Raw genomic sequence first — 452,090 nt, 5'->3', positions numbered from 1 at the left:
CTCGGCACGAACGAACGCAGCCGGGACACCCGTCGCGAACATCTCATGCAGCAGGTGATCGGTCAGCACCAGCGAGCGATCGCCGACCTGACCGACGACATCGGCGCCCTCGCCCGTCGGATGGAACAGCAGCTCGCGCGCACCACGGCCAACGAGCAGAACCTTGCCGACCTCCGCAGCGACCTCGAGGCGTTCCAAATGGCGCTCGCTGACCTCCAGGCCAGCAAGACGGCCGTCGAGGAGCAGGCGGCCGGCGCATGACGCGCCGCCCCCTCTCCCACTCGTCCACCGCGGTCGCCTACCAGGACGTGACGCTCGGCCGGTTGCGTGGGCTGTTCGATCAGATCGACGTCGATCTCGAGGGCGTCCTCCTCCGGGAGGAGAGCGTGGCGCGCTCGCTGCGCGAGACGTCCTCGGAGATGGACGCCGTGCGCGCACGGCTCGCGGCCCTCGGGATCCAGGCACGGGGCGTGCGGCGAACTCGCCTGCCCACCGGCCCCGACTTCACCGAGCCGTCCGTCCCGCGCTACCCGGTGCCGGAGACGATCCGTGAGACGGATGTCGAGCAGCTCTCCCGACGGGCCGAAGCGCACCTCGAACGTCTCGGCATCGACCTCTCCCGAGACCCTCTGCAGCAGGTCCTCCCGGATTCCCGGATCGCTTCCTCCCTGGAAGCCTTCTCCCGCGAGCACGGGGACGTCTCCTGGCGCAGCAGCGACTGGGGCGTCGTCCTCGCCGCGGGAGCGATCGCCACCCTCCTGGACATCGTGCTCGTGCGGATCCCGCGCGATACCCACTTTCTGGGCCGGGGACAGACTGGCTCACCGCTCACCGGCTGGCTCCAGGACAAGCAACGGGCCGCGTCGATCCATGCACGGTTCCTGCGCCGCTTCGAGGCCACCGCGAAGGTCCCGTACGACGCGGCGACGAACGCTGCCACCGGAGGGCTGGTGGACGGGATGCGGCCCGCGACGCACCGACTGCAGAGCTTCGGGCATGATCCCCTGCTCGGTTTCCTCTGCGGCGTCGCGGACATCATGCACGGCACGGGCACGTACGTCGACAAGGCGGGGAAGGTCGTGCAGGTGGCCACCGGCAGCGTCCCGGTCGATCTGATCTCCGCGCTCCTGATGCAGATCCGACATCTGCTCTCGGACGTGTACACACCCGCGGGATTGCCCGCTCCCCTGTTCTCCCTGCTCCAGCTCGGCACCGTCGCGTCGCCCTTCGCGCTCGGCCCGTCCGGGGTGAAGGTGCCCTGGACCGACGTCGCGCGGTTCATGTACACGCACGGCTACGACCTGCGGCACTGCTTCTCGATGGGCGTCGTCCCCGGCACTGTCGAGATGATCATCCACGCCTACTGGCTGCTCGACGGCTTCGCCCGAGGAGTCGACCCGGCGCAGCGCAAGCGCGAGACGCTCAAGTTGCGCTCCATGCTGCTGATGGGCCACTCCCTCGCGACGTCGGGCACGCTGCTCAAGACCGGCGTGCTGTTCGGCATGAACCCGCTGGCCCTGAACTACTCGCAGCTCCTCGCCATGGGGCCGACGTCTCTCGCGTGGCTGCGTGAGTCCTCGGCTCGCGACCGCCGGATCGCGCGCGGCCTCGAGGAGACTTGGGAGCAGCTGGCGAGCGGTCTCTGAACCTCCGCCGATTCGCGCGGATCTCCTGCTGTGCCGATGGCGGACTCTGTGTCACCCGACGCCCGTGCTCTCCGCTTGCTATCCGCCGTCTCCGCAGCGGTCGACGATCCCTGCGTCCGTCCCGAGCCTCACGATCGACGGGGCAGGAAGGCCTGCGTCACCCCTCGCCCACCGCGACACCCAACGCCTCCGCGTGCCCGCTGGCCAGCCGTGCGAGGTCGATGTCCCGCGAGGTGATGCCGCCGACGTCGTGGCTGGACAGCGTCACCGTGACCTCCGGATACGTCAGCACGATGTCCGGGTGGTGATTCGCCTCCTCTGCCGAGGCGCCGATGCGGTCCACGAGGGCGAGCCCGGTGGCGAAGTCGCCCGTGGCGAAGCGGGCGGTGAGCTGCTCACCGTCGAGCGTCCACCCCGCCGGGGCGGCCTCGCTGATCTCCGATGCGGTCAAGGTCTTCTTCGGATCGGCCATGTGCCCATCGTGCGCCTCCGGATCCACGAGGGCCACACCTCCGGCTGGTGCATGGGGCCGCGGCTGCTCGGGACGGACTGGCTTCCGGCGGGGGCGTGAACCGGTTCTGCGCCTCGGCTACGACCGTGCTTCGCCGAGTGGTCGTCCCGTTGATCGCCGCGAGCGTCATCGTCGCGGCTGTCGCGGTCTCACTGGTGGCGGAAGTGATCGGCACACGCAGCAAGCAGCCGGAGGTCCGACCCCGCGCTCCGCCCCGTCAGTCGAAGATGCTCAGCATCCGGAACGGCAGCTTGATCAGCCACCAGATCCCGCGGCCCACCCAGGCGATCGCGGACCAGGGCACCAGGAACAGATCCCAGATGCTGTAGGGGCTGGTGCTCGAGGCGCGCCGCGCGCGCTCCTGCATCTCCGGGTCCTCCGGTCCGGGCACGCCCGACGCGTACTGCGAACCGTCCGGCGACGTGGGCTGCGAGCCGTACTGCGCCTCTCCGTTCCCCGAGGCGCCCGCCGCCCCGTTCCCGAGCCCGCTCACCGCGCCGGTCCGCCCCGCTGCGCGAGCTTGTCCTTGAACCCCTGGAAGGCGCCCTTGATCCCGGTGGGCTCGTCCTCGTCCTCGGACGGCAGCTCCACGTGGTCGACGATCGCGCGCATGGTGGCGACGTCGATGCTGGGCATCCCTCCCCCGAGCAGCACGCCGATCCTCTCGCCGACCAGCACCTCGAGCCCGTCGGCCGCCTGCTGACCGCGGGACTCGCGGGCCGTCTCGAGGCGGTCGCGCAGCATCCGCTCGGCGGCGGCCGATGCGGGGACCGGCTCCGGATGGCCGGCGACGGAGATAAGTTCCACGGGTGCGTCCTCTCGGGCTCGGGCGGCGGTGTCTGCCCCGGCGGCGTCGCCGGGCGGTGGCGGATGGACCGACGGTGTCGCCGGGCCCGCAGCAGCGCGGCGCCCGGCGGACCGATCAGTCGGTGCCCGCCCCATTCTGCTCCGGGCGCGGCGAGGCCGGAGCCTCGTCCGCGGTCTGCGCTCCCGTCTCGCCCGTCGGTCGCGGCTCGCCAGCCCCACTCTTCCCGGCGACCCCGCCGGCACGGTGCGATCCGTCCGTCCCGCTCGTGCCCTGCCCCCGCAGCGCCTCGCCGATCGCCTCGCCCTGGGCGCGGCCCTGGGCCTCGCCGGAGACGCGGCCCTGGATGAGGTCGGGGATGCTCAGGCCGAGCGTCGCCTCGACGGTGTCGAAGACACCGCGCAGGGCCCCGGCGGACTCGCCGGAGAACTGCTTGCCGGCGACGTCGCCGTCGTTGCCGCCGGAGCTGACCACGGTGATCTCGCCGATCTGCGCGTAGCCCTTGGCGAAGGTCTCCATGAGGGTGGGCAGCTGGTCGACGACGCGCTGCGCGAGCAGCGCCTCCTGGTTCTCGCGCAGCGCCTCGGCCTCGGCGCGCATGGCGTCGGCGCGGGCCTCGCCGGCCAGTCGCTCGGACTCGGCGTCGGCCTCGGCGCGCAGCTTCACGGCGCGGGCGTCGGCCTCGGCGACCTCGGCGCGGGCCTCGGCCTGGCGGCGCTGCTCGAATGCGGAGGCCTCCGCGTCCTTCTGCCTGCGGTAGAGCTCGGCGTCCGCGACGCGCTTGACGTCGGCGTCGAGCTGCGCCTGCTTGTTCTCGGCCTGCTGCTGGAGGACCTCCTGGCGGGACTTCTCTCCCGCCAGGGCCTGGGCCTGCTCGGCCTGCGCCTGCGCGCGCCCGACCTCGGCCTGCGCGTTCGCCTTGTTCGTGTCCAGCGCCTGCTGCTCGACGAGGTTCTGCTCCTCGTTGCGGATGCGCTCCTTGGCGACGGCGCGCTCGGCGTTGGTCTGGCTGATCTCGGCCGCCTGGCGCTTGTCCTCGATCTCCGGGGCGCCGAGGGACTGGATGTAGCCGACGCCGTCGGTGATCCCGCGGATCTGGAAGGAGTCCAGGATCAGGCCCTGCTCGCGCAGCTCGGGGATCACGGTCTCGGCGATCTGCTCGGAGAAGACCTTGCGGTCGCGCATGAGCGAGATGACGGACTGCTGGGCGATCACGCCGCGCAGCACGCCCTCGAGCTGGTCCTGGGTGAAGGACTCGATGGCCTCGTCCTGGGAGGCGAAGCGCTCGGCCGCCCGGCGCACCAGCTCGCGGTCCGAGCCGATCTTCACGAGCGCCACGGCCTCGACGGCGAGCGTCACGTTGTCCGCGGACTGCGCCTCCGCGCGCATGTTCACCTGGCGCTGGCGCAGCGAGATGACCTCGTGGCGCTGGGTGATCGGGTTGACGATCGCCTTGCCGTTGACGACCACCGTGGTCGCGGAGGTGGAGCCGTCCTCGTTCTTCTGGCTCTTGCCGGAGATGACCAGCGCCTCGTCGGCGCGGGCGACCTTGATCCAACCGCGGACCAGGAAGAACGCGATCACCGCGATGACGAGGAGGGCGACGACGACCACGGCGATGAAGCCTGCGATCCCGATGCCGAGGAATGTGCTTCCCATGGGAGTTCCTTCTGGGGAGGGGACAGTGGGGCAAGGATCCCATGGATCCGTGCGGGACAACGGCGCCGAGAGAACCTGTGGATGGGCAGAAGTCCCCATGGACCGGCGGTGTCGGGAGCCGTAGGTTGACGTCGGCACGGGCAGATCAGGAAGCGGCGCTGCGAGGGGACGATGTCGGGATTCTCGGGAGCAGTCACCCACCAGCTCCGCGCGTTCAGCTCGGCGTCGGATGCGCAGCCGCCTCGCCCGGGAGCACGACCTGGTCGGGTCATCCTCCGCCCAGCACTCGGAAGGGTCCGTGACGTGAGACGACGAGCTCTTCTCACCCTGCTCCCCCTCGCGGTCGGCACGATGCTGCTGGCCGCCTGCGGGAACTCCGACCTCGAGGAGACCGAGATGGATGCCGAGACCGTGCTCGACGCTGCGGGCCTCAGCGCCCCGGATCTGGAGGCCTCCGTGGCCGACGCACCCCTGAAGGGCGACGAGACATGGAGCAGGGTCGTCACCTTCTCCGGCCCCGCCGACGTGATCGACGCATGGGTGGCGGACAACTTTTCCGGCGGCATCGAGTCCCGCGCCTTCAAGGACGACATGGCTGCGGCGACGGAGCGTCTGGGGGACGGCACGCAGAAGAAGGGCGACCGCATCGCGGAGGGCGTCGAGGGGTCGGCGGCGTTCGTCGTCGTGGTCGGGCAGGAGGACGAGCCCGTCGTGCATGTGGCGGTGCGGCAGACGGGGCGCTGACCGTGTCGACGACTGGACGCGACCCGGCGCTCAGCCGGGCCCCTGATGTACTCGCTCGGATGGATCTTCACCCCCGCACGGCGGCCGACGCGCCGGCGCTCACCACGTTCCTGCGCGAGGTCGATCTGACCCTGAGCGGCCTGGATGCGCCGACCGTCCGACTGTGGACCCAGCGCGATGAGCAGGGCGCGATCGTCGCGAGCACGGGATTCGAGATCAGCGCCGACGGCCGCCACGCGCTCATCCGCAGCGTCGCCGTGAGCCCTACGCACCGCTCGCGCGGCCGCGGCACCGCGCTCGCGCGCTTCGCCCTGGAGCGCGCGGCGCAGGAGGGCGCGCGGACCGCCTGGCTGTTCAGCCGCCGGTCCGGACCGTTCTGGCAGTCCCTGGGGTTCGCCCCCGCGCACCGCGAGGACCTCGCCGAAGCCCTCGCACAGACCCATCAGGTGCGGCTCTTCCGGGAGACGGGCCAGCTGGAGCGGGAGGTCGCCTGGTCGCGTCCGCTGAGCGCGGACTGACGCGTCGGGGCGCAGGCCTATACGATCGATCGGTCCCCACCGCTCCCAGCGTCGGCAGCGATGATCCGCCCCGTTCCGCTGGAGATGCCGTGACCCTGCCCTCCCCGTCGAGCCAGACCCCGTCGCCCCAGACCCCACCGGCCGCGACCGCGTCGCCCGCCCCGCTCGCGCCCGAGCGTCTGCGCCTGGTGATCCTCGCGATGGCCCTCGGCGCCTTCGCGATCGGCACCACCGAGTTCGCCTCGATGGGGCTGCTGCCGCAGATCGCGCGCTCGGTCGAGGTGAGCGTCCCACAGGCCGGCATGCTCATCACCCTCTACGCGCTGGGCGTGGTGATCGGCGCGCCCGTGGTGACGATCGCCGCCGCGAGGATGCCGCGCGCCCGGCTGCTCGTGCTGCTCATCGCCCTGATCGGCGCGGGGAACCTGATCTCGGCGATCGCGCCCACGTTCTCGATCCTCGCGATCGCGCGCTTCGTCGCCGGACTCCCCCATGGCGCCTTCTTCGGCGTCGCCGCGCTCGTCGCCTCCCGCCTCTCCCCTCCCGGCCGGCGCGCCCGCTCGGTCTCCAAGGTCATGCTGGGCCTGACGATCGCGACCATGCTCGGGGTGCCCGCCTCGACCGCGCTCGGCCAGAGCGTCGGCTGGCGCGCCGCCTACTGGATCGTCGTCGTCCTGGCGCTCGCGAGCACGCTCGCGATCTGGCGTCTCGTGCCCGAGCCCGAGGGGTCCGGCACGACCGGTTCGATGCTCGGCGAGCTGCGCGCGCTGCGCCGCGCGCAGGTGTGGCTGGGTCTGGGCATCGGCGCGATCGGCTTCGGCGGCATGTTCGCCGTCTACAGCTACATCGGCGAGATCGTCCCCGGCGTGCTGGGGCTCCCCGAGCGCGCGGTGCCCGTGGCGCTGTTCGTCTTCGGCGTCGGCATGACCGTGGGCAACATCGTCGCCGGGCGCCTCACCGACCGCTCGATCTACGGCACGATCCTCCTGGGCCTGGTGGGCATGGCGGCGAGCTTCGCGGTGTTCGCGCTCGTGGCGCACTGGGCCGTCGCCGGCATGATCATGCTCTTCGTGATCGCCGTGACGTCCCAGCTCATGGGCCCGTCCCTGCAGCTGTTCCTGCTCGATGCCTCGCCCGACGCGCCCTCGCTCGCCGCGTCCCTGCACCATTCGGCGCTGAACATCGGCAACTCGCTCGGCGCGGCGCTCGGGGCCGCGGTGCTGGCCGCCGGCTGGGGCCTGCTCGCCCCCGCGTGGACGGGCATGCTGCTCGCCGTGCTGGGACTCGGGATCGTGGGGATCTCGTACGGGGTGCATCGTCGCGCGTCGAGGACGGCGGCCGACGCCCTCTGACGTCCGCGTGAGCACCCGCGTGAGCGTCCACGTGTCGTGCCTGGCGTTTGACAACGGGTCAAACGTAGGCAAAGAGTGGGTCAACGACAGTGCATGATGCACGGGGTCGGTCATCCGGACTCTTCCCTCCCCGGGGCATCTCGTCACCTCGAAGGAAGGTCTGATCCAGTATGACCCGCACTCGGAAGCTCGCCATCGTCGCCACCGTCGGCCTCGCCGGAGCGCTCAGCGCCCCCGCCGCCCTCGCCGCGCCGACCACCGCCGACTCCGCGCGGGGCTCGGAGACCACCCAGAGCTCGCAGAGCACCACCAGCCCCGTCGACTACGCGGACCGCACGGTCCGGGAGTTCGGCGTCGGCGACGACATCGACCTGCAGCGCGACACCACCAGGAGTGCGCGCGCCGACCTCGTCGACCACGCCACGGCCGCCAAGCACTGGAAGCGCCTGGATGCCGAGGGCGCCGCGGGCCACGTCTACGTCACCTACGTGAACACCGAGACCGACGCGCAGATGACCATCGGCGTGAAGACCTCGACGAACATGCACGGCGACCACCTGGTGGACCAGGTGCGCTGACGCGGACATCGTCGCCGCGCGGGATCCTGCCGTGCAGGATCCCGCCGGCACAGGGCCCTGCACGGCAGGGCGAGGGCGCGGGACCACCGAGTGGTCCCGCGCTCTTCGTCATTCGCAGCCGACGCCGTCGCCGTCGCGATCCAGCTTCCGCGAGTAGCCCGGCTCGCCCGCATAGATCGGATCCTTGCCCGCGGCCCGCACCGCGTCGCAGTTCTTGTAATACGTGCTCCCCGAGCCCCCGCTGGAGCCGGAACCCGATGAGCTGGAGCCCGAGGACGAGCCGGAGCCCGGCGAGCTCGAGGACGACGACGTCGAGGAGCCCGATGAGGACTTCGACGACTTCTTCGAGGACGAGCCCGAAGACTTCGACGATGTCGAGGACGAGGACTTCTTCGAGGACGACGACCCCTTCGACGAGGACCCGGAGCTCTTCGAGGACGTCGCGGGCTTCTTCGTCGGCGCCGGCGCCTCCCGGACGTTGTCGCCCTCCCACCGGTCGGGGGTGGCGACGGCTCCGGCGAACGCCGGGGTGTCCTCGCAGCCCTCGAGCACGGAGCGCATCGCGTCCTTCTCCGCGGGCTTGACCCACAGCTCGTACTCGGCCTTCACGGCGATCTGGCGGGCGACGTACTCGCAGCGGTACGCCTTCCGGGGCGGCAGCCAGGTCGCGGCGTCACCGTCGCCCTTCTTCCTGTTCAGGCCGCTCTCGACGGCCACCAGGTTCAGCGGGTCGTTGGCGAACGCGTGGCGGGTCTCCTCGTCCCAGCCCGAGGCGCCCGTCTGCCAGGCGTCAGAGAGCGCGACCAGGTGGTCGATGTCCAGGGAGTTGTCGTCCTGCTGGTCGAAGGAGACGTCGTCGCCGCTGTAGGGCGAGGGGCTGAGCGTCCCGGAGAGCACGACGCAGCCGTCGGTGCCGTGCTTGAGGACCACGTCGGACAGGTCCCGGCGCAGCACGTCGTTGCGGGTGTCGCAGCCGTTGTGGTCGACGTCGTCGCGCCAGCCGAACAGGTCCCGGTCGTAGCCGGTCTTCGGCGCGCGCCCCTTCACCTCGAGCGTCTCCAGCATGCCGAGCGCCGTGGAGGCGTCGGGGGTCGCCGACGCGCTGGCAGATGCCGACGGCGCGGTCGACGTGGCCGCCGCCGTCGACGCATCGGGCGTCGCGCTCGCGCTCGGCGTCTCGGTCGGGGTCGCCGACTCGGAGGCCGACGGCGCGGGCTCCTGCGATGCCTGGGCGTCGCGGTCGGCGGACTGGGCGACCACCGTGGGGTCATCGCTCGGGGTGGGCGTCATCGGCGCGACGAACACGCCGATGACGCCGAGCGTCATGAGCAGGAGGAATGCGAGACCGCCGCAGCCGCAGCAGGAGAGCGCGGAGATGACGCCCACCTTCTTCCTGCCGGTGAGCTTGTCGGTGAGCGCGCCGAGACGAGGAGCCATCAGTGTCCTTCGAGGAGAAGAGCCGAGGAGAGGAAGAGGTCGCCGCGGCACCGGCCTCGGTGCTCCCGCAGCGTCGTCGATGCGGGGTGGTCCCCTCAGGCTCAGTGTCGGCGAGTCTCCTGCTCAGCGGGTAGTGCGTGCGTCACCTGGACGGTCTCGAATGGGTCACGATCCGGCGCGAGGGCGGCATCACACCGCTTCGACCTCCAGCACGCAGTACGGGGGCGACAGCTCGGTCGTGGCCGTGCGGGCGAGGCCGGCGGCGGCGAAGAAGCGGTCGAAGTCGGCGAGATCGTGCTCGCGCGCGCCCGGTGCGATCGCCAGCATGTTGAGGTCCATCAGCGCGGCCGTGCCGGGATCGTCGGGCGCGCCCGTGACCATGTCGACCACGACCACGCGGGCGCCGGGCCTCATGGCCTGCCGGCACCGCTGGAGGACCCGGATGCAGGCGTCGTCACCCCAGTCGTGGAGGACGAACTTCACCAGGTACAGGTCGGCCTCGGGGACCGCCTCGAAGAAGTCGCCGGGAACTGCCCGGCATCGCTCCTGCATCCCGCGCGCCGCGATCTCCCGCTCCGCGGCGGCGGTCACGTGCGGGAGATCCAGGACGAGGCCGTCGGTCCCCGGATGCTCGGCCAGCATGCCCAGGACGAACGCCCCGGTGGCGCCGCCGACGTCGACGATCGTGGTCCCCGGCCCCGCCTCGATCGCGACGACGGCCTCGCGGATGGTCGGAGTGGACAGCTCGGCCATCGCGCGGCTGAACTGGTCCGCCTCCACGGGATGCTCGGCGAGGTAGTCGAAGGTCGATCGACCGACGGCCGAGCCCACCTGGTTCTCGCCGGTGCGCACGCACTCGGTGAAGCGGCCCCAGGCCTGCCAGTGCAGCGGTGCGTTCCAGACCAGCGCGACGTTCCGCAGGGAGTCCGGCGCGGAGGCGCGCAGACGGTCCAGCAGCGAGGTGCTCGCGAAGCAGTCAGTCTCGGGATCGTGGCTCACGAGCCCGGGATCCACGGCGGCGCGGAGCAGCCGGAAGGTCGCATGGGGGTCACTCCCCGCGAGCTCGGCGATCCGGGCGGCGGTCTTCGGTCCGTCGTGCAGGTGCTCGGCGATCTCGAGATGGGCCAGTGTGGCGGTGAGCTGGCTGACCCAGAACCCGGTGATCGTCGACATCATCGCCTGGTGGTCCTCGGCGGTGTAGGTCTCGGCGGCAGTCATGCGTCCTCCTTGTCGAGTGACGCCATCCGAGACCGTGTGGTCGGAACAGGGTCAAGACCGCGCGCGATGCCAGTCTCCTGGGCGTCCGCCTGGTGCCGCCATGCGCTCGAGATGTTCCCGAAGGCGGCGGCACCGCGACGGTCTCGGCGACGTTCGACGGTCCCGCGATGTGGACCGACCATACGGATGGTAGGTAGTCTGCTCGTATGCCGACGAGATCCGAGGTCCTGGACGCCGCGATCGCCGTGCTCGCCCAGCACGAGCCGCTCACTCTCGACGCCGTGGCCCGCGAGACGGGGCTGACCAAACCCGGGGTCGTCCATCACGTGGGCACCAAGCAGAAGCTGCTCGTCGCGGTCGTCGATCGCATCGTGGAACTCTGGGAGGCGGACCTCCAGGGGCGCCTGGAGCAGGAACATGCCGAGCTCAAGGACCCCGCCGACCGCCTGCGCGCCTACGTGTCCCACGCGCTGTGCGGGGAGTTCGCGCACAGCGACCTCGCGCTGATCGCCGATGCGCAGCTACGGGACATGCTGTGCGAGCAGTGGTCGCGCAGGCTCGACCCGTGGTTCGGCTTCGAGCTCGAGGGGAGCCCGCGCCGCCGCGCGGCGCTGCGGGCCGCCCGACTCCTGGCCGACGGCGCCTGGTTCAACGCCTCGCTCGACATCCCCACGGTGCGGGACGACGAGCGCGAGGAGCTGTTCGCCCTGGCCATGGAGCTCGTGGACGAAGGGGCTGGCGAGTGAGCGCCGAGGCGAACGCGCCCTCGCGCGGCTGGACGTTCCTGCTCCTCGCGATCGGCGCGGAGGTCACGGCCTCGCTGTCGCTCAAAGGCGCCCTCGAGCGGCCCGCCCTCTACGCCCTCGTCCTGGTCGGATACGTGGGGGCGTTCATCGCCCTCGCCCTCGTGCTGCGCGAGGGCATGCCGCTCGGCGTCGCCTACGGGGTCTGGGGAGCGTCCGGCGTCGCGCTGACCGCGATCATGTCCCTGATCCTCTTCGGCGAAGCGCTCACGGCGCCGATGATCATCGGCATCGTCCTGGTCATCGCAGGGGTGCTGTGCGTGGAGCTGGGGTCGCCGGCGCCTCCCGCCTCCGGCGTCGGGCCTGAGTCCGACGTCGGGCCCGAGTTCGCCGTATGGCCCGAGTCCGCCGCAGGGCCGGGGTCTGCCGACCCCCTCGATCCGCTCGATCGCACGACCCGCTCGGCGGCGCCGGAGGAGGAGCGCTGATGGCCTGGATGCTGCTCGTCGGCGCGATCGTCTCCGAGGTCTTCGGGACGATGTCCCTGCGCCTGGCCATCGGACGACGCCCCTGGTACGCGGGCGTCGCGCTCGGCTACCTCAGCGCCTTCACCCTGCTCTCGCTCGCCCTCTCCCACGGCATCCCGCTCGGCGCCGCCTACGGCATCTGGGCGGCCGCCGGCGTCGCCCTCACCGCGCTGCTCGGACGCGTGGTCTTCAAGGAGCCGTTCACCTGGCTGATGGGGCTGGGCGTCGCGCTCATCATCGGCGGGGTGCTGCTGATCGAGACTGGGGCCGCGTAGGCCGGGCGCGGCAGCGCGGCGGCTCGCGAGCGCGGTGGCTCGAAGTGCGGCGGCGCCGCAGTGCCGTGTCGCCGACCGGCGTATGCGCGACCTCTCTGCCACCCACGGCAGAGAGGTCCGCCCACGTCCCGTCGGCGACCGACGACGCCGCGCGATCACCCACCGGAAGCGGCTCTCCCCCACACCCGCCCGAGCGCCCCACGCAGCTCCTCGACGACGCCCTGGCCGACCTCCTCCGCGAGCTCGCGATCGAGCTCGTCGAGGATGCCGCGCGCGAGATCGCGGCGCCGCTCACCCGCCTCCGTCAGCCCGATCCGCGTGCTGCGGGGGAAGCCCGTTCCCGGCGCGCTGGTCAGGATCCCCTCGTCGACCAGCTGCATGACGGCGCGATGCATGGTCTGGCGGGTGACGTCGGCCCGCCGCGCGAGCTCGGCGACGGTCAACGGGGACTCCTGCCCCAGGTGCATGAGCACGATCGCGTGCGCCGGGGTGATGGGGTCGACGCCAGCGACCCCCATGCGCTGCACGAACTCGTCGGTCAGCACGCGCAGGCCGCGCTGCAGGAGCGCGAGCAGCGGGAGCGCGTCGCCGCCCGGTGCGGATGTCTTCTGCGTCTCGTCCGGCATTGCCCTCTCGTCCTCCTGGTGGAACACTCCCCTGTGTCAGCTTAGCTAACACTGCAGGGAGAAGGAACCGATGACTGATCACGATGTCGATGTCCTCGTGGCGGGTGCCGGGCCCGTCGGCCTCATGGCGGCGGTGAACCTGGCCCGCTCGGGCGTGTCCGTGCGGCTCGTGGACGCCGCGCGCGAACCGGCCACGACGAGCCGGGCCCTCGGGGCGCACGCACGCAGCCTGGAGGTCTACGACCAGATCGGGATCCTCGGCGAGATCGCTCCCCACGGCACGCGCGTCAACGCCTTCGTCCGTCACGAGGCGGAGGGCACCAACCGTCTCGACTTCGACTTCGGGGACCTCGCCACGCGCTTCCCCTTCATGCTCAACGTCGACCAGGTGATCATCGAACGCGCGCTGCGTGCCGCGGCCGCGATGCTCGGTGTCGAGATCGAGTGGGGCACGACCCTCGAGTCCTTCGAGCAGGACGCCGACGGCGTCACCGCCGTGCTCGGCCGCCAGCCAGATCCCGCCTCCGGGACCGACGCGGGGAGCACCGCGGAGAGCGTCCCGCAGAGCGCCGCGTCGGCCACGTCCGAGACCGTGCGCGCGCGGTACCTGTGGGGGTGCGACGGCGGCCATTCGACCGTCCGCAAGGCGCTCGGCCTGCCCCTGACCGGCGAGTCCGCCCACACCTGGCTGATCGCCGACGCGGTCGTGCACACCGACGTGGACCGCGACGGCGTGCACTGGATGTTCCCCGAGGGCGGCGCCCTCATGCTCTTCCCGTTCCCGGAGGCGGGCACGTGGCGCCTGCTGGACACGACCGGTGAGGGTGATCCGTCGGACCCCGCGCAGATCGCTCGACAGTTCAGCGCCAAGCTCACCCAGGCGCTCGGCCGCGAGACGGTCGTCGAGCCGCCCAGCTGGGTCTCCCGCTTCACGATCCAGCAGCGCGCGGTGCCCGCGATGCACGTGGGCCGCTGCTTCGTCTCGGGGGATGCCGCCCACGTGCACTCCCCCGCCTCCGGGCAGGGGCTGAACACCGGCGTCCAGGAGGCCTACAACCTCGCCTGGAAGCTCGCCATGGTGCTGCGCGGCCAGGCCGACGCATCCCTGCTGGACACCTACGACGCGGAGCGCGTGCCGGTGGGCCAGGCGCTGCTCGCCTCCACGAGCCGCGTGATGGCGACCGTCATGGTCGACGACCCGACGAGCGCGACGGCGCAGGAGACGCCCGCCGGCGCCGGTGCGCAGGCCGAGGTGGATTCGCGCGCAGAAGGAGAGGCGGACGCGGCGGCCGGGGCGGAGGCGGACGCCGCGGCCGAGGCGGAGCGCAAGCACAAGGAGTTCGAGCGCGGCCTGATCCGCGGCATGTCCGGCCTCGCGATCGGCTACCCCGACAGCGCGCTGACCCTCGCGTCGGGCGAGTCGGCCCCGACCCACGCGGCCGACGGCCCGACGGGCCCGCAGCCCGGGGAGCGCATCGGGCAGGTCTGGGCCCACCAGGCGCAGTCGCCCGGCTGGACGATGCTGCGCGCGGCGCTGCGCAGCCCCGCCTGGCACCTCGTCGTCCGCGAGGGCGCGCGGGGCACGGTCGATGCTTCGGGGCTGCCCGACTGGCTCGAGACGGTGGCGCTCGTCGGCCGCGACGGATCCGGAGCGGGCCGGCCGTCGGACCCCGGTGCACTCCGCGGCGCCACGGATCCTTCCGCACAGGGCGCTGCGCACCGCATCCCGGACGCCGATGCACTGGTCAGCGGCACCCTGGCGCTCGGCGACGAGGAGTGGATCCTCGTGCGCCCCGACGGCTACCTCAGCGCCCGCGGCGTCGGCCATGAGGCGCTGCACGCGGCGATCGACCACATGACCGCGGGAGGACGACGATGACCCGGAACGACCTCCCCGCACGCGAGAACCTTCCCTCCAACTGGGGCCGATGGGGCGAGGACGACCAGCTCGGCACCCTGAACCTCATCGACGACGCGGCCCGCGCCCGCGCCGCCGCGGAGGTGCGCGACGGCACCTCGGTCAGCCTCGCGCGCCCCACCTCGCCCACGCCGCTGACCACGGCGCTCTCCCCCGTCGGCACCCCGGAGATGATCCCTGCGCCCGTCATGCAGATGGTGAACTTCAACGGCTTCACACCCATGGCGACCACCGACTCCCTGCTGGTCAACACGCACAACGCGGGCCTGACGCACCTCGACGCCCTCGCCCACATCCCCGTGGACGGCCGCGTCTACCCCGGCGTGCCGCTCGCGGACGCCGTCACCCCCGTGGGCGTGCGTCACGGCTCGGCCGACCCGTTCACCCGCGGGATCATCACGCGCGGCGTCCTGCTCGACATAGCGCCGGCGGGCTCGCCGCTGACCGCCGAGGACCGGATCGGAGGCGGTGATCTCGACGCCGCGCTCGAACGGCAGGGCACCGAGGTCCATGCGGGCGACGCGATCGTCGTGCGCGGGGACTGGGACCTGAACGACTCGATGACCGCGCCCGCGCCGGGCCTGGACCTGAGCGCCGTTCAGTGGCTGGACGCGCACGGCGCCGCCCTCTACGTCGGCGACATCGGGGACGCCCGCCCGCCGACCCTCCCCATGCCGATGCACCAGGTCGCGCTCGGGCGCCTGGGCCTCCCGCTCGTGGACGTCGCCCAGCTCGACGAGCTCTCCCGGACCTGCGCCGACCTGCAGCGCTGGAGCTTCATGCTGGTCCTCGCCCCACCGCGGATCCTCGGCACGACGGGGCTCGCGGTGAATCCGCTCGCGGTGTTCTGAGCGGCCGACGTCCGAGCGGGCGACGACTGCCCGCTCGGACATCGGGCCGGACTACCGTGGAATGCAGAGACGGCTCCCGCGGTTCCGCGCGACAGCCGCACCCCGCTCGATCTCCAGGAGGCCCCATGCCCTGCACCACGCTCCTCGTCGGCCGGAAGGCCAGCGCCGACGGCTCGCCCATCGGCGCCCGCACCGAGGACTCCTCGAACGGGTCCTTCGATCCCAAGCGCGTGGTCGTGGTGCGCCCGGAGGACCAGCCGCGCACGTACACCAGCGTCCTCGGCCATCGGACCATCGACCTGCCCGACGATCCGCTGCGATACACGTCCGTCCCCAACGCCCTGCCCGACGAGGGCATCTGGGGGTGCGCGGGGATCAACGCGGCGAACGTCGCGATGAGCGCGACCGAGACCCTCACCTCCAACCCCCGGGTGCTGGGCGCGGACCCGCTCGTGGAGCTCGTCCCCGCCGTCGGCGCCGAGGGCGAGCCCGGGCATCGGCCGGAGCAGCCGGGCGGATTCGGAGAGGAGGACTTCGTGACGCTGGTCCTGCCGTACATCCGCTCGGCCCGCGAGGGCGTCGAGCGCCTGGGCGCCCTGCTCACCGAGCACGGCACCTACGAGATGAACGGCATCGCGTTCTCCGACGCCCAGGACATCTGGTGGCTCGAGACGGTGGGCGGCCACCACTGGATCGCGCGGCGCGTTCCCGAGGACCACTACGTGACCATGCCCAACCAGCTGGGCATCGACTCCTTCGACCTCGAGGACGCCGAGGGCGCGGGCCGCGACCACCTCGCGAGCCCCGACCTGCGCGACTTCCTCGCGACCCACCATCTGGACCTCACCCTGCGCCGCTCCGGCTCAGCGGGCTTCTCCGGCGCGGGGCCGACGGGGGCCGACACGGCCGGCAGCACCTTCAACCCGCGCGAGGCCTTCGGCTCGCACTCCGAGCACGACCACATGTACAACACGCCCCGCGCCTGGTACATGCAGCGCACGCTGAACCCCACGAGCGAGGACTGGGACGCCCCGGACGCCCCGCACCGCCCGGACTCGGACGACCTCCCGTGGAGCCGCCGGCCCGAGCGGAAGCTGACGATCGAGGACGTCAAGGACGTGCTGAGCTCCCACTACCAGGGCACGGTCTTCGACCCCTACTCCCCGCGCGGCACCGACGCCGAGCGCCGCGCCTTCCGCCCCATCGGCATCAACCGGCACAACGCGCTCGCGATCCTCCAGATCCGCCCCGACCTGCCTGAGGCATCCCGTGCGCTGCAGTGGATCTCCTTCGCCTCGAACCCGTTCAACACTCTGATCCCGATGTTCACGAACGTCGACGAGGCTCCCGCGTACCTCGGCACGACCACGGCCGAGGTGAGCACGGACAGCTTCTACTGGTCCTCGCGTCTCATCGCCGCCCTGACGGACGCCCACTTCGCGCAGATCATCCCCACGATCGAGCGGTACCAGCAGAAGACCCTGGCGCTCGGCCACTCGGCCGTGCATGCGGCCGACGAGCAGGTCGCCGCGGGCGCGCCGGAGGGTTCGATCCCCGCCCTGCTCGCGGAGGCCAACACCGAGTTCGCCGAGCAGATCCGCACCGAGACCGATCAGCTGCTGAGCTCCGTGCTGTTCACGGCGTCGAACCTGATGACGAACCGGTTCTCGCGCTCGGACGGGTGAGACCTGGGGGCGAGACCGGGAGGGTCGAGGGGGCGTGCCCCCCCTTTCGGGGCGCATAAGATTTGCGTCCACCCTTGACCTGCGAGCGCGAGTACGCAAATCTTGTGCATGCCCTAGAGGCCACCTCTACGCACCGTCGCGTCGGAAGGTCCCCCATGCACACACGTCCATCCCCGCGCCTCAGCCGCAGGCAGCTCGGCGGTCTCGGAGCGACCGCCGCCACGACAGCCCTCGCCGGCTGCAGCGCGAGCTCCTCGAAGGATCCGCACACCCTGCAGGTCTGGGGCGGCGTCCCCGGTGAGAGCGGCCCGCAGCAGGTCGTCGATCGCTTCCAGAAGAAGCACCCGGACATCCCCGTCGTCTACACCCGCTACGTCAACGACGACCGCGGCAACCTCAAGGTGAACACCGCTCTGCAGGGCGACGTCGACATCGACGTCTTCTTCACCTACGGCATCGAGAACCTCGCCATGCGCTCCGGCCCGGAGCTCGCCGCCGATCTCGGCAAGCGGGTCCGCGAGACCCCGGAGCTCTCCGGCTTCCTGGACACCGAGGAGCCGATGGCACTGATCGACGGCGACCGGATATCCGCGCTGGCGACCACGCGGATCCCGAACATGATCCTGTTCAACGACGACCTGCGCACGAAGGCCGGGGTCGACCTCCCCTCCTCCTGGGAGCTCGAGGAGTACCTCGACGTGCTCGACCGGCTCGCGAGCACGGGACACCACGGCTCCTACACGCTCCCGGACCTCTCCCGCATCGAACTCGGCCCGAACTACCGCTTCACCGACAGCGGCGACTCGAACTTCCAGAACCCGGCGTTCCTGCGCCACCTCGAGCTCTCCTCGGACCTGATCCGCAGCGGCACGCTCTATCCGTGGTCGCAGGCCCTGGCCCGCCACGTCGAGGCCTACCAGCAGAACAACTTCATCGCCGAGGACTTCGTCTCCTGGATGACCGCGCCCTACTCCCTGCGCTTCCTCAGCGATCAGGAGGCATACCCCCACGACTTCACGGTCTCCGCCGCGCCGATGCCGACCGTCGACGGGAACGACTGGAACACGGGCGAGTACGGGGCGTTCATCCAGATCAACGCCAAGAGCGAGAAGCAGGAGATGGCCTGGGAGTTCTGCAGGTTCTGGCAGCTCGAGGGCGCCCCGGACCTGCTCAAGGCCGGCTACATGTCGATCATCAGCGACGTCGACGAGGACGACATCCTCGCCGGGATCATGGGCGAGGGCGCCGAGAAGTACTTCGACCTCGAGTCCTTCAAGCACGCGCTGTTCGATGCCCGGCCCCGCCTGCACATGGACACCGACCTCACCGCCTACAGCGAGATCACACAGAAGTACGAGCAGCAGAGGGACGTGTGCTGGCTGCTCGAACGAAGTCCGCAGAAGGCGATCGACACCATCGACGAGAACGCGCAGGCCCTCATCGACCGGTACGAGGAGGCCTGACGTGCAGACGCAGAGCACCGCCCTCGCCCCGTCGACGGGACCCGACGACGTGCCCGAGCCGGCCCGCCGCCGGGAGCACCGGCCGGGCCGCGCCCCGTCCGATCCGAAGCCCCACGTGGGCTGGCTCTTCATCGCACCGAACCTGCTCGGGGTGCTGGCCTTCACCTTCATCCCGCTGATCTCGGTGATCCTCCTGTCCTTCACCGAATGGGACCTGGTCTCGGGCTTCGGCGGCATCAGGTTCGTGGGCCTCGGGAACTTCCTCGCCGTCCTCAAGGATCCGTCCTTCTGGCACGCGATGGTCCTCACGATCGTCTACGCGGGCGTCGCCGTGCCCCTGACCCTCGTCGTCGGGCTCGCCCTCGCGCTCGCCCTGAACCGGGACGTCCCGGCGCGGGGACTCCTGCGCGCGGCATTCTTCGTCCCCTACATCGTGAACATCGTGGCGATCGGGATGACCTGGCAGATGCTGCTGGACCCCTCCGCCGGGGTGATGAACCAGTTCCTGGGGATGTTCGGCCTCGAGCATCTCCCCCAGTGGTTCGCCTCGTCGCGCTGGGCGCTGCCCGCCCTGATCCTCGTCACGGTCTGGGCTCAGGCCGGCTACGCCAACCTCATCTACCTCTCGGCTCTCCAGGACGCTCCCGCCCAGCTCTACGAGGCCGCGCAGATCGACGGCGCGGGACGGTGGCGCGCCTTCCGCACCATCACTCTGCCCGCACTGCTGCCGACCACGATCTTCCTCCTGGTCACGCTCTTCGTCGGCATCTCGCAGACCTTCGGGATGATCGCCCTGATCACCAACGGCGGCCCCGGCGACTCGACCACCACGCTGTCGTTCTACATGTACCAGACGAGCTTCCAGTTCTACCGCTTCGGCTACGCCTCGGCAGTCGGGCTGGTGACCTTCATCGGCATCTTCGCCATCATGCTCATCATGTGGCGCGCGCAGCGAGGGAGGGCCCTCCATGACTGACACGGCACGCAGCCCGGGCGCCGCATCCGCCGACCCGACGCCCCCGCAGGCGACGTTCGAAGCCCGCAGGGCACAGCACCGTCGGCGCCGTCGCATCCGACGGCTCGCCTGGGGCATCCCCCTGTGGATCCTCGCCCTGCTCTTCCTGCTCCCCTTCGCATGGATGATCTCCACCTCGCTCAAGCCGGACTCGGAGGCCTTCCTGATCCCGATGCAGTGGATCCCCGACCAGCCCCGCTGGGAGAACTACCGCGAGGTCCTCCTCGGCGAGGCCTCGATCCTGCCCGCCTTCATGAACTCGGTGGTCGTCGCGGTGCTGCGCGTGCTGGGCGAGCTGGCGACGGCGACTCTGGCCGGGTACTCCTTCGCCAAGCTGCGCTTCCCCGGCCGCACCAGGGTCTTCATCGCCTATCTCGCGACCTCCCTGATCCCCGCGCAGCTGCTGCTGGTGCCGCGCTTCGTCTACTTCCAGCAGCTCGGGCTCTACGACACCCTGTGGGCGCTGATCCTGCCGGGCATGTTCACGGTGCTGGGCACGTTCCTCATGCGCCAGTACTTCATCTCCCAGCCCGACGAGTTCGCCGAGGCCGCGCGCCTGGACGGTGCGGGCGAGTTCCAGATCTTCTTCCGGATCTACCTCCCCAACGCGATTCCCATGATCAGCGCGCTCGCGATCCTCACCTTCGTCTGGTCGTGGAACGACTACGAGACCCCGCTGGTGTTCATCTCCGATCCCGCGCGCTTCACCCTCCCCCTGGGGCTCACGAACTTCGTCGACGAGACGGGCGCGATGGCGCCCGGGCTCTCGATGGCAGCCGCCGTCATCTCGATCATCCCGATCCTCCTGGTCTTCCTGATCTTCCAGCGCCGCTTCATCCGCGCGATGACCGAGAGCGCCCTGAAATGAGCACGCCTCGAGCGGTGGCCTCACCGTCCTGCCGCCCTCGAGACGATCCGCCCTCCCCCTACGACGAACGAGCACCCGTGAACACCGAGACGACGTCCTCACCCGATGACCCGAACCCCTCCGCCTCAGCCCTCCAGCGACTGCGGAACATCGCCGACCAGCTGAACCCGACCGCCCGCCGCATCGCAGACGTGATCCTGGAGGATCCTCTGCGCGCGGGCGGCGACTCGATCACACAGATCGCCGCGCGGTCGAAGGCGTCCGCCGCGACCGTCTCGCGTCTGGCGACGCGGCTCGGTTATTCGGGGTTCCCCGCCTTCCGCTCCGCGATCGCCCTGGACAACGGGAGGACGACGCAGTCCGGCTGGGAGCGCGACATCGGCTCGGCGATCAGCCCGTCCGACTCCCCCGACGACGTCCTGGCCATCCTCGCCGGCACCGCCGCGCGTTCCCTGCGCGACGCCGCCGACACGATCGACGTGCGTCCCTTCCGACGCGCCGCCACGACGGTCGCCCACGCCGAGCACGTGCACCTCCATGGGGAGTGGGGCGATGCGATCGCCCTGCGGGAGCTGCAGATGCGGCTGCTGCGCATCGGCATCGCGGCCTGGTTCCACGAGGCGGGCGGCAACACCCTGCGGGCCGTCGCCAACACGCTCACCGACCGCGACGCGGTGATCGTCCTGGGCCGTTCGGGCACAGACGGGGCGACCGTCGACTTCCTGCAACGGGCGAAGACCGCCGGCGCCTGCACGATCGCCCTGCACGGAGATCCCGACTCGCCCTTCGCCGCGGTCTCGGACATCCCTCTGTACACCGGAATCCGCAACGGCTCCGTGTGGACCCAGTACTACGCAGGGCGTGCGAGCGACATCCTCGCCACCAGCCTGCTGTGGGTGCTCGTCGCGCAGAGCCGCTCGTCGGACCCGAGCATGCGCTTCATCGACGACGGCACCTTCGCCGACCCTGACGATCCCCAGTTCCCCAGGACTCCCACGGCCCCCGCACCTCCGAGAGGATGACAGCCCGATGAGCACGGACACGACCATGAGCGGCGACAGCACCGGCACGCCCGCGGCCCGTCCCGAGATCTCCACGGTCCCCGAGATCCCCGAGATCCCCGAGATTCCCGCGGTCCCCACCGAGAGCATCACGGCGGACATCGTCGTCGTGGGCGGAGGCCTCGCAGGCATCTGCGCCGCGGTCGGCGCCGCCCGGCAGGGCAGCCGCGTCACCCTCGTGCAGAACCGGCCCGTGCTGGGCGGGAACTCCTCGAGCGAGGTCCGGGTCTGGGTGTGCGGCGCGACCGCCCACGGCGTCCACATGTTCGCGCGCGAGACCGGCATCATGGGCGAGCTGTTCGTGGAGAACCAGTACCGCAATCCCGACGGCAACCCCTACTACTGGGACCTGCTGCTGCTCGAGACGGTGCGCGCAGAGCCGAACATCTCCCTCTTCCTGAACACCGATGTCACAGAGGTCGAGGCCGACGGCCCGGCCGGCCACCGCACGGTCCTTTCGGTCACCGGCTGGATGAGCGGGTCCGAGCGGCGGATCCGCTTCGCCGCGCCCGCGTTCATCGACTGCAGCGGCGACGGGCTCGTCGGACACCTCGCAGGGGCCGAATCCATGCGCGGCAGCGAGGACCGCGAGACCTACGGCGAGTCCTGGGCACCGGAGCATCCCGAGGACGACATGCTCGGCTCGACGATCCTCTTCTACACGAAGGACGTCGGCCACCCGCAGAGATTCGTCGCCCCCTCCTTCGCGATCGACATCGAGAAGACCTCGATCCCCGAGAACCGCGTCATCCGCCAGGACATGAACGGCTGCGCGTACTGGTGGATCGAATGGGGCGGCGACCTCGATATCGTGCGCGACAACGAGCGGATCCGCGACGAGCTCCAGGCCGTCTGCTACGGGATCTGGGACCACATCAAGAACTCCGGCCGCTTCGATGCCGAGAACCTCTCCCTCGAGTGGATCGGCGCGGTGCCGGGCAAGCGCGAGTACCGGCGGTTCGTCGGCGACCACGTGCTCACCCAGCACGACGTGCTGGGCCAGACCGAGTTCGAGGATCGCGTGGCCTTCGGCGGCTGGTCGATCGACCTGCATCCCGTGGGCGGCGTCTACGCCAGTGAACGCGGCTCACGCCATTGGCACCCCGACGGGAACTACCACATCCCCCTGCGCTCGCTGTTCTCCCGCAACGTCACGAACCTGTGGATGGCCGGGCGCGACATCAGCGCGAGCCACGTCGCCTTCGGCACGACCCGCGTGATGGCCACGTGCGCCATCCTCGGGGAGGCGGCGGGGATCGCCTCCGCCCTCGCCGGACGTCTCGGCGTCGCTCCCCGCGATCTGGCCGCCGACCACCTCACCGAGCTGCGGAGGGCCCTCGTGCGCGCCGACGCGTCGGTCCTCGGCGTCCGGGACGAGGACCCGTCGAACCTCGCCCTGCGGGCCCGTGCCTCCGCCAGCTCGAGCAAGCAGACGCTCGCCTCGACACGGAGCACGGGCCGACTCCCACTGGACCATGACCTGGGGCTCGTCCTCCCGGTCGATCCGGACCTGGACGCCCTGGAGATCCTCGTCGACGCCGAGCAGGAGACCGAGCTGGTCCTCGAAGTGCACAGCACGAGCAAGCCGCAGAACTACCTCCCCCACGAGCGCCGGCGCAGCGTGCGCGTCCCCGCCCTTCCCGGGCGCAGCTGGGTGCGGGCGCAGCTCGACTGGACACCCGGCTCCCCGGGCAACGCCTTCGTCGTCCTCCGCGCCAACCCGTCGCTCAGCGTGCACCGCGGCGATCACGCCGAGCCCGGGACCGTCACGATGCTGCACCGTGACCTGCCGCCCGAGGAGAGGTACTCGGCGCAGTGGCGCGAGTGGAAGGAGACTCTCCACGGGTCCGGCATCTGCTTCCGGTCGACCGCACCCACGGAGGCCTTCGCCCCGTGCCGGGTCGTCGGCGGTTTCGCGCGGCCCTACGGCGGGCCGAACATGTGGGTCTCGGCGCCGCTCGCCGAGGACCCGCAGCCTGTGGTGACGCTCGAATGGGAGGAGCCGCAGACCATCGCATCCGTCGATCTGCTGCTGGACGACGATGTCAACGAGGACCTCATCAACCTCCACCATCACCGCACCGAGGCCGAGATCATGCCCACCCTGGTGCGCGCGGCTCGACTCGAGGTGCTGCGCGAGGGCGCCTGGGAGGAGATCGCGCGACTCGACGACAACCGCCGTCGCCACCGGGTGCTTCCCCTCCGGAGTCCCGTCACGACCAGGTCGCTGCGCATGGTCGTCGAGGAGACGAACGGCGCGCCCGCAGCGCACGTGGTGGCGGTGAGGGCCTGGGGCGAGTGAGGAGCCGTCGGCTCGCCGATGTATGGGCCGGGCTCCGGTTCACGCCCGCGCTGGCAGGATCTCCAGTCCGAATCCCTGCGCGGCGCTGGCCAGCTCGCGATCGAAGGTCGCGACCCCCTCCACCTGGTCCCCGTAGAGGAGCGCGGTCGACAGATGCAGAGCATCCATGGCCCGCAGACCTGACCGCAGCGACAGCGCATGGTCCATCACCTCGTCGTCGACGGCGTCGATCTCCACGCGGTCGACGATCGCATCGACATCCGCGTGAGCCCCGCCGCGGCGGTCGACGGTCGCATGCAGTTCGAGCTCCAGCAGGCGCGACGCCACGAGCAGCTCTCCCGAGGCGAAGAGCTGCTCGACGTCCGCGACCCCCGGTTCACGGCTCAGCAGCGTGAAGGCGGCGGATGTGTCGAGGTAGATCACGACCGGTCGCCCCTCATGTCCTCGACCATCTGCTCCGTGCTCCACTGCGTGATCGGGGTGCTGATGGTCGGCACCCCACCGGTCTTCGCAGGGCGCAGAGCGCCGCTGGCGATCCGGCGTGCGCGGCGGTCCACCGGTGCAGGCGTGATGTGGGCGATCGGCCGCCCCCGGTCTGTCACGGTCATGGACTCACCGGCCTGGACGCGTGCGAGCACCCGGGCGGTCTGCTGATTCAGTTCGGTGCGGGTCACATCGCTCATGCCAGCAAGGTACGCGCGTCTACTAGTTCTAGTACATCGGCCGTGGACAACCCGGCCACGGCCGAGCGCCCCGGTGAGCACTCGAACGCCCGACCGCCGATGTCGCTGGGTGAGGTCTCACGCCCGTATATGCGTCGAGACCTCACCCAGCGACATCGAAGCCCGGAATCCGTGGCCGACGCGGCCGCGGCGCGACCGCCGCCGGCCGCCTCACGCCCCGCGCGACTCCTCGTCGCCGACGACGCCCTTGCGGATCATGATGCAGCCGTACTTGCGGACCTCGGTGGTGCGGATGACCGCGAACATCGAGCCCGCGCGCTCGTAGAACGCGAAGCGGTCGATCCACTCGAAGCGGTCCTCGCTCGGCGCGGCGATCGCCTCCTTGAGCTGCTTCTGGACCTCCTCGCCGGTGCCCGGCTCGGGGTTCATGAGCGTGGCCGACGGCCCCGCGTACAGATCCAGCGGCAGCACGGTGCGGATCGCGCGCACGGCCTCGGGCGAGGTCACGGGCAGGTCGATGACCGGCGCCCCCGAGCGGTACGAGGGGTAATGCGCATCGGCGACCAGCAGGGTGTCGTCGTGGCCCATGTGGTCGAGCAGGCGCAGCAGGTCGCCGCTGAGCAGGGGGTCGATTCCGGTGAGCATCTTCGCGTCCTTCCGTGGGTGGAGACTCGAGCGTAGCGACCTCTCAGCCGTCGATCACGTCGGTGATCGTCTTCGCGTCCGACGTGATGTCGTCGCTGCTGACCAGGTCGCTCGCGTCCTTCTTCAGCAAGGAGGTCAGCGTCTTCACCCGCGCGGTCGCGTCGCCGGAGGTATAGACGGCCTTGCGCACCGACGCGAGCGTCGAGTCGTAGAGGTCGGAGAAGGTGTCGTCGTCCATGAAGCGCTCGGCGAGGATGTTCCCGCCCATGCCACCGCCGCCTGCGCCGCTGCCCTGGCCGCCGCCCTGGGGCATCTCGCCCTGGTCGGGCATCTGGCCGCCGCCCGGCATCTGGCCGCCGGCGTCGTCGCCACTGTCGCTCGTGTCGTCGCCGCCGCCGTCGCTGGCCGCGGCGCTGTCGCCGGCCGCATCGCCCCCGCCGGGAGCGCCGCCTCCGCCGCCCATGCCCATGCCGCCGAAGGAGAGGTTCTGGTCCCAGGCGACCACCGACCACTTCTTCGAGGAGGGATCGTAGTGGAGGTAGGAGTTGTTCCCCGGGCCGTCGATATCGTCGGTGTTCTGCACGAGCTCCTGGACCGCGAGGTAGGTCGCGAAGCCGTCGACGTCGAACCTGTCGTCCAGGCCGGAGGCGAACTCGTCGTCCTCGGAGTCGTTGACGAACTTCAGGAAGCTGCCGAGCGCGGCGAACACGTCGTCCTCGTCGAGGCCGTCGGCCACGAACTTCGCGTCGAAGGCGTCCTCGTAGTCGTCGGCCGTGTCCCCGCGGTAGGAGTAGTCGCCCTCGGAGTCGGCCTTGAGGGTCGCGCCGGTGCCGTCGAAGGCGTCGTCGTTCCACTGGTCGTCGTCCGGGACGTCGAGCACCAGGCGCAGCTGGGCATCGGCCCCGTTGGCGCTGAACCGTGTGAAGGCGTACTTCTCGGCGGGGACCTCGGCGAGCGCGAGCACGTCCAGCGCGACCGCCTCGTTCATCGAGGTCTCCGTGTTGTTGCCGCGCACCACGAAGCGGCTGCGGCCGCTGTAGCTCTGGCCGTCCGTGTACTTGTCCAGGCGGATCATCCAGGGCAGCCCGGTCGGATCGTCCTTCGAGATGCTGCCGTCGCCCTCGTCGCCGCCGGGCGCGCCTCCGGCCGCGGCGCCACCCGCGTCCGAGGCGCCGCTCCCGTCCGCGGCGCCACCTCCGTCGGAGGCCGCGGCGGACGTGTCGGAGGTGGCGGCATCTCCGCCGCCGTCCGACGCGGAGTCGCCGCCCCCGTCGGACGCCGAGGCTCCGCCGGGCCCACCGCCCTGCCCCTGCCCGCCGGAGAGGCTGCGCAGGCTGGAGTTGCCCTTGAGCTTCATGCCGGCCTTCGTGAAGACCTTGCCGTCGATCTCGACGTCGGCCTCGATCCAGTTCTTCTCCTGGCTCGAGGCGTAGGCCTCGATCATCTCGTCGTAGTCGTCCTCGTCGAAGACGACGGACAGCGTGTGGATGCTCTTCTGGTCCCAGAAGTCGCCGTCCACGGCCCCGCTCACGGAGTCGCCGTCGAGCGTCGCGGCCGCCGTGGAGGAGGACGACCCCTTGCAGCCCGCGGCGAGGAGGGCGATGCCGCCGATCCCGCCGGCGGCGAGCAGACCGCGCCGGGTGGGCCTGGTGAGGGACGTGGTGAGAGGAGACGTCGAGGTGCTGGAGCGGTGTGAAGACATGCCGAGGACGCTACGGAGCCCCCTTAGCCCTCCCGCATGGCCGCGCTGTGCATGGCCTGTGCGGGCGCCGGCGCCTCCGTGCGCCGACGCCCTCGGCGCTCACCCCAGTGTGCGCACGGCATCGACGACGAGCCGCCAGAAGCCCTCCGCATCGAGCACGGTCGCGACCTGCGTGCGGCACCCCTCGAGGTCCGTGCCGGGCCGCAGATCCGCGACGGTCATGCCGCGGGTGAGGTCCCCGCGGATCTCGACGTGCAGGGGTGCACGACGCGTCTGCACCACGGAGGGGTCGATGAGGTGGGCGATCGTGCAGGCGTCGTGCACGGGCGGGTCGTCGAAGCCCTGGTTCTCCTGGTAGGCGCGGCGGAAGAACGCCATCAGCCCCAGGAAGAACTCGGCGAGGTCGGTGCCGATCTCCGCGATCCGCTGCTCGACGTCCGCAGTGGCGAGGGCCTGGTGGGTGAGGTCGAGGCCCACCATGGTGAGCTCCCAGCCGGCGTCGACGACGATCGCCGCGGCCTCCGGATCGGCCCAGATGTTGAACTCGGCCACCGGCGTCACGTTGCCCTCGTGGTAGCCGCCGCCCATGATCACGACCTCGCGGACGCGGTCGATGATCGCGGGCTCGAGCCGCGCGGCGAGCGCGATGTTGGTGAGCGGGCCGGTGCCGACGAGGGTGATCTCCCCGGGCTCGGACTCCATCACGGTCTGCACGAGGAACTCGACCGCGCGCTGCGCGGCGACGGGCACCGTGGGCTCCGGCAGCTCGACGCCGTCCAGGCCGCTCTCGCCGTGGATGTCCCCCGCGACGTGCACCTCGCGCAGCAGCGGCCGGGCACTCCCCCGGTGCACGGGCACGTCCTGGCGTCGGCACATCTCGAGCACGCTCTGGGCGTTGCGCGTGATCTTCTCGACCGTCTGGTTCCCGCCGACGGTCGTGACGCCCAGCAGCTCGATCGCCGGGGAGCCGAGCGCGAGCATGATCGCGACGGCGTCGTCGTGGCCTGGGTCGCAGTCCAGGATGATCCTGCGGGGGTCGTCGGTCCGATGGGTCATGGTGCGCTCCGCTTCGTCGTCGCCGGTCCGTCGTCGATGGTCCGTCGTCGCCCCCTCGGCCGACAGGTTCCCGTCGGCCCGTCCGGGCGCGTTCGGGTCCGTGCCATTCTCCGGCCTCCGACGCGCGGCGGTGGTCTCAGGTGGGGATCGTACGAAGTTGCCGACAGGACGCCCTGGTGGCAAGCGGCCTGATACGCGTCGTGGCACTGTCTGGCATGACTGGAGGGCGGTGATGGCGCGCGGCGATTCACCGATGTGAATCGGGCGACCCCTCGGTCCCCCACGCCCCGCGCGCGGCCGCCGCGTGGAAGTCGGCGCGCACGCGCTCGAAGCCACGGGGCTCGCGCATCGGGTGCACGCGATTGGTCAGCAGACAGAACCAGCGGTCCCGGCTCGGGTCGATCACCAGGCTCGTGCCCGTGAAGCCTGTGTGGCCGTACGCGCGCTCGTCGAAGGTGCCGTCGAGGAAGCTGCAGCGCTCGCGCGGCCACCACCCCAGGGGGCGGCCGTCCCTCCGCCCGGTCATCGCGTCCTGCAGCGCAGGCTCGAGCAGACTCTCCCGCAGGAGGGCCGCGCCGAGCCTCCCCAGATCCTCGGCCGTGCCGAACAGGCCGGCGTGGCCGGCGACGCCGCCCAGCACCTCCGCGTTCTCGTCATGCACCGTGCCTCGCACGAGCCGTCCGCGCCACGGACAGCGTTCCGTGGCGACGGCGTCGCCGCGGTCCACCGGGCCGTAGCGGGTGTCACGCATCCCCAGCGGCCCCGTGATCTCGCGATGCACCAGATCATCCAGCCCCGCTCCGCCCACGTGCTCCGCCACGAGCCCCAGCGCGATGAAGCCCATCGAGGAATAGCACCACTGTCCCGGCGCCGTGAACTCCAGACGCGCGAGGGCGTGCAGCAGGGACTCCCGATCTCCGTGCTCGCGGAACAGAGGGGTCGGTCCCGGTGCTCCTGAGGTGTGCGTGAGGAGCGACCGGAGGTCAGCGCGCGCCATCGGGCCGTCCGGCCAGTCCACGAGCACCTCGCCCACGGTCGTATCCAGGGCGACGAGACCGCGGTCCACCAGCCGCAGCAGGGTGAGCCCCACGATCGGCTTGGTCACCGACGCGAGGTCGAAGAGGGTGCGCGGGCCGATCCCGATCTCATCGCTCTCACTCGGCGTGCCGAGCGCGCCGCCGCCGAGCGTCCTCGTCGACGATCCGACCGCCCATGAGGCGGCGCTGAACTGCCCCTCGGAGCGAGCGCTGTCGAGGAGGGACTCCAGCTCCTCGGCGGCGTCAGCCGGCATCGCGAGCCCGCGATCCGATGTCCCGCAGCGTCCTCGCGTGAGCGGCCAGGAGGTCGGAGGCGCTCGTGCTCTGCGGCCGCATGAAGGCGAGACCCACGAGCGCGAGCCGCTCCTGCCCCTGGTCGTCGATGGGCGCGCTGAGCGTCCACAGCGATCGGGACGGGTACTCGTCCACCGGATCGGCCTGCTGCCGCCCTCCGCCCCCGTCGGCCCAGATCCTGTGCGCCGGGAGCTCCTCCCCCACCTGGACGCCGAGCGGGATGTTCTGGGGATTCTCGAGATCCAGGACCACCGCCCGTTCGTCGATGACGCTGACGCGCAGCGCGACATGTCCGGTGGCGCGGGCGAGAGCGCCGAGCGATTCCCGGATCACGCCCCCCATCCGGTCGCCGCGCACCACGGCGGCCGCGAGGCCCTGCAATCGCGGGCCCGCCGTGTACATGCCGCGCCGCGGAGAGCGCACGTACCCCTGGGTGCTCAGGTCCAGGAGCAGTCTCCGGCACGTCGACTTGCTCGTGCCGCTCGCGACCGTCAGCGCAGCGAGACTCACCGGTTCGTCGGCGGCACCCACGGCGCGCAGGAGCGCCGTCACCTTGTCCGCGACGGATCGCGCCGCTTCATTGACCTCGTCACCCATGGCAACTATGGTAATCGACATTCGTGCCATTGAGTGGAACGACCGTACCGTTGAATGGCATTCCTCACCGAGGAGGGATCTGCGAGCCATGAGCATGACCGCCCCACACGCGCCCACCCGACGCACCGCGCTGCGCCTCGGCGCGGCAGGTTCGCTGCTGGGGGCCGCCGGGCTCACGGCCGGCTGCGGATCCGCGGCGCACTCCGAGGGGACGAGCGCCCTGCGGATCGCCCAGCCCAGCGAGCCCACCGGGCTCGACCCGCACCTGGAGAGCGGCCTGGACGGCATGAACGTGCTGATCAACATCTTCGACACGCTCACCATGCGCGACACGGAGAACGAGCTGGTCCCCCGACTGGCCACCCACTGGGAGGCCACGGACGAGCACCACTGGAGGTTCCGCCTCCGCAAGGGCGTCACCTTCCACAACGGCGAGCCCTTCGACGCCCGCAGCGTGAAGTTCTCGATCGAGCGGCTCATCGACCCGGACACCGGCTCCACGATCGTCGAGCTGCGCTCCGTGGACCACGTCGAGATCATCGACGACATCGTGATGGCCGAGCCGGACCCCGTCATCCCCGAGAAGGTCTCGCTCTTCGGAGGCGTGATGCTGCCCGCGGACCACTTCGCCGACGTCGGCGCGAAGGGGTTCGCCGCGCACCCCATCGGCACAGGCCCGTTCCGCTTCGTCTCCTGGCGCAAGGCCCAGCTGCTCCGCCTCGCCGCCTACGCGGACCACTGGAACGGCAGGCCCGCGTTCGACGAGGTCCACTTCACCGCGATGCCCAACCCGGCGTCCGCGCTCGCGGGCATCCAGAGCGACGCCGTCGACCTGGTCTCCGCCCTCGACCCCGAGGCGGCCCTCCAGCTCGAGGGCTACAAGGACGTCTCCCTCACCACGCACCCGGGGATCCGCATGTACTTCGTGGTGCTCGACACCGAGCACGAGGTCCTGAAGGACGCCCGCGTACGGCGCGCCCTGAACCACGCCGTGGACGTTCCGCTGCTGATCAGTGCGGTCCTCAACGACTCCGGGCGAGAGGCCGCCACGATCGTCCCGCGAGAGGCGTTCGGCTACGACCCGGACGTGAAACCCCCGGAGAGGGACCCCGACGAGGCCCGGAGACTGCTCGCGGACGCCGGCCACGCCGACGGCCTCACGCTGAGCTTCACCGCCTCGAACAAGGACCAGCTCGTCAGCCAGGCACTCGCCGGAATGCTCGAGGACGTCGGCGTGACGCTCGAGCTCGAGATCCTCGAACCGGGCACCTTCGCGGAACGTCTCGCCTCGGACGATCCCTCGTCGCTCGGATCCATGTATCTCACCGGAAGCACGGGCTGGACGCTCGACGGAGAGGCCACCATGCAGTCCTACATCCGCTCGGATCGCAAGCGCAGCAGGATCCGGTCCCCCGAGGCGGACGAGATGATCGACGCGCTCGAGCAGACCATCGACCCGGATGCACGCCTGAAGACGTTCCGCCGCATGCAGGAATGGCTGCACGACGAAGCGCCCTTCCTGTTCCTGTACCAGGCGGATCAGAACTTCGCCTCGAACAAGCGCATCGAGTGGACTCCCAATGTGAACGGGACGCTCGCGATGGAGACCGCCCGATGAGCCGCGGCCGGACCCGGCTCCTGCGCGCCGCGGTCACCCGCCTGCTCTCCTCCCTCCTGGTGCTCTGGGCCGCCGTGACCGTGGTGTTCGTACTCTCGCGCGCCTCCGGCGATCCGGTGGCGCTGCTCCTGCCCGATGATGCGAGCGCCGATCAGGTCGCGCAGATGAAACAGACCCTCGGGCTCGACCGCCCGCTGCCCCTGCAGTACCTGGACTTCCTGGGTGGTCTCGTCCATCTCGACCTCGGCGACTCGCTGGTCTACAAGGAGCCTGTGACCTCGTTGATCATCGAGCGGATCCCGGCCACGGCCCTGCTCGCCGCCACCGCTCTGCTGATCACCGTGGTGGTCTCGTTCCTCGCCGGCAGCATCGGCGCCATGCGCCGCGGCACCGCGCTGGACAGGGTCGTCATGAGCGGGGTGCTGGTCGGACAGTCCACCCCCGCGTTCTGGGTGGGGATCCTGCTGGTCCTGCTGTTCGGCGTCACCCTGCGGGCGCTTCCCGCCGCCGGCTACGGGACGCCCGCCCACCTGATCCTCCCCGCCACGACCCTCGCGATCTTCTCCGTCGCCGTGGTCTCGCGCCTGCTGCGCTCCTCGCTGATCGAGGTGATGGGGCAGGACCATGTGCGCACCGCGCGCGCCAAGGGCGCGAGCGAGGCCCGGGTGCTGATGGGCCATTCGCTCCGCAACGCGTCCATGCCCGTCATCACCGTGCTCGGGCTCGAGCTCGGCTCCCTGCTGGGCGGGGCGATCCTCACCGAGCAGATCTTCAACTGGCCCGGCATCGGCCGCCTCACGATCGACGCGATCAGCGCCCGCGACTTCCCCCTGGTCCAGGGCACCGTCGTGCTGTTCGCGGTCACCTTCATCGTGGTGAACCTGCTGGTCGATCTGTCCTACGCGATCATCGATCCTCGAGTCCGGAGTCACGCATGAGCTCCCCGCAGATCTCCCTGACCGCCGCGGAGCCGGCAGACGCCTCCGCCGAGGCCCCTGGACGGCGCCGACTGGACATCGCGCTGGTGCTGTCCACCGGATTCCTCGGCCTCGTCGTGCTCCTCGCGCTCTTCGGGCCGCTGCTGGTCGGCGATCCCGAGGAGCAGAACCTGCTGCAGCGACTGGCGCCGCCCGGATCATCGGGCCACCTGCTGGGCACGGACCAGCTGGGGAGGGACGTGCTCGCCCGGCTGGTCGTGGGCAGCCGGGTCTCCGTCCTCGTCGGGATCACGGCGGCGCTGCTGTCGGGCGTGATCGGTTCGGTGATCGGGATCGTCGCCGGATACACGGGCGGGTGGACGGATCGCTTGCTCATGCGCCTGACGGACGTCCAGCTGGCATTCCCCACCCTGCTGCTCGCCCTCGCGGTGATCGGCTTCGTGGGCCCGGGCCTGTGGAACGTGATCCTGGTGCTCGGCATCACCGGCTGGGTCTCCTACGCCCGGGTGCTGCGCTCCGAGGTGATCTCGCTGCGCACCCGGGAGTTCGTCGAGGCCGCACGGGTGATGGGCGTGCCGGGGCACCGGATGATGGTGCGCCACATGCTGCCCAACGTCACCGGTCCCCTGGTGACCATCCTGACGCTGCAGGTGGGGACGGTGATCCTCGCCGAGGCCGCCCTGAGCTTCCTGGGGCTCGGCGTCCCGTCCAGCATCGCGACCTGGGGCTCGATGCTCTCGGACGGCCAGCTCTACATGGGCACCGCCTGGTGGCTCGCCGTCCTGCCCGGCTCCGCCCTGCTGCTGACCGTGCTGTCGATCAACGTCGCCGGGGACGCCGTGCGCGACCGGTGGGATCCGAGGACGTACACCTCATGAACGCACTGCTCACCATCGAGGACCTCCACATCTCCTTCGCCTCTCGCCGCGGCAGTGTCGCTGCCGTGCAGGGCATCGACCTGACCGTCCATGAGGGGCGCACCCTCGCGCTCGTCGGCGAATCGGGATCCGGGAAATCCAGCACCGCACTGTCCGTGCTGCGCCTGAACCCCGAGCCGCCCGCCGTCTACCCTCACGGCCGCATCCTGCTCGACGACCGCGACCTGCTGCGTCTCACGCCGCGCCAGCTGCGGGCCGTGCGCGGCCGCGACATCTCGATGGTCTTCCAGGACCCGATGACCACCCTCAACCCGATGCGCACGATCGGCAGCCAGCTCATGGAGGTCCTGGCCATCCATCGCATGGGGTCCCGCGCGCAGCGCAGGCGGCGCGCGCTCGAGGCGCTCGAGCAGGCGCGCGTTCCCGATCCCGAGCTGCGATCGCGCCAGTACCCCCACCAGCTCTCCGGGGGCCTGCGGCAGAGGGCGATGCTCGCGATGGCGCTGATGAGCCGGCCGCGGCTGCTGATCGCCGACGAGCCGACGACGGCGCTGGACGTGACCACCCAGGCCGAGATCCTGGCCCTGTTCCGCACGGTCCAGGAGGAGACGGGCATGGGGATTTTGCTGATCACGCACGATCTGGGAGTCGTCGCCTCCATCGCCGACCGGGTGGCGGTGATGCACGAGGGCCGACTGGTCGAGCAGGGCGAGGTGCTGCAGGTCTTCGAGCAGCCCCGCGACGCCTACACCCGCACGCTGCTCGAGGCGACCCCTCGCCTGCAGACAGGACAGCCCGCATGAGTGCACAGACCACCGAGCCCGCATCGCCCGAGGCCACCGAGGCCGCCGTGGTGAGCCTGCGGGGCATCTCCAAGACGTATCGACAGCGCCGCCGCCAGAACACCGTGCTCGATGCCGTGGACCTCGAGATCTTCCCGGGCGAGACCCTTGCCCTGGTCGGTGAGTCCGGCTCCGGCAAGACGACCCTGGCCCGCATCGTCGTGGGGCTCACCGATCCCGACGCGGGTCATATCCTCACGCTGGGCAGGGACCTCGGCCGTCGTGACAAGCAGGCGGCCGCAGCCCGTGCACAGCTGGTCCAGATAGTCTTCCAGGACCCCTACGCGAGCATGAACCCGCGCATGCGCATCCGCGATGTGATCGCCGAGCCGCTGCGCACGCACCGGCGCACCGCCCTGGGGGCGGCGGGCATCCGACGCCGCGTCGACGAGCTCCTCGAGAGCGTCGATCTCGAACCGTCGATCGCGCAGCGGTATCCGCACGAGTGCTCGGGCGGGCAGCGCCAGCGCATAGCGATCGCCCGAGCACTCGCCCTCGAGCCGCGGCTGCTGGTGCTGGACGAGCCCACGAGCGCACTCGACGTCTCGGTGCAGGCGAAGATCCTGGAGCTGCTGGCCGAACTCCAGGAACGCACCGGTGTGGCCCTGCTGTTCGTCAGCCACGATCTGGCGGTGGTCTCCGGGATCGCCGACCGGATCGCGGTCATGGCCGAGGGGCACCTGCAGGAGGTCGGCCCCTGCCGCGAGGTGCTGACCTCCCCTTCCTCCGAGGTCACGCGACGACTCCTGGACTCGGTCGCCCATCCGGATCCGCGCCGTGCGAATCCGCGGCTCACCGAGCGGACCGGCAGGCGGCGCGCATGATCGTCGTCCCGCCCAGGTCAGGACGCGGGCAGGATCCCGCGGTGCAGCAGGTAGGCGACACCGCCCAGCAGCGTCGCGTCATCCTCCGGGATCGGGTTCGTCCTCAGACGCGGCTGCGTCTCCCCGCCCGTGCGCGAGAGGTCCCTCAGCGTCGCGAGGATGCGCGCGCGGAAGCCGTCGGACGCCTGCGCCGCCTCACCGTGCAGCACGAACAGGCCGGGCGTGCACAGCTGCTGGATGTTGGCGAGGCCCACCGCGATGTTCTCCGCGTACTCGCCGACGACGGCCGCCGTGCGCGGGTCCTCCGCCGCGTATCGCTCCCACTCCGCCAGGCCGACCGCAGGGATGCCCAGCGCCTCGGCGCGCTCGTCCAGCCACGCCGTGGTGGCGATGGTGCGCCAGCATCCCCGCTTGCCGCAGCTGCACGTCAGCTGCCCGCGCGCGACGGTCATGTGGGCGCCGCTGCGGCCGCCGTCGGGCGCGAGGATCGTCCCTCGATAGAGGATCCCGACGCCGAGGGTGGAGCCGGTGGCGACGGAGGCGAAGGTTTCTTCCCCCTGACCTGCGCCGAAGTAGTGATCCCCGTGCACCTGGAGGCGCGCACGGTGCTCGAGCAGGGTCGGCGCGCCGACGAGCTCCCGAAGCCGCGAGGCGATCTCGCACCCCTCGAGGGAGGGCATGTCCACGACCTGCAGCATCCGTCCGCCCACGGTGTCCAGGACACCGCCTGCCGAGACGACGCAGCCGCTCAGCACGCTGCCGCGCGCGAGCACCAGAGCCACCCGATCCACCTGCGCGAGGATCTGCTCGCGCCCGGCCGAGGGGTCGAACACGAGTTCCCGACGAGTGCGGAACCTGCCGCTCGCATCGATGAGCGCGCCCTGCACGCGTCCGGGCAGCAGCTCGAGCGCCAGGAACGAGCCCTCGCGAGAAGCAGGGGGTTCGAAGGGCAGCACACGAGCGGTCATCCCGTCACAGTAGCGAGAGCGGTCACATCGAGGACACGCGCACGAGCGGCGGCACCCATCCCCACGAGAGAGACCACCACGATGCAGGAGGAGACCCCATGCCCCGACTCGCCGAGATGACACGGGAGCAGGTCGCCGATCTCGCTGCGCACGGCGTCGCGGTGCTTCCCATCGGCTCCCTCGAACAGCACGGGGACCACCTCCCGCTGGGCACCGACTCGCTGCTCCTCGAGGAGGTCATCGAGAGGGCCCTGGACGATCGCGGGGACGTGGCGGTGAGCCCCACGCTCCCCTTCGGATTCAGCGGCCACCACCAGTTCGCTGTCGCGCTCAGCCTGCCGCCGAAGACCCTGCTGGACGTGCTCGGTGCACTCCTGGACTCCCTGGTCGCCGCCGGGTTCCGGCGGGTCCTCGTGGTCAACGGCCACGGCGGGAACATCGAGATGATGAGCCAGGCCGTCAAGCTCGCCGCTCTGGACCACGCGATCCTCGCGGCCTGTTGCAGCTACTGGGAGCTGCTCGACCCCCGCCCCGGAGCTCCAGGACACGCGGGCTCGTTCGAGACCTCCCTCATGGCCTCCGCACATCCCGCGCTCGTGCGCCCGCCCATGCACGGGCCACGAGAGCTCCCGCTCTTCGACCGCCGACTGGTCCGCGGCCTCCACGTGGAGAGGCACGGTGAATGGCCGCGCTCCGGGGGCATCACGGACGACCCCGGCGACGGCGATGCCGCCGCGGGGGCTGCTGCGCTCGCGGAGGCGGCAGCGCGCCTCGGGGAGTGCGTGGACGCCCTCCTCGGCCTGGACCTCCCCTCTGACGACCCGACCCCCGAGAACCCTGAAGGAGCAGCCCGATGAAGATCGTCGACCTCGAGGTCCACGTGGTGAACCTTCCGATGAAGCAGGGATTCACCTCCTCGTTCGAGACCAAGCGCGGCGAGACCCGCACCATCGTGCGTCTGCGCACGGACCAGGGCGTCGTCGGCTGGGGCGAGACCATGTGGGGCGCACCGGTGGCGCGCCTCGTGCGGCAGCTGGCCGACAACGTGATCGGCACCGACCCGCGTGAGCTCGAGGCCTTCCACGCACGCCACCGCATGCTGCCGTTCTTCCACGGGTACCTCGGCTACGCGGCCCTGGCCGCGGTGGACGTCGCCTGCTGGGACGCCATCGGCAAGGCCGCCGGGATGGGCGTGGTGGACCTGCTGGGCGGCCGGGTGCGCGAGCGGATTCCGCTCACCGCCCTGATCACCCGGTCCGACGGCGACTCCCGCGACTATCCCGGCTCATTGGCCGACGCGACCGAGCGGATCGTCGCGGAGAACAGCTTCACGGCGGTGAAGCTCAAGGGCAGCACCGACGCCCGGGCCGACGTGGCGATCATGGAGGCACTGCGCGAGCGCCTGCCCGAGGTCGAGCTGCGCGTGGATCCGAACGCCGCCTGGAGCGTCCCCGAGTCCGTGAGAGCCGGTCACGCGCTGGAGCCGCTGGGACTGGAGTACCTCGAGGACCCCTGCCAGGGTCTCGAGCAGATGGCACAGGTGGCGCGGGCCGTCCGGATCCCTCTGTGCACCAACATGTGCGTGGTGCGATGGGAGGACCTCGCCCCGGCCGTGCGGCTGGATGCCGTGCAGGTGATCCACGGGGACGTCTACAAATGGGGAGGCATGGCGATCACCAAGCACCTCGCCGCTCACTGCGAGGCCTTCGGCCTGGGCATGAACCTGCACAGCGGCGGAGAGATGGGGATCGCGACAGCGGCCCATCTCGCGATCGCCGCGAGCACCCCGGCGCTCTCGGGCGCGATCGACTCGATGTACTACCTGCACGACGACGACATCATCGACCCGCTGCCCTTCGAGGACGGATGCCTGCGCGTGCCCGACGGCCCCGGCCTGGGCGTGGAGGTGGACGAGGACAAGCTCGCGCACTACGCGCAGCTCAACGAGCGCGAGGGAGACTTCACCGGATGAGCCACGATCCTTCCCTGCGCGCGCTCCTCGCCTCACTGCTCGTCGTCGGATGGGACTCCCCGGACCTCACTCCCGAGCTCGAGCGGCTGCTCGATCAGGGGCTGGGAGGCGTCATCCTCCACAGCCGCAATGTGCGGTCGGCGGCTCAGCTCCGCCGTGCCCTCGCCGCGATGCGCGAGCACCAGAACGATCTCGTGGTCGGGGTGGACCAGGAGGGCGGGCGCATCAGTCACCTGACTCGCGCCGACTGCCCGGAGTCGCCGGGCGCGGCCGCGCTCGGGGTCGTCGACGACGTGCGGTCCACCCGCGAATGCGCCGAGGAGCTCGCCGGTCACCTCGCGGGACTCGGGATCGACGCCAGCTACTCGCCGGTCGTCGATGTCCAGAGCGATCCGGAGAACCCGATCATCCGCACGCGCTCCTTCGGGGAGGATCCCTCGCTGGTCTCCCGTCATGCGGTCGCCTGGATCGAAGGGACCCAGGGGTGCGGCGTCGCTGCGTGCGCGAAGCATTTCCCGGGACACGGGGCGACCGCGGTCGACTCCCACCTCGGCGATGCCGTCGATCGACGGGACTGGAAGCAGATCGAGGAGATCGACCTCGCACCGTTCCGTGCCGCGATCGATGCGGGCGTCGCCCAGATCATGACCAGTCACGTCCGGTTCCCCGCGCTCGATGACACGCCGACCACCCTCAGCAGGCGCCTGGTCGCAGACATCGCCCGCACCGAGCTCGGCTTCACCGGCGTGATCATCAGCGATGCGCTCGAGATGGCCGCGATCGCGAGCCGTGTCGGCGTGGCCGAGGGCGCGGCACAGGCTCTCGCCGCCGGCGTGGACCAGCTCTGCATCGCCGAGCCCGACCCAGCTCTGCACGACCGGGTGCTCGACCGGCTCGAGGAGCGAGCGAGGAACGGAGACCTGGACGTCCAGGCGCTCGAAGCCTCGTCGGAGCGCGTGCGAGCGATGCACCGTGCAGCGCGCAGCGTCCGGGAGAGCGCGCGCGAGGGATCTCCGTCGACCCCACGCGCCTCGAGGGGCGGTGCGGGCATGCATGCTGCACGGCGTGCGGTCGACTCGACCGATGCGCTGTCGACGCTCACGCTGCCTGTGGTGATCGACCTCTACCGGCGCCCCAAGGCCGCCCTCGAATGGGACGGCTGGGACCTCGCGACCCTGGTGCGCGAGCGGTGCGACGGGGCCGACGGCCTCAGCACCACGACGAGCGAGGGCCTGGACATCGAGAGCGCTCTCGAGCTCGCCACGGGCCGCAGCCTCGTGCTTGCGGTCCAAGATCCCGTCCTGAACTCCTGGCAGCAGCCGATCGTCGAGGAGATCCGCCATCAAAGGCCTGATCTGACGCTGGTCTCCACCGGGCTTCCCGACCCGGGGGCAGGGTTGTGCAGCTTCGGGAGGGGCTCCGCCAACCTGGTCGCCGCGGCCGAGGCCATCAGCAGGGCCTGCCATCCCGGCACCGGGCACCCTGCGTGATCGTCACCTGCACCTCCTAGGAGTTCGGCCGTTCGCAGCCGGTCACGGGCTTTGCGCGGCGCCCGGCAGATCCTTCGACGCCTGGATCAGATCGAGAACGTGTTCCGCCTGCACCTCGAGCGTTCCCTCGGGGTTGCGCGCATGAGCGCTGCTCCCCGGCAGCAGCGCGAGGAGCCAGAACACGGCCCACAGCACGCGATGCTCGGCGAGGTCTGTGCGCTCTTCCCGCGTGAGGCCGACGGCTCGCGCCATCTGCGCCTCGTCGTAGAGGTTCCGGGTCCTGGCCGCAATGTGCTCGAGGTGATCAGCCAGGTCGAAGGCGGGTGTGGTCAGCCCGCCATCCTCGAAATCGACCAGCCTGCACCTGCGACCGTCCCAGAGGACATTGGCCGGGTTGAGGTCCGCGATCCCGACCGCCGAGGAGCGGAGATTCGGAGCGTCCTGAACGCTCGAGACCCGGTCACGAGCGGCCTGCAGTGCTCTCCGCACGACATCGGGGTGGATGCACGCATCGTCGTCGATCGGGTCGTGCAGTGCGTTCCGAAGATGTGCCATGAGGTCCCTGGGTCCGAGTTGCCGTTCCGGCACCCCCGCTTCCAGGGCCGCATCCACCGGCACGTCGAACAGCCGGCGGAGTGCGTGTCCCAGTGCCTCGTGCTGAACGCTCGTCAGAGACGATCCCCCCAGCGGTCGCCCCGGCAGCTTCTCCATGACGATAACCGGAGCACCTGCCTCGCAGAATCGTTCGAGCGGTCGCGGCGCGAGTCCGGGCGCGTGCTCGGCCAGCAGCGTCAAGCACGCCCACTCGCGGCGTGCCTCATCATCCGCCCAGGTGGAGAACTTCTTGCTCACCGTCGAGCGTCCCATCGTGACCTCGTGCGTGTGCGGGCCCATGTCCTGACGCTATCCCCGAGCTGCGCGACCACGCCCGGCTCCGCCGCGCGACACCCTCTTGCCCACGCTCCCCTCCTCCTCTACGATCACCGAATCTGACCACTGGTCAGTTTTGACTCGAGGAGGCGTCAATGCCCGAAGCACCCCTGCCCACGCAGGCCCCGTCCACCCCTGCCTCGCGCACGACGGACGGCGCGGATCCCGCGCATCGCACCCGTCCGCCCGGCTCGAACCCCGCCGGCACGGTGGCCGGTCCGCTGGGCGGCGTGACGGCGTCCGTCGGCGGTGAGCTCGCCGGGCAGCAGCCCGCGACCGGCACCGGATCGGCGTCCGAGCCGCCGCGCGTCGGGATCGCGTACTTCGTGGGCATGTTCCTCGCGCAGTTCGGCATCTGCGCCGCCCTGATCACGCCGGTCATGGTGACCATGCAGCTGAAGGCGCAGGAGATCTCCCCGGAGAACCCGGCCGCGGTGATCGGTGCGGTGCTGCCCGTCGGGGCGATCGGCGCCCTGGTGGCGAACCCGCTCGCCGGGGCACTCAGCGATCGCACCCGCACCCGCTGGGGACGCCGACGGCCGTGGCTGGTGGGCGGGATCGTCGGCCTGACGCTGGCGCTGGTGGGCGTGGCACTGTCCACGAGCGTCCTCGCGCTCACGGTGTTCTGGCTGATCGCGCAGGTCGTGGCCAACGCGACCCTCGCCGCGCTCGTCGCGAGCTTCGCCGACAACGTGCCGTCCGTGCAGCGCGGCCGCGGCTCGAGCATCATCAACATCGGGCAGAACGTCGCCATCCTCGCGGGGACCTACCTCTCCGTCGGCCTCGTCGATCACCTGGCCATCCTGTTCATCGCACCCGGCGTGCTCGGCATCGTGCTGGTCGCGATCTACGCCGCCGTCTCCCGTGACGAGCTCCCGGCCGAGCGCCCCGCGCCGCTGCTCATCCGCACCCTGATCGCCTCGTTCTGGACGAACCCGATCAAGCACAGGGACTTCGGCCTCGCCTGGTGGTCGCGGTTCTTCATCATCCTGGGCTCGTTCATGTTCACCACGTTCCGCCTGCTGTACATGCAGCAGCACCTGGGGCTGGACGCCGCCCACGCCACCCGGTCCGTGGCACTCGGCGTGCTGCTCTACACGATCGCCCTGCTGGTCGCGACATCCTTCGTGGGGGCGGCCTCGGACCGGCTCGGCCGACGCAAGATCTTCGTGATCGGCTCCGCCCTGCTCTTCGCGGTGGGGATCCTGGTGCTCGCCTTCGCGGGCGACGTCGCCCACTTCTACCTCGCGGAGATCATCCTCGGCTTCGCCTACGGGATGTACATGGCCGTGGACGTCGCCCTCGTGGTCGACGTGCTCCCCGACCCCGAGAAGCCGGGCAAGGACCTGGGCGTCATCAACATCGCCAACGCCCTCCCGCAGTCCTTCGCCTCCCCCTTCGCCCTGGTCTTCCTGGGGCTCGGGGTCTCCGGCACGGACAACTACACGGCGATGCTCATCGCCGCGGCCGTGGTCACGGTGCTCGGCGCCCTGGCGATCGTGCCGATCCGGAAGGTGCGCTGAGCACCCGGAACGGCAGCGCCGCGGCGCCGCGGCACTCAGGGCCGCAGCATCGGGCCGAACATCTCAAGGGTGCGCTCCAGGTCGATCCCGGGCTCGAGGAGCCACTGGATCTGCAGGCCGTCCGAGGCGGCGATCAGCAGGGAGGCGATCCCGTCGGCATCGAGATCGGCGCGGATCTCCCCCTCGGCCTGTCGGGCGCGGACCATGTCGGCGACGTAGGAACGCACCTCGGCGAACCGAGCCGTGAAGAAGTCCCTGCTCGGGGACTCCTCGCCCTGCAGCGAGCCCGCCAGCAGGGTCGAGTAGAGCTGGACCATCCCGGGCACGTGGGCGTTCTTCGTCGCGGCGTCGACCATCGTGTCCACCGGTCCGAGCTCGTCGTCCGTTCCGCGCCGCGCCTCGGCGTGCGCGTAGACCGCGAGCAGCAGCTCCTCGCGCGAGGCGAAGTGGTGCAGCAGCGTCGCGTGCGAGACGCCGATCGTCTCGGCGATCCGCCGCAGCGAGGTGCCCTCGTCGCCGCGATCCTGGAACACCTCCAGGGCGCGGTCCAGGATCTCCTGACGTCGGGCGACGCCCTTGGCGTAGGAGCCGCGGCGCCGGCCGACGGCCGGATCGTCGCCGGTGGCGGGGCTGGTCTCAGGCATTGCTGCAGTCTACGGAGACTTCTCTCCCCTGTTCTCGTGCAACAGCGGGCTCCGAGCTCTCAGCACTCCGCCCCTGGATCCCGACCGCCGCGAGGCAGTCACGGATCACCCCGAGGTCCCCGGCGTCGGAGAGGACGCCGATGCACCCGTCCGGCCTGATGAGCACCCGCGTGCGGTCCGTGGGCGCATAGGCCGCCGCGAGCGTCCCGTCGCCGTCCGCGATCTCCCCCTCGCCCCGCGGCTCGTCGACGACCCGCAGAACGCGGATCCCGTCGACCTGCTCCCGCTGCCAGGGTGCACCGCCGAACTCGAGCAGGGTGAAGATCCCTCCGCCGATCAGGTCGAACAGCCGGTGGGGTCCGTCGACCGCGATCAGTCCCGTGGCATCGGGAGCGCGATCCCCTGCGCGGAGGTCCGAGGCTTCATCGCGGTCGTCGACGGAGAGCCGGGAGCCACGGCATCCCACGTCCAACTGGATCGTGCTCTCGTCCCGCTTCACGGAGAACTCCCGGGTCCTCTGCGTCTCGGCGAGGCGTGCGTCGGTGAACGCGAGGACGTGCTGGGCGACGGGCCTGCGCTCGGCCTCGTAGGTGTCGATGAGCGGCTCCGGGGCGCCGTCGGCGAGCACCGCGGCGAGCTTCCAGCCCAGGTTGCAGGCGTCCTGGATGCCGGTGTTCATGCCCTGTCCGCCCGCCGGGGAGTGGATGTGCGCGGCGTCGCCCATCAGCAGCACCCGGCCCGCACGATAGTGCGCGGCCAGGCGGACGTTCGCTCTCCACACCGAGGTCCAGACCGGCTCGCCCAGGCGGATGTCCGTCCGGCCCGACCGTTGCTCGAGCACCTCCTGGAGGTGTTCGGTCTCCAGCCGGGGCTCCTCCCCCGGTGCGAGGGTCGCCGTGCACTGGAACAGGTCGGTGGACGGCAGCGGGCACAGGCTCACGATGCCCCGGGGATGCCGCCAGGTCCGCCAGCGCTCGCGACCGATCCCGGTCAGCGGCAGATCGGCGATGACGAGCCGGACATCCTCCCTGGTCTCCCCCTCGAAGGCGATCCCGGCCAGCTTGCGCGCCGCGCTGTGGCCGCCGTCCGCGCCGATGAGCCACCGGGCCGACACCACGTGCGTCGCGCCGTCGGCAGTCACCTGGGCGAGGACCCCCTCCGCGGTCTGTTGGAGGTCGACCAGCCGGGTCCCGAACTCGACGTGCCGGCCGTACCGGGCGAGGTGCTCGCGCAGAGCGTCCTCGACCCTCCACTCCGGCGTGATCACGCTCGCGGGGTACGGGATGTCGGGGCGGTCCGCGAGCGCGGCCGGGACATCCCCGCCGCGTCGGACCCCGCCGTCCGCCGAGATCATGTCCATCGGCATCGCCATCCGTCCCTGCGCCAGGATCCGGTCGACGATGCCCAGGTCGGCGAAGGCTTCGAGAGTCCGCGGCTGCACGCCCTTCCCTCGCGACCCGGGTCGCGGCCCGACCTCGCTCTCGATGATCCGGAAGGGCACGCCGCGACGCGCGAGCACGAGTGCCAGCGTCAGGCCGGAGGGGCCGGCGCCCACGATGAGCACGTCGGTCGACGACCCTCCGCCCGAGGGCGACTCCACCCGCTCGCTCCGTCCGTTCCCGCCCGCCATGTTCTCGCCCACCACGTTCTCGCCCACGACGTTCCCGCTCATCGAGCACCTCCAAGAAAGCATCTGCTTTCTTGGACGGTACGTCCGGTTGCGAAGAAAGGCAATACTTTCTAATCTCCCGTCATGGGAGCTGTGAGCAGAGGCGCGTCCGCGTCGAACGTCGACACCGACACCGACACCGACACCGACACCGACACCGACGAGGGTGCTGCGGCACCGGCCTCGGGTCGCCGTCGCGGGGCGGAGCTCGAGGCGGCGATCCTCGAGGCGGCGTGGGACGAGCTCGTCGAATCAGGCCTTGCGCGGCTGACCATGCGTGCCGTGGCGGCTCGCGCACGGACCAGCGAGCCCGTCCTCTACCGGCGCTGGAACGACAAGAACCAGCTGGTGCTCGCCGCGCTCATCCATCATCGGGACCAGCGTCCGGTGGACGCGCCCGACACCGGGGATCTGCGCACCGACCTCGTGGAATACCTGACGGCGGTCGGCACCGTGCGCTCCGCGTTCTTCGCCGTCGCCGCGGCGGCAGCGTTCTCCGGCCTGCTCGACGCCACCGGCATGACGCCCGAGCTGTTCCGCGAGCGCATCATCGGCACCCACCTGAATGCGCAGGCGCGCGAGATCTTCGACCGCGCCGAGGCCCGTGGCGAGCTCGATGCCGCTGCGGTGCCGCAGAGCGTGCTCGCGGTCCCCTTCGACCTGGTGCGGCTCGAGCTGCTGATGTCCCTGCGCCCGGTGCCCGCCGAGCGCATCGCGCAGATCGTCGACGAGATCTTCCTGCCGCTCGTGGCACGCGAGCTCAGCCGCGCCCCCGCACCAGCGCCACCGCCTCCCGCCGCTCGGACACCCCGAGCTTCGCGAAGATCGCGTTGACGTGGGACTTCACGGTGGAGACGCCGAGGAACAACCTTTCGGCGATCTCGGGGTTCGTGGCTCCGTCGCCCATCAGCTCGAGCACCTCGGCCTCGCGGGCGGTGAGGTCCGGGAACCGCTCGCGCACGCTCGTCGGCTGCGCCTCGGGGAGTCCCGCGACCACGCGCCCGGCGATCCGGGAGTCCAGCGGGGTGCCTCCTTCCGCGGCGGCACGGATCGCCGCGACCATCTCCTCGCGGCCCGCGTCCTTGGTGAGATACCCGGCGGCGCCGGCGCGCAGCGCGGCGTCGATGCTCGCGTCGTCGGCGAAGGTGGTGAGGACCAGGACGCGCACCTCCGGCGCTCTGCGCGCGAGCGCCGCGGTCGCCTCGGCGCCGCCCATCCCGGGCATGCGCAGGTCCATGAGGACCACGTCGGGCGCGAGCTCCTCGGCGAGTGCGACCGCGCGCGCCCCGTCCTCGGCCTCGCCGAGGACCTCGATGCCGTCCGCGAGCGAGAGGACGGTGACGATGCCGTCGCGCACGAGGGCCTGGTCGTCGGCCACCAGGATGCTGATGCTCATGGTCTCTTCTCCTCGGGTTCCGGTCCGGGATCGGCCGACGGGCGCGCGGTCGACACCGCCGCAGTGAGCGGGATGCTCGCGGTCGTCTCGAAGGTGCCGTCGGCCAGCAGGCGGGCGCTCGCGCCGCCGCCCACGGCCTCGCAGCGCTCGCGCATGCCCAGCAGACCGTAGCCGCCGCCGGGGCTGCCCGCCCGCGGTCCCTGTCCGATGAGATCCGCGGCTCCGGCCGCGCCCCCGTCGCCGTCTCCCTCCGCGGCCCTCACCCTGCAGCGCAGCATCGCCTCCCCGCCGTGGGCCTCGAGATCGAGGGCGGCCTCCCGTCCGGGTGCATGGCGCCGCGCGTTCGTGAGCATCTCCTGCGCGGCGCGCAGCAGCGCGTCGGCGCGGGCAGGGTCCAGGGAGCGCAGCGCACCGGGGCCGGGGCCGCGCCCCGGCGGCTCCGCGACCTCGGGGACGAGAAGCCCGCCCAGGTGCACTTCGCCGCCGCTGTCGCGGTGCGCGGCCGCGGCGTCCTCGATCCCGGCGATCACCTCGCGCGAGGTCTCGCGGAGGGCCGAGACCGCGTCACGCGACTCGGCGAGGCCGTCGGCCGCGAGCCCGCGCGCCCTGCGCAGCCGCGTCTCGAGCTCCTCGAAGCGGCCGGCCTCGGCGAGCGCCACAGCGGCGTCGAGCTGGAGGGTGAGGGCGCCGAGGGAGTGCGCGAGGACGTCGTGCAGGTCGCGTGCGATGCGCGCCCGCTCCACGAGAGCCGCGTTCTCCGCGCGTTCGCGCTGGGCGGCGATCTGCTCCTGCAGCAGCACACGCTCCCTGTCCGCAGAGCGGACGCGCTGGGCGCGGAAGCGGCCGATCAGCGCCGCTCCCGCGCACACCAGCAGGAAGATGATCAGCAGCTCGACCTTGGCCCCGGTGGCGAGCGCCGAGCCGACGAGGGCGAGCGCATCGGCTGCGAGGACGACGGCCATCACGTCCGTGCGCCGCTCGGGCCTGCGCACCAGGCGCACGATGCCGGCGATCGCGACGGGCATCAGCGCGCTGCCGGTCGTGAACGTGAGCGCGCACGCCGCGATCTGCGAGACGGAGAGGGCGGCGGTGCCGACGCGGATCGCGCGCGGCCCCGCATGTCGGTACTGGTCGGTGAGGGATCCCAGCACCATCTCCGCCGCCCACAGCACGACCACGCCGAAGGCCGCCGCACGCAGCGCCGGCGTCTGGACGTCCCACGCGGTGAGCATGAAGAAGACGGCGAGCGCGAGGGCGAGGGCCATCGTCAACCCATCGACACGGCGCTCCCGGCCCGGCGGAACGGGGCCGACGGACCGCGCAGGACCGGCCGACGGCGCAGCAGCGCTCGTCGGCCGGGGTCCTCGCGGTGTCGAGATCACCCGCGCGATCCTATGACCTGGTCGCCGCGTGCACGATGGTGAGGTTCTCGGCGCTGCGGGGACGGTGCGTCGCCACGGCCGCGCTGACCAGGCGGGCGAGCCCGACCGACAGCAGGATCAGACCGGTGGTCCGGGAGCTCTGCGATCCCGAGAGCGCGACGACGGCGAGAGACATCCCCACGCGCACCGCGATGTAGGCGATCCAGAGGGCGAGGCCCCACCAGCCGCCGCGCATCTCAAGCGAGCCGTCTGCACCGGTCCGCACGGTGCTGACCAGGCCCATCACCAGCCCGGCACCGACGGCGAAGACGGCCGTCAGCACGAGGTATCCGAGCGTGACCGGGTCGATCTGGGACTGCCGTAGCTGCTGGAGAACCATCACCGCGCCCACGACGCTGAGGATCCCGCCGAGCCGCTGCATCCTGGCGACCTCCCGCCACTGCAGCTGCCGGTACAGGATGAGACCCAGCGCGGCGAGCACGATCAGGCCCTCGAGCAGGGCGTTCCAGGGGATTGACGAGGCGTTCATGATCTCCTCCGAGGATCGGGTGGCCGGCCTCCACGGGCCGATGACTCGATCCTTCGCCACGCGCCGTCCCGGGCGAACCGCCCGCGGGTGGAAAAGAGGGTGGAGATGCGGAGGGAGCGGGCGGCGAGGGGCCGGTCCGCCGGGACCGCTCTCACGTCTCCGCGGCCTCCAGGGCGAGCTCCGCGGCGCGCACGTCTGTGATCACGACATGGGCGAGCCCCGATCGGAGGGTCGCGAGCACTGCACGGTGCTTGCCCTCTCCCCCGCCGACGGCGACGCGCAGGGGCACCCGTCGCAGCTGGTCCTCGGGGATGCCGGTGAACCGCTCCCCGAGGCCGTCGACGCTGGCCCCGTCGATGTCGAGCAGGCTGGTGCCGATCTCGGCGACGACCCCGCGCATCTCGAACCGCTCGCGCTCCCCCTTCTCCTCCAGGATCCTCGCCAGCAGCGAGGAGTCGGGCCAGCCGCCGATGGTCAGGAACGCCTTCTGCACATGCGCGAAGCGACGCTGCACCTGCTGGATCATCGGATGCCGGAGGATCGCGACCTCCTCGGGCTCGATGAGGATCGGGACGTACAGCGGGTACGTCGCTCCGCCGGTCGCACGGCCGATGTTGGAGATCACCTCGACGCCGTCCCCGAGCCGCGGCCAGCCGACGCCCGTCAGCTGGACCACGTCGGCGCTGGGGAGCTCCTCCACCTGCTGAGAGGCCTGCACGAGCGTGCGCCCGGGGGTGAATCCCAGCACGTCGTCCTCCTGGACCGTCTCCCGGATGAAGCGCGCCGCGACCGCGGCGATCGCCTCCCGCGCCTCGGGATCCCGGTCCGAGTGCGTCGCGACGACCAGCGCGGACCGGAGTCCGTAGCGCTGGGCGAGCCGCGCGGAGAGGGCGACGTCGATCGGGTCGGCGACCGCCGCTCGGACCTCGACCAGGCCCAGATCCCGTGCGCGTCGGACCATGCGGGCGGTCACGAAGCGGGACTTCCCGATCTCCTCGGCGATCTCGTTGACCGTCCGACCCTGCGCGAGGTTCTGCAGGGCGACGTACACGTGCAGGATCTGCTGGTCCAGCGGCATCGTGGAGGCCGACGCGGCCGGCCGCTCCGGCGGAGAACCGCTCACGCGCCCGGTGCCCATCCCGCCGGCTCCTGCCGTCCCGCCGTCTCCTGCCGGTCCGCCGACGCCTGCTCGTCCTGCACCTCGCGCAGCCACTGCATCGCCAGCGCGGGATCGTCCGAGGTGGTGCCGTCGGCCTGCAGACGCACCGCGTCACGCATGTTCTCCAGCGAGCGCATCGGCCACACGTGCAGCTCCAGTTCCTGGCCACGGATCTGCGCGGCGGCCTCCTCCGTGAGTCCCTCGAGGCCGACGGCGAGCCGCTGGGCGCGGGTGTGCTCGACCAGGCCCTGCCAGCCGCCGGGGAAGGCGTCGGCCGTCGCGAGGTCCTTGCGGATCACCCCGCGGCGCACCTGCGGCATCAGCCGCGCCGCCTCGCGCAGGGCATCCTCCTGGAAGCTCATGAGCACGGTCCGCTCGGCGTCGGCCCGGTGCTCCGCGAAGTAGCGGGCGAGGTGGGGCACGGTCTCCGGCGCCTTGATCTCCAGCTGGATGCCGGTGCTCGTGGCGTCGTACATCTCCGCGAGGGAGACCACCCCGCGTCCCGAATCGAGCACCGCCGCCTGCAGCTGCGCCATGGTCAGCTCGCCGGCGGGCCCCAGTCCCCGCGCGGAGTCCGAGCCCGCCGTCCGGTCGAGCGTCGCATCGTGCAGCAGGAACAGCTGCTCATCCACGCTCAGGCGGACGTCGAGCTCGATCTCGTCGACGCCCGCCTCCTCCGCGAGCGCGTAGGACTCCAGGCTGTTCTCGGGGGCGTGGGCCATCGCGCCGCGATGGCCCACGATCAGCATGCCGGTCATGTATCCGTCCCTACTCTCCGTTCGAACTTCTCCCGAACCCTGTCGATCGCGGGCTCGAGCTCCTCCTCCATCCGCGTCAGCACCTTCTCGGCGCTCTCGCCGGCCGAGTAGACCGACTGGATGGCGTTCTTGGCCTCGACCAGGGTCTCGGGCACGTAGCGGCGCACGATGTCGGGCTCGCGGGAGATCTCCAGCTGGTCGAGGGCGACCTTGTACCGCGGATCCTGGGCGGCGAGCTTCGCGACCTCGTCGGACTCGATCGCATCCTTCGTGCAGGGCACGTACCCGCTGCCCAGGGTCCAGTCGATCGTGCGCTGCCCGGTGCTGAGGAACTTGATGACCTCCCACGCGGCCTGCTTCCGCTCGGCCGAGGCGTAGCGAAGGATCGACAGTCCTCCGCCGCCCGTCGGCACTCCGGCGTCCTTCTCCCGAGGGAGGAACCCGCATCCGAAGTCGAAGGTCGCCGCCTCCTTGATGCCGGACAGGGATCCGGTGGACTGCATCGCGGAGGCACAGGCTCCGGAGGAGAAGTCGCCCGTCGCGTCCGCCGCCAGGTACCCGGAGCCGTCGTCATGGATGAAGGCGCGGTCATACTCGAGCGCGGCGATCGAGGCGTCGGTGGTCAGGCGCATGTCGAGCCCGTCGGAGTACGCGCCGCCGAAGGCCCAGATGGATCCCTGGAAGTACCAGTCGTCCCCGCCGACGTAGGCGCGCATCGGCACCTTCTTCCCCTTGTACTCGACCTCGCCGACCGCCTTCCCCCAGTCGCGGTACTCGCTGAAGGTCTCGGGGGCGCGATCGGGCAGGCCGGCGGCCTCGAAGATCTCCCGGTTGTAGTAGAACAGCGGGGTCGAGCGGCCGAAGGGCAGCCACCAGATCTCGTCCTTGACCGTGCCCTCCTTCAGGAAGCGCTCGTCGAAGCTGTCGGTGCCGAAGCCCTCGTCGAAGTAGCCGCCCAGGGGCTCGAGCGCCTCGGCCAGGTAGAAGCGGTTCCAGACCACGTCGCTGAACACGGCGATGTCGGGGACCTGGCGCGCCTGCATGCTCGCAGCGAGCTTCGACTCGACGCCGTCGTAGCTGTCGAAGATCTGGACCTCCGCGAAGATGTCGTCCTGCGCCTCGTGGAAGGCATCGAGGTTCGCCTGGATCACCTCGGCGTTGTGCGCCGTGTAGGCGCTCCAGATGACGACGCGCTGGCGGTCCCGGTACTTCTCGGGGACGTCGCCCGCCGGCTGCTCGAGCACGAGGCCGTCGGTGTCCCCGAGGCCGAAGCAGCCCGAGAGGAGCGGGAGCGCCCCGCCCAGCAGGCCGGCGCCCAGCAGGGTCCGACGGGACGGGGCGGGTCGGCGGAGGCCGCGGCGAGGGGCGCGGCCCGCAGGATGGATCGGCATGTCTCTCCTTCGACGATCGGTTCCGGCTCAGCGCCCGTTGCCGGCGGCGGCACCGGTGAGGCCGGTGACGATGTAGCGCTGCGCGCACAGGAACACCAGGAGCATCGGCAGGACGACGATGAGGGTGCCGGACATGAGCACGCCCCAGTTGGTCACGCCGTCGTTCGACTTCAGGTACATCAGGCCGATCGGCAGGGTGCGCATGTTCACCGAGTTCGTGATGATCAGCGGCCACACGAAGTTGTTCCACTCGTCGATCACGGCGACCAGCGCGACGGTGGCGACGGCGGGCACGGACATCGGCAGCACGAAGGAGACCAGCCGGCGCAGATGACCGCAGCCGTCGACCTCCGCCGCTTCGAACACCTCGTCCGGCAGCGACATGAAGTGCTGACGCAGCAGGAAGGTGCCGAATGCCGAGGCCACCCCGGGGAGGATCAGACCCGCGTAGGTGTTGATCAGGTGCAGGTTGCCCATGGTCAGGTAGTTGACCAGCAGGGTCACGTGCCCGGGGACCATGAGGGCACCGAGCATCACCACGAACAGCCACTTCTTGCCGGGGAACGGGAGGAAGGCGAAGGCGTAGGCCGCGAAGATCGCGAGCACCACTTTCAGCACGGCCCCGACCACCGTCACGATCAGCGAGTTCTTGATGAAGGCCCCGAAGGGCGCGATGCGCCAGGCCTCGCGCAGGTTCTCGAACGTGAGGCTGCGGGGCAGCCACTTCATGGGCCAGGTGTAGATGTCGTTGTTCGCCTTGAAGGACGTGGACAGCAGCATGTACAGCGGGATCAGGAAGACCAGACCGACGGCGATCAGCAGCAGGTAGCCCCACCAGTTGCGCGTGAGGGACCCGCGGCGTCGGCGCGGCGCCCCCTTCCGGCCGGCAGGGCCGGGGGCCGATGGATCCTGCGCGGCGTAGGGCTCGAGATCCCCGGACGCGGTCCGGGAGGGCACGGAGGTCGCCATCAGTAGTGCACCTTCCTCTCGACGAACCGGAACTGGAAGGCCGTGATGATCATCAGCAGCACGAACATGACGGTCCCCGCAGCCGCGGAGAGGCCGACGTTCGAGCGCAGGAACGCCTGCTCGTAGATGAACCAGCTCAGGGTGGTGGTCGAGGACGCCGGCCCGCCGCTGGTCATCACCGCGATCAGGTCGAACGCCTGGAATGCCCCGATCGTCTGGGTGATGACCAGGAAGAACGTCGTGGGCGAGAGCAGCGGCAGGATCACCCGCGTGAAGGTCTGGAAGGCGCTCGCGCCGTCGAGCTTCGCGGCCTCGAGCACATCCGAGGGGAGCCCCTGGATCCCTGCCAGGTACACGATCGAGACGAAGCCGACGCCCTTCCAGATCGAGACGATCAGCAGGGCTGGCAGCGCCCAGTGGGCATCGGTGGTCCAGCTCGGCGACTGGGCGCCGAAGAGGTCGAAGACGACCCGGGCGAGCCCGTAGTTGGGGTCGAAGATGAACAGCCACACCACCGCGATCGCCGCGCCGGAGACCACGTGCGGCGCGAACACCACACCGGTGACGACCGGAGTGCCGCGCAGCTTCTTGGAGAACAGCGCGGCCAGCAGCACACCGAGCAGCAGACTGATCCCCACGACCACCACGACCCACACCACGGAGACCCACAGCACCTTGTGGAACGAGGGCGAGGCGAGCATCGACGTGTAGTTCGTCAGCCCGATGAACAGCGGCTGGGGCGAGATGAAGTCCCAGTCGGTGAGGCTGAGATAGAGGTTCGCGATGATCGGCCAGTAGGCGAAGACCGCGATCAGCGCGAGGTTCGGGAAGGCGAACAGAGCGAACAGCGCGTAGCCGCGGCGTCTGCGCCGGCGGCGGGCGGCCAGTCGCTGCGGCGGGAGCGGGCCGAGCCCGGATGCCGCCGATCCTGGGGCGCGATCAGCGGGGAGGGCGGGGGCTTCGAGGCTCATCTCAGAGTGGTTCCTCTCCGTGGAGCTCCATCGTTCGTGCACGACTGCGCGCCGCGGCATCAGCGGTCTCGCAGTGACCGTCGTCACCGTAGCAACGGCGCTCTGTTGTGCGCATGGCTCGCACATAAGTGCACGCCGAATTCCACCGAGCGCCACTTCGTGCTCGTCGCCCGCCCCTGCCCCCGCGCCACCTGGCCTACTCTCGAAAGAGGTCCACCGTCGGGCCGACGGCGGACCACGATCTCTGGAGGACAGCATCGTGGACATCACCGTGGACAGCACCCGAGCGCAGACCGTCGCACACCAGCTCATCGCGTCCCATCTCGTCGAGGGCGACATGGTCCCCGGCAGCGAGATCGGCCTGCGGGTCGACCAGACGCTCACCCAGGACGCGACCGGCACCATGGTCATGCTCGAGCTCGAGGCCATGGGTCTGGACCGGATCCGCACCGAGCTCTCCGTGCAGTACGTGGACCACAACCTGCTGCAGACGGACGAGAAGAACCCCGACGACCACCTGTTCCTGCTCTCGGCCGCGCGGCGCTTCGGCCTCTGGTTCTCCAAGGCCGGCAACGGGGTCTCCCACCCCGTGCACCAGGCCCACTTCGGCCGTCCGGGCGCGACGCTGATCGGCTCGGACTCGCACACCTGCGCCGCGGGCGCGCTCGGCATGCTCGCGATCGGCGTGGGCGGCCTGGAGATCGCGATGGCGATGGCCGGCCAGCCGCTCTACGTCGCCATGCCCGAGGTCTGGGGCGTCGAGCTCACCGGCGAGCTGCCGGACTGGGTGAGCGCCAAGGACGTGGTGCTGGAGATGCTGCGCCGCCACGGCGTCAGCGGCGGCGTCGGCCGCATCATCGAGTACCACGGCGAGGGTCTCGCGCAGCTCACCGCGATGGACCGGCACGTGATCGCGAACATGGGCGCCGAGCTCGGCGCGACCGCGACCGTCTTCCCCGCCGACGACGCCGTCCGCGACTACCTGCGGGCCGTCGGCCGCGGTGACGAGTTCACGCGCCTCGAGGCCGACGAGGGCGCGGAGTACGACGTCACCGAGCACATCGACCTGAGCGCCCTCGAGCCGCTGATCGCCGCGCCCTCCTCCCCCGGCAACGTGCGTCCCGTCGCCGAGGTCGAGGACGAGGACGTGTTCCAGGTGGTCGTCGGCTCCTCGGCGAACCCCGGACTGCGGGACTTCGCCGCGTTCGCCGAGACCCTGCGCGGCCGCCAGGCCCACGAAGCCGTCTCGGTCGACGTGAACCCGACCTCCCGCGAGGTCCTCGCGGACCTGATCGCCGGCGGCTGGCTCACCGATCTGGTGGCCTCCGGGGCGCGCATCCACCAGTCCGGATGCCTGGGCTGCATCGGGATGGGCCAGGCCCCCGCGAGCGGACGCAACTCCCTGCGCACCATGCCCCGCAACTTCCCGGGCCGCTCGGGCACCGAGGAGGACTCGGTGTGGCTGTGCTCGCCCGAGACCGCGGCCGCGGCGGCGCTGACCGGACGGATCACCGATCCGCGCACGCTCACGGACTCGCTCGGGATCCCGGCCCCGCGCCCGCAGCTCCCCGAGACCTTCGCGCGCATCGAGGACATGCTGCAGCCGCCGCTGCCGCTCGAGGAGGCCCGCGAGGTCGAGCTCGTGAAGGGGCCGAACATCTCCTCCCTCCCCGAGTTCGCGCCGATCGACGACGATCTGCGGGCCCCCGTGATCCTGGTGATGGGCGACGACGTCTCGACCGACGAGATCATGCCCGCCGGCTCGCGCGTGCTCCCGTACCGCTCGAACATCCCGAAGATCTCCGAGTTCACCTTCACCCGCATCGACCCGGACTATCCCGCGAACGCCGGGAAGGCGAAGGATTCGGGAGGCCACGTGGTGGTCGCCGGGAAGAACTACGGGCAGGGCTCCTCGCGCGAGCACGCCGTGATCGCTCCCCGCTACCTGGGGCTGAAGGCGGTCATCGCGGTGTCCTTCGCCCGCATCCACTGGCAGAACCTCGCGAACTTCGGGATCCTCGCCCTCGAGTTCGACGACCCCGAGGACCACGACCGGATCTCCGCGGGCGACCTCGTCGAGATCGACGGCGTCCACGCGGCGCTCGAGGCCGGCACGGACCTCACCGCACGGATCGGGGACCGGGAGGTCGCCGTGCACCACCGGCTCTCGCCGCGCCAGGTGGAGATGGTGCTCGCGGGAGGACGGATCCCGCTCGCCGCGCGCGAGGCGTGAGTCGCGAGTCGTGAGGCGCGGGTCCCGAGGGACGACAATGGCCCCATGATCGACTGGGACCTCATCTGGCGCGACTACGTCGGGATCAGCGGCAGCGCGGTCCTCGGCGTCGTCGCCTCGACCATCGTGCTGTACGGCTTCTTCTCCCTGCTCATGCAGGTGATCGGCCCGCGCCTGATGGCCCGGCCCAGCGCCGGCAGCTTCGTGGTCCTCGCCGTCGTCGGCGGCATCACCGCCCGCGCGACCCTCGGCGAATCCCCGACGATGCTCGGCGCGATCGTCGTGCTGAGCACCCTGGTCGTCCTCGAGTACGTCACGGGCAGGTTCCGCCGCGTCCCCCTGCTCCTGCGGCGCACGCGTCCCGTCGTCGTCATGGTCGACGGGGAGCCGGTCGCGGCCGGCCTGCGTCGCAGCAGGCTGACGCGCGGCATGCTGCTGGATCGTCTGCGCGTGAGCGGGGTGCTCGCCCTCGACGAGGTGGAGCTGGTGATCCTCGAGGTCCGCGGCACGCTCACGATCGTCCGGCGCGGCAGCCGGATCGACCGCGATCTCGTGGCCCAGGTCGACGGACGCGAGCGGATCCCCGAGCGTCTGCTGTCCGAGCCGGGGGCCGCCTGAGCGCCCGACCGCTCACTCCAGGACGGCCAGCGCGAGAGTCGCCAGCGGCACCGTGATCACCACCGCGACCGCGCCCAGCGCCATGAAGCGCACCCAGGGGATCCGCACGCCCATCGCCTGCATCCGCTGATGCCACAGGAGCGTGGCCAACGATGCCCACGGGGTGATGAGCGGCCCCGCGTCCACACCGATCAGCAGGGCCATGGTGGAGGTGGGATCGTCCCCCGCGCGATGCTCGAGGAGGAGGAAGGCGGGGAGGTTGTCGAGCACGTTCGCCGCGAGCGCCGAGGTGCCGGCCGTGCGCAGCAGCCCCATCGGCCCCGTGCCGCCGTCGGCCGCGCGCAGCACGAACGACGTCGCACCCTGCACGTGCGCGGTCTCCACCAGCACGAAGAGGGCGAGGGCGATCGCGAGCGGACGCCAGGGCACCAGGTGCGCTCCGATCGCCTCGCGGCGCCGCAGCGCGAAGGCGAGCAGCAGCACGAGCGCGGCGGCGCCCGCCGGGATCCACACCGCGGGCACCACCACGAGCAGGGGCAGCAGCACGACGACCACGCATCCGCTGATCCGCAGCAGCGCGCGGTCATGGATCTGCGGGGCGGGCGACGCCCGGAATCGACCCTGCAGGTCCCGGCGATGGACGACGGCCACGAGGGCCACCGGCACCACGATCGCGACCAGGGTCGGTGCCGCGCTGCGGGCCAGGAAGGACGCCGTGCCCCCGCCCAGGACGTCCCTGGCCAGCAGGTTCGTGAGGTTCGAGACCGGCAGCAGCAGGGACGCCGTGTTCGCGAGCCACACCGTGGCCAGGGCGAAGGGCACCGCGGGCACGTCGACGCGCCGCGCCGTGAGCACGACCACCGGGGTCATGATCAGCGCCGTCGTGTCCAGGGAGAAGAAGGCCGTGCACACCACGGCGAGCGCGCACACGGCGCACCACAGCACCGCGGTGCGCCCGTGCGCGAGGACGGTGAGGCCGTGGGCGATCACGTCCAGGAGTCCTGCTTCGCGCGCGAGCTCGGCGAGCACCGCGATCGCGAGGACGAATCCGAGCACGGGCGCGACCCGCGCCATCAGTGCTGCGAGATCCTGCGAAGGCAGCCCGCCGCTGAGGACGCACAGCACGGCGCCCAGGGCGAGCGCCCCGATCGCGAGCGCGCCGGCGCGCCTGCGCAGGAGTCCGAGCATGCTGCGAAGCGTAGACCGCGGCGTCCTCCCGCAGGCCCCGCTCCCTCTCACGCCGCGGGACGACCGTGTCCGATGGGCGCGGCGGCGATAGCCTCGCACGTGCACGGGGTGCCCTGACCAGGGCTGAGAACACACCCGCTGAACCTGATCGAGCTCGTACTCGCGGAGGGATTGCCGCCATGACACGTGCCCCACGTCCGTTCTTCGAGGATGCCGCGTTGACGGCGTCCCTGCGCCACCAGCACGCCCAGGCGTGGGAGCGCGCCGTCGGTCACCGCTTCGTGCGCGAGCTGCACGCGGGAACCGTCCCGGACGAGGTGATGGCGCGCTACCTGGTGCAGGACCATCGCTTCCTCGACGCCTTCCTGCAGCTGATCGGCGCCGCGCTGGCCACCGCCCGCACCCCCGCCGCCCGGCTGCGCTTCGCGCGCTTCGCCGGAGAGGTCGCCGGTGACGAGAACACGTACTTCTTGCGCGCCCTCGACGCGCTCGGGGTGAGCGAGGAGCAGCGCGCGCAGATCCCGAACACCGCACCCACCGACGGCTTCCTCGACGTGTTCCGCGAGGCCGCGGAGACCCGCGACCACGCCGCGATCCTCGCGGTCCTGCTGGTCACCGAATGGCTCTACCTGGACTGGGCGACCAGGGCGCCCGCTCCCCTGCCCGAGAGCTTCGTCCACGCCGAGTGGATCTCCCTGCACGACGGTCCCGGTTTCCGCGATCTCGTGGACTTCCTGCGCGCCGAGCTCGACGCCGCCGAGATCGAGGACCCCGAGCGCGTGCGCAGCTTCTTCGCGCGCACCGTCCGGCTCGAGAACGACTTCTTCGACGCGGCCTACGAGACGGCCCCCGAGGGGGCGTCGGCATGAGCGCACCTTCCCTGTTCGACCGGCTCAAGGCCTCCGCCGCCGAGGACTGGGACGCCTACGTCCACCATCCCTTCGTGACGCGGCTGGGCGAGGGCACGCTCCCCCTGGCCGCCTTCCAGGACTACCTGGTCCAGGACTACCTGTTCCTCTTCCAGTTCGCGCGGGCCAATGCCCTGGCCGCGTACAAGGCCGACACTCTCGAGGGCATCCGCTCGGCCGCGGACTCCCTGACCGCGATCGTCACCGAGACCGCTCTGCACGTGCGGCTCACGGCGTCGTGGGGCATCGACCGCGAGGTGCTCGAGACGGCCGACGAGAAGCCCGGCACCGTCGCCTACACGCGCTTCGTCCTGGACACCGGCATGGCCGGGGACGCCCTGGACCTGCAGGTCGCCCTCGCGCCCTGCGCGATCGGCTATGCGGAGATCGGGACCGCGCTCGCGCCGCGCCTCGCCGAGGGCGCCGAGCATCCCTACGGCGAGTGGATCGCCGAGTACGCGGGGCAGGAGTTCCAGGCGAGCGCCGCCGTGGCCGCCGCGCGGCTCGACGAGCTCGCGGGCGGCGACCTGCCTGCCCACCGCCGGGCGCGGCTCGAGAGGATCTTCCGCACGGCCACCCGCATGGAGGCCGCGTTCTGGCAGCAGGCGCTGGACTGAGCGCGGGCGTGCATTCGCCGAGCGCACGAAGACCGCGCGTGCAAGCATGAAGCGGTGAGCACGCACGCGTCCTCCCCGAGCCCGTCCGCGCCGCGGCAGTTCGAGAACCACCAACCCTTCCTCCACGACCTCGCCGTGGTGCTGCGCGCTCCACTGCAGGCCTGGTCGGCGCCCGACGGCACGATCACGGGCGCCGGCGCGCAGGGCATCTATCTCGGAGACACCCGCGTCGTCTCCGACCTCACCTGCGAGGTCGAGGACGCTGCCGAGTCCGCGGACGAGGACCATGAGCACCTCACTCTCTCGCCCCTCCCCGCCGAGACGCGCAGCGCACAAGCGGTCATGTTCCGTTGGGTCGTCACCGCACCCGATCTGCCGGGCGACCCGCTCATGATCCTCGAGCGCACGCGCACAGCGTCCGGCCGCGGCATCCGCGAGACGCTGCGCCTGCGCAACGACGACGACCGCCCGCGCACCCTGTCGCTGCGCCTCGGGCTCGTCACCGACAGCGCGACGATGTCGCAGGTCAAGGACCCGAGTCTGATGCTCGCGCAGGCCCCCGCCCGCCCCGTGGCCCGCATCCGGGACGGTGCGGCGCGGTGGCGGATCGGTGAGCGGGGCGAGGCGGTGCTCCACGCGAGCACCGGCACTGGCACGCTCGTCCAGGACGTCGACGGACCCGTCGTCACCTGGCACTGCGTCCTCGAAGCACCGGCGCGCGGAACGGCCGAGGCGGACTGGGAGCTCGCGTTCACCGACCCGGACGTCCCGTTCGAGGCCGCCGAGCCCCGAAGCGTCGCGCTCACCGCCGCGCCGGACGCGGACCCCGAGCGTCGGGCCGCCCGCGACCTCCTGGTCCGCTCCCTCGCGGACCTCGACGCGCTGCGTCTGCAGGTGCCGGGAGATCCGGCCCGCAGCTTCGCCGCGGCCGGCGCGCCGTGGTTCTTCACCCTCTTCGGCCGCGACTCGATCATCGCCGCCTCACTGGTCCTGCCCGTCGACACCACGCTCGCGGAGGGCACCCTGCGCACGCTCGCGAGCATGCAGGGCACCCGCGTCGTGACCGACACGGCCGAGCGGCCCGGCAAGATCCTCCACGAAGTGCGGGCCCAGGGCATGGAGATGGCCGAGAGCCATCTGCCGCCGGTCTACTTCGGCACGATCGACGCGACGCCCCTGTGGATCGAGCTCCTGCACGACGCCCTCGACGCGGGCCTCGACGCCACGGTGCTCACCGACCTGCTCCCGCACCTCGAGGCCGCCGCCCGCTGGCTCCTCGAGCACGCCGATGCCGACGGCGACGGTCTGCTGGAGTACGTCGACGAGAGCGGGCACGGCCTGGCGAACCAGGGCTGGAAGGACTCCGACGACTCGATCCGCCGCGCGGACGGCTCCCTCGCGAGCGGCGCGATCGCCCTCGCCGAGGTCCAGGGATACGCCTATGCCGCCGCGCTGCACGCCGCCGACCTGCTCGAGCGCGGCGCCCCGAGGGACCCGTCGTCCGCGGATCTCCCCGCCCGCCTGCGCACCTTCGCCGCGCATCTGCGCGAGACGTTCCACGCACGCTTCTGGTGCGAGGACGCGCGCGGTCGGTACCCCGCGCTCGCCCTCGACGGCGCCGAGCGCCCGGTCGACGGCGTCGCCTCGAACATGGGACACCTGCTGGGGACCGGCCTGCTAAACGCGGACCAGGAGCGCCTGGTCGTGGATCGCCTCATGGACCCGACGCTGTTCTCGGGCTTCGGCATCCGCACCCTCTCGACCGACAACGGCGGATACGGGCCGCTGCGCTACCACGGCGGCAGCGTGTGGACGCATGACACCGGGTACATCCTGCGCGGCATGCTCCGCGCGGGCTTCGTGGACGAGGCGCAGATGCTCGCGCGCGGTCTGCTGCGGGCCGCGGGCGCCTTCGACCAGCGGCTTCCCGAGCTGTTCGGCGGGCAGAGCGCCGACGAGGTCTGCGCGCCCCTGCCCTACCCGGCCTCGTGCCGTCCGCAGGCGTGGGCCGCGGCGAGCGCCGTCCCGATCGCCCGGGCGCTCGGGCTGGTCTAGGCCCGTCGGTCGACGAGCGGGAGACCTCGCAGCATGCCCTGCAGGGCCATCACCTGCCGCGGGATGTACTCGGCGATCGTCAGGCCCACCACGTCGTACGCGCTGTCGACATCGGCGATCACCCGGTGGACCTGCGCGCTGGTGAGGCCCCCGGGGACCTCGCCGAGCCCGAAGGTGATCTCGTCGCTGTCCACGGTGTCGACGTCGAGGTGGATGGCGACCTTCGTCGCCCCTGTCGAGGCCAGCCATGCGAGCAGCGCGTCGCTCGATGTGCGCAGCTGATCCGGGCCGATGGTCGTGAGTCCCCACGCGGGCACGTTCGCCAGGGCGTCGGGCTCGCCGGCGTGCAGGCCGGCGTAGGCGAAGCGGGAGGGATCGATCGTGGCCGGCAGGCGATCCAGGACCTCGGCGTCGCCGTGCCCGGTGAGGACGGACGCCGCCATCGCGTGGTACCCGTCGTATCCGGTCTCCGGGGTGTCCGCGTCGGGGTGCGCGTCGATCCACACCACGGCGAGGTCCTCGCCGTGGCGCTCGGCGAGCGCGGCGAACGGGGCGACGCTCACGGAGCACTCGCCGCCGAGGGTGAGGATGCGCTCCGCGTCGTGCCGGGCGATCGCCTCCTGGGCGGCGGCGAGGGAGGCGAGGATGCTCGCGCGCGATTCGATGCCGCCCGTCGACCCCTCCTCGGGTTCGGACATCTCCACGACGACGTGCTCGGTGGGGCCGTCGTGCGCGGGGATGATCGCGTCGAGGATCCGGGAGCCGACGACGTAGCCGTGGCGGGCGACCGGGGCGGGGAACTCGGGCAGGAGGGACGTGACGTTCTCGCGTCCGGCGCCCTGCCACTGGGGCCAGACGAGGCGGAGGGTGTCGGAGCGGTCGGGATGCGTCATCGCGATCGAATGCCTTTCCGGGTGGCGGGGTGGTCGGTCATGGGACGGCGGGTCGGTCAGGGGATTGCCATCGCGGGTCGCCCGGGGCGCGCCGGGCGTGCGGGGTCAGACGGGCCGACGGATCCGTGCGCGCAGGGCACGGGTGAAGTCGTGGAAGCAGGCGACGATGTCGATGCCGTCGGGGTCGATGAGCCACTGGTTCTCCAGTCCTTCGCTCATCGCGATCACCTGGCGGATGACGAGCTCGTAGTCCAGGTCATCGCGCAGCTCGCCCGAGGCGACGCCGGCCGCGAACCCTTCGCGCAGCATGGTGCGGCCGATGTCGATGTGGCGGAGGAAGTACTCACGCGCCGGATGGCCCTCCTCCGTCGCCTCCGCCCCGAGCACGTGCGCCAGGCGCACCAGGCCGTAGCGCTCGACGTTGTCGGCGACGGTCGCGTCCCACGCGTCGAGGACCTCGGTCCCCGAGAACGCGCGGCCCTCCGGCCACGTCAGCTGCCCGCGCCGGTCCCTCTCCTCGAGGACCGCCAGCAGCAGCGTGGGCTTGGTCGGGAAGTGATGCAGCACGCCCTGCTGGGTCATCCCGACCATGCGGCCGATCGAGGCGAGGGAGGCGCCGCGGTAGCCGTGCTCCCCGAACGCTTCCGTCGCGGCGTCGAGGATCCGTGCGCGCGCCGCCTGCCCCGGGGCGTAGCTCCCGCGCCGGTGGGGCGCGGTCTCGTGCGCGGTGGGCATGCGCTTCCTCCTGCTGAGCACGGGGATGGTCGACGACGGATCCGCCGTCCCGCACGAGAATACCTACCACCCACTCGGTGTTCAACGGCGAGCGCCGCGACCGCGAGGGCGTCCGCGGAAGCGCCCACGGCGGCCGCTGCCGTCCGTACGATCGGTGGAGGCCACCCACGACGCAGCGGAGGATCTCCATGACCGAGTCCCACAGCCCCTCGAACACCACCGCGACCGAGGCCGCTGCCGCGGGGGCCGCGGCCGGCGCGCTCGGCGAGGGCGGGGAGACGCGCCCGAAGCCCGAGGACCGCCTGGAGACCACCGCCCATCTGCTCGAGCTGCCCGACGGCTCCTCCCTCACCTACACGGCGACCGCCGGCACGCACGTGCTCACCGAGGAGCCCGAGGGCGAGGCCTATGCGCGCGGCACCGCCTACGCGGAGCTGTTCGCCGTCAGCTACGTCGCGACCGATCGCGGCTCCCAGCGCCCCGTGGTGTTCGCCTTCAACGGCGGCCCCGGCTCCTCGACCGTGTGGCTGCACCTGGGGCTGCTGGGCCCGCGGCGCGTCGACTCCGGTGACGCCGGCGCCCTCACCCCTCCTCCGTTCGGCCTCCTCGACAACCACGAGACGATCCTGAAGGACGCGGACCTGGTGGTCGTCGATGCGATGTCGACCGGGTACTCACGGCCCGCGCCCGGCGCGAAGCCCGACCGCCACCACGGGATCACGGCCGACCGCGACCTCGTGGCGGACTTCATCATGGACTGGCTGACCCGCAACGAGCGCTGGCTCTCCCCGGTGCACCTCGTCGGCGAGTCCTACGGCACCACCCGGGCGAGCGCCGTCGCGGGCCGACTCGTGGATCGCTTCAACGTCGCCCCCGCAGGCATCGCGCTGCTCTCCCCGGTCCTGGACTTCTCCACGATCGTGTTCGCCGAGGACTTCCCCGCCGGCAACGATGCCCCGTACCTGCACTACCTCCCCACCTATGCGGCGATCGCGCACGCGCACGGCAAGCACCCGGGCCGCTCGCTGCTCGAGGTCGTCGACGAGGCGGAGGCCTTCGCCGAGACCGAGTATCCGCAGCTCCTCGCCCAGGGCCACCGCCTGGACCCCGAGGAGAAGCGCGAGGCCGCCGAGCAGATCGCGGCGCTCATCGGCGTCGGCCCCGACTGGGTGGAGCGGGCCGACCTGCGCGTGGAGCACATGGCCTATCTCGCGGAGGTGCTGCGGGAGGAGGGCCGGATCGTCGGCCGCATCGACGGGCGCTTCAGCGCCCCCGCCGGCAACCTCAACGCCGCGACCATGGAGACCGACCCGTCGACCGACGAGCTGGGCCCCTCGTACACCGCCGCCATCAACCAGTACCTGACCGCCGAGCTCGGCTTCACCTCCGACGTGGTCTACGAGATCTTCTCCCCCAGGGTGCATCCCTGGAGCTACAAGGAGTTCGAGAACCGCAGCGTGGAGGTCGCCTCGGACCTCGCCCGGGTCCTGCGGAAGGTGCCGTCCACCAGGGTGTTCGTCGCCCACGGCTACCACGACGCGGCGACCCCGTTCCACGCGAGCGAGCACGTGCTCGCGCACCTGCCGATCCCCACCGACGACTACCGCGAGCGGATCCGCATCGAGTACTACGAGGCGGGGCACATGATGTACGTCCACGAGCCCAGCCGCGTGGCCCTCGGCGAGCACCTCGGCCAGTTCGTGCGCGGGGAGTGAGCCCGGGCGTGAGCATGCGGGCGACATCGCGCCGCGTGCTCACTCCCGCAGCAGCGCCTCCAGGTCCGAGGCGTCCACGAGCGGGTCATCGAGGTCCACGGTCACGTGCGAGCGCGCGAGCAGCCGCGCCGTGCCGGTGGTCGTCGAGTCCCATGCGGGCAAGCCGCCGACCTCGGCGGGCCCGGTCAGGGTGCCGAGGAACCGCGACCCGCGCGGGGAGATCGTCTCCAGGGTGCCGCCGGGGGCGAGGTCGCCGTCCGCGGCCATCAGCGCGAGCCGGGCCGAGGTGCCGGTCCCGGTGGGGCTGCGGCAGATCACGCCCGGATGCACATAGGTGGCCGACGGCGACTCGAGTCCCCCGCCCGCCATCGCGCGGATCTCGCCCATGAAGTGCACGAACGGCAGCGGGCCGACGTCCCCGAGGGAGGGATGCTCGTGGCGCAGGCCGGGCCGGGCGGCGCGCACGAAGGCGTCGCCGAAGGCGGCGAGGGCGATCTGCTCGTCGGCCGCGACCGCGAAGCCGTGGTCGGCGGCGCGGACCATCGCGTAGTAGGCCCCGCTCCACACCAGGTCGAAGCGGACCGGGCCGATCCCGGGCGCGTCGACGACGAGGTCGCGATCGGCGACGAAGGCGGGCTCGCCGCGCGTGGTCACGGACTCGACGCGGCCGTCGGCGCAGTCGGCGGTGATGCGGGCGAGGCCGGCGGGCGACTCCAGGACCACGCTCTGCACGCCGTCGGTCATCGCGATCGTCCCGCTCTCCAGCAGGGCGGTCGCGGTGCAGATCGTGTTGGACCCCGAGTACATCGGGTACCCCATGGCCTCCATGATGATGTAGCCGGCCTGCGCCTCGGGATGCCCGGGTTCGACGATGAGGTCGACGGACATCGCGGGGTCGCCGTAGGGCTCGGAGAGCAGCAGGCGCCGCAGGCCGTCGCCCTCGCGCTGCAGGAAGCGTGCCTTCTCGAGCGCCGTCGCGCCCGGTACCGGCTCGATGCCGGCGATCACGATGCGGCTGACGTCCCCGCCGGACTGCGTGTCGATCAGCTCGATCGTGCGTTCACGGCGCATCGGGATCGCCCGCCGCGCCGTCGTGGGCGAACGGCGCCCCGACCTCGTCCCAGTGCCGGTCGGGCACGACCACGAGCTTGCCGATGTACGTCTTGCCCATGAAGGTGCGCTGGGCCTCGTGGAAGTCGGAGAGGCGGAAGGTGCGGTCCAGCAGCGGCCGGATCCGGCCGTCCTCGATGTAGCCGACGAGCCGCCGGAACGCGGTGCGTGTCCCCTGCGAGGAGCCGTGCAGCTCGAGCTGCTTGAGGTACATGGTGCGCAGGTCGAGGTCGACGACGGGCCCGCCGATCGCGCCGGCCGTCGTGTACCGGCCCTCCGGCCGCAGGATCCGCAGCAGGTCGTTGAACATCGGCCCCGCGACGAGATCGGCGACCACGTCGATGGGGCCGTCGGCCGCCCTCGCGACCTCCTCGACGAGGTCCCCCGAGCCGCGCAGGATCACGTCCTCGGCGCCGATCGCGCGCAGCGCGTCCTCCTTGCCGGGGCTCGAGACCGCATAGGGGACCGCCCCGCGCACCCGCGCGAGCTGCAGGATCGCCGACCCCACTCCCCCGGATGCGCCGGTGACCAGCACTCTCTCCCCCTCGGCGAGACGGGCGCGCACGAGCATCTGCTCGGCGGTGAGGTAGGCGCAGCAGAAGGTCGCGAGGCCCGCGTCGGGGATGTCGGCGGTGATCTCGTAGGCGTTCTCCTCGGGCACGGCGACGTACTCGGCGTACCCGCCGTCGCGGCCGTGGCCGATGTAGTCGATGTCGGCGAGGGAGTCGTCGCCCTCGGGCCGGTGGTAGATGCTGAAGTCGACCATCACCCGCTCGCCGATCCGGGAGGCGTCGACCCCGGGGCCGACGGCGACGATGCGGCCGACGATGTCCGCGCCCTGGATCCGCGGGAACTCGAGGGTCGAGCGCCCGCGCCGCCACGTGGAGACCTCACCGGGGTCGGTGTCGCTGCCGTAGGCGCCCTCGCGCACCCACACGTCGGTGTTGTTCATCCCGCAGGCGTGGACGTCGATCAGCACCTCCCCGGCCGCCGGGCTCGGGGTGGGGACGTCACGGGAGAACTCCAGCTGGTCGAGTCCTCCGTGCCCCCTTAGCCGCACGGCGGCCATGGTGGGCGGGGTGTCATGGGTCGGGGTCATGCCGAGCTCCCGTCGACGGGTCCGCGCAGCGCTGCGCGGGGAGTACGACGAGCATGGCACCGCGGGAGGGAGCCGTAAAGAGAGGCCGAGGGACGGGGCCGGGCCGCCGGAGCGACCCGGCCGCCCCGCTCAGCAGCAGCCGGCGGAGGGGTTCTCGCCCTGCTCGGCGTACTTCCGGCGCCAGAACTCCTTCTCGCTCAGCGGCGCATGCGCGCAGCCGGTGATCCGGTGATGGTGCAGGTAGCGGTCGTAGGCGTCTGACCCCAGCACCCCGCGGGCGAACCGCCGCACCCCGCGCAGGGCGCCGACGAGACTGCCCGCCGGAGCCGCTCGCGTGCTCATCAGTGCCCGACCGTCCCGGCGAGGTCCTTCTCGGGGTGCTCGCGCAGGTGGTCCTTCCAGCGGCCCTCGAGCTCCTTCTCGGCGGCCGTCGGCACCATGCCTGCGGGCGCGAAGTACGCGGACTCCACGCGCGGGGCCTCGGTGTCCAGGATGTTCCTCCCGTGGAGCGCCTGCCAGGTGCGCCAGAGCGAGACCACGATGACGATGATCGTGCAGACCACGAAGAGGATCGAGAGGGATCCCTGCACGGCGGTGTTGAAGACGACCGCGTGCATGTCCTCGGGGGTCTTCGCGAGGCCCAGCTCGGTCTTGCCCGCGGCGAGCGCATCGCGGTAGGCGATGTGGTTCGCCCAGTAGCCCACCCCGGGGTCGGAGGAGAAGATCTTCTGGAACGAGCCGGTGATGGTGACGACCGCGGTGAAGGCGAGCGGCACGAAGATGATCAGCAGCGACCAGGTGCGGCCCTTGCGGGCGAACACCACCAGGCAGATCGCGAGGGCGACCGCGGCCAGCAGCTGGTTCGCGATGCCGAAGAGCGGGAACAGGGTGTTGATGCCGCCCAGCGGGTCGAGCACGCCCATCATGAGGATCGAGCCCCAGCCGGCGACCATCACCGCGGTGGTGATCCAGGCGCCGACGCGCCACGAGTGGTCGCGGAAGCGGGGCTTCCAGCCGCCCAGGGCGTCGGCCAGCATGAAGCGGGCGACGCGCGTGCCGGCGTCGACGCTGGTGAGGATGAACAGCGCCTCGAACATGATGGCGAAGTGGTACCAGAACGCCATCATCGCGGGCCCGCCCACGAGCTTGTGCATGATCCCGGCGAGGCCCACGGCGAGCGTGGGCGCGCCGCCGGTGCGCGAGACGATCGACTCCTCGCCGACGTCCTTCGCGGTCTGCGCGAGCGTCGCCGGATCGAGGTTCACGCCGGTCAGGCCGAGCGAGTTCACGAACTGCGCGGCGCCCTCGATGGTGCCGCCGGTCGCGGCGGCCGAGGAGTTCATCGCGAAGTAGATGCCGCGGTCGATGGAGACGGCCGCGACCAGCGCCATGATCGCCACGAAGGACTCCATGAGCATGCCGCCGTAGCCGATCATGCGCATCTGGCGCTCCTTCTCCACGAGCTTGGGAGTGGTGCCCGAGGAGATCATCGCGTGGAACCCGGAGAGGGCGCCGCAGGCGATGGTGACGAAGAGGAACGGGAACAGGCCGCCGGTGAACACGGGCCCGTCGGTGCGGGAGGCGAACTCGGAGACCGCGGGGGTCGAGATGCTGGGGCGCACCACGATGATCGCGGCGGCGAGCATGACGATCGTGCCGATCTTCATGAAGGTCGAGAGGTAGTCGCGCGGGGCGAGCAGCACCCACACGGGCAGCACGGCGGCGATGAAGCCGTAGGCGATGATCAGCCCCGCGAGGACGGGACGGTCCAGGTGGAACAGGGCGTCGCCCCAGCCGGTCTCGGCGACCCAGCGCCCGGAGATGATCGCGAACAGCAGCAGCGCCACGCCGATCACGGAGACCTCGAAGACCTTGCCCGGGCGCAGGAAGCGCAGGTAGAGGCCCATGAAGATCGCGATCGGGATGGTCAGGCCCACGCTGTAGACGCCCCAGGCGCTCTCCCCGAGGGAGTTCACGACGACCATCGCGAGGATCGCGACGATGATCAGCATGATGGTCAGGGTCGCGATGAACGCGGCGACGCCGCCGACGACGCCGAGCTCGTCGCGGGCCATCTGGCCGAGCGAGCGGCCGTGGCGGCGGGTCGAGATCACGAGCACCAGGAAGTCCTGGACGGCGCCCGCGAGGACCACGCCCACGATGATCCAGATGGTGCCGGGCAGGTAGCCCATCTGCGCGGCGAGGACGGGGCCGACGAGCGGGCCGGCGCCGGCGATCGCGGCGAAGTGGTGGCCGAAGAGGATGCGCCGGTCGGTGGGGACGTAGTCCTTGCCGTCGTACTCGGCCTCCGCCGGGGTGGCGCGGGTGTCGTCGGGCTTTACCAGGCGGTTCTGGATGAACTTCGCGTAGAAGCGGTAGGCGACGAGGTAGGTCGCGACGGCGGCGAACACGAACCAGATCGCGTTGATGGTCTCGCCGCGCGCGAGGGCGAGCATCACCCAGCCGAGGGCGCCCACGAGCGAGATGGCGACCCACAGCACGATCTTCGCGGGGGTCCAGCGCTGCTCGGCGCGCACGGTCTGCTCGGGAAGGGCTGCGGGAGGGGCGTCGACCGTCGCAGCGGCCGTGCCCGAGGAGGGTTCAGGGGACGAGGGGGACATGGGGAAGACCTCCTGGGTCGTCGTCGACCGGCCGCCGGGGAGAACGGCCGACGACAGGCTACCGCCGTCGTCCCCGCCGCACCGTCGCCGAGCCCACGTCGCCCCGCGCCACGATGTGGCACGCGACTCACATACCACGCGGACCCGCTGGTCGTCCGGCGATTGCAGGATGTCGCCGCCGACGACTCCTGACGCGGTGGTAGCGTGACCGCCCGGCGGCCAATCCCCCGCTGCTCCTCCGGGCGCCTCGAGCGCGCTCGCGACGGCGCCCCTTCCCCTGGACTCCGAGGCCCTGTCATGGTCGACATCCGGTTGGATGCGCAGTGGATCGATTACGCGATCATCGCGCTCTACTTCGTCTTCGTCCTCGGTGTGGGCTGGTTCGCCAAACGCGGCGTCTCCAACTCCATCGAGTTCTTCCTCTCCGGCCGCTCCCTGCCCGCCTGGGTGACCGGCCTCGCGTTCATCTCGGCGAACCTCGGCGCCGTCGAGATCATGGGCATGTCCGCCACCGGCGCCCAGTACGGCATGCCCACGATGCACTACTTCTGGGTCGGCGCGATCCCCGCGATGCTGTTCCTGGGCGTCGTGATGATGCCCTTCTACTACGGCTCGAAGGTGCGCAGCGTCCCCGAGTTCATGCGCATGCGCTTCGGCACCGCCGCGCACCTCGTGAACTCCATCAGCTTCGCCGCCGCACAGCTGCTGATCGCGGGCGTGAACCTGTACCTGCTGGCCACGATCGTGAACCGCCTGCTGGGCTGGCCCCAGTGGGTGGGCCTCATCGTCGCCGCCGCCTTCGTGCTGTTCTACATCTCGGTGGGCGGGCTCTCCGCGGCCATCTACAACGAGGTGCTGCAGTTCTTCGTGATCGTCGCGGCGCTGCTGCCCCTGACGCTCATCGGCCTGCACCGCGTGGGCGGCTGGAGCGGCCTCAAGGAGAAGGTCGCCGGCGACGGCATGCTCGGCGCCGAGCAGCTCCACTCCTGGCCGGGCGAGCAGCTCTCGGGCTTCGACAGCCCGATCCTCTCGGTGGTCGGCATCGTGTTCGGCCTGGGCTTCGTGCTCTCCTTCGGCTACTGGACGACGAACTTCGTCGAGGTGCAGCGCGCGATGGCCAGCAAGTCCATCACCGCCGCCCGGATGACGCCGATCATCGGCGCCTTCCCCAAGATGTTCATCCCCTTCATCGTGATCATCCCCGGCATGATCGCCGGCGTGCTGGTCTCGGACATGACCGAGTTCAAGAAGCTCGACTTCGGGGGCGATGCCGCCGGGGCGGCCGCCACGGGCGTCTCCTACAACGACGCCCTGCTGCTGCTGATGCGCGACGTGATGCCCAACGGCCTGCTGGGCGTGGCGATCGCGGGCCTGCTGGCCGCATTCATGGCCGGCATGGCCGCGAACATCTCGGCCTTCAACACGGTGGTCAGCTACGACCTCTACCAGCAGTACGTCAAGAAGGACGCCCCGGACAAGCACTACATCTTCGTGGGCCGCATCGCCACGGCCGTGGCCTGCGTGATCGCGATCTTCACGGCGCTCATCGCCGGGCAGTTCTCGAACCTCATGGACTACCTGCAGACCCTGTTCGGGTTCTTCAACGCGCCGCTGTTCGCGACGTTCATCCTGGGCATGTTCTGGAAGCGGATGACGCCGGCCGCCGGCTGGTCGGGCCTGGCCTCGGGCACGGTCGCCGCCGTCATCCTGTGGAGCCTGTCGACCTTCGGCGAGGTGTTCGTCCTGCCGGGCCAGGGCCTCGCGTTCCTGAGCGCGGCCACCGCGTTCGTCGTGGACATCATCGTCTCGGTCGTCGTCACCCGGTTCACGCGCCCCAAGCCCGTGCACGAGCTCAAGGGCCTCGTCTACTCCGAGACCCCCAAGACCGATCTCGTGGACCCCGACGAGAAGGGCCTGCCCTTCTTCCGTCGTCCGGTCCCGATGGCCGGGATCGGCCTGGCGCTGGTCATCATCCTGAACATCGTCTTCGCGTGAGCCGGGACGGAGGAGAGAAGTCATGAACGACAACGAGAACCTCGAGGGCGGCCCCGTCGCAGTCCCCGATTCCGCGGGCGCCAAGGTCGAGACCGCCGGTGCCTTCGACATCCGCAACTTCATCGGTCTGCTGGTCGCACTGTTCGGCGTGATCCTGCTGCTGGTGGGACTCTTCGACTTCACCGACGTCGAGGCCGCCAAGACCGGCGGCGTCAACGCCAACCTGTGGGCCGGCATCGTCATGGTCGTCGTCGGCCTCCTCTTCGCCGTCTGGGCGAAGGTGGAGCCGATCCGCATGATCGTCAGCGAGAACGAGGAGGGGGCCGAGGAGCCGCGCGACATCGCGGGCCTCGACTGACCTCCCGGCCCACCGCCGCTCCGTCGGCCGACGGGAACGCCCCCGCCGCCCGCGCACCGCTCAGCGCTGCGCCGGCTGCGGGGGCGTTCCGGTGCGCGGATCAGGTGTGCGCCCGCCCCTGCGCCGCCCCTACACTTGTGTACGACCGTACGCCTACGTGATCTGGAGACGCCCGTGCCCGGCGCACCCGCTTCCCTCGCCCTGCGCCGCCTCGCGCTCTGCGCCCTGTTCTTCCTGCCCGGGATCAGCATCTCCTCCTGGGTGACGCGCACCCCCGCGATCCGCGACCTTCTGGGCGCCTCGACGGCGCAGATGGGCCTCGTGCTGTTCGGCCTGTCCATCGGCTCGATGCTCGGGATCCTCACCTCGGGGCCGGCGGTGATGCGCCTCGGCGCCCGACGGGTCGTGCTCGTCGCCTCCGCGCTGCTCGTGCTCGCGATGCCCACGATCGCCGCGGGCGCGGCCACGCAGCAGGCGCTCGTGGTCACCCTGGGCCTCGCCCTGTTCGGCGCCGGCACCGGCGGCGGCGAGGTCGCCATGAACATCGAGGGCGCCGAGGTCGAGCGCGAATCCGGACGCACCTTCCTGCCCACCCTGCACGGCTGCTTCAGCCTGGGCACGGTCGTGGGGGCGGGCGCCGGCATCCTCGCGAACGCCGTGCACCTCCCCGTGGTCCCCCACCTGCTCGCGATCGGCGTGATCGGTGCGGTGCTGCTGGCCTGGGCGATCCGCCTGCTGCCCGCGGCCACGGGCCAGGTCACCGCCGAGGAGCGCGCCGCCCGGGGGCACCGCACCGGCCCTCCGGTCTGGAAGGACGGCCGCCTGCTGCTGATCGGCGCGATCGTGCTGGCGATGGCCCTGGCCGAGGGCACCGCGAACGACTGGCTGCCGCTGGTCATGGTCGACGGCCACGGCTTCGACGCGGCGCTCGGCAGCGCGGTCTACGCGGTCTTCGCGGCGTCGATGACGGCGGGCCGCTTCGCCGGGGGCCCGATCATCGACCGCCTGGGCCGCGCACCCGTGCTCGCGGCGAGCGCCGCCTGCGCGACGGCCGGTCTGGTCCTGGTCTCGCTGGTGGACAACCAGATCGTGGCGGGCGCAGCCGTGATCCTCTGGGGCCTCGGCGCCTCGCTCGGCTTCCCCGTCGCGCTCTCGGCAGCGGGGGACTCCGGGCCGCAGCCGGCCCAGCGCGTCGCCCTGGCCTCGATCGTCGGCTACATGGCCTTCCTCGTCGGCCCGCCCGTGCTGGGCTTCGTGGGCGAGCACCTGGGACTGCGCGGCGCGCTGCTGCTGCCCGCCGCGGTGGTCGCGGTCGCGATCTTCCTCGCGCCCTCGACGGGGAACCGGGCCCTGCGCCGCAGCAGCTGAGCGATGCCCCCGCGTGAGGGCCGTCTCGGATCCGGCGCGCCGCTCTGGCATCGGCCGGCGGCGCGTGCGCAGGATGGGGACACCATGGATCGCGATCTCGTCTGGTACGTCAGTTACGGCTCGAACATGAACGCCGAGCGTCTCGCCTGCTACATCCAGGGCGGCAGGCCGCCGGGCGCGCTGATCGGCTACACCGGGGCCCGCGACCGCACTCCCCCGCGCGAGGCGGCGGGCGTGATGCTCCCGGGCCGTCTGCACTTCGCGGGCGAGTCCCGCGTGTGGAGCGGCGGCATGGGCTTCTACGACCACGACGCCGAGGGGCCGACGCCGGCCCGCGCCTTCCTGCTGACGATCCCCCAGTTCGCCGACGTCGCCGCGCAGGAGATGCACCGCCCCGTCCAGGAGGACGACCCCGTCGAGCGCCTCGTGCGCGAGGACCTGGGCATCGGCGGAGGGACGGACGCCACCGCGGCGAGCGCGGGTACGCGCGTGGCCGTCGGCCCCGGTCGCTACGAGACCCTGGTGGTGCTCGGCGAGCGCGAGGGCATCCCGATGCTCACCTTCACCGCACCGGAGGGGATCGGCGACGTGCCGGCGACCCAGCCCGTCCCCGCCTATCTCGACATGCTCGCCGAGGGCCTGCGCCAATCCCACGGCTGGGACCGCGAGCGGGCCGACGCCTACTTCTCCGCCCGCGGCGCGGACCTGGAGCGGGTCGGGGTCTAGCCACCTGCCTCCTCGCGCCCGAGCGACCACATGCGCAGGGCGAAGTGGAGGTCGAGGAACCTCGCGGGCGCGCGCCAGTCCTCCCCCAGCAGCCCCGCGATCCGCTCGAGGCGCTGGCGGACCGTGTTGGGGTGCACGTGCAGCATCTGCGCGGCGCGCGGCACGTGCCGACCGGACTCGGCGAAGGCCCAGGCGCTGCGCGTGAGCTCGGTGCCGTGCTCGCGGTCGTAGTCCTCGAGCGGGCGGAGCACGAGCAGCGGCGAGGGCAGCGTGGGGTCGCGGTGGATCGCCTCGGCCATCAGCCCGACCATGCCGATCCTCTCGCCGTCGGCCGATCTGCCGCGCACTCCGAGCACGGCGAGGGAGCGCAGGGCGAGCTCCGCGGAGCGGTGCGCCGCAGGGATCCGCGCCAGGTCCTCGACGGGGCTCGACCAGCCCGCGTTCACGCCGCTGCCGGCGACGTCGAGCAGCGCGGAGAGCGCGTCGGCCGCGGCATCGGGCACGAGCACGCACAGGTGGTCGCCGTGCAGCGCGACCACCGCGCCGTCGTGCGCCGTGCCCGCGCGCAGGCGGTCGGCGAGGGGGCCGACGTCGGCGTCGAAGACGTCGATCGCGACCATCCGCACGCCCGTGCCAGGGCGCACCGCGCGCACCCGGGCGTCCCCGCGCACCGTGTCGACCTCGCGTCCGCCGCGCACCAGGGCGTCGATCACGGCGCGGTCGCGGCGGCGCCTGTCGTCCTGCTGCGCCCGGCCCAGCAGGAGCAGGATCCCGAAGAACACGGCGACCCTCTGCACGCGCGGCAGCAGGCGCGGGGCGAGGGCCCGGCCGACGACGAGCGTGCCCAGATGCTCCCTGCCGCTGCTCGCGCAGGCCAGCGTGGTCCCGCCGGAGACGGCGGGCTTGCCTGTGCCGCGGGCCGCGCGCAGCGCCTCCCCGTCGAGGCCGACGGCGAGGCGCGCGCCGGGGTCCGTCTCGACCATCGGCACCCCGCCGGCGTCGAGGAGCGCGAGGTCGGCGCCCAGGAGCTCGTGCACGCGGCGGGCGAGCACCTCGAGGTCGCCGCCGTCCAGGAGCGCCTCGAGCAGTCCCGCGTCGAGGTCGAGGATCTCGTGGAGCTCGACCATGCGCTCCTCGTCCTCGTCCTGCTGCGCGCTGAGGCTCGCGAGCGCCCCGGTGACCTCCTCGAAGCGGCGCGCGTTGTCGAGCGCGACGCTCGCATGGCGGGACAGGGTGTCCACGATGTCGACGGTCTCGGGCGGGTACTCGCGGCTCGTGCGGTCGGCGATCAGCAGGGCGCCGTGCACCTGCTCGCGCAGGGTCATGGGCACGGCGAGGATCGAGCGCACGCCCTCGCCGCGCACGATGTCGTCGATCTCCTCGATGTGGGACAGCGCCGCGTCCTCGAGGTAGTCGGCGGTGGTGACGATCGCGCGACCGGTCGCGGCGCGTCCCAGCACGCCGTAGCCGATGGGCATGCGCAGGGTGCGGTACTCCTCGGTGCGCACGCCGTCGGACTCGCGGATGAAGGTGGTGTCCGCCGTGTTCAGGGCTATGTAGGCCATGTCGGCGCCGGTGAGCAGGCGGGTGCGGCGCACGATCTCGTGGAGCACGCCCACCACGTCGCGCCGTGTGGTGACGTCCACGGCGATCGAGGAGACCGTGCGCAGCAGCTCCTCGCGCCGTGCGCCCTGGGCGAGACGCTGCTGGAGGGCACGCAGGGTGCGGGCGTCGGCCTCGTCGAGGGAACCGCGCGCCGCGGCGATCGCGCCCTCGAGCCGCGCCGGGTCCTCCTCGGCCATCACCGCGCGCAGCAGGGGCTCCATCGCACCCATGGACCATCCTCCATCGATCGGCCCGATCCCTGTCACCGCACACCATAGGCGCGGTGTGGCTCGCGCCATAGCGTGGGGAGCGAACGCGCCGCCGCCCGGCACCGTCGCCCGGCGAGGCACCGACCGTGAGGAGTCATCGATGACTGCGACCGATTCGCCCATGAAGCTGCACGTCCTGTCCACCGGGGTCATGGAGTGCGACCACACCTGGCTGCTGCTGCAGGCGGGGAACACGATCACCGACCGTCAGCACAAGGACAAGCCCGCCGCCTGGGGCGAGGCCCCCACGCACGCCGTCCTCATCGAGACGCCCGAGGGACGGATCCTCTGGGACACGGGAGTGCCGCGCGACTGGGAGAAGCGCTGGGAGCCCACCGGGTTCCAGGACTTCTTCCCCGTCCAGGAGGACCCCGCCGGCCCCGGCTACCTCGACACCGCGCTCGCGGACCTCGAGCTCACCCCCGAGGACATCGACATCCTGGTCCTCTCCCACCTGCACTTCGACCACGCGGCGAACGCGAAGATGTTCGAGAACGGGAAGACCCGCATCCTCGCCCAGGCCGACGAGATCGAGGGCGTGAAGAGCATCGAGGGCGAGTTCGCCGGCGCCCACCTGGTCTCGGACTTCTCGGGGCTGCCGCTGGAACCCGTCCACGGCGACGCCGAGATCGTCCCCGGCGTCAGCGTCATCTCCACCCCGGGGCACACCTGGGGCACCATGAGCCTGCGCGTGGACCTGCCGGAGGACGGCACGAAGATCTTCACCTCCGACGCGGTGTACCTCGGCGCAAGCTGGGGCCCGCCCGCGATCGGAGCCGGCATCGTCTGGGACAGCGTGGGCTGGCTCGAGTCCGTCGAGAAGCTGCGGAAGATCCAGGAGCAGACCGGCGCGGAGATGATCTTCGGCCACGACGCCGAGCAGCGCAAGGGCCTCACCCTCGCGCCCGACGGCTTCTACAGCTGAGGGGCCGGCGATGATCCTCTACGACCTCAAGTGCGCCGACGGCCACCGCTTCGAAGCGGGCCTGGCCTCGATGTTCGACGACAACCCGCGATGCCGGTGCGGGGCGGAGACGTCCCGCGTCCCGGCCTCCGTGCGCCAGCTCGGCACGGCCGACACGGGCCGCTCGCGCGAGGAGATGCCGACCACCTGGCGCGGCATCCAGCAGGGCCACCCCGACGTGGTGCGCGGCTGGCACCGCGAGATGAGCCGCCGCGAGAAGCTCGAGGAGAAGCACCCCGAGCTCGCCGGCGACCGTCGACCGGTCCTCGCCCACGAGGGCGCCTTCGAGGGCCGACCGCTCAGGGCCGGAGACCCGCTCGCCACGAAGGTCGCGCAGGCGACGTTCGGGACGACGAAGGAGGCGACCGCATGAAGATCCGTGGAGCAGTCCTCGAGGAGATGGGGCGCGAGCGCCCCTATGCCGACTCCCGGCCGATCACCATCAGCGAGCTCGAGCTCACCGAGCCCGGCTCGACCGAGATCCTCGTGCGCATGGAGGCCGCGGGCGTCTGCCACAGCGACCTCTCCGTGGTCGACGGCAACCGACCGCGCCCGGTCCCCATGCTGCTGGGGCACGAGGCCGCCGGCCGCGTCGAGGCCGTGGGCGCCGAGGTGGAGGACATCCGCGTGGGCGACCGCGTGGTGATGAGCTTCCTCCCCCGCTGCGGCGAGTGCCGCGAGTGCCGCACCGACGGCCGCCTCCCCTGCTCGGTCGGATCCAGGACCAACAACGACGGAGTGCTGCTGCACGGCTCGACCCACCTCGCCCGCGACGGCGAGCACGTGCACCACCACCTGGGGGTGAGCGGCTTCGCGACCCGCGCCGTCGTGGACCAGGCGAGCGCCGTCGTCGTCCCCGACGAGGTCCCGCCCGAGGTCGCCGCCGTGCTGGGATGCGCCGTGCTCACGGGCGGCGGGGCCGTCCTGAACGCCGCGCAGCCGGGCCCCGAGGACTCGATCATGATCGTGGGCCTCGGCGGCGTGGGCATGGCCGCCCTCATCACCGCCCTCGCGCAGGACGTGAAGGAGGTGATCGCCGTGGACACCCTCCCCGCGAAGCTCGAGCGGGCGACGGAGCTCGGCGCCCACCGCACGTACACGCCGCAGGAGGTCGCCGAGCAGAAGATCACCGCCGACCGGGTGGTCGAGGCCGCCGGCCATCCGAAGGCCTTCGAGACCGCGGTGGGCGCGATCGGCTTCGGCGGCACCATGGTCACCGTGGGCCTCCCCGCGCCGACAGCGCAGGTCACGATCGCCCCGCTGCCGCTCACCGCGCAGGCCCAGTCGATCATCGGCTCCTACCTGGGCTCGGCCGTGCCGCGGCGCGACGTGCCCGAGTACGCCCGGCTCTACCTCGAGGGGAAGCTGCCGGTCGAGGAGCTGATCAGCCGCACCATCCGCCTCGAGGAGATCAACGAGGCGATGGACCAGCTGGCCGACGGCGAGGCCGTCCGCCAGGTCATCCTGTTCGACTGATCCCTCGCGGCCGGTTCCCCCATCCCGCCCCGGAAGGCGCAGGATGGAGGGACCGGCCGCGCCGTCGGCCCGCCCGTCGGCCCCGCCCGAGACCCCGACCCGAAGGAGCGCACCATGACCACGAAGCCCCGTCTCTCCCCCGCGAAGGTCGCCGACCTGCTCGAGCGCACCCCCCGCAGCTCCTTCATCGGCGGCCGCTTCCTGGGCGGCACCCCCGATCTCGACGTGCAGGACCCGGCGACCGGGCGCGTCCTCACCCAGGTCGTCGACGCCGACGCGGCGAGCATCGGCGGGAAGGCTCTCGATGCCGCCGTCGCCGCCCAGGCCGACTGGGCGGCGACCCTCCCCCGCGAGCGATCGGAGATCCTGCGCCGCGCCTACGAGCTCTGCCACGAGCGGGCGGACGACCTCGCAGCGCTGATGACCCTCGAGATGGGCAAGCCCCTGGACGAGTCGTACGGCGAGGTCACCTACGGCGCCGAGTTCCTGCGCTGGTTCAGCGAGGAGGCCGTGCGCCTGCCCGGACGCTTCCGGCAGGCCCCCGCCGCCGAGCAGGCGATCCTCACCACCTCGCGGCCCGTCGGCCCCGTCCTCGCGATCACCCCGTGGAACTTCCCGCTGTCGATGGGCACCCGCAAGATCGCTCCGGCCCTCGCAGCCGGCTGCACCGTCGTGCTCAAGCCCGCGCAGATGACGCCCCTGACCTCTCTCGCCTTCGCGCAGATCCTCGCCGACGCGGGCGTCCCCGCGGGCGTCGTGAACGTCGTCGTCACCTCGGACTCCTCCGGAATGTCCTCGACGCTGATGGCCGACGGGCGCCTGCGCAAGGTCTCGTTCACGGGCTCCACCTCGGTGGGCCGCTCCCTGCTCGCGCAGGCGTCCGAGCACGTGCTGCGCACCTCCATGGAGCTCGGTGGCAACGCTCCCTTCCTGGTGCTCCCCTCGGCCGACATGGACACGGCGATCGCCGCCGCGATGCCCGCGAAGTTCCGCAACAACGGCGAGGCGTGCACCGCCGCGAACCGGTTCTACGTGCACTCGTCCGTCGCCGAGGAGTTCACCCGCCGCCTCGTGGAGTCGACGGAGGCGCTGCAGGTCGGCGCGGGGATCGACGAGGGCACCACGATGGGCCCGATGATCGAGCCGAAGGCGCTGGAGAAGATCGAGGAGCTCGTGGCCGACGCCGTCGAGCGCGGCGCGAAGGTCCTCACGGGCGGGCGTCGGCCGCGCGCCGACGAGCTGCCCGAGGGATGCCGGGACGGCTACTTCTACCTGCCCACCGTGCTCGGCGACGTCCCGGCCGATGCCCGCGTGAACCGCGAGGAGATCTTCGGACCGGTCGCGCCCGTGATCGTCATGGACGACGTCGAGGACATGGTGCGCGCCGCGAACGACACCGAGTTCGGGCTCATGAGCTACGCCGTCGGCGCGGACCTCGGCGAGGTCACCGACGTCGCCGGACGCATCGAGTCGGGCATGGTCGCGGTGAACCTGGGCGTCGCCTCCGACGCCGCCGCTCCCTTCGGCGGCGTCAAGGAGTCGGGCCTGGGCCGCGAGGGCTCCCACGAGGGCATCGCGGAGTACCTCGAGACCACGTACGTGCGGCTGCCGCTGTGAGCGGACCTGCGGGGACGGAGACCACGAGGCGCCCGCCGCGCCTGCGCCCCTGCACGCCCGACGACGTCCCGCACCTGACCCGGATGCGCCGCGCACGGGAGGAGTGGATGGCCGAGCACGGCATCGTGCAGTGGCAGGTCGGCTCGCTCGGAGCCGAGCAGATCGCGGACGAGGTGGCCCGCGGGGACTGGCACGCCCTCGACGAGGCCGGACAGGACCCGGCAGCGCCGACCGCCTCTCCGTTCACCGCCGCCGTGCGGCTCCTCGAAGCGGACCCGTACTTCTGGGGCGAGCACGAGCGGAGCGACGAGCCGGCCGTGTACGCGCATGGTCTGATGACCGATCCGGCGGCGAGCAGGCGCGGGCTGGGAGCGACCGTGCTCGACCTCGCTCTCGCCGAGGCGAGGCACCGGGGTGCGCGCTGGCTGCGCCTGGACTGCGCTCCCCATCTCCTGGACTACTACCTGTCTCTGGGCTTCTCGCCCGTCGGCAGCAGAGAGACCGAAGAGTTCGTGACGCTGCTGCTGGAGAAGACTGCGAGAGGAGGCGGCCCCGTGCAGCACGTCGGCGACAGCTCACCGGCGACGGGTCTGCCGGTCGTCTCGGTCGGTCGCCCGGTGACCTCCGAAGAGGTCGCCGATGCCCTGGACGACGACCCGCTCGTCGGCCCCGCTACCCTCTCACCATGACGACGATCTACCTGACCGGAGAGGCGAAGTCGCCGAGCAACAATCCGATCACGACGCAGTGGGGACTTTTCTTCATCGGCCTCGTCGTCGATACTGAGTCGCACGTCATCCGAGAGGCGGACTGCACCGCCACCCTCACCCTCACGGTCGAGTTCGTGGGAGAACTGCTGGTGGGACGCTCCATCCTCGACGACGACGCCCTGGTGGAATCCATCACCGAGAGGTACCACGGGTCCTCGCAGAAGGCGCTCGCCGCGTCCGTGCGCAATGCCGCCGCGAAGTACCGCGACCTCTCGGCGGACTCCACCGCATAACCCCATACGCCTCCGTCCGCCCGGGACCTCACAGAACCGGAACCCGTCGGAAGCACCACGAACGCGCCCGCCCGGGCGCGCTGCGTCGGTGCTTCCGATTTTTTATTGCCCGATCCCCGACCCCTTCCCCACCCCGAGGAGCACCCCATGATCACCGACGGCCTGCTGATGCTCGGCGTCCTGCTGGGACTGTCGTGCGTGCTGATCGTCCTCGAGAAGACGACCGGCTGGAAGCTGTTCAAGTACGTGCCCGGCATGGTGCTGATGTACCTGCTGTGCGCACTGCTGAACACGCTCGGCGTCTTCGGCCAGGACGACGCGACCCGCGCCCCCATCGCCCAGGTCAAGGACGTCCTGCTGCCGGCGATGATCTTCCTGTTCCTGTTCGGCTGCGACCTGCGCAAGATCATCCGTCTGGGACCGAAGCTGCTGCTGACGATGTTCGTCGCCTCGGCCTCGCTGTGCTTCGGCATGGTGCTGGTGTACGTGGTCTTCCAGGCCGCGGTGCACCCCGAGGCGTGGAAGGTGTTCGGCGCGCTGCTGGCCAGCTGGACCGGCGGCAGCGCGAACATGGTGGCCGTCCAGGACATCCTCAAGGCCCCGGAGAACATCTTCGGCTACGCCCTGATCACCGACACGCTGATGTACTCGCTGTGGCTGATGCTGATGTTCGCCTCGGTCGCGGTCTCGCCCCGCTTCAACCGCTGGACCAAGGCCGACACCTCCTACCTCGACGCCCACGAGGGCGCCTTCGAGGAGGAGGAGAAGCCGGTGACGGTGTCCTCGCTCGCGATCGTCGTCTTCGGCGCGATCCTGGTCTCGACCTTCTCGATCTGGATCGGCGGCCTGCTGCCCGAGTGGGGCGCGGTCGTCAACGGCACCACCTGGTCGATCCTCATCGTCTCCCTGCTGGGGCTCCTCGTCGCGCTGACCCCGCTGGGGTCGACGGCCGGATCGAGCGAGGTCGCCACGCTGATGCTGTTCGTGGTGATCGGCCAGATCGCCTCGGGCTCGGACTTCTCGGCGATCACGCAGGCGCCGATCTACATCGTGATGGGCATCCTCGTGGTCGCGATCCACGCCGGGATCATGGTGCTCTACGCGAAGATCGCGAAGGTCGAGCTGTTCTCCCTCGCCGTCGCCTCCACCGCGAACATCGGCGGCATCGCCTCCGCACCCGTGGTCGCGAGCGCCTTCAACCGCCAGCTGGTCCCCGTGGGCGTGCTGTTCGCCCTGATCGGATCGTTCATGGGCACGTTCGTGGGCCTGATCGGCGCCCAGGTCATGCACGCGCTGTGACCGTCACCGCGAGAGGAGGGGCATCGATGACCCCGCAGACCCTGCAGGATCCCGACGTGCACGTCGTCGCGGTGCGCCACCACCGCCACGTCGCGCCGCTCAAGCGGCCCTTCGTGACCGCGGCACGGCGCACCGAGGCCGTGCACTACGTGGTCGCGGAGGTCGAGCTGGCCGACGGCACCGTCGGCCAGGGATCCTCGGCCGAGACCGTCGCCGTCACGGGCGAATCGGCCGAGTCGATCGCCGCCTGCCTGGCCGGTCCGCTGCGCGGCGCGCTCGAGGGCGCCCAGGGCACCCTGGAAGACCTCGGACGCCGCATCCGGGACGCTGTCCCGGGGAGCACGAGCGCGAAGGCCGCCCTGGACGTGGCCCTGCACGACGCCGCCGCGCGCGCCGCCCGGGTGCCGCTGGTCGAGCTGCTGGGCGGCACCCGCTGCGGCACGCTGACCAACGACATGACGATCTCCCTCGAGGACCCCGAGGTGATGGCCGGTCATGCCCGCGACGCGGTCGCCGCGGGCGAGCAGATCCTGAAGATCAAGCTCGGCCGGGACATCGACGAGGACCGCCGGCGACTCGCCGCCGTGCTCGAGGCCGCCCCCGGGGTGAGCCTGCGCCTGGACGCGAACCAGGGCTGGGAGGCCCGCGAGGCGATCAGCATCATCACCGGCTTCGAGCGGGACGGCCTGCCGATCGAGCTGGTCGAGCAGCCCGTCCCGGCCGCGGACCTCGAGGGTCTCGCCCGGGTGCGCGCCGAGGTGGCGACCCCGGTGATGGCCGACGAGGCCGTATGGGATGCACAGGACGCCCGCCGCATCGTCGAGGCCGGTGCGGCCGACCTCCTGAACATCAAGCTCGCCAAGACCGGCGGCCTGCGCGAGGCGCTCGCCGTGGCCGACGTGGCCCTCGAGGCGGGCATCGCCTGCATGGTGGGCTCGATGATGGAGCCGCGGATCTCGATCACCGCCGCGGCCCACCTGGCCTTCGCGCACCCGGCGATCGCCCTCATCGACCTCGATCCCCCGGCCTGGTTCACCTCCGGGGCGCCGTCGGGCGGCTACCGCCAGCGCGGCGCCGAGCTCGAGCTGATCGGCGGTCCCGGGCTCGGCCTTGCGATGCTCGACCCGATGCAGGACGCTGATGACGCAGGAGGTGGTAGGTGACGTCGACCCCGCAGGTCCCCGGCATGCCCGAACCCGTCTCCTCGAAGGAGGACACCATGTCCGCCCATCGCAGCACCACCCCGCACGACCCCGCCGACGCATCGCAGAACCCGCAGGTCACCCGGCGCGCCGGTCTGCGGCTCGCCGCCACCGGCGCCGCCGGCCTCGCGGGCCTCGCCGGCGCCGCCTCCGCCTCCGCCGCTCCCGCGCACAAGGGCGGCCACGGTCACGGCGACCACGGGCACAGCAGCGGCGGCAGGACGCCGAAGGCCGGCGAGAGGGCGCACGTGAAGGTCACGGCGACCACGCTGTGGGTCGATCCGCGCACGAACCGCGAGGGCATCGACGACGGCGCGGTCTCCACGCCCGTGGACCTCGACGCCTGGAACGCGAAGATGCCCGACGAGGAGACCCGCAAGTGGCTCACCGGGAAGCTCGAATCGCAGGCCGTGCTGGGCAGCGAGGTCATCGTCGACGAGATCGACGGCGAGTGGGCGCACATCGTGGTCACCGCCCAGGGCACCCCGCGCGACGACCGCGGCTACCCGGGCTGGGTCCCGGTCGACCACCTCACCGTCGACGAGCGCTTCGCACGCCTGGCGCGCTGCGCCTCGACCGCGACCGTCACCGCGCTCACCAGCACCCTCACCTCGCCGAGCCGCGGCGAGGGCGCGCGCCTGCCGGTCTCCTTCGACACGATCCTCCCGGTCACCGGCCAGAACGAGGACAGCATCGAGGTCGCCGTCCCTGACGCGGGCACCATGCAGCTCAGCATCGAGGACGCCGCGGTGCGCGCGCACGGCGAGAAGCCCCCGCGCCCCACGGTCGAGGACATCATCGCGACCGGCGAGCGCTTCCTGGGCCTGCGCTATCTCTGGGCCGGCGTGAGCGCATACGGCTACGACTGCTCCGGGTACACGTACACCCTGTTCCACCACCACGGCATCACCCTCGAGCGCGACGCCGGCGACCAGATGCACGAGTCGGGACTGCAGAGCGTCGAGCGCGAGGACCTCCAGCGCGGCGACCTCGTGTTCTTCGCGACCGAGCCGGGCGCCGAGTCGATCCGCCACGTCGCCCTCTACGTGGGCGACGACCAGATCATGCAGGCTCCGAACGCGGCCCGGAGCGTCGAGGTCGTCTCGCTGACCGAGTACGACACCGACGGCGAGTACGCCGGGGCGCGGCGCGTGGAGCTCGCGAAGGGCTGAGCTAGCGCAGCACCTCCGCGGGCAGCAGCTCCCGGGTCCGCGCGAAGATCCGCTCGTCGGCCTCCTCCTCGGCCCATCCGCCCGTCATCACCGCGAGGACGTGGAAGCCGGCCCCGTCGCTGCCGCCGATGGCCGCGACGTCGTGGCGGAACCCATCGACCCAGCCGGACTTCGAGAGCACGGGGACGCCGGGCCGCACGGCGCGGCCGATGATGCGGATCCGCTGCGCGGCGAGCGCCTCGCGGGCGAGGGCGGAGCCGCTGCGCATGATCGCGTCCATGGTGCGCGCGAGGTCCCGCGCGCTGGTCTCGTTGGTGCGGCCCGCGGCGAGCGCCGCGCCGTCGCCGATCATCCGCTCGACGCGCGTCGCGGGCAGGCCCAGGTCCGCGATCACGTCGGCCACCGCGCCGAGGCCGACGAGGGAGAGCACGTGGTCGGTCGCCTCGTTGCTCGAGCGGTCGATCATCCGCACCAGCAGCTCCCGCACGGAGATCTGCTGCCCGTCGTCCGGATGCGTCGGGTCCAGATGGTCGCCCGCGAGCGTGAACGACGCGCCGCCCTCCCCTGTGAAGGTCCGGGTCGCGGCGACCTCCGCCCCGAGGTCCAGCTCCCCGCGATCCGCGGCGCGCAGCGCGGCGAGCAGCACATACAGCTTGATGGTGCTCGCCGCGTAGAAGGCGCGGTCGGCCTCGCTGCTCGAGAGCTCGCGACCCTGCGCGTCCAGGAGGCACCAGGCGATCGCGGTGTCGGATGGGGCGGAGGCGGTGGGCAGCGTCATGCTCTCGACCCTACGGGGGCTGCGGTCACGCGGCGGCCAGGCCCACGCTCACGATCAGCGGGGCGAGGGTGACGGCGAGGATGAACACGCGCTCGCTGAGGCCGAAGGTGCGCTCGCGCAGCGCCCTCACCAGCAGGGAGACGACGAGGCTTACCAGGGCGATCGCCGCGATCACGTGCAGCACGGGCAGGATCCCCGGCGCCGGCGCCCCCGTGGCCCCGGCGAGCAGCCGCGTGAGCGGACCGATCGTCGAATACGCGATCGCGAACCAGGCGACGGCGAGCACCAGGTGCAGCCGTCCGCGTGAGGTGACGGGCTCCCCGGGCGCATCGGTGGGCACGCGCGGCATCACCGCGAGCACCACCGCCAGCACCAGCAGCCACACGCCGAGCCCCGTGTGCGAGGTCGCAGCGGGGAGCGTGAGGACCGTGACGCCCAGGACCGCCCAGGCGGCGGCCGCGAGCCACGAGGCGACCGCGGCGAGGCGCCGGGTGCTCGGCGCGGACGAAGCGGCGTAGTCGCTCACCGCATGCCGCACAGGGTGGATGCCGCCGGGCCTCACGTGCAGGGCGACGAGCGCAAGCAGTCGGAGGACGAACAGCACGGACGCGACGATCGCGAGCACCTGGGCCACGGGGATCTCCTGGACGGACGGACGAGGGGGTCGAACGTCTGGGACGCTAGACCTTCCAGTCACTGGAGGGTCAAGGAGGAGGATCCCGATGCGCATCGGCGAGTTCGCCCGCAGGACCGGGCTCACGCCCTCGACCGTCCGCTTCTACGAGGAGCGGGACATGTTCAGCCCCGGCCAGATCACCCGCGGGCCCAACGGCTACCGCGACTTCGGGGAGGACGCCGTGCAGCGCGTGCGGCTCGTCCTCGCGGGCCGCGACGCAGGCTTCTCCCTGCAGGACATGCGCACGCGCATGGCGCACTGGGCGGACATGGACGACGCGGAGCGCCGCGCGCTGCTCACCGAGCAGCTCGCCGTCGTCGACCGCCGCCGCGAGGAGCTCGAGCGCAGCCGCGCCACGATCCTCGGGGCGCTCGCGGTGCTCGAGGAGCGTCGCTCGCCCGCGTGAGCCGGCGGCCCGCCGCTCAGGGCATCAGGAGCCCTGGTGGCCCGCGAACTCCCCGGGGTGCTTGCCCTGGCGTCCGCTCTCGCCCTTGTGGAGTGCCGTGATCCGCGCGATCTCCTCGTCCGCGAGGGCGAGGTCGAGGGACTCGAGGTTCGAGACGATCCGCGCGGGCGTGACGGACTTCGGGATCACCACGTCGCCCAGGGCGAGGTTCCAGGCGATGAGCACCTGGGCGGGATCGGCGTCGTGCGCGCGGGCGATCTCGAGCACCACCGGGTCCTCGAGCTCCCCGCCGCCCTGGCCCAGCGGGGACCAGGCCTCGGTGACGATGCCCTTCTCGGCGTGCAGCGCGCGCAGCTCGGGCTGGTTGAAAAAGGGATGCAGCTCGATCTGGTTGAGCACGGGCAGCACGCCGGTCTCCGCCTCGAGCATCTCGAGGTCCTCGGGCCGGAAGTTCGAGACGCCGATCGAGCGGATCCGCCCCTGCTCCTGCAGCTCGATGAGGGTGCGCCAGGTCTCCAGGGCGAGCCCCTTCTCCGGCGCGGGCCAGTGGATGAGGTAGAGGTCGAGCTCGTCCAGGCCGAGGTCGGTCATGGTGGCGTCGAAGGAGCGCAGCGTCGCCTCGCGCCCCTGGTCCTGGTTGGGGACCTTCGAGGTCACGAAGTAGTCGTCGCGTGCGAGGCCGGAGGCGGCGAGCGCACGGCCCACCCCGTCCTCGTTGTCGTACCCGCGGGCGGTGTCGACGTGCCGGTAGCCGGCCTCGAAGGCCTTGACGACCACGTCGGCCGCGACGTCGGGCTCGACCTGCCAGACCCCGTAGCCGAGCTGCGGGATCGATCGACCGTCGCGGAAGCGGATGGAAGGTGCGCTGGTCATGGTGCTCCTCGGGTCGTGGTGCGCGACGGGCGGCCGCGCCTGTGCAGTCGTCCCCCAGCCTAGCCAGGGGCGTCAGTCGTCGTCGGCCTCGCTGCCCGACCTGCCCTGGTTCTTGGCGAGCGAGACCCGCTCGACCCCGGCGACCTCGAGCAGGGGCGGGATCAGGTCGCGCACGGGCGGTCGGCCCAGGAAGCGGATGTCCATGACGATCTTCGGTTCGCCGTCGTTGCCGGTGATCTTGCGGGAGTTCTCGATCGAGTTCGTGAAGCCGGCGCCGGTCGCGGTCGCGAGGATGTCGCGCAGCGCGCCCCGTCCGTCGGCGTAGGTGACGCGCAGCAGGCGGTGACGATCGGGGCCGGGGACGCGGCGCACGAGCGGGGCGATGAGGAACAGTGTGATCAGGTGCAGCGCGGTGAGGGTGAGGCCGAGGGAGAGCATGCCGCTGCCGCAGGCCATGCCCACGGCGGCGGAGACCCAGACGGTCGCGGCCGTGGTCAGCCCGCGCACCATGGAGCGGCCCTTGAAGATGACGCCCGCGCCCAGGAAGCCGATGCCGGAGACGATCTGGGCGGCGATGCGCGAGGGGTCGAGGTTGACCTCGTTGCCGAGCACCGCCGCGAAGCCGTAGGCCGAGACCAGCGTGAAGGCGCACGAGCCGAGCCCCACGAGCACGTGGGTGCGGTAGCCGGCGCTCTTCTGCCGCATCTGGCGCTCGAGGCCGATCAGCGAGCACAGCACGAACGTCGCGATCAGCAGCTCGGCCTCCACGAGGCTCGTCGGCTGCACGAGTCCCACCAGGGGGTCCATGTCCGCCCTCCTTCCTAGAGCTCGACGGGTCCGAGGCCGACGGGCCGGATCGACGGGTCGGCCTGCAGCCAGTCGGCGATCGCGCGCGGGCGCACGTCGAAGCGGTCCAGCTGGTCCACGGGCAGCCAGGACGTGCCCACCTGCCAGGCGTCCATCGCGGTGGTCGCCTCCGCGCGGGGCTCCTCACCGGGCTCGAGCCCGCACCAGAAGCCCACGTTGAGCTGGTGGAACAGCGGGATCTGCTCGCGCCCGAAGTCACCGAGCTCCGTGCGGAACTCCCACACGCACGCGACGCCGTGGACGCGCACGCGGGCGCCGATCTCCTCGGCGCACTCGCGCACGAGCGCCTCGGCCTGGGTCTCGCCGTACTCCTGCCCGCCGCCGGGCAGGTCGAAGGCGTCGTGGCCGTCGACGTCGGAGCGGTTCATGAGGATCGCCCCGTCGCGCAGGATCAGCGCCTTGACGCCGACGCGGGGACCGAGGGCGTGCGCGGGGTGGGCCGCGGGCCGGTGATCCCCCTGGCTCACCCGAGGGCCTCGCCCGAGAGCGGGTCCTCCCCGCCGTCGGTGCCGTCGAGGTCGACGGCGTCGGCCGCGGTGTCCTCGTCGGGGCCGCCCAGGGCGTCCACGTCCTCGGTGTCGCCGTCGAGCTCGGAGACCTCCTCCGCGTCGTCCCCCTCGGAGACCATCTCGTCGCCGTCGCGGTTGCCCTGCTCGGCGGCGGCCGAGTCGTCCTCGCCGAGGGTGCTCGGGTAGTCCGAGTCGTAGAACGAATCGTCCTCGGCGTCGCGGTCGCGCTCCTCCTCGAGGATGTCGTCGGCGCCCTCGATGCCGGTGCCCTCGGGCCCCTCGGCACCGGGCTCCACGTCGGGGTCCTCGTCCTCGTCCTCGTCGTCGATGGCCGCCTCGAGGCTGCTCTCCTCGGAGAGGTCCGACGGCGTCGGGTCGGTGAGGTTCGTGAGGTCCTCGTCGTACTGCTCGGTCATGATCGACTCCTCCGTCTCGGGAACTCCCCGAGTCTACGGACCTAGAGTGGACCCCCGTGGCATCCTCCCCTCTCTCCTTCTCGCTGGGCCGCGCTCCGGGCTGGGCGCTGCCGGTCGCGCTGGTCGGCGGGCTGCTCTCCGCCGTGCAGTCGCGCATCAACTCGCGACTGTCCACCGAGCTCGCCGACGGCTTCACCGCGTCGGCCATCTCGTTCGGCACGGGGCTCGTGATCGTGCTGGTCATCGTGCTCTCCCGGAGGTCCCTGCGGGAGCGCGCGGCATCCTTCGGGCACGACCTGCGCATCGGAGCCCTCCCCTGGCCGCTCGCGCTGGGCGGGATCGGCGGGGCGACCTTCGTGCTCGGACAGACCTTCAGCGTCGCCCTGATCGGGGTGGCCCTGTTCATCGTCTGCGTCGTCGCCGGCCAGACGGTCACCGGACTCGTCGTCGACCGCGTCGGCCTGGGTCCCGGCGGCGTCCGCCCGCTCACCGCGCCCCGCCTGATCGGGGCCGCGCTGATGGTGCTCGCGGTGGGGCTCGCGATGTCCTCGGGCGTGGGCGTCGACGTCCCCTGGCCGCTGCTCGTGCTGCCCGTGGTCGCGGGGGCGGCGATGGGGCTGCAGCAGGCGGTGAACGGCCGGGTCTCCCAGCACACCGGGCACTTCATGATCGCCACCCTCGGGAACTTCGTCGTGGGCACCGCGCTGCTCGTGCTGGTCGCGGTGGTCCACGCCCTCGCCGTCGGGCACGGCCCCGCCCCTCTCCCCGCGAATCCCCTGCTCTACCTGGGCGGCACCATCGGCGTCGTGTTCATCGCCATCGCGGCGCAGCTCGCGGCCCCGCTGGGCGTGCTCACCCTGGCGATGACGACGATCGCGGGGCAGATCGTGGGCTCGGTGCTGCTGGACGTCCTCGCCCCCACGGGCACCGAGCACCTCACCCCGCTCACCCTGCTCGGCGCGTTCCTCACCCTCGTCGCGGCCGCCGTCACCGCGGGCATCGGTCCCGCGCGCAGGAGGCGCGACTCCTGACCTCGCCCGGATCCTGACCGCCGTCCGCGCCTGCGGGTGCAGAATCGGGAGGCATGGAGCATCGCGAGCACCGCATCGAGGACCACGCCCTGCTGTCCGACCGCCGAGGGTCGGCCCTCGTCACGCGCGAGGGCCGCGTCGACTGGCTGTGCATGCCGCGCTTCGACTCCCCCGCCGCGCTGTGCGCACTGCTGGGGGACGACCGCAACGGGCACTGGACGCTGGGCATCCGCGGCGGCGAGGCCACCTCGCGCCGCTACCACGAGGGCACGATGATCCTCGAGACCACGTGGCGGGGGCCCGACGGGACCGCGCAGGTCATCGACATGATGCCCTCGGACATCACGCCCGAGGAGTCCGCCGAGGACCCGTCGGCCGACGAGCGCGCCGATCTCGTGCGCCTGGTGCGCTGCACCGAGGGCAGCGTCGAGGTCGAGCAGGAGCTGCGGATCCGCTTCGAGTACGGCGACGTGGTCCCGTGGGTGCGGCGGCGCGAGGACTCGGACGGCGCCTCGGTGATCTCCGCGGTGGCCGGCGCGAGCGCACTGGCCCTGCGGGGCCCGGGCCTCACGGCGAGCGACCACGTGCACACGGGGCGGCACATGCTGCACGCGGGCGAGGAGCAGGCGTGGACGATGACCTGGCATCCCTCGTGGACGGCGCTGCCGAGGCCCGTGGACCCGCAGGACGCGATCGAACGCACAGCGGCGGCCTGGCGCGAGTGGCTGGGGCGCGTCGAGGTCGATGACCGATACCGGCCGGAGGTGACGCGCTCGCTGCTCGTGCTGCACGGCCTCTCCGACGTGATCGCGGGCGGCATCGTCGCGGCGCCCACGGCGAGCCTGCCGGAGGACTTCGGCGGCGAGCGCAACTGGGACTACCGCTACTGCTGGCTGCGCGATGCGGCGCTCTCGCTCGAGGCCCTGCTGGCGCACGGGCACGTGGAGGCGGCGGTGGGCTGGCGGGACTGGCTGCTGCGCGCGATCGCCGGGGACCCCGAGCACATGCAGATCATGTACTCCATCTCCGGGGAGCGCTCGCTGCCGGAGAGGGAGCTGGCGCACCTCTCCGGTTTCGCGGGCTCGCGCCCGGTGCGGATCGGCAACGGCGCCGCGGCCCAGTACCAGGGCGATGTGGTGGGCGAGGTGCTGGTGGGCTTCGCGGCCATGCGCGAGACGGGGCTCGAGGAGACCACGTGGTCGTGGTCGCTGCAGCGCGCACTGCTGGAGTTCGCGTGCACGCACCTGGAGACGCAGGACCAGGGCCTGTGGGAGATGCGCGGGGAGCCCGCGTTCTTCACGCATTCGCGGGTGATGATGTGGGCCGGCTTCGACCGGGCCGTCCGCGGCGTCGAGGAGCTCGGACTGCGGGCGAAGGACGGGGAGCTCGAGAGGTGGCGGGCGGCGCGGGACCGCCTGCGGGACGAGATCCTGCGCGAGGGCGTGGGGCCCGACGGCGCGTTCACCCAGACCTACGGCAGCACCGAGGTCGATGCCTCGCTGCTGCAGCTCGCCCGGATCGGCTTCGTGGATCCGGAGGATCCGAGAATGGTCGCCACGGTGCGTCGGATCGAGGACGAGCTGATGACCGAGGGCGGCCTGGTGCTGCGGTATCGCACGACGGGTCAGGACGGGCTCAGCGGGAACGAGAACCCGTTCCTGGCGTGCTGCTTCTGGCTCGCCGAGTACTACGCGCGGGCAGGTCGCACCGAGGACGCCCGGCAGATGCTGGATCGCGTCCTGGCGTGCGGGAACGACCTCATGCTGTTCTCCGAGGAGTACGACGACGCGCACCGACGCATGGCCGGCAACTTCCCGCAGGCCTTCAGCCATCTGGCCCTGGTGCGCGCGGTCGATGCGCTGTGCGAGGCGGAGGGCAGCGCCGCGCGCTGACCCGCCGGGATCAGAACGGTGGTGGTGGTGCGCCCGGCGGCGCACCCTGCGGTGGCCTCTCGGGCGGGGGCTCGTCCCGGGTGCGCTCGGCGTGCTCTCGCAGAGCCGCGTCGCGCTGGTCCCGGAGGGCCTGGATCCGTGCCCAGGAGTCCTCGAGGTCCTTCGCGATCGCGGGGGTCGCGAGGTCAGTGTCGTCCTCCTGGAAGATCCGCATCTCCTCGCCGATGCTCCAGAGGGTTCCGGTGCGGCCGGTCGGTGAATGGGAGGCGTCCACGCGCACCGGGTCGATCCGGCGAGCGGTCTTCAGAGCATGGTGCTTCCAGCACAGCAGGTGGAGGTTGTCCACGGCGGTGCTGCCGCCGTGGAGCGGATCCTCGTGGTCGTACTCCTCGATGTGGTCGGCCTCGGTCGCGCAGGATGCGGGGCGCCGGCAGCCGGGCACCGCGCAGGTCGTCATCCGCACGCGCAGGTGCTCCCGCATGGCCTGCGGCGCCGCGTAGCGCTCGGCGGGCGCGGGGAGGAACTCCCCGGTCACCGGGTCGGTGAGCAGCCGGTACCAGGCGTCCTCGCCGGCGGCGAGCTCGCGGGCCATCTCGGCCGGGATCGGGATCCGACCGTCGAGCATGCCGGGGGCGTCGCTGTGGCCCATGAGGGACAGCAGCGGGACCGTCACGTTCATGCGGAACGACGCGGCGCTCAGGCCCACGCCGTCGGTGTCCAGATCTGCCGTGGTCAGCAGGTGGTAGCGCAGCTCGGACAGCGACAGGGGCCGTCCCTGCTCGGCCGCGCGGCCCTGCGGGTCCAGGGGGACCTCGACTCCGGCCTCGAGTGCGTGGCGCTGGGCGGCCTGGAGAGTGCGCGCGGCATCGTCCAGCCGACGGGCGAGCTGCAGCAGCTCGGGGACGGGGCCGACGATCCGCAGGCATGCGGTGCCGTCGTCCCCGCCGTGCTCGAACTCGACCCGGCGCCGCGCCTCGACGTCGAGGCGGGGCGGGAGCTCGCGTCGCTCGAGGAGCGTCGCGACGACGGTGCCGAGGCAGCGGCTGAAGTGCTCGGAGGTGATGCCCGGGTCCCAGGCGCTCACGGTCGCATCGACCAGCGTCATCTCCTCGTCGGTGAGGCCGAGGGTGCGGCGCAGCAGCTCGCGGAACCAGGCGGCGGGGAACTCCCCCGCGCGCAGGCGGGCGAAGATGCGCGGGCAGAGGTCGACGCCGCGGTGTCCGTCGCGGATGCGACGGTAGGCGACGGTGTCGGAGCAGCGCAGTGCGGCCGCGACCAGCAGGTCCTCGCACTGGGCGTCCTCCGCGGTGCAGCCGCCGGTATCGCGGCCGCGCCAGGACGGCGCGAGGGCGGCGAGGGACTCGGCGAGCTCGCAGGACTCGCGCACACCCTGGTCCCAGATGCTCTGGACGCGCTCGGTGACCTCGAGGGTGGGAGAGACGTCGACCCGGGCGGCGACGGACTCGCGCGTGAGGGGACGCGGAGAGCGCGGACGGATGCGCTGGACGGGATCCTGGGCGGCACGCTCGGCCTGCTGGGCGCGCAGCAGCTCCTCCCTCTCGCGCGGGAGCACCATGCCGGGGAACAGGGCATGGTCGCCGAGGATCTCCTGGCGCGGGCCAGGGTCGAGCGCGGTCATCCTGTCCCCCTTCCCTCCACGTCGAGGAATCGAACTCTCGTTCGATTCTCCGGCCATCGTATCGGGCGAAACGGACACTCGGAAGAGGGGCAGCGAGGATGTGGACAAGGGGGTGATGGGGAGGAACGGGCGCACCGAAGACCGGGCGGACCAGGGCCGTGACCAGCGTCGCCACCTTGGGGCACGGCAGAGAGCGCCGCCCCCGCTCACTCCCCCGCGAGCACCCTCCGGATCGCCTCGAGCGTCGCCGGGATCCCGGCCTCCGCAGCCTTCCGGCGCGTCGCCATCTCCTCCTCGGCGCGCCCGCCGTAGCGCTCGGCGAAGGTGGTCTCGAACAGGGGCGTGGTGCGCGTGTACTCGGTGAGCAGCGTGCGAGGCTCGCCGGCCCCCTCCGCGCGCTCCATCCGGTACCCCCATTCCGCCCGGCCGGGGCCGACGGACCACGCGAAGCGCTCGCCAGGGACGTCGGCGACGACCTCGGAGGTGGTGTGCCACTCGCGCTCGGGCGTGCGGTTCCACCCGGTGAAGCGCGCGCCGACGCCGCGGGTCTCGTCGTCCCATGCGCAGCGGTAGCACTGCTGGCTCCATTCGCCAGTGCGGGTCACGTCGCTGAGCAGGGCGTACACGTCCTCAGGAGCGCCCGGGACGATCAGGGAATCCTCGATCTCGTAGGTCATGCCCCGATTCTGCCCCGAGCTCCCCGTCGCGCACTCGACGCGAAGAGTTCGCCTGCTCGTCACCTGCCGACGGGAGGGCCCTGCATACGGTGGTCCTGCAGCCGCAGCTCGACGAGAAGAAGGAGGTCGCCATGAGCATCACGGATCGGATGCGCACCCTGCTCCACGGGGACGGGGCGCACGATGCGCACGCAGCGCCCGTCGACGACGTCCTGCGCGCCGGAGCGCCGGCTCCGAGCATTGACCAGCAGGTCGACATGCTCGCCGCGCTCGGCCTCTCGCTGCGAGAGCACGTCACGCCCGCGGCCGTCGCCCGCGCCGTCCAGGCCGCCTCGCGCCGCGACCTCGAGCTCGTGCCCGATGCGGACGAGCAGCCCGAGACCACTCCCCCTGTCCCCGGCCTGCAGCGCTGCGCCTTCTGGTGGCTGCTGCACGAGCGGATCGACGGGCGCTACGTGATCGGCGGCCGTCACCGCGTGCTGCCGCCCCGCGCGGACCTCTTCGGGGAGTCCACGCCGAGCGCCGAGCAGCTCGAGCGCAGCATCCACAAGGTCGCCCAGCGCCTGTGCTCGGACACCGGGGCCCGCCTGCCCGAGATCGAGGTGACCGACCTGCGGGTGCGCTCGCAGCTGCTCACCACCGCCACCGTCCGCCTCGACGGCCGCCCGCACATCTGGTCCGACGTGCGCGACCGCGACTTCGTGCGCACCCTCGCGCGCGTCTGCTCGAGCGATGAGCAGACCGTCATGGTCTTCGACGACCACGGCGCGGACACCCACTGGACCCGCCCGATGGTCGACGTGCTCGTGGTGCCGACCGCGCACGTCGGCGGCGTCGCCGCGCTCCTGCGCGAGCACGTGCGCCCTGCCGTCGCCGCGGCGCACGCGTGGATCGACCTGCCCTACTCGGGCCGGGACGAGGCGGTGCGCGCGGGACTGCGCGGCACCGGGCGCCGTCGCTCGAAGCGGACGACGCCGTGGGCGCCGCCCGCGCTCGTCCGCCGCGCTGCCTGAGACTCCCTGCCGGAGTCCCCTGCCTACTTCCGTCCGGCGATCGCCGCGCTGAGGCGGTCGGTGAGCGCACGGTCCACGGGCAGCTCCACGTCGTCGAGATGCGTGATCGGGCAGGCCAGCCGCACCGAGGAGAGCAGCCAGGCGCCGTCCGCCTCGGCCACCTGCGCGAGCGTCATCAGCTCCTCCGCCGCCTCGGCGCCCTCGCCGCGCACGAGCTCGAACACCGAGCCGAGGCTCGTACCGGGCAGCACGCCCGCGTCCACGGGCGTGGTGAGGAAGCGGTTCCCGCTCTTGACCAGCAGGGTCGACGTCGGCCCCTCGAGCGCGTACCCGTCGGAGGAGACGAACAGGACCTCGTCGGCCCCGCGCCGCGCGGCCTCGCGCAGACCGGCCATGTTGATCGCGTAGGAGAGGCTCTTGGCGCCCGCGAGCAGCCACGGGCTGGTCTGCGGCGCGGTGGTGGGGATGCCGCGGTCCAGGGCCGCGACGCGCAGTCCCGCCCGGGCGGCGGCGTAGCTCGGGGCGGCGTCGGCGAAGACCCAGGCGGTGGGGCGCGACTGCCCCTCGACGCCGCGGGAGACGACGATCTTCACGAGCAGCTCGGGGACCGGCAGGTGCGCGGTGACCGCGGCGTCGACGGCCTGGGCGAGCACATCCAGATCGAGCGCGGGCAGGTCGAGCATGCGGGCGCTGCGCTGCAGGCGCTCGAGGTGCGGCGTGAGGTTCGCGGGGCGCGAGTCGAACACGCCCACGGTCTCGAAGACGCCATCGCCCCTGGTGGCGGCGAGATCGGTGACGCGCAGCTGCGGCGCGCCCTCGTCGACCAGGCGGAAGGCCGGGCGAGCCTTGAGCTCGGGATCGGCGGCGACTCCGGGGATCATCACCAGGACGGCAGGACGAGAGGACACGACGGCTCCTTGGATCGGACGGGGAACCCCCGATCCTACGCGCGGGCGGCGCACGCGGCCGCGCGCCGGTTCACTCCCCCGTCACGACCACCACGAGGCCGTCCGCGCGCCAGGCGATGCCGATCTCGAGCGGGTCGCCCGGGAGGTCGGCGTCCATGACCTCGACGCGCGCGCCGGGCGCGGCGCCGCGCAGGTCGGCGACGGCGAGGGCCTCCGCGGGCGCCTCGATGCCCGAGGGGGCGTCGGCGGCCAGGGCGACGGCGCGCTCGGGGTCCTCGGCGAACAGGGGCGCGAAGAAGGACTCCTCCATGCGGTCGGCGACCAGCTCGGCGTCCACCGTCTCGTCGGCCGTCGTGGTCGCCGCGAGATCCAGCGCCTCCGTGAACCGCTGCACGTAGTCGACGAGGTCGGGGGCGACGAGGGTCAGGGCGAGGTCCTCGCCGATCGCGAAGACCGGGCCGGCGGCGCCGTTCTCATCGATCGCGAGGACCACCGCGACGTCGTCGCCCTCGTACAGCGGCGTGAAGGAGACCGGGTCGGTGAGGATCGTGAAGGGGCCCAGGTCGCTGCGCTCGTCGACGACGATCATGAGCGCCGCGTCTCCGCCGACCACCCGGATCCCGCCGAACTCGTCGGCGATCCTCGAGAGCACGGGCGGCAGGTAGGCGCGGGGGTCGCCGGCGACGCCGCCCGCGAGCCCCGCGGTGCCCGGGGCGCCGTCGCTCTGCTCGTCCTCGGCCTCGAGCGGGGCGATGAGCTCGAGCACGCCCTCGTGGCGGGCGGCGAGCGCGGTCAGGCGGTCGATCGGCCCGCGCAGGGGCTCGATGGGCAGGGGCGCCGCGTCGTGCGGCCAGTCGAAAGCGGGCATGAGCTCATCGTGGCACAGGAGCCGGTCGGGACGGCCCTACATCCCCTCGCGGTCGGGCACCACGCGCGCGATGTAGGGGACGCGCCCGCCGCCGAGATCCCCGAGGCGGCCGTGGGGGTCGACGACGATCACGCGGTGCCCGTCGGCCGCGAGGCGCGCGAGGCCCTCGTGGAGCATGCGGCGCCCCACGTCGTTGAGGGTGGAGACCATGCCGATGTCCACCACGACGTCGCCCTCGCTCGGGTCGATGCGCTCGAAGTGCCGCAGGGCCATCTCCGCCGAGGCGAAGTCCATCGCTCCCTGCAGCACGACCAGCCGGCGGCCGCGCAGGGTCCTCTCCCGGCGCCCGATGACCTCGAGGGACGGCTCGGGGATCCGCATCAGGTGCAGGTTCATGTCGCGGCTCAGGCGCTCGAAGACCCTCACCCCGCGCACCGAGTTGCCGAAGCGGTCCAGGCGCGGGGAGAAGGTGCCCGCGCCCACCTGCCCCGGCAGCGCGCCGAGGATGCCGCCGGCGACGCCCGACTTCGCGGGGATGCCGACGGCGGAGAGCCAGTCCCCCGCCGCGTCGTACATGCCGCAGCTCGTCATCACCGAGAGCACCTGGCGGGCGACCTCCTCGGGGACGACCTGCTCGCCGGTGAGCGGGTTCGTGCCGCCGCGGGCGAGGGTCATGCCCATCACCGCCAGGTCGCGCACGTCGACGAGGGCCGCGCACTGGCGCGTGTACCCGCGCACCGCCTCCTCGGGGGAGCCGGAGATGATGCCGTTGGCGCGCACCAGGGAGGCGAGCGCCAGGTTCCGCCAGACCTCGGACATCTCGGAGGCGAAGACGTCCTCGTCGACCGCGAGCTCGCGGCCCGCGAAGGCGCCCAGGCCCTCGATGACGCGGGCGGTGCGGGCGTCCTCGTCGAGGTCCGCGGGGCCGACGAGGGTGTGGGTGGTGATGGCGCCGATGTTGATCATCGGGTTCTCGGGGCGGCCGGTCCGCTCCTCGAGGCTGATCTCGTTGAAGGCGTCGCCCGACGGCTCGACCCCGACCTTCTCGAGCACCGCGTCGATGCCGTGGTCGCGCAGCGCGAGCGCGTAGGCAAAGGGCTTGGAGATCGACTGGATGGTGAAGCGGCGCTCGGCGTCCCCCGCGCTGTAGAGGGTGCCGTCGGGGGTGCACAGGGCCACGGCGAGGTGGTCGGGGTCGGCCGCGGCGAGCTCGGGGATGTAGTCGGCGACGGCGCCGTCGTCGGCCGCGCACTCGGACAGGATCTGCTGGAGGTACTCGCCGACGGGGGAATGCATGGTGCCTCCTGGGGCGGGGTCGGATGGGTGCTCAGCTGCTCCGCACCCGGTGGGCGGGCGGTCCCGGACGGGTGACGAGCCAGGTCGCGGCGCGCCCGGCGACGGGGAAGGTGTCCGCGTAGCGGTCCACCCAGTCGACGGCGAAGCGGTCCGCGCGCTCGGCGGGGACCATCGCCCAGACGCTGCCGCCGAAGCCCGCGCCGAAGGCGCTGGCGGCGTCGGCCCCCATCTCGCGGGCCAGGCGCTGCAGGGCGACGGTCTCGGGGGTCTGGTTGCCCAGGCCCTCCTCGGCGAGCTGCTGCGACTCGTCGACCAGGCTCCCGAAGGTCGCGAGGTCGCCGGCGGCGAGCGCGTCGGTCGCCGCCGGGATGATCCGCTCGGACTCCTCGAGGAACTGGGAGAGGCGGGCGGAGAGGTAGGTGCCGGGGTCGATCAGGGCGCGCAGCTCGTCAGCGGCGCCGGGGTCGGCGGCCACGACGTCTCCGAGCGTGGCGTCGTGGCGGCCCGTGCGCTCGTTCCAGATGCCCACGATATCCCGCGCGGAGAGGGAGACGCGGTTGTAGTGCTCGAGGGCGGATCCGGTCTTCTCCGCCTGCACCCCGGACACGGCGATGACCAGGGCGCGGTCCTCCGGGAAGGGCACGGCGCGCTCGAAGCCGACGGGACAGAAGGAGTACTGGACCATCTGTCCCTCGCGGCCGCACAGCATCGCGACGTGGTCCTCGCTGCCGCCGAACGTGCCCACGCCGCGGTGGCCGGCGAGCGGGCCGTAGCTCTGGCCGTTCTCGACGCAGCCGAGGTATTCGGCGAGGCGCTCGCGATCGGTGACGACCTCCCGGTAGGCGGGCTCGTCGCCCATCCGGCAGAGCTCGCCGTAGGCGAGGGCGAGGCCGACGACGAGCGCCGAGGAGCTCGACATCCCGGCCGCGAGCGGCAGGTCCGATTCGATGCTGATCTCGGCGCCCCGGGAGCGGCCGGGGAAGTTCGCGCGCAGCCGGTCGACGACGGTGCGCACGTACCCGGACCAGTGGCCCGCACCGAGCCGTCCGGAGGGCTCGGCGTCGAGGTCGATCTCGAGGGTCTCCCGGGCGATGGAGCTCGTGACCAGCAGCATGCGGTCCTCGCGGGCGCGTGCGGTGACGGTGTGGCCGCGGTCGACGGCGGCCAGCAGGGAGCGCCCGCCGGCGTAGTCGGTGTGCTTGCCGAGCATCTCGACCCGGCCGGGCACGAACCAGGCGACCTCGTCGGGCAGTGAGGAGGACGCGGTCACAGGCGCACCTCGATGCCCGCGAGCGCCTCCTGGACCGAGGCGATGTCACCGCGCGAGGACATGTCGAGCACGCCCACGGCGGCGGGCACCACGGTGAAGACCTCGCCGCCCGCGACCTGACGGCGCACGGCGTCGATCACCTCGTACTCGCCGCGCGGGGAGGGGTCGATGCGTGCGCAGGCCTCGAAGATGCCGGGGGTGAACAGCCAGGCGTTCATGGAGACGGGGGCGTCGTCGCCGAAAGCGGCAAGGGTCTGCTCGTCGGGCTTCTCGACGATGTCCCGCAGGCGGCCGTCGGCGTCGACGTCCACGAGGGCGAAGGCGCGGATGCGCTCGGCGGGGATGTTCGACTGCGCGACGAGGGCCTCGCGGTCGAAGCCGACGAGGGCGCTGCCGGGAGCGGCGGCGAGGGCGCGCAGGGCGTCGGCCGGATAGTGGTTGTCGGAGTTCAGGACGATCACGCGCTGGTCGCCGGCGAAGTCGCGGGCGGCGGCGACCGCGTCGGCGGTGCCGCGAGGCTCGGCCTGGACGGCGGTGGTGACGGTGACGCGGCCCCCGCTCGTGCGCTCCGCGTACTCGCGCAGCACATCGTGCTCGGGGCCGATGACCAGGCACACGTCGGTGACGCCGACGTCCGCGAGGGCGCTGATCACGAAGTCGAGGAAGGGGCGGCCGACGTCGATGAGGGCCTTCACCCCGCTCGCGGCGACCGCGGCCTGCTTCTCGTCGACCTGCGCGCCGTCGTCGGCCCTCCGCATGCGGGTGCCGAGCCCGCGGGCGAGGATCACGGCACGGGTCACCGGGGCGGCAGGGCTCGTCGTCGTCGCGCTCACGGGGACGAGTGTAGAAGGCTTCACGCGGGAGGGCCGGGAAGAACGCACGCCGGCGCGCGCGATCCGTCTCCGGTCAGGCCGCTCGGTTTCGCCCGGCGGGGCGCAGCCTCAGGGCGGAGACCAGGAAGAAGATGCCTCCGAGGACGGCGTAACCGCCCACGGAGGTGAGCGCGGACGAGCCGTGGAGGCCCTGCAGAAGGAAGGACGCACCGGCGAGGACGGAGATGCCACCGCTGAGCATCTGCGGCACCTGCCCACCGAGTCGCCTGCGACGGACTGCCGCGAGGAGCTGGGGCACCCCGGCACCGATCGCCCAGAGCCCCCAGACGACCAGAGCGCTCGCGGGCGAGATCCCGGCCGCGATGCCGACCGCGACGGCCACGACCACGCTGACCCCGATGTTCACGCGCTCTGCTGGGCGCCCGCCCCCACCGGGCTCCGTGCGACGCAGCTGCCAGAGGACCGCGGCCGCGTCGAACAGCGGATAGATCACGAGCAGTGGGACGAGCACGGGACCTGTCCCGACTGCGAACAGCACGAGCGCCCAGACCAGCGCGAAGACGAAGCGGACCAGGTAGAGGCCGCGCAGCGCTGCGGCGACCGATGCGGGGACTGCGGAGGTGGGGAGGGCGTTCTGTGCCATGACGAGTTCCTTGTCTGCGATGCGCGCGGCGGAATGCCTGTCGCGGGAGAGCTCCGAAGCCCGCCATTCGGTAGAGTAACTAGTTCGTCTACATGAGGCAACATAGACTCTCGGCGCGCATCAGCGCAGGAAGCGAGGTCTCTCATGGGACAGGCCGGGACCCCTCCGTCGTCGACCGCGACGCACTCGACGCAGAGAGCGGGGCGCACGCAGACCCGCGAGCGCATCCTCGAGAGCGCAAGCGGCCTCTTCTATGCCCAGGGCATCCGCGCCACGAGCGCCGACCGCATCATCGAGTCGGCGGGCATCACCAAGGTCACCTTCTACCGCCACTTCCGCACCAAGAGCGATCTCGTGGTCGCCTACCTCGAGAAGCAGGCGGCCGAGGAGAGGGCGTGGCTGACGGGTCTGCGCATCCAGGGCGCTCCCGACAGGACCCTCCGGGAGCTCGCCGCGGGGATCGGAGCGGCGAGCTGCAGCCCGGGCTTTCGAGGATGCGCGTTCATCAACGCCGCCGCCGAGTTCGCCGATCCGGACGATCCTGTGCGCGCCGTGGTCCACTCCCAGCGCTCATGGATGGTCGGCCAGTTCGAGGAGATCTCGAAGGAAGCGGGCGCATCGCGACCCTCGGAGATCGCGCGCGAGCTCATGCTCCTGCGCGACGGCGCGATGGTGAACGGCTACGTCGGCGAACCCTCGACCGTGGCGCACGCGCTGGGGGCCGCGTTCGCCTCCGTCATCGCGTCCGCGGAGCCGCGCTGACGGTCCACGACGCCGTGTAGAGTTGCGCGGGTCGTCCCCACCCCGTCCACCCGAGGAGATCCGCCCATGGCAGGCGTGCGCGCACGCTCGAACGGCGCCCTGGAGGCGCTCGTCATGCGTGCCCTCTGGCAGGCCGACGAGGCGCTCGGCGCCCGCGCGATCCTCGGCACCTTCGCCGACCCCGTCCCCGCGTACACGACCGTCCTCACGGTGCTCACGCGCCTCGAGGAGAAGGGGATGGTCGAGCGGGAGGCGATCTCCCCGCGCAAGGTGCGCTTCCGCCCGCGCGTCAGCAGCGCCGAGGCGCACGCCCGCGACATGGTCGAGACCCTCGACGAGGCCGACGACCGCCGCGGCGCCCTCCTCGCCTTCGCCGACACGCTGAGCAGGGAGGACATCGAGCTCATGCGCAGCGCGATCGACGCGCGCCGCCCGCGGGGCGCCGCCTCGTGATCGTCCTGCTGCTCGTGCTCGCCGGGGCGCTGCTGTGCGCGCCGGCCTCCGTGCTCCCGCTCGTCGCGGGCCGCTGGCAGGTCTGGCATCCGCGGCTCGCGCTCGGGCTGTGGCTCGGCGTCGGCGCGGCGGGCCTCGCGCTCGCGGCCGGCTCGGTCCTGGCCGCCGGCCTGCTCGTCGCCTTCGCAGGGCCGACGGGGGCCGCTTCGGTCTCCGCGTCGGCGCGTGCGCTCGCGCTCGCGCTGCTCGCCTGGATCGGGCTGGGCGGCGCCGGGGTGCTCGCCGCGATGGCGCTCGGAGGCCAGGGGCGGGGCGCATCGGGCGAGGGCACCGCCGCCGATGCCGACGCCGCCGCCGAGGACGCCCTGCTCGACGCGGAGGGAGCCGGCACCGCTCGCCCCCTCGCGCACCGCTCCCCCGCCACCGTGCGCATGGCCTTCGACGCCGAGACCGGAGCGGTGCTCTACGAGGTCGACGACCCGCGCCTCATCGCCCACGCGATCGGCGGGCGCCACCCCGAGATCACGGTGTCGCGGCAGGCCCGCGAGGCGCTCACCGCCGCCGAGCTGCGCGGCGTCCTCGCCCACGAGGTCGCCCACCTGCGCGGCCGCCATGCGGAGATGCGGCGGCTGTGCGCCTGGCACGCCGCGTGCCTGCCCCGGCGCTCCGCGCTGCGCCGCCTGCTGGTGGGGCGCGTGCACCTGCTCACCGAGCTCGCGGCCGACGATGCCGCCGCCCGCGCCGTCGGCGAGGGGCGTCTGCTCGCGGGACTGCGCGCCTCCCACGCCCTCGTGGCCTCGCCGGCGCTGCTGGTGCGCGCCGAGCGCCTCGCCGCCCGCGGCGCGGAGGACCGTGTGACCTCGGCTCCAGCACCCCTTCCCGGCCCGGCCGGGAACGTCTACACGAAGTAGAGTTCTCGGCGTGAGAACCCGAGTCGTCGCGTGGATCGCCGTGGCGGTCGCGCTCGTGTGCGTGCCGCCGCTGATCGCCGACGCCGCGCTCGGCGAGCAGCTCTTCACCTCCATCCACCGCGAGTACCCGGGGGCGACCACGGCGATGGTCGCGGGGCTCGTCGAGTCTGCGGCCGCCCTCGCGGGAGTGCTCACCCTGGGATCCCTGGTCACGGTCGCCTTCCTGCACGGACGCACCCGCAGGACCGCGCGGCGCGTGCAGTCCGCGCCCGACCTCACCGCGCTGCTCGTCTCCTCGATCAGCTGGTGCGTGCTCTCGCTCGCGAGCATCGTCGCGAGCGCCGCCGACACCAACGGCCTGGCGCTGTCGCGGGTGATCAGCCCCGACACGATGCTGCGGGTGTACTCGTTCGGGTACATGCCGCGGGCCTGGACGGTCACCGCGGTCGCGGCGCTCGTCGTCGTCCTCACCGCCTTCCTCGCGACCCGCTGGGCGACCCTCCTGCTGGCCCTCTGGGCGAGCTGCATCGGCATCCTCGCGCCGGTCGTCGTCGGGCAGATCCTCGTCGGCCCCAACCACGACGTGGGCTCGGACGCCGGCACCCTGCAGACCCTCGTGATCGGTCTGCTGCTCGCCCCGCTGCTGATCGACGCGATCCTCGGCGCGGCGGGCGCCCCGCAGACCGACCGCGGCCGCCTGCGCCTGCTGGCGCGGATCGGCGTGCCCGCGGCGCTCGTGCTCGAGGTCTTCCTCGCCTGGTTCAAGCTCCAGGGCGCCGGCGCGCTCGGAACACCGACCGCGGCGCTCGAGGGCGTGCGGATCCTGCTGCTGCTCGCGATGGGCGCGCTGCTGCTGGTGCGGGGCTCGGGGCCCCTCGGGGGCCGACGCGTCGCGGCGCTCGGCGTGCTGCTGCTCGCGGTGCTCGGCGCCGGCGCGGCGATGCTGCGGATCCCGCCGCCGCAGTACTTCATGCCCACCTCGATCCCCGAGGTGTTCATGGGCTACGAGGTGCCCGAGGCGCCCTCGGCCGAGGTGCTGGTCTCCACCGGACGGCTGAACCTGCTGTTCAGCGTGCTCTCGCTCGGCATGATCGTGCTGTACCTCGCGATGGTGGTCTCGCTGCGGCGGCGCGAGGACCGCTGGCCGCTCTCGCGCACGATCTTCTGGATCGCCGGCTGGCTGGTGGTGCTGCTCGCGACCAACAGCGGGATCGGCCGCTACTCGGCGCCCGACTTCGGCGTGCACATGGCCGTGCACATGAGCCTGGGCATGCTCGCCCCGATCTTCCTGGTCCAGGGCGGGATCATCACGCTGATGCTGCGCGCCTCGGCGGCGCACGCGCGGACCGTGGGCGTCCACGCCTGGATCACGCAGGCGCTGAACTGGTCTGTGCTGCGCACCGTGTACCACCCGGCGCTCGTGTTCATCGTGTTCATCGGCAGCTACTACGGCCTGTACTTCTCCCCGCTGTTCGGGCTGATGATGCGCTACCACTGGGCGCACCAGCTGATGAACCTGCACTTCCTGCTCGTCGGCTACCTCTACTACAGCCTCATCATCGGCGTGGACCGGCCGCCGCGGCCGCTGCCGCACATCGGCCGCCTCGGCTACATCCTCGCGGCGATGCCGTTCCACGCCTTCTTCGGCGTCGCCATCATCTCGAGCTCCACGATCCTCGCGGAGACCTACTACACCTACCTCGACCTGCCGTGGGCGGACCTCACCCACTCCCAGCAGGTGGCGGGGTCCGTGGCCTGGGCGGGCGGCGAGGTGCCGCTCGTGATCGCGATCATCGCGCTCGGCGTGCAGTGGGCCCGGCAGGACGACGTCGAGGCCCGGCGCCGCGACCGCCACATGGATCGCGGGCTCGACGACGAGTTCGACGCGTACAACGAGATGCTCAAGAAGCTCTCGGACAGGAAGGGCAGCTGATGACACCGCCCGTGCTCGAGTCCCGGACGCCCGCCGACGGGGACTCCGCCTCCCCCTCGACCACCCCCTCGACCGCTCCCGGCCCGATCGACCCCGCCGAGCGCTGGAGCTTCGACGTCTCCGGCATGACCTGCGCGGCGTGCGCGAACCGCATCGAGCGCAAGCTCAACAAGGCCGACGGCATCTCCGCGACGGTGAACTACGCGACCGAGCGCGCCCTGGTCACCGGCATCGAGGCCCCGGACGAGGCGATCACCCTGATCCGCGCCGCCGGTTACGACGCCGCCGTGCACGACGAGGCCGACGACACCTGGTCGCGCCGCGCGACGGAGATGCGCATCACCTCGCTGCGGCGCCGGCTGATCGCGGCCGCGCTGCTGACGATCCCGCTGATGGACGTCTCGCTCGTGCTCGCGCTGGTGCCGCAGTGGCGGTTCCCGGGCTGGGCGCTGCTGTGCGTGCTGCTCGCGATCCCCGTGGTCACCTGGGCTGCCTGGCCCTTCCACCGGATGACGCTGCGGAACCTGCGCCACGGTGCGGTCTCCATGGACACGCTGGTCTCGATCGGGATCGCGGTGTCCTTCGGCTGGGCGATCGTCTCGATGCTCGTGGGCCTCGAGCCGCAGGACGGCTTCTGGCTCGGCTTCGGGCGCGCACCGGCCGGGGCCGACGCCCTCTACCTCGACGTCGCGGCGGGGATGACCACGTTCCAGCTGGCAGGGCGCTACTTCGAGTCCCGCAGCCGACGCCGCGCGGGCGACGTCCTCGGCGCGCTCACCGCGCTCGGGGCGAGCGAGGCGCGCGTGCGCCGCGACGGCTCCGAGTCCATGGTCGCGATCGATCAGCTGCGCCGCGGCGACCTGCTCGTGGTGCGCCCCGGCGAGACCGTCCCGGCCGACGGGGAGATCGTCGAGGGCTCGGCCGCGCTCGACACGGGCGCCATGACCGGCGAGTCCGTGCTGCGCACGTGCGGGATCGGCGACGAGGTCGTGGGCGGCACCGTCTCGACCGACGGGCTGCTGGTGGTGCGGGCGACCGGCGTCGGCGCGCACACGCAGCTCGCCCAGATGGCCGCGATCGCCGAGCAGGCGCAGGTCCGCAAGGCGGACGTGCAGCGCACGGTCGACGCCGTGGTGCGCGTGTTCGTGCCGGTCGTGCTCGTGCTCAGCGTGCTCGTCGCCGGCGTCTGGCTGCTGCTGGGCGCGAACGTCGCCACCGCCGTCTCGAACGCGATCAGCGTGCTCATCATCGCCTGCCCGTGCGCGCTCGGCCTCGCGACGCCCACCGCGCTGATGGTGGGCGTGGGGCGCGGCGCCGTGCTCGGCATCCTCGTCAAGGGCCAGGACGCCCTCGAGGCGAGCGGCACCGTGACCACCGTCGTCCTGGACAAGACCGGCACGCTCACGGTCGGCGCCCCGAGCGTCGAGCGCGTGGTGGTGACGGGCGGGGCGAGCGCCGCGCAGGTGCTGCGCTGGGCATCGGCCGCCGAGTCCTCCTCCGAGCACGCCGTGGCCACGGCCATCCGCGAGCACGCGGCGAGCCGCGTGGGCGACGTCCCTGAGGCCCGCGACTTCCACGTCACCCCCGGGCTGGGCGTCGAGGCCGTGATCGAGGACGCGCAGGTGGCCGTCGGCAGCCCCGCGCACATGGAGAGCCTCGGCGTCGCCGTCCCCGCGGACCTCGCGGCGACGGTGCGCGAGGCGGAGGCCTCCGGGCGCTCGGCGGTGCTCGTCGCCCGCGAGGGCGCGGCCGTCGGCGCGATCGTGCTGGCCGACGAGATCAAGCCCGATGCGCGCGGTGCGATCGCCGCCCTCCACGAGGCGGGACTGCGCACCGTGCTGCTCACCGGCGACTCCGAGGCCGCCGCCCGGCGCGCGGCCGCGGACCTCGGCATCGACGACGTGCGCGCGGGCGTGCTGCCCACGGGCAAGGCCGCGGCGATCGAGGAGCTGCGCGCCGAGGGCCACTCGGTGGCGATGGTGGGCGACGGCATCAACGACGCCGCGGCGCTGGCCGCGGCGGACCTGGGGCTGGGCATGGTGACCGGCACCGATGTCGCCCTGAAGTCCTCGGACATCATCCTGGTGCGCGAGGACCTCTTCGCCGTGATCGACGCGATCGCGCTCTCCCGGGCCACCAACCGCACCATCCGCACGAACCTCGTGTGGGCCTTCGGCTACAACGTGGCGGCGATCCCGATCGCGGCGATCGGCCTGCTGAACCCGCTCATCGCTGCGGGCGCGATGTCGCTGTCCTCGGTGTTCGTCGTGCACAACTCGCTGCGCCTGCAGAACTTCCGCTCGCGGCGGCCGCGCTCCGGGCGCTCGGGGCGCTCCGGGCGCTGAGCGCGCCGCCGGTCGATTTGCGGCCCCCGTCGGCCGGCCCTAGTGTTCTCTACAGAACGTAGAACTACGACGGGCGGAGCGGGATGCACGGGACGATCGGCGCGGTGGCGCTCAGCATCGTGTTCGCCGCGCTCGGCGTCCATGCGCTCGCGCGCGCGGTGCGCCATCGCGACCGGCCCGTCGACCTCGTGGGCGACCTCCTGCACGTGCTCATGTGCGTCGTCATGGTCGCCATGTCCTGGTCCTGGTGGAACGCGCTCCCGGCGCTCCCTCAGATCATCCTGTTCGCCGTCGCGACCGCGTGGTTCGCCCTGCTCGCCCTGCTGCAGCTCGCAGAGGGCCGCACGGACGCGAGCGTCCACGGCCCGCTGCACCAGGGCCAGCACGCGGTGATGATGCTGGCGATGGTCTGGATGGTGGTGACCATGTCGGCCGATCCCGGCTCGAGCACCCACTCGATGACCATGCTGCCGACCGGCGCGGGCCTGCTGGGCGTGGCCTTCACGGGCGCGCTGGCGGTCTCCGGCCTGCTGCAGCTGGCGGAGGCGCACGAGTCGCCCGGCCCGCGCGCGGGCCTGCGGATGATGGCAGCGATGGACCTCGCCATGGCCCTGGCCTGCTGGCTCATGTTGCTGCACTGATCGACCCATCCGATCCCCGTCCGAATCCGAATCCCTGCCGATCCCCCCACCTCGAGGACAGCCATGACTGCGAACACCGCACGCCGACTCCCCTTCCGCGCAGCTCTCGGCCTCGCCGCCGCAGGGCTCGCCTTCGCCGTGCCCGCGGCCGCGCAGGCGCACGTGACCGCGAGCGCCGCGGACACGACCGCCGGCGCGTACACCGTGGTCACCTTCAGCGTTCCGCACGGCTGCGACGGCTCGGCCACCACGAAGGTCGCCATCGATCTGCCCGAGGGGGTCGACGAGGTCACGCCCACGCGCAACCCCTACTACGACGTCACGACGAAGCGCGAGAAGCTCGCCGATCCCGAGACCGACGCCGACGGCAACGAGGTCACCGAGCGCGACGCCCAGGTCGTGTACACGGCGAAGACCCCGCTGCCCGACGGCGAGCGCGACAGCTTCGAGCTCTCCCTGCAGATCCCCGAGGACGCCGCGGGCACCACGCTCACCTTCCCCACCACCCAGACCTGCGAGAAGGGCGAGACCGCGTGGACGCAGGTGCCGAAGAAGGGGCAGAGCGAGGACGACCTCGAGTCCCCGGCGCCCTCCGTCTCCGTCGCGGCCTCCGATGAGTCCTCCACCGCGACCGCCGTCGCCCAGCCCCAGGCGGCGCTCGACGGGACGACCACCGCGCTCGTCGTCACCAGCCTCGTGATCGGCGCGCTCGGGCTGCTGTGCGGCGCGGCGGCGCTGATCACCGTGCGCAGGAGGCGCTGATCCCGTCGTGACGCACCTCCGGATCCCTGCACTGCGGGTGCTGCTCGGGAGCATCCTCGGCCTGCTGCTGATGCTCGGCGGAGCGGCTCCCGCGCTCGCCCACGCGCAGCTGGAGTCGAGCAGCCCCGCCGACGGGACCGTCCTCGAGCACGCCCCCGCCTCGGCGACCCTCACCTTCGACGAGCACGTGCGGCCGATCGACGGAGAGACCCGCCTGACCCGCCCCGACGGCACCTCCACGACCCTCGAGGCGCACTCGCGCGACGACGACGTGCTCGCCGCGCTGCCCTCGGACCTCCCCGACGGCAGCTACGTGCTCACCTATCGGGTGGTCTCGGCCGACGGGCATCCGGTGACGGGGACCCTCGACTTCTCCGTCGGCGCCCCCTCCACGATCCCTGCCGCGCCGTCCGCCGGCTCCGACACCGGTGCCGACGCCGGCGCCGGCACCGATACCGCGGCGCACGAGGAACCGGGCGCGGGGGCGGCCACGCTGGTCCCGGTCCTCACCGTGGCCGAGTACCTCTCGCTGCTGGTGATGGCGGGCATGCTGCTGTGCTCCGTGCTCGTGGCGCGCGGCGCGGCGGCCCGGGCCGTGATGGCCTCGGGTCGGGCGACGAGGGCCCTGCGGGGGCTCGCGCTGGTGGCCGCCGCGGCGGCCGTCCTCCTCGTCCCCGTGACCGCCGCCGAGGCCGCCGGCTGGACGCGCATGGGCGCGGGGCTCTCCGCCCCGCCCGTCGTCGGAGCCGGCGCCGTGGTCCTCGGGGCCGCCCTGGTGATCGGGGCGGGCGGGGCGCGCAGGCCCGCGCTCTCCGTGCCGGGCGCGCTGCTGGCCATGGTCGCCCCGGTGCTCGTCGGCCATTCTGCGTCCATCGCGCCGCGTCCCCTGATGCTCGTCGCCGATGTCGCCCACCTGCTCGCGGGCGCCGTGTGGTCGGGCGGGCTGCTCGCGGCGATCGCGATGCTCACGGTGCTGCACCGGCACTCGGCGGCCGCGGAGGGCGTGGCCGTGGTGCGGCGGTTCTCCCTCGTGGCGCTGGTCAGCGTGCTGGTGCTCGCAGCCAGCGGCACCACGATGGCGGTGCTGATCCTGGACACACCGTCGGCGCTGGTGACCTCGGCGTGGGGTCGCACGCTGCTCGTCAAGCTCGTGGTCGTCGCCGTCGCGGTGGGGCTGGCGGCGTGGAACCGCACCCGCCTGCTGCCGGCGATCGCCTCGGCCGACGCCCCCTGGGAGCGCCTGCTGCGGATCATGCGGCGCGAGGCCGCGCTGCTGCTGGGGGTGCTGGCCGTCACCGGCCTGCTCGTGAACCTCAGCCCCCACGTGCACTCGATGGAATCGATGAGCGGCACGGAGTCCGCCCAGGTCGACGCGCCGGTCGCACCGGCGACGTCCGGGGCCGCGTGATCGAACGCCCACGCCCCGCCCGTAGGATGGCCGGATGACGACGCCCGAGGAGGAGCCCGCCCCCGCGGCGACGGCATCCGCGGACGTCCTGCGCGGACTCCTGCTCGCGGTCGCCGGAGGCGATGCCGAGGCCTTCCCCCGGCTCTACGACTCCACGAGCGCGCGCGTGTTCGGCCTCGTGCTGAGGGTGCTGAGGGACCGGGCGCAGTCCGAGGAGGTCACCCAGGAGGTGTACCTCGAGGTGTTCCGCCGGGCATCGTCCTTCGACCCGTCTAGGGGATCGGCCCTGGCCTGGATCCTCACCATGGCCCACCGCCGCGCGGTGGACAGGGTGCGCGCGTCACAGTCGCAATCCGATCGCGATGTCGCCTACGAATCACGATCGTCGACGGAGCAGCCCGACCCGACCAGCGAGACGGCTCTGGACGGCATCGAGGCGAGCCACGTGCGCGGCGCGCTCTCGCAGCTGTCGGACAGACAGAGCGAGGCGATCCGTCTGGCCTATCTCGACGGACTCACGCAGTCGCAGGTCGCCGAGCGGCTGAGCATCCCGCTGGGGACGGCGAAGACGCGCATCAGGGACGGCCTGCTGGCCCTGCGCCGGATCATGAGCACGGAGCACACGAGGGAGGAGGAGAGATGAGCGAGACCGGCGCAGCACCGCGCGCGGGCGGACACGAGGAGCTCGAGTCGCTCGTGGCCTCCTACGCGCTCGACGCCCTCGACCCCTCCCGGAGCGCGGAGGTCGAGGCCCACCTGGCCACGTGCCCGCAGTGCCGTGACCTCGCGGACTCCCTGCGCGAGACGACTGTCGGCCTCTCCGAGGGGCTCGAGACGCCCCCTCCCGCCGCGCTGCGCGACCGGATCCTGGAGGCCGTGAGCGCCGAGTCGGATGCGGCGCCCGCGACGCCCACGATGGACGAGGAGCCCACAGCGCCCGAGGAGTCCGAGGACGCCACGCCCCGGCGCCGGCCGAGGCGCCGCGCCGTCCTCGCCGGAGGGTTCGCCCTCGCCGCGAGCGCGCTGGTCGCGACCGGCCTCGTCGTCGCACGCCCCTGGCGCTCGCAGGAGGAGAAGGACATCGACGAGGTGCTCGCGGCGGACGATGCCCGGGAGTACACGACGACGTGGCGCTCGGCGCGGATCACGGCGGTGCGCTCGCCCTCCCTGGGCTCTGCGGTGCTGAAGGTCGAGGACCTCCCCGCCGCTCCGTCGGGCAAGGACTACCAGGCATGGACCATGGAGTCCGAGGGCCCCGTGAGCGCAGGGCTGGTCCACCCCGACGATGACGGCGACTCCCGCACACTGCTGTCCGCGGGGTCTGCCGAGGGAGCCGCCATCAGCCTCGAGCCCGCCGGGGGTTCGGAGCAGCCGACGACCGTCCTGGCCGCGCTCGACTACTCCTGAGGCGGACCGCTCCTGCGGTGCGAGGCGAGGGTCATCCCTCGTCGACGAGCCTCGCGAAGACGATCACGTTGTCCGCATGGCGCCCCGCCGCGTCGACCGTGCCGCCGCAGGTGATCATGCGCAGCTCGGCGCTCGACGTGTTCTCGTACACGGCCCAGGTGGGGAAGGAGTCCTTGGGGAAGCGGCCGACGTCGTAGACCTCGAAGGTCGCGGTGCTCCCGTCCGCGCGCTCCACGTCGACGCGGTCGCCCTTGCGCACCGCGCCGAGCTCGAAGAACACCGAGGGCTTCCCGCTGTAGGTCACGTGGCCCTCGATCACCGCGGGGCCCTGCTCACCGGGGGTCGGTGAGCCGTCAAACCAGGCGGCGTCGTCCTTGCGGGCCCCGCTGGGGGCCGGCAGCGTGCCGTCATCGGCGAGAGGGATCCCGAACACCGCGCCGTCGATGTCGCGGTCCGGCACCCGGACGCGGACCGGCTTCGATGCCGGCAGCGCCGCGGGCGTGCTGGGAGCCGCGGAGGTCGAAGGGGTCTGCTCCGCGTCGCTCGACGGCGGCGTCGTCGCGCCGGAGCTGCTGGAGCTGTCGGAGCTGCTGGAAGCGGTCTGCGCCGCAGGGGCCTGGGGCGGGGGCGGCTCCTGGTCGACCAGGAAGACGATCAGGAGCACGAGCCCCGCCACGCACAGCGCACCGCTCGCGGCGGCCGCCCAGAGGCGGCCGCCGCGGCGGTGCTGCGTCGTCTTGCTGCTCATCGAGGGACGACGATCCTCACTTCTGCGCGCGAGCGCTGCGACGGCGGCTCACGACGGCTCCGACGACGCCCGCGGTGACGAGCGCGCCGCCGGCTGCGAGCAGCCCGGCGTCCTCGATGCCGGCGGTGGTGCCGTCACCGGTCTCGACGCCGCCCTGCGGCATGTCGGACATCTGGCTCACGGTGACCGCACCGCAGGCCGCGGGATCCGTGGCCTCGCTGGGCAGCGACGGGTCGAGATCGGACTTGGTGTCCCCGTCGTACTTCCCGCTGCCGTTGTGGTCCACACCGTGCACGACCACGACCGCCTTGCCGTCCTTGAGGGACGAGGCGACGTCGTCGCTCACCTTGATGGTGCGCTCGTAGTGGCCGTCGCCCGTGGGGAAGTTCGCGACGTCCAGACCGTTGTCCGGACCGGTCCCGCCCTTCGTGGTGAGCGAGGTGCCGATCATGCCGTAGTCGTCCATGGCGTCGCTGACCTGGATGGCTCCGTTCTCGCCCGAGCCCTTCATGTTCGGGTCGGGGCACTTGCCCTTGCCCCCGATGTGGATGTGCTGGGCGTGCGGCGAACCCTCGAGCAGCCCCTTGGTATCCATCTTCACGGTGAGCTGGTCGCCGTCGAGGGTGAGCCAGGCCGTGCCCGAGGCGCCGGAATCGTTGAGCTCGCTGAGGTCTGCCTGGTAGCTGTGCGCGTCACTGCCCTCGGCGAGAGCCGGTGCGGTCGCGCCGAAGCCGACCGCCGCCATCGTGGCTGCCATGAGGGAGATGGACTTCATCGTCTTGCGCATGATGCCTCCGTTCGGAGTCACCGTGCGGCCGACGGGCCGCAGGGGACGGTGACGAAGGGTGTTCGGAGCGTCGGGCGGTCCGGATTGGTCGGGAATCGGTCGGGAATCGTTCGGGATCCGCCCGGTCCGGGATGTCACGGGAAGGTCACGGATGGGTCTCGGTGTCCGCCGACGCGCACCGCGCGCGGTCAGGGCATGGTGTCATGCGTCACGTCGGGGTCCTCTCCTCCGGAGCCCGACCCGGCGCCGCCGGCCATCCCTCTCCCCTCCCCGAGGCAGCCCATGAGACACCTCCCTGCGCACCGTCGCGCCCTCCTCTCCCCACGATCCCTCCTCACCGCCGGCGCCGCGGCAACCCTCGCCGCCGCCATGTTCGGCCCCCTTCCCGCCCAGGCCGACGGCCAGGGCGACGACCTCGGGACGGCCTCCTCCCACGGAGTCGAGGCCCCCGCGAAGGGCTCCCCCTCCCTCGACGACGTGAAGGGCGCCGTGCCCGACCGCTACCTGGTCCAGGTCGAGGGCGCCCCGCAGGCGCAGGGCACTCCCCAGCGCACGCTGAAGACGAAGCAGACCGGCGTCGTCGAGAAGGCGGAGAAGGACGGCCTGGACCTGACCGTCGACCAGTCCTTCACGCACGCGTGGAACGGCATGGCGGTCTCGATGACGAAGGCCGACGCCGAGGCGCTCCAGGACGTCGACGGCGTCACCGCCGTCTACCCCGTGATGCAGGTGGCCCTGCCGCCGGACGAGGACGACGCCTCCCCCGAGGACGAGTACGCCAACGCCATGACCGGTGTGGACAGCGTCCAGAAGGTCGACGGCCTGGACGGCGAGGGGGTGACCGTCGGCGTCATCGACTCGGGCGTCGACTACAACAACCCCGATCTCGGCGGCTCCGGGACGAACGACCAGACGAAGGACTTCCCCGGCTCGCGCGTGACCATGGGCTATGACTTCGTGGGCGACGACTACAACTCCTCTGTCGCGGGCAGCGTCCCGAAGCCCGACGAGTACCCCGACGACTGCGGCGGGCACGGCACCCACGTCGCGGGCATCATCGGGGCCGACGGCGACGTCACCGGGGTCGCTCCGAAGGCCGACATCGCCTCCTACCGGATCTTCGGCTGCGAGGGCACGAGCTCGACCGACGTCATCCTCGCCGCGATGGACCGCGCCTTCGCCGACGGCGTCGACGTCATCAACATGTCGCTCGGCGCCTCGTTCATGACCTGGGACGAGTACCCGACCGCGCAGGCCTCGAACGAGATCACCGCCAAGGGCGTCGTGGTCGTCGCCTCGGGCGGCAACGAGGGCGAGGCCGGGACGTTCTCCGGAGGCGCTCCTGGCGTCGGCAGCGACGTGATCACCGTCGGTTCCGTCGAGAACACCGACGCCCACACCCCCTACTTCGCCGTGGGCACGACGAAGTACGGCTTCACCTCCGCCGAGGACGGCGGGAAGGTCCCGACCTCCGGCAAGGTCGTGCTGGCGAGCGCCGGCGAGGACTCGGACGCAGCCGCCGCCCCCGTCCTGGCCTGTGATCCGGCCGAGGTTCCGAAGCCGACGAAGAAGAAGCAGGCCCTGCTCGTCAAGCGCGGCACGTGCTCCTTCCACGACAAGGCGGCGAACGCCCAGGAGGCCGGATACACCGCGGTCGTGCTGTACAACAACAGCGCCGGCCTCATCAGCCCCACCGTCGCGGGCGACCCCGAGATCACCATCCCCGTCGTCTCCATCACCCAGGACGACGGCGTCGCCCTGCAGAAGGCCATCGCCGCGGGCACGACGAAGATCGCCTGGAAGGACGGCGTGGCCGTGTTCCCGAACGCGGGCGCGGGCCTCATGTCGTCCTTCTCCTCGTACGGGCTCACGGCCGAGCTGGGCCTGAAGCCCGACCTGTCGGCCCCCGGGGACAGATCTATTCGACCGTGCCGCTCGAGCAGGGCGGGCACGGCACGAAGTCCGGCACCTCGATGGCCTCCCCGCACGTCGCGGGCGCGGCTGCGCTGATGCTGCAGGAGCACTCGGGCTGGACGCCGAAGCAGGTGAAGTCGGCGCTCGTGAACACGGCCGATCCGCTGGACTGGTCGCTCGAGCCCGGCAAGGGGTACCTCGAGCCGGTGCACCGGCAGGGCGCGGGCATGCTCGACATGGTCGAGGCCGCCCACACCTCCACCTCGATCGGCGAGCCGACGATCTCGCTCGGGGACAGCGCGCAGGGCGCCCACTCGGTCACGGTGAACGTGCGCAACGACGGCGACACGGCGAAGACCTATGCGGTCTCGACCCGCAGCGGCGTCGCCACCGGCGGCTCGCCGTCGGACCCGGCGTTCCAGGTCGCGGACCCCTCCGTGCGGCTCTCGAGCCGCTCGGTGACCATCCAGCCGCACCGCTCGGCGCTCGTGACCGCGCGGATCAGCGAGGACTTCGGCGAGGACGGCATCATCTATGGCGGCTGGATCCAGCTGACCAGCGATGACGAGGACCTCTCGGTGCCCTTCGCGGGCATGTCCGGCGACTACCAGAACGTCGAGGTGCTCGGCGCCCACGAAGGTCTGCCGGTCCTCGGCAAGGCGCAGGGCGAGAACATCGTGCCGGTCTCCGGCGAGGACGCGACGTACTCGATGTCCGGGGACGACGTCCCCTACGTCCTCTTCTACCTGGACTACCCGGTCGAGCGCCTGGACGTGGCCGTGTACCACGCGAAGGCCGACGGCTCGAAGGGCAGGCTCGTGAACCCCAAGGTGGGCACGGTCAGCTCCGAGAGCAAGTGGGGCCGCTCCTCCGAGACGGAGGCGCTGCCCTGGGACGGCACTTACCAGACCGCGAAGGGCAAGACGGTCACCGCGAAGGACGGGAAGTACATCATCGAGGTCCGCGTGCTCAAGGCCCTCGGAGATCCCGACACGGCCTCCGACTGGGAGAGCTGGGACTCCGAGGTGCTGACTCTCGCGCACCAGAAGCCCTGAGCCCGGTGAGGGATTCGTCGCCGCCCCTGTGGCGCTGACGGCCCCGCGCCGCTCCGAGCCGTCGCCCCCGATCCGCAGCAGCGGGTCGGGGGCGGCGTCGTCCCGACGTCATCTCGCCGTGGCTCCGCTCTCCCGCCAGGGTGCTGAGCCGAGCGCGAGCACGAGGACCGGCACGAGCAGCACGGCCCCGATCATGCCGAGCACCGAGAAGCTGCTGACGGCCATGATCGGCCCCGACGCGAAGGAGGCGACGGCCCCGCACAGGTTCGAGAGCGCATCGGCCCCTCCCTGCGCCGATGCTCGCGCACGCTCGGAGACCGCCGCGCCGAACAGTGCCGACCCGCCCACGTTCATGAAGGACCACCCCAGTCCGAGCAGGATCAGCGAGGCCATCACCCCCGCCATCGACCCGGAGGCGAGGACCGCCAGCGCGAGCGAGGCCGCGAAGAGTGCGATCCCGGCGACGACGGCGGCGCGGTGCCCCACGCGGTCGATGAGGATGCCGACCACGGGCGAGAGCCCGTACATGCCCGCGACGTGCAGGCTGATCGTGATCCCCACGATCGTCACCGATCCGCCCTCGTGCTGGACGTGCACCGGTGTCATGGTCATCAGCGCGACCATGACGGTCTGGGAGGTGAGGATCGCGACGAGCGCGGTGCGGGCCCGGCGGTTCACGCGGAACTCCCGGGCCATGTCCCGCAGCCGCTGCCGTCGCGAGGCGGGGCGGGCGGACCGGACGGTCAGGTCGGGTGCGGCGCTGTCGCGGGCGAGCAGGAGCAGCGGATCCGGCCGCAGGAGCACGAGCACCACGGCCCCGGCCACGACCGACCCGACGGCGGCGATGAGGAAGGCGGCGGAATAGACCGAGAGCCCCGTCGCCGCCCCGATCGCCTGGCCGGGCACGCCGAGGTTGGGGCCGAGCACGTTGCCGATGGCGCCCATCCACACGACGAGCGAGAGGGAGCGCGCCCGGGTGGCCGGCGAGGCGAGGTCCGTGGCGGCGAACCGCGCCTGCAGGCTCGCCGCCGTCCCGGCGCCCGTCAGCAGCAGTCCGAGGAACAGCGGCACGACGAGGTCCCATTGCGCGGCGAGGACCAGCAAAGCCGCACCAAGCCCGGCGATCCACCAGCCGACGGTGAGGGCGACGCGGCGTCCGCGCCGGGCCGCCATCATCCCGAGCGGCACGCCCATCAATGCGGCGCCGAGCGTCGAGGAGGTCCGGGCGAGGCCGGCCCAGGCCTCGCTGTCCGTCACCTCGCCGGCCAGGAGGATGCCGATCGAGGGCGCCACGCCCAGCCCGATCGTGCCCAGGATCTGGGCGACGACGAGCACTGCGAGGGTCCTGCGCTGCTCCGGGTGCGAGACGCCGCGCGGGTCGGCGGCGGTGGTCGTGCCGGTGGGCGCGGCGGGTCGGGACATCGTGCTCTCCTCGAACGGGATCATGCCCGGGCGAGTCTCGGACACGACTTGTATCCCAGTTTAGGGGTGCCTAGACGCCCTCGCGAGGCGATCCCACCTCCGAGACGTGGGCCCGCAGCCGCTCCTCGAACAGGTCCAGGTCGCCGCCCGTGAAGGCCTCCGCGAGCGCGGCGTGCTCGCGGATCGTCTCCTCCCCGCGCTCCAGCAGCGCCTCGCCCTCGACGGAGAGCGCGAAGCGGTGGCGGTCGGCCAGGCGCTCGTAGAGCTCCAGCAGCACGTCGCTGCCGCCTGCCTCCACGAAGCAGCGGTGGAAGGCGAGGAGCGAGGTCACGTGCTCCCGGAGGTCGCGCGTGCGCACCGTGCGGCGCTGCGCCTCCAGGACCTCCTCGAGCCGGGCGACGCTCCGCCGCCGGGCGTCCGGGGCCGCGCGGCGCGCGCTCGTGATCTCGAGCATGGCGCGGGCCTCCGCGAGCTCCTCGACCGCACGCTGGCTCAGCCCGCGGACCAGGGCTCCGCGCTGCGGGTAGATCGCGATCCACCCCTCCTGCTGCAATCGCACGAGCGCTGCCCGCACCGGCGTGCGGCTCACCGCGAGCTCCTGCGCGAGCCCGGCCTCCCCGAGCATGGCTCCGGGCGCCAGGTCGCCGTCGAGGATCCGCTCCCGGATCCGCAGGTACGCCCGTTCGGCCGCGCTCGGCGCTCCCGCCGCTTGCGCCATCCGCCCCACCCCGTCCGGTCCCGTCCGTCGGCGGCCGCCGACGGCACGCCCTGGTCACCCCAGGATAACGAGGGTCCCGGGGCACGCCTCGCGACCCGTCCCGCGTGCGCTGGGGCACCCTCGCGCGAGCACGCGTTCCGTGCACCCCGGCCACGTGCTTTGATGGGGCGCACCCGCGCGCGGGAGGCTGCGGCCCGACCCACCCGTCGGCCCGCCCGTCGGCCCCGTGCGCACCGGAGTCCAGGGGGAGGTCGCGATGGGACGCGAGATCGGCTCGACCCAGTACACCCGCAGCGAGCGCACGCACTACCGGCGGGAGCTGAGGCGCAATCTCGACCTGTTCGAGACGTTCCTGGACACCGCCGAGTTCCGCACCGAGGGCACCATCGGCGTCGAGCTCGAGATGAACCTCGCCGTCGAGTCGGGCGACGGGGACCCGATGGCGCCGGCCCTCCTGGCCGACGAGGTCATCCCCGCGATCGACGACCCCGACTTCGTGCACGAGCTGGGACGCTTCAACGTCGAGGCGAACCTGCCCGTCACCCACCCGCGCGGCAGCGGGCTGCGGGACCTCGAGCAGCAGCTGCACGAGCGGATCGAGAAGGCCGACGCCACGGCGCGCCGGCACGGCGCGCGCGTAGTGCCCGTCGGGCACCTGCCCACCCTCACGTCCGAGATGTTCCAGGACGACTCCTGGCGCTCCCCCGGCGCCCGCTACGAGGCGCTCGAGAACACGGTGATGGAGGCGCGCGGCGAGGAGATCCACCTGCGCATCAGCGGCGAGGGCCGCGGGCTGGACGTCGAGTTCGACTCGATCGGGCCCGAGGCCGCATGCACCTCCATGCAGCTGCACCTGCAGGTCTCCCCCGAGCAGTTCGCCGACGTCTGGAACGCCGCGCAGGCGATCGCCGGCCCGCAGGCGGCGCTGGGCGCGAACTCGCCGTTCCTGTTCGGGCGCCGGCTCTGGCACGAGAACCGGATCCCCGCGTTCACGCAGGCCCTGGACACGCGCCCGCCCGAGTACGCGACCCAGGGCGTGCGCCCGCGGGTGTGGTTCGGCGAGCGCTGGATCACCTCGATGTTCGACCTCTTCGAGGAGAACGTGCGGCTGTTCCCCGCGCTCATCCCCGAGTCCCGCACCATGGCCGAGGAGCCCCTGCTCGCCGAGAGCGCGTCCCCGCGCCTGCACGAGCTGATGCTGCACAACGGCACCGTGTGGCGCTGGAACCGCCCGATCTACGATCCCGGCGAGGACATGCCCCACCTGCGCCTGGAGAACCGTCTGCTGCCGGCCGGGCCGTCGGCGATCGACATGGCCGCGAACGCCGCGTTCCTCTACGGGATCCTCGAGTCGCTCGTGAAGGAGCGGCGCCCGCTGTGGTCGCGCATGAGCTTCGAGCAGGCCGCCGAGCACTTCGAGCTGTGCGCGCGGTGGGGCCTGGAGGCCCGCATCACCTGGCCGCGCCTGGGCAAGGTGCGCGTCGCGGACCTGCTGGTGGAGCACCTCATCCCCCAGGCCATGCAGGGCCTGCGGGACCTCGGGACCGACGAGGACGTGATCGAGCGCTACGAGTCGGTGCTGCTGGGACGCGCCCGCTCGGGACGCAACGGCGCCCGCTGGCAGATCGACACCGTCACCTCCCTCGAGCTGCGCGGTGCGAGCCGCCAGGACGCCCTCGCCCGGATGACCGCGATGTACATCGAGGGCGTCCACTCCGGGCGCCCCGTGCACGAATGGCCGATGCCCGCGCGGGGACAGGCCGACGTCTGAGAGGTCCGATCGGCGCGAGGTCGACGCCCGGTCGGTGCCGGCCCCGCCCCGTCGGCCCGCATGCCGAGAGTGCGTCTCAGATCCTGGATGTCCGGTTTAGAGTGAGCGCATGAGCCAGAATCCCTCCTCCCCCACCTCCGCTCCGCCCACTCCCCCGTCGGCCCCGGCCGGATCCACGAGCGAGGACCGCTCCGCGCGCGTCGCGGTGACCGTGTTCCCCGTGCTGATCCTCGCCGCCGCCGCGCTCGGCTTCTTCGTGCCCGCCGCCGGGCAGGCGATCTCCGGGTACACGAACCTTTTCCTGGGCATCATCATGTTCGCCATGGGGCTCACCCTCACCATCCCCGACTTCTCGCTCGTGCTGAAGCGGCCCCTGCCGGTGCTGATCGGCGTGCTCGCCCAGTACGTCGTGATGCCGCTCGTGGGCTTCGCCGTCGCCTGGGTGCTGCAGCTGCCGCCCGAGCTCGCGGCCGGCGTGATCCTCGTGGGCTGCGCCCCCGGCGGCACCAGCTCGAACGTCATCAACTACCTCTCGAAGGCGGACACCGCGCTCTCGGTGACGATGACCTCGATCTCCACGCTCATCGCCCCGATCCTCACCCCTGTCCTGACCCTCTGGCTCGCCGGCGCCTACATGCCGCTCGACGCCGGCGAGATGGCCCTGAGCATCGTGAAGATGGTGCTGATCCCCGTGATCGCGGGTCTCGTGATCCGCCTGGTGCTCTCGCGTCTGGTGGACCGCATCCTGCCGGCCCTGCCGTGGGTGAGCGTCGCCGGCATCTCCCTGGTCGTCATCGCGGTGGTCTCCGGCAGCGCCGACCAGATCGTCTCCGCGGGCGCGCTCGTGCTGCTCGCCGTGGTGCTGCACAACGCCTTCGGCTACCTGCTGGGCTACTGGTTCGCGCGCGTGCTGCGCCAGCCGATCCGCACCGCCCGCACCACCTCGATCGAGGTCGGCATGCAGAACTCGGGACTCGCCGCCACGCTCGCCGCCCAGTACTTCAGCCCCGCCGCGGCACTGCCCGGCGCCGTGTTCTCGATCTGGCACAACCTCTCCGGTGCGGTGCTCGCCATGTACTACCGGCGCACGGCGCAGCGTCAGGACGCGGACCCGCGGTGACGCGGATCACCTCGCATCCGGCGGTGCAGGGAACGTGCCCTCACGACCCGACGCTCGCCACGCTGACCTGGGGCGATGCGGAGGGCGCACAGGATCTGCACACCCTGGGGCGCCCTTCCCAGGAAACCCGTAGGGACGCTCCAGCGAATCTTGCAGACAGGCTGGTTATCTGTACTCAACGCGTTACCGGCGGTCGGGCCTTCTGAGGAGGTGGCCCCGCCACTGAAGCCGGAACGCGGGGGAAAGGGATGGCCCCGGCTCGTGGGGACGAGCCGGGGCGCTTTCTTTGTCAGGGGCTTTCCGGGCTCCGGGCCTCACTCGACGGCGAGGGGCCTGCGCGCATCGCGGCGCGTGCCGCGCACACGGACCACCATCCCGGCCCACGCCACGGCGAGCGCGACCACTCCCGTGAAGAAGACGAGGGTCAGCACCGGATCCGAGCGCAGAAGGTGCGGTATCAGCCGCCCGGGCGAGAGGATCGCGAAGACGAATGCGATGCACGTGCCCAGGTAGGAGCCGATCATCCACACCCGGTGCGCCGAGACGTTGCCGCGCCGGATGTTGACGACTCCCATCGTGATGGAGAACAGCGTCCACACCGCGAGCGCGTGCAGCCAGCTGAGCCCCTGCGGGTGGATGAAGAAGCTCGAGACGCACGTGAGGACCATGGCGATCGCCCACGTGCGACCCAGCCAGCGGTGCGCACGGTCGCGGTGGCGGCGGAAGATCTGGATCGGCCCCAGCGTGAGGACGATCAGCGCACCGAGCGCGTGGAGGACGATGACGACGACGGGTGTGCCCATGCGCCGAAGGTAATGTGACGGGCGACACGGCGCCATCAAGATAGCTGCCGGTCCTCGCACTATCCGACCGTCCCGGAGCATCCGCACGGCGGCGCCGGCGAGGTCCGAGGGGGATCGCATGCTGCTGAACGAGCTGGCCCGCACGAGCGGCACGAGCACGGCGAGCATCAAGTACTACCGGCGCCAGGGGCTGCTCCCGCCCGGCCGTCGGCTCACCGCGACACGCTTCGACTACGGACGCGAGCACCTCGAGCGCCTCGCTCTGATCCGCGCGCTGCGCGAGCTCGCCCATGCCCCGATCGAGGACATCCGGACGCTCACCACCGTGATCGACGAGGGTCGGCCCCTCGTGAAGGCCCTCGAGATCGCGCAGGCCATCGCGACGGGTCTGCCCGCCCGTCTGCACGAGGAGCCCCCGCCGGAGGGAGAGGACCCGCGCGTCGCGGAGCTGGTGGAGGCGATGGGCTGGGCGGACGTCGGCAGCGGCCCCCGGGTCGCCCTCGACCGGCTGCTCGGGACGATGGGCGCCGAGGGCGTCGCCTCGGACCTGCCGACCCTGCTGCGCTACGCCCGCCCGCTCGAAGAGATCGCCAGGGAGGACCTCGCGGGGATCCGCAGCGCCCCGCAGAGCACGCCCGGAGCAACGGCCGACGGGCACTCCCCCAGCACCGATGCGATCGTGCGCCAAGCGCTCATCGGCTCCCTCGCCTTCACCCAGCTGACGGTGGTGCTGCGGGCGCTCGCACATGCCTCCGTCAGCCTCGAGGTCGGGGCCGAGGAGGGGCAGACTGGTCCCCATGGCGCCCACCACTGATCCCACGTCCACCCTCCTGCAGTACCTGCGCGAGGCGCGGGAGTCCCTGCTCTGGAAGCTCGACGGCCTGAGCGAGCGGGACCTGCGCCTGCCCCGCACACCCACCGGCACCAACCTGCTGGGGCTGGTCAAGCACGTCGCGAACGTCGAGGCCGGCTACTTCTCCCTCGTCTCCCCCGAGCCGTACCCCCATCCGGAGGACCTGGTGCCGCCGGCCGCGGAGGAGACCGACCCGCTGGTCGACATGTACGCCTCCGCCGGCGAGAGCGCGCAGCTCGTGGTGGCCCGCTACCGGCGCGTGCAGACCTTCGTCGACGAGGTCGTCGAGGCCCTGCCGCTCGAGACCACGGCCGAGGTCCCCTGGTGGCCGCGCAGCCGCCGCACGATCTCCCTGCACCGGATCCTCGTGCACGTCACCGCAGAGGTCTCCCGGCACGCGGGCCACGCGGACATCCTGCGCGAGGGCATCGACGGGGCGGCCGGACTGCGCCGCGACAACTCGAACCTGCCGGCCGGCGAGGACTGGCCCGACTACAGGGCGCGGCTGGAGGCCATCGCCGATCGCTTCTGAGCATCCCGCCGCTGCGCATCCGGCCGCTCCGCGAGCGCCCGCTCGTAGGCGGAGCAGAGGCGGTGCAGCGCGGCCTCGAGCACGGACGTCGGGGTCGCGATGACGAGCCGGGCGAAGCCCTCCCCCTCGGGACCGAAGACGGCGCCCTCGTCGCAGTAGAGCATCGCCTCGCACGCGTGCAGCCGCGTCAGCTCCTCGTGGCAGAGCCCGAGCGCGCGCAGGTCGATCCACTGCAGGTAGGTGCCCTCGAGGTCGCACACGCGCACCGCAGGCAGGCGCTCGGCGAAGATCTCCCGCACCCGGCGGTGGTTGCGGGCGACCAGCTCGTTCACCGCGTCCAGCCACGGCCCGGCCCGCGTGTACGCGGCCTCGCAGGCCACGGCCCCCAGCACGTTGGGATTGTCGAAGCCGAGGTCGTCGCGGGCCTCGGTGAGGCGTGCGCGCAGCCCCGGGTCGGGGATGATCGCGTTGGCGATGCCGAGCCCGGCGAGGTTGAAGGACTTGCTGGGCGAGGTGAGGACGAGGGTGCGCTCGGCCAGCCGCGGGTCGATCGTCGGCGCGACCAGGTGCTCATGGCCCTCCTGCACCAGATCGGCGTGGATCTCGTCGCTGACCAGCAGCAGGTCGTTCTCCACGACGATCCGGGCGATCTCCTCGAGCTCCCATCGCTCCCACACGCGGCCGGTCGGGTTGTGCGGACTGCACAGCAGCAGCATCGTCGTCGTGGGGTCCTTCGCGAGCTGCTCGAGCTCGTCGAGGTCGAGGCGGAAGCGGCCCGCGCTCTCGACGAGCGGGTTGCGCACGATGCGCCGGCCGCTCGAGATGATCGACCGGTACATCGGGTAGTACGCGGGGGTCTGCACGATGATGCCGTCACCGGGTGCGGTGAGCTCGCGGATGGCCCAGGTGAAGGCGGGGATGACGCCCGGCGTCACGCGGATCCAGTCGGGGTCGACGTCCCAGCCGTGGCGTCGGCGCATCCAGCCGGTGACGGCGCCCAGGTAGTGGTCGGTGGGGACGGTGTAGCCCAGGACGAGACCGCGCGCGAGGGCGCCCTGGAGGGCGTCGATGATCTCGGGCGCATTGGCGAGGTCCAGGTCGGCGACGGAGAAGGGCGCGATGGGGGCGCCCGCCGTGTCGCGACATCGCTCCAGGTCGACGTCGGCCGTGCGCGCCGCCTCGCCCATCGCCGTCCACTTGGAGGAGCCCATGGACGTGCGGTCGACGAGGGTGTCGAGGTCGTACGCGGTCATGGTTCCTCCTGGTGCGCGGTGCGGGCGGGTGTGCGGACGGTGGGGCGGGTCAGGCGGCGGCGACCACGGTGACCTCGATGAGCGCGCCCTTGGGCAGCGCGGCGACGGCGTAGGCCATGCGCGAGGGGTACGGCTCGGTGAAGAAGGTCCCGTACTCCTCGTTGACGGCCGCGAAGTCCTCGATGGAGTCGAGCAGGACGGTGACCTGCAGTGCCTTCTCGAGCCCGGAGCCGGCGGCCTCGAGGATCGCGCCGGCGTTGGTGAGCGCGCGGCGGGTCTGCTCGCGGACGCCGCCCTCGACGATCTCGCCGGTGGCGGGGTCCAGCGGGATCTGCCCGGAGACGAAGATCGTGTCGCCATGGCGGACGGCCTGCGAGTAGGGGCCGATGGCGGAGGGGGCCTGGTCGGTGCTGATGGCCTGGGTCATGGGTGCTCTCCTCGGTGGGTGGTGGGGCTGTGGGACGGGTCAGTGCCGCAGGTCGATGCCGAAGACGCGGCGGATCTGGGCGACGGCGTGACGGGTGAAGCGGACGTCGGACGGGGTGCTCGCGAAGGGCACGAAGAGGCCCGGATGGTCGGGGTGGGCGACGCGCCCGTGTCCGGCGCCGGGGGTGACGACGAACCCTGCCTTCTCCATGCGCGCGAGCAGCTCGCGGCGGGTGGTGGGGTGGCGGGTGCCACGGCCGCCGCGGGCCGACCTGCCGGAGGCCTCGATCGCGGCGTCCAGCGCGTCCTCGTACTCCTCGGGTCGCACGGAGAGCGCGTAGCGGGAGGTGAACAGGCCGATCACGGCGTTCTCGGCACGGTGCACCTGCACCACGAGGTCACCGCGCAGGAAGTGGTCGCTGGTGCCGGCGTCGGCGCTCCACGACTCCTCCGGGTCGGCCACGGTGTGCACGATGGTCTCGGTGGGGACGTCGGTGACGCCGACGGTGCGTATCGCGCCCTCGTCGATCGTGAGCGGGCGCAGGTTCGGGCGCGGGTCCTCGGGGACGAGGGAGTGGACGGCCTCGGCAGGCGGCGCCTGCGCGGGGCGCGGGAGCTCGACGGTCCGGGCGCGTCGGTGCGCGGGCAGGCGGTCACCGGCCGACGGGTCCTGCGGCGTCGCCGTGCCGTGCGTCCGGTGCTGCCCCGGGCGCTCTTCCTCGCTCCCACCTCGGGTTTCGCCCTGGTCCGGGGCTCGTCGCCCGGTGGCGGTCCAGTCGACGGGCCGCACGCGCGCAGCGGGCGCGGGACGTCCCCGCAGCGCGGCCGGCGAGGGCACGGCGGGTCGCGCGGACGGCGCGGCGGGGCGCGGCGTGCGGGGCTCCTGCGTGCTCATCGCGCCTCCTTCCGCCTCGTGCGTGATGCTCGCGGGTGCTGCTCGTGCGTGTCGCCTCCGGCGACCGCGCCAGTCTCTCGCACGGTCGGTCCGTGCGCCTCTCATGTGTCCTCGTGAGTCGGGCACCGCTCCGGTAGCGTGGACTCGGCCCACGGCTCCGTGAGTCCCCTCAGCCCCGTCGGCCCCCACCCCCACTTCGAAGGAGACCGCAGTGCAGCGCTTCCCTCACCGCCTCGCCGCCGCCCGTCGCCCCGTGTCCCTCGCGTGCGCGCTCGGTGCGGCCCTGGTGCTCGCCGCGGGCTGCAGCGGCGGGGACGGAGCGTCCGACGGAGCCGACTCCGGCGCGGCGCAGTCCGACGGCGGCGGCTCGTCCGAGGCCTCCGGCGCCGGAGCCTCCGACGGCGGCGCCGCGTCCGACGGCGGGTCGAGCGGCTCGACCGGCGACTCCTCGGCATCGGCCGAGCCGATCGCCGTGACGCCGCCGGAGCAGAAGCCCGAGCTGACGGACGCGTGCACCGGTGAGGGTGCGTTCCTGGTGAAGGGCGAGAAGCCCAACGACCCGGCGCTGCCCCAGCGCGACGACCTCACGCTGAAGGTCTCGCTCGAGGACCTCACGGACGACGACGGCGCGGACCTCGTCGCGGACATCGACGGCACGCAGAGGCCGATCGAGACCGCGCACGTGGGCGACACCATCTCCGTGGACCAGTGGACGCTGTCGGTGACGAGCGTCTGCAAGGACTCCGTCGAGTTCGACCTCATCGACTGAGCGGCCGGCATCCGCCGAAGCGCTCGACGACCTGCGATGATCCCTCTCCCATGACGACGCCCCGTCCCTTCGACCTCGCGGCGATCGGCGCCGGTCTGCCCGTCGCCGACGCGCGCGAGGAGCTCGCCGACGCCGCGACGACCGGTGCGCTCGTGGTCACGGCGCCCCCAGGCACCGGCAAGACCACCTTCGTGCCGCCGCTCGTGGCGGACCTCGTGCCCGGCCGCATCCTGGTCACCCAGCCGCGGCGCGTCGCCGTGCGCGCCGCCGCGCGTCGGATCGCGCAGCTCGACGGCTCGCGCCTCGGCGAGCGCGTGGGCCTCACCGTGCGCGGGGAGAGGCACGTCGGCCCGCAGACGCGTCTCGAGGTCCTCACCCCGGGCGTCCTGCTGCGCCGGCTGCTCGCGGATCCCGAGCTCGAGGGCGTGGACGCGGTGATCCTCGACGAGGTGCACGAGCGCTCGCTCGACGGCGATCTGCTGCTGGGCATGCTCGCCGAGGTGCGGGCTCTGCGGGAGGATCTCACGGTGGTCGCGATGTCGGCGACGCTCGATGCCGCGCAGGTCGCGGACCTGCTGGGCGGGGCGCGCGTGGTCGACGTCCCCGCTCCCCTGCACCCGCTGCGCATCGCGCACGAGCCCGGCAGCGCCCCTCGGCTCGACGCCCGCGGCGTGACCCGGGAGTTCCTGGACCATCTCGCGCGCATCACCATCGAGCACCGGGCCGAGGAGGACTGCGACGCCCTCGTGTTCGTGCCCGGCGCCCGGGAGGTCGACGAGCTGGTGCGCAGGATCCGCTCGCGCGCCCCCGATCTCGAGGTGCTGCCTCTGCACGGCCGTCTGCCCGCGCGCGAGCAGGACCGGGCCACGCGCGGGCGGGCACCGGAAGAGGCAGGGACCGACACCCCACCACCGGGACACGACCTGCCGGGCCGCGTCGTCGTCTCCACCGCTCTCGCCGAGAGCTCCCTGACGGTGCCCGGCGTGCGCCTCGTGATCGACGCGGGGCTCTCCCGGGAGGTCCGACGGGACCGGGCGCGCGACATGACGGGCCTGGTCACCGTGAGCGCATCACGCGCGAGCGCGAACCAGCGGGCGGGCCGAGCTGCCCGCCAGGGACCGGGCCTCGCGGTGCGCGCCTACTCGGCGACGGACGACGCGCGGATGCCTGCGATCTCCCCGCCCGAGATCGCCTCGGCGGACCTCACGGACGCGGCCCTGCTGGTCGCGGCGTGGGGGTCGCCGTGGGCGGCGCCGGGCGAACCCGGGACGGGGACGGGGGCCGATCCCACCCTGCTCCCCGGTCTGCCGCTGCTCACTCCCCCGCCCGGGGCCTCCGCGGCGCGGGCCGTCGAGGTGCTCGCGGGCCTGGGGCTCATCGACGCCGACGGCAGGGCGAACGCGCTGGGCAGGCGGGTCGCCCGCCTGCCCGTCGGCGTGCGGGAGGCGCGCGCCCTGCTCGAGGGCGCCGAACGCCTCGCCGCACCCGAGGCCGTCGCGGAGGTGATCGCCGCGATCTCCGACGACCATCGCGCGCCCGACGCGGACCTGCCGCGTCTGCTGCGCGATCTGCGCGCGGGCCGCGCACCGGGCGCGGACCGCTGGCGGCGCGAGGTCACCCGCCTGCGCCGGATCGCCGAGGGCGCGCAGGCGAGGAACGACACCGCCCCGTCGCCCGCCGGCGCCTCGGGCCTCCCGCACGACCTCCCGGGTCAGGTCCTCGCGCTCGCGCGGCCCGAGCGGATCGCACGCCTCACCGCGACCGGAGCACGCAGCTACCTGCTCGCCGGCGGCACGCGCGCCGCCCTGCCGGAGGGCTCCGGCCTCAGCGGCAGCGACTGGCTCGCGATCGCAGAGGTGCAGCGGGCCGACGGGCGCGCCGCGGACGGGACGGGCGCCGTCATCCGCTCCGCCGCCCCGCTCGAGGAGGACTCGGCGCTCGAGCTCGCCGGCCCGCTGCTGCGCGCGACGCGCCGGGCACGGCTCGAGGGCGGGAAGGTCTCGGTGCGCGAGGAGCGCGCACTGGGCGCGATCGTGCTGCGCGCGACGCCGGTGGCCGCCACGGCGGACGACGTCGGCCCCGCCCGCGCCGCCCACCTCCGGGAGCATGGTCTCGATGCTCTGACCTGGAATGCTCCCGCACGGAGCCTGCGCTCTCGGCTCGCCCTGATCCATCGTGAGCTCGGCGATCCGTGGCCGGCGATGGACGACGCCTCGCTGCTCGCCTCCCTCGAGACCTGGCTGCTGCCGGACCTGCTGCGACTGCGTCCGGACGCCCCGCTCTCCCGCCTCGACCTCACCACCGCGCTGCGGCGCCTGCTGCCCTGGCCGGAGGCCGCGCGGCTGGACCAGCTCGCCCCGGAACGGCTCGCGGTGCCGTCGGGTTCGACCGCCCGGATCGACTATCCCGACGCGTCGGCCGCGACGGGATCATCGGATTCGACCGCGGCGGACGGATCGGGAAGGCCCGTGGTCGCGGTGAAGCTGCAGGAGCTCTTCGGCCTCGCCGAGACGCCGCGCCTGGTCGACGGACGCGTGCCCGTGCTCTTCCACCTGCTCTCCCCCGCGCGCAGGCCGCTCGCCGTCACCGACGACCTGCGCTCCTTCTGGGACGGCCCCTACCAGGAGGTCCGCAAGGAGATGCGCGGGCGCTACCCCAAGCATCCCTGGCCCGAGGACCCCTGGACCGCTCCCGCCACGGCCCGGACCGCGCGGCGCCAGGAAGGGCGTCACTGAACTTCGACAGCTCTCTGCCGTGAACCGTCGCCGACCCGAGGAGGCAACCCATGGACCAAGCCGAGGATGATCCGATGGACCTCGAACGATGCGTATTCCACCTGCGCACATCCGCGAACGCCGAGGCGACGGAACTCATCCCGCTCAGCGTGCTCCGCGAGCGGGACCACGCTGCCTTCTCGGAGGCGATCGCGAAGTACGGCGACACCCCGGAACGGCGGCGTCTGCCGAAAACACGCATCCCTCGGACGGATGCGACCTGGATCGATGTGGTCTTCATGAGTCCGATCCGGCCGCACGCCATCTGGGAGGCATGGCGGGAGCTCACCGGAACAGCACTGGCACCGCAGGAATTCTGGGCCGTGCCCATCGACGATCTCCCGGACGCAGTGGTCCTCGATCGCTTCGTCAGCTCCACGGGAGATGCGATCCACGAGAGCGAGGTGACCGCGTTCACGCGGGAGGGATACAGCTCCTCAGCAATCACGACGCCCGGGAACCGGGCGTGGCTCGAGGACCTGGCTCGCCGCAAGCGCGGCGGTGCCTGGTTCCATCGCACTCCCCATGTGCTGTCCCTCGGATCGGTACCTCTGGACAGGGCTCGGATCGTCCAATGGCAGGACGCCTGATCACTGCAATGCCCGATGCCTGCGACTCCTTGTGCCAGTCGTCGGCTGGCTGGCCCGGGAAACGCCCGGTCTCTGTCTAGAACGGCTCCCCGGCCGCGTAGATGTCCGCGAGGGCATCGATCTCGATCGTCTCGCCGGTGCGCAGGGTGATCCGCGGGATCTGGCCCAGGGAGAGGGCGAGCGTGAGCGGCACGTCGACGTCGTTCCCCCGGCCGTCGTCGGTGCGCCCGCGCCCGTGGCAGACGCCGCAGCCGAGCAGTCCGACGGCGAGCGCGCGCCGGGCATCGAAGGCGAGGCGCGCGCGGATGTCGTCCTCTCCGTCGGGACCGCCCTCGGCGCGGCAGGGCAGCAGCTCGTCGACCCCGGTCAGCGGGCACATGCCGGGCCACCTGGTGGCGCGCGCGGGCAGTGCCTGCAGGTGCGGCACCCGCGGATCCGTGCCGGTGGGGAGCACGTCGAGGACGCCGTCGTGCACGTGGACGACCGCGACCTGTCCGGTCTCGCGGGCCGCGGCGCGCGCGATCTCCACGAGGTCCACGTCCTCATCGGTCCGGGCGGTCCCGACGACGTCGGCCTCCCGCATGATCGCCACCGCCGGCTCGAACCAGGTGCGGTCCGAGGCGATCAGGGCCCCGGAGCCCGTGATCACTCCCGGACCCCAGACGGCCTGGAGGACCTGCTGCGTGCGCAGCCATTTGCGATCGTCCCGCTCCACCGGCTCCGGGCCGGCCCCGTCGGGCTCCTCCCCGGGTGCCGCCGGGTCCCCCGGGTCGATCGCCGACGGGGGCTCGAAGGGATCCTCAGGATCGACGGGCTCCGGGCCCTCCGGCGCGGGCGCATCGATCGCGAGGATGGAGCCGTCCTCGAGCTCCTCGACGGTGGGGATGACGGGGGCCGATGTCGGGATCACGGGGCCCAGCGCCGGGATCAGGACGACCTCGCCGGGGAGCGCGAAGTCCTCGCGTGCGCGTTCGGTCGAGATCACGCGGCCCACGTCGGCGCCGACGCCCGTCGACGCGGACGGATCCTGTGCGCGCGCCGATCCCGCCGACCCGCACGCGGAGTCCGTGAGCGGCACGTCGGCCCGGGGGCCGACGGTCTCCGGGGCGGCGGACCTCGGATCCGCGGTGACGGACACGCGGCCGACCCCGGCGATCTCGAACGAGAGCCTCTGCGTGCGCCAGGTCTGCGCGACATCGGTGACGGGCCTGCACTCGGTGTCCGTCGTGCTTCCTCCCTGCATCATGGTCCTTCCGCTCCACCCCGGGACGGTCCCCCGACCGCCCGCCGCGAACCTAGCAAGGTCCCGTCCGCCCCGGGCGCGGACGGACCGCATCCGCCCCGGGGAGCCGTACACTTCACAGCGTGCAGTGCCACCACTTCGATGCGGGCACCTGCCGCTCCTGCACCCTGATCCCCGTCCCGCACGACGAGCAGATCGCGCGTGCCCGGGCCCGGTATCAGGAGCTGCTGGCCCCTTTCGCCGCCGATCCCACCGCTCCCGGCGCGATCTGGCTGCCGCCCGTGCGCAGCGCCGACTCCGGCTTCCGGGCGACCGCGAAGATGGTCGCGACCGGCACTGCCGCCGATCCGGTGCTGGGTCTGCTCTCCGCCCCCGGGCAGGCGCCGGGAGGCCCGGGCGTCGACCTCGTGGACTGTCCGCTGTATCCGGAGGGCGTCGAGGAGCTGCTCGAGGACGTGCGCGCCCTCGTGCGGCGCGCCCAGGTCCCTCCCTACGACGTGCCCCGACGTCGGGGCGAGCTCAAGAACGTGCTGGTCACCGTCTCGCCCGACGGCGAGTTCATGCTGCGGCTCGTGCTGCGCAGCGAGAGGCCGCTGCCCAGGGTCCGCGAGCACCTCCCCCGGCTGCTCGAGAGCCAGCCGCTGCTGCGCGTGGTCAGCGCGAACATCCATCCCGAGCACAAGGCCGTCCTCGACGGCCCCACCGAGATCCACCTCGCCGGCGACGCCGCGCTGCGGATGCGCATGGCAGGGCGGGCGGAAGGGGCCGCGGCGGCGCCCGAGCCGGGACGTGCGATCACGCTGCAGGTGCGTCCGCGCTCGTTCGTGCAGACCAACTCCTCGGTCGCCGCGCAGCTCTATGCGCAGGTGGGAGCATGGATCGACGAGATCGACCCCACGAGCGTGTGGGACCTGTACTGCGGTGTCGGGGGCTTCGCCCTGCACTGCGCGCAGGACGCCGACGCTCCGGAACCGCGCGAGGTGATCGGGGTCGAGATCTCCCCCGAGGCGATCGACTCCGCCCGCGCGGCCGCCGCCGAGGCGCACCTGGACGCGGTCTTCCATGCGGACGACGCGACCGCCTGGGCGATCCGCGAGGCGGAGGCCTCCGGGCCGCCGCAGGCCGTGATCGTGAATCCGCCCCGCCGCGGCATCGGCGAGCGCCTCGCCGGCTTCCTCGAGCACTCGGGCGTGCTCGACGTCGTCTACTCGAGCTGCAATCCGAGCACCCTCGCGACGGACCTCGCGGCCATGCCCTCCTACCGGATCGCCGCCGCGCGGCTGGTGGACATGTTCCCCCACACCGCGCACGACGAGGTGCTCGTGCGGCTGCGCCGGATCGCCTGAGCGCGACTCGGACCCGGAACCTCGGGGACTCGGAGAGAGGTGCATGCTTCCGCGACGCGTGGAACAGTGGGCGGTGAGCACAGCACCGCGATGCCCGTCGAGGAGGTCGAGCGCCATGGATACAGCAGCCGCAGCAGGACCCGAGGACCCGCGGGGCCCGGGCGATCCGGAGGAAGCGACGAGCCCGCGCACCGTCGCCGGGGTCGAGGCCTCGCCCCCGCCGCAGGACGGCCCGCTCCCCCTGCTCGCAGCGCTCTTCGCCGAGCAGATGGCGCGCCAGCGGATCGCCGACGACGGCGGCGTCCATCACGGCGCCATGCCCGACGTCCTCCTCGACCCCGCCCACGTGCAGGGTCCCTTGATGGCCGAGCTCGACCGCATGTCGATCGAGATCCCGCGCATGGAGGCGTGGGGGACGTTCCACGGCATCGAGGCGATCGACGGCGGCTTCGCCGTCCTGCTCGACGACGACAGGGTCGAGATCCCCTCCGACATGCGCCTGCACGTCACCGAGCGCGCCTACCGCCAGGCAGGCGGCGCCGACGTCCGTCAGTACCCGCCCGAGGAGATCGAGCGCCGGCGCACCGAGGCCGATCCCATGGCCATCCTCTTCGAGGCGAGGGACGACGCGGCCCCGGACCGCGACGACTCCGAGGGCCCCGATGACGAGGCTCCTGCCCCGTAGGATCGCCGGGTGAGCATCCCCGACGACCTCCCTGCTTCCGACCCCGCCGTGCGCATCCACGTGCTGTCGCTGGGCGGGACGATCTTCATGACCGGCGCGGACGGCGAGGGGGCCGCACCTGGCGCGGGAGGCGCGGACGTCGTCGCGGAGGGTCTGCCCGCAGGCGTCGAGGTCACGCACGAGGAGGTCGCGAACATCGGTTCGCCGTCCGTGCGGCCCGGTCACTTGCGCGCCGTGCTCGAGCGAGCCCGGGCCGCGGTCGACGCGGGCGCACGCGGGGCGGTCCTCACGCACGGCACCGACACCCTCGAGGAGTCCGCCTTCGTGCTCGACGCGCTCTGGGACCGCGACGCCCCGCTCGTGCTCACCGGCGCCATGCGCCCGTCGGACGCGCCGGGCGCCGACGGGCCCGCGAACGTGCGCGATGCGATCCGTGCGGCGGCCGCGCCCGAGCTGCGCGGCCTCGGCGTGCTCGCGGTCTTCGACGGCGCAGCACATCTGGGCGCCCGCGTGCGCAAGCTGTCCTCCCGGTCCGTGAGCGCCTTCGGCTCCGTGCCCGCGGGCGCCCTCGCGATCATCGACGACGCGGCGCGGCTGCTGCAGCGACCCGCGGCGGGAGAGATGCACGCCGCCGATCGGCCGCTCGTGCGCCTGCTCGGCCGTCCCCAGCTCCCCGACCCGCTCCCCCGCGTCCCCGTGATCTCCCTGGGCATCGGCGACGAGGGCGAGATCCTCGACGGCCTGCCGGTCGGCTCGATCGCCGGCCTCGTCGTGGACGGCGCGGGCATGGGGCACGTGCCCGCGGGCGCTATGCCCCGGCTGCGGCGGCTCGTCGAGCTGGGCGTCCCCGTGGTCGTCGCGACCCGGATCCCCGACGGCGGCACCTCGACCCACCACTACTCCTACCCGGGCAGCGAGGTCGATCTGCTCGCGAGCGGCTGCCTGATGGCGGGCGTGCTCCCGGCCCACAAGGCGCGCCTGCTGCTGCAGCTCGCGCTCGCCCGCCGTCTGTCCGCAGCCGGCATCGGCGAGGCGTTCGCACTGTTCGCCTCCTGACGTGCCCGCGTGTCTCGTCCGCCGTTCCCCGGCTCACCCCGCCCTGCCGCTCGTCGTGCGAGGGTGGGAGACTGGCCCCATACGCCACACCTGGGTGGGCCATTCGATGCGGTATCGGCCCGACGCCGCCCCGCCCGGGACGCGATCTGGAGGAGGCACCCCATGGCACTGCCCGCCGACCCGGCACCGGAGCTGCAGGAGTACGCGCACCCCGAGAAGCTCGTGACCACCGCGTGGCTCGCCGATCACCTGGGCGAGGACGGCCTGGTGGTCGTGGAGTCCGACGAGGACGTCCTGCTGTACGACACCGGACACATCCCGGGGTCCGTGAAGATCGACTGGCACCTGGACCTCAACGACCCGGTGACCCGCGACTACGTGGACGGCGAGGGGTTCGCCGCGCTCATGAGCCGCGCCGGCATCACCCCGGACACGACCGTCGTCGTCTACGGCGACAAATCGAACTGGTGGGCCGCCTACGCCCTGTGGGTCTTCGAGCTCTTCGGCCACGCGGACGTGCGCCTGCTCGACGGCGGCCGCGCCCTCTGGCAGTCCGAGGGCCGCGAGCTGACCCGCGAGGTCCCGCAGCCCGCGGCGACCGAGTACCCGGTGCTCGAGCGCCACGACGAGGCCTCCCGCGCCTTCCGCGACGACGTGCTCGCCTTCCTGGGCGGCCAGCTCGTGGACGTGCGCTCCCCCCAGGAGTACACCGGCGAGCGCCTGCACATGCCCGATTTCCCGCAGGAGGGCGCCGTGCGCGGCGGTCACATCCCCGGCGCGAGCTCCGTGCCGTGGTCGAAGGCCGCCCGCGAGGACGGCCGCTTCAAGCCGCGCGCCGAGCTCGAGTCCGTCTACCTGCAGGAGCAGGGCCTGGACCCCGCCGCGCCCGTCATCGCCTACTGCCGCATCGGCGAGCGCTCGAGCCACTCGTGGTTCGCGCTGAAGTACCTGCTGGGCTTCGCCGACGTGAAGAACTACGACGGCTCGTGGACCGAGTGGGGCAACAGCGTGCGCGTCCCGATCGTCACCGGTTCCGAAGCGGGCGAGGTGCCCGCCCGATGACGGCCGCCCCCGGCGACACGACCGCCCCCGGCGACCCCGGCGGCCAGGGCGCGAGCGCGCCCCTCCCGGAGGCGTTCACGGAGATCGTCGACGACTTCCACGCGGTCTCCGGCAATGATCGCGTGCAGATGCTGCTCGAGTTCGCCGACGGCCTCCCCGAGCTGCCCGAGCGCTACCGCGACCATCCCGAGCTGCTCGAGCCGGTGCCCGAGTGCCAGTCCCCGATCTTCGTCATCACGGAGGTCGACGGACAGGGCGAGGACGCCCCGGCGCGCCTGTTCTTCTCGGCCCCGCCCGAGGCCCCGACGACGCGCGGCTTCGCGGGCATCCTCGCCGCGGGTCTCGAAGGACTCACCGTCGGCCAGATCCGAGCGGTCCCGGCCGACGCCACCGAGAACCTGGGGCTCGCCGAGGTCGTGAGCCCGCTGCGCCTGCGCGGCATGGCCGGGATGCTGGGCCGCATCAAGCGCCAGCTCGGCGAGAAGGCCGGCCTGCAGTAGTCGTCCCCAGTCGTCCCCGAGCGGCGGCGGATGCCTGATCCGTCCGTTCTTGTCCGGACACAGCGAGCGGCCCGCGCCGACACACGTCGGCGCGGGCCGCTGCACATCGACACCTCGGACCCCCACCCGAGGCGTCTGGTACCAGGCCGTGCCTGTACGACTGGGAACTATAGGTTTCCGGATGGGCGATCCACCAGTGGCGCAGACCACTGCGCGGGTGATGCCGCAGGTCACCCCACGTTCATAACTTTTGAGTACGGCCCGCGGGACGTCCGACGGGGCGCGTCCGGGCGCTCGTCGGCGCGCACGTCCGCGTTCCTCCTGGTCGTCCCGGCCCCTCGCGAGGGCCGCCGGTGCCGCTCCCGGTCCAGCCCGCGACGACGCGGCCCCCGTCGGCCGCGACCCTGCGAGACTCGCACCATGTCCGATCACCTCTCCCCCGCCCGCCCATCCGCGCCGGAGCCCGCTGGAGCGCCCCGGCCCGCGCCCTCGTCAGCACCGGCGCCCGCGCCGACGCCCGAGGGCCCGTGGTCCCGTGCGGTGAGCGCCGCCGGCCTGCTGCGCGACGGCGAGGTGCGGCCGACGATCTTCGCGCACATGTCGGCACTCGCCGCGGCGCACGGCGCGATGAACCTGGGCCAGGGCTTCCCCGACACCGATCCCCCGGAGGTCGTCGCCGAGTCCGCGGTGGCGGCGATCCGGGAGGGGCTGAACCAGTACCCGCCGGGCGCCGGGATCCCCGCCCTGCGGGAGGCGATCGCCGCCCACCAGGAGCGCTTCTACGGGCTGCGCTGGGATCCGACGAGCGAGGTGCTCGTGACGGCGGGCGCGACCGAGGCGCTCGCCGCGTCGCTCCTCGCGCTCGTGCGCCCGGGCGACGAGGTGCTCACGCTCGCCCCGTTCTACGACGCCTATGCGGCCGTGATCGCCCTGGCGGGCGGTGTGCACCGCACCGTGCCGATCCGCCGCGAGACCGTCGAGGACGCCGGGGCGGACGAGGCCGACGGGGCGCGGGTGCGCCTGCACGTGGACCCCGAGGAGCTGCGGGCGGCGATCACCGACCGCACGCGCGTGGTGCTCGTGAACTCCCCGCACAATCCCACGGGCATGGTGCTGGACGCCCGGACGCTGCAGGTCGTCGTCGACGCCGCCGCGGAGCACGACGCGTTCGTGCTCACCGACGAGGTCTACGAGCACCTCGTCTTCGAGGGCGAGCACGTGCCCGTCGCATCCCTGCCCGGTGCGCGGGAGCGCACGATCTCCGTGGGCTCGGCAGGCAAGACGCTGTCCGTGACGGGCTGGAAGATCGGCTGGGTGACGGCGCCGGCACCGATCCTCGAGGCGGTCACCGGCGTCAAGCAGTGGCTCACGTACGCCTCGGGCACGCCCTTCCAGGGAGCGGTCGCGCGCGGCCTCGCCATGGCCGACGAGGACTTCGCGGCGATCGCCGAGGACCTGCGCGAGCGCCGCGACCTGCTGGTCGCGGCGCTCGATCGGATCGGGCTGCCCCTCGTCGTCGCGGAGTCCGGCTACTTCGTGCTCGCCGATCTCGCGCCGCTGGGGGCGCACGACGCCGCCGAGCTCTGCGACCGTCTGCCCGAGAAGGCCGGGGTGGCCGCGATCCCCGTCAGCGCGTTCCTGCCCGAGGGCGAGGCCGGGGACTGGCGCAGCTGGGCGCGCCTGGCGTTCTGCAAGGACCGCACGACGCTCGAGGAGGCCGGGCGGCGCCTGGCCGCATGGGCCGAGGGCGTCCGCGCGGGCTGAGCAGGCACCGCGCGGACCACCCCGCGCCCCGACGTCACTTGCCGGCGACGAACGCCGGGTCGGTGTCGAAGTCGACGAGTCCGGACACCTTGAAGGTGCCGTCTCCCTTGTCGGAATCGGGAACCAGGAACGGCATGTCGTACGTGACCGAGGCGCCGTCGTAGATCTGCTCGGCGTCGAGGTAGTCGTGCTCGGTCGTGGCGTACGTGTACTCGTACCCCTTGCCGTCCGCGCTCACGTAGGAGACGGCGGCGTCGAAGTTCGCGGCCGCGCTGCCGTCGCCGTGGTACGTGATCGTCACGGGGACCAGGATGTACTTCTGGCCGTTCGGCGCCTTCTCGTTGTACTGGTCGGCCTTCGCGATGGCCTCGTCGGCGTCGAAGTTCGCCTTCCCGAGCTTCACGTCGACCTGCCCGCCGTCGATCGCCTCCACCGTGACCGTGCTGCCCGCGGGCAGCGGGTCGGTGCGGGTCCCGCGCTCGGTGGAGGAGCCGCCGCCGGCCTCGTCGGACGCGGTCGCGTCCTCGCTGGACTCGTCGGACTCGCTGGGCTCCTCGGAGGCGGCGGTCTCCTCGGGCTCGGTCGTCTGCTCCTGCGTGGCGGGGCCCGACGTCGGCTCCGGATCGTCGCCGCCCGCCAGTGCGAACACCGCGATGATCGCGATGACGGCGAGCAGCGCGAGGATCGCGCAGCCGCCGCACCCGATGAACCACCACTTCTTCGAGCCGCCTCCGCTTCCCTGCTGCTGGATGCTCGAGAAGCCGTCGCCGCCCCCGCCGTATGCGGGCGCGCTCGAGGCGCCCGTGGCCGCGCCATAGGGATTCGCGGAGGCCGACGAGCCGGGGCTCGTGGGCGGCGCCGGATACCCTCCGCCTGCCGCGCCGTAGTCGGGGTTCGCCGAGCCGTAGCCGCCAAAGCCGGAGTTCTGGGCGCCGTAGCCGGAGTTCGCATCGCCATAGTTCGAGCCCTGGCCGCCGTAGCCCGAGGTCTGAGCGTCGTAGCCGGAGTTCGGTTCGCCATAGCCCGCGCCCTGGCCGCCGTAACCGGTGCTCTGATCGCCGTAGCCGGTATTCGCCGAGCCGTACGCGCCGTCGGCCGGACCATAGGCACCGTCGGCCGAGCCGAAGTCCTGTCCATAGCCCTGATGCCCGTCGGGCGGGCCCGCGGCGCCGTCGGCCGAGCCGTCGCCCTGCGGGGCGGAGCCCCATCCGTTCTGACCGGGATTCTGCGGTGGTTGCGTCATCGTGTCGCGCGGCGCCGTACGGCCCCGCCCCTCCTCTCAGCACCTGTGCCGACGAGGTCCACGGCACTCTGAGAGGCCATTGTGCCCCAGCGCACACAGAGGCGGGAGCCCGATACGCCGCTCGGCGCCGCCCCGTGCGGAGCGGCGCCGAGCGTCATCGGCTCCCGGGACCGCCAGCTCCCGGAACGGCCGGCGGCGGCCGGGTGCCCTCAGCGGGTGAAGCGGTCCCCGTGGAAGGGTGCGCCCACGACCTCGCGGCTCACGCCGGTCTGGTCGAGGTACGGGGTGAGCCCGCCGCGGTGGCGCGGATAGCCCGCGCCGAGGATCAGCGCCAGGTCGATCTGCTCGGGACGCTCGACGACGCCCTCCTCGAGCATCAGCCCGCTCTCCTCGGCGAGCCCGCGCAGGACGCGGTCCAGGAGGGCATCGCCGACGGCGGCCGAGCCGCCCTCCGAGGTCCCGTCGGAGAAGGCTGCCCGCAGCGCGTCGGAGACCTGAGGATGGACCTCCGAGCGGTCGCGCACCGTGCCCGCCTCGCCGGACTCCAGGAGCCGCGTGAGGCCCGTGGAGATCGGGAAGCGCTCGGTGCCCAGCTGCTCGCCGAGGACCTTGCCGACGTGGTCGGCGACGCCGATGCCCACGAGGTCGAGCAGCTCGAAGGGTCGCATCGGCAGGCCGAAGGGGTCCAGGGAGGCGTCGACGGCGGCGAGGTCGGCGCCCTGGTCGGCCGAGCGCAGCACCTCGCTGAGCACGCGGAACAGCAGACGGTTGACGATGAACCCGGGGGCGTCGGCGCTCTCGACGGCGAACTTGCCGCAGCGGCGCACGACCTCGTGACCGGTCGCGAGGACCGCGGGGTCGGTGCGCTCGGTGCGCACGACCTCGACGAGCGGCATCTTCGCGACGGGGTTGAAGAAGTGCAGGCCGACGACGCGCTCGGGATGGGCGAGGTCCTCGCTCATCGCGGCCACCGACAGCGAGGAGGTGTTCGTGACCAGCAGGGCCGACGGGTCGAGGACGCCCTCGAGCTCTCCCAGCACGCTCTTCTTGACCGCGAGGACCTCGGGCACGGCCTCGAGCACGAGGTCGCAGTCGGCGAGGTCGGCGACGTCGGCGGTCGCGCTCAGCAGCTCGGAGACGGCGCGGGCGGACTGCTCGTCGAGCTTCCCGCGGGAGGCTGCCTGGGCGATCACGTCGCGGGCGTGCGCGAGGCCCTTCTGGGCGATGTCCTCGTCGAGGTCGCGCAGGGTGACGGGCACCTGCAGGCCGAGGGCGAGCTGCGCGGCGATCTGGGAGGCCATGAGGCCGGCTCCGGCCACGCCCACACGGCGGATCTCGCGGGCGCCCTCGACCGGGCGGCGTCCGGGCTTGCCGCGGCGCAGCAGCTCGGCCGCGTACAGCGACCCGGCGGCGGCGTCGGAGTCGGCGAGGCCGACGATGGCCTCGCGCTCCGCGTCCAGGGACTGCTCGAGGCTCGATCCGGGCAGGGCCTCGAGGATGCCGAGGGTGCGCTTCAGCGAGGGCGCGCCCGCGGCCTCCATGCGCGCGGCCCATTCGCGACGGGTCTCGGCGGGGCTGTGCGGGGAGTCCAGCGCGTCGAGCAGCGAGCGGGCGCGCTCGGATCCCGCGGCGGGGATCGGGTCGGGGCGGGCCGACGGGTCGATGCCGCCGTCGGCGATGCGGCCGGCGAGATGGTCGAGGGCCGCGTCGAGATCCTCGACGAGCGCCTCGACGATGCCGAGCTCGTGGGCGGCGGAGGCGCTGAGCTGCTTGTCGCGGGCGGGGTCCTCGAGGATCACGCGGACGGCGTCGGCCGGGTCGATGACGGACTGCAGAAGGGTGGTGCCGCCCCACCCGGGCAGGATCCCGAGGCTCGTCTCTGGCAGGCCGAGGCCGCGGACCTTGGGGCCGGCGGTGCGGACGTCGGCCATGAGCGCGACCTCGAGGCCGCCGCCGAGGGCCGCGCCGTTGAGGTGGGCGAGCACGGGGACCGCGGCCCGGCGCATACGGACCTGCAGGTCGTGGGCGCGGCGGGTCATGGGGTCGATGGCCTCGCGACCGGCGGGGTCGGCGAACATCGAGAGATCGGCGCCGGCGAGGAAGACTCTGTCCGTGCCGGTGAGCGCGATCGCCTGGATCTCGCCGGCCTCGGCGCGCGCGAGAGCCTCCGTGAGGGCGGCCTCGACGTTCTCGAGCGACTGCGGTCCGAGCGTCGCGGGGCGGGTCTCGCCCTCCGGCGGGGCGAAGGTGAGGACGGCGAGAGTGCCGATCCCCTCGTGCTCGCGGTCCTCGACGAGGACGCGGGTGACGTGCTCGGTGTACGCGGAGGCGCTGCCGGAGTTCTCGGTCGTGGGGGCCATGGCCAGCCTTTCGGGGTGTGCTCGTCGTCGAGGCGCCGTACGTCATCGAGGCGCTGATTCCTGATACCGACGGTTTCAGGTACAGCATGCCGCAGGCGGGGCGGGAGTGTCCAACGACGCGGGGGACGACGACGGGGAGCGCCGCAGGTGCGGCGCTCCCCGTCGGGCCGAGGGCCGGATGCTCAGGCCCGGACGGTGAGCTCCAGGTCCCCGCGCAGCGAGAAGGCCCCCGCGCTGATCGTGACGTCGCCGGTCACGGTCGCGGGCTCGGCATCGGCCGGCGCCGTGATGCGCAGGCGGACGGTCCGGCTGCGGCCCGGGGACAGGGCCGGCACGTGCACGCTCTCGGCGCTCCACCCGTCGGGCAGGTCCGCCGTGACGCGGGAGGCGGGCAGTGCGCGCTCCTCGTCGTTGCGCAGCGTCACGGTGACCTCGACGTCGCCGCCCGCCGCGACCGTCGCGGAGGTGTCGGGGACGTGCAGGCGGAAGGGATTCAGCCAGTCGCGGTCGAAGCGGCCGAAGACGATCGTGTTCGCCCCCTCGCCCTCGAAGAGCACGCCGAAGGTGCCGTCCCCGAGCGCCGCGAGCTGTGAGTACGCGTGGTCCCCCGCCTGGTAGGTCTTCTTCACCGGCCAGGTCTCGCCGTCGTCGTAGGAATAGCGCACGGTGCCGTCGACGCGCGCGGTCGCGCTGTCCGAGTTCGAGAACAGCAGCTCCTTCGCGGCGCTCGAACCGGCCGGCGCTCCCGGATCCATGGCGATGATCGAGGCGTTGTTGTGCGGGTCCGTGAGCGTCGCGTCGAGAACGGGCTCGGACCAGGTCTCCCCGCCGTCGTGGGAGAGGGCGACATAGCGCGCCGCGGCTCCGCTGTGGACGCGCGAGTTCAGCATCAGCGTGCCGTCGCTGAGCTCGACGACCTTGTTCTCGTCCATGTCGACGCCCGTCGGCTCCCCCATCCGCCAGGTCTCGCCGTGATCGTCGGAGAACACGGAGTAGGCGCGGAACGATTCGTCGCGCCACTGCCCGATGTACTGCTGGACGAGGCGGCCGCGATGCTTCCCGCGGGTGATCTGGATGCCGGCGCCGCTGGTGGCGAACATGCCGCGGACGTCGTCGGGCTTGGTGACCTCGGTCAGGCGCCGTGAGGTCCAGGTGCGGCCGTCGTCCTTCGAGACCGAGACGGTGGAGCTGAGGACCGCGCGGTCGGCGTCGTCGTTCCCGTACCCGCTGTCGAAGAAGCCGGCGTCCTTGGAGAAGACGTGGAAGTTGAACAGGGCGCCGGTGATGCGGTCGTAGACGTAGCTCGGGTCGGAGAACCCGATCGTGTCCTCGCCGTCGTGGCCCCGCTCGATGACCGTCTGCTCCTTCCAGGTGCTTCCGCCGTCGCGCGATCGGCGCTGGAGGATCGAGTTGGGGCCGGGGGCGTCGATACCGGTGGGACGGCCGTCGTAGGAGGCGAGGACGTCACCGTTCTCGAGCTGCACGAGCGCGGTGATCCGGTAGTTCGGGAAATCCCCGTCGCCTCCGGCGGCGAGGGTCTTCGTGAGGAGGCGACCGCCGGTGCTGCCGCCGTGGCCATGGCCGTGTCCGTGACCGTGTCCGTGGCCGCCACCGTGGCCGTGGCCCGCGCCCGTGGGCGCTGCGTGAGCTGCCGCGGGGACGGCGAGGAGAGAGAGAAGGGTGCCGGCACCGGCGCCGAGCACAGTGCGGCGATGAGGTCCGTCAGTGCGGGGAGAAGACGTCACGGGAGCTCCTTCGTTCCTGTCCGCCGGCGGCGCGGGCAGTCAGCTCGCTGGGACCCACCAGGGGACGTCTGATGTCCGACCTTAGGGGAGGTCCGGCAGCACCACAAGGAGGGAGTGCCCGCTGGCGGCGTCTCGGAGTGCCGCCCACCCGCGCGTACGCTGGAGGGGAGACCTCGCGCAGGAGGTGCGCCATGTCTTCCGGGTACAGCCCCGTCGTCCCCCATCCGCGTCCCGTGCCCTGGGGATGGACTCTCGCGGAGGCGCTGCTGGGCGCCGGCGCCGCGGCGACCATGCTCGACCTGTTCCCCCTGGGCCTGCTCGCGCGCACCGTCGCGTGCGGCGCGCTGGTGATCGCGCTCGTGCTCATCGACGGCTTCACGCGGATGCTCCGCGCAGGCTCCGGGCTGGAGCGGTCGATGCGTCAACTGGTGATCGGCGGTCTCACCCTGCTGGTGATCGTGCTCGCCGTGACGGCGACGCCGCTGACGGCCCCCGCGCCCGTGCGCTGGGGGCTCGTCACCGCGGTCGCCGTCGGCCTGTTCCTCGAGCTGCAGTGGGACAAGCGCGTGCAGGTGGAGCGGGCGCGAGCGGTCGCCGCCCAGGTCGCCGCGCAGCAGAAGTGAGCGGCGCAGCGGCCGCGCGGACCTCTCAGGCCGACTGCTCCGACCACGGCTGGGACGTGGGCTCCGACTCGCCGCGGAACTCGTGGCGGCAGATCACGGTCGTGCACTGCGCGTGATGGACCACCGCGTGCGCGGTGGACCCGAAGAGGCGGCCGTGGCGGCCCTGGTAGCCGAGCACGAGCATGCCGACCTCGGCCGAGGCGCGCAGGAGCCCGTCGGGCACGCTGCTCCCCTCCTCGACCTGGGCGGTGACGGCCAGATCGGGTGCCGACGCATGCGCCCGTGCGGTCGCCTCGTCGAGGATCCGCTCGGCGCCGTCGCCCTCGACGACATGTCCGTCGACCGTGCCGCGCACGTGCAGCAGGGTGAGGCCCTCGCCGAGGGCACGGGCGAGGCGGACGCCGGTGTCGACCGCCTCGAGGCTCGCCTCCGACCCGTCGACGCCGACGAGGACGGGCCCGTGCGGCGCCTCGGCCTCGCGCACCACGATCACGGGGCAGCCGGCGTGGGTGATCAGGCCGAGGCTCACCGAGCCCAGCAGCATGCCGAGGAAGCCGCCGAGGCCGCGGTTGCCGACGACCATCAGCAGAGCGGTCTGCGAGGCCGTCTCGAGGACCGCGCGGGGGTTGCCGGTGATCAGCTCCGTGCGCACCTCCACGCCGGGCGCGGTCTCCTCGGCGATGCCCGCGGCCTCTCTCAGCAGCTGCTCGGCGACGTTGCGATGGCCGGAGCCGGAGACGCCCTTCACCGGTCCCAGATCCTTGGTGACCAGCGGGAAGATCCAGGCGTGGATGATGGCGAGCGGCTTCTTCCCGGACTTCGCCAGCCGCGCCGCCCAGCGCAGGGCCATGGCCGACTGATCAGAGCCGTCGTACCCGACGATGATGGTGTCGCTGAAGTCCATGGCGTCCCTCCTGAGGGGTGCGATCGGCGTTCCCGGTCGGCGGTGATCCGGGCGTGCCACGAGCCTAGCGGCGAGGATGCGGAGGCGGGAGGGGCGCGGGCCCGGAAGTCCGTCCGTCCCGCGCGCCCGCCGCACGCGTTCTCCCTTCGTCACACCCGCGCGCAGGGCCTGTCGCCTCCCGCCCTCGCGGATCTACCGTGAAGACCCGTCCCCCACCTGCTTCTGGAGATCGCCCCGCCGATGGTCACGCTCGCCGACACCGCCTCCGCCGCCACGGACGACTCCGTGCTGGACTCCCCCGCCTGGTCCGCGCTCACCGGCGCGCACGCGCACTTCGCGATCGGCAACGACCTGGTGCTGCGATACCCACGGGACGTCTCGCCCTTCGTCGGCGTGAAGGACTGGGAGGACCCGGGCGTGTGGGACGCGATCCTCGACGTGTTCGGGCACGACGCCGTGGTCAGCGTCTCCCACGCCGATCCGACGCTGCCCGAGGGCTGGAGCTGGGAGCACCGCATCGACGGCGTGCAGCTCACCCAGACCCCCGCTCTGCGGACCCGCCCCGATGAGGAAGCGGTCGTGCTCGGGGCCGACGACGCACCGGAGATGCTCGCCCTCGTCGAGCGCAACCAGCCCGGCCCGTTCCTGCCGCGCACCCATGAGCTGGGGCGCTACGTGGGCATCCGGCGCGAGGGGCGGCTGGTGGCCATGGCCGGGGAGCGCCTGCACCCCGACGGCTGGACCGAGATCAGCGCCGTGGCCGTGGACGCCGACCAGCGCCGACAGGGCCTCGCCTCGCGCCTCGTGCTCGACGTCGCCCACGCCATCCAGCAGCGCGGCGACCGCGCCCTGCTGCACACGGGCGCCGAGAACACCGGTGCGATCGCCGCCTACGAGAAGCTCGGCTTCGCCCTGCGCCGCACCCTGATCTTCGGCGCTGTCCGCAGCCTATGAGTCGTGCGCTCCACTGCGCACGTGTGCGCGATGACATGAACACGGTGCTGCGCGACGCCGGGGCGGTCATGGCCCGCCTGCTCAGCTGACGCGGCTCGCCCGGGCCAGGATCCGTTGAGATCGTCGGCCTCCTGACCGGGACGCCGCCGACGCCCGGTCATACGGTCAGCGGGAACCAAGAGAAATCCGAGGCAACGTTAAAAGTGGTCACGAGAATATCCCGATGACCCGAATGCGACGTTGGCCCTACACGTTCGCCGTGGCGCTCTCTCTGCTCATCGGAGCAGCCGCCGTGGTCTCGTCCCTCTACCTCGGCCTCCCTCTGCGGGACCCCGACGGCTTTCTCGGCCCCTCGTATATCCGCCTGCCTCTGCTGGCTCTCGGGTTCATCGGCGGCGGGCTCATCCTGGAGGCGGCGAGACGGAGCGGGGTGCGGCGCCTTCCCGCCGCAATCGTCGACGTCGCCAAGAAGGAATGGAACGTCCACCGTCTGCTGTGCATCGGCACGGGACTGCTGAGCTTCTATGTCTGCTATGTCGCCTACCGCAACCTCAAGAGCATGCTGCCGGTGTACCGCCGCGGCACTCTCTTCGACCGGCAGCTGCTCCACATCGACTCCTCGCTCACCGAGGGCCACAACCCGGCAGTGATGCTGCACCATCTGCTCGGGACCGACATCGCTGCGAACTTCCTCTCGGTCGCCTACCTGGCCTATCTCCCGCTCGTCCCGATCAGCCTCGGCGCGTTCCTCGTGCTCAGTCGCACGCCTTCCACCGGCGCCTGGTATGCCACGACCCTGTGTCTCAATTGGGTTCTCGGCACCGTCAGCTACTACATCCTGCCGTCGGTCGGCCCGGCGTTCAGCGATCCCGGGGCCTACCGGACACTGCCCGACACCGGAGTCAGCCAGCTCCAGGACTCCCTCTTCGCCACGCGCCTCGACTACCTCAGCGACCCTGTCGGCAGCGACTCCATCCAGGGTGTCGCCGCGTTCGCGTCGCTCCACGTCTCCGTCACCTTCGCCGCAGCGCTGTTCATGAGGCGCACGAACCAGAAGGCACCCCTCCGAGTGACCGCCTGGATCTTCTTCGGCGTGACGACAGTCGCGACCATCTACTTCGGCTGGCACTACATCCTCGACGACATCTCGGGCATGGCCATCGGCTGGGCCTCGGTGACGCTGGCCGCGTGGGCCACCGGTCAACACCGGGCACGACAACGCCCGGTCGGCCTCCCCACCGACGCCGATCTCGGCACCAGCGCCCTTGCTCCCGGTGGCTCACGGCCAGGTCTCGGCACCATGCACCCGCGCTTGTCCGAGGAACAGCTCCGCCATCGACCCGCTCGACGTCGGCCGTCCGACCGGCCCGACACCACCCGCCCCTCACGACGGCCGACCTCCGTGCACCTCGAACGACCCGCTCCTGAACCCTCCTTGCACAACTGCCGGGGACGAATCATCGGCGCCTAGGAGCAAGAATCTCCGCGACGCTCACCGGTGTCTCCAGACCGTTGGGGCGCGGGTCCGGTGAATGGCCGACCTCGTTGCGATCGACAGTGGCTCGAGTCGACCGGTGCGGTCGACGAGTTCGTCGAGGATGCTGAACTTGTCGGCATAGTCGGTGTCTTTGCAGGCGAGGGCGTTCTTCTCCTTGTCGCTTCGCCGTTGCTTCATTGTCAGCTCCATGAGAATCACCCGCACTCGTCCTTGATGCCCGGCAGCCGGGGCCGCGCCGGTGGCAGAGGTCTTCTGCCAGGTCACCGCGGCTGGTTGCGGCCTCATCACCTTCCTCCTTCAGCCGACAGGTGCGTTCCGCACACGATCGGGTCTGGCGCGGCCCGATGTGAGGTGCACGGAGGGAGAGGATGACGGCGAGAACACGGGTCTACGCGTGCTCGGGGTGCTCTCGGGCTTCGCCGCACCCTGATCTTCGGTGCCGTGCGCACGCCCTGAGCACCCGAACGGTTGTCTCGTCCGCGACGGTTCCGTACGGTCGAGGAGCGGGCCCGGTCCACCGCGCAGGGTCCGCACGACGGGGAACAGGGCGCGGCGACCGAGGGGGAGCACGATGCCGGCGACGCCGACGACACCGACACCCGAAGACTTCCGGACAGCGCGCACGGCGCAGGATCCCGCGGACGCATCGGCCGAGCGGAGCACGCCTCGGCCCATCCCGCTGGCGCTCACGCTGCTCCAGGCCGTGATGCTCTGCGGCGCTCTCGCGGTGATGATGGTGCTCACCACCGTGACCACGAGCTGGTGGCCGTGGCTGGTCTATGCAGTCCTCATGTACGGAGGACTCTTCCTCGGAGGGCTCGTCCGACGCCGTCATCTCGGAGGGCGCGTGACCCGCAGCGGCACGATCGTCGCGGTGAGTGCGATCACGGCGGTCCCGCTGGTGGTGCTCGCGTTCCTCGCGGAGAGCCTCGGATTCACCGCATGGGGGATCCTCGCCATGCTCGTCGTCTTCCTCGGCTTCACCGCGCTGCTGCGCCTCGACGACGTCGCGTCGCTGCAGCGCGCCCGGGAGGGGCACTTCGTCCAGCCCACTGCGACGGGCCCGCAGGACGTCGACGGCCCCGCACCCGCCTCCCCGCGCTGAGCGGTTCGCCGCGCCGAGCGGGCACGTCCGCTGCGGATCGGATCGGCCCGACGGCCCCATCGACCCTGATCAGAGCAGCGCGCGGATCTCGTCGGCCGTGGGATTGCGCAGCACCTCGTCGCCGATGATCACCGTGGGCGTGAGCTCGTCGCCGCCGTTCAGCTCGCGCACGCGTGCGTTCGCCTGCTCGTCCTGCCACACGTTCACCCAGGTCACGCGCGGGTCGCGACCCAGACTCAGCAGCAGACGCTCGCAGTAGACGCAGCCGGGCTTCCACAGCACCAGGGCGCGGCCCGGTGCGATCCGCGCCGACGCCTCGGCCCACGCGGTGTGCCGTCCGCGCCTGCCCGACCACCAGCCGATCGAGAGCACCACGAGGCAGCCGAACACGCCGACGAGCGTGCCCGCCGTAAGACTCTCGACCCCGATCACGATCGCGAGGACGAGCACGGCGAGGAACCCCAGGAGGATGCTCAGCCGCGTGCGCTGGTCCAAGGCGCTCTCCCCTCTCGTCGTCGTACCTGCGGCGGCAGCGGCAATCGCAGCGGCCTCATGGCCGCAGCTCCTGCCAGCCCTCCGGAAACGTCACGAGTCCCGCGTCGTCCGGAGGGACGAAGGCGCCCCAGTCGGCGCCGACCAGACCCTCACGGCGCTCGAAGATGCCCCGCACCGTCGCTCCCACCTCGGTGATGCGCTCGGCGATCTCGCGGGTCGCGGTGCCGTTGTCCACGAACCATGCCAGCTCGTCCTCGTCCTTCATCGCGACGCGCCAGTCGTCGGTCGCGGGATCGCCCTCGGCGACCACGTCGAGCGCCCAGTCCTGCATGTCGTAGCCGAGCGGGGTGCGCCGCCAGGGCGCCTCCAGGTTCCCGTACCAGCGGGGCGTCCAGTCCGTGCCGTCGTGCCAGCGCCAGATCGACCAGGGCTCGCCCGGTCGGTGCGCGCGCACCACCGTGCTGCCGCGCCACGCGGACAGCTCGTAGGAGCCGTCCCAGTCCCCCGGCGCGACGAGCCGGCCGTTCGGGCCCGAGCGGGGGCCGCCGCGCCCCGCCATCTCCGAGCCGGGGACGGTCATCATCACGATGAGGTCCTCGGAGTCGTGCAGGACCGTGCCGGCGACGGCGAAGCCCACGGCCGGGCCCGTCTCGGGGAAGTCGCGGACGCTGCGCTGGACCACGTCCGTCCCGGCGGCGTGCGGCGGCACGGGCGGGTCGTAGGGCGCGGTGGGGAGGACGCCGAAGGGACCGGTGGTCGGTGTCGCCATGGCCCCACCGTACGCAGGGGTCCGACGGCCGGTCCCGTCGGCCGCATAGAGTCGGATCGGACCCCCAGCAGGAAGAAGGAACCGCGTGAGCGCACCCACGATCGCCGACGTGCGCGAGGCCGCGCGCCTCCTGGACGGCGTCGCCCATCGCACGCCCGTGCTCACCTCCCGCACGCTCGACGCTCTGACCGGCTGCGAGATGCTGCTGAAGGCGGAGAACCTGCAGCGCGTCGGTGCGTTCAAGTTCCGCGGCGCCTTCACGGCGCTGAGCGCCCTCGCCCCCGTGACTCCCGTGGTCGCGTTCTCCTCCGGCAACCATGCGCAGGCGGTCGCGCTCGCGGCGCGCGAGCAGGGGCGCCGCGCCACCATCGTCATGCCGGAGGACTCCCCGGCCGCGAAGCTCGCCGCGACCCGCGGCTACGGCGCCGAGGTGGTCCTCTACGACCGCTACCGCGAGGACCGCACCGCGATCGCGCGCAGCATCGCCCGAGATCAGGGCGCGGAGGTCATCCCGCCCTTCGACCATCCGTCGATCATCGCCGGCCAGGGCACCGCGGCTCTCGAGCTCCTCGAGGACGCGGGCGAGCTGGACCTGCTGTTCGTGCCCTGCGGAGGCGGGGGCCTGCTCTCGGGCAGCCTGCTGGCCGCGTCCGACCTCTCCCCCGCCTGCCGCGTGTTCGGCGTGGAGCCGGAGGCCGGGGACGACGTGCGCCGCTCCCTCGAGGCGGGCGAGCCGGTGTCCATCGACGTGCCGCGGACCGTCGCCGACGGCGCGCAGACCACGCGCGTCGGCGACACGACCTTCGCGATCATCCGCGAGCGCGCGAGCGGCATCCTCACCGCGAGCGACGCCGAGCTCGTCGCCCAGATGCGGTTCCTCGCGGCGCGGATGAAGACCGTGGTGGAGCCGACGGGCTGCCTGGGACTCGCCGCCGCCGTCGCGCAGGCACAGGATCTGGCCGGTGACCTCGGCAGACGGCCCCGCGTGGGCGTGATCCTCTCGGGCGGGAACGTGGACCTCGCCCGGTTCGCCGAGCTCGTGGGCGACGGCGAGGGCGTGGGCGTGGGCAAGAACTTGGGCGACGACGAACACGCAGGCAGCGGCGACCCGGCAGGAGGTGCGGCATGAGCGCAGGGAGGAAGGACGCGAGCCCGCGGAAGCCCGCGGCGAGCACGGCGACGCCGCGGAGCGAGGCACCCGGCCGGTCGCTCTGGCCCGGACAGGTGCTCTCCTCGCTGCTGATGGCGGGCGGCGTGCTCATGCCCTATGCACCGTGGCTGATCTCGAACGGGCTGGCGCGGCTGCTGGTGATGTTCGCGCTGCTCGCGGCGGGCGTGCTGCTGTACGGGATCGCGATCCGACGCTCCGACCTGCCGCGCACCGGCACGGCTCCCACGCCCGTCGCCTCGCGGATGATCTTCCTGGGCGTCATCGGCCTGACGCTGCTGTCCTCGCTCGTCATCGAGAGCATCCACGCGCCCCTGTGGATCCCCCTGCTGGTCGTCGTGGCGGCGCTGCTGTTCCTGGCCTTCCACCTCGACGCGCGGTCGCGGACGCAGCGATAGGGGCGGGTGCAGAGGAGGCGCTTCCAGGGGCTGGGCACTGATGTCTGGCGCTGAGTGCTGAGCGCCGAGCACGCCTCACCGCTTCCGCAGCACCGACTCCACCGCCGCGGTCGCGGCCTCCAGGGTCTGCGCGTCCGCACTGCGGGGGAAGCTGAAGCGCACGGCCGTCTGCGCCACCTCGAGCGGGACGCCCAGGGCCGTGAGCACGTGCGAGGGCTCGTCGCTGCCGGCCGCGCACGCCGAGCCGCTCGAGGCGATGACCCCGTGCTCCTCGAGGTCCAGCAGCACGGACTCGCCGCTGGTCCCGGGGAAGCAGAAGGAGGCGTGGCCGGGCAGTCGCCGGTCCGGCCGCTCCGTGGCCGACGGATGATCCGCCCTCGCGGCCTCCGCCGTCGGCCCTGTGAGCAGCGCTCCCTCGTAGGCGGCGAGGACGCGCGCGATGAAGGCGTCGCGGAGCGGTGCGAGCCGGGCCGCCGTGTCCTCGCGTTCGGACTCCGCGAGCTCGAGCGCGGTCGCGAGCGCGACCGCGAAGGCGACGTTCTCGGTGCCCGAGCGTCGGCCGGCCTCCTGCCCGCCGCCGTGGACGAGCGGTTCGAGGGGCAGGCGGCCGCGGATGATCGCGGCGCCGATCCCCTTGGGCGCGCCGAGCTTGTGCCCCGAGATCGTCAGCGCGTCCGCGCCGAGCCCGCGCAGGTCGAGCCAGCCGGCCGCCTGGACGGCGTCGGTGTGCAGGAGGGCCCCGGCCCGGTGCGCCTCCTCCGCGAGCGCGGGCACGTCGGAGATCGCTCCCACCTCGTTGTTCGCGTATGCGAGGGACACCAGGGTCGTGTCCTCCCTCAGCACCTCGCGCAAGGCCTCCGGCGCGATCGTCCCGTCGGCCGACGGGCTCACGAAGGAGACCTCGAAGCTGTGCACACGCCGCAGGTGGTCGATGCTGCCGAGGACTGCCTCGTGCTCGATGGGCGAGGTGACCAGGTGCTTCCCGCGCGGGTTCGCGAGCGCCAGCCCCTTGATCGCGAGGTTCGCGGCCTCGCTGCCGCCGCTGGTGAAGGTGACGTCGCTGCGGCGAGCCCCCAGCACGGCCGCGACCCGGGAGCGGGCGTCGGCGAGACCCGCGGCGGCGGCCTCCCCCGCGCTGTGGTGGCTCGAGGGGTTGCCGAACACGCCGGTCAGGTAGGGCCACGCGGCCTCGAGGGCCTCGCGCCGCACCGCGTCGGTCGCGGCGGCGTCGAGATACAGCATCACCGGGCAGCGCTCACCGTCGCGTCGAGCCCCAGGTCGAGGCTGCGCACCGAATGGGTGAGGGCGCCGGAGGAGATCACGTCGACGCCCGTGCGGGCGATGTCGCCGACGGTCTCGAGGGTGACGTTGCCGCTGGCCTCGACGATCGCGCGGCCGCCGACGATCTCCACGCCGCGCTCGAGGTCGGCGAGCGAGAAGTTGTCGAGCATGATGACGTCGACGCCCCCGGCGAGGACGGGCTCGATCTGGTCGATGCGGTCCACCTCGACCTCGAGCCGCGTCATGTGCCCGAGGCGCTCGCGGGCGGTGCGGATCGCCTCGGTGAGGTCGAGGCCCTGGCTGCGCAGCACCGCGAGGTGGTTGTCCTTGGCCATCACGCCGTCGGACAGGGAGAAGCGGTGGTTCACGCCGCCGCCGCAGCGCACCGCGTGGCGCTCGAGGGCGCGCAGTCCGGGTGTGGTCTTGCGGGTGTCGGTGATGCGCGCGCCCGTCCCCTCGACCGCGTCGACGAAGGCGCGGGTGAGGGTCGCGATGCCGGACATGCGCTGGGCGAAGTTCAGGGCGATTCGCTCCGCCTGGAGCACGGCGCGCGCGGGCCCCTCGATCTCGGCGAGCACCTGGCCGGCGGTGAAGGAGTCGCCGTCGGCGGCGCGCGCGGTGACCTGGATCGAGGGGTCGGTGAGCCGGAAGGCCGCGCCGGCGACGTCGATGCCTGCGAGCACTCCGGCCTCGCGGGCGGTGAGCTGCGCCGCGGCGTGGGCGTCCGCGGGGAGGAAGGCCTCGCCGGTGGCGTCGCCCCAGGGCGCGTCCTCGGCGAGCGCCGCGGCGACGACGCGGTCGATGTGGGCGGTGGTCAGCATGCGTGGGCCTCCTGGAGGGTGCGGGCGGCGGGGGCGGTATGGGGTTCGAGCACGGGCGCGGGCGACGCCTCCGGCGCGGACGGATCGTCGAGCCGGTGGTGGGCACCGGCGGAGGCCGTGCGGGCGCGGGCCGCCGCGACCGTGAGGCGGGCGAGATGCAGGAGGTTGCGATCCTCGACCGCGGCCACGGTGCTGGGCGCCGGGGCGGACCAGCCGTCCAGGACCCGGGCGGCGTGCGCGAGCTGGTCGCCCGTGCGCAGCAGCCCCACGTGCTCCCACATGAGCTCCTGCAGGTCGCGGCGTGTCCATGCGGGCCCCGCTGCAGGCACCGCGGCGAGCGCCGCGAAGGCTGCGGCAGGTGCTGCGTCGGCCTCAGCGTCCGAACCCGCGGTCGTCCAAGCGGCCTCGACAGCCGCGATCTCTCCGGCGCGCGCACCGAACACGGCACCTTCGAGCAGGGAGTTCGAGGCCAGGCGGTTCGCGCCGTGCACGCCGGTGCAGGCGCACTCCCCCGCGGCGAACAGGCTCGGGAGGCTCGTGCGCCCGTCGAGGTCGGTGCGGATCCCGCCCATCGCGTAGTGCGCGGCCGGGGTCACCGGGATCGGTTGGGTTGCCCAGTCGAGCCCCGCCGCGCGCACGGCGGCGTCGATCGTCGGGAAGCGTCGGGCGAGCTCGGCGCGGCCGATGTCCGTCGCGTCCAGCAGGACGGGGCGCCCGTGCTGGGCGGCCATGACGCGGGCGATGGCCCGGGCGACGACGTCGCGGGGCGCGAGCTCGGCGCGCGGGTCGATGTCGGGCATGAAACGCCGGCCCTCCGCATCGCGCAGGACGGCGCCCTCTCCGCGCACGGCCTCGGAGACGAGGAAGGCGCTCCCGGTGAGTGCCGTGGGGTGGAACTGCACGAACTCGAGGTCGGCGACGCGCGCGCCTGCGCGCCAGGCGGCGGCGACGCCGTCACCCGTGGCGACCTCGGGGTTCGTGGTGTGGGAGAAGAGCTGCCCGGCGCCGCCGGTCGCGAGGACCACCGCGCCTGCGCGGACCTCGAGCGGGGTCCCGTCGGCCCTGAGGAACGCGGCGCCGACGGCTCGGGACGCGTGCCCGCGCTCGTTCCCGTGCCCGCGCCCGCCAGGGTTCGCGGACTGATACTCCTCGTCCCGCGCAGCGGGACAAAACGTTCCCGCGGGAACGCCCGGAGTCTCAGAAACCCGTGCGGCGCCGGGACCGGACCGGGCACTGCTCGGCCCGGCGACCAGCAGATCGACGAGCGCCGTCCGCTCGAGCACCTCGATCGGTGCACGTCGAACTGCCCTGACCAGGGCATCCTCGATCGCCCGACCGGTCGCGTCCCCTCCGGCGTGCAGGATGCGGGGCCGCGAGTGCGCGCCCTCCAGGCCCATCGCGTACGGGAGCCCGTGCTTCTCGGCGTCCCCCTCGACTCGGTCGAAGGCGACGCCGAGGTCGATGAGCTCTCGGATCCGCGCCGGTCCCTCCTCGCAGAGCACGCGCACGGCGTCCTCGAGGCACAGGCCCGCCCCCGCGATGAGCGTGTCGGCGGCGTGCTGGGCGGGCGAGTCCTCCGGATGCAGGGCTCCGGCGATCCCTCCCTGGGCCTTCGCGGTCGCCGAGGCGTCGATCGCCCCCTTGGTCACGAGCAGCACGCGGGAGGTGCGGGCGGCGCGCAGGGCGGCCGTCAGCCCTGCGATGCCGGAGCCGACGACGAGCACGTCGGCCCGCAGGGCGCGGGTCATGCGCGCGCGGCGTCGGCCGACGTGCCGGTCGCTGCTCGGGTCGCGCCGGTCCGGTCCGTTCCCGGCTTCGCCGCGAGCATGCGCTCGAGGGCGAGGCGGGCGGGATCGGCGACGTCGGGGCCGACGGTGATGCGGTTGATGACCTCGCCCTCGAGCAGGGACTCGAGCGCCCAGGCGAGGTAGCCCGGGTGGATGCGGTACATCGTCGAGCACGGGCACACCACGGGGTCCAGGCAGAAGATCGTGTGCTGCGGATGCTGCGCGGCCAGGCGCTGGACGAGGTTGATCTCGGTGCCGATCGCGAAGGTCGTGGGCTCCTCGGCCGCCTCGATGGCCTTGCGGATGTAGTCCGTGGAGCCGGCCTCGTCGGCCGCGTCGACGACGGGCATGGGGCACTCGGGGTGGACGATCACGCGCACACCGGGGTGCTCGGCGCGGGCCTTGTCGATCTGGGCTGTGGTGAAGCGCTTGTGGACCGAGCAGAAGCCGTGCCAGAGCACGACCCGGGCGTCGCGCAGGGTCTGCGCGTCGTTGCCGCCGAGCGGGCTGCGGGGGTTCCACATCGGCATCTGCTCGAGCGGGATCCCCATCGCCTTGGCGGTGTTGCGGCCCAGGTGCTGGTCGGGGAAGAACAGCACGCGTCGGCCGCGGGCGAAGGCCCACTCGAGCACGGTCGCCGCGTTCGAGGAGGTGCACACGATCCCGCCGTGGCGGCCCACGAAGCCCTTGATCGCCGCGGAGGAGTTCATGTAGGTCACGGGGATGACCGGGGCGAGGACGTCGTCCGCGTCGGCCGCGCCCGCTCCGTCGGCGGCGCCGGGCCCGTCCGTCCCGCCGAGCTCGTCGGCGTAGACCTCAATGAGCTGCTCCCAGCACTCCTCGACCTGGTCGATGTCGGCCATGTCGGCCATCGAGCAGCCGGCGGCGAGGTTCGGCAGGATGACCGCCTGCTCGGGGCCGGAGAGGAGGTCTGCGGTCTCGGCCATGAAGTGCACGCCGCAGAAGATGATCGCCTCCGCCTCGCGGCGGGCCTTCGCGGCGTTCGCGAGCTGGAAGGAGTCGCCCACGTAGTCGGCGTACTGCACGACCTCGTCGCGCTGGTAGAAGTGGCCGAGGACCACGACCCTGTCCCCCAGCTCGGCCTTCGCGGCGCGGATGCGCCGGTCGAGCTCTTCGCGGCTCGCCTGCCGGTAGCGCTCGGGGATGCCGCCCTGGCGGGGCACGGCGCCCGGGATCGGGTCGGCCTGGGAGGCGCCGGGGCCGTAGGTCGAGGGACCGGCGTCCACGTCCCACGGCGCGTCCAGCAGCGCGGTCGAGCAGGTGCTGCCGCGGGCGGCGCCCGTCGAGATGTCGCGGATGGTGAGGTCGACCGAGGCGGTGGTGGTCATCGGGTTCTCCAGGGTGTGCGGTGGGGCGATGGGTGCCGGTCAGAGGCCGGTGAGGGGTCCGTTGTCGGCGAGGTGGATGGACTCGTCGTGGCGGAAGAGCTGCGCGGGGCGATGACGGCCGCCGGCGCGGTACTCGCCCGTGGCGACGAGACGTCCGCTCGCCTCCATCTGACGACGGAAGTTCGCGGGGTCCAGGCGCCGGCGCAGCACGGCCTCGTGGACGGCGCGCAGCTCGGCGAGGGTGAAGGTCTCCCCCAGGAAGGCCGCGGCGATGCGGGAGTACTCGACCTTGTTGCGCAGTCGCCACAGCGCGTACTCGACGATGAGCGAATGGTCGAAGGCGAGCTCGGGCAGCTCGTCCGCGACGAACCAGCGCACGTTGACCGACTCGAGGCTCGCGTCGGCCTCCTCGGAGCGCACCAGCGCCCAGTAGACGACGGAGACGGTGCGGTCCGCGGCCGAGGGCGCGCGGTCCAGGCTCCCGAAGGCGTAGAGCTGCTCGAGATAGCGCGGGGTGAGCCTCGTGGTCTCCCGCAGGGTCCGGCCCGCCGATGCCGCGAGCCCCTCACTGGCACCGAGTGGACCACCGGGAAGTGCCCATTTCCCCTGGTGGGGGTCGCGGATGCGGCGCACGAGCGGGACCCAGAGCACCGGCAGGCGGGTGCTGGGATGGGGACGCAGCGCGAAGATCACCGTCGAGACGGCGAGGGAGACGGGATCGGCCACAGCGGTCACCTCCAGTTAAAGTCACGGGGACCTTTACGGTTGCGGAGACCTTATGGTCGCGATGACCCGAACACAGGTGCTGTGACGCGGAGCTGTGACCGTCGTCACCGAGCGGGTGACTCTAAGTCGGGGCCCGTCCACGGCAATCCCCTTGCCGCTCGCGCGTCCCCGGCGTTCGATGGGGCCATGACGAGCTATGTCTCCCATACGTCCATCGACTGCGCGAACGCGTTCGCGCTCTCGGAGTTCTGGAAGAGGGTGCTCGGGTACGTCGACGATCCCGAGGACCCGAACTTCCCGGGCCACGAGGAGTGCGCGATCCACGATCCCGAGACCGGCCACACCCTGCTGTTCCTCGAGGTGCCCGAGGCGAAATCCATCAAGAACCGCCTGCACCTGGACCTGCGTCCGCGTCACGACCCGCAGGACCAGGAGCTGGCGCACCTGCTCGAACTGGGCGCGACGCAGGTGGCCGATCTGCGCGGCATCCACGGTCCCGGCAGCGGCTGGGTGGTCCTGGCCGATCCCGAGGGGAACGAGTTCTGCATCCTGCACTCGGACGAGGAGATCGACGCGACGCGGTGACCGGGAGCCGCGATCTCAGGTCCGCCGATGGTGAGGCGCGTGCTTAGACCCCCTCATTCCGCCTGGGAGAACGGTTCCCGCTCCGAGAGCAGATGCCTTGTCGTGGATGTCGGCCGTTCCCCGTTCAGCTGCGCCTCGCCCCCAGAGGGCGACCCCTCGCTCCACCCCTGATACGGGACAGCCGCGTCCCGCGTCTTCCGCGGGCCCTCGAGCACGCTGCGTCCCAGGCCGAACGCGCCTTCATCAGGCGCCGTCGCTCACCTCGGTGCAGTCGCCCGCGAACGCGACCGAGACGGACAGCTCGGTGATCCCCTTCGAGCGGAATTCGAACGTGACCCCGTCTGCACTGCTCGACGTGGTCGCCCATCCGCCTGTTCCACCGTCGACGACGGGGGCCTTCGGCAGCCCGTGCGCCACGAGCGCGGAGTTCAGCGCGTCGGCGATCCGCTGGTCGTCCGCGGAGTCCTTCGCCAGGTAGTCGTCGCAGATCCTGGACGGCACGCGCCAGACGCAGTTTCCATCCGCACTCTTCGGCGCCGGGTTCGAAGGATCTTCCCTCCAGGTGAGGGCGTCGAACTCGTCGTCGAGCGCCTGCTGCGCATCGTCAAGGAGTCTGGTGGCCTCGTCGACCGCATCTCGCGGGGACCTCGAGCTCACAGACATGGGGCTTTCCTCCTGACCGCCGGCATCCGACGTCGTCGCCTCACCACGGCACCCGGACATGACCACTGACGCGGCCCCTCCACCGAAGAGCAGCACCGCCTTCCGCCGACCCAAGCCCTGGTTCGCAGACGCAGGCATGCTCTCCTCCTCATTGGCCGTCCTGACGGCCCGTCGGGAACAGTGTCGACTGAACGTCAACAGCCCGCAAGCACGGGCCATGGGGAGAAGCTCCGAACACGTGCACGTGGTCGAAGAGGTCACTGACGACGGCCACATGATCATGCAGAACCCTTGGGGCCCGGCGGGTGGGCGCCAAGAAGATGACCCCGTCCACAAGCCCGGCGAACTCCGCCTCACCGACGATGAATACCAGGAGAGATTCGCGAACGTGACGATCGGCGAAGGCGCTGATCTCGGGCACTGAGCTGGGATCGGAGCGGGATCACAGGCGCGCTCTCATCTCTGCCGACGGGGCTTCCAGGTCTCCCACCAGTGCCGGCGGTAGGCGCGCTCTTCGCGGTGCGCGGCGGCTTCCATGTACGCGGAGTACGCCGCGTCGTAGAGGGCGGCAGGCAGGGTGAGGTCGGCGCGCGCCACGCCCCTCGCGCGCAGCTGCGCACCCAGGATCCCCGGGATCTGGCGCATGCCGAGGCCGCGACCGGGGACCGCTCGGCGGATCCGTGCGCCCTCGGCGGTGAGCAGCATCCCCCAGTCCTCGTCGACCGTGGCGAGGCCGGTGCCCACGAGGACGGCGGTTGCGCTCTCGATCCGCTCGCGGGAGGGGAGGTCGGTCTGCAGCATGTCCCACCCCGAGAGCAGGGACTGGGTGACGCGCCTCGGGCGCTTCTCGTCCAGCAGCGCCATCAGGGTGGCGGCGTCGTCGACATCGAAGTCCATGGCGGCAGTATCCCGCGGTCCGACGGGCCCGCGCCCGCCCCCGTGCGTCCGCCCACGCCCCCGCGCGTCGACCCGCGGGCCGGCCCGCCCCTCGCGCGGGCCGGTCATCACGTCACACGAAGGCGCTGACCCCGGTCACCTTGCGGCCCACGATGAGGGACTGCATGGTGTCGGTGCCCTCGTAGGTGTGGAGGGCCTCGATGTCGCTGCGGTGGCGCACCACGCGGTTCTCGAGCAGGATCCCGGAGCCGCCCAGCAGGTCGCGGGCGTTCGAGGCGATCTCTCGCGCAGCGCGGGTGTTGTGCACCTTGGCGAGCGACGCCTGCTCGGGGCTGATCGCCCCCGCGGTCTCGAGCTCGGCGAGGCGCGTGCAGTACAGCTGCATGGAGGTGAGGGTCTGCAGCATGTCCGCGAGGCGCACCTGCACGTTCTGCGCCTTGGCGAGGGGCCGGCCGAACTGGATGCGGGTGCGCGCGTGCTCGAGGGCGGCCTCGTAGCAGGCGGTGGCGTGCCCGAGGGCGCCCCAGGCGACGCCCGCGCGGGTCGCGAAGAGGACCTTCGAGGTGTCCTTGAAGGAGCGCGCGCCGGGCAGGCGCGCATCCAGCCCCACGCGCACGTCGTCCAGGCGGATGTGCGCCTGGTGGATCGCGCGCAGGGCGACCTTGCCGGTGATGACCTCGGCCTCGTAGCCGGGAAGGTCCTGGGCGACCAGGAATCCGGAGACCTGGCCGTGCAGCGTCTCGTCGCTCGGGTCGTCGACGCGCGCCCAGACCACGGAGACGTGGCCGTTCACGCCGTTGCCGATCCAGCGCTTCTGGCCGCTGAGGACCCACTGGTCGCCGTCGCGCCGGGCGGTGGTCTCGAGCGAGACGGAGTCGGAGCCGTGGTCGGGCTCGGTGAGGGCGAAGGCGCCGAACTCGCGGCCGGTGACCAGGGGCTCGACCCAGCGCTCCTTCTGCGCGTCGGAGCCCAGCAGCACGATCGAGCGCAGGGCGAGACCGCCCTGGACGCCCACCATGGTGCCGAGCGACCCGTCGATGCGGGAGAGCTCCATGTTCACCAGCCCCGCAGCGAGCGGGCTGAGCGCGCGGTGCCCGGGGACGTCGAGGCCGTCGGTGAGCAGGTCGAGGTCGCCGAGCTTCGCGATCAGCTCGGTCGGGTACTCGGCGCGGTCCCATGCCTCGCTCAGCAGCTCGAGGTCCTCCGCGAGGCGGCGGGCGTCGGCCCATGCCTGCAGGTCCTCTCCGGCGACGTCCTGGAAGAGGGCGAAGTGGTCGGCCTCGATCGGCAGCAGCTCGGCCGGGGTCGCGGCGGTGGGGTCGGGGGCCGAGACGACGGGGCCGGGGCCGATGCCGGTCGCCGCGTCGCCGGCGCGCTCGGAGCGGGCGGCGCCCGCGTCGGTGCTCGGGGCCGGAGGGGTCTGGGGCTGGCCGGGGTGGTCGGTGGTGGTCATCAGGACATCCTCTCGAGGATCAGGGCCATGCCCTGGCCGCCGCCGACGCACAGCGTGGCCAGGCCCAGCGCGCCGTCGCGCTCCTGCAGGCCGTGGATGAGGGTGGTGGTCATGCGGGCGCCGGTCTGGCCCCAGGGGTGGCCGAGCGCGATCGCGCCGCCGTGGACGTTGAGCTTGTCGTGGTCGATGCCGAGGTCGTCGGCCGAGGGGATGACCTGGGCGGCGAAGGCCTCGTTGAGCTCGACGAGGTCGATGTCGTCGATGCTCATGCCGGCGAGGTCGAGCGCGCGGCGGGTGGCCTCGACGGGGCCGAGGCCCATGATCTCCGGGCTGAGACCGGAGACGCCGGTGGAGACGACCCGCGCGAGCGGGGTGAGGCCGAGCTCGCGGGCGCGCTCGTCGGACATGACGACGAGCGCCGCGGCGCCGTCGTTCAGCGGGCAGCAGTTGCCCGCCGTGATCGTCCCGTCGGGCCGGAACACGGGGTCGAGCTGGGAGACGGACTCGTAGGTGACGCCCGCGCGCGGGGAGTCGTCGGCGGAGACGACGGTGCCGTCGGGCAGGGTGACCGGCGTGATGTCGCGGTCGAAGAAGCCCGAGGCGACGGCCGCCTCGGCGCGGTTCTGCGAGCGCACCGCGTACTCGTCCTGCGCCTCGCGGGTGATGCCGCGCAGCTCGGCGACGTTCTCCGCGGTCTGGCCCATGAGGATGTACGGGTCGGGCAGGTCGCCGTCCTCCCGCGGGTCGTGCCACGGGGCGGGGATCTCGCGGCTCGCGCGCTTGTCGGTGCGCTCCCAGGCGTCGCGGAACAGCGGGTCGCGGTCGTCCTCCTCCATGAGCTTGCCGCTGCTCATGGAGATCGACTCGACGCCGGCGGAGATCACGGTGTGCGCCTCGCCCGCGCGGATCGCGTGGAAGGCAGTGCGCGTGGTCTGGATGCTCGAGGCGCAGAAGCGGGTGACGGTGGCGCCCGGCACGGTGTCCAGTCCCAGGCGGATGGCGACGGTGCGGGCGAGGTTGCCGCCCTGGTACCCCTCGGGGATCGCGCAGCCCAGCTGCAGATCGTCGATGGTGGCGGGGTCCAGGCCGGGGGCCTGCTCGAGTGCCGCCCCGATCATCTGCCCGGCGAGGTCGTCGGGGCGGATCGAGACGAGAGAGCCCTTGCGGGCGCGGCCGATGGGCGAGCGGGCAGCGGCGACGATGACGGCCTCGGGCACGGTGTCTCCTTCGACGGGTGTGGGGGCGCCGGCCCCGGGCCCGACGGAGGTGCCGCGCGCAGGCGCACCGCCGAACGGATACCGATACCGGCCGTTCCTGATACTAACGGTTTCAGGTACCCGTGCCAATCAGCGCGAGACGAGGCGGGGCGGGCGGAGCGGGGCGTCGCGCGGACCGGTCATCCGGTCGACGAACTCGGCCCCGCGCCGACGGACCCCCTCCGTCGCGCGGGGCCGATCGTCCGCTCCCCACCGGGCATCAGCCCGATCCCCCGTGGGGGCATCTCGAACACTAGGTCCGACCACCGACATCCGACCATGGGGAGAAGTCCCCATCGACGCTGGTCATGCTCGAGACCTGCCGGGCGGGGCTCGCAGGCTCCGCGGGGGTGCCAGGCGCGGCATCGGCGCCATCAGCGGCCGAGCGTCACCGTGTCGCGGGTCAGTGCGCGGCAGCGCTCGGAGAGGGTGATGCCGAGCCCGGGCCGCTCGGGCACGAGCATGCGCCCGTCCTTCGTCTCCAGTCGCTGCTCGAAGAGGGGATCCAGCCAGTCGAAGTGCTCCACCCACGGTTCGCGCGGGTACGCGGCCGCGAGGTGCAGATGGATCTCCATCGCGAAGTGGGGAGCCAGCTGGAGACCGGCGTGATCGGCGAGGGCCGCCAGGCGCAGGAACTGCGTGATCCCGCCGACGCGCGGCGCGTCGGGCTGGATGATGTCGCATGCCCGCGCGTCGATCAGCCGCACGTGCTCGGCGACGGAGGCGAGCATCTCCCCCGTCGCGATGGGGGTGTCCAGGGTGTCGGCGAGGTGCTTGTGCCCCTCGACGTCGTAGGCGTCGAGCGGCTCCTCGATCCAGACCAGGTCGAACGGCTCGAGCCACCGCCCCATCCGCAGCGCCGTGGTGCGGTCCCACTGCTGGTTCGCGTCGACCATCAGCGGCGTGTCCGGACCGATCGTCTCGCGCACGGCGCTGACGCGCGCCCGGTCGACGGCCGCATCGGGGTGCCCGACCTTGATCTTGATGCCGCCGATCCCGGCGTCGAGCGAGCGCGCGGCGTTCTCCCGCACCTCCTCGAGCGGGGCGTTGAGGAACCCGCCCGAGGTGTTGTAGGTGCGCACGGAGCCCCGGTGCGCACCGAGCAGTCCGGCGAGCGGGAGCGAGGCCCGCTTCGCCTTCATGTCCCACAGCGCGATGTCGAGCGCGGCGAGCGCCTGGGTGGCCAGGCCCGAGCGCCCCACGGATGCGCCCGCCCACAGCAGCCTCTCGTACAGACGAGGGATCGCGGAGGGGTCCTCCCCGATCAGCAGGTCGGCGACCTCCTTCGCGTGGGCGTACTGGGCAGGGCCACCGGCACGCTTGGAGTACGAGAAGCCGATGCCCTCGAGGCCCTGCTCGCTGCGGATCTCGGCGAACAGCAGCACCACTTCGGTCATGGGGCGCTGCCTGCCGGCGAGCACCTTCGCGTCGCTGATCGCCGTGGGCAGCGGCAGGACCACGCTCGAGAGCGTCACCGAGCGGATGCGGTCGCCCGCACCCGACGCGGTGGGCCGACCCGTCGCCGCGGGATCTCCCGTCGCCGCAGGGCCCGTCCCCGTGGTCGTCTCGGATGTCATCGTGTCTCCTCCTGGGTCGCGGCGGCACCGGCCGCCGATGTCTCGTCGCGCACGAGGCACGGCCGCTTCGGGTCGAAGGACCAGCCCGGGACGAGGTACTGCATCCCTGCCGCATCGTCCCTGCCGCCGCTCCCGGCGATGCGTTCCCGGTACAGGGCGTGCGCCGCCTCCAGCCGCTCGCGGTCGATCTCCACCCCCAGTCCGGGCACCGCCGGGTCGACGCGGATCTCCCCGGCGTCGATCTGGGGTGGCGCGGCGGTGAGCTGCTCGACCCCTTCCTGCCAGATCCAGTGCGTGTCCAGCGCGTTGTACTCCCCGGGGGCGGCCGCGCCGCAGTGAGCGACCATCGCGAGGGACACGTCGAAGTGGTTGTTCGAGTGGCATCCCCAGGTGAGCCCCATGTCGTGGCACAGCTGCGCGACGCGCACGGACCCCTCCATCGTCCAGAAGTGCGGGTCCGCGAGCGGGATCGAGACCGATTGCAGGGCGATCGCATGCGTCATCTCGCGCCAGTTCGTGGCGACCATGTTGGTCGCGGTGGGGAGCCCGGTGGCGCGCCGGAACTCCGCGAGGACCTCGCGGGAGGAATAGCCGTCCTCGGCGCCGCACGGGTCCTCGGCGTAGGCGAGGAGCCCCTGCGCGTCCCGGCAGAGGTCGATCGCCTCGGCCAGGGACCACGCGCCGTTGGGGTCGAGGGTGATCCGGGCATCCGGGAAGCGCTGCTTCAGCGCCCTCACGGCCTCCATCTCCTCGGCTCCCGAGAGCACGCCGCCCTTCAGCTTGAAGTCCTGGAAGCCGTACCGCTCGTAGGCCGCCTCGCCGAGCCTGACGATCGCCTCCGGGGTCAGCGCCTCCTCGTGGCGCAGCCGGTGCCACGGGTCGTCGGCCTCCGGCTCGCGCAGGTAGTCGAGGTCCGTGCGGTCGGGGTCGCCCACGTAGAAGAGGTAGCCGAGGGTCCTCACGGACTCCCGCTGCTGGCCCGCTCCGAGCAGGGCGGCCACGGGCAGTCCCGTCCACTTCCCCATCAGGTCGAGCATCGCGGCCTCGATCGCCGTGACGGCGTGCACCGTGGTGCGCTGGTCGAAGGTCTGAGAGCCGCGACCACCGGCGTCGCGTTCCGCGAACTCCTCGCCGATCCTGCGCAGCACGTTCCGGCGGTCGGCCAGGTTCGCGCCCTCGACCAGACGCCGGGCGTCCTCGAGAGTGCGAGTGATCGCCGAGCCGCCGGGGACCTCGCCCACGCCGGTCTCCCCGCGCGAGTCCGTGAGCAGCACGATGTTCCTCGTGAACAGCGGGCCGTGGGCGCCGGAGAGGTTCAGCTCCATGCAGTCGCGCCCGGCCACCGGGAACACCTCCATCCGGGCGATGGTGGGTGCGGAGGCGGACCCCGCTGCGGGCGCGGCCGTTCCGTCCTCCCGGGCGCGGCCGCTTCGCGAGGGGCTCTGCACGGCGCTCATGCGGAGATCCGTCGGTCGGCGAGCTTCTCGAAGTACGTCGCCAGCGCGGAGTGGTCGTCCTGCGCGTGCCCGTCCACGGAGATCGCGGTCATCATCTCCCGCACGGCGGCCGTGAGCGGCAGGGCCGCTCCGCTGTCGTGACCCGTGCTCAGGGCATTCTCGAGGTCCTTGATGTGCAGGTCGATGCGGAATCCGGGGGCGTACTCCCCCGCGAGCATCTTCGGAGCCTTCTGCTCCATGACCTTGGACCCGGCGAGGCCGCCGCGGATCGCATCGATCACCGAGGCGGGATCGACGCCGGCGCTGCGGGCGAGCACCGCGGCCTCGCCCAGGACCGCGATGTTCACCGCCACGATCGCCTGGTTCGCGAGCTTCGCGATGTTGCCGGCGCCGATCGGGCCGACATGGGTCACGGAGGCGCCCATGATCTCGAGGATCTCGCGAGCGCGCTCCACGTCGGCCTCCGCGCCTCCCACCATGAACGCGAGCGTCCCGTCGATCGCCCCGGGCTCCCCTCCCGAGACCGGGGCGTCGAGCATCGCGACGTCGTGCTCGGCGAGCTGCGCGTGCAGTCGGCGGCTCACATCCGGGGCGATCGAGCTCATGTCCACCAGCAGCGTCCCCGCGGACGCCCCCTCGGCGACGCCGTCCTCGCCGAGCACGACGGCCTCCACGTCGGGACCGTCGGGGAGCATCGTGAGCACGATGCCCGCGCGCTCGGCGACCTCGCGGGGGCTCGCGGCGGTCGCCGCTCCGGCGGCCGCCAGGTCCTCCATGGCCGCGTCCGAGCGGTTGTGGACGACGAGCTCATGGCCCGCCGCCAGCAGGTTCTTGGCCATGGGGCGTCCCATGATCCCCAGTCCGATGAATCCGATCGTCATCTCAGGCGGTTCCTTCCTCTGCGGCCGGGATCCCTCCCGGCTCCTGTCTTGTGCGTTCGTGCGTTCGTGCGTTCGCGTCAGGTCGTGCGTTCGGTCAGCTGCAGCGCTCGGTCAGGTGCTGCGTTCGATCGTGTCGTGCGGTCGTGGCAGCCGACGGAGATGCTCAGGCGGGGACTACGAGGCTCAGCAGCATCACGCCGCCGAGCCCGAGGAGCGCGAGCACCGTGGTGTAGCTGGTGCGGGTCTTGATGGCATCGGTGAGATCGAGGTTGAAGTACTCCTTGAAGAGCCAGAATCCGGGATCGTTGACGTGGCTGAAGGCGATGGACCCGCAGGCCGTCGCGAGGACGGCGAGCTCCGGGGAGACGCCGCCGGCAGCGACCAGCGGTGCAGCGATGCCGGCTGCGGTGGCGACCGCCACCGTCGCCGATCCCAGTGCGATGCGCAGGATCACCGCGATGAGCCAGGCCAGCACCAGGGGGTTCACCGACCAGCTCCCGGTGACGTCGGCGATGTAGTCGCCCACGCCGGCGGCGGTGAGCACCTCCTTGAAGGAGCCGCCTGCGCCGACCACGAGGATGATCATCGCCATCGCCTTGGCGCCGCCTCCCATGGAGCTGGCGACCTCGACGAGGCTGTGCCCCAGCCGCGGCCCCAGCGCCCACGTGGCGATCACCAGCGAGACCAGCAGGGCGACCGTGGGCTCGCCGATGAAGCGGATCGCCGATCCCACGGCGCTCTCGCCCGGCGACGCGAGGTCGTACACCGCTCCTCCCGCGATCAGCACCACGGGGATCATCGCGACGACCACCGACAGCGCGAGCGACGGCATCTCCTCCTCGGCGAACTCCTTGTCCGAGACCAGACCCTCCGGGATCGAGGGATCCAGACGGCGCACGAAGGGCAGGCGCGGCCAGATCATCGCGATCAGGGCGCCCGCGGGCAGCGCGATCACGAGTCCCAGCAGCAGCGTGGTCCCGATCGAGGCGCCGTAGAGCCCGGCGACGGCCGTCGGCCCCGGGTGCGGCGGCAGGAAGCTGTGCATCGTGGACAGCGTGATCGACATCGGCAGTGCGATCCACAGCAGCCGCTTGCCGGTGGTGCGCACCAGGGTGAAGGCGACGGGCACGATGATGATGAAGGCGACCTCGTAGAACATCGTCCCGCCGATGATCACGGAGGTGGCGATCATCGCCCACTGGACCCCGCGCTCCCCGAAGGCGCGCGTGAGGGAGAGGGCGATGCGCTGGGCGGCGCCGGCGTCGCCCAGGACACGGCCGATCATGGCGCCGAGGCCAATGACGATGAGCGTCGAGCTGAGCTGGCCGCCCAACCCGTCCTCGATCAGCGCCGGGATCGCCTCGACGCCGGCGCTCTTGCCGTCGTGGACGAGGTTTCCGGTCGCTGCCGCCCACAGCCCCACGAGGGCGGAGACGAGCAGGAGGGCGACGAAGCCGTTGAGCTTCAGGCGCGTCATCAGCAGGATCAGGAGCACGACCGCCAGGGCGACGATGACCAGGGGCATGGGATTCCTTCCTCAGCAGGGGTGAGCGAGGGCTCAGAGGGCCGACAGGGTGTCGACGACCTCGCGCAGCTCCTCGCGCAGAGCGGGATCGACCTCGCGCGCGGGGGCCGCGCAGCTGCCGGCATCGACGCCGGCCAGGCGCAGCCCCTCCTTGAGGACCAGGGGGAACGTCGCGCGGTCCACGAGCACGCGCAGCGCGCCGAGCGCTTCCTGGAGCTCTGCGGCGCGAGCTCCGTCGCCGGCGCGGAAGGCGTCGTAGATGCCCGCGACGACGCGGGGGACGACGTTGCCGGTGGAGGCGATGGCGCCGTCGGCGCCGGCCTCGAGCGCCGGGAGGATCCGGGCGTCCATCCCCATCAGCACGCAGAAGCCCTCCGGCCGCTCGGCGAGGATCCGCCGCACGCGACCCAGGTCCCCCGCGGAGTCCTTGAGCCCGATGATCCCGTCGACCTCCGAGAGCCGCAGGACCGTCTCGACCTCGAGCTGCACGTGGGTGCGACCGGGATTGTTGTAGAGGACGACGGGAAGATCGGTGCTGCCGGCGATCGTGCTGAAGTGCTCGACGAGCTCGCCCTGGGTGGGCGTCATGAAGTACGGGGTGAGGACGGACAGGGCCTCTACCCCGCCCACCGACTCGACCATGCGCGCGGTGCGGATGCAGTCGCGGGTGGTGATCTCGCTCGCGCCCGCATAGATCGGCACCCGTCCGGCGACGTGCTCGACCGTGATCTCGACGACCCGTCGTTTCTGCCGGTCGTCGAGCGCATAGATCTCGCCGCTGCTCCCGAGGATGAACACCCCGTGGGATCCGCCGTCGATCACATGGTCGAGCACGTGGCGGAGGGAGTCCTCGAGGAGGTCACCCTCCTCGTCGAGCGGGGTGACCAGGGCCGGGATGCTGCCGTGAGGACTGCTCATGCTTCTGCTCCGATGCAGGGGACGATGTGCCGCCCCTACGTTCACATATGTGGACACCAATACACAAGAGTGTCGACGTGCTTCGTCAGGGAATCGTCGCCTCTCCACCGGACGGCGGCTACGATCGGCCCATGGGGAAGAACGAGCAGTCCGAGGTGCCCGGGCCGTCCGGGTTCCGCGAGGTGAAATCCGCCGCGAGGACGCTCGAGGTGCTGGAATACCTCGCCGGTCGACAGGGCATGCTCACGCGCCTGCGCGAGGTCGCCGATGCCCTGGGGGCCCCGCGCTCGTCCACCTACGCCCTGCTCCAGACCCTGGTCGCGTGGGGCTGGGTCCAGACCGAGCCGACGGGGACCTACTACTCCATCGGGATCCGTGCCCTGCTCGCCGGCACCAGCTACATCGACCGCGATCCGCGGGTCCGCCTGGTCCACCCCATCCTGGCCGACGTCTGCTCGACCCTCGGGGAGACGGTGCATCTCGCGCGGCTGGACCGGGATCAGGTGGTCTACCTCGCCACGGTCGAATCCCACGAGTACACGCGCGTCATGCCGCGGGTGGGCCGCCGCCTGCCCGCCGTGCACACCTCACTGGGCAAGGCGATCCTGGCCGAGAACCCTGCCGCCGTGCCTGCGCAGATGGCACCGGCCCTCACCCGGCATTCGCACACCGGGATCGCCGCGCTCGAAGCGGATCTCGACGCCGCACGCGAGAGCGGGCACGCCGTGGACGACCAGGAGAACACCGAGGGACTGCGGTGCTTCGGCTTCGCGCTGCGCTACGACGACCCGGTGGTCGACGCGATCAGCTGCTCGGTGCCCATGGGGCGCCTCACGCCCGAGCACGAGGCCCGCATCATCGAGGTCATGGAATCCGCACGATCCCGGATCGAGGACTCGGCGCCGGTGATCGCGACGCCGATCGCCTGACCGGGCCGCGGAGGAGGAGCCCCGACCGCTCTCGCCCCGCCCCCTGTCTCATCCCTGCGCGCGGCCGAACTCCTGGGCGAAGGCGAGACGGCGGCGCTCCTGCTCGACGGGATCGGGCACCGGCAGCGAGGCGATCAGGCGCCTCGTGTACGGGTCCTGCGGGTCCTGCAGCACGTCCGGGCCGTGTCCCTGCTCCACGAGACGGCCGCGGTAGAGGACGCCGATGCGGTGGGCGAGGGAGTCGACGACCGCGAGGTCGTGACTGATGAACAGCGCCGCGAAGCCCAGGCGCTCCTGCAGCTCGCGGAAGAGCTCGAGCACCGTGGCCTGCACGGACACGTCGAGCGCGCTCGTCGGTTCGTCGGCGATGAGCAGCTCGGGATCCAGCACCAGGGCGCGGGCGAGCGACACGCGCTGGCGCTGCCCGCCCGAGAGCTCGTGCGGGTAGCGGCGGCGGTGCCCGGCGGGCAGCTCGACGGCCTCGAGCAGCTCTCCGACCTTCTGCGAGCGCGCCTGCGCGGACATGCCGCGCTCGTGCACGGCGAGCGGTTCGGCGATGCACTCCTCGATGGTCAGGTGCGGGTTGAAGGAGGTCGCGGGGTCCTGGAAGACGAAGCCGATGCGGCGCCGCACGGGCTTGAAGGCCCGCTCGCGCAGGCCCAGCATCTCGTGGCCCAGCACCGTGAGGCTGCCGCCCGTCGCCTTCTCCAGGCCCGCGATGGTGCGGCCGATGGTGGTCTTGCCGGAGCCGGACTCCCCCACCAGGCCGAAGACCTCGCCGCGGCGGATGGCGAGATCCACCCCGTCGACCGCGCGGAAGGCGGGCCGCCCCAGCCGGCCGGGGTACTCGATGACCAGGTCCTTCGCGGTCACCAGCGGCTCCGCGGACTCGATCGTCCCCTGCTGCTCGCGGGACAGGGCGCTCCAGGCGCTGCGCCGCCCCAGGTGCGGGACGGCCTCGAGCAGGTTCCGCGTGTACTCCTCGCGGGGCTCGGCGAAGAGCTCGCGCACGCCCGCCTGCTCGATCACGCGGCCGTGGTGCATGACGGCCACCCGGTCGGCGAGGTCGGCGACGACCCCCATGTTGTGGGTGATGACGATGATCGAGGTGCCGAAGCGGTCCCGCACGTCGCGCAGCAGGTCCAGGATCTCGGCCTGCACGGTGACGTCGAGGGCGGTGGTGGGCTCGTCGGCCACGATGAGCTCGGCCTCGAGGGCGAGGGCCATCGCGATCATGATGCGCTGCTTCTGCCCGCCGGAGAACTCGTGCGGGTAGCGGTCGATGCGCTCGGCCGGGTCGGGGATGCCGACGGCCGTGAGCGCCTCGATCGCCTTCGCGCGGATCTGCTTGCGCGTCAGCTTCGGCTGGTGGGCGCGCAGCCCCTCCCCCATCTGCCACCAGATCGGGAACACCGGGTTCAGGGCGCTCGAGGGCTCCTGGAAGACCATCGAGACGTCCTCGCCGCGCAGCGCACGCAGGCGCGCGCCGCTGAGGCCGACGACGTCGGTGCCGGAGACGAGCACGGCGCCGGACTCCTCGGCGGTCTCCGGGAGCAGGCCCAGGATGCTGCGGGCCGTGACGGACTTGCCCGAGCCGGACTCGCCGACGACGGCGAGGATCTCGCCGGGGGCGACGTCGAGGCTGACGCCATCGACGGCGTGGACCTCCCCGGCGTCGGTCGCGAAGGTGACGTCGAGATCGCGGATCGCGAGGCGCGCCGGGGTGCCCGCGGACCCGTTCGTGAGCTCGTCGAGGGTCTCGCTCATGCCGTGGCCTCCGTCGAGGTGGTGCCTGCGGGGCCGGTGGCCTCGGCGTCGGTGCGCCGTCCGCCGCCCCGCCGTCTGCGCCGCACGCGCAGGCGCGGGTCGTTGAGGTCGTTGATGGACTCGCCCACGAGGGTCACGCCGAGCACGGCGGCGACGATCGCGAGGCCCGGGAACAGGCCGGTCCACCAGATGCCGGAGGTCGCGTCGGCCATGGCCCGGTTGAGGTCGTAGCCCCATTCGGAGGCGCTCGTCGGCTCGATGCCGAAGCCCAGGAAGCCCAGCGCGGCGAGGGTCAGGATCGCCTCGGAGCTGTTGAGGGTGAAGATCAGCGGCAGGGTGCGGGTGGCGTTGCGCAGCAGGTGGGTGCCCATGATGCGCCGGTGCCCGGTGCCGATGACCTTCGCGGCCTCGACGAAGGGCTCGGCCTTCAGCCGCACCACCTCGGCGCGGATGACCCGGAAGTACTGGGGCACGAACACCACGGTGATCGAGATGGCCGCGGCGAGGATGCCGCCGCCCGCGCTCGACTGGCCGCCGGAGATCACGATCGACATGACGATCGCGAGCAGCAGGGAGGGGAAGGCGTAGATCGCGTCGGCCAGCATCACCAGGATCCGGTCGAGCCAGCCGCCCACGTATCCGGAGATCAGTCCGAGCGCGACCCCGATGAACAGGGACAGCACGACCGCGCAGGCCATCACGGCCACGGCCGTCCGTGTGCCCCAGATGACGCGCGAGAGCACGTCGTAGCCGGCGACGGTGGTGCCCAGCGGATGCGCGCCCGACGGCGGCTGCTGGGTGCCGAAGGAGGCGCCGTCGGCCGAGGTCTCGGCGAAGCCGTAGGGCGCGAGCAGCGGCGCGAACAGCGCCGTGAGAAGCAGGCCGAGCACGAGCACGAGGCCCGCGACGAGCATGCCCCGCTGCAGGCCGACGCTGCGGCGCAGATGGCTGATGATTGGCAGGCGCAGGTACCAGCGCTCGCGGGCCGTGGCGGCGACGACGGCGGCCTCGGCGGCGAGCTCGGTGCCCTCCTGGGCGGAGGGGGACTCGCCGGGAGGCTGGGGCGGGGGGATCGTCATCTCAGTACCTCACTCGGGGGTCGATGAGGGCGGCGATCACGTCGACCAGGAAGTTCGAGATCGCGACGATGACCGCGAGCATCATGACGATGCCCTGCACGGCGACGTAGTCGCGGGCGGTCATGTACTCGGCGAGCATGTAGCCCAGACCCTTCCACTCGAAGGTGGTCTCCGTGAGCACGGCGCCGCCCAGCATCATCGCGATCTGCATGCCCATCACGGTGATGATCGGGATCAGGGCGGGGCGCAGAGCATGGCGCGTGGTCAGTCGCGACTCGCGCACGCCGCGGGAGCGCGCGGAGTCGACGTAGGGCATCTCGAGGGTGCCGATCATGTTCGTGCGCACCAGGCGCAGGAAGATCCCGCCGGTGAGCAGGCCCAGCGCGATCGCGGGCAGGATCGCGTGGCTGACGACGTCCCACAGCAGCGAGGCGTCACCCAGCCGGATCGCGTCCAGCAGGTAGAACGGGGTGGGGTTCAGGATCTTCCCCATGGTCAGCTCGCCCCGGCTGGAGATGCGCCCGGCCACCGGGAGCCAGCCCAGGCCCACGGAGAACACGAGCTTGAGCAGCAGCCCCACGAAGAACACCGGGGTCGCGTACCCGAGGATCGCGAGGACGCGCAGGGCGAGGTCGCCCCAGCGGTCCCGGGCGCGGGCCGCGAGCATGCCGAGCGGCACCCCGATCACGAGCGCCACCACCACCGCGTAGATGACGAGCTCCGCGGTCGCCCCGCCGTACTCCGTGAGGATCTTCGCCACGGGCGTGCGGTCGGTGTAGGTGGTGCCGAAGTCGCCGCGGACCACGCCCCACAGGTAGTCGAGGTACTGGATGATCAGCGGCCGGTCGTAGCCGGCCTCGGCGCGGCGCTGGGCGAGCTGATCAGGGGTCAGGCGCCCGCCGAGGGCCGCGGTGATCGGGTCGCCGGTGATCCGCATGAGGAAGAAGACGACCGTCATCAGGATCAGCACGGTGGGGATGATCAGCAGGAAGCGCGTGAGGATGTAGCGGCCCAGTCCCCCGCCGCCGCGCCGGCCGCGGCCGGCGGTCGCGGAGGGGGCCGACGGGCCGGCTCCCCCCGCGTCGGCCGGTTCGTCCGTGGCGCTGCGCGTGAGGTCCGCGGTCACGGGGCGAGCGGCGCGAGGCGGAGCTTGAAGGACGAGTCGAGGGTGACGCCCTGCAGGTCCTTCGTGGACACGGCGATCTGGGCGCCCTGCAGCAGCGGCAGGGTCGAGACGTCCGTGGCCACCTTGTCCTGGATCTCGACGAAGAGCTTCTCGCGCTCGGCGGCGTCCTGGGTGCCGCGCTGCTGCTCGATGAGCTTCTGCACCTCGGCGTTGTCGTAGTGGTTGGCCAGGAAGTTGTCCTTGATGAAGAACGGCGAGAGGTAGTTGTCGGCGTCCGAGTAGTCGGGGAACCAGCCCAGCTGGTACGCCGGGTAGACGTCGGCCGTGCGGTCCTTGGAGTACTGGACCCACTCGGTGGACTGCAGGTCCACGGCGAACAGGCCGTCGGCCTCGAGCTGGGACTTCACGGCCGCGTACTCGTCGCCCGAGGAGCTGCCGTAGTGGTCGGGGTTGTACTGCAGGCTGAGCTTCACGGGGGTCTCGACGCCGGCGTCGGACAGGCGCTTCTTCGCCTTCGCCGCGTCGGGCTTGCCGGAGCCGTCGCCGTACATGGTCTTGAACTGGTCGCCCGCGCCCGGCAGGCCCTCGGGGATGTACGAGTACAGCGGGGTGTACGTGTCCTTGTAGACCGAGGTCGCGATGGCCTGGCGGTCGATGAGGTCCGCGGCGGCCTGCCGCACGGCCTGGGCTTTCTTCTCGTCGGCGTCCTTCGTCTTCGCGCCGTAGGGCATGGTGTCGAAGTTGAAGACGATGTAGCGGATCTCGCCGCCGGGGCCGTCGTGCACGGCGACCTTCGAGTCCTTCTTGAGGTCCTCGATGTCCGTCGCCGAGAGCGAGCGGAACACGCAGTCGACGTTGCCCTGCTGGATGTCGAGCTTCATGTTGTTCTGGTCGGCGTAGTACTTCAGCGACACGTCCGAGGTCTTCGGCTTCCCGTAGATCCCCTTGTAGTCGTCGAAGGCCTGGAAGGCGACCAGCTCGTTCAGCTTCCAGCTGGCGATCTGGTAGGCGCCGCTGAAGGCCTTGCCCTTGACGATCTCGTCGTCCGCGAGGACCTTGTCGGCGGGGAAGACGTCCTTGTCGACGATCGGGCCGGCGGGGCTGGTGAGCACGTACGGGAAGGTCTGGTCGTTGGGCTCCTTGAGGTGGAACTCGACGGTGAGGTCGTCCTTGGCCTCGACCGATTCGAGGTTCGCGAGCAGGCTCGAGGGGCCGTTGGGGTCCGCGATCGCGAGCTGGCGGTCGAAGGTGTGCTTCACGTCCTCGCTGGTCAGCTCGTTGCCGTTGGCGAAGGTGAGGCCCTCCTGGAGCTTCACGGTGAACACGGTGTCCGAGGTGAACTCGGCGGACTCGGCGAGGTCCGGCTCGGGCTTGCCGTCCTTCGAGCCGATCTTGGTGTTCAGCAGGTAGCCGTAGACCTGGGTCCACACCGTCGAGGAGCCGTTGTCGTACGCCGCGGCCGGGTCGAGCGCGGTCACCTTGTCGGTGGTGCCGACGGTGAGCGAGCCCGACGAGTCCCCGCCACCGCCGTCGCCGCCGTCGTCGCTGGTCTGGGCGCAGGCGGTCAGCAGCACCGGGACGCCGGCGAGACCGAGCAGCACGGTGCGGCGGCGAGGAGTGAGAGCTGCGTCGAACATGGAGATCCTCCGATGGGGGGTGACGGGGGCGGGGCGGGCGCTGGGCGCGAATGTGACCTGTGCCCCACGGCGCATGGTGGACGGAAACCTAGCACCCGGCGCGCGCGAGGGTCGCGTCCTGTGCACGAAGGGTCGATCCCGTGGCCGAATCGTGACGTGCGGCAGGGTCGGCAGCGCCCGGCGGACCGTGTTGCGCGCGGCGGCCCGCAGGCGTACTCATGGGGCATGAGCGACTCGCACCCCGTCCCGGACCTGGCGGACGACCGCAACGACTACCTCGGCGGGTCCCTTGCCGACGCCGCCCCTGCGGACCCGATGGGGCTGTTCGACGTCTGGATGCAGGAGGCGTTCACGCGCCGCGAGGAGCGCGGCGACCTGCCGGATCCCACGGCGCTCGTGCTCTCCACCGTAGACCGCTCCGAGGACGGCGACCCCCGCCCCCGCTCGCGCACCGTGCTGCTGAAGGCGCACGACGCCGCGGGCTTCGTGGTCTATACGAACAAGGACTCCGCGAAGGGCGAGCAGATCGCCGCCGACCCGTGGGCGACCATGCTGTTCCCCTGGTACCCGCTGCAGCGGCAGGTGCGGGTCGACGGGCGCATCGAGGACGTGGCCGACGCCGAGTCCGACGCCTACTGGGCGCGTCGCCCGCGCGCCTCCCAGCTGGGCGCCTGGGCCTCCCACCAGTCCCGCGAGATCGGCGCCCGCGAGGAGCTCGACGCGCAGTACGCCGAGGTCGAGGCTCGTTTCGCCGACGAGGAGGAGATCCCCCGTCCCCCGCACTGGGGCGGGTACCGCCTCGTGCCCGACCGCATCGAATTCTGGCAGGGCCGCGGCGGCCGCATGCACGACCGCATCGTCTACCGGTGGGCCGACGGGACCGCGGCGGCGGACGGCTCGGGTTCCGCCGCTGCCTCCGCGGGCGCCTGGGAGCGCGTGCGCCTGCAGCCGTGACCTCCGGGCTTCCCTCCCGCAGGACCGCTTCCCCGGGACCGGTTCCGCGGTGACCCCGCAGTTCGGGCACCCGGTGCTCACTCCCCGGTAGGGCGCGCGCCTCCGAGGGATCCACCCGCGGTCCGAGCCGCAGGCGACCGCGGAGCGATGTGCGGGATGCCCGCGCGGCGCGAGTCTTGAGGCATGTTCTTCGACGACCTGCTCCGCCGCTTCCGCCACGACTCCGCTCCCCACCGCGACGGCCCCGCTCCCCGCCCCGCGACCAGCGGCACCTCACGCACCGGTCGCACGGATCGCCCCGGCACCCGGCGCCGCGTCCCGTCCACAGCGACGGCACAGCCCGATCACGGGGAGGACGAGGGCCGGGCGCGGGAGGGTCGGGACATGAGCACGCACCTGATCACCTACCGTCCGCTCGATGCCGACCTCGGGGATCCCGGCGCCCTCGAGGAGCTCCAGCGGATCCGCGCCGAGCGCCGCGCCGAGGATCGTCGTCGTCAGCACCTGGCCGAGGCCGCCCTGCGTCACGAGCGCGCCGCCCGCGCGCAGCACCGCTCCGACCGCCGGCGCGCCGCCGGTCGCCACCGGGCGGCCGGCCGCCCCCACCTGCTGCTCTCGGCCTGAGTCCGGGCCGGGACGGACCCGGGTCCGGATCCCGCGGTCGTCAGCGCACGGGGGCGCCCGGGCCGAGCGGGATCCCCAGCAGCCACCACGCGAAGAACAGGAGCGTCCACGAGAGCGTCATGCACACGGCGAGCGGCAGCGTGAAGGCCGCGAGCGTGCCGATGCCCGCCTTCTTCCGGTACTGCTGGAGGAACCCGAGCGCGAGGACGAAGTAGGGGCTCATCGGCGTGATCGCCGTGGAGCCGGAGTCGGCGATGCGGAACAGCGCCTGCGTGGTCTCGGCCGGGACGTCCACCAGCATCAGCATCGGCACGAGCACCGGGGCGGCGATCGACCACATGGCCGATCCGGAGGTGACCAGGACGTTCACGACCGACAGCAGAGCCAGGACCATGAGGAACACGAGCGGCAGCGGCACGCCCGTGGTCTTGAGGACCTGCGCGGAGCCGACGGCCACGACGTCCCCGATGTGCGTCCAGTCGAAGTAGGCCAGGAACTGCGCGATGGAGAAGAACAGCACCAGCACGGGCGCGATCTGCTTGACGCCGCGCGCCATCAGGGCGGGGACGTCCGCCGCCGAGGTCACGGTTCCCGCGAGGACGCCGAAGACGATGCCCGCGAGGGCGAAGGCGAAGCCGACGAGGACGGCGACGCCGTTGAGGAACGGGGAGTCGTCCAGGGTGCCGTCCTCACCGCGCAGCGGGGACGACCCGGGAACCACCGCGATCGTCACGAGCACGGCGACGACCACGAGCGAGAGGATCGCCCACAGCATCGCGCGGCGCTCGCGGGCGGAGATCTCGAGGGACGCCTCGTCGACCTCGGCGTCCTCGTCGGCCTCGAGATCGGGGCGCTTGGCCAGCAGCGTGTTGGTCACCAGGGTGATCACGACGGCCAGCAGGAGCGACGAGGCGATGTTGAAGAACCAGTTGCTGAGCGGGGAGACGTACGCGTCGGGGTCGATGATCCGCGCCGCGGCGGTCGTGATGCCCGCGAAGATCGTGTCGTTCGGGGTGGGGATCGGGCTCGCGTCGTACCCCGAGGCGATCGAGGTGTACGCAACCACGATCCCGAGGATCGGGGAACGGCCGACGGCGCGGAAGGCGACGCCGCCGAGCGGCACCAGGATCGCGTAGGCGGCGGCGCTCGCGACGTGGGACATGGTGCCGGCGAAGGCGACCGCGAACACGACCAGCCACGACGGCACCCGCGAGACGCTCACGCGCATGAGCCCGGAGAGGAAGCCCGTGTGCTCGGCGACCGCGACGCCCATGATCACCACGACGATCGTGCCCATCGGGCCGAACGACGTGAAGTTGTCGATCGCGGTGGACATCGCCATCGCCAGGCCGTCGCCGCTGAGCAGGTTCTCGACGACCACCTTCTTGTCGTCGGCCGGACTGATCACGGAGACGCCGAGGGCCGACATGACGGCGCTCGCGACCCCGAGGATCCCGGCGAGGATCCAGAACAGCCAGAACGGGTGCGGCAGCGCGTTGCCGACGCGCTCGACGACGCCGAGGACCCGCAGCGTGCGCGGGAGCCGGGAGTCGGCATCGGTGGTGCTCGCGGGTGCGGAAGGGGCGGACGGTGAGCTCATGGGATCGACCTCGCTTCGTCGGGGGGTCAGCTCGTGATGGGTGGGGCTGTACGGCGCGCATCCTCGCGCGCCGAGTGCTCAGAGGCGGGACCAGCGCTCCACGAACGCGTCCAGGCGCTCGATGATCCGCGCGAGGATCCGCTCGCCGAGCTCCGCGGTCGCGCGCCGCGGATCGCCGAGCACGCCGTTGGAGCTCAGCTGGTCGTAGGGGCGCGTGAGGGTCGGCTGGGAGAACGAGCGCGCGAGCGCGCTCGTGGGGTCGAGGTCCGCCATCGTGGTGACGCCGGCCTCGAGGAGGTGCTCGCGCACGAGCTCGGGGGCGACGTGCAGCATCTGGGAGGTCTCCGCCTCGCCGCAGTGCCCGTGGATCTCGCTCACGCCGGCCTCGCGGACCACGTCGCCCGCGAGGGAGGTCAGGGGCGACCAGGCGAACTCGAGGTCGCGATCCACGGCGAGCAGGTCCTGGGCCACCGTGGTGAGCGCCGCGTTGTTCCCGCCGTGGCCGGTGACCACGAGGATCTTCCGCCACCCCTGGCGGCGCAGACCGAGGGCGATCTCGCGCACCAGGGCCGTGAAGGTGCTCGTGGTCAGCGTGAGGGTCCCCGCCATGGCCAGGTGGTGCGGGGAGACGCCGACCGGGAGCACGGGGCCGATCACGACGTCGCCGGGGCGTCGGCGCCCCAGGTCCTCGCAGACGGCCTCGGCGCGGATCGTGTCGGTGCCCAGCGGCATCGCGGGCCCGTGCTGCTCGAGCGCGCCGGCTGGCACGAGGACGATGTCCCCGGCCTCGGCGCTCTCCCGCGCCTCCTGGGAGGTCATCTCGGCGAGTCGACGGGCACGGGAGGGCGCTGCGCTCGGGGGCTGGTTCATGACTGGTCCTCCAGGTGGGCGGTGGCGTCGATCGCGTCGCGGATGTGCTCCAGGTGGCCCCTGGTGAGGCTCTCGGCGGCGTCCGCATCGCCCTCGCGCACGGCCCGGAGGATCTCGAGGTGCTCGGCGTGGTCCCGTGCGCGGTCGTCGTAGCTGAAGCGGATCTCGACCTGCTCCTGGGAGCGGCGCTCGAGCAGGGCGTCGATGGTCTGCACGAGCAGGGCGTTGCCCGTGCATCCCGCGAGCGCGACGTGGAAGTGCTGCTCGGGGCGCCCGGCGGGATCCGGGTCGTGCAGCGCGTTCTGCGCCGCGCGCTCCAGGGCGTCGAGGGTGTGCGGTGAGCGGGCGCGGGCGGCCTCGGCCGCGATCCCCGGCTCGATCGCCAGGCGCGCGGCGGCGAGCTCGCGCACGGACTCCCGCGTGATCGGGGGCCGATGGGGGTTCACGATGAGCGCGCGCTCGATGCCGGTGCCCACGTAGACGCCCGAGCCGTGGCGCAGCTCGACGACCTTCGAGGCCTCGAGACGGCGGAGGGCCTCGCGCAGGGTGGGGACGGTGACCTCGAGGCTCTCCGCGAGCCGGCGCGTCGCCGGCATCACGTCGCCGGGGCCGAGCCGCTCGCTGCGGATGCGATCGACGATCTCCTGGGCGAGCTGCTCCGAGAGCGAGAGACGAGGGGTCATGAAGTGACTAGATCACTTGATCGGTGTGTGGGTCAAGTCTCATCGGCCGCGGCCCCGCCGGCGTCAGCCGGCCCGGGCCGCCTGTCGCAGGCGCGGCACCACCATCGGCGTGCCGCTCTGCGGATCCGAGGCCACCTGGGCGTCGAGGTCGAAGACGTCGGCGAGCAGCTGCTCGTCGAGCACGTCGGCCGGGGCGCCCTGGACGACGAGCCGGCCCTCGTGGAGGACCACGAGCTCGTCGGCGTAGCGGGCGGCCTGGTTCAGGTCGTGGAGGACGGCGAGGACGGTGCGGCCGCTCGCGCGCATGTCCTGGCACAGGTGGAGGACCTCGATCTGGTGGGCCACGTCGAGGAAGCTCGTGGGCTCGTCGAGCAGCACGTGCGCCGTCTGCTGGGCGAGCACGAGCGCGATCCACACGCGCTGACGCTGCCCGCCGGAGAGGTCCGTGACCTGCACGTCCGCGAGCTCGGCCACGCCGGTGGCGGCCATCGCGGCGTCCACGGCCTCGCCGTCGCCCGGGAGCCGTCGGCGCAGCGCGGAGCGGTACGGGTGGCGCCCGCGGTCCACGAGGCCGCGCACGGTGATGCCGTCGGGCACGACGGGCTCCTGCGGGAGCATCGCCAGACGCCGTGCGACCGCCCGGGAGCGCTGGGCCTCCAGCGGCTCCCCGTCGAGGAGGATCCGCCCGGAGCGCACGGGCAGCGTCCGCGCCATGGCCTTGAGCATCGTGGACTTGCCGCAGCCGTTCGGGCCGATCACCGCGGTGAAGCGGCCCGCGGGCACCTCGAGGCCGAGGTCGGCGAGGACCGTCTTCTCCCCGTAGCCGACGCTCACGCCCTCGAGGGAGAGGGCCGGGGCCGCGGCGGATTCGGGTCCTATGCTCATGCGCTGTTCCTCCTCCAGGTGCCGATCAGCAGGATGCCCAGGTAGACGCCGCCGAATCCGGCGGTGATCACGCCCACGGGAAGCCCGTCGAGCAGGGGCACGGCCTGCACGGCGAGGTCGGAGACCAGCAGGATCACGGCGCCCACGAGCGCGGAGACCAGGAGGTGGGGGCCGGGCAGGCGCAGGGTGCTGCGGGCGATGTGCGGCGCGGCGAGCGCGACGAAGGCGATGGGCCCGGCGACCGCGACGGCCCCCGCGCACAGCAGCACCGACAGGATGATCGCGCTCGTGCGGGTGCGCACGGCCCCGCCGCCCAGGGCGTCGGCCATCTCGTCGCCCATGTCCATGACGGTGAGGTCGTGGCGCAGCAGACCGGCGAGCGGCGCGCACACCAGCAGCACGATGCCGATCATCGCCGCGTGCTGCATGCTGCGGGAGTTCAGGGAGCCCACGAGCTGCCCGGCGAGCTGGGAGCCGGCGTCGCGCAGCACCACGGCCACCACGTACTGGGTGAGGGCGAGCGCCATCGCGGCCACGCCGATCCCGGCGATGATCAGCCGCGAGGGCGAGGCGAAGCCGCGGCCGGTCGCCGCGTGGACGAGGCCGATCGCGATCGCCGAGCCGGCGAGCGCGCCCATCCAGGTGGGGGCGGGCCCGTCGGAGACGAGGGAGACCAGCGCGATGCCGGCGCCCGCGCCCGCACCGAGCCCGATCACGTCGGGGCTCCCCAGCGGGTTGCGGGTGACGGTCTGGAAGAGGGTCCCGGCGAGGCCGAGGGCGGCTCCGGCGCCCGCGCCGACGAGCACGCGCGGGCCGCGCATGCGGGTCAGGATGATCTCGGCGCGGCGGTCCCCCCCGCCTTCGAGCACCTTCAGGACGTCCGACGGGCCGACGCCGAGCTCGCCGCGGGCGAGGGTGATGACCCCGGCCGCGACGGCGATCGCGGTGAGGACGAGGGCGAGAAGCACGGTGCGGAGCCCCGGCGGGAGCGGAGCCCGGGTCGGGCGGGGCTCGGAGCGGCGCGCGGCGCGCTCGGCGGGAGGCGCGGAGACGGTGCTCATCGGTCGGTCACCGCCCCGCGGCGCACGGCCAGCAGCAGGAACGGGGCGCCCACGAAGGCGGTGACGACGCCGACCATGAGCTCCTCGGGCCGGATGAGGACGCGCGCGAGGACGTCGGAGGCGACCAGCAGCGCGGCCCCGAGCAGCAGGTTGAGCGGCAGCTGCCAGCGGTGGTCGGCGCCGACGAGGCCGCGCACGAGGTGCGGGACGGCGAGGCCGACGAAGGCGATGGGGCCCGCGGCGGCGGTCGCGCCCGCGGCCAGCAGTCCGGCGGCGATGATCCCGGCGCCCCGCACGAGGCGCACCGGGGAGCCGAGCGAGATCGCGACGTCGTCGCCGAGCGCGAGGGTGTTCAGGGCCGGGGCGATGAGGATCGCGATGGCCAGCCCCGTGAGCAGCACGGGGGCGACGGTCGCGAGGGTGGTGAGGTCGGCGCCGGTCAGGGAGCCGACGACCCAGTAGCGGTAGGAGTCGAAGACGCCAGGCATGCGCAGGATGATCCCCTGCACGATGGCGCCCAGCACGGCGCTGACCACGGCGCCGGCGAGCACGAGCGGGACCACGGAGGAGGTGCCCGCCGGGCGGGAGACGAGGTGGACGACGAGCACCGCGAGCAGCGCCCCGGGGATCGCGGCGAGCGCCGCGACCTGCGCGCTCACGGTGCCGAGGACCGCGGTGACCAGCACGATCGCGAAGGATGCGCCGGAGGTGACGCCCAGCAGCCCGGGCTCGCCGAGGGGGTTCCGGGTGAGGGCCTGGATGAGCTGGCCGGAGAGCGCGAGCGCCGCGCCCACGGCGAGTCCGACGAGGGTGCGCACGGCGCGGCCGTGCACGATCAGCTCCATCCGCTCCTCGCCCCGTCCCAGCAGGGCGGCGCGCAGCTGGCCGGGGTCGTCGGCCCGGGCGCCGAGGCACACGCTGGCCAGGCACACCGCGAGCACGAGCAGCACCGCGAGCGCGATCGCGGCGAGCGGCGGGAGCCGGCGCCTGCCGCCGAGGAGCACCCGCCCCGCGCCGGCGGCGGGGCGGGTGCTCGGATCGGACGAGACCGCGGTGCTCACGATCAGACCTTCGCGACGGCCTTCTCGATCAGCGGGACGTAGCGCTCGAGCGCCCACGGGACGGTGAGCGGGTTGATCATCGAGGAGCCCGTGACGAACGCCTGGTCGGTCGGGGCGACGATCGCGCCGGCCTTGATCGCGGGGATGTCCGCGTACAGCGGCTGCGCCTCGACCTCCTTGCGGTTCTTCTCGTCCGAGTAGAACGTGAAGATGAGGTCCGAGTCGTCGAGCATGTCGGCGTTCTCGAGACCGATCATGGCCGAGTCCGTGCCCTCGACCTCGTACTTCGAGATCTCGTCCTTGATGGGATCCACGGTGAGGCCCAGTGCGCTGACCATGGCGACGCGCTGCTCGTCGGGGTAGAACACGCCCAGCGTGCCCTTCCCGGAGTTGTAGATGAAGGAGAACGTGACGTCCTCCCACTCCTTCTGCCGGCGGGAGGCGAACTCGTCCTTGATGCCCGCGATGAGCTCGTCGGCCTTCGAGGGCAGGCCGAGGGCCGTGGAGATCGTGGTGATCTGCTGCTCCCAGGTGATCACCCACGCCTCCTTCTCGTAGGCGACCGTGGGGGCGATGTCCTTGAGGACGTCGTACTGCTCCTTGGTGATCCCGGACCAGGGGGCGAGGATCAGATCGGGGGTGAGCGCGAGGATCGCCTCGGTGTCGAGCTCGGTGGAGCCGGTGATGAGCTCCGGCAGCTTCCCCTTCTTCTCGTCGATGGCCTCGTGCACCCACGGCAGCTGGCCGGAGTCGTCGGCGCCCCAGGCGTAGTCCTCGACGCCCACGGGGATGGTGCCCAGCGCGATGCAGGTCTCGGTGGACCCCTGGCCCAGAGTGACGATGCGCTGGGGCTTCTCGGTGATCTCGGCGGTGCCGAGCGCGTGCTCGATGGTGACGGGGAAGGCGCCGTCCTCGGAGTCGCCGCCGGCGTCGGAGGCGGTCTCGTCCGCCGAGGAGGCTCCTCCGCAGGCGGCGAGCGCGAGGCCGATGGGGGCCGCGGCCGCTCCGGCCAGCAGCGAGCGGCGGCTGGGCCGACGGGCGGGCTCGGGCCGACGGGCCCCGTCGGCGGACAGGGGGCGGGGCGCGAGGGGGCTGCGAGAGAGGGATCGGCGGGTCATGGCGGTGCGGTCTCCGTTCCTGGTGACTGGGGATGGAGCCGGGCCGCGCATCCGGTGGGGCGTCCGCATGCGGGAGGGTCGACGGTGCCTTCGGCGATGCCCGCCGAGGGCAGGTGAGGGTCGACTTCTCCGAGGCTTCGGCGACCCTCACCCTAGAGGGTGGGCGAGGGCCGCCACCACGTCCCACGTGGGGATGCGTGATGGGTCACACCAGGTCAGGACGCGTGCGGACAGGTCAGTCCTGCACTCCCCCGATCCTCTCGGACAGCTCGACGAGCCGGTTCGAGAACCCCCACTCGTTGTCGTACCAGGCGAAGACCTTGACCTGGTCGCCGACGGCCTGGGTGAGCGGGGCGTCGAAGACGGCGGAGTGCGGGTCGCCGACGATGTCTGCCGAGACGATGGGCGCCTCCGAGTAGGCGAGGTACCGGGAGAGCCCGGGGCTCGCGGCGGCGGTGCGGAAGGCCTCGTTCACCTCGTCGGCGCTCCCGGGCCGGGCGAGCTTCGCGGTGAGGTCGGTGATGGAGCCGACGGGCACGGGCACGCGCAGCGAGGCCGCCGTGAGGCGCCCGTCGAGCCGCGGGATGATCCGACCGATGGTCTTCCCCGCGCCGGACGAGGTGGGGATCGTGGAGACCGCGGCGGCACGCGCGCGCCGCAGGTCGGAGTGCGGGGCGTCCTGCAGGCGCTGGTCGCTGGTGTACGCGTGGACGGTGGTCATCAGTCCGGACTCGACGCCGAAGGCGTCGTCGAGGACCTTCACCAGGGGTGCGAGGCAGTTGGTCGTGCAGGACCCGTTGGAGAACACGTCGCCCGTGAAGTCCACGTCGGCGTCGTTGACGCCGAGCACGAGCGCGGGCACGTCGCCGTCGGCGGGGGCGGAGATGATCACCTTCCGCGCACCGGCCGCGAGGTGCTGACGGGCGGAGCCCGCATCGGTGAAGCGGCCCGTGGACTCGATGACGACGTCCACGCCGTGCTCGCCCCAGGGGATGCTCCCGGGCTCGCGCTCGGAGCTGACGGGGATGCGCCGTCCGTCCAGCACGATCGCCCCGTCCTCGGCCGCGACGCCGTCGAGGCGGCCGTTCAGCGAGTCCCATTCCAGGAGGGTCGCGAGCGTCGCCGCGTCGGCGATGTCGTTGACGGCGACGACCTCGACGTCCGCCGCGGAGGCGAGCGCCGCCCGCAGGTAGGTGCGGCCGATGCGGCCGAATCCGTTGATCCCGATGCGCACGGTCATGACCGGCCTTCTTCCTGATCTCCCCGTTCCCGGGGTGCCCGGGATTCCCTGGCGGAGGGGTCCACGGACGCGCTGGTCGCGTCCAGGAGTGCCACGGCGCCGCGGATCGCGGCGTCCATGGGGGCCTGATCGCCCTCGGCGCGGGCGAGCACGTAGCCGCCCTGGATGACGGCCGAGAGCGTGCGGGCGAGGTCCGCGGGGACGACGGTCCCGGGCAGCTCGCCGGCGGCGACGGCGGCGGCGATCGCGTCCTCCCAGCGCCCGAGCATGGTCGCGAAGGCGCCCTGGACGATGCGCGCGAGGTCGGGATCGGTGACCGACTGCGGGTCCTGGGTCATCCGGCCGATGCGGCAGCCGCGCGTGCCGGGCCTGGGGAGGCGGAGGTAGGCCTTCATGCGCTCGAGCGGCGTGCCGGCCTCGACGTCCTCGAGCACCGAGGCCTCGTCGGCCATGGTGCCGGACACGGCGGAGAGGGAGGCGACGGCGAGATCGTGCTTGCCGGCGAAGTGGTGGTACATGCTCCCCTGGCCGACGCCGGCGCGGGTCATCACGTCGCGCGGGCTGGTGGCGGCGTAGCCGCGCTCCCACAGCAGCTCGGACATGGCATCGGTCAGCTTCTCTCGCGCTCCCATGCCACGAGTGTAACAACTAGTATGTACAGAACGCGAGCATCGCTGTTCGCGCAGGTCAACAGGGAGTCTGAGACGGTTTTCCGCTCAGGCGTCGTCGTTCATCGAGGAGGACGCGCGGAGCACCTCGGTGCGCAGGACGTCGATGTCGACGTCGCCCTTCACGCCCGCGACCGAGCCGTCGAAGCGGGTCTGCCACAGCGCCCAGTCGCCCTGGACGGGCCGGGAGCCGTCGTTGTAGAGCCAGTCGGGCCGGTCCTCGGTGGCGTCGAGTCCGTAGTGGTCGCGCCATTCGCGCGAGGAGTAGAGCACCACGCGGCGTCCCCAGGCCTTCTCGACGGCGTCGATGAAGGCCGCGACCTCCTCCTTCGCCTGCTTCGCCTCGGGGCGCTTCTCGCAGGCCCCGTCGAACTCGAGGTCGAGGGCGGGAGGCAGGGCGTCGTCGCTCGGCGGCACGGCCTCCAGGAACGCCTTCGCCTGGTCGGCCCCGGGCGAGCAGAGCGTGAAGTAGTGGTAGGCGCCGGGGGTCACGCCGGCGCCGCGCGCGCCGCGCCAGTTCGCGTTCAGCTGCGGGTCGGTGAAGCCGGTGCCCTCGGTGGCCTTCATGTACGCGAAGGAGATGCCGTCGCCGCGGACCTTCGTCCAGTCGATCTCGCCCTGATGGGCGGAGACGTCGATGCCGAGGGCCTCCTCGCCGCCGAGGCTCGCGTCCTTCGGCAGCTGCGAGAGCGCCGGGGCGTCGGCCGGGGTGGCGGGGACGCTCATCGCGGAGTCGTCGGCCCCGCCGCCGAGGGCTCCCCCTCCCCCGCCGCCGTGGCGTCCCAGGATCGCGCTGCACGAGATCACGACCAGCAGGATCACGAGCGCGAGGCATCCTCCCGCGACGATCTGGCGGCGTCGCACCTGCTCACGGGTGAACTTCTGGCGCGGTCGCGAGCGCGGGCGCACGGGATCGCCGGGTCGTGGGGAGCGGTCGGGGGGCGGGGAGGACGTCATCGGTCTCGGGGCCTCCGGTGGGGGCGGGTGGCGCGGTGCGGCGGGCGTCCTCCGGCGCGGGGATCCGCGCGGGCGGACGGTCGGATGCTCCGGCCGACGGGATCAGCGGGCGTGCAGCTCGACGAAGGCGCGCAGCAGCTTCGCGGCGTGGTGGACGTCGACGGGGCGCACGCGCTCGATCAGCTCCTCCTCCTCGGCCGGGTCGAAGTAGCCGTTGTCGCGGTAGGCGCGGATGCGGAAGACGAGTCCGTCGTTGTCCAGCTCGGGGTGGAACTGGGTGGCGTACTGCGAGGTGCCCACTCGGAACATCTGCACGGGGCAGCCCTGGCCGGTGGCCAGCAGCACGGCGTGCTCGGGCAGCACGTGCACGGCCTCCTTGTGGCCCACGAAGGCGAGGAAGCTGTCGGGGACGCCTGAGGCCCTGATCAGCGGGTCCTCGCGACCGGCGTCGGTGAGCTCGACGTCGATGCCGCTCACGGGCTCCCCGTAGGTGCGGTCGACGATCGCGCCCTGATGGACGCCCAGGGTCCCGACGCCGTAGCAGGCGCCGAAGAAGGGAAAGTCGGCCTCGACGACGCGGTCCAGCAGCTCCCCCAGCTCGCGCTCGGCGCGCACCTGGTCGGAGGACTTCGAGGCGGCGTCGTCCGAGGTGTTGTACGGGCTGCCGCCGACGATGATCCCCGAGATCTCCTCGAGGTCGACGGGCGGCATCGGCGTGCGGTCGAGCTGGATGTGCTGCAGCTGCTCGGCCTCGAGGCCCGTCAGGCGCAGCACTGCCTCGTACTCGGACTGCGCGACCTCGTCCTCGGGACGCGTCGCGATGAGAAGGAACGGTTTCACCCGGTCATTGTCACTCAGGGGCACCGCCGGGAACGGACAGACGGCACATCTCGGCGCGGCGCGGCGTCCGGTGTATTCGCTCGCCATCCCCGGTCGCGCCCCGCTAGCGTCGCCGGGGTGAGCACGCTCCCCTCCACGAACCCCTACGAGGATCCCGAGTCCGCGCGGCTGTACGACGCCGAGAACTCCGGGCGCGAGGACGTCGAGTTCTATCGGCGCCTGGCCCGCAAGCTGCGCGGCACCGCGGCGCGCGGGGCGGACGCCCCCTTCACGGTCCTCGACATCGGCTGCGGCACGGGGGTCCTCTGCGTCGATCTCGCGGCCGACGGCCACCGCGTGCTCGGCGTCGATCCCGCCGGGGCGATGCTCGAGATCGCGCGCACGCGTCCCGGCGGCGAGCGCGTGACCTGGATCCTCGGCTCCGCGGACGCCGCCCCGGAGGCCGAGGCGGACCTCGCGGTCATGACCGGGCACGCCGCCCAGCAGATCGTCCCCGCGGACGCGTGGCACGCGCTGCTCGCGAGCGCCCATCGGGCGCTGCGTCCCGGCGGGGTGCTCGCCTTCGAGAGCCGCGACCCGCGCCGGCGACCGTGGGAGCACTGGACGCCCGAGAGCACGCGCGGCGACTTCCCCCACCCCGACGGCGGCGTGTTCACCAGCTGGGTCGAGCTCCTCGCGGTCGACGAGAGCGGGGCCGACGGCGTCGTCGAGACGCACCGCGGCATCACGGAGCGCGAGGGGTCCGCGCGACGCAGCGCCGAGGAGACGCTGATCTTCCGGCCGCTCGAGGTGCTGCGCGCGGACCTCGAGGCCGCAGGCTTCGCCGTGGAGCAGGTGCACGGCGACTGGTCCGGCGGACCCGTCACCGACGCGACTGCCGAGCTGATCCTCCTCGGGCGCCGGGCATGAGCACGAAAGGCGACCATCGCTCCGATCCCAGCCCCGGACCCGAGCCCGCACCCAGCCCATGTCCTGAGCCCGAGTCCGGGCCCGAGCCCGGACCTGCGCCCGGACCGACGCAGTTACCACGGCCGTCGGGCGCGCAGATCCTCGCCGCCCGGGACGTCGCGGCCCAGCGCCTGGGCGTCACGCTGGGCGCCGCGTTCCCCGAGGGCTCGACGGGCTGGGTGGGCGCGGCGACCGGCGCCCGCGGCGAGGACCTGGTGCTCAAGGTCGCCTGGGCGCACGAGGAGGCCCGGGACGAGGCGCTCGGGATGAGCATCTGGTCCTCCGGCCCGGACTCCGGGCGGGAGGAGCCTCGACCGATCGTGCCGCGCGTGCTCGAGGCCCGCCGCGAGGGCGCGCTCAGCGTGCTGCTCATGGAGCGCGTGCGCCCCGGCACGACGCTCGCACGCAGCGGGCTCCCGCCCCAGCGGGAGGACGAGGTGGTCGCGGGGCTGCTGCGTCGCCTGTGGATCCCCGCCGACGACCTCCCCGGCGCTCCCGAGCACGGCTTCCGCCCGCTCGCGCACATGTGCGCCTGGTGGGCCGACGAGGCCGCCGAGCGCCTCGCCCGCGACTCCCGCGGCCTGCCGGAGGAGCTGGTGCGACGGGGCCTGGACCTGTTCCGCGCGCTCCCCCGCGAGCACGGCGTCCCCGAGGTGCTGCTCGCGACCGATCTGCACCACCACAACGTGCTCGCAGCGGGCGGCGAGGGGCCGGATCACGGCGGCTCCTGGCTGGTCATCGACCCGAAGCCGTACGTGGGCGACCCGCACTACGACCTGCTGCAGCACATGTTCAACGCCGAGGACCGCCTGGTCGAGGACCCGTCGGGCTTCAGCGCCCGGATGGCGCGCCTGACGGGCCTCGACCCGGAGCGGACGGCGCGCTGGCTGCTCGCGCGCTGCATCCAGGAGGCGCCGGGATCCGCTGCCGCCGCCCGCGCCGCGCTGCGCCTCGCGGCCGACGGGATCTGAGCGGGCGACCGGATCAGCCGGTCCGGCGCCGGCACGGCTCCTGCGCGGCTACCGGGTGCGCTCCCACGGGGCGGGCTCGTACCGGGCGAGACCCGGTGCGGCCTGCTCCACCTGCGCGCGCAGGAACGGCTGGAGCGTCGGCCCCCATCGAGTGTTCAGCCGGTTCAGCTCGGCGAACATCGCGCCGACGGGCCAGCGCGGCGGCAAGAGCTCGACGGGGAGGTGGGGATCGGCGAGCACGACGCGCATGACCTGCTGGTAGAGCGCGTTCCATCGTCCGAACACGTCCCAGAGGCGCGCCTCGTCGGCGGGCGGATCGTCACCGCAGGCCTCTCGGCCCTCGAGCCCCTCGTGCCCCTGGCCGCCGGGACGGCGCTCGAGCTCCACGCTCCCCCGCAGCTCGCGGATCCGCGAGGTGAGGTCCTCGGCGCGGCGGGCGACGTCGGCGAGATCCCACGTCGCGCCCGCCATCCCCCGCGCCTCCTCGACGGTCTCGGGGGTGATCAGCACGCGGTGGAGGACGGCGCCCTCGGGTGCCTCGCCCAGTTGGCCGAGCACGGTGTCCGTCTCGGCCCGGACGCTGATCAGCACACCGGGGCGCAGGGTCCCGAATCCGTGGAAGTCTGCGTAGTAGGTGAGGCGGTCGCGGAACCAGCGTGCGCTCTCGGGGACGTGGTGGACGATCCCGTGGAAGCTGCCGGACCAGGCGGGAAGCGTCGCGGTGCCCTCAATCTGCCGGTATCGGCGCGCGAGCGGGGCTCCCAGGGAGTAGACGCCCACGCGTCCGTAACGCTCGACGTCGAGGCGACCCATCCTCACCATCTTCGCGAGCGTGCTGCGAGCTGCGGACTCGGTCATGTGGAGGCGGCCGAGCAGGCGCAGCAGGCCCGGTCCGGGAAGGCTCGCGGCCGTGAGCGCGCCGAAGACGAACCCGACGTCCTGCGCGCGGTCGGTGCGCCGATAGCGTTCGAGATCCGTCACCGTTCTCCTCACGTTCCGTGCAGAAGTAGCCCTGGCTCGTGGCCGACCCTACCGTGAGAACACGTCTGGTCTGCGACGATGTCGCGCTTCTGCGGCATCCGGACGGGTCGGCACTGCAGCACAGGGACTCGCAACGGAGGTTCCCATGAGCTCGAACCAGATCTATGCCCGGTCGGCGCTGAACGGCGCCGTGGCCGGGGTGATCGCCCTGGCCGCCGCGATCATCGGATTCGGCGTGCTGGGCGGCGCGTCGGTGGGCAGCGCGCTCCTGATCGGCATCGCCTTCGGCGTGGTCGTCTTCGCCCTGGTGGGCGCGATCAACTACTTCGTCCTGCGGGCGAAGCACCCGCGCGAGCGCCCGCCGGAGCGCATGGCCTGAGACCCCGCGGGGCTGCGACCCCCGGATCGAGACCCCTCGCTGGTGGTGGGGCGGGTCGCGGAGCAGCGTCGCTCCGCGACCCGGGGGACGGCGTGCTCAGGTGCTCGAGTCGCCGGGCTCCGGCGCCCCGAGCAGCGCGCGCAGCTCCGGGGTGAGTCCCTCGACCTCGACGCTCCGGGGCCCGCGCCGGAAGGTCTCCGGGGTGACGACGAACCGCTGGTGCTCCACGGCTCGGCCGTTCTGCTCGATGACCTCGGTGCCGTTGTCGACGTAGCCGCAGGAGCGGGAGACGCCGTAGGAGCGCTCGTTGCCGACGACCGCCGCGGACTCCGCCCGCACTGCGCCCAGGTGGTCGAAGGCGAGCACGAGCACGGCGCGGCGCATGAGACCGCCGTAGCCGCGCCCCTGCATGTCCCGTGCGAGCCAGGATCCCGAGGTCACCGTGCGGCGCACGGCGAACTGCTTCGCGTCGAGGTCCTGGCAGCCGATGAGCCGGTCGTCGGCCCAGATGCCCAGGGTCAGCGACCAGCTCTCCGGGGTCAGCTCGCTGCGTAGGCGCCATTGGAAGCGCAGCGCCTCGCGGATCCGCTCCTGCTCGGGCCGGGCGTACCAGGGGAAGACGTGCGGGGCGTCGGGGTCGGCGAAGATCGGCCGACGCAGCAGCTCGGCGTACTCCGGCAGGTCGCGATCGGCGAGGACCCGCAGGGTGAGCGGGCCGGAGCGCACCCGCAGGGCGAAGGGCGGGTGCAGGGCGTCGAGGTCCGGCGGGAGCCCGGGGGACATGGACGGATCGGGCGTCGGCGAGGCGGGCATGCGCCCAGAGTAGAGGCGCATACCCTGCCCCCATGAGCATCGACGTGCTGCTGAGCGGGTTCGAGCCCTTCGCGGGGGCCACGACGAACGAGTCGTGGGAGGCGGTGCGGCGGGCCGCGCCGCTCCTGGAGGCCCGGGGTCTGAGCGTGGGGACGGCATGCCTGCCCGTCGTGTTCTCCCGCGGGGCCGACATGCTGCTCGAGCAGGTCACGGCCCGTTCGCCGCGCCTCGTGATCGCGACCGGTCTCGCCGCGGGCCGGCGCGCGATCACTCCCGAGCGGGTCGCGATCAACGTGCAGGACGCCCGCATCGCCGACAACGACGGCCGCTCCCCCATCGACGCCCCCTGCCTGGACGGCGGCCCGGTCGGATACTTCTCGACCCTGCCGATCAAGGCGATGGTCGAGGCCGCGCGGGACCTCGACGTGCCGGCCGCGGTCTCGCAGACGGCCGGGACGTACGTGTGCAACGACGTCTTCTACCGGCTGTGCCATGCGCTGCAGGCGGACGCGAGCACGGCCAGCGGTGGGGGCGTCGCCGTCCGCGGCGGGTTCGTCCATGTCCCCTCGGCCGACGTGGTGGGCGCCGACGACGCCGCACGCGCCCTGGTGGCGATGGTCGAGGCCGCTCTGGGGTCGGATCAGGACGTCCGGATCACCGGCGGTGTGGAGTCCTGAGAGGGTTTTCCACAGAGAACTCCACACCTGGGGACGAATGACAGGTTTGTGATTCCGCACGGTGGAGGGCTTCGTACCGCAGGTCATGGGGGCTGTCGCACGGTGTCGACGCCTGTTGGACACCTCCGGTCCACAGGTTCGAGGCCTCCGTCCCCCGAGATTCCACACACGATCGGCAGTTGTCCCCAAAGTTATCCACAACTGGGGATAATCACAGGCATGTGATTCCACAGCCCGGGGGTCGGCTCGACCGTCGGCGACTCGGCACGCCGGCTCCTCAGCCCATCGGCCCCTCGCCGTCGGCCCCTCGCGATCGGCCCGTCGGACCCGCGGCCCGCCGCCTCAGAGCAGCGGCAGGTACCCGGCGGGGACGGTCGCGATCTTCACCGCGATGAGCACGAGGCACAGCACGAGCCCCGCGGCGAGCACGCCGCCGTGGATGAGCGCCGAGCGGCGCGCGAGGGCGGCGCGGTCGGCGCCGGGGCTCGCCTTCGGGCGCAGCGCGAACATCACCGCGGTCAGCGCCGTGCCCATCACCAGACCGCCCAGGTGCCCCTGCCACGAGATGTTGGGGATCGTGAAGGTGATGACGAGGTTCAGCCCGATCAGCACGAGGATCTGCGTGGTCTCCGCGCCCATCCGCCGGTTCACGATCAGCAGTGTGCCGAACAGGCCGAAGATGCCGCCGCTCGCGCCGAGCGTCGCCCCGACCCACGAGGAGGACATGGGGTCGGCGAACAGGAGCACGGCCACCTGCCCCGCGAACAGGGAGAGCATGAAGATCGCGCCGAAGCGCCAGTGCCCGAGCGTGCGCTCGAGGTGCGTGCCCACCAGGTACATGGCGTACATGTTCAGCAGCAGATGGAACACGCCGCCGTGGAGGAACCCCGAGGTGATCAGGGTCCAGGGCATCGCGAGGGTGCGCACGGGGGCGTAGATGAGGGCCTGCTCGACGGCGCCCCCGGGGATCAGGGTCTGGCCGAGGAACAGCACCACGCACAGGCCGATCACGCCGTAGGTGAGGAACGGGGTGGAGCTGCCCATGCGGCCGCCGGCCATGTTGCGCGGGCTCGCCGAGCGCTGCTGCGCGGCGAGCTCCTTCTCGCAGTCCACGCAGAGCATCCCCACGGGTGCGGGGCGCTGGCACTCGCCGCACGCGGGCCGGCCGCAGCGCTTGCAGCGCACGTAGCTCACGCGGTCGGGGTGGCGGGGGCACACGGGCCCTCCCGCCTGCTCGCCTCCCGGGATCTGGTGCGCAGGCAGCGAGGCATCGTCCGCGGCGCCCGCGGAGGAGCCGCCCGTCCCGGCCGCAGCGCCGTCGGCCCCTCCGGCTCGTTCGGCGTCGCCGGCGGAGTAGCCGTAGCTGGGTCGCGGGCGCTGGGCCGGATCCGGGTCGTCGGCGCCGTAGCCGTAGGTGGGTCGGTTCTCCATGCCCCCATTCCTACATGAGGCACCGGGGAGCACGCCGAGGCGCGACGGCGCTCCGGGTCACAGGTCGAATACATCGAACGGTTGATTCCGTCCGACGAGGCCGTTCCTAGCGTGGATCGCGTACCGCGGCGCAGGTCGCCGCGGCCCCCAGAACCCCGCGCGACCAGGAAGAACGATGAGAACCTCGATCAGCTCCCCGACGCAGTCGCCCACGCCTGCCGCGGCGTCGGCCCCGTCCCGACCCGCCCGCGCCCTCGCCCGGATCGCCGCGCTCCTCACGGGCCGGCGCTCCGCCTGGGCCGTGCTGGCGATCGCCGCGCTCCTCGCGCTCGCGCTGATGGGTCTGCGGGGATCCGGGCCCGCCGCGGGGATGGATGCGCTCCCGACGAGCGCCGAGTCCTCGCGGGCCGCCGCGATCGCCGACCAGCTGCCCGACGCGGACCAGCAGACCGTGATGGCCGTCGTCACCCGCACCGACGGCGGGGAGCTGACATCGGACGACGAGCAGCAGGTCGCCCATCTGCGCACCGCCCTCGCGGACGCGACCGACGGCGACGAGCTGCCTCCGATGCCCTCCGAGGACGGGCGCGCCGATCTCGTGCTCGCGCCGATCGACACCGGCGCAGGCGACGATGCGGTCGACGCGAAGATCGCGGACCTGCGGGAGGTCGCCCATGGCGCCGTCTCCGGCGACCTGCAGGTGCAGCTCACCGGTGGGCCCGCCGTCGGCTCCGACATCCGCGGCGCCTTCGCGGGCGCCGACTTCCGCCTGCTGATCGTGACGATCGCGGTGGTCGGGGTGCTCCTGCTGCTCACCTACCGCTCCCCCGTGCTGTGGCTGCTCCCCCTCGCGGTGGTCGGCGCGGCCGACGGCGTCGCGAGCGCCGTCACCTCGCGCATGGGCGAGACCTTCTCCCTGGCCTTCGATGCGGGCGTGATCAGCGTGCTCGTGTTCGGCGCGGGCGCGAACTACGCGCTGCTGCTGATCTCGCGGTACCGCGAGGAGCTGCATCGCAGCGACGACCACCGGGAGGCCCTGCGCCGCGCCTGGAGCGAGACCGCACCGGCCGTGGTCGCCTCGAACGTGACGGTGGTGCTCGCCCTGCTCACGCTCGTGCTGGCCGTCATGCCCGCGACCCGCGGGCTCGGCATCGCCGCAGCCGTGGGACTCGTGATCGCCCTGCTCGCGGTCCTGTTCCCGCTCACGGCCCTGCTCGCGATCACGGGGCGCCGCGTGTTCTGGCCCTTCGTCCCGCGCCCCGAGCAGGCCGGATCGGATGCCGCATCGACGTCCTCCGCGACCGATGATGCCGAGCGCGGCGTCTTCGCCGCCGTCGCCCGCCGCGTCACCGCCCGCCCGGTGCTCTCCGTGATCGGCACGCTCGCCGTGCTGGCCGTGTGCGCGACCGGTCTGCTGGGCACGCGCGTCGGCCTCTCCCAGAGCGAGCAGTTCGCCTCGGCGAACGAATCCCAGACCGGCTTCACCGCGATCGCCGAGCACTACGGCGCCGGCCAGTCCGGCCCGCACCTGATCACCGTCCCCACGACGGACGCGAAGGCCGTGACGACCGCGGCGAAGGACGTCCCCGGCATCGAGTCCGTCGCCGAGAGCGGCACCACGCCCGAGGGCGAGACCGTCCTCTCGGCCACGGGCACCGCCCAGCCCGAGTCCCCGGCGGCCGACGACGAGGTCCTCGCCCTGCGCGGCGCGGTCCACGGCGTCACGCCGGACGCCCTGGTGGGAGGCACCTCGGCGCAGGCGCTCGACGTCCACGACGACTCGATGCGGGACCTGCTGCTCATCGCGCCGATCATCCTCGGGGTGATCCTCGTGGTGCTCATGGTGCTGCTGCGGGCGCTCGTGGCTCCGCTGGTGCTGCTCGCGGCGAACCTCGTCAGCACGCTCGCCTCGATCGGGCTGGGCCTGTGGGTGGGCCGCACCCTCTTCGACATCCCCGCGCTCGACGTCACCGTGCCGCTGCTGGCGTTCCTGTTCCTCGCGGCCCTGGGCGTGGACTACACGATCTTCCTCACCCACCGGATCCGTCGCGAGGCCGAGCGCTTCGGCACAGTGCACGGCACCGTCCGGGCCGTGGGCTCGACGGGTGTGGTCATCACGAGCGCCGGGATCGTGCTCGCCGCGGTCTTCGCCGCCCTCGGCGTGCTGCCGCTCGTGGTCCTCGGCCAGCTGGGCCTGATCGTCGGGCTCGGCGTCCTCGTGGACACGGTGCTCGTGCGCACGGTGCTCGTGCCCGCCCTGTTCTCCCTGATCGGGGACCGCATGTGGTGGCCGGGGCGCGTGGGCGGCCGCGCCGATCGCCGCGCCCGCTGAGCAGCGGTGACCGTCGGCCCCTTCGCCCGCGGAACCCTCTGCCGCCGGCTGCTGCCGGCACCGCCCCTCCCTCAGCTCCCCGTCCCTCAGCTCCACCTTCGAAAGGAACACCCATGCGCGCCATGAACCGTCTGTTCACCGCGATCTGCGTCTACCTCGGCCTCGGCCTCGTCTCAGGCCTTGCGTTCCGCGAGATCACCAAGCACTCCGACTGGCCGGCCACCGATCACACCCAGCTGGGCGTCGTGCACACGCACCTGCTGACCCTGGGCGTGATCGTCCTGCTCGCGGTCCTCGCCCTCGAGGCCACGCTCCGGCTCTCCGACTCCCCGCGCCTGTTCGCGTGGTTCCAGGGCATCTACCACGCAGGGGTGCTGGTCAGCGCCGCCATGATGTTCGTCCGCGGCATGCTCACCGTGCAGGGCGCGGACCTGGGGGCTATGGACGCCATGGTCTCGGGCATCGCCGGGATCGGGCACATCCTGCTCACCGTCGGCTTCGTGCTGCTGATGGTCCTGATCCGCAGGGCGATCGTCCGCCGCGCGACGGAGGAGACCGTCACCGTGCGCGCCTGAACACGCCGACCAGGCCGCCCGACGGCGCCAGCAGCAGCCGATCGGGCCGCCTGCCGACCCCTGACACCGACGAGAAGTACGAAACGGTTGCCATGAGCGCTCATGGCAACCGTTTCGTACTTCTCGCGGGGTGGCCCCGGTGGGGTGGCCCCGGTGCGGGGCCGTCGGAGGGCGAGCGCCCTGATGGGCGCCCGCCTCCGAATCACTTCTCGATGTCGACGGACTCGATGACGACGTCCTCGACGGGACGGTCGCGCATGTCGGTCTGGGTGGTGGCGATCGCGTCGACGATCTTCTTCGACTCGTCGTCGGCCACCTCGCCGAACACGGTGTGCTTGCCGTGCAGGTACTGGGTGGGGGCGACGGTGATGAAGAACTGCGAGCCGTTGGTGCCCGAGGGCTTGCCGGTGATCGCGTTCATGCGCTTGCCGGCGTTGGCCATCGCGAGCTTGTAGGGCTCGTCGAAGTTCTTCTCGGAGATCTCGTCGTCGAACATGTAGCCGGGGCCGCCGGTGCCGGTGCCCAGCGGGTCGCCGCCCTGGACCATGAAGCCGTCGATGACGCGGTGGAAGATGACGCCGTCGTAGAACGGACGGGTGACCTTCTCGCCGGAGTCGGGGTCGGTGAACTCGCGAGTCCCCTCGGCGAGGCCGACGAAGTTGGCGACGGTCTTGGGGGCGTCGTTCTCGAACAGCTCGAGGCGGATGTCGCCCTGGTTCGTGTGCAGTGTTGCGAACATGCGGCCAGTCTCGCACAGGCGCGTGGGCGCGGCATGCGCGCGATCGACGGGCACCTGCTCACCGTCGACGGAGACGTGGGCGCGACCGACGGATCCGCCGGTCGCGGGTCAGGACCCCGGCCGGAGGCGCGGTTCAGGACCTCGACCAGGCGTCGCTGCGCAGGCCGAGCGGTGCATCCGGGCCGGTGGTGGCCGTCGGCCGGTCGAAGCGCGCCCCGTCGGGGTTCTCCTTCGAGGCGAGCAGCCAGATCAGCAGCAGCCAGCCGACGATCGGGATGAGGATCAGGAAGAACCAGCCGCCGCCGTGCCCTGCGTCGTGCAGGCGCCGCCAGACCACCGCGAGGCTCGGGATGAGGGTGCCCAGCGCCCAGATCGTCGCGATGACCCCGATCACCGAGGCACCGCTCGACCCCATCGGCCATCGGCTGCCGACGATCACGAAGGTGTAGTCCCACGTCCACCCCGCGACCAGTGTGTTGCCGGCGATCTGCAGAGCGGCCGTGACCAGGAGGTTCACGAGCACCCACCACCAGTACTCGCTCCGGCTCGCCCGCCCGCTGGAGATCCCGTACTGACGGAAGAAGCGGCCGAGGGCCTGCAGGGGCGTCGCACCGCGCAGCGGCGGGAGGGAGGGCTTGCGGGGCATCAGGGATCACCTGCTCATGGCGCGTCGTCGCGGGGATGCGCGAGTGTGGACCCGATCACGGTACCGCGGGGAAGCGGATCTCCATCCCCACCTGTCAGCACTCTGGATCCGCGTGCCGGGGGTCACGGTAGGGTGGAACCACTCGAGACGTGTCGTCGCGTTTGAGCGACGCGACCCTCGTCCGCACGCACTCCCCCGTCGGGACAGCCCGGCGGACATGACCGAAAGGGGACTCGCATGGCGCTGAGCACGAAACGTGCCAAGAAGGCAGCGAAGAAGGGCCGGAAGGACGCGGCCAAGACCGCGTCGAAGGTCCAGGACCAGGCGCAGAAGACCGCTGCGGATCTCGGCAGCACTGCGGAGGACAAGGCCGGCAAGGCCGTCGAGGAGCTGAAGTCCCTCGCCGGCAACGCGGGCGACAAGGCCTCGCACTTCGTCGACCAGGTCCGCCCGCAGGTCGAGGAGGGGCTTCGCACCCAGGGCGAGAAGATCTCCGCCTTCGGCGAGAAGATCGGCCCGCAGGCCGAGAAGTTCCGCAACGACCTGCAGGACGACTACCTCCCGCGCGCCCGCCGCACGGCCGAGGCGACCGGCTCCGTGGTGAGCTCGGCCGTCACCGCCGCCGTCGATGCCGCTCGCAGCGAGTTCGACAAGGGCCAGGGCGACATCAAGAAGGCCGCCGTGGCCGCGCCCAAGAAGAAGAGCGGCCGCGCCGGCAAGGTGCTGCTGATCCTGGGTCTCGCGGCCGCCGGCGCAGCCGCCGGCTACCTGGTGTGGAAGAAGACCCGTCCGGTCGAGGACCCCTGGGCCCCGCCGGCCGACTTCGCCCGTGCCCACTACCCGGCCTCGGGCTCGAGCGAGTCCGACTCCACCCAGGTCTCGGACGCCGTCGCCGGCGCCGAGGCGGGGGACGTCGCCTCCTCGCTCAAGGGCGGCTCGCACGCCGCCTCGACCCCGAACACCTCCGACCGCTCCTCGGACACCTCTCCGTCGGAGGTCAAGGTGGATTCGGCCGAGGCGAAGAAGACCGACGGCAAGGGCTCGGAGGCCAAGGGGTCCGACGCCAAGGCCACCGGCGCGAAGGGCGGTGCCGCCAAGGGCGCCGACTCCACGAGCGGTCAGGCCAAGGGCTCGGCCGACGGCGAGGCCGAGCAGGGTCGCGTGATCGACCCCGCCATCGACCCCGCGGACAACCCGGCCGATCCGGAGAAGCGCGGCAACCACCGCGGCGACGCCTGATCGACGCCTGACACCACCCGATGGGCCGCTTCGGCGGCCGCCGTCGGACCACGCGGCCCCCGGTGCATTCGCACCGGGGGCCGCGTCGCGTCCGGGTGCGGCCTCTCGTCGCCGGGACGCTCGCGGTGGAGCGCTGACGTGGTCCCGGGGTCCGCCTCACATTCCGCGTCCCTCGTCGGTCATCATGGCGAGACGCCCGGGACCCACGTTCCGACAGGACACCCGGACTCCAGAACGGAGAACGACCGATGACCAGGATGAAGCTGTTCGAGACGCACCCCGAGGCCTACAAGGCCGTGCTGGGCCTCGAGTCCTACTGCAGCCGGCAGATCCCGCGCGAGCTGTACGAGATCGTGAAGCTGCGCGCCTCGATCCTCAACGGCTGCTCGTTCTGCACGGACATGCACTCGCGCGACGGCATCAAGGCCGGCATCCCCACCCCGAAGCTGTTCGCCGTGGCGGCCTGGCACGACTCACCGCACTTCGATGAGCGCGAGCGCGCCGCACTGCGCCTCACCGACACGGTGACGAAGCTGGGCGCGGAGGGCGTCCCCGATGACGTCTGGGACGAGGCGGCCGCGCAGTTCGACGAGACCCTGCTGGGTGATCTCCTCTTCGCGATCGCCACGATCAACGTGTGGAACCGTCTGGCGATCCCCACGCAGCTCGAGCCGCAGGCCTGAGCCCGCTGCCGACGCCGGCGTGAGGGCCGGCGCCGACGCGGTGCTCCGCGATGCCGGCGTCGGCGTCTCCGCCGTCGCCGGCATCGCGGTCCTCGACGGCCGCTGCAGCGGTCTCCGGTTCAGCGCGCCCGGTCGGCTCGGGTCCGGCGTCGCAGCGCCCACCGGCCCAGCAGGGCGACGGCGCAGCCCACCAGGCCGAGCACGCCCAGAAGACCCCCGGCGAGGATCACGAGACCGGCGCCGATGTTCGCGCCCTCGGCGTCATCGGCCGTGGTGAGGGTCCAGACCTCTCCGAGGCCCGCGAGGACGATCCCGATCAGGGCCACGGCTGCGCACACCCACAGGACGATCCGCAGGATCAGCACGGTCTCGCCACCGGCGGACCGAACGGGCTTCGCACTCATGGTTCCCCTTCCGTCGACGCTCTCGCATCGGTCGACAGCCCACGATGCCAGACTGTGACCATGCCCGAAGCCGATTCGCCCGCCGGCCGCTACGCCCCCTCACCGAGCGGCGACCTGCACCTGGGGAACCTGCGCACGGCGATCCTGGCCTGGGTGCTCGCGCGCCGCAGCGGCCGCGCGTTCCGGCTGCGCGTCGAGGACCTGGATCGAGTGCGCGAGGGCGCCGAGGGACGTCAGCTCGAGGACCTCGGGGCGATCGGCCTGGACTGGGACGGGGACGTCATGCACCAGTCCCGGCGCGCCGAGGCCTACGACGCCGCGATCGGGCGGCTCGCCGACGCGGGGCTGGTCTACGAGTGCTACTGCACGCGGCGGGAGATCCTCGAGGCGCCGTCGGCCCCGCATGCCCCGCCCGGCGCCTACCCGGGCACATGCCGGGACCTGGGCGAGAGCGCGCGCGAGCGCGGACGCGCGAGGATGCGCGAGCTGCGGCGCGAGCCGGCCCTGCGGCTGCGCGCGGGGGTCGCCGAGTGGGCGGTCCACGACATGTTCGCGGGTGAGGTCACCGGCACGGTCGACGACCTCGTGCTGCGCCGCGGCGACGGCGTGGTCGCCTACAACCTGGCGGTCGTCGTCGACGACGCCGCGCAGGGCGTGGACCAGGTGGTGCGGGCCGACGACCTGCTGAGCTCCGCCCCTCGTCAGGCGTATCTGGACCATCTTCTGGGAGGCGCCGACCTGGGGGCCGCGCCGGATCCGACCGCTCCGATGGAGTACGCGCACGTCCCGCTCGCGGTCGCTCCGAGCGGCGCGCGCCTGGCGAAGCGCGACGGCGCAGTCACCCTGCGCGATCGGCTCGAGCGCGGCGAGGACGTCGGTGACGTGGTGGAGCGGATCGGCGCCTCGCTCGGGCTCGAAGGATGCCGCAGCGCACGGGACGTGCTCGAACGCTGGGATCCCGCGACCCTGCCGCGCGAGCCGTGGGTCGTGGACCTGCCGGCCTGAGACGGCGAGCAGCCACCGTCCGCTCGGGAGCGCGCTGCGGTCAGCCCTGCTGCTGGTCGTCCCCGGAGCCGGAGGCGACCTCCTCGGGCTCGCCCTTGGGCGCCCAGAGCAGGGAGGCGACGGTCGCGATGGCCATGGCGCCGATGATCACGATGAGGGAGGCCGCCGTGCCGATCTCCGGCAGCTTCTCGAGGACCTCGAAGCCGGGAATGAACTCGAGCGGGGCCTCGTGGATGGCGTGGATCAGCAGCTTCACGCCGATGAACGCGAGGATCGCGGCGATCCCGTAGTGCAGGTACGCGAGGCGATCGACCAGGCCGCCCAGCAGGAAGTACAGCTGGCGCAGGCCCATGAGCGCGAACAGGTTCGCGGTGAACACGATGAACGGGTTCTGGGTGATGCCGAAGATCGCGGGGATCGAGTCGATCGCGAACATGACGTCCGTGAGCCCGATGACCACGAACACCATGAGCATCGGCGTGAAGACCTTCTTGCCGTCCAGGACGGTGCGGATCTTGTTGCCGTCGTACTCGTCGTGCACGTGGATGAAGCGGCCCACGAACTTCTGGACCGCGCTGTCCTCGCCGTCGTCCTCGTCGTCATCGCCCTTGACCTGCCGGATCGCGGTGTACAGCAGGAAGATGCCGAAGATGTAGAAGATCCAGGACAGGTGGGAGATCGCGACCGAGCCCACCAGGATGAAGATCGCCCGGGCGATCAGCGCGATGATGATGCCCACCATCAGCACTTCCTGCTGATACTTCTTGGGCACCGCGAACTTGCCCATGATCAGGATGAACACGAAGAGGTTGTCGACGCTCAGCGAGTACTCCGTGAGCCAACCGGTGAGGAACTCGACCGCGACGTGGTGCGTGTCGCCCACGAAGTACAGGATCAGCGCGAAGACCAGAGCCAGCGCCACGTAGAAGCCCACCCATGCCAGGCACTCCTTCATGGAGGGCACGTGCGGACGGCGCGAGACCAGGATCAGGTCGCCCACGATGATGGCGATGAGGACCACCAGGGAGGTGATCTCGAAGGTCATGGACAGCTCACCCATGCGAGGGGACCCTCTCGGAAGCGGTGCGGGGACGGTGCGACCCGGGCCGACGGCGCGAGGCCTCTCGCGCGGATCCGCCGTGCCCCGGCGCCCCGTGCGGGGCCGCTGGGGCTTCGCGCGGGAGGACGGGCGGCACGGCGCACGGGCCGGGTCTGATCCCTCAGGGTACCGTCGGCGCGGGCCGCGGCCGCTGTGAGAATCCCGGCGTCGTGGGCGACCTCCGGGCGATTGTGACGAATCACCGCGGGCGCCGGCCGTCGGCCCCGTCTCATCGCGCGATGCGCCCCGGCGGGCCCGGCGTAGCCTGAAGGAGTCCCCCACGGCAAGGACGCCGGCCTCCCCATGCAGAACAGGTGCTCCTCCATGTCCGGCCCGGCCCCGTCCTCCGCCACCGATTCGCAGAGCGCGCGGACGTCCCCGAGCGTCCGCACCCCCGAGTCCGCCTCCTCGCTCGAGTGCTGCTCGCCCGAGCGGACCGCGCGCGAGCGGGCCCGCGCCGCACGCGTCCGCCGCGCCGCGATCGACCCCCGTGTCCAGGCCGCACGACGCGGCAGGCGCGCCCTGTTCCTGTGGGGCATCGCGATGTTCGCCTACATCGTCACCGTCGCCGGCCGCACGAGCTTCGGCGTCGCGAGCGTCCAGGCCGCCTACCGCTTCTCCGTCGGCTCGGCCGCCCTGTCCCTGTTCGGCATGGTGCAGCTGGGCACGTACGCCGCCGCGCAGTTCCCCGCCGGTCTGCTGCTGGACCGCTTCGGGGCCCGACGGATGCTCGTCGCGGGCAGCGCGCTCATGCTCATCGGGCAGATCGGGATGGCGTTCTGCACCGTCTTCGGCCTCGCCGTCGCCGCACGCGTCCTCATCGGCGCGGGCGACGCCGCCGTCTTCATCTCCGTGATCCGACTGGCCGCCGCCTGGTTCCCCGCGCGCCGCGTCCCGCTGATCACGCAGCTCACGGGTGTGCTGGGCCAGTCCGGCCAAGTGATCTCCGCGATCCCCTTCTTCGCGATCCTCGCCCACGCGGGCTGGGCCCCGGCCTTCTCCCTGCTCGCCGCGCTCGTGCTCGTCGCGGGTCTGGGATGCCTGCTGCTGGTGCGCGACGAGCCCCGGGACGGGCTCCCCACCGGCGCGATCCCCGTGCTCGCCTCCTCGCCCACGCAGGTGCTGAAGGACGTGCTCGCCTCGCCCGGCGCCTGGGCCGGCCTCGCCGCGCACTGGATCACCCTGTTCGCCGTGAACACGTACGTGGTCATGTGGGGCGTGCCCTTCCTGTCCTCGGGACACCATCTGCCGATGGGCCAGGTCTCGACGCTGCTGACCATCCAGGTCCTCATCGGCATGACGCTCGGGCCGGTGATCGGGACCCTCTCGGGGCGCTTCCCCCTGCGTCGCGGGCGCGTGCTGGCGGTGGGCGTGACGCTGATGGCCGCCCTGTGGGCGGTGACCCTCGCCGTGCCCGGCGAGCACTCCGTGCTGGCCCTGGTGCCGCTCGCCTGCGCCCTCGCGCTCGGTGCTGCGCTCAGCGGCCTCGGCTTCGACATCGCCCGCACCGGCGTGCAGCCGATGTCGGTGGGCACGGCGGTGGGCTTCGTGAACATCGGCGGCTTCGGCGCGGGGCTCGTCTCCGTGTTCCTCGTGGGCCTCGTGCTCGACCTCCTCGCCCCCGCGGGGAGCCCTGACCTGGACGACTACCGGGTGGCCTTCGCCTCGATGGGCGTCCTCTTCGTGCTCGGCGTGGTCGTGCTGCTGATCGCCGCCGCGCGCGGGGGCCTGCGCCCCGTCCCGCGCGAGCGCCGCCCGCTGACCCCCGCGGAGGAGATCGGCGAGGAGCAGGCCGAGGCCCGCGCCGGGTCCGGCCCCGCCGCCTGAGACCTCTCCGGTCCCGACCGGGCCGCGACACAGCGGTCCGCTCCGCCGCTCCCCCGCGTCCGCGGGCACCCACGCCCTGCATCCGCCCCCACCCGCGCGCCGCGTCGGCCGCTCCCCCGCCCTCGCGCCGCACCTCTATTCACTCCGCCACACCTCGACTCGATACATCGACGTATTGAGTTCACGGAAGTATCGTCGTTCCCGTGCCTCAGACCAGTGCCCCCGCGCGACTCCTCAGCTCCCTGCGCAGCGTGCTCCCCGATGAGTGGGCGAAGCCCATCGCCGCCCTGTTCATCACCGGGCTCTCGCTCGTGCCGATCATCTACTCCGGCAACCTCACCTGGTCGTTCGCCGATCCCAACAACCACCTGGACCGCATCACCGCGGCCGTGGTGAACGAGGACTCCGGCTCCGACCTGACCACCCCGTCGGGCGAGAAGAAGCACCTCGACGCGGGCGAGGAGTTCGCCGACACCCTCACCGATCTGGACAAGCCCACCGTCTACCGCTTCGTCGAGGTCGACGCCGAGACGGCGCAGAAGGGCCTGGCCGACGGCACCTACGGGGCGAGCGTCGTGATCCCGGAGGACTTCTCCTCCAACGTCTCGAAGCTCTCGGACGATCCCGAGAAGGCCGCGCAGACGCTCATCGACGTGCGCACGAACGACACCATCAACTACGTGAGCGGCAACTTCACGAAGTCGATCGGCACCGCCCTCACCGACTCGCTGCGCAGCTCCCTGTCCAGCGAGTACCTCGACCAGATCTACGTGGGCTTCTCCTCGATCCACGACGGGCTGGGCGACGCGGTCGACGGCTCCGGAGACCTGAAGGACGGCGCGGGCGACCTGAAGGACGGCATCTCCGACCTGTCCGACGGGGCCGACGACCTCGAGGACGGCACCTCGCAGCTCGCGGACGGCACCAGTCAGCTCGTCGACGGCACCGGGCAGCTGACCGACGGCACCGGCCAGCTCGTCGACGGCAGCGGCACCCTCGCCGTCGGCCTCACCCAGCTGCGCAGCGGCGCGGTCGAGCTGCACGACGGCACCGTCACGCTCAGCAGCGGCGCGAACACCCTGGACAAGGGCCTCACCACTCTCGACGGCAGCAGCTCGACCCTGCGCGACGGCTCCTCGAAGCTCGCCGACGGCACCTCGAAGCTCGACGGCGGCGCCTCCGACCTCGCCGCCGGGGCCCGCCAGGTCGCCGACGGCACGGCCTCTCTCGACAAGGCCGTCACCGACGCGCAGAAGAAGGCCGACGACCTCGGCATCGACTCCGACTCGGTCGACCAGGCCTCCCAGGACGCGACCTCGGCGATCGACGACCTCTCGGGCGCCGCCGACGATCTCGTCGACGCGCTCGACGATCCCTCGCACGACGTCGGCGCCCTGCGGAAGAAGGCCGACGACCTCGCCGAGAAGGCGAAGACGGCGGACACCGCCGTGGCCGACCTCGGCGACGACGTGACGACCGCCGGCGAGGACCTCACCACGGTGCGCAGCGCCCTGGACGGCGTGCAGGGCGCGTCGGGCCTCAAGGGCGAGACGACCGACGCCGATGACGCGGCGCAGTCGTCGAAGACCTCCGCGAGCGACGTCTCCTCCACGGTGGACGACTACACGAAGCGGCTCGACGCGATCGCCGAGGCGTGCACCGCCTCCGGCGACGGCGCGGGCGACGGCTCCGACGGCGCCTCGGACGGCGGCGGAGACGCGAACGCCGGTGCCGACGCGCAGATCTGCGAGCAGCTCGACGCTCTCTCCGCTGACTCGAAGGGCCTGCGGGACTCGGCGAGCACCGCCTCCGACGACGCCGCCACGACCGCCGACGCCTCCGCCGAGGCGAAGAAGTCCGCGGCGAACCTCGACTCGCTCGGGGACGACGTCACCACGGCCGCCGACGACCTCGCGACCCGCCTGGACGACATCCAGGACCGGGCCGCCACGGCGAGCGACGCCATGGACGCCCTGCGCACGCCCGCGAAGGAGCAGGCGCAGGACATCGCGGACGTCGCCGATGCGATCGACGACGCCCGCACCGCCGCCCAGGGCACCGACACGGCGGAGGCGAAGAAGCGCATCGACGCCCTCGCCGACCAGGCGCGCGAGGCCGCCGGGGCCCTCCCGGGCGCCTACGACGAGCTGCAGTCCGGCGCGTCCGACGTGCACCGCCTGAACGACGGCGCCCAGCAGGTCGCCGACGGCGCCGACCAGCTCGCCGGTTCCACGGGCACCCTGAACAGCGGCGCGCAGTCGCTCGACTCCGGGCTCGGCCGGTACACCGACGGCGTCTCCAGCGCCCGCTCGGGCGCCGACCGGCTCGCCGCGGGCAGCTCGGCGCTCACCAGCGGCTCCTCGCAGCTCGCCGATGCGTCCGGCTCCGCGGCGCAGGGCGCGTCGGACCTGCACGACGGCGCCACCCGTGTCGACGACGGCGCGCAGCAGCTGGCCTCCTCCTCCGTCCAGCTCGACGACGGAGCGCAGCAGGCGGCCGACGGCTCCGCGCAGCTCGCCGACGGTGCACACCGGCTCGACGACGGCGCCGTGCAGCTCGTCGACGGCGCGGACCAGCTCCACAGCGGGCTCGTCGACGCCCAGGACGAGGTGCCGAACTACAGCGACGCCGAGCGCGAGAACCTCGACGACGTCGCGAGCGACCCCGTGGGCATGAACTTCGAGCGCTCGAACGACGTGGGCCGCTTCGGCGAGGGCCTCACCCCGCTGTTCCTGTGCATCGGCCTGTGGGTCGGCGGCATGTCGATGTTCCTCATGATGCCGCCGTTCTCCGAGCGCGCCGCGCGGCGCGGCGTCGGCGCCGTCAAGCTGCTGGTGGGCGGCCTGCTGCCGGCGTTCGTCCTGGGGGTCGTCGAATCGGCGATGGCCGTGGCCGTCCTCCACCTGGCCGTCGGCATCGACGTCATGCACCTGGGGTGGATGTACCTGCTGGCGGCGTTCACGTCCCTCGTGTTCGTCGCCCTGAACCACGGCTTCGGCGCCGTGTTCGGCCCGATCGGCAAGTTCGTGGGACTGATCCTCGTGGCCCTGCAGATCGCCGCCGGCGGCGGCACCTACCCGGTGCAGACGATCCCCGCCTTCCTGCGGTTCTTCCACCCCTACCTGCCGATGACCCACGCGATCGACGCCTTCCGGGGCGTGATCGGCGGCGGCTGGGTCAATCCGGTCCAGGACCTGTCGGTGCTCGGGATCTGGCTGCTGATCGGCGTGGCCATGGGCCTCGCGGGAGCGCTCAGGGCGCGGCACGCCGCGTCGTCCGGCGACGCCGACTGAGGCCGGTCGGGTCGGGTGACACGGGTCGGGTCGGGTGGCGCGCGGCGGGCGGGCCGACGCACGACGGCCCGGCCGCGCGGCGCTCAGTCCACGATGCGCAGGCCGGGCCCCCTCGGATCGACCTCGAGGCGCCGCAGGTGCATGTACCGCCCCGTGCGCTCGGGGTCCCAGGCGTGGAAGGCGATCACGTCCTCCCCGTCCGGCCCGGTGGTGAACGAGTTGTGCCCCGGTCCGATGAGCCCCGTGGTCTCGTCGGTCGCCAGCAGGATGTCCTCGCCGTCGGCCGGCCGGTGCCACGGGCCGGTGGGATGGCGGGCCCACGCCCAGGCCGTCCGGTAGCCGGCCCCCTGGTAGGAGCCGCCTGAGAAGCTGAGGAAGAGCACGCCCTCGCGCTCGAGCACGTGGGCTCCCTCGAGCGTGTGCCAGTCGTGGACGCCGCCGTGCATCGGGCGCTCGCGCGCGAAGATCTGCCAGTCGGCGTCCGGGGCGAGCACCGGGACGATCTCCCCGATCCGCGTCGGCTCGGGCAGCGGCGCGACCGCGAGATGCGTGCCCACGCGCTCGGCGTCCAGGACGTCCCGCGCGAAGAACAGCCACCAGCTCCCGTCGGCCGCACGGAACGGCGACGCGTCGATCGCGAAGAGCTCCCCCGGGGTGAGGTCGACGCCCTGGTCGCAGAAGGGCCCGCGCGGGGTCCCGGCGCGGGCGACCCGCAGATGGTGCCCGCGATCGCCGTGGCCCACCGAGTAGTACATCCACCAGGCGCCGTCGCGCTCACAGACCTCGGGCGCCCAGTAGGACTCGCCGGCCTCCTCGGGCAGCGCCTCGAGCACCTCGCCGACGGCCTCCCACGTGCGCAGGTCGGGTGAGACGGCGGCGGGGACCGCGCGGCCGTCCGCCGTGCGCGGCCCCGTGCCGTATGCGATCCAGCCGTCGTCCGTCCGCACCACATCCGGGTCCGGGAGCGGATGCCCGTAGGCGGGCGCGCTCATCCCTTGAGCCCCGTCGCCGCGATGCCCGCCACCAGATAGCGCTGGAGGAAGAAGAAGATCGCGAGCACCGGGATCAGGCTGAGCGTCGCCGCCATGAACAGTCCCCCGTAGTCGAAGGTCTGGGCGGTGAGGAAGGACGACAGGTAGATCTGCACCGTGTTCGCGCTCTGCCCCGATCCAGCGACCACCAGGGGCCACAGGAAGGCGTTCCACGAGCCGATGAGCCCCAGCACGGTCAGCGCCGAGGCGAAGGGCAGCGTGTTGGGGAAGATGACCTGGAAGAACGTGCGGAAGTAGCCGGCGCCGTCGATGTGCGCCGCCTCCTCGACCTCCTTCGGGAAGTTCACGTAGAACTGGCGGAAGAGGAACACGTTGAACGCGCCGAACAGGCCCGGGATGATCAGGCCGCGCAGCGTGCCGATCCACCCCAGCGAGGCCACGATGATGAAGTTCGGGACGAACGCCGTGGTGCCCGGGATCAGCAGCACGATCACGACCATCATGAACATGGGCCGCGCGAACCGGTTGGGGATCCGTGCGAGGGCGTAGCCGGCGAGCGCGGCGATGAGGATCGACAGGCTCGTGGCGACCACGGCCATGATCGCCGAGTTCTTCAGCGCGTCCAGGAACCGCGGATCGCTCAGCACCTCGGGGATCCTGCCCCACTGCGGGTGGGACGGCCAGAACGTGAAGGTCGTCGAGTAGATCTCGTCGTTCGTGGACAGCGCCGTCTTCACCATCGCGTAGAACGGCACCAGGAACACCAGCGCGAGCAGGGATGCGACCACGTAGCGGACGATCAGTCCGCCGCGGCGGCGCCGGTAGCCGGCCATCGTCAAGGTGCTCATGAGCGGTCTCCTCCGTCGGGTCGGATGATCTCCGGTGCCGCGGCGGCGGGGCGGTTCCCATCAGCCGACGGGTCGGAGGGGGCGTCGGCCGACGGGCCCGGGGGCGCGCCGGTGCCCGCGAGATCCGCGGTGACCGTCGTCCCCACTCCCGCGCCGGCTCCGGCGCCGACGGCACCGACGGGCCCGCGTCGACGCCACGGCAGGCGGCGACGACGGGCGTCGTCGTTGCTGTCGAAGCCGATGATCCAGGTCTGCAGGAGTCCGGCGACGACCATGATCGCGGTGAGCACGAGGGCGCCCGCGCTGCCGTGCCCGAAGTCCTGCTCGGGTCCGAGCGCGATGTTGTACAGGTACACGAGCGGCGGGCGGGTCTCCGGGTTGTTGCCGGTGAGGTTGTAGAACTCGTCGAACGCCTGGAACGCCGCGATGAGCAGCAGAAGCAGCACCGCGGTCGAGGTCGTGCGCAGCTGGGGCAGCGTGATCATGCGGAACATGCGCCAGCCGCCGGGGTTCAGTCCGTCGACCGCGGCCGCCTCGTAGAGCTGGGACGGGATCGCCTGCAGGCCCGCGAGGAACAGCAGCATGTAGAACCCGACCTGCATCCACAGGCGCACGGAGATCAGCACGACCCACCAGTACGGGGAGGCCGAGAGCCAGTCCGCGATCGGATCGAGCCCGATGCCCGAGAGCATCGTGTTCACGACGCCGGAGTCCAGACCGTTGAACAGTCCCAGCCGCCACACGACCGAGGCGACGACGTAGCTGCAGGCCGTCGGCAGGAAGAACACGGAGCGGTAGAACGCCTGGAAGCGCGGGATGCCGTTGACCAGCACCGCGAGGAACAGGGAGGAGGCCATTGTCACCGGCACGATGAAGATCGCGAAGATCGTGAAGGTGCGCAGCGAGTACAGGAACGCCGTGTCGGTGAGGAAGTCCTTGAAGTTCCCCAGGCCCACGAACTGCGTGGGCAGCACCGTGCCCTTGGCCTCGAAGAAGCTCAGCGCCCCGCCCCACAGCAGCGGGATGATCGTGAAGATCAGCAGGCCGACGGCGAACGGGGTGAAGAACAGCCAGAACGCGGCCCCGGTCCCGCGGATGCGCGTGGGGTGGGAGCTGTCGCGGGAGCGCGCCCGTGCGGCGCGCGAGGACCTGCCCGCGGTCGCGGTGCTCACTTCGCGACTGCCTTGTTGCTGGCCTCCTCCGCCGCGGACAGCTCCGCCTCCGGATCCGCCCCCTTCTTGAGGATGTTGCTGATGGCGTCGGTGAACGGCGTGTTCACGGCGCCGGTCCACTCGGGCGGCCCGGAGACGCCCATCTCCTTCGCCATGGTCGCGATCTCGAGCCCGTTGCCGGACTTCAGGGCCTCGGCCTTGTCCGCCACGGAGGTGATCGGCGGGATGTGGAACCCGTAGCTCAGGGCCCAGTCGGTCTGGTCGTCCGTCTGGTCGATCCACAGCCACTTCACGAAGGCCGTCGCTGCCTCGATGTTCTTCGAGGCTCCCGCGACCTGCTCGTTCCAGGAGCCGACCATCGCGACCTGCTTCCCGTCCGAGCCGACGGCCGGATGGGGGAAGACGCCGACGTCGTCGAGCGCGTCCTCGAGCTGCGGGAGCGCCCAGCATCCGCCCCAGGTGATGGCCGACAGGCCGGTCGAGAAGGCCGCGGGGTCGGTCCAGTCCGACGGGGCGCCGGTCAGCAGGGACTTGTCGGACTTCATCTGCTGGATCTGCTTGAGGCCCTCGACCATGCCCGGCGTGTTGTAGCCGACGGCGTCCCTCGCCTCGTTCATCGGGCTGCCGCCCGCGGCCCAGATCATCGTCCAGCAGGTCGCGTCGAAGTTGTTCCCCAGGAACAGGCCCTTCTGCTTGCCGCCGGTGAGCTCCTTGGCCGCATCCGCGAGGTCGTCCATGGTCTTCGGGACCTCGATGCCGGCCTTCTCGAACATCGACTTGCGGTAGTAGAAGTGCTGGGGATCCAGGATCATCGGGACGCCCCAGATCTTGCCGTCGATCGTCACCGTGTTCAGCGACGCCGGGTTGAACTGGTCCTTGACCGGCTCCATGATCGAGGAGAGGTCGGCGTAGCGTCCCTGCTTGGCCTGGTCGACGGCGATCGCGTTGTTCTCGAACACGTCGACGCCGTTGCCCGAGAGCAGGCTCGTGGAGAGCTTCGCGGCGTAGTCGCCCATCACCCAGTTCACCGTGACGTCGTTCTTGTCGTACGCGGCGGCGTACTTCTTCGCGGCGTCCTGCGTGCCGTCCTCCCCGTACTGGTGGTACCACTGACTGATCCCGCCGCCACCGCCGTCGCTGCCGCCGCCCTTGGTCAGTCCACCCGTGTTGCCGCCGCAGGCTGCGAGGCCCATTCCCATGGCCGACGCGCCCGCGAGGCCGAGGGCGGTGCGCCGGCTGAGCGGCGCCCGGGAGATCCCGTCGCCGTCGACCGGGCCCCTCCGCAGCCGCCCTGCGTCCCGCATCGAGTGATCGTCGCTGTTCCGTGCGCTCCGTCGCGTCATGGTGACCTCCCTGGGCCTCCACCGGGCAGGACGTCGTCGTCCTCCTCCATCCGGTGGTGTCGCGGCGATTCTAACGTTGCACATGGTGTGCATCACAAGAGGTGGGAGGTCTCGGAATGGTCTCGTCGTGCGGCGGGGAGCACGCACTCCCCCGCGACGCGCACCCCTCGCGGCGACCCGCATCGTCGGCCTCCAAGGAACGGCCAGGGGCTGCAGGGAACCCTTGACATGTCGAATGCAAACCGGTTTGATGACGTGTGTCCGCACCGGTGCGCATGTGGCCTTCGCGCGCCGTCGCTGCTCGACCCGGTCCACGAGGAGGTGCCTGATGCCCCGAGCAACCATCGGCGACGTCGCCCGCGTCGCGGGAGTGTCCAAGGGGACCGTCTCCCTCGCGTACTCGGGGAACCGGCCGGTCGCAGAGGAGACGCGCCGACGCATCTTCGCCGCGGCCGAGGAACTGCGCTGGACCCCCAGCCAGAGCGCCCGGGCCCTGGCGACCTCCCGCACCGGGAGCATCGGCCTGGTGCTCAACAGGCGTCCCGACGTGATCGCCACCGACACCTTCTTCTCCCGCTTCATCGCCGGCTGCGAGGCCGTGCTGACGGAGGCGGGAATGGGCCTCATGCTCCATGTCGTCGAGGACTCCGACGCCGAGGCCGCGGTCTACGAGCGCTATGCGGCCGGCCGCGTCGACGGCGTGATCCTGCTGGACGTCGAGCAGGACGACACCCGGCCCGCGCTCGTGCGCGACCTCGGACTGAGCGCCGTCGTGCTCACCGGCGAGCAGCCCTCGGCCGGATCGGAGGTCGATCTCCCCGTGGTCTGGACCGACGACGCCTCCGCCGTCCATGAGCTCGTGGATCTTCTGGTCGAGGCCGGCCACGAGCGCATCGCCCACGTCGCGGGTCCTCTGCGCTACGTCCACGCGGCGACCCGTCGCCGCGCCTTCGAGGAGGCGATGCATCGGCACGGACTGCAGGAAGCCCGGATCGTCGAGGGCGACTTCACCGCAGCCTCGGGACGTGCCGCCGCTGCGCAGCTGCTCGGGTCGACAGGGCCCCGCCGTCCGGCCGATGCCACCGCGCCGATCCCGGGCGGCGACCGGCCGACGGCGATCGTCTTCGCCAACGACGTGATGGCGATCGCCGGCCTCTCCTATGCACGCAGCATCGGGCTGCGGGTTCCCGAGGACCTCTCGATCACCGGCTTCGACGACTCGGAGCTCTCCGCGCACCTCTCCCCCGGCCTCACCTCGGTGTCGACAGGGGCGGAGGTCCGCGGGGAGGCCGCGGCGCGCACCCTCCTGGCCGTGCTCACCGGTGCGGCCCCGCAGTGCGTGGAAGTCGAGGGCAATCGCGTGGTGCGCCGGGGAAGCCTCGCACCCCCGCCCACCGTCTGACCCGTCCGCGCGCACCGCAGCCGCGTACCCCCGCCCTTCGGCTCACGAAGCCGCCCGTCCCTGAGGAGATCGATGAGGACCCTCACCCGCCGCACCTTCGGCACCGCCGCGCTCGCCCTCCCGCTCGCCCTCGCGGCGTGCGGTCGCAGCGCCGTGGACTCCCAGGAGGCCGCGACCGCGCGCGGCCCCATCAGCATCTGGGTCTCGACCAACGAACAGGAGCTCGCCTGGGGCAGGGCCGTCTGCGAGGCCTGGAACACCGAGCACGAGGACGAGCAGGTCACGCTCCAGGAGATCCCGGCAGGATCGAGCTCCGAGGAGGCGATCACCGCGGCGATCGTCGCTGGGACCACCCCGGACCTCATCTTCAACATCTCCCCCGCGGCGCTCCCGGACTGGGTGCGTGCGGGCGGTCTCGTCGACCTGACCACCTTCGAGGGCGGCCGCCGCCACATCGAGGAGCGCGGTGGCACGCGCGCCCGCGACTATGCCGAGGACGAGGGGAAGGGCGGCTACTACCAGCTGCCGTGGAAGTCCAACCCCGTCATGCTCATGTACAACCGGAAGATCTTCGCCGATGCCGGCCTCGACGCGGAGGAGCCGGGCCTCGACACCTTCGACCAGCTCCTGGACGCCTCTCGGCGCATCGTCTCCTCCGGGGCCGCCGGATCCGCGATCTGGCCCTCGCCGACGAGCGACTTCTACCAGCCCTGGTCGGACTTCTACCCGCTCTACCTCGCCCAGACCGGCGGGACCCGGCTCATCGAGGACGGTTCGACGACCTTCGACTCACCCGACGGCCTGGCCGTCGCCCGCATGTGGCGGTCCATGTACGACGAGGAGCTGGCCCCGCGCGAGCAGTCGACCGATGACGCCATGACCACGGGCGCCACCGCGATGCAGCTGGCGGGCCCCTACGCGATCGCGACCTACAAGGATGCGATCGACTACGGCTTCATGCCCGTCCCCACGACCGAGGGCATCCCCGCCGGGAAGACCATCACCTTCGCCGACTCGAAGAATGTCTCGCTGTGCTCGACGAGCCGGAACCGGCTCACCGCCTGGGATTTCCTGGCCTTCGCGACCGACGAGGAGTGGGACGGGAAGCTGCTCGAGCTGACAGGGCAGATGCCTCTGCGCCAGGACCTCGCCTCCGTGTATCCGGACTACTTCGAGAAGAACCCCGACTACACGAGCTTCGCCGACCAGGCGGACCGCGTGGCCGACGTCCCGTACGTCTCCGGTGGGATCGAGATCTGGCAGCGGTTCCGCGACGCGTACTCCGGGGCGGTGATCTTCGGGACCGATTCCGTCGAGCAGGGTCTCTCGGACGTCGCCCACCAGATCGACGCCCTGATCAAGGAGTGATGACGATGACGACTCCCTCCGCTCTCGCGGCGCCTCGCGCCCGCACCTCCGCCCGCGACCCGTGGTGGCGACGCCTTCTCGGCACACAGCCGCTGGGGCTCGGCATGTCCCTCCCCTACATCGTCTTCCTGGCGGTGGTGATGGCGTACCCGCTGGGCTACGCCGTCTACATCTCGTTCTTCGACTACGTGTTCACGGCGCCCGGCGTCCACGCCGACCACCCGTTCGTCGGGCTCTCGAACTACCGCGCCGTGCTCAGCGATCCGCGAGTCCTCGGCTCCTTCGCGAACATCGCGGTGTTCCTGGTCATCAACGTCCCGCTGACGGTGATCCTCTCGATGGTGCTCGCCTCGGCACTGAACTCGCTGACGCGCTGGACAGCGGCCTTCCGGGTCGCCTTCTACGTCCCCTACGTGACGGCGAGCGTGTCCCTGATCGGCGTCTGGATGCTGATGTTCTCGCAGGACGGGCTGGTCAACTCGATCCTCGGTCCGCTGGCCCCTGATCCGTCATGGCTCGTGAACTCCCACTTGGCGATGCCCTCCATCGCCCTGTTCGTGACCTGGAAGCAGCTCGGGTTCTACGTCCTGCTGTACCTGGCCGCCCTGCAGAACGTCCCCAAGGAGCTCTACGAGTCCGCGCAGGTCGACGGCGCCGGGGCGGCGAAGCGCTTCCTGCACATCACCGTCCCGGGGGTCCGCTCCACGACCCTGCTCGTGCTGATCCTCGCCATCATCACCGGCTCGAACCTGTTCACCGAGCCCTATCTGCTCACCAACGGCGGTGGGCCCGACGGGGCCTCGGCCTCGCCCGTCCTGCTGATCTACCAGAAGGGGATCCAGCAGGGGAACCCGGACCTCGCCTCGGCGATCGGCGTGATCCTCGTGATCCTCGTCGGCCTGCTGTCACTGATATCGACCCGCCTGACGAAGGAGGACTGAGATGTCCGTCGATCGGTCGACCGCCGGGAACGCCCCGGACCACGCGCACCGCAAGCGCGCCTCGCGGGGAGCCGTGTACGCGGTGCTCGCCGTCATCGCGCTGGTCTTCATCTTCCCCTTCTACTTCATGGCGATCGGGGCGTTCCAGGAGGACCCGACGACGAGCCTGTCGGCACTGGCTCCCCGGGGCGGGTGGACGCTCGAGAACTTCACGACGATCAATGAGCGCCTCGGGCTGCTGCGGGCACTCGTGAACTCGCTCGTCTTCACCGCCGGCGTCCTCGCGGGAACCCTCGTGTTCGGACTGGCCGCCGGGTACGCCCTCGCCCGACTGCGATGGCGGGGCCGCGGCGCGCTGTTCGTGATCATGCTGGGCGTCCAGATGGTGCCCTTCCAGCTGCTGATGATCCCGCTGTACGTGCAGATCGCCGGGAACTACGGGCTCGGCGACACCTATGCAGGGATGATCCTGCCCTCGCTCATCAACACCACGGCGGTGTTCATCTTCCGCCAGTTCTTCCGAAGCCTGCCGGAGTCGATCTTCGAGGCCGCTCGCATCGACGGCGCGAGCGAGCTGCGCGTGCTGTGGTCCATCGCGATCCCCATGGTCCGCCCTGCGATCGCGACGGTCGTGCTGATCACCTTCATCGGCCCGTGGAACGAGTTCCTCTGGCCGTTCCTCATCACCAAGGAGTCGTCGATGCAGCCGCTGGCTGTGGCGCTCGCCAACTACATCAACAACGTCGCGGGGACGGTCGCGAACCCCAACGGCGCGATCCTCGCCGGCGCCTGCACGCTCGCCTTCCCCGTGGTGATCCTGTTCTGCCTGTTCCAGCGCTACTTCACGGCCTCCGACATCGGAGCCGGCATCAAGGGGTGATCTCCCCGCCGCCCGATCCGCCCCGTCCTCCGTGACGGCCGACGGAGGCGATCCGCACCCCGCTCCCCACCCCCGACCCGCGAAGGAATTCCATGACCACCGTCAGCCTCTTCGGCGAAGCGCGCTTCCCCCTGGGACCGTTCACCCCCTACGAGCACAACCCGATCCTGCGACCCAAGGGCGACTCCTGGGAATCGGCGAACCTCTACAACCCCGCAGCGCTCGTCGTCGACGACCGGGTCGTGCTGCTCTACCGAGCCCACGCGGACGACATCGTCTCCCACATCGGCATCGCCTTCAGCGATGACGGCTACCACTTCGAGCGCGAGGACACCCCGATCCTGTCCCCCGAGCACGACTACGAGCGGTACGGCTGCGAGGACCCCAGGATCGCCTTCATCGAGGGCACCTACTACCTGACCTACACGGGCTGGGACCGCGAGACCGCCCAGCTGTGCCTGGCGACCTCTCCCGACCTGCGCACCTGGACCAAGCAGGGACCGCTGTTCGAGGACTTCAACACCTTCGCCGCGGTCAGCGACAACGGCAAGCGGAACTGGTCGAAGGCCGGCGTGATCATCCCCCAGCAGATCGACGGGCAGTGGTGGATGTACTTCGGAGAGGGAGCGATCTACTGGGCCACCAGCAAGGACCTCATCCACTGGACGCCCGGCACTGCCGACACCGAACCCATGTACTCCCCGACCCCGGGAACCTTCGACGAGGCCCTCGTGGAGATCGGCACCTCCCCCGTCCTCACCGACACCGGACTGCTGCTCATGCTCACCAACGGCGCCACCCGCATCACCCACGAGGACGGCACCACCGGCGTCGACTACCGCTGCGGGCAGATCGTCATCGATCCCGCCGACCCCACGAAGGTCCTCGCCCGCCTCCAGGACCCCTGGCTGCGCCCGCAGACCTACGAGGACACCCACGGCCTCGTCTCCAACGTCACCTTCGTCGAAGGACTCGTGAAGTTCCACGAACGCTGGTTCGCCTACTACGGGCAGTCCGACACGACCCTCGCCGTCGCGACCGCCGATCCCTGGAACGCGTACGGCACAGGCCTTCGCGCCGACGGCTGAGGTCCACAGGAGGGGAGGCCCTGTGTTCGGCACGGGCCTCCCGTCACGAGCCCTCGCGAGCCGGGCGCGGCACGACTCCGGTTCAGGGGCGGCGCCGCGTCCGCCCGCGCTCGGGGCTCACTCCCCCGCGATCGCGCGGTCCAGGAGGCCCGAGATCTGCTCGAGCACCTCGTCGACGGGGCGCTCGGCGAGCTCCTTCATGAACGGCTCGATCTTCACGGGGCCCGAGTAGTCGGCCGCGCGCACGGCGCCCATGAAGCCGGGGACGTCGATGACGCCGGTGGCGAAGGGCAGACGCCGGTCGAGGTCCTGCTGCTCGTCGCGCTCGCGGTCGTCGCGGGCGTCGTTGATGTCGACCGAGACGATGTCGGCGTCGGTGAGGCCCTCGAGGTCAGAGACGTCCTCGCCAGCGGTGTACCAATGGTAGCTGTCGAGGATGAGGCCCACGTTGTCGGCACCCGAATCGGCGATCAGCTCGCGGGCCTCGCGCAGGGAGTGGATGAAGGGGAAGCGCTCGGTGGACCAGAAGGTCTTCGGCCCGATGTACTCGAGGCCGATGCGCAGGCCGGCGTCGGCCAGCAGGTCGGCGACCAGGGCGAGTCGCCCGGCGTGCAGTCGCCAGTTGCGGCGGTGGTCGAGCTCGTCGTGCATCGGCCGCATCCAGGTGCCCACGCGGGTGACGCCGGCGGCGGTCAGCAGGTCGAGGCTCTCGGGGAGATCGACGAGGGCGCGGCGGAACTCCTCGGCCGGTGCATCGAGCGGCACGGGCAGCCCCGTCATGCCCCATTCCAGTCCGCGCTCGCGCACGGAGTCGGCGAACTCGCGGACGGCTGCGGTGCCGCCCAGCGAGCGGAAGTGTCCGAGGTCGGGGTCGACGCCGCCGAAGCCGTGCTTCGCGGCGAGGTCGACGGCGGTGGGCAGGTCGAGGTCCAGGCCGAGTGCTCCGGCGGAGAGGTTCGAGAACATTCCCCGAGCCTAGGCGCGTTCTGTTCTCACGTGGGGAATTCGCAGGTGATGTCCACCAGCTGGGACTCCGGGTGCTGCACCGGAGCAGGTCAGGAGGCGTCGTCCCCCGGGGCGAGAGATCCGTACGCCTCGACGAATCGCTCGAGGAGCTCCAGCAGCTGCGAGGAGTCGGCCTCCCCCAGGGTGCGCAGGGCCGCCTCGTAGCCCTGGAGGGAGATGGCGACGTCCTTCTCGAAGGCGTCCCTGCCGGCCTCCGTGCTCACGACGTGGAAGGCGGAGCCCGCCGTGGGGCGCGTCTTCTCGAGGAGCCCGTCGGCCACGGCCGCATTCACCTGACGGTTGACCGTCGACTGCTCGAGACCGAGCTCGCGGGCGATCTCCTTGAGCGTGCGCGGCGACCCGTCCGTGAACAGCCAGAGGATCCGCAGGTCGGCGGTCCCCAGCCGCATGTTCTGCTGATGGCTGCGGCGGAAGCGCTCGAGCCTCGCGTACTGCCCGGCCAGACGCCTGCCGCTCTCGACGTCCGCTCTCGGAGCGTCGCTCTCGTCCGCCGTCATCTCGTTCCTCTCGTCACCCGGGATGGGCTTCCCGTCGCGCAGTGTGTAGCCTACATAGCGTTGCTTGTGTAACTTACACATCGCTCTGCTCGCACTCTCCGGAAGGCCCCGATGACCTCGACACCCGACGCCGCGACACCACGTGCCGCCGCCCGTCGCCCGGCGCTGATCCTCGCCGTGGCGGGCTTCTCGAGCCTCAGCGCCTCGCTCATGCAGTCGCTCGTGATCCCGATTCAGCCCGAGCTGCCCACCATGCTCGACACCTCCGCCTCCAACGCGGCGTGGGTCGTCACCGCGACGCTGCTCGCCGGCGGCGTCGCCATGCCCGTCTCGGGACGGCTCGCCGATCTCAAGGGCCGCAAGCCCGTGCTCCTCGGCTCCGCCGTCCTCCTGCTCATCGGCTCGCTGATCTGCGCGCTCGGCGACTCCCTCGCCCCGGTCCTCGTGGGGCGCGTGCTGCAGGGGCTGGCGATGGGCTACATCCCCGTCGCCATCAGCTTCGTACGCGAGGTGATGCCCAGGCACCTGCGCAATGCGGCCGTGGCCGGCATCAGTGCGACGCTCGGCGTCGGAGGCGCCCTGGGCCTCCCGATCTCGGCCTGGATCGCCCAGTCCTACGACTGGCACGCGCTCTTCTGGGTGGCCAGCGGCCTCGCCGCCATCATGGTGCTCGCGACCGCAGCGGCGCTCCCCCACCGGCCCGCCGCGGCCTCCGGTCGCCTCGACGTGCTCGGCGCGCTCGGCATGGCGGTCGGCGTCGTCGGAGTGCTGGTGGGCGTGTCCAAGGGCAGCAGCTGGGGATGGACGAGCCCGGCGACCCTCGGCACCATCCTCGGCGGCCTGCTGGTCCTGCTCCTCTGGGGCCGCTTCGAGCTGCGCCGCCCCAGCCCGCTGGTGGACCTGCGCACCACCGCCCGTCGGCCGATCCTGCTCACGAACATCGCGGCGGTGCTCGCCGGATTCGGGATGATGGCGCAGTCGATCGTGATGCCCCAGCTGCTCCAGGCGCCGGGCGCGACCGGCTACGGACTGCAGCAGACGATGCTGCAGGCGGGTCTCTGGATGGCGCCGGCGGGCCTGATGATGCTCGCCTTCACCCCGATCTCGAGCCGCATGCTGGACCGCCTGGGCGGGCGCATCACGCTCGCGATCGGCATGATCGTGCTCGCCTCCGGCTACGTGCTCGCGTTCTTCCTCACCGGTGCGCCGTGGCAGCTCATGCTCGCGTCCTGCGTGTCCTCCGCCGGCGTGGGCATCGCCTACGCGGCCATGCCCACGCTGATCATGGAGAACGCGCCCGAGGCGGAGGCCGGCGCGGGCGTCGGCCTGAACTCGCTCATGCGCTCGATGGGCACCACGAGCGCCGGGGCGGTGATGGCGATCGTGCTCACCTCGGTCACCATGCCGCTGGGCGGCACGGCGATCCCCACGCTCGACGCCTTCCGCCTGTGCTTCGCGCTGGGCGCGGTCGCGGGGCTCGCGGCCGCCGGCGTCACGCTGTGCATCTCGCGCCGTCCGTCGTCGCGCACCCCCACGCCGCAGTCAGCTCCCGAGGCCGAGCCGGCCCTGTCCTGAGCCCGGCGGTGCCCAGCGCGGGTCGCGGCCGAGGAAGGCGAACAGCCGCTCCTGCTCGGTCGCGTCCTCGGGGACGGGCTGCTGCTGCCCGAACTGGCCCGTCGGCCGCAGGTACTCCTCCATGGCGCTCATGCCGGTGAGCGCCTCGTGGACCATGTCGGGGTCGAGGCGGTCGTCCTGGCCGCTCGAGCGTGCGAGGTCCCAGGTGTGGAAGAAGACGTCCCCGGTGAAGATCTCGTCGATCACGGCGCCGACCGGACGGTCCTGCCCCGTGTGGCGGTTCGAGTGGGGACGCGCGGAGACCTCGGGGTCGGCGAGGATCCTGCGGATCTGCTCGTCGAGGTGCGTCCAGGCGCGGACCGGGTCCTCCGCGGCCGACGGCCCCGGCGTGAAGCGCACCTCGGAGCCGTCCTCGATGACCGCGGGCAGCCAGGTCACCAGGTGGTCGACGACGTCGCGCGCCCGCCACTCGACGACGGGCGTGGGCGCGTCCCAGTCGGCGGTGCCGCGCACGGTCGCGGCGAAGCGGTCGGCGATGGCCCGGTACTCCTCGGCGGGAGCGAGCTGCGGGAGGGGCGCGGTCATCGCTGCTCGCCCTGCTCGGTCAGGAGCGCGTCGAGGGCCTCGTACCCCTGCTGGACGCCCCTCTCCATGTCGCTCGCGAGCATCTGCTCGCGGGAGTCGAAGGAGTCGTAGAGGGAGCGCCCGTGCAGACGGGTGCGGCCGTCGCCGAGGTCCTCGACGCGGACGGTCTCCAGGGTCACGGCCTCGGGCCAGGCGTCGTAGGTGAAGGTCTGGACGATGCGGTCCGGCAGCACGTCGTGGAAGCTGCCGTGGAAGGAGTACGACTCGCCCTCGGGGTCGGCGGTGCGGAAGGCCGTGTAGGCCCAGGCACCGCCGGTGGTGGCGTCCCAGCGGGTGATGCGGGTGGTGAGGTCGTGCGGGCCGATCCAGCGGGCGAAGAGCTCGGGATCGGTGTGGGCGCGCAGGACCTGCTGGGGCGATGCGTGGAAGTCGCGCGCGGTGCGCACGACGGGCAGGTCGGGGTCGGCGCTGATGCGCGCGGTGGTCAGGGGTGCATCGGGACTCATGGCTGGTCCTCCTCGGAGGGTGCGTGCGTCGGGGTGGCGGGTGGGGCGGTCCCGGGATCGGCGAGGACGTCCTCGAGGCGGGACATGCGCGCTTCGGCCGCGCGCCGGTGCCTGTCGATCCATCCGGTCAGCTCGCCCAGGGCCTCGGCGTCGAGGCGGACGGGGCGGCGCTGCGCGTCGCGGCTGCGGGTCACCAGGCCCGCCCTCTCGAGGACCGCGATGTGCTTGCTGACGGCCTGCAGGGACATGTCGTAGGGGGCGGCGAGGTCGCCGACGGCGGCGTCGCCGAGGGCGAGCCGGGAGACCAGGTCGCGCCGGGTGGGGTCGGCGAGGGCGGCGAAGGCCCTCGTCAGTTCATCGTCGTCCATCACGTCCTTCGTCAACCGGTGGGTTGAGGACGACGGTACGCCCGTCGGCGGCCGTGATCAACCCCTTGGTTGAACATGGGACTCGGGACCCGCCGAGGACTCGGGGCGCGCGAGCCACTGCCGCACGGCCTCCGCGACGGCACGGGGCGCTTCGAGGGGCGCGAGGTGGCCCACGCCCGGCAGGAGCCGAGGCGTCGGCCTTCCCGGCAGCGCCGCCGCCAGCCTGTCCGCCTGCTCGACCGGGATCCAGGGGTCCTCCTCGCCCCAGCCGATCGCGACGGGGCACCGCACCGCGCCCAGGCTCCGCGCCACCGGCCGGGTGTGGGCCGGCGTGAGCGCCGCGATCTGGCGGTAGAAGCCGGGGATCCCCTCGGGCGTCGTCCAGGGCTCCACCAGCTGCTCGAGCACCGCAGCGTCGAGCGGGGCGCCCGCCTCGCCGCCCGCCGCACCGGAGATGTACTCGCGCACGAGCGCCCGGTGCAGCCGCGGGGGCAGCGCGGTGAAGACGTCGGCGTGCTCCGCGACCAGCCGGAAGAAGGGCGACCCCCAGGGCTCGAGCACCACCGGGTCCCAGAGCATCAGCGAGGCGAGGTCCCGGCCGTGCAGCAGGTGGGCGCCCAGCGCGACCGCGCCGCCGATGTCGTGGGCGACCACGTGCGGTCGCTCGATCCCGAGCTCGTCGAGCAGCCGACGAAGCCGGTCCATCTGCGTCGCGAGATCGACCGGGACCTGCGGCCCGATCTCGGAGCGGCCGTACCCCGGCATGTCCCACAGGAGCACGCGACGGTCCGGGGCCAGCGCCGTCGCGACGTCGGCCCAGACCCTCGCCGACCAGGGGGTTCCATGGCACAGCACGACGTCCCGGCCCGTCGACCGTCCCTCCGTCCGTCCCTCCGGGGGCCCGAGGAGCCAGGTCGCCGTGCGGACGCCCTCGAGGTCGACCATGGTGGGCGCGGGCAGCAGCCGGGTGCGCGTGTTCGTCTCCATGCCGAGGACGCTAGGACTTCAGGTCGACCTGAGGTCAATGCCAGGATGGTCCGATGAGGATCGGGGATGCGGCGAGGCTCATCGGGGTGCCGACCCACGTGCTGCGGCACTGGGACGACATGGGTGTGGTCTCGCCCTCGCGCACACCCTCGGGCCACCGCGAGTACGACGAGGAGCAGGTGCGGCGGCTTCGGGTGCTGCGCGCGTGCCAGGAGGTGGGGCTCTCGCTCGGGGAGATCCGCCTCGTGCTGCACCGCGACGAGGCGGGGCGCGCGCAGGTGATCGAGGAGCGCCTCTCACGCATCCGCGCCCAGCGCGAGCGCCTCGCGGACGCGGAGTCCTTCCTCGAGCACGTGCGCACCTGCCGCCACGACCTGCTCACCCGCTGCCCCTCCTGCAGCCGTTTCGCCGACGAGGGCTGAGCGGGCCGACCGTTCAGCCCCGCTGCAGCCGCACGAGGCTCCAGGAGATCGCGGGGAGCGCGCCGGACAGTCGGCCGTCCTCGACCCGGATCGAGTCGTTGGCCTGCGGCGTCACCGTGTCGGGCGCGTCCTGGGTGTTCGCGGCGTAGGGGTCCTCGTGGTGGAGGGTCAGCGCCTCGACGAGGGACAGGCCGCCGAAGTCCGCGAGGTTCACGGCGAGGTCGAGCTCGCGCTCGGGATCGCGGTTCACGACGAACAGCGTCAGATCCCCGGCGGTCTCGTCCCAGGTGGCGACGGCGTCGGCCGCGCTCGAGGTGCCGAAGCGCTCGTTGGCGAAGGTCGGGGCGTCGATGCGCACGTCGAGCACCTCGCCGGCGGCGTGGCGGGCGGTGAGCGCGAAGGGGTGGAAGGTGGTCTGGCGCCAGGCCTCCCCGCCGGGCGCGGTCATGATCGGGGCGATCACGTTGACCAGCTGCGCGAGGGAGGCCGAGGCGACGCGGTCGCTGTGGCGCAGCAGCGAGATCAGCAGGCTGCCCACGACCACGGCGTCCATCGCGTTGTAGGTGTCCTCGAGCAGCACGGGCGCGACGGGCCAGTCGTCGCCCTCGGGCGGGCGGGACTCGGCGCGGTGCTGGTACCAGACGTTCCACTCGTCGAAGCTGACCATGATGCGCTTCTCGGCCTTGAGCTCGGCCCGGACATGGTCCGCGGTGGCGACGACGGAGTCGATGAAGTGGTCCATGTCGTCGGCCGAGGCGAGGAAGGAGGCCTGGTCGCCGTCCTTCTCGGCGTAGTAGGCGTGGGCGGAGACCATGTCGACGAGGTCGTAGGTCTCGGCGAGGACGGTCGCCTCCCAGGTGCCGAAGGTCGGCATCTGCGAGCTCGAGGACCCGCAGGCGACGAGCTCGAGTCCCGGGTCCTCCTGGCGCATGGCACGCGCGGTCTCCGCGGCGGTGCGCGCGTACTCCTCGGCGGTCTTGTGACCGGTCTGCCAGGGGCCGTCCATCTCGTTGCCCAGGCACCACATGCGGATCCCGTAGGGCTCGGGGTGGCCGTGGGCCGCGCGCGCGTCGGAGAGCGCGATGCCCTGCGGCGCGTTGGCGTACTGCAGCACGTCGAGCGCCTCAGGGACGCCGCGGGTGCCCAGGTTCACCGCGTACATCGGCTCGACGCCGGCGCGCTCCGCCCAGGCCATGAACTCGTCGAGGCCGACGGTGTTCGGCTCCGTCGAGTGCCACGCGAGGTCATGGCGCGCGGGCCTCTCCTCGACGGGGCCGACGCCGTCCTCCCACCGGTACCCGGAGACAAAGTTGCCGCCCGGGTAGCGGACGCTGGTGACGCCCAGCTCGCGCGTGAGGTCGAGGACGTCGGTGCGGAAGCCCGCCTCGTCGGCCGCGGGGTGGCCGGGCTCGAAGATGCCGCCGTAGACGCAGCGGCCCAGGTGCTCGACGAAGGCCCCGAAGGTGCGCGGGCGCACGGGGGCGACCCGGAAGGCGGGGTGCAGGGCGAGGGTGACGGTGCGGGTCATCGCGGCGGGGCCTTTCATCGTCTACAACGTTGCAGATGATCTCACCACGACCCCCGTCGGCCGTCAAGAAGTTCCCCGCCGCCGCTGCCGGGAGGAAGCCAGGAGGAGGCGCTCCGCCGCGCCGATCCTGCGGACCCCGCAGGCAAGCGGCTTCCCGCGGCACCCCGCGGTGGCACAATCAGCCGCATGCCACCGTCCACCCGCCGCGCACGGCGCCGACCGCCCACGCTGCGCGACGTCGCCGAGATCGCGGACGTCTCCATCAAGACGGTGTCCAACGTCGTCCACGACTACCCGCACGTGCGGGAGTCCACCCGCACCCGCGTGCAGGAGGCGATCGCGGCGACCGGCTATCGCCCCCAGCTCGCCGCCCAGCAGCTGCGCACCGGCGCGAGCGGCATCGTCACCCTCGCGGTCCCCTCCCTGAACTTCAGCTACTTCTCGAACCTCGCGCAGACCTTCATCGACGAGGCCCAGGGCCGGGGCCGCACCGTCGTCCTGCACACCACCTCCGCGGGCCGGGACGAGGAGATCGAGGTGCTGCGCGGCTTCCGGCGGAGACTGGGCGACGGCGTCATCTTCAACCCCATGCAGGTGGGCGAGGACTACCTCGCGCAGATGGAGCACGTGGACCAGCCCACCGTGTTCATCGGCGAGCACCTCTCCGACACGCATCTGCCGCCCGGATCCGACTACGTCCGGATCGACAACACGCGGGCCACCGCCGACGCCACCGCCCACCTGCTCGAGCGCGGCCGACGCCGCCTCGCCTTCGTGGGCGCCATGGAGACCACCGACCCCGCGCCCCACAGCTCCTCCGGGCTGCGCATCGAGGGCTTCCGCCAGGCGCTGTGGCGCCACGACCTCGACCCCTCGCGGGCACCCATCGAGGAGGTCGCGGACTGGCATCGGGCCGACGGGCACACGGCGGCGCACCGTCTGCTGGACGCGCACCCGCACCTCGACGGCCTGGTGTGCGGCAACGACGAGATCGCCCTCGGCGCGCTCGCCGGGCTGCGCGACCGCGGCCGCGCCGTCCCGGGCGACGTCGCCGTGGTCGGCTACGACGACAGCCCCGAGGCGCTCTTCGCCCACCCTCCGCTCACGACCATCCGGCCGGACAAGCCGTTCCTGGTCAAGGCCGCTCTCGACATGCTCATCGAGCGGATCAACGGCTACGAGGGAGCTCCGCGCACGATCACCGCGCCGCACGAGCTCGTGGTCCGCGGGAGCACGCCGGAGGGCTGAGCGCGGGGCCGGCGCGGACCCCCGATCGCGCCCGACGGGACCCGGCCGCCCTCGGCCCCGCCGCGCGTCCCTGCGATCCCTTGCGCTCGGCACCACCGCGTGTATTCTCAACGTTGCAAAGATGCTCTGGGTCACGTTCACACCGTGATCCCGATCCACGACGGAGTGATGCCCCATGCGTGTGCGCACGCCCCTCGGCTCTGCCGGCCGACGTCCCGTCGGCCGCCGCACCCTCCTCGGCTCGACCGCCGTGCTCGGCGCGTCCGCCGCGCTGGCCGGCTGCGGCGGGCCCCTCGGCGCGGGCCTCGTGGGCGGCGAGGTCGCCCCCGAGACCCTGGTGTTCTGGAACCTGTTCGGCGGCGGCGACGGCGGCCGCATGCAGGACATGGAGAAGGTCTACGAGAAGGCCCACGGCGGGTCCTCCTCGCTGCAGGCCACGACGTTCGCCTGGGGCAATCCGTACTACTCCAAGGTCACGCTCGCGACCGTCGGCAACCAGCCGCCCGACGTCGCGGTCGCCCACCTCACCCGCGCGAAGCCCCTGTGGGACGGCGGCATCCTCGATCCCATCAGCGAGGACGACCTCGCGAGCGTGGGCCTGAAGACCTCGGACTTCAACGAGAAGGCCTGGAGCGCGCAGGTCACCGACGGCAAGAACATCGCGATCCCGCTCGACACCCACCCGTTCGTCATGTTCTTCAACCACGAGGTGATGGACAAGGCCGGACTGCTCGAGTCCGACGGCTCCCTCACCGACCTCTCGGGCGTGGACACCTTCGAGTCCGCCCTCGAGGAGATCAAGGGCGTCACCGGATCGGAGGCCCTGACCTCCGCGAACGTGAGCGAGACCGCGACGCCGTGGCGACTGTTCTGGTCGCTGTACAACCAGTACGAGGACGCCACCCCGTTCCTCTCCGACGGGGGCGCGAAGATCACCGTCGACGAGGACATCTACACGGACATCACGGCGCGCCTGCAGAAGTGGGTCGAGAAGGGCTGGCTGAACCGCGGCATCGACTACGCGGGATCCCAGACGCAGATGGCGACGGGCAAGGCCGGCATCTACCTGCAGGGCGAGTGGGAGATCAGCACCTTCCAGTCGATCGAGGGCCTGAAGTTCGGTATGGCGCCCATCCCCACCCTGTTCGACCGCCCCGCCGCACAGGCCGACTCCCACACCTTCATCCTGCCGAAGAAGGACCGCACGCCCGAGCAGCTGACGCAGGCGCTCGGATTCATCAAGTCGATGCTGACCGAGTCGATGACCTGGGCGGAGGGCGGGCACGTCCCCGCCTACCTGCCCACCTACGACAGCGCGGAGTACAAGAAGCTCACACCGCAGTCGGACTACGCCTCCGCCGCGGAGAACGCCTACTACGACGACGCCGCCTGGTACGGCGGCTCGGGCTCGACCTTCGAGGCGACGGTCGGCGCGCAGCTCGCCCTCGTGCAGCAGGGGTCGACCACTCCGGAGGGCGCGCTGAGCGCCATCCGCGGCCAGCTCCAGACCTACCTCGACCCGCCCAGCCCGCTCTGAGCCGAAGGGACGCACGCATCATGACCAGTGCAACGACGACGCCGAACGTCCCGTCGGCGCCGAACTCCCCGGCGGCCGCGAGCGCGGCCGCTCCGGCCCGCCGAGCCGGTCGCGGCGGACGACCCTCCGACCGCGGCACCGGCCCGGGCGCCTGGCTGTTCCTCGCGCCGTTCGGGCTCTTCTACCTGGCGTTCCTGCTGGGGCCGACGATCTGGATGTTCGTCGCAAGCTTCTTCAACACCTCGCTGGTCCACCGCGGCCTGGGCAGCTTCGCGGGCCTCGACAACTACGTGGAGATGTTCTCGCGCGCGGACTTCTGGTCCTCCCTCTGGCACACCCTGCAGTTCACGCTGTACACCGTGCCGCCGCTGGTGATCCTCGCGTTCGTCTTCGCGGTGCTCACCAACCGCCTGCAGCGGGGCCAGTGGTTCTTCCGCCTCGCCTTCTTCCTGCCGTTCATCCTGCCCTCGGCGACGATCTCCCTGATCTGGGTCTTCATCTTCACGCCGGCCACGGGCCTCTTCGCGAGCGTGCAGTCGCTGCTCGGCTTCACCCCGGGCTCGGGGATCCTCGCCGATCCCAAGAGCGCGATGGTGGGCGTCGCGATCGCGACGGTGTGGTGGACCATCGGGTTCAACTTCATCCTCTACCTCGCGGGGCTGCAGGACATCCCGCGCGAGCTCTACGAGGCCGCGGCCGTCGACGGCGCGAGCACCTGGCAGCAGATCCGGCACGTGACGATCCCGCTGTTGCGCCGCACCACGACGCTCGTCATCCTGCTACAGATCATCGCGAGCCTGAAGATCTTCGACCAGGTCTATCTGATGACCAACGGCGGTCCGGGCATCTCCACCCAGGTCAGCCTGGGCCTGATCACCGGCACCGCCTTCACCGACAACCGCATCGGCGCCGCGTCAGCCGCCTCGGTGCTGCTGTTCATCATCATCGTCGCCATCGCCGTGATCCGCGAGATCGTCGAGCGCGTGGCCGCCCGTCGCGACCAGGAGGCCTGAGCCATGACCACGACCACCGCGACCACCTCCACCCCCGGGCGCGCGGGCCGATCCGGCGTGGGCGGCGCGATCTCCGCCGCCGCTCCCCCGGCCCGGCCCTCGGGCGCCGGCATCAGCGGACGCACCTTCACGATCGTCACCTGGATCGTACTGGTCGTGTTCGCGGTGATCTGGCTGATCCCGAGCCTGTTCGCGCTGAAGACCTCGCTGTCCGAGAACGGTGTGGCGGCGCTCGGCGCGAACGAGATCCTCTCCCACTGGTACCCGACCCTGCACTCGTACTCGACGCTCTTCGGCGCGGGCGACATCTGGAACTGGTACCTCGCCAGCGCGATCACCGGCATCATCACGACGCTCCTCACCGTCGTCTTCGCCTCGATGGCCGCCTTCGCGCTCTCCCGGATGCGCTTCCGCGGACGCACCACCGTGATGCTGATGATCCTGCTGGGCATCATGATCCCCAGCCAGGTGCTCATCGTGCCGATCTTCGAGATGCTGGGCGCCGCGAACCTGCTGAACACCTACTGGGCGGTGATCTTCCCGCAGGTCCCCGCGGTCATCTCGGTGTTCATCTTCAAGCAGTTCTTCGACGGCATCCCCCGCGAGCTCGAGGAGGCCGCGCGCATCGACGGCGCCGGGCTGTGGAAGATCTACTGGTCGGTGATCATGCCGCTCTCGCGCCCCGTGATCGCCGCTGTCGCGATCCTCACCTTCGTGGGCGTGTGGAACAACCTGCTGCTGCCGCTGTTCGTCCTCACCAACCCGAACCTGATGACGATCCCCGTGGGCCTCGCGACGGTGCAGGGCAGCTTCGGCCAGCGCTTCGCCGACATCCAGGCCGGCGCGATCCTCGCCGCCCTCCCCCTGGTGCTGCTCTACCTGGTCTTCCAGCGCCAGATCGTCGAGGGCGTGGCCGGGACCGGGCTGAAGGGCTGACGGGCGGCTCCTCACGCCCAGCGGGCCGACGGAGGAGCAGGCCGACGGAGCAGCTGGCCGACGGAGGAGCAGGGCGAGGACGCGGCCGTGCGAGCGTGAGAAGTACGAAACCGTTGCCATGAGCAGTCATGGCAACGGTTTCGTACTTCTCGAGGTCCATAGGGGGCCGGAGGTCGGCCCGCCGCCCTCACCCCTCGGCGCCGGCGCGCTTCTTGTTGTAGACGTCGAAGGCGACGGCGAGGATCAGCACCACGCCGCGCACGATCGACTGGGTGGACTGGCCGATGCCCATGATCTGCATGCCGTTGGACATGACCGCCATGATCAGGCCGCCGATGATGGCGCCCTGCACCTTGCCCACACCGCCGCTGACGGCGGCGCCGCCGATGAACGCGGCCGCGATCGCGTCGAGCTCGAACATGTTGCCCGCGCCCGGCTGCGCCGAGTTCGAGCGTGCCGAGTAGACGATGCCGGCGATCGCGGAGAGCAGGCCCATGTTCACGAACAGCATCATGTTCACCAGGCGCGTCTTCACACCGGAGAGGCGTGCGGCCTGCAGGTTCCCGCCCATGGCGTAGACGTGCCGGCCGAAGACGGTCTGCTGGCTGACGAAGGAGTAGATGAGGATCAGCGCGGCCAGCAGGATCAGCACCATGGGCAGGCCGCGGGCGTTGGCGATCTGCCAGGCGAAGGCCATCACGATGACGGCGACGACGGCGACCTTGACCGCGAAGATCCACAGCGCCTCGACGGCCTGGTCGTAGCGCAGCTTCGCGAGGCGCGCCCGCCACTGCTGGAGCGCGAACACGATCACGACGGCGGCCGCGACGACCAGCGTGAACACGTCGTACCCGGGCCCGCCCAAGAGGCCGTTGAGGAAGCCGCCGGCGATCTTCTGGTACGCCTCGGGGAACGGCGAGAGCGACACGTTGCCCAGAGTCTGCATGGTCATGCCGCGGAAGATGAGCATGCCCGCGAGGGTCACGATGAACGCCGGGATCCCGACGATCGCGACCCAGAATCCCTGCCACAGTCCCACCAGGATGCCGACGCCGAGGGCCGCGAGGATCCCCAGCCACCACGGCAGTCCGTGCTGGATGACGACCACGGCGGCGACCGAGCCGGTGAACGCGACGACCGAGCCGACCGAGAGGTCGATGTGCCCGGCGACGATGATGAGCACCATCCCGATCGCGAGGATCAGGATGTAGGAGTACTGCAGGATCAGGTTCGTGAGGTTGCCCGGGCTCAGCAGCGCGCCGCGGGTGAGCACCGTGAACAGCAGCACGATGAACACGAACGCGATGTAGATGCCGCTCTGGCGGACGTTCCTGGTGAGCAGGTCCTTGATATCGGAGGTTCCGGCCATCGGTGGTCCCTCACTCCCTCTCCATGGTCATGAGCTCCATCAGGTGCTCCTGCGTGGCGTCCGCGGCGCTCACCTCACCGGTGATGCGGCCGGCGGACAGTGTGTAGATGCGATCGGCGAGCCCCATCACCTCGGGCAGCTCGGAGGAGATCACGACGATCGCCTTCCCCTGCTCCGCGAGCTCGTTGATCAGCGTGTAGATCTCGTACTTCGCGCCGACGTCGACGCCGCGGGTGGGCTCGTCGAGGATCAGCACGTCGGGCTCGGTGAACAGCCACTTGCTGAGCGCGACCTTCTGCTGGTTGCCGCCGGAGAGCTGGCCGACGCGCGAGAGCACCGTCGGCGTCTTGATGTTCAGCGACTTCCGGTAGCGCTCGGCGACGGAGATCTCCTGGTTGCCGTCGATCCAGCCCGAGCGGGAGACCTTGCCCAGCGCCGCGGCGCTGATGTTGCGCCGCACGTCCTGGATGAGGTTCAGCCCGTAGCGCTTGCGGTCCTCGCTGACGTACGCGATGCCGCTGCCGATCGCATCGGCCACGCCGCGCACGTTCGCGGGGCGCCCGTGCATGAACACCCTCCCGCTGATCTCGCGCCCGTAGGAGCGGCCGAACACGCTCATCGCGAGCTCGGTGCGGCCCGCGCCCATGAGGCCGGCGATGCCGACGACCTCACCGGCGCGCGCGGTGATCGAGACCCCGTCGACGAGGGTGCGGTCGGGCTGGGTCGGGTGGGTGACGTGCCAGTCCTCGATGCGCAGCACCTCCTCGCCGATCTCGACGCTGCGCTCGGGGAACATGCTGTCCATGTCCCGCCCGACCATCCCCTTGATGATGCGCGGGATGAGGCCGCGGCCCGACGCTCCCCCGCCGTGCATGTCGATGGTCTCGATGGTCGACCCGTCGCGGATGACGGTGGTGGTGTCGGCGATCTCGGCGATCTCACCGAGCTTGTGGGAGATGATGATCGAGGTGACGCCCTGCTCGTCGCGCAGACCGCGGATGAGGCCGAGCAGGTGCTCGGAGTCGTCGTCGTTCAGCGCGGCGGTGGGCTCGTCGAGGATCAGCAGGCTCACGTTCTTCGAGAGCGCCTTGGCGATCTCGACGAGCTGCTGCTTGCCGACGCCGAGCTGGCCGACCGGCGTCACCGGGTTCTCGTCGAGGCCCACGCGGCGCAGCAGCCTGAGCGCCTCCGAGTTCGTCTCGCCCCAGCTGATGACGCCCCCGCGGGAGCGCTCGTTGCCCAGGAAGATGTTCTCGGCGATGGTCAGGTGAGGCACCAGGGCGAGCTCCTGGTGGATGATCACGATCCCCTCGGCCTCGGAGTCGTTGATCGAGTGGAAGCTCATGGGGCGGCCGCGGAAGTGGATCTCGCCGTCGTAGGTGCCGGCGGGCTCGACGCCCGAGAGCACCTTCATGAGCGTGGACTTCCCTGCCCCGTTCTCGCCGCAGATCCCGTGGATCTCGCCCTCGCGGACGCTCAGGGAGACGTCGCTCAGGGCGGTGACGCCGGGGAAGCGCTTGGTGATGGAGCGCATCTCGAGGATGCTGTCGTTCATCGGGCCCTCCTTCGGGCTGGAACGCAGGTGCGCGCGCCGCGGGCGCGCGCGGCGACGGGGTCGACCGCGCGGGCACGGGCGGGGGCGTCGGCCGCGGTGAGGGACTGCTGGTCCCGCGGCCGACGCCGATTCGTCCCGAGCACGCTCAGGCCTGGCCCTTCTCGACCTGCTCCTCCGTGTAGTAGCCGGAGTCGACGAGGATCTTCTCGTAGTTGGACTCGAGCACCATCTCGACGGGCAGCAGGTAGGAGGGGACGACCTTCGAGCCGTTGTCGTAGGTCTTGGTGTCGTTCGCCTCCGGCTCCTTGCCCTCGAGGTACGCCTTCGCGGCGACCACGGCCTGGTCGGCGAGCTTGCGGGTGTCCTTGAAGATCGTCGAGAACTGCACGCCGTCGGCGATGAGCTTGATCGAGGCGATCTCGGCGTCCTGGCCGGTGATGATCGGCAGGCCGTCCTTGATGGTGTCGCCGCGGCCGTCGTTCTGCAGGGCGTTGATGATGCCGCGCGAGAGCGGGTCGGCCGGGGCGAGGACACCGTCGAGCTTCTTGTCGCCCTTGTAGTGCGTGGTCAGCAGGTTCTCCATGCGTTTCTGTGCGGTCTCCTGCTCCCAGCGCTGGATGGCGCACTGGTCGATGTCGGTCTGCTTCGAGGGCACCTCGAGCACGCCGTCGTCCATGTACGGCTGCAGGGTGTCGATCGCGCCCTTCCAGAACAGGTGGGCGTTGTTGTCGTCGAGCGAGCCGGCGAACAGCTCGATGTTCAGCGGACCCTTCGGGGCGTCGGAGGCCTTCTTGAACTTCTCGTCGAGCAGACCGAGCCCGAAGAGCAGGGAGTTCGCCTGGGTGACGCCCACCTTGTAGTTGTCGAAGGTGACGTAGAAGTCGACGTTCTCGCTGTTGGTGAGGAGGCGGTCGTAGGAGATCACGGGGATCCCGGCGGCCTTCGCGGCGTCGAGCTGGCTGGTCAGGGCCGAGCCGTCGATCGAGGCGATGATCAGGGCGGCGACGCCCTGGGTGACCATCTGGTCGATCTGCTGGGACTGGGTGGGGATGTCGTCGTCGGCGTACTGGAGGGTGACCTTGTAGCCCTCCTTCTCGAGGGACTTCTTGATGTTCGCGCCGTCCTGGACCCAGCGCTCGTAGGTCTGGGTGGGCATGGCCACGCCGATGGTCTGGTCCTTGGGGTCGGCCTCGGTGTCGGGGCCCGAGGACCCGGCGCCACCGCCGGAGCATGCCGCGAGGGCGGCGATCGCGCCGAGCGAGCCGGCGCCGGCGAGGAACGTGCGCCTGCTGGGCACGGGATGGCTGCTGGTCATGGTGTCTCCTCTTCGAAACGGTGCCCGCGTCCGGGACTCGCGCGTGCTGCGCGGGTGTCGGGGATGGGGCGGCGGGCGGATGGGCCGGCAGCGGTGCCGGCGGCATCGGATCCATGCGCTGTGGCGTGGAGCACCATGGATGATAACGTTCACATCCACTGCGGGCGCAACCATTTGCGCGACCCACGAGGTCACGGAATCGCAACGTTCACATCGGCGTGGGCGACGGAGATGCCGGAGGTCGTGCCGCCGTATCCTTCGAAAGGCCCCACGCACCCTGCCCACGCGCGCCCCACGCACCTCTCTCCCGCCGACATCCACGGAGCTCCCATGACGACGACCTCGCGCCGCCCCTCGATGCTCGATGTCGCGGCGCGCGCCGGGGTCTCGTACCAGACGGTCTCGCGAGTGCTCAACGAGCCGTCGATCGTGCGTCCGGAGACCCGCGACCGCGTGCTCGAGGCGATCGTGGAGCTCGGGTACGCGCGCAATCGCGCGGCCCGGGCACTGAAGACCACCCGCTCGGCACTCGTCGGCGTGCTGTCGGACGGCTCCTCGCTGTTCGGCCCCGCGGAGACCACCGCGGCGATCGAGCGGGCCGCGCGCGAGGCCGGCTACTCGACCCTTCTCGCGACCGTCGCCCCTGGTGAGCCGCACGCGCAGGTCGCCTCGGACCTCGTCGGCTCCGGGGTCGACGGGATCATCGTGGTCGCCGGGCACGACGGCATGACGCCCGTGGCCGAGGCCGCGGCCCGCACCACGCCCGTGCTCTCGGTGTCCTCCGGCCCCTTGGACGCGGCGGGCGTGGAGGTCGTCGGCGTGGACCAGGCGAGCGGCGCCCGCGCGGTCATCACGCACCTGGCCGACCAGGGCATGCGCCGGATCGTGCACGTGCCGGGCCCCGTCGACTGGTTCGACGCGCGCGCTCGGCGCCGCGGCACCGAGGAGACGCTCACGGACATCGGGGCCGACGGCGAGTGCACGGACCCCGGCGACTGGTCGGCGCGCTCGGGATACCGGATCGGCACGAAGCTCGCCGCGCGAGCGCTCCCGGACGCGATCTTTGCCGCGAACGACCTGATGGCGATCGGGATCCTGCGCGCCCTGCGCGAGCGCGGCATCGAGGTGCCCCGAGACGTCGCCCTCGTCGGCTTCGACGACATCGAGGGCGCCACCTACACCACGCCCTCGCTCACCTCCGTCGCCCAGCCCTTCGCGCAGCTCGGCCGGGCAGCGATGCACCGGCTGCTCTCGCGGCTCGAGGACGGGGCAGGCGCAGCGGACGCGCCAGGCGGGACGGACGGAGTCGACGGGACGGACGGAGCGGACAGGCCCGACGGACCCCCCACCGCGCTCGCGCCGGAGCTCGTCGTTCGGGAATCGAGCCTCCGGCCCCTCTGACGCGGAGCGGCTCGTCGTCCGATCCCTGCCCCGCGGCACGACGGTCCCGGCCGCGCGAACGGCTCGCACGAGAACCCACGCGAGCGCCGTGCAGCACTAGGCTTCGTGCCCGTGACCACGCATCCCGCCTCCCCCGCCCCGTCCTCGCCCGGTGCGCCGAGCGAGCCGTCGCCCGCGCGGGGTTCCGCCGGTCGCTACGTCGGCCCGGTCCTGCTGGTGCTCGCGATCGCGGCGCTCGGGCTGCTGTGGGCGAAGTGGTACCCGTACACGCTGAAGACGATCGGGCTCGCAGAGAGCGGCACCTGGGACGGGTCGGTGCTCTCGGACGCGGCGGTCGACGCGCCGACGTGGTGGCGCGGCGGCTGGGACTTCCTGGTCACCTACACGCTGGCGATCTGGAAGGCGCTGCTGGTCGCGCTCGTCATCTCCGCGGCGGTCCAGGCCTTCCTGGGTCCCGAGAGGCTCGCGCGGCTGATCACGGGCGGTCGGGCGCGATCCGGTGCCGGCACAGCCGCGGGATGGTCCGACGATCGGGGCGCCGCCCGGGCGGCCCTCGCGGGCCTTCCCGCGATGATGTGCACGTGCTGCACCGCCCCGGTGGTCGTCGGCCTGCGGCGCGCGGGGGTCCCGGTCCGCGCGGCGACGGCGTTCTGGCTGTCCAACCCGGTGCTGAACCCCGCTGTCATCGTGTTCCTCGCGATCATCGGTCCGTGGCAGTGGGCTGCGACGCGCGTGGTCGTCGGCATCGCGCTCGTGGCCGTCGCGGTGGTCGTCGCGGGGAGGCTCGCGGGGCGCGGGGCGCAGATCGGTTCGCCATCGGGCCCCGCAGGCGTCGGCGGTGAGCGGGTGGCGGTCGCCGCGACTCCCGTCGTCCCTTGGACGGCGGAGCCCGGGACGGCCTCGGCAGGAGGGATCGGGTCGCACTCCTCCGCCTCCGCTCCCCTGCGGTTCCTGCGCGAGCTGGGACGCCTCGCGGTGCGGCTCGTCCCCGAGTACCTCGGGATCGTGTTCGTGGTCGGCGTGCTGCTGCACCTGGGCGGATGGCGGCTGGAGGCGATCGACTGGTCCGTCGCGGCGGTGCTGGTCTTCGCCCTGATCGCCGTGCTCATGGTGATCCCGACGGCCGGCGAGATCCCGGTGCTCCTCGCCTTGGCGGCGCTCGGCGCCGACCCGTGGGCCGAGGGCGTCGCGCTGATCTGCCTGAGCGCCGTCAGCCTCCCCTCGCTCGTCATGGTGGGGCGGGCGCTGACCTGGCGGGCCTCGGCCGGGATCGCGGGCGTGGTGCTCGCGGCGGGGCTCGCGGCGGGGGCCGTGCTCGCGCTCTGAGCGGCCGTGCCGCCGTCCCCGGGGAGGCCGGATCCTCCCGTCGCGTCCGATGTGCACGTTGCCGACCCCGGGTGGGCCTGATCGAATAGGGCCATGACCCACGACGATGTGACCGCTCCCCGCCCCGATGCCGCCGACCTCATCTCCCGGGGGCGCGCGCACCTGGGGATCGAGCTGGGCTCGACCCGGATCAAGGCGGCCCTCGTCGATGACGCGGGGGCCGTGCTCGCGACCGGCTCCTTCGCCTGGGAGAACACGCTCGCCGACGACAGCTGGACCTACCCGATGGACGAGGTCTGGGAAGGTCTCGCCGCGTGCTTCGCGGACCTCGCCGACGCCGTGCGCACGCGCTTCGACGTGCCGCTCACCCGCCTGGCGTCCCTGGGCGTCTCCGCGATGATGCACGGCTACATCGCCCTGGACGCGGACGGCGAGCTGCTCGCCCCGTTCCGCACCTGGCGCAACACCTATACGTCCGACGCCGCGTCCCTGCTCTCGGAGACCTTCGGCCAGAACATCCCCCTGCGCTGGTCCGTCTCCCATCTCCTGCACGCCGTGCTCGGCGGCGAGGAGCACGTGGGGAGGATCGCCGCGATCACCACGCTCTCCGGCCTCGTCCACCGCCGCCTCACCGGGCGCTCCGTGCTGGGCGTGGGCGATGCCAGCGGGATGTTCCCGATCTCCTCCGCGAGCGACGCGCCGGACTACGACCACGAGCTCCTGGAGCGCTTCGCCGCCCTGGACGCCGTCGCCGACGTCCCCTGGGATCTCGCCGACCTGCTCCCGGAGGTGCTCGTGGCCGGGCAGGACGCCGGGACGCTCACCGAGGAGGGCGCACGGCTGCTCGATCCGTCGGGCACCCTCGAGGCGGGCGTCCTCACCGCGCCGCCCGAGGGGGACGCGGGCACGGGGATGGTCGCGACCCAGGCGATCGCCCCGCGCACGGGCAATGTGAGCGCCGGGACCAGCGCGTTCGCGATGGTCGTGCTCGAGCGTCCGCTCGCGACGCCCCGCGAGGAGATCGACATGGTCACGACGCCTTCGGGCGATCCGGTCGCGATGATCCACACGAACAACTGCACGGGCGATCTCGACCAGTGGCTCGGCGTGTTCGCGCAGTTCGCTCAGCTGCTCGGGCAGGACGTCGACACCGAGGACCTGTACGCGCGGCTCTTCGAGGCGGGCGCCGCGGGCGACGCCGACGCGGGCGGGGTGCTGTCCTTCAACTACCTCTCGGGTGAGCACCAGACGGGCGTCGCCTCCGGCCGGCCGCTGCTCGTGCGCACCCAGCAGGCGAGCTTCACGCTCGAGAACCTCATGCGCGCCCAGCTGCACGGCGCCTTCGGCGCGCTGGCCGCGGGCATGGAGGTGCTCCTCGAGGAGGAGAAGGTGGGGCTCGACGTCATGTACGCCCACGGCGGCATCTTCCGCACGAAGGGCGTCGCCCAGCAGGTCCTCGCCGACGCCCTGCGCACACCGGTCGCCCTCGGCGCATCGGCCGGCGAGGGCGGCGCCTGGGGCATGGCGCTGCTCGCCGCGCACACGGCGCAGCTCGCGGAGGGGAAGGCCGCATCGGACGGGGCGACCACCGAGGCGCTGCGCCGCTTCCTGGCCGACGAGGTCTTCGCCTCCCAGGAGGTCACGACGCTCGAGCCGACCGACGCGGGCGCGCAGGGCTACGCCGACTGGCTGCGCGGCTACCGCGCGGCGCTGCCCGTCGAGCGCCTCGCCGGGGAGTCGATCGACTGAGGCCGACGGGGCACGCCCCCCCCCTTTCGCGCCGCTCGCGCGCACTCCGCCGTGCCGCCTTGCGCGAGGCATCGGCGGACCCGTAATGTGAACGTTGCCATGATGGTGTGGTCGCACGTCGAAGGAGCCCCATGACCCTCGTCCTCACCGAGCTCCCCGAGGCCGTCCAGGAGGCGGTCGCGCGGACCCGCGAGCGCGTCGCCGCGCTGCACGCGGAGCTCCCGCGCAACGGCCTGGTCGTCTGGACCGCCGGGAACGTGTCCGAGCGCGTGCCCCGCCCGTCGGCCGGCGCGCCATCGGACGGCGCGCCGTCGACCGATCCCGCGGACGCCCCGGAGCTGTTCGTCATCAAGCCCTCCGGCGTCTCGTACGACGACCTCTCCCCCGAGTCGATGGTCGTGTGCACGCTCGACGGGGAGAAGATCGCCGACGGCACGCCCGAGTCCCTCTCCCCCTCCTCCGACACCGCCGCCCACGCCTACGTGTACCGCCACATGGACAAGGTCGGCGGGGTCGTGCACACCCACTCGACCTATGCGACCGCCTGGGCGGCGCGCGGCGAGGAGATCCCCTGCGTGCTGACGATGATGGCCGACGAGTTCGGCGGGCCGATCCCCGTGGGCCCGCTCGCCGTGATCGGCGACGACTCGATCGGACAGGGCATCGTCGAGACCCTCGGCACCTCCCGCTCGCGGGCCGTGCTCATGCGGAACCACGGCCCGTTCACGATCGGGCAGGATGCGCGCGACGCGGTGAAGGCCGCCGTCATGTGCGAGGAGGTCGCGCGCACGGTCCACATCTCCCGCCAGCTCGGCGAGCCGCTGGCGGTCCCCGAGACTCTCGTCGACTCCCTCTTCGACCGCTACCAGAACGTGTACGGGCAGCGCTGAGTGCCGCCGTCGGCGCGTTCGACGACTATGAGGTCAGTAACCCCGGTGCCGTGCGCCGCTCCACGGATCTCCGGCGCGAGCAGGAGCGATGCCTCCCCCTCCCCGTCACCGTGACGCCCGTGGGGCGGCTCGCCCCTTGAAAGAAGTCTGGGAAGCACCGACGCTGGAGGTTCGGCCGACGACGTCCGATGTCCGATGCACGACGCACCAGCCTTCGTCGAAGGGAACTGCTTGAGCTCGCCCATCCCGCCCGAAGCCGCCGACGCGGCGACCGACTCCCCCACCTCCTCGCACGACCGTCCCGCCGCCTGGCCCGAGGACCTCCCCACCACCGTCCATCTGCCCGAGCACCTGCAGATCGACGAGCGCGACAGCGACGACGAGATCACCCAGAAGCTGCGCCGACAGGGCGCGCGCATCGGCCGCGGCACCATCGCCCCCGCCGTCTTCTGGCCCTCCCTGATCGTGATCCTCGCGGTCGCCGTGGGCACCGTGATCGCCCCCGACGTCTCCAGCACCGTCTTCCAGGGCGTCCAGAACTGGATCGTGGCGACCCTGGGCTGGTACTACATGCTGATCATCGGCCTCTTCGTGGCGTTCTCGGCGATCATCGCGCTGAGCCGCTTCGGCCGGATCCGCCTGGGCCGGGACGAGGACCGACCCGAGTTCTCGACCCTCTCGTGGTTCGCGATGCTGTTCGCCGCCGGCATGGGCATCGGCCTGGTCTTCTACGGCGTCGCCGAGCCCCTGGGGTACACCACCACCAACGTGAAGCCCGGATGGGACGGCGAGGGCGTGGAGCTCTCCGGTCTGGCCATGGCGCAGACCTTCCTGCACTGGGGCCTGCACCCCTGGGCCTGCTACGCCGTGATCGGCCTGGCCCTCGCCTACGCCGTGCACCGTCGCGGCCGTCCCGTCTCGATCCGGTGGGCGCTCGAGCCGATCTTCGGCGAGCGCGTCAAGGGCTGGGTCGGCGACGTCATCGACGTCCTCGCGATCTTCGGCACCGTCTTCGGCATCGCCACCTCGCTGGGCCTGGGCGTCCAGCAGATCTCCGCCGGCATGCAGGCCATCGGCCTGATCGGCGACGTCAGCAACTGGCTGCTCGTGGCGCTGATCGTCGTGATCTCGCTGCTGGCCATGATGTCCGTGGTCAGCGGCGTCGGCGCGGGCATCAAGTGGCTCTCGAACATCAACCTCTCGCTCGCCGGCCTGCTGATGATCGTGGCGCTGCTGTTCGGGCCCACCGTCTTCCTGCTGCAGAACTTCGTCGAGTCCCTGGGCGTCTACTTCGCCAACGTCTTCCACATGACCCTCGACGTGGGCGCCTACCAGCGCTCCGAGAAGGCGCAGACCTGGTGGTCCGGCGCCACCCTGTTCTACTGGGGCTGGTGGATCGCCTGGGCGCCGTTCGTGGGCGTGTTCATCGCCCGCATCTCCCGCGGTCGCACGGTGCGCGAGTTCATCGCCGGCGTGCTGCTGGTGCCCTCCGTGGTCGGCATGGTCTGGTTCTCGATCTGGGGCGGCAGCGGCCTGTACCGCCAGTGGTTCGGCGCGGGCGACCTCGGCGACATCACGGCCGAGGAGTCGCTGTTCCGCATCCTCGAGGACCTTCCGCTCAGCGGCATCCTCTCGGTGCTGGGCATCCTGCTGGTCGCGATCTTCTTCATCACCTCCTCGGACTCCGGGTCCCTCGTGGTCGACATGCTCGCCTCGGGCGGTCACCCGAATCCGCCGATGTGGTCGCGCATCCTGTGGGCCGCCCTCTCGGGCTTCCTCGCCGCCGCGCTGCTGCTCTCGGGCGGGCTGGAGTCCCTGCAGGCGGGTTCGCTGGCCACGGCCCTGCCGTTCAGCGTGATCCTGCTGCTCATGTGCGTGGCGCTGGTCAAGGCGCTGCGCCTGGACTCGGCGGTCGTCGAGGCGCACGAGCTCAGCGCCCGCCTCGAGCGCGTGACCGAGCACGTCACCGGGTCGCTCCCGGAGAACGAGCAGCTGGGCAGCTTCGTCGACGACCGGATCGACTACCGGCTCTCGGCGACCCGCGGCGCCCTCGACAGGGGGCAGCGGGGCGGACGCTCCGCACGCCCCGGCTCGAAGCGCCGCGAGGACTGACACCTCGACATCTCGGGCCAAGAGGAGGCCGTCGCCCCGTGGGCGGCGGCCTCCTGGCTGTCCGCATCCGGGACGGGATCTCGCGCCGAACCGGCTCCCCACCCTAGGATGTGAACGTTCAACCACGACCGAAGGAGACCCCGTGGACAACCCGTTCGCCGCACGCGAGATCTGGTTCCTCACCGGCAGCCAGGGCCTGTACGGGCAGGAGACGCTCGACCAGGTCGCCGAGCAGTCCCGCGTCATCGCCGAGACCCTCGACGCCGCGAGCGACGTGCCCGTGAAGATCGTCTGGAAGCCCGTGCTCACCAGCCGCGACGCGATCCGCGAGACCGCTCTCGCGGCGAACTCCGACCCGGCGTGCGTGGGCGTCATCGCCTGGATGCACACCTTCTCCCCGGCGAAGATGTGGATCCTCGGGCTCGACGCCCTGCAGACCCCTCTGCTGCACCTGCACACGCAGGCGAACGAGAAGCTGCCCTGGTCGAGCATCGACATGGACTTCATGAACCTCAACCAGGCCGCCCACGGCGACCGCGAGTTCGGGTACATCGCCTCGCGGCTCGGCGTCGAGCGCAAGACCGTCGTCGGACACGCCTCCCATGTCGACGTCCAACAGCGCATCGGCCGCTGGGCGCGCGCGGCGACGGGCTGGGCGGAGATGCACTCGCTGCGCCTCGCCCGCTTCGGCGACAACATGCGCGACGTCGCCGTCACCGAGGGCGACAAGACCGAGGCCGAGCTGCGACTGGGCGTCTCGGTGAACACGTGGGGCGTGAACGACCTCGTCGAGGTCGTCGACGGCATCGACGAGTCCGCGATCGACGAGCTCGTCGCGGTCTACGACGCCGAGTACGACGTCGTCCCCGAGCTGCGGGAGGGCGGCGAGCGCCGCGAGTCCCTGCGCTACGGCGCGCGGCTCGAGCTGGGCCTGCGCTCCTTCCTCGAGGAGGGCGGCTTCGGCGCCTTCACCACCAACTTCGAGGACCTCGGCGGGCTGCGCCAGCTCCCCGGCCTGCCGGTGCAGCGCCTCATGGCCGACGGCTACGGCTTCGGCGCCGAGGGCGACTGGAAGACCGCGATCCTGGTGCGCGTCGCGAACGTCATGGGATACGGCCTCCCCGGCGGCGCCTCGCTCATGGAGGACTACACCTACGAGCTCACGCCCGGCGAGCAGAAGATCCTCGGCGCCCACATGCTCGAGGTCTCCCCGTCGCTGACCACCGCGCGGCCCCGCCTCGAGATCCACCCGCTGGGGATCGGCGACCGCGAGGACCCGGTGCGCCTGACGTTCACGGCCGACCCCGGGCCTGGCCTCGTGATCGCCATGAGCGACATGCGCGAGCGCTTCCGCCTGGTCGCCAACACGGTGGAGATCGTCGAACCCGACGAGCCCCTGCCGAACCTGCCCGTGGCCTGCGCGGTGTGGGAGCCCGCGCCGAGCCTGGCGACGTCGGCCGAGTGCTGGCTGACCGCCGGCGCCGCCCACCACACGGTGATGACCACGGCGACCGACCTCGAGACCTGGGAGGACCTCGCGGAGATCTCCGGGCTCGAGCTCGCCGTCATCGACGAGTCGACCACCGTGCGCTCCTTCGCGCAGGAGCTGCGCGTGAACCAGGTCTTCCACCGCCTCGCGCAGGGGTTCTGAGACATGGGGGCGAGCTCCCCGAGCCGCGGATCCACCGGCGGCGCGGAGGCCGGCGCCCGCCCGGGCCTCAGCTGGTCGGGCACGATCGACTACGGTCCGGGGCCTCTGCACCGGCCGACGTCCCTCGACGCGCTCCGCGCCCTCGTCGGCCGCTCCGAGCGGATACGGGCGCTCGGCACCCGGCACTCGTTCTCGCGGGTCGCGGCGTCCGACGCGGACCTGGTGACGCTCGAGGCGATGCCGGGCGGCATCGACGTCGACACGGAGCACCGCACCGTGCGGGTCGGGGCCGGGGTCCGGTACGGGGAGCTCGTGCCCGCCCTCTGGGAACAGGGCCTCGCGCTGCCGAGCATGGGCTCCCTGCCGCACATCTCGGTGGGCGGCGCGAGCGCGACCGGAACCCACGGGTCCGGTGACCGCCAGCGCTCGCTCGCCTCCTCGGTGCGGGCGATCGAGCTGGTCACCGCGGACGGCGACCTCGTCGGCTTCTCCCGCGAGGCCGATCCCGAGGTGTTCGACGGGATGGTGCTCGCCCTGGGCGCCCTGGGGATCGTCACCCGCCTCGAGCTCGACCTGGTGCCCGCCTTCCGGATGCGGCAGGCCGTCTACCTGGACCTGCCTCCCGAGCAGATGAGCGACGCGGGCCTTGGCGCCGTGCTCGCGAGCGCCTACAGCGTGAGCATGTTCCACCACTGGAACGGGACGGCCGCGCAGGTGTGGGTGAAGCAGGAGGCCGAGGGCGAGGGCGACGCGGTGCCGATGCCGGAGGCGTGGCACGGCGCGCGGCGCGCCCCGGGCCCCGTCCACCCGGCCCCGGACATGTCGCCCACGTTCTGCACCGACCAGAGCGGGCAGCCCGGCCCCGCGTTCGAGGTTCTCCCCCACTTCCGGATGGAGTTCACGCCCAGCAGCGGCGCCGAGATCCAGTCGGAGTACTTCGTGCCGCGCGAGCAGGTCGGGGCGGCCATCGCCGCGGTGAGCGAACTGGCGGAGCGGATCCGCCCTCTGCTGATCGTCTCGGAGATCCGCTCCACCGCGGCCGACGACCTCTGGCTGAGCCCCGCCCACGGGCGCGCGAGCGCGTGCATCCACTTCACCTGGCAGAGCAGGCCGGACGAGGTCCGTGCGGTGCTGCCCGCGGTCGAGTCGGCACTCGCGCCGTTCTCGCCGCGCCCCCACTGGGGCAAGGTCTTCACGCTCGACGCCGACGCCGTGCGCGCCCAGTACCCGCGGCTCTCGGACTTCCAGGCGCTGCGGGATCGTCTGGACCCGCGGCGGGTGTTCCGGAACGAGTACGTGGACGGGCTGCTGGGGGCGTGACATCGCACGCTCGGCGCCGAGTCGTCCGCCGAGCGTGCAACCGAGGCTGCGGAGAGCTGGTCAGTCGGTGACCGCCCGGCGCATCCTGACGGGGTCCTCCGACGACCGGAGGACCGTGCACAGGATCGCTCCGAGGACGTACATGCCGACGAAGGTCCACACCAGCAGCGTCATGTGCGCCGCTCCGCCCAGGAGGGCGACGATCACAGGGCCGATGAAGGCCGAGAGTCCCGCGGCGAGTGTGTAGACCGCGAGCGCGGACCCACGATCCTCAATCGTGACGAGGGCAGGCGTGAGCGCAGTGAGCGGCACGAAGCCGGCGAGCCCGATTCCGAACACCGCCCAGCACAGGGTGATGACCCAGAAGTTCGGCCCGGCGATCTGCGGCACGTAGAACAGCAGCAGCATCCCGAGTGCGCAGAGAACGCATCCGAACCAGGTGACCGTGCGCTGCCAGCCGAGTCTGTCCCCCACGATCCCGAACACCAGGTTCGCGCCGATGTTCGCGGTGTAGACGATCGTCACGATCTGCAGGTAGTGCCCCTGATCGAGACCGATCTGCTGCGTGAAGTAGAACGGGGCGACGACGAAGAGGGCGAAGTTCGGCGCCGTGTTGATAAGACGGACGACCGCTCCGGCAGTGACCCGGGGAGCGCGCCAGAGGATGGTCATCCCCTTGGCGAGCTCGCCCCAGCCTGCCGAATCGGGGATGGGGCCCGCATGCGTGCGGTCCCGGACACCGAGCAGAGCGATCACCGCACCGAGCGAGACGATCACGACGGCCAACCAGAACGTTCCGACCTCGCCGATGTGCGGGATCGTCCAGCTCGCCACGAGCGATCCGATCGTCGGCAGCCCCGCCCCGAAGACGAACCAGAACCATCCCACCGAGCTGCCGCGCTGGTGAGGGGGCGTCGCGACATTGATCCAGAAGAGGAAGGCGTACGCGAAGAAGGGATACCCGATACCGCGGATCGTGTACGCGAGCACCGCTGCCCAACCCAGATCCATGCCCACGCCGACGATCAGGAAGATCGCTTCGAAGACGATCCAGTTCGCGGCACCGAGGAGCATCACGCGCCGCGGGCCGAGGACTGCGGAAAGGGTCCCCGCCAGCCAAGAGCCGATGGCGACGAAGATCCCGTAGAGGCTGATCGTGACAGCAGCCGAGGACTCGCTGAATCCCTCGGCTCCCACGAGGAACGGCGAGAGGTAGTTCGATTCGATCCCGTCGCCGATCATGAACAGGAGAACGCCCAGGAATCCGAGGGCCAACGGCGCGGGGAGGCCGAGCCTGTCCAACAGGCCTGCGGCGCCGCGGGACTTCGTGTCGGGGCTGACGAGGACATCGGTGTTCATCGGCATCTCCTTGGAGACCAGGGCGGAGGGAACTGCCACCTCGGGCGGATCTCCCCGAGAAGGCGGGCGGGGCGGCACGACGACCGCAGGTTCAGAGCCGCACCTGGACCTTGATCTGGTCAGGGCTCTTCGCGGCGTCGAGGGCATGCGCGTACTCCTCGAGCGGGAAGGTCGCGGTGATGAGGGCGGAGAGCTCGGGATGCAGGTCGACCATGCGCTCCGCAGCCTGCTCGTACTTCTCGGCGAGCGAGTTCGATCCGATGATGCTCAGCTCTTTGGCGAAGACGTCGTAGGGGCGGAGCGCCACTGCCGCCTCGGGAGACGCGACCCCCATCTGGATCAATCGCCCGCGAGGGCCGAGTGCATCGACGGCCTGGCCGATCGCGATCGGGTGCCCACTGGCGTCCAGAGCGAGGTCGAACGTCTCTCGCGAGAGGTCGCTCGGAGACGACACGGCCTCCAGTGCACCGAACTCCGAGGCGGCAGCGCGGCGGACCGCGTTCGGCTCGACGACGCGAATGCCGGCGGCGCCTTCGTCGCGCGCCAGGGCGACAGCCATCAGGCCGATCGAACCGGCTCCGAAGACCACCATCTCCTGCTCGCGCCAGTCCGGGACGCGCTCCAGAGCATGCAGTACGCATGCGAAGGGCTCGATCAGCGGGGCCGCCGTCTCAGGAATGCGAGCATCCAAGCCGAAGACGATGCCCTGGGGAACCGACACGTACTCGGCGCACGAGCCGTCGACCGCGACCCCGACGGGCTCAAGTGCCGTGCAGAGATTGGTGGCGCCCCTCCCGCACCAGGTGCAGCGTCCGCACGAGACGTTCGGGTTCACGCCGACGTAGTCGCCTTCGGAGATTCCCCGCACGCCCGGCCCGACCGCCGTGACGTGGCCCGCGAACTCGTGTCCGGGGACGACGGGGAAGCGCCCGTGGGGGTAGTCGCCGGATACCAGGTGCAGGTCCGTGCCGCACACGCCTGTGCCGACGGGCGCGATCACCACACGTCCGTCCTCGGCGATCGGGACCGGGACGTCCCGAATCTCGACCCCGCCCATTCCGTCGGCGACAGCGGCTCGCATCGTCGTGCTCATCGTGAGGCTCCCAGTCTGTAGGCGTCGGTGCCTGCGCGGATCCGCCGTGGATCGGCGTCCGCGTCACTCTAGCAACTATTGTCCGGTGTGTACATACAATACGTACGGACCGGGGTGTCGGTGTGGTGCACTCTCCGCGCTACGATGCAGGCCGAGGAGGGATTTCGTGACGCCGAACATCGAGAGGACCTCGCCGGTCCCCTACTACGAGCAGCTCTACGCCATCCTCAAGGAGCGCATCCTCGAGGGCGACTACCCCGAAGGCGAGCGACTGCCGAGCGAGCTCGAACTGGCCAGGGACTTCAACCTCTCCCGGGCGACTGTCCGCCAGACCCTCTCGACGCTCGAATCGGATGGGTTCGCGCATCGCGTTCCGCGTCGCGGATTCTTCGCAGCCAAGCCCAAGCCTGCCTCCGGATGGTTCGTCCAGGACTCAGAGGGCTTCCTGGAGTCTCAGATCCGCCACGGCCGCACGGGCATCACGACCACGGTCGTCTCCTTCGACTCCGTGCCGGCTCCGGCGCACGTCGGCGAGGCACTCGGCATCGCCACCGGCGAGCAGGTGTCTGCTCTCGAACGCGTGAGGTCGCTCGAGGGCGACATGGCTCTGTTCAGCACCAACTGGTTCCCCCAGGGCGTCGGCCAGGTGATTGCGCAGGCCTCCCCCGTCCTGGATGGCACAGGATCGCTCAACACCGCCCTGCGCGAGGCCGGGCTCCTCGTCCACGATGCGCGCCGCGTCATCCACGCGCTGGGTGCGCCGGACGCGGTTGCCGAGCACCTGGGAATCCAGTCCGGACACCCACTGCTGCGCATTCGCTCGCTCTCCCGCCTGGCCGACGGCACATGCTTCGACTACTACGAGACCTGGGTGCTCACCGACACGGTCCCTCTGGAAATGAACGCGGCCGCCACCTGAAAGACGAGCAGCCGCCGATCGCTCCCCGGAGCGCACCGCTGACCACGGCGCATCACCCTTCCGCGTACCCGAGGGACTCCATGGCCGACGCATGCTGGGCAGCGGCCCCCGACCGTTCGGCGCGAGGGAGCTCACGCGCATCCACCCTCCACGACGGGAACTCACCGTCGAGCGCGCAGAGCGCCTGCATCGCGGCACCTTTGCTCACGTACTCGTCGGACTCCGGGACGAGCACCGGAACGCCCACGAGCTGAGGCAGGATCGTCTGCACCGCAGGACTCTTTGCAGCTCCGCCGATGAGTAGAAGCCGGTCGATCGCGAGGTCACACGACTCCAGGGCGTCGAGCATTGCGACCTGGGATGTGAGCGTTCCCTCGAAGACGGCCCGGGCGAAGTTCTCGCGAGTGAAGTTCGCCAGCGACGCCTGGTGGAGAGAGGCACGGGCGTGGGGAAGGTCGGGCGTCCTCTCCCCCTCGAAGAACGGCAGAAGGGTGAGTCCCTCGGCACCGGGGGGCGCGAGCAGCGCGAGGTCCGAGAGGCCTGCGAACGAGCATCCCAACAGCTGGGCGCCCGCGTGGAAGTTCCTCGCCGCGTTGAGGGTGGCCACGAGGGGCTGGTGCCCGCCTTCCGCGTCGGCGTAGTTGCACACGTACCCCGCCAGGTCGTGCACCGGAGTCGGGGAACTCGTGTAGACCACGCCGGAGGTCCCTAGCGACATGACCGCGTCCCCGGGACGGAGTCCGAGCGCCAGCGCTGCGGCCGCGTTGTCCCCGTTGCCGGCACCGACGGGAACCCCGGCGGGTATCCCCGGGATCCCGCCACCCGTCACGCCCGCTCGATCACGCGGACCCAGGATGCGGGGCAGCGCCGCCCGCCTGCCGAAGGCGTGCTCGAAGAGGTCGAGCAGGTAGATGTTCTTCTCGGGGTCCCAGTACCCGGTCCCGCAGGCGTCGGACCTGTCCGTCGTGAGCTCTTCGATCCCGCCCGTGCCCGGCCCGTACCCCCGCAGGCGCCAGGTCAACCAGTCGTGGACGATCGCGACGGCGTCCGTGCGGCGCGTCGCCGCCAGATCCGTCTCCCGCAGCCAGCGCAGCTTGGTGACGGTGTCGGACAGCGTGATCGGCAGGCCGGTCCTTCGTATCCACTCGGTCCGTCCCAGCTCGGCGTTGAGCTCCATCATCTGGGCGTGCGAGCCCGTGTCGTTCCACAGGGGGGAGTCGCACACGACCGCTCCGTCCGCAGCGAGGAAGACCGGGGTGTGCTGCTGGCCGCTGACAGAGATCGCCGAGACATCCTCCAGTCCTCCGGCTCGCTCGACCGCCGCCAGCAGAGCATCCCACCACACGTCGGGGTGGACCACGGTCTCCGGCGGGTGCAGGGCCTTGCCCTCCCGCACCTGCCGACCGGTCGCAGCGTCGCGCACGCTCACCTTGCAGCTCTGGGTCGAGGAATCGATTCCCGCGACGTACCTCATGCCAACGCCCCCGTCATCGCGTGCAACACCACGGCATCACTCATGACGGAGCACCCTGCAGGTGTCTCCACAGCGGGCCCGTGTCTTCCGCCCATGCTCCGAGCCGCGCGTGACGAGCAGAGTCCGGCCGCACCTCGAAGGGGTCGACCTCCTGCCAGGACGTCGTCTCTGCGCACGCCAGAGCCTGCGCGCCGCGAGAGACGACCTCGGGGAATCGTGAGACGGAGAGGGGCGCACCCAACAGGTCCGCCTTGATCTGGAGCCACAACGGGTTCCCGCTCGCGGGGCCGATCACCTTGACCACGCACGGGACTGCATCGAACAGGTCGAGGACGTCCGCGAACTGCCGGGCGAGTCCCAGGAAGGCGCCGAGCACGATGTCCTCAGCGGTGGTGTCGTCGCGCAGTCCGGCGATCAGGCCCCGAGCCGCTCGATCCTTCGTCGGCGGTGGGCTCCCGCGGAACCTGGGCAGGACGACGGGGACCCGTTCGAGATCGATCTCGTCGGCGATCCACCGCGTATGGAGAGTGTCGATGAGGGACGCGAGCCGCTCCCCGTCCATGTCGAGCATGTGCTGGAGCGTCGCGAAGGTGGAGCCTCCGGTGGGAATGGAGGCGAAGAGCGTTCGCTGCTTCCCTGTGCAGTCGATGCCGTTGGCCAGCTTCGCACTCCGTGCCGTCTCATCCAGGCGCGGTTCGGGCGCGAGCACCAGGAGTCCTTCGGTGGTGCCCGTCGAGTTGAGCAGCTCGCCCGGCCGCAGGTCCGCTCCCACGGCGCCCACCATGTGATCGTGCCCGGCGACGTGAACGCGCACCTTCGGGTCCAGGCCTAGCGCTGCTGCGGCTCCCTCCCGGATGGACGCGCCCTCGGAAGCGGCACGGAGAGGGGGGAAGGCCTCGGGCGAGATCCCGAACATTCCGCAGACCTCTGCTGACCAGGTGCCGCTACGCACGTCCAGCGCCATCGTCCGGCTCGCGAGCGACGGTTCCGACCAGCGGTCCTCGCTCAACCTTGCTGCAAGATACTCGGCCACGTTCAGCCAGACGGTGTCATCGGTGCCCAGGGCCCGCTCGAGCGCCCACGCGGTCTTCGAGATCCCGTAGTTGCCGTTCACGGGAAGTCCGGTGACCCGGAATATTCGCTCGTGGTCCTCAGCAGTCAACGAGGCGAGGCTGCCGGCGCCGCGGTGGTCGTGCCAGAGGATCATGGGTGAGGCCAGGGAACCGTCGGCGCGCACCAGCCCGCCGGACTCCCCGACGCCCGCGATCGCGATCCGACGGACCTCCCTGCGCGTGTCAGGAGCGAGTCCGCGTACGAAGTCCTCGACGAGGGCCTCGAGAGCCGGGACGTCGTAGACCTCGCCGTCGGCATCGCTGACCGTGGGTGTCGCACGGCGTGCGGATGCGGCCAACGAGGCGTCGGCCTCGAACAGGCACAGCTTGACACTGGTGGTGCCTATGTCGACGGTGATCGTGGACTGCACGTCTCGGTCTCCTCGTCCGTATCGGATGTCTCAGTCTGGTTCAGCGCTCCGGGCGGCACACGACTCGAGCGGGATCACTTCGTGGCGCTGCCGGTCGCGCCCGCACGCCGCTCAGAGCGCCGACGGGTTGAACGTGCGGATCCGGTGCTCGACGACGTCGGCGATGTTCTCCACGGCAGTGCGGGAGACCCGGATCAGGGAGTGTTCGTGGGGATCGGCCGCGTACGCCTCGCCGAAGGTTCGGATCATGGCATTGCGCAGCTCACTGGCGATGTTCACCTTCACCACGCCGTACTCGTGGAGGCGCCCGAACTGCTCCTCCGGGAGGCCGGATCCGCCATGGATCACGAGCGGGACGGGGCTCGCCTCGCGTACTCGCCCGAGCAGTTCGAAGTCGATCCGAGCATCGGGCGCGTATCCGTGGACGTTGCCCACGGAGACGGCGAGCATGTCACAGCTCGTGGCCCTGACGAACTCGGACACCTGATCAGGATCGGTCCCCTGCGCGTGCTCAGGACCGACCTCGTCCTCCTTGCCGCCGATGCTTCCGAGCTCCGCTTCGAGCGAGACGGACTCGCCGCACATCTCCCGCGCCTTCGCAGACGTCGTCACGTTCTCCTCGTAAGGGGTCTCTGACGCGTCGATCATGATCGAGGTGAAGCGTGCCTCGAGCGCTCCCTCGACGGCTTCGAGGTTCTTGCCGTGATCCAGGTGCAGCGCCACCGGGACACTGCATTCCGCCAGTCGACGGGCCACCATGTCGTAGATGTACTCGTAACCGGAGAGCACGACGTTGGTGGGCGCCACCTGGATGAACGTCGGCACTCCCGTTCGCTCGATCGCTTCCGCGATCCCCATCGTGGTTTCGATGTTGGTGGTGTTGAAGGCGCCGGCGACGAGCCCCCTCGAAGTGCATTCGGCGATGACGTCATGTCCGCTGACCAGGGGCATTACTGTTCCTCACGTTTTCGGGTGTCTGGAATCTGATGGTGGATGCACCGCGCTGAACTCTCACGGCGGAGGTGCTGACCAGTGCTGGACCGACCGTGCGAGACGTCCGTCAGGACGGCCGCTGATCCTGGCCTGCGGCCTCATCGAGGGTCCCGCCCTCGGCGACGATCTGGCGGGCCTCCGGCGGCACCTTGAGCAGGTGCACCGAGAGCCCGGCGAGCACGTAGAGCGCCGCGAAGATGATGGTCACGCCCGCAGCGCCCAATGACGACAGGAAGACAGCGACGATCAGTGGGCCGACGAAGGTCGCGGCCCCGGCGCCAAGATTCAGTACGGCGATCGAGTTGCCCTTCTGCCCCGGAGCCATGAGCGACATCAGCACGGAGATCGGAGTGAACCCCGCCAGCGAGACGCCGAACAGCGCGGCGCAGACCACGGAGACCCAGTAGTGAGCACCGGCCTGCTGGGGCAGGTAGTAGAACAGCAGGACTGCGATCGCGCAGCCGACGCACCCGAACCACCTCAGCGTGCGGTGCCAACCGAGGCGGTCACTGAGGATCCCGAAGAACAGGTTCGCGAAGATGTTCGCGGCCCCCAGAACGAACACGAGGCGCAGCCAGCCGGCGGTGCCGAATCCGAGCTCGTCGGCGAACACGGTCGGGAAGAAGACGAAAAGACCGAACTGGGGCGCGGTATTCACCACCCGCACCAGGCAACCGAGTCCCACGCGGGGGTTCGTGAAGGCGATCGCCACGCTGTTGAGAAGGCTCCGACCCGTGGTGACGTCCGGAGCCGCCTGTCGACCACCTCCCTGTGCGCCGCGGAGTCCGAGCAGAGCGATCACACCGCCCAGCACGACCAATCCCAGAGCGATCCACAGCGTCCGGTATTCGCCGATCACAGGCTCAGTGCCGCTCGCGACGAGGGAGCCCAAGGTGGGCAGCCCTCCGGTGAACGCGAAGTAGAACCATCCGACGGCAGAGCCCAGGCGGTGTGCGGGGCTCGCTCCCAGCACCCAGACCAGGAACCCGTAGGCGAACAACGGGTAGGCGATGCCACGCAGCCCGTACACCGCGAACATCAGTGGGAAGCTCGCCGCAGGCAGGGCGATGCCCAGGAAGAGCACCTGGAGAACGGCCCAGATCACGAGCCCCAGCACCATCACTCGGCGGGGCCCCCACACGTCCGAGAGTGCCCCCGCCAGCCAGGACCCGAGGGTCACCATGAGGCCGTAGAAGGAAATGATGATGGCCGCGTTCGTGGCTGATCCTGCGCCGTGGGCCGCGAGGTAGGGCGAGATGTATCCCGACTCGACGCCGTCGCCGATCATGAACAGGAGCAGGCCCACGAACCCCCAGACCAGGGGGCGAGGCAGCCCGATGCGCTCGATGATGCCGGTGGGTGTCTCCGGCCCTGCGGTTCTCGGTGTCGTCATCGACATGGCGTCTTCCTCAGTCATCAGCTCGGGATCGCATCTATGGGCGCTACAGATCGTACTGTACGTACAGACGGTACCAGACGGGGAGGCCCTGCTCCCCGTTGCCGCGTGCGCGCGACCCTCACCACGACGCGGCCCCACGGTGGCGATGGCCTCCCGAAGCGAGTTCAGCGTGCTCGCTGATCGACCCTCCGCACGCGCACGTATCCTTCAGTGCAATCCCTTCGGCACGGGGCGCAGTCCCCGTCCCGGGCCGCCGTCCCGCGGCGGCCCCGCACCCGACCCGCAGGAGACCGCATGCCCGCCGTCCGGCTCACCGACGTCGCGCGAGACGCCGGCGTCTCGCTCGCCACCGCCTCGAGGGTCCTCAACGGCTCGGACAGGGTGCCCGGCAAGGACGTCGCCGAGCGCGTGCAGCGCTCGGCGGCGAAGCTCGGGTACGTGACGAACGCGCAGGCCCAGGCGCTCGCCCGCTCCCGCTCCGGTCTCATCGGCCTCGTCGTCCACGACATCTCCGACCCGTACTTCGGGGAGATCGCCCGGCAGATCCAGATCCGGGTCTTCGCCTCGGGCACGCAGGTGCTGCTCACCCAGACCGACCGCGACGCGGAGACCGAGTCGCGCGCGATCCGGGCATTGATCGCCCAGCGCGTGGACGCCCTGGTGATCGTCGGCTCCTCCTCCTACGGCGCCAGCTCCGACGAGAGCCTGACGGCGATGCTCGAGGGATTCGCCCGCAACGGCGGCCTGGTGGTCGGAATCGGCCAGTCGCCGGGCGTGGGCCGCACGATCGACGTCGGGGACGCCGACGGTGCCCGGGCCCTCGCGACCGCGCTGGTCGTGGAGGGGCATCGGCGCTTCGCCGTCGTCGGCGCGCACGGCCCCGTGCCCGCGGCCGCCCACCGCACCGGCGGCTTCCTCGCGGGCCTCGCGGAGGCGGGCCTCGAAGCGGAGCTGAGCGTCGAGGCGACCCTCGACCGCCAGGGCGGGCACGAGCTCGCCCGACGCGTCGCCGAGCATCTGCGCGGGAGCGCCGGGGACGCGGGCGCCGGAGCGCACGCCGACACGGACGCCGGGGCAGGTGTCGGTACTGGCACCGGGACAGATGGCTCCGGCGACGTTCTCGACGGCGAGCCGTCGGCGGCTCCGCTGTGCGTGTTCGCCCCGGCGGACGTCATGGCGCTCGGGGCCGTCGGCGAGCTGCGCCGCCAGGGACTGCGGGTCCCCCAGGACGTGGCCGTCGCCGGGTTCGGCGGGGTCCCCGCCGGCGTGGACGCGAGCCCCACCCTGAGCACCCTCGCCCTCCCCCTCGAGCAGATCGCCGACACCGCCGTGGCCTGGGTGCTCGGGGAGGCCGGCGAGGATTCGGGGGCGGCTCAGGCCGTCTGGACGGCACCCGGGGAGATCGCCCTGCGGGAGAGCACGGCGACCGCGTCTCGCTAGGTCACGGCGGATGGCCTCCGCGCGGGCGTGCACGACGCACGGAATCCGGAAAGCCGTCCCGCGTCCGCCCCTGCAGGCCTACCCTGACTCCGCACCTCAGGAGGCCCCGTACCCATGTCCTATCTCCGCGCACTCCCCGCGCTGCTCATGCTGATCCTCTATCCGGTCCTCGTGATCGCGCTGGTGGTGATCGTGGTGGCCCTGCTCGTGCTCCTGATCATCGAGCTCCAGTCCGGCCGCGCGATCGTCTTCGCCGTGATCATCCTGCTCGGCCTCCTCGGGGGCATCGGCTACGCGATCAAGGAGCTGGTGACCCGCCCGAAGCCGAGCATCGAGGGCCCCTCGCTGGATCGCGCGCAGGCCCCTGCCCTGTGGGCCCAGGTCGACGAGCTCGCCGCCGCCGTCGGCACCCCCACCGTCGACAGGATCCACGTGCTCCCGGAGGCCAACGCCGCGGTGACCCGGATCGGCGGCGAGCGGATCATGCTGATCGGGCTGCCCGTGCTGGGTGCGATGAGCGTGGGCCAGCTGCGCTCGATCCTCGCGCACGAGCTGGGGCACTACGCGGGAGGCCGGTATGCGCTGGGATCCTTCCTGCTGCGTGCCCAGGACGCCCTGATCACCATCGCGCGCAACTCCTCGGGCCTGTGGGGTCTGCTGTTCCGCGGCTACGCGCGCCTGTACATCTGGGCGGCGCAGCTGAGCTCGAGGGAGATGGAGCGGGCGGCCGACGGCTTCTCGCTGCGGCTGGCGGGGTCCGACGCCATGGCCTCCGCCTTCGAGCGCCTCGTCGAGACCGAACTCGCCTGGGGCGCCTACTGGAAGAACTTCGTCGGCCCGTCCTTCGCCGTCACCGGGGCCCGTGCCCCGCTGGTCGAGGGGCTGCAGCAGATGCTCGTCGAGGAGCACGAGACGATCGCGCCGATCGCACAGCAGGTCATCGCCGAGCAGAAGCCGAGCTGGCAGGACAGCCACCCGCTGCTGCGCGAGCGGATCCAGCGTGCGCGCACGCACCCGTCGCCCCCGGCGCAGCACGGGGACGCACCCGCCCTCAGCCTGCTGCCCCGGGACATCGACCCGATCGAGCGGACCGTGCTCTCCGACCCCGACCGCGACCTGTGGTCCTGGGACCGGATGTTCCAGCGCACGCAGGCGGCCCGCGAGAACCGGAGCGCCGCCGACCTCGCCCATGACCTGGTCGCGGCGGGCGTCGTCCCCGCCCCGACCCCACGGGCGATCCTCGAGACGCAGATGCAGGTGCCGGTCGGCGCCCGCATGCTCGCCGTGCCGCAGCAGCGCACCTTCGACCCCGAGACGATCCGGCCCGAGCAGATCCAGCAGCTGCTGTGCTCCACGATCTTCCGGGATCGGATGCTCGCCGCGGGCGCCATGCACATGCAGGTCGACTTCGGATCCGACGCGACCTTCACGGACCGGAGCGGGGTCGTCGACGTCCCCCAGCTCATCGGCGACGGCGGACCGGAGGCCACGCGCCGCGTCCTCGCCGAGCTCGAGCGCCGCGGCGCCGCCCTCGACACCCCGTACGAGGTGCCGACGTCGGCGGAGGCCGAAGCGATCCCCGAGGACACCCTGCTGGCTGCTCTCACCAACGGCTCCGGCACGGGCCTGATGCCGCGTGACCTGTGGGTCCTCTCCCAGGGCCTGCTCATCGTGCGCAGCCGCATCAACGGCTTCGCGATGCTCGCGGGCGGCAGCCGCGAGGACCGCCAGGCCGAGCGCGTCACCCGGCGCCTCGAGCAGAAGGGCCTGCAGGCCCTGCGCGCGGAGAAGGGCTCGATCTGGATCCCGGCCAAGAGCATCGAGGAGGTCAACGTGCGCGGCGGCGGTGTGCGGATACGCGTGTCCGGGCGCGACAAGGAGCTGAAGGTCAAGCCCGCCCAGTACTCCGCCACGCTCGGCGACATCGGCGAGGCGCTGCAGCGCGTGTGCCCCGGCAGGCTGACCACCGGACGCGGTCGCACACCCCTCGGCGGTGCCTGACCCGGGCCAGGCACCCGGGTCAGGCACCGTGGTCGGGCACTCGCGTCAGGCGCTGGGCAGGACCAGCTGCTCGAAGCGCTCGCGGATGGTGCGCACGGCATCGGCGACGGGGGTCGCCCAGACGTCCTCGTGGAAGATCTCGACCTCGATCGGCCCGGTGTATCCGGTCTCCGCGATCATGCGGGTGATCGCGGGGAAGTCGATGAAGCCGTCGCCCATGTACCCGCGGGAGTTCAGGGTCTCGGCGGCCAGCGGCAGGATCCAGTCGCACACCTGGTAGCCCAGCAGGCGTCCGCTCGCGCCCGCGCGGGCGATCGACGCCGCGAGGTCCGGGTCCCACCACACGTGGTAGGTGTCCACGATCGCGCCGACGGCGTCGCTGCCCACCTGCTCGGCGATGTCGAGGGCCTGGGCGGTGGTGGAGACGACGCCGCGGTCGGCCGTGAAGATCGGGTGCATGGGCTCGATCGCGAGGCGCACCCCGGCCTGCTCGGCGTGCGGGGCGAGCTGCGCGATGTTCTCCGCGACCCGGTCCCGGGCGGCCGCGAGGTCCTTGTCCTCATGGCTCAGACCGCCGACGACCAGCACCAGCACGTCGGTGCCGAGCCCCACCGCCTCGTCGATCGCGCGACGGTTGTCCTCGAGCGCTGCGCGGCGGTCGGCAGGGTCGGCGGCCGTGAAGAATCCGCCGCGGCACAGGCTCGTGACCTGCAGCCCGGCGTCGTCGACCCGGTGCCGCAGCTCGGCCAGCCCCGTGGTCTCGACGTCCTGGCGCCACAGGCCGATCCCGCCGACGCCGCCGCCGACGCATGCCGCGAGCACCTCGTCGACGGGGGTGGTGCGCACGCTCCAGCGGTTGAGGGACAGGCGCGGGACGGGGGCGGGGCGAGATGCGGGTGCGGGGCGCGGGACGTTCATGCGAGGACCTCCTGGGGGTCGACGCCGTGCAGGCGGAGCATCGCGTGCCAGCGCTCGGCGGCCAGGGCCGGGTCCTCGAGGTTCCCGGTGGAGGCGGCGAGCTCGACGATGCGCGAGAGGTGCGGGAGGCTGCGCGCGCTGTGCAGCCCGCCGACCATCTGGAAGGCGCGCTGGTGGCCGTTGAGCCAGGACAGGAACGCGACGCCCGCCTTGTAGTGGTAGGTGGGGGCGGCGAAGACCTGCCGGGCCAGACGCTCGGCGTCGTCGAGGATCGCGCGTGCACGGGCGGCGTCGCCCGCGTCCAGCGCCTGGATCGCCGCCGATGCGGCCGGGGCGGTCGCGGCGAAGGCGCCGAGCAGAGCGTGGGAGAAGCCCCCGTCGGCCGAGGTGCTCCGCTCCTCTGCACCGCCCTGGTCCTCGTCCCCCACGATGAGGTGGGAGAAGTGGAAGTCGTCGCCGGTGAGCATGAGGACGCCCTCGGGCAGGCGCTCGCGCACCGCGACCTCGGCGGCGTCGTCCAGCAGGCTCATCTTCACGCCGCGGATCCGCGAGGGGTCGGCGGCGATGATGCGCAGCAGGGAGTCGGCGGCCTCGGCGGTGTCGGAGGAGCCGAAGTAGCCCGCGAGCTGCGGGTCGAAGGCGGTGCCGAGCCAGTGCAGCACCACGGGACGGCGGGCGCGCTCGAGGATCCGGGCGTAGACCTCCTCGAAGTCGGCGGCCGATCGCGCGGCGCGTGCCAGGTGTCGGCTCGCCATCAGCACGGCACCGGCGCCGGTCTCCTCGGTCGCCGCGAGCTGCTCGCGGTAGGCGTCCACGATCTCGTCGAGCGAGAGCTCCGCCTCCTCCCGGTGGTCGGTCGAGACACCGGCGACGATGAGGTCGCTGACCTGCGCGTCCGGACCGAACAGCGGGGCGATCGCGGGGTCGGCGAGCGCCTCGCGGGCGGCGTCGGCGGTGCGGGTGATGAGCTCCCGGGTCGCCGCGGGATCCAGTCCCATGTTCCGCTGCGCGGTGTCCATGGCGTCGGCGACGCCGAGGCCCCAGGACCAGATCGTGCGGCGGAAGCCGAGGGTCGCCTCCCAGTCGATCGCCGCCGGGGCACCGGGGGTGTTGTCGGCGTGGGCGAGCGGGACCACGTGCGAGGCCGCATAGACCACGCGCGAGCGCAGCGGGGAGGTGGGACGGGTGAAAGCGGCCGACGGGGGCAGCGGCGCCGTCCTGAGTCGGCCGTCCTCGTCGAGGAGGGCGAGGCGCCGCGCGGGCCGCTCCGGGTTCTTCTCCACCATGGTCCTCACGCCTCCGTGAGCGGCTCGAGGGCGATGCGCCGGCCCTGCGCGGAGCTCTCGAGGCCCGCCTCGGCCAGGCGCACGCCGCGGGCGCCGGCGAGCAGGTCGTAGGGGTAGTCACGGCCCTCGGCCCAGTGGGCGAGGAAGTCCTCCCACTGGGCCTTGAAGCCGTTGTCGAAGCCGTCGGGCCCGGCGTTGTCGGGGATCTCGTGCCAGTCGGCGCGGTAGTCGTGCGCGTCGGGCACGTCGGGGTTCCAGGTGGGGCGCGGGGTGGCCGCGCGCGGCTGGATCTTCGCTCCCCAGAGGCCGACGACGGCGCTGCCGAGCGTCCCGTCGACCTGGAACTGCACGAGCTCGTCGCGGTCCACGCGCACGTCCCAGCTCGAGTTCATCTGCACGACCGTCCCGCCCTCGAGGCGGAAGACGCCGTAGGCGGAGTCGTCGGCCGTGGCCTCGTAGCGCTCGCCCTTCTCGTCCCAGCGCTCCGGGATGTGGGTCGCGACCTGCGCGTACACGTCCTCGATGCGGCCGAAGAGGTTCTCGATGACGTAGTTCCAGTGGGGGAACATGTCCGCGACGATGCCGCCGCCGTCCTCGGCGCGGTAGTTCCAAGAGGGGCGCTGCGGGCTCTGCCCGTCCCCCTCGAACACCCAGTAGCCGAACTCGCCGCGCACCGAGAGGATGCGCCCGAAGAAGCCCTCCTCGACGAGGCGGCGCAGCTTGAGAAGGCCGGGCAGGTACAGCTTGTCGTGGACGACGCCGCTGACCACGCCCGCGGCCTTCGCCTCCCGGGCGAGCGCGAGGGCGTCGTCGAGGGATTCGGCCGTGGGCTTCTCGGTAAAGATCGCCTTGCCAGCGGCGATCGCCTTGCGGATGTTCGCGACCCGCAGGTTCGTGACCAGGGCGTCGAAGTAGATCTCGAAGCGATCGTCGGCGAGCGCGGCGTCGAGGTCGGTGGTCCACTCGGTCAGGCCGTGGCGCTCGGCGATCGTGTGCAGCTTCTCCTCGTTGCGGCCGACGAGCAGCAGGTCGGGCACGAGGCGGGTGCCGTCGGCGAGCTCGACGCCGCCCTGCTCGCGGATCGCCAGCAGGGACCGCACGAGGTGCTGGCGGTAGCCCATGCGGCCGCTCGCGCCGTTGACGATGATGCCGATGCGTCGCTCTGTCATGGAGGTCTCCTGGTGTCCGGCGGCGGTGCCGGGTCGGGTGCGTCGGGGCGGCCACCGTCGGGTCATCGCGAGCACGATGCGGGTAACCGCTTTCCCGCATCGTAGACCATGGGTGGGGCAGGGTGTCGAGGATGAGGGGGGGCGGGGCGAGCGGCGGGCGGCGGGCAGCGGCTGCGGGGCGCAGGCGGCGGGCGGCGGTCCCCGGCTCACCCCGGCCGCACTGTCGTCGCTCTGCGACCACTTCGTGACGAGTTCATGCGGTTCTCGTACCGTGGTCCGCGGGAACCGTTTTCCCGCCACCATTTGCTCGAAGGAGAGCACGCATGACGCAGCAGCCCCCTCCTGCCGGTCCCGCCCTCGCCGCCCCGGTGCGGCCCACCCCGTCGGCCCGCGTCCGCCTGCATCCCCTCACACCGGGCGCCGCCCGCATCGACGGCGGGTTCTGGGGACTGCGCCAGCAGCGCAACCGGCGCGACGCCCTGCGCGCGGGGCACGAGCAGCTCGAGTCCTCCGGCACCCTGCAGAACTTCCGGATCGCCGCGGGGGCTGCCGCAGGCGAGGCGCGCGGCATGATCTTCCAGGACTCCGACGTCTACAAATGGCTCGAGGCCGTGGCCTTCGAGCTGGGACGTGAGGACGACGCCGAGCTGCGGCGGCTCATGGAGAAGGTCACCGCGACCGTCGCCGCCGCACAGCAGGAGGACGGATACCTGAACAGCGTCCACCAGCTGCGCCACTCCCGCGAGGAGCGGTATACGAACCTCGCGTGGAACCACGAGCTGTACTGCTACGGCCACCTCATGCAAGCCGCCGTCGCCCAGTCCCGCAGCGCCGGCGATGACGCGCTGCTGCAGGTGGCGCTGCGGATCCTGGACCACCTCACCCTCGTGTTCGGGCCCGGCGGGAACGTCGGCGTCCCGGGTCATCCCGAGATCGAGATGGCCCTGGTCGAGCTGCACCGCGAGACCGGTCGGTCCGACGCCCTGGACCTCGCGCGCTCCTTCCTCGAGCGCCGCGGGCACGCCACGACCTCGAAGGATCCGGGCCCGGGCTACTTCTCGGACCGTGTGCCCGTGCGGGAGGCGACGACGGTCGAGGGGCACGCGGTGCGCGCTCTCTACCTCGCCGCCGGGGCGACGGACCTCGCGATCGAGGACGACGACGCCGAGCTCCTCGCCCACGAGCGGCGTCTGTTCGCGACGACGCTCGCCACCAAGACTTACGTGACCGGCGGGATGGGGTCGCGCTGGGACTGGGAGGCCTTCGGCGACCCCTTCGAGCTGGGCACGGACCGCGGGTACGCGGAGACCTGCGCGGGCATCGCCGCGGTCCAGTGGGCGTGGCGGCTGCTGCTCGCCACGGGCGACGAGTCCTTCGCCGATGCGATCGACCGCCTGCTGCACAACGCCGTCCTGCCCGGCGTCTCCCTCGCGGGCACCGAGTTCTTCTACGTGAACTCGCTGCAGCTGCGCGAGGGCGCGATCGCCGACGAGGGCCGCTCGATCGCGCACGGCAGGCGCGGCTGGTTCGACTGCGCCTGCTGCCCGCCGAACGTCATGCGCACCCTGGCCAGTCTCGACCAGTACGTCGCGACGTCCGACGAGGCCGGGCTGCAGCTGCACCTGTACGCGAGCGGCCGATACAGCACACAGGTGGACGGTGAGGACTTCGCGATCGAGGTCGCGACCGACTATCCGCACGACGGCACGGTGCGGATCCGTGTCCTCGCGGCGCCGAGCGCCGAGGCCGGGCTGACGCTGCGAGTGCCCGCCTGGGCCGACGGGGCGCGGCTGGAGGATCCGGCAGGGGCCGATGGTCAGGATGCTTCGACGCCGCTCTCCCCTGGTGCCCACACCGTGCGGCGCATCTTCGTCACCGGTGAGGAGCTGGTGCTGGAGCTGCCGATGAGCGCCCGCTTCGTCACGGCGCCGCACCGGGTCGATGCCTCGCGAGGCGCGGTCGCCCTGGAGCGCGGCCCGCTCGTCTACGCGCTCGAGCAGGCGGACCAGGAGGGCGCGCGCACGGTCGACGACGCGCTCGTCGACCCCTCCGCGCCCGTGCGCGAGCAGCGGATCGACGCGCTCGACGGAGTGGTCGCGCTCGACGTGGCGGGCTGGGCCGCTCCCCCGCCGTCGACCGTGAGCGGCGAGGGCGACGTGCCCGCGGTGACGCAGACGTGGCCGTATCGCGCCTGGTCGGGGACGGCCTCCGAGCCGACCCTGCACACCTGGCGGGCGATCCCCTACTACGCGTGGGCGAACCGGGAGATCGGCCCGATGCGCGTGTGGATGCCGCTGCGGGATCGATCGTGACGTCACGAAGCGCGCCGCACTCCGCGAGCACCGACCGATAGTCGCCTTCCCCCTTCTCATGGCGACTCGCGCCCCGTGAGAAGTACGAAACGGTTGCCAAGAGCGCTCTTGGCAACCGTTTCGCACTTCTCGCGGTCCGGCGGGGCGATGGACCGCGCTCTCGCGGTCCGATGGGGCGTGGTGTGGCGGGGTGGGCCGTCCCGCCCCGCCCCGTGCGGTCGCGGACGACCTCGCACGGTCCCGGCGCCGCCCCTACGCTGATCACGTGGCATCCATCGGCATCATCGGCACCAGCCCGAGCTTCTACAGCGACCTCGACTACGACAACGATTCCGCGCCCCTGGTGGCGGCGCTCGAGTCGCGCGGGCACCGCTCCGCGCGACTGGACTGGCACGAGGACCTGGACTGGGGAGCATGGGACCTGCTCGTGCTGCGCAGCCCGTGGGACTACGCGACCCAGCCCCGTGCGTTCGACGCCTGGCTGGAGCACGCGGGCACGGCCTCGCGCGTGCTGAACGACCCGGCCCTGGTGCGCTGGAACATGGACAAGCGCTATCTCGCCGACCTCGAGCGCGAGGGCGTGGCCGTCGTCCCCACCGAGTATCTCGAGAACGGGGCAGGGCTCGCCACGGCGCTCGTGGGGCGCGGCACCGAGCATGTGGTCCTCAAGCCCGCCGTCGGCGCCGGATCCCGCCTGACCGGCCTGTTCAGCGCCGGCGATCCCTCCGCGCAGGCGCTGGGCCTGGAGATCCTCGCCGAGGAGGGCACCGTGATGCTGCAGCCCGAGGTGCCCGAGCTCTCGGCCGGCGCGGAGAAGGCGCTGTACCTCATCGACGGGCACTTCACCCACGCGATCGCCAAGGGCGCGCTGCTCGCCCGCGGCGGCGGCCTCATCGGCGGCGTCTACGAGGAGAACCCCGTGGTCGTGGAGACCGCGGCGGAGGAGCGCGCCTTCGCCGAGCAGGTGCTCTCCGCGGTGGTCGCGGCGACGGGCCAGCAGATGCCGCTGTACGCGCGGATCGATACCGTGGACTCCGCGCACCACGGGCTCGTGCTGCTCGAGGCCGAGCTGTTCGAGCCGACCTTCAACCTCCACCTCGCGCCCGAGATCGTCGAGGTGTTCGCCGAGGCGATCCTCGCACGACTCCCTCAGGGGGCTTGAACCGCCGCCCGGCCGACGCGGAACCCCGGCCTTCGACGCCACCAGGAAGGATCCCGCAGATGACTCCCCATCAGGACACCCCCGCCGAGCGACACGAAGACCCCGCCGCGCAGCACGACGCCTCCCGCCCCGTGCACGTCATGAGCTTCAACGCGCTCTTCCAGACGGACTCCACCACGCCCGACGAGCCCGCCCACTGGGCGCATCGCGCCCCCGCGATCCGCGAGCTCATGGCCGCGGTGACGCCGGACCTGCTGGGCCTGCAGGAGATGCAGACGCACACCTTCGGGCCGATCGAGGAAGGGCTCGGCCGGGCGTACCGGGCCGTCGGCACGATGGGCGTCAAGGGCGGCAGCCAGGGCCTCATCAACCCGATCCTGTTCAACACCGAGCGCTTCGAGCTGGTCGCCTGGGACCAGTTCTGGCTCTCGGACACCCCGCGCGTGATCGGCTCGACGACCTGGGGGAACACGGGCCCGCGCGGTGCCACCTGGGTGCGTCTGCGCGATCGCGAGAGCGGACGCGAGCTCGTGCACCTCAACACGCACCTGGACCACGTCATCACGCAGGCGAAGGCCAAGGGCGCGCAGCTGATCGCCGACCGTCTGCGCCAGTTCGCGCTGTCGGGTCTGTCGACGATCACCACGGGCGACTTCAACTCCGTCGCCGGCGACTCCCCCGCCTACGAGATCCTCGTCGAGCGTGCCGGCCTGCAGGACTCATGGGTCGCGGCCGAGCAGCGGCTGAGCCCGCAGCTGTCCACCTTCCCGTTCTTCGGCGAGGTCGAGGAGTCCGACTTCCGCATCGACTGGATCCTGCTCAGCGAGGGCGTGCGCGTGCTCGACGCGACGATCGACGCCCGCCGGCCCGGCGGGGTGTTCCCGAGCGATCACCTGCCGGTGCAGGCGCACGTGGTGCTGCCTCAGTAGGCGCGGGGGCGCTCACGCCCCTCGCGTGCGGCCTTCGATGTCGCTGGGTGAGGTCTCGACCCCATATGCGCGTCGAGACCTCACCCAGCGACATCGGCCGGGCCGATCAGCTGGGCCCACTCACCCCGCGAAGCCCAGCAGGTGGCGCATGGCCAGCTGCTGCAGGCGTACGAAGCCGAAGTTCCGCGCCCCCGCGGCGTCGACGTCGAAGTCCTCGTAGGCGCTGCGGTCGGCCAGGAGGTCGGCGAGGGACTCGCCCGCGCCCAGCGTGGGCTTGCCGAGGTCCTCGATGCCCGAGTACGCCAGGGCCTCCTGAACCTCCGGATCGGCGCGGAAGGCCAGCGCGCGCTCCTTGAGCATCAGGTACATCTCCATGTTCGCGGCCGCCGCGTCGTACTGGCCCTTCTCGTGCTCGGTGCGCGAGGGCTTAAAATCGAAGTGGCGGGCGCCGTCGAAGGCGCCGGGCTTGGAGGGGAAGCCGTTCTCGAGCAGGTCCACGGTGAAGAACGCACTGATCAGGTCGCCGTGGCCGAACACCAGGTCCTGGTCGTACATCGGGCCGTGCTGGCCGTTGAGGTCGATGTGGAAGAGCTTGCCGGCCCACAGCGCCTGGGCGAGGCCGTGGGTGTAGTTCAGCGTCGCCATCTGCTCGTGGCCGGTCTCGGGGTTGATGCCGATGATGTCGCGGTGCTCGAGCTGCTCGATGAAGGCGAGGGCGTGGCCCACGGTGGGCAGGAAGATGTTGCCGCGCGGCTCGTTGGGCTTGGGCTCGAGGGCGACCCGCAGGTCGTACCCCTTGTCCTTGATGTACCCGGCGACGGTGTCGATGCCCTCGGCGTAGCGCTGATGGGCGGCGAGCAGATCCTTCGAGCCGTCGTACTCGGCGCCCTCGCGACCGCCCCACATGACGAAGGTCTTCGCGCCCAGCTCGGCGGCGAGATCGACGTTGGTGAGGACCTTGCGCAGGCCGTAGCGGCGCACCGAGCGGTCGTTGCTGGTGAAGGCGCCGTCCTTGAAGACCGGGTGGGCGAAGGTGTCGGTCGTGATCATCTCGATCACCAGCCCCGTCTCCTCCGTGACCTTCTTCAGCTGCGCGATGATCCGCGAGCGCTCCTCGGGGCTCGCGCCGAAGGGGACCACGTCGTTGTCGTGGAAGGTGAAGCCCCAGGCGCCGATCTCGGCGAGACGGCGGATGTGCGCGGTGAGCTCGAGCGGCGGACGCGTCGGGTCGCCGAACTGATCCTTCGCGGTCCAGCCGGTGGTCCACAGGCCGAAGGAGAAGCGGTCCTCGCGGGTGGGGGTGGGAGCGGTCATCGTTGATCTCCTCTGTTTAGTAAGATGCAGCAACTAACCTACGGGGCGCTGCCCGCGGGCACAAGTGGGCGGACGGGGCGAGGCTCTGCCCGTCCAGCGGATACGCTCAGCGGGCCGACGAAGATCCCCCGGACCTCGGCCCGGCGAGGAACGACGCGGCGCAGGCCATCGCACGACGAGAGGAGCATCCCCGTGCAGTCCACCCACCTGCGGGAGCACAACCTCTCCCTCTGCCTGCGCACCCTCTCCGCAGCGCCCGAGCCGCTCTCGCGCGCGGGCCTCGCCGCCCGCACGGGGCTCACCAAGCCCACGGTCTCCAAGCTCGTCGAGGAGCTCATCGGGGCGGGCCTCGTCGCCGAGGACGCCCCGCTGATCCACGGCACCGGCCGGCCGATGGTCCCGCTGCACCCCGCTCGCGGCACTCTGCTGGCTATCGGCCTCGAGGTCACCGCCGACGGCGTCTCCTGCCTCGCCACCGATCTCACCGGCGAGGTGCTCGCCGCGGCCGACGAGCCGCTGGCGGCCGCCGGCAATCCGCCGAGTCTGGTCATCGAGGCCTGCGGGCGTCTCGTCGCCCAGGTGCGCGGGGCGGCGAGCGCCGAGTCGCCGACGCCCCTTCCCGTGGTCGGGGTGTGCGCGGCACTGCCGGGTCGGATCGATCCGGCCGACGGCTCCGTGCTCTCCGCGCCCGGGCTCGGCTGGAAGGACGTCCCGTTCGTGGCCCATCTGCGGGAGCGCCCCGAGCTCGCCGGCCTCACCGTGCTCGCGCAGAACGACAACCGCCTCTCCGTGCTCACCGAGCTCGATCAGCGACCCGGCCAGTCCTTCCTCTACCTGCGCGGACACACCGGCGTGGGCGGGGCGGTCGTGCAGGGCGGGCGCGTGCTCGAAGGCGAGCACGGATGGGCCGGCGAGTTCGGGCACATGGTCGTCGAGCCGGGCGGGGCGCTCTGCCGGTGCGGGCGACGCGGCTGCCTCGAGGCGTACGTGTCCGCGCATGCTCTGCGCGAGCGGGCCGGGCTCGGCCCGGACGCCTCGCTGGAGGAGCTGGTCGACGCGCTCGCCCGCGAGAGCGGGGACGGCCGGGCCGACGGTCGCAGCGAGGTGATCGGCACGATCGGCCGCGCGATCGGCACCGCCGTCGCCAACGCCCTGAACGTCCTGGACCTCTCGACCGTGGTCCTCTCCGGCCATCTCGCGCCGATCGGCGAGGAGATCGGGCCCGTGATCAGCGAGACCGTGGCCGAGCACGCGCTCGCGACCGAGGCCGGTCCCATCACGATCGAGCGCTCGGACGCCCCGGCCGATCTCGCCCTGCGCGGCGCGGCACGGTGGGCGCTCGAACCCGTCTTCGCCGCTCCCGGCCAGTGGATCGCCCGCGCAGCCTGATCCGACGTCCCCGCTGATCCGACACCCCTGCTGGTCAGCCGGCGCGCGTCGGCGCCGGCCCGGTCGACTCCCGCTCCACGAGGCGCGTCTCGAGCTGGAAGGGATGGGCGAACAGCTCGGGATCCCCCGCGAGCGCGAGCAGGCGCTCGACGGCGACCTGTCCCATGGCGAACAGGGGCTGGCGGATCGTGGTGAGCCGCGGCCAGGTCCAGCGGCACACGATGGTGTCGTCGAATCCGAGCACGCTGAGGTCGCCGGGCACGTCGAGCCCGCGCCGACGCGCCTCACGCAGCACGCCGACGCCGAGTCCGTCGGAGGCGGCGAAGATCGCCGTGGGAGGGTCCTCGAGATCCAGCAGCTGCGCGGCGCCGATCTCCCCGTCCTCGTCATCGAAGCGGCCGTGCCGCACGAGCGCGGGGTCGAAGGCGATGCCCTGCTGCTCGAGGCCGCTGCGGTACCCCTGCAGGCGCTGCCTGCCGGGGATCGACTCCTCCGGTCCGGCGAGGGTGGCGATCCGGCGGTGGCCGAGTGCGGCGAGGTGTCGGACGGCCGAGACCGCTCCCTCCCAGTTCGTCGCCGCGATCGTCACCAGGTCAGGCACCGGTGCGCCGACGTCCGCCTCCGGCACGGAGATGGGGTCGATGACGATCAGCGGGAGATCGAGCTCGCGACTCCAACGCGCATGCTCGGGGCCGACGGGAGTGGTGACGGCGATGACCCCCGCGGCGCCGCGGCGGGCGGCGTCCTCCATCCGCTCCCGGGTCAGCGGCTCGCGCGCGCCGAGGTCGCCGCCGCCGGTCTCGACGAGCAGCTGCGCGCCCGCGCGCCGGGCGGCGTGCTCGGCTCCGGCGAGGATGTCGATGACGTAGGGGCTGTCCAGGCGCGGGAAGCGGATGAGCGCGACAGGCCCTGGAACGGCCGCACGGGCCCGCGGGGAATAGCCCAGCTCCTGGGCGATGCGTGCCACGCGTTCGCGGGTCTCCCTGCGCACGTCGGCGCGCGCGTTCATGACCTTCGAGGCCGTGGCGAGCGAGACCTCGGCGCCGCGCGCGACCTCCGCGAGCGTCACCTTCCGCTGCGCGCCCGTCCTGCCGCGGCCCGCTGCGTCCTCGCGGACATCTCGGCCCCGCTGCTCGCCGTCGTCGGGCTCCGTCCCGTGCACACCGCGCATCCTGCGATCCCCTCCCCGGCCCTGTCGACAGACCACTGCGTGGCGACGTTTTCGAAACCTTTCCGCCGCACAGCGATGGGCACACCGTACCCGCTCCGAGTCCACGTCCACGCACCGCACTCCACGATCGGCGGCGACGCCGCAACGATCGCCCGGAGGACGACCCAGCACCCCCAGTCCGGTCCGGTCCGCCCGCCTCGCAGCACACCGCTGCGGGGCGCCTGAAGGCCTCGCTGCGCACAGCACAGCGCGAGATCGCCCCGTGGCGACATGCGCCGCTCACCCCGCACCTCGCAGGGCCGCACCGCCATCACCTGCGTCTTCACTCGCCATGACCGTCGGCCGGGATACTCGGATCCCACCCTTGACCGATGCGGCAGGTCTTTGTAAATTAGCCTCACTTATCGCGCGACGGTGGCCATCGGCCCCGCGGCGCCCCGCTTCCCACCGCACTTCTCGTCACCGTCGACAGCAGGAGCAGGTCATGCACACACCCCTCATCTCGCGCCGCACCGCACTCGGCGCCGCCGCGGGCGCCTCCGCCCTCGCCCTCGCCGCCTGCGGAACCTCGGGGCCCGGCGGATCCGGCTCTTCGGGCGGCAGCGACTCCGCAACTTTCTGGCAGCTTTCGGGACAGCCGAACGAAGGCATCTACAAGGACTCGGTCGACGCCTTCAACAAGCTCGACAAGGGCACCATCGACCTCACGTTCTTCCAGAACGACGCCTACAAGCAGAAGATCCGCACCGCCATCGGCGCAGGCGAGGCGCCCACGATCATCTACGGCTGGGGCGGAGGCGGCCTGCGCACCTACGCCGAGGAGAAGCAGGTCGACGACCTCACCTCGTGGCTCGAGGAGAACGCCGACTTCAAGGACCGCTTCATCGACTCCGTGTGGGGCGCCGCGACCGTCGACGACAAGATCTATGCGCTTCCGATCGGCGCGACCCAGCCGATCATCATGTTCCACAACAAGACCGTGCTCGAGAAGATCGGGGCGAAGGCCCCCACCACCTGGGATGACCTCTTGGACGTCATCGAGAAGGCGCACTCCGGCGGCGTCGCCCCGATCTCCCTCGCCGGGCAGTCGCGCTGGACCTCGATGATGTGGCTCGAGTACCTGCTGGACCGCATCGGCGGGCCGAAGGTGTTCGAGAGGATCGCCGCCGGGGAGAAGGACGCCTGGCTCGACGACGCGGTCGTCGAGATGGGAGAGAGGGTCAAGGAACTGCTCGAGGTCAAGGCCTTCGCCGACGGGTTCGAGTCCATGGCCGCCGACTCCAACACCGATCAGGCCCTGCTGTGGTCCGACAAGGCCGCCCTCATGCTGCACGGCGGCTGGACCTTCGGCGGCATGAAGGCCAGCGGCGGCGACTTCGTCTCCGGCGGGCACCTGGGCTACGGCCCCTTCCCCACCATCGAGGGCGGCAAGGGAGAGCTCGGCGACCTCGTGGGGAACCCCTGCAACTACGTCTCGCTGTCCTCCGCCGCCTCCGACGCCGAGAAGACCGTCGCCCAGGACTTCTTCCTCGAGGGCATGATGACCGACGACGTGGCCGCGGCCTTCGTCGACTCCGGCTCCGCCCCCGTCGTCACCGGTCAGGAGGACGCGCTGAAGGCGAGCGACGACGCCGACTACCTCCAGTGGGTCTACCAGTCCCTCCAGGACGCGCCCGCCTTCACCCAGTCCTGGGACCAGGCGCTGCAGCCCACCGACGCCGAGACGCTGCTGGTGAACACCGAGCAGCTCTTCCTCGGGAAGCTCGAGCCCGAGCAGTTCGCCGAGAACATGAACAGCGGCAAGGGGGCCTGAGCATGACCAGCCCGTCGGCCCGCCTCGACCGCGTGGAGAGCGGCGAGCGCGTCCGGGACGCGGCGAAGCTCCGCTCCGCGCGGGGCGCCGAGCGCTCGACCCGCGGCGCCCCCGGCCGCGAGCGCCTGCAGCTCTCGCACGTGCTGTTCGCCCTGCCCGCGCTGGGGTTCTTCGCGATCTTCGCGCTGCTGCCGCTGGTGGGCGTGCTCGTGCTGTCCTTCACCTCGTGGAACGGCATCGGCGCCATCACGTTCACCGGGCTCACCAGCTGGGGCGAGGTGCTCACCCGCTCCACGACCTGGCACGGGCTCGCGCTCGTGGTGCTGATGATCGTGGCGACCTGGGTGCTGCAGACGCCGCTAAGCATCCTGCTGGGCACGTTCCTCGCCGGCCGCCAGCGCTACCGCAACGTGCTCGCAGTGCTGTACTTCCTGCCGCTGCTGCTGTCCTCGGCGGCCATCGCGATCACCTTCAAGTCCCTGCTGGACCCGAACTTCGGGCTCGCGAGCGGGCTGAACATGCCCTTCCTCAAGCAGAACTGGCTGGGCGATTCGACCCTCGTGTGGATCGTGCTGCTGGTGATCATCGCCTGGCAGTTCATCCCCTTCCACACGCTCATCTACCAGGGCGCGGTGCGGCAGATCCCGCAGACGATGTACGAGGCGGCGCAGATCGACGGCGCCGGCCGCGTCCGCCAGTTCTTCTCGATCACCCTGCCGCAGCTCAAGTACACGCTGATCACGAGCTCGACCCTGATGGTCGTCGGCGCGCTGACCTACTTCGACATCATCTTCGTGCTCACCCAGGGCGGGCCCGGCTCCTCCACGCGGATCCTCCCGCTGGACATGTACCTCACAGGATTCCGCGGCAACGAGATGGGGGTCGCGAGCGCGCTGGCCGTGATCCTCGTGGTCCTGGGCCTCGGACTCGCGCTCGGCGTGCAGCGCCTGGGCGGCAAGGACGCCTCTGCCAGCCAGACGGAAGGAGCCTGAGACATGCGCAGGAACTGGATCGGCGGGGCCTTCGGCTGGCTCTGGCTGCTGCTCGTGCTGCTGCCCATCTACTTCGTGGGCATCACGAGCCTGAAGTCGATCTCCACGTACTTCGGCTCGAACCCGGTGCTGCCCTCGGCCGCGCTCGCGTTCGAGAACTTCACCGCCGTGCTCGAGGCCGACTTCGGGATGTACCTGGCCAACAGCGTGCTCGTCGCGCTCGGCACGGTGATCCCCCTCGTGCTCATGGCCTTCATGGCCTCGTACTCGATCGTCCGCGCCACCGGCCGCTTCTCGAGGCCCCTGCGCAGCGTGTTCCTGCTGGGCCTCGCGATCCCCGTGCAGGCGACGATCGTGCCCATCTACCTGCTGATCATCCGCCTGCACATGTACGACTCGCTGGGCGCCCTGATGCTCCCGGGGATCGCGTTCGGCCTGCCGCTGAGCATCCTCATCATCTCCAACTCGATGCGGGACGTGCCCGGGGAGCTGTTCGAGGCGATGGACATCGACGGCTGCAGCGAGTGGCAGAAGATGTGGCGCCTCGCCTTCCCGATGACCCGCCCCGCGCTGGTCACCGTCGGCGTGTACCAGGCGCTGATGTCGTGGAACGGCTTCTTGTTCCCGCTGATCCTCACCCAGAGCCCCGACAAGCGCACACTGCCGCTCGCGCTGTGGTCCTTCCAGGGCGAGTACGCGACCAACGTGCCCGTGGTGATGGCCGCCGTGGTGCTCTCCTCGATCCCGATCATCGTGCTGTACGCCCTGGGCCGCCGGTACCTCGTGGGCGGCATGACCGCGGGGGCCGGCAAATGAGCGGCTCCCGGCCGGGAAGCACCACGCGAGACCCTAGCGGCGCGGTCAACATCCGCCCGCGTGCCGGACGGGCCGGTCACGAAGGGGTCACAGCTAGTGACCGGACGGTAACTTCTGGTCGTGTCCCCTGGAGGCTGAAGGTCCGCGACGGAATCCCTCCGTCCCCGCGAAAGGACACACCATGGACCTCGTCACCGGCCTTCTCGAGTCGATCCTCGGCGTCGTCGGCGGCCTCCTCGGCGGCATCCTCTGACCCCACCCGACCCCGTGGGACGGGGAGGACCGCCGCGGCGGCCCTCCCCGTCCTTCTGCGCGCTGACCTGCGCGGCCATGCCGGTTGTCCACCGGTGTCGGCCCGGATAGGTTCGAGGGGGCCGCCAGCGGTCGACGTCCTGCCCGTCCCTGATCCGTCCCGCCGCCATCGTCCGCTCACCGAGGAGCCGTGACCCCCGCCGTGACCACCCCGTCCTCCCGCCCGCTGCGCGTCGGCCTCATCGGCCACGGCTTCATGGGCGCCGCCCATTCCCATGCCTGGCGCACCGCGCACCGCTTCTTCGACCTGCCGCTGACCCCCGAGCTGCGCACCCTCGCGGGCCGGCGCCCCGAGACCCTCGCCGAGTCCGCGCAGCGGTACGGCTTCGCGACCACCACCACCCGCTGGCAGGACGTCGTCGAGGACCCCGAGATCGACCTCGTGGACATCTGCTCCCCCGGCGACACCCACCGGGAGATCGCCCTCGCCGCACTCTCCGCCGGCAAGCACGTGCTGTGCGAGAAGCCGCTCGCGAACTCCGTGACGGAGGCCGAGGAGATGGCGGACGCAGCCCGCTCCGCCTCCGCCCGCGGCGTCCGCTCGCTGTGCGGGTTCTCCTACCGCCGCACCCCCGCCCTGGCCTACGCGCGCCAGCTCGTCGCCGAGGGCTTCGTGGGCGAGATCCGGCAGGTCCGCGCGCAGTACCTGCAGGACTGGCTCGCCGACGCCGACGCCCCCATGACCTGGCGGCTGGAGAAGGAGACGGCCGGCTCCGGCGCCCTCGGCGACATCGGCGCGCACGTCGTCGACCTCGTCCAATGGGTCACCGGCACGGACATCGAGGCCGTCTCCGGGACGCTCGCCACCGTGGTCCCCACTCGCCCCACGGCAGGCGCGATGCAGGGCCTGGGCGGGAAGGGGGACGCCGCCGGGGAGCGCCGAGAGGTCACCGTGGACGACACCGCCCTGTTCTCGGTGCGACTCGCGAGCGGCGTGCTCGGCTCCTTCGAGGCGACCCGCATGGCGCAGGGCCGCAAGAACGCGATGCGCATCGAGCTCCACGGCTCGCGCGGCGCGATCGCCTTCGACTTCGAGCGCATGAACGAGCTGGAGATCTACGACGCCACCGCCCCCGCGGGGCACCAGGGCTTCACCCGCGTGCTCACCACCGAGCCCGAGCACCCCTACGCCGCCGCCTGGTGGCCCACCGGCCACGGCCTGGGCTACGAGCACACCTTCACGCACGAGATCGCCGACCTGGTGCGCGCGATCGGCGAGGGCGCGGACCCCTCGCCGTCCTTCGACGAGGCCCTGCCCGTGCAGCGCGTGCTGGCCGCCGTCGAGGCCAGCCACGCCGACGGCTCCCGCTGGACCGCCGTCGGCCCCGCTCAGTCCACCCCGTCCACCGCGCCCACCCCGTCCACCACCGAGGAGACCGCCCGATGACCACCACCCGAACCGCCCTCGTCGTCCGCGGCGGCTGGGACGGGCACCAGCCCGTCGAGGCGACCGACCTGTTCATCCCCCACCTGCGCGAGCACGGCTTCGAGGTGCGCATCGAGGAGAGCCCCGCGATCTACGCGGACGCCGAGTACATGGCCGGCGTCGACCTCATCGTGCAGTGCATGACCATGTCCACGATCGAGCGCCCCCAGTTCGAGGGGCTGCGCGCCGCCGTCGAGGCCGGGACGGGCCTCGCGGGATGGCACGGCGGCATCGCCGACAGCTACCGCAGCGAATCGGACTACCTCACGCTCATCGGCGGCCAGTTCGGCTGCCACCCGGGCAAGCATCCCGACGAGCGCCGCGGCGAGCAGGACGACAACTACGTGCCCTACACGGTGAACATGCTCCCGGCGGCCGCCGAGCACCCCATCACCCGCGGCGTGGACGACTTCGACCTGGTCACCGAGCAGTACTGGGTCCTCTCCGACGACTACATCGACGTGCTCGCGACCACCACCCAGAAGGTGCGGGAGTGGGACCCGTGGAACCGTCCGATCACCTCGCCCGCGATCTGGACCCGCCAGTGGGGGAAGGGCCGGATCTTCGTCGCCACCCCCGGCCACCACGTCGACGTGCTCGAGGACCCCAGCGTGCGCACGATCGTCGAGCGCGGGCTGCTGTGGGCCGCGCGCGGCTCCGAGGACCCGTACGCCGCCCCGTCCGCCAGCCGCGCGCACCGGACGGAGCAGGCCCGATGAGCGCCTCGCCCCGCCCCCTGCGGATCGGCATGATCGGCTGCGGGAACATCTCCGCGCAGTACCTCGCCTCCTTCCCCTCCCTCCCGGACGTGGAGCTCGTCGCGGTCGCGGACCTGGACGCCTCCCGGGCCGAGGCCGTCGCCTCCGAGCACGAGGGCGTGCGTGCCCTCTCGGTCGACGAGCTGATCGCCGACCCGGACGTGGACACGGTCCTGAACCTCACGATCCCCGCGTCCCACGCCGAGGTGGACCGCCGGGCGATCGCCGCCGGGAAGAACGTGTACGCCGAGAAGCCCTTCGCCGTCGAGACGGCCGACGGCGCCGCTGTGCTCGAGGCGGCCCGCGCGGCCGGCGTGCTCGTCGGCTCCGCCCCCGACACCGTGCTGGGCACGGGCACGCAGACGGCGCGCGCGGCGATCGATGAGGGCCTCATCGGCGCCCCGATCGCGGCGACCGCCACCATGCTCACCCCCGGCCACGAGCGCTGGCACCCCAACCCCGACTTCTACTACGTGCCCGGCGGCGGACCGCTTCTGGACATGGGCCCGTACTACGTCCACGCGCTGGTCACGCTGCTGGGCCCGGTCGACGCCGTGGTCGGCGCGGCCTCCCGCACCCGTTCCGAGCGCACCATCGGCTCCGGCCCGCGCGCGGGCGAGGTCATCCCGGTCAGCACGGACACGCACGTCAGCGGGATCCTCGTGCACTCCTCGGGAGTCCTGTCCACGCTCGTCATGAGCTTCGACGCGGTCGCCACCTCGATCCACCCGATCGAGATCCACGGCAGCGCGGGCAGCCTCGCGGTGCCCGACCCCAACCGCTTCGACGGCGACGTCGCGCTGCACCGCCTGGGCGGCGAGGGGTGGGAGACCCTGCCCGTGAGCGCCGGCTACGTGGACGCCTCGCGCGGGATCGGTCTGCAGGACATGGCGCTGCGCGGCGCGGACCTGCGGGCGAGCGGCGCGCTCGGCCAGCACGCCCTGGAGGTCATGAACGCCGTGCTCGCCTCCTCGCGCAGCGGCTCGCGCGTCGAGGTCGCGAGCAGCTGCGAGCGTCCGCAGGCCGTCCCGCTCACCGACGTGAAGGGCTGAGGGGCCGGCCCCGCGCGGGGCAACCCGCGGCATCCGCCCACGTCGCCCGGCGTGACGCGGGACACTGGAAGGCACGTCCGTCCACCTCCGGAAGGCACATCCCCGACATGTTCTCCGTCGGCATCATCGGCACCGGCGCCATCTCCGACGCCCACATCAACGCGTACCTCGAGCTCGCCGAGGAGTTCCCCGACCTGCGCATCGTCGCCCTGGCGGATCTGGACCTCGCGGGGCCGACGGCCAAGCGCGAGGCCTTCGGGCTCGAGGACGCCCGCGTCTACGACGACGTCGCGGCGATGCTCGAGGCCGAGGACCTGGACCTGGTCTCCGTCACCACTCCCCCGTCGGCCCATGCGCCGCTCGCGATCCAGGTGCTCGAGGCGGGCGTGAACGCCGTGGTCGAGAAGCCCATGGCCACCTCCCTCGAGGAGTGCGACGCGATGCTCGCCGCGCAGCGCGCGAGCGGGAAGATCCTCTCGACGATCGCGCAGAACCGCTTCCGCGACGAGATGGCCCGGCTGAAGGCGGTGCTGGACTCGGGGAAGATCGGCCCGCTCTCGCACGCGCGCATCGCCTCCGAGTGGTGGCGCGGGCACTCCTACTACGACCTGTGGTGGCGCGGCACGTGGGCCTCCGAGGGCGGCGGTCCGACGCTGAACCACGCCATCCACCACATCGACATCGCCGTCTGGCTGCTGGGTCGTCCGCTCGCCGTGAGCGCGATGATGACCAATGCCCAGCACGACAACGCCGAGGTCGAGGACCTGTCGATCGCGATCCTGCAGTACGAGCGCAGCCTCGCCGAGCTCACCAGCTCCGTGGTCCACCACGGCCAGAAGCAGGAGATCTCGCTGCAGGGTGCGCGCGCCCGCGTCTCCCAGCCCTGGGAGCCCGCGGCCGAGGTCGCCCGCCCCAACGGCTTCCCCGAGCAGGGCGGCGACGTCGAGACGGTCGCCGAGCTCGAGGAGTTCGCGGCCTCGCTCCCACCGCTGCCCCGGACCGGGCATCCCGCGCAGCTGGCCGACGTCGTGGCCGCCGTGCGCGAGGGCCGCGATCCGCTCGTGACCGGGCAGGACGGACGCAACGCCGTCGAGCTCGTGACCGCGGTCTACGAGTCCGCGATCGAGCGGCGCGTCGTCGACCTGCCGATCAGCCCGGAGGACCCGTACTACCGCTCGGGCACCCTCGTGGAGCGCGCCCCGCACTTCCACGAGAAGACCGGGTCGGTCGCCACCCAGGACGGGTACATGCCCGTCGGCCTCCCCGACGCCGCACAGGCCTGACCGGCCGCTGCGCAGCAGCGCATCCTCGCTGCCCGCCCGGGTCGCCTCGCCCGTCGTCCGCACCTGACACACCCACAGCCGTCCGCTTCCTCGAAAGGAACCCCACGCATCATGGCCGTCTCCGAAGGCGCGAACTACGCCCCCGCTCCGATGCCGAAGCCCGTCGTCTCCCCCGGTGAGTTCACCTTCGCCGCGATGCACCTGGACCACGGCCACATCACCGCCATGTGCGAGGGCCTCATCGGCGCCGGCGGCACCCTGAAGTGGGTCTACGACACCCAGCCCGAGCGCGCCGCCGCCTTCGCCGAGCACTTCGAGGGCGTCCAGCTCGCCGAGTCCGAGGAGCAGATCCTCGAGGACCCCGAGGTGCTCCTCGTCGCCGCCGCCGCGGTCCCCGCCGACCGCGCCGATCTCGGCATCCGCGTCATGGACGCGGGCAAGGACTACTTCACCGACAAGACCCCGCTGACCACCTTCGACCAGCTCGAGCGCGCCCGCGCCGCCGTCGAGCGCACCGGCAGGAAGTACGCCTGCTACTTCTCCGAGCGCATCCACGTGGAGGCCGCCGTCCTGGCCGGACAGCTCATCGACCGCGGCGCCATCGGCCAGGTCATCCAGGTCCTGGGCATGGGTCCCCACCGCCTCGGCGACCCCGACTCCCGCCCCGACTGGTTCTACGAGCGCGCCCGCTACGGCGGCATCCTCACCGACATCGGCTCCCACAACTTCGAGCAGATGCTCACCTTCACGGGCTCCGAGAACGCCGAGATCCTCTCCTCCTCCATCGGCAACTTCGACCACGCCGACCACCCCGAGCTCGACGACTTCGGCGACGCCCACGTCGCCCTGTCCTCCGGCGCCTCCGGCTACGTGCGCGTGGACTGGTTCACCCCCGACGGGCTGCGCACCTGGGGCGACGGCCGCACCCTCATCCTCGGCACCGAGGGCTACATCGAGCTGCGCAAGTACGTCGACGTCACCACCGACAACGGCCCCGGCCAGGTCCTCCTGGTCGACGGCGAGGGCGAGCACCGCATCGAGGCCACCGGTCAGGTCGGCTACCCCTTCTTCGGCGACCTCATCCTCGACGTCCTGCACCGCACCGAGAACGCCATGACCCAGGACCACGTGTTCACCTCCGTCGAGCTCGCGCTCACGGCCCAGGACCAGGCGCGCGTGCTGAAGGCAGCACCCGGGGCCTGAGGCACCGAACCACCGGTCCGACCACCCGCGTCGACCCGGTGGATGACGAGCGGCGGGCGGCAGGGCATCGCGCCCGTGCCGCCCGCCGCATCGGTCACCTGGCGACGGCCTCCTTCACGAGCTCGTCCTGGACGTGAGCGGCCTTCGCCCCGTGCACGCCCCAGATCACCGCCAGCAGCACCGCGGCCGCCATCGCGCAGGAGCCGAAGAACAGGAAGTTCGACGCCGGGGCCCCGTTCGACGCCCCCAGCAGCAGACCGCCGATCTGCGGCGCCGCCACGGCACCGATCCGCCCCACGCCGAGCGCCCACCCCAGCGCGGTTCCCCGCAGCTGATCGGGGTAGTAGCTGGTCACCGCCGCGATGACGAGGCACTGCGTGCCGTGGGAGCCGATGCCGGCGAGCACCAGGATCACGTAGATCGCGCCCGATCCGGGCTCGGTGAGCAGGAGCAGGAGGCCGATCCCGCCGAGCGCCGCGGCGAAGGCACCCACCGGTACGGGACCGAAGCGATCACCGAGGACGGCCGTGATGACGGATCCCGCCACGGCGCCGAGGTTGAGCGCGAGGGCGAACAGCAGCGGCTGGCTGAGGTCGAAGGTGCCCGCCTTCAGCATCAGGGTGGGCAACCACGTCCCCAAGCCGTACCAGGTGGTCAGCGTCACCAGGGTGGCCGCTGCGAACAGCAGGGAGATCGCGAGGAACGGCGGACGCAGCAGGACCGAGAAGCCGGTGCTCACGCCCGGGGCGGTCTCAGCAGAGCCGGAGTGCCGGGGGATCGTGACCACGGCGAGCGGCACCAGCACCACCAGCCCGACGAGGGCGATCACGAACATCCAGCGCCAGGACGCGTGGGCGAGGATCGGGATGCCCAGCAGTGAGGCGACGGAGCCGCCGATGGGGACGCCCGACATCATCAGCGTCGCCACCGCGGCCCTCCAGCGGCGGGGCACGTACTCGGCGGCCAGCGAGTTCGCCGCGGGCACCAGGCCGCCCAGGCCGAGACCCGCGAACAGCCGGAAGAGTCCGAAGACCTGCCAGCTGGGCGAGAGCGCACACAGGAAGCTGAACACCGAGAGCACGATGCCGCAGCCGATGATGGCCTTCTTCCGCCCGATCGAGTCGGACAGGCGACCGGCGACCACGGCGCCGATCATCATGCCGAGGAACGCGAGGGAGCCGACGGATCCGGCGAGGGCGGGGCTCATCCCCCACTCCTCGATGAGGCGCGGTTGGACGGTGCCGTAGACGATGAGGTCGTAGCCGTCGAACAGGACGAACAGCCAGGCGACGATGACCGGCAGGAATCTCTTCATGACATGCCCTTCCGGGGCAGGGTGCACGAGGCACGGGGAGATGGGGCGGCGCGCACGGCGCCGGCACGGCGACGGCCCATGGGACAGGGCGGCATCGCCGTGGGATATGGGGCCGTCCCCGCCGCGCGCCTCGGTGCGCGCGGCAGGGGTCGGGTCAGGACCAGCAGGTCAGGACCAGCGGGTCAGAACCAGCGGGGCAGGACGGGCAGCAGGTCCGGGTCTTCGTCGTCGACAGCGGCGCCGTCGACCGCGAGGCGCCGGGCACCGCGCCCGGCGAGCCAGCGTGCGAGGTCGGCCGCGGCCCCGGTGACCTCGGTCCCGCCCTGGCCGAGCGTGAGGGGCTCGGCCCTGTCGGTGGGCCGCAGCACCAGGTCGGGCGTCTCGTCACGGCGGGTCCACATCCGCTGGACATCGGCGATGATCTCGTCGATGACGTCGGCCGGGACGTCGAGGAAGGACCCCGAGGCATCGAGGTCGACGGCGTGGACCCACACCTCGCGGGTGCGCATCCACGCGGTCTCGCGGACGGCGACCGTGCGGCCCTGGGCGGTGACGACCTCGTGCTCCCACTGGCCCTCCTCGAGGTCGCGCCATTCGACGTTCAGGTGCACCTCGGCATGGGCGAACAGGTTGCGCAGTGCACGGGCGGGGAGGGTCGAGCCGCGCTCGATCTCCCGGCCCCGCTGCGCGGTGGACCGGTACATGGGGGTCTCGACCCCCGTGCGCGCCCACTCCACGAGGCGGGTGAGGGCGCGGGCGTTGTAGCCCACGTGGGCCACCACGTGCGCCCTGGTCCAGCCCTCCATGAGGCTCGGCTCGTACAGCTCGTCATCGGTGAGGCGGTTCAGCACCCGCGCGAAGTACGCGGTGCCGCTGCGCGCCCAGGCGAGCTCGCGGGACGGGGCGTCGGAGGAGTCGTAGCGCGCTCCCGATCCCAGCCTCTCGCGCAGGGCGGCGCGCGCCTCCTCCTCGGTGGTGCTCATGACGTCGCCGCTCCGGCGCCCTCCGCGCTCGCCGGGGCCTCTGCGCTCGCCGTCGCCTCGGGCACCTCCTCGGCGACGGTGCGGTTGCGCAGCTCGCCGATCCCGTCGATCCGCACGGTGACCTCCTGGCCGGGGCGCAGGAACACCTGCGGGTCGCGGGCGTTGCCCACGCCGCCGGGGGTGCCCGAGATGATGACATCGCCTGGGTTCAGCGGGATCACGGTCGAGATGTACTCGACGAGGTCGACGGGCCCGAAGACGAGGTCGTGGATGTCTCCGCGCTGCATCTCCTCGCCGTCGACGAGGGTGACGAGCCGGGCATCCGCCGGGATCTCGTCGGGCGTGGCGAGCACGGGCCCCAGGGGGGTCGAGTCCGCCCAGATCTTGCCCTGCAGCCACTCACGGGTGCGGAACTGCCAGTCGCGCATCGACACGTCGTTGCAGATCGAGTAGCCCGCGATGGCCGCGCGGGCCTCCTCGCCGCGGGCGCGCCGCACGCTGCTGCCGATGACGACGGCGAGCTCGCCCTCCCAGTCGATCCTGTCGGACTCGGGCGGCAGCACGATGTCGTCCCGGGCTCCGAGCAGGCACTCGTCGTACTTGGCGAAGAGGGTGGGGGCCTCGGGCAGGTCCCGCTTCATCTCGAGGATATGGGCCCGGTAGTTCAGGCCCACGCAGATGATCTTCCCGGGCCGTGTCACCACGGGAGCGAGCTCGACCTCGTCCAGACGGTGGCGAGCGCCCGTGGCCAGGGACTCCGCGTCGGCGACGCCTCCGCGGCGCAGCAGCGCCCCGACGTCCTCGGTCCGGTCGAGCTCGATGACCTCCTCTCCGTCGACGAGGGCGGCCGTGGTGCCGGACGCGGTGCCGGCGGTGCGGATGGTGGTGAGCTTCATCGTGCGTTCCCTTCGATATGGGTGCGGTGGAAGTTCAGACGCTCCATGATCGGGGCGTCCGAGAAGCGGAAGAGGTCGAACTGCGACTCGGCCTCGAGGGACCAGGGGACCCAGGACGGGACGACGAACAGGTCGCCCTTCTCGAGCACGGTGCGCTCGCCGTCGAGGACGACGGCGCCCGCGCCCTCGAACACCTGGAAGACGCTCGACCCGACTTCGCGCAGGGTCGCGGTGCGCACGCCGGGGCGCAGGCGGTGGAACTCGGCCCGGATCGTGGACATGACGTCGCCGCCGGTGGTCGGGTTCATGAAGCGGATGGCGGCGTGGCCCTGCTCGACGGTCGCGGGCTGGCCCTCGTCCTCGAGCAGCAGCTGGTCGGTGAGCGCCCGATCGGTGTGCTCCCAGCGGTAGGCGCCGATCGGCGAGCTCACGGTGTCCTGCAGAGCGCTCAGCGGCCGCAGCCCCGGATGGCACCACAGGCGCTCGGAGCGCGAGAAGTCGGGAGTCGCGTAGTCGGTCACGCGCTCGGAGCCGAACTCGAAGAAGCCGACGTCCATCTGCTGGGAGAACGGGATGTCCAGACCGTCGATCCATGCCATGGGCCGGTCGGTCTCGTTGTGGTGGCCGTGGAAGTGCCAGCCGGGCGTGAGCAGGAAGTCGCCGCGGCTCATCCGCACGGGGTCGCCGTTGACGACGGTCCACACGCCCTCGCCCTCGACGACGAAGCGGAAGGCGTTCTGCGAATGGCGGTGCTCGGGCGCGGTCTCCTTCGGCCCCAGGTACTGGATCGCAGCCCAGAGCGTCGGGGAGATGTAGGCGTTGCCGCCGAGTCCGGGGTTGGCCAGGCCGATGGCGCGGCGCTCCCCTCCCCGTCCCACGGGCACGAGGTCCCCGGAGCGGCGGGCGAGCGGGTACAGCCGGTCCCACTTCCACACGTGCGGGACCGCTTGCGGCTTCGGGCTGAAGGGCATGAGGTCGTCGCGCTGGGTCCACAGCGGGAGCAGGTGCTCCCGCTCGAATCCTTCGTAGAGCTCGCGCAGCTCGGGACTGTCGTCGGGCTCCATGTCGTTCTCGGGCTCGTGCTCGAGCTCCTCGTCGTCGAACGCGGAGGCGCTCTCGGGGGCGGTGGTGCTCATGGTGCTCACTTCCTCGTGGTCACGGGTGTCGGGTGGAGGTCGCGGGGGCGGACGACGGGAGTCGCCTCGGCCGACGGGGCTGCGGCGGAGCCGGGCGACGTCGCGCTCCCGTCGGCAGCGGCGACGATCCCCTCCGTCCGGACCGGCCCGTAGAGCCAGTCGACGATGTCGTAGTCGAACCGGTCGTGGGAGCGCCAGGCGTGGTCGCGGACCATGACGGCGCCGGCCGAGCGCACGTGCCACATCTCGCCCCAGGCGCGGGAGGCGGTCTGGACCCGGGAGGCGGCGGCCACGCGCTCCTCGTCGTAGGCGCCGAGGGCGGCCTGGACCTGTGCGGGCGTCCAGGTCTCCGAGTCGGCGAGCGGCGCGAGGTGCGCGGCGAGGCTCGCCCCGTCCAGGAGGGACTGCCCGGCGCCCTGGGCGAGGTACTGCAGGGTGGCGTGGGCGGCGTCGCCGAGCAGGGCGACCCGGCCCTGGACGTAGGTGTCCAGCGGATCGCGGTCGACCATCGGCCAGCCGCGCGCCATCCCGAGCTCACGGGGCGCGCGCACCACGGAGGGGTGCAGACCGGTCTCCGAGCTGAAGCGCTCGAGCAGCTCCTCGGGCTTCCCCCAGTCGAGCTCGCCGCGCGCATGGGCGGGCGATTCGAACACGGCGACCTGGTTGAACTCCTTCGCATCGCGCAGGGGGTACTGCACGAGGTGCAGGCCGGGCCCCATCCACACGGTGACGGATTCGAGGTCGAGGTCGGGGTCGACCGCGTCGATCGGGATGGTCCCGCGGTAGGCGACGAAACCGGTGGGCTGCAGGGCGTCGTCCACGAAGAGGCGACGCATGCGCGAGTGCATGCCATCGGCCCCCAGCACGATCTGGGCCTCGTAGCGGCTGCCGTCCTCGGTGATCGCGGCCACGCCGTCCGCGCGGTCCTCGACCCGGACGACCTTGCGATCGTTCTCGAGGGTCACGTTCCCCGTGGCGAGCGCCGCCCGCACCAGACCCTCCAGCAGGTCGCCGCGGTGCATGACGAGGTAGCGCGAGCCGTAGCGGCGCTCCATGTCCTCGCAGTCCAGATGGTTGAGCTCCTCCCCGGAGACGGCGTTGCGGAACACCAGGCGGCGGGGGAACACGGCGTTCGGGGCGATGTCCTCGAGCACGCCCTCGTCGCGGAGCATGCGGGTGATGTTCGGGCCGAGCTGGAGGCCGAAGCCTCCCTCGGCGAAGGCCGGCTCGCGCTCCAGCAGATGGACGCGGATGCCGCGGCGGCCCAGCATCAGTGCGGCGCCGATGCCGCCGATGCCGCCGCCGACGATGAGCACCTGGGGCGCGGTGTGCGTCGTGGTCATGGATCTCCTCCTCGAATGGCCGTGGCGAATCCCGCTGCGCTTCCCTGCTCAGCGGTCCGATGAGCGCTCTCCCGCAAGGGCGGACGCCCGGCCCCGCCGCCCCCTCTTCGGAGCTGTGACGGGTGCCACGACGGGTATGACCGTAGGCAGACCGTTCCTCTATGCGCAAACATGTCGTACGCTCTTTCTGTGGAGCAGAATCTTCAGAGAGCGGACCCGTATCGGATCGAGGCCGTGGACCGCGCACTGCGGCTGCTGACGCTGCTGACGGAGAGGTCGCAGCTGTCGGTCACCGAGGCCGCGCACTTCCTCGAGGTCGCGCCGTCGACGGCTCACCGGCTGCTGACGACCCTGGCCGGCCGCGGCTTCGCCGCCCAGGGCGAGAAGCGGCTCTACCGGACCGGCCCGGCGCTGCTCGCCGCCGGCGCCGCCACCCGTTCGGTCCCCGCGATCACCGCTCGCCTGCACCCCCTCCTCCAGGACGTGCACGACGAGGTCGGCGAGACCGTCCACCTGCAGATCCTGGTCGGTGCCGACGCCCAGTTCGTCGACGGGATCGAGGGCCGGCAGGCGCTGCGGGTGGGACTGCGCACGGGCACCCGGATCCCCGCCTACTGCACCTCGGGCGGGAAGGCGATGCTCGCCGCGCTCCCCGACCCCACGATCGAGGCCCTGCACTCGGGCGGACTGCGCCCCTGGCCCTCGCGACGGATCTCGACGCTGCGCGAGCTCTCCGCCGAGATCGCGGCGGTGCGCGACCGGGGATACGGACTGAACACCGAGGAGTCGGAGGCCGGCGTCACCGCACTCGGCGTCGCGGTCCGCCTCGGCGGGGAGGACCCCGTCGCCTCTATCAGCGTCGCCACACCCACCACCCGCATGGACGAGAGCGCCCGACGGCACGCCGTCGAGCGCCTGCGCCGCGCACGGGACGACGCCGAGAGGGCGCTCCGCGGGGAGTGAGGCCACACGCCCGCGAGGCGGCCGCGCGCCGCGCACTCTCCCCCGTCTCCGTCCCTGGCAGGCGATTCCTCGAGCAAACATCGGATGTCTGAGGTAGCCTGCGAGCGTAGTCCAGACCATCGAAGGAGACAGCTCCGTGAAGTTCTTCGCCCATGGCTCCGCAGGCGCCGAGAGTCTCGCCGTCGAAGCTGGCGGCACGACCTATGACCTCTCTCCTCTGACCGGCGACGCGCATGCCGTGACGCGAGACTTCCTCGAGAACGGTGGCATCGCCCGCGCCGCCCGCGCGATCGCCGACGGCTCGCTGCCCGCACTCGATACCCCCGTCGACGCCCCGACGCCCCAGAACCGGGTGGAGGAAGCACGCTGCGGCGCCCCGCTCGCGCCGGGGAAGATCCTCTGCATCGGGCTGAACTACCGCGATCACGCCGCCGAGACGAATGCGGAGATCCCCCCGGAGCCGATCGTCTTCATGAAGGCCCCGGACACCGTCGTCGGCCCCTATGACGACGTGCTGATCCCGCGCGACTCCGTGAAGACCGATTGGGAGGTCGAGCTGGGCGTCGTCATCGGCAGCACGCTGCGCTGCGCGTCCTCGCCCGAGGAGGCGCTCGCCGCCATCGCCGGGTACACGATCAGCAACGACGTCTCCGAGCGCGAGTTCCAGATCGAGCGCGGCGGCACCTGGGACAAGGGCAAGAACTGCGAGACCTTCAACCCGATGGGCCCCTACCTCGTCACGGCCGACGAGATCGCCGACGTCCAGGACCTCTCCCTCACCCTCTCGGTGAACGGCCAGGTCCGCCAGGACGGCACCACGGCCGACCAGATCTTCGGCGTCGGCGAGGTCCTCGCCTACCTCTCGCGCTTCATGACCCTCTACCCCGGCGACCTCGTGAACACCGGCACGCCGGCGGGCGTCGCCATGGGCCTGCCCGGCCAGCCGTACCTGCGCGACGGCGACGTCGTCGAGCTCGCCATCGAGGGCCTGGGCAGCCAGCGCCAGACCTTCCGCGACGCCCCCGCCCCCACCGCGCCTGCCCCGGCGTCCGGCGCGGCGTCCGCCACCACCGAGAAGGAGACCGGCCGATGAGTCCCACGAACCCCTATGAGGGCCTGAGGATCCTGGTCACCGGTGGCTGCTCCGGCATCGGCCGGGCGACGTCGGCGCGCTTCCTGGAGCTCGGCGCGCACGTCGCCGTCCTCGACCTCTCGCCGACGGGCGCGCCCGAGGGCGCGACCGTCCACGTGGTCGACCTCGGCGACAGGGCGGCGACGGGCACCGCGGTCGACGCCGCCGCCGAGTCCCTGGGCGGGCTCGACGTGGTCGTGAACAACGCGGGGGTGAGCGCCGTGGGCGACGTGACCGCGAACGACGACGAGGAGTGGGCGCGCGTGCTCAGCGTGAACGTCACCGCAATGGCGCGGGTGACCGCCGCCGCGCTCCCCCACCTGCGCCGCTCCGCGCATGCGGCCGTCGTCAACATGTCCTCGATCGCGGCGACCGCGGGGCTTCAGGAGCGGGTGCTCTACTCGGCGACCAAGGGCGCCGTGCAGGCGATGACCTTCGCGATGGCCACCGACCACGTGCGCGAGGGCGTCCGCGTGAACTGCGTGAACCCGGGGACGGTCGCGACCGAGTTCGTGGATCGCATGGTCCAGAACTTCCCCGATCCCGTGGCCGAGCGGGCGGCGCTCGACGCCCGCCAGCCGACGGGCCGCATGGTCACCCCGCAGGAGGTCGCCGAGTCCGTGGTCTTCCTCGCGAGCCCGCTGAACTCCTCGACCACGGGCACCTCGCTCGCGGTCGACGGCGGCATGAGCGGCCTGCGCACGCGGCCGGTGGACTGAGATGGCCTCGGCAGTCAGCGACAAGGCGATCTCCGCCATCAAGCAGATGGTGGTCGACGGGCAGCTCAGGCCCGGCGACCGCCTGCCCACCGAGAAGGAGCTCGCCGAGACGATCGGCGTCTCCCGCAACTCCCTGCGCGAGGCCGTGAAGGCGCTCTCGGTGATCCGCGTGCTGGACGTCCGCCAGGGCGACGGCACGTACGTCACCGCGCTCGAGCCCGAGCAGCTGCTGGAGTCCCTCTCCTTCGTGCTGGACCTGCACCAGGACTCCTCGCACCTCGAGATCCTCGAGCTGCGGCGTCTGATGGAGCCCATCGCGGTCGAGCAGGCCGCCCCGCACCTGACCGATGAGGACTTCGCCCGGCTCGACGAGATGCTCGCCCAGCTGAACGCGGACTCGGGCATCGAGGCGCTGGTGGCCTCCGACATCGCCTTCCACCGGCTCATCAACCACCGCTGCCCGAACGCGTACCTGAGCACGCTGCTCGATTCGCTCGCGAGCTCGACCTCGCGGGCGCGCGTGTGGCGCGGGCTCACGGACTCCGAGGCCGTCGAGCGGACGCTCGCCGAGCACTCGCGGATCCTCGAGGCGCTGCGCGCAGGTCGGGCCGACCTCGCCCGCGCCTATGCGACCTCCCACGTCGCGGGCGTCGAGTCCTGGCTGATCCGGCAGGGGATGCCCGAGGACGCGGCGGCCGAGGGGACGGACCCGGCGACGGGGGCGTGACCGCCTACCCGGTCGCCCCGGCCTCTCCGGTCACCCTGGCCCGCGTGTAGACCCGCTCCGCGGTCCCCTGCAGCACCTCACGAAGCGCCCAGTCGTCTCTTGCGAGTTGCTCGCGCACGTGCGCGAGCAGCGGGGAGAAGCCGTCGAGGGTGAAGGACGACGGGGCGATCGGCCAGTCGGAGCCGACCATCAGCCGCGCGGGCCCGAACAGCTCGAGCGCCGCGGCGACGGCCGGCGCGAACGCACCATTCCCGCTGGTCGCGAGGCCGGACAGCTTCGCGGCGGTGCGCGGCGCGGCGGCGATCCGCTCGAGCGCCGCCCTCCAGTCCCCCATCTGCTCGTCGTCGCCGAGCGGCGGTTTGCCGAGGTGGTCGAGCACCAGGGTGAGCTCGGGGTGCGCCTCGGCGAGGCGGGCCGCCTGCTCCATGTGGCGGGGGAAGGCATCGGGCACGTCGAGCGGGAGGTCGGCGTCGGCCAGGAGCTCGAGCGAGCGGCCGACGGCGGGGCGCTCGAGGAAACCCGGATCCGGCTCGTCGTGGACGAGGTGCCGGACGCCGACCAGGTGGTCGGTGACGGCGGGGTCGACGAGCGCGTCCGCGACCGCGGCGGGGTCCTCGAGCGGGAGCCAGCCGACGACATCGGCCGTGATGGCCGGACTCCGGGCCGTGATGTCCGTGCCCTCCGCCTCGATCGCGCGGGCGGTGCGCTGCAGGTGGGCGGTGTCCTCGGGGGTGTCGTCGGCCTGGACCAGGATCACGCGGGTGACGCCGAGCGCGGCCAGCCCGTCGTGCACCATCGACCACTCGCCCGTGCGCCGCAGCGCCTCGGGCGCCCCAGCGAGCCACGCGTAGGGGCTCCGCTGCAGGTCCCAGAGGTGCAGGTGGGCATCGGTGACCGCGGGGCCGGCGGGATCACGCATCGCGCGCCCCGGCGGTCCGCTCCGCCCACTCCGCCTCGAGCGCGGCGACCGCCTCCCACGCCGCCTCCGGCACGTGCTGCCCCATCCGCTCGACGTTCGAGACCACCTGCCCCGCGGTCCGCATGCCCAGCACCACCGAGGCGATCGCCGGGTGGCGCAGCGGGTACTGGACGGCCAGATCGGGCAGGGTGACGCCGTGGTCCTCGGCGAGCGCGGCCAGCGCGCGGGCGTGCGCGAGGATCTCGGCCGGCGCGGCGGCGTACTCGTAGGTGGCGCCGTCGGGGACGACGGGCCGGGAGAGCAGGCCGGAGTTGAAGACGCTCACGGCGACCACCTGCACGTCGTGCTCCAGGCATGCGTCGAGCAGCTCGCGGGCGGCGTCCTGCTCGAGCAGCGTGTACCGGCCCGAGAGCATGACGAGGTCGACGAGGCCGGTGCGCACGGCCCGAGTGCACACGGCGGCGTCCTTCGAGCCGACGCCGACCGCGCCCACGAGGCCCTCCTCGCGCATGCGGGCCAGCGCGGGCAGGCCCTCGGCGAAGGCCTGCTCCGTCGGCCCCTCCTCGGGGTCGTGCGCGTACAGGATGTCCACGCGGTCCAGGCCCAGGCGCTCGAGGGATGCCTGGTGGGAGGCGCGCACTCCGACTTCGGAGAAGTCCCAGCGGCGCACGTGGTCGTCGGGGACCCAGAAGGCGTTCGCGTGGTCGTCGCCCGTGCCGGGGCCGGGGTCGAGCAGGCGGCCCACCTTCGTGGAGACCAGGTACTCCCGGCGCGGGAGGCCGCGGAGCCTCTCGCCGAGGCGGCGCTCGCTGGTGCCGATCCCGTAGTGCGGGGCGGTGTCGAAGCACCGGATCCCCTGCTCCCAAGCGGCGGCGACCGCGCCGTCGGCCTCCTCGTCGGTGGTGACCCGGTAGAGGTTGCCGAGCTGGGCGGCGCCGAATCCGAGGCGCGGCAGCGGGAGGCGCAGGCCGGCCGCGCTCATGCGGGCTCTCCCGACCACACGATGCCGCCGGGGAACTCGTGGTCCCGGACGGATGCCTCGAGCATGCGCGCTCCGCCGCCGGGCTCCTCGGGGGCCCGGTAGGCGCCGCGCTCGACGCGCACGGGCACCTCGAAGTGCTCGTGCAGGTGGTCGACGAACTCGATGCGGCGCCGGGGGTCCTCGCCCCCGATCGCCACGGCGTCGAAGAACGCGAGGTGCTGCACCATCTCGCACAGGCCCACACCGCCCGCATGGGGGCAGACGGGCACGCCGAACTTCGCGGCGAGCAGCAGGTTCGCGACGTTCTCGCCGACCCCTGCGACACGGGTCGCGTCGAGCTGGAGGACGTCGATCGCGCCGGCCTGCAGCAGCTGCTTGAACACGATCCGGTTCGCGCCCTGCTCGCCGGTCGCGACCTTGAGCGGGGCCACGCCGCGGCGGATCGCGGCGTGGGCGAGGACGTCCCCGGGGAACGTCGGCTCCTCGATCCAGTAGGGGTCGTAGGGGGCGAGGCGGCCCAGCCACTCGATCGCCTCGGCGACGTCCCAGCGCTGGTTCGCGTCCGCCGCGATCGGGAAGCCCTCCCCCATCTCGGCGCGGGCGAGGGCGAAGCGGCGCACGTCGTCCTCGACATCGGCCCCGACCTTGAGCTTCACCATCTCGAAGCCCTCGTCCCGCGCCTCGCGCAGCAGGCGGCGCAGCTTCTCGTCGCTGTACCCGAGCCAGCCCGGGGTCGTCGTGTAGGCGGGGACGCCGTGCGCGCGCACCGCGGCGATCCGCTCCTCGCGGCCCTCGGCCCCGCGCTGCAGGATCTCCCGGGCCTCCTCGCGGGTGAGGGCGTCGGTGAGATAGCGGAAGTCGACGAGGTCGAGGATCTCCTCGGGGTCGAGCATCGCGAGGGTCAGCCAGAGCGGCCGTCCCTCGCGACGCGCGCGCAGGTCCCACAGCGCGTTGACCACGGCGCCGATCGCCATCGCCATCACGCCCGTCTCCGGCCCGAGCCACCTCAGCTGAGAGTCGCCGTCGAGCTCCTTCTGCATCCCGCCGAGGTCGGCGAGCACCTCCTCGACGTCCCGCCCGATCACGTGCGGCTCGAGTGCGCGGATCGCCGCGCTCTGCACGTCGTTGCCGCGGCCGATGGTGAACACGAGGCTCGTCCCGGCATCGGCGGGGTCCTCGGTGTCGGTGCGGATCGTGAGGTACGCGGCCGAGTAGTCGGGGTCGGGGTTCATCGCGTCCGAGCCGTCGAGGTCGCGGCTGGTGGGGAAGCGGACGTCGCGGACGTCGAAGGAGAGGAAGGTGCTCACCGGTGGTTGTCCTCGGTTCGGTCGATTCGTGGGGTGGATGCGTGGGGCGGGCGGCCGCGGGGCCGAGCGGCCGATGGGCCGGGCGGCCGACGGGCCGGGCGGCCGACGAGTCCCGGGGTCGACGGCCGCCCGGCCCGTGTCAGGCGGCGGGTGCGCTGATCGAGACGGGCGGCGCGTCCTCGCCCTCGAGGCGCACGCGCACGCCGCCCTCGGGCCAGGCCGCGTCGGGCAGCGCGCCGATGGGGACGTCGACCTCTCCCGCCGGCCCGCTGAGGAAGACGTGCACGGTGCCGTCCTTCTCCACGGCGCGCGCCCAGGTCACGCCGGGGATCTCGAGCGCGCCGAGGCCGGTGGAGCCCGCGAGGTGCGCCTTGTGCTCGGCCATGAACTCCCCGAGGCCCTCGAGGACGGCGACCTGGGGTGCGGGCAGGGTGCCGTCGGCCTTCGGGCCGACGTTCAGCAGCACGCGCCCGCCCTGGGAGACGGCGTCGACGACGTGTCGGATCGCCTGCGCGACGCTGAGGTACTGCTCGGGGCCCTCGACCTGGTTGTACCCGAAGGACAGGCCGATGCCGCGGCAGTTCTCCCACGCCTCGCCCTCGGGGATCTCCCCGGCCTGGTACTCGGTGGTCACGAAGTCGTGGTGGGCATCGGAGAAGCGGTCGTTGATCAGGCCCTCCGGGCGCTGCGCGTAGAAGTGCTCGAGCAGCTCACCGAGGCCGCCGGGCCCGAAGTGGTGGTTCTCGTCGGGCCAGCCGATGTCGTTCCAGAAGACGTCGGGCGCGTAGCGGTCGATGAGGTCTCGCACGTGGGCGGAGCAGTACCGGCCGTACTCGTCGTCGAGCGGGCGGGGCATGCGCTCGGCCGCCCCCTCGAGGCCGATCGGGTCCGTCGGCCGCACGTGCCAGTCGAGGCCCCCGGAGTAGTAGACGCCGAAGCGCAGCCCGGCGCTCGTCGTCGCCGCGGCGAGCTCGCCGACGATGTCGCGGTGCGGTCCGCGGGCCACCGTGTTGCGGTCCCCCGTCTCGGGAGCGTCCCAGAGGGTGATGCCGTCGTGGTGCTTGGTGGTCGGCACGACGTAGTCGGCGCCCGCCCGGCGGAACAGGTCGACCCAGGCGGTCGCGTCGAAGTCGCTCGCGTCCCAGGCGTCGAGGAAGTCGTCGTAGGGGGCGCCGCCGAAGACCTCCTGCTGATGCCGCTGGGCGGGCGAGCCGTCGAGCCGGATCGTGTTGAAGTACCACTCGGCGTAGGGGTTGTGGGAGAACCACTCGTGGTCGTTGTCGAAGGTGCCGAGCTCCCCGATGGGCTCCGCCCAGGCCGGGACGGCGTAGGCGCCCCAGTGGATGAAGATGCCCAGCGGGGCGTCGCGGAACCAGTCGGGGTGGCGGGTGGGCAGGGCTGCCCAGCGCGGATCCTCGTGCACGACGGCGAGCATGCCGACCTTCTTCCTGTGGTGGGAGCGGGAGCTCGATCCCCTGATCCATCGGTCTCGTAGACCCCTCGACCGCACAGTTCATAGGATCTTTCCGGGTCATGCAAGCATGCCCGACCGCGGGATACCGGTCAATGCCGAACGCGCACGGCGGGTGCGACGCCACCGTGAAGTGGTAGCCGGGCAGCAATGATCGGGCACGTCCTCCGGACGGTATTCAGCGCGGAGCCGCCGGAGAGATCGGACGACTGCCTCGTGTCGAGATTCTGGAGCGGCAGGATGGCGGACTGCCGGACCTGCAATGCTGGAGCCATACGCTCGCGCACAGTCGTCACGACGAAGGAGCCCCATGTCGCCCAGCGCTCTCCCCTCCTCCACCCGCCCGAACATCGTCTTCGTCATGTCCGACGATCACGCGGCGCACGCGATCTCCGCCTACGGCAGCCGCGTGAACTCCACCCCGCACATGGACCGTCTCGCGGAGGAGGGCGCTCGGCTCGACGCCATGTACTGCACGAACTCGATCTGCACGCCGTCGCGCGCCTCGATCCTCACCGGTACCTACAGCCACATCAACGGCGCCGCGACGCTCTACACCGAGTTCGACCATCGCGTGCCCACGGTCTCGGAGGCGCTGCAGAGCGCCGGCTACGCGACAGCGCTGTTCGGGAAGTGGCACCTGGGCCATTCGCCGTCGGCCCTGCCGCGCGGATTCGACTCCTGGCGGATCCTCCCCGGCCAGGGCGAGTACTGGGATCCGCGGTTCCTCACGCCGGACGGCGAGGAGCAGTACGAGGGGTACGTGACCGACCTGCTCACGGACATGGCCCTCGAGTGGATCGACGAGGAACGGGCGCAGCGCCCGTCGGCCCCCTTCTGCCTGATGCTCCACCACAAGGCGCCGCACCGGCCGTGGATCCCGCACCCCCGGCACGCCGAGCGCTACCCCGTGGGCAGCATCCCCGAGCCCGAGACCCTCCTCGAGGACCTCTCGACCCGCTCGAAGGCGGTGCAGGGCGCGCGCATGTCGATCGCCGACGACCTCACCCGCACCGACGTCAAGGAGGACATGCCCGCCGAGCTGCGCGCCGAGGACCGACGCGAGGACCGCGCCCGCTGGAACTACCAGCGCTACCTGCGCGACTATCTGCAGACCGTCCAGGCGGTCGACGACAGCGTGGGCCGCGTGCTCGACCACCTCGAACAGCTCGGCATCGCCGAGGACACCCTGGTCGTCTACACCTCGGACCAGGGCTTCTTCCTGGGCGACCACGGCCTGTTCGACAAGCGGCTGATGTACGACGAGTCGCTACAGATGCCCATGCTCGTGCGGTGGCCCGCCGAGGTCCCGGCAGGGTCGCGCGTGACCTCGATGCTCCGCAACGTCGACGTGGCCGCCACCCTGCTCGACGTCGCCGGGATCGATCCCGAGCAGGCGATGCCCGACCAGCAGGGGCGCAGCTTCCGCCCGCTGCTGCGCGGCGAGGAGATCGAGGGCTGGCCGCGCGCCGTCTACTACCGCTACTGGGAGCACGACGACCCCGAGCACCACGCCCCGGCGCATTACGGGATCCGCACCGAGGAGTTCGCCTACATCGACTACTACGGAGCGGGCCTCGGTGCGCCCGGCGCCTCGGACCGCATCTTCGAGCGCGAGCACGAGCTCTACGACCTGCGCACCGACCCCGGCGAGCTCCACAACGTGGCCGGCGATCCCGCCTACGCCGCGATCCGGGAGGATCTCGCCGCGCAGCTCGCGCAGATGCAGGCCGAGGTCGGCGACCACCCGTACACGGGGCCCGGCAGCTGGCATCCGGACTGGAACCACGATGCCGCCTCGGCTCGCGACGCGGACGCGGAGACCCGGCCGACGGGCGACTGAGCGGGGCATCCGCCCAGCCGCCCCGGACCACCGCCGACCGTCCCGTGCGCCACAGCATGTTGCAGTAGTTCGCATTCCTAACTACATTGGGGCGACGTGCCCACCGATGACTTCCCCCAGGACCTGACGCTCGCCTGCAGCCGCTTCGTGCGGCTCGCAGCCCGCCGCGCGGACGTCGGCGTCTCCTCCGTCTCCTGGCGGGTCGTGAGCACGATCGAGCAGCGGGGGCCGCTGCGGCTCAGCGAGATCGCCGAGCGCGAGAGGGTCACCCGCCCCACGGCGACGACCGTGGCCAAGCGGCTCGAGGAGGAGGGCCTGGTCTTCCGGACCCCCGATCCCGCCGATTCGCGCTCCGTCCTCGTCGACATCACCCCTGCCGGCCGCGAGAAGCTCGCCGACTGGCGCAGCCGCATGAATCACGGCGTCGGCCCCATCCTCGACGAGCTCGGGGACGACGACCGCCGCACCCTCGCACAGGCCGCCGAGATCCTGGCGCGGATCGTGGAGACCCACGACTCCGCGCCTCCCGCGCCCGACCCCGCACCTCCCGCGACCTGACTCGTCGGCGTCGCCGTACCCTCACCCGGTGGCGCCGCCCGCACCCCGACCCGGCGGAGCCGCCCGCGCCCCGCTCCCCCGAACCCGCCCCACCGATCATGAGAAGGTCACCGATCGCATGACAGCCCCTTCCGCCACGAATCCGCACACCGCGGGCTCAGCGCCCGCCCCTGCGTCGAACGCCGCGCCGACCCTGCGCGACGCCTTCCACCAGCCCAAGGCCGTGTGGGCGATCGCCTTCGCCGCGACCGTGTCCTTCATGGGCATCGGCCTGGTGGACCCGATCCTCCCGGCGATCAGCTCCCAGCTGGACGCCTCCCCCACGCAGGCGATGCTGCTGTTCACCAGCTACCTGTTCATCACCGCGATCGCCATGTTCTTCACGAGCTGGTTCAGCTCGAAGGTGGGCGTGCGCACCACCCTGCTGATCGGCCTCGCGCTCGTGGTCGTCTTCGCGGCGCTCGCCGGCGCGTCCGGCTCGGTCAGCGAGATCATCGGCCTGCGCGCCGGCTGGGGACTGGGCAACGCCCTGTTCATCTCCACCGCGCTCGCGGCGATCGTGGGCGCCACCGCGGGCCCGTCCGGCGGCGCGATCATCCTCTACGAGACCGCGCTGGGCATCGGCATGGCGCTCGGCCCGCTGCTGGGCGGCCTGCTGGGCAGCGTCTCCTGGCGCGCCCCGTTCTTCGGCACCGCGGTGCTCATGGCCATCGGCTTCATCGCCATCACCGCCCTGCTGAAGAAGGAGGCCAAGCCGGTCCACGTCTCCCCGCTCGCCTCCCTGCGGGCGCTGGGCAACCCGGCCCTGCGCACCCTCGCGCTCGTCGCGATCTTCTACAACTTCACGTTCTTCGTGATGCTCGCCTACTCCCCGTTCCCGCTCGAGGCCGCCGCCGCGGCCCAGGGCAAGGAGTTCGGCGCCATGCAGATCGGCGGCGTCTTCTTCGGCTGGGGCGTGTGCCTCGCGATCACCTCGGTGTTCGTCGCCCCGATCCTCACCCGCAAGCTGGGCCTGATCCCCACGCTGCTGACGATCGAGGGTCTGCTGGCCGTGCTGATGCTGGGCCTCGCCCTCGCGCACGGCTCCATGATCGGCATCATCGTGCTGATCATCGTGGGCGGCCTGCTGCTGGGCGTCATGAACACGGCACTCACCGAGACCGTCATGGAGGCCACCGATCTGCCGCGCGGCGTGGCCAGCTCCGCCTACTCGGGCGTGCGCTTCCTGGGCGGCGCGATCGCCCCGGCCGTCGCCGGCCCGCTCTCCGAGGCCGTCGGCGCCGCCGCCCCGTACGTGCTGGGCGCGATCACCGTGGCGCTGAGCATGCTGATGCTCGTCATCGGCCGACGCCACCTCTCCCAGGTCGGCCAGCAGCACCACCTGACCAGCGAGCAGGAGGCCGAGGCCATCACCGCCGGCGACGAGGTGTGAGCCTCCGCCCGCTCCATCGGCCCCATCGGCCGTGAGAAGTGCGAAACGGTTGCCAAGATCGATCTTGGCAACCGTTTCGCACTTCTCACGAGTCTTCTCGGTACGCCGGGACACTCAGGAGGCCCCGCTACCTGCATGCAGCGCGGATGGAATCGAAGGTGCGCAGCAGCGAGCCGCCGGGTGGCGTCAGCCTCTCCAGCCGTGTCGGAGCAGGGCATCGGACACTCTGCTGACCGCCCGGTTGCCAGCACGGCGGAGGTCCGCGGCGACAGTGCGCACTTCGATCCATCCATGACGGAGACGCGCCTCGGTCCGGGCGATGTCGCGCTCCTGCTGTTCACGGGTCAGATGTGTTGGCCCCTCGTGCTCGGCACACACACGGAACTCGGGCCAGGAGAGGTCGGGCTCCCCCAGGCCCACCCCGCCCTGGACGATCGCGATGTTGAGCTGCGGCTCAGGAAGACCTGCGCGCACCAGGTGCAGACGCAGCAGGGTCTCGGCAGGCGAGTCGCTCCCCACGCGCGCCTGGTCCAGCGCCGCCCGCAGCGCCTCGTTGCCGCGTCGCCCCGGACGGCTCGCAACGGATCCCCGAAGCTCGTCGAGGGTCGCGTAGGGGCGGTTGCGCCCTTCGAAACGGAACCTGGGATGGCGGACGAGGTGGTCGGCCACGGAGGTCAGCTCGTCGCGATCGAGGAGCGTCGAGAGATCTCCCCACGTGCGGACTCGCGGCGTCAGTCGGACGCCTCCCGTCTCCAGCACGTCATGCGCATCGAGCGCGCCGAGCTGATGCCATCGCACGTACGGTGCGTCCCGGCGCCGCGTCCTCGCAGCGAGGTCGAGCAGCCCCGTCTCGCGAGCCAGGTGGTGGAACGGGAGGGGCATCTCGAGCAGCTCTGCCGCGGTCGGACCGCAGACGACCACATCGGACGCGTCGCTGCAGAACGCACGGGCGAGATCGAGGATCGTGGCATCCATGCCCGTTCGCGCGTAGACGCCGCGGGATAGCCGACGCACGTCCGGGGCCCTGAGTCGCTGCGCGCTGACGCCGACAGCGCGGGCCTCGGCCACCGTGAACACGGTGGCGAGGCACTGTGGCAGGGGCGACCGGCGCGGGGGCATGGCGATCAGGATGCCCGCGGGCGCGCCGCGCACCGGGAGTTATCCACAGCACCGGTCCTCCACACTGCTGGGACCAGGGAGCCGGCGGGTTCCCAGCACCGAGCAGCGGGCAAAGTCCCGTGAGAAGTACGAAACCGTTGCCATCAGCGCTGATGGCAACGGTTTCGTACTTCTCACGGGATGACCCGAGCAGGCAGCCGGGCGCACCACGCGCTCGCGCGATGCGGGCCGGTTCCCGGCGTCGCGCAGCTCACTCTTGCGCTCGTTCGCGTTAGCGATATATCGTGATGCTGTCACGACATGAACGACCGTAAGGAGATCACTCATGCGACGCCATCACGATCATCACGACCAGCATCAGGAACTCGACCCGCGCGCTCTGCGCCGGGCACTCATGCGACGCGGCGGCCAGCGCCGGCGCGCCGAGGAAGGAGGGGCCATGTACCCCGACGACATGGGCTTCGGCCCTCGCGAGCAGCGCGGCGGTCCCCGCGCGGGCCGTGGTCCGGGCGATCACCCGGGCCATCCCGGACACCCGGAGCACCCCGAGCGTCCCGAGCGTCCGGAGCGTCCGGAGCGTCCCGGACACGCTGAGCACCACGGCTTCGAACAGCACGGTCGAGGTCACGCCCATCCAGGCGCCGACGGACACGAGTTCGACGGCCGCGAGTTCGACGGGCGCGGCTTCGACGGACACGGCGTCGACGGCCCCGAGTTCGAGGGCCGCGTTCCCGGATTCGGCGGACACGGCTTCGGAGGACGCGGCGGACGCGGCTTCGGCGGACCGGGCGGTCCGGCCGGTCCCGGCGGACGCGGCTTCGGCGGCCCGGGTGCCCCCGGGTTCGGCGGACGGGGTCCCGGGGGCCCCGGCTTCGAGGACGCCGACGGCCAGGGCCGAGGCTTCGGCCCCCGCGGAGGCCGCGGTCGTGGCCGCGGACGCGGACGTCGGCCCCGCGGTGACGTGCGCACCGCCGTCCTGCTGCTGCTGAGCGAGGAGCCGATGCACGGCTACCAGCTCATGCAGACCATCGACGAGCGCACGGGCGGGACGTGGTCCGTCAGCCCGGGGGCGATCTACCCGACGCTCTCCCAGCTCGAGGACGAGGGCTTCGTCGAGATGTCGAAGGAGGGCGGCCGCAAGCTCGCCACCCTCACCGACTCCGGCAAGGCCCATGTCGAGGAGCACCAGGCCTCCTGGTCCGACCCCTTCGCGGGTGAGGACGACTCCTTCGCGCAGGGCGCGCTCGATCTTCGCAGCTCGCTGCGGGACCTCACGGGCGCCGTCCGCGAGGCCACCCGTTCGGGCGAGGCCCAGAACATGAGCCAGGTCGCCGAGGTCCTCACCGAGGCCAAGCGCTCGATCTACCGGATCCTCGCGGGCGACGTCCCGGCCGCTGCGAGCGGTGCGGACGGCACTGGGGCGGAGAGCGACGGGTCGGGCCCGTCGTCCCCGTCGGAGCAGTCCGGCGAGCAGACCGCCTGACGTCCTGACGCGCTCCGCGCGCACGGAAGCGCCCGCATCCCCACCCGGGGTGCGGGCGCTTCGTCATGCCCGCGGGCTCGCGCACTGATCCGCCCGTCGGCCGACCCGTCCCGCCCTGTCAGAGCCACAGCACCGCCGTCGCGATGGAGAAGTAGATGACCAGGCCGGTGGCGTCGCAGAAGGTCGAGATGAAGGGGTTGGAGAACACCGCCGGGTCGGCGCCGATGCGCTTGGCGATCAGCGGCATCAGTCCGCCGACGACCGCGGCCATCATGCAGATCGCCAGCAGCGTCAGGCCCATCACGATGCCGACCGGCAGCCCGTAGAAGATCCCGGCGATCACCAGCCCCAGCGTGCCGAGCACGGACCCGAGGGTCGCGCCGATCCGCAGCTCGCGCCACACCACCCGCGGCAGGTCGCGCACGCGCACCTCCCCCACGGCGAGCGCGCGGGTCACGGTGGTCGCGGCCTGGTTCCCGGTGTTGCCGCCGGTGCCCGTGAGCAGCGGGATGAACAGGGCGAGCACCACGACCTCGTCGAGGCTGGCCTCGAAGAACTCGAGCACCTGCACGGTGAGGATCGCCGAGACGGCGAGGACCACGAGCCAGACGATGCGGCTGCGCACGATCTGCAGGATCGGCGTCGCGAGGTACGCCCGCGAGAGGGGCTCCGCGCCGCCGTGGCGTGCGGAGTCCTCGGCGTCCTCCTCTTCGATGATCGCCATGGCGTCGTCGATGGTGAGGATGCCGACGAGCCGGCCCTCGCCGTCGACGATGGGCATGGCCAGCAGCTTCTCCGCGAGGAAGCGCCGCGCGACCTGCTCGCGCTCCTCGCTCGCGCGGGCGAGGACCGCGGTGTGCGCGAGGTCGTCGACGCGGGTCGTCCCGTCCTCGGCGAGGAGGCGGCGCAGGCCGACGACGCCGAGGACCTTCCTCGAACCGTCCACGACCGGCAGCAGGTAGATCGTCTCCGGCTCGTCGATGTGGGCGCGCACGTGCGCGAGGGCCTGTTCGACGCTCTGCTCGGGATGCAGCGCGATGACCTCGGGCGACATATAGCGACCGATGGCATCGCGCGGGTACCCCAGGACGGTCGTCGTCATCGCGCGCTCGTCGGCGTCGAGCCCATGCAGGAGCCGTTCGGCGACCGAGGCCGGCAGCTCGTCGAAGAGGGAGGCGCGGTCGTCCGGATCGAGGTGCTCGATGATCTGCGCGACCTGGGGGTCGCGCAGGGCGGAGATGAGCTCGGCCTGCTGATGGGGCGCGAGCTCCTCGAAGACGCGCAGGGCCTGCCCCTTGTCGAGCACGCGGAAGAGCAGGGCGGACTGCTCGGCGTCGCTCGTGCGCACGAGATAGACGAGGTCGCCGACCGGCAGGGCGTGCGCCTCGTGCGCGAGACGCTCGAGGTCGGCCTCCCCGGTCGGGTCCCTCCTCAGCAGCGCGAGCACGGAGTCCAGGGTCGCGATCGAGGAGGTCATGTCGTCATTGTGGCCGAGATCCGCGCCGCGAGGGCACACGCGGCCCCCGGGTCCGGCAGGGCCAGGGCTCAGCGCGCGACGGGGTCCGCCGTCCCGGCGGCGAGGCGGCCCAGGTCCTCGCGGTGGGCGGCGCCCTCCCAGTCCCCGGGGGTCGTGCAGATGAGCGCTCCGCATTCGTTGCCGCGCGCCAGGCGAGCGGTGAGGTCCAGGCCTTCGAGGCGGGCGCTGAGGTAGCCGGCGACGAACGCGTCGCCCGCGCCGACGGTGTCGACGACGTCGACGCTGAGGCCGGGGACCTCGGCCAGCTCCGCGTCGGGGAGCGTGTTCGCGTCTGCGCCCTTCGCCCCACCAGCGGCGAGCGCACGCGCGCCCTCGGCACCGCGCTTCTCGACCACCTCGGGGATCCCGTGGGCGTGCAGGACGCGCACCAGGGAATCGTCTCCCCCGCGCTCCGTGTCGTGCCCGAGCCCTGCATCCCCACCTCGCGCCGCGTCGCCTCGCGCATCTGCGCTCGCGCCGGCGGCCTGCGCCTCCGCCGCCAGGGCATCGGCGACCAGTGCGAGCTCGTCGGTGCCTCCGAAGACGATGTCCGCGGCGGCGGCGAGGCGCGCGAGCAGCGGGGCGGCGACCTCGCGGGGCGCGAGCGCGGAGCGCAGGTTCACGTCGAAGCTGATCAGCGTCCCCACCGCCCGGGCGCGCTCGACGAGGTCCAACACGGCCTCCCGGGCCGAGTCCGAGAGCAGCGGGGTGATGCCCGTGAGGTGGAGGATCTCGGCGCCCGCGAGCAGGTCGTCGGGCAGGCCATTCCCGTCGTCGCCCGCGAGTGCCGCGGCATCGAGGGCGGAGGCCGCCGAGCCGCTGCGGTAGTAGCGCACCGTGGTCGCGCCGCCGCTGGGGTGGGACTTGAGCATGAGGCCCGTCGGCCGGTCCGGATCGACGACCGCCCGCACCTCGACCTGCTCGGCGCGCAGCTCGCGCAGCACCCGGGTGCCCAGCTCGTCGGCCCCGACGCGGCTCACCCAGGCGACCGGGACGCCGAGGCGGCGCAGGCCGATCGCGAGGTTGCTCTCGGCGCCGCCGATGCCGATCGTCATGGTGCGCGCGTGCGCGAGGGAGCCGATGCCCTCGCTGTGCAGCAGCGCCATCGTCTCGCCGACGGTGACGACGCGCGCGCTCCCTCCCGCGCGTGGATCCTGCGTGGGCCCGACGGTCACCTGCCCGCCTCCGTGCAGACCGCGACGAACTCGCGGGCGCGGTCGGCGAGCGCGCCGAGGTCTCCGCCGCGGAAGGCGTCGCCGAGCAGCGGACCGCCCACGGAGACCGCGTCGGCCCCCGCCTCGAGCCATGCCCGGGCAGCCGCGCGGTCGACCCCGCCGGAGGGGATCACGCGCAGGTCGGGGAAGGGACCGTGCAGGTCCTTGACGTATCCGGGGCCGACGGTGCCCGCCGGGAACACCTTGACGGCGCTCGCGCCGGCCCGCCAGGAGGTGAACAGCTCCGTGGGCGTGAGGCCGCCGGGGACGATGGGCGTGCCCGCGCCGATCGAGGCCTCGATGACCGCGGGGTCGGTGACCGGGGTGACGAGGTAGGCGGCGCCGCCGTCGGCCGCGCGGCGCGCCTCCTCGGGTGTGGTGATGGTGCCGACGCCCAGGTCGGCCTCGGCCCCGAAGCGCTCGACGAGGCCGGGGAGGGCATCGAGCGTGCCGGGGGTGGTGAGGGTCAGCTCGAAGCTGCGCACCCCGGCCTCCGCGAGAGTGTCGATGACCTGCGGGTACTGGGATGCCTCGCGTCCGCGCATGACGACGACCAGCCGTGAGGCGAGGGAGCGCTCAGGCAGCGGGAGGCGGTCGACGGGGGCGGGCGGGAGGCGGTCGACGGGGGCGGGCGGGAGGCCCGCGTCGGTCGTGGCAGCGGAGGTGCGGGGGTCGGTCATGGGGTGCTCCTCGGGTCGGAGGGTCAGGGGCTCGGCGGGTCCGGCGATCGGGCGGACGTCGCTCACCAGTCGTGCACGGTGCCGTCGCGCAGGCGGTTCACGGGCAGGTAGGCCGGCTCGTAGGGGTGGGCGGCGGCGGCCTCGCGGTCCAACTCGACGCCCAGGCCGGGGGTCTCCCCCGGGTGGAGCATGCCGTCGGCGAACGTATAGGAGGTGCGGAACACCTCGAGGGTGCGCGCGGAGTGCGGCATAAACTCCTGGATGCCGAAGTTGTGGATCGCCAGCCCCAGGTGCAGGTGCGCGGCCATGCCCACCGGGGAGACGTCCGTCGGCCCGTGGAATCCGGAGCGGATGCCGTAGATCCCCGCGAAGGTCATCAGCTGGCGCAGGCCGGTCACGCCGCCCGCGTGCGTCGCGGAGGAGCGCACAAAGTCGATGAGCCGCTCGGTGATGAGGGTCTGGTAGTCGAAGACGGAGTTGAAGACCTCGCCGATCGCGAGCGGCGTCGTGGAGTGCTCGCGCACCAGGCGCAGCGCGCTCTGGTCCTCCCCGGGGGTGCAGTCCTCGAGCCAGAACGGACGGTACGGCTCGAGGTCGCTCGCCAGGCGGGCGGCCTCGATCGGCCGCATGCGGTGGTGGCCGTCGTGCAGGAGGTGCAGCTCGGGGCCGAACTCGCTGCGCACGTGCTCGAAGACCGTGGGCAGATGCCGCAGATAGGCGGCGGTGTCCCAGGTCTCCTCCTCGGGGCGGCGCGGGGCGTCGGCCGCGAGACGACCGGCGGGCTCGTACTCGTAGGCGCCGCCGGGCGCGGAGTCGTGCACCCCGTAGATCTGGCCCAGGCCCGGCACGCCGGTCTGGATGCGCACGGCCCGGAAGCCCTGCTCGACGTACCCGCGGATCGCGTCGTCCAGGTGCTCGAGGTCGGTGCCCGAGGCATGGGCGTAGGTCATGAGCCCGGTGCGGCTCGCCCCGCCCAGCAGGCGGTACAGGGGCACGCCCGCGCGCTTGGCGGCGATGTCCCACAGGGCCATGTCGATCGCGGCGACCGCGGCCATCGTCACCGGTCCGCGCCGCCAGTAGGGGCTGCGGTAGAGGTACTGCCAGGTCGACTCGATCTGCGTCTCGTCGCGCCCGATGAGGGTGGGCGCGACGTGATCGCGCAGGTAGGAGGCGACAGCGAGCTCGCGGCCGTTGAGGGTGCCGTCGCCCAGGCCCGTCACGCCGTCGTCCGTGGTGACGATCGCCGTGACGAAGTTGCGTCCCGGGCTGGTGACGTCGACGTCGATGCTGCGGATGCTCATGAGAGTCCTCTCGGATGGTCGGTGGCGGGATCGGGGCGGGGCACGGTCACATCGCCGGCTCGGGGTCGGTGAGGTCGCGGCCGGCGACCTCCTTCATCCAGATCGCGGCGAACAGCGCGCAGGCGCTGAAGAACGCGATGATCACGGCGACGGGGATCCACGAGCCGGAGGCGGCGGTGACCCAGGCGGCGGCGACCACGGGGGCGACGCCGGTGGCGATGATGGCGGCGATCTCGCGGACGACGGCCGTGGCCTGGTAGCGGTTCTTCGCGCCGAAGATCTCGGGGAGGGCGAGGTTCTCCATGGAGGCCATCGACATCACGGACACGTTGTGGATGACCACGTAGCCGACGATCACCTTCCAGGTGGTGCCGCTGGAGATCGCGAGCATGCAGGGCACGACGAGCACGAGCGCGGCCGCGCTCGTCACGCCGTACATCGTGCGCCGGCCGAAGCGGTCGCCGAGGGCGCCGACGATCGGCACGGTCGCGAAGGCCACCAGCGAGGAGATGATGACTACCTCGGTCGAGAGCTGCTTGTTCAGCATCAGCACGACGGTGATGAAGGAGATCAGGTAGGTCTGGATCATCCCGGAGTTGCCGGCCTGCCCGAAGCGCAGCAGGAACGCCACGGCCACGGACTTGAAGGTCAGGGACTTCGCCTCGACCGCGCGGACGGCCTCGGCGGGGGCGTCCCCGGCCTCGACGTCGGCCGCCGTGAGGGCCTCCCCCTCGACGACGTCCTCGCGGGCCTCGAAGACGGGGCTCTCCTTCAGGGTGAGGCGGACCCACACGGCGAACACCATCACCAGCGCGCTCGCGACGAACGGGATGCGCCATGCCCAGTCCATGAGCTGCTGCTCGGTGACGGCGACCAGCAGGATCGCCCAGATGCCGGAGGCGAACAGGGTGCCGCAGTTGGTGCCGAGGGCGACCAGCGAGGCGATCACGCCGCGGCGGCGGGCGGGCGCGTACTCGGAGAGCATGACGCCGGCGCCGGAGATCTCGGCGCCCGCGCCGAAGCCCTGGAGGAGCCGCAGGACCACCAGCAGCGCCGGAGCCAGCATGCCGACCTGCGAGTACACGGGCAGCACGCCGATCAGGGCTGTCGCCAGCCCCATGATCACGATCGTGTAGAAGAGCACCTTGCGGCGCCCGATGCGGTCGCCCATGCGCCCGAAGAACCAGGCGCCGACGGGCCGCGCGATGTATCCGACGCCGTAGGTGGCCATGGCGCCGACCACGGCCATGCCCGGGTCGTCGTTCGCGAAGAAGAGCTCGCTGAACACGAGCGCGGCGGCCAGCGAGTAGAGCTGGAAGTCCATGAACTCCAGCGCCGTGCCCAGCCAGCCGGAGACGGCCGCGCGCACCAGGTCGCCGACGCTGCGCTCAGGCTGCCCGGTCCCGGTGGGGGTCGACGGGGAGTCGTCGGTGGTGGGGGCGTGAGTCATCGTGCTCCTTCGCGCGGTGCCCGGAGGCGGAGGTGGGGTGGGGGTTCTCGGGGTGCGGGGTCAGGCCCGACGGACGCTCGGCGGCCGGGGGCGCCCGGACCTCGTCGGCCCGAGCGCTGTCGGCTCAGAGAGCGAGCAGGACCTTCGCGGACCGGGAGGCGTCGCGAGCGGTCGCGAAGGCCTCGGTCGCATCGGCCGCGGGGATCACCTGGGTGACGACCTCGCCGATCGTCGGATCCTGGACGAGCAGCGTGATCGCGTCGTCGATCTCGGTGGAGAAGCGGAAGGTGCCGCGCAGCTCCGCCTCCTTCGCGAGCAGCGGGGCGAGGTTCACGCAGATCTCGGCGTCCGGGAGGATCCCGACCTGCACGACGATGCCGCCGGGGGCGACGGCCCTCACGGCAGAGCCGAGCGAGACCGGGGCGGCCGAGCATTCGAGGACGACGGGGAAGGACCCGGGATCCACCTGCTCCTCGGTGACGAGGAAGGTGCGGGTCGCGCCGAGCGCCTGCGCGCGCTCGAGGGGCTCGGGCCGCACGTCGCCGACGACGATCTCGGAGGTGCCCGCATGGTGCAGCGCGGAGACGGCGAGCAGGCCGATCGGGCCGGCGCCGAGGACGAGGGCGGGACGTCCGGCGACGTCGCCCGCGATGTTCACGGCGTGGATGGACACGGCCAGCGGCTCGGCGAGCGCGGCCGTCTCGAGGGAGAGGCCCTCGGGCAGGACGCGCACCATGGCTCGCTCGACGACGAGCTGCTCCGCGGCGGCGCCCTGTCGGTGCGGGAACACGCCCGCGCTGCCCAGGTAGTCGCCTCCGGGCCAGAGGTGCGGACGCTCCTCGAGCCCCTCGACCGGGGCGCCGTAGCGGGCGGGGTGCACGGTCACGGGGGTGCCCGGGGCGAGCTCGCCGGAGGGGTCGAGGTCGACGGTCGCCGAGAGCTCGTGGCCGGGGACGAAGGGCTCCCGCACGAGGTTCTCGCCGTTGCGGCCGAGGTAGTAGTAGTGCAGGTCGGAGCCGCAGATGCCCACGTACTTCACGCGCAGGCGCACCTGGCCCTCGGCGGGCTCGGGGACGGGCTGATCCTCATAGCGGATGTCCTCCGCACCATGGATGACCAGGGACTTCATCGTCGTTCCTCCTCGCGCGGGATGCGCGGCGCCGGTGTCGGCGGCTTCTGTGGATCAGGTGGCGTAATCGCGTGTCGTTTTGTATTATGAAACGACAGTTCCGCAATGCGTGATCACTATAGGCCCGCCTCGCAGGTCGGGCAAGATCGCGCCCGCGCCCTGGTCATCGCCGACCACCCGCCCGCTCCCGACGTGGAGCGCGGCGTGCCCACCGATCCGAGAGGTCCCCATGCCGACAGCCCCCGGCTCCGACCCGACGTCCTCCTCCCCCGTCGGCAGCGTCGACAAGGCGCTCGTGCTGCTCGACGTGCTCGCCGAGGCGGGGCCCGACGGCCTCATGCTGCGCGAGATCGCGGAGGCGAGCGGCTTCCACAAGGCGTCCTCGCACCGCATCCTGCAGGCCCTCGCGCACCGGGGCTTCGCCGTCCAGGACCCCTCCGACCAGCGGTACCGCCTGGGCAGCGCGCCCATCGTCCTCGCCGAGCGCTACTCCCGCGGGGACCATCTGCCGGCGCTGTTCTCCCCCGTGCTGGCGAGCGTCAGCCGCAGTTCGCAGGAGCTGGTGCACCTGGGGACGATGGACGGCACGAACGTGCTCTACCTCGACAAGGTCGAGCCCGAGCGCACGCTGCGGGTGTGGTCGCGCGTGGGGAACCGGGCGCCCGCCGCGCGGACGGCCCTGGGGCGGGCGATGCTCGCCGCGCAGGGCGTCCCCGGCGCTGCCCTCGCCCCCTACGCGGAGGCGACGACCGCCGACGGCGGCCTCGTCGTGCCGCTGGACCGCCTGCAGGAGGTCGTCGACGAGGCGAGGGAGCGCGGATGGTCGGCCGAGGTCCAGGAGAACGAGCAGGGCATCGCCTGCGTGGGCGTCGCCGCGCTGCGCTTCGACGGCCGGGCCGCGGCCGTGAGCATCACCGGGCCCGCCGAGCGCATGGACGAGGAGCGGCGCGCCGAGCTCGGGGCGCTGCTGCGCGAGGAGCTCGAGAGGCTGGGCCCCAGCGGGTTCACGGTGACGGGGCGGGGCTGAGCCTGAGCAGGAGCCCTCAGCCCACCGCGTCCTTCATCGCCGCCTCGATGCCGTGGCGGGCGATCACCTCGAGCAGCCCGCCGACGCGCTCGGTGAACGCCTCCTCGCGGGGCAGGTCGTGCCCCAGGAAGCCCGCGTCGAGCACGGCGCGGGCGATCTCGCGCGGAGCGGTCGCGGAGCCGACGGCATGCAGGATGCGCTCGCGCGCGGGTTCGTCGACCGCCTCCATCTCGGGGGTGACGGCCACACCGTCGGGCTGGACGATCGTCGCGATCCACCCGGCGATGAGCAGGGCGAACACGTGCGGCATGCGCCCCTCGCGCAGGTGCTGGAGCGCGGCGACCGGGATGCGCTGCGGCAGGCGGATGGAGCCTAGCGAGGCGATGCGGGAGGTCGAGTCCGCGAGCGGCACGTTCTCCCAGCGCCGCACGAGCGAGGCGATGTACTCCTCGGGATCCAGGCCGTCGGGCAGCGGGATCGTCGGCAGGGCGTCGCGGCGGATCTGCGCGAGCACGGTGTCCTGCACGGCCGGGCGCTGCCAGGTGCCGGGGATGGTGGGGATCCCCTGCAGCACGCCCAGGTAGGCGAGGAGCGACTGCGAGGCGTTGACCAGGCGCAGCTTGACGAGCTCGTAGCGGTCCACCTGGTCGCTGATCACGGCGCCGCCCGCCTCCCAGCCGGGCCGGCCGCCGGGGTGGTCCTCCTGCATGACCCACATGGTGAACTCCTCGGTGCGCACCGGGGCCTCGTCGCGCACGCCCAGCAGGCGCTCGACGCTGCGCCGGGTGTCGTCGGTGGTCGAGGGCACGATGCGGTCGACCATCGAGTTCGGGAAGCCGGCGCGGGTGCCGGCGAAGCGCAGCACGTCCTCGTCGGCCCCGGCCTCCTGGAGGAACTGCGTGACCACGGCACGGGCCACGTCGCCGTTGCCCTGGAGGTTGTCGCAGGACTGGATCGTGAACGGCTCACCGCTCGCGGCGCGGCGCTCGATGCCCCGGGCGATCGTGCCGACGACCGTGCGCGGGGCGGCACCGGACCTGTCGCTCGCCCCTGTTCCGGCGGCGAGGTCGGCGCGGATCGCCGGGTCCTCGAGGTCCAGGCCCCGGGCGTTGGGCGACCAGCCGTAGCCGCCCTCGGAGACGGTGAGGGTGAGGATCCTGCGCGCGGGATCGGCGATCTCCGCGACCACGGCCGTGGGGTCCTCGGTGAGGATCCCGAAGCGCCGGTGCACGTCGACGACCTGCGCGCTCTCGCCCTGCGGGGACAGCTGCAGCACCGAGTAGAGGTCGTCCTGCGCGGTCATGGCGTCGACGACGCCGCGGCTGCGGTGCCCGAACGCGCTGATCCCCCAGTCCCCGCCAGCGGCCTCCATCGCCCGCGCGGTGTACACCGCGGTGTGGGCGCGATGGAAGTTCCCGAGACCCAGATGGATCATGCCCGGGGTCGGCGGGGCGGAGACCCCGATCTGCGCGAGCGGGGAGAAGGTCGACCGGTTCAGGGGTTCCATGGCCCCATAGGTATCAGAACTCGTCCTCGTTGCCGTCGCTGAGCCACGCCCCGATCACCGGGAACTCCATGACGCGCAGGCGCGCCGTGCCGTAGGGGACGAGGCGGAGTCCGTGCACGGGACCGTGCTCGAGGACGGGGCTCGCCGGCGGCGGGGTCGCCGAGGCGCCGTCCGCCTGCCACTGGGAGAGGCGACTGCCGCGGGCCTCGAGGGTGAGGGCCTCGCCCGCGGCGAAGGGCGCGGCGGGGATCTCGCCGTGGCCGACCTGCCAGGAACCCGCCTGCTCGACGTCGGCGAGCGCCCAGCTCCAGTTCCCCCGCGGACGGATCTCCCACTCCCCCAGGCCGGGGGCGTCCGGGACCTCCACCCAGTTCTCGCCCGGGGTCGCGACCATGACCAGCGGGCCCACGTGCACCGCGGCGGCCTGCCGCTCGCGCCGCTCGACGCGGGCGCGCATCGGCAGCGTGAGCTCGATCGTGGTCTCGCCGTGCCAGGCGCGTCGCAGCTCCACGTGGCCGTCGGCCGACGGCTCGACCGGGACCTCCTCGCCGTCCACGATCAGTCGCGGCGCATCGCACCAGGCGGGGACGCGCAGGCGCAGCGGCACCGCGGCGGCCGGTTCCGACCGGTCTCCCCCGCGCACCAGGATCCGCACGCTGTCGCGGAACGGATAGTCGGTGATCACGTCGAGGTGGAGGGGCCTGCCGTCCGCGTCGACGTCGATCGTGCAGGGTGCGTAGGCGACGACGCGCAGGCCGCCGTCGGGGTCGCGCACCCAGAGGTTCGCGGCGAACTTGGGCCAGCCCTGGTGGAGGTTCGCGGTGCAGCATCCGAAGTGCGGCTCGAGGCCGAACATGTTCGCGTCGTCGCTCGAGAACGACCAGTCCCGGTGGGCGACGGAGACCTCGATCTGGGTGCCCTGCTGGTGGTACTGGTGGGCGAGCATCCGCGGATCGCACGAGGCCGCGAGCAGGTTGAAGGCGAGGGATTCGAGCCGGTCGCCCTGCACGGCGTCCCCGTACACCTTCGAGAGCACCTCGACCGTGTGCATCATCTCCACGACCAGGCAGGTCTCGATGCCGGCGGTCGCCTCGCGCCCGCCCAGCCACTCGTCGCCGGAGAACCAGCCGTGGGCCTGACCGTGCCAGCGCACGAGGTGGGCGAGGGCCTCCTCGGTGCGCGCGCGATGGCCGGGGTCGCCGTCGAGGAGCTGGGCGGCGGCGCCCGTCTTGAGCCCCATCGCGACGTTGACTCCGTGGGCGGAATGTGCGGAGACCTGGGCCTGACCGGTGATGACGTGCTCGATGAGGTGGGTGTCCCAGTCGAAGGTCTGCGAGAGGACGAGGCGGGCGAGATCCTCGAGCCATGCCGTCTCCTCCGCCTGCTCCGCGGGGAGGTGGGCGCGGGTCCAGGCGATCGTGAGCACGTCCTCGGCGCCGCGCGCCTTCGCCCACTGCGCGAGCGGGCGCGCAGGCAGGTGCGCGAGCTGGAAGCGGTGCCAGCGCAGCAGGAATGGGACGATGCGCGGATCGCCGGTCGCCTCGGCGTGCTGGATCAGCACCTTCGCGGCGACCATGCGCGGCCACCAGTCCTCGTCCGCCGTCGGCCCGAAGAAGCCGTCCTCGCGCTGGGATCCGAGCATCCATTCGATCCAGGGCCGGGCCTGGGCGATCAGATGCTCGTCGCCGAGGACATGCGCGAGGGGGTCGAGCCCGTCGAGGTAGTAGGGGCCGCGCTCCCAGCTCTCGCCGTCCCCGCCGAGCCAGCCGCTGTCGGGGCCGACGTCCGGCCAGACCTCGGGCAGACGTCCGGTGATCCCGTCGGCCTGCAGCCGCAGCTGCCGCTCGAGCCAACCGCACGGCCGGATCGTGCCGAGCGGGAGGGCGGTCGCGACCTCGGGGAGCGGGTTCCAGGTGCCGCTCATGCGCCCGCCTGCCCGGTGACGAAGCCGCGGATCACCGCGGCATCGAGCTTCGGCCGGCGGTCGGCGGTCGAGAGGCCGTTGGCCTCCTGCTGGGTGTCGGTGAGCTGGGTGTAGCAGAAGCCGGCGAGGAGGGGGCTCGCGGTGACGGCCTCGAACAGTCCTCCGACGCGCTCGGTGAACTCCTCCTCGCTGCCGACGACCGCGTATCCCCAGGTCTCGGCCACGGCGAAGGCGATGCCGCCGAACTCGGTGAGCATCACGGGGGCGTCGGGGCCGAGCTCGGTCGCGCCGTCGAGGACGGGCCTGCGTCCCTGCGGGCCCATGCCGGTGAGCGTGCGCTCGAGGGCGGCGGCGTCGGCGTAGTGGGCGCGCAGCCGCGGCGGGTCGGTGCAGTAGTCGTGGACGGTGAGCAGGTCGCCGCCGGTGTGCTCGTAGCCGTCGTTGGAGACGACGGGCCGGCTCGGATCGAGCGCCCGGGTCAGGGCGGTCATGGCGAGGGCGAGCTGGCGCTGTCCGGGGTGGTCGGCGAGGTCGCGCACGCCCCAGCTCTCGTTGATCGGCACCCAGGTGACGATGCTCGGGTGGGCGCGGTACTGGGCGATGATCTCGGCCCATTCGGCGCTGAGCGCGGAGACCGCGCGCGGCGAGTACGTGTAGGCGTTCGCCGTCTCGCCCCAGATCATCAGGCCCTGGCGGTCGGCCTGGAACAGCAGGCGCGGGTCCTCGGTCTTCTGGTGGATGCGGGCGGCGTTGAAGCCGAGGTCGAGGATGAGCTCGACCTCCTCGCGGCAGGCGTCGGCCGACGGCGGGGTGAGGTGCGTGCCCGGCCAGAAGCCCTGCTCGAGGACGGATCGCACGTAGCAGGGTTCGCCGTTGAGCAGGAACCGGCCCCGGTCGACCCCGACGGTGCGCAGGCCCAGGTAGCCGAAGGCCTCGTCGCGGACGGCGCCCGCGCCCGCATCCGCGCCGTCGTCGTCGCTCGCGAGCACGAGGATGCGGGCGTCCACGAGGTGCGGGTGTCCGGGCCGCCACAGCAGGCGGTCGCGGGCCTGGGTGTTGCGCAGCGCGGAGATCTCGACGGCCCCGGCGACGCGGGGCTCCACGGCGTCGAGCTCGATCGCGCCGAGCTGCTCGGTGCCGCGATCCGTCGTGCTGCTGAGCTCGACGCGCACCCGTGTGCCGGGGCGGGGTCGACGGGCCAGGTCGACGACGACCTCGACCCGGCAGCGGGCGAGGTCCGTCTCGGCGGTGAAGGCGGTGACGTGCTGCTCGGGCACGATCTCGATCCAGACGCTGCGCCAGATGCCGGTGGTGCGGTCGTACCAGATGCCGTGGGGCCGCTCCTCCCAGTCCTGCTTGCCGTGGGGCAGGTCGACGTCGTGGGGGTCGTCGAAGGCGCGGACCACGATCACCGCGGTGCCGTCGTCGGCGAGGTGGTCGGTGAGGTCGACGGTGAAGGCGGTCTGCCCGCCGGTGTGCTGCCCGGCGAGCCGGCCGTTGACCCACACCATGGCCTCGTGGTCGACCGCGCCGAGGTGCAGCAGGGCGCGATGCCCCGCGGGCGGGGAGACACGGGCGGTGCGCCGGTACCAGACGACGGGGTGGAAGCCGCGGTCGCCGATCCCGGAGGCCTCGCACTCGGGGACGAAGGGCACCTGGATCTGCCGGTCGAGCGGGTCGGGACGGGTGGCGTCGGACGCGCCTCCACCCGCCGATCCGCCGGCGAACCAGTGCTCGGCGAGGCCGCGGTCCTCGACGTCATGGGCGAAGTCCCAGGTGCCGTCGAGGCTGGTCCAGCTCTCACGGATCAGGGTGGGGCGGGGGTGGGTGCCGTCCTGGGCGGAAGCGCGCAGGGGCGTGCCGGAGGTCGCGCGAGCAGTCATCGTCGAATGCCTTTCGAGGGTGCGAGGCTCCGACGCTACCGGTCCGTGAAGCCCGAGGCCAGAGATTCTCTCCACGTGGGAATGGTCGTGCCCGTCGAGGGCGGACTGCCGCACAGCGGATCCACAGCCGGGCGACAGCAGGGGCTCGACGGACGCTCGCTACGTTCGCCCGATGCACCGACCCGCACCGCACTCCCCTGCCCGGGACACCCCTTCCCAGGACGCCGACGCCCGACTCGCCCACCGCGCGCCCACTCGTCGCTCCGTCCTGCTCGGCGCGGGGGCGGGCGCCGCAGGCCTCGCGCTGGCCGGCTGCCAGGACTCGGGCGGGTCGTCGGACGCTGCGGCGAAGACCCCGCAGGTGACGATCTCCGAGTTCGAGAACGCGCGCGGGGACTGGACGATCTGGCAGGCGTCCTACGACCTCGACGACGGCGAGTCGAACCCCGAGCTCTACACCGAGGCGACGCAGACGGCGCGGCACGAGGCGCTCGAGGCGAAGAAGGCCGAGGGCGGCTGGACCTCGCAGAACCCGCTGCTGGTGCTCGACCCCTACGGCACCACCCGCACCGGGCTCTACGTGCACTTCGCGGACGACTCGGCGGGCGAGCTCTCCTTCGTCGACGCCGTCGCCGATGCTGAGGACTTCGCGAAGACCGCCGCGAACCATGCGGAGACGGGTTTCGAGGGTCTGGTCGTCGGACTGGTCCCGGGGGCGACCAACACCCTCGCCCTCACCTGGCGACCGAAGAGCGGGCAGGCCGTGCGCGGGTCGCTGAGCATCCGCACGCCCACCACCGCCTCGGGCTACTCCTCGACCATCTCCGCCGACGTGAAGGATGCGGGGGCGCTGACCGAGGGCCTGTTCGCCATGTCCGGGATCTCCGGACCGGGCAACAACTCCTTCCTCATGGACAACGCGGGGATCATGCGCGCCGAGCTCGCCTCGACCACCTCCGCCCAGCACCACCTGGTGGTCGAGGACGGCCGCATCGTCACCACCACGGGCAGTGCGCAGGTCTCGGTGCTGGACCACCTGGGCCACGCCGGCACGATCATCGACCTCGGGAAGCAGTCCGTGCACCACGACCTGGACGTGGTGGGCGACGCCGCGTTCGTGCTGACGTCGGTCACCAGCAGCGGACGCTCCGAGGACCGGGTGACCCGGGTGGACCTGAGCACGGGAGAGGTGGAGGAGGTGGTCGACCTCCAGAAGGTGTTCCCCGAGTACGAGAAGCTCGCGCACGCCCGCACCGGCGACGGGCTCGGGGACCCCGTCGCGACCGGTGAGGACTGGATCCACATCAACACCCTCCAGATCATCGACGACGTCATGTACCTGTCCTCGCGCGAGACCTCCACGGCCTTCGCCCTCGAGAACGCGCTGGAAGCCGGCTCCACACCGAGCGTGCGGTGGATGCTCGGGGCGGAGGGCCTCTGGGAGGGCACCGGCTACGAGGGGAAGTTCCTCGAGCCCTCCCGGTCGATGATCGGCAACGCGGGTCAGCACTCGGTGCACCGCGTCGACGACGACTCCCTGCCCGACGGGCAGTTCTACCTGGAGATGTTCAACAACAACTACTGGTACGTCGGCACACGCAATGAGGTGGACTGGAAGGACGAGGGGCCGGACAACGCCTCGACGGACGAGCTCGAGGGCGCGAGCCACATGCTGCGCTACCTCGTGGACGAGAACACCTGGAGCTATACCGAGGACCTCGCGGTCGAGGTGCCGTACTCCTCCGTGGTCTCCAACGTGTTCCGACTGGGCAGCGGGGGCATCGACGAGAACGCCGTGGTGAACTCCGGGAAGTCCGGTGTGTTCTCCGAGCGCGACGCGGAGGGCGCGGTGCTCGCCTCCTACCGCTATGACACCTCCAACCTGGGCTACCGGGTCTACAAGGACACCTTCGAAGGCTTCTGGTACGCCGCGTCCTGATCCCGTGATCGGCCGGCGAGGTCACGGGACGCGCCCACGTCGCGAGCGATCCGGCATCAGCTCCTCATGGATCGGCCCTATCGCAGGAACGTCTCCGGAGACTCTCGTCGGGCGTCCTCCTCCTGCTGACGGCGCAGCGCGAGGAGTGCGACCGCTGTGCGCACGGGTCGCGGCGCCCGGAACACGATGCCCGACCGCCCGGGCTCGGAGGCGCCGAGGATCCCGTAGGCCTCAAGCAGGAAGAGGTCCCTCTGCGCGTCGGCGAGGTCGTCGATCGCCTGCAGGTCCACCTCGCCACGGCGTTCGTCGATCGGGTCCCACGTGATCGCGGTGTTCGCGCCGATGCCCCGGAACAGGCGCGCGATCGCGGCCTCGTCAAGGCACCCGTCGGCGGGGAGCTCGGGCAATGTGACCCCGTCCTCGCACGTCGCGGCGAGCAGGGACTCGAGCAGGAGGCCCGTGTCCCGGAATCCGCCGTGGCCGGGGCAGTAGCGGCTGATGACATGCAGCAGTTCGGCGATCGCCAGAACGCCGTCGACCTCTCCGTCCAGCTCCCCCAGCGGCTCGTCGCCCTCGTCGAAGGCACCTCGCACGCCTGGATGCTCCGCGCTGCAGCGGCGCACCCTGTGGTTCTCGTCGTCGCTGACGAGCACCCCGAGGTTCAGCAGCACGACCCACGGCCCGAGCAGCTCGGGGACCTCGCGCAGCCGCCCGCCGGGGCGGACGATCCCGGCCCGCTGCTTGAGCTCGCGGACCGCGGCATTGGGCAGCACTCCGCTGTCGGTGAGCGGCCGACCGTCGCCGACGAAGTCGCGCAGCAGCCGGCAGCGCTGCACGAAGGGGATCGCGGCTGCCTGCCGCACCCACTCGAGGTCGTCGATCTCCTCCTCCTCGAGCAGGGAGGACGTCGGAGGCAGGAACCACGGCGCCGCGACGTGATCCTCGAGGGGCCATCCCTCGCCGCCCTCCTGCCAGGTGTGACCACAGAGAGGGGCATCCCAGGCGCCGGGCGTGCGGTCCGCGTCCTGGGCGTCGTCGGGGTCGATGGGTGCGTGCGTCATGTGCGTCATGGCCCGAGCCTCCCGGTCGCCGTGGGCGACCGCGAGGGGCCGACGAGGAATGTGGACGGCGGAGCTCTGGGGAGGAACGGACGCGCCCGCCCGCGCGGCACGTGGCGGCACGACAGGGCACGACAGGGCACGACGAAACGCCGTCTCCTCGGGGAACGAGCGGACGACACGCGGGCGACGAGTGAGCGAAATCGGTTGATTCCGGAACCCCGACGCGCAACGATGCAAGCGTGCCCCGCGGGAACCCACTCGCGCGGGCGCACCGCCGCACGGCGGCAGGAGGTGGCAGCGATGTCCGTGGTGAAGGTCTTCAACAAGGGGTACGACCCGGCGACCGGGATCGGCGAGCTGCTGCACACGACCTCGGTCCGGCACGCGTTCGGGATGATCCGGCGTGGCGTCGCGGACCCCGTCGAGCTGACCCTGGCCGGCGACGACATCGTCCCCACGGCCCTGGAGCTGACGCGCGAGCTGAGCGGCGCGTGGGTCGAGGGCGAGGGCCGCCGCTCCGTCGGGTTCTCCTTCCGCGCCGTCCACGAGCGCGACCACTGGACCTGCGCCTACTGCGGGCGCAGCGTCTCCAAGACGCCGCCCTGCTCCGCGCTGCTGGCGACCGTCGACCACATCATGCCGGTCTCCCGCGGCGGCGCCTCGAGCTGGACGAACCTGGTCTCCGCCTGCCGCGACTGCAACGGCCGCAAGGCCGACCGCACGCCCGAGGAGGCAGAGATGCCCCTGCGCTTCGCGCCCTACGATCCTGCGGTCGCATATCGCGTGGGCGGGCACGTCGAGGTGATCCCCGGGATCCCCGAGGCGCTCGCGGCCTGAGCGCGGAGCGCCGCGTCCGCGACCGCCCCCGATCCCCGGATCTCGTGTGACGCACCGCCCCTCACCATGTTCTTGAAATTTCTATCATTTGGGGCCACACTGGAGTCATCGACGACGGGACACAGGGCCCCGGCACGTCGCACAGGAGGCGATGGACATGACGGCAGTGACGATCTTCGGCACCGGGAGCATGGCGAATGCGATCGCGGGTGTGCTCAGCAGCGGGGGCGCGGATGTCTCCCACATCTCGCACGAGCAGACCGGCAGCGCCGAGATCACGGGTGACATCGTGGTCCTGGCCGTCCCCTACCCAGCCGTCGACGGCATCCTCGCGCAGTACGGCGACCAGCTCGCCGGCCGCACGGTCGTCGACATCACCAACCCGCTGAACTTCGAGACCTTCGACAGCCTCGTGGTGCCGCCCGACTCCTCGGCCGCCGCCGGGATCCAGGCGCGCCTGCCCGAGTCGAAGGTGCTCAAGGCCTTCAACACGACCTTCGCGGGCACGCTGGCCGCCGGCACCGTCGGGGACCTGACCACCACCGTGCTGGTCGCGGGCGACGACGCCGAGGCGAAGTCGACCCTCGTCGGGCTCGTCGAGAAGGGCGGCCTCTCGGCGGTCGACGCCGGCGCCCTCTCGCGCGCCCGTGAGCTCGAGTCGATCGGGTTCCTCCAGCTCACGCTCGCCGCGGGCGAGAAGATCTCGTGGACCGGGGGCTTCGGGCTGGTCCGCTGACCACAGCACCGCAGCACCAGACGCGCAGGAGGGCCGGAGCGGATCGCTCCGGCCCTCCTCGCATGTGCGCTCGCCCTGCGGGCGGTCCGCTCAGCCGCCTGCGCGCGACGTCCGCGGCGAGAAGGCGAGCGGCTCCTCACGCACCCGCGTGAGAGCCAGCTCGACGGCGCCCCGGGCGATGACCTCGCGTCCGAGCACGCTCGCGACCAGCTCGGGGATCGGCGGGGAGGCCTCGGACTCGAGCACCGTGCGCGCCGCCGCGAGCACCGGCTCGACCGCGCTCGCGATGCCGCCCGCGATCACGATCTTCTCGACGTCCAGGACGCTCTCGAGCACGACGGCCACGTGCGCGAGCCGGGCACCGAGCCGCTCGATCACGCGCTCGGCGAGCGCATCGCCCGCGAGGGCGGCCGCGAACACGTCCGGGGCGCCGACCTCTTCGCGCGCGATCCCGCGCAGGGTCGACGGGACGGTCGTCGTCTCGAGCTCGTGGCGCGCCCAGCGCCGCGCCAGCGCGCCGAGACCGTCGGTCGCCCCGGCTCCGGTCTCCGGGTCATCACGCAGCGTGAGCTCGAGCAGCCGCAGCTCGCCCGCTCCCCCGCGGTAGCCGCGCAGCAGATGGCCGTCGACGATCAGCCCGGCGCCGAAGCGCTCCCCGGTGACCAGGGTCGCGACGTCGTCGGCAGGATCATGGGCGTGCTCCGCGAGGGCCGCGAGGTTCGCATCGTTCTCGACGAGGACCCTGCCGTCGAGCCGGGCCCCGAGATCAGGGTTCATGCGCGGCCAGAAGCGGCCGTCGCCCACGGGAGTGCGCCCGCCCGCATCGACGGGCGCGGGCACGCCGACGACGTTCAGCAGCACATCCGCCGCCTCGACGCCCGCGTTCTCGAGGGTGCCCGTGATCGCCCGACGGACGGCGCGCACCCGCGCCTCGGCATCGAGGACGGCGGGACCGAGCTCCCCGTCGTCCGCGATCAGCTCCTCGTGGGCGGAGGCGAGCACACGGCCGCGCAGGTCGGCGACGAGCACGTGAAGTCGGTGCTCTCCCGCGTCGACTCCGACGACGTACCCGGCGTCCTCGGGAACGCGGTAGCGGCGCGCGGGGCGACCCCGGCTCGAGAGGCCGGCGGCGCGACTGTCGGCGATCTCCTCGAGCCACCCGGCGGCGACCAGGTCGTCGCACACACCCAGCACGGTGGCGCGCGTCAGACCGCTCGCCGCCATCGCCTCGCCCGCCGCGAAATCCCCCGTGCCCAGGGCGAACCGCAGCAGCTCACCACTGTTGATGTGCCGCAGGAGACGCGGTGATCGAGCGGAGCCTGCGGACATGCCTTGACAGTACCGGAGCACCTCCACATACTTCATGCAGGCCGTAAATCTATGTTCTATATTTACCGGATCGAGGAGTGACGGGCCCGCCGACGCGGATGTCGGGCCCGCCGAGACCCGAACATTCCCGTCGGGCTCCACCGGTCCCCGACGGACCCCGTCCGGGGCGCCTCGACGCCGCACAGAGCGGCCCGCTCACACCATCCCTCGAAGGAGACGAAGATGTCCCCCTCCTCCCCACCCCGATCGCCGCTGAGCCGTCGCGGACTGCTGGCCGCCGGCGGCCTGCTCGCCGCCGCGGGCCTCGCCGGATGCGGCGGCACCGGCGGATCCGGCGGGTCCGGCGGATCCGTGATCTTCTACCAGTCCAAGCGCGAGGCCATCCAGTACTTCGACGACCTGCTGGTGACGTTCCGCAAGGAGCACCAGGACATCAACGTGGTGCACGACATCGCCACGAACCTCTCGGCGAGCTTCGTGCGCAAGAACCCTCCGGACATCGCCTGCCAGAACTACAACCTCGAGATGGCGCGGTTCATGGAGCGCGGCGCCCTCTCCGACCTCGCGGACATGCCCGAGGCCGACCTGATCAGGGATGACGTCCAGGAGCTCGTGAACTGGTATCCCGGCTACGAGGGACGCACCTCGGTGATCCCGTTCTCCGTCGCGGGCGCCGCGGTGATCTACAACCGCCGCATCTTCGAGGAGCAGCACCTCGAGATCCCCACCACCTGGGACGAGTTCACCGAGGTCTGCGAGAAGCTCCAGAAGGCCGACATCACCCCGATCTACGGCACCTTCGGGGACCCGTGGACCGTCAGCCAGGGCCTGTTCGACTACACCATCGGCGGAATGATGGACGTGCGCGCCTTCTTCGAGCGCGTGAACGAGCTGGGCGAGGAAGTCGGCCCCGACTCCGACACCTCCTTCCAGAAGGACATGCTGAAGCCCATCGAGCGGATGCTCGAGCTCAAGAAGTACCACCAGGACGATGCGGCCTCCCGCTTCTACGGCGACGGCAACACGGCCATGGGCAACGGCAAGGCGGCGATGCTCCTGCAGGGGCCGTGGGCGCTCGCCGAGATCGAGAAGGCGGGCAGCAAGGAAGACCTCTCCTGCTTCCCGCTGCCCGTGACGGATGATCCCGCCGACCTCAAGATCCGCGTGAACATCGACCTCTCGCTGTGGATCCCCGAGGGCGCGGACCGCAAGGACGAGGCCCGCGAGCTCCTCTCGTTCCTGATGACGCCGGAGGTCATGGACCCGTACAACAAGGCGCTGCTGGCGATGGGCACCACCAAGGACGCCCCGCCCGCGAAGGACCCGCGGATCGCGCCGATGCAGAAGTTCTACGACGACGCCGCCTTCTACCAGGGCGCCTCGCAGTTCATCCCCACCACGATCCCCTTCACGAACTATCTGCAGTCGATCCTGTTCGGCGCGGACCCGAAGACGATCCTCGCGAAGGTCGACAACGACTTCGCGAGCCTCGCCTACCGCTCCTGATCCCTCCCCTCGACACGCAAGGACACCGCATCATGTCAACGACGACATCCACCGTCGCCGACCCCTCCACGGGGTCCGCCGACGCCACGCGGAGGCGCAGGGCCCGCAGGGGCCGCCGCAGCGGAAGCACCCGCCGCGTCGATCCCGTCTACTACCTGTTCCTCTTCCCGGCGCTCGCGATCTTCACCCTCGCGATCACCCTGCCGGCCGTGCTCGGCTTCGCCTACTCCTTCACGAACTCGATCGGGTTCGGCGACTGGGAGTTCATCGGCCTGCGCAACTACGTCGCGATGTTCCGCGACCAGGGCATCGTCTCGGCCTACCTGTTCACGCTCGGATTCGCGCTGGTCACCGTGATCGTCGTGAACGTCCTCGCGTTCTTCCTCGCCCTGGGCCTGACCTCGCGGATCCGCCTGCAGGCGGCGCTGCGCACGGTGTTCGTGCTGCCGATGGTGATCTCCGGGATCATCATCGCCTTCGTCTTCAAGTTCCTGTTCTCCACGACGCTGCCCGGCATCGGCTCGGCGCTGGGCATCGAGTCGCTGTCCACCTCGATCCTCGCGAACGAGTCGCTGGCCTGGATCGCGATCGTCATCGTCACCGCCTGGTCGACGATCCCCTCGACGATGCTCATCTACATCGCGGGACTGGTGACGATCCCCGACGAGGTCTACGAGGCCGCGTCGATCGACGGCGCCGGGCCCGCGAAGCGGCTGTGGAACATCACCCTGCCGCTGGTCTCCGGCTTCATCGTCATCAACACGATCCTGGGCTTCAAGAACTACCTGAACGCCTACGACATCGTCGTGGGCCTCACCGACGGAGGACCCGGCACCGCGACCCGCACGGTCGCCATGTCGATCTTCAAAGGCTTCACCGGAGGCGACTACGGCTACCAGATGGCCAACGCCTTCGTCTTCTTCCTCATCAGCATCGTCATCGCGGTCATCCAGCTGAGCATCACCCGCGGGAAAGCGAGCTTCGGAGCATGAGCACCATCGCCACCACCTCCGCCTCCACAGCCTCGGGCACCGCATCCGGCCCGTCCGGCGGAAGGCGCCCGACGGCCCGCTCGCGCGAGCGGTTCAACTGGCCCGCGACCCTCGTCCTCCTCGTGTGCTCGCTCGCGGTCCTGGTGCCGCTGCTGGTCACGATCAACATGTCCCTGAAGTCCGACGCGCAGGCGGTGGAGGGCGAGGCCTTCGCCCTCCCCTCCCCGCTGACCTTCCAGGCGTTCGTGGACGCCTGGCAGCTCACGAACTTCCCGCGCGCCCTCGCGGTCTCCGGCTTCGTCACCCTGCTCGCGGTGGTCGGGGAGATCGTGATCTCCTCCCTCGCCGCCTACGCGATCGTGCGCAACTGGGATCGCCGGCTCTTCCGCTGGTCCTTCTTCTACCTGCTCGCGGCGATGTTCATCCCGTTCCCCGTGGTCGCCCTGCCGCAGGTGCAGCTCACCGGCATCATCCACCTGGACACCCCGCTGGGCGTGGCGATCCTGCACATCGTGTTCGCCCTCGCCTTCAACACCATGCTGTTCACGGCGTTCCTGCGGGCGATCCCGATGTCGCTCGAGGAGTCGATGCGCGTGGACGGGGCGACGACCTGGCAGGTCTACTGGCGGCTGATCTTCCCGCTGCTGGGCCCGATGGCCGCGACCGTGGGCATCTTCGCGTTCCTGGGCTCGTGGAACGACTTCATGATGCCGAGCCTGATCATCTCGGACCCGACCCTGCAGACGCTGCCGGTGCTGCAGAACATGTTCCAGACCCAGTTCAACAACAGCTACAACATCGCCTTCGCCAGCTACCTCATGGCCATGGCCCCGGCGATCATCGTCTACCTGCTCGCGCAGCGCTGGGTGATCTCCGGACTCACCCAGGGCGCCGTGAAGTGACCACTCCCCCGACCCGAAGGACCCCATGACCTCCCAGTCCGCAGCCGACATCCGCCCCCTCGACGAGTCCGCCGAGCTGCTCGTCGACGATCCGACCTGGTGGCGCCAGGCGGCCGTCTACCAGATCTATCCGCGCTCCTTCGCGGACGCCAGCGGCGACGGCATCGGCGACCTGCGGGGCATCACCTCCCGCGTCCCCTACCTGCGGGACCTCGGGGTGGACGCCGTGTGGCTCAGCCCCTTCTACCCCTCGGCCCTGGCCGACGGCGGCTACGACGTGGACGACTACCGCGACGTCGACCCGAGGATCGGCACCCTCGAGGACTTCGACGAGCTCTCGTCCGTCCTGCATGCGGCCGGCCTGCGACTGATCGTCGACCTCGTCCCCAACCACACCGGAAGCGGCCACGCCTGGTTCCAGGAGGCCCTCGCCGCGGGCCGCGGCTCCCGTGCGCGCGAGCGCTACATCTTCCGCGAGGGGCGGGGCGAGCACGGCGAGCTGCCCCCGGCCGACTGGGAGTCGATCTTCGGAGGGCCTGCATGGACCCGTGTCGAGGACGGCCAGTGGTACCTGCACCTGTTCGCGACCGAGCAGCCCGACCTGAACTGGGCGGACCGCGAGGTGCACGAGGACTTCCTGACCACGCTGCGCTTCTGGTCCGACCGCGGGGTCGACGGCTTCCGGGTCGACGTCGCCCACGCGCTCGCCAAGGACCTCGGCGAGGAGCTGCCGAGCGCGGCGGAGCTCCAGGCGATGCCCCAGGACGGACGGCACCCGCTGTGGGACCGCGACGAGGTCCACGAGATCTACGCCGAGTGGCGGCGCGTCTTCGAGGAGTACTCCCCGCCGCGCACCGCGGTCGCGGAGGCCTGGGTGGGCTCCGCCGAGCGCCGTGCCCGTTACGCGAGCCCGCAGGGCCTGGGCCAGGCGTTCAACTTCGACCTGCTCGAGGCCGATTTCGACGCGGCGGACTACCGTCGCATCGTCACCGAGAACCTCGCCCAGTCCGCGCAGACGGGCTCCTCGAGCACCTGGGTGTTCTCCAACCATGACGTGGTGCGCCACGCGACCCGGTACGGCCTGCCGCCGCGCGCCGGCCGACCCGGCAAGCAGGGGGCCGACTGGGTCGCCGCGGGCGGGCCCGACGAGGGCATCGACCGCGAGCTCGGTCTGCGGCGCGCCCGCGCGGCGACCCTGTTCGAGCTGGCCCTGCCCGGCAGCGCCTACCTGTACCAGGGCGAGGAGCTGGGTCTGCACGAGGTCGCCGAGATCCCCGACGACCAGCGACAGGACCCCGCGTTCCTGCGCACGACCCCCGAGACCCGCAGCGACGACGGCCTGGGCCGCGACGGCTGCCGCGTCCCCCTGCCCTGGGCCCGCGGCGGCGCGTCGTTCGGATTCGGCGAGGGCGGCTCGCACCTTCCCCAGCCCTCGTGGTTCGCGGACTTCTCCGTCGAGGCGGAGTCCGACGATCCGACGTCGACCCTCGAGATGTACCGACGGGCGCTGCACCTGCGCCGGGAGCTGCACGGCGCGGAGACCCTCACCTGGGACGATGCGCTCTCGGATGGCGAGGTGCTCGTCTTCGAGCGCACAGGCGGCTGGGTCTGCGCGACGAACTTCGGCGACGAGGAGGTCCCGCTGCCCGCGGGCGAGGTGCTCGTGGCGAGCGGCGAGCTCGGAGGGTCGGAAGATGCGGCGGGCGGCGCGCGCGTGCTGCCGGGCGCGACCACGGTGTGGCTGCGGCGGTGAGCTGAGCGCAGCGCGGGCCACCGGTGCTCGGCCCGCGACCTCCGGCAGTGGGCCGACCGGCGGCGCGGGACCTCACGGGGTCCCGCGTCGGCGCCCCGCCTTCCGCAGGATCCGCTCGGCCTCGTCGAGCGCGACGCGGAGGATCGGGGCGCCGACGAAGCGCTCCCCCTCGCGGCGGAGCAGGCCGACGGCGGTGAGCTCCTCGAGGTCGGCACGGACGTCGGCCCCTCCTGGCCCCGTGGCCACCTCTGCGCCATCGGGCCCGCACGCCGCACGAAGCGCGGAGAGCGTCTCGGGCAGTCCGCGCAGACCTCCCTCCTCGGGGCCGCGCATGCCGAGGCCGGCGAGCAGGCTGACGATCACGGCGCGCGCGAAGCGGAGGAACTCCTCGGGCTCCGCGGTCGTCGGGCGCAGCTGCGGCGAGTCCGCCCCGTCCGCCGCGCCGACGCCGCCGTCGGCCGGAGCATCGGGGACGACCCGTCGGCCCTCGCGGACCAGCCACCCGCCGTCGAGCAGCGCGATCCAGGGGCCCACGATCCCGGGCGCCTCCCACATCGACCGCACGTCCCTCGGCCGCGCTTCGGGCCCGGTGCCCAGGCGGGCGAGGACCGTGCTGGTCGCGGCGCGATCGAGCCCCGCCGTGGAGGTCACGGTGATGCCGCTGCCGACCGTCTCGAGCAGCACGACGGCCGCGCGCACGAACGGCACCCTAGCGGCCATCTCCGCGCGCAGCGCCATGTCCCCAGCGTCCGACTGGTCCGGGCTCGGTGCGGTCTCGGGCGTCGGCTCGCTCACGCGGTGAGGGGCGGGCGGCCACACGGGCCACGGCTCCTCCGGATCCTCGCCGTGGTGGCCTCGCGTGAGGCTGTCGCGTGGCTGTCGTCGGCCGGCGGCGTGCGGTCCTCGATGGGCGTCGGATGAAGGCCCTCGCTGGAGGCGGTCGATGTCCGCGATCCCGTCGTGATCCCCCGGCTGGGCGCGCATCGTCGCGGGGTCGTACGGCACGGCGGGGTCGGTGAGGCGGCCCGTCCGGCTGAGCTGGGTGCGCTCGTCATCGGGCAGCGAGTCGTACCAGTCGATGTACCCCATGAGCGCGGCCTCGTCGCGCGGGTCCAGGCCGTGCTCGAGGCCGTAGCCGATGAGGTTCGTGGAGAAGGAGCGGCGAGAGGGGTCGTCGGCCGCCTCGAGCACCGCGAACTCGAGGTCGGCGAGCGTGCGCGCGGCGGCCTCGGGACGCATCGAGCGGCGCGACCAGCGCCCGGTCTCCTGGAGGAACACGAAGAAGCGGGTGAGGGCCGGGACCAGGTCCATCGAGGCCTCGCGGACCTGGATGACGGTGCGCGGGACCAGCTGCGTGAGCAGCTGCTCGATCACCGGGCCCGTCCATTCGCCGACGTCGTCGCTCGCGAGCCGTGAGGATTTCAGACGCAGCAGCGCGTCCACGAGCTGGGTCTCCGAGGTGACGTCGACGCCCCGCGCCGTGACCGGATCCGCGCCCGCTCCCGGTGCCTCCAGCCAGACGGAGTACTCGGCGAGCGCCTGCGCACGCTCGCGGTCGCCCGTGTCCGGGGCCCGCCGCTTGTTCCTGGGCATGCCACCAGGGTGCCCCACGCGAGGGTCGAGGACCAGGGGCAGACCGAAGGCGCACCCCGAAGGGGCAGGCCGACCGGCAGACGATGGGGCAGGCCGACGGGCAGACGATGGGCGGACGACGGGGCAGGGGCAGCGGAGACCGGTCGACGCCCGCTGGACCTGTCCGATGGACTCCGCAGACGATGCGGAGCGCTGAAACCGATCGCCCCGCAGAGCGCTTTCCGCATACTCTTGCGCGGGTGAGCTTCACCGTGGAACCCCAGATCGCCGATGCCCTGCGCTCGGCCGCCGACCGTGTGCGCAGCGAGCTCGGCGAGGAGGCCGGATCGTTCGTCGAGGCGGCGCTGCTGCGCACTCTCACCGACACGATCACCCTCGCGGAGGACGGCACCGCCTTCGTCATCACGGGCGACATCCCCGCGATGTGGCTGCGCGACTCGACCACGCAGATGTTCCCCTACCTGCGTCTCGCCGCCGACTGCGAGCCGCTCGCGGACCTGCTCGCCGCGGTGGTGCGCCGCCAACTGCGGATGATCGCGCACGACCCGTACGCGAACTCCGCGAACCTGGGGCCCACGGGCGCGCACCACGATGCGAACGACCTGTGCCAGGACCCGATGATCTGGGAGCAGAAGTACGAGGTCGACTCCCTCGCGTTCCCGATCATCTTCGGGCACCGTCTGCTGCGGATCACCGGTCGCGGGGACCTGTTCGACGGTCTGGCCCACGGTGTGCTGCGCACGATCGTGGACCAGTGGCGGCTCGAGACCGAGCACGAGGAGCGCTCGCAGTACAGGTTCGTGCGCGACATCGGCATCCCCACGGAGACCCTGGACCGCGACGGACTGGGATCGCCCCTCGGCGTCACCGGCATGACCTGGAGCGGTTTCCGACCCTCCGACGACGCCTGCACCTTCGGCTACAACGTGCCGGCGAACCTGCAGGCCGCGCAGGCCCTGATGGCGATCGCGGACGTGGCGCTGTCTGTGTACGGCGACGAGGCTCTCGCGGCGGATGCCGATGCTCTGCGCACTTCGATCCTCGAGGGCGTCGCGGCGCACGGCGTGGTCGAGCACGAGGGCTCCCGGATCTACGCCTACGAGGTTGACGGCCTGGGCGGGCAGCTGCTGATGGACGACGCGAACATGCCCTCGCTGCTGTCCCTGCCGCTGGATGCGCCCGACGTGCTGGATCCCGAGCTCGCGGACGCGACACGGGCGTTCTGCCTGGGGATGGCGAACCCGTACCGCTACTCGGGGACGGTGGCGACGGGCATCGGCAGCCCGCACACCCCCGAGCAGTATGTGTGGCCCATCGCCTTCGCCGTCGAGGGCCTGACCGGCACGCCGGAGCGGGGACGCGAGATCATCCGACTGCTGCTCGCGACCGACGGCGGCACGGACCGCATGCACGAGTCCTTCCACGTGGATGACCCCGAGCGTTTCACCCGCCCCTGGTTCTCCTGGGCCGACGCCATGTTCTGCGAGCTCGCGCTGCACCTGACCGATGGTCCCGCGCCAGCGAGGTCGTTCGCGGAGCGGGTGGAGGTGTCCGGCCAGGAGAGGTGATCGGGGCCGACGGACGGCCGACGATCAGCAGCCGACCTCCGCTCAGATCTCCTTGGTGGTGGCGTTCGGGTCGCGTGGACCTTCGGTGTCCTTCGAGCGCTTCGGCACGAAGGGATCCTTCTCCTCGTCATGCGGACGGTCGGGATTGACCAGACGGGACTCCAGCGACTTCGAGTAGACCTCCTGGGGATCCGAAGCGATCTCCACCGTGCCGTCGATGTCCTGCCACTCCCCGCCATCCACGGAGAACTGCCCCTCATAGGTGGTCGTCAGCGTGACGTCGTACCAGCCCTCATAGGCGAAGGTCGCGCTCACATCCTTCGACGGCCACGGCTCCCCGGGATCATCCGTGACGAGCACGTTCCCATCGCCCAGATCCCACCGGTACTCCACAGGAGTCGCCCGGATCCTGACCGGAGTGTCCAACAGCTCCGTCTCCAGCACCTGCGGCTCCGAATCCGCATAGAGCACCAGATCCATGTTCGCCGGCAACCACCCCTGCTCCGGACCTGCATGCGCCGACGCTGCCTTCACCGGCAGCTTCGCGAAGTCCTTCTGCGTGACGGTGATGACGACCGGCTTCTCGTCCTCGGCACTCTGAGACTGAGCGCCTTGAGGCGCTTCAGGAGTCTTCGAACCAACGCAGCGAGTAGAAGTAGAGGTACCTGCAGAACTACCTGCACCACGCAGTGAAGTAGTACCAACCTGACTCTGCCCGTCCCCACCCCCGCCTCGAGTTGTGGAAACTCCGGAGGTGTTCGGGATCATGACATCGACACCTGCGGTCCGAATCGTCGGCAATTCTTCCGCCGTACACGCATCAGGATCGGCCACACACTTTCCAACGTTGCCGTTTTGCGTGCATTTGTAGGGAGTGCGATCCACATCCTTCCATTCAGTTTCAAATATTGCAGAAATGGACGCCACCAAGCCCGAGAACGGATTAGAAGGCGGCGCGACCACCTTCGTGCGCCCAGTCCGCCTATCGCGTCGATCTCGATCAGCCTTAGAATGACCCGGCCCCGTGTCGACCGACTCATCTCCGCCTTCCCCTTTATTGATTTGCTCTTCGGCGTCAGCCCCAACCGAATCATCGTCGAGGAAGCCCTGGAAATCTCCGTACGCCGAGGAATGCCCAGCCAGAACGCCTGCAATCACGAAAAGGAACGCGATCGCCAACTTTGCCCTCGAGCAAGAGCGGCGGCGCACCCCCTCACCCATCGACGACCTTCTCAGTCTTCAAGTTGAAGGCATTCACCACCCACGAGCCTTCGCTCCACGACATGCCGCCCACCGTCCCGTACCTTGTATCAGGCTCCTGCTTGAGTCGCGAGTTGCCGTAAACAGGTTCCGAGTGTTCAGAGAGAATGAAGGTGTAGCCGACTTCAAGCTCATGCTTCTCGGATTCATATGTGCGGAGATCGCGGTCATCGATCGTAGCCCGAGACCACCATTTTCCCGTCTTGTTAAGTTTCTCGATTTCATGCAAGTTTTGATCACAACTGGCGCAACTTTCGCCAAAGAGACTTTTAAGCACTTCTGTGTCCCCCGTCTGATAGGACCAAAGCATCACAGCCCAAAAGTATTTGTATGCCTGCTCCGCCCCCTCATCCGTGTGCTCATCCATTCCCGCGTAATCCTTCGGGTCGGGCTTCGGCACGTCCGGCTTCGCGCTCTCGCCTCCCCCATCGGACTGCTCCACGGGGGCAGACGCGGTGGCTTCGCTGCCAGCGCTGGGAGAGGGGTCGTCCTTGTCACCGCAGCCGGTCATCAGACCGGCGGCGAGAGCGAGGACGGCGAGGGAGGAGAGGGTGCGTCGAGTCGTCGTCATGGCGGCTTCCGGGTGGGGGCGGGATGCCTGCACAGTATCCAGGCGACGCCCAGCCCGCCACTGCTCCCACCCCGTTGTGGATAACGGGAGCCACCCGATCGGACCCCATCGGACGGTCGCCTCGCGGGCAACATCCCCGCTTCCCCAGGGCCCGCATAGCCCCCGTGTCACACCGTCAGAGATGCATCATCCCAGCGCGTCGAGCTGCGCCCACTCCTCGTCGCTCAGCTGCACATCGCCGGCGGCGACGTTCTCCTCGAGGTGCGCTCGCTGGGAGGTGCCGGAGATCAGCACGGTGTTCGGGGCGCTGTGCAGAAGCCATGCCTGGCCCACCTGCGAGGATGTGACCCCGTGCGCGGCGGCGATGCGCTGCACGGTCTCGTCGTCGGTGACCTTCGGGCCCTGGTGGAAGCCGCCGCCGAGCGGGAAGTACGGGATCCACGCGGCGCCCTTCTTCTCGGCGAGGTCGGCGAGCGCCTGGTCATGGCGGTCGACGGCGTTGAAGATGTTCTGGACGGCCTGCACCTCGACACCCAGGTCAAACGCCTGCCGCACCTGCTCGAGGCGCACATGGCTGAGGCCGATCCCCAGGATCTTGCCCTCGTTCTGCAGCGCGAGCAGTTCGCCGAGCTGGTCTTCGAGCGGCACCTGCTGATCCCCTTCGACGACGAGTCCGGGGAGGAAGTCCATGCGGCGCAGGTACAGGAGGTCCAACCGGTCGGTGCCGAGGGTCTGCAGGTTGATCTCCACGCTGTCGCGCAGCTCGGAGGGCTTCTGTGCCGCAGTCATCGGGAACGGCCCCTCGGGCGTCGAGCGCGCCCCGGCCTTGGTGGCGAGCAAGAGGTCGTCGCGGTGCGTGCCCAGCGCCTCGCGGATCAGCGAGTTCGCGAGCCCGTCCCCGTAGAAGTGCGCGGTGTCGAGCATGCGGATGCCCAGGTCATAGACGTCGCGCAAGAGGGAGACGGCGGCATCGTGCCCGCCGGGCTGCTCGACCGAGCGGTGCAGACTGCCCAGGCCGTAGCCGATACGGGGCACGTCGCGCCCTCCGATGGGATACGTGCCAGCGAGGCTCGGGGTGCTCATGGGATCTCCTCATCTGCGGGGCCGACGGCCTCACGATAGGCGCTGCGGGCAGAGAGCCCGCTGAGCAATGGCCAGGACTCGGCACGCCGCCGCGACCGCCCCGCAAAGTGGCGCCCACGGGCAGCCGAGGACCAGTGCTCCGCCGGCGTCCCGCCTCTATCCCGCCTGGATCCCGCTGTCGCCCCTTGAGCCCGCTCACGCCCCCACGATCAGCGCGGCGGCGGAGACCACGGTGAGCACGAGGATCGCCTTCTCGAAGACGCTCTGCGGGACGCGCTGGGCGATGCGTCGGCCGATCAGTGCGCTGAGGATGACCAGCGGCGCGAGCAGCACGTCCATGAGCGCGTACTGCAGGCTGAACAGGCCCAGGCTCGCGGAGAACGGCAGCTTCAGCAGGTTCACGATCGCGAAGAACCAGGCGGAGGTCCCCAGGAACGTCAGCACGGGCATGCGCATCGCGTAGAAGTACATGGACATGGGCGGTCCGCCGGCGTTCGCGACCATCGTGGTGAAGCCACCGAGCGATCCGTAGCCGATGCGCCCGATCCGACCGACGGTCGGCTCGTCCTCTCCCGCTGCCGTGCCGTCGCCTCGGCTCTCGTCGCGGCGAGCCCGCAGGGTCGCGCGGCGTCGGCGCCACAGGGTGAGCGCGACCAGGAGAAGGAGGATCACGCCGATGCCACCGCGCACGGCCGAGGCTTCGGCGTACTTGAGGAACAGCGCGCCCACCACGAGACCGACGAGCACGCTCGGGATCAGACGGATCAGCGTGCGCCAGTCGGGCTCGCGGCGGTACATCCACAGCGCGGTCGCATCGCCCAGGATCAGCAGGATCAGAAGCGCGGCGGTCGACTCCTTGGGCGGCAGGGCCAGGGCGAACAGGCCCACGGCGATCGTCCCGGCACCCGGCAGGGCGGACTTCGAGAAGCCGACCACGAGCGCCCCGGCGACGACGAGCAGCCACCCGGCGGCGCCGAGCTGGGGCAGGTGGGACAGGAGCTCGCTGATGATTCCTCCTCGGGGCGCGGCTCGCGGCTTCGCGCGAGATCGAGGGGGACGCTACATCCGGTCCGGCCGACGAGGCGGGCACGTCCGCCGCGCGGGCGGCGCTGCCGATGCGGTCCCGCCCCGTGACAGGCTCATGCCAGTCCCCCGACGTCCCGCCGTCGACCCCACCCCCTACCCACCCCGAGAGGACCCCATGAAGACCATCGTCCTGGACGACGACCCCACGGGCACGCAGTCCGCGACCGGCGTGACCGTGCTGCTGGACCTCTCCGAGGAGACGCTCGAGCGGGATCTCGAGGAGGCCCTGACCGGAGCGGACTCGGTGTACGTGCAGACGAACAGCCGCGCCCTGCCCCCGGACGAGGCCGTCGCCCTGGCCCGGCGTGTGCGGGCGGCGGGGATCGCCGTGGCCGAGCGGTCCGGTGAGCAGGTGCGGTTCGTGCTGCGCGGAGATTCGACGCTGCGCGGGCACGTGTTCGCCGAGACCGAGGTGTTCCTCGAGGACGCCGTCATGCTGTTCGTCCCGGCCTTCCCCGACGGCGGGCGCACCACCCACGACGGCATGCACCTGGTGTGCATCGACGGCCAGGACCTGCCGGCCCACGAGACGGAGTACGCCGAGGATCCGGTGTTCGGCTTCACCACCGGTTACCTGCCCGACTACGTGGGCCGTGCCTCGGGCCGTCGCGGCGTCCCCGTGCCCCTCGCCGACGTGCGCGCGGGAGCTCTCGAACACGCACTGACCGCGGCCGCGGAGGGCGACGTGGTCCTGCCCGATGCGGTGACCGACGAGGACATCAAGCGGATCGCCGGCGCGGTCGACGCGGCGGCGGAGCACGGCACGCGGGTCGTGGTGCGCTCGGCCTCCCCGCTCGCGGCGCACCTCGCGGGGGTCGCGAGCGAGGGCCGGCTGCCGCTTCCCCTGGTGCGGCCGACGGGCGGGACCCTGCTCGTCTGCGGATCGCACACGGCGGGCGCGACCACGCAGCTCGCGCAGGTCACGCGGCGATTCGGCGAGCCGGCGCTCGTCGGCACCGAGGCGGCCCTCGTGGATCCCTCCACGGCGGGGCACGCGGCGGCGGACGCGGTCGCCTCGGTCGGCACCGCCACCAGTGCTGCCACTGCCGCCCCTGCCACCGGGACCGTCCCGGCCGACGACGCCGCGTCCCTCCTGCTGCTGTCGACCGAGCGGCAGCGCTCCGCGAGCCACGGCACGCTCGATCACGGCGAACGGGTGATGGCGGCGCTGACCACGGCCGTCGCGGACCTGCTGCCGCGCGTGGGCACGGTGATCTCGAAGGGCGGGATCACCTCGGCGGAGGTCGCGCGCAGGGGACTCGGTGCGCGCACCGCGCACGTGCTCGGCCAGATCCTGCCCGGGGTCTCGGCCTGGTGCCTGAGCGCGCGGGACGGCCGCGAGCTGCTGTACATCGTGGTCCCCGGGAACGTGGGCGACCAGGACACGCTCGTCAGGGTTCTCGAGGCCGTCGGCATCACCGGGTGAGTCCGACGGGCCGACGGCGGACGCCCTCAGCCTGCGGCCCGCCGACCTGTCGGCCCGTCAACCCGCCGGCCTGTCGGCCTGTCGGCTCGTCGGCCCGCCGCCCGCGCCGTCAGTTCTTCTCGAGTCTCTCGACGAGCGCGGCGATGCGGGTGCGGCGGGTCGCCTCGCGGGTCGCGCTCAGGATCGGGTGCAGGGCAGAGTAGCGGGCGCTGCCGGTGAGCAGGTCGAACGCTGTGCGGGCCCGCGGTGAGGCGGCGAGCGCCTCGGCGAGCGCCGGCGGCACCTGTGCGCTGGCCGCTCCGGCGTAGGCGCTGTCCCAGCGTCCGTCGGCTTTCGCCCGTTCGACCTCGGCCCGCCCGCGCTCGCGCATCCGCGACGCGGCCTCGAGGCGGCCGATGATCTCGACGTTGCGCTGCGACCAGATCGAGCGGGAGCGGCGCGGGGTATAGCGCTGGCGGAAGGAGCGCTCGTCGTGCGCACGGCGCTGCCCGTCGATCCAACCGCTGCACAGGGCCTCCTCGAGAGCCTGCTGGTAGGTGAGGGTCGTCAGCCCACTGCCGCCCTTCTTCGCGAGCAGGAGCCAGACGCCCTCGGAGGTGTCCTCGTGGGCGTCGAGCCATGCTCGCCAGGCCGCGGCGTCGGCGACGACGAGCGGGGGCGGGAGTTCAGCGGGTGCCATGCGCAGAGCCTCCCATGCCGTCGGCCGCGCGGGAGAGGGAGGCCTGTGCAGTGCGGGCCGCGGTGACGAGCTCGCGCGGCCCGAGAAGGCGGAACGGGGCACCGAGGCGGATCACCTGGGCGATGAGCCCCTCCCAGGACCAGGATCCGAGCACGGCCCGGCATCGGCCCTCTGCGACTTCCTCGATGCGGGCGTCGGGCAGCCGCTGCGCGAGCTCGCGCAGCGGGAGGTCGATCTCGACGGTGCCCTCGCAGGGCCAGCGGTCGGCCTCGCGGGACCCCTTGAGGTGGGCGGACAGGAAGGTGGCCGCATCCCCCGCGGGCAGCTCCCGCGGGGTGAAGCGCGGTCCGGTCGGCGTGCGCGGCACCATCCTGTCCAGGCGGAACGTGCGCCAGTCCTCGCGTTCGAGGTCCCAGGCGATCAGGTACCACAGGCCCTGGCGAGCCACGAGACCATGGGGCTCGGTGCGACGGGGCCACGTCGACCCCGGGTAGTCGAAGCGGAGGACCTCGCGGCGCCGCACCGCGGCGCTCACTGTCTCGAGCGCCGCAGGGTCCGCGCTGACCGGCGCCGGCACGACCTCGAGAGCGAGGGAGGACGCGCGCTGCCGCAGGTCCGGGGGCATGACCTGCAGGATCGCGGCGAGCGCACGCAATGACGCGTCCTCGATCGCGACCCCGCTCGAGGGTGCCGTGCGCAGGGCCACCGTGACGGCGAGCGCCTGCTCGTCGTCGAGGAGCAGGGGCGGCATCCGCTCCCCCGCCTCAAGCCGGTAGCCGCCCACGGGACCCTTCGTCGACCGGATCGCATATCCCAGCTCGCGGAGCCGGTCCACGTCGCGCCGCACGGTGCGCGGGGTGACGCCCAGGCGGTCGGCGAGCGCCGGGCCGGTCCATGCGCGCGGGACCTGCAGCAGGGAGAGCAGCGAGAGCATCCGCGAGGAGGTGGTGGGCATGCCCCGATCCTCCCCCATGATGAGGACCCATCCTGTCCTCTTCATGCGGAATCGTCGTCCTCGACGGCACCCCCGCCGTCACCACCCGCCTCCGCGGCGCCCGCCGCGGACCGCCGAGAGGACCACCATGAGCATCTCCACCACCGCGCACCTGAACCTGCCCGGCACCGCGCACGAGGCGCTGACCTTCTACCGCGACGTCTTCGGCGGCGAGGTCTCCACGACCACCTACGGCGCCCTCGGCATGCCCGCCGATTCCCCCGACGCCGGCAAGGTGGTGTTCGGCAGCCTGACCTCCGAGGACGGTGTGCGGCTGATGGCGTACGACGTGCCGGGCCGCGACGAGCCGTTCCCCTCCCGCACCCGCCGCGAGAACGGCACCACCCTCACCGATCAGCCCTTCTTCCTCGCAGCGGGCGCCGGCAGCCTCGAGGAGCTGCGCCCGATCTGGGACGCCCTCGCCGACGGGGCCTCGGTAATCGAGCCGCTCGCGGCCTCGCCGTGGAGCGCCGGCTTCGGCATGCTCACGGACCGCTTCGGTGTCACCTGGACGCTCGACGTGCGCCCCGCGGACTGACCCTGACCTCATGTCCCGGCCCGCCCGGGCGACCACTCAGCCACTCGGTCGGCGCCCGGGCGCCCGTGGCACAGTGGGCCGCACCCCGCATGCGCGGACCGAGCGCCAGGAGGCACCGATGCCATCGACCACCACGTCCTCGCCCGCCCTCTCGCGCCGTGCACGGCGCGAGGCCGACGCCGCCCCCTCCACCGCTCCCGCCACGATCCGCGCGCGGGTCGACGGGGCCCGGGCCGCTTTCGCCCGCGGCGCGAGCCGCTCCCTGGTGTTCCGCCGCGCGCAGCTGCACGGCCTGCGCGCACTGCTGCGATCCCACCACGCCGAGCTCGAGGAGGCGGTCGCCGCCGACCTCGGTAAGAGCGCGACGGAGTTCCGCCTCACCGAGATCTTCCCGGTGATGAGCGAGATCGACGAGGCGCTGCGGCAGCTCGAGCGCTGGTCCCGCCCGCGTCGGGCCGCGGTGCCGCTGACCTTCCAGCCCGCCCGCGCCCGCCTGGTGCCCGAGCCCCTGGGCACCGTCCTGGTGATCTCGCCGTGGAACTATCCGATGCAGCTGCTGCTGGCGCCCCTGGTGGGGGTGATCGCCGCCGGCAACACGGCCGTGATCAAGCCCAGCGAGGTCACGCCGACCGTCTCGGGTGCGCTCGCGCGGCTGCTGCCCCGTTACCTCGACGCCCAGGCGTATCCCGTGGTCGAGGGCGGCGTCGAGGAGACCACGGCCCTGCTCGAGGAGCGCTTCGACCACATCGTGTACACCGGGAACGGCAGCGTGGGCAGGATCGTCATGGCGGCCGCCGCGAAGCACCTGACCCCGGTGACGCTCGAGCTGGGCGGCAAGTGCCCCGTGTGGGTCGACGACGCCGCGCACCTCGAGGAGGTGGCCCGGCAGCTGGCGTGGGCGAAGTTCGTCAACGCCGGCCAGACCTGCGTCGCGCCGGATCACGTGCTCACCACCCCGGACCTCGTCGAGCCCCTGGTCGCGGCCCTGCGGCGCGCGATCGCCGCGCAGTGGGGCCAGGACCCCTCGCGCAGTCCCGACTTCGGACGCATCGTCGCCCCGCGGCACCTCGACCGGCTCGCCGGATACATCGAGGCGGCCGACGAGACCGGCGCGGGCCGCGTCGCGCTCGGCGGGACCGTGGATCGCGAGGACCTGTACGTCGCGCCGACCGTGCTGGTGATGGACGAGCCCGACTCCCCCGGCGCCGCCCGCACCGAGGAGAACACGCCGGCGGTGATGCGCGAGGAGATCTTCGGGCCGATCCTGCCAATCGTGCCCGTCGGCGGGCCCGACGAGGCGATCGCCTTCGTCGACGCCGGCGAGAAGCCGCTCGCCCTCTACCTCTTCGCCGCATCGCGCCAGGTCGCCGATGCTTTCGTGGAGCGGACGTCGTCCGGCGGCGTGGTCGAGGGCGCGTGCCTGATCCATGTCGCGACGGCGACGCTGCCCTTCGGCGGAGTGGGCGAGAGCGGCATCGGCGCCTATCACGGGCGCTTCTCGTACGAGAGGTTCAGCCACCAGAAGCCGGTGCTGCGGAAGCCCCTGGTCCCGGACACCCTGGCGCTCATGCGCCCGCCGTTCTCGCAGCTGCGCGGGACCCTGATGCGCAGGCTGTCCGGCATCCGCTGAGAGACCGTCGGACCGCGCCACGCCGCCGGTTCGCGGTCTGTCGTCGATCCCGGCGCTGACCTCAGGCGTTGATGACGGCGAAGGCGATGACCAGCGGGAGCGGCACGCTCACGATCGCGGCGACCAGGACGTGCAGGATCTTGTGCCGGGCCACGAGCGCGACGACCTCCCGCAGGAAGGCGCTCGGCCAGAAGTAGCCGGCGGTGCGCGCGGGCGCGACCTGCGCGTCCAGGCCCACGCGGCGGGCGAGGGCGGCCGTGCGGAGCACGTGATAGCTGCTGGTGACGGTGAGGCCGGGCCCGTCGGCCGGGAGCACGGTCCCCACCAGCCCACGGGTGTTGCGCAGGTTCTCCTCGGTGGTGCGCGAGCGGTCCTCGAGCACGATCGCCTCCTGCGGGACGCCCTGCTCGCGCGCGTACTCGGCCATCGCCGAGGCCTCCGAGCGGGGCTCGTCCGGTCCCTGGCCGCCGGAGAGGACGAGCAGCGCATCGGGGTGGGTCTCTCGCACGCGACTCCAGTGCGCGATGCCGGCGTCGACGCGGTTCGCGAGCAGCTTGGGGACCCTGCCGCGGATCAGGCCCGAGCCGTGCACCATCACGTAGCGGGCGGAGGTGCGGGAGGCGATCCACGCGTAGACGACGTCGTAGACGAGGTACGAGGTCAGCACGTACCCCGCCCATGTGCCCAGCAGGGCCGCGAACGTGAGGACGACGAAGAGCCAAGGATGCTCGGCGGCGAAGCGGAGCGAGATCGCGGCGCCGACGATGACGGCGAGCAGTCCGAGGCCCGCCAGCAGGGACAGCAGGTTCCCCAGGCTCCGCCCCTCCTTGCGCATCATGAACACGCCGTTGGCGATGAGGAAGCCGATGAGCACGAGCGTGAGCAGCGGGGAGAGGACCGCGATCAGCACCAGCACCCCGCCCACGAGGGCACCTGCGGCGCTGTCGGATCCCGCGGCCAGCGCGAAGAGGACCGTGAGCGCCGTCAGGGACAGCAGGAAGGCGTTGCCCGTCCAGCGCGCGTCCCTGCGCAGGGACAGGATCAGCAGGACGACGAGCAGGATCGGCACCGGGGAGAGGAGGAGGGACATGCCCCAAGAGTCCCATCCCGCGGGCGTCCGGACATCCCCTGCCAGGGGGATCGCGCGGCGCGGGCCTCTGCCCGTGGTCGGACCCGCGGGCCGACGGGAGCGGGGGCCTACGGGTGTCGGCGGGACCGACGCGTGAGCGGCCGAGCCTACGACGCGCGAGCGGGCGAGCCCCACGACGCGTGAGCGGGCGAGGTCGGCCTCCGTGGGCCCGGCCTCGCCCGCTCGACCTCAGACGAGCTCGACCGCGGCGTCCTTGTCGTTCAGGACGACGATCGGGGTGATCGTGGGATGCCCGTCCGCGCGCACCGCCGCCAGGTCGACGTGCAGCAGCGGGGTGCCCGCGACCACGCGATCGCCCGTGGCCACGAGGGTCTCGAAGCCTCGGCCCTGCATGGCGACGGTGTCCAGCCCCACGTGGACGAGCACCTCCGTGCCGTCGTCCAGGGTGAGGGCGACGGCGTGGCCGGTGTCGAAGACGTGCTGCACGGTGCCCGCCGCCGGGGCGATGACCACGGCGTCGGCGAGGTCCTCGGGCGGCTGCACGGCGATGCCGGGGCCCATGATCTCCTGCGCGAAGGTCGGGTCCGGGACGTCGGCGAGTGGCACGGCGGTGCCCTCGAGCGCCTGGCGCAGGCGCACCAGGTGGGTGGTGCGGGCCGCCGTGGCGACGCCGCCGGCCTCGTCGGCCGAGCCGGAGGCGCCGTCGGCCGAGCCGGAGGCGGAGCCGCCGTCGGACGCGGAGACCGGCTCCGCGCGGCCGCTCATGAGGTCGTCCATCGCATCCTTCACGAACTGGACGTTCGTTCCGTAGATGACCTGCACGGAGCCGCGACCGGGCTTCATGGTGCCTGCGGCGCCCGCCCTCTTCAGTGCGGCCTCATCGATGACGGAGGCGTCGGAGACCTGCATGCGCAGACGGGTCGCGCAGTTCTCGAGATCCAGGATGTTCTCGCGCCCGCCGAGGGCGGCGAGGAAGGCCGTGGCCGTGGCGAGATACTTCGCATCGCCCGTGGCCGCGCCGGCCGCATCCTCGGCATTCTCGTCCTCGGGATCGCCGTCCTCGCGTCCGACGGTCTTCAGGTCGAAGCGGCGGATGATGAAGCGGAAGGACAGGAAGTAGACGACGAACCAGAACACGCCCATCACGGGCAGCGCCCACGGGTTCTCCGCCATCGGGTTCACCCAGCCCAGACCGAGGTCGAGCAGACCGGCGGAGAAGCCGAAGCCCATGCGGACCGGGAGCGCGGCCGTGATCGCCATCGAGATGCCGGTGAACAGTGCGTGCACCACGTACAGGCCGGGTGCCAGGAACATGAAGGAGAACTCGAGCGGCTCGGTGACGCCGACGAAGAAGGAGGCGATCGCGCTCGAGAGCAGCACGCCCGCGGCGATCTTGCGGCGGCTGGTCTTCGCGGTCGTGTACATCGCGAGGGCCGCACCCGGCAGGCCGAACATCATGATCGGGAAGAAGCCGGCCATGTACTGGCCGGTCTCGCCGTAGGTGCCGCTGGCATTGAGGAAGTTGTTGAGATCGTTGATGCCCGCCACATCGAACCAGAACACCGAGTTCAGGGCGTGGTGCAGGCCGAACGGGATCAGCAGGCGGTTGAGGAAGCCGTAAATGCCCACGCCCACGGGGCCGAGCGTCAGGATGAACTCGCCGAAGGCGACGAGACCGCCGAAGACCAGAGGCCACACGAAGAAGAGCACCAGGGCGACCACGAGCGAGATGCCGGCGGTGACGATCGCGACCGAGCGCTTGCCGGAGAAGAACGAGAGCGCGTCGGGCAGCTTCGTGTCCTTGAAATGGTCGTACGTCCAGGCGCCGATGAGGCCGCAGACGATCCCGACGAACACGTTCTCGATCTGGTCGAAGGCGGGGTTCACCTGGGCGACGTCGATGTCCTTGAACAGGGCGACGTTCTCGGGGTCCAGCAGCGTGGTCACCGTCAGCCAGGAGACCAGGCCGGCGAGCGCCGAGGTCCCGTCGGGCTTGGTGGCCATGCCGATCGACACGCCGATGGCGAAGAGGATCGGGAGGTGGTCCAGGAGCGCGCCGCCGGCGGTCTTCAGGAAGACGCCTGCGATGTTGGTGTCGTTGCCCGTCGCCGTGAGGATCCAGTAGCCGAGGCCGCTGAGGATCGCGGCGACCGGGAGGACCGCCACCGGCAGCATCAGGGACCTGCCGAGTCGTTGGAAGAACTTCATCGTCGCCTTACGTGGGAAGGTGCGCCGCACTGCTCAGCCATGAGCACTTGGACGGCAGAACAGTCAGAATCGGGTCCGATTGTGCAGGATCGGTCAGTCGCACGCGATGGGGCTCGGTGGGCCGCGATGGGCCCGCGTCGCCCTGACGTGGGGACTCGTCGGCGATCTCGGCGCTCGGGGTGTCGAGGGTCACGGTGCACGGGTCGCTTCGCGCGGGCGCTACGAGTTGCGGTGGATTCTCGTCGCCTTGCACGGGCAGTCGGATCCGCCGCGGTTCACCACGGGGTCCGCGTTTTCGGTGGACGAGCATCAGACCTCGCCGGGTTACAGCATTGACCGGTGCCGAACGGAACCCTACGGTGGACAGAAATCGATTACTCGGACAGTCGACGCCTCAGAGAGGAGGCGCAATGCTCCTGCGAGCGATCTCAGAGCCCGTCGCGTGCCGGCGCCGCCTCGGCCGCCGCGCCGCTCTCGGGACCGGTGCCAACGGTGCTCTCGCGCTCGCCTTCGCCACATGCTTCGACGATCCCGGCGCTGCGACGACCGACACGGATTCGGGCACCTTCGAGTTCGTCCACTGCGGCGGCATCAACCAGCACAAGGGCTTCGCGGACCACTTCGAGCAGTTCAGCACGGGGCACCCCGAGATCGACTTCCGGGCCCCGTCGGTGTCCGGCACCTGGCCCCAGGTCGCCCACGCCGAGGCCGCTCGCATCGCCGGCGGCCGGCCACCCGACATCGTGCAAACCGCCACCGAGGGGCACCGGCTATTCATGGACAAGGACGTGCTGGTTCCGGCGCCCGTCGCGCTCGTCCTCGCACTGGCGCTCGAGAGCTCGCACGCCGTCCGAGGCATCGAAGGAGACACTCCATGATCCCGGCTTTCTCCCGTCGTCGTCTCGGGGCCGCCTGCGCCCTTGCTCTGCTGGCGGCCGGCTGCTCCGGCCGGAACGAGGACACAGGACCTCTCCCCTTCTTCACGGACAAGGCGGCGTGGGAGCCCAGCTTCGCCGACATGAACTCGGCCTCCGCCGGGACAGGGCTCACCCTGGACTTCACGGGGTACTCCGATCAGGTCACCTACGACTCCTTCATCAAGCAGTCCTTCCGCACCAAGGAGCGCCCAGACCTGTTCACCTGGCACACCGGCAGCCAGCTGAGAGAGCTCGTGGCCAACGGTCTGCTCGCCGAGACCACTGGGCTGTGGCGAGGCGCCGAGAGCGAGGGGAATGTGCCGGCCGGCCTCAAGGAGAGCTTCACCGTGGACGGCCACCAGTACGGCGTCCCGCTGAACAGCGCCTACTGGGTCATGTACTACAACAGAAAGGTCTTCGCCCAGCACGATCTGGAGCCGCCGGACACCTGGACCGACCTCAAGGCCGCCGCACGCACGCTGAAGAAGTCCGGCGTCGTCCCGTTCTTCCAGATGAACATGATCTTCGAGTTCGCGTGGTTCCAGGCGCTTCTCATGGGGCGCGATCCGCAGCTCTACCGGAACCTCCAGACGGGCGAAGCGTCCTACACCGACCCGGTGGTCCACGAGGTCATGGACACGTGGCGGGCGATGCTGCGCGCGGGCTGGTTCCTGGACCCGGGCGTCGCCACCGATCCGCAGACCCTGCTGGCGCAGGGCCACGTGGCGATGGCCTACTACGGAACGTTCTTCACCGGCCAGCTGACCTCGGTCGGCGCGGAGGCAGGAGAGGACTACGGCATCTTCCTGCTCCCGAACCTCGCCCCGGAGGTCGAGACGCAGCAGGTGGCGCTGGAGACCGGACCGCTCTGCGCGGGGGCCGACACGCACCGGGAGGAAGAGTGCCTCGACTACAGCGGATGGTGGATGAGCAGAGACGCCCAGCAGGCGTGGACGGACTCACGCGGAGAGCCGTCCTTCAACCCGAAGGTCCAGGTCGACGATCCCGAGCTCTCGGATCTCCTGGCAAGGATCCAGGACCCCGATGCTGACGTCGAGATCCAGGAGCGCTATCTCGAGGCGACCCCACTGCCGGTCTACACCGCTTCCCAAGAGGTGTTCGGGGACTTCGTCACCAATGCTCCGGACCCGACCAAGGGCCTGGAGCGCCTGCAGGCCGAGTCCGAGTCCTACTGGCGCGAGGAGAACCGATGAGCACCGCTGCGCCCGCCGACAGGGGAACCGGGCACCATCGCCCGGCGCCTTCTGCCCCACCGATCCGGTCCCGCAACCGCTACGGCAGATCCGCCCGGGGATTCATCCTCCCCGCGCTGCTGATCGTCGCGCTCCTGCTGTACGCCCCGTTCCTGTGGAGCTCCTACCTGAGCCTCACCGACTTCGACGGCCTCGGGTCCCCGCGCTTCGTCGGCCTCGCGAAATTCGCGGCGATGTTCCAGGACCCGAGCTTCCTCATCGCCCTGCGCAACACCTTCTTCTGGGTCGCCGGGACCCTCGTGCTGCCGGTCGGCCTGGGGCTCGTCATCGCACTGCTCGCCCATGGCCTGACCGGATCGTTCTGGCTGCGCCTGCCGTTCCTGATCCCGTACGCGATCTCCGGCATCGCCGTCGGCGTCGTGTGGACGTTCATCCTTCAGAGCGGCGGGGCGCTGGACTCGGCCCTCGCGGCTTTCGGACTGGGAGGGTGGTCCCAGCGCTGGCTGCTGGACGCACCGCTCAACACCTTCGTGATGATCGCCGCCTCCACCTGGCAGGGCGCCGGGGTGAACGCCCTGCTCTTCGGCATCGGCCTCCAGTCCATACCGAGGGAGCCGATCGAGGCCGCCCGCCTCGACGGAGCCTCCGGCTGGCGCATGTTCCGCCATGTCACCTGGCCGATGCTCACCCCGCTGACGACTGTCGTGGTGGGGCTCGCGATCGTCGGCTCCCTCAAGCAGTTCGACGTCATCTGGGCCATGACGAAGGGCGGGCCCGGCACGAGCTCCGAGACCCTCGCGCTCTCGATGTACAAGGAAACGTTCGTCAACAGCGACTACGGGCTCGGTGCGGCGATCGCCCTGTTCCTCACGGTGATCACGGTCGCCGCCTCCGTCCTCTACCTTCGCCGGCAGCTCTCCGGGGACAAGGGGGCATGACATGACCGATCGACTGCGCCGGGCCGCGCTCATCGTCCTGGGCATCATCTGGCTCGTGCCGGTGTACCTCATCGTCGTCAATGCGGCGAAGACGCCGGAGGTCTACGGCGCCACCTCGGCCTGGATGCCATCCGGCTTCGCACCCCTGCTGGCGAATCTCTCCGACGCCTGGACGCAGGGGCGGATCGCCGACGGCGTCCTGTCCACGACCCTCTACAGCATCGTCTCCCCGCTGATCGCCGTCGTGATCGGCGCGTCGGCGGGCTTCGCGATCGTCGTGCTGCGCCTGCGGCACGGCTTCGCCTGGTTCGTGGTGATCTTCTCGGCCTCCGTGCTGCCGATGCAGATCCTGCTGGTCCCGCTCTTCCAAGGGTTCGTGGCGGTGGACCTCTACGACACGCACCTCGGGATGATCCTCGTCTACACGGTGATCTCTGTGCCCTTCTCGGCCTTCGTCATGCGGAACTTCTTCTCCGGGATCGCAGCCCACGTGTTCGAGGCCGCGGTCATGGACGGCGCCACCACGTGGCGGATCTTCTGGCGAATCCATCTGCCGATGTCCCGCAGCGCGCTCGTCGCAGTGTTCATCCTGCAGGCGACGATGGTCTGGAACGATCTGATCCTGGGGCTCACCCTCACCCATTCCGAGTCCACCCGCCCCGTGATGCCAGCGCTGTCGGCATTGCAGAGCACATACGGCGGTGCGGCCATGCCCACGGTCCTCGCGGGTGGACTGCTCGTGTCGGTGCCCACCGTCGTGCTGTTCCTCATCACCCAGCGCGCCTTCTCCAAAGGGCTGGCCCTGGGGCAGTTCTGACCCCACTGACCACTACCGCCCGCAAATCTCAGAACGTCGGCCCGGTCCACAGCGCCGCGGCCCCGCATCGACGAAGGAGCCCTCCATGCAGCCCACCGAATGGACCGGACGCGACGTCCTCGTGACCGGCGCAGGCGCCGGTATCGGAGGTGCCGTTGCAGTACTGCTCCTCGAGCTCGGAGCACGGGTCCACGGGATCGACCGGGATCCCGATGCGCTCGCGGCTGCGCAGCAGTCCGCGGCGGACGCACCGGGAACCTTCCTCCCCGTGCTCGCCGCAGTCGACGATCGCGCGGCCCTCGAGGCGGCGGCATCGACGATCCGGGAATCGGCCGGCGGTCTCGATGCCGTCGTGTGCGCCGCCGGGATCCAGCGGTACGGCACGGTCGACGCAACCGACGCTGCGACATACCAGCAGGTGATGGATGTGAACGTCGGCGGTGCCTTCCACACCTGCGCCGTCGCGATGCCTCTGCTGCGTGCCCGGGGCGGCGGCGCCGTCGTGCTCGTCTCCTCCGCCCAGGCCTATGCGACGCAGACCGATGTCGCCGCATACACCGCCTCGAAGTCCGCACTGCTGGGACTCATGCGCGCGATGGCCGTCGATCATGCTCCGGAGGGGATCCGAGTCAACGCGGTCTGTCCGGGATCGGTCGACACGCCGATGCTGCGCTGGGCGGCCGACGTGCACCGCGGTGACAGGAGCGCCGAGGATCTGATCGACGAATGGGGCGCCTCTCATCCGATCGGCCGCGTCGGCGCGCCGCGCGACGTGGCGATGGCCATCGAGTTCCTTCTCTCCGACAGTGCCGGCTTCGTGGTCGGCGCGGACCTCCGCGTCGACGGCGGACTGAGCTCCGCCCTCTCGGCAGCTCTTCCGAAGGAGTGACCGTGCCCCTCCCGAGCATCCCTCGTGCCCGAGACCTCGCCGGGGACTGGATCCCCGACCGGCACGACGACATGATCAACCCACCCGGGCTGACGAACCACCTGGTCACCGCGCAGGTGGACCATGACGTCGTGGCCGTGCGCTCGGTCAATGCGCCGCCCCTCGCGCAGGGCGACAGACTCACGGCGCAGCTCTACCTGGATGGACGTCTCGCCCGGTCGTTCGGCGGAACCGTCGAAGCGCGCTGGCGGCCTGACCGCGTGGATCGACGCACCGAGATCGACGACTGGTCCCTCGAGACCGCGACGCTCTGCCCTCCCGGCGAGCGCGCCGTGATGGTCCGGATCCACGCCCGCAACCTCTCCACCCGTCCGCGCCCGCTCGCACTCGGCCTGCGCCTCGACGGCTCCGTCACGGCCGCCAGGAGGCCGTGGCTCTCCCCGGAGCCGCCCGAGGCCGACAATGTCCTGCACGCCGAGCCGGGCATGCGCGTCTTCGCACCCGAGGACCGCGCGGCGGCGTGTCTCCAGGCTCTGCTCGACGACCACGGGCTGCCGGTTCGCGAGGACACGGCTCCGGACAGCGCCTCCTCTCCCCACCTGCTGTCGACCCGCACCACGGTGGAGCCCGGCGGGGTGCACGAGCTCTGGTACGTCCAGGTGCTCGACGAGACGCCCGCACATGCCCGACAGGTCCTGGACCGCCTCACCGCTGAGCTTGGCGGGGCGATCGACCAATGCGAGAAGCTGTGGGACACCAGCCTTGCGGCGATGTTCACCCCGGGCAACGACGAGTTCGGCGGAAGCCTCCCCCGACTCGTCACCGAGGACGCGTCCCTGCGACGTCTGTACTGGTGGGGAGCTCTGGGCGTGCTGTGGTTCCGCCGCGACAACCCCGCTTCGGTGCTGGGGCGCACCTACGACACGCTCATGCCGCGCTACTGGCAGACCACGACGTTCATCTGGGACTACTCGCTGAGCTCTCTGGTCCACGCCCTTCTGGACCCGCAGGTGATGCGGCGCCAGATCTCGCACTGGACGGGACTGGACATCGAGCGCCACTTCGGCACCGAATGGCTGACCGGCGGCCCGGTCGGCAACTGGTACTCGGTGAACCACTTCGCGATGACGCGTCTCGTCGACGACTATCTGCGCTGGCACGGCGATCCCGGGTTCTTGGACGAGATTCTGACCTCGCCGGAGGGGACCACAGCCTCCATCGCCCAGCACATCCAGGAGTGGGCTCTCGCATGGATGCGCCTGCGCGGTGAATCGCCGGACCTCGAGGGGCACGGCGGCTCTGCGCTCGCCGACTACGGAGGAATCGACAACCTGCTGGAGTGCGTCAGCTCCTACACCCATCAGGTGGCGAGCCTCAATGCCGCGAACGTGTGGACGATGCGCGCCGCCGCGGACATCGCCGAGCACCGAGGGGAAACGGGATCCGCCCGCTCCCTGCGCAGCGAGGCCGACGCTCTCATCGACCCGATCCTCGACCTCGCCGTCGAGGGCCAAGGATGGTTCCGCGCCGGCCGACCGGACGGGACCTCCGTCGAGGTGCGCCACGTCTACGATTTCGCCACCATCGGCACCACCATCGCGCAGGACCTGCCCGAGGTCCTGAAGGACAGGATGGTGCGCTTCTTCGTCGAGGAGCTGCGCACGCCCACATGGATGCGCGCGCTCTCCCCGAAAGATGCCGACGCGGGCTTCTCCCTGCGCGCGGATCACCAGTGGAACGGCGCCTATCCGGCATGGCCGCCGGACGCGGCGCGCGCAGCGATCGCGCTGGGCCATCCCGAGGCCGTCCTCGAATGGCTCCCCGGACTCGCCCGCTCGACGAACCAGGGACCTCCGGGCCAAGCGCACTTCGTCGAGGACGCAGTGGACCCCGTGCAAGGCGGAGCGAGGAAGGCGCCGCCCCAGTTGCCCTACATCCTGGACTGGTCATGCTCCTCCGCAGGCGCGTGGTGCGACCTCGTGATCCGCGGGATCTTCGGAGTGCGGACGGGACTGGACGGGAGCGTCACGACGGAGGGCTGCCTCGAGCGACTCGATCCCGGTGCGCGCCTCGAGGGCCTCATGGTGCAGGGCTCGGAGTACCGGATCGACGTCTCGGGCGCTCACCTCGTCGAGCGAGGCGGAGACCGCTCCACCCGGCACGGCGACGGCAGCACCGGTCAGGGCGGCACCGATGAGTGACCACTGCCCTGACCCTTCGGCAGCGGGCGGCGGGAGGCGGCCCCGTCGACCGTCCCGTCGACTCCTTCTGCGCGGGGGTGTCCGAGGAGGTGCCGTCCTCGGCGCGACCGCTCTGGGGGCAGGACTGCTGCCCGGATGCGGGGAGGCGGATCAGGAGCCCGGTGGGCAGGGAGCGGCGGAGCCCGGCCCTGCCACCACGACGGCACGCACGTGCACCGATGCGCCCCCGCTCCCCGAGTCGGCGTCTTCGGCACCGGATACGCAGCTCACCACAGCGTTCGAGGACTACGCCGTGACGTCGGGGGCGTGGTCCGGTGCCGACTCGACGTACTCGGTGCCCCTCGCGGACGGGTCGATCGCCTGGTTGTTCTCCGACACCTTCTACGGCGACGTCTCGGAGGACGGTACCCGCAGCGAGGACACTCCCTTCCTCCACAACAGCGTCGTCGTGCAGTCCGCCGCGGACTCCTCCCGGCTGCGCACCGTCGTCGGGACCGACGGCGACGGCGCTCCCACGTCCCTCGTCCCGGCGCTGTCGGACGACGCCTGGTGCTGGTTCGGCGCAGGCCGACTCTCTCCCGAGTCGCACCTGCAGGTCACGGCGCTGAGCTTCGAGAAGACCGGTGACGGTCCGCTCGACTTCGCCTGGCGGGGAACGGAGCTCGTCACCGTCGACCTCGAAGCGGGCGAGGTGACGGACCGCGCAGGGCTGCCGTCGGAGGCCGGGATCCAGTGGTCGGGCTGGCTGCAGGAGCGCGCCGGCACCACATACGTCTACGGGGTGAAGGATGGGGACGCCAAGACCCTGCACGTCGCCGAGGTCCCCTCGGAATCGCTCACCGACCTCGAGACCTGGCGCTTCTGGGACGGTCAGGACTGGTCCTCGTCGGAGAAGAAGGCCGCGACGATCCGTGAGGACGTGGCCAACGAGATCAGCGTGACACCCTGGGAGCACGGCTTCCTCCTGCTCACGCAGGACACCTCCGAGCCGTACGGGAATCGCATCGTCGCGTCGACCTCCTGCCGCCCGCAGGGGCCGTTCGGGGATGCCTCACTCCTCGCGAGAATGACGGAGACCGGTCCCGAGGGCACATACGGCGACGAGAACATCTACGCGTACAACGCGCACGAGCATCCGGAGCTGAGGGACGGACGCAGCCTGCTGGTCAGCTATAACGTGAACTCCCTGGAGCCCGACGATCTCTACGCCGACGCGAGCATCTATCGGCCGCGCTTCCTGCGGATCGAGATCTGAGGCCGCACGCGCAGGATCAGTGCACGAGCACGCGGCCGCCCACCTCGGCGCGGAAGCAGGACCTCTCCCGCTCGAGCGCGCCCGTCGCCGCGGAGGCGAGGGTGCCGTCCACCCACCCCAGCGCCTGGCGCGCCGCCCCCGTCGCCGCGGCGAACTGGTCCAGGCCCGTCGTCCGCAGTTCCGGGACGCTGCGGGACCTCTCGTCGAAGGCGCGCGCCAGCGCAGGAACGGCGATGTCTGGCACGGCGGCGAATGGCCCGCCGATGACGATCACGGCGAGATCGAGCACGGAGGCGGCGAGGGCGAAGGGCTCTGCCATGCGCTCGAGGGCCTCGCGGATCCCGCTCCGAGCGCCCTCATCCCCCGCGAGGGCTTGACGGATCATGGCTACGAGCTGGTCCGCGTCGTCTCCGTCGCCGGTCGCCCCGGTCACCCCGCGTCCCAGCTGCGGGTGGAGGGAGAGATCTCCCGCCGTGCCGTGCGCCCCGCGTCGGATGCGCCCCTCCAGGAAGATCCCCAGAGTGGGGCGGCGCCCCAGGTGCGCGAGGGCGAAGTCCTCGACGTCCTGCGCCTCGCCGACCTCGTGCTCCGCGAGGGTTTCGGCGCGCACGTCGTTGATCAGCGAGAACGGCTGCGGAAGCACGTCGGAGAGGAGCTCGAGCGGTCTGTGGCCCTCCCACGCGGGGACCGCGACGGAGCGGACGACGCTCCCCTCGTCGTCGAGATGGCCGCCCACCGCGAGCGTCCCCGCCCACAGGTCCTCGGCACCGATCCCCTGCAGGCAGCGCCCGACCGCTTCGGCCGTCCGCTCGTGCATGGCCTGGAGGTCGCCCGGCCGCAGCACCTCGCACTCGACCCGCTCGACGGCATTGCCGGCCAGGTCCATCCGCACCGCGCGCACCGCATGGGGGCCGACGTCCACCCCCAGCACCCAGCCCTCCGGGCGCGAGAGGCGGAAGCGCTGCGCGGGCCGCCCGCGACCGGGCGTCTCGTCGGGCACGGACACGACCCACCCCTTGGCACTCAGACCGCGCAGCACATCGCCGAGAGGCCCGGGCGTGAGCCCGGTGAAGGAGCGCAGGGCGCTGATGCGCTGAGCACCGTGCGCGCGCAGCACGTCGATCACCGTCTTCTCGTTCCACCGGCGCACCGATCTGGGCTCCGCACGCTGCGCGGTGGTCTGCATCGACGGCTCCTTCATGGTGATCGACGATGACACACCGTCGAGACCCTGGACTCTTTATGTCTGAGTCCATAATATGTCACGCATCACTGTCGATGCGGTCCTGCGCATCGCCACCGTGGGAGCGGCGCCGGCCCGGGCACCGCGACGCACCTGTCGAAGGAGACACGTGATGACCCCGTTGACCCGCCGCCGATTCGCCGCTCTCGCCACCACCGCCGCCTCCGGTGCCGCGCTCGCCGCCTGCTCCTCCGGCGGGAGCGGCGGAGGGGGCGGCAAGGCCTCGGACTCCTTCACCTACTGGTCGATGTGGAAGGAGGGCGAGCCGCAGCAGAAGGTCCTCGCCGAGGAGATCCAGAACTTCACGAAGGACACGGGCGTGAAGGTCGACGTCCAGTGGTCGGGTCGCGAGGTCCTCACGCAGGTCGTGCCGCGCCTGAACGCCGGGAACCCGCCGGACCTCGTGGACAACGGCGCCCCCGACATCGCCGGGAAGCTGGGCCTGGACAACGTCATGGGCCTCGAGGACGTCTTCGGCATGGACATCGACGGCGAGGACGGCAGGACCGTGGGGGACGTGGTGCCCGAGGCCCTCCTGGACACGATGAGCAACGACGACGGCGATCCCTTCCTGGTGCCCTACGAGGTCATCGGCTCGACCCTCTGGTTCAACGCGAAGGTCACGCCCGAGCTCGCCGACAAGGCGCCCGCGAGCTGGGACGACTTCATGAAGATCCTGGATGATCTGAAGGCCGACGGCCGCACCCCGATCGCCCTGGACGGCGACATCGCCGACTACTGCGGGTACTGGGTCGAATGGGGCGTGCTGCGGGCGGGCGGCGCCGGAGCGCTGAAGAAGGCCGCGCTGGACACCACCGGGAAGGGCTTCGAGGATCCCGCCTGGAAGGTCGCCACCGAGAACGTGCAGGCCCTCATCGAGGGCGGGTACCTCCCCGAGGGCTTCAACGGCACGAAGTTCCCCACCCAGCAGGCGTCCTGGGCCGATCAGACCTCGAAGACCGACGTGATCCTCATGGGGTCGTGGCTGCCCAGCGAGGCCGCGGCCTCGCTCGAGAAGTCGGGCGAGAACCCCGCGAGCATCGAGTACGGCTCGTTCCCCTTCCCCTCCGTCGGGGACGATGCGGGCAAGGGCCTGGTGGAGGCGCAGCCCGTCGGGTTCGCGATCCCCGCGAAGGCCCGCAAGGCCGACGCCGCCAAGAAGTTCATGGCCTACTTCATGGCCAAGGACCGCATCTCCCGCATCGCGACCGAGGCCAAGAACCTCACCCCGCGCACCGACGTCGATCCGCCCGAGGAGCTGAAGGACTACTTCGAGGAGTACTCGAACGCGAAGACGACGGTGCTGTTCGCCGACGGGGTCAGCGTCGAGGCACCGAAGTGGGCGACCGACGTCTGGCAGCCGGCCCTCATCGACTTCTTCGGCGGGAAGCTCGACGCCGCGGGGTTCCGGGCCCAGCTCGCGGAGAAGACGAAGGCCGCCGGTTGATGAGCACGGCGACGGTGGCGCCGCGGGTGATGACGCGGCGCCGGCGCGGCGGGAGGCCCGGCGGCAGGCCGGGCGTCTCCCCCGCGGAGGCCGCGCGCCGCACGCTGTACTGGCCGCTGCTGCTTCCGGCCCTCGTGGTCTACGTGGGCGTGCTCCTGCTGCCCGCCCTCTACGGGGTCTACGTCAGCTTCACCACCTGGAGCGGCCGCGGCGACTCCCCCGTGTGGACCGGCCTCGCCAACTACGTGCGCCTCGCCCAGGACTCGCTGTTCCAGCGCGCATTCCTCAACACCCTGGGGATCCTGGTGGTCAGCGGGATCGGCGTGTTCGCGGTGACCTTCGCGGTCTCCGCGGTGCTGCGGGAGGTGCGCTGGGGAAGGGCGGCGCTGAGCCTGATCTTCTTCCCCTACCTGCTCTCCCCGATCGCAGTGGGCATCGCGCTGAGCCTCCTGCTCTCCCCCGACGGTCTGGTCAACGCCTCGCTGCGGAGCGTCGGCCTCGGCGCGCTCGCGCAGCAGTGGCTCACCCCCGACCTCATCTTCCGGGTGATCCTTGTGGGGCTCGTGTGGGTCAGCGCGGGCTACTACCTGACGCTCATGATGTCCGCGATCGGGCGGATCCCCCGCTACTACTTTGAGGCCGCGGAGCTCGACGGTGCCGGCCGCTTCACGGTGTTCCGCCACGTCACCCTGCCGATGACGTGGGACGTCGTGACAGTCGCTGCGGTGCTGTGGTGCATCAACGCGATCAAGGTCTTCGAGTTCATCATCGGCTTCACCGGCAACGGCGACGCCCCTCCGCCGCAGGCGCGCACCCTGACTATCGCCCAGTTCCTCACCACCACGGGCGGGCGCAACCCTCAGTACGAGCTGGGGCTGGGCAGTGCGATGGCCGTGGTGATGGTCGCCCTGATCACCGTGTTCGTGATCGGCGTGCGCCGGCTCATGCGCCGTGAGGCGCTGGACTTCTGATGGCCGACCAGAACCCCGTCCCCGCCGCGCCGCCGCGCCCCGTGCGCAGCACCGGCATCGTCGCCACGGCCGTGTGGACCGTGATGAAGGTGCTGGTGATCCTGTGGTGCGCGGGCAACGTGCTGCTGCTCGCGTGGGTCGCGATGAACTCCTTCCGCGGCGGCTCGCGGATCTTCAGCAGGCCCCTCGAGCTGCCGCGCTCGCTGAGCCTCGTGAACTACGTGAGCGCCTGGACGACCTCGTCGCTGGGGCGCGGCTTCCTCAACTCCATCGTGCTGGTGGCCGTGTGCACCGCGATCACCGTCGTGATCGCCGCGATGGCCGCCTACGCGCTCGCCCGCACGCGGGTGCCCTCGGCCGGCCCGCTCACCTCGTTCTTCGCGATCGGGCTGGGCATCCCCGTGCAGGTGGTGATCGTGCCGCTCTGGGTCGCGATGAACGCGGTCAGCTCGTTCATGTACGCGACCGTGGGCTGGTGGGACGAGCGGCTGAGCCTGGGCCTGCTGTACGTCGCGACCTCTCTGCCCTTCGCCGTGTTCCTGCTGACGGGCTTCTTCCGCTCCCTGCCCGAGGAGCTCGAGGAGGCCGCGGCCCTCGACGGCGCGAGCGCCTGGACGATCTTCCTGAAGGTGATGGCGCCGCTGGCGAGACCCGGCCTCGTCACCGCGGGGATGCTCGCGGCGATGGGGCTGTGGAACGAGACCCTGCTGGCGCTCGTCTTCGTCACCGAGAACACCAAGTACACGCTCCCCCAGGCGCTCCTGGGGCTCTACGGGACCATGCAGTACACCTCGGACTGGGGCGGCCTGTTCGCCGGCATCGTCATCGTCGTCATCCCCACCGTGCTGCTGTACGCACTGCTCGGCAAGCGCCTCGTGGAGGGTATGACGCTGGGCGCCGGGAAGTAGACGCCCGCCCCGACCCTCCGACTCCCCCGTTTCCCGCTCTCCCCTGCATCACCACGTCAAGGAGGACCGATGCGCACCGAGAACACCCCCGACCCCGTGAGCACGCCGCCGACCACTCCCGCATCACCGCCCGACGACCCCGTCCACGCCGACAGCGCCCCTGGCGTCCGCACTCCCGTGGGCCCCGCTCGGCGCAGCGTGCTCGCCGGCCTCGCCGCCGCGACGGCGACCGCCGCGGGCGCGGGCACGGCGCTCGGCGCCCCCGGCGCAGGTCCCGAACTGCGCGTCGGCGCCGGCCCCGCGCGCCCCGCCGCGCCGCAGCGCCCGTCGGCCGATGCCCCCGAGACGATCCCGGCCCTGCGCTCCTGGATCGCGGAGCACGGCAGCTTCCGCTTCCGCAGCCGCGTCGTCGTCCCCCGCGGCGACCGTGAGCTGCGCGGGGTGGCCGAGACGTTCGCCGAGGACCTCGAGGCCCTCACCGGCAGCCGCGTGCGGATCGAGGACGGCGACCGCGCCAGGGAGGGTTCCATCCTCCTGACGCGCACCCGCGGCGGCGCGAAGCGCGGGAGGAGCGGGAAGGCTCAGCCCGCGACCGGGGAGCACGGCACGGAGGCCTACGGCCTGGACGTCGCCGAGGCCGTGACGATCAGCGGCTCCGCAGCCCACGGCGTCTTCAACGGCACCCGCACCGTGCTGCAGTTGCTCGCGGCCGATCACGACCACAACAGCATCCCGCGCGGGAAGGCCCGGGACTGGCCGGACAAGGAGGTGCGCGGCGCACTCGTGGACAACACCCCGCGCCACTATTCGATGACCTGGTGGAAGGACCTCTTCCGCCAGATGAGCCACCTCAAGCTCAACCAGACCAACCTCTACATCGACGGCATCGGGCTGGACCGCGCGGAGCGGAAGCAGATCGACGAGCTCGCCGCGCAGTACTTCATCGAGCTCGTCCCGCAGCTGAACATGCCCGGTCACATGGCCCAGATCCTTCCCGCCCATCCCGAGTACCAGCTGGTCAACGCCGACGGCACGAAGAACCCTGTGGCTCTTGATCTCACGAATCCGAAGGCCGTGGACTGGGCACTGGACCGCATGGAGGAGCACCTCGAGGAGTTCGACGGCCCCGAGTGGCACCTGGGGTCCGACGAGTTCCCGGGCTGGCCCGGCACCGGCGCCGACCACCCGCAGCTCGACGCGTACGCCCAGGAGCGCTTCGGGAAGGACGCGGCCTTCGCCGACCTGTTCGCCGACTTCCAGAACCAGGCGAACGCGCGCGTGAAGAAGCACGGCAAGACCATGCTCGTGTGGAACGACATGATCCGTGCGTCGAAGGTCGTCACCCTCGATGCCGACGTCACCGTCGAGTACTGGATCCAGCACCCCGATCTGCCGGGCCTGCTCTCCGGCCCGCAGATCGCCGAGCGCGGCAACCCGCTGATCAACAGCCACGTCGACTTCATGTACTACGACCAGTCGAAGCGGAACCTCGACCCGCGCGACATCTACGAGTCGTTCGACGTGAACCGCATCGCCCTCGACGACCCGGTGGATCCGCGCAGCGTGCGCGGCGCCCGGATCTGCGTCTGGCTGGCCTGGATCAACACCCCGATGGAGTCCGACGCGGAGGTGCTCGAGAACATCCTTCCGCCCCTGCAGGCCCTCTCCCAGGTGCTGTGGGGCTCCCCGAGACCGGCCGAGACCTGGGACGGCTTCGCCTCCGTGCGCGAGGCCGTGGGCAGGGCGCCGGGGCTGATCCCGCTCTCCGAGAACGCGATCCGGCCCGATCCTGCGATCGCCCACGACGCCGAGGAGCGGATCGTCGTCGCCGCCCGCGACGCGCACGGCCGCCTGCACCTCTCGCGCCAGATCGTGCCGGGGCTGACCCGCTTTGACGTGCACACCCTCGCGAAGGACGCCGCGAGCTCCCCGCTGCTCGCGGCCGACGAGGACGGCGCGCTCGTGCTCGCCTCCCGCACCCGCAGCGGCGGCCTGCTGCTGGGGCGCGAGAAGGCCCCGGCCGACGGCCGCTTCGCCATCGAGCGGCCCCGCGTGCAGGCGGATGCGATCGCGCTGAGCGGCGGTGTCGCGATCGTGCGCGACGGCGGCGACCTGCGCGCCGTGGACGCCGACGGAGGGAAGGGCGTGCGCATCGCCCGGCACGCGACAGGCACCCCGAGCGCCGCGCACGACGGCGAGCGGACCGTGGTCGTCGCTCGCCGCGACGGCGGGAGACGCGGCAGCGGGGGCGATCGAGGGAAGGGGCGGGGCGGGTCGGGAGGCTCGGCGGCCGGTCTCGTGCTCGTGCGCGGTGCGGGCGACTCCTGGCGATCCGACGAGATCGACGACGTGTCCCCCGCGAGCGACCCGATCGTCCTCGCCCACGAGGGCGAGGCGCGTCTCCTGGTGATCGACGAGGACGCCCGGATGCGCCTGGGCACGGTCGAGGGCGACGCCGTGACCTGGGCGACGCTGGGCACCGGGGCGTCCGGAGCTCCCACCGGGGGCGTCGGCCCGGATGGCGCGATGCACGCCGCCTGGCGGACGTCGGACGGGGCCCTCATGCACGCGGACGTCACCGACGGCGCCGGGAAGGCATCGAAGGCGGCTGAGGATGTGCTCGACGACCCGACCCTGGGATTCGACCGCGACGGCGGCGTGCGGCTGCTGGTGCGCACGGGCCGCTGCACCCTGCGGGTCGCCGCGACGGCGGGATCGGGCTGGGAGACGGCCGACCTCGCCGAGTCGACCGTCGGCCGCGCTCCGCTGTCCTGGGACTCCCACGGCTGGCCCACGTATGTCACCGCGACCTCCTACGGCGATCTGCAGACGGGCACCCAGTGGGGGAAGATCGCCGACTGGGGCCGGGACTTCATGATCGGCACGATCAGCGCCCCGAGCGACGACCTGCTGCCGAGCGCGCTCGCGCGTGTCCGGCTGCGCGATCGCTTCACGAAGGACACCTCCGACCGCTTCGAAGTCCTGCAGCCGCAGGGGAAGGAGTCGGCGCCGGCGCCGCGCATCGGCGGAGGACGCCTCGAGATCTCGTCCGACGACCCGTTCTTCAGCCTGCTCGCCGCGGACACGACGCTCGCGAAGGGCAACATGAGCATCGAGGTCCAGATCGGTGCTCTGCTGGAGAGCGCGAAGACGCAGAACACGGTCATGGTGGGCACGGCTCGCGACGCGAAGAACTATGCCGTGGCCTGGTACTCCGCCGTGGACCAGCGAATCGGGTTCGACGTTGTCTCCGACGGAGTCCTGCTGCCCAGCGGTGCCGGCGGCACCGTGCCCGCGGTGCTCGGTGCGGGCGACCGGCTCGGGGTGACGGTGACCGGCACCTGGATGGCCGCGCACGTGCAGCACCAGGGCGTGTGGTCGCGCGTGCACACCGGGGTGATCAACGCGCCCGAGGACATGACGGACCCCGAGGTGCGCGGTCGCTGCCGGGCCGCGACCGCCCTGCGCGGGGACGCGGGGACCCTCGCGCTCGGAGAGCTGGTGGTGCGGGTGCGGTGAGGGGCGGCCGGGCCGACGGGCCGTGATCGGGCCGTCGGCCCCGCCCCCGGCTCGGCGCAGCGGGATCCCGTCCCCGCCCTCGTCTCAGTGCAGCGATATCAGGGCCTGGACCGGGGCGTGGTCCGAGGGGTAGCGACCCGCCGGGCTCCGGTGCACGTTGATGCCGACCGCGTGGGCCGTGACGTCGTCCGTGGTCAGCACCCAATCGATGCGGTCGCCGCCCTCGACCGGGTCCTCGTACCCGGGGAAGGTGCCCCAGTCGCGGGTGAGGTGCTTGCGCGCGCTGGACCAGGTGTCGAGCATCGGCCCGTCGCCCACGAGGGTCGTGTACGCGCCGGAGTCCTCGGCGGGCGAGTTGAAGTCGCCGGTGACGATGGTGGGCAGGCCCTCGAGCGCGCCGTCGGAGAAGAGGTCGACCATCGCCTGGGCGCTCTTGATGCGCGCGTTCTCGGACTCGTGGTCGAAGTGCGTGTTGATCATGGCCAGCTCTCGGCCCGTGCGCCGATCCTGCATGCGCGCCCAGACCACGATGCGGGTGACCCGGTTGCCCCAGGTGGCCGAGCCGATGACGTCGGGCGTGTCCGAGAGCCAGAACTGGTCCCACTCGAGCACGCGCAGCCGGCGCGGGTCGTAGAAGATCGCGGAGTACTCGTCCGCGCTGCCGCCCTGACGGCCGTAGCCGATCATGCGGTGATGGGGCAGGGCCTGCTCGATCGCCGCCAGCTGGCCGTACTTGCCCTCCTGGATGCCCAGGATCGTGGGCTGCTCGCGCTCGAGCAGGTCGACGAGGATCGGCTCGCGCTCGGGCCAGTGGTCGGCCTCCCCGGGCTTCGTCTGGGCGGTGTTCTCCATGCGGATGTTGAAGGTCATCACGTGGAGGCGGCTGCCGCGGGCGCGGCCGATGAGGGGCGCGTCGCCGTGACCGGGCCTGCCGTGATGTCCGGCAGGGGCGGTCGGGGCGGCGGAACCTGTGGCGGTGCCGGTGCTGGCGCCCGCTGCGGAGGCGGGGCCGGCGGCCGCGACGGCGCCGAGGCCGCCGACGGCGCTCGTGCCCAGGCCGGTGAGGAGGGCGCGGCGGTTGACCGATCGGGACATGGCGGGGCTCCAGGTGGGGTGAGGGGGGATGTCTTCTCCACCTTCACCGCGCGGCGGGGGCGCTGTCGCGCCTCGCACCCGTCGACTCGGCAGAATTCTTCGAGTCGTCACGACCCGGGCATCTCCTGCTCATCGCACTGGGGGCCGCCCATCCGCGTGCGGTCCTCACCACCCGCCGCTCGCGATTCGCAACGATGCACATCGCGCTCACGCCGGCCCCGTTCGCGCGTGCCGCTCGCTCACGCCTCTCCAGCGCCTTCCCCTCGGGGTTCGGGCCTCGGCGGCGGCTTTCCTCGGGCACACATCGCCTCCTCCCGTGAACTGGCGTTGCCGCCTCCCAAATCTCCGTCGCGAACGCCCCGACCCTCGCCGCGGGCCGGGTGGGGCGGGATGACGGGCAGCGGGCGGTCGTCCGCTCGCGCAGCGCACGCTCGGGCTCGAAGGGGATCGATCGAGATTCCACCGCAAGTCATAGTCTCCGTGAATCTGCCTCCTCACCACGTCGTCGCCCTCGCCACGTGCATCGTCGGCAGGCACAGTACCCGCCGACCGCTCGGCCTCGACCACCGGCCGCGCTCGCGCGTACGCTCGCCACGGGCTCCCGCTCCCTCGGGCGCTGCGGGCATTCCTGCACGTTCCCGCCTTGCCCCCCCCGCTGATACCCAGCGCCACTTCCCAGGCCCTGCTTCCCATCCCTCGCTCCTCGGAGGTCTCCATGTCCCCCTCGTCCGCTTCGACGATCGCCGACCTGCTGCCCAGATCCGCGATCGCGCTGGACGTCGCGGCCGAAGACCGGACTGCGGCGATCCGTGCGGCGGGCGACCTGCTGAGCAGGGCCGGCAACGCCGGCGCCACGTACACCGACGCGATGATCCGCACGGTCGAGGAGCACGGCCCGTACATCGTCATCACCCCGGGCTTCGCGCTCGCCCATGCCCGTCCCGACGACTCGGTCGCGCGCACCGGCATGTCCTTCGTGCGCCTGGCGGAGCCGGTCGTCTTCGGGCACGAGACGAACGACCCGGTCACGATCGTGATGGCGCTCGCCGCGGCCGACGACTCCGCCCACCAGCACGCCCTCGCCGCGCTCGCCGGGGCGCTCGCGGATCCGGGGCGCCGCGCCGCCCTGGACACAGCATCCTCGGCCGAGGAGGTTCTGGCGGCGCTCGACGGCGACGCCGCGGCGTCTGCGGCGGGCATGGGCGACACCGCTGCTTCCCCGCAGGCCGGCTCCGCCGCCCAGGCGACCTCGCCGGCCGACCCGCGAGCACCCGGAGAGGCGCCGGCGTCTGCCGGCCCCGCTCCGGCCGACCCGGCCGCGCTCGCCGACGCCGTCCCCTCGAAGAACCTGATCCTCACCGTGTGCGGGAACGGCCTGGGCACGAGCCTGTTCCTGAAGAACACCGCGGAGCAGGTGCTGGACCGCTGGGGCTGGTCGCCGTACCTCACGGTCGAGGCAACGGACACGATCTCCGCGAAGGGCCGCGCGAAGGAGGCGGACTTCCTGCTGACCTCCGGCGCGATCGCCCAGACCCTCGGGGACGTGGGCGCGCCCGTCGAGGTGATCGAGAACTTCACCTCGCAGGCGGAGATCGACGCCGCCCTGCGCCGTCTCTACGCCGTCTGAGCAGCCCCTCCCCGCCTGATCTCCCCGTCCCCTCGTCACCCGCACGGAGCCCGTCATGCACGTCCTCGTCGCGATCGCCCAGTTCCTCGTCAACGAGATCCTGAGCGTCCCCGCGTTCCTCATCGGCATCATCACCGCGATCGGCCTGATCGCCCTGCGCAAGAGCGTCGGCCAGATCGCCGGCGGCGCGATCAAGGCCGTCCTCGGCTTCCTTCTCATCGGGGCCGGGGCCACGCTCGTGACCGCTTCGCTCACACCGCTCGGCGCGATGATCCAGGGCGCGCTCGGGGCGCAGGGCGTGGTACCGACGAACGAGGCGATCGCCGGCATCGCCCAGGAGCAGTTCGGCGCCCAGGTGTCCTGGCTGATGATCCTGGGGTTCGTGGTCGCGATCCTGCTCGCGCGCTTCACGCCGCTGCGCTACGTCTTCCTCACCGGCCACCACCTGCTGTTCATGGCCACCCTGATCACGATCGTCATGGCCTCGGCGGGGATGCCCTCGCCCGTCGTGGTGATCCTCGGGGCGGCGCTGCTGGGCGTGCTCATGGTGTCACTGCCGGCGCTCGCCCAGCCGTGGACGCGGCGCATCACGGGCGACGACTCGATCGCCATCGGCCATTTCGGCTCCGCCGGGTACATCGCCGCTGGCACCGTCGGCCGACTCGTCGATCCGAAGGGGAAGAGCCGCTCGACCGAGGACCTCAAGGTGCCAGAGTCGCTGCGCTTCCTACGCGACTCGATGGTCGCGACCGCGCTGTCGATGGTGCTCATGTACGTGATCGTCGCCGTCATCTATCTGGTCCGCGCCGGCGAGAAGACGGCGTTCACCGCCTTCGAGGGCGGGGCGACGAACGTGGGCAACTACCTCATGCAGTCCGTGACGCAGGGCCTGCAGTTCGGCATCGCGGTCGCAGTGATCCTGTTCGGCGTGCGCACGATCCTCGGCGAGCTCGTCCCCGCCTTCCAGGGCATCGCCGCGCGCGTGGTGCCCGGTGCGGTGCCCGCGCTGGACGCCCCGATCGTCTTCCCCTACGCCCAGAACGCCGTGCTCATCGGCTTCCTCTCGAGCTTCGTGGGCGGGCTCGTGGGGCTGCTGCTGCTCGGCACGGTGTTCGGTCCGCTGTTCGGGCTGGCGCTGATCCTGCCCGGGCTCGTCCCGCACTTCTTCACCGGTGGCGCCGCCGGCGTCTACGGCAACGCGACCGGCGGGCGCCGCGGCGCGGTCGCGGGCGCGTTCGTCAACGGCCTGCTGGTCACCTTCCTGCCGGCGCTGCTGCTGAAGGTGCTGGGCACCTTCGGGTCGGCCAACACGACCTTCGGCGACACCGACTTCGGCTGGTTCGGCATCCTCATCGGCTACGGTGCGCGCCCCGGCGTGCTGCTGGGCTCGGTGATCCTCGCGGTGATCGGCCTGGTCATCCTCGGTGCGGCGATCACGGTGCAGAAGCGCGTCGTGGACCGGGGGTGGGATCCGGCGCCGGCGCGCGCGAGCCTGGTCGAGGCTGTTGCGGACGGCGGGAGTGCGACGGGAGCGTCCGACGGGGCCGGTGCAGCCGACGGGGCCGACGCGGTCGCGGGCGGCACCGCCGCGCGCTATCCGCGGGTCGCGCCGCCGGTGGGCGCGCCGACTCCTCCCCCGCCCCCGGAGAGCTGACGCCGGGCACCCGTCACCCGTCGGACGTGGCTCCGCGGGAGCGCGGTCCCCGCAGACGTGGCAGCGGGGGCGCGGTCCCGGCGGATGTGGCGGCGCGGGGCACGGGCCTGTCGGGCGTGGCACCGCGGGGCACTGTCCCGGCGCTACGAGTTGCGGTGGAAAATGTACGGAACTCCCGCTCGGGGCTCAGCGTTCATTTCCCACCGCAACTCGTAGCCTCGGCACACCCCGTGGCCGAGGACACGGACCGCACCCCTCTTCCCCTCCCGCACGCGGCTGCAGCGGCATACGGTCCCGGCGCCGGCGCCTACGCGGGCACCGAGCTCGCCCGACCTCTCATCTCGCAAGCAGGCCGTCCCCTCGACGCGCGACACCGCGCGCGAAGGGTGTGGGCGCCCACGCCGCAGACGTCTTCCCGATCACACTGCCTGCCGGTATCTCATAGATGAGATACGCTCCCGAGCATGACGACGACCGACGAGTTCACCTCTCAGACCCGTCCCGCAGACGGCTCCACCGCGCCCTCTGCCCCCTCCGCACAGCTCGCCGCGGCGTCCGCCGCCGCCGGTGTCCGTGCGGGCGACCAGGACTACCGGAACGAAATCGGCCGCCTCATCCGCGACGCCCGTCTGCACTCGGGCCTCACGCAGGCCCAGCTCGCCGCGAAGCTCTCCACCTCGCAGAGCACGATCAATCGGATCGAGAAGGGCCAGCAGAACCTGACGCTCGACACCCTCGCGAAGATCGGAGCAGCCCTCGACTCGGGGATCGTCGGCATCGGATCGTCGGCCCCCTCGCACCTGCGCGTGGAGGGCGGCACCACGCTGAGCGGCGCGATCGACGTGAAGACCTCGAAGAACGCCGGGGTCGCGCTGCTGTGCGCCTCACTCCTGAACCGCGGCACCACGGTGCTGCGTCGGGTCGCGCGCATCGAGGAGGTCAACCGTCTGCTCGAGGTGCTCTCCTCGATCGGCGTGCGCACCCGCTGGCTGAACGAGAACAACGACCTCGAGATCATCGTGCCCGAGCACCTGGATCTGGTCTCGATCGACGCCGGCGCCGCCCGTCGGACCCGCAGCATCATCATGTTCCTGGGCCCGCTCATGCACCGCGAGCAGGAGTTCCAGCTCCCCTACGCGGGCGGCTGCGACCTGGGCACCCGCACCGTCGAGCCCCACATGACGGCGCTGCGGCCCTTCGGCCTCGAGGTCGTCGCGACCGAGGGCCACTACCAGGCGAGCGCGACCCCGGGCGCCGGTCCCCGTCGGCCCATCGTCCTCACCGAGCGCGGGGACACCGTCACCGAGAACGCCCTGATGGCCGCCGCCCGCTACGAGGGCGAGACGATCATCCGCAACGCCAGCCCGAACTACATGGTCCAGGACCTCTGCTTCTTCCTCGAGAAGCTCGGCGTCGAGATCGAGGGCATCGGCACCACGACCCTGCGGGTGCACGGGAAGTCGGAGATCCGGGCCGACGTCGACTACGCCCCCAGCGAGGACCCGATCGAGGCGATGAGCCTGATCGCCGCCGCGATCGTCACGAAGTCCTCGATCACCGTGCGCCGCGTGCCCATCGAGTTCATGGAGATCGAGCTCGCGGTCCTGGAGGACATGGGCTTCACCTACGACCGCACCGAGGAGTATCTCGCGGCCAACGGCAAGACCCGTCTCGTGGATATCACCACGCACGTCTCGGACCTGCGGGCCCCGATCGACAAGATCCACCCGATGCCCTTCCCCGGGCTGAACATCGACAACCTGCCGTTCTTCGCGGTGATCGCCGCGACGGCCGAGGGGCAGACCCAGCTGCACGACTGGGTGTACGAGAACCGCGCGATCTACCTGACCGACCTCAACAAGCTCGGCGCGCGCGTGCAGCTCATGGACCCGCACCGCGTGCTGATCGACGGCTCGACCCACTGGAGCGGCGCGGAGCTGGTGTGCCCGCCGGCGCTGCGTCCGGCGGTCGTCATCCTGCTGGCGATGCTCGCGGCGAAGGGCACCTCGGTGCTGCGCAACGTCTACGTCATCAACCGCGGCTACGAGGACCTCGCCCAACGCCTGAACGCACTCGGTGCGCAGATCGAGACGTTCCGGGACATCTGAGGACGACGGTCGAACGCCTCCGCTCCCCCGGTTCGGCGCACGCATGAAGGCTTCCGTGCACGTCAGGGCACGGGTCAGTACACGGGCGCGGGCTGAGCCAGGGCGATGATCGGCCCCAGCGTGGCGAGCACCAGAGCCGCGCAGGGGACGAGCAGGACCCAGGCTTTCCCCCCTTTCCTGCGCACCAGCAGGAGGATGCCGATGACCGCGCCCAACAGCGCGAGCAGCAGCGCGACAGCCGGAAGCGCCGTCGTCCAGAGCGCGCCGGTGTTCCACCCATGGTGGACCGTGGACTCCTCCGATCCCGGGGACGGAGGCAGGAGGTAGGTGGTCCGGCAGAGCGCGACGACCGTCGCGATCATGACGAGCGACCACACGCCCGCCACGGCGCTGAGTCCCGCGGTGATGATCGCCAGCGGCCGCCCCGTCCGCTGTTCCCGGGCCGACGTCGCGGTCTCCCGCCCGTCCTCACCCGGCCGACGCTGCTCGTACGCGCTCACGCGTCACCTCCCCCGGGCTGCATCCGCCCGTCGATTCCCGTCCACTGCCCATCATCCTGGGCATCCTAGGTCGATCTGCCCATGGGGACTTGTGCCCATGGGCAGCCGCTGATCGTGTCTCTACGCTGTCGACGCAGAGGACAGGAGGAGACGATGTCAGGATTCGTCGGCGCCGACACGACACAGCTCAGGGCCTTCAGCACCAAGGTCTCGCAGGGCGCCGAGCGTCTCGAGGCGCTCGGCGATTCCCTCGCGAGGGCCGTCGCGGCGGCGCGGTGGGACGGCCCGGACGCCGAGGCGTTCCGCGAGACGTGGAGCGGCTATGTGGGCCCATCACTCGACGGATACGTCGCCCAACTCCGTAGACACGGAGAGAATCTGAGACAGCAGGCCGAGGACCAAGACTCGGCATCGGGCGCTCACGGCGCGGATTGGGCCTCGCGCGGCGACGGGCCGCAGAGCGGTTATCGGAGCGACTCCAGCGATGAGGACGGTGAGCGCAAGCCGCTGGACCCCCAGGACCGCAATGGTGATCCCGAGATTCCGCAGTCCATGGAGGACTGGGACAAGAACCAGGAGGGCCACCAGGAGCCGGACGGTCCGATCGACCTCGACGTCGACCGATTCACGTCCGACTCGATCAATCAGCACGGGGTCGGCGACTGCTGGTTCCTGGCATCGCTCGGCGCCACTGCCCGGGCGAATCCTGAATTCCTGCGTCAACACATCGAGGACAACGGGGACGGCACTTACACCGTCACGATGTACGACCAGGGGAAACCTGTCGACATCACGGTGAACGGCACCTTCAACAGCGCCGGCGTGCAGGGCGGCGGCGGAGAGCCGAACTGGGCATCGATCTACGAGAAGGCTGCCGCGGAGTACATGGGCGGCTCGTACTCCGACCTCAACGGCGACCAGCCCGAGCTCGCGCTCGAGATGATCACCGGCAACGATGCCCATTACGACGACGATGCGTCGCTCGAAGACATCCAGGCCCATCTGGCCGAGGGGCCGGTTGTCGTGGACACCCAGCCGGAGAAGGAAGGGTGGTGGCTGTTCCAGAACGACCACGTCGAGAAGGACACCGTCGTCCCGAACCACTCCTACATCGTGGAGGGCGTGGAGAACCGGGAGAACCCTCCAGGATCCGGGGACATGCAGCCGATGATCCACGTCCGCAACCCCTGGGGGCCGGGCGCCGAGCAGAACGACAAGGCGGCAGGCGACCTCTGGCTCACTCGGGAAGAATTCGACGAGAACTTCCGCAGGACGAACTACGTCCAGAAGCCCGAGACGGAGAGCTGAGATGGTGGAGACGCAATTCGTCGATCATGCCCAGGGAACCCAGGCGAAGATCGGCACGACGCTCGTGGGCATCATGCGCGTGGGCGACGCCGATGGTCGCGGCGTCGCCCAGTTGATGATCCGGAGCTCCCATGGCGACCTCGTGGAGACCGCCTTCGAGGGGGACGAAGTGGCGATCCCCGATGACGGCTTCGCCGTCATCGGAGCCGCGACGCCCCCCGACGCCGAGAACCCGCGCTGGCGCATCGCACTCGGCCATCGTGCGAAGAGAGAGGGCGATCCGCGCTCCACCCCCTGAGAGGGGACCGGTCGGCCCACACCCCCGACGAAGCCAACAGCTCACCCCGTCACGCACGAAGCGCCGCGCCGCCCCCCCCCCCCCCCCCCCCCCCGGAATGTCCGGATCGGTTGCGCAGGGTGCCCCGAGCGTGTGGGATGGCACCAGGCCGCCGCGGGGAGCGCGCCGCACCAGCGGTGCACTGCGCGGCCGGGGACGACGTCGGCATCGACGCCGGCGCCGCATGACGGAGGGGGAACTCCATGCGCCGCATCCTGTGTCTCTGCGCCGCCTCATCACTGCTCGCACTCGGCCTGGTCGCGTGCGGATCCGACTCCGAGGAGGATCCGCCGACGACGGCCGAGGCGACCACCGAGCAGTCCGGCGACGACGACTCGCCCAGCGAGGAGACCACCGAATCCGCCTCCGACGACACCGACTCGGAGGACGCGGACAGCGGGGACAGCGAGACGCCGGCCCCGGACGACGACCCGTCGGACGACCCCTCAGACACCCCCTCGGACGATCCGTCGGAGAGTCAGGACGACGCCTCCGACGAGCCGTCCGACAGCAAGGACGGGGATGACTCCTCCGGCTCGACCACGGGCGCCTCGACCTCGATCGACACGCTGTGGATCGACGACACCTGGACCATCGAGGACGTCGACGAGGACCTGTGCGAGATGGGCGGCAAGTCCCGCTCGCCCTACGCCCAGGACGACGACATGTTCGTCTGCGGGCCGACGGCCGCGGGCGCCCTGGCGTGCGACATGGCCGAGGGCGAGACGGTGGCCATGTGCATCACCTCCGCGGTCGACCACACGGCGATCCGCTTCGACTCCCCCACCGCCGCCGACGGTGACATGGATCAGGGCGACGGCGACCTGATCCCCCTGTTCGTCCAGCTGGACGACGGCAGCGAGAACGGCATCCAGTGCTCGACGATCTCCCATGACCACGACGAGCACTGGCACGACAAGCTCAGCTGGTACCGCTGCGACGACGGCTCCGAGCTGCTGACCGACGAGCTCATCGAGGAGACCTTCGACCGCGGGGACGACGGCAGTTCCTGGACCGCGCAGCGCTCGGTGGACAAGGGGAAGCCCGAGACCGTGCCCGTCATGGACGCGGTCTTCGCGGGCAACGACTGACCGGGCCGCGCAGGGCCTGCGTCCCGGCAGCCCGACGCCCCTAGGGGATCATCCAGGCGAGCACCGGCGTGGACTGCAGGAACACGATCACGCACATGAGCGCGAGGAAGACGATCGACCAGGGCAGCACGCGCCGCAGGATCTCCCCCTCCTTGCCCGCGAGCCCCACGGCCGCGGCGGCGATCGCGAGGTTCTGAGGGGAGATCATCTTGCCCAGCACGCCGCCCGAGGAGTTCGCCGAGGCCGTCAGCAGGGGCTCGAGGCCGGCCTGCTGCGCGGCCGAGGCCTGCAGGGCGCCGAACAACGAGTTCGAGGACGTGTCCGAGCCGGTGACGGCCACGCCGATCCAGCCGAGCACCGGGGAGACCAGGGCGAACAGGCCGCCGGAGGCCGCGAGCCAGGTGCCCAGCGTCGAGGTCTGCCCGGAGGCGTTCATGACGTACGCGAGCGAGAGCACGGCCATCACGGTGACGATCGCCGCGGCCAGCTGCTGGTAGGTGCCGGTGTACGCCTTCCAGGCGCGGGCCGGGGAGATGCCGATGACGGGGATCGAGATCAGGCCCGCGATCACCAGCCAGGTGCCCGCGGAGGCCGGGATGTCGAGCTTGAAGGTCGGGATGGTCGAGGGCTCGCCTGCGGCGTTCAGCAGATGCAGCCCGGGCCACTGGAACGAGGGGTTCAACGCCTCGTGGGCGATGAGGTCCTTGATGCCCGGCAGCTGGGTGATCACGAACAGCGCCACGATGATGCCGTACGGGGCGTAGGCGCGGACCACGTCGGCCGTGGTGTCGTGCGCGTCGCGGTCGGCCTCGGCCATCTCCTCAGGGGTGCGGACGCCGGCGCCGGAGGCCTGGGATCGGCCGGACGCTTCGTCGGCATCGGCCGCGGGGACGAAGGCCCCGCGCGGCTGCCAGACGCGCAGCAGGAGCACCACGGCGAGCGCCGCGACGAGCGCGGCGACGATGTCGGTGAGCTGGGTGGAGATGAAGTTCGAGGTGACGAACTGCGCCAGCGAGAAGACGATGCCGCAGGTCAGGGTTGCCGGAAGGGTCTGCACGAGGCCGCGTCGGCGGTCGATGATGAACACCAGGATCATCGGCACGATCACCGCGAGCAGCGGCGTCTGGCGCCCGACCATCGAGGAGAGCAGGTGCTCGTCCTGGCCGCTGACCTTGGCGAGCGTGGTGATCGGGACGGCGAGCGCGCCGAAGGCGACCGGCGCGGTGTTGGCGACGAGCGCGACCACGGCGGCCTTCAGCGGCTTGATACCGATGGCCAGGAGCATGACGCTGGTGATCGCCACGGGCGTGCCGAAGCCGGCGAGCGCCTCGAGCAGGGCGCCGAAGCAGAAGGCGATGATGACGGCCTGGATCCGCTGGTCGTCGCTGACCTTCGCGAAGGAGCGCCGCAGCACGTCGAAGTGCCCGGTCACCACGGTCATGTTGTAGACCCAGATCGCGTTGATGACGACCCACAGGATCGGGAAGAACCCGAAGGCGGCGCCCTCGGTGGCCGAGAGCAGGGCCTGGCCCACGGGCATGGCGTAGGCGAGCACAGCGACCAGCAGCGAGAGGACGAGGGCGATGAGCCCCGCCTTCCAGGCCGTCAGCCGCACGACCCCGATCAGCACGAACAGCACCACCAGGGGCAGCATCGCCACCAGGGCCGTGAGCAGGAGCGAACCGCCCAGAGCATCGAGGACGGGCTGGTACATGGGAACCTCGCTCAGGGGTCTCGGGACGGGGGGACGGCCGTCGCCCGCGACACCGAGCCCGCGCGAGATCTGCGCGTGAGGGGCTCTCCGTCGACGGTGACGTGGATTGCGGCAGTGGGCCGGACCGATCAGTGGTCTGACCACACAGCGGCACGCTAGGGTGGCGCGCAGCACATGTCAATGCCGCGAAGGGAGCCGTGTCGTGACCACCGCGTCCTCAGCCCACGGCTCGGAGCTCCCCCGCGCGGCACGGACCGACGCCTGGCGGCCGGTGCACCGCAGCCGCGCCTACGAGCTCGTCGTCGAGCGCATCGAGGAGCAGATCACCAGCGGCGCGCTGCACGTGGGCGACACCCTCCCGGCCGAGCGCGACCTCGCCGAGAGGCTGCAGGTCAGCCGCGCCGCGGTGCGCGAGGCGATCCGCACGCTCGAGGCGCAGGGCGCCGTCCGCTCCGCCGTGGGCTCGCGGCCGGTCGCCGGCACCCAGGTCGTGGCGGAGACCAGCGATGCGCTCACGCGGCTGCTGCGCCTGCACGTCGCGCTGTCGAGCTTCCCGATGGCCGACGTCCTCGAGGCGCGCGTCATGCTCGAGCGCTCGAGCGCGAGCCTGGCCGCGGGCAATGCCTCCGCGCAGGACCTCTCGGGGCTGCGCGAGATCCTCCGGGACATGGACGAACCCGGCATCGATCGCGCCCAGTTCAACGAGCTCGACACCGCCTTCCACGTGGCCCTCGCCGAGGCGGGTCACAACCGTCTGGTCACCGACATGACGATCGCTATCCGCGAGTCCATGCGGCTCCCGATCCTGCAGGCCTTCGGCACCCTGGAGGACTCCGACGCGCTGATCGCGAGGCTGCGCGCGGAGCACCACGGCATCCTGGACGCGATCGAGGAGGGGTCCGCGCAACTGGCCTCCGAGCGCATCGAGGCCCATATCCGCGCCGCCTACGCGAGCCTATGGGGATGAGCCGGTCCCGGGACCGACGGGCCGTCGCGCGCGACCGCTCCGCCGGCCCGAGGAGGATGCAGCCATGACGGCGGCCCCGTTCGGCTCCGACCTCGGCGACGTGGTGCGCATACCGCAGCCCGAGGGCTCCCTGCAGGTGATCACGCGCGGTGAGCACGGCTCGCCCGTGCTGCTCCTCAGCGGTGCGGGCAACGACAGCGCCTCCCTGAGCTGGCGACGACTGATCCCCGTCCTCGCCGAGTCCCATCGCGTGCTCGCCCTGGACTGGCCGAAGCAGGGCGGCTCGATCCCCTGGGACGGGACGGCGGACCATCAGCGGATGCTGCGGTGCATCGATACCGTCCTCGAGCGCTTCGCCATGGACGCGGTCGACCACGTCGGGCTCTCGCAGGGCGGCGCCCTCGCCCTCGCGTACGCGATCGAGCGACCCGAGCGCGTCTCGCGACTGGTGGCGCTCGCGCCGGCCGGGATCCTGTCGTTCCCGCCCGTCGTCCATCAGCTGCTGTGGGTGACGGCGCGATGCCGTCTGCTGAACCGGACGCTGCCGTCGCTGGTCTTCCGCAGCTGCGCGGCGTGCGCGTGGTTCGCCCGCACCAGCCTGTTCGCGGGCCCCGTCGACGATCTCGAGGACATCGTCGACGAGTTCCATGCCGACGTGCTCGCCCACGGCTCGGCCTCCTCGGACTGGCAGAACGCCTCGATCGGCTTCCGGCGCATGACCGTCGACCTGCGTCCCGATCTGCATCGCATCAAGTGCCCGACGCTGATCATCCAGGGCAGCAAGGACGTGGCCGTGCCGCCGAAGACAACGCGCGCCGCGGCGGACGCCATCCCCGGTGCGAGGTTCGAACTGATCGCCGGGGCGGGGCACTGGTCGAACCGTCAGTGCCCGGACCGGGTGAACGCGCTGATCACAGACTTCCTCGCGGACTGATCGCTTCGGCTGATCGAGTCGGACTGATCGAGTCGGACTGACCGAATCGAGCCCGATCGGCGGCGAGCCCGGATGCGGGGCCGCTGCGGACCGCTGCGGACGGCTCAGGTCCTCAGCGACTGCATCTGCGCGAAGAGCCGCAGCATGGCGGCGCGCTTCTCCGTGTCGCTGCCGTTGTCGTTCAGGATCATCAGCGTCTCGTTGTCGGGCAGCGGATAGGTCGAGTGCGGGAACACGAAGGTCCCGCCGTTGCGGGAGTCGTCCGCGTCCTCCGGGTCCGACGCGGGGTAGCTCTGCGCCCACAGCTCGGCGAAGAGCGCGACGACGTGCGGACGCAGCCGCGAGTAGGCGCTGATGACCTCGCCGGCGACCGCGTCGATCGCGAACTCGACGTCCTCCGTGCACAGGGCAGGGTCGGTGACCGGGGCGTCCCGGGCCGGGTACGTGTCGGACTGCTCCCGGGCCGCGCTGTCTGCCGCCGGGACCTCCGCCGTCGGGCCGTCCGGGTCGACGCGCTCGGCCTCGGCCTGCAGCTGGGCGACGGTCATCAGGTCATGCGCGGCCATCCACGCGGCCATGTCGGCCGCGGCGAGGGCATGGGCCCCCTCGAGGATCGCAGGCGGCTCGGGCTCCTCGTCCGTGCCGTCATAGGTGGCGCCGAACAGGGCGAGCGCCGCCAGGCGGATGCGCGCATCGGCCCCTTCGACGCCTCCCGACGGGATCTCGACGGGCACCTCACCGACGACGGCGAGCGTGGACCACGCGTGGGCGAGCCAGCGCACGTCACCGCCGCTCGCGAGCCCCTGGGCGTAGTGGGCGCACAGGGCGTCGAAGACCGAGGCGCCCTCGGGCGGGGCTGTACCCCTGCACTCCCCCGGCTCCTCGGCCGGATCGCTGGTCGGTCTCATGTGCGCATTCTGCTCCGAAGGACCGACGAACCAGCCGTTGTGGGGTGACGCGGCGCGGCGGCGCCACCGACGACGCGCTCAGTCGTGCAGGTGCTTGATCGCGTAGTCCGCCTGCTCCTTCGTGAACTGCTCGCCGTACTCGGAGGTGATCTGGTCGCGGATCTCGTCGTCGGACATGCCGTCCGCGGAGTACGACTTGGCCTTCTCCAGCGCGTTCTTGTTCCAGTCGGCGTCCACGTGGTCGACCGCGTAGGTGGCGGTCTCCTCGCTGTAGCCCTCGAAGACGAGGGTGTCGTGGATGCCCTTCTTCGAGGAGAAGAGCATGTCGGACTGGATCTTCGCGTCGGCGAGGGCGCCGTCCTTGTCGTCGGGGTCGACGTCCGTGCCGTCGGCAGCGGAGTCGCCGGAATCGTCGGCGTCGGCCGACGACTCGTCGTCCGGGGTCGCGTCGACGGTGTGGTCGGAGGGCGTGGCGGAGTCGCTGGGCTCGTCCGACGCGTCGTCGTCGGACGAGGAGGCGGAGACCGTGGTCGGAGCGGGCTCGTCATCGGTGTCTGCGCTGTTGACGAGCACGACGATCACGATGATGACGGCCGCGATCGCGAGCAGCGCGAGGCAGCCGCAGCCGCCCAGCACCCACCACAGCGTCTTGGACTTCTTCGGCGGCTCCTGCCCCTGGCCCGGGGTCTGCGGGGACGCGGAGAACTGCGGGGCCTGCGAGGAGTCCCCGTACTGCGGGGCGGGGGCCGCGGAGCCGGAGGCTCCGTCCGCGGCCCCGTAGGGACCGCTCGCCGAACCATAGGTGTCGCCGGCGGAGCCGTAGGCACCATTCGCGGACCCGGCGTCGGGGAACCCGGAGTTCGCGGAGCCGTTGTTCTCGGGGGAAGGGGTCGAGCTGGTCATCTGTCGTTCCGTTCGGAAGGAGGTATGTGCGGGCCCCCGTCGCGAGGGTTCGCGGACCCGTCAGCGTGCGCGGAGGAGGGACGGCAGGGAGAACTCTACGGACATCTCGGACGGCCGACCCGACGTCTCGCGACCCGACACCGCGGCAGACGGGACGCGTGGGATCCGACCGAGTCCGCCGTGCGACTCCGCGTGCGTTGCCCGTCGCGGACCGCCCGCCGCCACCGCACGTCCCCCGTGCTACGGTCGTCGCCGATCCCTCGGGTGCCCGTCGCAACGGGCTGAGATCGGACTGACGCAGTCCGAGTACCGACCGAACCTGCTCCGGGTCATGCCGGCGAAGGAAGAAGGAGAGCGACTGCATGTCTGCACGCCCTGAGAACTACCCCACCCACTGCCTCGGCCACCTCGAGGACTCCGAGCACGACATCCGCGTGCCGGTCACGAGGATCTCCCAGGACGACTCCCCCACCGGGACGCCGAACCCGCCGCTCGAGGTCTACCGGACCGCCGGCCCCGGCAGCGAGCCGGAGGTCGGCCTGCCCGCGCTGCGCGAGAACTGGATCCGCGATCGCGGCGACGTCGAGGAGTACCAGGGACGTGCCCGTGACCTGGCCGATGACGGCCGCGGGGCGGTGCGCCGCGGCGGGGCGAGCGCCGAGTGGCGCGGCGCGCGTCGCTCGCCGGTCCGCTCGGTCGGCGGACGCACCGTCACGCAGATGCACTACGCCCGTCGAGGCGAGATCTCCCCCGAGATGCGTTTCGTGGCGCTGCGGGAGGGCTGCGACGTCGAGCTCGTGCGCGAGGAGCTCGCCGCGGGCCGCGCGATCATCCCCGCGAACGTGAACCACCCCGAGGCGGAACCGATGATCATCGGCCGACGCTTCCTGGTGAAGGTCAACGCGAACATCGGGAACTCGGCGGTCACCTCGTCGATCGCCGAGGAGGTCTCCAAGCTCGAGTGGGCCACCCGCTGGGGTGCGGACACGGTCATGGATCTGTCCACCGGGGACGACATCCACACCACTCGCGAGTGGATCCTGCGCAACTCCCCCGTGCCGATCGGCACCGTCCCGATCTACCAGGCTCTGGAGAAGGTGAACGGCGACGCGAACGCGCTCACCTGGGAGATATTCCGGGACACGGTGATCGAGCAGGCCGAGCAGGGCGTGGACTACATGACGATCCACGCCGGCGTGCTGCTGCGCTACGTGCCGCTGACGGCGAACCGGGTGACGGGCATCGTCTCGCGCGGCGGCTCGATCCTGGCCGGCTGGTGCCTCGCCAGGCACCGGGAGAACTTCCTCTACGAGCACTTTGACGAGCTGTGCGAGATCTTCGCCCGCTACGACGTCTCCTTCTCGCTCGGCGACGGGCTGCGTCCCGGGTCCCTGGCAGATGCGAACGACGCCGCCCAGTTCGCCGAGCTCGACACCCTCGCCGAGCTCACCCGCCGCGCCTGGCAGCACGACGTGCAGGTGATGGTCGAGGGCCCTGGCCACGTGCCGCTGCACCTGGTGCGCGAGAACGTGGAGCGCCAGCAGGAGCTGTGCGACGGGGCGCCGTTCTACACGCTCGGGCCGCTGGTCACGGACGTCGCCCCTGCGTATGACCACATCACCTCGGCGATCGGGGCGACGGAGATCGCCCGCTACGGCACCGCGATGCTCTGCTACGTGACCCCGAAGGAGCACCTGGGTCTGCCGGACCGCGACGACGTGAAGACGGGCGTGATCACCTACAAGATCGCCGCCCACGCGGCCGATGTCGCCAAGGGCCACCCCGGGGCCCGCTCACGGGACGACGCTCTGTCGAAGGCGCGCTTCGAGTTCCGCTGGCGCGACCAGTTCGGACTCTCCCTGGACCCGCAGCTGGCCGAGGAGTACCACGACGAGACCCTGCCGGCCGAGCCCGCGAAGACCGCGCACTTCTGCTCGATGTGCGGACCGAAGTTCTGCTCGATGAAGATCTCGCAGGACATCCGCGACGAGTTCGGCGGCGAGGCCGCCCAGCAGGAGATCGCGGCGGCGGGCATGGCGGAGAAGTCCCGGGAGTTCCGCGAGCGCGGCGGGACCGTGTACCTCCCGGAGCCGGGGGTCGGGGTGCCGGTGGGTGAATGACTTCCCATGACCCGGAGGCCCTATCGGAACGTTGGAGGGCGCACACTACTCCCTCCGACACATTCCGACACACACCGACGCACCTCAGCCGACGGCCCCCACAATCGTTCCCATGCCCCCGACGATGGACCCCTCTTCCAACGCGCTCGAAAACAGCTCCGCGCGTCCCGAACCCGGCGCCCGTCCTGACGCCGACGTGCCCCTGCGGGTCTCCTCCGCAGCCGACGTCAGCCGGATCCTCTCTGCGCTCGGATCGCGCGATCCGAAGGCGACCGCGGTGATCCTGCTGGCCCTCGGCGGGATCTTCATGGACGCCTACGACTTCTCGTCGATCGCCTTCGGACTGCCCGCCATCAAAGTGCAGTTCGGACTCGACGGCTTCATGACGGGCCTGGTCAACGCGTCGATCATGGTCGGCGCGGTGGTCGGGGCCCTGGCCGGCGGGTACCTCGTGGACCGCTTCGGCCGGTACCGGCTGTTCATGGCGGACATGGTCTTCTTCGTCGTCGCGGCGCTCGGCAGCGCACTGGCGCCGGAGGTCTGGTCCCTCATCGGCTTCCGCTTCGTCATGGGCATCGGGGTCGGCCTCGACATCCCCGTCGCCATGGCCTTCCTCGCGGAGTTCTCCCGGCTGCGCGGCAAGGGCAACCGCTCGCAGCGGGTCAACGCGTGGTCCCCCGCCTGGTACTTCGCGACCGGCACCGGGTACCTCATCGTGCTCCTGTGCTTCTGGCTGCTGCCCACCACTCAGCAGGACCACCTCTGGCGGATCGTCGTCGGTTTCGGCGCTGTGCCTGCCGTGATCGTGCTGCTGGTGCGCCGACGCTTCATGGCGGAGTCCCCGCAGTGGCTCGCCGACCAGGGCGACCTGCGCGGCGCGGTCGACGTGCTCTCCAGCCACTACGGGATCACCGCCGAGCTCAACGCCGACGTCTCCAGCGGCACTGAGCGCGAAGGCGCCCGCACCCGGCTGTCGAACGTCCTCGAGCTGTTCTCCCCGCGCTTCCGGCAGCGCACGGTCGCCGCCCTGTGCGTCTCCGTGTTCTCGACCTTCGGGTACAACGCCGTCGCCTACGGCACCCCGCTGATCATCGCGACGCTCTTCCACCAGGGCCCGCTGGTCACGATCGTGTCGTCGCTCGTGATCAACATGGGCTTCGGTCTGGCCGGCGGGCTCATCGGCATGAGCGTGGTCAGCCGCTTCGGCTCGCGCCGGGTCACCCTGGTGGGCTTCACGATCCAGGCGGCGGCCCTGTTCACCCTCGCCGCGATCGGCGTGCCCAGCAGCGCGCTCGTGCTCGTGGCCGTCGCGATGCTCGCCGCGTTCATCTTCGCGCAGGCCGGTGGCCCCGGCGCGAACCTCATGAACTTCGCGACCCTCTCCTACCCCACCCGTCTGCGCGGGATCGGCGTCGGCTTCAACCAGGGGACCCTGCGGGCCTTCTCCGTGCTCTCCCTGCTGGGCTTCCCGATCCTCACCGCTCAGCTGGGCACGGGCGTGTTCTGGATCGTCGCCTGCGCGCCCCTGCTCGGCGCGATCTCGCTGGTGCTCAACCGCTGGGATCCGACGGGCAAGGACGTGGACGCGGAGGACCTCGAGCGCGTCGCGGCCTGAACCCGGGCCCCCGGGTGGTGACGCGGCACGTGCCGCGGCCTTGAGCGGGTTATGCCCCCACCAGCGGCGGTCCGCCGATTGACAGCTCCCGCGCCCGGACGAAGGATCGGGCCATGCCCGCGTCGCTCCAGGAGGCCTACGAGGCCGCTCTCGCCGCCAAGCCCGCCCACGTCCAGGCGATGAGGGACGCCCAGCAGCCCGGTCGCGCGAAGGAGCCGGCGCCGATGCCGCCCGACGTGCCCGAGCGCTTCGACGTCGAGGAGAGGGAGATCGCCGGGTTCCCGGTGCAGGTCCTGCATCCGCGCGAGCGCGGATCGGGGATCCAGGTCGTCTACTTCCACGGCGGCGCCTACACCCTGCCGTTCCAGCAGGCGCACTGGCGGATCGTGCTGGGGCTGGCCGATCGCACCGGCGCCGACCTGTGGATCCCGCACTACCTGCCCGGGCCCGACGGAACCGTCGAGGACGCCCTGCCGTTCATCGACGCCCTGGCCCAGGAGGTCCCGCGCGCGGCCGGAGACAGCAGGTACATCGTCGCCGGCGAATCCGCCGGAGGGAACATGGCCCTGGTGCAGACCCTGCGCGCCGCGCAGAACGGCACCCGGATGCCGGATCACCTGGTGGTCCACGCCCCCTGGGTCGACCTGCGCACCGCCGATCCCGAGTCCGTGCGGATGGAGCCGGCCGACGTGCTGATGACCGTCGACAATCTGCACCTCTCCGGCCGGAACTGGGCGGGCGACCTGGACCTCACCGACCCGATGGTCAGCCCGATCTTCGGGGACCTCGGCTCCCTGCCGCCGCTCACCGTCCTGCAGGGAACGCACGACCTGCTGCTCCCGGACGTGCTGCGATTCGTCGAAGGCGTCCGCGCACAGGGCGGCGAGGTGGAGCTCGACCTCGTCGAGGGCGCGTTCCACGTCTACCCCGGCGCGGACGTCCCCGAAGCGCACGCCGCCCTGGACCTCGCGGCGCAGCGGATCCTCGGCTGAGTCGCCGCAGCCGCACCACCGCGGCCGCGGCCCCGGACCACTTCCCCGAACCGCGGGCCCGGATCGCAGTCCCGGACGCCAGCACCTGCCTTCCGCATGCTGAACCCTCCGGCGCACCCCGGCGACGCCCCCGCCATACTGGAACCATTCACACAGGCCGCCGACCGGTCCCGTGCGTCGAAGCAGACGCCGCGTCCTCGGTCCGCGCGCCGTCGGCTGCCGGCGTCCTCGTCGGCTCCGCGCCCCGGCCCGCCCCACTGCCCTCGAGGATCATCCGGTGACTTCCGACCTCCGTCTCGGCTTCAGCTCGTACTCCTTCCATTCCAGGCTCTCCACCGGCGACATGACGCTGACGGAGGTGATCGACTGGGTCGCCGCGAGCGGCGCGGAGCATCTCGAGCTCGCGATCCTCTCCGACGAGCCCGACTCCCCCGTCCCCTCGATCGGATGGGACGAGGCCGCTCTCGACGCGGTCCGCGAGCACGCGGCCTCCGCGGGCATCACCCTCTCCAGCCTCGCCGTCGGCGCGGATCTCACGTCCGAGGATCCCGACGAGTCGGCCGCGGCGATCTCCCGGGTGAAGGCCTATGTCGACCTCGCGCACCGCCTGGGCATCACCCGCATGCGCCACGACGTGGTGCGCCACGCCGGGGTCGAGGGGGACGACACCCCACTGTTCGAGCAGGTCCTGCCCCGCATCGTGGCGAGCGCGAAGGAGATCGCCCGGCGCGCGGCGACCCTCGGCATCACCACGAGCCTGGAGAACCACGGATTCTTCGTGCAGGCCGCCGATCGCGTGCGCCGCATCGTGCACGCGGTGGACGAGCCGAACTTCCTGACCACCCTGGACGTCGGAAACTTCGTGTGCGTCGACGAGTCGCCCGAGGCGTCGGTGGCCCAGAACCTGCCCTACGCGATGGTCGTGCACCTCAAGGACTTCTACATCCGCCCGGCCGACGCGGATCCCGGCGAGGGCTGGTTCCGCAGCCGCGGCGGAAAGCACCTGCGAGGGGCGGTCGTGGGCTGCGGCGACCTCGATCTCGCCGCGATCTGCCGCCGGATCCGCGCCTCCGACTTCACGGGCTTCGTCGCGATCGAGTTCGAGGGCTGGGAGGACAGCCTGCTGGGCTGCACGCGCGGCCTGGCGAACGCGCGCCGCCTGCTCGGCATCTGAGCCCTCCCGCACGCCTCGTCCATCACCTCCCTCCCCCCACACAGGAGCACCCGACATGAGCACCCTGGGCATCGGCATCATCGGCGCCGGCACCATCGCCCGCGCCCACCTCGACGCCTACGCCGTCCACCCCGAGGCGGACCTCGTCGCCATTAGCGACGTGAACCCCGAGCGCGCCCGGGCGGTCGCCGAGGAGTACGGCGCCCGCCGCGCCTACGGCGACCCGCACGAGCTGCTGGCCGATCCCGAGGTCGACGCCGTGAGCATCTGCACCTGGAACAACACCCACGCGGAGTGGGCGATCGCCGCAGTCCGCGCCGGCAAGCACGTGCTGGTCGAGAAGCCATTGGCCCGCACCCTCGAGGAGGCGGAGCGGATCCAGGAGGCCGTCGCGGGCTCGGACCGTGTGCTGCAGGTCGGGTTCGTGCGCCGCCACGCCCCGAACTGCCAGGTCCTGAAGTCCTTCATCGACGCGGGCGATCTGGGAGAGATCTACTACGCGAAGGCCTCCTGCATCCGGCGGGCGGGCAACCCGGGCGGCTGGTTCGCGGACAAGGACATCGCCGGCGGCGGCCCGCTGCTGGACATCGGCATCCATGTGCTGGACCTCTGCTGGTACCTGATGGGCAGCCCGACGGCCGTCACGGTCAGCGGCAGCACCTACGACCTGCTCGGCAACCGCTCCAACATCACCACCCTGCCGCGCTACCAGGTCTCGGACCACGACCCCGCGGCCAACAGCGTCGAGGACATGGCCACGGCGCTCGTGCGCTTCGACAACGGGGCGACCCTGCAGATCGACTGCTCGTACTCCCTGCACGCGGCGCAGGACTCGATCAGCGTCTCCGTCTTCGGGGACAAGGGCGGAGCCGACCTCGAGCCCCGTCTGAGCATCGCCACCGAGATGCACGACTCGATCGTGAACGTGACCCCGCAGATCGGCTCCGGCACTTTCGAGATGGAGGCCGGTTTCCAGGCGGAGATCGCGCACTTCGTCGACTCCTGCCTGGGTCGCATCGAGAATCTGGCGCCCGTCGGCCACGGCGTCGAGATCGTGAAGATCCTCGAGGCGATCTACGCATCCGCGGCGCAGGGGCGCGAGGTCGCGCTGAGCTGATCCGGGTCGCCCGACGGAGACCGACCGCTTAACGCTCTCCGCCGAGCATCGGAAATCCCGGGAGACACCGGGACGGAAAGCCCGATGGGGGCATTCCGGGCAGCTCTGTTCATCGCTCCGCAACGGTCGTATCGTGAACAGAGCTGCTGATGACGAAGCCGTCGATCGCTCGGATCCCGCATGGGAGGGCGCGATGTTCGAGACCGATGTCCTGGAGGTTCCACAGAGCGCTCGCACGGGCTCTCTCCCCGCCGAATCCTCCGTGCGCACGCTGCTGCACGACGTGCACGAGCGCTACCGCGACCTGCAGGAAGGCGCGGTCGCGGACTACATCCCGGTGCTGGCGGAGGCCGATCCGGACCTGTTCGCCGTCTCCCTCGCCGAGGCCGCGGGCCCGATGCACACGGCCGGTGACACCTCCGCCCTCTTCACGATCCAATCGATCTCGAAAGCATTCGTGCTCGCTCTGGTCACCGACGCGATCGGCCACGAGAGCGTGCACGAGATCGTGGGCGTCAACAACACCGGGCTGCCTTTCAATTCCGTCATCGCCCTCGAGCTGAACAACGGGAGCCCGATGAACCCGATGGTGAATGCGGGTGCCATCGCCACCACCGCCCTCATGCCGGGGCGGGACGGCGCCGCGAAGTTCGAGGCGATCCAGGAGGGGCTCAGCGCCTTCGCGGGCCGTCCGCTGCGGATCGACGAGACGGTGCTGGAGTCCGAGTCCGCGAGCAACCACCGCAACCGGGGGATCGCCGATCTGCTGACCAGCTACGACCGGCTCCGCATACCTGCGGAGGACGCCCTCGACGCCTACACGCGGCAGTGCTCCCTCCTGGTCACGTCCGATGATCTCGCCGTCATGGGCGCCACCCTCGCGGCGGGCGGCGTGAACCCCCGGACGGGCCGACGGGTCGTCTCGGCGGAGGTCTGCCGCGACACCCTGGCCATCCTCGCGTCGTGCGGCATGTACGAGCTGTCCGGCGAATGGATGTTCGAGATCGGTCTGCCCGCGAAGTCGGGGGTCTCGGGAGGGATCGTCGCCGTCGCACCGGGCAAGGGCGCCGTGGGCGTCTTCTCCCCGCCGCTCGACCGCGCCGGAAACAGCGTGCGCGGCCTGAGGACCTGCGCGTACCTCTCGCGAGCCCTCGGACTGAACCTCTTCGCCTCCCCCAGCCCCTGAACTGCGCCCGCCGTCCCGGACACTCCCCGGTTCTGTCCCCACCCGATCCCCATTCCCATCCCCCACCCCATCCCCGATCCTCATCCCCGCAGGTCCAAGACCATCTGGAGGGCCCTCATGTCCGCCGCCTCCTCACCATCGCCGTCGCCATCGCCGTCGCCGACGAAGGACCCCGAGCAGGGACGCTCGTGGGTGCCGATGATCGGGCTGTTCCTCGCCCAGGTCCTCATGTCCTTCAACGTCGCGGCCCTGCCGATCTCGCTGGGAGGCATGGTCGAGGACTTCCACGTCCCGCCCACCACCGCGAGCTCGACGATCGTGGTATACGGCCTCGCCGTGGCCGCGCTCGTGATGACCGGCGCCAAACTCGGCCAGCGCATCGGCTGGACGCTGATCTTCCGCGGCGTCCTCGTGGTGTTCGCCGCCTCGTCGCTGCTGATGATCTTCTCGCGCACCATCACGTGGGCGATCGCCGGGCAGCTGCTCGCCGGCGCCGCCGCCGCGATCATCGTGCCGGCGCTCGTCGCCCTCATCGCCGAGAACTATCGCGGAGCGCAGCAGGCCACCGCCGTCGGCTCCCTGGGGTCGGCCCGGGCCTTCTCGGGCATGAGCGCCTTCCTCATCGGCGGCACCCTGGGGACCCTCGTCGGATGGCGACCGATCTTCCTCATCACCCTCGCCCTCGCCGTGGCGGTCTTCGCGCTCAGCTTCACCCTGCGCTCGGACCGCGGGGACCCCACGGTGAAGATCGACATCATCGCCTCGGTGCTGATCGGCGCCGCGATCGTGATGCTCACCCTCGGCTTCAACAACCTCAACGGGTGGGGGATCCTGCGCGCCGAGGACACGGCCCCGTTCTCGGTGCTCGGCATGTCGCCCGCGCCGGTCCTCGTGGTGCTCGGCCTCATCAGCGGCCAGGCGTTCCTGCTGTGGACCCGCCGCCGCATGGCCTCCGACCGGGTGCCCCTCGTGGACCTGCGGGTTCTCGGCTCGCGCTCCGAGCGGTCCGCCGTGTACGCGATGTTCATCATCGTGGCGATGGAGGCGGCCGTGAACTTCACCGTCCCCACCTACATCCAGGTGGTGCAGGGGCGCGCCCCCTTCGCCACGTCGCTGGCGATGATGCCGTTCAACCTCACCGTGTTCGTCACGGCCACCCTCATCGTCCGCTTCTACTCGCGCTTCAGTCCCCGCACGATCGCCCTGTTCTCGTTCGCGCTGACCACGATCGCGCTGGTCTGGCTCGCAGCGGTGGTCACGAACAACTGGGAGACTCTGCCGACGATCCTCGGGCTCATCGTCTTCGGCATCGGGCAGGGCTCTCTCGTGACCCTGGTCTTCAACGTGCTGGTCACGAGCGCCCCGAAGCGGCTCGCCGGGGACGTCGGATCGCTGCGCGGGACCACGCAGAACCTGGCGTCGGCCGTGGGGACGGCCGTCATGGGTGCGCTCCTGGTGACGCTGCTCGGTGTGAACGTGGGCCGCGCGGTCGTCGATCACACGGAGCTCCCGCCCGAGCTCGTCTCGCAGGTCGACCTCGACAACGCGAACTTCGTGAGCAACGCCGAGCTCGAGGAACTGCTCGAGGGCACGACGGCCACGACTCAGCAGGTCGACGCCGCGATCGAGGTGAACGAGGCCGAGCGCCTGCGCACCCTGAAGCTCGGCTTCCTGGTCCTGGCGGGGATCAGCGCGGCCGCCGCGCTGCCGGCCTCGCGGCTGCCCCGCTACCGCCCGGAGGAGATCCCGGACCCGGCCCCGCAGGACTGAACGCTCGGCCTCCAGCAGACGCAGGTGGTCGCTCTCGGCCGCTGGGCCGCCGCTGCCGCCCGTCGGCGGGGGCCGCTCGTCGACACGGCCCGGTCAGCACGTCGGCAGGGTCCGCCCCGTCAGCGCCCGCCGGTCTCGGGCGCCCACGCGCCGGGGATCTGGGACACCGCGTCCTGGCGCCTGCCGGTCACCGGGATCGGCTGCAGCCCGCCGTGCGGGGCGAAGCCCGGCGGGATCGTGCCCTCCCGCCCGATCATGTGGAGCATCTGATCGGCGATGTCGGACGCCCTGCGCTGGGAGAAGATGAACAGCGACTTGTCCCGGGGCGGGAGGGGCCCGGACCGGCGCGGCGCACTGACATCGGCGCCCCACGGGCCGTTGAACACGAGGGCCGGCACGCCGAGCGCCCCGGGGAACGTCTTGTACTGGAAGAAGAAGAACGGCATCCCGAGCTCCTGCGCGGCCTTCGCCCCGTCGGCGACCACGCAGACCGTGCGCGGGTCGATCTCGCGCCCCGCGATCACGTAGGTGGGGCTCAGCGGCAGTCCCGGGATCAGACGCCCCATGATCAGGCCCCGCTCGCACACGACCAGGCGCGCGTCGACGGTGACCAGGTACGCCCCCAGAAGGATCAGCGCCAGCACCACCATCAGGCCGACGGTCAGAGCGAGATGATCGCCGGGGACCAGCACCAGCAGGATGCCGACCAGGACGAGGACGGCGAGGAGCACCGCCGGGAGCAGCGGCCCCGCGCCCACGCGCCAGGACTTCACCGGCCTGCCGACGATCTCCTGGTGACGACCGGCGATCAGACGTGCCCGCAGCGGGATCATCGGGCCTCCTCGTCCTCGTCCGTTCGGTCGTTCTCGTCCTCGCCGGCGCTCCCGTCATCGTCGAAAAGATCCGCGACGAGGGAGCGTTCATCGACGAGACCGTCGCCAGCGCGCCCGTCTGTCGGTGTGTCCGGCGTCGACCTCATGCGGCGGCTCCGTCTTCGGGGGTTTGGCGTTCTCCGGGACTTCGGGCGTCACCAGATGTTACCCAGTCCCTCCTTGAGCGCTCCGGACGCGTCCGGAATCGCGTTCGCGGCAGATTTCCCCGGGTTGCTGATCGCGTCCCGACAGCGACCGCGGCACGGCTGACAGCGTCCGAGACCGCCTTCGACAGATCGGCGCCGAACATCTAGCCTCCCGGGCCCGCGAGGCCTACGGTCAGACTTGCGCCGAAGAGCTCGGCAGCGCGACCGCGAGCGGTGGGCTAGCCACGCCCGCGGCCACCGAACGCGGACGGCCACAACGCACCCCGCGCAGCGGTCAGCTGCGCGTCCCTCGCGTACGTGTCCAGCGCTTTCCGGTATCGGCCGCCGAACCATGGAGCGCGGAGCTGGCAAGCGTAAGCACCGCGCCGAGCGCCATGAAACCAGCGGTCACCCAGAGCGCGACGACGGCGCTGCCCGTCGCATCGCGAGCGGCCCCGATCGCGTACGGCGCGGCGAAACCCGCGAGGTTGCCGGTTGAGTTGATCAGCGCGATACCCCCGGCCAGCGCCGTGCCACTGAGCATCGCCGTCTGAAAACTCCAGAAGATCGCAGGGATCGACAGCGCACCCGCGTTCGCCAGCATCAGCCCGATGATTCCGAGCAACGCGTGATCATTCGCGAGGACACAGATAACGAATCCGGCAGCACCGAGCATGAAGGCCAGCGCGATGTGCACCCTTCGTTCGCCGTGGCGATCCGAGCTGTACCCGAAGACGACCATCGCGACAATCGCAGCGACACTAGGAAGCGCGGAAACAAGTCCGACCTTCATGTCTCCCTCCACGCCAAGTCCACGGACAAGCCCAGGAAGCCAGAAGCTAATGCCGTAGAGCGCGAAATTGTACGAGAAGTAGATTCCGGTGAGAAGCCAGATCAGCGGACTACGGAACACCGCACCAAGTCCGGCGCGCGAACTCGAAGCATTCCCCAGCTCAAGGAGCCGACCGAGCCTCTCGACTTCACGCTCGGAGAGCCATCGGACGGCACGGGGATCTTCCGGCAGCCACACCAGGATCACCAGTCCGAGCAACATGGTGGGAATCGCTTCGACGATGAAGAGCCACCTCCACCCATCGAGACCAGCGATTCCTTGCATGCCATCGAGGATCACACCGGAGAGCGGGCCTCCGACGATTCCGGACGCCGCTAGGGCGATGTAGAACAACCCCCATGCTCGGCCGCGTCGACTGGGAGGGAACCACTGGGTCATGTAGTAGAGAACCCCGGGAATAAACCCTGCTTCGGCAACCCCGAGAAGAAACCTGAGAATGTAGAAAGCCAACTCAGAGTCAACAAGGAACATGCAGCCCGAGATGAGACCCCATGTGACCATTATCCTCGCAATCCAGCGGCGTGCGCCCACACGCGTCAGCATGAGATTCGACGGCACCTCGAACAAGAAGTAGCCGATGAAGAATAGCCCTGCTCCGAGCCCATACGCAGTATTACTGAACCCGAGGTCTTGACTTAGCTGGTCCTGCGCGAAGCCAATATTCACACGATCGAGGTAAGAGAGAAAGAAACCAACCATCGCGAGAGGAAGCACACGGAGCGAAATCTTTCGGAACAGCACATCATCGTCGACAGCAGGCATGAGGGGAATATTCATGACACCTCAGAAGGCAGGGAGACCTCGTAGACACGAGCCGCGGTACCGCAGAACAGCGCGTCCAGGTGCGCTTCTGAGGCATTCCCTGCCCCGGCCAGCACAGTGCGGACGACTTCATCGAACGTCGGCGCAGTCAGCGTCGCGACGGGCAGGTTCGATGCGAACATGGACCGCTCGAATCCGAAGATGGAGAGCGTGTCACGAACGATGCGTTCGTTGGACGCCCCAAGCCACCGGTTGCCGGGCAAGCCGAGTTCTGAAACCTTCACGACCGTGTTGGGCAGAGCGGCGAGCTTCTGCATGCCATCACGCCACATCTTCAGTCCGTCCGCGCTCCGGTCGAGCGGCAGCCCACAGTGATTGACGACGACCGTCGTCCCCGTAATGTCGCTGATGACGTTCGCAGCCTCCGCAAGGTGATGGAACGGCACACGGAGATCCCAGCTGAACCCATGCTCAGCGAGCCGATGAAGACCGGCGATCCATCGTGGGTCTTGCATGGACCCAGGATCGCCAGCGACTGACTCTGCCGGAGTGCGGGACGTGAGCGGTTTCGAACGGACTCCTCGTACCAATCCGCTCTCGGCATGAGCCGCAAGGATGTCATCGAGGTCAGGCTGAGTGAAGTACACGTGACCGACGACGGCCGCTGGAAATCTCGGGTCGGCGGCATGCAGAGCGGCAAGCCAGTCGGTCTCAGCGATCTGCTCGTCGCGTGCCCTTTCCGCTTCGCAGTGCACACTGCCGATGACGTTCCAGCCTTGGGTCGCAGCTCCATACTCCGTCGGCATGAAAGTGTGGCGCATGGCCGAGTAGTCGCCCAGGAAGAAGTCCCCGTCAATCTCATCCTGGAGCCATGGCCAGTGCCCAGCACTCGATAGGTCCCAGAAGTGGTGGTGAGCGTCGAGGATGCGAAGCGGGGTCATCGGTTCGTTCTCCTGTCGATGGTCGGCGACGTGTATAGAGGTGGCTCCCGGTACTGCGGCCGTCCGCTCCGGTCGGTGGACAGCAGGAACCTCCGAGGCATAGCGGAATCCTGGTTCAGGCGCTCACGAAGACCGAGAGCACGAGCACACCCACGAGCCCGATCAGCGACTGGAGCGAGAGTTGCAGCGTCCACGTCTTGAAGGTCTGCTTCACGCTGAGCTGGAAGTACTCCTTGAACAGCCAGAAGCCCGAGTCGTTGACGTGCGAGAGCATCACCGATCCCGACGCGGCCGCCAGGGCGAGCAACTCCGGAGAGGTCGACCCGCCCGCTGCCAACGGTGCGACGATTCCTGCCGCGGTGACGGTTCCGACGGTCGCTGATCCGAGCGCGATCCGCAGGAGCGCTGCGAGTGCCCACGCGAGGATCAGGGGCGAGATGCTCCAGCGCTGCGCGGTGTCGACGATGACATCTGCGACGCCCGTGGCAGTCAGCATCTCCCCGAGCGCACCTCCGGCGCCGATGATGAGGATGACGGGCCCGACTGTCTTCAATGCGCCGCCCGCGACCGACTGCAGCTCTCCGAGCTTGAGCTTCGCAGCCGGAACGAGGGTCACGAGAGCGACGACGACAGAGATGATCAGCACGAGGTCTGCATTCGCGAGCAGGCGCATGACCACCCCGAGAACCGTCCCCTCAGCGGTCCTCCCTTCACCGACGCTCCCGATGACCAGGAGCACCGGGGCCAGCAGCACGACGAACAGTGAGAGCGCGAAGGAGGGCCTGGTCTCCGAGAGCTCGGCCGCGCCACCGGCCGGGCCACCGCTCAGATCGATCTGGTCGCCGAAGGATGACCGCAGCAAGCGGGGCAGGAGCACGCCGCAGATGAGGAGCGTCGGGATGGCGATGACGACCCCGTAGAGGACAGTGAGCCCGAAGCTCGCGTCGAATGCTCCGACCGCTGCGGTCGGGGAAGGATGCGGTGGCAGGAGCCCATGTGCCGCATAGAGGCCGGCAGTCAACGGGAGACCGACGTACAGCAAGTGAGCACCTGTACGCCGTGCCACTGCGTAGACGAGCGGGACCAGCATGACGAACGAGACGTCGAACAGGTTGGGCAGCCCGATGATCAGGGCAGCGACGCTCAATGCGACGGGGATCAGCGCCTTCGATCGATTGCCCACGAATTCGTCGGCGATGCGCGAGGCGCCGCCCGTCGCCGTGAGGATCGCTCCGAGCATGACCCCGAAGCCGATCACCGGAGCCGTATGGCCCAGTGTGTCGCCGAATCCGGACTCGAACCCGTCGACGGTGTCCCCCACGCCGAGGCCGCTCGCGAGGCCGAGGAGCAGGGCGCCGATCGACAGCGCGAGGAACGGATTGAACTTGAATCGCGCGATGGCGACGATGATCAGGACCACGTCGATCGCTGCGAAGATCAGGTGCAGCTCGCTGGCTGACATGGGGCATGTACCTCTCTGTGTGACCGCATTCCGACGTCCGCGCCGGATGGGTTCCGACGAAGCGGGCGGTCTCCCACTTCCTCGTGGCCCCGAAGCTGATGAGCATCGCCTTCGAGGGCGCGCGCCCCGGCCGAGCCGTCAGCGCAACAGCGTCAAACTATCACAGAGAGTCACAAATATTCTCGTTCAATCTCAGATCGAAGCATGGGGGCGGAGGGGCATAGACGCAACGCCTGCCACCGCGCACGAGATCAGTCCCCGGCGAGATCGAGGACCACGCCTGACTGTCGCAGTGCGCGACGCTCCTCCTGCGGAAGACGGTCGTCCGTGATGACCGCATCCAGCTCCGTCAGCCGCATGACCTTGTACTGCGCGAAAAGCCCGTACTTGGAGCTGTCGGCGAGGAGCACGGAACGCGTGCTCGATGCGAGAGCCGCCCGCTTGGGTCCGACCTTCGCCTCCACGGGCGTGGTGAGCCCGTGCGCGACGTCCCAGACCGAGCACGAAAGCAGTGCGATGTCCACGGTGAGCTGGTCCAGCGCCATCTCCGCCAGCCTCCCAACCGACGACTGGTTGTCCTTGTCGATGCGGCCACCGATCATGATCAGCTCGGCATCCGGGTGATCGAGAAAGGCCGCGGCCGTGCTCAGATCATTGGTGACGATCGTCAAGCCACGGCGCTCCTCGAGTTCACCGCGAAGCCCCTGCACCGTCGTGCCCGCGTCGAGATACACGCTCATTCCGTCCTCGACGAGGCCCGCGGCCCGCCGAGCGATCTCGTGCTTCTGCTCGACGTCCGACCGCGCCTTCTCGGCCCGCTGGGGTTCCTCGCGCTCGCGTGGTTCCGCCGCGACTCCCCCCTGCGTGGAGCGCGCGCGCCCCTGCTCGGCGAGAACCGCGACGTCCCGACGCACGGTCATCTGACTGACCCCCAAGAGCTCCGTGAGCCGCCGGTAGCTCACCACGCCCTCCGTCCGAACCAGCCGCAGAATCTCCTTGCGCCGCTGCTCCGGGATGAGCGGGGACCCTTCGGACATCGCACCTGCCTCCTGGCCTGTTGTCGCTCCACGAACCGCGTGAGCACGATTCGGCGCGCCCATCACCCGACTGGAGGGAATCCGGACGTCACTCCCAGGGAACACCATAGGCGGCCACCAGTTCGGCCACGTGATCATCAGCCAAGGTCACAGGATCGAGGCCGCGGGTCAGAACCGTCAGACGGCACGCCTCCTCGAGCTCGACCGCGACCTCCTGCGCATGCGCGGCGTCCCGCCCGGCGACGACCATGCCGTGGTGCGCGAGCAGCGCCGCCCGGAAGTCCCCGGGGATTCCCTCGAGCAGCTCCCCGAGCTCAGGGGATCCAGGCATCCGGTACGGGACCATCGGAACGCGTCCCACGCGCATCACCGCATACGGGGTGAGCGGGGGAACCGCCGTGCGGTCGCTCCAGGGAGCCAGCACCGACACGGCCGTCGCATAGGCGGAATGCAGGTGGATGACGGCGCCCGCATCGTCCCTCCGCCGGTAGAACGCTGTGTGCAGAGGTGCCTCCTTGGACGCCCGCGGACCCGCCACCTGGAGCCCGTCGAGGTCCAGCACCGCGAAGGAATCGGCGGAGAGACGGCCGAGATCAGTGCCCGTGGCAGAGACGAGAACGCGATCCCCTTCTCGAATGCTGACGTTGCCCGAGCTCCCCGGACTCATACCGAGCGAGACCAGACTCCGGCCTGCCGAGATCACTTCGTCGAGGGCGGCAGTCACAGGAGCTCCCACGCATCGAGGAAGAGGCGGTCTCCACCGAAGTTTCCGCTCTTGAGCGCAAGCGCCACCGTGCGATCACCGGAGTATCGCGTCCGCGCCGCCGACCAGCAGACCCCGGGACTGATCTCCGTTCCGATGGCGAGGACCTCGATACCCAGCTCGCGAACCACGGCGCCGCTGCTCTCACCTCCGCCGATGAGAATCGCCCGGACCGCGTCCCACGAGACGAGGCGGCGAGCCACCTGGGAGAGCACGGTCTCGACAGTGGCTGCGACGTCGATGCCATCGATCTCGCGCACCACGTCACCCAAGGAACGCGCGGCGCACACGACCGGATGGGCACCGGGGTCGGAGGGCGTCGTCGGGCTCGCGTGCTGCGTCACCCACTGGGCGAGCGACTCCGCCTCGGAGGACGGGTCCGCGACCGCCTTCTTGAGATCGATAGTGCGCACCGGCGCCTCCTTCGACGCGATCTCGATCTGCCGCCGTGTCGCCGAGGACACACTCCCGCACAGCACCGCGCCGCTTCCAGGCTCCGGCCACGCCACGGGAGGCGAGGTGTCACCGCTGCCCCCCGTGAGCCCGAGCGCCAGTCCCGATCCTCCTGACACGAGAGGCTCGTCCGACACTGCCGCGCCGATGAGCTCGAGGTCGCCGTCATCGATCGCATCGATGACGACGTGGCCCGAGCGTCGCGCGAGAAGCTCGCGAAGCCTTCCCGCCCCTGAGCGCACCTCGGATTCGTGAATCTCACTGACTGGGAGCTTCGTCTGCGGCTCCAGGACCTCAGCCACGCGGGAGCGCCTCATCGGGTTCAGCGGATGGTCCTTCATCGGGGACTCGGCCAGCAGTTGATCGTGGACGAACAGGTGCCCCTGGTAGACCGTCCTGCCGTTCTCAGGGAGAGCAGGCACGACCACACAGCGCTCCACTCCGAGCCGGCCGGCAACCGCGTCGAGCACGTGGCCGATGTTGCCCTGCGGTGTCGAGTCGAACGTCGAGGCGTACTTGATGTAGATCCTGTTCGCTCCCCATTCCTGGAGCCGCGAAAGCGCAGCCAGTGCGGCGTCCACTGCCTCGACAGCGGGGCAGCTGCGGATCTTCAGCGCGACGACCACCGCATCGGCACTGGCCACCTGCGTCGCATCCGGGCTGGAGTCCTCGATCACCACGATGACGGAGTGCCCGGACCGTCTCAGCATGGCAGCGAGATCCGTGGCACCCGTGAAGTCATCGGCGATAGCTCCAAGCATCCGATCTCCTCCTGGTCTGAGCCATGTCCCCTCAACAGAGGACCGACCCAGCATACGTGTTGCTTTCTGATAATATTCGTTACGATTGTAGACGTAAACAGTTGTCGCAGGCGTTGATCGGCGCAGATCGCCCAGAGGGACGCTCCGACCCCCGTCTCAGCCGCAGGAAACGAGGACCATCGATGAAGATCGCATCACCGCGTCGACGCACTGGCGAGATCCGTGCGGCACTGACGGGCGCCAACGGAGGCTTCGGCCGAACGTTCCTGGCTCAACTCCGCAGCACTCCTGACATCCGAGCAACGGCCCTGATCGACCCGGACATCGACGGCACGGTGGCCATGCTCGCAGACCTCGGGATCACCGAGTTCGAGACCGCCGACACCCCATCCGGCGCGCACGCCGCTGCCGCCTCCGACAAGACAGCTCTGCTCTCCTCCCTCGAAGCCATCGACTGGGACTCGATCGATGTGCTCGTCGAAGCGACAGGGAACGTCCCTGCGGGAGCCGCCTATTCGGAAGCGGCGTTGGATCATGGCACGCACGTCGTGATGATCAGCAAGGAGGTCGACACGGCTGTGGGCGTCGCCCTCGCCGCGCGTGCAGCGGAGACCGGGCTGAGCTATCTCCCAGGCGACGGCGATCAGCCGGCCAACCTCCTCCGCCTGCTGGACTGGGTCTCCGCGGTCGGCCTGGACATCGTCGCCGTCGGGAAGTCCAGCGAGTACGACCTCGTGTTCGATCCCGAGAGTTCGACGGTGACGCAGAACGGCGAATGCGTGCCCGTGGCAGATTTCGCAGCCCTGCTGGCGCTCGGGGACGACGTGCCGGCGACCCTCGAGCGGCGGGCGCAGTCACTGAGCGCCCTCAAGCGCAGGGCTGCCGCCGATGCATGCGAGATGACCGTCGTCTCGCAGCGAGTGGGGATGCCCGCGGATGTTCCGGAGATGCACTATCCCGTTGCCCGCCCCTCAGAGCTCGCAGACATCTACTCCACGCGCGAGGACGGCGGGATCCGCTCCCATGACGGCATCGTCGATGTCTTCTCGGCGCTCCGACTGCCTGATGAGGCCAGCTTTGCGGGCGGTGTCTTCGCCATCGTGCGTGCCGAAGACCCCGCGACATGGGACACCCTGCGCGGTAAGGGCCATGTGGTCAGCAGATCAGGCACGCTCGCCGCGATCTATTGGCCCTATCACCTCATGGGAGTCGAGACACCTCTGAGCATCTATGCAGCAGTCGACGGAACGCCGTCACGGAACCCCCGCCCGACCACCATGATGGCGGCACGTGCGCAGCGGCGAATGGCCGCTGGCACGGACCTGATCGTCGCCGGGCACCATCACGAGATCGCAGGGGTGGACCCGGTGATGATCACGCCCGCGGAAGGAACAGCGGCGTACTACGTGCTCTCCGGTACGACTCTCCGCCGAGACATCGCCGAGGGGGAGATCATCGCCGTCGACGATGTCGACGGTATCGATGGCCGAGTGCTCGGGCTGAATCAGGCTGTTCAGGACGTGTGACACCCCCCGGGCCCGGACCGAGGATCCAATGCCCCGTGAGCTCATGACTTCGATGACCCCGCCGCCGGACACCTGACCTGCGCGGCAGCCGTCACGAAGCAGTGCCGAAATCCTGCGGCTTCGCTCCGATCCCGGCCATGATGATGTTGTCGTCGTAGTCGTCGATGTGGACCCGGACGGTCTGCGGTAGATGGTCCGGACCGCCGTCGCCCCACGGATTCTCCAGAATCAGCTCTCCCGTCCGGCGGTCCACCCCGCTGACCTGGTAGACGTGCGCCGGGGCCACATCCTCCTGACCCGTCTCGACGAGCTTCGTCATGACGGTGATCGGGCGCTTCTCCTCGACTGCGGTTTCGAACTCCTCGAACGTGGGGCTGTTCCCCAGGAATGAGTCGTCCGGCGTCTTCTGACCGGTGATGAGCTCGAGGCCGGCCCCAGGGGTGTCGGCGATGACGGACTCGTATTCCGGTCCCAGGTGGTTGACCGCCGCCTGCTCGTAGATGGACATGAACCCGATGGGGTCGTCGTCGGGAGAGTAATCGGCCCCATCGTCGTCGACCCGCGCGCCGTCCGCCGCGATCTCTTCCGGCGAGACGTTGACGACCACGGGCTCCCCGCCCTCGTAGAGCGTCACGTCCCAGGTGCCGTCCTCGCGCAGGGTGATGCTGCGGGAGAGGAACGAGGGGTCGGAGGCGGCCACCGCCATGAGCGCGGCGAGGAGCCAGCAGTCCCCGATCCGCCCCTGACGCATGGTCTCCGCACCGATCGCCTCGGGTGAGAGGTCGACCTCGGCCGGATCGAAGCCACGCCCCGCGTCGGTCTCGACGTACTGGCCGCCGAGGTCCTCGATCGTCATGGGATCGGCGAAGGGGTTCAGCGGCTGGTTCCAGAGGTCCTGGCCCGCATTGGTGAGATCCGACCACAGGCCCTGCGCTCCCATGAGCTCGGCGTAGCGCAGATCATCGAGCTCCCTGCACGGGTCCGATACCGCATCCTGCTGCGCCGCCTGCGTCCCCAGTGCTCGGCTCCCGGCATCCAGCCGTGCGCCCGCATCGCGCAGCGCCTCGGCGACGTCTCGGCGCAACCGGTCCCGGAAGACGTCCCCGTCGGATCCGCGCCACTCGAGGCTCTCCGAGGCGGCGGCGAGCGCCCCGGCGAGCTCCGTGCATCGCACACCGGCCGCCTTCACGCGCCTCCCCACGTCGAGGAGCTGATCGGTGTCCGCGCCGAGGAATCCGTCCACAGCCCTCTCCTGTCGAGCGAAGATGCAGGATACGGTCGACCGTATTCGACCCCTGGGCCGGCGACCAGGGACCAGTCGCAGTTGTGGACAACGCTCCGAGGGGACACGCATGAAGCCGACGGCTCGCCATGGTCCTGCGACCCTTGCGCTGCTCGGACTCCTGGTGCTCGCTTCGTGCGGCCGGGTCGAGCCGCTCCCCGCGTCGGACGCTGTCGCCCATTACGACGAGGTCGCCGACGGTCTCACCGTGGCGATCGGCGGCGAGGACGGCGAGTGGACGTTCAACGAGCGCCCGCAGCACGTGACCGTGGAGGACGGGGACTGCGTGTACACCGCCGGCCGGTGGGACCTCGAGGAGCCGCTCGAGCACCCCGGCCCCGAGAGCAACGAGTGGGGGACCCGCATCGCCGCCGTGAACCCCGTGCTCGAGGACCACGGGTTCGAGCGCATCGCGAAGCCCACGCAGCAGGCGGCCGAAACCTTCCTGCAGAGCACGGACGAGCACGGAGCGACGGCCATGATCTCCGGCAACGGCGACCTGTACATCCACAGCGCCGTCGTCGACGCCGAGACCTGCACGCCGGAGGCGCTGGGGATCGGCTGAGCGAACCCCCAGGACGCCCGTTCGCACGCTGCACTCGCTTCGCTCGTACGCGGCGGCGCACCCGCGCCGACGGCGCAGGGAGCAGATGTGCGGGTCAGGTGTGCGCCGCTCCCCCGGCCCTGATCGCAACGCGCCGGTCCAGGTCCTCGAGCTCGTCGACGACGTCGGCGACCACCCAGATCCGCTCGCGCTTGCGGCCGGTCACCTCGCGGAGGATTCCGGCGGACTCGAGGGTCTCGACGGCCGGATAGAGGGCCGCGGTCGATGCCCCGAGCGCCTCCCGTGCCTCGTCCACCGTGAACGTGGGGTGCGCGAAGAGGATGCCGAGGAGCCGCGCCAGGGCCGAGCCGCCCCGTCCCGGGATCTCCTCGTGCCACGCATCGGGCATCTCGCGGAGCCGCTCGAACGAGACCCTCGCCTCGGTCGCGGCCGCCTCCGCGCTGCGGCAGAGGACGTCCACGAGCGGCCCCAGGTCGCCTTCGCGGTACGCGCCCAGCGCGGCGAAGTACTGCTCGCGCAGCGCATAGAGCCCGCTCGCGACGGGCACGGCCGCGTTCCGGGTCACGCCGCGACGCTGCAGGATGCCTGCGATGAGCGCCCGGCCGATGCGCCCGTTGCCGTCGGTGAACGGGTGGATCGACTCGAACTGCCCGTGAGCGATCGTCGCCTGCAGGAGAACCGGCAGGTCGTCGCGGGCGAGGAACGCCTCGAGGTCCACGAGCAGGCGATCGATGAGATCGGGCGGCGGAGGGACGAACAGCGCACCCCGCGGCGAGTGGTCGCTGCCGCCGATCCAGTTCTGCTCCTCGCGCACCCGGCCTGCCCATTCCCGGTCGCCGAGGCTGTCGTCGTCCTGCATGAGCAGTCGGTGCGCATTCTGAAGATCGTCGATTGTGAGGGCACCCGCGCGCCCGGCCGCGAGCAGCATCTCGTGGAGTGCGCGGGAGGCGGCCACCATGCTGCGGGCGCTCGCGTTCGCCCTGCTGCCGACGAGCGCGCGGGCGAGATCGGCCCCGCTCGCACTCACGTGCTCGATCCGGGAGGAGGCGATGGACTCGTTGCGGATCATGAACCGGGCGAGCGCAGGGGCCTCCGCTCCCGCGCTCTGGTCCGTGCGCACGATCGCCTCGAGAGCACGCTCCATTGCACGTGCCGTTGCGGAGGTGACTCCGACATCGAGATCCGCCAGCCGCGGCGGGATCCGCGTGATCACCCGGTCCATCATGCGGTCCTCGCGGGTCCCGCCGCGCTGCCGCTGGCTCCAGGGGCGCTCCTCCGACCGGTGGGACGGGATACGGCCGGGAGTCGGGGCGGTCATCGTGCTCTCCTCCCGCGAGAGGGCCTGGTCGGTGGGATGACGGTGTCGGCGGGAGATCTGCTCGGAAGGAGCGGGTCGGATGCGAACACCGGCCACCATATTCCACTTTAGACCCGCTAAACCAGAATAGCGAGCGCCCTGTTCCACCTCGAGATCTCTCGAGCGGGCGCTCTTCCCCGTCGGGGCCCTTCCCGGCGCCGCACCGACCCGTCATCCGTCATCGCCCCACCCCCTCCGCCCCATCCACAACCCGCCGCCCGCCTGTCCGGCGGGTCGGTGCGCGCGCATAGGCTGGAACCCATGCATGACGCTCCCGCCGACGCGCCCGCTCCGACCGATCCGCAGGCACCGTCGGGCCCCTCGGCACCGTCGGACCCTTCGGCCTTCGAGCCCGAGCTCGACCCGGCCGCACCGGACGAGCAGGCCCCGTCGGCCCTGACGCCGACCCCCGCCGGCGACCCGCGCGCCCTCGAGGTCCTCTCCACGGTCTTCGGCTACGACTCCTTCCGCGGGGAGCAGGCGCAGATCATCGACCAGGTCATCGGCGGCGGCGACGCCGTCGTGCTCATGCCCACCGGCGGCGGCAAGTCGCTGTGCTACCAGATCCCGTCGCTGATCAGGCCCGGCACCGGGATCGTGATCTCCCCGCTGATCGCCCTGATGGCCGACCAGGTGGCGGCGCTCGAGGCCAACGGCATCCGCGCCGCCTACCTCAACTCCACGCTCGAGATGCACGAGGCGCAGGCCGTCGAGCAGCAGCTCCTGGCCGGCGAGGTGGACCTGCTGTACATGGCGCCCGAGCGCCTGGTGCTGCCCCGCACCGTCCAGCTTCTGCAGCGCGCCGAGCTCGCCCTGTTCGCGATCGACGAGGCCCACTGCGTGGCCCAGTGGGGCCACGACTTCCGGCCCGACTACCTGGGCCTCTCGATGCTCGCCGAGACCTTCCCCGACGTCCCCCGGATCGCCCTCACGGCGACGGCGACGCGCGAGACCCACCGCGAGATCACCGAGAACCTGCGAATGCAGGACGCGGCGCACTTCGTCTCGAGCTTCGACCGGCCCAACATCCAGTACCGCATCGACCCCAAGGCGTCCCCGCGCGAGCAGCTGCTGCGGCTGATCCGCAGCGAGCACCCGGGCGAGGCGGGGATCGTCTACTGCCTCTCGCGCAAGGGCGTCGAGCAGACCGCGGCCTGGCTCGCCGAGCGCGACGTCGCCGCCCTGCCGTACCACGCGGGCCTCGACGCGGCCGTGCGCCACGATCACCAGGAGCGCTTCCTGCGCGAGGACGGCCTGGTCATCGTCGCGACCATCGCCTTCGGCATGGGGATCGACAAGCCCGACGTCCGCTTCGTCGCCCACCTGGACCTGCCCAAGTCCATCGAGGGCTACTACCAGGAGACGGGCCGCGCGGGCCGCGACGGGCAGCCCTCGACCGCCTGGATGGCCTACGGCCTGGGCGACCTCGTCAGCCAGCGCCGCTTCATCGACACCGGCGAGGGCTCCGAGCCCTTCAAGCGCAACGCCCGCGCGCACCTGGACGCGATGCTCGCCCTCTGCGAGACGGTCACCTGCCGCCGCGTGCAGCTGCTGCACTACTTCGGCCAGGAGTCGGACCCCTGCGGCAACTGCGACGTGTGCCTGAACCCGCCCAGCACCTGGGACGCGACCGTGCCCGCGCAGAAGCTGCTCTCGGCGCTGATCCGTCTGGACCGCGAGCGCGGCCAGCAGTTCGGCTCGGGCCAGGTGATCGACGTGCTGCGCGGCAAGGACAACGAGCGCTCCGCCCAGTCCCGCCACCAGGAGCTGAGCGTCTGGGGCATCGGCGAGGACCTCTCCGAGCGCGAATGGCGCACGGTGCTGCGGCAGCTGCTGTCCCGGAGGATCGTCGAGGCGATCGGCGAGTACGGCGTGCTCGTCCCCGGGGAGCACGCGGGGCCCGTGCTGCGCGGGGAGGTCACCGTGGAGCTCGCGGTGGACCGCTCCCCCGCGAAGGCGCCGCGGTCGCGGGGCGCGGGCCGCGGAGGGGGTGCGGGCGGCGCGTCGCGGGCGGCGGCCTCGCTCGAGCCCGCGCAGCAGGAGGTCTTCGAGCGCCTGCGGGCGTGGCGCACCTCGGTCGCGAAGGAGAAGAAGATCGCCCCGTACATGGTCTTCTCCGACGCCACGCTGGTGGGGATCGTCGAGCTGCGGCCGACGAGCGTGGACCAGCTGGGCGGCGTCAGCGGCGTGGGCGCGAAGAAGCTCGCCGAGTACGGGGAGGACGTGCTCGAGGCGCTCGAGGGGAGCTGACGTCCCGGGGGCGGGTCCACCCGGGCACTCAGCCCTGGGTGATCCCGTCGACGAAGGCGTCGATGGCCTGCTCGTTCGAGCGAGGCCCGCCGGCGCCCCAGATGCGCGGCGGGAAGGCGTGCGCGCGCCCCGCCTTCACGGCGGGCAGGGAGCTCCAGATGTCGTTCTTGTGCATCTCGTCGATGTAGCTGCCCTCTCCGGTGCCCTCGTCGTTCGCATAGAAGAGGTTCGCGTCGCCCACCGCGGTGAGGCCCTCGACGTCGGTCTGGGTGAGGCCGTACTCCTCGCTCACGCCGCCGGTGCCGTAGGCCTCCTCGAGGTCGTCGTCCCAGGCGGGCGTGAGGCCCAGCTCCTTGCCGAGCTCGGTGAACAGGGCGCCGTCGGTGTACGGGCGGATGGTGAGGTTGCCGCCCTCGACCCAGCCGTCGAAGAACAGGAACTCGTTCGTCTCCAGGTCCGCGTCCTGGACCTCCTTCTTGGCCGCCGCGAGGTTCTCGTCGAGCTCTTCGAGCACGGCATCTGCGCGCTCGGAGCGCCCGGTGGCCTCGCCGATCATGGAGAACACGCTCTTCATGTTGCCGATCGGGTCGTCGGGGTCCGCGCCCAGGGTCGCGAGCACGGGCACGCCGGTCTTCTCGAGCTGGCCGATGATCTCGTCGTCCTTGCTGAAGGCCTCGACCACGACGAGGTCGGGGTCGAGCGAGAGCACCGTGTCCAGGTCGGGTTCGCCGCGGGTGCCGACATCCTCGACGCCCTCCGGGAGGGTCTCGGCGCTGTCCCAGGTGCGGAAGCCGTCGGGCTCGGAGACGCCGACGGGCTGCACGCACAGGCTCAGGGCGTCCTCGACCTGCTGCCATTCGAGGACGACGACGCGCTGCGCGGGCTTCTCGAGCTCGACCGTGCGGCCGACGCCGTCGGTGATCGAGACCGGGTCGTCCAAGGTGGCGGTCGTGTCCTGCGCACAGTCCTTCGAGATCGCCGCCGCGGCCGAGCCGCCGTCGGACGCCGCGGAGTCGGCCGACGAGGAGGAGACGTCGGTCGTGCCGCAGGCGCCCAGGGCCAGGGTGAGGGCCCCGGCGGCGAGCGCGGAGGCGGCTGCGGCGAGGCGGCGCGGGCGGGCACGGAAGGAGGAGGACATCGAGGGCCTTTCGGGGAGCGCGGGATCCCGGGCTCCGGAAGCGCCCGAGGTGAGGGCAGCGGTGCCGCGATCAGATTAGGTGACCCTCACCGAGTCCGCAATCACGAACTCGAGACGTCTGATCAGGGTTTTCGGACACCTGTCGCGAGGTGCGCGCCGGGCGTGCGCCCGGTGACGCGGTGGAAGGCGTCGATGAAGGTGCTGGGCTGGGAGTAGCCCAGGATCCGCGAGACCTCCTGCACCTCACGGCCCTCGCCGAGCAGGCGCAGCGCGTGATGGATGCGCAGCATCTGGCGCCAGCGCACGAAGGACAGCCCGGTCGCGGCGCGGAACGCCCTGCTGACCGTGCGTGTGCTCAGCCCCGCCTCGCGGGACCAGGCGGGCAGGTCGCGCGGGTCGGCGGGATCGGCGAGCAGTGCGCGCGCGATCGGGTCGATGCGGGGATCGCCCGGCAGGCGCAGGTCGATGGCGGGGGCCGACGGCTCGAGGACGTCCAGGACCACCGCCTCCGCGCGCGACCGCGCGGCGGGCGTGAGGTCGCGGCGGGTGAGATGCAGCAGGAGGGACTCGAGCAGCGGCGTCATCACCAGGGTCGTCGCCGCTCCGAGCGGCTCCGGCAGGGCGGCGGGGGCGAAGAACGCGTCGCACAGCTCGACGTCGGCCGTGAGCCGGCCCGCGTGCTCCACCCCGGCGGGGATCCACAGGCCCTGACCCTCGGGGACGGTCACCAGCAGATCGTCGACGCGCGCGGTCATCGTCCCGCCGCGCACCCACACCAGCTCGTGCAGCGGATGGGTGTGGGCAGGGTACTCGGAGGGCGCGCCGGACAGATGCGCCTCGGCGTGGATGGTGAACGCCGCGGGCGCGTCCTCGGGCAGAGGGTCGACGTCGTACGTGACGGTGCCGGACTCGCGCGCCCAGGCTCCGAGACTCGCGGGAGCACTCACCCCTTGTCCGGATGGGCCGGGACCACCATGACCGGGCCGCCGGCCCCGTGCAGCACGCCGCGGGAGACCGAACCCAGCAGGGCGCTCTTCACGGTGCCGCGCCCGCGGGTGCCGAGCACGGTGAGAGGCGCGTCGCGGCTCTGCTCGGCCAGCAGCTCGATGCTGTTGCCGACCTCGACGACGACCTCGATCTCGAGGTCCGGGTGCTCCGCGCGCAGCGGGGCGATGCGGTCCTCGACCATGCCCTCGAGCTCGACGCGACGCTCCTCCACGGAGATGTGGTCGTCCGAGTACGTGGGGTACCAGTAGGTCCACTCGTCCAGCAGGGGCATCGCGACGAACACCCGCAGGGCCGTCCCGAGCCTCTCGGCCTGACGGGCGGCGGTGCGCAGCACGAGGCGGCTCTGCTCCGACCCGTCGACCCCCGCGACCACGGGCCCACGGCCGGCTGCAGGGGCGCTGTCGGATGATCCGTCGGCCCGCTCGCGGCGGGGCACGACGACCGTGGGGCATCGGGAGTGGGCGGGCAGCCCGGAGGCGACCGAGCCGAGCACGCGTCCGGCGAAACCGCCGCGACCGCGCGATCCCACGACCACGAGCTTCGCCTTCCCGGAGGCGTCCACGAGCACCCCTGTCGCATCGCCCTTGGCGGAGCGGAAGGTGAGCGGACCGGGGTGGTCCTTCACGATCTCGGCCGCCTCCTCGAGGGTCGCCCGGGCGGCGGCCTTCCCGGCGTCGTCGGCCTCGTGGGGCATCGAGGCGAGGTTCGCGTAGAAGGCGCCCGGCGCGGCGTAGGCGGTCACCACGGTGAGTCCGCTGCCACGCCGTCGGGCCTCGTCGGCAGCGAAGTCCAGGGCGGATCGGGCCTGCTCGGACCCGTCGAAGCCGACGAGCACCTCCAGGTCTCGGTCTGCGGAGTCGAAGGGGATCTGGTCGTCCATGACTGACCTCCCGGCGAGAGTGACCAGCGGTTCCGTATCCCTCAGGCTAGCAAGCAGGGCGCGGGAGCGGGAGGGGCGGACGAGAGCCCCGGGGCGGCCGCGCCCCTCCCCCACGGCCCTGCCCTTGTCGGCCCGCCCGATACCCTGGAGCGTGTGATCGGAACGGACGTCGCAGTGCTGCTCGGCCTCGCGGCGGCGACGTTCGTCGGGGCGCTCGCGCAGCGCTCGACGGGCATGGGCTTCGCGCTCCTCGCCTCGCCGTTCCTGGTCCTCGTGCTGGGGCCGCTGCAGGGGATCCTCGTGGTCAACGTGTGCGGAGCGCTGTCCGCGCTCCTGAACCTCACCCAGGTGCGCAGGGACGTCGACCGGAAGCGGCTGCGGGTCCTCGCGCCGATGGGCGTGATCGGGGTGATCCCCGGTGCGATCGCCGTGGCCGTCCTGCCGGCGGCGTCCCTGATGATCGCGGTGAGCACGATCGTGCTGCTGGGGCTGCTGCTCACCCTCGCGATGCGCGGGCGCACGGTCCCCGACTCCCCTGGGCTCGGCGTCGCGGGCGGCCTGGCCTCGGGGTTCATGAACGTCACGGCGGGCGTGGGCGGGCCGGGCGTGGTGATCTACGCGCGCGCCACCGGTTGGGAGCACCGCGGCTTCGCGGCGACCGCGCAGGTGCAGTTCATGATCCTCAGCATCGTCTCGCTGGTGGCCAAGCGGGCAATGCCCACGCTCTCCGCCACCGGCTGGACCGTACTGATCGCGGCGCTGCTGCTGGGTGTGATCGCGGGCGGCCGGGTCTCCCGGAGGGTCGACGGCGAGAGCGCCATGCGGATCGTGCTGGTGGTCGCGCTCGCGGGGGCGCTGATGGCGCTCGGGCGCGGAGTGCTGCTGCTGGTGTGAGGGCAGGGGCTAGGCTCGGAATCCCTCGCGCCCCCTTGATCGGACCCCCATGCCCTGGAGCACGCGCCAGCTCGCCGACCTCGCCGGCACCACCGTGAACACGGTGCGCCACTACCATCAGGCGGGTCTGCTGCCGGAGCCCGAGCGCCGCAGCAACGGCTACAAGCAGTACACGGTCCCCCACCTGGTGCGCCTGCTGCGGATCCGTCGGCTCGTCGACCTCGGCGTTCCGCTCGCGCGGATCGACAGCATCGATGACCCGGCGCAGGGAGACGACGCGACGTCGGGGGTCGGACATGGCGGGGACGGCGGCGAGAGCTCGGTGTCCACGACCCTGCGCGAGCTCGACGAGGAGCTGCGATCGCGCATCTCCCAGCTCGAGGAGGCGCGCACGCAGATCGCAGCGCTGCTCGCCGGCGGCGCTCCCGCCCATACGCCGCCGGGGTTCGAGTCGGTGAGCGCCGGCATGAGCGAGGCCGATCGATCGCTGATCCAGATCTACGCGGAGCTCTATCGGCCCGAGGCCCTGGCCGACGTGCGCTCGATGGTCGAGGCGTCCGACGAGACATCGCGACTCTTCGACGAGCTCCCGTCCGACGCCGACGAGGCCTCACGGCAGCGGCTCGCGGAGGATCTGCTCCCCCGGCTGCAGGCCCAGGTCGAGGCGCACCCATGGCTGCGCGATCCTGCCCCGCAGTACCAGAAGAGCAGGTCGGAGACGCGGAACGCGCTGCGCGATGCGCTGCACGAGATCTACAACGACGCCCAGCTCGACGTCATCGCGCGCGTCGAGCGGCTCGCGGAGCACCAGACCCCTTGACCCTGTGGTGACCACACAGTCTTGTCTGGTCGTCCAGTCACCGACCGGTCCGCTCACCAGGGCCGCCGAAGGAGGACCACGATGACCGACCGACGCACCGCTCCCACCTCGACCGCTCTCCCGCCCGCCTCTCCGACCACGCGCCCATCGGCCCCTGGCTGGCCGGAGATCCTCGTGGGCCTCGCCGCCTACATGATCTGCTTCGGACTCGTCTTCCTGCTGCTGCCGCTCGCCGGCGGCGGCGCGCTGGGCGGGATCATCGGCCTGTTCGTCTCCGGCGCGATGGGGCTGATCGCCTTCGGCGCCGCCTGGGCGCTGCGCATCCGCTCGGCCGCAGCCTTCGGGTTCCGACGCGCGAGCGGCCGACAGCTGCTCGCCGGGGCGGGGCTCGGCGTGCTCGCGGCGATCATCGGCAGCGCGCTCACCGTCGCCTACGTGATGCTCTCCGGCGACATGCAGTCCCCCCAGTCCAGCTACCAGGCGGCCTCGACGGGCGGGGCGCTGTCCCTGGTCCTCACGCTCGTCGGCGGATCGATCATCACCCCGATCGGCGAGGAGTCGCTGTTCCGCGGCGTGGTCGCGAACGCCCTGCTCAGCCGGTACGGACCATGGATCGGCGTGCTCGCGAGCGCGATCGTCTTCGCCCTGTTCCACGGCATCAACACGGTGCTGCCCTCGGCCTTCATGGTCGGACTGTTCGCCGCCCTGCTGTTCCGCCGCACCGGCTCGATCTGGCCGGGCGTGGTCCTGCACGGCACCAACAACCTGGTCAGCTCGCTGCTGCCGCTCGCGCTCGCGGGCATGGCCGCGGGGGCGTGAGGGGCGTCGGGCGGATCCGCGCCGCGTGCGGCCGACTCACCTGTCGGCCCGGGCCTCGTCCCTGCCGCGCACCCGTCCCCCGGCCCGCCCTGCGACCCTGCTGACCAGCGCCTCGAGCGGCCCGCGCGAGCCGCGCGCCGAGAGCACGAGGCCGATCAGCACGACGACGGCGAGGTGCGCGAGCAGGATCCAGACCCCCGCGATGAACCACGGAGCGCTCTCGAAAGCATCGGGGCCCGCGACGACGAGCGCGGCGATCATCGAGGCGCCGGTGAGCACCACGTGGATCGTGTAGATCGTGAGGGGCGCGGCGCCGGCCGCGCGGAGCGCCCGCGGAAGCGCGCCGGCGAGGTGTCGGGCCGGCGGGATCACGAGCATGAGCAGGGCGATCACGGCGACAGAGACGCCGGCCGTCGCGATGATGTCGGCGATCGAGCCCGTGTGCGGGGTCGCCAGGGCCTGCATCCAGAGATCACTGCGGAGCGGTGCGCCGAAGCCGTGGAGGTCCAGGAGCATCTTGTCCTCGCCCTGCGCGAGCGCCCATGCCTTCACCGCGGCCGAGGTGCCGTAGGCGATCACCGCCGCGCCGACGCCGGTGCCGAGCACCGTGAGGGACCAGCGGCGCACGCGTCCCGCCTCGATCGACCCGAGCAGGGAGCGCATGAGGATGACGCCGAGCAGCAGGTACGGCAGCCACGTGATCAGCGGATACATGCCGGTGAGCGCGAGCCCGCGCAGCAGCGTCAGGGGCTCGAGCACGTTCATCGGGGTCACGTTGCCGATCTCCTGGACGATGCGGAGGTCCGAGCGGACGCTCGCGTTCAGCCAGCCGCCGACGGCGGTGAGGACGAGCGCGATGGCCGCCAGCACGCGGCTCGAGCACAGCAGCAGGGGCGCGGTGATCATCATCCCCAGACCGAAGGGCACGAGGACGACCACCACCCAGGTGGGCACGAAGCCGAGCAGCAGGCCGATCGCGAGGACGAGCGCCCCGCGGACGATGCCGCTGCGCACGGCCCCGGCGCGGTCTCCGGCTGCGAGCCGCTTCCGGGAGGCGAGCACGAGGCTGCAGCCGCCGATCACGGCGAAAAGCGCCGCGGACGTGCCCTCGGTGAGGACGCTCGCGATCCGGGCCGCAGCGTTCTGCCAGGGCGATCCTGCGGGTGCGGCACCCAACGGCACCAGCAGGTGGGCGGCCATCATGCCGACGATCGCGACGAGTCGCGCAAGGTCGAGCGCCTCGAGGCGGGCGGGGCCGGCGGAGGGAGAGGGGCCGGCCACGGTGGCGACCGGCGCTGACCGGGGATGAGGGGAGGTGGTGGTGTGCATGCCCCCGAGACTCTCGTTCCCACCAGCGCGTTCGCGTCATGCTGGAGTCCCTGTGCACTGCCACCGTGCGCCGATCTCCCCCTCAGTCCACGGTCTGACGCGCGCAGGGAGCAGAGCCGGGTTCAGCAGGATTCGTAGCGATAGCCGTCGGCGTCCTGGGCGACGAGGTCGCGGTCCCTCAGGATCGTCAGCGGTGCGCGGTCCGGGAGCGCGCAGACGCCGGCGAAGGTCATTCCGGCGTCCTCGAGGCTGTCGGGGTACTCGATCTGCAGGACGTGGGCGCCGTAGACGCCCGTGTACGCGGCGCATTCGTCATAGGCGCCGCATTCCTCGGCGACGGCGAAGTCGAAGCCGAGCTCCTCGTGCGCCGTCGCCGTGATCTCGGCGGCGTTCTTCTGGGCGATCGCGAGCCCGGATTCGTGCGCGAGGTCCACGTAGGCGGAGGCGAGGGCCATCGCGCCGTTCTCGTCGATCCGGTCGAACCTGTCGAAGGTGTCGAGGTTGTCGATCTCGACGGCGTCGTAGCCGGCCGCGGCGCAGCCCGTGATCACCGGGGCGAGGATCTCCAGGATGTCGTCGCGCTGCGTCGAGCCGGACGGATCGAGGATGTACTCGTCGACCCAGTCGGGGTCGGTGACCAGGTCGCCGCGCGCGTCGTGCAGCAGCAGATCGGCGTGCTCCTCCCACATCGCGGCGTCGTCGGGCTGGGTCTGGAAGCCGTTGACGTAGCAGACGTTGTAGGCGCCCTCCAGGGGCTCGGCGGTCGCATCGCGCACGACCACATCGATCGGGCCCGACGGCGTGTAGGCACCCCCGAGCTGATAGTCGAAGGCGCCGCTGGTGGGAGGCAGCTCCGGGGTGTGATCCCCCTCCGAGGAGGGGTGATCGGAGGGCGCCGCGGCAGGATCATCGGCCGATCCCCGCGAGACCGGCGACGTCGACCTGCCGTCGGCCTCCGCGTCCTCTCCTGCGCAGGCCGCGGCCATCAGCAGCACCAGAGCCGCCGTCGCGGCGCCCCGTCTCGTCCGCCCCATCCGGCCTGCCCTCTTCTTCTCGGTTCCGCAATGCCTCAGCTCCGCAGCACCTGGGCTCAGCAACCCCCACGGGCGGCCAAGTCCCGGCCGTGCGGGTCGCGCTCAGTTCGCCGGGGTGCGCGTCTCGGCGCTGATGAACCAGGCCTGCTGCTCGAGCTTCTCGATGATGCCGTGGAGGATGTCGGCAGAGGTCGGATCGGCCTCGTCGACCTCGTCGTGGACGTAGCGCATGCTGCCGACGGTCGCCTCGATCGCCGAGGTCACGAGGTCGATCGCGTCGTGGGTGAGCACCTCGCCCTGAGGGAACTCGGGCAGGGAGTTCTGCTCGGCGACGACTGCGGGGCGGCCGTCGGGCGTGGCGTGGAGTGCGCGCATCCGCTCGGCGATGTCGTCGGCGGCCTCCCGCGCGATGTCCACGACCTCGTCGAGGTTCAGGTGCAGATCGCGGAAGTTCGGCCCCACGATGTTCCAGTGGGCCTGCTTGCCCACGAGGTGGAGGGCCGTGAGCTCCACGAGCACGCGCTGCAGATTCTTGGCCAGGGCGTCGGAGGCGAGGAAGCCTCCCTCGGCGTTCTCGGGCCGCGTGCGTTCGGCTCCGGCCGGGGTCGGGACGTCGACGGTCTCGTTCATCGTGCATCTCCTTCGTTCGACGGTGGACGCCTCCGACGCTACGCGGCGACCACATGGTGAACAAGGGGTCGCGAGCGGGCGCGGGAGCGCGGAGGGGCGCAGGCCTGACGCGGGGCCCCCGGCCGACGCCGGTGCCGCCCCGTAGCATCTGCTGCGAGGCGCGGCGCCGATGCCGCCCCGGAAGGACTCCTCGGCCCATGCCCAGCGAACCGACCGAACCCCCAGCCCGCCCGAACATCCTGATCCTGATGACGGACCAGCAGCGCACCGGCTTCACCGCCGGTGCGGGCGGCCCGGACTCGATGCCCCGCGTGGATGCGCTGCTCGAGGACGGCACGCGCTTCGAGAGGGCGTACACGAGCGCGCCCGCGTGCGTCCCGGCCCGCACGAGCCTGCTCACCGGTCGTTTCCCCTCGGCGCACCGCGTGCGCCAGAACTCCACGCCCCAGCAGGCCGTCTATTCCTCGGACCTGCTGGACGTGCTGCGCGGGCGCGGCTATCGCCTGCACTTCGCGGGCAAACCCCACATGCACGCCCAGCCCGAGGACTTCGATGCCTATCACGGGCCGTTCATGCACGAGGGAGGCCCCGCGGACAGCCCCGAGCAGGAGGCCTTCGACGCCTGGCTGCACGAGCTCGACCACTCGGTCGCCCACGACCCGGCTCCGTTCGGCCCCGAGGTGCAGCTGCCGGCCCGGATCATCGACGGGGCGATCCGGGACCTCGACGCGAGGACGGGCGAGGACCCGTTCCTGCTGTGGGTCTCGTTCCCCGAGCCCCACAACCCCTACCAGGTGCCCGAGCCGTACTTCAGCATGTTCGACCCGGCCGAGGTCCCCGACCGGACGGTCGGGCCCGAGGTCCTGGACCGGATGGGGTGGAGGTTCCGCTGGCTGCACTCGCTGATCGAGGAGAAGCGCCCCGGCTTCGACACCGAGTGGAGGCGACTGCGGGCGAACTACCTGGGGATGCTCCGGCTCATCGACGACCAGATCGGCCGGCTGCTGGACCGTCTGGGGCCCGTGCTCGACGACACCGTCGTGATCGTGCTCAGCGACCACGGGGACCTCGTCGGCGAGTACGGCCTGCAGCGCAAGGGCGCGGGGCTGCCGGAGGCGCTGGTGCGCATCCCGCTGGGCGTCGCCGGCCCCGGCATCGCCTCCCAGCGACGAGCGGAGCCGGTCTCGATCGTGGACGTGCTGCCGACGCTCTGCGAGCTCGTCGGGGCGCCTTTCCCGCCGGGTGTGCAGGGCAGGTCCCTGCTCCCGCTGCTCAAGGGCGAAGAGGCACCGGCCGAGGAGTTCTCCACGATGTACGCGGAGCACGGGTACGGGGGCGTCTCGTACGGGGAGGGCGACCGGCCGCCCCTCCACTTCCCCTACGAGGGTCGCTCCTTCGACGAGCTGAACTCCGTCACCCAGAGCGGCGAGATGCGGATGGTCGTGGACGGCCGGTACAAGCTGATCGCCGACGACCTCGGCACCTTCTCCCTCCACGACCTGCAGGAGGACCCCGCCGAGATCCACGACCTCATCGACGACCCCGCGCTCGCCGAGGTCCGCGAGGGTCTGCTGCGACGGCTCGCCCTGTGGATGATGCGCGTGGCCGACGACCTCCCCGTCGGCGCCTACCGCCCCCGGGAGGCCCCGCACAACTGGCGATGGGCGGTCCCGTCGGCCGCCGAGGGGCACGGGCCCGAGGGGCATGAGGCCGAAGGACTCGCCGCCGAGGAGCACACAGCCGCGGGACGCCCGGCCGATCCGCCGCGGTGACCCGGGCCGTCCCGGACCCCTGCGCGATCGCCTGAGGACATGGCGCCGGATCCGACGTACCGTCGAGGGTCCCGGGGCTCGGAGCGGCCGGGCCCTGCCGCACGGAAGGACCTGCTCATGGACACGGTCACCCTCGGATCCTCCGGCCTCCGCGTCTCCCGCCTGGCGCTCGGGACCATCCCCTTCGGGTCGGGCGGCGGCTTCGAGAAGATCGCCGGCCTCGGCGTCGAGGAGGCCCGCAGGCAGCTCGACGAGGCCCTGTCGCGCGGCGTGAACTTCATCGACACCGCGAACATCTACTCCGCGGGAGACTCCGAGCGCGTCCTCGGGGAGGCGATGAGCGGTCGTCGCGAGGACATCGTGCTCACCTCCAAGACGCGCAGCCCCGTGGGTGAGGGACCCAACGACTCCGGGGCGAGCAGGATTCACGTGCGGCGCTCCGTCGACCAGAGCCTCGAGCGCCTGGGCACCGATCACCTCGACCTGCTGTACATGCACCAGTGGGACGGACAGACCCCGATCCTCGAGACCATCCGCGTCGCGAACGAGCTCATCCGCGAGGGCAAGATCCGCTACTGGGGAGTGTCGAACTACAGCGGCTGGCAGCTCGCGAAGACCGTCTACGAGGCGCGGATGGCCGGTCTCGAGGGCCCCATCGCCCAGCAGGTCTACTACACGCCCGAGGCCCGCGAGATCGAGTACGAGATCCTCCCCGCCGCGCGGGACCTGGGCGTGGGGACCTTCGCCTGGAGCCCCCTCGGCGAGGGTCTGCTGACAGGGAAGGTGCGACGCGGCGAGAAGACCTCGCCCGACACCCGCCAGGGCGCGGGCTGGCCCGAGCCGCACGTGGTCGACCGCGAGCGCGCCTTCGACATCATCGAGCAGCTCGACGAGATCGCGGTCGACCTCGGCTGGAGCATCCCGCAGGTCGTGATCGCCTGGATCCTCGGACGCCCCGGAATCGCCGGCGCGGTGATCGCGGCCCGTCGGTTCGACGAGTTCGTGGAGGACCTCGAGGCCGGCGACCTCACGCTGCCCGACGATGCCCGGGACCGCCTCACCGCGCTCACCCAGCAGCCCGCCTACTACCCGCTCTGGCACCGCCTGCTGAACGGCCAGGACCGCCCCGACCCCGCCGAGTCCGAGTTCTACGCCGAGCACCAGCGCGCACTCGACAGCCGCGGCTGAGCGGGGACAGGGACCGGGCGCAGCGCGCTCGGGAGCAGCTCGCGATGCGCCTCGAGCAGCTCGCCGGTCATGGCGCGCGCCTGCTCGAGCGTGAGCTGGGCCGAGGTCAGGGGGTCGAGCGCCACGGCCTGGAACACGTTCTCGACGTCACCGGTCAGCGCCGCGCGCACGGCGAGGGTCTGGACGTTGACGTTGGTGCGGTTCAGGGCCGCGAGCTGCGGCGGGAGGTCGCCGACGGAGGTCGGCTGCACGCCCCTGGCATCGACCAGGCAGGGCACCTCGACGCAGGCGTCGGCCGGGAGGTTCGTGATGAGGGCGCCCCGGTTCGGCACGTTCCCGTGCACGACGCTGGGTGTGCCGGTGACGATCGAGTTCACGATCTGCGCGCCGTACTCGACGCTCGGCGCGAGCTCGGCCTTCAACCGCTCGAGCTGGTCGTCGATGTCGCCCTGGTCGTCGTGCGCGGCGCAGATCTCGAAGTAGTCCCAGCGCTCGGGGATGTACTCCTTCGTGGTCTCCGGATCCTTGCGGAAGTAGGGCACGTACTCCGAGGCGTGGTGGCTCGACTCGGTCTGGAAGTACCCGAAGGTGTTCATGATCGACGTGCGCACCTGCTCGTTGCCGCCCTCGTAGGTGCTGGCCGCCTCGGCCGCCTCGGAGTGGTCGCCGTCGTCCCCGGCGAGGTCCGCGGCGGCGCGGCCGGGCCGGTGCCGCTGCGCCATCACCTCGCGCAGACGCGGGTAGAGGTCCTCCTGACCGCGGAACAGCTCGAGCACCCACGCCTGGTGGTTGATGCCCGCGCAGCGGTAGGAGACCTCGTCGTAGGGGACGTCGAGGGTGCGGGCGAGCATCCGCGTGGTCCCCTGCACGCTGTGGCACAGCCCCACGGTGCGCAGGCCCTGGGCGTTGAGGTACGCGGTCGCCATGGCCATCGGGTTCGCATAATTGATGAAGGCGGCGTCGGGGCACACCTCGCGCGCGTCGGCCGCGATCTCGGCGTAGGCGGGGACGGAGCGCAGGAAGCGGAACACGCCGCCGGGGCCGACGGTGTCGCCGACGGCCTGGTCGATGCCGTACTTCCGCGGGATCTCGACGTCGTGCCGGTAGGACGGGATCCCGCCCACCTGGAAGGTGATGACGACGACGTCGGCGCCCTCGAGGGCCGCGCGGCGATCGGTCGTCTCCTCGACCCGCGCGGCGAAGCCGTGATGGGCCACGAGGTCGCGTGCGGCCTGGGCCACGGGACCGAGCTTCTCGGGCCGCACGTCCATGAGGCACAGGGTCGCGTCGCGCAGGGCGGGGAAGCTGAGGATGTCGCCGATCAGGCGGAAGGGGAACACGTACCCGCCGGCGCCGATGATGGTGATCTTGGGGGAGGTGACGAACGTCTTCGTGGTCATGCGCCCACGCTATGGACGCACCACGGGGGAGGTCTCGCGGGATCGTGCGCCGTTCTTCCAGGATCCTTCGATGCTGATCCTTATCCGTGGCCGTCGGCCCGCTTCCGCAGGCGCAGGCCCGGATCCCCGGTCGCAGGCCCGGATCCGCGGGCGCCGCCGCTCAGGTGCGCGGCGGTCCGGTCACTTCATCCCGTGCACCCCGTCGACGGTCAGCCAGTCGACGTCGCCCGCGCAGCCGTGCAGGCCGTCCTGCTCGACGTACGCCGCCTTCTTCGAGCCCGGCGCGTAGATGCGCCAGCCGTCGGCGTCGGTCGCCTTGCACTCGTCGCCGAGGGGGCCGCCGCCGTCGCCCACGTCGACCGCCTTCAGCGACGCCTCGGCGTGGCCGTTCGGGATCAGGACCGCGGCCTTGCCGGCCTGGCCGCGCTGCGCGGCCTTCCCCAGCTGGGTGCCGTTCCCGTCGCCGACGGCGGAGACGCCCGGGTACCCGCCGATGCGGCAGGGGTCGTCGCCGGTGTTCGTGAAGGAGATCGTGAACATGACGCTCCCGGCCGCCGGGTCCCCCTGGCTGACGGAGACGTCGAGGTCCGACGCGGTGCAGTCGGAGACCTCGTCGTTGCTGCCGCCGCCGTCGGCCTTGCCCGAGGCGGTCCCGGAGCCCGCTCCCTTGGAGGCCACCGAGGAGTCGTCGTCCGAGGACCCATTGTCCGAGGATCCCTTGTCCGAGGAGCCGTCCGACGACTGGTCGGACGACGCGCCGGAATCGGACCCGCCTCCGCCGTCGGAGGTGCCGTCGGCGGGCTCCTGGCTCGCTCCACCGCTGTCGCTCGCCGCGGAGTCGCCGCCCTGCGCGGTGTCCCCGGAGCCGTCATCGGAACCGTTCCCGCAGCTCGCCGCCCCGAGCGCGAGGAGTGCGGTCGCCGAGAGCGCGCAGGCGCTGCGGGTGATGGTGCGGATGCTCATGACGCTGGAGCGCATGATGTCGCCTCGATCCTTCGCTGCCCGTGGGGACCCCGACGTTACGCCTTCGGGGATGTCGGGGCATGCGCGCGGACCGCGCGCGGCCGCCTCTGCACGGCCCCTGCCCCGGTGCGGGCGGCCCCTGGTCCGGCGTGCGCGCCGCCTACTGTGATGCCATGGCAGGCTCCCCCGGCTCGAGGTCCGAGGTCGTCGCCGCGGACCAGGGACTGTGGTGCCGCCGCGGCGACCCGCCCGTCATGGAGACGATGCACCGGCACAACGACATCGAGATCAACGTGGTGGTGCGCGGGGAGCTGCGGTACCTGCATGCGGGCGCCCCGCTCATCGTCCGCGAGGGCCGGATCGCGATGTTCTGGGCGACCCAGCCGCACGGTCTCGTGGACTCCCGGCCGGGCGACGTGTGCTGGGTCCACGTCCCGCTCGCGACGGCGATGCGCTGGGGTCTTCCCGAGGACGCGGTGAGGGCTCTTCTGCGCGCCCGGCCCCTGGTGGTCGAGGCACCCGAGCTGGTGGCACGGTTCGCAGGGATGACGAGCCTCTGGCTGGAGGAGATCGGCGACAGGGCCCGTGAGGAGTTCGCCCTGCTCGAGATCCGCGCCTCCCTGCTGCGGATCCTGCAGGCGGAGATCGAGCACGCCTCCCCGGCCGGCCCGTCGGACGGCGGGAGGCGCGGCCTGACCGCCGAGCGCCTGCAGCATGTGCGCACAATGGCGCAGGTGGTGATGGACGGCTTCACGGACGAGCTCGCCGTGGCCGACGTCGCGAGCGCCGTCCACCTCGCGCCCTCACACGCGATGACCGTTTTCCGCCAGGCAGTGGGCGTGACGATCGGCGAGTACCTCACCATGTGCCGGGTCGCCGAGGCGCAGCGCCTGCTGATCACGAGTGAGCTCACCACGGCGGAGATCGCCTCGGCGAGCGGGTTCGGCTCGCTCAGCAGCTTCTACAGCCACGTCACGGCCGCGTGCGGCATGGCTCCGCGTGAATATCGGCGCCTGGGGCACTGACCCCTGCGCCGCTGCGGTTCCCACCACCCTCCACCATTGACCGGTCAACCGGTTGTGTTCTACGGTCTGGCCTGAGCCGCGGCGCCTCCGCGACCCCGCCGCGCCGAGACCCCGCCTCCGCGCGCCCGCCGCCAGCACACGCCCACTCGACGAGGAGTCACCGTGGACTCACGCATCCCGCAGCCCGATCCGGCCACCGCCTCCCGCGCGCCCGCCGGAGACTCCCCCGTCGCCCCCGGCGCCCTCGCCCCCGGCCCCCTCGACACCGATCCCGGTCGCCGCTACACGATCTACCTCGTGATCGTCGCGCTGCTGGGCTGGGCGCTCGCGGCCTACGACACCAACCTGTTCAACCTGACCATCGCGGACATCACCTCCGAACTGGGCATCTCCGCCTCGGCGCTCGGCGTGATGGGCATGCTCGTCTACGCCGCGGAGTTCGCGATCGCGCTGTGGATGGGCCGCGTGATGGACGCCCGCGGCAGGCGCTTCGCCTGGATGCTGTGCCTGATCGCGGCCGGCGTGTTCACGGGCCTGACGTTCTTCGTGCAGGGGTTCTGGAGCCTGGTGCTGGTGCGCGCGCTGGCCTCGGGCTTCGCCAACGCCGAGCTCGCGGTCTCCGTGACGCTCGTGAACGAGCAGGTGCCCGCCCGGCGCCGCGGCATGCTCTACTCGATCGTCCAGTCCGGGTACACCGTGGGCGTGTTCATGGCCTCGGGGATGTACCTGCTGGTCTCGGGCCTGGGCTGGCGGGCGGTGTTCCTCTTCGGCGTGCTGCCGCTCGTGCTCGTCGCGATCGCCCGCGCGAAGGTCCGCGAGTCGCCCCGCTACCTGCACATCCGCTCGCTGCGCGCGGCGCTAGGCCGCGGGGACGACGCGGAGGTCGCGCGCCTGCAGCGAGTGATGCCGGTGGATGTCTCCCAGCTCGAGAAGGGCACCTTCCGCCAGCTGTTCTCGGCCGCCGGAGGAGTGCGGCGCACGGCCGTGAGCCTCTCGGTCACCTGGCTGCTGTACGGCATGTCCTATGTCGCCACGAACATCTACCTCGCCTACTGGATGGCGGAGGTGAAGGGCTGGGCGTCCTCCGCCGTGGCCGCGCTGCTCCTCGTCGGCGGAGCCGCCGGGGTCGTCTTCTACCTGGTGGGCGGGCTCCTCGGCGAGCGCTTCGGCCGACGCTCGGTGCTCATCGGCTCGGCGGCGGCGATCGCCCCGCTCGCGCTGGTCATCCTGGTCTCGGAGCGCTCGAGCGTGCTGCTGGTCGCGATCTTCCTGCTGTTCCAGGCCACCAACGGCACCTGGTCGGGCGTCGGCTACACGTACCAGGCCGAGGTCTATCCGACCCGGGTGCGCGCGCTCGGCGTGAGCTGGATGAGCGGCATGCTCGTGGGAGGCTTCATGCTGGGCAGCCTGCTGTGGGCGATGCTCACCGCGACCACCTCGCTGACCAGCACGTGGATCATCATCGCCGTGGTCCTCGGCGCCGCCCAGGCCGTCTCGACGCTGTTCCTGCCGAAGGTCGCCTCCGGCCAGGAGCTCGAGGCGATCGCCCGCTGACCCGAGGAGGAGAGTCCATGACCGACGGAGCAGAGCCCATGGCCGAGACGCCCTTCGCCCTCAGCGCCCCCAGCGCCCCCAGCGGAGAGACGATCGCCGATCCCCGCACGGCGCACCGCCTCGGGCCCTGGTCCCTGCGCTCCGAGGGCGACGAGATCAGCGAGATCGCCTGGCGCGGCACGGTGCTGCTGGAATCCGTGCGACCCGCGCTGCGCGACCGCGACTGGGACACCGTGCCCCCGCAGGTGCTCGAGGAGGAGTGGACGGGCCCCGGGGCCGACGACGCGCCCGCTCCCGACGACGCCGCCGCGTCCCTGACCCGCACGCTGCGCGTGCGGTACGCCGGCGCGGGCGGCGAGGCGAACGCGCTCTCGGTGCTGACGGTGACGCCCGAGCGCCTGAGCCTGCGCTTCACGATCACTCCCGATGCCGCGCTGACCACGAACCGTGTGGGCCTCACAGCGATGCTCCCGCGGGCCATGGCGGGCGACGACGCGGTCGTGACCACCGTCCGCGGTGATCGGCGGGACTTCCGGTTCCCCCGGCAGATCTCCCCGTGGCAGCCGCTGTTCGACATCCGGGCCCTCGACCTCGACCATGCCGGGGAGCGCGCGCGCCTCGAGCTGCTCGGCGACGTGTTCGAGATGGAGGACCAGCGGAACTGGACCGACGCGAGCTTCAAGATCTACTCGCGGCCGCTCGCCCTGCCCTTCCCCTACGAGGTCGCCGCCGGCGAGAGCGTCACCCAGGAGATCACCCTGGTCCCGGAGCCGTCGGCCGCTGCGCCGCAGGCCGCGCCGGACCAGGCCGCCTCGGCGCACTCGGCTCCGGCGCCGACCGCACCGACGCGGCCCGCTCGTCGGCCGTCCGCGCCCGTGCGCCTGGCGGATCTGCTCGCCGCGGCCGCCCCGTGCACCTTCCCGCGCCTGGGTCTGGGCGCCACCACGGAGGCGGCCGCGGTGCGCAGCGGCGGTCCGCTGCCGATCTCGGCCGACGCCGGCTTCGACCACCTGATGGTCGAGGTCAGCGAGCGGTTCGACCCCGAACGGGTGCTGGCCGCTGCCGCCCGCGAGGCCGCCGCGACGGGCCTTCCCGTCGACCTGCGGATCATCGCCTCCGAGAGCACCGACGTCCCCGGACTCCTCGCTGCGGCCGATGCGGCGGGCCTGCCCGTGCGTCGGATCGGCATCGTCGACGAGGCGCGCCACGTGACGACGGCCGAGCTCTGGGAGCGCCTGCGCACCGCCTCCCGGGGACGCGACGCGGAGCTCGTCGCGGGCGCGCGCACCCACTTCACCGAGCTCAACCGGGAAATCCACGCGATCCCCGACGCGGCCCTGCTCTCCTTCCCCTCGACCCCGCAGATGCACATGCGCGAGAACTGGCACGTGGCCGAGAGCGTGGCAGCCCTGGGCGACGTGCTCGCCTCGGCGCGGATGCTGCGGCCGACGGCGCGGCTGCACCTCGGCCCGCTCACGCTGCGCCCGCGGGTGAACGCGGTCGCGACGCAGGCGGAGCTCGTCGATCGCGGCGACGCGTCGGGCTGGGGCGCGCACCTCGTGCCCGGCAGCACGGATCCCCGGCAGCGCACCACCTGGGCGGCCGCCTGGGCCGCCGCCGCCCTCGCGGAGGCCGCGCACGCCGGCGTCGGGACGGTCACCCTGGGCGAGCTCGCCGGTCCTCGGGGTGTGCTCACCGACGACGCGCAGTCCCCGCTGACGCCGTTGGGCGAGCTCCTGGTCGCGCTCGCGACCCGGTCGGGGCGGGAGGTGCGCGTGGTGCGCAGCCCGGGCGGCCCCGGCACCGCCCTGATCGCGTGCGAGGACGAGGTGCTGCTGGTCAACGCCCGGCTCGAGGACTGGGAGGTGGCAGCGGACGGCGATGACGGATCGCCCCTGCGCGTGCCTGCGGGCACCGTGCGCCGGATCGACGCCGTGGGCACGGCCGTCGAGGACCGGGTGTCGCGGAACCCGGAGCACCACCCCGCGGATGGGACCGAACCCGCCCCGCGGGCTTGATACCTTCGCCTCATGCCCGCCTTCTCCGACAGCGCCTCCGACGCGATCGCATCGTCGCTGGCAGCAGTGCCCGCCGGCACCCCTGTCTCCGAGGTCGCACGTCGTCTGCTGGAGCTCCTGACCGGCGGTGACGTCGCCCCCGGCACGCGCCTTCCCCCGGAGCGCCAACTCGCGAGCGCACTCGGCGTGGGCCGCTCGGCGGTGCGCGAGGCCCTCGCGGCCCTCGAGATCCTGGGGATCGTCGACGTGCGGCCGGGATCGGGCACCTACCTGCGCGGATCCGCGAGCGACCTGCTCCCGCAGACCCTGCGCTGGGGCCTCATGATCGGCAAGCAGAACACCGATCAGCTCAACGAGCTGCGCGCGGGGCTCGAGAGTTACACGGCGCGTCTGGCGGCCGACAGGATCTCGACGGAGCAGCTCGAGACGCTGCGCGGCACCACGGCGACCATGGCCGAGAGCCTCGAGGACCTCAAGGCCTTCGTCGCGGCCGACGCCGCCTTCCACGAGGTGCTCGCCACCGCGGCCGACAACGCCATGCTCACCGACCTGCTGCAGGTCACCCGCAGCCTCCTGCGCGTCTACAACGACCGCGCCGTGCGCGACCGCGAGGACATGGAGGCCGCCCACGCGGAGCACGCGAAGATCCTCGCCGCCCTCGAGGAGGGCAACGGCGAGCGCGCGGCCTCGGCGATGGTCGCGCACATGGCGACCGCCCGCGACCGGATCCTCGAGGCCACCGAGGACTGAGGTCGGCGCGCAGCACCGTCCAGGGCCGCAGCCGAAGCCGCACGAACCGCCGCCAGGGCCGAGTTGTCGACGCCGAGACCCTGCCGACCGTCTCCGCCTCCGCCTCCCCCTGGCCCTGGCTCCTGCGTGAGCCCTCCGCACACCCCTCGTCGCTCAACCGGTTGACCAATATGCGCTCCCGCGCCTACCCTGGACCCATCACGACCGCGGGCGGCGTCACCGCCCCCGCGCCACGACGAGGTGAGGCGAGAGGTGACGCGAGTGGCCGAGGGCAGGAGTTCTGACCGCCGGATGGACATCGGCATCGGCAGCTACGCCCTGTTCTGGGAGGGCAGCGAGCGCAACCCCGATCGCCTCGGCATCGCGGACATGATCGACCGCGCCGCGCAGCTGGGCTGCGACGTCTTCCAGATCTGCGACGATCCGCGCATCGAGGACGCCGATGCGGACGAGCTGGCCACCCTGCGCGAGCGCGCCGCACGGCATGGACTGCGCCTCGAGCTCGGCACCCGGACGATCGATCCCGACCACCTCGCCCGGTATCTCGCGATCGCCCGTGCCCTCGATGTGCGCGTGCTGCGCTCGATGATCCAGACCCATGAGGTCTCCGGGGGCATCGAGCAGGCGGTCCTCGCCCTGCGCACCACGCTCCCCCTGCTCGAGTCCTCCGGCATCGCCCTCGCCCTCGAGACCTACGAGCAGCTGCCCACGGAGGACCTGCTGCGGATCGTGCGCGCCCTGGACTCCCCGCTCGTGGGGATCTGCCTGGACCCCGGCAACTGCGTCTCCGCCCTCGAGCACCCGGACGACGTCATCGACGCCGCCGCCCCGTTCACCCTCGACCTGCACGTCAAGGACTTCCGCTTCGCCCGCCAGGAGGGCTGGGTGGGCTTCACCTTCTCCGGCGCCCGCATGGGCGAGGGCCTGCTGAACCTCGATCACGAGCTCGACGCCGTCTACCGCGAGGGCCGACGTCCCGCCGCGATCGCCGAGCACTGGCTGCCCTGGCAGGGCGATGCCGCGACCACGATCGCCCGCGAGCGCGACTGGACCGAGGCGACGCTCGCCGCCCTGCGCGCACGCCGCTGAACCGTCGGCGCGCGCCGACGGCACGCTCCGTTCAGCCTGCAGCTCCGACCCACCGACCACTCGACCACCCACTCATCCACCACCGACCAGGAGGACTCCATGACCACCACCGACAGCCGTGACCTGAACCCGCTCAAGGGCAAGAGCGTCGAGCTCGACGCGAGCCTCACCGTCGCCGTCGTCGGCGCCGCCGGGAAGATGGGCACGCGCGTGTCCAACAACCTCAACCTCACCGACGCGACGATCCACTACTGCGAGTCCTCCCCCTCCGGCATCGAGCGCGTCGAGGCACTGGGCCGCACCGTGAGCGACATCGACGAGGTCGCCGGCGAGTGCGACGTCGTCATCCTCGCCGTGCCCGACGTGGTCCTCGGGAAGGTCTCCGAGCAGGTCGTGCCGAAGATGAAGGCCGGCTCGGTGCTGCTCACCCTGGACCCCGCCGCCGCCTATGCGGGCCTGCTCGCCACCCAGGAGGGCGTGCTGCAGGCGTGCGCCCACCCGGCGCACCCCTCGGTGTTCCTCGAGCGCACCAGCGCCGAGGAGTGGGCGGACACCTTCGGCGGCATCGCCGCCCCGCAGGAGGTCGTCGCGGCCCTCGAGGGCGAGGAGGACGCCTCGGCCGGGGCCGACGACGAGCGCGCCGCCGCGAAGAAGCGCGTCGAGGACGTCATCCGCGCGATCTACGCCCCCGTGATCGACGTGCACTGGGTGACCGTCAAGCAGCTCGCCCAGCTCGAGCCCACCCTCGTGGAGACCACCGGCTGCATGATCGGCCAGTTCCTCAAGGACTCCATGGACTACGCGATCAACGAGCAGGGCATCCCCGAGGACGCCGTGAAGGCCATCTTCTACGGCCACATCTTCATCTCGCTCACCAACGCCCTGCGCGGCTCGAACCCGTTCTCCGACGCCTGCCTGCTGGCGATGGACTACGGCCGCGAGTCGATCATCCGCGAGGACTGGCAGAAGATCTGGAAGGACTCCGAGCTCGACTCCGTCATCGCCAAGATGCTGAAGATCGACGCCGTGAAGCGCTGATCCCGCCCGCACGGCCGGAGGGCCGACGGGCTCGGGGCTCGTCGTCGTACGACGGGAGGCCCGCCCGGCGGTCAGGTCGACAAGAAGGGCCGCCCTCGAGAGAGATCTCGGGGGCGGCCCTTCCGCTGTGACGGGACTCCGAGCGTGAGGCCGGACGGGTCCCGCGCGGCCCGTCGGCCCCTATCCCTTCACGGCGCCCGCGAAGGCACCCTGCACGAAGTAGCGCTGGAACAGCAGGTAGACCAGCAGCACCGGGATCGCCGACATGAAGATGAAGGCGTTCAGCGGCCCGTAGTCGGTGCCCCACTGGGTGGAGAAGGACTGCACGGCCAGCGGGATCGTGTAGTTGTCCTGGGAGATCAACAGCGTGGTCGCCATCGCGTACTCGTTCCAGGTGGCCACGAAGTCAAGCACGAACAGGGCCGCCAGCGCGGGCTTGGCGAGCGGCAGGATGATCTGCCAGAAGATCCGAAACGTCGAGGAGCCGTCGATGCGGGCGGACTCCTCGAGCTCCTCGGGCACGCTGCGGAAGAAGCCGTAGAGCACGAAGATCTGGTACGGGATGCCGAAGGCCAGGTAGGGCAGCACGAGCCCGAGCCGGGAATCCAACAGGTGCGCGCTGAGCATCGTGGAGAACAGCGGGCCCAGCCCGATCTGCACGGGGATCATGGAGCCGATCGCGATCAGTGCGAGCAGGATCCGCGCCCCGCGGAAGCGGATCCGCGAGAGGGCGAACGCGGCGGCGGCCGCGATGGCCAGCCCGAGCGGCACTTTGATCAGGGCGATCAGCGCACTGTTGCCCGCGGTCACCCAGAGGTTCCCGATCTCCACTGCGCTCGCGTAGTTCCCCCAGGCCCAGTCCGTGGGCAGGCCCCACATGGGCAGCTCGTTGATGTCGGTCTTCGACTTCACCGAGGTGAGGAACATCAGCAGCATGGGCACGAACCAGATCAGCGCGGTCACGCCGAGCGCGAGCCAGAGCCCGATCCCGACCCAGTCGCGCGGCTTCTCGCGCTCGCGCACGGGAGCAGTCGTCCTGCGGGTCGCCGCCCGCGTCGTCGTCATCGCGGTCATGACTCGTCACCTCTCATCGACCAGGCCATGTAGGGGATCACGAGAGCCAGGGTGACCAGCAGCAGCACGGTCGCCACGGCGCCGCCCATGCCGTACTCGTGGTTGGTGAACGACTGGGTGTAGGACCACAGCGCGAGCACCTGGGTGGACTGCGCGGGCCCACCGCCGGTGAGGCCGACGACGAGGTCGAACACCTTGAGCGCGTTGATGATCGTGAGGATCACGACCACGACGGTCGTCGGCCGCAGCGCCGGGACCGTGACGTTGCGGAAGCGCTGCCAGGCGCCCGCGCCGTCGAGCTTCGCGGCCTCCACCAGCTCCAGGGGGACGCTCTGCAGGCCGGCGAGGAACAGCACCATCGAGAAGCCCACGGCCTGCCAGATGTTCGCCACGAAGATCGAGGCGAGAGCGAACTGGGGGTCGCCCAGCCACGACTGGGCGAGGTCGCCCAGGCCCACGGCGTGCAGGAGCTGGTTCACGAACCCCAGGGTCGGGTTGTAGATCCATCGCCACATGGCGGCGACCGTGATCGAGGCGAACACCGCGGGGATGTAGAAGACGGCGCGCATGAGGTTGCGCCCGAGCATCCGCCGGTTCAGCCCGAGGGCGAGCAGCAGGGCGATCACGGTGGGCACCAGCAGGGAGGCGATCACCCAGATCACGGAGTTGCGCAGCGCCGTCCAGAACACGGGGTCGGAGGTGAACAGGCGCACGTAGTTGTCCAGTCCCACGAACTCCGGCTTCTCGATGCGGAAGCCGGACCACTCGAAGAACGAGAGCCGCACGGCGTCGATCATCGGGTAGACGAGGAACACGGCATAGAGCACGAGGGCCGGTGCGAGATAGGGCAGGGCGAGGCGGAATCGGCGGTGCGGGGGCACCGTGCGGGTGCTCCTCCCGCGCGCGCCGGTGCGGGCGTCGGTGGTCGTCATCGGTCTCATCCCTCCTGCTCGCGGAAGCGCTGGAACGTCGCCCCGGCGTCCGCCGGATCCATGTCCCCGGTGAGGACGGCGTTCTGGATGCGCCAGAACTCGGTGGTCTGCGCGGTCGAGAAGTTCTGGTCGTTGTTGGCGAACATGCCGCCGTCGACGTCCTCGAAGATCTGCGCCCACACGGGATTCAGCGGGTTGTCCTCGTCCACGGGCATCGAGGCGTTCACGGAGATCGCCGACCAGGCGTCGCCCGCGATCTCCTGACCGTCCTTCGAGGTCATGAAGTCGAGGAAGCGGGCAGCGAGATCGGACTTCTTCGTGTTCGCGCTGATGTAGAACGCCTCGCCGAAGCCGTAGAGGCGGTTGGTGCCGGTGGGGAACGGGAAGATGCCGACGTCGTCGGGGTCCATGCCGTTGTCCACGACGGAGGCGTTGAACCAGGTGCCCTCCAGTGCCATCGCGGCCTTGCCGGTGAAGAAGAGCTGCGAGGAGTCATCGTTGTTGATGCCCATGAAGCCGTCGTTGAGGTACTTCTTCCCCCAGGTGCGCAGCTCGGTGAAGGCCTCGGTGACGGCGCCCTCGCTCCCCCAGTCCCCGTCGCCCGTGGTCAGGGCGTCATTGAGCTCGGCTCCGCAGGTGGTCTCAAGCAGGCAGTCCAGCAGGCGCATGACGTGCCAGTTCACGGTGCCGCCGAACTCGATGGGCGTGATGCCGGCCGCCACCAGGGCGTCGGCCGCGGCGATCAGCTCGTCGTAGGTGGTCGGCGGGCTGTCGACGCCCGCCTTCGCGAACAGCGATTTCGAGTAGTAGAGCCCCTGCCCCTGGAAGGTCCACGGGACCCCCTGGTAGCCGCCGTACTGGGTGATGCCCGCGAGGGCCGCGTCGGTGAAGCGGTCCTTCCAGCCCAGGCGCGTGTAGTCGTCGCTCAGATCGCGACTCATACCCACGTCCACGAGCTCCCCGCCGAGCCCGGACCCCTCCCAGTACCAGTAGATGTCGGGCACCAGGTAGGTGCCGGCGAACTGGCGCAGGGCGTTCTTGTGGTCGTCGGTCGAGCGCTGCTCGAGGGTGATCGACGTGCCCGGGTTGCGCTTCTCGAAGTCGCTGATGAGTGCCTGGATGGTGGTGCCCTGGGCGCCGTCCTGCGTGACCATCCACAGGGAGAGGTCGTCGGGCCCGGACCGGGCGCAGCCGGCGGCGCCGAGAAGCGCGGCGCTCGCCACGGGGATCGCCGCGAAGGCGCGGCGCGGGATTGCGTGCATGGGTGGTCCCGTCTCTTCGTCGAGGGGAGGGTGGTGCGGCGGGCCGGCTCGCCGGGTCGGCGGGCCGAGCCCGGTGGGTCAGGCGGAGGCCTGCCAGTCGCTGAACTCGCGGAGCTTGAGGAAGAGGTCCTCGAACATCAGGCGCACGTCGACCTGGGTGAAGACCCGCATCGGACGCGAGTCCGGGCGGGGCGTGTACGAGCCGTCGGCCTCGAGGATCGGCGTGGGCATCACGACGTGCCTGCTCGAGGAGCTGTCGGCCTCGAAGATCGACTGGAGGGCGGTGAGCAGCACGAGCGGGGAATCGCCGAGGGCGTAGGTCTCGGCGGGGCCGCGGCCGGCGTCGGTCGTCGTCTGCACCACGAGCATCGTCTCGTCGTAGAGATAGCGACCCAGCGGGCCGGCGGTGGCCACGCGGATCCGCAGCTCGGCGTCGGACACCAGGCACTGGCGGTAGACGTCCCGGGGGACCTGCCAGATCGGGATCCGGGTGTCGTTGAAGACGACGCGTGCGGCGAGGGGGTCGATGAGCAGGTTGTACTCGATCGGCATGGCGTCCGGCGGCGGGTAGGCGATGCCTTCGTGCTCGTTGCCGCCGATCCAGATGAGGGTCATCCGCTCGGCGATGCGGGGCTCGATCAGGAGCGCGGAGGCGAGGTCGGTGAGGCCGCCGCCGGCGACGTAGTAGAGCGGCTGGTCAGTGTCCTCGCGCAGGGCCTCGGCGATGATCCTGTCGACGGCCTCACCCCGGTACGGGGAGTCGGCGTCATCGAGCGCCTGCGGGGCACCCGCCACCAGCACCTCGGTGGAGACCAGGCCCATGCGGGCGAAGACGTCCCCGGCGATGCGCAGGGCATTGGCCGAAGTGTCGGGGCCGGGATCGAAGCGGTCGCCCTCGCGAAGGTGCGAGGCGATCACAGCACGGATCTCCGTGTTCGGCGAGAGCAGGTGGTGGACGAGCTGGAAGAGGTCGTCCGGGTCACCCGAGAAGTCGTTGTCGATGATCACCCGGCAGCGCGCTCCACCCGGGGTGGGCAGCTGCTGCCAGGGAGTCTCGCCCAGGCGCCAGCCGGCGGTGACGCCGTGGTCATCGGGAGCGGTGGGAGCGGTGGGAATGCGTGTCATCGTCGACCTCTGCGGTGGGTGAGCGGCGGGTGAGCGGCGGAAGGGCTCCGGATGCGGTGCAGGCCCGGAGGATCGAATGCCGCCCTGTGACCTGCCCGAATGACCAGAGAATGGGCATCCGGTTGATAGGTTATCGGTAACATATGTGACCGGTCACCTATCGTAGCGACGTTCCGTCGAAGCGCAAGAGGGCGTCACGGACGGATTCGACGGCGACCGCGAGCAGCACTGGCCCCATGGCCGTTCCGAGCGCTGCGGAGCGGACGCCGAAGGCCCCCAGGAACGGTGGTAGCTTCGTGCCGACGACAGCCCACGGGAACGGAGATCAGGTGGCTCGGAGCTCCAGCTCGCGGCCGAGCATGGCGGACGTCGGCCGGCTCGCGGAGGTCTCCGCACAGACCGTCTCGCGCTACTGCTCGGGCACCGGATACGTGGGCGAGGCGACCAGTGCGCGCATCGCCGCGGCCATCAGGGAGCTCGGCTACGTCCCCAATCGGGCCGCCGGGACGCTGCGCGCGGGCCGCACGGGGACCCTGGGTGTGCTGACCATCGGCGAGCTGAACTACGGCAGCGCGCAGATCCTCACCGGGCTCAGCCGCACCGCGCGCGAGCTGCACCAGACGCTGATGATCGCCGAGATCGACACGGACTTCGAGGCCACGGGCTGGCAGGACGAGGTGCGCCGAACGATCGACCACTTCCTCTCCGCACCGGTCGACGGGATCGTGGTCTCCACGGCGATCCCCGGTGTGGACGCGGAACTCGACCGGGCGCGCTCGCGCGTGCCGGTCGTGAACCTCTCGCGGCGACTCACTCCGGCCCCGGCCGCGGGCTCCCCTCCCCGGGGAGGGGACGACTCACCGTCGTCCGTCGGATTCGAGGCCACCCGTCACCTCATCGACCTCGGGCACGAGCGCATCCTGCACGTGGCCGGACCGCGCACACGCAACGAGGCCCGTGACCGTGAGGCGGGATACCGGAACGCGATGGAGCAGGCCGGTCTCGTCCCGCACGTGCTCTCCGGCGCCGCCGACTGGTGGGCCTGGTCGGGCGCCGCCGCAGCGGAGCAGCTCGCGGGCGGCGACGAGACGACCGCCTCCGCGGACCTGGACTTCACGGCCGTGTTCGCCGCGAACGACGAGCTCGCTCTCGGCTTCATGAGCGCCCTGCGCATGCGTGGCTTCGAGGCCCCGCGGGACTACTCGATCGTGGGCGTGGACGACATGCCCGCCGCCGCCTACCTGCAGCCGCCGCTGACGACGATGCGGATCGACTTCGTCGCCGTCGGCGACCAGGCCCTGCGGCGGCTGCATCACGCGATCACGACGGGCAGCGAGGAGGAGGGCGACGGCGAGGGGACGGCCTCGAACACCCTCCCGGAGCTCGTGGTGCGCGCATCGACCGCTCCCCCACCCCGGCACTGAGGACCTGAAGTCCTGAGCGACGTCCCGAACACCACGACGTCAGTCCGTGCCAGCACCCGTCACAGCGACGTCATGCCGCCGTCCACGCGGAAGATCGCTCCGGTGGCGAAGCTGGACTCCTCGCTCGCGAGGTAGACCATGATGCCGGTGACGTCGTCGGGGGTGCCCGCGCGGCCCAGCGGCGTGCGTCCGACGATGCCCTCGCGGGCGCCCGGGTCCTCGGAGATCGTGGTGACCAGCGACGTCTCGGTGTACCCGGGGACCACGGTGTTCACGCGGATGTTGTCGCCCGCGTACGCCATCGCGGTCGCGCGCACGAGGGAGTGGATGCCGCCCTTCGTGGAGCTGTAGGCGGCGAAGTCGGCGCCCTCGCCGTTCAGGCCCGTCGGGCTGCCGGTGCAGATGATGGAGCCGCCACCGGAGGCGAGCAGCGCGCGCACCCCGTGCTTGACGGTGAGGAAGGTGCCGGTGAGGTTCACCGCGAGCGTCCTGTTCCAGGCCTCGAGCGGCACGTCGGCGGTCTTCGCGTCGTGGCCGAACAGCTGCACGCCGGCGTTCGCGACGATCACATCGGGCGAGGCGTCTCGCGCGGCGAGGTCCGCGTAGGCGGCCTCGACGCTCTGCTCGTCGGAGACGTCCATTCGCACGGCCTGGGAGCCGGTCGCGTCGGCGGCCTCGCGGGCCGCCTGCTCGTCGATGTCGGCATAGATGACGCGCGCACCCTCGGCCGCGAAGCGGTCGGCGATCGCGCGGCCGATGCCGGAGCCGGCGCCCGTGACCAGGGCCGTCCTGCCGTCGAGACGCGGGGTGGTGCGGGTCATGTGTCCTCCATCGTCGGGGGTGCGGGCGGGCGACCGGTCGACGGCGCGGGCATCAGCACTCCGTGCGACCAACCGGTTCACCACTCGTGGTCAGAGTAGTGCCCCACGATCCTGCGAGCCAGGCCTCGGGTCCGGCGGGTCGCCGTCCAGTGCCCGCCGTCCAAGGGCCCCGTCCTGGGGGCCCGCCGGCCCCGCGGGATCAGCCCCTCGCGTGCTCCGCGCCGATCCGCAGCAGCTCGAGGTACCCCTCGACCTTCCACGCGGTGCGGCCGACGAACAGGCCGGTGACGTGCTCGATCCCGAGCAGGTCCGCCGCGTTCTCGAGGTTCACCGAGCCGCCGTACAGCAGGCCCTTCACGCGGCCCGAGTACTCGTCGCCGAGGGCCGCGAAGGGCTCCACGAGCTCCTCGACGGTGGCAGGGCGCCCCTTCTCCCCGATCGCCCAGATGGGCTCGTAGGCGATGACGACGTCGGCGACCTGCTCCTCGGTGAGCCCCTCAAGGGCGCCGCGCGCCTGCTCGAGGATGAAGGCGGAGGAGCCTCCGGCGTCCTTCACCTCAGCGCTCTCGCCGATGCACAGCAGGGGCGTGAGCCCGTGCCGCAGCGAGGCTGCGACCTTGAGGCGCGTGGTCTCGACGGTCTCTCCGAAGTGCTCGCGGCGCTCGGAGTGGCCGATCTCGACGATCTGCGCGCCCGCGTCCTTCGCCTGCGGCACGGAGATCTCGCCGGTCCATGCGCCGGCGTCCTCCCAGTGCGCGTTCTGCACGCCCAGCAGCACGGGCGAGTCCTCGCCGAGGATCTGCGCGACGGTCGTCGTGGCGGTGAAGGAGGGGATCACGAAGGGCTGCACTCCCTCGGGGGCGCGGCCGTCCAGGTGCCCGACGAGCGCCGACGTCCACTCGCGCGCCTCGGCGAGGGTCTTGTTCATCTTCCAGCTGGTGCCGATCCAGAGGGGCTGCATGGGGGTGGTTCCTCGCTGTTCGTGGTGGTGCAGAGCGGTGGCGGTGCGGAGCCCCGACGGTCCGGCGGCTCGCGGAGTCAGCGGATCGGACGGGCCCCGGGGACGAGGACCGGCGTCGACCTTCGGGGACGGTCGGCCGCACGGGACGCTACCGGGAGGCGTTCCCGCGGGAACGCCCGCTCTCGCCTGTCGAGCCGATTCTTCCCGATGAGTGGAACGGATCGCCGCCGACGCCCGATGCGCGGACTCGGCGAAGTGCGGACTCGGTGAAGGGCGGATTCGCGGCAGCATGCCGGTCGAGGTGTCGGGGCGTTACGAGTTGCGGTGGGTTTTCGTTCCCATCCGCTCGCCGCGGGTCCGTCGGCCTGCAGGACAATCCGTCGCTTTTCCACCGCAACTCGTAGCCTCCAGGACCCCCGACCCCCACCCCTTTCCCCTCGCTGGAGCGGGAGCCGGAGCCGGAGCCGACCGAAGGCGCGCACCCGCGCCGGGACCACGCGCCCCACTCCCCGAGCGCGGTGGGCGATCCTCAGCCCGGCGGACGACCCTGACCACGACGGGCGATCCTATAGGTGGCACCCACTCGCGCCCGACGGCCCCGCTTGACATCGGCCCCCGTTGTGGAAATCCTATAGGAACAGTCGTCGCGAAGGAGACCGAAGATGCTCACTGCCGAGTCCTGGCCGATCGCCGCCAACATGCTCTCGTTCGGCGCCACCGCGCCCGACGGCGGCCACATCAAGGACGCGCCCGCGAGCGTGTGGGCCTCCCAGATGCGCCAGGCCCGCGACCTCGGCATCACCCAGATCGACCCGACCGACGCCTGGGTGCCCCTCGCCCGTCTGAGCGACGCACGCGTCGAGGAGTTCCGCAGAACGCTGGAGGATGCGGGCCTCACCATCCCCTCGATCTCGATGACCCGCAGCTCCGTCGTCGACCGGGAGAAGGGCGAGGACTTCCTCGCCGAGGCCCATCGGCTGATGGACATCGCGCCCACCTTCGGGGCGAGCGTCGTGAACATCGGCTTCATGCAGGCCCTCACCCCCGCCCAGGCCGACGCCATCTGGTTCTGGCTCGAGGACGGCCACCACGACGACCCGGCGCTGCGCGATCTCGCGATCGAGCGCACGCGCGAGCTCGGCGACCACGCGAAGGCGAACGGCCTGCAGCTCAGCCTCGAGATGTACGAGGACACCTACGTCGGCACCCCCGAGGACGCCGTCGCGTTCCTGCAGGACGTCGACCACGAGGCCGTCGGCCTGAACCCGGACCTCGGCAACCTGGTGCGCCTGCACCGGCCGATGCCGCATCCGAGCGACATGTACGAGACGGTGCTGCCCCACGCGAACTTCTGGCACATCAAGAACTACACGCGGGACTTCGACCCGGCGACCGGCGCGTACACGTCGGCGCCCATGCCGCTGAAGTACGGCTACGTGAACTACCGGCAGGTCATCCGCCGCGCCCTCGAGCTCGGCTACACCGGGCCCTTCTGCTGCGAGCACTACGGCTCCGACTCCCTGGGCGTGATCGCCGAGAACATCCAGTACATCCGCCAGGTGCTCGCCTCCGCGCTCGCCTGAGCACGCCCCCGCACCACCCCACCCTGCGAAGGAGCAGCAATGACCAGCACGTTCCCCGAGAACCGCACCGCCGTCGTCACCGGGGCGGGCGCCCCGCGCGGCATCGGCCGCCACGTCGCCCGCGCCCTCACCGGCGCCGGATGGGACGTGGCCGTCCTCGACATCGACGAGGCCTCCGTCCAGGCGTTCGCCACCGAGCTCGCCGCCGAGTCCGGCCGCAGCGTGGTCGGCATCGGCGTCGACATCTCCGACAAGGAGTCCGTCGAGGCGGCCTTCGCGATCATCGACCGGGAGCTGCCGCCCGTGCTCGCCGAGGTGAACCTCGCCGGCATCCCCAGCCCCCACACGATCTTCGAGCTCGACGCCGCAACCTGGGACCGCGTCATGGACGTCAACGCCAAGGGCACCCTGTTCATGATGCAGGCCGCGGCGACCCGCATGATCGAGGGCGGCCACGGCGGACGCATCGTCAACACCTCCTCGATCACCGCCTACGACGGCGGCGGCACCTTCTCCAAGACCGGCTACGCCGCGGCGAAGGCGGCCGTGCTGGGCCTGACCCGCGGCGGCGCGCGCGAACTCGGGAAGCACGGGATCACCTGCAACGCGATCGTCCCCGGCCCCATCGACACCGACATCATGGGGGGCACCCTCACCGACGAGCGCAAGGCCGGGATGTCCTCCGACATCCCGCTGCAGCGCGTCGGCCAGCCGCAGGAGGTCGCGGGCCTCATCAAGTTCCTGGTCAGCGAGGATTCGAGCTTCGTCAACGGGGACTCCGTCTTCGTCGACGGCGGCAAGCACATGGTCTGACCCCACCACCGTCGGCCGAGCCCGCGCGACCCCCGCAGCACCCGCAGCATTCCCTGTGCGCGCCCGGCCGATCCCTCCTGCACGTCCTGAGGAGCATTCCGTGACGACGACGTCATCCCCTTCCGGCGACCGCCCGGAGCATCCCGCCGCCACGCCCGACGCCCGGGCCGTGCGCACGGTCGACGAGGCGGAGGAGCTCGCCTTCTCCCCCGAGGTCGCCTCGGCCACCCGCAAAGCCCGCTGGCGGCTGCTGCCCTTCCTCATGCTCATGTTCGTGATCGCGTTCATCGACCGCTCGAACATCGGCTTCGCCGAGGAGTCCCTCGAGGTCCACGCCGGTCTCGGGGCCGCGGCCTACGCCTTCGGCGCGGGGCTGTTCTTCATCGGCTACGCGGTCTTCGAGGTGCCCTCGAACCTGATCATGCACCGGGTCGGGGCGCGCTGGTGGATGGCGCGGATCATGGTCTCCTGGGGCGTGGTCGCCGGCCTGTTCATGTTCACGACCGGGCCGGTCATGTTCTACGTCCTGCGGTTCCTCCTGGGCGTCGCCGAGGCGGGCTTCTTCCCCGGCGTGATCCTGTACCTCACCTACTGGTTCCCGCGGCGCACGCGCGGCCAGGCCACGGCCCTGTTCTACCTGGGGCTGCCGATCGCGAACGTGGTCGGCGGGCCCCTGTCCGGCGGGCTCCTCGAGCTCGACGGCGCGCTCGGGCTGCACGGCTTCCAGTGGATGTTCCTGCTCGAGGGTCTGCTCGCGGTGATCGTCGGCGTGGTCGCGGTCTTCGCGCTCACCGACCGCCCCGCCCGCGCCCGCTGGCTCACCGCCGGCGAGCGCGACGCCCTCGAGGGGGTCCTCGCCGCCGAGGCGCAGACCAAGGAGCAGGTCGCGAAGCTCTCCTGGTGGCAGGCGCTGCTCACCCCGCGGGTGCTCTACTTCGCCCTCATCTACCTCACCATCCAGGTCGCCGTGTACGGCCTCACGTTCTTCCTGCCCGCGCAGGTCGCGAGCATCACCGGCCGCGAGGTCGGATTCCTGGTGGGCCTGCTGGTGGCGATCCCGTGGCTGTGCGCGCTGGTCGTGAACCTGTTCGTCGGCCGCTGGGCGGACCGTCGCGCCGCCTACCGCTCGACCGCGACGCTCATGCTCGTGCTCTCGGGCGTCGGACTGGCCGCGAGCGCATTCCTCAGCCAGCCGGTGCTGGCGATGGCCGCGCTGTGCCTCGCGGCGATCGGCTTCGTCTCCGCGCAGCCGATCTTCTGGAACATCCCCACCGGCTATCTCTCCGGCGCCGCCATGGCGGCGGGCGTCGGCCTCATCAACGGGCTCGGGAACCTGGGCGGCTTCATCGCCCCGAACCTGCGCTCGTGGATGGTGACCGCGTTCGACAGCGAGGCCGCCGGCCTCGTGATGCTCGCGATCGCCCCGTTCGTCGGCGCCCTCCTGGTCGCCGGCACCGCCCTGTTCGAACGGCGCGAGAGCGCCGGGCGGGCGGGTCGACGCGCCGCCTGACGGCGCGACCACCACCCCCGGAGCATCGCCGCTCCGCCTCCCCCCGAGAAGGTCCCCATGAGCCTCGACGCCGAGGACGCCCGCCGCGCGCGGGACCACAGGAAAGTCCGCAACCTCCGCTACTTCGTGCTGATCTGGCTGCTGCTGGCCGGGGTCCTGAACTACATGGACCGCGCGTCGGTCTCCATCGCCGCACCGCACATGATCGACGAGCTGGGGCTCACCCAGACCGACATCGGCCTGATGGGCAGCGTGTTCTCCTGGACCTACGCGATCTGCCAGCTGCCGGTGGGGTACCTGATCGACAAGGTCGGCCCGCGCCGCATGTACTTCCTGGCCGTGGGCATCTGGTCGATCGCCTCCGCGCTCATGGCGGCCGGCCACACGCTCGGTCATTTCCTGCTGTTCCGCGTGCTGCTGGGCATCGGCGAATCCCCGAACTCGCCCAACAGCTCGAAGATCTCCACCCACTGGTTCCCGCGCTCCGAGCGCGGTCAGGCCGCCGGCATCTGGGACTCGGGATCGAAGTGGGGCTCGGCGATCGCGCCGCCCGTGCTCACGGTGCTCATGCTCGCCTTCGGCTGGCGCGCGATGTTCCTGGCCCTGGGCGTCGCGGGCATCGTGCTCGCCGCCGCCTTCTGGGCGTTCTACCGCTCCCCCGAGCACGCCAAACACCTCTCCGACGAGGAGTACCGGCACATCCTCGCGGGCCGGGACGCCGTCGAATCGGCCGACGCCGAGAGGATCCCCTGGCTGAAGCTGTTCACGTTCCGCCAGACCTGGGGCATGATGCTCGGCTTCTTCACGTCGATCTGGATCTGGAACATCTTCATCACCTTCCTGCCGCTGTTCCTCCAGCACTCCCTGGGCGTCTCCATCGCCGGGACCGGCGGGGTCGCGGCGATCCCGTACGTCGTCGCCGCGCTCGGCGCGATCTTCGGCGGGCGCATCACCCTGGTCCTCGCCCGCCGCGGCCGCAGCCCGCTCGCCTCCAAGCGGGTCGTGCTCGTGATCGCCTCGCTCGCGATCGGCGTGCTGCTGTGCCTGGTGCCGCTGGTGCACACGCTCGCCCTGGCCCTGGTCGTCCTCAGCCTCGCTCTGGGCCTCATCGCGCTCGTGCAGGCGCAGGCCTGGGCCGTGACCTCGGACATCGTGCCCGACGCCTACGCGGCCCGGTTCGGGGGCATCATGAACTTCGGCGGCTACTTCGGCGGCGCGCTCGCCCCGGTGATCACCGGCATGGTCTTCGACGCCACCGGGAGCTACTCGCCCTCGTTCGTGCTCGCCGGGGTGATCGCGGCCTGCGGCGCCCTGTTCTTCGGGCTGCTGATCCGCCGTCCGATCCCGCAGCGCGCGGCGGCCGAGGCCTCGGAGGCGGCGGCCGCATGATCGCCCCCGCACCTGCCGCTCCCACCAACCCCACCACTCCCACCACTTCCACCACTTCCACCACTTCCACCAGGAGGCTCCCATGAGCAGCACACCCTGGCGTCTCGCCGTCGCCGCCGAGGGCATCGACGCATCAGGCCGCACGATCCACGGCGACATCGGTCTGGGCTCGCTCGCCGAGCACGGCATCGAGTGGTCGCCGATCGACGTCGCCCAGCACGAGCTCACGGCCGAGGCGCTGCGCGGGTTCGACGCGGTGCTGCTGATGGGCGAATCCCCCTTCGGCACGGAGCAGCTGGGCGAGGACACGACGATCAAGCACGTCGCGCGCTTCGGGGCGGGCTTCGACCAGGTCGACCTCGCCGCCTGCGCGGCCCGCGGGATCCCGGTGACCAACGCGCCCACGGGCCTGCGCGTACCGATGGCCCACGCCGCACTGACCCTCCTGTTCGCCCTCGCCCACCACCTCGTCCTGAAGTCGCAGCTGGTGCGCACGGGCCGCTGGGAGCAGCGGGCCGCGCTGCGCGGACGCGGACTCGCGAGCGCCACGATCGGTGTGGTCGGCCTCGGCGGCATCGGCCGTGAGACCGTGCGCCTGCTGCGCGGGCTGGGCCTCGAGGTGGTCGCCTACAACCGCACGCCCCGCCCCGAGTTCTGCGCCGAGCAGGGCATCGAGCAGGTGGAGCTGCCGGAGCTGCTGCGCCGCAGCGACTTCGCGATCCTCACCGTCTCCTCGAACGCGCAGACCCGCCACCTCATCGGCAGGCGCGAGCTCGAGGAGCTCGGGGCCGACGGGCACCTCATCAACGTCGCCCGCGGCGCGGTCGTCGACGAGCAGGCGCTCGTCGAGGCGCTGCGCGGGGGCACCATCGCCGGGGCCGCACTGGACGTCTTCGAGACCGAGCCGCTGCCGACGACGAGCCCGCTGCTCGAGCTCGACAACGTGCTGCTCACCCCGCACTCGCTGTGCTGGACCGCGGACTTCACGGAAGCCACCGGCGCCGAGGCCCTCGGCGAGGTGATCGCCGTGGCCGAGGGCCGCGAGCCCGCGCACCTGGTGAACGACCCCCTCCCGTCCTGACCCGCCCGACCTGCCTTCCGACCTGCCGTCCGACGCCACCGCCCGCCCCTGCCGTCCGACCCTGCCGCCCGATCCGAGGAGGAGACATGCCCGAGAATCCGCTGTCCGGAGCCGTCGAGTTCGCGAAGATGATCGCCGCGGGCGGTCTGCGCGTCGATCCCGTCGAGTCCGCCCCGTCGGTCGAGGACTTCCGCGCGCTCGCGCGGCGGCGCCTGCCGACGATGGCCTTCGACATCATCGACGGGGCCTCGAACCACGAGATCACGAAGTCCGTGAACGAGGAGGACCTGCGCCGGGTGAGATTCCGGCCCCGCTGGCTCACCGACATCTCGCACGTCGACATCTCCACCGAGGTCGACGGGATGGCGCTCCGGCGCCCCTACGTGCTGGGCCCCCTGGGGCTGCAGCGCATGATCGGCGGCACCGGCGAGCTGCCCGCGGTGCGGGCCGCCGGGAAGGCGGGCATCCCCTTCACGATCTCCACCGCCTCGAACTGGTCGATGGAGGAGATCGCCGACGCCGCGACCGGGCCGCTCTGGTACCAGCTGTACATGTACAAGAGCGAGCGGATCGTCACCAACCTGATCCAGCGCGCGAAGGCCATCGGCGCCGAGGCCCTCGTGGTCACGGTCGACGTCCCCCTGAACGGCAAGCGCTACCGCGACCACCGCAACGGCATGTCGATCCCGCCCAAGGTGACCGCGCGCAACGCCCTGGAGGCGGTGCGGCACCTGGACTGGACGCTCGCGGTCATGCGCCCGCCGGCCATCGGCTTCCGCAACCTGGTGGGCGAGATCCAGGGCGACAACGCCGTCTCGCACCAGGAGTTCGTCGCCAAGTACCTCGCGAACCTCACCCTGACCTGGGACAGCATCGAGGACGTCCGCAGGCAGTGGGACGGCCCCCTGTACATCAAGGGGATCCTCACGCCGGAGGACGCCCAGCGGGCTCGGAACGTCGGCGCACAGGGCATCTACGTGTCGAACCACGGCGGACGCCAGCTCGACTCCTCGCCGAGCACCATCAGCGTGCTGCCCAGCATCGTGGACGCCGTGGGCGAGGACATGACCGTCGTCTTCGACTCCGGCGTGCGCACGGGCGACGACATCGCCAAGGCGATCGCCGTCGGCGCCGACCTGGTCTCCGTGGGCCGCGCCTGGGGGTATGCGAACGCCTCCGCCGGCGAGCGCGGCGTCACCCGCGTCATCGACATCCTCGACGAGGAGCTCGCCCTCGCCATGGGCCAGCTCGGCGCGACCAGCATCGGAGCGCTGGACCGCGGGTTCGTCGACTACCCCGAGGCGTGGCACGGGGTGGGGCTGCATCGGGAGCCGGAGGGCGGCGGCGCCTCGACCGACGAGGGGTCGGGCTCGTGACCGCGCGTGCCCTGGAGGACGAGGCCCGCGTGCAGGGCCTGACCGCCCTGGTCACGGGTGCCGCCTCCGCGCGCGGCATCGGACGCGGAGTGGCCCTGCGGCTCGCGAGCGAGGGGCGGCCTCTCGCGCTCCTCGATCGCGACGGCGAGGGACTGGCCGACGTGGCCGAGCAGGCCCGCAGTGCGGGAGCGCCGATCGTCGTCACCGCCCGAGCGGACATCGCCGATGAGGACAGCGTCGACGCCGCGATCACCCGCTGCGAGGCCGAGGCGCCCGCGATCGGGACGCTCGTCAGCTGCGCGGGCATCGCGAATCCGGCGGCGTTCCTCGACGTGTCCTCGACCGAGTTCCACCGCACCCTCGCCGTCAACATCGGCGGGGCCTTCCACCTGTGCCGCAGGGTGCTGCCCACCATGCTGGACCAGCAGCTGGGTCGGATCGTCGCGATCTCCTCGACCGCCGGGCAGGACGGCGGCGGCAACTTCTCCAAGACGGCCTATGCGGCGTCGAAGGCGGGGCTCGAGGGCCTCGTGCGCGGCCTCGCCAAGGAGACCGCCGGGACCGGCGTGACCGTCAACGCCATCGCCCCCGCGAACATCGACACGGACATCATGGGCGGGCCGCTCGAGGGTGCGCGCCGCGAGGAGTTCATCGCCCGCACGCCCGTGGGGAGGCTCGGCACGGTCGACGAGCTGGCGGAGCTGGTCGCCTTCCTCACCGGCCCCTCGGGCGGATTCACCACCGGCGCCACCTACAACCTCAACGGCGGCATGCGCATCGGCTAGGTCGTCGCGGTCACGGACTGGGCCTCCGTCGGCAGCTCGTCGGCCTCCGGGTCGTCGAGCGCGCCGTTCCTGCGCAGCACCCACGCCGCAACCAGGGGCGCGGTGATCGCCGAGATCAGCACGGCGGTCGCGATCTGCACGGTCGCGACGCCGACATAGGGCTCGAAGCGGAGGTCCGCCGCGGCGACGATCGCCGGGGTCGCCAAGGAGTTGCCCGCGGTGGTCCCCGCGGCGAAGCCGATCCCGGAGCGCCGCCCACGGCGCAGCAGGAACCGGTAGGCGAGGTAGGTGAGGCCGCCGGTGAACGGGGTGACCACCAGGCCCAGCACGATCCCCGTCACGCCGCCCGTGAGCACTGCGGACAGGTCGATCCCGGTGCCGAGCCCGAAGGCGAAGAACGGGATGACGATCTGGGGGACCGGCCGCATGACCTCCGTCCACCGGCGGTCGATGTTGCCCACCACGATGCCGAGGACCAGCGGGATCACCGCGGCGGCGAACGCTTCGAGCGGGATCGAGCCGAGTCCCGCAGCGCCGATGAAAAGCATCGTGAAGAAGGGCCCGTCGTTCAGCGCGGAGGCGATGTAGGCGCCGCGGTCGGTGCGGGTCCCGTACTTGCCGGCGAATGCGATCCAGACCCCTCCGTTGGAGTTGTCGAAGGTCGCGAGCATCGCCAGGATCGAGATCCCCAGGATGCCCTGGACCCCGACCAGGGATCCCAGCGCGACGACGAGGAGACCGGGGATCAGGCTCTTGGCGAGCAGGATCGCTCCGGTGGTGCCGGCGACCGGGCCGACGGAGCGCGGGGTGATCTGCATGCCGGTGGCGAAGATGACCAGCGCCATCATCGGCATCGGGGTCGCGAACAGGGCGGTGGTGAAGCTGCCGATCTCGAGGACGCCCGGTGCGAGCGTGCCGACGATCGCGCCGAGGATCAGCGGGACCACCATCAGTCCGCCGGGGATCCTGTCGAGGGTGCCGTAGATGGGCGAACGCAGCGTCTGGCCGGTCGTGGTCGATGCGGTCATCTCTCGTCCCTCTTCTCCGCTCGCGGGGGCGCGTCCTCGCGCTGTCACCTGCTTCGTGCTGCGGGGCGTCTGTGCTCCGCAGCCGGGAGCGGCCGCATCGGCCGCCTCCCTTCTCCCCGGCCCGCAGCGGGACGCTCCGACGACCGAGTGACCTATAGGATTCAACGTGAACGCGGACACGTCAACCTCGTCCGGCAACCGGGGTGTACACCCCGTCGTCAACGCCCATCCCCTCGATCGCGTGCGCAGTCCAGCCGCATTGCTCGCCGAGAGAGCGCTGCCGCAAGACGGGGTTGATCGCGACTCGCAATCAGTGATCCCATAGGATCATTCGAGGCATTCTCGGCATGGCGCACCCCGCATGGAGGAGCGCCGCGCACACCAGACGAAGGAGTCCACCCTCATGACCATCAGCACCGTGACCGTCGTCGGAGCCGGCTACATGGGCGGAGGCATCGCTCAGGTGCTGGCCATGGCCGGCCTTCCCGTGCAGATCGCCGACGTGAGCGTCGAGGCGGCCGACGCCGCCCTCGAGCGGATCCTCGGCGAGGCCCGCGCGAGCGAGGAGCAGGGGCTCGTGCCCGCCGGCAGCGCCGACGCGGTCGCCGCGCACCTGAGCGCCGGGAAGACCATCGAGGAGGCCGTGGCCGACGCCGACTTCATCGAGGAGGTCGTCTTCGAGGACCCCGCCGTGAAGCAGGAGGTGCTGGGCCGCATCTCCGCCGCGGCCCGCCCCGACGCGATCATCGGCACGAACACCTCGACGATCCCCGTGCACGTGCTGGCGCCCGCCATCACCGGGCCCGAGCGCTTCCTGACCGTCCACTTCTCCAACCCGATGCCGTTCATCCCCGGCGTCGAGCTGGTCGCCGGGGAGGCCACCACCCAGGAGGCGATCGACGCGATCAAGGACCTGCTGGCCCGCGCCGACTGCGAGGGCGCCCAGGTCGCCGACACCCCCGGGATGGTCCTCAACCGCCTGCAGTACGCCCTGCTCAAGGAGGCCACGAGCGTGGTCGAGGAGGGCGTGGCGACGGTGGACGACGTGGACACCATCGTGCGCACCACCTTCGGCTTCCGCCTGGGCTTCTTCGGCCCGTTCGCGATCGCCGACCAGGCGGGGCTCGACGTCTACGCGAACTGCTTCCGCACCTTCGAGGACGCCTACGGCGAGCGCCTGGCGACCCCGGAGCTGCTGAAGGACGCGGTCGCCGAGGACCGCAAGGGCCTGAAGAACGGACACGGCCTCGTCGAGGACTACGACGAGGAGACGACGGCCGAGCTCATCGCCTACCGCAACAAGGCCTACGCCCGCATGCGCGAGGTGCTCCGCGAGCTGGGCCCCGCACCGCGCGGGACGAAGCGCCCGTCGGCCTGAGCATCTGCCGGGCCGGGTGCACGGCGGGGCGAGGGCCCGCCGGGACAGGCACTCGGCGACGCGGGTCGACGCCGGCCCCATGGGACCGGCGTCAGCCTGCGCCGCCCGCCGTCACAGCAGCGCGACCACCCCGTCCACCACGAGCAGGCCCGCGAGACCCACGACGGACTGCACCGTGACGAGCAGGCTCCACGTCTTCAGCGTCTGCGGGACCGTCAGCTTGAAGTACTCCTGGAACAGCCAGAACGCTCCGTCGGAGACGTGGGAGAAGATCATCGCGCCGGTCGCCACGGAGAGCGCGGCGAGGGCCTTGTGCACGTCATCGGCCTGGGCCACCATCGGCGCGACGATCCCGGCGGCCGCGGTCACTGCGACGGTCCCCGACCCGAGGGCGATCCTGAACAGGGCTGCGATGATCCACGCGAGCAGGACGACCGGGATCGCCCACTGCGCCGTGTAGTCGGCGATGGTGTCGCTGAGCCCGATCGCGGAGAGCATCTCCTTGAGGCCGCCGCCGGCGCCGATGATCAGCAGGACGTTGACGACCGGCTTCAGGCTCGCCTTCGATTCGCTCAGCACCTTCGAGGCGTTCATCCCCGCGCCCAGTCCGAGGACGGTGAGCGAGTACAGGGCCGCGAGCAGCAGGGCGATGATCGGACTGCCGATGAATCCGGCGACGGCTGCCCCCGGTGACCCCTCGGCGAAGATCGCGTTCCCGATCGTTCCGAGAACCATCAGCAGAGGGGCGAGCAGCACCGCGGCCAGCGCGGCGACGATCCCCGGTGCGCGATCATGATGCGTCTCCGCGAAACCGAACTCGGAGCCGTCGCTGACCTCATAGGTCAGGTACTGCCTCTGGAACAGTTTCGGGAACAGCCAGACGCCGCTGGCGAAGACGGGCACGGCCACCAGGAGGCCGAGCAGGGTCACCAGCCCCAGGTCCACACCCACCGCACTCCCGGCGATGACCGTCGCGGGGCCGGGTGGGATGAGGCCGTGCGCGGCCATCATGCCCGCGGCCATGGGGATGGCGACGTACAGCGCCGATTTGCCGAGCCGACGCGCCACCGAGAACACGATGGGGATCATCAGGACGAAGGTGACTTCGAAGAGGTTCGGGAGCTCGATGACGAGCGCGACCAGGCCGATCGCGAGCGGCACGAGTGCGGCACGGCTCCGCCCGATGATCACGTTGGCGATCGTCTCGGCACCGCCGCTGCTGACCAGCAGACCGCCGATCACGGCTCCCAGTCCGATGACGATGCCCGTCGTGGACAGCTGGTCCCCGAATCCCTTCGAGAACGCGTCGACGGATCCGACGCTGCCCAGTCCGTTCACGATGCCCAGGGCGACGCCGGAGATGAGCAGGGCGATGAAGGGGTGGAGCTTGCACTTGACGATCAGGAGGATGAGGACGACGACCGCGAGGAAGCCCGAGATGGCTGCGAACACGGGCGGTCAGGCCTTCGTGTCGGCGTCGGGCCGGCGGGCGGCGATCTGCTCACCGAGCCCCACGGCGATGTCGAATGCGCGCTGGCTGGGACCGATGCTCGCGACGTTCTTGCCGACGATCTCGTAGGCCGTGCCATGGGCGGGCGTGGTGATCGGCACGGGAAGCCCGCCCTGCACGGTCACGCCATCGGAGAAGCTCATCAGCTTCATCGCGATCTGCCCCTGGTCGTGGTACATCGTGACGACGCCGTCGTACTCGCCGTTCTTCGCCTTGATGAAGATCGTGTCGCTGGGGAACGGCCCCTTCGCGTCCACCTCGTCGACCTTCCTCGCGAGCTCCACTCCCGGTGCGATGTGGTCGATCTCCTCGCGACCGAACTGCCCGTTCTCCCCCGCGTGCGGGTTCAGGGCGGCGACGGCGATGCGGGGCGCAGCGACGCCGGACCCGCGCAGGACCTCGTCCAGCAGCCCGATGGCCTGGCGCACCCGGGCGGCACTGATGTTCGCGGCCACCTCGGAGATCGGGATGTGGGAGGTGACGCGCGAGGTGATGAGGTCGGGCACGACGTTGACCTCGCTGGTGAAGCCCTCGAATCCCAACTGCTTCGCGAACCAGCGCAGCTCGTCGTCCTCATGCATCCCGGCCAGATGGAGCGACGTCTTGTTCAGCGGGAGGAACATGATCGCGTCGGCCTCATCGGCCGAGTACAGGGCGAGCGCCTTCTCGAGGTCCCGGATCACGCGAGTGCCGGCCTCGACCGTGGTCGTGCAGCGGGGCACCTCGATGTCCTGGAGATCCGAGCCGACCAGGTGGACCGCGCCCGTCGTCGGATGATCGGACACGGGCACCTCGACCCCGGCGGCCTCACTGGCCGCGGCGAGTTCTGCAGGCGAGACCAGGGCGATCACCTGGGCTCGTCGGAGGTTCTCGGGATCCGCGAGGAGTCGCACGGCGAGTTCCGGACCGATGCCGGAGAAGTCGCCGAAGGTGAGGGCGATACGTGGGGCGGATGAGGTCATCAGTGTCCTCCTGCGCCGGCACTGCTGCGTGCCGGAATCTGGTGGTGGTGAGGGCTCGACATCGTCATCGCGAACCCACGACATGAATCCAATAGGATTTTCTCCATCTTCGGGCACATGCGCATCTGTGTCAACGACCTCTCGAGGACCGCGCACCCCATGGGGACATACCCAGTGAGCACGTCAGCGCACCCGTCCTCCCTGGCCGTACGAATGTCGCTGAGGCATCTGGTCATCCTCCAGTCGCCCGAGGGAGTTCCCGGGCCCGTCTTCCGACGGGGTGTCTCCCCGCGTCGTCGAGATCTTTCGTGTGCCTTTCGTATTGGATCGGAGGCTGTCTCCTGCGCTTCTCACCGCCCCGGGGGCTCGGCGCGGCGGAGAAGCTCTGCCGGGAGCCGGTAGACCCTGCGGGCGGTGCCGGCGAACATCTGCTCCTGCTCGTCGTGGGAGCAGTCCTGGACGATCTCGCGGAACCCCTGCCAGATCTCGGAGTACGTGGCCGTGAGACCGTCCACCGGGAAGTTCGACGCGAACATCAGTCGCTCGGGACCGAACAGGTCCACGAGACGACGCACGATCGGCCCATTGCTCTCGACCGTCCAGGGCGCCCCGCGCTGTCCGATCCCGCTCGCCTTCACGACGACCTGTGGGAACCGGGCGACGAGCGCCACGGCTCGCGACCACTCATGCAGGCCCACCGAGGACCTGTCCGAGGGGAGCCCTGCATGATTCAGGATCACGGGCAGCTCCGGGGACCTCTCGAGCACGGAGACGATCTCGTGGAGGTGCCACCATGCGACCTGCAGGTCGAAGCTGAACCCGAAGCGTGGGAGCAGACGCAGTCCCTCCCGCCACTGCGGGTCGCTCAGGAGACTTGGCCTGCGCCTCGCATCCTCGGGCCCGTGGCTCTGCCCCGGCTTGTGCCGGATGCCGCGGACGATCGGCATCGCCGCCAACTGCTCGAGGGTGCTCTCGACGTCCGGTGCGTCGAGCTGGGCGTGGGCGACGGCGGCGTTCGGCAGCCCGTACCGCTCGGCGACCCCCTCCGTGTAGCGCATCTCCCCCACCGGATCGTCGAGCTCCCACTCGGTCTCCATGGTCACCGAACCCACCAGATCGATGCCCGCGGACTCGGCGTCGGCGCGAAGGTCCGGCGGAAGGTAGTCGCGCTTGATCGACTCGTACGGTCCGTACCGGAAGCCGATGTCGACGCCCGGCCGCAGCCAGGGCTGCCGCCCGAGCGACGGCTCCCAGAAGTGATGGTGGGCGTCGATGACGGGACCGTCGTAGAGACTCATAGAAGGCTCACCTGCTCCCGGCGACGGCGAGCGGACGCCCGAAGTTGATGACAGCCGAGCCGATCAGGTACAGCGCCGCCGCCAGGCCCAGGAAGACGAACGCTCCTGCGTACGAGCCGTCGGCGGCTCCGATCGCGTACCCCATCGCCACCGGGGCGAGGGCACCGCCGAGGCTCGATGCCATGTTCATGACGGATCCGACCTTGCCGACCTGCGACGGAGGTGCGAGCCACGCCGGGATCGCCCAGTACAGGCCCCCGAAGTTCGTGAAGAAGACGGCGAGGGCGAGCATCACCAGGCAGGCCAGCGAGCTGGAGACGGTCGGGATCAGGAACACCGTGACGACCATTGCGAGCCCCGATCCCACGAGGATCGTCTTCATCACGCGGTTGTAGCTGCCGAAGCGAGCACGCCCCCAGTCCGCGAGAGCTCCGGCGACGAGCTGCCCGACCACGCCCATCCCGAACACGGCAAAGGTAGCGCCCCCGAGGCTCAGAAGGTCGAATCCGCGCGCGTCGGCCAGGTAGGACGGCGTCCAGGAGATGATCCCCCACCACACGGTGGCCCACCCCAGCCTCCCCAACCAGAATCCCCACCAGGAGGTCGACCGGGCGTAGTCGGTGAGGCGCGGGAGCGGGGAATCCGGGGAGACGACTTCCGGCACCGCAGCACTGTCACCGTCCGACCCAGCGGACTCTGCGGACTCGGCGGGAACCCGCTGACGGATGTGTCGCAGCTCGTCCTCATCGACACCGGCGTGCTCCTCCGGGGTGTCGCGGACGTAGATGAAGTAGACGACGGCGAGCACGACGGTGAGCAGCCCCGTGACGACGAAGGCCCATCGCCAGGATCCGAAGACCCCGATGATGCCGGTCACCAGCACGCCCCCGATGGCGCTGCCGAAGGCGCCGGCCATGTCGATGAACGTCGCCCCGCGCGCACGCTCGCTCGCGGGAAGCCATTCACTGTTGAGCTTCGAACCGGACGGCGCCGTGGGAGCTTCGAAGGCACCGAGCCCCAGCCGCGCCACCCCGAGGCCGAGACCCGAGGTCATGAGGCCGATGCTCGCCTGCAGAAGTCCCCAGAGAGCGCCCGCCGCACTCACGACGCGACGCGGTCCGAACCGGTCCAGGAGCCACCCGCCGGGGACCTGGAAGACCAAGTACGTCCAGAAGAACAGCGAGAGGATCCAGCCCTGCAGAGCCGGCGTGATGGACAGGTCCTCCGACATGTACGGGAGCGCGATCGACAAGGTCGATCGATCCACGTAGTTCAGGAGCACGAGGAGCCAGAGGATGGCGAAGATCCCGAATCTCTTCCTCGTGGGCCGGGAGCGCGCGGGTCGACGCGCCGCGGAGGGTGCAGTCATGGTCAGAGCTCCTTCACTCTCGCTGCCGGGCGGCGATACTCACGCCCGAATCCCATAGGATATAGGAACTGTACTCACGTGGAGGCCTCTGGTCGAGGGGTCAGGCCCTCCGAATCGGATCGTTTGTAGGATTCGTCTGCGAGGACAACTCACCCGACGGAGCAGGAGACCCCCATGGCGAGCAAGCGGCAGGTGCTGCGGGCGGACGTGCAGGAGGGCATCCAGAACCGCCTCGTGCAGGGCAATTGGCGCCCCGGGTCGCGGCTGAGCATCGACGGTCTCGCCCGCGAGCTCGAGGTCTCCCCCACGCCGGTGCGCGAGGCGCTGGTCGCGCTCGAGCGCTCCGGGCTCATCGAGTACAAGGCCCTCAAGGGCTTCGTGGTCGCCCCGCCGCTGAGCGCCGAGCAGATCGATGAGCTCATCGATGCGCGCCTGATCCTCGAGACCGCCGCCTTCACCCGTGCCTTCCACGACTGGGAGGCGCTGCTGGAGGACCTGCGCGCCGCCCATGCCGCGCACACCGCGATCGCCGATCGGATCGCCGCCGCCGGCGAGCCCGACTACTCGCTGCTGCACGAGTACTTCGACGCCGACGCCGCCTTCCACGAGGCCCTGTTCACGCACGCCGGCAACCATTACCTGGGGTCGATGCGCGAGGTGCTGAACACCCACGGCCACCGCATGCGCCAGACCTGGTCCGAGGGCCCCGAGCAGATCGACGCCGCCGAGGCCATCACCGAGCACGAGGCGATCCTGGCCCGGGTCGCCGAGCACAACCACGACGGTGCGCTCGACGCCCTGCGGCGCCACCTCGAGGGCGTGCGCGAACGCTCGGGCGCGATGGCGGACGCCGCAGACGACTGATCGGGCCGGGGCCTCGAGCCGAGAGCCGCCGCCTCGCATCTCCCTGTCAGCGACCGGTGGCATCCCCGCGGACGTCGTGGACGGGCCGATGGTGGGGAGCCATGGCGATATAGCCACGGCTCCCCACCATCGGCCCGTCCGTGACACAGCACCGGCGGGCTGGTGCCGGGTTCACCGGCGAAGCACCGGACGAGGGCCCCTCGAGGGCGCATCGTCGAGCGACTCGCGCGCCTCTCCGTCAGCGCAGATGCGCCCCGAGCTCGGTCATGAGGATGGAGAAGGACAGGGCCCCGGGATCGGGCGTGCCCTTGGACTTCTCACCGAGCACGCGGGAGCGACCCTTGGTCGCGGTGATCAGCGCGGTCGCCTCCGCGGCATCGCGCGCGGTCGCCGCGGCCGAGGTGATCGCCGGGGCCGGATCCGTGCCGTCGAAGGCCTCGAGCAGCACCCGACGGAACGGCAGGGCGGCATCCATCATCGTCTTGTCGCCCTCGGCCGCCCCGCCGAGCCGCCCGATCGTGTCCACGCCCGCGACCAGCGCCTCCACCACCTGCGACGGCTCCACGTCCGCTCTGTCGGTGACGGTGTTCCCGGCCGCGATCAGCGCCGCGCCCCACAGCGCGCCCGACGTGCCTCCCGCCGCCTCGGACCAGGCCTCGCCCGCATGCACGAGGACCGTGCGCGCCCCGGCGCCATCTGAGACCGCGCTGCGCGCGGCCTCGGCCGCGCCCCTCGACCCGAAGGCCATGCCCTGCCCGTGGTCGCCGTCGCCCGCGATCGCGTCGATACGGCCCAGCTCGGCCTCCTCCCGCGCGCACACGGCCTCGAACAGATCCAGCACACCGCTGATCCCGCGCGCCGCAGTCCGGGACTCCTCGCTCGCCTGCGGGATCGGATCCACGCCCGGCTCCCACCGCACCGCACCCACGGACCCGACATCGCCATTGCCATCGTCATCGGCCGCATCGCTCCCGGGCATCGCGCCGCGATGGAAGGCGGGGGTGTCCACCGGTGCCAGCCAGTGCTCCTCGAGCTCCTCGTCGAGGAACACGACCGTCAGCGACAGCCCGGCCATGTCCAGGCTCGTCACGTGCTCGCCGACCTCCGGACGCACCGGCGTGATGCCCCGCGCCTGAAGCATCCGCGCCACGTGGGCGTAGACGACGAACAGCTCCTCGTGCTTCACCGTGCCCAGGCCGTTCACGATCACGGCGGCCCGGCCCCGATACCCGGCCTCGCCGTCCGCGGCGCGCGCGGGCTCCTCCGCGAGGACCCCGTCGACCAGCATCTGCGCGACCTCGCGCGCACTGCCCAGCGCTTCGTCCCGCACGCCGGGCTCGCCGTGGATGCCGAGACCCACGGCCATCTGCCCGGCCTCCACGGAGAACAGCGGCCCGCTCGCGCCGGGCAGGGTGCAGCCGCCGAAGGCGACGCCGAAGGAGCGGGTCGCATCGTTCGCCCGGATCGCGATCTGCTCGGCCGCCTCCAGATCCGCGCCCGCCTCGATCGCGGCACCGGTGATCTTGAAGACCGGCAGGTCACCCGCGATCCCGCGGCGGTCCCGATGGTTCTGCGGGGTGTTCGAGGCGATGTCGTCGCTGACCTTCACGATCCGCACGTCGATCCCGTCCGCGCGCAGCTTCTCCGCCGCCAGCCCGAAGTGCAGCACGTCCCCGGCATAGTTCCCGAAGCCCAGGATGACCCCGCCGCCGTTCTCCGCGTTCCGCGCGACCGAGTACACCTGCGAGGCCGACGGCGAGGCGAACACGTTCCCGCACGGGGCGCCGTGCCCCATCCCGCGGCCCACCCAGCCCGCGAACGCCGGATAGTGCCCCGAGCCGCCGCCGATCACCAGCGCCGGCTGACCCTCCGGCGTCGCCGCGGAACGGACCACTCCCCCGTGGACCTGCATCAGGTCCGGCTGCGAAGCCACCAGCCCCGCCACCGCGTCGGCCGCGAACTCACTCGGCTCGTCGAAGAGATACGTCATCGTGGATCCTCCAGGAAGGGCCGCTCTCACGGCTGCGTGGGCGTGGTCGGGTGCGAGCCGGGGCCCGCGTCGGTCGAATCCTATAGGAATCGAAGGCAAGGGGTCGGCGGTGCTCATCGACCCCTCGACAGGTCCGTCGGACAGTCCGTCGACCGGACTCTCGATCGACCCGTCGGCCGGCCTTGCGATTGGTCAACCGGTTTGCCACACTATAGCGGACCGACGTCAGGCATCGCGGCCCGTCCGCGCCGACGCTCACACCGACACAGGAGTCACCGTGACCGCTTCCTCCTCCGAGGCATCGCCCGGAGCGCCCGCACCCTCGCCCGTCGCCGATTCGCCCGTCGCCCGATCGGCGATCCGCAAGGTGTCGGTGCGCCTGGTCCCGTTCGTCGCGCTGATGTTCTTCATCAACTACCTGGACCGCACGGCCATCGGCTTCGCCTCCCCCAACGGCATGAACGACGACCTCGTCCTCTCCGCGGCGCAGTTCGGCTTCGCCTCCGGGGTGTTCTTCATCGGCTACATCCTGCTGGAGATCCCCTCCAACCTGGCCCTCCACCGTTTCGGCGCGCGCATCTGGCTGGCCCGCATCATGATCAGCTGGGGCGTCGTCGCGGTCGCTTTCACCTGGGTGCAGGGCTTCACCTCGCTCACGGTGCTGCGGTTCCTGCTGGGCGTCGCCGAGGCCGGCTTCTTCCCCGGCGCGATCCTGTTCCTGAGCCTGTGGGTGCCCTCGGCGTACCGCGGACGCATCCTCATGCTCTTCTACCTCGCGCAGCCGCTGACCACGGTGATCGGCGCCCCGCTCGCGGGTCTGCTGATCCAGCAGCACGGGCTGTTCGGCCTCGCGGGCTGGCGCGTGATGTTCCTGGGCGTGGGTCTGCCCGCGATCATCATCGGCATCGCCGCGCTCTTCTACCTCAAGGACAGGCCGGCCGACGCGAAGTGGCTGACCCGCGAGGAGCAGGAGTGGCTCACCGACTCCCTGCGCGCCGAATCGGGCGCGAAGAGCGAGGGCGCGGGGCACGTCCCGGCGCGCTTCGCCTTCCGCAGCGGACGCGTGTGGATGCTGTCGATCATCTACTTCGGCTTCATCTACGGCCTCTACGCGCTCGCGTTCTTCCTGCCCACGATCATCGAGGGCTTCCAGGACCAGTCGGGCCAGTCCTTCGGGGTGCTCGCCAAGGGCCTGATCACCGCGATCCCCTACCTTCCCGCCGCGATCGTCATGTACTTCTGGTCGCGCCACGCGAGCCGCAACGGCCTGAAGTCCTGGCACATCGCCGTGCCCGCCCTGGTGGGCGGGGTCTCGATCCCGCTCGCGCTGTACGCGGGGTCGCCGGCGCTGACGATCGCGGTCATCACGGTCACCGCCTGCGCGATCTTCGCGGCGCTGCCGAACTTCTGGACGCTGCCCACCCAGTTCCTCACCGGCGCCGCGGCGGCCGCGGGCGTCGCGCTCATCAACACGCTCGGCAACCTCGGCGGCTTCAGCGCCCCGTACATCACCGGCGCGGTCCACGACTGGACCGGAGGCTACGAGGCGCCCATGTTCCTGGTCGGCTTCTTCATGCTGCTCTCGGCACTGCTCATGGTGGTGCTGGCGCGCAGCACACGGGCGCGGGGCACCGCTGGGACGACAGGGGCCGACGGCGCCGCCCTCGTCTCCTCCGAGAAGGGCTGACCGCCCGACCGCACCGACCGAGGACTCCACCGAGAGGGGCCGCGCGGACTCGCGCGGTCCCTCTTCGCGCGCTGTCCGATACGAATCGACACCACACCCCTGGCAGAGGCTCGCCGGCAGCCCCATGACCTCGTCGGCAGGGGTCGCGCGCCGCCTCGGCGCCCCTCATCGCCGGGGCGGCGCGAGCCCATCGACCCTTGCAATCCCCGCTCGAGACGGCCATGATGGTCCGCAGCCGACCCCGGGGCGCATCGAGGCGCCCGTCGGCGAGACCCCTCCGTTCCTCCATCGCGGCCGTCGTCGACCGCACATCATCGATTCGTATCGATGATGTGCGCAGGAGAAAGCGAGTCCCCCGTGCCCACCGCTCCCCGTCCGCCCTCCGCTTCCCGTCCGCCCGCCGATCGCGGCGACGATCGCGTCCCGCGCCTCATCGACGCCGCACGCACCGCGCGCGCCGCGCAGCCCGTGCTCTCCCGTCGCCGTCTCGGCGCGCTCCTCGCGCCGGCCGCGCTCGCCTCCACCGCTGCCCTCGGCCTCGCGGGCTGCGGATCCTCGTCCTCCTCGGACCCGACGTCCCTGCGGATCGTCGACTACTACAACACCCCGGCCGACGACGTGGTCATCGAGGAGACCTTCACGAAGAGCGCGAAGGACCTGGGGCTCACCTTCAGCCGCGAGAAGGTGCCCGGAGACCAGCTCATCCCCAAGGTCCTGCAGATGGGGTCCTCGAAGACGCTCCCGGACATCCTCATGCTCGACAACCCGGACCTGCCGCAGCTCGCGGCCTCCGGCGCCCTCGCACCGCTCGAGCAGTACGGATTCTCGACCGAGGGGTTCACACCGTCGATCGCCGACCTCGGGATGCTCGACGGGACGCTGTACGCGATCGCCCCCACGGTCAACACGATCGCCCTGTTCTTCAACGTGCCGATGCTCGAGAAGGCCGGGATCGATCCGCCCACCACCTGGGAGGAGACCCGGGAGGCCGCCCGCGTTCTCACCGGCGACGGCACCTATGGGATCGCGTTCTCGGCGATCGCCACCTACGAGGGCACGTTCCAGTTCATGCCGTTCATGTGGTCCAACGGCGGCGACGAGAAGGACCTGGCGACCCCCGAGGTCGCGGGCGCCGCGGAGTTCTGGTCCCAGCTCCTGCAGGACGGCTCCGCCTCCCGCTCCGTCGTCAACTGGGGGCAGGGCGATGCGATGGACCAGTTCAAGGCCGGGAAGGCCGCGATGGTCGTCAACGGCCCGTGGAACATCGCGGGTCTGACGGCCGACACCCCCGATCTGGAGTGGGACGTGGTCACGCTCCCGGTCCCCCGCTCCGGCGCGGAGTCGATCGCGCCGCTCGGCGGGGAGGTCTGGACGGTCCCCGTGACCGGCGACGAGGAGAAGCAGCGCAACGCGGCGAAGCTCCTGAAATCCTTCGTCGCCCCGGAGAACCAGCTGCGGATGGGCACCGCCCGCAGCACGATCCCCGGCCACGCCGCGACCGCCGAGCAGTTCGCGAGCGAGCACCCCGACCTCGCGACCTTCGTCGAGCAGGTCTCCACCGCCCGCGCCCGCACCGGCGAGCTCGGGCCCGAGTGGCCGCGCACCGCCAAGGCGATCTACACCGCGAACCAGGAGGTCCTGGTCGACGACACCGATCCGGCGAAGGCCTTCGACGAGGCCGCCCGGACCGTGAGCTGAGACGAGGAGCCACGCCATGACCAGCACATCCACCGCTTCCAGCGCCGACGGGCTCGCCTCCGTCGGCCCCCGCGACGGCCGCCCCGCACCCCGCGCCGGCACCGCCGACGGCGCGCCGGCCGCGCGCCCCGGACGGCGTCGACGACGGGGCGGAGAGGGACTCCTGGTGCGCTATGCCTTCATCGCGCCGGCGGTCCTCTACCTGCTCCTGTTCTACGGGTACCCGATCGTCAAGAACGTCGTCATGAGCTTCCAGGCCTACGACTTCTCGACGTTCTTCAACGGCAGCGCCCCGTTCGTCGGCCTCGACAACTACGCGACCGCGCTGTCGAACCCGATCTTCCTCAAGGCCCTCGCGAACACGGGCCTGTTCACCGTGGGCTCGATCATCGGCCAGTTCGTCATCGGGCTGGGCCTCTCGCTCTACTTCCGCAAGCACTTCCCGCTCTCCGGCGTGCTGCGATCGCTCCTGCTGCTGCCGTGGCTGCTGCCGATGATCGTCTCCGCGGCGGTGTGGCGGTGGATCCTCGAGCAGGACAGCGGGGTGCTGAACCGCTTCCTCGAGTCCATCGGCCTGATCTCCGAGCCCATCGGCTGGCTGACCAGCTCCGACACGGCGCTGGTCGCCGTGATCATGGTGAACATCTGGCTGGGGATCCCCTTCAACGTGGCGCTGCTGTACAGCGGGCTGCAGGCGATCCCGGAGGAGCTCTACGAGGCGGGCCAGCTCGACGGCGCGACCGGCTGGAAGGCCTTCCGCCACATCACGCTGCCGCTGCTGCGGCCCGTGGTCAGCGTGGTGCTGCTGCTGGGGGTCATCTACACGATCAAGGTGCTGGACCTGATCATCGGCCTCACCGGCGGCGGCCCGGCGAACGCGACGCAGACGCTCGCGACCCGCAGCTACGAGCTCAGCTTCCTCGAGTTCGACTTCGGCCAGGGCGCCGCGCTCAGCAACGTCCTGATCCTCATCGCCCTGCTCTTCTCCGTCGTCTACCTGCGGGCGAACGCGCGCGCCGCGAAGAACGGATGACCGCCATGACCGCTTCCACCGCACCCCGCACCTCCCCCGCCCCGGCGCGACGAGGCGCCCGCGCCCCGCGCGGCCTGGTCCACACCGGCATCGGCATCGTGCTCGTCGCGATCATGCTGTTCCCCGTCTACTGGATGGTGAACGCCTCGCTCGCCCCGCAGGGCAACAGCCTGAACACGGGCCTGCTGCCCCTGCATCCCGATGTCGGCGGGTACGCCCGCGCGTTCGCCGACCAGGGCCAGAACCTGCTGACCTCGCTCGTGGTGGCCGTGGGCGCGGCGATCCTCTCGCTGGTCATCGCCGCCCCGTGCGCCTACGCGCTCGCCCAGTTCCGCATCCGCGGCACCGCGGTGCTCGTGTTCCTGGTGCTGATCAGCCAGATGATCCCGGGCATCGTGATCGCGAACGCCCTCTACACGGCGTACACGCCGCTGGGCCTGATCAACTCGGTCCCCGGGCTGATCCTGGCCGATGCGACCCAGGGGATCCCCTTCTCGATCCTCATCATGCGCGCCTACCTCGAGACGTTCCCGACCTCGATCGTCGAGGCCGCGCGCGTGGACGGCTGCGGCCACCTGCGCGCCTTCGTCTCGATCGTCCTGCCGGTGAGCCGGAACTCGCTGATCACCGCGGGGATCTTCTCGTTCCTCTTCGCGTGGAGCGACTTCCTGATGGCGTTGACGCTGACCACCGGCGAGACCATCCGCCCGGTCACCCTGGGGCTCTACACGTACATCGGCACCAACGACACCGACTGGAGCGCCGTGATGGCCACGGCCGTGATGTCCTCCGTCCCCGCCGTGGTGCTGATGATCGCGGCCCAGAAGTACATCGCCGCGGGCGCCACCGGAGGCGCCGTGAAGTGACCCCACCGCGCCCCGCGCCCCGCTCCGCAGCTCCCAGCTCCACAGCGCCCGCCGCCCCGCACCCCGCATCGCCACGACCCCACCCCGAGAGGACTCCGATGACCACCACCGCCCCCGCTTCCCCGACGACCGCCCGCCCGCTGCGCGTGACCGTCTGGGGCGAGAACCGCCACGAGCAGCGCGACGCCCGTGTGCGCGAGAACTACCCCGAGGGCATGCACGCCGCCATCCGCGACGCCGTCGCCGAGAACCTCGGCGGGTCCGTGACCACCCGGATCGCCCTGCTGGACGATCCCGAGCACGGGCTCAGCGAGGAGGTGCTCGCCGAGACCGACGTGCTCACCTGGTGGGGCCACATGGCGCACGACGAGGTCAGCGACGAGGTCGCCGAGCGGGTCCAGCGCCACGTGCTCGCCGGCATGGGCCTCGTCGTGCTGCACTCCGGGCACTGGTCCAAGCCGTTCACGCGCCTGATGGGCACGACCTGCACCCTGCGCTGGCGCAACGAGCGCGACCGCGAGCTGGTGTGGACCGTGAACCCCTCGCACCCGATCGCCGCCGGCGTCCCGCACCCGATCGTCATCGACGAGCAGGAGATGTACGGCGAGCACTTCGACATCCCCGTGCCCGACGAGCTCGTGTTCGTCTCCTCCTTCAGCGGGGGCGAGGTGTTCCGCTCCGGCTGCTGCTTCCGTCGCGGCAAGGGCAAGATCTTCTACTTCTCCCCCGGCGACCAGGACTACCCGGTCTACCAGCACCCCCATGTGCGCCGGGTGATCGCCAACGGCGTGGACTGGGCGCGGCCCGCGACGGCGGACCGCGAGGTGCCCTTCCTGGACCGCTACCCCACCGACTGGTTCCTCACCGGCGACGGCGGCCAGGGCGTGGGCGACGCCGAGGCGGCGGGGAAGGGCGCGTGATGGCGCAGACGGGTCCCGGAGCGCGCGGCGCGGGCGGGCTGCCCGTGGTCGTCGTCGGCGCCGGCGGGATGGGCCGGGCGTGGATCTCCACCGTCCTGCGCTCGCGCGATGCGCGCCTGGCGGGCGTGGCGGACGTGATCGACGGGGCGGCGGCCGGCGCCGTCGCGGACCTCGTGCCGGCCGGCGAGCGCGATGCGGTCCGCACCGGCACAGACGCCCTCGAGGTCGCCCGTGCGGCCGGGGCGCGCGCGATCATCGACGTGACGATCCCCGCCGCCCACCACGCCGTGACGGCGGATGCGCTGCATGCCGGGTACCCGGTGCTCGGCGAGAAGCCGTGCGCGGCGACCCTCGCGCAGGCGCTCTCGCTCGCCGGGCACGCCGAGTCCACGGGCAGGCTGTTCATGATCTCCCAGTCGCGCCGCCACAACCCGCACCTGCGGGAGGCCGCCCGGCTCGCCGGCGAGCTGGGCGGCGCGGGCATCGTCGCCACCCGCTTCTCTCGCGCTCCGCGCTTCGGGGGCTTCCGCGAGGAGATGGCGCAGCCGCTGATCGTGGACATGGCCATCCACGCCTTCGACGCGGCCCGCGTGCTCGTCGCCGGCACCCCCGAGTCCGTCACCGCGGTGTCCTGGAACCCCGCGTGGAGCTGGTACGACGGTGACGCGGCGGCATCGGTCACGATCCGCTTCGACTCCGGCGCGGTGCACACCTACGAGGGCTCGTGGTGCTCGCCGGGGCGCGAGACCAGCTGGAACGGCGAGTGGTCGCTCAGCTGCCCGCACGGCACCGTCGCCTGGGACGGCGAGAACCCTCCGTCGGCCACGCGGGAGGATGGTCGTGAGGTCGCCGGCCGCGCCCCGGCGGCCGACGCCCTGTGGGAGCTCGACTCCTCGCTCGCCGCGTTCTGCGCGGCGCTGCGCGAGGGCACGACGCCCGAGTCGGAGGTGCACGAGAACGTCTGGACCCAGGCGATCGTCGAGGCGGCCGTCCGCTCCGCCGAGGACGGCCGCACCGTGGATCTCGCCGAGATCATGGACGAGGCGCTCACGGCGGCGCGGGAGCTGGATCGCTCCGACGGCCGCAGCAGCGCACTGGAGTCGTGGAAGACTGGGAGCGCAGGTGGCGGAGTCGTGTGAGGCATGAGCGGAGGGGGTGTGCCGGTGAGGAGGAGCGCGCCGACGAGCCAGGACGTCGCACGCCTGGCGGGCGTCTCCCAGAGCACCGTCAGCTACGTGCTCACCGGCTCCCGCCCGATCTCCGCCGCCACGCGCCGACGGGTCGAGGAGGCCATCGAGAAGCTCGGCTACCACCCGAACTCCGGGGCCCGCGCCCTGCGCTCGCGCCGCAGCGGGGTGATCGGGCTGATGGTGCCCGAGGCCTTTGGCAACGATGCGGTGCTGATGCGCTTCGTGGGTGCTATCGCCCGGGAGGCGCAGCGCTTCGGCTACGACATCCTGCTGGTCACCGCGCAGGAGGGCGCGCGCGGCATCCACCGCGTGGTGCGCACGGGCGTGTGCGAGGCGCTGATCCTCATGGAGCTCGGCCGGCACGACGAGCGCGTGGCGGCCGTGATCGAGGCCGGTCTGCCGTTCGTGCTGATCGGCAAACCGGTGGGCTTCCCCAACGGCAGCGTGGTGGACCTGGACTTCGAGCGCCTGGGCCGGATGGTCGTGGACCGCGCGGCCGACGAGGGCTGCGAGCGCCTGCTGCTGTTCGGCGAGCCCGGCCACCGCCGCCATCGCAACGACGTCTCCCGCTTCCTGCTCGGCATCGAGGAGCAGGCGCAGGGCAGGGGCCTCGAGGTCGTCCTCGACGCGGGCGACCTCCCGGACGTCCCCGCCCGCGCCCGCGAGCTCGCGCGCGGAGGCAGGCGCACGGCCGTGTTCGGCCTCAACGGCGTCACCGAGGTGCTCTTCGCGACCGCGGCGAGCGGCGCGCTCGCGGACCCGGAGCTGCTGCCCCTCGCGCTCACCGACGAGGACCTCGCGGCCATCAGTCCTCTGCTCGCACGGATCCCCCGGATCGATCCGCGACGCGTGGAGATCAGCGAGCTCGCGGTGCGCGAGCTCGTCCGCCTGCTGCGCGAGGACGGCGCCTCCCCGCGCGTGACGCTCGTGGAGCCGGAGTGGGTGGATCCGGATCGGGCGGGGCAGGAGCGGCCAGGGCAGGAGCGGCCGGGGCAGGACGGCGGCGAGCACGGCTCGACCCCCACGGGTTAGGCTGACCTCAGCCCCTCGCCCCGGGCCCCTCCCCACCCGCCCTTTTCCTGGAAGCCCGAGGCACGATGCCTGCCACGCGCACACGTGACGTCCCCGCGCACGCCGCCGCTCCGCCGCCCGTCGACACCTGGACGGACCCGCTCGAGCGGAAGGCGCGGCGCGGCGCGAGGCCCTCGGCCGGGTCCGCCGGCGAAGCCGCCGTCGGCCCCGGAGGCGCCGACGGGACCGATGCCACCGCGGGACCTCGGCCCGCATCCCGCCCCGCCCCGCCGCGCACCGCGTGGGCGCTCATCCGCCGTGCCCTGCGCCGGCACCTGGGCGCGGTGATCCCCGGCTTCCTGCTGATGGCGCTGTGGCAGACGTGCGAGGCGATCGTGCCGATCGCGATCGGCGTGATCGTGGACCGTGCGGTGGTGCCGATGGACCGCCTCGCGCTGCTGATCTCGATGCTCGGCCTGCTCGCGCTGTTCGCGGTGCTGTCCTTCTCCTACCGCTTCGGCTCCCGGTGCATGCACTTCTCGCTGCTGCGGGAGGCGCACGCCCTGCGGGTGGAGGTGGCCCGCCACGCCCTGCTCACGCGCGGCGCGCTCAGCGGCAGGCGTCCGGGCGAGGTCCTCTCCCTCTCCACGGCCGACGCGGACGTCGCCGCCACGATCTTCCGCCAGCTCGCCGTCGGCGGATCGGCCGTGGTGGGGCTCGCGGGCGCCTCGCTGTACCTGCTGTGGACGGACATGCTGGTGGGACTCGTGGTGATCGTCGGCGTGCCGCTCACGCTGCTCGCGATCGCGGGCCCCTCGAGGCTCATCTCCCGCAGCAGCGGCGTGCAGCAGGCGGCGATCGCCGAGGCCAGCGCCGCCGCCGGGGACACCATGGGCGGGCTGCGCATCCTCAAGGCCATCGGCGGCGAGCGCTGGGCGTCGGCCCGCTACCACGGCACCTCGCGCGAGGCCGCCCGCGCGGGAGTGCGCACCGCCGACCTCTCCGGGCGCGTCACAGGCCTGGGCACGCTCGCGGTCGCGATCATCCTCGCCGGGGTCCTGCTCCTCGCCGGATGGCGCGTGACCAGCGGCGATCTGAGCGTCGGCCAGCTGGTCTCCATCGTCGGCGTCGCCGCCTTCTTCTCCGAGCCCGTGCAGGCGCTCACCATGACCGTCGCCGTCTTCGCGCGCTCCCACGGCGCGGCCCAGCGCCTCGCCGACTACCTCTCCACCGGTGAGGTCGAGGCCGTCGGCGCCCCCGCACCCACCAGCTCGGCCCTCGAGATCCGCAGGCTCCCGCTCGATGCGGCCAATGCGGAGGCTCCGCGCACCCTCGACCTCGCGGTCCCACCGGCCGGCCTCGTGGTCATCGACGCCGCGCAGCCCGGCGTCGCGACGCGCCTCGCCGACGCCCTGGCCGGGCACGACGGCGCGGGCCATGTCCTGCTGGGCGGAGCGGACCGCACCCGCGCGCCCCGACCCATCGCCCCGCGCATGGTGCTCTCGCCGCACGCGGCCGACCTGTTCGAGGGCACCATCCGCTCCAACATCACCCTCACCCACGACATCGACGAGGCCTCCTCGGCGATCGCACCGGAGATCTCCCCCGCCGTGCTCGCCGCCTCGGCGACCGACGAGGTGCTCGAGGCCGTCGGCACGGGCCTGGACCACGAGGTCCGCGAGGCCGGCAGCAACCTGTCCGGCGGTCAGCGCCAGCGCATCGCCCTCGCCCGCGCCCTCCACGCCGACCCGGACGTGCTCGTGCTCGAGGACCCCACGAGC

Annotated in this window: 399 protein-coding genes and 2 riboswitches (2 of these 401 running past the window's edge); of the genes, 208 read left to right on the top strand and 191 right to left on the bottom strand. The window is 71.6% G+C overall.

The window, feature by feature from the left end:
• Both M4486_RS16550 and M4486_RS16545 read left to right on the top strand, forming a co-directional pair.
• Window positions 1-261: the end of a TerB family tellurite resistance protein gene (locus M4486_RS16550; RefSeq protein WP_249478403.1), read on the top strand. It extends 954 nt beyond the left edge of the window; only the last 261 of its 1,215 coding nucleotides appear in the window; the start codon falls outside the window, past its left edge; it ends in the stop codon at window positions 259-261.
• Window positions 258-1,646, top strand: coding sequence for a hypothetical protein (locus tag M4486_RS16545; protein WP_249478400.1), 1,389 nt, complete (start codon window positions 258-260; stop codon window positions 1,644-1,646). The genes M4486_RS16550 and M4486_RS16545 overlap by 4 nt, the downstream gene beginning before the upstream one ends.
• 157 nt (window positions 1,647-1,803) lie before the next feature.
• Here the strand turns inward: M4486_RS16545 and M4486_RS16540 are convergent, their stop codons facing one another.
• From M4486_RS16540 to M4486_RS16525, 4 genes are all read right to left on the bottom strand, one after another.
• Window positions 1,804-2,118 (bottom strand): 4a-hydroxytetrahydrobiopterin dehydratase, encoded by a 315-nt coding sequence (locus M4486_RS16540; RefSeq protein ID WP_249478398.1) that lies wholly within the window; start codon window positions 2,116-2,118, stop codon window positions 1,804-1,806.
• Between the two features lie 256 nt (window positions 2,119-2,374).
• Window positions 2,375-2,650: a hypothetical protein gene (locus M4486_RS16535; protein WP_249478396.1), complete on the bottom strand. Its 276-nt coding sequence runs from the start codon at window positions 2,648-2,650 to the stop codon at window positions 2,375-2,377.
• Window positions 2,647-2,964, bottom strand: coding sequence for a hypothetical protein (locus tag M4486_RS16530; protein WP_228357202.1), 318 nt, complete (start codon window positions 2,962-2,964; stop codon window positions 2,647-2,649). Before M4486_RS16530 ends, M4486_RS16535 begins: the two co-directional genes overlap by 4 nt.
• 115 nt (window positions 2,965-3,079) lie before the next feature.
• Entirely contained in the window at window positions 3,080-4,621 is a 1,542-nt protein-coding gene (locus M4486_RS16525; RefSeq protein WP_249478395.1) for an SPFH domain-containing protein, read from the bottom strand.
• A gap of 303 nt (window positions 4,622-4,924) precedes the next feature.
• On the opposite strand from M4486_RS16525, the gene M4486_RS16520 reads away from it, so the two are divergent.
• The 4 genes from M4486_RS16520 (at window position 4,925) to M4486_RS16505 (ending at window position 7,813) form a co-directional block, all read left to right on the top strand.
• Window positions 4,925-5,365 carry a hypothetical protein gene (locus M4486_RS16520; protein ID WP_249478393.1) on the top strand — a complete coding sequence of 147 codons (441 nt, stop codon included), beginning with the start codon at window positions 4,925-4,927 and terminating at the stop codon, window positions 5,363-5,365.
• A 59-nt stretch (window positions 5,366-5,424) separates the two neighbouring features.
• Window positions 5,425-5,883: a GNAT family N-acetyltransferase gene (locus tag M4486_RS16515; RefSeq protein WP_249478391.1), complete on the top strand. Its 459-nt coding sequence runs from the start codon at window positions 5,425-5,427 to the stop codon at window positions 5,881-5,883.
• An 89-nt stretch (window positions 5,884-5,972) separates the two neighbouring features.
• Complete coding sequence (locus M4486_RS16510; RefSeq protein ID WP_249478389.1) at window positions 5,973-7,235, top strand: MFS transporter; 1,263 nt, start codon at window positions 5,973-5,975, stop codon at window positions 7,233-7,235.
• A gap of 170 nt (window positions 7,236-7,405) precedes the next feature.
• Window positions 7,406-7,813 carry a hypothetical protein gene (locus M4486_RS16505; RefSeq protein ID WP_249478387.1) on the top strand — a complete coding sequence of 136 codons (408 nt, stop codon included), beginning with the start codon at window positions 7,406-7,408 and terminating at the stop codon, window positions 7,811-7,813.
• 108 nt (window positions 7,814-7,921) lie between these two features.
• On the opposite strand, the gene M4486_RS16500 is transcribed toward M4486_RS16505, so the two are convergent.
• Both M4486_RS16500 and M4486_RS16495 read right to left on the bottom strand, forming a co-directional pair.
• Window positions 7,922-9,250: a GmrSD restriction endonuclease domain-containing protein gene (locus tag M4486_RS16500; RefSeq protein WP_249478385.1), complete on the bottom strand. Its 1,329-nt coding sequence runs from the start codon at window positions 9,248-9,250 to the stop codon at window positions 7,922-7,924.
• A 189-nt stretch (window positions 9,251-9,439) separates the two neighbouring features.
• Window positions 9,440-10,468 carry a methyltransferase gene (locus M4486_RS16495; protein ID WP_249478382.1) on the bottom strand — a complete coding sequence of 343 codons (1,029 nt, stop codon included), beginning with the start codon at window positions 10,466-10,468 and terminating at the stop codon, window positions 9,440-9,442.
• A gap of 206 nt (window positions 10,469-10,674) precedes the next feature.
• On the opposite strand from M4486_RS16495, the gene M4486_RS16490 reads away from it, so the two are divergent.
• From M4486_RS16490 to M4486_RS16480, 3 genes are read left to right on the top strand one after another with little or no spacing between them, the layout of a single operon-like run.
• Window positions 10,675-11,214, top strand: a complete 540-nt coding sequence (locus M4486_RS16490; RefSeq protein ID WP_249478381.1) for a TetR/AcrR family transcriptional regulator — start codon at window positions 10,675-10,677, stop codon at window positions 11,212-11,214.
• On the top strand, window positions 11,211-11,699 hold the full coding sequence (locus tag M4486_RS16485) for a DMT family transporter (RefSeq protein WP_249478379.1): 489 nt from the start codon (window positions 11,211-11,213) through the stop codon (window positions 11,697-11,699). Before M4486_RS16490 ends, M4486_RS16485 begins: the two co-directional genes overlap by 4 nt.
• Entirely contained in the window at window positions 11,699-12,013 is a 315-nt protein-coding gene (locus M4486_RS16480) for a DMT family transporter (protein ID WP_249478378.1), read from the top strand. Before M4486_RS16485 ends, M4486_RS16480 begins: the two co-directional genes overlap by 1 nt.
• A gap of 155 nt (window positions 12,014-12,168) precedes the next feature.
• On the opposite strand, the gene M4486_RS16475 is transcribed toward M4486_RS16480, so the two are convergent.
• Window positions 12,169-12,639 carry a MarR family winged helix-turn-helix transcriptional regulator gene (locus tag M4486_RS16475; protein WP_249478376.1) on the bottom strand — a complete coding sequence of 157 codons (471 nt, stop codon included), beginning with the start codon at window positions 12,637-12,639 and terminating at the stop codon, window positions 12,169-12,171.
• 70 nt (window positions 12,640-12,709) lie between these two features.
• On the opposite strand from M4486_RS16475, the gene M4486_RS16470 reads away from it, so the two are divergent.
• The 8 genes from M4486_RS16470 (at window position 12,710) to M4486_RS16435 (ending at window position 23,802) form a co-directional block, all read left to right on the top strand.
• Window positions 12,710-14,518 carry an FAD-dependent oxidoreductase gene (locus tag M4486_RS16470; protein WP_249478375.1) on the top strand — a complete coding sequence of 603 codons (1,809 nt, stop codon included), beginning with the start codon at window positions 12,710-12,712 and terminating at the stop codon, window positions 14,516-14,518.
• Complete coding sequence (locus M4486_RS16465; protein ID WP_249478373.1) at window positions 14,515-15,408, top strand: cyclase family protein; 894 nt, start codon at window positions 14,515-14,517, stop codon at window positions 15,406-15,408. Before M4486_RS16470 ends, M4486_RS16465 begins: the two co-directional genes overlap by 4 nt.
• A 125-nt stretch (window positions 15,409-15,533) precedes the next feature.
• A complete protein-coding gene (locus M4486_RS16460) occupies window positions 15,534-17,093 on the top strand; it encodes a C69 family dipeptidase (RefSeq protein ID WP_249478371.1) in 1,560 nt (519 codons plus the stop codon).
• 155 nt (window positions 17,094-17,248) lie between these two features.
• Window positions 17,249-18,556, top strand: a complete 1,308-nt coding sequence (locus M4486_RS16455; RefSeq protein ID WP_249478369.1) for an ABC transporter substrate-binding protein — start codon at window positions 17,249-17,251, stop codon at window positions 18,554-18,556.
• Between the two features lies 1 nt (window position 18,557).
• Window positions 18,558-19,532: a carbohydrate ABC transporter permease gene (locus M4486_RS16450; protein ID WP_249478367.1), complete on the top strand. Its 975-nt coding sequence runs from the start codon at window positions 18,558-18,560 to the stop codon at window positions 19,530-19,532.
• Window positions 19,525-20,439: a carbohydrate ABC transporter permease gene (locus M4486_RS16445; protein WP_249478365.1), complete on the top strand. Its 915-nt coding sequence runs from the start codon at window positions 19,525-19,527 to the stop codon at window positions 20,437-20,439. Before M4486_RS16450 ends, M4486_RS16445 begins: the two co-directional genes overlap by 8 nt.
• A gap of 77 nt (window positions 20,440-20,516) precedes the next feature.
• Window positions 20,517-21,461: a MurR/RpiR family transcriptional regulator gene (locus tag M4486_RS16440; RefSeq protein WP_249478364.1), complete on the top strand. Its 945-nt coding sequence runs from the start codon at window positions 20,517-20,519 to the stop codon at window positions 21,459-21,461.
• Window positions 21,462-21,468: 7 nt separating this feature from the next.
• Window positions 21,469-23,802 (top strand): FAD-dependent oxidoreductase, encoded by a 2,334-nt coding sequence (locus M4486_RS16435; RefSeq protein WP_249478362.1) that lies wholly within the window; start codon window positions 21,469-21,471, stop codon window positions 23,800-23,802.
• A 39-nt stretch (window positions 23,803-23,841) separates the two neighbouring features.
• Here M4486_RS16435 and M4486_RS16430 read toward each other — a convergent pair whose 3' ends face one another.
• The 7 genes from M4486_RS16430 to M4486_RS16400 all read right to left on the bottom strand — a co-directional run bounded on the left by M4486_RS16430 (window position 23,842) and on the right by M4486_RS16400 (window position 29,816).
• Complete coding sequence (locus tag M4486_RS16430; protein WP_249478360.1) at window positions 23,842-24,225, bottom strand: type II toxin-antitoxin system VapC family toxin; 384 nt, start codon at window positions 24,223-24,225, stop codon at window positions 23,842-23,844.
• On the bottom strand, window positions 24,222-24,485 hold the full coding sequence (locus tag M4486_RS16425; protein WP_249478358.1) for a type II toxin-antitoxin system Phd/YefM family antitoxin: 264 nt from the start codon (window positions 24,483-24,485) through the stop codon (window positions 24,222-24,224). Before M4486_RS16425 ends, M4486_RS16430 begins: the two co-directional genes overlap by 4 nt.
• A 210-nt stretch (window positions 24,486-24,695) precedes the next feature.
• A complete protein-coding gene (locus M4486_RS16420) occupies window positions 24,696-25,130 on the bottom strand; it encodes an RbsD/FucU family protein (protein ID WP_249478357.1) in 435 nt (144 codons plus the stop codon).
• 43 nt (window positions 25,131-25,173) lie between these two features.
• The gene (locus M4486_RS16415; RefSeq protein WP_249478356.1) at window positions 25,174-26,832 is read right to left on the bottom strand and encodes a CotH kinase family protein; all 1,659 of its coding nucleotides are present in this window, start codon (window positions 26,830-26,832) and stop codon (window positions 25,174-25,176) included.
• Between the two features lie 99 nt (window positions 26,833-26,931).
• Complete coding sequence (uriH, locus tag M4486_RS16410; RefSeq protein WP_249478355.1) at window positions 26,932-27,888, bottom strand: uridine-preferring nucleoside hydrolase UriH; 957 nt, start codon at window positions 27,886-27,888, stop codon at window positions 26,932-26,934.
• A gap of 247 nt (window positions 27,889-28,135) precedes the next feature.
• Window positions 28,136-29,179, bottom strand: a complete 1,044-nt coding sequence (locus M4486_RS16405) for a serine hydrolase domain-containing protein (protein WP_249478354.1) — start codon at window positions 29,177-29,179, stop codon at window positions 28,136-28,138.
• Complete coding sequence (locus tag M4486_RS16400) at window positions 29,169-29,816, bottom strand: helix-turn-helix domain-containing protein (protein ID WP_249478352.1); 648 nt, start codon at window positions 29,814-29,816, stop codon at window positions 29,169-29,171. Before M4486_RS16400 ends, M4486_RS16405 begins: the two co-directional genes overlap by 11 nt.
• Before the next feature lie 88 nt (window positions 29,817-29,904).
• Between M4486_RS16400 and M4486_RS16395 the strand changes: the two genes are divergently transcribed.
• Genes M4486_RS16395 through M4486_RS16375 form a run of 5 tightly spaced genes read left to right on the top strand, consistent with a single transcriptional unit; the run spans window position 29,905 to window position 34,916 of the window.
• Window positions 29,905-31,434 (top strand): ABC transporter substrate-binding protein, encoded by a 1,530-nt coding sequence (locus tag M4486_RS16395; RefSeq protein ID WP_249478351.1) that lies wholly within the window; start codon window positions 29,905-29,907, stop codon window positions 31,432-31,434.
• Window positions 31,431-32,372 carry an ABC transporter permease gene (locus tag M4486_RS16390; protein WP_249478350.1) on the top strand — a complete coding sequence of 314 codons (942 nt, stop codon included), beginning with the start codon at window positions 31,431-31,433 and terminating at the stop codon, window positions 32,370-32,372. The genes M4486_RS16395 and M4486_RS16390 overlap by 4 nt, the downstream gene beginning before the upstream one ends.
• Window positions 32,369-33,250, top strand: coding sequence for an ABC transporter permease (locus tag M4486_RS16385; RefSeq protein ID WP_249478349.1), 882 nt, complete (start codon window positions 32,369-32,371; stop codon window positions 33,248-33,250). The genes M4486_RS16390 and M4486_RS16385 overlap by 4 nt, the downstream gene beginning before the upstream one ends.
• Entirely contained in the window at window positions 33,247-34,053 is an 807-nt protein-coding gene (locus M4486_RS16380) for an ATP-binding cassette domain-containing protein (RefSeq protein ID WP_249478348.1), read from the top strand. Before M4486_RS16385 ends, M4486_RS16380 begins: the two co-directional genes overlap by 4 nt.
• Window positions 34,050-34,916 (top strand): ABC transporter ATP-binding protein, encoded by an 867-nt coding sequence (locus M4486_RS16375; RefSeq protein WP_249478347.1) that lies wholly within the window; start codon window positions 34,050-34,052, stop codon window positions 34,914-34,916. Before M4486_RS16380 ends, M4486_RS16375 begins: the two co-directional genes overlap by 4 nt.
• A 17-nt stretch (window positions 34,917-34,933) precedes the next feature.
• Here M4486_RS16375 and M4486_RS16370 read toward each other — a convergent pair whose 3' ends face one another.
• Window positions 34,934-35,884 carry an ROK family protein gene (locus tag M4486_RS16370; protein WP_249478346.1) on the bottom strand — a complete coding sequence of 317 codons (951 nt, stop codon included), beginning with the start codon at window positions 35,882-35,884 and terminating at the stop codon, window positions 34,934-34,936.
• A 98-nt stretch (window positions 35,885-35,982) separates the two neighbouring features.
• On the opposite strand from M4486_RS16370, the gene M4486_RS16365 reads away from it, so the two are divergent.
• Genes M4486_RS16365 through nagZ form a run of 3 tightly spaced genes read left to right on the top strand, consistent with a single transcriptional unit; the run spans window position 35,983 to window position 39,346 of the window.
• A complete protein-coding gene (locus M4486_RS16365) occupies window positions 35,983-36,741 on the top strand; it encodes a creatininase family protein (protein WP_249478345.1) in 759 nt (252 codons plus the stop codon).
• Window positions 36,738-37,856 (top strand): mandelate racemase/muconate lactonizing enzyme family protein, encoded by a 1,119-nt coding sequence (locus tag M4486_RS16360; RefSeq protein ID WP_249478344.1) that lies wholly within the window; start codon window positions 36,738-36,740, stop codon window positions 37,854-37,856. Before M4486_RS16365 ends, M4486_RS16360 begins: the two co-directional genes overlap by 4 nt.
• Window positions 37,853-39,346, top strand: coding sequence for a beta-N-acetylhexosaminidase (gene nagZ / locus M4486_RS16355; protein ID WP_249478343.1), 1,494 nt, complete (start codon window positions 37,853-37,855; stop codon window positions 39,344-39,346). Before M4486_RS16360 ends, nagZ begins: the two co-directional genes overlap by 4 nt.
• A 42-nt stretch (window positions 39,347-39,388) precedes the next feature.
• Here nagZ and M4486_RS16350 read toward each other — a convergent pair whose 3' ends face one another.
• Entirely contained in the window at window positions 39,389-40,240 is an 852-nt protein-coding gene (locus M4486_RS16350; RefSeq protein ID WP_249478342.1) for an aminoglycoside phosphotransferase family protein, read from the bottom strand.
• A gap of 131 nt (window positions 40,241-40,371) precedes the next feature.
• Between M4486_RS16350 and M4486_RS16345 the strand changes: the two genes are divergently transcribed.
• Entirely contained in the window at window positions 40,372-41,799 is a 1,428-nt protein-coding gene (locus M4486_RS16345; RefSeq protein ID WP_249478341.1) for an MFS transporter, read from the top strand.
• A 35-nt stretch (window positions 41,800-41,834) separates the two neighbouring features.
• Here M4486_RS16345 and M4486_RS16340 read toward each other — a convergent pair whose 3' ends face one another.
• Both M4486_RS16340 and M4486_RS16335 read right to left on the bottom strand, forming a co-directional pair.
• On the bottom strand, window positions 41,835-42,443 hold the full coding sequence (locus M4486_RS16340; protein WP_249478340.1) for a TetR/AcrR family transcriptional regulator: 609 nt from the start codon (window positions 42,441-42,443) through the stop codon (window positions 41,835-41,837).
• Window positions 42,436-44,115 (bottom strand): FAD-dependent monooxygenase, encoded by a 1,680-nt coding sequence (locus tag M4486_RS16335; RefSeq protein ID WP_249478339.1) that lies wholly within the window; start codon window positions 44,113-44,115, stop codon window positions 42,436-42,438. Before M4486_RS16335 ends, M4486_RS16340 begins: the two co-directional genes overlap by 8 nt.
• Before the next feature lie 81 nt (window positions 44,116-44,196).
• On the opposite strand from M4486_RS16335, the gene M4486_RS16330 reads away from it, so the two are divergent.
• Complete coding sequence (locus tag M4486_RS16330; protein WP_249478338.1) at window positions 44,197-44,946, top strand: TetR/AcrR family transcriptional regulator; 750 nt, start codon at window positions 44,197-44,199, stop codon at window positions 44,944-44,946.
• Here M4486_RS16330 and M4486_RS16325 read toward each other — a convergent pair.
• The 8 genes from M4486_RS16325 to M4486_RS16290 all read right to left on the bottom strand — a co-directional run bounded on the left by M4486_RS16325 (window position 44,873) and on the right by M4486_RS16290 (window position 52,667).
• Complete coding sequence (locus M4486_RS16325) at window positions 44,873-45,508, bottom strand: response regulator transcription factor (protein ID WP_249478337.1); 636 nt, start codon at window positions 45,506-45,508, stop codon at window positions 44,873-44,875. The two genes, M4486_RS16330 and M4486_RS16325, sit on opposite strands and share 74 nt — an antisense overlap.
• On the bottom strand, window positions 45,505-46,773 hold the full coding sequence (locus M4486_RS16320; protein WP_249478336.1) for a sensor histidine kinase: 1,269 nt from the start codon (window positions 46,771-46,773) through the stop codon (window positions 45,505-45,507). The genes M4486_RS16325 and M4486_RS16320 overlap by 4 nt, the downstream gene beginning before the upstream one ends.
• 127 nt (window positions 46,774-46,900) lie before the next feature.
• Window positions 46,901-47,419, bottom strand: coding sequence for a hypothetical protein (locus M4486_RS16315; RefSeq protein WP_249478335.1), 519 nt, complete (start codon window positions 47,417-47,419; stop codon window positions 46,901-46,903).
• A gap of 151 nt (window positions 47,420-47,570) precedes the next feature.
• Entirely contained in the window at window positions 47,571-48,557 is a 987-nt protein-coding gene (locus M4486_RS16310; RefSeq protein ID WP_249478334.1) for a sugar-binding transcriptional regulator, read from the bottom strand.
• Complete coding sequence (locus M4486_RS16305; protein ID WP_249478333.1) at window positions 48,539-49,336, bottom strand: glycerophosphodiester phosphodiesterase; 798 nt, start codon at window positions 49,334-49,336, stop codon at window positions 48,539-48,541. Before M4486_RS16305 ends, M4486_RS16310 begins: the two co-directional genes overlap by 19 nt.
• Complete coding sequence (locus M4486_RS16300; protein WP_249478332.1) at window positions 49,333-50,727, bottom strand: ABC transporter substrate-binding protein; 1,395 nt, start codon at window positions 50,725-50,727, stop codon at window positions 49,333-49,335. Before M4486_RS16300 ends, M4486_RS16305 begins: the two co-directional genes overlap by 4 nt.
• Before the next feature lie 27 nt (window positions 50,728-50,754).
• Window positions 50,755-51,696 (bottom strand): carbohydrate ABC transporter permease, encoded by a 942-nt coding sequence (locus tag M4486_RS16295; protein ID WP_249478331.1) that lies wholly within the window; start codon window positions 51,694-51,696, stop codon window positions 50,755-50,757.
• A complete protein-coding gene (locus M4486_RS16290) occupies window positions 51,696-52,667 on the bottom strand; it encodes a carbohydrate ABC transporter permease (RefSeq protein WP_228357159.1) in 972 nt (323 codons plus the stop codon). The genes M4486_RS16295 and M4486_RS16290 overlap by 1 nt, the downstream gene beginning before the upstream one ends.
• A gap of 259 nt (window positions 52,668-52,926) precedes the next feature.
• Here M4486_RS16290 and M4486_RS16285 point away from each other — a divergent pair, with 259 nt between their 5' ends.
• The gene (locus tag M4486_RS16285) at window positions 52,927-54,900 is read left to right on the top strand and encodes an aconitate hydratase (RefSeq protein WP_283257940.1); all 1,974 of its coding nucleotides are present in this window, start codon (window positions 52,927-52,929) and stop codon (window positions 54,898-54,900) included.
• Window positions 54,901-54,945: 45 nt separating this feature from the next.
• The gene (locus M4486_RS16280; RefSeq protein WP_249478330.1) at window positions 54,946-55,518 is read left to right on the top strand and encodes a DUF421 domain-containing protein; all 573 of its coding nucleotides are present in this window, start codon (window positions 54,946-54,948) and stop codon (window positions 55,516-55,518) included.
• 12 nt (window positions 55,519-55,530) lie between these two features.
• On the opposite strand, the gene M4486_RS16275 is transcribed toward M4486_RS16280, so the two are convergent.
• Entirely contained in the window at window positions 55,531-56,706 is a 1,176-nt protein-coding gene (locus M4486_RS16275) for an SLC13 family permease (protein ID WP_249478329.1), read from the bottom strand.
• A 94-nt stretch (window positions 56,707-56,800) separates the two neighbouring features.
• Window positions 56,801-56,895, top strand: a riboswitch (TPP riboswitch).
• On the opposite strand from M4486_RS16275, the gene M4486_RS16270 reads away from it, so the two are divergent.
• The 3 genes from M4486_RS16270 (at window position 56,886) to M4486_RS16260 (ending at window position 60,286) form a co-directional block, all read left to right on the top strand.
• The gene (locus M4486_RS16270; RefSeq protein WP_249478328.1) at window positions 56,886-57,575 is read left to right on the top strand and encodes a TenA family protein; all 690 of its coding nucleotides are present in this window, start codon (window positions 56,886-56,888) and stop codon (window positions 57,573-57,575) included. Its footprint overlaps the riboswitch before it by 10 nt.
• Window positions 57,572-58,231 (top strand): TenA family protein, encoded by a 660-nt coding sequence (locus M4486_RS16265; protein ID WP_249478327.1) that lies wholly within the window; start codon window positions 57,572-57,574, stop codon window positions 58,229-58,231. The genes M4486_RS16270 and M4486_RS16265 overlap by 4 nt, the downstream gene beginning before the upstream one ends.
• Before the next feature lie 54 nt (window positions 58,232-58,285).
• Window positions 58,286-60,286: a glycogen debranching N-terminal domain-containing protein gene (locus M4486_RS16260; protein WP_249478326.1), complete on the top strand. Its 2,001-nt coding sequence runs from the start codon at window positions 58,286-58,288 to the stop codon at window positions 60,284-60,286.
• On the opposite strand, the gene M4486_RS16255 is transcribed toward M4486_RS16260, so the two are convergent.
• Window positions 60,283-61,179, bottom strand: a complete 897-nt coding sequence (locus M4486_RS16255) for an arginase family protein (RefSeq protein WP_249478325.1) — start codon at window positions 61,177-61,179, stop codon at window positions 60,283-60,285. The two genes, M4486_RS16260 and M4486_RS16255, sit on opposite strands and share 4 nt — an antisense overlap.
• A 105-nt stretch (window positions 61,180-61,284) precedes the next feature.
• Window positions 61,285-61,914, bottom strand: coding sequence for a TetR/AcrR family transcriptional regulator (locus M4486_RS16250; RefSeq protein WP_249478324.1), 630 nt, complete (start codon window positions 61,912-61,914; stop codon window positions 61,285-61,287).
• Window positions 61,915-62,102: 188 nt separating this feature from the next.
• Between M4486_RS16250 and M4486_RS16245 the strand changes: the two genes are divergently transcribed.
• Window positions 62,103-63,629 carry a S10 family peptidase gene (locus tag M4486_RS16245; RefSeq protein WP_249478323.1) on the top strand — a complete coding sequence of 509 codons (1,527 nt, stop codon included), beginning with the start codon at window positions 62,103-62,105 and terminating at the stop codon, window positions 63,627-63,629.
• A gap of 39 nt (window positions 63,630-63,668) precedes the next feature.
• Here the strand turns inward: M4486_RS16245 and M4486_RS16240 are convergent, their stop codons facing one another.
• The 4 genes from M4486_RS16240 to M4486_RS16225 form a co-directional block, all read right to left on the bottom strand.
• Window positions 63,669-64,700, bottom strand: coding sequence for a proline racemase family protein (locus tag M4486_RS16240; RefSeq protein WP_249478322.1), 1,032 nt, complete (start codon window positions 64,698-64,700; stop codon window positions 63,669-63,671).
• Window positions 64,690-65,838: an alcohol dehydrogenase family protein gene (locus M4486_RS16235; RefSeq protein ID WP_249478321.1), complete on the bottom strand. Its 1,149-nt coding sequence runs from the start codon at window positions 65,836-65,838 to the stop codon at window positions 64,690-64,692. Before M4486_RS16235 ends, M4486_RS16240 begins: the two co-directional genes overlap by 11 nt.
• Window positions 65,839-65,967: 129 nt before the next feature.
• Window positions 65,968-66,180: a YbdD/YjiX family protein gene (locus tag M4486_RS16230; RefSeq protein ID WP_249478320.1), complete on the bottom strand. Its 213-nt coding sequence runs from the start codon at window positions 66,178-66,180 to the stop codon at window positions 65,968-65,970.
• The gene (locus tag M4486_RS16225; RefSeq protein WP_249478319.1) at window positions 66,180-68,459 is read right to left on the bottom strand and encodes a carbon starvation CstA family protein; all 2,280 of its coding nucleotides are present in this window, start codon (window positions 68,457-68,459) and stop codon (window positions 66,180-66,182) included. Before M4486_RS16225 ends, M4486_RS16230 begins: the two co-directional genes overlap by 1 nt.
• A gap of 297 nt (window positions 68,460-68,756) precedes the next feature.
• On the opposite strand from M4486_RS16225, the gene M4486_RS16220 reads away from it, so the two are divergent.
• The 4 genes from M4486_RS16220 to M4486_RS16205 all read left to right on the top strand — a co-directional run bounded on the left by M4486_RS16220 (window position 68,757) and on the right by M4486_RS16205 (window position 72,906).
• Window positions 68,757-70,454: a sodium:solute symporter family protein gene (locus M4486_RS16220; RefSeq protein ID WP_249478318.1), complete on the top strand. Its 1,698-nt coding sequence runs from the start codon at window positions 68,757-68,759 to the stop codon at window positions 70,452-70,454.
• A 22-nt stretch (window positions 70,455-70,476) separates the two neighbouring features.
• Window positions 70,477-70,812 carry a hypothetical protein gene (locus tag M4486_RS16215; RefSeq protein WP_249478317.1) on the top strand — a complete coding sequence of 112 codons (336 nt, stop codon included), beginning with the start codon at window positions 70,477-70,479 and terminating at the stop codon, window positions 70,810-70,812.
• 174 nt (window positions 70,813-70,986) lie between these two features.
• Window positions 70,987-72,180 carry an MFS transporter gene (locus M4486_RS16210; RefSeq protein ID WP_249478316.1) on the top strand — a complete coding sequence of 398 codons (1,194 nt, stop codon included), beginning with the start codon at window positions 70,987-70,989 and terminating at the stop codon, window positions 72,178-72,180.
• Window positions 72,181-72,264: 84 nt separating this feature from the next.
• A complete protein-coding gene (locus tag M4486_RS16205) occupies window positions 72,265-72,906 on the top strand; it encodes a histone deacetylase (protein WP_249478315.1) in 642 nt (213 codons plus the stop codon).
• Here the strand turns inward: M4486_RS16205 and M4486_RS16200 are convergent.
• On the bottom strand, window positions 72,903-74,741 hold the full coding sequence (locus M4486_RS16200) for a helix-turn-helix domain-containing protein (RefSeq protein ID WP_249478314.1): 1,839 nt from the start codon (window positions 74,739-74,741) through the stop codon (window positions 72,903-72,905). The genes M4486_RS16205 and M4486_RS16200 overlap by 4 nt on opposite strands.
• A gap of 139 nt (window positions 74,742-74,880) precedes the next feature.
• On the opposite strand from M4486_RS16200, the gene M4486_RS16195 reads away from it, so the two are divergent.
• From M4486_RS16195 to M4486_RS16155, 9 genes are all read left to right on the top strand, one after another.
• Complete coding sequence (locus M4486_RS16195; RefSeq protein WP_249478313.1) at window positions 74,881-75,705, top strand: N-acyl homoserine lactonase family protein; 825 nt, start codon at window positions 74,881-74,883, stop codon at window positions 75,703-75,705.
• A 10-nt stretch (window positions 75,706-75,715) separates the two neighbouring features.
• Window positions 75,716-76,117 carry a zinc ribbon domain-containing protein gene (locus M4486_RS16190; RefSeq protein ID WP_249478312.1) on the top strand — a complete coding sequence of 134 codons (402 nt, stop codon included), beginning with the start codon at window positions 75,716-75,718 and terminating at the stop codon, window positions 76,115-76,117.
• A complete protein-coding gene (locus M4486_RS16185; RefSeq protein ID WP_249478311.1) occupies window positions 76,114-77,220 on the top strand; it encodes an alcohol dehydrogenase catalytic domain-containing protein in 1,107 nt (368 codons plus the stop codon). The genes M4486_RS16190 and M4486_RS16185 overlap by 4 nt, the downstream gene beginning before the upstream one ends.
• Before the next feature lie 114 nt (window positions 77,221-77,334).
• Window positions 77,335-78,837 carry an NAD-dependent succinate-semialdehyde dehydrogenase gene (locus M4486_RS16180; RefSeq protein WP_249478310.1) on the top strand — a complete coding sequence of 501 codons (1,503 nt, stop codon included), beginning with the start codon at window positions 77,335-77,337 and terminating at the stop codon, window positions 78,835-78,837.
• A gap of 107 nt (window positions 78,838-78,944) precedes the next feature.
• Window positions 78,945-79,526, top strand: a complete 582-nt coding sequence (locus tag M4486_RS16175; RefSeq protein ID WP_249478309.1) for a GNAT family N-acetyltransferase — start codon at window positions 78,945-78,947, stop codon at window positions 79,524-79,526.
• Entirely contained in the window at window positions 79,523-79,840 is a 318-nt protein-coding gene (locus M4486_RS16170; protein ID WP_249478308.1) for a DUF3870 domain-containing protein, read from the top strand. The genes M4486_RS16175 and M4486_RS16170 overlap by 4 nt, the downstream gene beginning before the upstream one ends.
• 147 nt (window positions 79,841-79,987) lie before the next feature.
• A complete protein-coding gene (locus tag M4486_RS16165) occupies window positions 79,988-81,139 on the top strand; it encodes a DUF819 family protein (protein ID WP_249478307.1) in 1,152 nt (383 codons plus the stop codon).
• A 26-nt stretch (window positions 81,140-81,165) separates the two neighbouring features.
• Entirely contained in the window at window positions 81,166-82,302 is a 1,137-nt protein-coding gene (locus M4486_RS16160; protein ID WP_249478306.1) for a dipeptide epimerase, read from the top strand.
• Window positions 82,299-83,513 carry a C40 family peptidase gene (locus M4486_RS16155; RefSeq protein WP_249478305.1) on the top strand — a complete coding sequence of 405 codons (1,215 nt, stop codon included), beginning with the start codon at window positions 82,299-82,301 and terminating at the stop codon, window positions 83,511-83,513. Before M4486_RS16160 ends, M4486_RS16155 begins: the two co-directional genes overlap by 4 nt.
• Window position 83,514: 1 nt before the next feature.
• On the opposite strand, the gene M4486_RS16150 is transcribed toward M4486_RS16155, so the two are convergent.
• Entirely contained in the window at window positions 83,515-84,291 is a 777-nt protein-coding gene (locus M4486_RS16150) for a serine hydrolase (RefSeq protein ID WP_249478304.1), read from the bottom strand.
• 25 nt (window positions 84,292-84,316) lie between these two features.
• Complete coding sequence (locus M4486_RS16145; protein ID WP_249478303.1) at window positions 84,317-84,925, bottom strand: DUF998 domain-containing protein; 609 nt, start codon at window positions 84,923-84,925, stop codon at window positions 84,317-84,319.
• An 88-nt stretch (window positions 84,926-85,013) separates the two neighbouring features.
• Here M4486_RS16145 and M4486_RS16140 point away from each other — a divergent pair, with 88 nt between their 5' ends.
• The gene (locus tag M4486_RS16140; protein ID WP_249478302.1) at window positions 85,014-85,373 is read left to right on the top strand and encodes a MerR family transcriptional regulator; all 360 of its coding nucleotides are present in this window, start codon (window positions 85,014-85,016) and stop codon (window positions 85,371-85,373) included.
• Between the two features lie 24 nt (window positions 85,374-85,397).
• On the opposite strand, the gene M4486_RS16135 is transcribed toward M4486_RS16140, so the two are convergent.
• The 4 genes from M4486_RS16135 to M4486_RS16120 form a co-directional block, all read right to left on the bottom strand.
• Entirely contained in the window at window positions 85,398-86,246 is an 849-nt protein-coding gene (locus M4486_RS16135) for an aldo/keto reductase (protein ID WP_249478301.1), read from the bottom strand.
• Window positions 86,247-86,318: 72 nt separating this feature from the next.
• Window positions 86,319-87,053, bottom strand: coding sequence for an MgtC/SapB family protein (locus M4486_RS16130; RefSeq protein WP_249478300.1), 735 nt, complete (start codon window positions 87,051-87,053; stop codon window positions 86,319-86,321).
• 14 nt (window positions 87,054-87,067) lie between these two features.
• Entirely contained in the window at window positions 87,068-87,580 is a 513-nt protein-coding gene (locus M4486_RS16125) for an NUDIX domain-containing protein (protein ID WP_249478299.1), read from the bottom strand.
• Entirely contained in the window at window positions 87,577-88,038 is a 462-nt protein-coding gene (locus tag M4486_RS16120) for a hypothetical protein (RefSeq protein WP_249478298.1), read from the bottom strand. The genes M4486_RS16125 and M4486_RS16120 overlap by 4 nt, the downstream gene beginning before the upstream one ends.
• A gap of 56 nt (window positions 88,039-88,094) precedes the next feature.
• Between M4486_RS16120 and M4486_RS16115 the strand changes: the two genes are divergently transcribed.
• Entirely contained in the window at window positions 88,095-89,069 is a 975-nt protein-coding gene (locus M4486_RS16115; protein ID WP_249478297.1) for a DMT family transporter, read from the top strand.
• A gap of 53 nt (window positions 89,070-89,122) precedes the next feature.
• Window positions 89,123-90,961, top strand: coding sequence for a glycoside hydrolase family 15 protein (locus M4486_RS16110; RefSeq protein WP_249478296.1), 1,839 nt, complete (start codon window positions 89,123-89,125; stop codon window positions 90,959-90,961).
• A 10-nt stretch (window positions 90,962-90,971) separates the two neighbouring features.
• Here the strand turns inward: M4486_RS16110 and M4486_RS16105 are convergent, their stop codons facing one another.
• Both M4486_RS16105 and M4486_RS16100 read right to left on the bottom strand, forming a co-directional pair.
• On the bottom strand, window positions 90,972-92,600 hold the full coding sequence (locus M4486_RS16105; protein WP_249478295.1) for an HNH endonuclease signature motif containing protein: 1,629 nt from the start codon (window positions 92,598-92,600) through the stop codon (window positions 90,972-90,974).
• A 206-nt stretch (window positions 92,601-92,806) separates the two neighbouring features.
• A complete protein-coding gene (locus M4486_RS16100; protein ID WP_249478294.1) occupies window positions 92,807-93,277 on the bottom strand; it encodes an SRPBCC family protein in 471 nt (156 codons plus the stop codon).
• Between the two features lie 131 nt (window positions 93,278-93,408).
• Between M4486_RS16100 and M4486_RS16095 the strand changes: the two genes are divergently transcribed.
• Window positions 93,409-94,290, top strand: coding sequence for a hypothetical protein (locus M4486_RS16095; protein ID WP_249478293.1), 882 nt, complete (start codon window positions 93,409-93,411; stop codon window positions 94,288-94,290).
• A gap of 23 nt (window positions 94,291-94,313) precedes the next feature.
• Here the strand turns inward: M4486_RS16095 and M4486_RS16090 are convergent, their stop codons facing one another.
• From M4486_RS16090 to M4486_RS16065, 6 genes are all read right to left on the bottom strand, one after another.
• Window positions 94,314-95,198, bottom strand: coding sequence for an aminotransferase class IV (locus tag M4486_RS16090; protein WP_249478292.1), 885 nt, complete (start codon window positions 95,196-95,198; stop codon window positions 94,314-94,316).
• A gap of 70 nt (window positions 95,199-95,268) precedes the next feature.
• On the bottom strand, window positions 95,269-96,066 hold the full coding sequence (locus M4486_RS16085) for a hypothetical protein (protein WP_249478291.1): 798 nt from the start codon (window positions 96,064-96,066) through the stop codon (window positions 95,269-95,271).
• A gap of 36 nt (window positions 96,067-96,102) precedes the next feature.
• Entirely contained in the window at window positions 96,103-97,362 is a 1,260-nt protein-coding gene (locus M4486_RS16080) for a glutaminase (protein WP_249478290.1), read from the bottom strand.
• 31 nt (window positions 97,363-97,393) lie between these two features.
• Window positions 97,394-98,632: a galactokinase gene (locus M4486_RS16075; RefSeq protein WP_249478289.1), complete on the bottom strand. Its 1,239-nt coding sequence runs from the start codon at window positions 98,630-98,632 to the stop codon at window positions 97,394-97,396.
• Window positions 98,629-99,465 carry a nucleotidyltransferase family protein gene (locus tag M4486_RS16070; RefSeq protein WP_249478288.1) on the bottom strand — a complete coding sequence of 279 codons (837 nt, stop codon included), beginning with the start codon at window positions 99,463-99,465 and terminating at the stop codon, window positions 98,629-98,631. Before M4486_RS16070 ends, M4486_RS16075 begins: the two co-directional genes overlap by 4 nt.
• Before the next feature lie 73 nt (window positions 99,466-99,538).
• Window positions 99,539-100,108: a hypothetical protein gene (locus M4486_RS16065; RefSeq protein WP_249478287.1), complete on the bottom strand. Its 570-nt coding sequence runs from the start codon at window positions 100,106-100,108 to the stop codon at window positions 99,539-99,541.
• A gap of 144 nt (window positions 100,109-100,252) precedes the next feature.
• Between M4486_RS16065 and M4486_RS16060 the strand changes: the two genes are divergently transcribed.
• The 10 genes from M4486_RS16060 (at window position 100,253) to M4486_RS16015 (ending at window position 110,730) form a co-directional block, all read left to right on the top strand.
• The gene (locus tag M4486_RS16060) at window positions 100,253-100,870 is read left to right on the top strand and encodes a TetR/AcrR family transcriptional regulator (protein WP_249478286.1); all 618 of its coding nucleotides are present in this window, start codon (window positions 100,253-100,255) and stop codon (window positions 100,868-100,870) included.
• A gap of 66 nt (window positions 100,871-100,936) precedes the next feature.
• On the top strand, window positions 100,937-101,323 hold the full coding sequence (locus M4486_RS16055; RefSeq protein WP_249478285.1) for a BlaI/MecI/CopY family transcriptional regulator: 387 nt from the start codon (window positions 100,937-100,939) through the stop codon (window positions 101,321-101,323).
• Window positions 101,320-102,234 (top strand): M48 family metalloprotease, encoded by a 915-nt coding sequence (locus M4486_RS16050; RefSeq protein WP_249478284.1) that lies wholly within the window; start codon window positions 101,320-101,322, stop codon window positions 102,232-102,234. Before M4486_RS16055 ends, M4486_RS16050 begins: the two co-directional genes overlap by 4 nt.
• A gap of 10 nt (window positions 102,235-102,244) precedes the next feature.
• The gene (locus M4486_RS16045; RefSeq protein ID WP_249478283.1) at window positions 102,245-104,167 is read left to right on the top strand and encodes a cytochrome c oxidase assembly protein; all 1,923 of its coding nucleotides are present in this window, start codon (window positions 102,245-102,247) and stop codon (window positions 104,165-104,167) included.
• Window positions 104,167-106,512, top strand: a complete 2,346-nt coding sequence (locus tag M4486_RS16040; protein WP_249478282.1) for a heavy metal translocating P-type ATPase — start codon at window positions 104,167-104,169, stop codon at window positions 106,510-106,512. The genes M4486_RS16045 and M4486_RS16040 overlap by 1 nt, the downstream gene beginning before the upstream one ends.
• A gap of 83 nt (window positions 106,513-106,595) precedes the next feature.
• A complete protein-coding gene (locus M4486_RS16035) occupies window positions 106,596-107,153 on the top strand; it encodes a DUF5134 domain-containing protein (protein ID WP_249478281.1) in 558 nt (185 codons plus the stop codon).
• 63 nt (window positions 107,154-107,216) lie between these two features.
• The gene (locus tag M4486_RS16030) at window positions 107,217-107,915 is read left to right on the top strand and encodes a YcnI family copper-binding membrane protein (protein WP_249478280.1); all 699 of its coding nucleotides are present in this window, start codon (window positions 107,217-107,219) and stop codon (window positions 107,913-107,915) included.
• A 7-nt stretch (window positions 107,916-107,922) separates the two neighbouring features.
• Complete coding sequence (locus M4486_RS16025; RefSeq protein WP_249478279.1) at window positions 107,923-109,323, top strand: copper resistance CopC/CopD family protein; 1,401 nt, start codon at window positions 107,923-107,925, stop codon at window positions 109,321-109,323.
• A gap of 34 nt (window positions 109,324-109,357) precedes the next feature.
• Window positions 109,358-109,966, top strand: coding sequence for an ECF RNA polymerase sigma factor SigK (sigK, locus tag M4486_RS16020; protein WP_249478278.1), 609 nt, complete (start codon window positions 109,358-109,360; stop codon window positions 109,964-109,966).
• Window positions 109,963-110,730 carry an anti-sigma factor gene (locus M4486_RS16015; protein WP_249478277.1) on the top strand — a complete coding sequence of 256 codons (768 nt, stop codon included), beginning with the start codon at window positions 109,963-109,965 and terminating at the stop codon, window positions 110,728-110,730. Before sigK ends, M4486_RS16015 begins: the two co-directional genes overlap by 4 nt.
• A gap of 31 nt (window positions 110,731-110,761) precedes the next feature.
• Here the strand turns inward: M4486_RS16015 and M4486_RS16010 are convergent, their stop codons facing one another.
• Entirely contained in the window at window positions 110,762-111,478 is a 717-nt protein-coding gene (locus tag M4486_RS16010; protein WP_249478276.1) for a class F sortase, read from the bottom strand.
• A 16-nt stretch (window positions 111,479-111,494) separates the two neighbouring features.
• A complete protein-coding gene (locus tag M4486_RS16005; RefSeq protein ID WP_249478275.1) occupies window positions 111,495-112,265 on the bottom strand; it encodes a CHRD domain-containing protein in 771 nt (256 codons plus the stop codon).
• 282 nt (window positions 112,266-112,547) lie between these two features.
• On the opposite strand from M4486_RS16005, the gene M4486_RS16000 reads away from it, so the two are divergent.
• Together M4486_RS16000 and M4486_RS15995 are read left to right on the top strand one after the other, a co-directional pair.
• Window positions 112,548-114,275, top strand: a complete 1,728-nt coding sequence (locus M4486_RS16000) for a S8 family serine peptidase (protein ID WP_283257939.1) — start codon at window positions 112,548-112,550, stop codon at window positions 114,273-114,275.
• Window positions 114,194-115,234, top strand: coding sequence for a S8 family serine peptidase (locus tag M4486_RS15995; RefSeq protein WP_283257938.1), 1,041 nt, complete (start codon window positions 114,194-114,196; stop codon window positions 115,232-115,234). The genes M4486_RS16000 and M4486_RS15995 overlap by 82 nt, the downstream gene beginning before the upstream one ends.
• Window positions 115,235-115,342: 108 nt before the next feature.
• Here M4486_RS15995 and M4486_RS15990 read toward each other — a convergent pair whose 3' ends face one another.
• Entirely contained in the window at window positions 115,343-116,656 is a 1,314-nt protein-coding gene (locus M4486_RS15990) for an MFS transporter (protein ID WP_249478274.1), read from the bottom strand.
• 70 nt (window positions 116,657-116,726) lie between these two features.
• Window positions 116,727-117,374, bottom strand: coding sequence for a GntR family transcriptional regulator (locus M4486_RS15985; RefSeq protein WP_249478273.1), 648 nt, complete (start codon window positions 117,372-117,374; stop codon window positions 116,727-116,729).
• A gap of 256 nt (window positions 117,375-117,630) precedes the next feature.
• Between M4486_RS15985 and M4486_RS15980 the strand changes: the two genes are divergently transcribed.
• Both M4486_RS15980 and M4486_RS15975 read left to right on the top strand, forming a co-directional pair.
• Window positions 117,631-119,145: a glutamate-cysteine ligase family protein gene (locus M4486_RS15980; RefSeq protein ID WP_249478272.1), complete on the top strand. Its 1,515-nt coding sequence runs from the start codon at window positions 117,631-117,633 to the stop codon at window positions 119,143-119,145.
• A 109-nt stretch (window positions 119,146-119,254) separates the two neighbouring features.
• The gene (locus M4486_RS15975) at window positions 119,255-120,265 is read left to right on the top strand and encodes a bile acid:sodium symporter family protein (protein WP_249478271.1); all 1,011 of its coding nucleotides are present in this window, start codon (window positions 119,255-119,257) and stop codon (window positions 120,263-120,265) included.
• 314 nt (window positions 120,266-120,579) lie between these two features.
• On the opposite strand, the gene M4486_RS15970 is transcribed toward M4486_RS15975, so the two are convergent.
• The gene (locus M4486_RS15970; RefSeq protein ID WP_249478270.1) at window positions 120,580-121,068 is read right to left on the bottom strand and encodes a DUF2306 domain-containing protein; all 489 of its coding nucleotides are present in this window, start codon (window positions 121,066-121,068) and stop codon (window positions 120,580-120,582) included.
• Between the two features lie 118 nt (window positions 121,069-121,186).
• On the opposite strand from M4486_RS15970, the gene M4486_RS15965 reads away from it, so the two are divergent.
• Window positions 121,187-121,882 (top strand): MerR family transcriptional regulator, encoded by a 696-nt coding sequence (locus tag M4486_RS15965; RefSeq protein WP_249478269.1) that lies wholly within the window; start codon window positions 121,187-121,189, stop codon window positions 121,880-121,882.
• The gene (locus M4486_RS15960) at window positions 121,866-122,453 is read left to right on the top strand and encodes a DinB family protein (protein ID WP_249478268.1); all 588 of its coding nucleotides are present in this window, start codon (window positions 121,866-121,868) and stop codon (window positions 122,451-122,453) included. Before M4486_RS15965 ends, M4486_RS15960 begins: the two co-directional genes overlap by 17 nt.
• Here M4486_RS15960 and M4486_RS15955 read toward each other — a convergent pair.
• From M4486_RS15955 to M4486_RS15945, 3 genes are read right to left on the bottom strand one after another with little or no spacing between them, the layout of a single operon-like run.
• Window positions 122,414-123,706 (bottom strand): MalY/PatB family protein, encoded by a 1,293-nt coding sequence (locus M4486_RS15955; RefSeq protein WP_249478267.1) that lies wholly within the window; start codon window positions 123,704-123,706, stop codon window positions 122,414-122,416. The two genes, M4486_RS15960 and M4486_RS15955, sit on opposite strands and share 40 nt — an antisense overlap.
• A 49-nt stretch (window positions 123,707-123,755) precedes the next feature.
• The gene (locus tag M4486_RS15950) at window positions 123,756-124,133 is read right to left on the bottom strand and encodes a RidA family protein (RefSeq protein ID WP_249478266.1); all 378 of its coding nucleotides are present in this window, start codon (window positions 124,131-124,133) and stop codon (window positions 123,756-123,758) included.
• A gap of 39 nt (window positions 124,134-124,172) precedes the next feature.
• The gene (locus M4486_RS15945) at window positions 124,173-125,027 is read right to left on the bottom strand and encodes a type II toxin-antitoxin system HicA family toxin (RefSeq protein ID WP_249478265.1); all 855 of its coding nucleotides are present in this window, start codon (window positions 125,025-125,027) and stop codon (window positions 124,173-124,175) included.
• A 211-nt stretch (window positions 125,028-125,238) separates the two neighbouring features.
• On the opposite strand from M4486_RS15945, the gene M4486_RS15940 reads away from it, so the two are divergent.
• The 3 genes from M4486_RS15940 to M4486_RS15930 are packed head-to-tail and all read left to right on the top strand — an operon-like array spanning window position 125,239 to window position 129,160.
• The gene (locus M4486_RS15940; RefSeq protein WP_249478264.1) at window positions 125,239-125,796 is read left to right on the top strand and encodes a hypothetical protein; all 558 of its coding nucleotides are present in this window, start codon (window positions 125,239-125,241) and stop codon (window positions 125,794-125,796) included.
• 50 nt (window positions 125,797-125,846) lie between these two features.
• The gene (gene hrpB, locus M4486_RS15935; RefSeq protein WP_249478263.1) at window positions 125,847-128,531 is read left to right on the top strand and encodes an ATP-dependent helicase HrpB; all 2,685 of its coding nucleotides are present in this window, start codon (window positions 125,847-125,849) and stop codon (window positions 128,529-128,531) included.
• 50 nt (window positions 128,532-128,581) lie between these two features.
• Window positions 128,582-129,160 carry a hypothetical protein gene (locus M4486_RS15930; RefSeq protein WP_249478262.1) on the top strand — a complete coding sequence of 193 codons (579 nt, stop codon included), beginning with the start codon at window positions 128,582-128,584 and terminating at the stop codon, window positions 129,158-129,160.
• A 76-nt stretch (window positions 129,161-129,236) separates the two neighbouring features.
• Here the strand turns inward: M4486_RS15930 and M4486_RS15925 are convergent, their stop codons facing one another.
• On the bottom strand, window positions 129,237-130,406 hold the full coding sequence (locus tag M4486_RS15925) for a hypothetical protein (RefSeq protein WP_249478261.1): 1,170 nt from the start codon (window positions 130,404-130,406) through the stop codon (window positions 129,237-129,239).
• 119 nt (window positions 130,407-130,525) lie between these two features.
• On the opposite strand from M4486_RS15925, the gene M4486_RS15920 reads away from it, so the two are divergent.
• From M4486_RS15920 to M4486_RS15895, 6 genes are all read left to right on the top strand, one after another.
• The gene (locus M4486_RS15920; RefSeq protein WP_249478260.1) at window positions 130,526-131,749 is read left to right on the top strand and encodes a methyltransferase domain-containing protein; all 1,224 of its coding nucleotides are present in this window, start codon (window positions 130,526-130,528) and stop codon (window positions 131,747-131,749) included.
• A 115-nt stretch (window positions 131,750-131,864) separates the two neighbouring features.
• The gene (locus M4486_RS15915; protein WP_249478259.1) at window positions 131,865-132,434 is read left to right on the top strand and encodes a hypothetical protein; all 570 of its coding nucleotides are present in this window, start codon (window positions 131,865-131,867) and stop codon (window positions 132,432-132,434) included.
• A gap of 9 nt (window positions 132,435-132,443) precedes the next feature.
• Window positions 132,444-133,490: an asparaginase gene (locus M4486_RS15910; protein ID WP_249478258.1), complete on the top strand. Its 1,047-nt coding sequence runs from the start codon at window positions 132,444-132,446 to the stop codon at window positions 133,488-133,490.
• Window positions 133,491-133,652: 162 nt separating this feature from the next.
• Window positions 133,653-134,552: a sulfurtransferase gene (locus tag M4486_RS15905; protein ID WP_249478257.1), complete on the top strand. Its 900-nt coding sequence runs from the start codon at window positions 133,653-133,655 to the stop codon at window positions 134,550-134,552.
• The gene (locus M4486_RS15900; protein WP_249478256.1) at window positions 134,549-135,052 is read left to right on the top strand and encodes a SufE family protein; all 504 of its coding nucleotides are present in this window, start codon (window positions 134,549-134,551) and stop codon (window positions 135,050-135,052) included. Before M4486_RS15905 ends, M4486_RS15900 begins: the two co-directional genes overlap by 4 nt.
• Window positions 135,053-135,472: 420 nt before the next feature.
• Window positions 135,473-136,816: an aminotransferase class I/II-fold pyridoxal phosphate-dependent enzyme gene (locus M4486_RS15895; protein WP_249478255.1), complete on the top strand. Its 1,344-nt coding sequence runs from the start codon at window positions 135,473-135,475 to the stop codon at window positions 136,814-136,816.
• A gap of 34 nt (window positions 136,817-136,850) precedes the next feature.
• Here M4486_RS15895 and M4486_RS15890 read toward each other — a convergent pair whose 3' ends face one another.
• The 3 genes from M4486_RS15890 to M4486_RS15880 form a co-directional block, all read right to left on the bottom strand.
• Complete coding sequence (locus tag M4486_RS15890) at window positions 136,851-138,059, bottom strand: hypothetical protein (RefSeq protein WP_249478254.1); 1,209 nt, start codon at window positions 138,057-138,059, stop codon at window positions 136,851-136,853.
• 209 nt (window positions 138,060-138,268) lie between these two features.
• The gene (locus tag M4486_RS15885) at window positions 138,269-140,419 is read right to left on the bottom strand and encodes a 3-hydroxyacyl-CoA dehydrogenase NAD-binding domain-containing protein (RefSeq protein ID WP_249478253.1); all 2,151 of its coding nucleotides are present in this window, start codon (window positions 140,417-140,419) and stop codon (window positions 138,269-138,271) included.
• Window positions 140,420-140,601: 182 nt separating this feature from the next.
• Window positions 140,602-142,164, bottom strand: a complete 1,563-nt coding sequence (locus M4486_RS15880; protein ID WP_249478252.1) for an exo-alpha-sialidase — start codon at window positions 142,162-142,164, stop codon at window positions 140,602-140,604.
• A gap of 191 nt (window positions 142,165-142,355) precedes the next feature.
• Between M4486_RS15880 and M4486_RS15875 the strand changes: the two genes are divergently transcribed.
• On the top strand, window positions 142,356-142,787 hold the full coding sequence (locus M4486_RS15875) for a hypothetical protein (RefSeq protein WP_249478251.1): 432 nt from the start codon (window positions 142,356-142,358) through the stop codon (window positions 142,785-142,787).
• A gap of 25 nt (window positions 142,788-142,812) precedes the next feature.
• Here the strand turns inward: M4486_RS15875 and M4486_RS15870 are convergent, their stop codons facing one another.
• On the bottom strand, window positions 142,813-143,691 hold the full coding sequence (locus tag M4486_RS15870) for a universal stress protein (protein WP_249478250.1): 879 nt from the start codon (window positions 143,689-143,691) through the stop codon (window positions 142,813-142,815).
• A 240-nt stretch (window positions 143,692-143,931) separates the two neighbouring features.
• Between M4486_RS15870 and M4486_RS15865 the strand changes: the two genes are divergently transcribed.
• Window positions 143,932-144,645, top strand: a complete 714-nt coding sequence (locus M4486_RS15865) for a GNAT family N-acetyltransferase (protein WP_249478249.1) — start codon at window positions 143,932-143,934, stop codon at window positions 144,643-144,645.
• A gap of 223 nt (window positions 144,646-144,868) precedes the next feature.
• Window positions 144,869-146,116, top strand: a complete 1,248-nt coding sequence (locus M4486_RS15860) for a phosphatase PAP2 family protein (protein ID WP_249478248.1) — start codon at window positions 144,869-144,871, stop codon at window positions 146,114-146,116.
• Between the two features lie 21 nt (window positions 146,117-146,137).
• On the opposite strand, the gene M4486_RS15855 is transcribed toward M4486_RS15860, so the two are convergent.
• Window positions 146,138-146,407: a hypothetical protein gene (locus M4486_RS15855; protein WP_249478247.1), complete on the bottom strand. Its 270-nt coding sequence runs from the start codon at window positions 146,405-146,407 to the stop codon at window positions 146,138-146,140.
• 307 nt (window positions 146,408-146,714) lie between these two features.
• Here M4486_RS15855 and M4486_RS15850 point away from each other — a divergent pair, with 307 nt between their 5' ends.
• Window positions 146,715-147,248 (top strand): hypothetical protein, encoded by a 534-nt coding sequence (locus tag M4486_RS15850; protein ID WP_249478246.1) that lies wholly within the window; start codon window positions 146,715-146,717, stop codon window positions 147,246-147,248.
• 69 nt (window positions 147,249-147,317) lie between these two features.
• Here M4486_RS15850 and M4486_RS15845 read toward each other — a convergent pair whose 3' ends face one another.
• Both M4486_RS15845 and M4486_RS15840 read right to left on the bottom strand, forming a co-directional pair.
• A complete protein-coding gene (locus M4486_RS15845; RefSeq protein WP_249478245.1) occupies window positions 147,318-147,743 on the bottom strand; it encodes a glutaredoxin family protein in 426 nt (141 codons plus the stop codon).
• A gap of 55 nt (window positions 147,744-147,798) precedes the next feature.
• On the bottom strand, window positions 147,799-148,512 hold the full coding sequence (locus M4486_RS15840) for a ribonuclease FAU-1 family protein (protein WP_249478244.1): 714 nt from the start codon (window positions 148,510-148,512) through the stop codon (window positions 147,799-147,801).
• An 85-nt stretch (window positions 148,513-148,597) separates the two neighbouring features.
• Here M4486_RS15840 and M4486_RS15835 point away from each other — a divergent pair, with 85 nt between their 5' ends.
• Together M4486_RS15835 and M4486_RS15830 are read left to right on the top strand one after the other, a co-directional pair.
• Window positions 148,598-149,641, top strand: a complete 1,044-nt coding sequence (locus tag M4486_RS15835; protein WP_249478243.1) for a threo-3-hydroxy-L-aspartate ammonia-lyase — start codon at window positions 148,598-148,600, stop codon at window positions 149,639-149,641.
• Window positions 149,638-150,078: a hypothetical protein gene (locus M4486_RS15830; RefSeq protein WP_249478242.1), complete on the top strand. Its 441-nt coding sequence runs from the start codon at window positions 149,638-149,640 to the stop codon at window positions 150,076-150,078. Before M4486_RS15835 ends, M4486_RS15830 begins: the two co-directional genes overlap by 4 nt.
• 75 nt (window positions 150,079-150,153) lie before the next feature.
• Here the strand turns inward: M4486_RS15830 and M4486_RS15825 are convergent, their stop codons facing one another.
• Genes M4486_RS15825 through M4486_RS15805 form a run of 5 tightly spaced genes read right to left on the bottom strand, consistent with a single transcriptional unit; the run spans window position 150,154 to window position 156,051 of the window.
• Window positions 150,154-151,320, bottom strand: a complete 1,167-nt coding sequence (locus tag M4486_RS15825; protein ID WP_249478241.1) for a cysteine desulfurase family protein — start codon at window positions 151,318-151,320, stop codon at window positions 150,154-150,156.
• Window positions 151,320-152,180 (bottom strand): carboxylating nicotinate-nucleotide diphosphorylase, encoded by an 861-nt coding sequence (gene nadC / locus M4486_RS15820; RefSeq protein ID WP_249478240.1) that lies wholly within the window; start codon window positions 152,178-152,180, stop codon window positions 151,320-151,322. Before nadC ends, M4486_RS15825 begins: the two co-directional genes overlap by 1 nt.
• Window positions 152,174-153,928 (bottom strand): L-aspartate oxidase, encoded by a 1,755-nt coding sequence (locus M4486_RS15815; protein ID WP_249478239.1) that lies wholly within the window; start codon window positions 153,926-153,928, stop codon window positions 152,174-152,176. Before M4486_RS15815 ends, nadC begins: the two co-directional genes overlap by 7 nt.
• Window positions 153,925-155,316: a quinolinate synthase NadA gene (gene nadA, locus M4486_RS15810; RefSeq protein WP_249478238.1), complete on the bottom strand. Its 1,392-nt coding sequence runs from the start codon at window positions 155,314-155,316 to the stop codon at window positions 153,925-153,927. The genes M4486_RS15815 and nadA overlap by 4 nt, the downstream gene beginning before the upstream one ends.
• Window positions 155,317-155,355: 39 nt before the next feature.
• The gene (locus M4486_RS15805) at window positions 155,356-156,051 is read right to left on the bottom strand and encodes an NUDIX hydrolase (protein ID WP_429798306.1); all 696 of its coding nucleotides are present in this window, start codon (window positions 156,049-156,051) and stop codon (window positions 155,356-155,358) included.
• 177 nt (window positions 156,052-156,228) lie between these two features.
• Here M4486_RS15805 and M4486_RS15800 point away from each other — a divergent pair, with 177 nt between their 5' ends.
• Complete coding sequence (locus M4486_RS15800) at window positions 156,229-156,627, top strand: VOC family protein (protein ID WP_249478236.1); 399 nt, start codon at window positions 156,229-156,231, stop codon at window positions 156,625-156,627.
• Window positions 156,628-156,870: 243 nt separating this feature from the next.
• Here M4486_RS15800 and M4486_RS15795 read toward each other — a convergent pair whose 3' ends face one another.
• Window positions 156,871-157,290 carry a hypothetical protein gene (locus M4486_RS15795; RefSeq protein WP_249478235.1) on the bottom strand — a complete coding sequence of 140 codons (420 nt, stop codon included), beginning with the start codon at window positions 157,288-157,290 and terminating at the stop codon, window positions 156,871-156,873.
• Between the two features lie 58 nt (window positions 157,291-157,348).
• Between M4486_RS15795 and M4486_RS15790 the strand changes: the two genes are divergently transcribed.
• Window positions 157,349-157,714, top strand: coding sequence for a hypothetical protein (locus M4486_RS15790; RefSeq protein WP_249478234.1), 366 nt, complete (start codon window positions 157,349-157,351; stop codon window positions 157,712-157,714).
• Between the two features lie 32 nt (window positions 157,715-157,746).
• Here the strand turns inward: M4486_RS15790 and M4486_RS15785 are convergent, their stop codons facing one another.
• From M4486_RS15785 to M4486_RS15750, 8 genes are all read right to left on the bottom strand, one after another.
• Complete coding sequence (locus tag M4486_RS15785; RefSeq protein WP_249478233.1) at window positions 157,747-158,187, bottom strand: hypothetical protein; 441 nt, start codon at window positions 158,185-158,187, stop codon at window positions 157,747-157,749.
• A 112-nt stretch (window positions 158,188-158,299) separates the two neighbouring features.
• Entirely contained in the window at window positions 158,300-159,640 is a 1,341-nt protein-coding gene (locus tag M4486_RS15780; protein ID WP_249478232.1) for an acyl-CoA dehydrogenase family protein, read from the bottom strand.
• Window positions 159,640-160,857, bottom strand: coding sequence for an acetyl-CoA C-acetyltransferase (locus tag M4486_RS15775; protein WP_249478231.1), 1,218 nt, complete (start codon window positions 160,855-160,857; stop codon window positions 159,640-159,642). The genes M4486_RS15780 and M4486_RS15775 overlap by 1 nt, the downstream gene beginning before the upstream one ends.
• Window positions 160,858-161,270: 413 nt before the next feature.
• Window positions 161,271-162,473, bottom strand: coding sequence for an L-talarate/galactarate dehydratase (locus M4486_RS15770; RefSeq protein WP_249478230.1), 1,203 nt, complete (start codon window positions 162,471-162,473; stop codon window positions 161,271-161,273).
• Window positions 162,470-163,831, bottom strand: a complete 1,362-nt coding sequence (locus M4486_RS15765; RefSeq protein ID WP_249481163.1) for a glucarate dehydratase family protein — start codon at window positions 163,829-163,831, stop codon at window positions 162,470-162,472. Before M4486_RS15765 ends, M4486_RS15770 begins: the two co-directional genes overlap by 4 nt.
• A 95-nt stretch (window positions 163,832-163,926) precedes the next feature.
• Window positions 163,927-164,892: a 2-hydroxy-3-oxopropionate reductase gene (garR, locus tag M4486_RS15760; protein ID WP_249481162.1), complete on the bottom strand. Its 966-nt coding sequence runs from the start codon at window positions 164,890-164,892 to the stop codon at window positions 163,927-163,929.
• 82 nt (window positions 164,893-164,974) lie between these two features.
• A complete protein-coding gene (locus tag M4486_RS15755) occupies window positions 164,975-166,336 on the bottom strand; it encodes a GntT/GntP/DsdX family permease (RefSeq protein ID WP_249478229.1) in 1,362 nt (453 codons plus the stop codon).
• Window positions 166,337-166,369: 33 nt separating this feature from the next.
• Window positions 166,370-167,254, bottom strand: coding sequence for a dihydrodipicolinate synthase family protein (locus tag M4486_RS15750; protein WP_249478228.1), 885 nt, complete (start codon window positions 167,252-167,254; stop codon window positions 166,370-166,372).
• Window positions 167,255-167,385: 131 nt separating this feature from the next.
• Here M4486_RS15750 and M4486_RS15745 point away from each other — a divergent pair, with 131 nt between their 5' ends.
• Entirely contained in the window at window positions 167,386-168,183 is a 798-nt protein-coding gene (locus M4486_RS15745; protein ID WP_249478227.1) for an IclR family transcriptional regulator, read from the top strand.
• A 48-nt stretch (window positions 168,184-168,231) separates the two neighbouring features.
• Here the strand turns inward: M4486_RS15745 and M4486_RS15740 are convergent, their stop codons facing one another.
• Genes M4486_RS15740 through M4486_RS15725 form a run of 4 tightly spaced genes read right to left on the bottom strand, consistent with a single transcriptional unit; the run spans window position 168,232 to window position 173,792 of the window.
• Entirely contained in the window at window positions 168,232-169,950 is a 1,719-nt protein-coding gene (locus M4486_RS15740) for an ABC transporter ATP-binding protein (protein WP_249478226.1), read from the bottom strand.
• Window positions 169,947-171,029: an ABC transporter permease gene (locus M4486_RS15735; protein ID WP_249478225.1), complete on the bottom strand. Its 1,083-nt coding sequence runs from the start codon at window positions 171,027-171,029 to the stop codon at window positions 169,947-169,949. The genes M4486_RS15740 and M4486_RS15735 overlap by 4 nt, the downstream gene beginning before the upstream one ends.
• Window position 171,030: 1 nt before the next feature.
• On the bottom strand, window positions 171,031-172,155 hold the full coding sequence (locus tag M4486_RS15730; protein ID WP_429798305.1) for an ABC transporter permease: 1,125 nt from the start codon (window positions 172,153-172,155) through the stop codon (window positions 171,031-171,033).
• Window positions 172,152-173,792 carry an ABC transporter substrate-binding protein gene (locus M4486_RS15725; protein WP_249478224.1) on the bottom strand — a complete coding sequence of 547 codons (1,641 nt, stop codon included), beginning with the start codon at window positions 173,790-173,792 and terminating at the stop codon, window positions 172,152-172,154. Before M4486_RS15725 ends, M4486_RS15730 begins: the two co-directional genes overlap by 4 nt.
• A gap of 225 nt (window positions 173,793-174,017) precedes the next feature.
• Here M4486_RS15725 and pdxH point away from each other — a divergent pair, with 225 nt between their 5' ends.
• Together pdxH and M4486_RS15715 are read left to right on the top strand one after the other, a co-directional pair.
• Window positions 174,018-174,746, top strand: a complete 729-nt coding sequence (gene pdxH / locus M4486_RS15720) for a pyridoxamine 5'-phosphate oxidase (RefSeq protein WP_249478223.1) — start codon at window positions 174,018-174,020, stop codon at window positions 174,744-174,746.
• 183 nt (window positions 174,747-174,929) lie between these two features.
• Window positions 174,930-175,370 carry a hypothetical protein gene (locus M4486_RS15715; RefSeq protein WP_249478222.1) on the top strand — a complete coding sequence of 147 codons (441 nt, stop codon included), beginning with the start codon at window positions 174,930-174,932 and terminating at the stop codon, window positions 175,368-175,370.
• Between the two features lie 40 nt (window positions 175,371-175,410).
• Here M4486_RS15715 and M4486_RS15710 read toward each other — a convergent pair whose 3' ends face one another.
• The 11 genes from M4486_RS15710 to M4486_RS15660 form a co-directional block, all read right to left on the bottom strand.
• On the bottom strand, window positions 175,411-176,970 hold the full coding sequence (locus M4486_RS15710) for an AbgT family transporter (protein WP_249478221.1): 1,560 nt from the start codon (window positions 176,968-176,970) through the stop codon (window positions 175,411-175,413).
• A 78-nt stretch (window positions 176,971-177,048) separates the two neighbouring features.
• Window positions 177,049-177,840 carry a creatininase family protein gene (locus tag M4486_RS15705; RefSeq protein ID WP_249478220.1) on the bottom strand — a complete coding sequence of 264 codons (792 nt, stop codon included), beginning with the start codon at window positions 177,838-177,840 and terminating at the stop codon, window positions 177,049-177,051.
• Entirely contained in the window at window positions 177,837-178,523 is a 687-nt protein-coding gene (locus M4486_RS15700) for a FadR/GntR family transcriptional regulator (RefSeq protein WP_249478219.1), read from the bottom strand. Before M4486_RS15700 ends, M4486_RS15705 begins: the two co-directional genes overlap by 4 nt.
• Window positions 178,524-178,586: 63 nt before the next feature.
• Window positions 178,587-179,408 carry an ABC transporter ATP-binding protein gene (locus M4486_RS15695; RefSeq protein WP_249478218.1) on the bottom strand — a complete coding sequence of 274 codons (822 nt, stop codon included), beginning with the start codon at window positions 179,406-179,408 and terminating at the stop codon, window positions 178,587-178,589.
• Window positions 179,405-180,469: a FecCD family ABC transporter permease gene (locus M4486_RS15690; protein WP_249478217.1), complete on the bottom strand. Its 1,065-nt coding sequence runs from the start codon at window positions 180,467-180,469 to the stop codon at window positions 179,405-179,407. The genes M4486_RS15695 and M4486_RS15690 overlap by 4 nt, the downstream gene beginning before the upstream one ends.
• Window positions 180,466-181,530: a FecCD family ABC transporter permease gene (locus tag M4486_RS15685; RefSeq protein WP_249478216.1), complete on the bottom strand. Its 1,065-nt coding sequence runs from the start codon at window positions 181,528-181,530 to the stop codon at window positions 180,466-180,468. Before M4486_RS15685 ends, M4486_RS15690 begins: the two co-directional genes overlap by 4 nt.
• A 2-nt stretch (window positions 181,531-181,532) precedes the next feature.
• Entirely contained in the window at window positions 181,533-182,648 is a 1,116-nt protein-coding gene (locus M4486_RS15680) for an iron-siderophore ABC transporter substrate-binding protein (RefSeq protein ID WP_249478215.1), read from the bottom strand.
• Between the two features lie 235 nt (window positions 182,649-182,883).
• Window positions 182,884-183,888 carry a type I glyceraldehyde-3-phosphate dehydrogenase gene (gene gap, locus M4486_RS15675; protein WP_249478214.1) on the bottom strand — a complete coding sequence of 335 codons (1,005 nt, stop codon included), beginning with the start codon at window positions 183,886-183,888 and terminating at the stop codon, window positions 182,884-182,886.
• Window positions 183,885-184,520, bottom strand: a complete 636-nt coding sequence (locus M4486_RS15670; protein WP_249478213.1) for a TetR/AcrR family transcriptional regulator — start codon at window positions 184,518-184,520, stop codon at window positions 183,885-183,887. The genes gap and M4486_RS15670 overlap by 4 nt, the downstream gene beginning before the upstream one ends.
• 84 nt (window positions 184,521-184,604) lie before the next feature.
• The gene (locus M4486_RS15665; protein WP_249478212.1) at window positions 184,605-185,513 is read right to left on the bottom strand and encodes a GH25 family lysozyme; all 909 of its coding nucleotides are present in this window, start codon (window positions 185,511-185,513) and stop codon (window positions 184,605-184,607) included.
• Window positions 185,514-185,615: 102 nt separating this feature from the next.
• Window positions 185,616-186,353 carry a glutamine amidotransferase gene (locus tag M4486_RS15660; RefSeq protein ID WP_249478211.1) on the bottom strand — a complete coding sequence of 246 codons (738 nt, stop codon included), beginning with the start codon at window positions 186,351-186,353 and terminating at the stop codon, window positions 185,616-185,618.
• 117 nt (window positions 186,354-186,470) lie between these two features.
• Here M4486_RS15660 and M4486_RS15655 point away from each other — a divergent pair, with 117 nt between their 5' ends.
• Window positions 186,471-187,262 (top strand): class I SAM-dependent methyltransferase, encoded by a 792-nt coding sequence (locus tag M4486_RS15655; RefSeq protein WP_249478210.1) that lies wholly within the window; start codon window positions 186,471-186,473, stop codon window positions 187,260-187,262.
• Window positions 187,259-188,272: an aminoglycoside phosphotransferase family protein gene (locus M4486_RS15650; RefSeq protein WP_249478209.1), complete on the top strand. Its 1,014-nt coding sequence runs from the start codon at window positions 187,259-187,261 to the stop codon at window positions 188,270-188,272. The genes M4486_RS15655 and M4486_RS15650 overlap by 4 nt, the downstream gene beginning before the upstream one ends.
• Before the next feature lie 48 nt (window positions 188,273-188,320).
• Here the strand turns inward: M4486_RS15650 and M4486_RS15645 are convergent, their stop codons facing one another.
• Window positions 188,321-189,253, bottom strand: coding sequence for a hypothetical protein (locus tag M4486_RS15645; protein WP_249478208.1), 933 nt, complete (start codon window positions 189,251-189,253; stop codon window positions 188,321-188,323).
• Between the two features lie 145 nt (window positions 189,254-189,398).
• On the opposite strand from M4486_RS15645, the gene M4486_RS15640 reads away from it, so the two are divergent.
• On the top strand, window positions 189,399-189,632 hold the full coding sequence (locus M4486_RS15640) for a hypothetical protein (RefSeq protein WP_249478207.1): 234 nt from the start codon (window positions 189,399-189,401) through the stop codon (window positions 189,630-189,632).
• Between the two features lie 96 nt (window positions 189,633-189,728).
• Here the strand turns inward: M4486_RS15640 and M4486_RS15635 are convergent, their stop codons facing one another.
• Complete coding sequence (locus tag M4486_RS15635) at window positions 189,729-190,445, bottom strand: GNAT family N-acetyltransferase (RefSeq protein ID WP_249478206.1); 717 nt, start codon at window positions 190,443-190,445, stop codon at window positions 189,729-189,731.
• A 32-nt stretch (window positions 190,446-190,477) separates the two neighbouring features.
• On the opposite strand from M4486_RS15635, the gene M4486_RS15630 reads away from it, so the two are divergent.
• Window positions 190,478-191,122, top strand: a complete 645-nt coding sequence (locus M4486_RS15630) for a pyroglutamyl-peptidase I (RefSeq protein ID WP_249478205.1) — start codon at window positions 190,478-190,480, stop codon at window positions 191,120-191,122.
• Between the two features lie 342 nt (window positions 191,123-191,464).
• On the opposite strand, the gene M4486_RS15625 is transcribed toward M4486_RS15630, so the two are convergent.
• Window positions 191,465-192,553, bottom strand: coding sequence for a rhomboid family intramembrane serine protease (locus M4486_RS15625; RefSeq protein WP_249478204.1), 1,089 nt, complete (start codon window positions 192,551-192,553; stop codon window positions 191,465-191,467).
• A 175-nt stretch (window positions 192,554-192,728) separates the two neighbouring features.
• On the opposite strand from M4486_RS15625, the gene M4486_RS15620 reads away from it, so the two are divergent.
• Window positions 192,729-194,885 (top strand): MMPL family transporter, encoded by a 2,157-nt coding sequence (locus M4486_RS15620; RefSeq protein ID WP_249478203.1) that lies wholly within the window; start codon window positions 192,729-192,731, stop codon window positions 194,883-194,885.
• Between the two features lie 113 nt (window positions 194,886-194,998).
• Entirely contained in the window at window positions 194,999-195,460 is a 462-nt protein-coding gene (locus tag M4486_RS15615; RefSeq protein ID WP_346731753.1) for a DUF2871 domain-containing protein, read from the top strand.
• Between the two features lie 202 nt (window positions 195,461-195,662).
• On the opposite strand, the gene M4486_RS15610 is transcribed toward M4486_RS15615, so the two are convergent.
• Together M4486_RS15610 and M4486_RS15605 are read right to left on the bottom strand one after the other, a co-directional pair.
• On the bottom strand, window positions 195,663-196,199 hold the full coding sequence (locus M4486_RS15610) for a peptidylprolyl isomerase (protein WP_249478202.1): 537 nt from the start codon (window positions 196,197-196,199) through the stop codon (window positions 195,663-195,665).
• A 133-nt stretch (window positions 196,200-196,332) separates the two neighbouring features.
• Window positions 196,333-196,845, bottom strand: coding sequence for a DUF805 domain-containing protein (locus tag M4486_RS15605; protein WP_249478201.1), 513 nt, complete (start codon window positions 196,843-196,845; stop codon window positions 196,333-196,335).
• A gap of 237 nt (window positions 196,846-197,082) precedes the next feature.
• Between M4486_RS15605 and M4486_RS15600 the strand changes: the two genes are divergently transcribed.
• Entirely contained in the window at window positions 197,083-198,084 is a 1,002-nt protein-coding gene (locus tag M4486_RS15600) for a hypothetical protein (protein WP_249478200.1), read from the top strand.
• Between the two features lie 248 nt (window positions 198,085-198,332).
• Entirely contained in the window at window positions 198,333-198,767 is a 435-nt protein-coding gene (locus tag M4486_RS15595; RefSeq protein ID WP_249478199.1) for a carboxymuconolactone decarboxylase family protein, read from the top strand.
• 119 nt (window positions 198,768-198,886) lie between these two features.
• On the opposite strand, the gene M4486_RS15590 is transcribed toward M4486_RS15595, so the two are convergent.
• A complete protein-coding gene (locus M4486_RS15590; RefSeq protein ID WP_249478198.1) occupies window positions 198,887-199,171 on the bottom strand; it encodes a hypothetical protein in 285 nt (94 codons plus the stop codon).
• Between the two features lie 60 nt (window positions 199,172-199,231).
• Here M4486_RS15590 and gluQRS point away from each other — a divergent pair, with 60 nt between their 5' ends.
• Complete coding sequence (gluQRS, locus tag M4486_RS15585; protein ID WP_249478197.1) at window positions 199,232-200,176, top strand: tRNA glutamyl-Q(34) synthetase GluQRS; 945 nt, start codon at window positions 199,232-199,234, stop codon at window positions 200,174-200,176.
• Window positions 200,177-200,216: 40 nt separating this feature from the next.
• On the opposite strand, the gene M4486_RS15580 is transcribed toward gluQRS, so the two are convergent.
• On the bottom strand, window positions 200,217-201,236 hold the full coding sequence (locus M4486_RS15580; RefSeq protein WP_249478196.1) for a TerC/Alx family metal homeostasis membrane protein: 1,020 nt from the start codon (window positions 201,234-201,236) through the stop codon (window positions 200,217-200,219).
• A 363-nt stretch (window positions 201,237-201,599) separates the two neighbouring features.
• On the opposite strand from M4486_RS15580, the gene M4486_RS15575 reads away from it, so the two are divergent.
• Window positions 201,600-203,102, top strand: coding sequence for an MFS transporter (locus tag M4486_RS15575; protein ID WP_249478195.1), 1,503 nt, complete (start codon window positions 201,600-201,602; stop codon window positions 203,100-203,102).
• A gap of 203 nt (window positions 203,103-203,305) precedes the next feature.
• Complete coding sequence (locus tag M4486_RS15570) at window positions 203,306-206,395, top strand: YhgE/Pip domain-containing protein (RefSeq protein WP_249478194.1); 3,090 nt, start codon at window positions 203,306-203,308, stop codon at window positions 206,393-206,395.
• 83 nt (window positions 206,396-206,478) lie between these two features.
• Here M4486_RS15570 and M4486_RS15565 read toward each other — a convergent pair whose 3' ends face one another.
• Genes M4486_RS15565 through M4486_RS15550 form a run of 4 tightly spaced genes read right to left on the bottom strand, consistent with a single transcriptional unit; the run spans window position 206,479 to window position 210,711 of the window.
• The gene (locus tag M4486_RS15565) at window positions 206,479-207,387 is read right to left on the bottom strand and encodes a glycoside hydrolase family 43 protein (RefSeq protein WP_249478193.1); all 909 of its coding nucleotides are present in this window, start codon (window positions 207,385-207,387) and stop codon (window positions 206,479-206,481) included.
• On the bottom strand, window positions 207,384-208,235 hold the full coding sequence (locus M4486_RS15560; RefSeq protein ID WP_249478192.1) for a carbohydrate ABC transporter permease: 852 nt from the start codon (window positions 208,233-208,235) through the stop codon (window positions 207,384-207,386). The genes M4486_RS15565 and M4486_RS15560 overlap by 4 nt, the downstream gene beginning before the upstream one ends.
• Window positions 208,232-209,407, bottom strand: a complete 1,176-nt coding sequence (locus tag M4486_RS15555; RefSeq protein ID WP_249478191.1) for a carbohydrate ABC transporter permease — start codon at window positions 209,405-209,407, stop codon at window positions 208,232-208,234. Before M4486_RS15555 ends, M4486_RS15560 begins: the two co-directional genes overlap by 4 nt.
• A complete protein-coding gene (locus tag M4486_RS15550; RefSeq protein ID WP_249478190.1) occupies window positions 209,404-210,711 on the bottom strand; it encodes an ABC transporter substrate-binding protein in 1,308 nt (435 codons plus the stop codon). The genes M4486_RS15555 and M4486_RS15550 overlap by 4 nt, the downstream gene beginning before the upstream one ends.
• 367 nt (window positions 210,712-211,078) lie before the next feature.
• Between M4486_RS15550 and M4486_RS15545 the strand changes: the two genes are divergently transcribed.
• The 5 genes from M4486_RS15545 to M4486_RS15525 all read left to right on the top strand — a co-directional run bounded on the left by M4486_RS15545 (window position 211,079) and on the right by M4486_RS15525 (window position 216,429).
• On the top strand, window positions 211,079-212,152 hold the full coding sequence (locus M4486_RS15545) for a LacI family DNA-binding transcriptional regulator (RefSeq protein ID WP_249478189.1): 1,074 nt from the start codon (window positions 211,079-211,081) through the stop codon (window positions 212,150-212,152).
• 72 nt (window positions 212,153-212,224) lie between these two features.
• On the top strand, window positions 212,225-213,520 hold the full coding sequence (locus tag M4486_RS15540; protein WP_249478188.1) for an extracellular solute-binding protein: 1,296 nt from the start codon (window positions 212,225-212,227) through the stop codon (window positions 213,518-213,520).
• A gap of 5 nt (window positions 213,521-213,525) precedes the next feature.
• Window positions 213,526-214,461, top strand: a complete 936-nt coding sequence (locus M4486_RS15535; RefSeq protein WP_249478187.1) for a carbohydrate ABC transporter permease — start codon at window positions 213,526-213,528, stop codon at window positions 214,459-214,461.
• Between the two features lies 1 nt (window position 214,462).
• Window positions 214,463-215,341 (top strand): carbohydrate ABC transporter permease, encoded by an 879-nt coding sequence (locus tag M4486_RS15530; protein ID WP_249478186.1) that lies wholly within the window; start codon window positions 214,463-214,465, stop codon window positions 215,339-215,341.
• 92 nt (window positions 215,342-215,433) lie between these two features.
• Complete coding sequence (locus M4486_RS15525; RefSeq protein ID WP_249478185.1) at window positions 215,434-216,429, top strand: glycoside hydrolase family 130 protein; 996 nt, start codon at window positions 215,434-215,436, stop codon at window positions 216,427-216,429.
• Between the two features lie 117 nt (window positions 216,430-216,546).
• On the opposite strand, the gene M4486_RS15520 is transcribed toward M4486_RS15525, so the two are convergent.
• Complete coding sequence (locus tag M4486_RS15520) at window positions 216,547-217,395, bottom strand: sugar phosphate isomerase/epimerase family protein (protein WP_249478184.1); 849 nt, start codon at window positions 217,393-217,395, stop codon at window positions 216,547-216,549.
• Window positions 217,396-217,484: 89 nt separating this feature from the next.
• Entirely contained in the window at window positions 217,485-217,952 is a 468-nt protein-coding gene (locus M4486_RS15515) for a MarR family winged helix-turn-helix transcriptional regulator (protein ID WP_249478183.1), read from the bottom strand.
• A 111-nt stretch (window positions 217,953-218,063) separates the two neighbouring features.
• Here M4486_RS15515 and M4486_RS15510 point away from each other — a divergent pair, with 111 nt between their 5' ends.
• Window positions 218,064-219,527 carry an MFS transporter gene (locus M4486_RS15510; RefSeq protein WP_249478182.1) on the top strand — a complete coding sequence of 488 codons (1,464 nt, stop codon included), beginning with the start codon at window positions 218,064-218,066 and terminating at the stop codon, window positions 219,525-219,527.
• On the opposite strand, the gene M4486_RS15505 is transcribed toward M4486_RS15510, so the two are convergent.
• The 4 genes from M4486_RS15505 to M4486_RS15490 are packed head-to-tail and all read right to left on the bottom strand — an operon-like array spanning window position 219,495 to window position 221,973.
• Window positions 219,495-220,112, bottom strand: coding sequence for a TIGR03086 family metal-binding protein (locus M4486_RS15505; protein ID WP_249478181.1), 618 nt, complete (start codon window positions 220,110-220,112; stop codon window positions 219,495-219,497). The two genes, M4486_RS15510 and M4486_RS15505, sit on opposite strands and share 33 nt — an antisense overlap.
• Window positions 220,109-220,618, bottom strand: coding sequence for an SRPBCC domain-containing protein (locus M4486_RS15500; protein WP_249478180.1), 510 nt, complete (start codon window positions 220,616-220,618; stop codon window positions 220,109-220,111). Before M4486_RS15500 ends, M4486_RS15505 begins: the two co-directional genes overlap by 4 nt.
• The gene (locus M4486_RS15495; protein ID WP_249478179.1) at window positions 220,615-220,986 is read right to left on the bottom strand and encodes an ArsR/SmtB family transcription factor; all 372 of its coding nucleotides are present in this window, start codon (window positions 220,984-220,986) and stop codon (window positions 220,615-220,617) included. Before M4486_RS15495 ends, M4486_RS15500 begins: the two co-directional genes overlap by 4 nt.
• Window positions 220,987-221,043: 57 nt before the next feature.
• Window positions 221,044-221,973 (bottom strand): alpha/beta fold hydrolase, encoded by a 930-nt coding sequence (locus M4486_RS15490; RefSeq protein ID WP_249478178.1) that lies wholly within the window; start codon window positions 221,971-221,973, stop codon window positions 221,044-221,046.
• Window positions 221,974-222,026: 53 nt separating this feature from the next.
• Between M4486_RS15490 and M4486_RS15485 the strand changes: the two genes are divergently transcribed.
• A complete protein-coding gene (locus M4486_RS15485) occupies window positions 222,027-222,395 on the top strand; it encodes a MerR family transcriptional regulator (protein WP_249478177.1) in 369 nt (122 codons plus the stop codon).
• Between the two features lie 13 nt (window positions 222,396-222,408).
• On the opposite strand, the gene arfA is transcribed toward M4486_RS15485, so the two are convergent.
• Window positions 222,409-223,923, bottom strand: coding sequence for an arabinosylfuranosidase ArfA (gene arfA, locus M4486_RS15480; protein ID WP_249478176.1), 1,515 nt, complete (start codon window positions 223,921-223,923; stop codon window positions 222,409-222,411).
• A gap of 186 nt (window positions 223,924-224,109) precedes the next feature.
• Here arfA and M4486_RS15475 point away from each other — a divergent pair, with 186 nt between their 5' ends.
• From M4486_RS15475 to M4486_RS15460, 4 genes are all read left to right on the top strand, one after another.
• Entirely contained in the window at window positions 224,110-225,171 is a 1,062-nt protein-coding gene (locus M4486_RS15475) for a LacI family DNA-binding transcriptional regulator (RefSeq protein WP_249478175.1), read from the top strand.
• A gap of 175 nt (window positions 225,172-225,346) precedes the next feature.
• A complete protein-coding gene (locus tag M4486_RS15470; protein ID WP_249478174.1) occupies window positions 225,347-226,708 on the top strand; it encodes an ABC transporter substrate-binding protein in 1,362 nt (453 codons plus the stop codon).
• A gap of 20 nt (window positions 226,709-226,728) precedes the next feature.
• Window positions 226,729-227,721, top strand: a complete 993-nt coding sequence (locus tag M4486_RS15465; protein ID WP_249478173.1) for a carbohydrate ABC transporter permease — start codon at window positions 226,729-226,731, stop codon at window positions 227,719-227,721.
• A 3-nt stretch (window positions 227,722-227,724) separates the two neighbouring features.
• The gene (locus M4486_RS15460; RefSeq protein WP_249478172.1) at window positions 227,725-228,657 is read left to right on the top strand and encodes a carbohydrate ABC transporter permease; all 933 of its coding nucleotides are present in this window, start codon (window positions 227,725-227,727) and stop codon (window positions 228,655-228,657) included.
• Between the two features lie 187 nt (window positions 228,658-228,844).
• Here M4486_RS15460 and mmsB read toward each other — a convergent pair whose 3' ends face one another.
• From mmsB to chvE, 3 genes are all read right to left on the bottom strand, one after another.
• Window positions 228,845-230,026, bottom strand: a complete 1,182-nt coding sequence (mmsB, locus tag M4486_RS15455; RefSeq protein ID WP_249478171.1) for a multiple monosaccharide ABC transporter permease — start codon at window positions 230,024-230,026, stop codon at window positions 228,845-228,847.
• A gap of 10 nt (window positions 230,027-230,036) precedes the next feature.
• The gene (gene mmsA, locus M4486_RS15450) at window positions 230,037-231,581 is read right to left on the bottom strand and encodes a multiple monosaccharide ABC transporter ATP-binding protein (protein WP_249478170.1); all 1,545 of its coding nucleotides are present in this window, start codon (window positions 231,579-231,581) and stop codon (window positions 230,037-230,039) included.
• Window positions 231,582-231,726: 145 nt separating this feature from the next.
• On the bottom strand, window positions 231,727-232,896 hold the full coding sequence (gene chvE / locus M4486_RS15445; RefSeq protein WP_200503524.1) for a multiple monosaccharide ABC transporter substrate-binding protein: 1,170 nt from the start codon (window positions 232,894-232,896) through the stop codon (window positions 231,727-231,729).
• 330 nt (window positions 232,897-233,226) lie between these two features.
• Between chvE and M4486_RS15440 the strand changes: the two genes are divergently transcribed.
• The 7 genes from M4486_RS15440 to M4486_RS15410 all read left to right on the top strand — a co-directional run bounded on the left by M4486_RS15440 (window position 233,227) and on the right by M4486_RS15410 (window position 243,345).
• Complete coding sequence (locus M4486_RS15440) at window positions 233,227-234,297, top strand: LacI family DNA-binding transcriptional regulator (protein ID WP_249478169.1); 1,071 nt, start codon at window positions 233,227-233,229, stop codon at window positions 234,295-234,297.
• A 111-nt stretch (window positions 234,298-234,408) separates the two neighbouring features.
• Complete coding sequence (locus M4486_RS15435) at window positions 234,409-235,623, top strand: permease (RefSeq protein WP_249478168.1); 1,215 nt, start codon at window positions 234,409-234,411, stop codon at window positions 235,621-235,623.
• A gap of 93 nt (window positions 235,624-235,716) precedes the next feature.
• Window positions 235,717-237,372 carry a xylulokinase gene (locus M4486_RS15430; RefSeq protein ID WP_249478167.1) on the top strand — a complete coding sequence of 552 codons (1,656 nt, stop codon included), beginning with the start codon at window positions 235,717-235,719 and terminating at the stop codon, window positions 237,370-237,372.
• A 131-nt stretch (window positions 237,373-237,503) separates the two neighbouring features.
• Window positions 237,504-238,262, top strand: a complete 759-nt coding sequence (locus M4486_RS15425) for an L-ribulose-5-phosphate 4-epimerase (protein ID WP_249478166.1) — start codon at window positions 237,504-237,506, stop codon at window positions 238,260-238,262.
• Between the two features lie 195 nt (window positions 238,263-238,457).
• Entirely contained in the window at window positions 238,458-240,374 is a 1,917-nt protein-coding gene (locus M4486_RS15420) for a BCCT family transporter (RefSeq protein WP_429798304.1), read from the top strand.
• 142 nt (window positions 240,375-240,516) lie between these two features.
• Window positions 240,517-242,025, top strand: coding sequence for an L-arabinose isomerase (gene araA / locus M4486_RS15415; protein WP_249478165.1), 1,509 nt, complete (start codon window positions 240,517-240,519; stop codon window positions 242,023-242,025).
• Between the two features lie 3 nt (window positions 242,026-242,028).
• Entirely contained in the window at window positions 242,029-243,345 is a 1,317-nt protein-coding gene (locus M4486_RS15410) for a D-arabinono-1,4-lactone oxidase (RefSeq protein ID WP_249478164.1), read from the top strand.
• A 60-nt stretch (window positions 243,346-243,405) separates the two neighbouring features.
• Here the strand turns inward: M4486_RS15410 and M4486_RS15405 are convergent, their stop codons facing one another.
• Window positions 243,406-244,704 (bottom strand): MFS transporter, encoded by a 1,299-nt coding sequence (locus M4486_RS15405; protein WP_249478163.1) that lies wholly within the window; start codon window positions 244,702-244,704, stop codon window positions 243,406-243,408.
• A gap of 91 nt (window positions 244,705-244,795) precedes the next feature.
• Entirely contained in the window at window positions 244,796-245,797 is a 1,002-nt protein-coding gene (locus tag M4486_RS15400; RefSeq protein WP_249478162.1) for an alcohol dehydrogenase catalytic domain-containing protein, read from the bottom strand.
• Between the two features lie 166 nt (window positions 245,798-245,963).
• Here M4486_RS15400 and M4486_RS15395 point away from each other — a divergent pair, with 166 nt between their 5' ends.
• On the top strand, window positions 245,964-246,716 hold the full coding sequence (locus M4486_RS15395) for a GntR family transcriptional regulator (RefSeq protein WP_249478161.1): 753 nt from the start codon (window positions 245,964-245,966) through the stop codon (window positions 246,714-246,716).
• A gap of 52 nt (window positions 246,717-246,768) precedes the next feature.
• Here the strand turns inward: M4486_RS15395 and M4486_RS15390 are convergent, their stop codons facing one another.
• The 4 genes from M4486_RS15390 to M4486_RS15375 form a co-directional block, all read right to left on the bottom strand.
• Window positions 246,769-248,190 (bottom strand): FGGY family carbohydrate kinase, encoded by a 1,422-nt coding sequence (locus M4486_RS15390; protein ID WP_283257937.1) that lies wholly within the window; start codon window positions 248,188-248,190, stop codon window positions 246,769-246,771.
• A gap of 40 nt (window positions 248,191-248,230) precedes the next feature.
• Window positions 248,231-249,673: an FGGY-family carbohydrate kinase gene (locus tag M4486_RS15385; RefSeq protein WP_249478159.1), complete on the bottom strand. Its 1,443-nt coding sequence runs from the start codon at window positions 249,671-249,673 to the stop codon at window positions 248,231-248,233.
• A 111-nt stretch (window positions 249,674-249,784) separates the two neighbouring features.
• Window positions 249,785-250,624, bottom strand: coding sequence for a class II fructose-bisphosphate aldolase (locus M4486_RS15380; RefSeq protein ID WP_249478158.1), 840 nt, complete (start codon window positions 250,622-250,624; stop codon window positions 249,785-249,787).
• A gap of 109 nt (window positions 250,625-250,733) precedes the next feature.
• Window positions 250,734-252,083 carry an MFS transporter gene (locus M4486_RS15375; RefSeq protein ID WP_249478157.1) on the bottom strand — a complete coding sequence of 450 codons (1,350 nt, stop codon included), beginning with the start codon at window positions 252,081-252,083 and terminating at the stop codon, window positions 250,734-250,736.
• 276 nt (window positions 252,084-252,359) lie between these two features.
• On the opposite strand from M4486_RS15375, the gene M4486_RS15370 reads away from it, so the two are divergent.
• Together M4486_RS15370 and M4486_RS15365 are read left to right on the top strand one after the other, a co-directional pair.
• On the top strand, window positions 252,360-253,505 hold the full coding sequence (locus tag M4486_RS15370) for a LacI family DNA-binding transcriptional regulator (protein WP_249478156.1): 1,146 nt from the start codon (window positions 252,360-252,362) through the stop codon (window positions 253,503-253,505).
• Between the two features lie 114 nt (window positions 253,506-253,619).
• Window positions 253,620-255,506 (top strand): M48 family metallopeptidase, encoded by a 1,887-nt coding sequence (locus M4486_RS15365; RefSeq protein ID WP_249478155.1) that lies wholly within the window; start codon window positions 253,620-253,622, stop codon window positions 255,504-255,506.
• Window positions 255,507-255,551: 45 nt separating this feature from the next.
• Here M4486_RS15365 and M4486_RS15360 read toward each other — a convergent pair whose 3' ends face one another.
• Genes M4486_RS15360 through M4486_RS15350 form a run of 3 tightly spaced genes read right to left on the bottom strand, consistent with a single transcriptional unit; the run spans window position 255,552 to window position 258,879 of the window.
• Window positions 255,552-256,424, bottom strand: a complete 873-nt coding sequence (locus M4486_RS15360; protein WP_249478154.1) for a sugar phosphate isomerase/epimerase family protein — start codon at window positions 256,422-256,424, stop codon at window positions 255,552-255,554.
• Complete coding sequence (locus M4486_RS15355; RefSeq protein WP_249481158.1) at window positions 256,421-257,710, bottom strand: DUF993 family protein; 1,290 nt, start codon at window positions 257,708-257,710, stop codon at window positions 256,421-256,423. Before M4486_RS15355 ends, M4486_RS15360 begins: the two co-directional genes overlap by 4 nt.
• Window positions 257,711-257,715: 5 nt before the next feature.
• Entirely contained in the window at window positions 257,716-258,879 is a 1,164-nt protein-coding gene (locus M4486_RS15350; protein WP_249478153.1) for a Gfo/Idh/MocA family protein, read from the bottom strand.
• A 323-nt stretch (window positions 258,880-259,202) separates the two neighbouring features.
• Here M4486_RS15350 and M4486_RS15345 point away from each other — a divergent pair, with 323 nt between their 5' ends.
• From M4486_RS15345 to M4486_RS15335, 3 genes are all read left to right on the top strand, one after another.
• The gene (locus M4486_RS15345) at window positions 259,203-261,191 is read left to right on the top strand and encodes a glycoside hydrolase family 127 protein (protein ID WP_249478152.1); all 1,989 of its coding nucleotides are present in this window, start codon (window positions 259,203-259,205) and stop codon (window positions 261,189-261,191) included.
• 265 nt (window positions 261,192-261,456) lie between these two features.
• Window positions 261,457-262,353: an ATP-grasp domain-containing protein gene (locus M4486_RS15340; RefSeq protein ID WP_249478151.1), complete on the top strand. Its 897-nt coding sequence runs from the start codon at window positions 261,457-261,459 to the stop codon at window positions 262,351-262,353.
• Window positions 262,354-262,412: 59 nt separating this feature from the next.
• Window positions 262,413-263,282, top strand: a complete 870-nt coding sequence (locus M4486_RS15335; RefSeq protein ID WP_249478150.1) for an endonuclease/exonuclease/phosphatase family protein — start codon at window positions 262,413-262,415, stop codon at window positions 263,280-263,282.
• Between the two features lie 120 nt (window positions 263,283-263,402).
• Here the strand turns inward: M4486_RS15335 and xylA are convergent, their stop codons facing one another.
• Window positions 263,403-264,596: a xylose isomerase gene (gene xylA / locus M4486_RS15330; RefSeq protein WP_249478149.1), complete on the bottom strand. Its 1,194-nt coding sequence runs from the start codon at window positions 264,594-264,596 to the stop codon at window positions 263,403-263,405.
• 192 nt (window positions 264,597-264,788) lie between these two features.
• Here xylA and M4486_RS15325 point away from each other — a divergent pair, with 192 nt between their 5' ends.
• The gene (locus tag M4486_RS15325; RefSeq protein ID WP_249478148.1) at window positions 264,789-265,985 is read left to right on the top strand and encodes an ROK family transcriptional regulator; all 1,197 of its coding nucleotides are present in this window, start codon (window positions 264,789-264,791) and stop codon (window positions 265,983-265,985) included.
• 34 nt (window positions 265,986-266,019) lie between these two features.
• Here the strand turns inward: M4486_RS15325 and M4486_RS15320 are convergent, their stop codons facing one another.
• Window positions 266,020-267,147 (bottom strand): LacI family DNA-binding transcriptional regulator, encoded by a 1,128-nt coding sequence (locus tag M4486_RS15320; RefSeq protein ID WP_249478147.1) that lies wholly within the window; start codon window positions 267,145-267,147, stop codon window positions 266,020-266,022.
• Between the two features lie 493 nt (window positions 267,148-267,640).
• On the opposite strand from M4486_RS15320, the gene M4486_RS15315 reads away from it, so the two are divergent.
• The 8 genes from M4486_RS15315 (at window position 267,641) to M4486_RS15280 (ending at window position 276,811) form a co-directional block, all read left to right on the top strand.
• Window positions 267,641-268,969 (top strand): extracellular solute-binding protein, encoded by a 1,329-nt coding sequence (locus tag M4486_RS15315; RefSeq protein ID WP_249478146.1) that lies wholly within the window; start codon window positions 267,641-267,643, stop codon window positions 268,967-268,969.
• A gap of 2 nt (window positions 268,970-268,971) precedes the next feature.
• Entirely contained in the window at window positions 268,972-269,961 is a 990-nt protein-coding gene (locus M4486_RS15310; protein WP_249478145.1) for a carbohydrate ABC transporter permease, read from the top strand.
• Between the two features lie 3 nt (window positions 269,962-269,964).
• On the top strand, window positions 269,965-270,777 hold the full coding sequence (locus M4486_RS15305) for a carbohydrate ABC transporter permease (protein ID WP_200503504.1): 813 nt from the start codon (window positions 269,965-269,967) through the stop codon (window positions 270,775-270,777).
• A gap of 442 nt (window positions 270,778-271,219) precedes the next feature.
• Window positions 271,220-272,476, top strand: coding sequence for a Gfo/Idh/MocA family protein (locus M4486_RS15300; RefSeq protein ID WP_283257936.1), 1,257 nt, complete (start codon window positions 271,220-271,222; stop codon window positions 272,474-272,476).
• Window positions 272,473-273,234: a ThuA domain-containing protein gene (locus tag M4486_RS15295; RefSeq protein WP_249478144.1), complete on the top strand. Its 762-nt coding sequence runs from the start codon at window positions 272,473-272,475 to the stop codon at window positions 273,232-273,234. The genes M4486_RS15300 and M4486_RS15295 overlap by 4 nt, the downstream gene beginning before the upstream one ends.
• Window positions 273,231-274,325, top strand: a complete 1,095-nt coding sequence (locus tag M4486_RS15290; RefSeq protein WP_249478143.1) for a Gfo/Idh/MocA family protein — start codon at window positions 273,231-273,233, stop codon at window positions 274,323-274,325. Before M4486_RS15295 ends, M4486_RS15290 begins: the two co-directional genes overlap by 4 nt.
• Window positions 274,326-274,432: 107 nt before the next feature.
• Complete coding sequence (locus tag M4486_RS15285; RefSeq protein ID WP_249478142.1) at window positions 274,433-275,608, top strand: Gfo/Idh/MocA family protein; 1,176 nt, start codon at window positions 274,433-274,435, stop codon at window positions 275,606-275,608.
• Window positions 275,609-275,719: 111 nt separating this feature from the next.
• Window positions 275,720-276,811: a Gfo/Idh/MocA family protein gene (locus tag M4486_RS15280; RefSeq protein WP_249478141.1), complete on the top strand. Its 1,092-nt coding sequence runs from the start codon at window positions 275,720-275,722 to the stop codon at window positions 276,809-276,811.
• 94 nt (window positions 276,812-276,905) lie between these two features.
• Here M4486_RS15280 and M4486_RS15275 read toward each other — a convergent pair whose 3' ends face one another.
• The 5 genes from M4486_RS15275 to M4486_RS15255 form a co-directional block, all read right to left on the bottom strand.
• Complete coding sequence (locus tag M4486_RS15275) at window positions 276,906-278,126, bottom strand: MFS transporter (protein WP_249478140.1); 1,221 nt, start codon at window positions 278,124-278,126, stop codon at window positions 276,906-276,908.
• A 182-nt stretch (window positions 278,127-278,308) separates the two neighbouring features.
• Window positions 278,309-279,109 (bottom strand): maleylpyruvate isomerase family mycothiol-dependent enzyme, encoded by an 801-nt coding sequence (locus M4486_RS15270; RefSeq protein ID WP_249478139.1) that lies wholly within the window; start codon window positions 279,107-279,109, stop codon window positions 278,309-278,311.
• Entirely contained in the window at window positions 279,106-280,005 is a 900-nt protein-coding gene (locus M4486_RS15265; protein ID WP_249478138.1) for a fumarylacetoacetate hydrolase family protein, read from the bottom strand. The genes M4486_RS15270 and M4486_RS15265 overlap by 4 nt, the downstream gene beginning before the upstream one ends.
• Window positions 280,002-281,069 carry a cupin domain-containing protein gene (locus M4486_RS15260; protein ID WP_249481156.1) on the bottom strand — a complete coding sequence of 356 codons (1,068 nt, stop codon included), beginning with the start codon at window positions 281,067-281,069 and terminating at the stop codon, window positions 280,002-280,004. Before M4486_RS15260 ends, M4486_RS15265 begins: the two co-directional genes overlap by 4 nt.
• Window positions 281,070-281,146: 77 nt before the next feature.
• Entirely contained in the window at window positions 281,147-282,484 is a 1,338-nt protein-coding gene (locus tag M4486_RS15255) for an FAD-dependent monooxygenase (protein ID WP_249478137.1), read from the bottom strand.
• A 189-nt stretch (window positions 282,485-282,673) separates the two neighbouring features.
• On the opposite strand from M4486_RS15255, the gene M4486_RS15250 reads away from it, so the two are divergent.
• The 4 genes from M4486_RS15250 to M4486_RS15235 all read left to right on the top strand — a co-directional run bounded on the left by M4486_RS15250 (window position 282,674) and on the right by M4486_RS15235 (window position 286,025).
• Window positions 282,674-283,447 (top strand): IclR family transcriptional regulator, encoded by a 774-nt coding sequence (locus tag M4486_RS15250; RefSeq protein WP_249478136.1) that lies wholly within the window; start codon window positions 282,674-282,676, stop codon window positions 283,445-283,447.
• Between the two features lie 136 nt (window positions 283,448-283,583).
• On the top strand, window positions 283,584-284,540 hold the full coding sequence (locus tag M4486_RS15245; RefSeq protein ID WP_249478135.1) for a fumarylacetoacetate hydrolase family protein: 957 nt from the start codon (window positions 283,584-283,586) through the stop codon (window positions 284,538-284,540).
• Window positions 284,537-285,298, top strand: coding sequence for an SDR family NAD(P)-dependent oxidoreductase (locus tag M4486_RS15240; protein ID WP_249478134.1), 762 nt, complete (start codon window positions 284,537-284,539; stop codon window positions 285,296-285,298). Before M4486_RS15245 ends, M4486_RS15240 begins: the two co-directional genes overlap by 4 nt.
• Before the next feature lies 1 nt (window position 285,299).
• The gene (locus tag M4486_RS15235) at window positions 285,300-286,025 is read left to right on the top strand and encodes a FadR/GntR family transcriptional regulator (RefSeq protein ID WP_249478133.1); all 726 of its coding nucleotides are present in this window, start codon (window positions 285,300-285,302) and stop codon (window positions 286,023-286,025) included.
• Window positions 286,026-286,029: 4 nt separating this feature from the next.
• Here the strand turns inward: M4486_RS15235 and M4486_RS15230 are convergent, their stop codons facing one another.
• The 4 genes from M4486_RS15230 to M4486_RS15215 form a co-directional block, all read right to left on the bottom strand.
• Window positions 286,030-286,944 carry an amidohydrolase family protein gene (locus M4486_RS15230; RefSeq protein WP_249478132.1) on the bottom strand — a complete coding sequence of 305 codons (915 nt, stop codon included), beginning with the start codon at window positions 286,942-286,944 and terminating at the stop codon, window positions 286,030-286,032.
• A complete protein-coding gene (locus tag M4486_RS15225) occupies window positions 286,937-287,926 on the bottom strand; it encodes an aldo/keto reductase (RefSeq protein WP_249478131.1) in 990 nt (329 codons plus the stop codon). The genes M4486_RS15230 and M4486_RS15225 overlap by 8 nt, the downstream gene beginning before the upstream one ends.
• Window positions 287,923-289,233, bottom strand: coding sequence for an enolase C-terminal domain-like protein (locus M4486_RS15220; RefSeq protein ID WP_249478130.1), 1,311 nt, complete (start codon window positions 289,231-289,233; stop codon window positions 287,923-287,925). Before M4486_RS15220 ends, M4486_RS15225 begins: the two co-directional genes overlap by 4 nt.
• Window positions 289,234-289,372: 139 nt before the next feature.
• Window positions 289,373-290,668: an alpha-L-fucosidase gene (locus tag M4486_RS15215; RefSeq protein WP_249478129.1), complete on the bottom strand. Its 1,296-nt coding sequence runs from the start codon at window positions 290,666-290,668 to the stop codon at window positions 289,373-289,375.
• Between the two features lie 346 nt (window positions 290,669-291,014).
• Here M4486_RS15215 and M4486_RS15210 point away from each other — a divergent pair, with 346 nt between their 5' ends.
• From M4486_RS15210 to M4486_RS15200, 3 genes are all read left to right on the top strand, one after another.
• The gene (locus M4486_RS15210; RefSeq protein ID WP_249478128.1) at window positions 291,015-292,547 is read left to right on the top strand and encodes a sulfatase family protein; all 1,533 of its coding nucleotides are present in this window, start codon (window positions 291,015-291,017) and stop codon (window positions 292,545-292,547) included.
• 96 nt (window positions 292,548-292,643) lie between these two features.
• The gene (locus M4486_RS15205) at window positions 292,644-293,105 is read left to right on the top strand and encodes a MarR family winged helix-turn-helix transcriptional regulator (protein ID WP_249478127.1); all 462 of its coding nucleotides are present in this window, start codon (window positions 292,644-292,646) and stop codon (window positions 293,103-293,105) included.
• A gap of 118 nt (window positions 293,106-293,223) precedes the next feature.
• Window positions 293,224-294,537 (top strand): MFS transporter, encoded by a 1,314-nt coding sequence (locus M4486_RS15200; RefSeq protein WP_249478126.1) that lies wholly within the window; start codon window positions 293,224-293,226, stop codon window positions 294,535-294,537.
• 186 nt (window positions 294,538-294,723) lie between these two features.
• Here M4486_RS15200 and M4486_RS15195 read toward each other — a convergent pair whose 3' ends face one another.
• The gene (locus tag M4486_RS15195; protein ID WP_249478125.1) at window positions 294,724-295,512 is read right to left on the bottom strand and encodes a hypothetical protein; all 789 of its coding nucleotides are present in this window, start codon (window positions 295,510-295,512) and stop codon (window positions 294,724-294,726) included.
• 463 nt (window positions 295,513-295,975) lie between these two features.
• The gene (locus M4486_RS15190) at window positions 295,976-296,404 is read right to left on the bottom strand and encodes a hypothetical protein (protein WP_249478124.1); all 429 of its coding nucleotides are present in this window, start codon (window positions 296,402-296,404) and stop codon (window positions 295,976-295,978) included.
• A 213-nt stretch (window positions 296,405-296,617) separates the two neighbouring features.
• On the opposite strand from M4486_RS15190, the gene M4486_RS15185 reads away from it, so the two are divergent.
• Window positions 296,618-297,139 carry a PadR family transcriptional regulator gene (locus M4486_RS15185; RefSeq protein WP_249478123.1) on the top strand — a complete coding sequence of 174 codons (522 nt, stop codon included), beginning with the start codon at window positions 296,618-296,620 and terminating at the stop codon, window positions 297,137-297,139.
• A gap of 118 nt (window positions 297,140-297,257) precedes the next feature.
• On the opposite strand, the gene mgtE is transcribed toward M4486_RS15185, so the two are convergent.
• From mgtE to M4486_RS15155, 6 genes are all read right to left on the bottom strand, one after another.
• The gene (mgtE, locus tag M4486_RS15180; RefSeq protein ID WP_249478122.1) at window positions 297,258-298,616 is read right to left on the bottom strand and encodes a magnesium transporter; all 1,359 of its coding nucleotides are present in this window, start codon (window positions 298,614-298,616) and stop codon (window positions 297,258-297,260) included.
• Between the two features lie 68 nt (window positions 298,617-298,684).
• Window positions 298,685-299,830, bottom strand: coding sequence for a sugar kinase (locus tag M4486_RS15175; RefSeq protein ID WP_249478121.1), 1,146 nt, complete (start codon window positions 299,828-299,830; stop codon window positions 298,685-298,687).
• On the bottom strand, window positions 299,827-300,549 hold the full coding sequence (locus M4486_RS15170; RefSeq protein WP_249478120.1) for a bifunctional 4-hydroxy-2-oxoglutarate aldolase/2-dehydro-3-deoxy-phosphogluconate aldolase: 723 nt from the start codon (window positions 300,547-300,549) through the stop codon (window positions 299,827-299,829). The genes M4486_RS15175 and M4486_RS15170 overlap by 4 nt, the downstream gene beginning before the upstream one ends.
• Before the next feature lie 62 nt (window positions 300,550-300,611).
• Complete coding sequence (gene manD / locus M4486_RS15165) at window positions 300,612-301,850, bottom strand: D-mannonate dehydratase ManD (RefSeq protein WP_249478119.1); 1,239 nt, start codon at window positions 301,848-301,850, stop codon at window positions 300,612-300,614.
• A 46-nt stretch (window positions 301,851-301,896) separates the two neighbouring features.
• A complete protein-coding gene (locus tag M4486_RS15160) occupies window positions 301,897-303,300 on the bottom strand; it encodes an MFS transporter (protein WP_249478118.1) in 1,404 nt (467 codons plus the stop codon).
• Window positions 303,301-303,424: 124 nt separating this feature from the next.
• Window positions 303,425-304,429 (bottom strand): L-idonate 5-dehydrogenase, encoded by a 1,005-nt coding sequence (locus M4486_RS15155; RefSeq protein WP_249478117.1) that lies wholly within the window; start codon window positions 304,427-304,429, stop codon window positions 303,425-303,427.
• A 229-nt stretch (window positions 304,430-304,658) separates the two neighbouring features.
• On the opposite strand from M4486_RS15155, the gene M4486_RS15150 reads away from it, so the two are divergent.
• Window positions 304,659-305,456: an IclR family transcriptional regulator gene (locus M4486_RS15150; protein ID WP_249478116.1), complete on the top strand. Its 798-nt coding sequence runs from the start codon at window positions 304,659-304,661 to the stop codon at window positions 305,454-305,456.
• A 16-nt stretch (window positions 305,457-305,472) separates the two neighbouring features.
• On the opposite strand, the gene M4486_RS15145 is transcribed toward M4486_RS15150, so the two are convergent.
• Genes M4486_RS15145 through M4486_RS15135 form a run of 3 tightly spaced genes read right to left on the bottom strand, consistent with a single transcriptional unit; the run spans window position 305,473 to window position 310,770 of the window.
• Window positions 305,473-306,963 carry a mannitol dehydrogenase family protein gene (locus M4486_RS15145; protein ID WP_249478115.1) on the bottom strand — a complete coding sequence of 497 codons (1,491 nt, stop codon included), beginning with the start codon at window positions 306,961-306,963 and terminating at the stop codon, window positions 305,473-305,475.
• 13 nt (window positions 306,964-306,976) lie between these two features.
• A complete protein-coding gene (locus tag M4486_RS15140; protein ID WP_249478114.1) occupies window positions 306,977-308,887 on the bottom strand; it encodes a beta-L-arabinofuranosidase domain-containing protein in 1,911 nt (636 codons plus the stop codon).
• Entirely contained in the window at window positions 308,884-310,770 is a 1,887-nt protein-coding gene (locus M4486_RS15135) for a glycoside hydrolase family 2 protein (protein ID WP_249478113.1), read from the bottom strand. The genes M4486_RS15140 and M4486_RS15135 overlap by 4 nt, the downstream gene beginning before the upstream one ends.
• Before the next feature lie 172 nt (window positions 310,771-310,942).
• On the opposite strand from M4486_RS15135, the gene M4486_RS15130 reads away from it, so the two are divergent.
• The gene (locus M4486_RS15130) at window positions 310,943-312,709 is read left to right on the top strand and encodes an aryl-sulfate sulfotransferase (RefSeq protein ID WP_249478112.1); all 1,767 of its coding nucleotides are present in this window, start codon (window positions 310,943-310,945) and stop codon (window positions 312,707-312,709) included.
• A 77-nt stretch (window positions 312,710-312,786) separates the two neighbouring features.
• On the opposite strand, the gene M4486_RS15125 is transcribed toward M4486_RS15130, so the two are convergent.
• Entirely contained in the window at window positions 312,787-313,779 is a 993-nt protein-coding gene (locus M4486_RS15125) for a hypothetical protein (protein WP_249478111.1), read from the bottom strand.
• Between the two features lie 291 nt (window positions 313,780-314,070).
• Here M4486_RS15125 and M4486_RS15120 point away from each other — a divergent pair, with 291 nt between their 5' ends.
• A complete protein-coding gene (locus tag M4486_RS15120; RefSeq protein WP_249478110.1) occupies window positions 314,071-314,607 on the top strand; it encodes an HNH endonuclease in 537 nt (178 codons plus the stop codon).
• A gap of 157 nt (window positions 314,608-314,764) precedes the next feature.
• On the top strand, window positions 314,765-315,343 hold the full coding sequence (locus tag M4486_RS15115) for an NADPH-dependent F420 reductase (protein ID WP_249478109.1): 579 nt from the start codon (window positions 314,765-314,767) through the stop codon (window positions 315,341-315,343).
• Between the two features lie 90 nt (window positions 315,344-315,433).
• On the opposite strand, the gene M4486_RS15110 is transcribed toward M4486_RS15115, so the two are convergent.
• Entirely contained in the window at window positions 315,434-316,672 is a 1,239-nt protein-coding gene (locus M4486_RS15110) for an ROK family protein (protein ID WP_249478108.1), read from the bottom strand.
• Window positions 316,673-316,894: 222 nt separating this feature from the next.
• Here M4486_RS15110 and M4486_RS15105 point away from each other — a divergent pair, with 222 nt between their 5' ends.
• The 4 genes from M4486_RS15105 to M4486_RS15090 are packed head-to-tail and all read left to right on the top strand — an operon-like array spanning window position 316,895 to window position 321,825.
• Window positions 316,895-318,178 carry an ABC transporter substrate-binding protein gene (locus M4486_RS15105; RefSeq protein ID WP_249478107.1) on the top strand — a complete coding sequence of 428 codons (1,284 nt, stop codon included), beginning with the start codon at window positions 316,895-316,897 and terminating at the stop codon, window positions 318,176-318,178.
• Window positions 318,179-318,210: 32 nt separating this feature from the next.
• Window positions 318,211-319,170, top strand: a complete 960-nt coding sequence (locus M4486_RS15100) for a carbohydrate ABC transporter permease (RefSeq protein WP_249478106.1) — start codon at window positions 318,211-318,213, stop codon at window positions 319,168-319,170.
• Window positions 319,167-320,072, top strand: a complete 906-nt coding sequence (locus tag M4486_RS15095; protein ID WP_249478105.1) for a carbohydrate ABC transporter permease — start codon at window positions 319,167-319,169, stop codon at window positions 320,070-320,072. The genes M4486_RS15100 and M4486_RS15095 overlap by 4 nt, the downstream gene beginning before the upstream one ends.
• 25 nt (window positions 320,073-320,097) lie before the next feature.
• Window positions 320,098-321,825, top strand: coding sequence for a glycoside hydrolase family 13 protein (locus tag M4486_RS15090; RefSeq protein ID WP_249478104.1), 1,728 nt, complete (start codon window positions 320,098-320,100; stop codon window positions 321,823-321,825).
• Window positions 321,826-321,897: 72 nt separating this feature from the next.
• On the opposite strand, the gene M4486_RS15085 is transcribed toward M4486_RS15090, so the two are convergent.
• Entirely contained in the window at window positions 321,898-323,418 is a 1,521-nt protein-coding gene (locus M4486_RS15085) for a hypothetical protein (RefSeq protein WP_249478103.1), read from the bottom strand.
• A 239-nt stretch (window positions 323,419-323,657) separates the two neighbouring features.
• Here M4486_RS15085 and M4486_RS15080 point away from each other — a divergent pair, with 239 nt between their 5' ends.
• Entirely contained in the window at window positions 323,658-324,986 is a 1,329-nt protein-coding gene (locus M4486_RS15080; protein ID WP_249478102.1) for a glycoside hydrolase family 125 protein, read from the top strand.
• 42 nt (window positions 324,987-325,028) lie between these two features.
• Here the strand turns inward: M4486_RS15080 and M4486_RS15075 are convergent, their stop codons facing one another.
• The 4 genes from M4486_RS15075 to M4486_RS15060 form a co-directional block, all read right to left on the bottom strand.
• Entirely contained in the window at window positions 325,029-326,165 is a 1,137-nt protein-coding gene (locus tag M4486_RS15075) for a PKD domain-containing protein (RefSeq protein ID WP_249478101.1), read from the bottom strand.
• A gap of 34 nt (window positions 326,166-326,199) precedes the next feature.
• Window positions 326,200-326,817: a DUF6318 family protein gene (locus tag M4486_RS15070; RefSeq protein WP_228356952.1), complete on the bottom strand. Its 618-nt coding sequence runs from the start codon at window positions 326,815-326,817 to the stop codon at window positions 326,200-326,202.
• A gap of 186 nt (window positions 326,818-327,003) precedes the next feature.
• Entirely contained in the window at window positions 327,004-327,900 is an 897-nt protein-coding gene (locus M4486_RS15065) for an aldo/keto reductase (RefSeq protein ID WP_249478100.1), read from the bottom strand.
• 195 nt (window positions 327,901-328,095) lie between these two features.
• A complete protein-coding gene (locus M4486_RS15060) occupies window positions 328,096-328,896 on the bottom strand; it encodes a sulfite exporter TauE/SafE family protein (RefSeq protein WP_283257982.1) in 801 nt (266 codons plus the stop codon).
• A 205-nt stretch (window positions 328,897-329,101) separates the two neighbouring features.
• Between M4486_RS15060 and M4486_RS15055 the strand changes: the two genes are divergently transcribed.
• Window positions 329,102-330,412, top strand: a complete 1,311-nt coding sequence (locus M4486_RS15055; protein ID WP_249478098.1) for a four-carbon acid sugar kinase family protein — start codon at window positions 329,102-329,104, stop codon at window positions 330,410-330,412.
• A gap of 109 nt (window positions 330,413-330,521) precedes the next feature.
• On the opposite strand, the gene M4486_RS15050 is transcribed toward M4486_RS15055, so the two are convergent.
• Both M4486_RS15050 and M4486_RS15045 read right to left on the bottom strand, forming a co-directional pair.
• Entirely contained in the window at window positions 330,522-331,091 is a 570-nt protein-coding gene (locus M4486_RS15050; protein WP_249478097.1) for a YdeI/OmpD-associated family protein, read from the bottom strand.
• The gene (locus tag M4486_RS15045; protein WP_249478096.1) at window positions 331,078-332,046 is read right to left on the bottom strand and encodes a helix-turn-helix transcriptional regulator; all 969 of its coding nucleotides are present in this window, start codon (window positions 332,044-332,046) and stop codon (window positions 331,078-331,080) included. The genes M4486_RS15050 and M4486_RS15045 overlap by 14 nt, the downstream gene beginning before the upstream one ends.
• A gap of 127 nt (window positions 332,047-332,173) precedes the next feature.
• On the opposite strand from M4486_RS15045, the gene M4486_RS15040 reads away from it, so the two are divergent.
• Window positions 332,174-332,623 (top strand): VOC family protein, encoded by a 450-nt coding sequence (locus M4486_RS15040; RefSeq protein WP_249478095.1) that lies wholly within the window; start codon window positions 332,174-332,176, stop codon window positions 332,621-332,623.
• Window positions 332,624-332,741: 118 nt separating this feature from the next.
• A complete protein-coding gene (locus M4486_RS15035; protein ID WP_249478094.1) occupies window positions 332,742-334,253 on the top strand; it encodes an aldehyde dehydrogenase family protein in 1,512 nt (503 codons plus the stop codon).
• Window positions 334,254-334,314: 61 nt separating this feature from the next.
• Here the strand turns inward: M4486_RS15035 and M4486_RS15030 are convergent, their stop codons facing one another.
• Both M4486_RS15030 and nagE read right to left on the bottom strand, forming a co-directional pair.
• A complete protein-coding gene (locus M4486_RS15030; protein WP_249478093.1) occupies window positions 334,315-335,343 on the bottom strand; it encodes a YdcF family protein in 1,029 nt (342 codons plus the stop codon).
• A gap of 228 nt (window positions 335,344-335,571) precedes the next feature.
• On the bottom strand, window positions 335,572-337,551 hold the full coding sequence (nagE, locus tag M4486_RS15025; protein ID WP_249478092.1) for an N-acetylglucosamine-specific PTS transporter subunit IIBC: 1,980 nt from the start codon (window positions 337,549-337,551) through the stop codon (window positions 335,572-335,574).
• 410 nt (window positions 337,552-337,961) lie between these two features.
• Here nagE and M4486_RS15020 point away from each other — a divergent pair, with 410 nt between their 5' ends.
• The 7 genes from M4486_RS15020 to M4486_RS14990 all read left to right on the top strand — a co-directional run bounded on the left by M4486_RS15020 (window position 337,962) and on the right by M4486_RS14990 (window position 345,782).
• Window positions 337,962-338,429 carry a hypothetical protein gene (locus M4486_RS15020; RefSeq protein WP_249478091.1) on the top strand — a complete coding sequence of 156 codons (468 nt, stop codon included), beginning with the start codon at window positions 337,962-337,964 and terminating at the stop codon, window positions 338,427-338,429.
• On the top strand, window positions 338,426-339,682 hold the full coding sequence (locus M4486_RS15015) for an ABC transporter substrate-binding protein (RefSeq protein ID WP_249478090.1): 1,257 nt from the start codon (window positions 338,426-338,428) through the stop codon (window positions 339,680-339,682). Before M4486_RS15020 ends, M4486_RS15015 begins: the two co-directional genes overlap by 4 nt.
• Entirely contained in the window at window positions 339,679-340,620 is a 942-nt protein-coding gene (locus M4486_RS15010) for a carbohydrate ABC transporter permease (protein WP_249478089.1), read from the top strand. The genes M4486_RS15015 and M4486_RS15010 overlap by 4 nt, the downstream gene beginning before the upstream one ends.
• A gap of 1 nt (window position 340,621) precedes the next feature.
• Window positions 340,622-341,437, top strand: coding sequence for a carbohydrate ABC transporter permease (locus tag M4486_RS15005; RefSeq protein WP_249478088.1), 816 nt, complete (start codon window positions 340,622-340,624; stop codon window positions 341,435-341,437).
• An 85-nt stretch (window positions 341,438-341,522) separates the two neighbouring features.
• Window positions 341,523-342,326: an SDR family NAD(P)-dependent oxidoreductase gene (locus M4486_RS15000; RefSeq protein WP_249478087.1), complete on the top strand. Its 804-nt coding sequence runs from the start codon at window positions 341,523-341,525 to the stop codon at window positions 342,324-342,326.
• 2 nt (window positions 342,327-342,328) lie between these two features.
• Window positions 342,329-344,527, top strand: a complete 2,199-nt coding sequence (locus M4486_RS14995; protein ID WP_249478086.1) for a hypothetical protein — start codon at window positions 342,329-342,331, stop codon at window positions 344,525-344,527.
• Window positions 344,520-345,782 (top strand): DUF5005 domain-containing protein, encoded by a 1,263-nt coding sequence (locus M4486_RS14990; protein WP_488154001.1) that lies wholly within the window; start codon window positions 344,520-344,522, stop codon window positions 345,780-345,782. The genes M4486_RS14995 and M4486_RS14990 overlap by 8 nt, the downstream gene beginning before the upstream one ends.
• Before the next feature lie 16 nt (window positions 345,783-345,798).
• On the opposite strand, the gene M4486_RS14985 is transcribed toward M4486_RS14990, so the two are convergent.
• Complete coding sequence (locus M4486_RS14985; RefSeq protein ID WP_249478084.1) at window positions 345,799-346,968, bottom strand: ROK family protein; 1,170 nt, start codon at window positions 346,966-346,968, stop codon at window positions 345,799-345,801.
• Between the two features lie 169 nt (window positions 346,969-347,137).
• Between M4486_RS14985 and M4486_RS14980 the strand changes: the two genes are divergently transcribed.
• The 4 genes from M4486_RS14980 (at window position 347,138) to M4486_RS14965 (ending at window position 353,870) form a co-directional block, all read left to right on the top strand.
• A complete protein-coding gene (locus M4486_RS14980) occupies window positions 347,138-348,472 on the top strand; it encodes an ABC transporter substrate-binding protein (protein WP_249478083.1) in 1,335 nt (444 codons plus the stop codon).
• Complete coding sequence (locus tag M4486_RS14975; RefSeq protein ID WP_249478082.1) at window positions 348,472-349,443, top strand: carbohydrate ABC transporter permease; 972 nt, start codon at window positions 348,472-348,474, stop codon at window positions 349,441-349,443. Before M4486_RS14980 ends, M4486_RS14975 begins: the two co-directional genes overlap by 1 nt.
• Window positions 349,443-350,351, top strand: a complete 909-nt coding sequence (locus M4486_RS14970) for a carbohydrate ABC transporter permease (RefSeq protein ID WP_249478081.1) — start codon at window positions 349,443-349,445, stop codon at window positions 350,349-350,351. The genes M4486_RS14975 and M4486_RS14970 overlap by 1 nt, the downstream gene beginning before the upstream one ends.
• Window positions 350,352-350,420: 69 nt before the next feature.
• A complete protein-coding gene (locus M4486_RS14965; protein ID WP_249478080.1) occupies window positions 350,421-353,870 on the top strand; it encodes a family 20 glycosylhydrolase in 3,450 nt (1,149 codons plus the stop codon).
• Between the two features lie 84 nt (window positions 353,871-353,954).
• Here M4486_RS14965 and M4486_RS14960 read toward each other — a convergent pair whose 3' ends face one another.
• On the bottom strand, window positions 353,955-354,965 hold the full coding sequence (locus M4486_RS14960; protein WP_249478079.1) for an endonuclease/exonuclease/phosphatase family protein: 1,011 nt from the start codon (window positions 354,963-354,965) through the stop codon (window positions 353,955-353,957).
• 715 nt (window positions 354,966-355,680) lie between these two features.
• Between M4486_RS14960 and M4486_RS14955 the strand changes: the two genes are divergently transcribed.
• The 3 genes from M4486_RS14955 (at window position 355,681) to M4486_RS14945 (ending at window position 360,354) form a co-directional block, all read left to right on the top strand.
• Window positions 355,681-356,592 carry a PTS sugar transporter subunit IIAB gene (locus M4486_RS14955; RefSeq protein ID WP_249478077.1) on the top strand — a complete coding sequence of 304 codons (912 nt, stop codon included), beginning with the start codon at window positions 355,681-355,683 and terminating at the stop codon, window positions 356,590-356,592.
• Between the two features lie 55 nt (window positions 356,593-356,647).
• On the top strand, window positions 356,648-358,246 hold the full coding sequence (ulaA, locus tag M4486_RS14950) for a PTS ascorbate transporter subunit IIC (RefSeq protein ID WP_249478075.1): 1,599 nt from the start codon (window positions 356,648-356,650) through the stop codon (window positions 358,244-358,246).
• 464 nt (window positions 358,247-358,710) lie between these two features.
• On the top strand, window positions 358,711-360,354 hold the full coding sequence (locus M4486_RS14945; protein ID WP_249478073.1) for a helix-turn-helix domain-containing protein: 1,644 nt from the start codon (window positions 358,711-358,713) through the stop codon (window positions 360,352-360,354).
• Between the two features lie 74 nt (window positions 360,355-360,428).
• On the opposite strand, the gene M4486_RS14940 is transcribed toward M4486_RS14945, so the two are convergent.
• Complete coding sequence (locus tag M4486_RS14940) at window positions 360,429-360,854, bottom strand: hypothetical protein (protein WP_249478071.1); 426 nt, start codon at window positions 360,852-360,854, stop codon at window positions 360,429-360,431.
• 153 nt (window positions 360,855-361,007) lie between these two features.
• On the opposite strand from M4486_RS14940, the gene M4486_RS14935 reads away from it, so the two are divergent.
• The 3 genes from M4486_RS14935 (at window position 361,008) to M4486_RS14925 (ending at window position 363,590) form a co-directional block, all read left to right on the top strand.
• Window positions 361,008-362,162 (top strand): C2 family cysteine protease, encoded by a 1,155-nt coding sequence (locus tag M4486_RS14935; RefSeq protein WP_249478069.1) that lies wholly within the window; start codon window positions 361,008-361,010, stop codon window positions 362,160-362,162.
• 1 nt (window position 362,163) lies between these two features.
• Window positions 362,164-362,460, top strand: a complete 297-nt coding sequence (locus M4486_RS14930; RefSeq protein ID WP_249478067.1) for a hypothetical protein — start codon at window positions 362,164-362,166, stop codon at window positions 362,458-362,460.
• Between the two features lie 242 nt (window positions 362,461-362,702).
• A complete protein-coding gene (locus tag M4486_RS14925; RefSeq protein ID WP_249478065.1) occupies window positions 362,703-363,590 on the top strand; it encodes a hypothetical protein in 888 nt (295 codons plus the stop codon).
• Between the two features lie 40 nt (window positions 363,591-363,630).
• Here M4486_RS14925 and M4486_RS14920 read toward each other — a convergent pair whose 3' ends face one another.
• Window positions 363,631-365,304 (bottom strand): L-lactate permease, encoded by a 1,674-nt coding sequence (locus M4486_RS14920; protein ID WP_249478063.1) that lies wholly within the window; start codon window positions 365,302-365,304, stop codon window positions 363,631-363,633.
• A 202-nt stretch (window positions 365,305-365,506) separates the two neighbouring features.
• Here M4486_RS14920 and M4486_RS14915 point away from each other — a divergent pair, with 202 nt between their 5' ends.
• Complete coding sequence (locus tag M4486_RS14915) at window positions 365,507-366,271, top strand: FadR/GntR family transcriptional regulator (protein ID WP_249478061.1); 765 nt, start codon at window positions 365,507-365,509, stop codon at window positions 366,269-366,271.
• 64 nt (window positions 366,272-366,335) lie between these two features.
• The gene (locus M4486_RS14910; RefSeq protein ID WP_249478059.1) at window positions 366,336-367,205 is read left to right on the top strand and encodes an alpha/beta fold hydrolase; all 870 of its coding nucleotides are present in this window, start codon (window positions 366,336-366,338) and stop codon (window positions 367,203-367,205) included.
• A 104-nt stretch (window positions 367,206-367,309) separates the two neighbouring features.
• Here the strand turns inward: M4486_RS14910 and M4486_RS14905 are convergent, their stop codons facing one another.
• Both M4486_RS14905 and M4486_RS14900 read right to left on the bottom strand, forming a co-directional pair.
• Entirely contained in the window at window positions 367,310-368,113 is an 804-nt protein-coding gene (locus M4486_RS14905) for a hypothetical protein (RefSeq protein ID WP_249478057.1), read from the bottom strand.
• Window positions 368,114-368,191: 78 nt separating this feature from the next.
• Complete coding sequence (locus M4486_RS14900) at window positions 368,192-369,016, bottom strand: Ltp family lipoprotein (protein WP_249478055.1); 825 nt, start codon at window positions 369,014-369,016, stop codon at window positions 368,192-368,194.
• 252 nt (window positions 369,017-369,268) lie between these two features.
• Window positions 369,269-369,379, top strand: a riboswitch (TPP riboswitch).
• Between M4486_RS14900 and thiC the strand changes: the two genes are divergently transcribed.
• The 7 genes from thiC (at window position 369,379) to M4486_RS14865 (ending at window position 378,990) form a co-directional block, all read left to right on the top strand.
• The gene (thiC, locus tag M4486_RS14895) at window positions 369,379-371,136 is read left to right on the top strand and encodes a phosphomethylpyrimidine synthase ThiC (RefSeq protein ID WP_249478053.1); all 1,758 of its coding nucleotides are present in this window, start codon (window positions 369,379-369,381) and stop codon (window positions 371,134-371,136) included. Its footprint overlaps the riboswitch before it by 1 nt.
• Before the next feature lie 112 nt (window positions 371,137-371,248).
• Window positions 371,249-372,751: an MFS transporter gene (locus M4486_RS14890; protein WP_249478051.1), complete on the top strand. Its 1,503-nt coding sequence runs from the start codon at window positions 371,249-371,251 to the stop codon at window positions 372,749-372,751.
• Between the two features lie 113 nt (window positions 372,752-372,864).
• Complete coding sequence (locus M4486_RS14885; protein ID WP_249478049.1) at window positions 372,865-373,743, top strand: alpha/beta hydrolase fold domain-containing protein; 879 nt, start codon at window positions 372,865-372,867, stop codon at window positions 373,741-373,743.
• 277 nt (window positions 373,744-374,020) lie between these two features.
• Complete coding sequence (locus M4486_RS14880; RefSeq protein WP_249478047.1) at window positions 374,021-374,917, top strand: sugar phosphate isomerase/epimerase family protein; 897 nt, start codon at window positions 374,021-374,023, stop codon at window positions 374,915-374,917.
• A 55-nt stretch (window positions 374,918-374,972) separates the two neighbouring features.
• The gene (locus tag M4486_RS14875; RefSeq protein WP_249478046.1) at window positions 374,973-376,034 is read left to right on the top strand and encodes a Gfo/Idh/MocA family protein; all 1,062 of its coding nucleotides are present in this window, start codon (window positions 374,973-374,975) and stop codon (window positions 376,032-376,034) included.
• A gap of 193 nt (window positions 376,035-376,227) precedes the next feature.
• Window positions 376,228-377,220: a glutaminase A gene (gene glsA, locus M4486_RS14870; protein WP_249478044.1), complete on the top strand. Its 993-nt coding sequence runs from the start codon at window positions 376,228-376,230 to the stop codon at window positions 377,218-377,220.
• A gap of 117 nt (window positions 377,221-377,337) precedes the next feature.
• Complete coding sequence (locus M4486_RS14865) at window positions 377,338-378,990, top strand: MFS transporter (RefSeq protein WP_249478042.1); 1,653 nt, start codon at window positions 377,338-377,340, stop codon at window positions 378,988-378,990.
• Window positions 378,991-379,109: 119 nt separating this feature from the next.
• Here the strand turns inward: M4486_RS14865 and M4486_RS14860 are convergent, their stop codons facing one another.
• The 7 genes from M4486_RS14860 to otnK form a co-directional block, all read right to left on the bottom strand.
• Complete coding sequence (locus M4486_RS14860; RefSeq protein ID WP_249478040.1) at window positions 379,110-379,823, bottom strand: hypothetical protein; 714 nt, start codon at window positions 379,821-379,823, stop codon at window positions 379,110-379,112.
• Window positions 379,824-380,303: 480 nt separating this feature from the next.
• A complete protein-coding gene (locus M4486_RS14855; protein ID WP_249478038.1) occupies window positions 380,304-381,623 on the bottom strand; it encodes an MFS transporter in 1,320 nt (439 codons plus the stop codon).
• A gap of 11 nt (window positions 381,624-381,634) precedes the next feature.
• Window positions 381,635-382,564: an amidohydrolase family protein gene (locus tag M4486_RS14850; protein ID WP_249478036.1), complete on the bottom strand. Its 930-nt coding sequence runs from the start codon at window positions 382,562-382,564 to the stop codon at window positions 381,635-381,637.
• Between the two features lie 115 nt (window positions 382,565-382,679).
• Complete coding sequence (locus M4486_RS14845) at window positions 382,680-384,026, bottom strand: GntT/GntP/DsdX family permease (protein WP_249478034.1); 1,347 nt, start codon at window positions 384,024-384,026, stop codon at window positions 382,680-382,682.
• A gap of 251 nt (window positions 384,027-384,277) precedes the next feature.
• A complete protein-coding gene (locus tag M4486_RS14840; RefSeq protein ID WP_249478033.1) occupies window positions 384,278-385,063 on the bottom strand; it encodes a DeoR/GlpR family DNA-binding transcription regulator in 786 nt (261 codons plus the stop codon).
• Between the two features lie 88 nt (window positions 385,064-385,151).
• A complete protein-coding gene (locus M4486_RS14835; RefSeq protein WP_249478032.1) occupies window positions 385,152-385,787 on the bottom strand; it encodes a class II aldolase/adducin family protein in 636 nt (211 codons plus the stop codon).
• Entirely contained in the window at window positions 385,784-387,040 is a 1,257-nt protein-coding gene (gene otnK, locus M4486_RS14830) for a 3-oxo-tetronate kinase (protein ID WP_249478030.1), read from the bottom strand. Before otnK ends, M4486_RS14835 begins: the two co-directional genes overlap by 4 nt.
• 182 nt (window positions 387,041-387,222) lie before the next feature.
• Here otnK and M4486_RS14825 point away from each other — a divergent pair, with 182 nt between their 5' ends.
• Window positions 387,223-388,566, top strand: a complete 1,344-nt coding sequence (locus tag M4486_RS14825; protein WP_249478028.1) for a homoserine dehydrogenase — start codon at window positions 387,223-387,225, stop codon at window positions 388,564-388,566.
• Between the two features lie 91 nt (window positions 388,567-388,657).
• Here the strand turns inward: M4486_RS14825 and M4486_RS14820 are convergent, their stop codons facing one another.
• On the bottom strand, window positions 388,658-389,809 hold the full coding sequence (locus M4486_RS14820; protein WP_249478026.1) for a C2 family cysteine protease: 1,152 nt from the start codon (window positions 389,807-389,809) through the stop codon (window positions 388,658-388,660).
• Between the two features lie 109 nt (window positions 389,810-389,918).
• Here M4486_RS14820 and M4486_RS14815 point away from each other — a divergent pair, with 109 nt between their 5' ends.
• Window positions 389,919-390,413 (top strand): hypothetical protein, encoded by a 495-nt coding sequence (locus tag M4486_RS14815; RefSeq protein ID WP_249478024.1) that lies wholly within the window; start codon window positions 389,919-389,921, stop codon window positions 390,411-390,413.
• A gap of 94 nt (window positions 390,414-390,507) precedes the next feature.
• Here the strand turns inward: M4486_RS14815 and M4486_RS14810 are convergent, their stop codons facing one another.
• Window positions 390,508-391,731, bottom strand: coding sequence for a Fic family protein (locus M4486_RS14810; protein WP_249478022.1), 1,224 nt, complete (start codon window positions 391,729-391,731; stop codon window positions 390,508-390,510).
• Between the two features lie 300 nt (window positions 391,732-392,031).
• On the opposite strand from M4486_RS14810, the gene recQ reads away from it, so the two are divergent.
• Window positions 392,032-394,020 carry a DNA helicase RecQ gene (gene recQ, locus M4486_RS14805; RefSeq protein ID WP_249478020.1) on the top strand — a complete coding sequence of 663 codons (1,989 nt, stop codon included), beginning with the start codon at window positions 392,032-392,034 and terminating at the stop codon, window positions 394,018-394,020.
• Between the two features lie 28 nt (window positions 394,021-394,048).
• On the opposite strand, the gene M4486_RS14800 is transcribed toward recQ, so the two are convergent.
• The 3 genes from M4486_RS14800 to M4486_RS14790 form a co-directional block, all read right to left on the bottom strand.
• On the bottom strand, window positions 394,049-395,158 hold the full coding sequence (locus tag M4486_RS14800) for an iron-siderophore ABC transporter substrate-binding protein (RefSeq protein ID WP_249478018.1): 1,110 nt from the start codon (window positions 395,156-395,158) through the stop codon (window positions 394,049-394,051).
• A gap of 122 nt (window positions 395,159-395,280) precedes the next feature.
• On the bottom strand, window positions 395,281-396,105 hold the full coding sequence (locus tag M4486_RS14795) for an AraC family transcriptional regulator (RefSeq protein WP_249478016.1): 825 nt from the start codon (window positions 396,103-396,105) through the stop codon (window positions 395,281-395,283).
• Window positions 396,102-397,046: a universal stress protein gene (locus M4486_RS14790; protein ID WP_249478014.1), complete on the bottom strand. Its 945-nt coding sequence runs from the start codon at window positions 397,044-397,046 to the stop codon at window positions 396,102-396,104. The genes M4486_RS14795 and M4486_RS14790 overlap by 4 nt, the downstream gene beginning before the upstream one ends.
• 153 nt (window positions 397,047-397,199) lie before the next feature.
• On the opposite strand from M4486_RS14790, the gene M4486_RS14785 reads away from it, so the two are divergent.
• From M4486_RS14785 to M4486_RS14775, 3 genes are all read left to right on the top strand, one after another.
• Entirely contained in the window at window positions 397,200-397,940 is a 741-nt protein-coding gene (locus M4486_RS14785; protein WP_249478013.1) for a sulfite exporter TauE/SafE family protein, read from the top strand.
• Window positions 397,941-397,989: 49 nt separating this feature from the next.
• Window positions 397,990-398,760: a MerR family transcriptional regulator gene (locus M4486_RS14780; protein WP_249478011.1), complete on the top strand. Its 771-nt coding sequence runs from the start codon at window positions 397,990-397,992 to the stop codon at window positions 398,758-398,760.
• An 81-nt stretch (window positions 398,761-398,841) separates the two neighbouring features.
• On the top strand, window positions 398,842-399,579 hold the full coding sequence (locus M4486_RS14775; protein WP_249478009.1) for a CPBP family intramembrane glutamic endopeptidase: 738 nt from the start codon (window positions 398,842-398,844) through the stop codon (window positions 399,577-399,579).
• A 36-nt stretch (window positions 399,580-399,615) separates the two neighbouring features.
• Here M4486_RS14775 and M4486_RS14770 read toward each other — a convergent pair whose 3' ends face one another.
• From M4486_RS14770 to M4486_RS14760, 3 genes are all read right to left on the bottom strand, one after another.
• Entirely contained in the window at window positions 399,616-400,908 is a 1,293-nt protein-coding gene (locus M4486_RS14770; RefSeq protein ID WP_249478008.1) for a heparan-alpha-glucosaminide N-acetyltransferase domain-containing protein, read from the bottom strand.
• 122 nt (window positions 400,909-401,030) lie between these two features.
• Window positions 401,031-401,942, bottom strand: coding sequence for an endo alpha-1,4 polygalactosaminidase (locus tag M4486_RS14765; RefSeq protein ID WP_249478006.1), 912 nt, complete (start codon window positions 401,940-401,942; stop codon window positions 401,031-401,033).
• 102 nt (window positions 401,943-402,044) lie between these two features.
• Window positions 402,045-402,572 carry a Dps family protein gene (locus tag M4486_RS14760; RefSeq protein ID WP_228356883.1) on the bottom strand — a complete coding sequence of 176 codons (528 nt, stop codon included), beginning with the start codon at window positions 402,570-402,572 and terminating at the stop codon, window positions 402,045-402,047.
• Between the two features lie 197 nt (window positions 402,573-402,769).
• Between M4486_RS14760 and M4486_RS14755 the strand changes: the two genes are divergently transcribed.
• The gene (locus M4486_RS14755) at window positions 402,770-404,344 is read left to right on the top strand and encodes a sulfatase-like hydrolase/transferase (RefSeq protein ID WP_249478004.1); all 1,575 of its coding nucleotides are present in this window, start codon (window positions 402,770-402,772) and stop codon (window positions 404,342-404,344) included.
• Between the two features lie 117 nt (window positions 404,345-404,461).
• The gene (locus M4486_RS14750; protein WP_249478002.1) at window positions 404,462-405,532 is read left to right on the top strand and encodes an aldo/keto reductase; all 1,071 of its coding nucleotides are present in this window, start codon (window positions 404,462-404,464) and stop codon (window positions 405,530-405,532) included.
• Here M4486_RS14750 and melA read toward each other — a convergent pair.
• Entirely contained in the window at window positions 405,493-406,932 is a 1,440-nt protein-coding gene (gene melA, locus M4486_RS14745; protein WP_249478000.1) for an alpha-glucosidase/alpha-galactosidase, read from the bottom strand. The two genes, M4486_RS14750 and melA, sit on opposite strands and share 40 nt — an antisense overlap.
• A 180-nt stretch (window positions 406,933-407,112) precedes the next feature.
• Entirely contained in the window at window positions 407,113-407,895 is a 783-nt protein-coding gene (locus M4486_RS14740; protein WP_249477998.1) for a DUF4232 domain-containing protein, read from the bottom strand.
• 173 nt (window positions 407,896-408,068) lie between these two features.
• On the opposite strand from M4486_RS14740, the gene M4486_RS14735 reads away from it, so the two are divergent.
• The 6 genes from M4486_RS14735 to M4486_RS14710 all read left to right on the top strand — a co-directional run bounded on the left by M4486_RS14735 (window position 408,069) and on the right by M4486_RS14710 (window position 415,369).
• On the top strand, window positions 408,069-408,920 hold the full coding sequence (locus tag M4486_RS14735) for a helix-turn-helix domain-containing protein (protein WP_249477996.1): 852 nt from the start codon (window positions 408,069-408,071) through the stop codon (window positions 408,918-408,920).
• A 162-nt stretch (window positions 408,921-409,082) separates the two neighbouring features.
• Complete coding sequence (locus tag M4486_RS14730) at window positions 409,083-410,474, top strand: MFS transporter (RefSeq protein ID WP_249477995.1); 1,392 nt, start codon at window positions 409,083-409,085, stop codon at window positions 410,472-410,474.
• Between the two features lie 17 nt (window positions 410,475-410,491).
• Window positions 410,492-412,492 (top strand): D-apionate lactonase family protein, encoded by a 2,001-nt coding sequence (locus tag M4486_RS14725; protein WP_249477993.1) that lies wholly within the window; start codon window positions 410,492-410,494, stop codon window positions 412,490-412,492.
• A gap of 12 nt (window positions 412,493-412,504) precedes the next feature.
• Window positions 412,505-413,242, top strand: coding sequence for a FadR/GntR family transcriptional regulator (locus M4486_RS14720; RefSeq protein WP_249477991.1), 738 nt, complete (start codon window positions 412,505-412,507; stop codon window positions 413,240-413,242).
• Between the two features lie 291 nt (window positions 413,243-413,533).
• Window positions 413,534-414,331 carry a sugar phosphate isomerase/epimerase family protein gene (locus M4486_RS14715; protein ID WP_249477990.1) on the top strand — a complete coding sequence of 266 codons (798 nt, stop codon included), beginning with the start codon at window positions 413,534-413,536 and terminating at the stop codon, window positions 414,329-414,331.
• A 99-nt stretch (window positions 414,332-414,430) separates the two neighbouring features.
• Window positions 414,431-415,369, top strand: coding sequence for a phosphogluconate dehydrogenase C-terminal domain-containing protein (locus tag M4486_RS14710; protein ID WP_283257934.1), 939 nt, complete (start codon window positions 414,431-414,433; stop codon window positions 415,367-415,369).
• A 180-nt stretch (window positions 415,370-415,549) separates the two neighbouring features.
• On the opposite strand, the gene M4486_RS14705 is transcribed toward M4486_RS14710, so the two are convergent.
• From M4486_RS14705 to M4486_RS14690, 4 genes are all read right to left on the bottom strand, one after another.
• Window positions 415,550-416,443 carry a carbohydrate ABC transporter permease gene (locus M4486_RS14705; protein WP_249477988.1) on the bottom strand — a complete coding sequence of 298 codons (894 nt, stop codon included), beginning with the start codon at window positions 416,441-416,443 and terminating at the stop codon, window positions 415,550-415,552.
• On the bottom strand, window positions 416,440-417,375 hold the full coding sequence (locus M4486_RS14700; RefSeq protein ID WP_249477987.1) for a carbohydrate ABC transporter permease: 936 nt from the start codon (window positions 417,373-417,375) through the stop codon (window positions 416,440-416,442). Before M4486_RS14700 ends, M4486_RS14705 begins: the two co-directional genes overlap by 4 nt.
• Window positions 417,376-417,380: 5 nt before the next feature.
• Window positions 417,381-418,637 carry an ABC transporter substrate-binding protein gene (locus M4486_RS14695; protein ID WP_249477985.1) on the bottom strand — a complete coding sequence of 419 codons (1,257 nt, stop codon included), beginning with the start codon at window positions 418,635-418,637 and terminating at the stop codon, window positions 417,381-417,383.
• A gap of 78 nt (window positions 418,638-418,715) precedes the next feature.
• The gene (locus tag M4486_RS14690; RefSeq protein WP_249477983.1) at window positions 418,716-419,762 is read right to left on the bottom strand and encodes a nucleoside hydrolase; all 1,047 of its coding nucleotides are present in this window, start codon (window positions 419,760-419,762) and stop codon (window positions 418,716-418,718) included.
• Window positions 419,763-420,091: 329 nt separating this feature from the next.
• Here M4486_RS14690 and M4486_RS14685 point away from each other — a divergent pair, with 329 nt between their 5' ends.
• On the top strand, window positions 420,092-421,186 hold the full coding sequence (locus M4486_RS14685) for a LacI family DNA-binding transcriptional regulator (protein WP_249477981.1): 1,095 nt from the start codon (window positions 420,092-420,094) through the stop codon (window positions 421,184-421,186).
• Between the two features lie 59 nt (window positions 421,187-421,245).
• Here the strand turns inward: M4486_RS14685 and M4486_RS14680 are convergent, their stop codons facing one another.
• Window positions 421,246-422,007, bottom strand: coding sequence for an SDR family NAD(P)-dependent oxidoreductase (locus M4486_RS14680; RefSeq protein WP_249477980.1), 762 nt, complete (start codon window positions 422,005-422,007; stop codon window positions 421,246-421,248).
• 199 nt (window positions 422,008-422,206) lie between these two features.
• On the bottom strand, window positions 422,207-422,968 hold the full coding sequence (locus tag M4486_RS14675) for a triose-phosphate isomerase (protein WP_249477978.1): 762 nt from the start codon (window positions 422,966-422,968) through the stop codon (window positions 422,207-422,209).
• A 662-nt stretch (window positions 422,969-423,630) separates the two neighbouring features.
• Here M4486_RS14675 and M4486_RS14670 point away from each other — a divergent pair.
• The 7 genes from M4486_RS14670 (at window position 423,631) to M4486_RS14640 (ending at window position 431,505) form a co-directional block, all read left to right on the top strand.
• Window positions 423,631-424,551, top strand: coding sequence for a sugar phosphate isomerase/epimerase family protein (locus M4486_RS14670; protein WP_249477977.1), 921 nt, complete (start codon window positions 423,631-423,633; stop codon window positions 424,549-424,551).
• A gap of 39 nt (window positions 424,552-424,590) precedes the next feature.
• Entirely contained in the window at window positions 424,591-425,364 is a 774-nt protein-coding gene (locus M4486_RS14665) for an SDR family NAD(P)-dependent oxidoreductase (RefSeq protein ID WP_249477976.1), read from the top strand.
• Window positions 425,365-425,464: 100 nt separating this feature from the next.
• Entirely contained in the window at window positions 425,465-426,874 is a 1,410-nt protein-coding gene (locus tag M4486_RS14660) for an MFS transporter (RefSeq protein WP_249477974.1), read from the top strand.
• Window positions 426,875-426,931: 57 nt separating this feature from the next.
• On the top strand, window positions 426,932-428,263 hold the full coding sequence (locus tag M4486_RS14655) for an MFS transporter (protein WP_249477972.1): 1,332 nt from the start codon (window positions 426,932-426,934) through the stop codon (window positions 428,261-428,263).
• An 82-nt stretch (window positions 428,264-428,345) separates the two neighbouring features.
• On the top strand, window positions 428,346-429,344 hold the full coding sequence (locus M4486_RS14650) for a 2-hydroxyacid dehydrogenase (RefSeq protein WP_249477971.1): 999 nt from the start codon (window positions 428,346-428,348) through the stop codon (window positions 429,342-429,344).
• Between the two features lie 86 nt (window positions 429,345-429,430).
• The gene (locus tag M4486_RS14645) at window positions 429,431-430,720 is read left to right on the top strand and encodes an alpha-hydroxy acid oxidase (RefSeq protein ID WP_249477969.1); all 1,290 of its coding nucleotides are present in this window, start codon (window positions 429,431-429,433) and stop codon (window positions 430,718-430,720) included.
• Window positions 430,717-431,505: an SDR family NAD(P)-dependent oxidoreductase gene (locus tag M4486_RS14640; protein WP_249477968.1), complete on the top strand. Its 789-nt coding sequence runs from the start codon at window positions 430,717-430,719 to the stop codon at window positions 431,503-431,505. Before M4486_RS14645 ends, M4486_RS14640 begins: the two co-directional genes overlap by 4 nt.
• On the opposite strand, the gene M4486_RS14635 is transcribed toward M4486_RS14640, so the two are convergent.
• A complete protein-coding gene (locus M4486_RS14635) occupies window positions 431,502-432,533 on the bottom strand; it encodes a 2-keto-3-deoxygluconate permease (protein ID WP_249477967.1) in 1,032 nt (343 codons plus the stop codon). The two genes, M4486_RS14640 and M4486_RS14635, sit on opposite strands and share 4 nt — an antisense overlap.
• Before the next feature lie 403 nt (window positions 432,534-432,936).
• Between M4486_RS14635 and M4486_RS14630 the strand changes: the two genes are divergently transcribed.
• The gene (locus tag M4486_RS14630) at window positions 432,937-433,911 is read left to right on the top strand and encodes a 3-hydroxyacyl-CoA dehydrogenase family protein (protein ID WP_249477966.1); all 975 of its coding nucleotides are present in this window, start codon (window positions 432,937-432,939) and stop codon (window positions 433,909-433,911) included.
• Between the two features lie 111 nt (window positions 433,912-434,022).
• Here M4486_RS14630 and M4486_RS14625 read toward each other — a convergent pair whose 3' ends face one another.
• The 4 genes from M4486_RS14625 to M4486_RS14610 all read right to left on the bottom strand — a co-directional run bounded on the left by M4486_RS14625 (window position 434,023) and on the right by M4486_RS14610 (window position 439,050).
• Window positions 434,023-435,363 carry a GntT/GntP/DsdX family permease gene (locus M4486_RS14625; RefSeq protein WP_249477965.1) on the bottom strand — a complete coding sequence of 447 codons (1,341 nt, stop codon included), beginning with the start codon at window positions 435,361-435,363 and terminating at the stop codon, window positions 434,023-434,025.
• Between the two features lie 6 nt (window positions 435,364-435,369).
• Window positions 435,370-436,383 carry a 4-hydroxythreonine-4-phosphate dehydrogenase PdxA gene (locus tag M4486_RS14620; protein WP_249477964.1) on the bottom strand — a complete coding sequence of 338 codons (1,014 nt, stop codon included), beginning with the start codon at window positions 436,381-436,383 and terminating at the stop codon, window positions 435,370-435,372.
• A gap of 350 nt (window positions 436,384-436,733) precedes the next feature.
• Window positions 436,734-437,681 (bottom strand): amidohydrolase family protein, encoded by a 948-nt coding sequence (locus M4486_RS14615; protein WP_249477962.1) that lies wholly within the window; start codon window positions 437,679-437,681, stop codon window positions 436,734-436,736.
• 7 nt (window positions 437,682-437,688) lie between these two features.
• Window positions 437,689-439,050 (bottom strand): MFS transporter, encoded by a 1,362-nt coding sequence (locus tag M4486_RS14610; RefSeq protein ID WP_249477960.1) that lies wholly within the window; start codon window positions 439,048-439,050, stop codon window positions 437,689-437,691.
• A 174-nt stretch (window positions 439,051-439,224) separates the two neighbouring features.
• Between M4486_RS14610 and M4486_RS14605 the strand changes: the two genes are divergently transcribed.
• Complete coding sequence (locus tag M4486_RS14605) at window positions 439,225-439,914, top strand: GntR family transcriptional regulator (protein WP_249477958.1); 690 nt, start codon at window positions 439,225-439,227, stop codon at window positions 439,912-439,914.
• Between the two features lie 238 nt (window positions 439,915-440,152).
• On the opposite strand, the gene M4486_RS14600 is transcribed toward M4486_RS14605, so the two are convergent.
• Entirely contained in the window at window positions 440,153-441,904 is a 1,752-nt protein-coding gene (locus M4486_RS14600) for a dihydroxyacetone kinase family protein (protein ID WP_249477957.1), read from the bottom strand.
• Window positions 441,905-442,181: 277 nt separating this feature from the next.
• Between M4486_RS14600 and M4486_RS14595 the strand changes: the two genes are divergently transcribed.
• From M4486_RS14595 to M4486_RS14560, 8 genes are all read left to right on the top strand, one after another.
• Complete coding sequence (locus M4486_RS14595) at window positions 442,182-443,591, top strand: MFS transporter (protein WP_429798303.1); 1,410 nt, start codon at window positions 442,182-442,184, stop codon at window positions 443,589-443,591.
• 357 nt (window positions 443,592-443,948) lie between these two features.
• A complete protein-coding gene (locus tag M4486_RS14590) occupies window positions 443,949-445,289 on the top strand; it encodes an extracellular solute-binding protein (protein WP_249477955.1) in 1,341 nt (446 codons plus the stop codon).
• 16 nt (window positions 445,290-445,305) lie between these two features.
• The gene (locus tag M4486_RS14585) at window positions 445,306-446,322 is read left to right on the top strand and encodes a carbohydrate ABC transporter permease (RefSeq protein WP_249477954.1); all 1,017 of its coding nucleotides are present in this window, start codon (window positions 445,306-445,308) and stop codon (window positions 446,320-446,322) included.
• A 5-nt stretch (window positions 446,323-446,327) separates the two neighbouring features.
• Window positions 446,328-447,188: a carbohydrate ABC transporter permease gene (locus M4486_RS14580; RefSeq protein WP_249477953.1), complete on the top strand. Its 861-nt coding sequence runs from the start codon at window positions 446,328-446,330 to the stop codon at window positions 447,186-447,188.
• Between the two features lie 98 nt (window positions 447,189-447,286).
• Complete coding sequence (locus M4486_RS14575) at window positions 447,287-448,108, top strand: ThuA domain-containing protein (RefSeq protein WP_249477952.1); 822 nt, start codon at window positions 447,287-447,289, stop codon at window positions 448,106-448,108.
• On the top strand, window positions 448,108-449,247 hold the full coding sequence (locus M4486_RS14570; protein ID WP_249477951.1) for a Gfo/Idh/MocA family protein: 1,140 nt from the start codon (window positions 448,108-448,110) through the stop codon (window positions 449,245-449,247). Before M4486_RS14575 ends, M4486_RS14570 begins: the two co-directional genes overlap by 1 nt.
• A gap of 24 nt (window positions 449,248-449,271) precedes the next feature.
• Entirely contained in the window at window positions 449,272-450,330 is a 1,059-nt protein-coding gene (locus tag M4486_RS14565) for a LacI family DNA-binding transcriptional regulator (protein ID WP_249477950.1), read from the top strand.
• A gap of 65 nt (window positions 450,331-450,395) precedes the next feature.
• Window positions 450,396-452,090, top strand: partial view of an ABC transporter transmembrane domain-containing protein gene (locus M4486_RS14560; protein WP_249477949.1) — the 5' portion only. It continues 171 nt past the right edge of the window; only the first 1,695 of its 1,866 coding nucleotides appear in the window; it begins with the start codon at window positions 450,396-450,398; its stop codon lies beyond the right edge, outside the window.

This window comes from Brachybacterium kimchii, assembly GCF_023373525.1.
GTDB classification, from domain to species: Bacteria; Actinomycetota; Actinomycetes; order Actinomycetales; family Dermabacteraceae; genus Brachybacterium; species Brachybacterium kimchii.
This window is presented reverse-complemented; position numbering and strand designations above follow the sequence as displayed.

What these genes read in the sequence shown, in the direction of transcription:
- M4486_RS15350 (WP_249478153.1), bottom strand. Translation starts at nt 258,879, where the DNA reads ATGACAGAGCGACGCATCGGCATCATCGTCAACGGCGCGAGCGGCCGC.
- M4486_RS16170 (WP_249478308.1), top strand. Translation starts at nt 79,523, where the DNA reads ATGACGACGATCTACCTGACCGGAGAGGCGAAGTCGCCGAGCAACAAT.
- M4486_RS15285 (WP_249478142.1), top strand. Translation starts at nt 274,433, where the DNA reads ATGTTCTCCGTCGGCATCATCGGCACCGGCGCCATCTCCGACGCCCAC.
- M4486_RS15545 (WP_249478189.1), top strand. Translation starts at nt 211,079, where the DNA reads ATGCCCCGAGCAACCATCGGCGACGTCGCCCGCGTCGCGGGAGTGTCC.
- M4486_RS16065 (WP_249478287.1), bottom strand. Translation starts at nt 100,108, where the DNA reads ATGGCACAGAACGCCCTCCCCACCTCCGCAGTCCCCGCATCGGTCGCC.
- M4486_RS15355 (WP_249481158.1), bottom strand. Translation starts at nt 257,710, where the DNA reads ATGGTGGAGAAGAACCCGGAGCGGCCCGCGCGGCGCCTCGCCCTCCTC.
- M4486_RS15770 (WP_249478230.1), bottom strand. Translation starts at nt 162,473, where the DNA reads ATGACATCCGAGACGACCACGGGGACGGGCCCTGCGGCGACGGGAGAT.
- M4486_RS15815 (WP_249478239.1), bottom strand. Translation starts at nt 153,928, where the DNA reads ATGACCCGCGCCCTGCGGGCCGACGTGCTCGTCGTCGGCTCCGGCATC.
- M4486_RS16030 (WP_249478280.1), top strand. Translation starts at nt 107,217, where the DNA reads ATGACTGCGAACACCGCACGCCGACTCCCCTTCCGCGCAGCTCTCGGC.
- M4486_RS15915 (WP_249478259.1), top strand. Translation starts at nt 131,865, where the DNA reads ATGGATACAGCAGCCGCAGCAGGACCCGAGGACCCGCGGGGCCCGGGC.
- M4486_RS15560 (WP_249478192.1), bottom strand. Translation starts at nt 208,235, where the DNA reads ATGAGCACCTTGACGATGGCCGGCTACCGGCGCCGCCGCGGCGGACTG.
- M4486_RS14825 (WP_249478028.1), top strand. Translation starts at nt 387,223, where the DNA reads ATGAAGATCGCATCACCGCGTCGACGCACTGGCGAGATCCGTGCGGCA.
- M4486_RS15895 (WP_249478255.1), top strand. Translation starts at nt 135,473, where the DNA reads ATGTCCGATCACCTCTCCCCCGCCCGCCCATCCGCGCCGGAGCCCGCT.
- M4486_RS15800 (WP_249478236.1), top strand. Translation starts at nt 156,229, where the DNA reads ATGACGAGCTATGTCTCCCATACGTCCATCGACTGCGCGAACGCGTTC.
- M4486_RS15745 (WP_249478227.1), top strand. Translation starts at nt 167,386, where the DNA reads ATGGGGAAGAACGAGCAGTCCGAGGTGCCCGGGCCGTCCGGGTTCCGC.
- M4486_RS16095 (WP_249478293.1), top strand. Translation starts at nt 93,409, where the DNA reads ATGAGCATCACGGATCGGATGCGCACCCTGCTCCACGGGGACGGGGCG.
- M4486_RS14600 (WP_249477957.1), bottom strand. Translation starts at nt 441,904, where the DNA reads ATGACGTATCTCTTCGACGAGCCGAGTGAGTTCGCGGCCGACGCGGTG.
- M4486_RS16425 (WP_249478358.1), bottom strand. Translation starts at nt 24,485, where the DNA reads ATGAGCGATGTGACCCGCACCGAACTGAATCAGCAGACCGCCCGGGTG.
- M4486_RS14955 (WP_249478077.1), top strand. Translation starts at nt 355,681, where the DNA reads ATGTCCCCCTCGTCCGCTTCGACGATCGCCGACCTGCTGCCCAGATCC.
- M4486_RS15980 (WP_249478272.1), top strand. Translation starts at nt 117,631, where the DNA reads ATGGGACGCGAGATCGGCTCGACCCAGTACACCCGCAGCGAGCGCACG.
- M4486_RS15550 (WP_249478190.1), bottom strand. Translation starts at nt 210,711, where the DNA reads ATGCGGGACGCAGGGCGGCTGCGGAGGGGCCCGGTCGACGGCGACGGG.
- M4486_RS15310 (WP_249478145.1), top strand. Translation starts at nt 268,972, where the DNA reads ATGACCAGCCCGTCGGCCCGCCTCGACCGCGTGGAGAGCGGCGAGCGC.
- M4486_RS16475 (WP_249478376.1), bottom strand. Translation starts at nt 12,639, where the DNA reads ATGCCGGACGAGACGCAGAAGACATCCGCACCGGGCGGCGACGCGCTC.
- M4486_RS15740 (WP_249478226.1), bottom strand. Translation starts at nt 169,950, where the DNA reads ATGAGCGAGACCCTCGACGAGCTCACGAACGGGTCCGCGGGCACCCCG.
- M4486_RS14695 (WP_249477985.1), bottom strand. Translation starts at nt 418,637, where the DNA reads ATGCACGCAATCCCGCGCCGCGCCTTCGCGGCGATCCCCGTGGCGAGC.
- M4486_RS15125 (WP_249478111.1), bottom strand. Translation starts at nt 313,779, where the DNA reads ATGACGCACATGACGCACGCACCCATCGACCCCGACGACGCCCAGGAC.
- M4486_RS14770 (WP_249478008.1), bottom strand. Translation starts at nt 400,908, where the DNA reads ATGCACACCACCACCTCCCCTCATCCCCGGTCAGCGCCGGTCGCCACC.
- M4486_RS15160 (WP_249478118.1), bottom strand. Translation starts at nt 303,300, where the DNA reads ATGACTCACGCCCCCACCACCGACGACTCCCCGTCGACCCCCACCGGG.
- M4486_RS14740 (WP_249477998.1), bottom strand. Translation starts at nt 407,895, where the DNA reads ATGAGCATCCGCACCATCACCCGCAGCGCCTGCGCGCTCTCGGCGACC.
- M4486_RS15975 (WP_249478271.1), top strand. Translation starts at nt 119,255, where the DNA reads ATGAGCCAGAATCCCTCCTCCCCCACCTCCGCTCCGCCCACTCCCCCG.
- nagE (WP_249478092.1), bottom strand. Translation starts at nt 337,551, where the DNA reads ATGAAGTTCTTCCAACGACTCGGCAGGTCCCTGATGCTGCCGGTGGCG.
- M4486_RS15620 (WP_249478203.1), top strand. Translation starts at nt 192,729, where the DNA reads ATGAGAACCTCGATCAGCTCCCCGACGCAGTCGCCCACGCCTGCCGCG.
- glsA (WP_249478044.1), top strand. Translation starts at nt 376,228, where the DNA reads ATGTTCGAGACCGATGTCCTGGAGGTTCCACAGAGCGCTCGCACGGGC.
- M4486_RS15610 (WP_249478202.1), bottom strand. Translation starts at nt 196,199, where the DNA reads ATGTTCGCAACACTGCACACGAACCAGGGCGACATCCGCCTCGAGCTG.
- M4486_RS15000 (WP_249478087.1), top strand. Translation starts at nt 341,523, where the DNA reads ATGCAGCCCACCGAATGGACCGGACGCGACGTCCTCGTGACCGGCGCA.
- M4486_RS15425 (WP_249478166.1), top strand. Translation starts at nt 237,504, where the DNA reads ATGACCCTCGTCCTCACCGAGCTCCCCGAGGCCGTCCAGGAGGCGGTC.
- M4486_RS15010 (WP_249478089.1), top strand. Translation starts at nt 339,679, where the DNA reads ATGAGCACCGCTGCGCCCGCCGACAGGGGAACCGGGCACCATCGCCCG.
- M4486_RS16275 (WP_249478329.1), bottom strand. Translation starts at nt 56,706, where the DNA reads ATGCTCGGACTCCTGCGCAGGCGCGCCGGCGCGCTCGCGATCGGGGCG.
- M4486_RS14965 (WP_249478080.1), top strand. Translation starts at nt 350,421, where the DNA reads ATGCGCACCGAGAACACCCCCGACCCCGTGAGCACGCCGCCGACCACT.
- manD (WP_249478119.1), bottom strand. Translation starts at nt 301,850, where the DNA reads ATGAGCATCCGCAGCATCGACGTCGACGTCACCAGCCCGGGACGCAAC.
- M4486_RS14610 (WP_249477960.1), bottom strand. Translation starts at nt 439,050, where the DNA reads ATGACTGCACCCTCCGCGGCGCGTCGACCCGCGCGCTCCCGGCCCACG.
- M4486_RS14930 (WP_249478067.1), top strand. Translation starts at nt 362,164, where the DNA reads ATGGTGGAGACGCAATTCGTCGATCATGCCCAGGGAACCCAGGCGAAG.
- M4486_RS14580 (WP_249477953.1), top strand. Translation starts at nt 446,328, where the DNA reads ATGACCGCTTCCACCGCACCCCGCACCTCCCCCGCCCCGGCGCGACGA.
- M4486_RS15705 (WP_249478220.1), bottom strand. Translation starts at nt 177,840, where the DNA reads ATGAACCAGCCCCCGAGCGCAGCGCCCTCCCGTGCCCGTCGACTCGCC.
- M4486_RS16110 (WP_249478296.1), top strand. Translation starts at nt 89,123, where the DNA reads ATGGAGCATCGCGAGCACCGCATCGAGGACCACGCCCTGCTGTCCGAC.
- M4486_RS16010 (WP_249478276.1), bottom strand. Translation starts at nt 111,478, where the DNA reads ATGAGCAGCAAGACGACGCAGCACCGCCGCGGCGGCCGCCTCTGGGCG.
- M4486_RS15575 (WP_249478195.1), top strand. Translation starts at nt 201,600, where the DNA reads ATGTCCGGCCCGGCCCCGTCCTCCGCCACCGATTCGCAGAGCGCGCGG.
- M4486_RS16015 (WP_249478277.1), top strand. Translation starts at nt 109,963, where the DNA reads ATGAGCGAGACCGGCGCAGCACCGCGCGCGGGCGGACACGAGGAGCTC.
- M4486_RS15135 (WP_249478113.1), bottom strand. Translation starts at nt 310,770, where the DNA reads ATGACTGCTCGCGCGACCTCCGGCACGCCCCTGCGCGCTTCCGCCCAG.
- M4486_RS15625 (WP_249478204.1), bottom strand. Translation starts at nt 192,553, where the DNA reads ATGGAGAACCGACCCACCTACGGCTACGGCGCCGACGACCCGGATCCG.
- M4486_RS15070 (WP_228356952.1), bottom strand. Translation starts at nt 326,817, where the DNA reads ATGACGACGACTCGACGCACCCTCTCCTCCCTCGCCGTCCTCGCTCTC.
- M4486_RS16235 (WP_249478321.1), bottom strand. Translation starts at nt 65,838, where the DNA reads ATGACCCCGACCCATGACACCCCGCCCACCATGGCCGCCGTGCGGCTA.
- M4486_RS16290 (WP_228357159.1), bottom strand. Translation starts at nt 52,667, where the DNA reads ATGAGCCTCGAAGCCCCCGCCCTCCCCGCTGATCGCGCCCCAGGATCG.
- M4486_RS16295 (WP_249478331.1), bottom strand. Translation starts at nt 51,696, where the DNA reads ATGGCGACCTCCGTGCCCTCCCGGACCGCGTCCGGGGATCTCGAGCCC.
- M4486_RS15535 (WP_249478187.1), top strand. Translation starts at nt 213,526, where the DNA reads ATGACGACTCCCTCCGCTCTCGCGGCGCCTCGCGCCCGCACCTCCGCC.
- M4486_RS16390 (WP_249478350.1), top strand. Translation starts at nt 31,431, where the DNA reads ATGAGCCGCGGCCGGACCCGGCTCCTGCGCGCCGCGGTCACCCGCCTG.
- M4486_RS15020 (WP_249478091.1), top strand. Translation starts at nt 337,962, where the DNA reads ATGCTCCTGCGAGCGATCTCAGAGCCCGTCGCGTGCCGGCGCCGCCTC.
- M4486_RS15755 (WP_249478229.1), bottom strand. Translation starts at nt 166,336, where the DNA reads ATGCCCCTGGTCATCGTCGCCCTGGCGGTCGTGCTCCTGATCCTGCTG.
- M4486_RS16455 (WP_249478369.1), top strand. Translation starts at nt 17,249, where the DNA reads ATGCACACACGTCCATCCCCGCGCCTCAGCCGCAGGCAGCTCGGCGGT.
- M4486_RS15365 (WP_249478155.1), top strand. Translation starts at nt 253,620, where the DNA reads ATGTCCTATCTCCGCGCACTCCCCGCGCTGCTCATGCTGATCCTCTAT.
- M4486_RS14670 (WP_249477977.1), top strand. Translation starts at nt 423,631, where the DNA reads ATGCTCACTGCCGAGTCCTGGCCGATCGCCGCCAACATGCTCTCGTTC.
- M4486_RS15960 (WP_249478268.1), top strand. Translation starts at nt 121,866, where the DNA reads ATGGCGCCCACCACTGATCCCACGTCCACCCTCCTGCAGTACCTGCGC.
- M4486_RS16320 (WP_249478336.1), bottom strand. Translation starts at nt 46,773, where the DNA reads ATGGCCCTCGCCCTCGCGCTCGCCGTCTTCTTCATGCTCACCGCGTGG.
- M4486_RS16385 (WP_249478349.1), top strand. Translation starts at nt 32,369, where the DNA reads ATGAGCTCCCCGCAGATCTCCCTGACCGCCGCGGAGCCGGCAGACGCC.
- M4486_RS15750 (WP_249478228.1), bottom strand. Translation starts at nt 167,254, where the DNA reads ATGAGCAGTCCTCACGGCAGCATCCCGGCCCTGGTCACCCCGCTCGAC.
- M4486_RS15505 (WP_249478181.1), bottom strand. Translation starts at nt 220,112, where the DNA reads ATGACCGCGCCCCTCCCGCAGCTCGCTCCCGCCGAGGAGTACCGGGCC.
- M4486_RS15600 (WP_249478200.1), top strand. Translation starts at nt 197,083, where the DNA reads ATGGCGCTGAGCACGAAACGTGCCAAGAAGGCAGCGAAGAAGGGCCGG.
- M4486_RS15520 (WP_249478184.1), bottom strand. Translation starts at nt 217,395, where the DNA reads ATGTTCTCGAACCTCTCCGCCGGAGCACTCGGCCTGGACCTCGACCTG.
- M4486_RS15510 (WP_249478182.1), top strand. Translation starts at nt 218,064, where the DNA reads ATGACCTCGACACCCGACGCCGCGACACCACGTGCCGCCGCCCGTCGC.
- pdxH (WP_249478223.1), top strand. Translation starts at nt 174,018, where the DNA reads ATGAGCGACTCGCACCCCGTCCCGGACCTGGCGGACGACCGCAACGAC.
- M4486_RS15105 (WP_249478107.1), top strand. Translation starts at nt 316,895, where the DNA reads ATGTCCCCCTCCTCCCCACCCCGATCGCCGCTGAGCCGTCGCGGACTG.
- M4486_RS16545 (WP_249478400.1), top strand. Translation starts at nt 258, where the DNA reads ATGACGCGCCGCCCCCTCTCCCACTCGTCCACCGCGGTCGCCTACCAG.
- M4486_RS15605 (WP_249478201.1), bottom strand. Translation starts at nt 196,845, where the DNA reads ATGCCCCGCAAGCCCTCCCTCCCGCCGCTGCGCGGTGCGACGCCCCTG.
- M4486_RS15715 (WP_249478222.1), top strand. Translation starts at nt 174,930, where the DNA reads ATGTTCTTCGACGACCTGCTCCGCCGCTTCCGCCACGACTCCGCTCCC.
- xylA (WP_249478149.1), bottom strand. Translation starts at nt 264,596, where the DNA reads ATGACCGCTCCCACCCCCACCCGCGAGGACCGCTTCTCCTTCGGCCTG.
- M4486_RS15590 (WP_249478198.1), bottom strand. Translation starts at nt 199,171, where the DNA reads ATGAGTGCGAAGCCCGTTCGGTCCGCCGGTGGCGAGACCGTGCTGATC.
- M4486_RS15375 (WP_249478157.1), bottom strand. Translation starts at nt 252,083, where the DNA reads ATGACTGAGGAAGACGCCATGTCGATGACGACACCGAGAACCGCAGGG.
- M4486_RS15005 (WP_249478088.1), top strand. Translation starts at nt 340,622, where the DNA reads ATGACCGATCGACTGCGCCGGGCCGCGCTCATCGTCCTGGGCATCATC.
- M4486_RS14645 (WP_249477969.1), top strand. Translation starts at nt 429,431, where the DNA reads ATGCCCGAGAATCCGCTGTCCGGAGCCGTCGAGTTCGCGAAGATGATC.
- M4486_RS14635 (WP_249477967.1), bottom strand. Translation starts at nt 432,533, where the DNA reads ATGACCGCATCGACCACGACCGGCCAGACGCTGCGTTCGCCCATCTAC.
- M4486_RS14605 (WP_249477958.1), top strand. Translation starts at nt 439,225, where the DNA reads ATGGCGAGCAAGCGGCAGGTGCTGCGGGCGGACGTGCAGGAGGGCATC.
- M4486_RS14650 (WP_249477971.1), top strand. Translation starts at nt 428,346, where the DNA reads ATGAGCAGCACACCCTGGCGTCTCGCCGTCGCCGCCGAGGGCATCGAC.
- M4486_RS14710 (WP_283257934.1), top strand. Translation starts at nt 414,431, where the DNA reads ATGACCACCACCGACAGCCGTGACCTGAACCCGCTCAAGGGCAAGAGC.
- gap (WP_249478214.1), bottom strand. Translation starts at nt 183,888, where the DNA reads ATGACCGTGCGCATCGGGATCAACGGATTCGGCCGCATCGGCCGCACC.
- M4486_RS16105 (WP_249478295.1), bottom strand. Translation starts at nt 92,600, where the DNA reads ATGACCGCGCTCGACCCTGGCCCGCGCCAGGAGATCCTCGGCGACCAT.
- M4486_RS14700 (WP_249477987.1), bottom strand. Translation starts at nt 417,375, where the DNA reads ATGACGACCACCGACGCCCGCACCGGCGCGCGCGGGAGGAGCACCCGC.
- M4486_RS15680 (WP_249478215.1), bottom strand. Translation starts at nt 182,648, where the DNA reads ATGACCCGCCGATCCCTCTCTCGCAGCCCCCTCGCGCCCCGCCCCCTG.
- M4486_RS15210 (WP_249478128.1), top strand. Translation starts at nt 291,015, where the DNA reads ATGTCGCCCAGCGCTCTCCCCTCCTCCACCCGCCCGAACATCGTCTTC.
- M4486_RS15030 (WP_249478093.1), bottom strand. Translation starts at nt 335,343, where the DNA reads ATGTCCCTCCTCCTCTCCCCGGTGCCGATCCTGCTCGTCGTCCTGCTG.
- M4486_RS14845 (WP_249478034.1), bottom strand. Translation starts at nt 384,026, where the DNA reads ATGTCAGCCAGCGAGCTGCACCTGATCTTCGCAGCGATCGACGTGGTC.
- M4486_RS15525 (WP_249478185.1), top strand. Translation starts at nt 215,434, where the DNA reads ATGACCACCGTCAGCCTCTTCGGCGAAGCGCGCTTCCCCCTGGGACCG.
- M4486_RS16305 (WP_249478333.1), bottom strand. Translation starts at nt 49,336, where the DNA reads ATGACCGGCATGCTGATCGTGGGCCATCGCGGCGCGATGGCCCACGCC.
- M4486_RS16325 (WP_249478337.1), bottom strand. Translation starts at nt 45,508, where the DNA reads ATGAGCATCAGCATCCTGGTGGCCGACGACCAGGCCCTCGTGCGCGAC.
- M4486_RS16370 (WP_249478346.1), bottom strand. Translation starts at nt 35,884, where the DNA reads ATGACCGCTCGTGTGCTGCCCTTCGAACCCCCTGCTTCTCGCGAGGGC.
- M4486_RS16480 (WP_249478378.1), top strand. Translation starts at nt 11,699, where the DNA reads ATGGCCTGGATGCTGCTCGTCGGCGCGATCGTCTCCGAGGTCTTCGGG.
- M4486_RS15515 (WP_249478183.1), bottom strand. Translation starts at nt 217,952, where the DNA reads ATGACGGCGGACGAGAGCGACGCTCCGAGAGCGGACGTCGAGAGCGGC.
- M4486_RS14775 (WP_249478009.1), top strand. Translation starts at nt 398,842, where the DNA reads ATGACCGACCGACGCACCGCTCCCACCTCGACCGCTCTCCCGCCCGCC.
- M4486_RS15110 (WP_249478108.1), bottom strand. Translation starts at nt 316,672, where the DNA reads ATGTCCGCAGGCTCCGCTCGATCACCGCGTCTCCTGCGGCACATCAAC.
- M4486_RS14620 (WP_249477964.1), bottom strand. Translation starts at nt 436,383, where the DNA reads ATGACCTCATCCGCCCCACGTATCGCCCTCACCTTCGGCGACTTCTCC.
- M4486_RS14715 (WP_249477990.1), top strand. Translation starts at nt 413,534, where the DNA reads ATGGACATCGGCATCGGCAGCTACGCCCTGTTCTGGGAGGGCAGCGAG.
- M4486_RS15045 (WP_249478096.1), bottom strand. Translation starts at nt 332,046, where the DNA reads ATGCCCACCACCTCCTCGCGGATGCTCTCGCTGCTCTCCCTGCTGCAG.
- M4486_RS16185 (WP_249478311.1), top strand. Translation starts at nt 76,114, where the DNA reads ATGAAGATCCGTGGAGCAGTCCTCGAGGAGATGGGGCGCGAGCGCCCC.
- M4486_RS14675 (WP_249477978.1), bottom strand. Translation starts at nt 422,968, where the DNA reads ATGCAGCCCCTCTGGATCGGCACCAGCTGGAAGATGAACAAGACCCTC.
- M4486_RS15860 (WP_249478248.1), top strand. Translation starts at nt 144,869, where the DNA reads ATGACCCGAATGCGACGTTGGCCCTACACGTTCGCCGTGGCGCTCTCT.
- M4486_RS16230 (WP_249478320.1), bottom strand. Translation starts at nt 66,180, where the DNA reads ATGAGCACGCGAGCGGCTCCGGCGGGCAGTCTCGTCGGCGCCCTGCGC.
- M4486_RS16245 (WP_249478323.1), top strand. Translation starts at nt 62,103, where the DNA reads ATGACCGAGTCCCACAGCCCCTCGAACACCACCGCGACCGAGGCCGCT.
- M4486_RS15145 (WP_249478115.1), bottom strand. Translation starts at nt 306,963, where the DNA reads ATGGAACCCCTGAACCGGTCGACCTTCTCCCCGCTCGCGCAGATCGGG.
- M4486_RS15985 (WP_249478273.1), bottom strand. Translation starts at nt 117,374, where the DNA reads ATGGCGCAAGCGGCGGGAGCGCCGAGCGCGGCCGAACGGGCGTACCTG.
- M4486_RS16300 (WP_249478332.1), bottom strand. Translation starts at nt 50,727, where the DNA reads ATGCCGATCCATCCTGCGGGCCGCGCCCCTCGCCGCGGCCTCCGCCGA.
- M4486_RS15305 (WP_200503504.1), top strand. Translation starts at nt 269,965, where the DNA reads ATGCGCAGGAACTGGATCGGCGGGGCCTTCGGCTGGCTCTGGCTGCTG.
- M4486_RS16495 (WP_249478382.1), bottom strand. Translation starts at nt 10,468, where the DNA reads ATGACTGCCGCCGAGACCTACACCGCCGAGGACCACCAGGCGATGATG.
- M4486_RS15930 (WP_249478262.1), top strand. Translation starts at nt 128,582, where the DNA reads ATGGACCAAGCCGAGGATGATCCGATGGACCTCGAACGATGCGTATTC.
- M4486_RS16405 (WP_249478354.1), bottom strand. Translation starts at nt 29,179, where the DNA reads ATGCCGGCTGACGCCGCCGAGGAGCTGGAGTCCCTCCTCGACAGCGCT.
- M4486_RS15095 (WP_249478105.1), top strand. Translation starts at nt 319,167, where the DNA reads ATGAGCACCATCGCCACCACCTCCGCCTCCACAGCCTCGGGCACCGCA.
- M4486_RS15100 (WP_249478106.1), top strand. Translation starts at nt 318,211, where the DNA reads ATGTCAACGACGACATCCACCGTCGCCGACCCCTCCACGGGGTCCGCC.
- M4486_RS14850 (WP_249478036.1), bottom strand. Translation starts at nt 382,564, where the DNA reads ATGACCCCGCTTCGCATCCTCGACGCTCACCACCACTTCTGGGACCTA.
- M4486_RS16120 (WP_249478298.1), bottom strand. Translation starts at nt 88,038, where the DNA reads ATGACCGAGCAGTACGACGAGGACCTCACGAACCTCACCGACCCGACG.
- M4486_RS16080 (WP_249478290.1), bottom strand. Translation starts at nt 97,362, where the DNA reads ATGCATTCCCCCGTCGGCGAGTACCTCCAGCAGATCCTGTCCGAGTGC.
- M4486_RS15490 (WP_249478178.1), bottom strand. Translation starts at nt 221,973, where the DNA reads ATGGAGACGAACACGCGCACCCGGCTGCTGCCCGCGCCCACCATGGTC.
- M4486_RS15565 (WP_249478193.1), bottom strand. Translation starts at nt 207,387, where the DNA reads ATGAGCGCGCCCGCCTACGGGCATCCGCTCCCGGACCCGGATGTGGTG.
- uriH (WP_249478355.1), bottom strand. Translation starts at nt 27,888, where the DNA reads ATGACCCATCGGACCGACGACCCCCGCAGGATCATCCTGGACTGCGAC.
- M4486_RS15780 (WP_249478232.1), bottom strand. Translation starts at nt 159,640, where the DNA reads ATGACCACCACCGACCACCCCGGCCAGCCCCAGACCCCTCCGGCCCCG.
- M4486_RS16500 (WP_249478385.1), bottom strand. Translation starts at nt 9,250, where the DNA reads ATGGCTCCTCGTCTCGGCGCGCTCACCGACAAGCTCACCGGCAGGAAG.
- mmsA (WP_249478170.1), bottom strand. Translation starts at nt 231,581, where the DNA reads ATGAACGACAGCATCCTCGAGATGCGCTCCATCACCAAGCGCTTCCCC.
- M4486_RS16415 (WP_249478356.1), bottom strand. Translation starts at nt 26,832, where the DNA reads ATGTCTTCACACCGCTCCAGCACCTCGACGTCTCCTCTCACCACGTCC.
- M4486_RS16460 (WP_249478371.1), top strand. Translation starts at nt 15,534, where the DNA reads ATGCCCTGCACCACGCTCCTCGTCGGCCGGAAGGCCAGCGCCGACGGC.
- M4486_RS16055 (WP_249478285.1), top strand. Translation starts at nt 100,937, where the DNA reads ATGGCAGGCGTGCGCGCACGCTCGAACGGCGCCCTGGAGGCGCTCGTC.
- M4486_RS16375 (WP_249478347.1), top strand. Translation starts at nt 34,050, where the DNA reads ATGAGTGCACAGACCACCGAGCCCGCATCGCCCGAGGCCACCGAGGCC.
- M4486_RS15440 (WP_249478169.1), top strand. Translation starts at nt 233,227, where the DNA reads ATGACGACGACCTCGCGCCGCCCCTCGATGCTCGATGTCGCGGCGCGC.
- nadC (WP_249478240.1), bottom strand. Translation starts at nt 152,180, where the DNA reads ATGCTGACCACCGCCCACATCGACCGCGTCGTCGCCGCGGCGCTCGCC.
- M4486_RS15295 (WP_249478144.1), top strand. Translation starts at nt 272,473, where the DNA reads ATGACCACCACCCGAACCGCCCTCGTCGTCCGCGGCGGCTGGGACGGG.
- M4486_RS15120 (WP_249478110.1), top strand. Translation starts at nt 314,071, where the DNA reads ATGTCCGTGGTGAAGGTCTTCAACAAGGGGTACGACCCGGCGACCGGG.
- M4486_RS14655 (WP_249477972.1), top strand. Translation starts at nt 426,932, where the DNA reads ATGAGCCTCGACGCCGAGGACGCCCGCCGCGCGCGGGACCACAGGAAA.
- melA (WP_249478000.1), bottom strand. Translation starts at nt 406,932, where the DNA reads ATGACCACGAAGACGTTCGTCACCTCCCCCAAGATCACCATCATCGGC.
- M4486_RS15090 (WP_249478104.1), top strand. Translation starts at nt 320,098, where the DNA reads ATGACCTCCCAGTCCGCAGCCGACATCCGCCCCCTCGACGAGTCCGCC.
- M4486_RS15405 (WP_249478163.1), bottom strand. Translation starts at nt 244,704, where the DNA reads ATGAACACCGATGTCCTCGTCAGCCCCGACACGAAGTCCCGCGGCGCC.
- M4486_RS16270 (WP_249478328.1), top strand. Translation starts at nt 56,886, where the DNA reads ATGACACGTGCCCCACGTCCGTTCTTCGAGGATGCCGCGTTGACGGCG.
- M4486_RS15390 (WP_283257937.1), bottom strand. Translation starts at nt 248,190, where the DNA reads ATGAGGTACGTCGCGGGAATCGATTCCTCGACCCAGAGCTGCAAGGTG.
- M4486_RS15830 (WP_249478242.1), top strand. Translation starts at nt 149,638, where the DNA reads ATGAGCGCAGGGAGGAAGGACGCGAGCCCGCGGAAGCCCGCGGCGAGC.
- M4486_RS14985 (WP_249478084.1), bottom strand. Translation starts at nt 346,968, where the DNA reads ATGCAGACCACCGCGCAGCGTGCGGAGCCCAGATCGGTGCGCCGGTGG.
- M4486_RS16330 (WP_249478338.1), top strand. Translation starts at nt 44,197, where the DNA reads ATGGGAGCTGTGAGCAGAGGCGCGTCCGCGTCGAACGTCGACACCGAC.
- M4486_RS15200 (WP_249478126.1), top strand. Translation starts at nt 293,224, where the DNA reads ATGACAGCCCCTTCCGCCACGAATCCGCACACCGCGGGCTCAGCGCCC.
- M4486_RS16465 (WP_249478373.1), top strand. Translation starts at nt 14,515, where the DNA reads ATGACCCGGAACGACCTCCCCGCACGCGAGAACCTTCCCTCCAACTGG.
- M4486_RS15640 (WP_249478207.1), top strand. Translation starts at nt 189,399, where the DNA reads ATGAGCTCGAACCAGATCTATGCCCGGTCGGCGCTGAACGGCGCCGTG.
- M4486_RS15635 (WP_249478206.1), bottom strand. Translation starts at nt 190,445, where the DNA reads ATGCCCGCCTCGCCGACGCCCGATCCGTCCATGTCCCCCGGGCTCCCG.
- gluQRS (WP_249478197.1), top strand. Translation starts at nt 199,232, where the DNA reads ATGCCCGAAGCCGATTCGCCCGCCGGCCGCTACGCCCCCTCACCGAGC.
- M4486_RS16060 (WP_249478286.1), top strand. Translation starts at nt 100,253, where the DNA reads ATGGGACAGGCCGGGACCCCTCCGTCGTCGACCGCGACGCACTCGACG.
- M4486_RS15235 (WP_249478133.1), top strand. Translation starts at nt 285,300, where the DNA reads ATGGCCTCGGCAGTCAGCGACAAGGCGATCTCCGCCATCAAGCAGATG.
- M4486_RS16140 (WP_249478302.1), top strand. Translation starts at nt 85,014, where the DNA reads ATGCGCATCGGCGAGTTCGCCCGCAGGACCGGGCTCACGCCCTCGACC.
- M4486_RS16340 (WP_249478340.1), bottom strand. Translation starts at nt 42,443, where the DNA reads ATGCCTGAGACCAGCCCCGCCACCGGCGACGATCCGGCCGTCGGCCGG.
- M4486_RS14575 (WP_249477952.1), top strand. Translation starts at nt 447,287, where the DNA reads ATGACCACCACCGCCCCCGCTTCCCCGACGACCGCCCGCCCGCTGCGC.
- M4486_RS15380 (WP_249478158.1), bottom strand. Translation starts at nt 250,624, where the DNA reads ATGCCCCTGGTCAGCGGACATGACGTCATCGCCGAATGCACTTCGAGG.
- M4486_RS15465 (WP_249478173.1), top strand. Translation starts at nt 226,729, where the DNA reads ATGACCAGTGCAACGACGACGCCGAACGTCCCGTCGGCGCCGAACTCC.
- M4486_RS14735 (WP_249477996.1), top strand. Translation starts at nt 408,069, where the DNA reads ATGGCAGGCTCCCCCGGCTCGAGGTCCGAGGTCGTCGCCGCGGACCAG.
- M4486_RS16165 (WP_249478307.1), top strand. Translation starts at nt 79,988, where the DNA reads ATGATCACCGACGGCCTGCTGATGCTCGGCGTCCTGCTGGGACTGTCG.
- M4486_RS15900 (WP_249478256.1), top strand. Translation starts at nt 134,549, where the DNA reads ATGACGGCCGCCCCCGGCGACACGACCGCCCCCGGCGACCCCGGCGGC.
- M4486_RS15790 (WP_249478234.1), top strand. Translation starts at nt 157,349, where the DNA reads ATGACCACTGACGCGGCCCCTCCACCGAAGAGCAGCACCGCCTTCCGC.
- arfA (WP_249478176.1), bottom strand. Translation starts at nt 223,923, where the DNA reads ATGACCCGCACCGTCACCCTCGCCCTGCACCCCGCCTTCCGGGTCGCC.
- M4486_RS15735 (WP_249478225.1), bottom strand. Translation starts at nt 171,029, where the DNA reads ATGACGATCCCCCCGCCCCAGCCTCCCGGCGAGTCCCCCTCCGCCCAG.
- M4486_RS15965 (WP_249478269.1), top strand. Translation starts at nt 121,187, where the DNA reads ATGCTGCTGAACGAGCTGGCCCGCACGAGCGGCACGAGCACGGCGAGC.
- M4486_RS16160 (WP_249478306.1), top strand. Translation starts at nt 81,166, where the DNA reads ATGACCCCGCAGACCCTGCAGGATCCCGACGTGCACGTCGTCGCGGTG.
- M4486_RS16315 (WP_249478335.1), bottom strand. Translation starts at nt 47,419, where the DNA reads ATGAACGCCTCGTCAATCCCCTGGAACGCCCTGCTCGAGGGCCTGATC.
- M4486_RS15155 (WP_249478117.1), bottom strand. Translation starts at nt 304,429, where the DNA reads ATGAAGTCCCTGGTCATCCATGGTGCGGAGGACATCCGCTATGAGGAT.
- M4486_RS15785 (WP_249478233.1), bottom strand. Translation starts at nt 158,187, where the DNA reads ATGGACTTCGATGTCGACGACGCCGCCACCCTGATGGCGCTGCTGGAC.
- M4486_RS14885 (WP_249478049.1), top strand. Translation starts at nt 372,865, where the DNA reads ATGCCCGCGTCGCTCCAGGAGGCCTACGAGGCCGCTCTCGCCGCCAAG.
- thiC (WP_249478053.1), top strand. Translation starts at nt 369,379, where the DNA reads ATGTCTGCACGCCCTGAGAACTACCCCACCCACTGCCTCGGCCACCTC.
- M4486_RS14855 (WP_249478038.1), bottom strand. Translation starts at nt 381,623, where the DNA reads ATGCCTGCTGTCGACGATGATGTGCTGTTCCGAAAGATTTCGCTCCGT.
- M4486_RS14905 (WP_249478057.1), bottom strand. Translation starts at nt 368,113, where the DNA reads ATGAGACCGACCAGCGATCCGGCCGAGGAGCCGGGGGAGTGCAGGGGT.
- M4486_RS15870 (WP_249478250.1), bottom strand. Translation starts at nt 143,691, where the DNA reads ATGGACTTCAGCGACACCATCATCGTCGGGTACGACGGCTCTGATCAG.
- M4486_RS15990 (WP_249478274.1), bottom strand. Translation starts at nt 116,656, where the DNA reads ATGTCCCGACCCGCCGCGCCCACCGGCACGACCACCGCCGCCGACCCG.
- M4486_RS15410 (WP_249478164.1), top strand. Translation starts at nt 242,029, where the DNA reads ATGGGGGCGAGCTCCCCGAGCCGCGGATCCACCGGCGGCGCGGAGGCC.
- mgtE (WP_249478122.1), bottom strand. Translation starts at nt 298,616, where the DNA reads ATGACCTCCTCGATCGCGACCCTGGACTCCGTGCTCGCGCTGCTGAGG.
- M4486_RS15275 (WP_249478140.1), bottom strand. Translation starts at nt 278,126, where the DNA reads ATGAAGAGATTCCTGCCGGTCATCGTCGCCTGGCTGTTCGTCCTGTTC.
- M4486_RS14615 (WP_249477962.1), bottom strand. Translation starts at nt 437,681, where the DNA reads ATGAGTCTCTACGACGGTCCCGTCATCGACGCCCACCATCACTTCTGG.
- M4486_RS15540 (WP_249478188.1), top strand. Translation starts at nt 212,225, where the DNA reads ATGAGGACCCTCACCCGCCGCACCTTCGGCACCGCCGCGCTCGCCCTC.
- M4486_RS16195 (WP_249478313.1), top strand. Translation starts at nt 74,881, where the DNA reads ATGACTGCGACCGATTCGCCCATGAAGCTGCACGTCCTGTCCACCGGG.
- M4486_RS14860 (WP_249478040.1), bottom strand. Translation starts at nt 379,823, where the DNA reads ATGATCCCGCTGCGGGCACGTCTGATCGCCGGTCGTCACCAGGAGATC.
- M4486_RS14570 (WP_249477951.1), top strand. Translation starts at nt 448,108, where the DNA reads ATGGCGCAGACGGGTCCCGGAGCGCGCGGCGCGGGCGGGCTGCCCGTG.
- M4486_RS15195 (WP_249478125.1), bottom strand. Translation starts at nt 295,512, where the DNA reads ATGGATGCCACGATCCTCGATCTCGCCCGTGCGTTCTGCAGCGACGCG.
- M4486_RS14990 (WP_488154001.1), top strand. Translation starts at nt 344,520, where the DNA reads ATGAGTGACCACTGCCCTGACCCTTCGGCAGCGGGCGGCGGGAGGCGG.
- M4486_RS16005 (WP_249478275.1), bottom strand. Translation starts at nt 112,265, where the DNA reads ATGCGCAAGACGATGAAGTCCATCTCCCTCATGGCAGCCACGATGGCG.
- M4486_RS15150 (WP_249478116.1), top strand. Translation starts at nt 304,659, where the DNA reads ATGCCGACAGCCCCCGGCTCCGACCCGACGTCCTCCTCCCCCGTCGGC.
- M4486_RS14900 (WP_249478055.1), bottom strand. Translation starts at nt 369,016, where the DNA reads ATGACCAGCTCGACCCCTTCCCCCGAGAACAACGGCTCCGCGAACTCC.
- M4486_RS16180 (WP_249478310.1), top strand. Translation starts at nt 77,335, where the DNA reads ATGACCACGAAGCCCCGTCTCTCCCCCGCGAAGGTCGCCGACCTGCTC.
- M4486_RS16150 (WP_249478304.1), bottom strand. Translation starts at nt 84,291, where the DNA reads ATGACGCTGCCCACCGCCTCCGCCCCATCCGACACCGCGATCGCCTGG.
- M4486_RS15240 (WP_249478134.1), top strand. Translation starts at nt 284,537, where the DNA reads ATGAGTCCCACGAACCCCTATGAGGGCCTGAGGATCCTGGTCACCGGT.
- M4486_RS15875 (WP_249478251.1), top strand. Translation starts at nt 142,356, where the DNA reads ATGTCTTCCGGGTACAGCCCCGTCGTCCCCCATCCGCGTCCCGTGCCC.
- ulaA (WP_249478075.1), top strand. Translation starts at nt 356,648, where the DNA reads ATGCACGTCCTCGTCGCGATCGCCCAGTTCCTCGTCAACGAGATCCTG.
- M4486_RS15500 (WP_249478180.1), bottom strand. Translation starts at nt 220,618, where the DNA reads ATGAGTCCCGATGCACCCCTGACCACCGCGCGCATCAGCGCCGACCCC.
- M4486_RS14910 (WP_249478059.1), top strand. Translation starts at nt 366,336, where the DNA reads ATGACGGCGGCCCCGTTCGGCTCCGACCTCGGCGACGTGGTGCGCATA.
- M4486_RS14760 (WP_228356883.1), bottom strand. Translation starts at nt 402,572, where the DNA reads ATGAACGAGACCGTCGACGTCCCGACCCCGGCCGGAGCCGAACGCACG.
- M4486_RS15035 (WP_249478094.1), top strand. Translation starts at nt 332,742, where the DNA reads ATGCCATCGACCACCACGTCCTCGCCCGCCCTCTCGCGCCGTGCACGG.
- M4486_RS14705 (WP_249477988.1), bottom strand. Translation starts at nt 416,443, where the DNA reads ATGACCGCGATGACGACGACGCGGGCGGCGACCCGCAGGACGACTGCT.
- M4486_RS15230 (WP_249478132.1), bottom strand. Translation starts at nt 286,944, where the DNA reads ATGCGTGATCCCGCCGGCCCCGCGGTCACCGATGCCCACCTGCACCTC.
- M4486_RS16445 (WP_249478365.1), top strand. Translation starts at nt 19,525, where the DNA reads ATGACTGACACGGCACGCAGCCCGGGCGCCGCATCCGCCGACCCGACG.
- M4486_RS16220 (WP_249478318.1), top strand. Translation starts at nt 68,757, where the DNA reads ATGGTCGACATCCGGTTGGATGCGCAGTGGATCGATTACGCGATCATC.
- M4486_RS16365 (WP_249478345.1), top strand. Translation starts at nt 35,983, where the DNA reads ATGCCCCGACTCGCCGAGATGACACGGGAGCAGGTCGCCGATCTCGCT.
- M4486_RS16175 (WP_249478309.1), top strand. Translation starts at nt 78,945, where the DNA reads ATGGCCGAGCACGGCATCGTGCAGTGGCAGGTCGGCTCGCTCGGAGCC.
- M4486_RS14800 (WP_249478018.1), bottom strand. Translation starts at nt 395,158, where the DNA reads ATGTCCTCCTCCTTCCGTGCCCGCCCGCGCCGCCTCGCCGCAGCCGCC.
- M4486_RS16470 (WP_249478375.1), top strand. Translation starts at nt 12,710, where the DNA reads ATGACTGATCACGATGTCGATGTCCTCGTGGCGGGTGCCGGGCCCGTC.
- M4486_RS16190 (WP_249478312.1), top strand. Translation starts at nt 75,716, where the DNA reads ATGATCCTCTACGACCTCAAGTGCGCCGACGGCCACCGCTTCGAAGCG.
- M4486_RS16085 (WP_249478291.1), bottom strand. Translation starts at nt 96,066, where the DNA reads ATGCCCGCTTTCGACTGGCCGCACGACGCGGCGCCCCTGCCCATCGAG.
- nagZ (WP_249478343.1), top strand. Translation starts at nt 37,853, where the DNA reads ATGAGCCACGATCCTTCCCTGCGCGCGCTCCTCGCCTCACTGCTCGTC.
- M4486_RS15885 (WP_249478253.1), bottom strand. Translation starts at nt 140,419, where the DNA reads ATGGCCCCCACGACCGAGAACTCCGGCAGCGCCTCCGCGTACACCGAG.
- M4486_RS16215 (WP_249478317.1), top strand. Translation starts at nt 70,477, where the DNA reads ATGAACGACAACGAGAACCTCGAGGGCGGCCCCGTCGCAGTCCCCGAT.
- M4486_RS15925 (WP_249478261.1), bottom strand. Translation starts at nt 130,406, where the DNA reads ATGATGCAGGGAGGAAGCACGACGGACACCGAGTGCAGGCCCGTCACC.
- M4486_RS16395 (WP_249478351.1), top strand. Translation starts at nt 29,905, where the DNA reads ATGAGCATGACCGCCCCACACGCGCCCACCCGACGCACCGCGCTGCGC.
- M4486_RS14960 (WP_249478079.1), bottom strand. Translation starts at nt 354,965, where the DNA reads ATGTCCCGATCGGTCAACCGCCGCGCCCTCCTCACCGGCCTGGGCACG.
- M4486_RS15335 (WP_249478150.1), top strand. Translation starts at nt 262,413, where the DNA reads ATGACTCCCCATCAGGACACCCCCGCCGAGCGACACGAAGACCCCGCC.
- M4486_RS16350 (WP_249478342.1), bottom strand. Translation starts at nt 40,240, where the DNA reads ATGGGCCCGCACACGCACGAGGTCACGATGGGACGCTCGACGGTGAGC.
- M4486_RS15315 (WP_249478146.1), top strand. Translation starts at nt 267,641, where the DNA reads ATGCACACACCCCTCATCTCGCGCCGCACCGCACTCGGCGCCGCCGCG.
- M4486_RS16130 (WP_249478300.1), bottom strand. Translation starts at nt 87,053, where the DNA reads ATGGACCCCCTGGTGGGACTCGTGCAGCCGACGAGCCTCGTGGAGGCC.
- M4486_RS15695 (WP_249478218.1), bottom strand. Translation starts at nt 179,408, where the DNA reads ATGAGCATAGGACCCGAATCCGCCGCGGCCCCGGCCCTCTCCCTCGAG.
- M4486_RS14790 (WP_249478014.1), bottom strand. Translation starts at nt 397,046, where the DNA reads ATGGACGACCAGATCCCCTTCGACTCCGCAGACCGAGACCTGGAGGTG.
- M4486_RS15170 (WP_249478120.1), bottom strand. Translation starts at nt 300,549, where the DNA reads ATGACCGACCCCCGCACCTCCGCTGCCACGACCGACGCGGGCCTCCCG.
- M4486_RS15015 (WP_249478090.1), top strand. Translation starts at nt 338,426, where the DNA reads ATGATCCCGGCTTTCTCCCGTCGTCGTCTCGGGGCCGCCTGCGCCCTT.
- M4486_RS14680 (WP_249477980.1), bottom strand. Translation starts at nt 422,007, where the DNA reads ATGACCCGCACCACCCCGCGTCTCGACGGCAGGACGGCCCTGGTCACG.
- M4486_RS15225 (WP_249478131.1), bottom strand. Translation starts at nt 287,926, where the DNA reads ATGAGCGCGGCCGGCCTGCGCCTCCCGCTGCCGCGCCTCGGATTCGGC.
- M4486_RS15115 (WP_249478109.1), top strand. Translation starts at nt 314,765, where the DNA reads ATGACGGCAGTGACGATCTTCGGCACCGGGAGCATGGCGAATGCGATC.
- M4486_RS15890 (WP_249478254.1), bottom strand. Translation starts at nt 138,059, where the DNA reads ATGACGCAACCACCGCAGAATCCCGGTCAGAACGGATGGGGCTCCGCC.
- M4486_RS15670 (WP_249478213.1), bottom strand. Translation starts at nt 184,520, where the DNA reads ATGGGAGCGCGAGAGAAGCTGACCGATGCCATGTCCGAGCTGCTGTGG.
- M4486_RS15255 (WP_249478137.1), bottom strand. Translation starts at nt 282,484, where the DNA reads ATGACCACGACGCACACCGCGCCCCAGGTGCTCATCGTCGGCGGCGGC.
- M4486_RS16310 (WP_249478334.1), bottom strand. Translation starts at nt 48,557, where the DNA reads ATGGGCACCGGGCGCGTGAGCGGTTCTCCGCCGGAGCGGCCGGCCGCG.
- M4486_RS16345 (WP_249478341.1), top strand. Translation starts at nt 40,372, where the DNA reads ATGCCCGAAGCACCCCTGCCCACGCAGGCCCCGTCCACCCCTGCCTCG.
- M4486_RS15725 (WP_249478224.1), bottom strand. Translation starts at nt 173,792, where the DNA reads ATGTTCGACGCAGCTCTCACTCCTCGCCGCCGCACCGTGCTGCTCGGT.
- M4486_RS15400 (WP_249478162.1), bottom strand. Translation starts at nt 245,797, where the DNA reads ATGAGCACGACGATGCGAGCCGCTGTCGCCGACGGAATGGGCGGGGTC.
- M4486_RS14865 (WP_249478042.1), top strand. Translation starts at nt 377,338, where the DNA reads ATGTCCGCCGCCTCCTCACCATCGCCGTCGCCATCGCCGTCGCCGACG.
- M4486_RS16505 (WP_249478387.1), top strand. Translation starts at nt 7,406, where the DNA reads ATGACCCGCACTCGGAAGCTCGCCATCGTCGCCACCGTCGGCCTCGCC.
- M4486_RS16280 (WP_249478330.1), top strand. Translation starts at nt 54,946, where the DNA reads ATGATCGACTGGGACCTCATCTGGCGCGACTACGTCGGGATCAGCGGC.
- M4486_RS15710 (WP_249478221.1), bottom strand. Translation starts at nt 176,970, where the DNA reads ATGAGCTCACCGTCCGCCCCTTCCGCACCCGCGAGCACCACCGATGCC.
- M4486_RS16335 (WP_249478339.1), bottom strand. Translation starts at nt 44,115, where the DNA reads ATGAGCGGGAACGTCGTGGGCGAGAACGTGGTGGGCGAGAACATGGCG.
- recQ (WP_249478020.1), top strand. Translation starts at nt 392,032, where the DNA reads ATGCATGACGCTCCCGCCGACGCGCCCGCTCCGACCGATCCGCAGGCA.
- M4486_RS15345 (WP_249478152.1), top strand. Translation starts at nt 259,203, where the DNA reads ATGACGCAGCAGCCCCCTCCTGCCGGTCCCGCCCTCGCCGCCCCGGTG.
- M4486_RS15665 (WP_249478212.1), bottom strand. Translation starts at nt 185,513, where the DNA reads ATGACGTCCTCCCCGCCCCCCGACCGCTCCCCACGACCCGGCGATCCC.
- M4486_RS15580 (WP_249478196.1), bottom strand. Translation starts at nt 201,236, where the DNA reads ATGGGTGAGCTGTCCATGACCTTCGAGATCACCTCCCTGGTGGTCCTC.
- M4486_RS16135 (WP_249478301.1), bottom strand. Translation starts at nt 86,246, where the DNA reads ATGACCAGCGCACCTTCCATCCGCTTCCGCGACGGTCGATCGATCCCG.
- M4486_RS15460 (WP_249478172.1), top strand. Translation starts at nt 227,725, where the DNA reads ATGACCACGACCACCGCGACCACCTCCACCCCCGGGCGCGCGGGCCGA.
- M4486_RS16255 (WP_249478325.1), bottom strand. Translation starts at nt 61,179, where the DNA reads ATGACGCATCCCGACCGCTCCGACACCCTCCGCCTCGTCTGGCCCCAG.
- M4486_RS16250 (WP_249478324.1), bottom strand. Translation starts at nt 61,914, where the DNA reads ATGCCCACCGCGCACGAGACCGCGCCCCACCGGCGCGGGAGCTACGCC.
- M4486_RS16400 (WP_249478352.1), bottom strand. Translation starts at nt 29,816, where the DNA reads ATGGGTGACGAGGTCAATGAAGCGGCGCGATCCGTCGCGGACAAGGTG.
- M4486_RS14980 (WP_249478083.1), top strand. Translation starts at nt 347,138, where the DNA reads ATGACCCCGTTGACCCGCCGCCGATTCGCCGCTCTCGCCACCACCGCC.
- M4486_RS15050 (WP_249478097.1), bottom strand. Translation starts at nt 331,091, where the DNA reads ATGGCACCCGCTGAACTCCCGCCCCCGCTCGTCGTCGCCGACGCCGCG.
- M4486_RS15950 (WP_249478266.1), bottom strand. Translation starts at nt 124,133, where the DNA reads ATGACCCAGGCCATCAGCACCGACCAGGCCCCCTCCGCCATCGGCCCC.
- M4486_RS14725 (WP_249477993.1), top strand. Translation starts at nt 410,492, where the DNA reads ATGACCGACGGAGCAGAGCCCATGGCCGAGACGCCCTTCGCCCTCAGC.
- M4486_RS15040 (WP_249478095.1), top strand. Translation starts at nt 332,174, where the DNA reads ATGAGCATCTCCACCACCGCGCACCTGAACCTGCCCGGCACCGCGCAC.
- M4486_RS16200 (WP_249478314.1), bottom strand. Translation starts at nt 74,741, where the DNA reads ATGGGTGCGATGGAGCCCCTGCTGCGCGCGGTGATGGCCGAGGAGGAC.
- M4486_RS15970 (WP_249478270.1), bottom strand. Translation starts at nt 121,068, where the DNA reads ATGGGCACACCCGTCGTCGTCATCGTCCTCCACGCGCTCGGTGCGCTG.
- M4486_RS15280 (WP_249478141.1), top strand. Translation starts at nt 275,720, where the DNA reads ATGGCCGTCTCCGAAGGCGCGAACTACGCCCCCGCTCCGATGCCGAAG.
- M4486_RS15700 (WP_249478219.1), bottom strand. Translation starts at nt 178,523, where the DNA reads ATGACCCCTCGTCTCTCGCTCTCGGAGCAGCTCGCCCAGGAGATCGTC.
- M4486_RS15690 (WP_249478217.1), bottom strand. Translation starts at nt 180,469, where the DNA reads ATGAGCACCGTCTCCGCGCCTCCCGCCGAGCGCGCCGCGCGCCGCTCC.
- M4486_RS14765 (WP_249478006.1), bottom strand. Translation starts at nt 401,942, where the DNA reads ATGGGGCGGACGAGACGGGGCGCCGCGACGGCGGCTCTGGTGCTGCTG.
- M4486_RS14665 (WP_249477976.1), top strand. Translation starts at nt 424,591, where the DNA reads ATGACCAGCACGTTCCCCGAGAACCGCACCGCCGTCGTCACCGGGGCG.
- mmsB (WP_249478171.1), bottom strand. Translation starts at nt 230,026, where the DNA reads ATGGCCGGAACCTCCGATATCAAGGACCTGCTCACCAGGAACGTCCGC.
- M4486_RS15475 (WP_249478175.1), top strand. Translation starts at nt 224,110, where the DNA reads ATGCCACCGTCCACCCGCCGCGCACGGCGCCGACCGCCCACGCTGCGC.
- M4486_RS14780 (WP_249478011.1), top strand. Translation starts at nt 397,990, where the DNA reads ATGCCCTGGAGCACGCGCCAGCTCGCCGACCTCGCCGGCACCACCGTG.
- M4486_RS15530 (WP_249478186.1), top strand. Translation starts at nt 214,463, where the DNA reads ATGTCCGTCGATCGGTCGACCGCCGGGAACGCCCCGGACCACGCGCAC.
- M4486_RS16040 (WP_249478282.1), top strand. Translation starts at nt 104,167, where the DNA reads ATGACACCGCCCGTGCTCGAGTCCCGGACGCCCGCCGACGGGGACTCC.
- M4486_RS15260 (WP_249481156.1), bottom strand. Translation starts at nt 281,069, where the DNA reads ATGGAGCCCGACGACAGTCCCGAGCTGCGCGAGCTCTACGAAGGATTC.
- M4486_RS15130 (WP_249478112.1), top strand. Translation starts at nt 310,943, where the DNA reads ATGCACCGACCCGCACCGCACTCCCCTGCCCGGGACACCCCTTCCCAG.
- M4486_RS16360 (WP_249478344.1), top strand. Translation starts at nt 36,738, where the DNA reads ATGAAGATCGTCGACCTCGAGGTCCACGTGGTGAACCTTCCGATGAAG.
- M4486_RS16100 (WP_249478294.1), bottom strand. Translation starts at nt 93,277, where the DNA reads ATGACCTACGAGATCGAGGATTCCCTGATCGTCCCGGGCGCTCCTGAG.
- M4486_RS15470 (WP_249478174.1), top strand. Translation starts at nt 225,347, where the DNA reads ATGCGTGTGCGCACGCCCCTCGGCTCTGCCGGCCGACGTCCCGTCGGC.
- M4486_RS15945 (WP_249478265.1), bottom strand. Translation starts at nt 125,027, where the DNA reads ATGAGCACGCAGGAGCCCCGCACGCCGCGCCCCGCCGCGCCGTCCGCG.
- M4486_RS15825 (WP_249478241.1), bottom strand. Translation starts at nt 151,320, where the DNA reads ATGCTGTATCTCGACGCCGCCGCGACCGACGCGGTGCGGCGCGAGGCC.
- M4486_RS16035 (WP_249478281.1), top strand. Translation starts at nt 106,596, where the DNA reads ATGCACGGGACGATCGGCGCGGTGGCGCTCAGCATCGTGTTCGCCGCG.
- M4486_RS14875 (WP_249478046.1), top strand. Translation starts at nt 374,973, where the DNA reads ATGAGCACCCTGGGCATCGGCATCATCGGCGCCGGCACCATCGCCCGC.
- M4486_RS15595 (WP_249478199.1), top strand. Translation starts at nt 198,333, where the DNA reads ATGACCAGGATGAAGCTGTTCGAGACGCACCCCGAGGCCTACAAGGCC.
- M4486_RS14720 (WP_249477991.1), top strand. Translation starts at nt 412,505, where the DNA reads ATGCCCGCCTTCTCCGACAGCGCCTCCGACGCGATCGCATCGTCGCTG.
- M4486_RS15420 (WP_429798304.1), top strand. Translation starts at nt 238,458, where the DNA reads ATGCACGACGCACCAGCCTTCGTCGAAGGGAACTGCTTGAGCTCGCCC.
- M4486_RS16515 (WP_249478391.1), top strand. Translation starts at nt 5,425, where the DNA reads ATGGATCTTCACCCCCGCACGGCGGCCGACGCGCCGGCGCTCACCACG.
- M4486_RS15865 (WP_249478249.1), top strand. Translation starts at nt 143,932, where the DNA reads ATGGTCACGCTCGCCGACACCGCCTCCGCCGCCACGGACGACTCCGTG.
- M4486_RS16490 (WP_249478381.1), top strand. Translation starts at nt 10,675, where the DNA reads ATGCCGACGAGATCCGAGGTCCTGGACGCCGCGATCGCCGTGCTCGCC.
- M4486_RS15905 (WP_249478257.1), top strand. Translation starts at nt 133,653, where the DNA reads ATGGCACTGCCCGCCGACCCGGCACCGGAGCTGCAGGAGTACGCGCAC.
- M4486_RS15140 (WP_249478114.1), bottom strand. Translation starts at nt 308,887, where the DNA reads ATGAGCGGCACCTGGAACCCGCTCCCCGAGGTCGCGACCGCCCTCCCG.
- M4486_RS15795 (WP_249478235.1), bottom strand. Translation starts at nt 157,290, where the DNA reads ATGTCTGTGAGCTCGAGGTCCCCGCGAGATGCGGTCGACGAGGCCACC.
- M4486_RS15850 (WP_249478246.1), top strand. Translation starts at nt 146,715, where the DNA reads ATGCCGGCGACGCCGACGACACCGACACCCGAAGACTTCCGGACAGCG.
- chvE (WP_200503524.1), bottom strand. Translation starts at nt 232,896, where the DNA reads ATGACCAGCAGCCATCCCGTGCCCAGCAGGCGCACGTTCCTCGCCGGC.
- M4486_RS14890 (WP_249478051.1), top strand. Translation starts at nt 371,249, where the DNA reads ATGCCCCCGACGATGGACCCCTCTTCCAACGCGCTCGAAAACAGCTCC.
- M4486_RS16420 (WP_249478357.1), bottom strand. Translation starts at nt 25,130, where the DNA reads ATGCTCACCGGAATCGACCCCCTGCTCAGCGGCGACCTGCTGCGCCTG.
- M4486_RS15265 (WP_249478138.1), bottom strand. Translation starts at nt 280,005, where the DNA reads ATGAAGCTCACCACCATCCGCACCGCCGGCACCGCGTCCGGCACCACG.
- M4486_RS14750 (WP_249478002.1), top strand. Translation starts at nt 404,462, where the DNA reads ATGGACACGGTCACCCTCGGATCCTCCGGCCTCCGCGTCTCCCGCCTG.
- M4486_RS15430 (WP_249478167.1), top strand. Translation starts at nt 235,717, where the DNA reads ATGACCCACGACGATGTGACCGCTCCCCGCCCCGATGCCGCCGACCTC.
- M4486_RS16000 (WP_283257939.1), top strand. Translation starts at nt 112,548, where the DNA reads ATGAGACACCTCCCTGCGCACCGTCGCGCCCTCCTCTCCCCACGATCC.
- M4486_RS15630 (WP_249478205.1), top strand. Translation starts at nt 190,478, where the DNA reads ATGAGCATCGACGTGCTGCTGAGCGGGTTCGAGCCCTTCGCGGGGGCC.
- M4486_RS16525 (WP_249478395.1), bottom strand. Translation starts at nt 4,621, where the DNA reads ATGGGAAGCACATTCCTCGGCATCGGGATCGCAGGCTTCATCGCCGTG.
- M4486_RS15370 (WP_249478156.1), top strand. Translation starts at nt 252,360, where the DNA reads ATGCCCGCCGTCCGGCTCACCGACGTCGCGCGAGACGCCGGCGTCTCG.
- M4486_RS15485 (WP_249478177.1), top strand. Translation starts at nt 222,027, where the DNA reads ATGAGGATCGGGGATGCGGCGAGGCTCATCGGGGTGCCGACCCACGTG.
- M4486_RS14920 (WP_249478063.1), bottom strand. Translation starts at nt 365,304, where the DNA reads ATGTACCAGCCCGTCCTCGATGCTCTGGGCGGTTCGCTCCTGCTCACG.
- M4486_RS16205 (WP_249478315.1), top strand. Translation starts at nt 72,265, where the DNA reads ATGGATCGCGATCTCGTCTGGTACGTCAGTTACGGCTCGAACATGAAC.
- M4486_RS15495 (WP_249478179.1), bottom strand. Translation starts at nt 220,986, where the DNA reads ATGGACGACGATGAACTGACGAGGGCCTTCGCCGCCCTCGCCGACCCC.
- M4486_RS14630 (WP_249477966.1), top strand. Translation starts at nt 432,937, where the DNA reads ATGACCATCAGCACCGTGACCGTCGTCGGAGCCGGCTACATGGGCGGA.
- nadA (WP_249478238.1), bottom strand. Translation starts at nt 155,316, where the DNA reads ATGACCACCACCGCCTCGGTCGACCTCACCATCCGCGACATCTCGACG.
- M4486_RS14925 (WP_249478065.1), top strand. Translation starts at nt 362,703, where the DNA reads ATGCGCCGCATCCTGTGTCTCTGCGCCGCCTCATCACTGCTCGCACTC.
- M4486_RS15650 (WP_249478209.1), top strand. Translation starts at nt 187,259, where the DNA reads ATGAGCACGAAAGGCGACCATCGCTCCGATCCCAGCCCCGGACCCGAG.
- M4486_RS14840 (WP_249478033.1), bottom strand. Translation starts at nt 385,063, where the DNA reads ATGTCCGAAGGGTCCCCGCTCATCCCGGAGCAGCGGCGCAAGGAGATT.
- M4486_RS15290 (WP_249478143.1), top strand. Translation starts at nt 273,231, where the DNA reads ATGAGCGCCTCGCCCCGCCCCCTGCGGATCGGCATGATCGGCTGCGGG.
- M4486_RS15955 (WP_249478267.1), bottom strand. Translation starts at nt 123,706, where the DNA reads ATGACCGCGTACGACCTCGACACCCTCGTCGACCGCACGTCCATGGGC.
- M4486_RS14945 (WP_249478073.1), top strand. Translation starts at nt 358,711, where the DNA reads ATGACGACGACCGACGAGTTCACCTCTCAGACCCGTCCCGCAGACGGC.
- hrpB (WP_249478263.1), top strand. Translation starts at nt 125,847, where the DNA reads ATGACGACGCCCCGTCCCTTCGACCTCGCGGCGATCGGCGCCGGTCTG.
- M4486_RS14690 (WP_249477983.1), bottom strand. Translation starts at nt 419,762, where the DNA reads ATGACACGCATTCCCACCGCTCCCACCGCTCCCGATGACCACGGCGTC.
- M4486_RS14815 (WP_249478024.1), top strand. Translation starts at nt 389,919, where the DNA reads ATGAAGCCGACGGCTCGCCATGGTCCTGCGACCCTTGCGCTGCTCGGA.
- M4486_RS15055 (WP_249478098.1), top strand. Translation starts at nt 329,102, where the DNA reads ATGAAGACCATCGTCCTGGACGACGACCCCACGGGCACGCAGTCCGCG.
- M4486_RS16435 (WP_249478362.1), top strand. Translation starts at nt 21,469, where the DNA reads ATGAGCACGGACACGACCATGAGCGGCGACAGCACCGGCACGCCCGCG.
- M4486_RS15215 (WP_249478129.1), bottom strand. Translation starts at nt 290,668, where the DNA reads ATGCTCGCCGTCGTGCACGAGGATCCGCGCTGGGCAGCCCTGCCCACC.
- M4486_RS15270 (WP_249478139.1), bottom strand. Translation starts at nt 279,109, where the DNA reads ATGAGCACCACCGAGGAGGAGGCGCGCGCCGCCCTGCGCGAGAGGCTG.
- M4486_RS14975 (WP_249478082.1), top strand. Translation starts at nt 348,472, where the DNA reads ATGAGCACGGCGACGGTGGCGCCGCGGGTGATGACGCGGCGCCGGCGC.
- M4486_RS14970 (WP_249478081.1), top strand. Translation starts at nt 349,443, where the DNA reads ATGGCCGACCAGAACCCCGTCCCCGCCGCGCCGCCGCGCCCCGTGCGC.
- M4486_RS15360 (WP_249478154.1), bottom strand. Translation starts at nt 256,424, where the DNA reads ATGAACGTCCCGCGCCCCGCACCCGCATCTCGCCCCGCCCCCGTCCCG.
- M4486_RS14810 (WP_249478022.1), bottom strand. Translation starts at nt 391,731, where the DNA reads ATGACCGCCCCGACTCCCGGCCGTATCCCGTCCCACCGGTCGGAGGAG.
- M4486_RS15765 (WP_249481163.1), bottom strand. Translation starts at nt 163,831, where the DNA reads ATGGAGGTGTTCCCGGTGGCCGGGCGCGACTGCATGGAGCTGAACCTC.
- M4486_RS16380 (WP_249478348.1), top strand. Translation starts at nt 33,247, where the DNA reads ATGAACGCACTGCTCACCATCGAGGACCTCCACATCTCCTTCGCCTCT.
- M4486_RS16240 (WP_249478322.1), bottom strand. Translation starts at nt 64,700, where the DNA reads ATGCGCCGTGAACGCACGATCGAGCTGATCGACACGCAGTCCGGCGGG.
- M4486_RS15085 (WP_249478103.1), bottom strand. Translation starts at nt 323,418, where the DNA reads ATGCCCAGGAACAAGCGGCGGGCCCCGGACACGGGCGACCGCGAGCGT.
- M4486_RS14585 (WP_249477954.1), top strand. Translation starts at nt 445,306, where the DNA reads ATGACCAGCACATCCACCGCTTCCAGCGCCGACGGGCTCGCCTCCGTC.
- M4486_RS15065 (WP_249478100.1), bottom strand. Translation starts at nt 327,900, where the DNA reads ATGAGCACCCCGAGCCTCGCTGGCACGTATCCCATCGGAGGGCGCGAC.
- M4486_RS15615 (WP_346731753.1), top strand. Translation starts at nt 194,999, where the DNA reads ATGCGCGCCATGAACCGTCTGTTCACCGCGATCTGCGTCTACCTCGGC.
- M4486_RS15840 (WP_249478244.1), bottom strand. Translation starts at nt 148,512, where the DNA reads ATGGCGACACCGACCACCGGTCCCTTCGGCGTCCTCCCCACCGCGCCC.
- M4486_RS14755 (WP_249478004.1), top strand. Translation starts at nt 402,770, where the DNA reads ATGCCCAGCGAACCGACCGAACCCCCAGCCCGCCCGAACATCCTGATC.
- M4486_RS16265 (WP_249478327.1), top strand. Translation starts at nt 57,572, where the DNA reads ATGAGCGCACCTTCCCTGTTCGACCGGCTCAAGGCCTCCGCCGCCGAG.
- M4486_RS14935 (WP_249478069.1), top strand. Translation starts at nt 361,008, where the DNA reads ATGTCAGGATTCGTCGGCGCCGACACGACACAGCTCAGGGCCTTCAGC.
- M4486_RS16540 (WP_249478398.1), bottom strand. Translation starts at nt 2,118, where the DNA reads ATGGCCGATCCGAAGAAGACCTTGACCGCATCGGAGATCAGCGAGGCC.
- otnK (WP_249478030.1), bottom strand. Translation starts at nt 387,040, where the DNA reads ATGCTTGGAGCTATCGCCGATGACTTCACGGGTGCCACGGATCTCGCT.
- M4486_RS16225 (WP_249478319.1), bottom strand. Translation starts at nt 68,459, where the DNA reads ATGTCCCCCTCGTCCCCTGAACCCTCCTCGGGCACGGCCGCTGCGACG.
- sigK (WP_249478278.1), top strand. Translation starts at nt 109,358, where the DNA reads ATGACGACGCCCGAGGAGGAGCCCGCCCCCGCGGCGACGGCATCCGCG.